At 68.0% G+C, this 447,313-nt stretch carries 454 protein-coding genes, 10 tRNA genes, 3 rRNA genes and 1 other RNA gene (1 of these 468 only partly in view); 234 read left to right on the top strand and 234 right to left on the bottom strand.

The annotated features are described in order from the left end of the window. Positions 1–80: 80 nt before the first annotated feature. Complete coding sequence (locus JT689_RS12055; protein ID WP_049892579.1) at positions 81–332, top strand: hypothetical protein; 252 nt, start codon at positions 81–83, stop codon at positions 330–332. Here the strand turns inward: JT689_RS12055 and JT689_RS12050 are convergent. From JT689_RS12050 to JT689_RS12020, 7 genes are all read right to left on the bottom strand, one after another. Continuing rightward, a complete protein-coding gene (locus JT689_RS12050; RefSeq protein ID WP_205251302.1) occupies positions 326–1,333 on the bottom strand; it encodes a M24 family metallopeptidase in 1,008 nt (335 codons plus the stop codon). The two genes, JT689_RS12055 and JT689_RS12050, sit on opposite strands and share 7 nt — an antisense overlap. A 5-nt stretch (positions 1,334–1,338) precedes the next feature. Beyond that, a complete protein-coding gene (locus JT689_RS12045) occupies positions 1,339–3,168 on the bottom strand; it encodes an ATP-dependent helicase (protein ID WP_010903960.1) in 1,830 nt (609 codons plus the stop codon). Positions 3,169–3,359: 191 nt separating this feature from the next. Further along, positions 3,360–3,533 carry an HVO_0416 family zinc finger protein gene (locus JT689_RS12040; RefSeq protein WP_012289528.1) on the bottom strand — a complete coding sequence of 58 codons (174 nt, stop codon included), beginning with the start codon at positions 3,531–3,533 and terminating at the stop codon, positions 3,360–3,362. 105 nt (positions 3,534–3,638) lie between these two features. Next, positions 3,639–4,682: a zinc-dependent alcohol dehydrogenase family protein gene (locus JT689_RS12035; RefSeq protein ID WP_205251301.1), complete on the bottom strand. Its 1,044-nt coding sequence runs from the start codon at positions 4,680–4,682 to the stop codon at positions 3,639–3,641. A gap of 40 nt (positions 4,683–4,722) precedes the next feature. Further along, positions 4,723–5,292 carry a GNAT family protein gene (locus JT689_RS12030; RefSeq protein ID WP_205251300.1) on the bottom strand — a complete coding sequence of 190 codons (570 nt, stop codon included), beginning with the start codon at positions 5,290–5,292 and terminating at the stop codon, positions 4,723–4,725. Positions 5,293–5,346: 54 nt separating this feature from the next. Beyond that, positions 5,347–5,544 carry a hypothetical protein gene (locus tag JT689_RS12025; RefSeq protein WP_205251299.1) on the bottom strand — a complete coding sequence of 66 codons (198 nt, stop codon included), beginning with the start codon at positions 5,542–5,544 and terminating at the stop codon, positions 5,347–5,349. Between the two features lie 62 nt (positions 5,545–5,606). Beyond that, positions 5,607–7,115, bottom strand: a complete 1,509-nt coding sequence (locus JT689_RS12020) for a carboxypeptidase M32 (protein ID WP_205251298.1) — start codon at positions 7,113–7,115, stop codon at positions 5,607–5,609. A 415-nt stretch (positions 7,116–7,530) separates the two neighbouring features. Between JT689_RS12020 and JT689_RS12015 the strand changes: the two genes are divergently transcribed. Further along, the gene (locus JT689_RS12015) at positions 7,531–9,390 is read left to right on the top strand and encodes a PINc/VapC family ATPase (protein WP_010903956.1); all 1,860 of its coding nucleotides are present in this window, start codon (positions 7,531–7,533) and stop codon (positions 9,388–9,390) included. A gap of 46 nt (positions 9,391–9,436) precedes the next feature. On the opposite strand, the gene JT689_RS12010 is transcribed toward JT689_RS12015, so the two are convergent. Beyond that, on the bottom strand, positions 9,437–9,709 hold the full coding sequence (locus JT689_RS12010; RefSeq protein WP_010903955.1) for a helix-turn-helix domain-containing protein: 273 nt from the start codon (positions 9,707–9,709) through the stop codon (positions 9,437–9,439). 130 nt (positions 9,710–9,839) lie between these two features. Between JT689_RS12010 and JT689_RS12005 the strand changes: the two genes are divergently transcribed. From JT689_RS12005 to hflX, 3 genes are all read left to right on the top strand, one after another. Then, positions 9,840–10,139, top strand: coding sequence for a hypothetical protein (locus tag JT689_RS12005; protein WP_010903954.1), 300 nt, complete (start codon positions 9,840–9,842; stop codon positions 10,137–10,139). Between the two features lie 2 nt (positions 10,140–10,141). Beyond that, on the top strand, positions 10,142–11,974 hold the full coding sequence (locus JT689_RS12000; RefSeq protein ID WP_010903953.1) for a ribosome biogenesis/translation initiation ATPase RLI: 1,833 nt from the start codon (positions 10,142–10,144) through the stop codon (positions 11,972–11,974). Positions 11,975–12,186: 212 nt separating this feature from the next. Next, positions 12,187–13,476, top strand: coding sequence for a GTPase HflX (gene hflX, locus JT689_RS11995; RefSeq protein WP_010903952.1), 1,290 nt, complete (start codon positions 12,187–12,189; stop codon positions 13,474–13,476). Between the two features lie 16 nt (positions 13,477–13,492). Here the strand turns inward: hflX and JT689_RS11990 are convergent, their stop codons facing one another. Next, positions 13,493–14,014, bottom strand: a complete 522-nt coding sequence (locus tag JT689_RS11990; protein WP_010903951.1) for an archaemetzincin family Zn-dependent metalloprotease — start codon at positions 14,012–14,014, stop codon at positions 13,493–13,495. 39 nt (positions 14,015–14,053) lie between these two features. Between JT689_RS11990 and JT689_RS11985 the strand changes: the two genes are divergently transcribed. The 3 genes from JT689_RS11985 to npdG all read left to right on the top strand — a co-directional run bounded on the left by JT689_RS11985 (position 14,054) and on the right by npdG (position 16,105). After that, positions 14,054–14,443: a UPF0146 family protein gene (locus JT689_RS11985; protein ID WP_010903950.1), complete on the top strand. Its 390-nt coding sequence runs from the start codon at positions 14,054–14,056 to the stop codon at positions 14,441–14,443. 32 nt (positions 14,444–14,475) lie between these two features. Beyond that, positions 14,476–15,348, top strand: a complete 873-nt coding sequence (locus JT689_RS11980) for a TIGR01548 family HAD-type hydrolase (RefSeq protein WP_010903949.1) — start codon at positions 14,476–14,478, stop codon at positions 15,346–15,348. Positions 15,349–15,436: 88 nt separating this feature from the next. Continuing rightward, complete coding sequence (npdG, locus tag JT689_RS11975) at positions 15,437–16,105, top strand: NADPH-dependent F420 reductase (protein WP_010903948.1); 669 nt, start codon at positions 15,437–15,439, stop codon at positions 16,103–16,105. On the opposite strand, the gene thiD is transcribed toward npdG, so the two are convergent. Further along, on the bottom strand, positions 16,076–17,413 hold the full coding sequence (gene thiD, locus JT689_RS11970; RefSeq protein WP_205251297.1) for a bifunctional hydroxymethylpyrimidine kinase/phosphomethylpyrimidine kinase: 1,338 nt from the start codon (positions 17,411–17,413) through the stop codon (positions 16,076–16,078). The genes npdG and thiD overlap by 30 nt on opposite strands. Beyond that, a complete protein-coding gene (locus JT689_RS11965; RefSeq protein WP_010903946.1) occupies positions 17,413–18,345 on the bottom strand; it encodes a sulfide-dependent adenosine diphosphate thiazole synthase in 933 nt (310 codons plus the stop codon). The genes thiD and JT689_RS11965 overlap by 1 nt, the downstream gene beginning before the upstream one ends. Before the next feature lie 86 nt (positions 18,346–18,431). Here JT689_RS11965 and JT689_RS11960 point away from each other — a divergent pair, with 86 nt between their 5' ends. After that, on the top strand, positions 18,432–18,776 hold the full coding sequence (locus JT689_RS11960; RefSeq protein ID WP_010903945.1) for a hypothetical protein: 345 nt from the start codon (positions 18,432–18,434) through the stop codon (positions 18,774–18,776). On the opposite strand, the gene JT689_RS11955 is transcribed toward JT689_RS11960, so the two are convergent. Then, a complete protein-coding gene (locus JT689_RS11955; protein WP_010903944.1) occupies positions 18,773–20,629 on the bottom strand; it encodes an SLC13 family permease in 1,857 nt (618 codons plus the stop codon). The two genes, JT689_RS11960 and JT689_RS11955, sit on opposite strands and share 4 nt — an antisense overlap. 105 nt (positions 20,630–20,734) lie before the next feature. Then, on the bottom strand, positions 20,735–21,004 hold the full coding sequence (trxA, locus tag JT689_RS11950; RefSeq protein WP_010903943.1) for a thioredoxin: 270 nt from the start codon (positions 21,002–21,004) through the stop codon (positions 20,735–20,737). Between the two features lie 112 nt (positions 21,005–21,116). Here trxA and JT689_RS11945 point away from each other — a divergent pair, with 112 nt between their 5' ends. From JT689_RS11945 to hisE, 4 genes are read left to right on the top strand one after another with little or no spacing between them, the layout of a single operon-like run. Continuing rightward, complete coding sequence (locus tag JT689_RS11945) at positions 21,117–21,278, top strand: preprotein translocase subunit Sec61beta (protein WP_010903942.1); 162 nt, start codon at positions 21,117–21,119, stop codon at positions 21,276–21,278. A 37-nt stretch (positions 21,279–21,315) separates the two neighbouring features. Next, positions 21,316–21,927 carry a pyridoxal 5'-phosphate synthase glutaminase subunit PdxT gene (gene pdxT, locus JT689_RS11940; RefSeq protein WP_010903941.1) on the top strand — a complete coding sequence of 204 codons (612 nt, stop codon included), beginning with the start codon at positions 21,316–21,318 and terminating at the stop codon, positions 21,925–21,927. Then, complete coding sequence (locus JT689_RS11935) at positions 21,924–22,382, top strand: bifunctional nuclease family protein (protein WP_010903940.1); 459 nt, start codon at positions 21,924–21,926, stop codon at positions 22,380–22,382. The genes pdxT and JT689_RS11935 overlap by 4 nt, the downstream gene beginning before the upstream one ends. After that, positions 22,375–22,662 (top strand): phosphoribosyl-ATP diphosphatase, encoded by a 288-nt coding sequence (gene hisE, locus JT689_RS11930; RefSeq protein ID WP_010903939.1) that lies wholly within the window; start codon positions 22,375–22,377, stop codon positions 22,660–22,662. Before JT689_RS11935 ends, hisE begins: the two co-directional genes overlap by 8 nt. A 61-nt stretch (positions 22,663–22,723) precedes the next feature. Here hisE and JT689_RS11925 read toward each other — a convergent pair whose 3' ends face one another. Then, positions 22,724–23,077: a DUF5518 domain-containing protein gene (locus JT689_RS11925; protein ID WP_010903938.1), complete on the bottom strand. Its 354-nt coding sequence runs from the start codon at positions 23,075–23,077 to the stop codon at positions 22,724–22,726. Positions 23,078–23,158: 81 nt separating this feature from the next. Here JT689_RS11925 and JT689_RS11920 point away from each other — a divergent pair, with 81 nt between their 5' ends. Continuing rightward, positions 23,159–24,142 carry a GTPase gene (locus tag JT689_RS11920; RefSeq protein ID WP_010903937.1) on the top strand — a complete coding sequence of 328 codons (984 nt, stop codon included), beginning with the start codon at positions 23,159–23,161 and terminating at the stop codon, positions 24,140–24,142. Between the two features lie 46 nt (positions 24,143–24,188). Here the strand turns inward: JT689_RS11920 and JT689_RS11915 are convergent, their stop codons facing one another. The 3 genes from JT689_RS11915 to JT689_RS11905 are packed head-to-tail and all read right to left on the bottom strand — an operon-like array spanning position 24,189 to position 26,634. Continuing rightward, positions 24,189–24,509, bottom strand: coding sequence for a hypothetical protein (locus JT689_RS11915; protein ID WP_010903936.1), 321 nt, complete (start codon positions 24,507–24,509; stop codon positions 24,189–24,191). A 25-nt stretch (positions 24,510–24,534) separates the two neighbouring features. Further along, positions 24,535–25,845, bottom strand: a complete 1,311-nt coding sequence (locus JT689_RS11910) for a TIGR00341 family protein (protein ID WP_012289527.1) — start codon at positions 25,843–25,845, stop codon at positions 24,535–24,537. Between the two features lie 45 nt (positions 25,846–25,890). Further along, positions 25,891–26,634, bottom strand: a complete 744-nt coding sequence (locus JT689_RS11905; protein WP_010903934.1) for an SIMPL domain-containing protein — start codon at positions 26,632–26,634, stop codon at positions 25,891–25,893. Between the two features lie 111 nt (positions 26,635–26,745). On the opposite strand from JT689_RS11905, the gene engB reads away from it, so the two are divergent. Together engB and JT689_RS11895 are read left to right on the top strand one after the other, a co-directional pair. Beyond that, positions 26,746–27,366 (top strand): GTP-binding protein EngB, encoded by a 621-nt coding sequence (gene engB / locus JT689_RS11900; RefSeq protein ID WP_010903933.1) that lies wholly within the window; start codon positions 26,746–26,748, stop codon positions 27,364–27,366. A gap of 192 nt (positions 27,367–27,558) precedes the next feature. Further along, a complete protein-coding gene (locus tag JT689_RS11895; RefSeq protein WP_010903932.1) occupies positions 27,559–28,320 on the top strand; it encodes a coenzyme F420-0:L-glutamate ligase in 762 nt (253 codons plus the stop codon). A 9-nt stretch (positions 28,321–28,329) separates the two neighbouring features. Here JT689_RS11895 and JT689_RS11890 read toward each other — a convergent pair whose 3' ends face one another. Then, positions 28,330–28,530, bottom strand: a complete 201-nt coding sequence (locus JT689_RS11890) for a hypothetical protein (RefSeq protein ID WP_010903931.1) — start codon at positions 28,528–28,530, stop codon at positions 28,330–28,332. Between the two features lie 152 nt (positions 28,531–28,682). Here JT689_RS11890 and yciH point away from each other — a divergent pair, with 152 nt between their 5' ends. Beyond that, a complete protein-coding gene (gene yciH / locus JT689_RS11885) occupies positions 28,683–28,976 on the top strand; it encodes a stress response translation initiation inhibitor YciH (RefSeq protein WP_010903930.1) in 294 nt (97 codons plus the stop codon). 64 nt (positions 28,977–29,040) lie between these two features. Here yciH and JT689_RS11880 read toward each other — a convergent pair whose 3' ends face one another. From JT689_RS11880 to JT689_RS11870, 3 genes are all read right to left on the bottom strand, one after another. Continuing rightward, positions 29,041–29,403, bottom strand: a complete 363-nt coding sequence (locus JT689_RS11880) for a rhodanese-like domain-containing protein (RefSeq protein WP_010903929.1) — start codon at positions 29,401–29,403, stop codon at positions 29,041–29,043. A 53-nt stretch (positions 29,404–29,456) separates the two neighbouring features. Then, positions 29,457–29,651 (bottom strand): heavy-metal-associated domain-containing protein, encoded by a 195-nt coding sequence (locus JT689_RS11875; RefSeq protein ID WP_010903928.1) that lies wholly within the window; start codon positions 29,649–29,651, stop codon positions 29,457–29,459. Between the two features lie 105 nt (positions 29,652–29,756). Further along, a complete protein-coding gene (locus JT689_RS11870) occupies positions 29,757–30,335 on the bottom strand; it encodes an NUDIX hydrolase (protein ID WP_136360977.1) in 579 nt (192 codons plus the stop codon). A gap of 80 nt (positions 30,336–30,415) precedes the next feature. Between JT689_RS11870 and JT689_RS11865 the strand changes: the two genes are divergently transcribed. Continuing rightward, entirely contained in the window at positions 30,416–30,853 is a 438-nt protein-coding gene (locus JT689_RS11865) for a metal-dependent transcriptional regulator (protein WP_205251296.1), read from the top strand. On the opposite strand, the gene JT689_RS11860 is transcribed toward JT689_RS11865, so the two are convergent. From JT689_RS11860 to JT689_RS11840, 5 genes are all read right to left on the bottom strand, one after another. Next, positions 30,832–31,254: a DUF5809 family protein gene (locus JT689_RS11860; protein ID WP_010903925.1), complete on the bottom strand. Its 423-nt coding sequence runs from the start codon at positions 31,252–31,254 to the stop codon at positions 30,832–30,834. The two genes, JT689_RS11865 and JT689_RS11860, sit on opposite strands and share 22 nt — an antisense overlap. A gap of 24 nt (positions 31,255–31,278) precedes the next feature. Next, positions 31,279–31,638, bottom strand: coding sequence for a DUF5810 domain-containing protein (locus tag JT689_RS11855; protein WP_205251295.1), 360 nt, complete (start codon positions 31,636–31,638; stop codon positions 31,279–31,281). A 22-nt stretch (positions 31,639–31,660) separates the two neighbouring features. After that, positions 31,661–32,155 (bottom strand): ribosomal protein S18-alanine N-acetyltransferase, encoded by a 495-nt coding sequence (gene rimI / locus JT689_RS11850; protein ID WP_012289526.1) that lies wholly within the window; start codon positions 32,153–32,155, stop codon positions 31,661–31,663. An 84-nt stretch (positions 32,156–32,239) separates the two neighbouring features. After that, positions 32,240–34,225 (bottom strand): aconitate hydratase, encoded by a 1,986-nt coding sequence (locus JT689_RS11845; RefSeq protein WP_010903922.1) that lies wholly within the window; start codon positions 34,223–34,225, stop codon positions 32,240–32,242. A 171-nt stretch (positions 34,226–34,396) separates the two neighbouring features. Continuing rightward, the gene (locus JT689_RS11840; protein WP_010903921.1) at positions 34,397–35,974 is read right to left on the bottom strand and encodes a S8 family peptidase; all 1,578 of its coding nucleotides are present in this window, start codon (positions 35,972–35,974) and stop codon (positions 34,397–34,399) included. Between the two features lie 134 nt (positions 35,975–36,108). Between JT689_RS11840 and JT689_RS11835 the strand changes: the two genes are divergently transcribed. Next, positions 36,109–36,606, top strand: coding sequence for a deoxyuridine 5'-triphosphate nucleotidohydrolase (locus tag JT689_RS11835; protein WP_010903920.1), 498 nt, complete (start codon positions 36,109–36,111; stop codon positions 36,604–36,606). On the opposite strand, the gene JT689_RS11830 is transcribed toward JT689_RS11835, so the two are convergent. Then, positions 36,607–37,149, bottom strand: a complete 543-nt coding sequence (locus JT689_RS11830) for a hypothetical protein (protein ID WP_010903919.1) — start codon at positions 37,147–37,149, stop codon at positions 36,607–36,609. It abuts the gene before it with no gap. A 158-nt stretch (positions 37,150–37,307) separates the two neighbouring features. Between JT689_RS11830 and JT689_RS11825 the strand changes: the two genes are divergently transcribed. After that, positions 37,308–37,769, top strand: coding sequence for a flagellin (locus tag JT689_RS11825; protein WP_205251294.1), 462 nt, complete (start codon positions 37,308–37,310; stop codon positions 37,767–37,769). Positions 37,770–37,861: 92 nt separating this feature from the next. Here the strand turns inward: JT689_RS11825 and JT689_RS11820 are convergent. After that, positions 37,862–37,933, bottom strand: a tRNA-Ala gene (locus JT689_RS11820). A 302-nt stretch (positions 37,934–38,235) separates the two neighbouring features. After that, positions 38,236–40,377 (bottom strand): hypothetical protein, encoded by a 2,142-nt coding sequence (locus tag JT689_RS11815; RefSeq protein WP_229373380.1) that lies wholly within the window; start codon positions 40,375–40,377, stop codon positions 38,236–38,238. Between the two features lie 41 nt (positions 40,378–40,418). Here JT689_RS11815 and JT689_RS12460 point away from each other — a divergent pair, with 41 nt between their 5' ends. Next, a complete protein-coding gene (locus tag JT689_RS12460; RefSeq protein ID WP_267875141.1) occupies positions 40,419–40,547 on the top strand; it encodes a hypothetical protein in 129 nt (42 codons plus the stop codon). Positions 40,548–40,687: 140 nt separating this feature from the next. On the opposite strand, the gene JT689_RS11810 is transcribed toward JT689_RS12460, so the two are convergent. Further along, positions 40,688–42,235: a TrkH family potassium uptake protein gene (locus JT689_RS11810; protein WP_010903916.1), complete on the bottom strand. Its 1,548-nt coding sequence runs from the start codon at positions 42,233–42,235 to the stop codon at positions 40,688–40,690. 263 nt (positions 42,236–42,498) lie between these two features. Here JT689_RS11810 and JT689_RS11805 point away from each other — a divergent pair, with 263 nt between their 5' ends. The 5 genes from JT689_RS11805 to JT689_RS11785 all read left to right on the top strand — a co-directional run bounded on the left by JT689_RS11805 (position 42,499) and on the right by JT689_RS11785 (position 47,170). Then, positions 42,499–43,362 (top strand): hypothetical protein, encoded by an 864-nt coding sequence (locus JT689_RS11805; protein ID WP_010903915.1) that lies wholly within the window; start codon positions 42,499–42,501, stop codon positions 43,360–43,362. Between the two features lie 89 nt (positions 43,363–43,451). Next, complete coding sequence (locus JT689_RS11800; RefSeq protein WP_205251293.1) at positions 43,452–44,606, top strand: ABC transporter substrate-binding protein; 1,155 nt, start codon at positions 43,452–43,454, stop codon at positions 44,604–44,606. A 6-nt stretch (positions 44,607–44,612) separates the two neighbouring features. Next, a complete protein-coding gene (locus JT689_RS11795; RefSeq protein WP_205251292.1) occupies positions 44,613–45,692 on the top strand; it encodes an iron ABC transporter permease in 1,080 nt (359 codons plus the stop codon). A 3-nt stretch (positions 45,693–45,695) separates the two neighbouring features. Next, a complete protein-coding gene (locus tag JT689_RS11790; RefSeq protein WP_010903912.1) occupies positions 45,696–46,616 on the top strand; it encodes an ABC transporter ATP-binding protein in 921 nt (306 codons plus the stop codon). A 143-nt stretch (positions 46,617–46,759) separates the two neighbouring features. Continuing rightward, positions 46,760–47,170 carry a hypothetical protein gene (locus JT689_RS11785; RefSeq protein ID WP_205251291.1) on the top strand — a complete coding sequence of 137 codons (411 nt, stop codon included), beginning with the start codon at positions 46,760–46,762 and terminating at the stop codon, positions 47,168–47,170. Between the two features lie 59 nt (positions 47,171–47,229). Here the strand turns inward: JT689_RS11785 and JT689_RS11780 are convergent. Both JT689_RS11780 and JT689_RS11775 read right to left on the bottom strand, forming a co-directional pair. Beyond that, positions 47,230–47,302, bottom strand: a tRNA-Arg gene (locus tag JT689_RS11780). 82 nt (positions 47,303–47,384) lie between these two features. Next, entirely contained in the window at positions 47,385–47,963 is a 579-nt protein-coding gene (locus JT689_RS11775; RefSeq protein ID WP_136360966.1) for a 2Fe-2S iron-sulfur cluster-binding protein, read from the bottom strand. A 93-nt stretch (positions 47,964–48,056) separates the two neighbouring features. Between JT689_RS11775 and JT689_RS11770 the strand changes: the two genes are divergently transcribed. Beyond that, positions 48,057–48,638 (top strand): DJ-1/PfpI family protein, encoded by a 582-nt coding sequence (locus JT689_RS11770; protein ID WP_010903909.1) that lies wholly within the window; start codon positions 48,057–48,059, stop codon positions 48,636–48,638. Here JT689_RS11770 and JT689_RS11765 read toward each other — a convergent pair. Further along, positions 48,635–49,552, bottom strand: coding sequence for an NADP-dependent phosphogluconate dehydrogenase (locus tag JT689_RS11765; RefSeq protein WP_205251290.1), 918 nt, complete (start codon positions 49,550–49,552; stop codon positions 48,635–48,637). The genes JT689_RS11770 and JT689_RS11765 overlap by 4 nt on opposite strands. 114 nt (positions 49,553–49,666) lie before the next feature. Here JT689_RS11765 and JT689_RS12455 point away from each other — a divergent pair, with 114 nt between their 5' ends. Further along, the gene (locus tag JT689_RS12455) at positions 49,667–49,789 is read left to right on the top strand and encodes a hypothetical protein (RefSeq protein WP_267875140.1); all 123 of its coding nucleotides are present in this window, start codon (positions 49,667–49,669) and stop codon (positions 49,787–49,789) included. Here JT689_RS12455 and JT689_RS11760 read toward each other — a convergent pair. The 3 genes from JT689_RS11760 to JT689_RS11750 are packed head-to-tail and all read right to left on the bottom strand — an operon-like array spanning position 49,786 to position 52,875. Continuing rightward, positions 49,786–50,607 (bottom strand): ABC transporter ATP-binding protein, encoded by an 822-nt coding sequence (locus JT689_RS11760; RefSeq protein WP_010903907.1) that lies wholly within the window; start codon positions 50,605–50,607, stop codon positions 49,786–49,788. The genes JT689_RS12455 and JT689_RS11760 overlap by 4 nt on opposite strands. Positions 50,608–50,609: 2 nt before the next feature. Then, the gene (locus JT689_RS11755) at positions 50,610–51,731 is read right to left on the bottom strand and encodes an iron ABC transporter permease (protein ID WP_205251289.1); all 1,122 of its coding nucleotides are present in this window, start codon (positions 51,729–51,731) and stop codon (positions 50,610–50,612) included. Between the two features lie 7 nt (positions 51,732–51,738). Continuing rightward, complete coding sequence (locus JT689_RS11750; protein WP_136360963.1) at positions 51,739–52,875, bottom strand: ABC transporter substrate-binding protein; 1,137 nt, start codon at positions 52,873–52,875, stop codon at positions 51,739–51,741. Positions 52,876–53,158: 283 nt separating this feature from the next. Here JT689_RS11750 and JT689_RS11745 point away from each other — a divergent pair, with 283 nt between their 5' ends. Beyond that, complete coding sequence (locus tag JT689_RS11745) at positions 53,159–55,804, top strand: valine--tRNA ligase (RefSeq protein ID WP_010903904.1); 2,646 nt, start codon at positions 53,159–53,161, stop codon at positions 55,802–55,804. A gap of 56 nt (positions 55,805–55,860) precedes the next feature. Then, complete coding sequence (locus JT689_RS11740) at positions 55,861–56,964, top strand: aminopeptidase (protein ID WP_136360961.1); 1,104 nt, start codon at positions 55,861–55,863, stop codon at positions 56,962–56,964. Positions 56,965–57,097: 133 nt separating this feature from the next. Here the strand turns inward: JT689_RS11740 and rnpB are convergent. Further along, positions 57,098–57,467: RNase P RNA component (rnpB, locus tag JT689_RS11735), an RNA gene on the bottom strand. A 251-nt stretch (positions 57,468–57,718) separates the two neighbouring features. On the opposite strand from rnpB, the gene JT689_RS11730 reads away from it, so the two are divergent. After that, positions 57,719–58,351 carry a TIGR00296 family protein gene (locus JT689_RS11730; protein WP_010903901.1) on the top strand — a complete coding sequence of 211 codons (633 nt, stop codon included), beginning with the start codon at positions 57,719–57,721 and terminating at the stop codon, positions 58,349–58,351. On the opposite strand, the gene JT689_RS11725 is transcribed toward JT689_RS11730, so the two are convergent. Beyond that, entirely contained in the window at positions 58,341–59,486 is a 1,146-nt protein-coding gene (locus JT689_RS11725) for a nicotinate phosphoribosyltransferase (RefSeq protein WP_205251288.1), read from the bottom strand. The two genes, JT689_RS11730 and JT689_RS11725, sit on opposite strands and share 11 nt — an antisense overlap. A gap of 130 nt (positions 59,487–59,616) precedes the next feature. Continuing rightward, the gene (locus JT689_RS11720; protein ID WP_205251287.1) at positions 59,617–61,146 is read right to left on the bottom strand and encodes an Hvo_1808 family surface protein; all 1,530 of its coding nucleotides are present in this window, start codon (positions 61,144–61,146) and stop codon (positions 59,617–59,619) included. A gap of 120 nt (positions 61,147–61,266) precedes the next feature. On the opposite strand from JT689_RS11720, the gene JT689_RS11715 reads away from it, so the two are divergent. Continuing rightward, the gene (locus tag JT689_RS11715) at positions 61,267–61,839 is read left to right on the top strand and encodes an isochorismatase family cysteine hydrolase (protein ID WP_205251286.1); all 573 of its coding nucleotides are present in this window, start codon (positions 61,267–61,269) and stop codon (positions 61,837–61,839) included. Positions 61,840–61,843: 4 nt separating this feature from the next. On the opposite strand, the gene JT689_RS11710 is transcribed toward JT689_RS11715, so the two are convergent. Both JT689_RS11710 and JT689_RS11705 read right to left on the bottom strand, forming a co-directional pair. Continuing rightward, positions 61,844–62,284, bottom strand: a complete 441-nt coding sequence (locus JT689_RS11710) for a phosphate-starvation-inducible PsiE family protein (RefSeq protein WP_010903897.1) — start codon at positions 62,282–62,284, stop codon at positions 61,844–61,846. Positions 62,285–62,326: 42 nt separating this feature from the next. Then, positions 62,327–63,187 (bottom strand): hypothetical protein, encoded by an 861-nt coding sequence (locus tag JT689_RS11705; protein ID WP_205251285.1) that lies wholly within the window; start codon positions 63,185–63,187, stop codon positions 62,327–62,329. Positions 63,188–63,241: 54 nt separating this feature from the next. Here JT689_RS11705 and JT689_RS11700 point away from each other — a divergent pair, with 54 nt between their 5' ends. Beyond that, entirely contained in the window at positions 63,242–63,925 is a 684-nt protein-coding gene (locus JT689_RS11700) for a biotin/lipoate A/B protein ligase family protein (protein ID WP_205251284.1), read from the top strand. A gap of 24 nt (positions 63,926–63,949) precedes the next feature. Further along, positions 63,950–65,218: a dihydroorotase gene (locus JT689_RS11695; RefSeq protein ID WP_010903894.1), complete on the top strand. Its 1,269-nt coding sequence runs from the start codon at positions 63,950–63,952 to the stop codon at positions 65,216–65,218. 4 nt (positions 65,219–65,222) lie between these two features. On the opposite strand, the gene JT689_RS11690 is transcribed toward JT689_RS11695, so the two are convergent. From JT689_RS11690 to JT689_RS11670, 5 genes are all read right to left on the bottom strand, one after another. Further along, on the bottom strand, positions 65,223–65,582 hold the full coding sequence (locus tag JT689_RS11690) for a hypothetical protein (RefSeq protein ID WP_205251283.1): 360 nt from the start codon (positions 65,580–65,582) through the stop codon (positions 65,223–65,225). 1 nt (position 65,583) lies between these two features. Further along, entirely contained in the window at positions 65,584–66,531 is a 948-nt protein-coding gene (locus JT689_RS11685; RefSeq protein WP_205251282.1) for an ABC transporter permease, read from the bottom strand. A 6-nt stretch (positions 66,532–66,537) separates the two neighbouring features. Beyond that, entirely contained in the window at positions 66,538–67,581 is a 1,044-nt protein-coding gene (locus tag JT689_RS11680) for an ABC transporter permease (protein WP_205251281.1), read from the bottom strand. Between the two features lie 57 nt (positions 67,582–67,638). Then, positions 67,639–69,306: an ABC transporter substrate-binding protein gene (locus tag JT689_RS11675; protein WP_205251280.1), complete on the bottom strand. Its 1,668-nt coding sequence runs from the start codon at positions 69,304–69,306 to the stop codon at positions 67,639–67,641. 81 nt (positions 69,307–69,387) lie between these two features. Then, the gene (locus tag JT689_RS11670) at positions 69,388–72,219 is read right to left on the bottom strand and encodes an ABC transporter ATP-binding protein (RefSeq protein WP_205251279.1); all 2,832 of its coding nucleotides are present in this window, start codon (positions 72,217–72,219) and stop codon (positions 69,388–69,390) included. 102 nt (positions 72,220–72,321) lie between these two features. Between JT689_RS11670 and JT689_RS11665 the strand changes: the two genes are divergently transcribed. Further along, complete coding sequence (locus tag JT689_RS11665) at positions 72,322–72,837, top strand: hypothetical protein (protein WP_205251278.1); 516 nt, start codon at positions 72,322–72,324, stop codon at positions 72,835–72,837. Here JT689_RS11665 and JT689_RS11660 read toward each other — a convergent pair. After that, complete coding sequence (locus tag JT689_RS11660; RefSeq protein WP_010903887.1) at positions 72,834–73,454, bottom strand: DUF5806 family protein; 621 nt, start codon at positions 73,452–73,454, stop codon at positions 72,834–72,836. The genes JT689_RS11665 and JT689_RS11660 overlap by 4 nt on opposite strands. A 99-nt stretch (positions 73,455–73,553) precedes the next feature. On the opposite strand from JT689_RS11660, the gene JT689_RS11655 reads away from it, so the two are divergent. Both JT689_RS11655 and JT689_RS11650 read left to right on the top strand, forming a co-directional pair. After that, on the top strand, positions 73,554–73,934 hold the full coding sequence (locus JT689_RS11655) for a universal stress protein (RefSeq protein WP_012289522.1): 381 nt from the start codon (positions 73,554–73,556) through the stop codon (positions 73,932–73,934). Next, the gene (locus JT689_RS11650) at positions 73,924–74,475 is read left to right on the top strand and encodes a GNAT family N-acetyltransferase (protein ID WP_010903885.1); all 552 of its coding nucleotides are present in this window, start codon (positions 73,924–73,926) and stop codon (positions 74,473–74,475) included. Before JT689_RS11655 ends, JT689_RS11650 begins: the two co-directional genes overlap by 11 nt. Before the next feature lie 14 nt (positions 74,476–74,489). Here the strand turns inward: JT689_RS11650 and JT689_RS11645 are convergent, their stop codons facing one another. After that, positions 74,490–74,933, bottom strand: coding sequence for a universal stress protein (locus tag JT689_RS11645; RefSeq protein ID WP_010903884.1), 444 nt, complete (start codon positions 74,931–74,933; stop codon positions 74,490–74,492). A 75-nt stretch (positions 74,934–75,008) separates the two neighbouring features. Here JT689_RS11645 and JT689_RS11640 point away from each other — a divergent pair, with 75 nt between their 5' ends. From JT689_RS11640 to JT689_RS11630, 3 genes are read left to right on the top strand one after another with little or no spacing between them, the layout of a single operon-like run. Next, positions 75,009–75,458, top strand: coding sequence for a universal stress protein (locus tag JT689_RS11640; protein WP_012289521.1), 450 nt, complete (start codon positions 75,009–75,011; stop codon positions 75,456–75,458). Positions 75,459–75,517: 59 nt separating this feature from the next. Next, positions 75,518–76,600 (top strand): hypothetical protein, encoded by a 1,083-nt coding sequence (locus JT689_RS11635; RefSeq protein WP_010903882.1) that lies wholly within the window; start codon positions 75,518–75,520, stop codon positions 76,598–76,600. Positions 76,601–76,641: 41 nt separating this feature from the next. Further along, positions 76,642–77,445, top strand: a complete 804-nt coding sequence (locus JT689_RS11630) for a BtpA/SgcQ family protein (RefSeq protein WP_205251277.1) — start codon at positions 76,642–76,644, stop codon at positions 77,443–77,445. Here the strand turns inward: JT689_RS11630 and JT689_RS11625 are convergent. The 4 genes from JT689_RS11625 to JT689_RS11610 all read right to left on the bottom strand — a co-directional run bounded on the left by JT689_RS11625 (position 77,442) and on the right by JT689_RS11610 (position 80,910). Further along, on the bottom strand, positions 77,442–78,353 hold the full coding sequence (locus JT689_RS11625; RefSeq protein WP_010903880.1) for a carbohydrate kinase family protein: 912 nt from the start codon (positions 78,351–78,353) through the stop codon (positions 77,442–77,444). The two genes, JT689_RS11630 and JT689_RS11625, sit on opposite strands and share 4 nt — an antisense overlap. A gap of 6 nt (positions 78,354–78,359) precedes the next feature. Beyond that, positions 78,360–78,833, bottom strand: a complete 474-nt coding sequence (locus JT689_RS11620) for a DUF5807 family protein (RefSeq protein ID WP_205251276.1) — start codon at positions 78,831–78,833, stop codon at positions 78,360–78,362. A gap of 40 nt (positions 78,834–78,873) precedes the next feature. Then, on the bottom strand, positions 78,874–79,269 hold the full coding sequence (locus tag JT689_RS11615; RefSeq protein WP_205251275.1) for a 30S ribosomal protein S6e: 396 nt from the start codon (positions 79,267–79,269) through the stop codon (positions 78,874–78,876). 171 nt (positions 79,270–79,440) lie between these two features. After that, the gene (locus tag JT689_RS11610; RefSeq protein WP_010903877.1) at positions 79,441–80,910 is read right to left on the bottom strand and encodes an aldehyde dehydrogenase family protein; all 1,470 of its coding nucleotides are present in this window, start codon (positions 80,908–80,910) and stop codon (positions 79,441–79,443) included. A gap of 124 nt (positions 80,911–81,034) precedes the next feature. Between JT689_RS11610 and JT689_RS11605 the strand changes: the two genes are divergently transcribed. The 3 genes from JT689_RS11605 (at position 81,035) to JT689_RS11600 (ending at position 82,582) form a co-directional block, all read left to right on the top strand. Next, a complete protein-coding gene (locus JT689_RS11605; RefSeq protein ID WP_205251274.1) occupies positions 81,035–82,267 on the top strand; it encodes an MBL fold metallo-hydrolase in 1,233 nt (410 codons plus the stop codon). A gap of 57 nt (positions 82,268–82,324) precedes the next feature. Next, positions 82,325–82,456 carry a hypothetical protein gene (locus JT689_RS12450; RefSeq protein WP_267875139.1) on the top strand — a complete coding sequence of 44 codons (132 nt, stop codon included), beginning with the start codon at positions 82,325–82,327 and terminating at the stop codon, positions 82,454–82,456. Positions 82,457–82,508: 52 nt separating this feature from the next. Then, positions 82,509–82,582 (top strand) — tRNA-Lys (locus tag JT689_RS11600). A gap of 26 nt (positions 82,583–82,608) precedes the next feature. On the opposite strand, the gene JT689_RS11595 is transcribed toward JT689_RS11600, so the two are convergent. The 8 genes from JT689_RS11595 to JT689_RS11560 form a co-directional block, all read right to left on the bottom strand. Further along, the gene (locus JT689_RS11595; protein WP_010903874.1) at positions 82,609–82,806 is read right to left on the bottom strand and encodes a hypothetical protein; all 198 of its coding nucleotides are present in this window, start codon (positions 82,804–82,806) and stop codon (positions 82,609–82,611) included. A 48-nt stretch (positions 82,807–82,854) separates the two neighbouring features. Next, positions 82,855–83,655, bottom strand: a complete 801-nt coding sequence (locus JT689_RS11590; RefSeq protein WP_205251273.1) for a hypothetical protein — start codon at positions 83,653–83,655, stop codon at positions 82,855–82,857. A gap of 159 nt (positions 83,656–83,814) precedes the next feature. Then, a tRNA-Cys gene (locus JT689_RS11585) sits at positions 83,815–83,890 on the bottom strand. Positions 83,891–84,000: 110 nt separating this feature from the next. Then, positions 84,001–84,122: ribosomal RNA gene (gene rrf, locus JT689_RS11580) — 5S ribosomal RNA — on the bottom strand. A 108-nt stretch (positions 84,123–84,230) separates the two neighbouring features. Next, positions 84,231–87,144, bottom strand: a 23S ribosomal RNA gene (locus tag JT689_RS11575). A gap of 346 nt (positions 87,145–87,490) precedes the next feature. Further along, positions 87,491–87,562, bottom strand: a tRNA-Ala gene (locus JT689_RS11570). Between the two features lie 105 nt (positions 87,563–87,667). Continuing rightward, positions 87,668–89,140: ribosomal RNA gene (locus JT689_RS11565) — 16S ribosomal RNA — on the bottom strand. The 16S, 23S and 5S rRNA genes sit together here with 2 tRNA genes alongside, the layout of an rRNA operon. A 957-nt stretch (positions 89,141–90,097) precedes the next feature. Continuing rightward, positions 90,098–90,409, bottom strand: coding sequence for a non-histone chromosomal MC1 family protein (locus JT689_RS11560; protein WP_010903872.1), 312 nt, complete (start codon positions 90,407–90,409; stop codon positions 90,098–90,100). Between the two features lie 217 nt (positions 90,410–90,626). Between JT689_RS11560 and JT689_RS11555 the strand changes: the two genes are divergently transcribed. Further along, the gene (locus JT689_RS11555; RefSeq protein WP_010903871.1) at positions 90,627–91,676 is read left to right on the top strand and encodes a quinone-dependent dihydroorotate dehydrogenase; all 1,050 of its coding nucleotides are present in this window, start codon (positions 90,627–90,629) and stop codon (positions 91,674–91,676) included. Here JT689_RS11555 and pheT read toward each other — a convergent pair whose 3' ends face one another. The 3 genes from pheT to JT689_RS11540 form a co-directional block, all read right to left on the bottom strand. Beyond that, positions 91,677–93,380: a phenylalanine--tRNA ligase subunit beta gene (pheT, locus tag JT689_RS11550; RefSeq protein WP_010903870.1), complete on the bottom strand. Its 1,704-nt coding sequence runs from the start codon at positions 93,378–93,380 to the stop codon at positions 91,677–91,679. It lies immediately after the preceding gene. Further along, positions 93,380–94,888, bottom strand: coding sequence for a phenylalanine--tRNA ligase subunit alpha (locus JT689_RS11545; protein ID WP_205251272.1), 1,509 nt, complete (start codon positions 94,886–94,888; stop codon positions 93,380–93,382). The genes pheT and JT689_RS11545 overlap by 1 nt, the downstream gene beginning before the upstream one ends. Positions 94,889–95,092: 204 nt before the next feature. Then, positions 95,093–96,274: an HD domain-containing protein gene (locus JT689_RS11540; protein ID WP_010903868.1), complete on the bottom strand. Its 1,182-nt coding sequence runs from the start codon at positions 96,272–96,274 to the stop codon at positions 95,093–95,095. A gap of 85 nt (positions 96,275–96,359) precedes the next feature. Here JT689_RS11540 and JT689_RS11535 point away from each other — a divergent pair, with 85 nt between their 5' ends. Then, the gene (locus tag JT689_RS11535) at positions 96,360–97,055 is read left to right on the top strand and encodes a type 1 glutamine amidotransferase (protein ID WP_205251271.1); all 696 of its coding nucleotides are present in this window, start codon (positions 96,360–96,362) and stop codon (positions 97,053–97,055) included. Positions 97,056–97,091: 36 nt separating this feature from the next. Beyond that, positions 97,092–98,255 (top strand): acyl-CoA dehydrogenase family protein, encoded by a 1,164-nt coding sequence (locus JT689_RS11530; protein WP_012289518.1) that lies wholly within the window; start codon positions 97,092–97,094, stop codon positions 98,253–98,255. Positions 98,256–98,261: 6 nt separating this feature from the next. Here the strand turns inward: JT689_RS11530 and JT689_RS11525 are convergent, their stop codons facing one another. Then, entirely contained in the window at positions 98,262–98,642 is a 381-nt protein-coding gene (locus JT689_RS11525) for a DCC1-like thiol-disulfide oxidoreductase family protein (RefSeq protein WP_205251270.1), read from the bottom strand. A gap of 6 nt (positions 98,643–98,648) precedes the next feature. Further along, positions 98,649–99,116, bottom strand: a complete 468-nt coding sequence (locus JT689_RS11520) for a cupin domain-containing protein (RefSeq protein ID WP_012289517.1) — start codon at positions 99,114–99,116, stop codon at positions 98,649–98,651. A gap of 91 nt (positions 99,117–99,207) precedes the next feature. On the opposite strand from JT689_RS11520, the gene JT689_RS11515 reads away from it, so the two are divergent. Further along, positions 99,208–99,528 carry a ferredoxin family protein gene (locus JT689_RS11515; protein ID WP_010903863.1) on the top strand — a complete coding sequence of 107 codons (321 nt, stop codon included), beginning with the start codon at positions 99,208–99,210 and terminating at the stop codon, positions 99,526–99,528. A 7-nt stretch (positions 99,529–99,535) separates the two neighbouring features. Here JT689_RS11515 and JT689_RS11510 read toward each other — a convergent pair whose 3' ends face one another. Both JT689_RS11510 and JT689_RS11505 read right to left on the bottom strand, forming a co-directional pair. Next, positions 99,536–99,697: a DUF6757 family protein gene (locus tag JT689_RS11510; protein WP_012289516.1), complete on the bottom strand. Its 162-nt coding sequence runs from the start codon at positions 99,695–99,697 to the stop codon at positions 99,536–99,538. 59 nt (positions 99,698–99,756) lie between these two features. After that, positions 99,757–100,560 carry a PHP domain-containing protein gene (locus tag JT689_RS11505; RefSeq protein ID WP_010903861.1) on the bottom strand — a complete coding sequence of 268 codons (804 nt, stop codon included), beginning with the start codon at positions 100,558–100,560 and terminating at the stop codon, positions 99,757–99,759. Positions 100,561–100,670: 110 nt separating this feature from the next. On the opposite strand from JT689_RS11505, the gene JT689_RS11500 reads away from it, so the two are divergent. Then, on the top strand, positions 100,671–100,952 hold the full coding sequence (locus JT689_RS11500) for a hypothetical protein (RefSeq protein ID WP_070807660.1): 282 nt from the start codon (positions 100,671–100,673) through the stop codon (positions 100,950–100,952). A gap of 74 nt (positions 100,953–101,026) precedes the next feature. Continuing rightward, positions 101,027–101,197: a DUF5786 family protein gene (locus JT689_RS11495; protein ID WP_012289514.1), complete on the top strand. Its 171-nt coding sequence runs from the start codon at positions 101,027–101,029 to the stop codon at positions 101,195–101,197. Here JT689_RS11495 and JT689_RS11490 read toward each other — a convergent pair. Next, a complete protein-coding gene (locus JT689_RS11490; RefSeq protein WP_010903860.1) occupies positions 101,194–101,943 on the bottom strand; it encodes a hypothetical protein in 750 nt (249 codons plus the stop codon). The two genes, JT689_RS11495 and JT689_RS11490, sit on opposite strands and share 4 nt — an antisense overlap. Beyond that, positions 101,936–102,838: an NAD(P)H-binding protein gene (locus tag JT689_RS11485; RefSeq protein WP_010903859.1), complete on the bottom strand. Its 903-nt coding sequence runs from the start codon at positions 102,836–102,838 to the stop codon at positions 101,936–101,938. Before JT689_RS11485 ends, JT689_RS11490 begins: the two co-directional genes overlap by 8 nt. Positions 102,839–102,992: 154 nt before the next feature. On the opposite strand from JT689_RS11485, the gene JT689_RS11480 reads away from it, so the two are divergent. The 7 genes from JT689_RS11480 (at position 102,993) to JT689_RS11450 (ending at position 111,200) form a co-directional block, all read left to right on the top strand. Beyond that, a complete protein-coding gene (locus JT689_RS11480; RefSeq protein ID WP_205251269.1) occupies positions 102,993–104,132 on the top strand; it encodes a substrate-binding domain-containing protein in 1,140 nt (379 codons plus the stop codon). A 43-nt stretch (positions 104,133–104,175) separates the two neighbouring features. Further along, positions 104,176–105,291 (top strand): phosphate ABC transporter permease subunit PstC, encoded by a 1,116-nt coding sequence (gene pstC / locus JT689_RS11475; protein ID WP_010903857.1) that lies wholly within the window; start codon positions 104,176–104,178, stop codon positions 105,289–105,291. Next, positions 105,291–106,895, top strand: coding sequence for a phosphate ABC transporter permease PstA (gene pstA / locus JT689_RS11470; RefSeq protein WP_010903856.1), 1,605 nt, complete (start codon positions 105,291–105,293; stop codon positions 106,893–106,895). Before pstC ends, pstA begins: the two co-directional genes overlap by 1 nt. After that, positions 106,888–107,928: a phosphate ABC transporter ATP-binding protein PstB gene (gene pstB, locus JT689_RS11465; protein WP_205251268.1), complete on the top strand. Its 1,041-nt coding sequence runs from the start codon at positions 106,888–106,890 to the stop codon at positions 107,926–107,928. Before pstA ends, pstB begins: the two co-directional genes overlap by 8 nt. Positions 107,929–108,013: 85 nt before the next feature. After that, the gene (locus JT689_RS11460; protein WP_205251267.1) at positions 108,014–109,132 is read left to right on the top strand and encodes a phosphate uptake regulator PhoU; all 1,119 of its coding nucleotides are present in this window, start codon (positions 108,014–108,016) and stop codon (positions 109,130–109,132) included. Between the two features lie 42 nt (positions 109,133–109,174). Further along, positions 109,175–109,375, top strand: coding sequence for a hypothetical protein (locus tag JT689_RS11455; RefSeq protein ID WP_136360931.1), 201 nt, complete (start codon positions 109,175–109,177; stop codon positions 109,373–109,375). Positions 109,376–109,406: 31 nt separating this feature from the next. Further along, positions 109,407–111,200, top strand: a complete 1,794-nt coding sequence (locus tag JT689_RS11450; RefSeq protein ID WP_205251266.1) for an ATP-dependent DNA helicase — start codon at positions 109,407–109,409, stop codon at positions 111,198–111,200. On the opposite strand, the gene JT689_RS11445 is transcribed toward JT689_RS11450, so the two are convergent. Beyond that, the gene (locus tag JT689_RS11445) at positions 111,201–111,341 is read right to left on the bottom strand and encodes a hypothetical protein (RefSeq protein ID WP_157849924.1); all 141 of its coding nucleotides are present in this window, start codon (positions 111,339–111,341) and stop codon (positions 111,201–111,203) included. It lies immediately after the preceding gene. A 14-nt stretch (positions 111,342–111,355) separates the two neighbouring features. Between JT689_RS11445 and JT689_RS11440 the strand changes: the two genes are divergently transcribed. Beyond that, entirely contained in the window at positions 111,356–111,592 is a 237-nt protein-coding gene (locus tag JT689_RS11440; protein WP_049892570.1) for a hypothetical protein, read from the top strand. Here JT689_RS11440 and JT689_RS11435 read toward each other — a convergent pair. Both JT689_RS11435 and JT689_RS11430 read right to left on the bottom strand, forming a co-directional pair. Continuing rightward, complete coding sequence (locus JT689_RS11435) at positions 111,589–112,629, bottom strand: class I SAM-dependent methyltransferase family protein (protein ID WP_205251265.1); 1,041 nt, start codon at positions 112,627–112,629, stop codon at positions 111,589–111,591. The genes JT689_RS11440 and JT689_RS11435 overlap by 4 nt on opposite strands. Beyond that, a complete protein-coding gene (locus JT689_RS11430; RefSeq protein WP_010903850.1) occupies positions 112,622–113,725 on the bottom strand; it encodes a 60S ribosomal export protein NMD3 in 1,104 nt (367 codons plus the stop codon). Before JT689_RS11430 ends, JT689_RS11435 begins: the two co-directional genes overlap by 8 nt. 127 nt (positions 113,726–113,852) lie before the next feature. Here JT689_RS11430 and radA point away from each other — a divergent pair, with 127 nt between their 5' ends. Beyond that, positions 113,853–114,884, top strand: a complete 1,032-nt coding sequence (radA, locus tag JT689_RS11425) for a DNA repair and recombination protein RadA (RefSeq protein WP_012289511.1) — start codon at positions 113,853–113,855, stop codon at positions 114,882–114,884. Positions 114,885–114,896: 12 nt separating this feature from the next. On the opposite strand, the gene JT689_RS11420 is transcribed toward radA, so the two are convergent. The 4 genes from JT689_RS11420 to JT689_RS11405 all read right to left on the bottom strand — a co-directional run bounded on the left by JT689_RS11420 (position 114,897) and on the right by JT689_RS11405 (position 117,792). After that, on the bottom strand, positions 114,897–115,325 hold the full coding sequence (locus tag JT689_RS11420) for an iron-sulfur cluster assembly scaffold protein (RefSeq protein ID WP_010903848.1): 429 nt from the start codon (positions 115,323–115,325) through the stop codon (positions 114,897–114,899). Positions 115,326–115,378: 53 nt separating this feature from the next. Further along, the gene (locus tag JT689_RS11415) at positions 115,379–116,626 is read right to left on the bottom strand and encodes a cysteine desulfurase (RefSeq protein ID WP_010903847.1); all 1,248 of its coding nucleotides are present in this window, start codon (positions 116,624–116,626) and stop codon (positions 115,379–115,381) included. 69 nt (positions 116,627–116,695) lie between these two features. Continuing rightward, positions 116,696–117,004, bottom strand: a complete 309-nt coding sequence (locus JT689_RS11410) for a DUF424 family protein (RefSeq protein WP_010903846.1) — start codon at positions 117,002–117,004, stop codon at positions 116,696–116,698. Next, positions 117,001–117,792, bottom strand: coding sequence for a tetratricopeptide repeat protein (locus tag JT689_RS11405; protein WP_010903845.1), 792 nt, complete (start codon positions 117,790–117,792; stop codon positions 117,001–117,003). The genes JT689_RS11410 and JT689_RS11405 overlap by 4 nt, the downstream gene beginning before the upstream one ends. A 135-nt stretch (positions 117,793–117,927) precedes the next feature. Between JT689_RS11405 and JT689_RS11400 the strand changes: the two genes are divergently transcribed. The 5 genes from JT689_RS11400 to ftsY all read left to right on the top strand — a co-directional run bounded on the left by JT689_RS11400 (position 117,928) and on the right by ftsY (position 120,762). Beyond that, positions 117,928–118,080 carry a 50S ribosomal protein L39e gene (locus JT689_RS11400; protein WP_010903844.1) on the top strand — a complete coding sequence of 51 codons (153 nt, stop codon included), beginning with the start codon at positions 117,928–117,930 and terminating at the stop codon, positions 118,078–118,080. After that, on the top strand, positions 118,080–118,358 hold the full coding sequence (locus JT689_RS11395) for a 50S ribosomal protein L31e (RefSeq protein WP_010903843.1): 279 nt from the start codon (positions 118,080–118,082) through the stop codon (positions 118,356–118,358). The genes JT689_RS11400 and JT689_RS11395 overlap by 1 nt, the downstream gene beginning before the upstream one ends. Positions 118,359–118,363: 5 nt before the next feature. Continuing rightward, the gene (locus JT689_RS11390; protein ID WP_010903842.1) at positions 118,364–119,026 is read left to right on the top strand and encodes a translation initiation factor IF-6; all 663 of its coding nucleotides are present in this window, start codon (positions 118,364–118,366) and stop codon (positions 119,024–119,026) included. A gap of 142 nt (positions 119,027–119,168) precedes the next feature. After that, positions 119,169–119,633 (top strand): prefoldin subunit alpha, encoded by a 465-nt coding sequence (gene pfdA / locus JT689_RS11385; RefSeq protein ID WP_205251264.1) that lies wholly within the window; start codon positions 119,169–119,171, stop codon positions 119,631–119,633. Positions 119,634–119,640: 7 nt separating this feature from the next. Continuing rightward, a complete protein-coding gene (gene ftsY / locus JT689_RS11380) occupies positions 119,641–120,762 on the top strand; it encodes a signal recognition particle-docking protein FtsY (protein ID WP_205251263.1) in 1,122 nt (373 codons plus the stop codon). Here ftsY and JT689_RS11375 read toward each other — a convergent pair. Beyond that, positions 120,759–121,187, bottom strand: coding sequence for a hypothetical protein (locus tag JT689_RS11375; RefSeq protein WP_010903839.1), 429 nt, complete (start codon positions 121,185–121,187; stop codon positions 120,759–120,761). The genes ftsY and JT689_RS11375 overlap by 4 nt on opposite strands. A gap of 121 nt (positions 121,188–121,308) precedes the next feature. Here JT689_RS11375 and JT689_RS11370 point away from each other — a divergent pair, with 121 nt between their 5' ends. The 4 genes from JT689_RS11370 (at position 121,309) to JT689_RS11355 (ending at position 124,901) form a co-directional block, all read left to right on the top strand. Further along, positions 121,309–122,691, top strand: a complete 1,383-nt coding sequence (locus JT689_RS11370; protein WP_010903838.1) for a signal recognition particle protein Srp54 — start codon at positions 121,309–121,311, stop codon at positions 122,689–122,691. A gap of 49 nt (positions 122,692–122,740) precedes the next feature. Then, complete coding sequence (locus tag JT689_RS11365) at positions 122,741–123,313, top strand: magnesium transporter (RefSeq protein ID WP_010903837.1); 573 nt, start codon at positions 122,741–122,743, stop codon at positions 123,311–123,313. Then, on the top strand, positions 123,314–123,871 hold the full coding sequence (locus JT689_RS11360; protein ID WP_010903836.1) for a magnesium transporter: 558 nt from the start codon (positions 123,314–123,316) through the stop codon (positions 123,869–123,871). A 70-nt stretch (positions 123,872–123,941) separates the two neighbouring features. Beyond that, positions 123,942–124,901, top strand: a complete 960-nt coding sequence (locus JT689_RS11355) for a hypothetical protein (protein ID WP_012289510.1) — start codon at positions 123,942–123,944, stop codon at positions 124,899–124,901. 6 nt (positions 124,902–124,907) lie between these two features. On the opposite strand, the gene JT689_RS11350 is transcribed toward JT689_RS11355, so the two are convergent. Both JT689_RS11350 and JT689_RS11345 read right to left on the bottom strand, forming a co-directional pair. Continuing rightward, positions 124,908–125,324, bottom strand: coding sequence for an RNA-binding domain-containing protein (locus JT689_RS11350; RefSeq protein WP_010903834.1), 417 nt, complete (start codon positions 125,322–125,324; stop codon positions 124,908–124,910). After that, positions 125,317–125,889 carry an AAA family ATPase gene (locus tag JT689_RS11345; protein ID WP_205251262.1) on the bottom strand — a complete coding sequence of 191 codons (573 nt, stop codon included), beginning with the start codon at positions 125,887–125,889 and terminating at the stop codon, positions 125,317–125,319. Before JT689_RS11345 ends, JT689_RS11350 begins: the two co-directional genes overlap by 8 nt. 113 nt (positions 125,890–126,002) lie before the next feature. Between JT689_RS11345 and JT689_RS11340 the strand changes: the two genes are divergently transcribed. Beyond that, a tRNA-Arg gene (locus JT689_RS11340) sits at positions 126,003–126,077 on the top strand. Positions 126,078–126,131: 54 nt separating this feature from the next. Here the strand turns inward: JT689_RS11340 and JT689_RS11335 are convergent. Together JT689_RS11335 and JT689_RS11330 are read right to left on the bottom strand one after the other, a co-directional pair. Beyond that, positions 126,132–126,281: a hypothetical protein gene (locus JT689_RS11335; RefSeq protein WP_157849923.1), complete on the bottom strand. Its 150-nt coding sequence runs from the start codon at positions 126,279–126,281 to the stop codon at positions 126,132–126,134. Between the two features lie 127 nt (positions 126,282–126,408). After that, the gene (locus tag JT689_RS11330; protein WP_010903831.1) at positions 126,409–127,518 is read right to left on the bottom strand and encodes an aminopeptidase; all 1,110 of its coding nucleotides are present in this window, start codon (positions 127,516–127,518) and stop codon (positions 126,409–126,411) included. A gap of 86 nt (positions 127,519–127,604) precedes the next feature. Here JT689_RS11330 and JT689_RS11325 point away from each other — a divergent pair, with 86 nt between their 5' ends. Beyond that, positions 127,605–128,621, top strand: coding sequence for a low specificity L-threonine aldolase (locus JT689_RS11325; RefSeq protein ID WP_205251261.1), 1,017 nt, complete (start codon positions 127,605–127,607; stop codon positions 128,619–128,621). Here JT689_RS11325 and JT689_RS12445 read toward each other — a convergent pair. Then, complete coding sequence (locus tag JT689_RS12445) at positions 128,618–128,749, bottom strand: hypothetical protein (protein ID WP_260173106.1); 132 nt, start codon at positions 128,747–128,749, stop codon at positions 128,618–128,620. The two genes, JT689_RS11325 and JT689_RS12445, sit on opposite strands and share 4 nt — an antisense overlap. A gap of 105 nt (positions 128,750–128,854) precedes the next feature. Here JT689_RS12445 and JT689_RS11320 point away from each other — a divergent pair, with 105 nt between their 5' ends. Beyond that, on the top strand, positions 128,855–129,487 hold the full coding sequence (locus JT689_RS11320; protein ID WP_010903828.1) for a helix-turn-helix domain-containing protein: 633 nt from the start codon (positions 128,855–128,857) through the stop codon (positions 129,485–129,487). A 50-nt stretch (positions 129,488–129,537) separates the two neighbouring features. Here the strand turns inward: JT689_RS11320 and JT689_RS11315 are convergent, their stop codons facing one another. Beyond that, positions 129,538–130,050: a metallophosphoesterase gene (locus JT689_RS11315; protein WP_012289508.1), complete on the bottom strand. Its 513-nt coding sequence runs from the start codon at positions 130,048–130,050 to the stop codon at positions 129,538–129,540. Between the two features lie 203 nt (positions 130,051–130,253). Here JT689_RS11315 and dpsA point away from each other — a divergent pair, with 203 nt between their 5' ends. Beyond that, complete coding sequence (gene dpsA, locus JT689_RS11310; protein WP_010903826.1) at positions 130,254–130,802, top strand: DNA starvation/stationary phase protection protein DpsA; 549 nt, start codon at positions 130,254–130,256, stop codon at positions 130,800–130,802. Positions 130,803–130,834: 32 nt separating this feature from the next. Here dpsA and JT689_RS11305 read toward each other — a convergent pair whose 3' ends face one another. After that, positions 130,835–130,978: a hypothetical protein gene (locus JT689_RS11305; RefSeq protein WP_010903825.1), complete on the bottom strand. Its 144-nt coding sequence runs from the start codon at positions 130,976–130,978 to the stop codon at positions 130,835–130,837. Positions 130,979–131,132: 154 nt separating this feature from the next. Here JT689_RS11305 and JT689_RS11300 point away from each other — a divergent pair, with 154 nt between their 5' ends. Continuing rightward, positions 131,133–133,331 carry an ATP-dependent DNA helicase gene (locus JT689_RS11300; protein ID WP_205251917.1) on the top strand — a complete coding sequence of 733 codons (2,199 nt, stop codon included), beginning with the start codon at positions 131,133–131,135 and terminating at the stop codon, positions 133,329–133,331. A 6-nt stretch (positions 133,332–133,337) separates the two neighbouring features. Here the strand turns inward: JT689_RS11300 and JT689_RS11295 are convergent, their stop codons facing one another. Further along, positions 133,338–133,865: a 2'-5' RNA ligase family protein gene (locus JT689_RS11295; RefSeq protein ID WP_136360920.1), complete on the bottom strand. Its 528-nt coding sequence runs from the start codon at positions 133,863–133,865 to the stop codon at positions 133,338–133,340. Between the two features lie 43 nt (positions 133,866–133,908). Next, entirely contained in the window at positions 133,909–134,103 is a 195-nt protein-coding gene (locus JT689_RS11290) for a hypothetical protein (protein WP_205251260.1), read from the bottom strand. A gap of 273 nt (positions 134,104–134,376) precedes the next feature. On the opposite strand from JT689_RS11290, the gene JT689_RS11285 reads away from it, so the two are divergent. The 6 genes from JT689_RS11285 (at position 134,377) to thrC (ending at position 139,561) form a co-directional block, all read left to right on the top strand. Next, on the top strand, positions 134,377–135,567 hold the full coding sequence (locus JT689_RS11285) for an argininosuccinate synthase (RefSeq protein WP_205251259.1): 1,191 nt from the start codon (positions 134,377–134,379) through the stop codon (positions 135,565–135,567). Next, complete coding sequence (gene argH, locus JT689_RS11280; protein ID WP_205251258.1) at positions 135,564–137,021, top strand: argininosuccinate lyase; 1,458 nt, start codon at positions 135,564–135,566, stop codon at positions 137,019–137,021. Before JT689_RS11285 ends, argH begins: the two co-directional genes overlap by 4 nt. Before the next feature lie 15 nt (positions 137,022–137,036). After that, positions 137,037–137,525: a hypothetical protein gene (locus JT689_RS11275; RefSeq protein WP_205251257.1), complete on the top strand. Its 489-nt coding sequence runs from the start codon at positions 137,037–137,039 to the stop codon at positions 137,523–137,525. Positions 137,526–137,592: 67 nt separating this feature from the next. After that, positions 137,593–137,907, top strand: coding sequence for a YbjQ family protein (locus JT689_RS11270; RefSeq protein ID WP_010903818.1), 315 nt, complete (start codon positions 137,593–137,595; stop codon positions 137,905–137,907). 69 nt (positions 137,908–137,976) lie between these two features. Beyond that, positions 137,977–138,243 (top strand): hypothetical protein, encoded by a 267-nt coding sequence (locus tag JT689_RS11265; protein WP_136360916.1) that lies wholly within the window; start codon positions 137,977–137,979, stop codon positions 138,241–138,243. 70 nt (positions 138,244–138,313) lie between these two features. Next, a complete protein-coding gene (gene thrC / locus JT689_RS11260; protein WP_205251256.1) occupies positions 138,314–139,561 on the top strand; it encodes a threonine synthase in 1,248 nt (415 codons plus the stop codon). A 3-nt stretch (positions 139,562–139,564) separates the two neighbouring features. Here thrC and JT689_RS11255 read toward each other — a convergent pair whose 3' ends face one another. From JT689_RS11255 to serA, 3 genes are all read right to left on the bottom strand, one after another. After that, positions 139,565–140,737, bottom strand: a complete 1,173-nt coding sequence (locus JT689_RS11255; RefSeq protein ID WP_205251255.1) for an MFS transporter — start codon at positions 140,735–140,737, stop codon at positions 139,565–139,567. A 70-nt stretch (positions 140,738–140,807) separates the two neighbouring features. Beyond that, the gene (locus JT689_RS11250; protein WP_205251254.1) at positions 140,808–141,251 is read right to left on the bottom strand and encodes an acyl-CoA thioesterase; all 444 of its coding nucleotides are present in this window, start codon (positions 141,249–141,251) and stop codon (positions 140,808–140,810) included. 61 nt (positions 141,252–141,312) lie between these two features. Then, on the bottom strand, positions 141,313–142,896 hold the full coding sequence (serA, locus tag JT689_RS11245) for a phosphoglycerate dehydrogenase (protein WP_205251253.1): 1,584 nt from the start codon (positions 142,894–142,896) through the stop codon (positions 141,313–141,315). 156 nt (positions 142,897–143,052) lie between these two features. Here serA and serB point away from each other — a divergent pair, with 156 nt between their 5' ends. Continuing rightward, on the top strand, positions 143,053–143,688 hold the full coding sequence (gene serB / locus JT689_RS11240) for a phosphoserine phosphatase SerB (RefSeq protein WP_205251252.1): 636 nt from the start codon (positions 143,053–143,055) through the stop codon (positions 143,686–143,688). A 9-nt stretch (positions 143,689–143,697) separates the two neighbouring features. Here the strand turns inward: serB and JT689_RS11235 are convergent, their stop codons facing one another. The 3 genes from JT689_RS11235 to metX all read right to left on the bottom strand — a co-directional run bounded on the left by JT689_RS11235 (position 143,698) and on the right by metX (position 149,294). After that, a complete protein-coding gene (locus JT689_RS11235; protein WP_010903811.1) occupies positions 143,698–146,736 on the bottom strand; it encodes an FAD-binding and (Fe-S)-binding domain-containing protein in 3,039 nt (1,012 codons plus the stop codon). Positions 146,737–146,804: 68 nt separating this feature from the next. Then, positions 146,805–148,100: an O-acetylhomoserine aminocarboxypropyltransferase/cysteine synthase family protein gene (locus tag JT689_RS11230; protein ID WP_205251251.1), complete on the bottom strand. Its 1,296-nt coding sequence runs from the start codon at positions 148,098–148,100 to the stop codon at positions 146,805–146,807. A gap of 69 nt (positions 148,101–148,169) precedes the next feature. Then, positions 148,170–149,294: a homoserine O-acetyltransferase gene (gene metX / locus JT689_RS11225; protein ID WP_205251250.1), complete on the bottom strand. Its 1,125-nt coding sequence runs from the start codon at positions 149,292–149,294 to the stop codon at positions 148,170–148,172. Between the two features lie 170 nt (positions 149,295–149,464). On the opposite strand from metX, the gene JT689_RS11220 reads away from it, so the two are divergent. Further along, on the top strand, positions 149,465–150,628 hold the full coding sequence (locus JT689_RS11220; RefSeq protein WP_205251249.1) for an MFS transporter: 1,164 nt from the start codon (positions 149,465–149,467) through the stop codon (positions 150,626–150,628). Positions 150,629–150,637: 9 nt separating this feature from the next. Here JT689_RS11220 and JT689_RS11215 read toward each other — a convergent pair whose 3' ends face one another. After that, positions 150,638–151,813, bottom strand: coding sequence for an alanine--glyoxylate aminotransferase family protein (locus JT689_RS11215; protein WP_205251248.1), 1,176 nt, complete (start codon positions 151,811–151,813; stop codon positions 150,638–150,640). A gap of 61 nt (positions 151,814–151,874) precedes the next feature. After that, the gene (locus tag JT689_RS11210) at positions 151,875–153,401 is read right to left on the bottom strand and encodes a DNA-directed DNA polymerase II small subunit (protein WP_012289503.1); all 1,527 of its coding nucleotides are present in this window, start codon (positions 153,399–153,401) and stop codon (positions 151,875–151,877) included. Positions 153,402–153,512: 111 nt separating this feature from the next. On the opposite strand from JT689_RS11210, the gene JT689_RS11205 reads away from it, so the two are divergent. After that, positions 153,513–154,232 (top strand): S26 family signal peptidase, encoded by a 720-nt coding sequence (locus JT689_RS11205; RefSeq protein WP_205251247.1) that lies wholly within the window; start codon positions 153,513–153,515, stop codon positions 154,230–154,232. Positions 154,233–154,236: 4 nt separating this feature from the next. Here the strand turns inward: JT689_RS11205 and JT689_RS11200 are convergent, their stop codons facing one another. Next, a complete protein-coding gene (locus tag JT689_RS11200) occupies positions 154,237–154,509 on the bottom strand; it encodes a hypothetical protein (protein ID WP_010903804.1) in 273 nt (90 codons plus the stop codon). Then, on the bottom strand, positions 154,506–154,883 hold the full coding sequence (locus JT689_RS11195) for a helix-turn-helix domain-containing protein (RefSeq protein ID WP_205251246.1): 378 nt from the start codon (positions 154,881–154,883) through the stop codon (positions 154,506–154,508). Before JT689_RS11195 ends, JT689_RS11200 begins: the two co-directional genes overlap by 4 nt. 158 nt (positions 154,884–155,041) lie before the next feature. Between JT689_RS11195 and JT689_RS11190 the strand changes: the two genes are divergently transcribed. After that, the gene (locus JT689_RS11190; protein ID WP_205251245.1) at positions 155,042–155,560 is read left to right on the top strand and encodes a DoxX family protein; all 519 of its coding nucleotides are present in this window, start codon (positions 155,042–155,044) and stop codon (positions 155,558–155,560) included. Positions 155,561–155,574: 14 nt separating this feature from the next. Then, positions 155,575–155,853, top strand: coding sequence for a hypothetical protein (locus JT689_RS11185; protein WP_010903801.1), 279 nt, complete (start codon positions 155,575–155,577; stop codon positions 155,851–155,853). A gap of 6 nt (positions 155,854–155,859) precedes the next feature. Here JT689_RS11185 and orc7 read toward each other — a convergent pair whose 3' ends face one another. Then, entirely contained in the window at positions 155,860–157,416 is a 1,557-nt protein-coding gene (gene orc7, locus JT689_RS11180) for a DNA replication protein Orc7 (RefSeq protein WP_205251244.1), read from the bottom strand. An 810-nt stretch (positions 157,417–158,226) separates the two neighbouring features. On the opposite strand from orc7, the gene JT689_RS11175 reads away from it, so the two are divergent. The 5 genes from JT689_RS11175 (at position 158,227) to JT689_RS11155 (ending at position 162,550) form a co-directional block, all read left to right on the top strand. Next, positions 158,227–158,871 (top strand): Era-like GTP-binding protein, encoded by a 645-nt coding sequence (locus JT689_RS11175; RefSeq protein WP_012289501.1) that lies wholly within the window; start codon positions 158,227–158,229, stop codon positions 158,869–158,871. A 6-nt stretch (positions 158,872–158,877) separates the two neighbouring features. Then, entirely contained in the window at positions 158,878–159,276 is a 399-nt protein-coding gene (locus tag JT689_RS11170) for a DUF2073 domain-containing protein (RefSeq protein WP_012289500.1), read from the top strand. Then, positions 159,276–159,944, top strand: coding sequence for a Zn-ribbon domain-containing protein (locus tag JT689_RS11165; protein WP_205251243.1), 669 nt, complete (start codon positions 159,276–159,278; stop codon positions 159,942–159,944). Before JT689_RS11170 ends, JT689_RS11165 begins: the two co-directional genes overlap by 1 nt. 147 nt (positions 159,945–160,091) lie before the next feature. Next, the gene (locus JT689_RS11160; RefSeq protein WP_205251242.1) at positions 160,092–161,633 is read left to right on the top strand and encodes an MATE family efflux transporter; all 1,542 of its coding nucleotides are present in this window, start codon (positions 160,092–160,094) and stop codon (positions 161,631–161,633) included. A gap of 131 nt (positions 161,634–161,764) precedes the next feature. Further along, positions 161,765–162,550, top strand: coding sequence for a hypothetical protein (locus JT689_RS11155; RefSeq protein WP_010903794.1), 786 nt, complete (start codon positions 161,765–161,767; stop codon positions 162,548–162,550). A gap of 7 nt (positions 162,551–162,557) precedes the next feature. On the opposite strand, the gene JT689_RS11150 is transcribed toward JT689_RS11155, so the two are convergent. Beyond that, complete coding sequence (locus tag JT689_RS11150; protein ID WP_136361661.1) at positions 162,558–163,136, bottom strand: hypothetical protein; 579 nt, start codon at positions 163,134–163,136, stop codon at positions 162,558–162,560. Positions 163,137–163,215: 79 nt separating this feature from the next. Next, positions 163,216–163,647: a DUF2391 family protein gene (locus JT689_RS11145; RefSeq protein ID WP_205251241.1), complete on the bottom strand. Its 432-nt coding sequence runs from the start codon at positions 163,645–163,647 to the stop codon at positions 163,216–163,218. 74 nt (positions 163,648–163,721) lie between these two features. Here JT689_RS11145 and JT689_RS11140 point away from each other — a divergent pair, with 74 nt between their 5' ends. Next, positions 163,722–164,399 (top strand): class I SAM-dependent methyltransferase, encoded by a 678-nt coding sequence (locus JT689_RS11140; RefSeq protein ID WP_012289497.1) that lies wholly within the window; start codon positions 163,722–163,724, stop codon positions 164,397–164,399. Positions 164,400–164,402: 3 nt separating this feature from the next. Here JT689_RS11140 and JT689_RS11135 read toward each other — a convergent pair whose 3' ends face one another. The 4 genes from JT689_RS11135 to JT689_RS11120 all read right to left on the bottom strand — a co-directional run bounded on the left by JT689_RS11135 (position 164,403) and on the right by JT689_RS11120 (position 169,142). Continuing rightward, positions 164,403–165,434 (bottom strand): ABC transporter ATP-binding protein, encoded by a 1,032-nt coding sequence (locus JT689_RS11135; RefSeq protein ID WP_136361658.1) that lies wholly within the window; start codon positions 165,432–165,434, stop codon positions 164,403–164,405. Then, a complete protein-coding gene (locus tag JT689_RS11130; protein ID WP_205251240.1) occupies positions 165,431–167,251 on the bottom strand; it encodes an iron ABC transporter permease in 1,821 nt (606 codons plus the stop codon). Before JT689_RS11130 ends, JT689_RS11135 begins: the two co-directional genes overlap by 4 nt. Further along, positions 167,248–168,306 (bottom strand): thiamine ABC transporter substrate binding subunit, encoded by a 1,059-nt coding sequence (locus JT689_RS11125; protein ID WP_205251239.1) that lies wholly within the window; start codon positions 168,304–168,306, stop codon positions 167,248–167,250. The genes JT689_RS11130 and JT689_RS11125 overlap by 4 nt, the downstream gene beginning before the upstream one ends. 62 nt (positions 168,307–168,368) lie before the next feature. Then, positions 168,369–169,142, bottom strand: a complete 774-nt coding sequence (locus JT689_RS11120) for a sulfurtransferase (RefSeq protein ID WP_205251238.1) — start codon at positions 169,140–169,142, stop codon at positions 168,369–168,371. Between the two features lie 116 nt (positions 169,143–169,258). On the opposite strand from JT689_RS11120, the gene JT689_RS11115 reads away from it, so the two are divergent. From JT689_RS11115 to JT689_RS11095, 5 genes are all read left to right on the top strand, one after another. Next, positions 169,259–170,119 (top strand): sulfurtransferase, encoded by an 861-nt coding sequence (locus tag JT689_RS11115; RefSeq protein WP_345944591.1) that lies wholly within the window; start codon positions 169,259–169,261, stop codon positions 170,117–170,119. A 93-nt stretch (positions 170,120–170,212) separates the two neighbouring features. Beyond that, positions 170,213–170,845, top strand: a complete 633-nt coding sequence (locus tag JT689_RS11110) for a hypothetical protein (protein WP_010903785.1) — start codon at positions 170,213–170,215, stop codon at positions 170,843–170,845. A 47-nt stretch (positions 170,846–170,892) separates the two neighbouring features. Next, positions 170,893–172,962 carry an excinuclease ABC subunit UvrB gene (gene uvrB / locus JT689_RS11105; RefSeq protein ID WP_205251236.1) on the top strand — a complete coding sequence of 690 codons (2,070 nt, stop codon included), beginning with the start codon at positions 170,893–170,895 and terminating at the stop codon, positions 172,960–172,962. Between the two features lie 174 nt (positions 172,963–173,136). Next, the gene (locus JT689_RS11100; RefSeq protein WP_205251235.1) at positions 173,137–174,225 is read left to right on the top strand and encodes a sulfite exporter TauE/SafE family protein; all 1,089 of its coding nucleotides are present in this window, start codon (positions 173,137–173,139) and stop codon (positions 174,223–174,225) included. Between the two features lies 1 nt (position 174,226). Continuing rightward, positions 174,227–174,661: a universal stress protein gene (locus JT689_RS11095; RefSeq protein WP_205251234.1), complete on the top strand. Its 435-nt coding sequence runs from the start codon at positions 174,227–174,229 to the stop codon at positions 174,659–174,661. Here the strand turns inward: JT689_RS11095 and JT689_RS11090 are convergent, their stop codons facing one another. Next, entirely contained in the window at positions 174,662–174,838 is a 177-nt protein-coding gene (locus JT689_RS11090; RefSeq protein WP_205251233.1) for a hypothetical protein, read from the bottom strand. Positions 174,839–175,048: 210 nt separating this feature from the next. Here JT689_RS11090 and JT689_RS11085 point away from each other — a divergent pair, with 210 nt between their 5' ends. Continuing rightward, positions 175,049–177,451 (top strand): ribonucleoside-diphosphate reductase subunit alpha, encoded by a 2,403-nt coding sequence (locus JT689_RS11085; RefSeq protein WP_205251232.1) that lies wholly within the window; start codon positions 175,049–175,051, stop codon positions 177,449–177,451. Then, a complete protein-coding gene (locus JT689_RS11080; RefSeq protein ID WP_205251231.1) occupies positions 177,451–178,446 on the top strand; it encodes a ribonucleotide-diphosphate reductase subunit beta in 996 nt (331 codons plus the stop codon). The genes JT689_RS11085 and JT689_RS11080 overlap by 1 nt, the downstream gene beginning before the upstream one ends. A gap of 9 nt (positions 178,447–178,455) precedes the next feature. On the opposite strand, the gene JT689_RS11075 is transcribed toward JT689_RS11080, so the two are convergent. Beyond that, positions 178,456–180,228: an excinuclease ABC subunit C gene (locus JT689_RS11075; protein WP_205251230.1), complete on the bottom strand. Its 1,773-nt coding sequence runs from the start codon at positions 180,226–180,228 to the stop codon at positions 178,456–178,458. 94 nt (positions 180,229–180,322) lie between these two features. Between JT689_RS11075 and JT689_RS11070 the strand changes: the two genes are divergently transcribed. The 4 genes from JT689_RS11070 to JT689_RS11055 all read left to right on the top strand — a co-directional run bounded on the left by JT689_RS11070 (position 180,323) and on the right by JT689_RS11055 (position 183,070). Beyond that, the gene (locus tag JT689_RS11070; RefSeq protein ID WP_205251229.1) at positions 180,323–180,982 is read left to right on the top strand and encodes a DUF5518 domain-containing protein; all 660 of its coding nucleotides are present in this window, start codon (positions 180,323–180,325) and stop codon (positions 180,980–180,982) included. Between the two features lie 60 nt (positions 180,983–181,042). Continuing rightward, positions 181,043–181,297, top strand: coding sequence for a hypothetical protein (locus JT689_RS11065; RefSeq protein WP_010903776.1), 255 nt, complete (start codon positions 181,043–181,045; stop codon positions 181,295–181,297). Between the two features lie 67 nt (positions 181,298–181,364). Continuing rightward, positions 181,365–182,279, top strand: a complete 915-nt coding sequence (locus JT689_RS11060; protein WP_010903775.1) for an ABC transporter ATP-binding protein — start codon at positions 181,365–181,367, stop codon at positions 182,277–182,279. Further along, positions 182,276–183,070, top strand: coding sequence for an ABC transporter permease (locus JT689_RS11055; RefSeq protein WP_205251228.1), 795 nt, complete (start codon positions 182,276–182,278; stop codon positions 183,068–183,070). Before JT689_RS11060 ends, JT689_RS11055 begins: the two co-directional genes overlap by 4 nt. A gap of 1 nt (position 183,071) precedes the next feature. On the opposite strand, the gene JT689_RS11050 is transcribed toward JT689_RS11055, so the two are convergent. Beyond that, positions 183,072–183,467 (bottom strand): hypothetical protein, encoded by a 396-nt coding sequence (locus JT689_RS11050; protein WP_205251227.1) that lies wholly within the window; start codon positions 183,465–183,467, stop codon positions 183,072–183,074. A 138-nt stretch (positions 183,468–183,605) separates the two neighbouring features. On the opposite strand from JT689_RS11050, the gene JT689_RS11045 reads away from it, so the two are divergent. After that, complete coding sequence (locus JT689_RS11045; RefSeq protein WP_010903772.1) at positions 183,606–184,790, top strand: aspartate kinase; 1,185 nt, start codon at positions 183,606–183,608, stop codon at positions 184,788–184,790. A gap of 88 nt (positions 184,791–184,878) precedes the next feature. Beyond that, positions 184,879–186,225 carry a tryptophanase gene (locus tag JT689_RS11040; protein ID WP_205251226.1) on the top strand — a complete coding sequence of 449 codons (1,347 nt, stop codon included), beginning with the start codon at positions 184,879–184,881 and terminating at the stop codon, positions 186,223–186,225. 5 nt (positions 186,226–186,230) lie between these two features. Here JT689_RS11040 and JT689_RS11035 read toward each other — a convergent pair whose 3' ends face one another. Together JT689_RS11035 and purO are read right to left on the bottom strand one after the other, a co-directional pair. Beyond that, positions 186,231–186,914, bottom strand: a complete 684-nt coding sequence (locus JT689_RS11035; protein ID WP_205251225.1) for a metallophosphoesterase family protein — start codon at positions 186,912–186,914, stop codon at positions 186,231–186,233. A gap of 45 nt (positions 186,915–186,959) precedes the next feature. Then, positions 186,960–187,544 carry an IMP cyclohydrolase gene (purO, locus tag JT689_RS11030; protein WP_205251224.1) on the bottom strand — a complete coding sequence of 195 codons (585 nt, stop codon included), beginning with the start codon at positions 187,542–187,544 and terminating at the stop codon, positions 186,960–186,962. A 137-nt stretch (positions 187,545–187,681) separates the two neighbouring features. On the opposite strand from purO, the gene JT689_RS11025 reads away from it, so the two are divergent. Continuing rightward, positions 187,682–187,754: transfer RNA gene (locus JT689_RS11025), tRNA-Gln, on the top strand. A 117-nt stretch (positions 187,755–187,871) separates the two neighbouring features. Here JT689_RS11025 and cgi121 read toward each other — a convergent pair. Then, entirely contained in the window at positions 187,872–188,369 is a 498-nt protein-coding gene (gene cgi121 / locus JT689_RS11020) for a KEOPS complex subunit Cgi121 (RefSeq protein ID WP_010903768.1), read from the bottom strand. Beyond that, complete coding sequence (locus JT689_RS11015; protein WP_205251223.1) at positions 188,366–190,717, bottom strand: ATP-dependent DNA helicase; 2,352 nt, start codon at positions 190,715–190,717, stop codon at positions 188,366–188,368. The genes cgi121 and JT689_RS11015 overlap by 4 nt, the downstream gene beginning before the upstream one ends. A gap of 84 nt (positions 190,718–190,801) precedes the next feature. Here JT689_RS11015 and JT689_RS11010 point away from each other — a divergent pair, with 84 nt between their 5' ends. Then, positions 190,802–191,050: a ferredoxin gene (locus JT689_RS11010; protein ID WP_205251222.1), complete on the top strand. Its 249-nt coding sequence runs from the start codon at positions 190,802–190,804 to the stop codon at positions 191,048–191,050. A 25-nt stretch (positions 191,051–191,075) separates the two neighbouring features. On the opposite strand, the gene mdh is transcribed toward JT689_RS11010, so the two are convergent. Beyond that, on the bottom strand, positions 191,076–191,990 hold the full coding sequence (gene mdh / locus JT689_RS11005; protein ID WP_136361644.1) for a malate dehydrogenase: 915 nt from the start codon (positions 191,988–191,990) through the stop codon (positions 191,076–191,078). A gap of 175 nt (positions 191,991–192,165) precedes the next feature. Between mdh and JT689_RS11000 the strand changes: the two genes are divergently transcribed. Further along, on the top strand, positions 192,166–192,714 hold the full coding sequence (locus tag JT689_RS11000; protein ID WP_136361643.1) for an Sjogren's syndrome/scleroderma autoantigen 1 family protein: 549 nt from the start codon (positions 192,166–192,168) through the stop codon (positions 192,712–192,714). On the opposite strand, the gene JT689_RS10995 is transcribed toward JT689_RS11000, so the two are convergent. From JT689_RS10995 to JT689_RS10955, 9 genes are all read right to left on the bottom strand, one after another. Next, positions 192,711–194,033, bottom strand: a complete 1,323-nt coding sequence (locus JT689_RS10995; protein ID WP_205251221.1) for an oligopeptide/dipeptide ABC transporter ATP-binding protein — start codon at positions 194,031–194,033, stop codon at positions 192,711–192,713. The genes JT689_RS11000 and JT689_RS10995 overlap by 4 nt on opposite strands. Then, entirely contained in the window at positions 194,030–195,058 is a 1,029-nt protein-coding gene (locus JT689_RS10990; RefSeq protein ID WP_012289492.1) for an ABC transporter ATP-binding protein, read from the bottom strand. The genes JT689_RS10995 and JT689_RS10990 overlap by 4 nt, the downstream gene beginning before the upstream one ends. Further along, entirely contained in the window at positions 195,055–196,215 is a 1,161-nt protein-coding gene (locus tag JT689_RS10985) for an ABC transporter permease (protein WP_205251220.1), read from the bottom strand. Before JT689_RS10985 ends, JT689_RS10990 begins: the two co-directional genes overlap by 4 nt. Before the next feature lies 1 nt (position 196,216). Beyond that, positions 196,217–197,197 (bottom strand): ABC transporter permease, encoded by a 981-nt coding sequence (locus JT689_RS10980; RefSeq protein ID WP_010903760.1) that lies wholly within the window; start codon positions 197,195–197,197, stop codon positions 196,217–196,219. A gap of 26 nt (positions 197,198–197,223) precedes the next feature. Continuing rightward, a complete protein-coding gene (locus JT689_RS10975) occupies positions 197,224–199,185 on the bottom strand; it encodes an ABC transporter substrate-binding protein (protein ID WP_205251219.1) in 1,962 nt (653 codons plus the stop codon). 207 nt (positions 199,186–199,392) lie between these two features. Next, positions 199,393–201,747 carry a DEAD/DEAH box helicase gene (locus JT689_RS10970; protein ID WP_205251218.1) on the bottom strand — a complete coding sequence of 785 codons (2,355 nt, stop codon included), beginning with the start codon at positions 201,745–201,747 and terminating at the stop codon, positions 199,393–199,395. A 48-nt stretch (positions 201,748–201,795) separates the two neighbouring features. After that, positions 201,796–202,353 carry a dolichol kinase gene (locus JT689_RS10965; protein WP_012289491.1) on the bottom strand — a complete coding sequence of 186 codons (558 nt, stop codon included), beginning with the start codon at positions 202,351–202,353 and terminating at the stop codon, positions 201,796–201,798. Then, positions 202,350–204,080, bottom strand: coding sequence for a glycine--tRNA ligase (gene glyS, locus JT689_RS10960; RefSeq protein ID WP_205251217.1), 1,731 nt, complete (start codon positions 204,078–204,080; stop codon positions 202,350–202,352). Before glyS ends, JT689_RS10965 begins: the two co-directional genes overlap by 4 nt. After that, positions 204,073–204,930 carry a CBS domain-containing protein gene (locus tag JT689_RS10955; protein ID WP_205251216.1) on the bottom strand — a complete coding sequence of 286 codons (858 nt, stop codon included), beginning with the start codon at positions 204,928–204,930 and terminating at the stop codon, positions 204,073–204,075. The genes glyS and JT689_RS10955 overlap by 8 nt, the downstream gene beginning before the upstream one ends. Positions 204,931–205,234: 304 nt before the next feature. Here JT689_RS10955 and JT689_RS10950 point away from each other — a divergent pair, with 304 nt between their 5' ends. From JT689_RS10950 to JT689_RS10920, 7 genes are all read left to right on the top strand, one after another. Beyond that, positions 205,235–207,112 (top strand): ABC transporter substrate-binding protein, encoded by a 1,878-nt coding sequence (locus JT689_RS10950; protein ID WP_345944590.1) that lies wholly within the window; start codon positions 205,235–205,237, stop codon positions 207,110–207,112. A gap of 131 nt (positions 207,113–207,243) precedes the next feature. Beyond that, on the top strand, positions 207,244–208,335 hold the full coding sequence (locus JT689_RS10945) for an ABC transporter permease (protein ID WP_205251214.1): 1,092 nt from the start codon (positions 207,244–207,246) through the stop codon (positions 208,333–208,335). A 4-nt stretch (positions 208,336–208,339) separates the two neighbouring features. Further along, a complete protein-coding gene (locus tag JT689_RS10940) occupies positions 208,340–209,920 on the top strand; it encodes an ABC transporter permease (RefSeq protein ID WP_205251213.1) in 1,581 nt (526 codons plus the stop codon). Further along, complete coding sequence (locus tag JT689_RS10935) at positions 209,921–211,009, top strand: ABC transporter ATP-binding protein (protein WP_205251212.1); 1,089 nt, start codon at positions 209,921–209,923, stop codon at positions 211,007–211,009. Beyond that, on the top strand, positions 211,006–212,343 hold the full coding sequence (locus JT689_RS10930) for an ABC transporter ATP-binding protein (protein WP_010903750.1): 1,338 nt from the start codon (positions 211,006–211,008) through the stop codon (positions 212,341–212,343). The genes JT689_RS10935 and JT689_RS10930 overlap by 4 nt, the downstream gene beginning before the upstream one ends. An 8-nt stretch (positions 212,344–212,351) precedes the next feature. Beyond that, positions 212,352–212,756, top strand: coding sequence for a hypothetical protein (locus tag JT689_RS10925; protein WP_136361634.1), 405 nt, complete (start codon positions 212,352–212,354; stop codon positions 212,754–212,756). A 55-nt stretch (positions 212,757–212,811) separates the two neighbouring features. Beyond that, a complete protein-coding gene (locus JT689_RS10920; protein WP_227970891.1) occupies positions 212,812–213,000 on the top strand; it encodes a hypothetical protein in 189 nt (62 codons plus the stop codon). Positions 213,001–213,014: 14 nt separating this feature from the next. Here JT689_RS10920 and JT689_RS10915 read toward each other — a convergent pair whose 3' ends face one another. After that, positions 213,015–213,566, bottom strand: a complete 552-nt coding sequence (locus JT689_RS10915) for a hypothetical protein (protein ID WP_136361633.1) — start codon at positions 213,564–213,566, stop codon at positions 213,015–213,017. Positions 213,567–213,708: 142 nt separating this feature from the next. On the opposite strand from JT689_RS10915, the gene JT689_RS10910 reads away from it, so the two are divergent. From JT689_RS10910 to JT689_RS10900, 3 genes are read left to right on the top strand one after another with little or no spacing between them, the layout of a single operon-like run. Continuing rightward, complete coding sequence (locus tag JT689_RS10910) at positions 213,709–213,873, top strand: hypothetical protein (RefSeq protein WP_012289488.1); 165 nt, start codon at positions 213,709–213,711, stop codon at positions 213,871–213,873. Positions 213,874–213,931: 58 nt separating this feature from the next. After that, positions 213,932–214,351, top strand: coding sequence for a PPC domain-containing DNA-binding protein (locus tag JT689_RS10905; RefSeq protein WP_205251211.1), 420 nt, complete (start codon positions 213,932–213,934; stop codon positions 214,349–214,351). After that, on the top strand, positions 214,351–218,463 hold the full coding sequence (locus JT689_RS10900; protein WP_205251210.1) for a DNA-directed DNA polymerase II large subunit: 4,113 nt from the start codon (positions 214,351–214,353) through the stop codon (positions 218,461–218,463). The genes JT689_RS10905 and JT689_RS10900 overlap by 1 nt, the downstream gene beginning before the upstream one ends. Positions 218,464–218,490: 27 nt before the next feature. Here the strand turns inward: JT689_RS10900 and JT689_RS10895 are convergent, their stop codons facing one another. The 3 genes from JT689_RS10895 to JT689_RS10885 form a co-directional block, all read right to left on the bottom strand. After that, on the bottom strand, positions 218,491–218,841 hold the full coding sequence (locus JT689_RS10895; RefSeq protein ID WP_010903744.1) for a NifU family protein: 351 nt from the start codon (positions 218,839–218,841) through the stop codon (positions 218,491–218,493). Between the two features lie 25 nt (positions 218,842–218,866). Beyond that, positions 218,867–219,208, bottom strand: coding sequence for a DUF5783 family protein (locus JT689_RS10890; RefSeq protein WP_136361631.1), 342 nt, complete (start codon positions 219,206–219,208; stop codon positions 218,867–218,869). A 347-nt stretch (positions 219,209–219,555) separates the two neighbouring features. Next, positions 219,556–221,286 (bottom strand): transposase, encoded by a 1,731-nt coding sequence (locus tag JT689_RS10885; RefSeq protein ID WP_205251209.1) that lies wholly within the window; start codon positions 221,284–221,286, stop codon positions 219,556–219,558. Between the two features lie 297 nt (positions 221,287–221,583). Between JT689_RS10885 and JT689_RS10880 the strand changes: the two genes are divergently transcribed. From JT689_RS10880 to JT689_RS10870, 3 genes are all read left to right on the top strand, one after another. Next, positions 221,584–222,120, top strand: a complete 537-nt coding sequence (locus tag JT689_RS10880) for a hypothetical protein (RefSeq protein ID WP_229373378.1) — start codon at positions 221,584–221,586, stop codon at positions 222,118–222,120. Between the two features lie 694 nt (positions 222,121–222,814). Further along, positions 222,815–223,198 carry a metalloregulator ArsR/SmtB family transcription factor gene (locus JT689_RS10875; protein ID WP_205251207.1) on the top strand — a complete coding sequence of 128 codons (384 nt, stop codon included), beginning with the start codon at positions 222,815–222,817 and terminating at the stop codon, positions 223,196–223,198. A 1-nt stretch (position 223,199) separates the two neighbouring features. Beyond that, positions 223,200–224,159 carry a permease gene (locus JT689_RS10870; protein WP_205251916.1) on the top strand — a complete coding sequence of 320 codons (960 nt, stop codon included), beginning with the start codon at positions 223,200–223,202 and terminating at the stop codon, positions 224,157–224,159. A 134-nt stretch (positions 224,160–224,293) separates the two neighbouring features. On the opposite strand, the gene JT689_RS10865 is transcribed toward JT689_RS10870, so the two are convergent. After that, positions 224,294–224,716: a RidA family protein gene (locus tag JT689_RS10865; RefSeq protein ID WP_205251206.1), complete on the bottom strand. Its 423-nt coding sequence runs from the start codon at positions 224,714–224,716 to the stop codon at positions 224,294–224,296. A gap of 143 nt (positions 224,717–224,859) precedes the next feature. Between JT689_RS10865 and JT689_RS10860 the strand changes: the two genes are divergently transcribed. The 3 genes from JT689_RS10860 to JT689_RS10850 are packed head-to-tail and all read left to right on the top strand — an operon-like array spanning position 224,860 to position 226,879. Next, complete coding sequence (locus JT689_RS10860) at positions 224,860–225,258, top strand: metalloregulator ArsR/SmtB family transcription factor (protein ID WP_205251205.1); 399 nt, start codon at positions 224,860–224,862, stop codon at positions 225,256–225,258. Beyond that, positions 225,251–226,417 carry an ACR3 family arsenite efflux transporter gene (arsB, locus tag JT689_RS10855; RefSeq protein WP_275951184.1) on the top strand — a complete coding sequence of 389 codons (1,167 nt, stop codon included), beginning with the start codon at positions 225,251–225,253 and terminating at the stop codon, positions 226,415–226,417. Before JT689_RS10860 ends, arsB begins: the two co-directional genes overlap by 8 nt. 15 nt (positions 226,418–226,432) lie before the next feature. Next, a complete protein-coding gene (locus JT689_RS10850) occupies positions 226,433–226,879 on the top strand; it encodes a low molecular weight phosphatase family protein (protein WP_229373376.1) in 447 nt (148 codons plus the stop codon). Between the two features lie 133 nt (positions 226,880–227,012). Here the strand turns inward: JT689_RS10850 and panB are convergent, their stop codons facing one another. After that, positions 227,013–227,843: a 3-methyl-2-oxobutanoate hydroxymethyltransferase gene (gene panB, locus JT689_RS10845; RefSeq protein WP_205251203.1), complete on the bottom strand. Its 831-nt coding sequence runs from the start codon at positions 227,841–227,843 to the stop codon at positions 227,013–227,015. 538 nt (positions 227,844–228,381) lie between these two features. Continuing rightward, on the bottom strand, positions 228,382–230,112 hold the full coding sequence (locus JT689_RS10840) for a transposase (protein ID WP_205251202.1): 1,731 nt from the start codon (positions 230,110–230,112) through the stop codon (positions 228,382–228,384). 297 nt (positions 230,113–230,409) lie between these two features. Here JT689_RS10840 and JT689_RS12375 point away from each other — a divergent pair, with 297 nt between their 5' ends. After that, on the top strand, positions 230,410–230,946 hold the full coding sequence (locus JT689_RS12375; protein WP_205252928.1) for a hypothetical protein: 537 nt from the start codon (positions 230,410–230,412) through the stop codon (positions 230,944–230,946). Positions 230,947–231,182: 236 nt separating this feature from the next. On the opposite strand, the gene JT689_RS10830 is transcribed toward JT689_RS12375, so the two are convergent. Then, complete coding sequence (locus tag JT689_RS10830; RefSeq protein WP_205251201.1) at positions 231,183–231,899, bottom strand: hypothetical protein; 717 nt, start codon at positions 231,897–231,899, stop codon at positions 231,183–231,185. Next, entirely contained in the window at positions 231,890–232,954 is a 1,065-nt protein-coding gene (locus JT689_RS10825; RefSeq protein WP_205251200.1) for a hypothetical protein, read from the bottom strand. The genes JT689_RS10830 and JT689_RS10825 overlap by 10 nt, the downstream gene beginning before the upstream one ends. A 625-nt stretch (positions 232,955–233,579) precedes the next feature. On the opposite strand from JT689_RS10825, the gene JT689_RS10820 reads away from it, so the two are divergent. The 3 genes from JT689_RS10820 to JT689_RS10810 all read left to right on the top strand — a co-directional run bounded on the left by JT689_RS10820 (position 233,580) and on the right by JT689_RS10810 (position 237,187). Beyond that, on the top strand, positions 233,580–234,449 hold the full coding sequence (locus JT689_RS10820) for a hypothetical protein (protein WP_205251199.1): 870 nt from the start codon (positions 233,580–233,582) through the stop codon (positions 234,447–234,449). A 122-nt stretch (positions 234,450–234,571) separates the two neighbouring features. Next, positions 234,572–235,534 (top strand): hypothetical protein, encoded by a 963-nt coding sequence (locus JT689_RS10815; RefSeq protein WP_205251198.1) that lies wholly within the window; start codon positions 234,572–234,574, stop codon positions 235,532–235,534. Positions 235,535–236,362: 828 nt separating this feature from the next. Next, positions 236,363–237,187: an IS5 family transposase gene (locus JT689_RS10810; protein WP_205251197.1), complete on the top strand. Its 825-nt coding sequence runs from the start codon at positions 236,363–236,365 to the stop codon at positions 237,185–237,187. A 122-nt stretch (positions 237,188–237,309) separates the two neighbouring features. Here JT689_RS10810 and JT689_RS10805 read toward each other — a convergent pair whose 3' ends face one another. Continuing rightward, entirely contained in the window at positions 237,310–237,609 is a 300-nt protein-coding gene (locus JT689_RS10805; protein ID WP_205251196.1) for a hypothetical protein, read from the bottom strand. 242 nt (positions 237,610–237,851) lie between these two features. Between JT689_RS10805 and JT689_RS10800 the strand changes: the two genes are divergently transcribed. Further along, on the top strand, positions 237,852–238,859 hold the full coding sequence (locus JT689_RS10800; RefSeq protein WP_205251195.1) for an IS110 family transposase: 1,008 nt from the start codon (positions 237,852–237,854) through the stop codon (positions 238,857–238,859). 976 nt (positions 238,860–239,835) lie between these two features. After that, positions 239,836–243,741 (top strand): PAS domain-containing protein, encoded by a 3,906-nt coding sequence (locus JT689_RS10795; RefSeq protein ID WP_205251194.1) that lies wholly within the window; start codon positions 239,836–239,838, stop codon positions 243,739–243,741. 8 nt (positions 243,742–243,749) lie between these two features. Here JT689_RS10795 and JT689_RS10790 read toward each other — a convergent pair whose 3' ends face one another. The 10 genes from JT689_RS10790 to JT689_RS10745 form a co-directional block, all read right to left on the bottom strand. After that, positions 243,750–245,177, bottom strand: a complete 1,428-nt coding sequence (locus tag JT689_RS10790) for a DHH family phosphoesterase (RefSeq protein ID WP_205251193.1) — start codon at positions 245,175–245,177, stop codon at positions 243,750–243,752. A gap of 38 nt (positions 245,178–245,215) precedes the next feature. Further along, a complete protein-coding gene (locus tag JT689_RS10785) occupies positions 245,216–245,932 on the bottom strand; it encodes a uroporphyrinogen-III synthase (protein WP_205251192.1) in 717 nt (238 codons plus the stop codon). Beyond that, on the bottom strand, positions 245,929–246,669 hold the full coding sequence (gene cobA / locus JT689_RS10780; protein WP_010903739.1) for a uroporphyrinogen-III C-methyltransferase: 741 nt from the start codon (positions 246,667–246,669) through the stop codon (positions 245,929–245,931). The genes JT689_RS10785 and cobA overlap by 4 nt, the downstream gene beginning before the upstream one ends. 1 nt (position 246,670) lies before the next feature. After that, on the bottom strand, positions 246,671–247,861 hold the full coding sequence (hemC, locus tag JT689_RS10775; RefSeq protein ID WP_205251191.1) for a hydroxymethylbilane synthase: 1,191 nt from the start codon (positions 247,859–247,861) through the stop codon (positions 246,671–246,673). Between the two features lie 56 nt (positions 247,862–247,917). After that, the gene (locus JT689_RS10770; protein ID WP_205251190.1) at positions 247,918–248,445 is read right to left on the bottom strand and encodes a hypothetical protein; all 528 of its coding nucleotides are present in this window, start codon (positions 248,443–248,445) and stop codon (positions 247,918–247,920) included. Continuing rightward, a complete protein-coding gene (locus JT689_RS10765) occupies positions 248,442–248,960 on the bottom strand; it encodes a hypothetical protein (protein ID WP_205251189.1) in 519 nt (172 codons plus the stop codon). Before JT689_RS10765 ends, JT689_RS10770 begins: the two co-directional genes overlap by 4 nt. A 48-nt stretch (positions 248,961–249,008) precedes the next feature. After that, positions 249,009–250,346 carry a glutamate-1-semialdehyde 2,1-aminomutase gene (locus JT689_RS10760; protein ID WP_205251188.1) on the bottom strand — a complete coding sequence of 446 codons (1,338 nt, stop codon included), beginning with the start codon at positions 250,344–250,346 and terminating at the stop codon, positions 249,009–249,011. A 95-nt stretch (positions 250,347–250,441) separates the two neighbouring features. Next, positions 250,442–251,104, bottom strand: a complete 663-nt coding sequence (locus tag JT689_RS10755) for a CPBP family intramembrane glutamic endopeptidase (protein WP_205251187.1) — start codon at positions 251,102–251,104, stop codon at positions 250,442–250,444. 6 nt (positions 251,105–251,110) lie between these two features. Further along, the gene (gene hemB, locus JT689_RS10750) at positions 251,111–252,091 is read right to left on the bottom strand and encodes a porphobilinogen synthase (protein ID WP_136361622.1); all 981 of its coding nucleotides are present in this window, start codon (positions 252,089–252,091) and stop codon (positions 251,111–251,113) included. A gap of 156 nt (positions 252,092–252,247) precedes the next feature. Continuing rightward, the gene (locus JT689_RS10745; RefSeq protein WP_205251186.1) at positions 252,248–252,436 is read right to left on the bottom strand and encodes a hypothetical protein; all 189 of its coding nucleotides are present in this window, start codon (positions 252,434–252,436) and stop codon (positions 252,248–252,250) included. Positions 252,437–252,510: 74 nt separating this feature from the next. Here JT689_RS10745 and JT689_RS10740 point away from each other — a divergent pair, with 74 nt between their 5' ends. Then, positions 252,511–253,077, top strand: coding sequence for a GNAT family protein (locus tag JT689_RS10740; protein WP_205251185.1), 567 nt, complete (start codon positions 252,511–252,513; stop codon positions 253,075–253,077). Positions 253,078–253,152: 75 nt separating this feature from the next. Here JT689_RS10740 and JT689_RS10735 read toward each other — a convergent pair whose 3' ends face one another. From JT689_RS10735 to JT689_RS10720, 4 genes are all read right to left on the bottom strand, one after another. Beyond that, positions 253,153–255,288 carry a (Fe-S)-binding protein gene (locus JT689_RS10735; RefSeq protein WP_136361619.1) on the bottom strand — a complete coding sequence of 712 codons (2,136 nt, stop codon included), beginning with the start codon at positions 255,286–255,288 and terminating at the stop codon, positions 253,153–253,155. A gap of 65 nt (positions 255,289–255,353) precedes the next feature. After that, positions 255,354–256,061 (bottom strand): energy-coupling factor transporter transmembrane component T, encoded by a 708-nt coding sequence (locus JT689_RS10730; RefSeq protein ID WP_012289483.1) that lies wholly within the window; start codon positions 256,059–256,061, stop codon positions 255,354–255,356. Next, a complete protein-coding gene (locus JT689_RS10725; protein WP_010903729.1) occupies positions 256,058–256,756 on the bottom strand; it encodes an ABC transporter ATP-binding protein in 699 nt (232 codons plus the stop codon). Before JT689_RS10725 ends, JT689_RS10730 begins: the two co-directional genes overlap by 4 nt. Beyond that, the gene (locus JT689_RS10720; RefSeq protein ID WP_010903728.1) at positions 256,756–257,364 is read right to left on the bottom strand and encodes a biotin transporter BioY; all 609 of its coding nucleotides are present in this window, start codon (positions 257,362–257,364) and stop codon (positions 256,756–256,758) included. Before JT689_RS10720 ends, JT689_RS10725 begins: the two co-directional genes overlap by 1 nt. Before the next feature lie 106 nt (positions 257,365–257,470). On the opposite strand from JT689_RS10720, the gene JT689_RS10715 reads away from it, so the two are divergent. From JT689_RS10715 to JT689_RS10700, 4 genes are all read left to right on the top strand, one after another. Continuing rightward, the gene (locus tag JT689_RS10715) at positions 257,471–258,073 is read left to right on the top strand and encodes a conditioned medium-induced protein 4 (RefSeq protein WP_136361616.1); all 603 of its coding nucleotides are present in this window, start codon (positions 257,471–257,473) and stop codon (positions 258,071–258,073) included. A gap of 66 nt (positions 258,074–258,139) precedes the next feature. Beyond that, positions 258,140–258,787: a hypothetical protein gene (locus tag JT689_RS10710; protein WP_010903726.1), complete on the top strand. Its 648-nt coding sequence runs from the start codon at positions 258,140–258,142 to the stop codon at positions 258,785–258,787. Next, the gene (locus JT689_RS10705; RefSeq protein ID WP_012289481.1) at positions 258,784–259,413 is read left to right on the top strand and encodes a hypothetical protein; all 630 of its coding nucleotides are present in this window, start codon (positions 258,784–258,786) and stop codon (positions 259,411–259,413) included. Before JT689_RS10710 ends, JT689_RS10705 begins: the two co-directional genes overlap by 4 nt. Before the next feature lie 41 nt (positions 259,414–259,454). After that, positions 259,455–260,120 (top strand): hypothetical protein, encoded by a 666-nt coding sequence (locus JT689_RS10700; RefSeq protein WP_136361614.1) that lies wholly within the window; start codon positions 259,455–259,457, stop codon positions 260,118–260,120. Here the strand turns inward: JT689_RS10700 and JT689_RS10695 are convergent, their stop codons facing one another. From JT689_RS10695 to JT689_RS10685, 3 genes are all read right to left on the bottom strand, one after another. Further along, complete coding sequence (locus tag JT689_RS10695) at positions 260,121–260,717, bottom strand: L-threonylcarbamoyladenylate synthase (protein ID WP_010903724.1); 597 nt, start codon at positions 260,715–260,717, stop codon at positions 260,121–260,123. Positions 260,718–260,803: 86 nt separating this feature from the next. Further along, positions 260,804–261,319 carry a peroxiredoxin gene (locus tag JT689_RS10690; protein ID WP_205251184.1) on the bottom strand — a complete coding sequence of 172 codons (516 nt, stop codon included), beginning with the start codon at positions 261,317–261,319 and terminating at the stop codon, positions 260,804–260,806. After that, positions 261,319–261,609: a glutaredoxin gene (locus tag JT689_RS10685; RefSeq protein WP_010903722.1), complete on the bottom strand. Its 291-nt coding sequence runs from the start codon at positions 261,607–261,609 to the stop codon at positions 261,319–261,321. Before JT689_RS10685 ends, JT689_RS10690 begins: the two co-directional genes overlap by 1 nt. A 106-nt stretch (positions 261,610–261,715) precedes the next feature. On the opposite strand from JT689_RS10685, the gene JT689_RS10680 reads away from it, so the two are divergent. After that, positions 261,716–263,089, top strand: a complete 1,374-nt coding sequence (locus JT689_RS10680) for a hemolysin family protein (protein WP_205251183.1) — start codon at positions 261,716–261,718, stop codon at positions 263,087–263,089. A 14-nt stretch (positions 263,090–263,103) separates the two neighbouring features. On the opposite strand, the gene JT689_RS10675 is transcribed toward JT689_RS10680, so the two are convergent. Continuing rightward, the gene (locus JT689_RS10675; protein ID WP_205251182.1) at positions 263,104–264,285 is read right to left on the bottom strand and encodes an inorganic phosphate transporter; all 1,182 of its coding nucleotides are present in this window, start codon (positions 264,283–264,285) and stop codon (positions 263,104–263,106) included. A 62-nt stretch (positions 264,286–264,347) separates the two neighbouring features. Continuing rightward, a complete protein-coding gene (locus JT689_RS10670; RefSeq protein WP_010903719.1) occupies positions 264,348–265,031 on the bottom strand; it encodes a DUF5828 family protein in 684 nt (227 codons plus the stop codon). A gap of 93 nt (positions 265,032–265,124) precedes the next feature. Here JT689_RS10670 and upp point away from each other — a divergent pair, with 93 nt between their 5' ends. Both upp and JT689_RS10660 read left to right on the top strand, forming a co-directional pair. Continuing rightward, positions 265,125–265,808 (top strand): uracil phosphoribosyltransferase, encoded by a 684-nt coding sequence (upp, locus tag JT689_RS10665; protein ID WP_010903718.1) that lies wholly within the window; start codon positions 265,125–265,127, stop codon positions 265,806–265,808. A 46-nt stretch (positions 265,809–265,854) separates the two neighbouring features. Continuing rightward, the gene (locus JT689_RS10660; protein ID WP_010903717.1) at positions 265,855–266,094 is read left to right on the top strand and encodes a hypothetical protein; all 240 of its coding nucleotides are present in this window, start codon (positions 265,855–265,857) and stop codon (positions 266,092–266,094) included. Positions 266,095–266,105: 11 nt separating this feature from the next. Here the strand turns inward: JT689_RS10660 and JT689_RS10655 are convergent, their stop codons facing one another. The 4 genes from JT689_RS10655 to JT689_RS10640 all read right to left on the bottom strand — a co-directional run bounded on the left by JT689_RS10655 (position 266,106) and on the right by JT689_RS10640 (position 269,972). Continuing rightward, positions 266,106–268,130, bottom strand: a complete 2,025-nt coding sequence (locus JT689_RS10655; protein WP_205251181.1) for a S9 family peptidase — start codon at positions 268,128–268,130, stop codon at positions 266,106–266,108. Positions 268,131–268,193: 63 nt separating this feature from the next. After that, the gene (locus JT689_RS10650) at positions 268,194–269,078 is read right to left on the bottom strand and encodes an NAD(P)/FAD-dependent oxidoreductase (RefSeq protein WP_010903715.1); all 885 of its coding nucleotides are present in this window, start codon (positions 269,076–269,078) and stop codon (positions 268,194–268,196) included. A 13-nt stretch (positions 269,079–269,091) separates the two neighbouring features. Beyond that, positions 269,092–269,301, bottom strand: a complete 210-nt coding sequence (locus JT689_RS10645; RefSeq protein WP_010903714.1) for a hypothetical protein — start codon at positions 269,299–269,301, stop codon at positions 269,092–269,094. 50 nt (positions 269,302–269,351) lie between these two features. Then, positions 269,352–269,972: a YigZ family protein gene (locus JT689_RS10640; protein ID WP_010903713.1), complete on the bottom strand. Its 621-nt coding sequence runs from the start codon at positions 269,970–269,972 to the stop codon at positions 269,352–269,354. Positions 269,973–270,056: 84 nt separating this feature from the next. On the opposite strand from JT689_RS10640, the gene JT689_RS10635 reads away from it, so the two are divergent. After that, positions 270,057–270,416 (top strand): hypothetical protein, encoded by a 360-nt coding sequence (locus tag JT689_RS10635; RefSeq protein WP_012289479.1) that lies wholly within the window; start codon positions 270,057–270,059, stop codon positions 270,414–270,416. On the opposite strand, the gene JT689_RS10630 is transcribed toward JT689_RS10635, so the two are convergent. Beyond that, positions 270,413–270,916: an amino acid-binding protein gene (locus JT689_RS10630; RefSeq protein ID WP_012289478.1), complete on the bottom strand. Its 504-nt coding sequence runs from the start codon at positions 270,914–270,916 to the stop codon at positions 270,413–270,415. The genes JT689_RS10635 and JT689_RS10630 overlap by 4 nt on opposite strands. A gap of 126 nt (positions 270,917–271,042) precedes the next feature. On the opposite strand from JT689_RS10630, the gene JT689_RS10625 reads away from it, so the two are divergent. Continuing rightward, on the top strand, positions 271,043–271,540 hold the full coding sequence (locus tag JT689_RS10625; RefSeq protein ID WP_205251180.1) for a hypothetical protein: 498 nt from the start codon (positions 271,043–271,045) through the stop codon (positions 271,538–271,540). A gap of 28 nt (positions 271,541–271,568) precedes the next feature. Here the strand turns inward: JT689_RS10625 and hisB are convergent, their stop codons facing one another. Together hisB and hisA are read right to left on the bottom strand one after the other, a co-directional pair. Next, complete coding sequence (gene hisB / locus JT689_RS10620; protein WP_010903709.1) at positions 271,569–272,159, bottom strand: imidazoleglycerol-phosphate dehydratase HisB; 591 nt, start codon at positions 272,157–272,159, stop codon at positions 271,569–271,571. A gap of 51 nt (positions 272,160–272,210) precedes the next feature. Then, the gene (gene hisA / locus JT689_RS10615; protein WP_205251179.1) at positions 272,211–272,939 is read right to left on the bottom strand and encodes a 1-(5-phosphoribosyl)-5-[(5-phosphoribosylamino)methylideneamino]imidazole-4-carboxamide isomerase; all 729 of its coding nucleotides are present in this window, start codon (positions 272,937–272,939) and stop codon (positions 272,211–272,213) included. 142 nt (positions 272,940–273,081) lie between these two features. Here hisA and fer2 point away from each other — a divergent pair, with 142 nt between their 5' ends. Beyond that, positions 273,082–273,471: a ferredoxin Fer2 gene (gene fer2, locus JT689_RS10610; protein WP_010903707.1), complete on the top strand. Its 390-nt coding sequence runs from the start codon at positions 273,082–273,084 to the stop codon at positions 273,469–273,471. A gap of 207 nt (positions 273,472–273,678) precedes the next feature. After that, positions 273,679–274,974 carry a glycosyltransferase family 87 protein gene (locus JT689_RS10605; RefSeq protein WP_205251178.1) on the top strand — a complete coding sequence of 432 codons (1,296 nt, stop codon included), beginning with the start codon at positions 273,679–273,681 and terminating at the stop codon, positions 274,972–274,974. Positions 274,975–275,002: 28 nt separating this feature from the next. On the opposite strand, the gene JT689_RS10600 is transcribed toward JT689_RS10605, so the two are convergent. The 5 genes from JT689_RS10600 to mamA are packed head-to-tail and all read right to left on the bottom strand — an operon-like array spanning position 275,003 to position 280,302. Beyond that, positions 275,003–276,478, bottom strand: a complete 1,476-nt coding sequence (locus JT689_RS10600) for an acetyl-CoA hydrolase/transferase family protein (RefSeq protein WP_205251177.1) — start codon at positions 276,476–276,478, stop codon at positions 275,003–275,005. Further along, the gene (locus JT689_RS10595; RefSeq protein ID WP_205251176.1) at positions 276,475–277,101 is read right to left on the bottom strand and encodes a MaoC family dehydratase; all 627 of its coding nucleotides are present in this window, start codon (positions 277,099–277,101) and stop codon (positions 276,475–276,477) included. The genes JT689_RS10600 and JT689_RS10595 overlap by 4 nt, the downstream gene beginning before the upstream one ends. Before the next feature lie 58 nt (positions 277,102–277,159). Further along, positions 277,160–278,416 carry a methylaspartate ammonia-lyase gene (locus JT689_RS10590; RefSeq protein WP_205251175.1) on the bottom strand — a complete coding sequence of 419 codons (1,257 nt, stop codon included), beginning with the start codon at positions 278,414–278,416 and terminating at the stop codon, positions 277,160–277,162. Continuing rightward, complete coding sequence (locus JT689_RS10585) at positions 278,416–279,846, bottom strand: methylaspartate mutase subunit E (protein WP_205251174.1); 1,431 nt, start codon at positions 279,844–279,846, stop codon at positions 278,416–278,418. Before JT689_RS10585 ends, JT689_RS10590 begins: the two co-directional genes overlap by 1 nt. A gap of 6 nt (positions 279,847–279,852) precedes the next feature. Continuing rightward, positions 279,853–280,302, bottom strand: a complete 450-nt coding sequence (gene mamA, locus JT689_RS10580; protein ID WP_205251173.1) for a methylaspartate mutase subunit S — start codon at positions 280,300–280,302, stop codon at positions 279,853–279,855. 224 nt (positions 280,303–280,526) lie between these two features. On the opposite strand from mamA, the gene JT689_RS10575 reads away from it, so the two are divergent. Both JT689_RS10575 and hisI read left to right on the top strand, forming a co-directional pair. Beyond that, a complete protein-coding gene (locus JT689_RS10575; protein ID WP_012289477.1) occupies positions 280,527–281,471 on the top strand; it encodes an A24 family peptidase in 945 nt (314 codons plus the stop codon). Positions 281,472–281,516: 45 nt separating this feature from the next. Continuing rightward, the gene (hisI, locus tag JT689_RS10570) at positions 281,517–281,906 is read left to right on the top strand and encodes a phosphoribosyl-AMP cyclohydrolase (protein WP_136361599.1); all 390 of its coding nucleotides are present in this window, start codon (positions 281,517–281,519) and stop codon (positions 281,904–281,906) included. A 15-nt stretch (positions 281,907–281,921) separates the two neighbouring features. Here hisI and alaS read toward each other — a convergent pair whose 3' ends face one another. After that, positions 281,922–284,711: an alanine--tRNA ligase gene (gene alaS, locus JT689_RS10565; RefSeq protein WP_205251172.1), complete on the bottom strand. Its 2,790-nt coding sequence runs from the start codon at positions 284,709–284,711 to the stop codon at positions 281,922–281,924. Positions 284,712–284,772: 61 nt separating this feature from the next. Next, the gene (locus tag JT689_RS10560) at positions 284,773–285,483 is read right to left on the bottom strand and encodes a DsbA family protein (RefSeq protein WP_229373372.1); all 711 of its coding nucleotides are present in this window, start codon (positions 285,481–285,483) and stop codon (positions 284,773–284,775) included. An 88-nt stretch (positions 285,484–285,571) separates the two neighbouring features. Here JT689_RS10560 and JT689_RS10555 point away from each other — a divergent pair, with 88 nt between their 5' ends. After that, a complete protein-coding gene (locus tag JT689_RS10555) occupies positions 285,572–286,555 on the top strand; it encodes a glutathione S-transferase family protein (protein ID WP_205251170.1) in 984 nt (327 codons plus the stop codon). Between the two features lie 8 nt (positions 286,556–286,563). On the opposite strand, the gene JT689_RS10550 is transcribed toward JT689_RS10555, so the two are convergent. Beyond that, positions 286,564–287,532 (bottom strand): replication factor C small subunit, encoded by a 969-nt coding sequence (locus tag JT689_RS10550; RefSeq protein WP_010903695.1) that lies wholly within the window; start codon positions 287,530–287,532, stop codon positions 286,564–286,566. Between the two features lie 298 nt (positions 287,533–287,830). On the opposite strand from JT689_RS10550, the gene JT689_RS10545 reads away from it, so the two are divergent. Together JT689_RS10545 and JT689_RS10540 are read left to right on the top strand one after the other, a co-directional pair. Continuing rightward, complete coding sequence (locus tag JT689_RS10545) at positions 287,831–288,055, top strand: ubiquitin-like small modifier protein 2 (RefSeq protein WP_012289475.1); 225 nt, start codon at positions 287,831–287,833, stop codon at positions 288,053–288,055. Further along, on the top strand, positions 288,048–288,452 hold the full coding sequence (locus JT689_RS10540) for a GNAT family N-acetyltransferase (RefSeq protein WP_311735968.1): 405 nt from the start codon (positions 288,048–288,050) through the stop codon (positions 288,450–288,452). Before JT689_RS10545 ends, JT689_RS10540 begins: the two co-directional genes overlap by 8 nt. A gap of 14 nt (positions 288,453–288,466) precedes the next feature. Here the strand turns inward: JT689_RS10540 and JT689_RS10535 are convergent, their stop codons facing one another. Beyond that, a complete protein-coding gene (locus tag JT689_RS10535) occupies positions 288,467–289,840 on the bottom strand; it encodes a phosphoglucomutase/phosphomannomutase family protein (RefSeq protein ID WP_010903692.1) in 1,374 nt (457 codons plus the stop codon). Positions 289,841–289,900: 60 nt separating this feature from the next. Then, on the bottom strand, positions 289,901–290,134 hold the full coding sequence (locus JT689_RS10530) for a GIY-YIG nuclease family protein (protein WP_010903691.1): 234 nt from the start codon (positions 290,132–290,134) through the stop codon (positions 289,901–289,903). Between the two features lie 439 nt (positions 290,135–290,573). Between JT689_RS10530 and JT689_RS10525 the strand changes: the two genes are divergently transcribed. After that, entirely contained in the window at positions 290,574–290,741 is a 168-nt protein-coding gene (locus JT689_RS10525; RefSeq protein WP_010903690.1) for a DUF1931 family protein, read from the top strand. A gap of 61 nt (positions 290,742–290,802) precedes the next feature. Here JT689_RS10525 and rpiA read toward each other — a convergent pair whose 3' ends face one another. The 4 genes from rpiA to JT689_RS10505 form a co-directional block, all read right to left on the bottom strand. Further along, on the bottom strand, positions 290,803–291,480 hold the full coding sequence (gene rpiA, locus JT689_RS10520; RefSeq protein WP_205251169.1) for a ribose 5-phosphate isomerase A: 678 nt from the start codon (positions 291,478–291,480) through the stop codon (positions 290,803–290,805). Positions 291,481–291,524: 44 nt separating this feature from the next. After that, positions 291,525–292,649 carry an ORC1-type DNA replication protein gene (locus JT689_RS10515; protein WP_010903688.1) on the bottom strand — a complete coding sequence of 375 codons (1,125 nt, stop codon included), beginning with the start codon at positions 292,647–292,649 and terminating at the stop codon, positions 291,525–291,527. 103 nt (positions 292,650–292,752) lie between these two features. After that, positions 292,753–294,762 (bottom strand): endonuclease MutS2, encoded by a 2,010-nt coding sequence (locus JT689_RS10510; RefSeq protein WP_205251168.1) that lies wholly within the window; start codon positions 294,760–294,762, stop codon positions 292,753–292,755. A 46-nt stretch (positions 294,763–294,808) separates the two neighbouring features. Continuing rightward, positions 294,809–295,843: a twin-arginine translocase subunit TatC gene (locus JT689_RS10505; protein WP_010903686.1), complete on the bottom strand. Its 1,035-nt coding sequence runs from the start codon at positions 295,841–295,843 to the stop codon at positions 294,809–294,811. 90 nt (positions 295,844–295,933) lie between these two features. Between JT689_RS10505 and tatC the strand changes: the two genes are divergently transcribed. From tatC to JT689_RS10490, 3 genes are all read left to right on the top strand, one after another. After that, positions 295,934–298,108, top strand: coding sequence for a Sec-independent protein translocase TatC (tatC, locus tag JT689_RS10500; protein WP_205251167.1), 2,175 nt, complete (start codon positions 295,934–295,936; stop codon positions 298,106–298,108). A 62-nt stretch (positions 298,109–298,170) separates the two neighbouring features. Then, positions 298,171–298,362 (top strand): type II toxin-antitoxin system ParD family antitoxin, encoded by a 192-nt coding sequence (locus tag JT689_RS10495; protein ID WP_010903684.1) that lies wholly within the window; start codon positions 298,171–298,173, stop codon positions 298,360–298,362. After that, positions 298,352–299,065, top strand: a complete 714-nt coding sequence (locus tag JT689_RS10490) for a queuosine precursor transporter (protein ID WP_205251166.1) — start codon at positions 298,352–298,354, stop codon at positions 299,063–299,065. Before JT689_RS10495 ends, JT689_RS10490 begins: the two co-directional genes overlap by 11 nt. Before the next feature lie 8 nt (positions 299,066–299,073). Here the strand turns inward: JT689_RS10490 and JT689_RS10485 are convergent, their stop codons facing one another. After that, the gene (locus JT689_RS10485) at positions 299,074–299,853 is read right to left on the bottom strand and encodes a 23S rRNA (uridine(2552)-2'-O)-methyltransferase (RefSeq protein WP_010903682.1); all 780 of its coding nucleotides are present in this window, start codon (positions 299,851–299,853) and stop codon (positions 299,074–299,076) included. A gap of 47 nt (positions 299,854–299,900) precedes the next feature. Here JT689_RS10485 and JT689_RS10480 point away from each other — a divergent pair, with 47 nt between their 5' ends. After that, a complete protein-coding gene (locus tag JT689_RS10480) occupies positions 299,901–300,515 on the top strand; it encodes a GDSL-type esterase/lipase family protein (protein WP_205251165.1) in 615 nt (204 codons plus the stop codon). Positions 300,516–300,520: 5 nt separating this feature from the next. Here the strand turns inward: JT689_RS10480 and JT689_RS10475 are convergent, their stop codons facing one another. Then, the gene (locus JT689_RS10475) at positions 300,521–300,940 is read right to left on the bottom strand and encodes a hypothetical protein (protein ID WP_205251164.1); all 420 of its coding nucleotides are present in this window, start codon (positions 300,938–300,940) and stop codon (positions 300,521–300,523) included. An 80-nt stretch (positions 300,941–301,020) separates the two neighbouring features. On the opposite strand from JT689_RS10475, the gene JT689_RS10470 reads away from it, so the two are divergent. Then, the gene (locus JT689_RS10470) at positions 301,021–301,806 is read left to right on the top strand and encodes a hypothetical protein (protein WP_010903680.1); all 786 of its coding nucleotides are present in this window, start codon (positions 301,021–301,023) and stop codon (positions 301,804–301,806) included. Positions 301,807–301,810: 4 nt separating this feature from the next. On the opposite strand, the gene ppcA is transcribed toward JT689_RS10470, so the two are convergent. Beyond that, positions 301,811–303,289 carry a phosphoenolpyruvate carboxylase gene (gene ppcA / locus JT689_RS10465; RefSeq protein WP_010903679.1) on the bottom strand — a complete coding sequence of 493 codons (1,479 nt, stop codon included), beginning with the start codon at positions 303,287–303,289 and terminating at the stop codon, positions 301,811–301,813. A 203-nt stretch (positions 303,290–303,492) separates the two neighbouring features. Between ppcA and JT689_RS10460 the strand changes: the two genes are divergently transcribed. Together JT689_RS10460 and JT689_RS10455 are read left to right on the top strand one after the other, a co-directional pair. Then, complete coding sequence (locus tag JT689_RS10460) at positions 303,493–304,527, top strand: sodium:calcium antiporter (protein WP_010903678.1); 1,035 nt, start codon at positions 303,493–303,495, stop codon at positions 304,525–304,527. Positions 304,528–304,605: 78 nt separating this feature from the next. After that, positions 304,606–305,349: a DNA polymerase sliding clamp gene (locus tag JT689_RS10455; protein WP_010903677.1), complete on the top strand. Its 744-nt coding sequence runs from the start codon at positions 304,606–304,608 to the stop codon at positions 305,347–305,349. 69 nt (positions 305,350–305,418) lie between these two features. Here JT689_RS10455 and JT689_RS10450 read toward each other — a convergent pair whose 3' ends face one another. Further along, a complete protein-coding gene (locus JT689_RS10450; protein ID WP_012289470.1) occupies positions 305,419–306,009 on the bottom strand; it encodes a protein sorting system archaetidylserine decarboxylase in 591 nt (196 codons plus the stop codon). A gap of 85 nt (positions 306,010–306,094) precedes the next feature. Here JT689_RS10450 and priL point away from each other — a divergent pair, with 85 nt between their 5' ends. Continuing rightward, positions 306,095–307,177, top strand: coding sequence for a DNA primase regulatory subunit PriL (gene priL, locus JT689_RS10445; RefSeq protein WP_205251163.1), 1,083 nt, complete (start codon positions 306,095–306,097; stop codon positions 307,175–307,177). On the opposite strand, the gene JT689_RS10440 is transcribed toward priL, so the two are convergent. From JT689_RS10440 to JT689_RS10420, 5 genes are all read right to left on the bottom strand, one after another. Continuing rightward, a complete protein-coding gene (locus JT689_RS10440) occupies positions 307,174–307,377 on the bottom strand; it encodes a hypothetical protein (protein WP_010903674.1) in 204 nt (67 codons plus the stop codon). The genes priL and JT689_RS10440 overlap by 4 nt on opposite strands. A 63-nt stretch (positions 307,378–307,440) precedes the next feature. Continuing rightward, a complete protein-coding gene (gene hjc, locus JT689_RS10435) occupies positions 307,441–307,866 on the bottom strand; it encodes a Holliday junction resolvase Hjc (RefSeq protein ID WP_205251162.1) in 426 nt (141 codons plus the stop codon). 104 nt (positions 307,867–307,970) lie between these two features. Then, a complete protein-coding gene (locus JT689_RS10430; protein WP_010903672.1) occupies positions 307,971–309,254 on the bottom strand; it encodes an adenosylhomocysteinase in 1,284 nt (427 codons plus the stop codon). Between the two features lie 80 nt (positions 309,255–309,334). Further along, entirely contained in the window at positions 309,335–310,630 is a 1,296-nt protein-coding gene (locus tag JT689_RS10425; RefSeq protein ID WP_205251161.1) for an amidohydrolase, read from the bottom strand. Continuing rightward, on the bottom strand, positions 310,627–311,202 hold the full coding sequence (locus JT689_RS10420) for a hypothetical protein (protein ID WP_010903670.1): 576 nt from the start codon (positions 311,200–311,202) through the stop codon (positions 310,627–310,629). The genes JT689_RS10425 and JT689_RS10420 overlap by 4 nt, the downstream gene beginning before the upstream one ends. Positions 311,203–311,290: 88 nt before the next feature. Here JT689_RS10420 and hisG point away from each other — a divergent pair, with 88 nt between their 5' ends. Beyond that, positions 311,291–312,139, top strand: a complete 849-nt coding sequence (gene hisG / locus JT689_RS10415) for an ATP phosphoribosyltransferase (RefSeq protein ID WP_136361584.1) — start codon at positions 311,291–311,293, stop codon at positions 312,137–312,139. A gap of 2 nt (positions 312,140–312,141) precedes the next feature. Here the strand turns inward: hisG and JT689_RS10410 are convergent, their stop codons facing one another. The 3 genes from JT689_RS10410 to JT689_RS10400 all read right to left on the bottom strand — a co-directional run bounded on the left by JT689_RS10410 (position 312,142) and on the right by JT689_RS10400 (position 313,504). After that, a complete protein-coding gene (locus JT689_RS10410; protein WP_227970889.1) occupies positions 312,142–312,510 on the bottom strand; it encodes a hypothetical protein in 369 nt (122 codons plus the stop codon). Positions 312,511–312,571: 61 nt separating this feature from the next. Continuing rightward, entirely contained in the window at positions 312,572–312,937 is a 366-nt protein-coding gene (locus tag JT689_RS10405; protein WP_205251160.1) for a hypothetical protein, read from the bottom strand. A gap of 6 nt (positions 312,938–312,943) precedes the next feature. Further along, the gene (locus JT689_RS10400; RefSeq protein WP_010903666.1) at positions 312,944–313,504 is read right to left on the bottom strand and encodes a TATA-box-binding protein; all 561 of its coding nucleotides are present in this window, start codon (positions 313,502–313,504) and stop codon (positions 312,944–312,946) included. Between the two features lie 114 nt (positions 313,505–313,618). Between JT689_RS10400 and JT689_RS10395 the strand changes: the two genes are divergently transcribed. Further along, a complete protein-coding gene (locus JT689_RS10395; protein WP_205251159.1) occupies positions 313,619–314,587 on the top strand; it encodes a TIGR01177 family methyltransferase in 969 nt (322 codons plus the stop codon). On the opposite strand, the gene JT689_RS10390 is transcribed toward JT689_RS10395, so the two are convergent. Continuing rightward, positions 314,588–314,938, bottom strand: coding sequence for a hypothetical protein (locus JT689_RS10390; protein WP_205251158.1), 351 nt, complete (start codon positions 314,936–314,938; stop codon positions 314,588–314,590). A gap of 31 nt (positions 314,939–314,969) precedes the next feature. Further along, entirely contained in the window at positions 314,970–315,974 is a 1,005-nt protein-coding gene (locus JT689_RS10385) for an AAA family ATPase (protein ID WP_205251157.1), read from the bottom strand. Between the two features lie 102 nt (positions 315,975–316,076). Here JT689_RS10385 and rnz point away from each other — a divergent pair, with 102 nt between their 5' ends. From rnz to JT689_RS10370, 3 genes are all read left to right on the top strand, one after another. After that, positions 316,077–317,003 (top strand): ribonuclease Z, encoded by a 927-nt coding sequence (gene rnz, locus JT689_RS10380; RefSeq protein ID WP_205251156.1) that lies wholly within the window; start codon positions 316,077–316,079, stop codon positions 317,001–317,003. A 45-nt stretch (positions 317,004–317,048) separates the two neighbouring features. Beyond that, positions 317,049–319,016, top strand: a complete 1,968-nt coding sequence (locus JT689_RS10375) for a DUF460 domain-containing protein (RefSeq protein ID WP_205251155.1) — start codon at positions 317,049–317,051, stop codon at positions 319,014–319,016. Positions 319,017–319,082: 66 nt separating this feature from the next. Next, positions 319,083–320,066: a tyrosine--tRNA ligase gene (locus tag JT689_RS10370; RefSeq protein ID WP_205251154.1), complete on the top strand. Its 984-nt coding sequence runs from the start codon at positions 319,083–319,085 to the stop codon at positions 320,064–320,066. 141 nt (positions 320,067–320,207) lie between these two features. Here the strand turns inward: JT689_RS10370 and JT689_RS10365 are convergent, their stop codons facing one another. Then, positions 320,208–320,387, bottom strand: coding sequence for a hypothetical protein (locus JT689_RS10365; protein WP_012289467.1), 180 nt, complete (start codon positions 320,385–320,387; stop codon positions 320,208–320,210). Between the two features lie 98 nt (positions 320,388–320,485). On the opposite strand from JT689_RS10365, the gene eif1A reads away from it, so the two are divergent. From eif1A to leuS, 9 genes are all read left to right on the top strand, one after another. Next, positions 320,486–320,773: a translation initiation factor eIF-1A gene (gene eif1A / locus JT689_RS10360; RefSeq protein ID WP_010903658.1), complete on the top strand. Its 288-nt coding sequence runs from the start codon at positions 320,486–320,488 to the stop codon at positions 320,771–320,773. A 16-nt stretch (positions 320,774–320,789) separates the two neighbouring features. After that, positions 320,790–321,725, top strand: a complete 936-nt coding sequence (gene rio1, locus JT689_RS10355; protein ID WP_012289466.1) for a serine/threonine-protein kinase Rio1 — start codon at positions 320,790–320,792, stop codon at positions 321,723–321,725. 216 nt (positions 321,726–321,941) lie between these two features. Next, positions 321,942–323,084 (top strand): tryptophan--tRNA ligase, encoded by a 1,143-nt coding sequence (locus JT689_RS10350; RefSeq protein WP_205251153.1) that lies wholly within the window; start codon positions 321,942–321,944, stop codon positions 323,082–323,084. Positions 323,085–323,164: 80 nt separating this feature from the next. Next, positions 323,165–324,508 (top strand): MFS transporter, encoded by a 1,344-nt coding sequence (locus tag JT689_RS10345; protein ID WP_010903655.1) that lies wholly within the window; start codon positions 323,165–323,167, stop codon positions 324,506–324,508. A 37-nt stretch (positions 324,509–324,545) separates the two neighbouring features. After that, entirely contained in the window at positions 324,546–325,376 is an 831-nt protein-coding gene (locus JT689_RS10340; protein ID WP_205251152.1) for a winged helix-turn-helix domain-containing protein, read from the top strand. Positions 325,377–325,421: 45 nt separating this feature from the next. Beyond that, a complete protein-coding gene (locus JT689_RS10335; RefSeq protein ID WP_010903653.1) occupies positions 325,422–325,973 on the top strand; it encodes a KH domain-containing protein in 552 nt (183 codons plus the stop codon). A 179-nt stretch (positions 325,974–326,152) separates the two neighbouring features. Further along, positions 326,153–327,841, top strand: coding sequence for a thermosome subunit alpha (thsA, locus tag JT689_RS10330; RefSeq protein WP_012289465.1), 1,689 nt, complete (start codon positions 326,153–326,155; stop codon positions 327,839–327,841). Positions 327,842–328,018: 177 nt separating this feature from the next. Continuing rightward, the gene (locus JT689_RS10325) at positions 328,019–329,005 is read left to right on the top strand and encodes an ornithine cyclodeaminase family protein (protein ID WP_205251151.1); all 987 of its coding nucleotides are present in this window, start codon (positions 328,019–328,021) and stop codon (positions 329,003–329,005) included. 130 nt (positions 329,006–329,135) lie between these two features. Beyond that, positions 329,136–331,793 (top strand): leucine--tRNA ligase, encoded by a 2,658-nt coding sequence (gene leuS, locus JT689_RS10320; RefSeq protein ID WP_205251150.1) that lies wholly within the window; start codon positions 329,136–329,138, stop codon positions 331,791–331,793. A 3-nt stretch (positions 331,794–331,796) separates the two neighbouring features. Here the strand turns inward: leuS and pheA are convergent, their stop codons facing one another. The 6 genes from pheA to lipA form a co-directional block, all read right to left on the bottom strand. Continuing rightward, positions 331,797–332,609 (bottom strand): prephenate dehydratase, encoded by an 813-nt coding sequence (gene pheA, locus JT689_RS10315; protein WP_205251149.1) that lies wholly within the window; start codon positions 332,607–332,609, stop codon positions 331,797–331,799. Between the two features lie 49 nt (positions 332,610–332,658). Continuing rightward, entirely contained in the window at positions 332,659–334,083 is a 1,425-nt protein-coding gene (gene lpdA / locus JT689_RS10310) for a dihydrolipoyl dehydrogenase (protein ID WP_205251148.1), read from the bottom strand. Between the two features lie 2 nt (positions 334,084–334,085). Continuing rightward, the gene (locus tag JT689_RS10305) at positions 334,086–335,522 is read right to left on the bottom strand and encodes a dihydrolipoamide acetyltransferase family protein (RefSeq protein ID WP_010903647.1); all 1,437 of its coding nucleotides are present in this window, start codon (positions 335,520–335,522) and stop codon (positions 334,086–334,088) included. A gap of 1 nt (position 335,523) precedes the next feature. Further along, the gene (locus JT689_RS10300; RefSeq protein ID WP_205251147.1) at positions 335,524–336,498 is read right to left on the bottom strand and encodes an alpha-ketoacid dehydrogenase subunit beta; all 975 of its coding nucleotides are present in this window, start codon (positions 336,496–336,498) and stop codon (positions 335,524–335,526) included. Between the two features lie 4 nt (positions 336,499–336,502). Further along, a complete protein-coding gene (pdhA, locus tag JT689_RS10295) occupies positions 336,503–337,618 on the bottom strand; it encodes a pyruvate dehydrogenase (acetyl-transferring) E1 component subunit alpha (protein ID WP_205251146.1) in 1,116 nt (371 codons plus the stop codon). Positions 337,619–337,843: 225 nt separating this feature from the next. After that, positions 337,844–338,779 (bottom strand): lipoyl synthase, encoded by a 936-nt coding sequence (lipA, locus tag JT689_RS10290; protein WP_010903644.1) that lies wholly within the window; start codon positions 338,777–338,779, stop codon positions 337,844–337,846. 119 nt (positions 338,780–338,898) lie between these two features. Here lipA and JT689_RS10285 point away from each other — a divergent pair, with 119 nt between their 5' ends. From JT689_RS10285 to JT689_RS10260, 6 genes are read left to right on the top strand one after another with little or no spacing between them, the layout of a single operon-like run. Further along, positions 338,899–340,308: an MATE family efflux transporter gene (locus JT689_RS10285; protein ID WP_205251145.1), complete on the top strand. Its 1,410-nt coding sequence runs from the start codon at positions 338,899–338,901 to the stop codon at positions 340,306–340,308. A gap of 36 nt (positions 340,309–340,344) precedes the next feature. After that, positions 340,345–342,684, top strand: coding sequence for a DEAD/DEAH box helicase (locus tag JT689_RS10280; RefSeq protein ID WP_205251144.1), 2,340 nt, complete (start codon positions 340,345–340,347; stop codon positions 342,682–342,684). A 38-nt stretch (positions 342,685–342,722) separates the two neighbouring features. Next, positions 342,723–343,451 (top strand): endonuclease NucS domain-containing protein, encoded by a 729-nt coding sequence (locus JT689_RS10275; RefSeq protein ID WP_010903641.1) that lies wholly within the window; start codon positions 342,723–342,725, stop codon positions 343,449–343,451. Between the two features lie 22 nt (positions 343,452–343,473). Continuing rightward, positions 343,474–344,505 carry a tRNA-intron lyase gene (gene endA / locus JT689_RS10270; RefSeq protein WP_205251143.1) on the top strand — a complete coding sequence of 344 codons (1,032 nt, stop codon included), beginning with the start codon at positions 343,474–343,476 and terminating at the stop codon, positions 344,503–344,505. Beyond that, positions 344,502–346,043, top strand: coding sequence for a tryptophan--tRNA ligase (locus JT689_RS10265; RefSeq protein WP_010903639.1), 1,542 nt, complete (start codon positions 344,502–344,504; stop codon positions 346,041–346,043). Before endA ends, JT689_RS10265 begins: the two co-directional genes overlap by 4 nt. Before the next feature lie 51 nt (positions 346,044–346,094). Beyond that, the gene (locus tag JT689_RS10260) at positions 346,095–347,228 is read left to right on the top strand and encodes a hypothetical protein (protein WP_205251142.1); all 1,134 of its coding nucleotides are present in this window, start codon (positions 346,095–346,097) and stop codon (positions 347,226–347,228) included. Here the strand turns inward: JT689_RS10260 and glmM are convergent. Both glmM and JT689_RS10250 read right to left on the bottom strand, forming a co-directional pair. After that, on the bottom strand, positions 347,225–348,592 hold the full coding sequence (glmM, locus tag JT689_RS10255) for a phosphoglucosamine mutase (RefSeq protein ID WP_205251141.1): 1,368 nt from the start codon (positions 348,590–348,592) through the stop codon (positions 347,225–347,227). The two genes, JT689_RS10260 and glmM, sit on opposite strands and share 4 nt — an antisense overlap. Continuing rightward, entirely contained in the window at positions 348,589–349,041 is a 453-nt protein-coding gene (locus JT689_RS10250; RefSeq protein ID WP_205251140.1) for a hypothetical protein, read from the bottom strand. Before JT689_RS10250 ends, glmM begins: the two co-directional genes overlap by 4 nt. A gap of 81 nt (positions 349,042–349,122) precedes the next feature. Here JT689_RS10250 and JT689_RS10245 point away from each other — a divergent pair, with 81 nt between their 5' ends. Together JT689_RS10245 and JT689_RS10240 are read left to right on the top strand one after the other, a co-directional pair. Next, entirely contained in the window at positions 349,123–349,980 is an 858-nt protein-coding gene (locus JT689_RS10245; protein ID WP_205251139.1) for a hypothetical protein, read from the top strand. A gap of 822 nt (positions 349,981–350,802) precedes the next feature. After that, entirely contained in the window at positions 350,803–351,648 is an 846-nt protein-coding gene (locus tag JT689_RS10240) for a ribose-phosphate pyrophosphokinase (RefSeq protein ID WP_205251138.1), read from the top strand. A 10-nt stretch (positions 351,649–351,658) separates the two neighbouring features. On the opposite strand, the gene JT689_RS10235 is transcribed toward JT689_RS10240, so the two are convergent. The 4 genes from JT689_RS10235 to JT689_RS10220 are packed head-to-tail and all read right to left on the bottom strand — an operon-like array spanning position 351,659 to position 355,738. Further along, positions 351,659–352,318, bottom strand: coding sequence for a hypothetical protein (locus JT689_RS10235; protein WP_205251137.1), 660 nt, complete (start codon positions 352,316–352,318; stop codon positions 351,659–351,661). Continuing rightward, entirely contained in the window at positions 352,315–354,720 is a 2,406-nt protein-coding gene (locus JT689_RS10230) for a heavy metal translocating P-type ATPase (protein ID WP_205251136.1), read from the bottom strand. The genes JT689_RS10235 and JT689_RS10230 overlap by 4 nt, the downstream gene beginning before the upstream one ends. A 1-nt stretch (position 354,721) precedes the next feature. Then, positions 354,722–355,537: a sulfite exporter TauE/SafE family protein gene (locus tag JT689_RS10225; protein WP_229373370.1), complete on the bottom strand. Its 816-nt coding sequence runs from the start codon at positions 355,535–355,537 to the stop codon at positions 354,722–354,724. A gap of 9 nt (positions 355,538–355,546) precedes the next feature. Continuing rightward, entirely contained in the window at positions 355,547–355,738 is a 192-nt protein-coding gene (locus tag JT689_RS10220) for a hypothetical protein (protein ID WP_010903630.1), read from the bottom strand. A 206-nt stretch (positions 355,739–355,944) separates the two neighbouring features. Between JT689_RS10220 and JT689_RS10215 the strand changes: the two genes are divergently transcribed. The 4 genes from JT689_RS10215 to JT689_RS10200 are packed head-to-tail and all read left to right on the top strand — an operon-like array spanning position 355,945 to position 360,073. Continuing rightward, on the top strand, positions 355,945–357,234 hold the full coding sequence (locus JT689_RS10215) for a halocyanin domain-containing protein (RefSeq protein WP_205251135.1): 1,290 nt from the start codon (positions 355,945–355,947) through the stop codon (positions 357,232–357,234). Between the two features lie 5 nt (positions 357,235–357,239). Then, a complete protein-coding gene (locus JT689_RS10210; protein ID WP_049892532.1) occupies positions 357,240–357,782 on the top strand; it encodes a cytochrome c oxidase subunit II in 543 nt (180 codons plus the stop codon). Then, complete coding sequence (locus JT689_RS10205) at positions 357,779–359,476, top strand: b(o/a)3-type cytochrome-c oxidase subunit 1 (protein ID WP_010903627.1); 1,698 nt, start codon at positions 357,779–357,781, stop codon at positions 359,474–359,476. The genes JT689_RS10210 and JT689_RS10205 overlap by 4 nt, the downstream gene beginning before the upstream one ends. A gap of 21 nt (positions 359,477–359,497) precedes the next feature. Beyond that, positions 359,498–360,073, top strand: coding sequence for a hypothetical protein (locus tag JT689_RS10200; protein WP_010903626.1), 576 nt, complete (start codon positions 359,498–359,500; stop codon positions 360,071–360,073). 10 nt (positions 360,074–360,083) lie between these two features. Here the strand turns inward: JT689_RS10200 and ileS are convergent, their stop codons facing one another. Both ileS and JT689_RS10190 read right to left on the bottom strand, forming a co-directional pair. Further along, positions 360,084–363,296 carry an isoleucine--tRNA ligase gene (ileS, locus tag JT689_RS10195; protein ID WP_205251134.1) on the bottom strand — a complete coding sequence of 1,071 codons (3,213 nt, stop codon included), beginning with the start codon at positions 363,294–363,296 and terminating at the stop codon, positions 360,084–360,086. 52 nt (positions 363,297–363,348) lie between these two features. Further along, positions 363,349–363,579, bottom strand: coding sequence for a hypothetical protein (locus JT689_RS10190; protein ID WP_010903624.1), 231 nt, complete (start codon positions 363,577–363,579; stop codon positions 363,349–363,351). Positions 363,580–363,659: 80 nt separating this feature from the next. Here JT689_RS10190 and JT689_RS10185 point away from each other — a divergent pair, with 80 nt between their 5' ends. Genes JT689_RS10185 through JT689_RS10175 form a run of 3 tightly spaced genes read left to right on the top strand, consistent with a single transcriptional unit; the run spans position 363,660 to position 365,142 of the window. Then, positions 363,660–363,878: a hypothetical protein gene (locus tag JT689_RS10185; RefSeq protein ID WP_010903623.1), complete on the top strand. Its 219-nt coding sequence runs from the start codon at positions 363,660–363,662 to the stop codon at positions 363,876–363,878. Positions 363,879–363,921: 43 nt separating this feature from the next. After that, positions 363,922–364,350 carry an HIT family protein gene (locus tag JT689_RS10180; protein ID WP_205251133.1) on the top strand — a complete coding sequence of 143 codons (429 nt, stop codon included), beginning with the start codon at positions 363,922–363,924 and terminating at the stop codon, positions 364,348–364,350. Positions 364,351–364,392: 42 nt separating this feature from the next. Beyond that, entirely contained in the window at positions 364,393–365,142 is a 750-nt protein-coding gene (locus JT689_RS10175) for an AAA family ATPase (RefSeq protein ID WP_012289457.1), read from the top strand. Here the strand turns inward: JT689_RS10175 and JT689_RS10170 are convergent. Continuing rightward, positions 365,113–365,643, bottom strand: coding sequence for a hypothetical protein (locus JT689_RS10170; RefSeq protein WP_205251132.1), 531 nt, complete (start codon positions 365,641–365,643; stop codon positions 365,113–365,115). The genes JT689_RS10175 and JT689_RS10170 overlap by 30 nt on opposite strands. Positions 365,644–365,814: 171 nt before the next feature. Here JT689_RS10170 and JT689_RS10165 point away from each other — a divergent pair, with 171 nt between their 5' ends. Further along, a complete protein-coding gene (locus tag JT689_RS10165; RefSeq protein WP_205251131.1) occupies positions 365,815–366,678 on the top strand; it encodes a transcription initiation factor IIB family protein in 864 nt (287 codons plus the stop codon). Here the strand turns inward: JT689_RS10165 and JT689_RS10160 are convergent. The 3 genes from JT689_RS10160 to JT689_RS10150 all read right to left on the bottom strand — a co-directional run bounded on the left by JT689_RS10160 (position 366,675) and on the right by JT689_RS10150 (position 370,517). Next, positions 366,675–367,472 carry a hypothetical protein gene (locus JT689_RS10160; protein ID WP_205251130.1) on the bottom strand — a complete coding sequence of 266 codons (798 nt, stop codon included), beginning with the start codon at positions 367,470–367,472 and terminating at the stop codon, positions 366,675–366,677. The genes JT689_RS10165 and JT689_RS10160 overlap by 4 nt on opposite strands. After that, positions 367,469–367,807, bottom strand: a complete 339-nt coding sequence (locus JT689_RS10155; protein ID WP_205251129.1) for a hypothetical protein — start codon at positions 367,805–367,807, stop codon at positions 367,469–367,471. Before JT689_RS10155 ends, JT689_RS10160 begins: the two co-directional genes overlap by 4 nt. A gap of 70 nt (positions 367,808–367,877) precedes the next feature. Continuing rightward, positions 367,878–370,517: an ATP-binding protein gene (locus tag JT689_RS10150; protein ID WP_205251128.1), complete on the bottom strand. Its 2,640-nt coding sequence runs from the start codon at positions 370,515–370,517 to the stop codon at positions 367,878–367,880. A gap of 159 nt (positions 370,518–370,676) precedes the next feature. On the opposite strand from JT689_RS10150, the gene JT689_RS10145 reads away from it, so the two are divergent. Beyond that, entirely contained in the window at positions 370,677–372,344 is a 1,668-nt protein-coding gene (locus tag JT689_RS10145) for a histidine kinase N-terminal 7TM domain-containing protein (RefSeq protein ID WP_205251127.1), read from the top strand. Here the strand turns inward: JT689_RS10145 and JT689_RS10140 are convergent. Further along, the gene (locus JT689_RS10140; protein ID WP_229373367.1) at positions 372,341–372,712 is read right to left on the bottom strand and encodes a hypothetical protein; all 372 of its coding nucleotides are present in this window, start codon (positions 372,710–372,712) and stop codon (positions 372,341–372,343) included. The two genes, JT689_RS10145 and JT689_RS10140, sit on opposite strands and share 4 nt — an antisense overlap. Positions 372,713–372,821: 109 nt before the next feature. On the opposite strand from JT689_RS10140, the gene JT689_RS10135 reads away from it, so the two are divergent. Next, positions 372,822–373,115, top strand: coding sequence for a hypothetical protein (locus JT689_RS10135; protein ID WP_205251126.1), 294 nt, complete (start codon positions 372,822–372,824; stop codon positions 373,113–373,115). Positions 373,116–373,537: 422 nt separating this feature from the next. Next, positions 373,538–375,412 carry an ABC transporter permease subunit gene (locus JT689_RS10130; RefSeq protein ID WP_229373366.1) on the top strand — a complete coding sequence of 625 codons (1,875 nt, stop codon included), beginning with the start codon at positions 373,538–373,540 and terminating at the stop codon, positions 375,410–375,412. 385 nt (positions 375,413–375,797) lie between these two features. Here JT689_RS10130 and JT689_RS10125 read toward each other — a convergent pair. Both JT689_RS10125 and JT689_RS10120 read right to left on the bottom strand, forming a co-directional pair. Continuing rightward, positions 375,798–375,870, bottom strand: a tRNA-Pro gene (locus tag JT689_RS10125). A gap of 50 nt (positions 375,871–375,920) precedes the next feature. Then, entirely contained in the window at positions 375,921–377,975 is a 2,055-nt protein-coding gene (locus JT689_RS10120; protein WP_012289450.1) for a DEAD/DEAH box helicase, read from the bottom strand. A gap of 74 nt (positions 377,976–378,049) precedes the next feature. Here JT689_RS10120 and JT689_RS10115 point away from each other — a divergent pair, with 74 nt between their 5' ends. Next, on the top strand, positions 378,050–378,535 hold the full coding sequence (locus JT689_RS10115; RefSeq protein WP_229373365.1) for a phosphotransferase: 486 nt from the start codon (positions 378,050–378,052) through the stop codon (positions 378,533–378,535). Between the two features lie 6 nt (positions 378,536–378,541). On the opposite strand, the gene JT689_RS10110 is transcribed toward JT689_RS10115, so the two are convergent. Further along, positions 378,542–378,925 carry a cupin domain-containing protein gene (locus JT689_RS10110; RefSeq protein ID WP_205251911.1) on the bottom strand — a complete coding sequence of 128 codons (384 nt, stop codon included), beginning with the start codon at positions 378,923–378,925 and terminating at the stop codon, positions 378,542–378,544. Between the two features lie 111 nt (positions 378,926–379,036). Between JT689_RS10110 and JT689_RS10105 the strand changes: the two genes are divergently transcribed. From JT689_RS10105 to JT689_RS10090, 4 genes are read left to right on the top strand one after another with little or no spacing between them, the layout of a single operon-like run. Beyond that, positions 379,037–380,242 carry an iron-containing alcohol dehydrogenase family protein gene (locus JT689_RS10105; protein WP_205251125.1) on the top strand — a complete coding sequence of 402 codons (1,206 nt, stop codon included), beginning with the start codon at positions 379,037–379,039 and terminating at the stop codon, positions 380,240–380,242. Positions 380,243–380,298: 56 nt separating this feature from the next. Then, entirely contained in the window at positions 380,299–381,471 is a 1,173-nt protein-coding gene (locus tag JT689_RS10100) for a CBS domain-containing protein (protein WP_136361555.1), read from the top strand. Between the two features lie 50 nt (positions 381,472–381,521). Beyond that, complete coding sequence (locus JT689_RS10095) at positions 381,522–383,777, top strand: DEAD/DEAH box helicase (RefSeq protein ID WP_205251124.1); 2,256 nt, start codon at positions 381,522–381,524, stop codon at positions 383,775–383,777. A 50-nt stretch (positions 383,778–383,827) separates the two neighbouring features. Further along, positions 383,828–384,880 carry a saccharopine dehydrogenase NADP-binding domain-containing protein gene (locus JT689_RS10090; protein ID WP_345944589.1) on the top strand — a complete coding sequence of 351 codons (1,053 nt, stop codon included), beginning with the start codon at positions 383,828–383,830 and terminating at the stop codon, positions 384,878–384,880. On the opposite strand, the gene JT689_RS10085 is transcribed toward JT689_RS10090, so the two are convergent. Both JT689_RS10085 and JT689_RS10080 read right to left on the bottom strand, forming a co-directional pair. Then, positions 384,877–385,632 (bottom strand): DUF4097 family beta strand repeat-containing protein, encoded by a 756-nt coding sequence (locus tag JT689_RS10085; protein WP_010903603.1) that lies wholly within the window; start codon positions 385,630–385,632, stop codon positions 384,877–384,879. The two genes, JT689_RS10090 and JT689_RS10085, sit on opposite strands and share 4 nt — an antisense overlap. A gap of 186 nt (positions 385,633–385,818) precedes the next feature. Continuing rightward, positions 385,819–385,891 (bottom strand) — tRNA-His (locus JT689_RS10080). A gap of 96 nt (positions 385,892–385,987) precedes the next feature. Here JT689_RS10080 and JT689_RS10075 point away from each other — a divergent pair. Next, positions 385,988–386,440 (top strand): DUF5814 domain-containing protein, encoded by a 453-nt coding sequence (locus JT689_RS10075; RefSeq protein ID WP_136361551.1) that lies wholly within the window; start codon positions 385,988–385,990, stop codon positions 386,438–386,440. A 12-nt stretch (positions 386,441–386,452) separates the two neighbouring features. On the opposite strand, the gene JT689_RS10070 is transcribed toward JT689_RS10075, so the two are convergent. Genes JT689_RS10070 through JT689_RS10060 form a run of 3 tightly spaced genes read right to left on the bottom strand, consistent with a single transcriptional unit; the run spans position 386,453 to position 388,408 of the window. Beyond that, entirely contained in the window at positions 386,453–386,857 is a 405-nt protein-coding gene (locus JT689_RS10070) for a ribbon-helix-helix protein, CopG family (protein WP_010903601.1), read from the bottom strand. 44 nt (positions 386,858–386,901) lie between these two features. Then, a complete protein-coding gene (locus tag JT689_RS10065; protein WP_010903600.1) occupies positions 386,902–387,474 on the bottom strand; it encodes an RPA family protein in 573 nt (190 codons plus the stop codon). Position 387,475: 1 nt separating this feature from the next. Next, positions 387,476–388,408: a replication protein A gene (locus tag JT689_RS10060; RefSeq protein ID WP_012289447.1), complete on the bottom strand. Its 933-nt coding sequence runs from the start codon at positions 388,406–388,408 to the stop codon at positions 387,476–387,478. Between the two features lie 175 nt (positions 388,409–388,583). Between JT689_RS10060 and JT689_RS10055 the strand changes: the two genes are divergently transcribed. Next, positions 388,584–389,579 (top strand): sugar phosphate nucleotidyltransferase, encoded by a 996-nt coding sequence (locus JT689_RS10055; RefSeq protein WP_205251123.1) that lies wholly within the window; start codon positions 388,584–388,586, stop codon positions 389,577–389,579. 10 nt (positions 389,580–389,589) lie between these two features. Here JT689_RS10055 and JT689_RS10050 read toward each other — a convergent pair whose 3' ends face one another. Next, complete coding sequence (locus JT689_RS10050; RefSeq protein WP_205251122.1) at positions 389,590–390,375, bottom strand: SDR family oxidoreductase; 786 nt, start codon at positions 390,373–390,375, stop codon at positions 389,590–389,592. A 48-nt stretch (positions 390,376–390,423) separates the two neighbouring features. Next, on the bottom strand, positions 390,424–390,876 hold the full coding sequence (locus JT689_RS10045; RefSeq protein WP_012289446.1) for a TRAM domain-containing protein: 453 nt from the start codon (positions 390,874–390,876) through the stop codon (positions 390,424–390,426). Positions 390,877–390,996: 120 nt separating this feature from the next. Here JT689_RS10045 and JT689_RS10040 point away from each other — a divergent pair, with 120 nt between their 5' ends. Beyond that, positions 390,997–392,718, top strand: a complete 1,722-nt coding sequence (locus JT689_RS10040) for a flippase activity-associated protein Agl23 (protein WP_205251121.1) — start codon at positions 390,997–390,999, stop codon at positions 392,716–392,718. Between the two features lie 53 nt (positions 392,719–392,771). Here the strand turns inward: JT689_RS10040 and JT689_RS10035 are convergent, their stop codons facing one another. Beyond that, positions 392,772–393,767, bottom strand: a complete 996-nt coding sequence (locus tag JT689_RS10035; protein WP_012289444.1) for a radical SAM protein — start codon at positions 393,765–393,767, stop codon at positions 392,772–392,774. A gap of 124 nt (positions 393,768–393,891) precedes the next feature. Between JT689_RS10035 and JT689_RS10030 the strand changes: the two genes are divergently transcribed. Beyond that, entirely contained in the window at positions 393,892–394,977 is a 1,086-nt protein-coding gene (locus JT689_RS10030; protein ID WP_010903593.1) for a DUF373 family protein, read from the top strand. A 1-nt stretch (position 394,978) separates the two neighbouring features. On the opposite strand, the gene JT689_RS10025 is transcribed toward JT689_RS10030, so the two are convergent. Then, entirely contained in the window at positions 394,979–395,881 is a 903-nt protein-coding gene (locus tag JT689_RS10025; protein ID WP_205251120.1) for a polyprenyl synthetase family protein, read from the bottom strand. A gap of 131 nt (positions 395,882–396,012) precedes the next feature. Here JT689_RS10025 and JT689_RS10020 point away from each other — a divergent pair, with 131 nt between their 5' ends. Then, positions 396,013–396,663, top strand: coding sequence for a YbhB/YbcL family Raf kinase inhibitor-like protein (locus JT689_RS10020; RefSeq protein ID WP_205251119.1), 651 nt, complete (start codon positions 396,013–396,015; stop codon positions 396,661–396,663). A 23-nt stretch (positions 396,664–396,686) separates the two neighbouring features. On the opposite strand, the gene JT689_RS10015 is transcribed toward JT689_RS10020, so the two are convergent. The 3 genes from JT689_RS10015 to JT689_RS10005 all read right to left on the bottom strand — a co-directional run bounded on the left by JT689_RS10015 (position 396,687) and on the right by JT689_RS10005 (position 399,685). Continuing rightward, positions 396,687–397,655: an electron transfer flavoprotein subunit alpha/FixB family protein gene (locus JT689_RS10015; protein ID WP_205251118.1), complete on the bottom strand. Its 969-nt coding sequence runs from the start codon at positions 397,653–397,655 to the stop codon at positions 396,687–396,689. Then, positions 397,652–398,452 (bottom strand): electron transfer flavoprotein subunit beta/FixA family protein, encoded by an 801-nt coding sequence (locus JT689_RS10010; RefSeq protein ID WP_205251117.1) that lies wholly within the window; start codon positions 398,450–398,452, stop codon positions 397,652–397,654. The genes JT689_RS10015 and JT689_RS10010 overlap by 4 nt, the downstream gene beginning before the upstream one ends. 69 nt (positions 398,453–398,521) lie before the next feature. After that, entirely contained in the window at positions 398,522–399,685 is a 1,164-nt protein-coding gene (locus JT689_RS10005; protein WP_205251116.1) for a hypothetical protein, read from the bottom strand. 103 nt (positions 399,686–399,788) lie between these two features. Between JT689_RS10005 and JT689_RS10000 the strand changes: the two genes are divergently transcribed. Both JT689_RS10000 and JT689_RS09995 read left to right on the top strand, forming a co-directional pair. Continuing rightward, the gene (locus JT689_RS10000; RefSeq protein ID WP_205251115.1) at positions 399,789–401,024 is read left to right on the top strand and encodes a hypothetical protein; all 1,236 of its coding nucleotides are present in this window, start codon (positions 399,789–399,791) and stop codon (positions 401,022–401,024) included. Positions 401,025–401,068: 44 nt separating this feature from the next. Then, a complete protein-coding gene (locus JT689_RS09995; protein WP_012289443.1) occupies positions 401,069–401,530 on the top strand; it encodes a hypothetical protein in 462 nt (153 codons plus the stop codon). Here JT689_RS09995 and JT689_RS09990 read toward each other — a convergent pair. Beyond that, positions 401,527–402,156 (bottom strand): methyltransferase domain-containing protein, encoded by a 630-nt coding sequence (locus tag JT689_RS09990; RefSeq protein WP_012289442.1) that lies wholly within the window; start codon positions 402,154–402,156, stop codon positions 401,527–401,529. The two genes, JT689_RS09995 and JT689_RS09990, sit on opposite strands and share 4 nt — an antisense overlap. A gap of 101 nt (positions 402,157–402,257) precedes the next feature. Between JT689_RS09990 and ahaH the strand changes: the two genes are divergently transcribed. The 14 genes from ahaH to fer all read left to right on the top strand — a co-directional run bounded on the left by ahaH (position 402,258) and on the right by fer (position 414,128). Then, on the top strand, positions 402,258–402,590 hold the full coding sequence (ahaH, locus tag JT689_RS09985) for an ATP synthase archaeal subunit H (RefSeq protein WP_010903585.1): 333 nt from the start codon (positions 402,258–402,260) through the stop codon (positions 402,588–402,590). Then, positions 402,577–404,739, top strand: coding sequence for a V-type ATP synthase subunit I (locus JT689_RS09980; RefSeq protein WP_205251114.1), 2,163 nt, complete (start codon positions 402,577–402,579; stop codon positions 404,737–404,739). Before ahaH ends, JT689_RS09980 begins: the two co-directional genes overlap by 14 nt. Positions 404,740–404,750: 11 nt before the next feature. Continuing rightward, on the top strand, positions 404,751–405,020 hold the full coding sequence (locus tag JT689_RS09975) for a F0F1 ATP synthase subunit C (protein WP_012289441.1): 270 nt from the start codon (positions 404,751–404,753) through the stop codon (positions 405,018–405,020). A gap of 22 nt (positions 405,021–405,042) precedes the next feature. After that, positions 405,043–405,630 carry a V-type ATP synthase subunit E gene (locus JT689_RS09970; RefSeq protein WP_010903582.1) on the top strand — a complete coding sequence of 196 codons (588 nt, stop codon included), beginning with the start codon at positions 405,043–405,045 and terminating at the stop codon, positions 405,628–405,630. Then, positions 405,627–406,685 (top strand): V-type ATP synthase subunit C, encoded by a 1,059-nt coding sequence (locus JT689_RS09965; protein WP_205251113.1) that lies wholly within the window; start codon positions 405,627–405,629, stop codon positions 406,683–406,685. The genes JT689_RS09970 and JT689_RS09965 overlap by 4 nt, the downstream gene beginning before the upstream one ends. Beyond that, on the top strand, positions 406,682–407,044 hold the full coding sequence (locus JT689_RS09960) for a V-type ATP synthase subunit F (RefSeq protein WP_010903580.1): 363 nt from the start codon (positions 406,682–406,684) through the stop codon (positions 407,042–407,044). The genes JT689_RS09965 and JT689_RS09960 overlap by 4 nt, the downstream gene beginning before the upstream one ends. Before the next feature lie 5 nt (positions 407,045–407,049). Further along, positions 407,050–408,807 (top strand): ATP synthase subunit A, encoded by a 1,758-nt coding sequence (locus JT689_RS09955; protein WP_010903579.1) that lies wholly within the window; start codon positions 407,050–407,052, stop codon positions 408,805–408,807. A 5-nt stretch (positions 408,808–408,812) separates the two neighbouring features. After that, positions 408,813–410,234 (top strand): ATP synthase subunit B, encoded by a 1,422-nt coding sequence (locus JT689_RS09950; protein WP_205251112.1) that lies wholly within the window; start codon positions 408,813–408,815, stop codon positions 410,232–410,234. A 150-nt stretch (positions 410,235–410,384) separates the two neighbouring features. After that, positions 410,385–410,528, top strand: a complete 144-nt coding sequence (locus tag JT689_RS09945; RefSeq protein WP_205251111.1) for a hypothetical protein — start codon at positions 410,385–410,387, stop codon at positions 410,526–410,528. Continuing rightward, positions 410,525–411,238, top strand: coding sequence for a lycopene beta-cyclase (gene crtY, locus JT689_RS09940; protein ID WP_205251110.1), 714 nt, complete (start codon positions 410,525–410,527; stop codon positions 411,236–411,238). Before JT689_RS09945 ends, crtY begins: the two co-directional genes overlap by 4 nt. After that, positions 411,214–412,251, top strand: a complete 1,038-nt coding sequence (locus JT689_RS09935) for a Brp/Blh family beta-carotene 15,15'-dioxygenase (RefSeq protein ID WP_229373364.1) — start codon at positions 411,214–411,216, stop codon at positions 412,249–412,251. Before crtY ends, JT689_RS09935 begins: the two co-directional genes overlap by 25 nt. Positions 412,252–412,307: 56 nt before the next feature. Continuing rightward, on the top strand, positions 412,308–412,982 hold the full coding sequence (locus JT689_RS09930; protein WP_010903575.1) for a V-type ATP synthase subunit D: 675 nt from the start codon (positions 412,308–412,310) through the stop codon (positions 412,980–412,982). Positions 412,983–412,996: 14 nt separating this feature from the next. Beyond that, a complete protein-coding gene (locus JT689_RS09925; RefSeq protein ID WP_010903574.1) occupies positions 412,997–413,389 on the top strand; it encodes a DUF6276 family protein in 393 nt (130 codons plus the stop codon). Between the two features lie 76 nt (positions 413,390–413,465). Further along, positions 413,466–414,128, top strand: coding sequence for a ferredoxin Fer (gene fer, locus JT689_RS09920; RefSeq protein WP_010903573.1), 663 nt, complete (start codon positions 413,466–413,468; stop codon positions 414,126–414,128). Positions 414,129–414,145: 17 nt separating this feature from the next. Here fer and prf1 read toward each other — a convergent pair whose 3' ends face one another. Beyond that, the gene (prf1, locus tag JT689_RS09915; protein WP_012289438.1) at positions 414,146–415,396 is read right to left on the bottom strand and encodes a peptide chain release factor aRF-1; all 1,251 of its coding nucleotides are present in this window, start codon (positions 415,394–415,396) and stop codon (positions 414,146–414,148) included. A gap of 114 nt (positions 415,397–415,510) precedes the next feature. Here prf1 and JT689_RS09910 point away from each other — a divergent pair, with 114 nt between their 5' ends. The 5 genes from JT689_RS09910 to JT689_RS09890 all read left to right on the top strand — a co-directional run bounded on the left by JT689_RS09910 (position 415,511) and on the right by JT689_RS09890 (position 420,986). Then, on the top strand, positions 415,511–416,428 hold the full coding sequence (locus JT689_RS09910; protein ID WP_205251109.1) for a MinD/ParA family protein: 918 nt from the start codon (positions 415,511–415,513) through the stop codon (positions 416,426–416,428). A 335-nt stretch (positions 416,429–416,763) separates the two neighbouring features. After that, positions 416,764–417,741, top strand: a complete 978-nt coding sequence (twy1, locus tag JT689_RS09905) for a 4-demethylwyosine synthase TYW1 (RefSeq protein WP_136361531.1) — start codon at positions 416,764–416,766, stop codon at positions 417,739–417,741. A gap of 63 nt (positions 417,742–417,804) precedes the next feature. Continuing rightward, complete coding sequence (locus JT689_RS09900; RefSeq protein ID WP_205251108.1) at positions 417,805–418,506, top strand: DUF120 domain-containing protein; 702 nt, start codon at positions 417,805–417,807, stop codon at positions 418,504–418,506. After that, a complete protein-coding gene (gene ribB, locus JT689_RS09895; RefSeq protein WP_205251107.1) occupies positions 418,493–419,161 on the top strand; it encodes a 3,4-dihydroxy-2-butanone-4-phosphate synthase in 669 nt (222 codons plus the stop codon). Before JT689_RS09900 ends, ribB begins: the two co-directional genes overlap by 14 nt. Positions 419,162–419,237: 76 nt before the next feature. After that, positions 419,238–420,986 (top strand): Na+/H+ antiporter NhaC family protein, encoded by a 1,749-nt coding sequence (locus tag JT689_RS09890; protein WP_205251106.1) that lies wholly within the window; start codon positions 419,238–419,240, stop codon positions 420,984–420,986. Position 420,987: 1 nt separating this feature from the next. Here JT689_RS09890 and JT689_RS09885 read toward each other — a convergent pair whose 3' ends face one another. Continuing rightward, complete coding sequence (locus JT689_RS09885) at positions 420,988–422,463, bottom strand: Na+/H+ antiporter NhaC family protein (protein WP_205251105.1); 1,476 nt, start codon at positions 422,461–422,463, stop codon at positions 420,988–420,990. 131 nt (positions 422,464–422,594) lie between these two features. Between JT689_RS09885 and JT689_RS09880 the strand changes: the two genes are divergently transcribed. Continuing rightward, positions 422,595–423,521, top strand: a complete 927-nt coding sequence (locus JT689_RS09880) for a branched-chain amino acid transaminase (protein ID WP_010903564.1) — start codon at positions 422,595–422,597, stop codon at positions 423,519–423,521. A gap of 37 nt (positions 423,522–423,558) precedes the next feature. Here the strand turns inward: JT689_RS09880 and JT689_RS09875 are convergent, their stop codons facing one another. Further along, positions 423,559–424,176 carry a DUF502 domain-containing protein gene (locus JT689_RS09875; RefSeq protein ID WP_010903563.1) on the bottom strand — a complete coding sequence of 206 codons (618 nt, stop codon included), beginning with the start codon at positions 424,174–424,176 and terminating at the stop codon, positions 423,559–423,561. A 71-nt stretch (positions 424,177–424,247) separates the two neighbouring features. Beyond that, a complete protein-coding gene (locus JT689_RS09870) occupies positions 424,248–425,087 on the bottom strand; it encodes a proline dehydrogenase (protein WP_010903562.1) in 840 nt (279 codons plus the stop codon). 85 nt (positions 425,088–425,172) lie between these two features. Here JT689_RS09870 and JT689_RS09865 point away from each other — a divergent pair, with 85 nt between their 5' ends. From JT689_RS09865 to JT689_RS09840, 6 genes are all read left to right on the top strand, one after another. Then, positions 425,173–425,718 carry a CDP-2,3-bis-(O-geranylgeranyl)-sn-glycerol synthase gene (locus tag JT689_RS09865; protein ID WP_012289436.1) on the top strand — a complete coding sequence of 182 codons (546 nt, stop codon included), beginning with the start codon at positions 425,173–425,175 and terminating at the stop codon, positions 425,716–425,718. Between the two features lie 55 nt (positions 425,719–425,773). Then, entirely contained in the window at positions 425,774–426,301 is a 528-nt protein-coding gene (gene pyrE / locus JT689_RS09860) for an orotate phosphoribosyltransferase (RefSeq protein ID WP_205251104.1), read from the top strand. 78 nt (positions 426,302–426,379) lie between these two features. Further along, the gene (locus JT689_RS09855; RefSeq protein ID WP_010903559.1) at positions 426,380–427,099 is read left to right on the top strand and encodes a phosphoribosyltransferase family protein; all 720 of its coding nucleotides are present in this window, start codon (positions 426,380–426,382) and stop codon (positions 427,097–427,099) included. 118 nt (positions 427,100–427,217) lie between these two features. Continuing rightward, complete coding sequence (locus JT689_RS09850; protein WP_010903558.1) at positions 427,218–428,654, top strand: NCS2 family permease; 1,437 nt, start codon at positions 427,218–427,220, stop codon at positions 428,652–428,654. A 65-nt stretch (positions 428,655–428,719) separates the two neighbouring features. Then, complete coding sequence (locus JT689_RS09845; RefSeq protein ID WP_010903557.1) at positions 428,720–428,965, top strand: glutathione S-transferase N-terminal domain-containing protein; 246 nt, start codon at positions 428,720–428,722, stop codon at positions 428,963–428,965. Between the two features lie 77 nt (positions 428,966–429,042). After that, complete coding sequence (locus JT689_RS09840) at positions 429,043–430,155, top strand: mechanosensitive ion channel family protein (protein ID WP_229373362.1); 1,113 nt, start codon at positions 429,043–429,045, stop codon at positions 430,153–430,155. Here JT689_RS09840 and JT689_RS09835 read toward each other — a convergent pair. Continuing rightward, entirely contained in the window at positions 430,152–431,114 is a 963-nt protein-coding gene (locus tag JT689_RS09835; RefSeq protein WP_012289434.1) for a transcriptional regulator, read from the bottom strand. The two genes, JT689_RS09840 and JT689_RS09835, sit on opposite strands and share 4 nt — an antisense overlap. 133 nt (positions 431,115–431,247) lie before the next feature. Here JT689_RS09835 and JT689_RS09830 point away from each other — a divergent pair, with 133 nt between their 5' ends. Then, positions 431,248–432,510 carry a tRNA(Ile)(2)-agmatinylcytidine synthase gene (locus JT689_RS09830; protein WP_205251103.1) on the top strand — a complete coding sequence of 421 codons (1,263 nt, stop codon included), beginning with the start codon at positions 431,248–431,250 and terminating at the stop codon, positions 432,508–432,510. A gap of 77 nt (positions 432,511–432,587) precedes the next feature. Beyond that, the gene (locus JT689_RS09825) at positions 432,588–432,809 is read left to right on the top strand and encodes a hypothetical protein (protein WP_010903553.1); all 222 of its coding nucleotides are present in this window, start codon (positions 432,588–432,590) and stop codon (positions 432,807–432,809) included. Here the strand turns inward: JT689_RS09825 and JT689_RS09820 are convergent. Both JT689_RS09820 and JT689_RS09815 read right to left on the bottom strand, forming a co-directional pair. Next, positions 432,806–433,897 carry a threonine synthase gene (locus JT689_RS09820; RefSeq protein WP_010903552.1) on the bottom strand — a complete coding sequence of 364 codons (1,092 nt, stop codon included), beginning with the start codon at positions 433,895–433,897 and terminating at the stop codon, positions 432,806–432,808. The two genes, JT689_RS09825 and JT689_RS09820, sit on opposite strands and share 4 nt — an antisense overlap. A gap of 45 nt (positions 433,898–433,942) precedes the next feature. Beyond that, the gene (locus JT689_RS09815; protein ID WP_010903551.1) at positions 433,943–434,899 is read right to left on the bottom strand and encodes a succinylglutamate desuccinylase/aspartoacylase family protein; all 957 of its coding nucleotides are present in this window, start codon (positions 434,897–434,899) and stop codon (positions 433,943–433,945) included. A gap of 85 nt (positions 434,900–434,984) precedes the next feature. Between JT689_RS09815 and JT689_RS09810 the strand changes: the two genes are divergently transcribed. After that, positions 434,985–435,254 (top strand): hypothetical protein, encoded by a 270-nt coding sequence (locus tag JT689_RS09810; protein ID WP_010903550.1) that lies wholly within the window; start codon positions 434,985–434,987, stop codon positions 435,252–435,254. Here the strand turns inward: JT689_RS09810 and JT689_RS09805 are convergent. Next, positions 435,251–436,507, bottom strand: a complete 1,257-nt coding sequence (locus tag JT689_RS09805) for a potassium channel family protein (RefSeq protein WP_205251102.1) — start codon at positions 436,505–436,507, stop codon at positions 435,251–435,253. The two genes, JT689_RS09810 and JT689_RS09805, sit on opposite strands and share 4 nt — an antisense overlap. 110 nt (positions 436,508–436,617) lie before the next feature. Between JT689_RS09805 and citZ the strand changes: the two genes are divergently transcribed. Beyond that, positions 436,618–437,748 carry a citrate synthase gene (gene citZ / locus JT689_RS09800; protein ID WP_205251101.1) on the top strand — a complete coding sequence of 377 codons (1,131 nt, stop codon included), beginning with the start codon at positions 436,618–436,620 and terminating at the stop codon, positions 437,746–437,748. A 50-nt stretch (positions 437,749–437,798) separates the two neighbouring features. On the opposite strand, the gene JT689_RS09795 is transcribed toward citZ, so the two are convergent. Beyond that, positions 437,799–438,233 (bottom strand): hypothetical protein, encoded by a 435-nt coding sequence (locus tag JT689_RS09795; protein WP_205251100.1) that lies wholly within the window; start codon positions 438,231–438,233, stop codon positions 437,799–437,801. A gap of 282 nt (positions 438,234–438,515) precedes the next feature. Here JT689_RS09795 and ilvA point away from each other — a divergent pair, with 282 nt between their 5' ends. The 4 genes from ilvA (at position 438,516) to JT689_RS09775 (ending at position 440,508) form a co-directional block, all read left to right on the top strand. After that, positions 438,516–439,748: a threonine ammonia-lyase gene (gene ilvA, locus JT689_RS09790; RefSeq protein ID WP_010903546.1), complete on the top strand. Its 1,233-nt coding sequence runs from the start codon at positions 438,516–438,518 to the stop codon at positions 439,746–439,748. 50 nt (positions 439,749–439,798) lie between these two features. Beyond that, positions 439,799–440,182 (top strand): Rid family detoxifying hydrolase, encoded by a 384-nt coding sequence (locus tag JT689_RS09785; RefSeq protein ID WP_010903545.1) that lies wholly within the window; start codon positions 439,799–439,801, stop codon positions 440,180–440,182. Between the two features lie 3 nt (positions 440,183–440,185). Next, a complete protein-coding gene (locus JT689_RS09780) occupies positions 440,186–440,380 on the top strand; it encodes a hypothetical protein (RefSeq protein WP_205251099.1) in 195 nt (64 codons plus the stop codon). Positions 440,381–440,426: 46 nt separating this feature from the next. Further along, positions 440,427–440,508: transfer RNA gene (locus JT689_RS09775), tRNA-Ser, on the top strand. A gap of 48 nt (positions 440,509–440,556) precedes the next feature. Here the strand turns inward: JT689_RS09775 and JT689_RS09770 are convergent. Further along, the gene (locus JT689_RS09770; protein WP_010903543.1) at positions 440,557–441,762 is read right to left on the bottom strand and encodes a DUF418 domain-containing protein; all 1,206 of its coding nucleotides are present in this window, start codon (positions 441,760–441,762) and stop codon (positions 440,557–440,559) included. A gap of 256 nt (positions 441,763–442,018) precedes the next feature. Between JT689_RS09770 and thsB the strand changes: the two genes are divergently transcribed. After that, positions 442,019–443,689, top strand: coding sequence for a thermosome subunit beta (thsB, locus tag JT689_RS09765; protein WP_012289432.1), 1,671 nt, complete (start codon positions 442,019–442,021; stop codon positions 443,687–443,689). 131 nt (positions 443,690–443,820) lie between these two features. Here thsB and lrp read toward each other — a convergent pair whose 3' ends face one another. After that, on the bottom strand, positions 443,821–444,285 hold the full coding sequence (lrp, locus tag JT689_RS09760) for an HTH-type transcriptional regulator Lrp (protein WP_010903541.1): 465 nt from the start codon (positions 444,283–444,285) through the stop codon (positions 443,821–443,823). 125 nt (positions 444,286–444,410) lie between these two features. Here lrp and glnA point away from each other — a divergent pair, with 125 nt between their 5' ends. Continuing rightward, positions 444,411–445,775: a type I glutamate--ammonia ligase gene (glnA, locus tag JT689_RS09755; RefSeq protein WP_205251098.1), complete on the top strand. Its 1,365-nt coding sequence runs from the start codon at positions 444,411–444,413 to the stop codon at positions 445,773–445,775. On the opposite strand, the gene JT689_RS09750 is transcribed toward glnA, so the two are convergent. The 3 genes in view from JT689_RS09750 to JT689_RS09740 are tightly spaced (at most 15 nt apart) and all read right to left on the bottom strand, a layout consistent with a single transcriptional unit that may run on beyond the window. After that, positions 445,757–446,584 (bottom strand): phosphatase PAP2 family protein, encoded by an 828-nt coding sequence (locus JT689_RS09750; RefSeq protein WP_205251097.1) that lies wholly within the window; start codon positions 446,582–446,584, stop codon positions 445,757–445,759. The two genes, glnA and JT689_RS09750, sit on opposite strands and share 19 nt — an antisense overlap. Further along, the gene (locus JT689_RS09745; RefSeq protein ID WP_205251096.1) at positions 446,581–447,021 is read right to left on the bottom strand and encodes a ribonuclease BN; all 441 of its coding nucleotides are present in this window, start codon (positions 447,019–447,021) and stop codon (positions 446,581–446,583) included. Before JT689_RS09745 ends, JT689_RS09750 begins: the two co-directional genes overlap by 4 nt. 15 nt (positions 447,022–447,036) lie before the next feature. After that, positions 447,037–447,313: the final stretch of a tRNA (guanine(26)-N(2))-dimethyltransferase gene (locus JT689_RS09740; RefSeq protein WP_205251095.1), read on the bottom strand. The gene runs 839 nt beyond the window's last position; 277 of the gene's 1,116 nt are visible here — the last part of the coding sequence; the start codon falls outside the window, past its right edge; its stop codon occupies positions 447,037–447,039.

Genomic DNA, 447,313 nt, shown 5'->3' with positions numbered 1-447,313 from the left:
CAGATTCGGGACGCATCACGAAAACGTACCGGTTCGTGGCGACGACAACTGTTTTTCGCCTGCGCACGCACAGCCACCCTGTGAAGCTGCTCGATGCGGTCAGCCTCGGCGTCGCGGTCGCGTTCGCAGCGCCAGCCGGGATGCTGGGCGTCGAAACACTGCTCGCCGGGGACCACACCGGCTGGGTCTTCCTCGGGTTCGCTGCCGCCATCCTGGCGTGCGACCGCTACGTCTACACGCCCACCGAGATCCCGGCGCTCATCGCGCAGAGCGCTGCCACGGTGGTTGCCAACCCACCCGACAACGACGACGACAGCGACGACGCTCAGTAATCGGCTTTGGGCACGACCGAGCGCGGGAACGACCCGACGCGCTCGGCGCCGTCCGCGCCGACGACAGCGACATCCGACACGCCGACCGTGCGCCCGTCGTCGGTCACGCCCGCCGACACGGACACGACCGCGCCCTCGGCGAGCGTCGCCTCCCCGGTCGGCGCTTCCCGGCGCTCCAGGCCGACCCCGTGAACGTCGACGGTGGTCTCCTCGGGCGGGAACCCCAGCGACGCCAGCTCGGCGGTCGCCTCCTCACCGGCGCGCTCGGCGGTCGTCTCCCCCGCCTCGATGACGTCGATGGCGGCGTCCACGCCGTACTCACAGCCCAGCGTGGCGCGGCGATCCCAGCCGCCGTCCGCGCCCGCGACGAACGTCCGGCGGACGGGCGCATGGTACCCGTCGACAACAGCAGTGGCCGTGACGCGCAGCGGCGTGTCCGGCTCCGCCGACGCCGGCCGCACGGTCGTCGCCGGCACCGCGCCGTCGTCAGCGATCCCGGCGTTGGCCGCACGACGCACGGCCGCGGGCGTCCCGAGGTCGTCCGCAACACCGTCGGCGAGCAAGCCGCCGGCGGCCCCAAGGCCGGCCTCGGCGGCGGCGACCGCCTCCCGCAACGTCTTCTGCTCGGCGGGCGTCTTGCTACGGCGGGCGTGCTTGTGGACGACCGTCGACGACACGTCGATGCCCGCCTCTTCGAGGTACAACGCGGCGTCGTGGGGCAGCATGCGGGGCGCAAGCACTGCGTCCGACGCCAACCCCGGCAGCCGCCTGGCGGGCACCGAATGCGGGTCCAGGACGGTGACCTCGGCCGGAACCCCGGACGCCCCGGGGAGGCTGCGCTCGGGCACCACTGCGACCCGGCCGCCGTACACGACGGCCGCGCGACACGGCAGCTGTGTGCCGGCGAGATACGACACCACCGGATCATCCGGCGGGCCGACGTGGACGAACGCGTCGGCGTCGGCGTCCGCCAGCGCGGTGGCGAAAGGTGGAGCGCGCATTCTGGTTACGGGATCTGCACCGGCGTATCGGCGTCCAGCGCGTCCGCAAGCGTCTGTCCGGTCCGCTCGCCGTACAGCAACACGTCGATGGGGAGCGTCGGCGCGCCGCCGACGAGGTCCTGCAACAGCACCAAGCGCTCGCGGGCACGGCTCATCCCCACGTAGAAGACGCGGCGCTCGTTGTCAGTCAGGATCGGCACCGGGCTGGTTTTGCTCGTGAACTCCACGTCGTCGGGCACCGTCTCGGGGTCGGCGGTCGCCGCCATCTGCTCGACGACCTTCTCCGTGAGATCCGTCGCCAAGAAGACGTGATCGGCCTCGCGGCCCTTCGCGGAGTGGATCGTGCCGACGCGCACCCGATCCGGATCCATGCCACGGTAGTCACCCTCGAAGTAGGCGTCGATGCTGCGGCGCTGGTAGCGCGTGACCTTCCGCAGCATGTCGGCGGCCGCCGACGGCCCGGGAACGAACGGCACGTAGTCCCGGATGAACTCCGCGGGGAACGTCAGCTCCGTGAGGTCGGTGCTCTCGCCTTGGGCCTCGTCGATGGCCTCCCGGAGATCGCTGCGGTCGTTGGTGCCGAACGCCGAATCCTGGAGCATGTCCATGAGCCGGCGGGCCTCCAGGCCGTTGACGTCGTCGTCGGTCTCCAGGGCTTCGACGGCGTTGATGTACTGTTGGAGGCGGTCGGTCCACATCCGCTGGTCGGTGAGCGCGCGGAACGGGATGCCGTCGCCGATGAACTCGTCCACGAAGTCGAACAGCTGGTAGCGCGCCCGGAACAGGATCATCACCGTGTCGTCGTCGGTGGCCTCGACGGTCCGCCGCACGTTCCGCACGAGATCCAGCATCGACGGGCTGTCGATCGCTTCGACGCTGCCGCCCTCCTTGCGGGGTTTCAGGTCTTTCTCCTGGCGGGTGTCGATGTGACTGATCTCCTGTTGGACGATCTCAAGCACTTGGGAGGGGAGCCGATAGGAGTTGGGCAACACCTGGTCGTCGGTGACCGTGGTGTCGAGCAGCAGGCGGGGGTCGGCGCCCTGCCAGGCGTACACCACCTGGTCGTCGTCGCCCGCGATGAGGACGCGATCCATGTGGGGCCGCCACTCCTCGTAGACGTCGTACTGGAGGCTCGTGATGTCCTGGAACTCGTCGATGACGAGGTACTCGACGTTCGGCAGCAGCGAGCGCTGCTCGACGCGTTCGAGCATGTCCGCGAACCCGACGAGTTCGTTCTCGCCTTTGTACGTCCGCCACGCCCGGATCGCCTCGGGGATGTCGTGGCGTTCGTCGCTGGACGGCCACGTCGGCGTGTACTTGTTCCCGACCTGTGCGTTCTCGTCGATCTCCGGGGGGAGGCGGACCTCCTCGTCGTCCCAGCGGAAGGGAACGTCGTACCACTCCGAGACGTCCCGGCTGGTTCGCTGGAGCCACTGTGAGGTGGCGATGACCTTGTTCCCCAGCGTCGTCGAGCGCGCCGTCCGGCGCGACCCGGAGGCGTACTCGTCCTCGAAGGAGATGCCGTACTCCTCACAGAACGCCTCCTTGTCGCTCTCGCCGACAACGTCCCCACGGGACAACCCGAGGAGTTCGTAGGCTTTGGCGTGCATCGTGGCGACGTTCCCCCGCAGGGATCGCGGGTTCATATCGAGTCGCTCGGCGAGTCGTTCCCGGACCTCGGCGGCTGCAGCGCGCGTGTACGACACGACGAGGATGTCTCGAACCGAGACGTCGTCCTCGCTGAGGATTTCCTCGACGTGGTCGAGGAGCGCGGTCGTTTTCCCGCTCCCCGGACCACCGAACAGCCGCGTGACTTCCGGCTCCGAGTCCGTCATTGCAGCACTAGAGGAGCTAATGGTGTATAAACCGATTGAAATTCTGCCACTCCGAACCGGGCGTCAAACCCACCCGGTTTCGTCGGCCGCCGGAGCGGCCACGCACGGGGGTGGGTGGCGCGCGCAGCGGCGTACGATGCTCCCGACAGAACCGCAAGGCGATGGTCGCGGGTCGGTGCGCGTGACCGGCGTTAGTTCGGTCCCCAGCCACAGACTGTGCAGGTTCGTGCGTCTACGTCGTGGAGCCCACCACACTCCGGACACTGCTTTTTGTTGTAGCTCTCGTCCCACGTCCGGGTGTCGTGGCCGCGGTCTTCGAGGAACTCGTCCAGCAGGGAGTCGTCCGAAGTCTGTGCGCTCGACATGCATGCCATGGTACACCGCGCCATCACTTCAAGCTACTGCAAGGTGTCAGGTAGTACCACACACAGGAGTCGCGTCCACGACACCGCCGCCGGCTGGTGGACCGGTCAGGCCTTCACCAGCACTTTGATCGCCTCCCGGTCGTCCATGGCCGCGTACCCCTCCGGGACACCGTCGAGGTCGACGGTCTTCGTGAAGATCGGCGACGGATCAAGCGTCCCCTGCAGCACGTCGGCCATCAGCTCCTCGGCGTACGCCCGAACCGGCGCGACCCCGCCCCGGATGGTGATGTTGTCCGAGAACATGGTGAACACGTCCAGCCCGCCGTCCTCGACGCCGTAGGGCACGCCGACGTAACCGACGGTGCCGCCGGGCCGCGCGATGGCGATGGCGGAGTCCATCGCGGACGCCGCGCCCACGCACTCCATGACGTGGTTCGCGCCGCCGTGCGTGAGGTCTCGCGCTCGCTCGATTGCGTCGTCGCCGCGCGCCGAGATCGTGTCCGTCGCGCCGAACTCCGTGGCGAGTTCGAGGCGGTCCTCGTGGTGGCCTATCGCGATGATGCGCTCGGCACCGAGGCGCTGGGCGGCGAGCACGCCACACAGCCCGACCGCGCCGTCGCCGACGACGACGGCCGTGTCACCCTCGCCGACGCCCGCGCTGACGGCGGCGTGGTGGCCGGTGCCCATCACGTCGGTCAGCGGCAGCAGCGATTCGAGTACGTCCTCGTCGTCGGCGTAGCGGTCGGGCACCCGAACGAGCGTGCCGTCCGCGAACGGACACTTGACGTACTCGCCCTGGCCCCCGCCGTTGGCCTCGCTGCCCCAGGACTCGTCTTCAACGCAGGAGGTGTACAGGCCCTGCCGGCAGAACTCACACTCCCCACAGGAGATCGCGAACGGTGCGATGACGCGGTCCCCGGGCGCGACCGAGGTCACGTCGTCGCCGACTTCCTCGACGATGCCCATGGGCTCGTGGCCGACCCGCGACCCCGCCTCGCGGTCGCTGTCCCCCCGATAGAACCAGAGGTCGGAGCCACAGACCGCCGTGTGGGTCACGCGAATCACGGCGTCGTCGGGCGACTCAATTTCGGGTTTCGGTACCTCTTCGACGGCGATCTCGCCGGGTCCCTGATAGACGGCTGCGCGCATACTCGTCCCGACGGTGGGCAGCCAGATAAACGGCTGCCCCTCACAGTGTGGGCTGCCGGGCTGCCCACTCCTCGCGCAGCACCCCAAAGGTGACTATATCGTAGTAGTCGCCGCGATAGTGGGCGGCATCGCGCCGGACGCCCTCCCGGCTGAAGCCAAGCGATTCGAGCAACCCCATGGAGGCGTCGTTGAACGCACCAGCCTCGGCCTCGATGCGGTTGAGGTTCAGGTCCATGAAGCCGTAGTCGACGACCAGTTCAGCGGCCTCGGAGCCGTAGCCCTCGCTGTGGAAGTCGGGGTCGAGGTGGTACGCGAGCTCCATGCTGCGGGCGCGGTCGGTCGCCGTCGGCCCGTACTGGCTAGCGGTGAGCGACACCAGGCCGATAGGGTCGGCGGTGTCCTCCACACAGACGAGAAGTTTCACGTCGTCCTCAGTGGTGAGCGTCGTCTCGAAGTACTGCTCGGCGAGGTCGCCGTTCATCGGCTTCGCGTCAAGCGCGGGCCGCCACAGGTCGGGGTCGTTCATCCAGCGCTGGACGGCGTTGCGGTCCTCGCGCTCGGGCGGTCGAAGCGTGACGCGGTCGCCGGTAAGGAAGGCGGGGCCGGGCATACGGGAGCCACCCGGCGCGTCGATCACAAGCGTTCGGTGGCTGGCGGGCGCAGCTTACCGGCCGTAGAGGACGTACGAGAGCGCGAAGAACGTGAGGGCTGCGCCGCCGACGAGCCCGGGGATGGAAAGGTCGGTGGAGAAGCCGCGACCCAGCGCGCTCGCCGCGACGAAACCGACGAGCGCCGACGCCAGCAGCAGGAAGGCCCCCGTCTGCCACTCTTCGACGAAGTCGACGGCAGTTCGTTCTGTCATGCACCAGTCTCGTCCCGGCGCGATAAAATAACTACCGGCTGTTCGCACCGCCTGACGCGGCGTCAGAGGTCGTACAGCTCGCCGTACTTCTCGTGGACGTGATCGAGGAAGTAGTCGGCCGTGAACGCCTCACCGGTGGCTTCACGAACCAGGTCGGGCGTGGTGTAGCGGGCGCCGTGCTGGTGGACGTTGGATTCCAGCCAGTCACCGACGACATCGAAGTCGCCCTCGCGGACGCGTTCGTCGACGGGGCCGATGTCGGCCTCCAGCGCGGCGAATATCTGGGCGGCGAGCACGCTGCCCAGCGAGTACGTCGGGAAGTAACCGATCGACCCCTGGCTCCAGTGGATGTCCTGCAGACAGCCCTCGGCGTCGGTCTCGGGGCGGACGCCCAGGTACTTCTCGTACTTGTCGTTCCAGGCCTCGGGCACGTCCGCGACGTCGAGGTCGCCCTCGATGAGTTCGCGCTCGATCTCGAAGCGCACCACGATATGCATGTGGTAGGTGAGTTCGTCCGCCTCGACGCGGATGAGGTTGTCCTCGAAGATCTCGTTGGCGGCCTCGAAGGCCGCCCGTGGGGTGGCGTCCTCGACCTGCGGGAACTGGGTTTTCATCTCGGGCAGGAACGCCTCCCAGAACGCCGGCGAGCGGCCGATGTGGTTCTCCCAGAGCCGGCTCTGTGACTCGTGGACGGTCAGGTCGCGTGATTCGCCGAGAGGGGTGCCGTACTCCGCTCGGGGGAGCCCGAGCGTGTAGCGGGCGTGGCCGAACTCGTGGATGGTCGACAGCAGGGCGTCGACGGGTTTCTCGGGGTCGAAGCGGGTGGTGACGCGCGCGTCGAAGGGGGTGCCCGAGGAGAACGGATGGGGGGCGGTGTCGATCCGGCCGTGCTCCCAGTCGTAGCCGAGCGTGTCGAGCACGTCACGGGCGAGGTCCTCCTGGGTGTCCACGTCGAACTGGCTGCCCGCGAACGGGTCCGCGAGGGTCACGTCGCTGTCGCGGATGTCCGCGATGAGCGGGACGAGTTCGTCCCGGAGGCGTTCGAGCACGCGCTCTGCGGTGTCGAGGTCGAGATAGGGCTCGTAGTCGGCGAACAGGACCTCGTAGGCGTCTGCGTCGGGGTCGATGTGGGTGGCGTACTCCCGTTTGAGGTCGATGAGGTCCTCCAGGACCGGCGCGAAAATCGAGAAGTCGTCTTCCTCGCGGGCCTGCTTCCACTTGGGATGGGCCTCGGAGGTCTTCTCCGAGAGGTCGGCGATCAGGTCGCTGGGGACGCGGGCGGCGCGTTCGTGCTCGCGGCGGATCTCGCGGACGACCGCCGCCTGTTCGTCCGTGAGGTCGGCGTCGGCGAGGTCGTCGAGCCAATCGGCGACCTGCTGGTCGGTCAGCAGGTCGTGTCTGACCGTCGACACCGCTGATTTCTGCGTCGAACGGGCGGGCGTGCCACCCTCGGGCATCATGACCTCCTGATCCCAGCTGAGGATGCCGGCCGCACCGCCGAGGCCGGTGATGGTTTCGTAGTGATCGAGGAGGGCGTCGTAGGCGTCCGGAGACTGTGTGGCGTGTGCCATGTGTGTGCATCGACACCGGGGTACTATCAGCGTTCGTGTCGCGGAACGCAGTGGGATCGCGAGGGTACGGGGTGCCGCAGTGTGTCATCGAAATTCATGTGCATGTTAACATACACCATACAACTTTTACGTCCGGCGCGCCTACCAGAAATCGGCGCCACCGTAGACCGGCGCCAGTCGAGTCCATCCCGCACCCCCACGGCGCGCACGCCATCCCACGCTTGCGGTCACGCTCGGGGGCGCTGTCAGTGGCACCGTCCATCACACCGGACTTGTCGGGGACCTGGGCACGTCCCATCTCACTGCTTGCCACCCCACAGCGGCCGCGCTCGGCGGTGGCCTGCCGGGCAGCGGAGTGATCTCACCGGTCGCGGCCAAACACCCTTATCCGTGCGCCGAGACTACGGACAGTGAAATGAACGTCGTTCCGGACACGAGCGTCGTCGTCGACGGCCGCATCTCGCGGGGCGTCGAGGACGGGACCTACGAAGGCGCGACAGTGTATGTGCCCGAAGCGGTCGTGGGCGAAGTCGAGGCACAAGCCAACGGCGGCCGGCAGACCGGGTGGGACGCCCTCGAAGAACTCCAGCGGCTCGTCGAACTCGCCGACGACGGAGCGATCACCGTCGAGTACGTCGGCGAGCGCGCCGACGAAGACGACATCAAGCGCGCGGCGGCGGGCGCCATCGACGCCATCATCCGCGACGTGGCGGCCGCCCACGACGCGACGTTCGTCACCAGCGACATCGTGCAAGCGGAGGTCGCGGAAGGCAAGGGCATCGACGTGGAGTTCCTCGAACCCCTGGAACCGGATTTCGAGGCGCTCGCCATCGAGGAGTACCTCGACGAGGACACGATGAGCCTCCACCTGAAAGCGGGGATGGTGCCGAAGGCCAAGCGCGGTGACGTGGGCGAAATCGAATACCAAGCCATCGGCGAGGACGCCCTCGACGAATCGCTCGTGCGGGAGTACGCCACGGAGATCGTCTCAACCGCGAAGCGCGCCGACGACGCCTTCATCGAGCTCTCGGAGGACGGCATGACCATCGCGCAAGTGCGGGATCTGCGCATCGCCATCTCGGAGCCGCCGTTCAGCGAGCGCGTCGAGATCACCGCCGTGCGGCCGATCGTGAAGACGACGATGGACGACTACACGCAGGCCGACGCCCTCCGTGAGCGCCTGCTCGAACGCGACCGTGGCGTGCTCATCGCGGGCGCACCCGGCGCGGGGAAATCCACGTTCGCGCAGGCGGTCGCGGAGTTCCTCGCTGACGCCGGCAACGTCGTGAAGACCATGGAGAAACCGCGGGACCTCCAACTCGACGAGGAGGTCACGCAGTACACGGCGCTGAGTGGGTCCATGGAGAAGACCGCCGACTCCCTGTTGATGGTGCGGCCGGATTACACCATCTACGACGAAGTCCGGAAGACCGACGACTTCGAGGTGTTCTCGGACATGCGGCTGGCTGGCGTCGGGATGGTCGGCGTGGTCCACGCCACCCGCCCCATCGACGCCCTCCAGCGGCTCGTCGGGCGCGTCGAGCTGGGCATGATCCCCCAGATCGTGGACACCGTCGTCTACATCGAGGCCGGCAACGTCGAGACCGTCTACGACGTGACCACGGAGGTGAAAGTGCCGGAGGGACTGATGGAAGAGGACCTCGCGCGCCCGGTCATCCAGGTGCGGGACTTCGAGACGAACGTGCCGGCGTACGAGCTGTACACGTTCAACCGCCAGGTCGTGACCGTGCCACTCGACGGCGAAAGCGGCGGTGCCGGGGAGTCCGGCGTGGACAAGCTCGCAAAGCAGGAGGTCGAACGGGAGATCCAGGCCGCCACCCGGGACCGCGTGGCGGTCGACATTCGGGGGCCAAACGACGCGGTCGTCTACGTCTCCGACGACGACATCAGCCACGTCATCGGGAAGGGCGGGGGCCGCATCGCGGACATCGAGAACCGGCTTGGCATCGACATCGACGTGCGCACGCTCGACGAGCGCCCCACGGAGTCGGCGGCCGACCCCGACAGCGACACCGACGACGCGCAGGCGGGGGAGATCGTGACCCCGGAGATCACGAGTCGACACATCATCGTCCCGATGGGCGACGACCGCGCCGGTGAGACCGTCGAAGTGCAGGCCGACGGCGAGTACTTGTTCACGGCGACAGTGGGCCGAGGCGGCGACATCAAGGTGTCTCGTGGCTCGACCATCGCCGAGGAGTTAGAGCGCGCGATCGACACCGAGCGGATGATCACGGTCGTGCCGAACGCGTAGCGTCGACCAGCAGTGACGCCGCGTGTGGGGCGTCAGAACGGAGTTCTCAGGCTGCTTCGGCGTCCGCGTCGGCGTCCTCCGGGGCAGCGTCCGGAGTGAGATCATACAGACTCTGGCGAGCGTCGGCGAAGTAGATGTCTTCGTCGACGGCGTCACGGTCTTCGAGCCGTTCGAGCGCGTACCGGACGGTGCGCGCCGAGAGCATTGTTTCCTCGACGATGCGTTTCTGTGTGAGTGGGCCGTCGTATTCGAGGACCTTGAAGACGAGTTTGGCGCTCGGTGGGAGGTCTTCGAGTACGCTGTCGTCTGCAGCCATCATTACGATTCGAAACACTCCACGCGCTTAAAGCACCGGGAAGTCGTCTCACGGGAACTGTTCACGTGACCTGTCGGTGGGGCGTCATCCGGCAAGCGAACTGCTTTTGAGCGCGGCCACCACACACCACCGTATGGCAGAGAACCTGGACCCGACGGCCGCTCATCGGCGAAGCCTGACGGTCACGACCATCGCCACGCTCGGCGGGGTGGTGGCGGCGTTCGTGTCGGAGGTGACCGTCTCCGACCCGACCAGCCGCATGGGCTTGCTCGTGTTGCTCGGGCTGGTTATCGTCGAGCTTGGTCTCATGCGGGCGTTCGGCGTCGACATCGGAGAGTTCTCCGCGAAAGACTACTTCTACGTCGCGTTCATGACGTTCGCGCTGTGGTTCGTCACGTGGGGCGTGCTCCTGACCGCCGGCGTGAGCCTGTAACGATGGCGGACGACAGCATCGCGGTCGTCGACCTGGATCGGTGTCAGCCGGACCGGTGTAACTACGAGTGTTCGAACTACTGCCCGCCGAACCGCACCGGCAAAGAGTGCATCACGCTCCGCGGCGAGGACGCCGGGGACGGCGACCCCGACCAAGTCCACATCAGCGAGGAGATCTGTCTCGGGGAGTCCTGTGGGATCTGCGTCGAGAAATGTCCGTTCGACGCCATCGAGATCATCAACCTCCCCCAGGAGCTCGACGACCAGCCGACCCACCGCTACGGGGAGAACTCCTTCTCGCTGTACGGGCTGCCGGTGCCGGAGTCCGGGAAGGTCACCGGCCTGCTTGGCCCCAACGGCATCGGGAAGTCGACGGCCGTCGACTTGCTCGCCGGGGAAGTGACGCCGAACCTCGGCCGCCACGAGTCGCCGCCCGACTGGGACGAGGTCGTCGACGAATACCGCGGGACCGAGCTCCAGGACTACCTGGCGGCCGTCCGGGACGGCGACGTCGACGTCGCGAAAAAGCCCCAGTACGTCGACGAGATCCCCGCACAGTTCGACGGCAACACCCGCCAGCTGTTGGAGGCGACCGACGAGCGCGGCGTGCTCGATGACCTCGTCGACCGGCTGTCGATCCGTCCGGTGATGGATCAGGCGATCGACTCGCTGTCGGGCGGGGAGCTCCAGCGCGTCGCGCTCGCCGCGACGCTCGCGCGGGACGCCGATTTCTACTTCGTGGACGAGCTGACGCCGTACCTGGACATCGGCCAGCGCGTCACCGCGGCGCGCCTCGTGCGGGAGCTCGCCGAAGACGCCGACAAGGCCGTGCTCGTCGTCGAGCACGACCTCGCGGTCCTGGACATGCTGGCGGACTCCATTCACGTCGCGTACGGTGAGCCGTCCGTCTACGGCGTCGTGACGCCGCCGAAAAGCGTCCGCAACGGCATCAACGAGTACCTCCGCGGATACCTCGAAAACGAGAACATGCGCGTGCGCCCGGAGGCCATCGAGTTCGAGGAGCACGCCCCTCGGTCGGCCAGCCGCCGGGACACGCTCGTGTCGTATCCCGACATGACGAAGTCCTACGGCGACGGCGAGTTCACGCTGTCCGTCGAGGGCGGCGACATCAACCGCAACGAGGTGCTGGGCGTCGTCGGGCCGAACGGCATCGGGAAGTCGACGTTCGCGCAGTTGCTCGCGGGCGGTCTGGAGCCGTCGAGCGTCGGCGGCGAGGCGGGCGCGGCCCTCGACGTGGGGCTGGACATCGCGTACAAGCCCCAGTACGTGGAGGCCGACCAGCAGATGCGCGTCGACGCGTTCCTCTCGTCGGTCACGGACGACGTGGGGACGAGCTACTGGCAGACCGAGATCGCGGACCCGCTGCAACTGGATCCGATCATGGAGCAACGCCTGCCGGACCTCTCCGGCGGGGAGCGCCAGCGCGTCGCCATCGCGGCGACCCTCTCGAAGGACGCCGACCTCTATCTGTTGGACGAGCCGAGCGCGCACCTCGACGTCGAGCAGCGCGTGCTCGCGACCCGCGCCATCCGGCGGTTCGCGGAGAACAACGAGAGCACCGTGATGGTGATCGACCACGACATCTACATGATCGATCTGGTGAGCGACCGGCTGATGGTGTTCGACGGCGAGCCCGCCGAACACGGGCAGGCGTCGCCCCCCCAGGCGATGCGCTCGGGGATGAACGAGTTCCTCGCGAACCTCGACGTGACGTTCCGGCGCGACGAGCGCCTCGGCCGCCCGCGCATCAACAAACCCGACAGCCAGCTCGACAAACAGCAGAAACGCGACGGCGAGTACTACTACACGACGTGAATGCGGGCCGGGGCGTGCGAGCCCCGTTCGGGTGACGGCGTCGGTTCTAAGCGGCCGGTAGGGTTTTGTTGGTCGGCGCCGCTGGCGTTCATATGACCGTGCTCGACCGATAGCCGGGCGTCCGACCCGGCCGCCGCCGGCGGCCGGCGGCTGCCGCGTGCGGGCGTCACGACGGGGACCGGTTGCTGACCCAGCGAGACACCCACGCGTACATGACAGACAGACGGAATTCGACAGCGGTCGTCGCGAAGCGACGAACAGACACCCCCATCGAGACCGACGAGATCCGTGCGCTCTGCGAGGCGGCGGGCGTCGAGGTCGTCGCGGAACGCACGCAGGCGCGGCCCCGCGACCCGACCTACGACCTCGGCGACGGCGCGGTCGCCGACATCGCAGGCCTGGTCGAGCGCCGGAGCGCCGACCTCGTGGTCGTCGACGACCACCTCGACCCGGGGCGCGCGCACAACCTCCAGGAGGCCGTCGGCGCGGAGGTGGTCGACCGCGCGCGCCTCGTGTTGGACATCTTCGGGGAGCGCGCGGAGACCAAGCGCGCCCGGCTGGAAGTCCGGCTCGCCGAACTCCGGTACGAACTCCCGCGAGCGCAAGCCCGCGTCGAGCGCGGCGAGACCCAGGGCCGACAGGGGTTCCGGAGCGGCGGCGAACGCCCGGCCGCACAGCTGAAGGCGGACTACCGCCAGCGCATCACGGACCGTCGAGCGGAACTGGACCGGCTCGACGACGCCGACGACGGCCTCCGCGAGGCCCGCCGGGAGTCGGGCTTCGACCTCGTGGCGCTCGCGGGCTACACGAACGCCGGGAAGTCCACCCTCCTCAGGCGGCTCGCGGACGACCTCGCCGTCGACGAGAACGACGGCCACGGCGACCGCACCGACACGGCAGCCTCCCGCGACCGACTGTTCGAGACGCTGAACACGACGACGCGCCGGGCGACCGTCGGCGAGCGCCGCGTCCTCCTCACGGACACGGTCGGGTTCGTGGACGACCTGCCGCGCTGGCTGCTGTCGTCGTTCCGGACGACGCTCGCGGCCGCCCGGGAGGCCGACGCCGTTCTCCTCGTCGTGGACGCGACCGACGACCGCGAGGGGATTCGCGCGAAGGTGGAAGCGAGCCGCGACGAACTGGCGGACGCCGAGGGGACACTCGTCCCCGTCCTGAACAAGCGGGACGCCGCCACGGACCTCGACGCGAAACGCCGGCTGCTCGCCGAGCACGCCGGGCACGCGCCGGTCGTCACGAGCGCGACGGGGGCCGAGGGATTAGACGCGCTCCGGGAGCGCCTGACCGACGCGCTGCCGGACCGCAGGCGCGTCTCGCTGTCGGTTCCCAACACCGACGCCGGCAACGCCTTCGTGTCGTGGTGCCACGACCGGGGGACGGTCCACGAGCCGGACTACGGCGAGCGGATCGCCTTCGGCTTCGAAGCGCGGCCCGAGGTCACCGCGAAGGCCACGGGGCGGGCCGAGCAGTTGAACGAGGACTGACCAGCCCCGAGGGCGGTTAGAAGACGGTGCGCTGGCAGCTCCCACAGAGGTTCTCTTCCTTGCGGTCGACTTCGCGGACGGTGGGCGAGAAGTTCATCGCACACCGGTTGTTGTCGCAGTGTTCGAGGCCGAGCGTGTGGCCGAGTTCGTGGACGACTTCCTTGCGGACGCGGTCGTCGAAGACGTCGCTCGAAGACCGATTGGAGAAACCACCGTCGCTTGAGGTCTGGAGGCGGTACGTGGAGACGACGCAGCCGCGGCCGTCGAGATACGCCAGCCCGAAGACGTAGTTGCGGCGGCGGTAGAAGAGGTCGTGGGGCGTGATGGCGATGGTTTTGTCGCCGCTGGTGGCCCGGGTCGCGGTGTCGATGAACTCCGCAGCACGGTACTGGCTCCGGGCCTCGTCGTACGCCGCCGTCGGCACGTCCTGTTCGGAGGCAACGACGACCTCGCAGTCGTAGACCGAGCGGAGGCTGGACGATGCCTGCCGTTTGACGTGCGCGGGCACGTCGCCGACGGGGACGATGTCTACCCGCATGGGGTACCGTTAAGCGTGGGATGGCATAAACATCCCGCCGTGACACAGCCACCGACGGTCGCCGCGGTGTTGGCGGCCCACAGCCGCGTTGTGGAGGTCGGGATCGGAGCGCGACCGGACGTCGCGGCGGCGTTGGCGGAGCGCGGGTGTGCGGTGACGGCAACCGACATCGAGGCGTGTACAGTGCCCGAGACGGTCAGGTTCGTGCGTGACGACGTCACGGACCCCGAGCGGGCCGTATACGAGGCTGCCGACGCCGTGTACGCCCTGCGGTGTCCGCCCGAGCTGCAGCGGGCGGTCGTGGACGTTGCCGGGGCGGTCGGCGCGGCGTGTTATCTCACGACGCTGGGTGGTGAGCCGGTCGTTGTGCCGGTGAGCGAGCGACGAACGGTGGCGTCAGGGGCGCTGTTCGTGGCGCGGGACGCGTAACTGACTTGCCGGGTGCGCCCGACAGCCGGCGTATGGAGGTTGACGCGGTTGTCCTGGACGTGGATGGGGTGCTCGTGGACGTGGCTGAGTCGTATCGGCGCGCCATCGTGGAGGCCGTCGAGCACGTGTACGGCGACACCATCGAGCGGGCTGACATCCAGCAGTTCAAGGACGCTGGCGGGTTCAACAACGACTGGACGGTGACGGACGCGGCTGCGTTGTGGGTGCTGGCGTCCCGTGAGAACGGCACCATCGGGGGCGTGGGCGCGTTCACGGACGCGATCGCCGAGCACGGCGGCGGGCTGGCGGGCGCAGAGGCGGTCGTGGACGCCAGCCTCGGCCCGGCCGCCGTCGAGCGCGTGCGCGACGCCTGGGAGCCCGAGCGGCTGCGGGACGTCTTCCAGCAGCTGTATCTCGGCACCGAGTACTACCGCCGCTTCGAGGGCGGCGACCCCGACCTGGCCGCGCCGGGGTTCATCCACGACGAGGACCGCTTGCTCGCGCCCGAAACGGGCGACGCGCTGACCGCCGACTGGCCGGTGTGCGTGCTGACCGGGCGGCCCAGCGACGAAGCCGACGTGGCCTTGGACCGCGTCGGCCTGGACATCCCCGGAGAGCGCCGCTTCACGATGGACGACTGGGCGGCTGGCAAGCCGAACCCCCGGGCGCTGATCGCGCTCGCCGAGCGCACCGGAGCGGACTCGGTGGTGTTCGTGGGGGACACCCTCGACGACGTGGCGACGGCGCTGAACGCCCGCGAGGCCGACCCCGGCCGCGAGTACCACGCGGTGGGCGTGCTGACCGGCGGGTTGACCGGCGAGGCCGGCCGCCAGAAATACCACACCGCCGGCGCCGACCACGTCCTGGACTCCGTGAACGATCTGCCGGCGCTTCTCGGGCAGTGACACGGGCGGGCGGCTGGCGACCGGCCGTCGAGCCGTGGTGTGAGACGCCCACGCAATCCTTATTCGGGTGCCGGCCGACCGTCGGCGTATGCGAATCGCGTTGCTCGGCGGAACCGGCGACATCGGCGCGGGACTAGCACTGCGGTGGGCCACCGACAGCGACCACGACATCGTGATCGGGTCGCGGGACCCCGAGAAGGCGCGGGAGACGGCGGCAGCGTACGAGGACACGTTGGCCGATCAAGGCGTCGACCGCAAGCTCACGGGGTTCGCCAACGAGATGGCGGCCGACCGCGCGGACGTCGTGGTGGTGGCGGTGCCCGCCTACCACGTCACCGATGTCATGGGCGCTGTCGCGGACAGGCTCGACGCGGACACGCTGGTGATCTCGCCGGCGGTCGGCATCGCCAGCGGCGAGCACGGCCTCCACTACAACCCGCCGTCGGCGGGCAGCGTCACGGCGTTGGTGGCGGACGCCGCACCCGACGGTGTCGACGTGGTGGGTGCGTTCCACAACCTCGCGGCCGACCGGCTCGCGGACCTGGACACCGAACTGGACGCGGACACGCTCGTTGTGGGTAACGACGAGGGCGCGCGAACGCGCGTGGCGGAGCTCGCAGACGACATCACGGGGCTGCGCGCGCTGGACGCCGGGCCGGTGGAGAACGCCGCGGAGGTCGAGTCGCTGACGCCGCTGTTGATCAACCTCGCGCGGTACAACGACGACCTACGCGACGTCGGCGTCACGTTCGAGTGAGGCCACCGTGCGGAGCTTCGCGGTGAGCGCGTCCGCGTCGGCGGCGAGCACGCGCACCATCGCTTCCTTGCCGACAGCGCCGGAGTCGACGACGGCGTCGGGCGCGCTGTCGCGGTCCGCCATGACGCGTTGTGCGGTCCAATCCATCGTGCCGTCGGCGTCCGCGGGCTCGGTGGTGCGGTCGACGCTGACGGTGTCCCAGCGGTCGCCCAGGGCGTCCTCGCGGGCGGCGCTCCACCGGACGTTGGTGGCGGCGGTCACGTCGGCGTCGTGGGCGCGCACGCCCAGGAGGAAGCGGGCGATATGACTCGACGCCCCCGGTTCGATGCCGCCGGCGGCGCGGACGCCACGCGTGGTGGCGTGGAGGCGGCCATCAACGGCGACCACGTCGGCGGGCGTGGTGGCTGCCGGAGGTGCAACCGCGACGTTCATGCCGACTTCCGGCACCAGGGCAGGCGGCCACTCGGCTTCGAGCATCGCAACCACGTCCCGGACGGCCGTGATCCCGGCGCCGACTCCCGTGGTGGGTGTGGCGGTGGCGTGGCGGTGGTCGACGGGCCCGTCGCCGCCGCCCACGGAGAGGTCGCCGTCGATGGCGGCTGCGACCGCGTCGATACCGCGCTCGACCGCCGGCCGCAGGGCGTCGCCGTGGGCGAGGCGCGCAGTGATCGCGGCCGAGAGCGTGCAGCCGGAGCCATGCGTGGTGGGCGTCTCGATGCGGGGGCGGGTGAACGCGCTGGTGGTGTCGCCGGCGAACACGTCGACGGGGTCGCCGTCGAGGTGGCCGCCGGTGAGGAGTGTGGCGTCCGGCCCGAGCTCGCAGACCGCCTCGGCGGCCGCGCGGAGATCGGTTTCGTCGGTGATCTCGGTGTCGGCAAGCAGCTCGGCTTCGGGGATGTTGGGCGTGGCGAGCGTGGCGCGGGGGAGCAACTCGTCGCGGACGGCGGCGATCCCCGACTCGGTGAGCAGCCGGTCGCCGGACTGGGAGACGACCACGGGGTCGACGGTCACCGGTGCCGGCGTCTCCGCGAGCGCGGTGGCGACGGCGTCGACGACGGCGGCGTCGCCGAGCATCCCGGTTTTGACCGCAGAAACGTCGAAGTCGGTGGTGACGGCGTCGATCTGCGCGCGCACGGTCTCGGGCGCAAGGATGTCACTGCGGGTGACGCCGTGCGTGTTCTGGGCCGTGACGGCGGTGATCGCCGAGGTGCCGAAGGCGTCGCCGGCCTCGAACGTCTTGAGGTCGGCCTGGATGCCGGCGCCGCCGCCGCTGTCCGAGCCCGCGATCGTGAGCGCAACGGGGTGCATTAGTCGTCGTCTGCGGCGGGCGCGGCCGTGCTGGGGAGGTCAACGCGCGGCTCGTCGACGGCGAGCTCGTCCATGACGGCGTTGGCGGCGACTTTCCCCGAGAGCAGCATCGCGCCGAACGTCGGTCCCATGCGGGTGAGGCCGTGGACGGTCGCCGTGGAGAGTCCGGCGGTCACGAGGCCGTCGTGGACTTTCCCGGTCTGTTCGACGACCTTGTCCTCGCTGTCGGCGACCCACATGGAGTCGTGGCCGGGGGAGTCGTGGCCGGGCGCGCCGTATTCGCCGTCACCGGACTGGTCCATGCCGGTGGCGTGCTCCTCGACGTGTTCGATGCCGTCGGCCTCCAGGACGCCGCGTTCGTGGAGCTTGGAGACAACGACCGCGTCGTGGCCGGTGGCGTCGACGACCACGTCGGCTTCCAGCGCGATGGGGTCGACGCAGGTGAGCTCACGGGGCAGCGAGTGCACCGGCGTCCAGTTGACGACGGCACCGGCGACCGCGTGGTCGTCGCGCACGACGATGTCCGTGAACTCGGTCATGTTCTGGATGCGGGCGCCCGCATCGCAGGCGGCCGTGATCATCGCCGAGCAGGCGTGTGGGGCGTCAGCGACCGCGAGCCCGTCGTTTTCTTCGTCGTACTCGTATGGCACACCGAGGTCGTCGAGGACTGCTTCGGCGGGCGACCGGACGGTGAGCTTGTTCATCAGGAACCCGCCGAGCCAGAAGCCGCCGCCGAGGTAGTTGTTCTTCTCGATGATGGTGACGTCTACGTCCCGGTCGGCGAGCTCCTTGGCAGCCATCAGGCCGGAGGGACCGCCGCCGACGATGATCACGTCGGTTTCCGTGTCGTCGAGGAACTCGTCGGTCCACTGGCGTGTGATCGCGCGTGTGACTTCGGCTTCGTTTGCGTCAGCGAATGAGTCGAACGTCATACCACTACATGGTACAACTAGATAATTAAGCGTTGGGTTCCCGTGAGAGCCCAAAACGCTAAGCACACCCGGCCGTGATTTCGCGCATGGAACAAGTGTGGGCAGACGACAGCATTTCGGCCGCGTTCAACGACGCGTTCACCGCGTGGGTCGATCGCGGCGGCGGTGAAGTGATCGAGGCGACGGACACGCGTCTGCGAGCGGAGTTCCAGTCGACTGACGAACAGATGCTCACGGACATCGGGTTCTACGTCGCCGACGGCCGCCACATGGTGTGTTTCGAGACGGTACGGGAGGAACTCGAACTGAAGATGTTGACGCGGTACAGCGTCTCCGGCGGGAAGCTCATGGTGCAGTCGGATAAGGGCTCGCGGACGTTCAGCTTCAACGTCGAGGACGGCAAGTGGCGCGTCGAGAAATATCCGCCTTAGACGCCCCAGAAGGCCGCAATGCCGCCAACCGTGACCACCGACAACAGCAACTGCAGCGGGAGCCCGACGCGGAAGAAGTCACTGAACGTGTAGCCGCCCGGCCCGTACACGAAGAGGTTCGTCTGGTAGCCCACCGGCGTCATGAACGCCGTTGACGCCGCGAACGTCACCGCGAGCACGAACGCGAACGGGTTCGCACCGAGTTCGACGGCGGCTTCGACGGCGACCGGAATCAGCAACACGACGCTGGCGTTGTTCGAGATGACGCTCGTGATGACGCCCGTGAACAGGTAGAACACCCACAGCACACCCAGCGCCGGAAGCACCGTCGCCGTGGCGGCCATCGCCTCCCCGAGCAGCTGTGCGGCCCCGGTCTGTTCGAGCGCGATGCCCAGGGGGATGACGCCCGCCAGCAGGAAGATGACGTCCCAGTCGACGGAGTCGTACACCTCAGACGGGTGGAGGACGCCGGTCGACACCATCGCCACGACGCCGCCCAGCGCGGTCGTGACGATGTGAAACGGGGTCACCGTCGCCGCGAGCACGACCCCGAGGACGATGCCGATGGCGTGGGGGATCTTCTCCGTCCGGTAGTCCGGCTCGTCGGGCTCGTGGGCGACGATGAAATCGGGGTTCGCCGACAGCCTGTCGATCCCCGAGCGCGGTGCCTGCACGAGCAGCGTGTCGCCGACGCGGAGCCGCCGGTCGTCCATGCGTTCGTGGACCGTCTCTCCCCGTGACCGGAACGCCAGCACGTTGGCGTCGTAGCGGTCGCGGAACGACGACGAGGACAGCGTCTGCCCGGCGAGCGACGACCCCGAGTGGATGACGACCTCCACGAGCGCCTGCTCGTCCTGCGTGGTGGGTTCGAGGTCGCGCTCGTCGTCGGGCGCGCCCGTCAGCGAGAGGTCGTCGACGGTCGCGATGTCGGCCAGCGTCTCACGGCCGGTGCGGATGGTGAGCGTGTCCCCCGCACGCACGACCTTCTGCCCGAGTGGCTCGATGAACCGCTCGCCGTCGCGCACCAGCCCCAACACGTCGGCGTCGAACCGGTCGGCGTCGATGGCCGCCCGCACCGTCTGCCCGACGATGGGCGACGACTCCCGGACGACGACCTCCGAGAGGTAGTCGCCGAGCGCGTACTCCGTGAGGTAGTCGTCCTCGACGGGGACGCGATCGGAGAGCAGCCGGGGGGCGACGACGAACAGGTACAGCGACCCGACCGCCAACACCAGGACGCCGAGATGTGTGAACTCGAACATCGAGAACGCATGCAGGCCCGCGATCCCCTGCTGGTCGGCCAGTCGGGCGGTCGTCTCGCTCGCCAGGAGGTTCGTCGACGTGCCGATGAGCGTCAGCGTTCCGCCCAGCATCGACGCGAACGACAGCGGCATCAGCAGCTTCGACGGACTGGTTTTGCCCTTGTGCGCGAGGTCCGAGATGACGGGCACGAGGATCGCAACCACGGGCGTGTTGTTCACGAACCCGGACACCGGGCCGCCCGCGGCGATGGTGGCGCCGAGCTGTCGGGACTTGTTCTCGCCGGCGAACGCCGACAGCTTCCGGCCGACGAGCTGGACGAGCCCGGTCCGGCTGACGCCCGTCGACAGGATGAGCATTGCGAGCACGGCGATGGTCGCCTTGTTCGAGAACCCCGAGAGGCTCTCGGCCGTCGACACCTGCGTCCACGGCTCCAGCACGGCCAACACCACCATGATGAGGATGGCGGTGACGTCGATCGGCAGCCACTCGGTGACGAACAACACGAGCGCGCCCACCACCACGCCGAAAACGACGAGCACGTCCGTTGAGACCCCGGCGGCGAGCGCGACGGGTGGTGACACCGCTGACATGGTGCCACGGTCAGGCGGAACGACTGAAAGGCTACCGGAACGGATGCAGCGGCGCCGCTGGGCGCGACCGAAGCCGGCGGAAAAGGCGGCGTGACGTGTGCGCGCTCAGGCGCCCGCGGACTCGATTGCGTCCTCGAGCTGTTCGCGCTGCGTGACGCCGACGAACCGCTCGACGACGCCGTCGTCGTTCTCCACGACGATGGTCGGGATCGAACGCACTTGGTACTCGTTTGCGACGTCCTCGGCTTCGTCGACGTCGATCTTCTCGAAGGACACGTCCTCGTCGTAGTCCGCCTCGAGCTCTTCGAGGATCGGATCCTGAGTCTTGCACGGCCCGCACCAGTCCGCGTAGAAGTCTTTCAGGGTGACAGTCATCGATATACTCCGAATTGGCGGGCTTCGTGGTTAAGGGTTTCTCACGGCACGTCTGTTGCCGGAGGTGCGACAACTCGAAAGGTTTAGGCGGGCGCGCTGACAGTACTGACCCATGAGCAGTGGTCAAAACTCGGGCGGCCTGATGTCCAGTGCGGGCCTCGTCCGCTACTTCGACTCCGAGGACTCCAACGCACTCCAAATCGACCCGCGGTCCGTCGTTGCGGTCGGGGCGTTCTTCGGGCTGGTAGTGTTGCTGGCACAGTTCTTCGCGTAGCGAGACGTTTTTTCGCGGGAGCCGCATATGGCAGCGTATGACACTGACTGCCGGTGTTGTCGCCGTGCAGGGCGACGTCTCCGAACACGCCGCCGCGATCCGCCGCGCTGCCGACGCTCACGGCCAGCCCGCCGACGTGCGTGAGATCCGGACCGCGGGGGTCGTCCCGGAGTGTGACGTGTTGCTGTTGCCCGGTGGGGAGTCGACGGCCATCTCTCGGCTGCTGGACCGCGAGGGCATCGACGCCGAGATCCGCAGCCACGTCGCCGCCGGCAAGCCGCTGCTGGCGACGTGCGCGGGCCTCATCGTGTCCTCGACGGACGCCAACGACGACCGCGTCGAAACGCTTGACGTGCTCGACGTGACCGTCGATCGGAACGCGTTCGGCCGCCAGGTCGACTCCTTCGAAGCCCCCCTGGACGTCGACGGGCTCGCCGACCCCTTCCCCGCGGTGTTCATCCGCGCGCCGGTCATCGACGAGGTCGGCGCGGACGCGACGGTGCTTGCGTCCTGGGACGGGCGTCCGGTTGCGATCCGGGACGGCCCCGTGGTTGCGACGTCGTTCCACCCGGAGCTGACCGCCGACGTGCGGCTGCACGAACTCGCGTTTTTCGACCGAACACCGTCCGCACAGGCCGGTGACGCATGAACGCCGACATCGACGCGGTGCGAGTGGCGGACACTCCCGACGGCACGATTGCGGTGGTCGTCCTGGCACGCGACGACGCCGACGACAGCGGCGACGTGCTCCCGATCTTCGTGGGCTTCGAGGAGGCGGCGAGCATCGCGCGCGGCCTGGACGCGGTCGACATCGGCCGCCCGCTCACCCACGACGTGACCCTCGACCTCGTCGAGGAGTTGGGCGGGCGCGTCGACCGGGTCGTGATTTCCAGCGTCGAGGCGGGCACGTATTTCGCGGATCTGCACGTCGAGACGCCGCGCGGGAGCACGGTTGTCGACGCGCGCCCCAGCGATTCGCTGGCGCTTGCGGCGCGCACGAACGCCCCGATCGCGGTCGCCGACGACGTGTTCGCACAGGGTGCGCGCTCGCCCGACGGGTTTGATGAGCTGCGGGACATCCGGGAGGTGATGGGAGATGAGTGACCCGCTCCGCGAGCTGTTCGACGTGATCGAGGATCGCAAGGAAACAATGCCCGAGAACTCGTATACGGCCAGTCTGCTGGCCGACGACGAGAAAGGCGAGAACGCCGCCCTGGAGAAAGTCGGCGAGGAAGCCACCGAGTTCCTGCTCGCCGCCAAGGACGGCGACACCGACGAACTCGCCCACGAGGGCGCGGACGTCGTCTACCACATGCTCGTCGTGCTCGCCCAACAGGACATGGACGTCGAGGCGCTGCTGGCCGAGCTCGACGACCGCCGGTAGTCGCGAGACGTGCGCCGCCGATGGTGGAGGTCCACAGCGGCGTCGGCAATCGAGAGCCCCGTCAGGCGAGCAGCCCGCCGATGGCACCGGCGACGGCGCTGTCGACGGCGAGCGCCAGGAAGACGGCGAGCGCGGCGAGCGCCGCCCCGACGCCGAGCACGCCGATGGGGACGAACAGCAGCCCGCCGGCGAGGCTGGCAGCGAGGATCAGCGACACGACGACCAGGCCGCCGAGCGCGCCCGCCAGGAGGCCATGCACCGCCCCGCTCCAGGCCCCGTCGTCGGCCATCCAGCCGGCGACGAACCCGCCGACCAGCCCCGCCGCGGCGTGGCCGATGCCCGGCAGCGCGAACGCGAACACGCCGAGCACGAACGAAACGCCGAACCCGGTGAGGACCGCACGCCAGTTGACCATGTGCCCGCCACGCGGGGGCGGCGCAAAAACCCTCGCGTGGGGATACGTGGCCTTTTACGTCTCGCCCGCGAATCCAGTTGCATGATTTTCGAGAGCCTGCCGACGACGCCCACGTCGGAGGAACTCATCGACCAGGCGTTCTCGCGAGCGGCCCGGGCCGGGCGCGCGAAGCAGGGCGTGGAAGCACAGCAGTCGATGCTCCAGACCGCGTCGAACATCCTGGGTGACAACCTCCACAACGTCGTCACCGAGTGGCCGGACTTCGACCACGTCGATCCGTTCTACGGCGAGCTGGCCGACGCCATCCTGCGCGAGGAGTTCGCCAGCGAGGACGGCATCGACGAGCTCCGCCAACACCTCTCGGAGCTGTCGTGGGCGTCCTCGAAGACCCACGACCTCGGCCGCGAGTACATCGGCCGGCTCCCCAACGACGCCGAGAAAGCCCGCAGCCTCCGCAAGCAGGGGTTCGGCCGCATGGGGTCGGTGATGGACCAGGTCGAAGACGACCTGGAAGCCGTCGGCGCGGCCCGTGACGCCCTCAAGACCCTGCCGGAGATCCAGCCGGACGTGCCGACCGTGGTGGTCGCTGGCTACCCGAACGTGGGGAAGTCCTCGTTCGTGAACGCCGTGACCAACGCCAGCATCGAGACCGCCGAGTATCCGTTCACGACGAAGTCCGTGGACATCGGGCATTTCGAGCGCGACCACATCACGTGGCAGCTCGTCGACACCCCGGGGCTGCTCGACCGGCCGGCCGACGAGCGCAACGAGATCGAAGACCAGGCCGTGTCGGCGCTCACGCACGTGGGGGACGTGATCCTGTTCTTCGTGGACGCCAGCGCCGCGTGTGGCTACCCGGTCGCCGACCAGCAGGCGCTGCGCGCGGAGGTCGGCGACCGCTTCGGCGACGCCCCGCTGGTCACCGTCTGCAGCAAGACCGACCTCTCGGCGGAGATCGAGGCGGACTGCTACATGAGCGTCGAGGGCGGCGAGGGCGTCACGGAGACGCTGACCGCGGCCGTCGACGCGGTCGGCCACGAGCCAGAACTGCCGTTCGAGGAGTAGCGGGGACGCACCGAGCGAAGCGAGCGCGAACCGCGGACTGCGCGCGCTAGAACGGTGCCGTGGGGCCAGCGTCGTCCGTGCTGGTGTCCGTGGACCCACAGCCACAGCCCGAGTCCGTTGTGATGCCGGTGACGGCGTCGAGGTCCGTGACGAGCGTGGCCTCGATCGCGCGCTCGGTGTCCGGCGAGACGCCGTCGGAACACCCACAGCCGAACGACAGCGTGACGAGGCCGGTCTCCGCGTTCACCCGCTGGACCACTCGCGTCCCGCGGCTGAGGTCGGGGAACTCGCGGTCGAGTGTGGCCGCGACTCGGCGCCGAAGCGTCGCGGCGGTCGGGTCCTGGGACTCGTCTGTTTCCGTGCGCATGCGCCGCGGTACTCGGTGCCGGTATTTACTCGTTGGGGCGGGACGGCGCGACCCGCTGGGTTTCGACGTACCGGACTTCGACGGCGAGCTCCCGTCCGGTGTCGGTCTCGATGCGCTTGGCCAGCGACTGCGCGAGCGCGGGATACTGCTGGCCAGGTGGGATGCCGAGCGTGACGATGACTGTGTGTGGCTGGCGCGAAACGAGGCCGCGGTCGTACTGGAACTGGACGTCGACGACCGAGGTGTGAGCGGCCTGCGCGGTCACGTCGTCGATGGCGCGGTCGACGGCCTGTTCGGTGTCGGCTGCCTCGACGGAGGCGAGCGTAACGCCGCCGAGGAACGCCGAGAGAACGGCGATGGCGACGGCGAGTGTGACGCCGCGCTTGACGAGCGCGGCGTGGGCGTCGCCGACCGCGAAGAACCGCTGGGGGCGGTACCCGGAGTACCAGAGCCCGACGAGCGCGGCGAGGTTGATCGAGAGGACGTTCACGGCGACCAGCACGGCGGACCCGACCGCGAGTGTGGGGACCCCCCACGCGATCCCGATGCCGACGGTGGCCGCCGGCGGGATGAGCGCCACCGCGATGGCGACCCCGACCAGCGCCGAGGAGACGCCGGACATGAGACTGTAGACGCCGGCAACCCCGGAGCCGAGCGCGACCACGAGCGACAGGAAGTCGGGGCGGAGTCGCTCCCGGACCTCGGACAGCGACAACACGTCGAGGCCGGGGGGCACGAGGTGTGTGGTTTTCACGAGGAACGCGAACGCGGCCGCGCCCACGACCGCGAGCGCGACGCCGACCACCTGCAGTCGGATGCCGCGCGCGAACAGGTCGTCGTCGTCGACGACGGTGCCGACGCTGGCGGACATCGCCGGGCCAAGCAGCGGCGCGATCACCATCGACCCAACCACGGTGGCCGGCGAGTCCAACAGCAGTCCCGCGGTCGCGATGATGGTGCTGACGAGCGTGAGCACGGCGTACGTCACGCGGTTGGGCGCGAGGTCAGCGGCGCGCGCGACCAGCTCCTCGCGGGCGATGTGGTCGTCGGCGGCGTCGGAGTCGGCGCTGTAGCGCGCGTCCAGTTCGTCGAAGCGCCGGGAGACGACCGTTTCAGCGTCCACGACGACGGTGTAGGCGTCCTGTGACAGCCCCACGTCCTGGAGGGCGTCGAGGACGTCGCTGACCGCGGCGGTGGGCAGCGGGAAATGCACGACGGCGGTGTATTCGGTGCTTGCCGTTTCGGGGGTGACGACGTAGTCGACGCCCTCGTCGTCGAGGGCGGCCAGCACCGCGTCGCGTTTTCCGGTTGGCACCGTGACTTGGACGAGTCGCACGCCATCGAGTTGCCAGCCGGCGGAGAAAAGCCTTCGCTGATGGCGCTACGCCGTCGCGTTGTACGTCACCTGGACGGAGGCCGTGACGGTGACCGGGCCGGAGTCGATGGTGGTGGCGGTGGTGCTCTGGGGGACCATCCCGCCGGCCTCGGCGCGAGGATGGGCGGTCGTGTCCGCGGAGTCGATGGCGTGGACGCCGGCGACGCCGAGCCCGCCGGCGGACGCGAGGGTGTCGGCGCGCTGTCTGGCGTTGGCCATCGCGGTGTTCAGCGCGTCGTTGTGGAGGCGGTCCCGTTTGGCGTCGGAGAGCGTGAACGACGTGCCGTCGATGGTGTCCGCGCCGTTGGTGACGGCGACGTCGATGAGTTCGCCCGCCGCGGACGTGTCGTTGGTCGTGATTTCGAGGTCGTGGACGCCGCGGTAGCCGCTGTATTCGACGCCGTTCGGGGTGCGGTCGCGTTGCTGTCGGATGTCGAAGTTCGTGGTGCGGACGGTGTTGGCGGGGACGCCGTCGTCGGCGAGGGCGTCGCGGACGGACTGCACGTCGGCCGCCAACGACTCCCGGACTGCGGTGGAGTCGTTCCCGCTGGCGGTCACGGCGACGTCGATGACCGCCTGGTTGGCGGTTGCGTCGACGGTGCCGGCGGCCGACACCGTGATGGCTTTCGAGTCGGTGGTGTGGGTGTCGGCCGACGCCGGCCCCATGCCGAGGGCGGTCGCGCCCGCGATCCCGGCGACAACGAGGACGGCGGCGACGGCACACACACTGAGCGTGGATCGAGCGTTCATTGCAGGTCGTGCTTGGCGGAGCTGGGGCTTGAGTTCCACCAAGACTCAAACACCGCTTTGACTGTTGGCGTGGGACGCATTACTTAACCGGGCTGGCGGGCTACCAACGGTATGTTCAAGGATCGGCCCGACCGCAGCGACGAAGTCGTGCTCGTCGGACGGTCGAACGTCGGGAAGTCGACACTGATGCGGGCGGTCACCGGCCACCAGGTGCCGACCGGCCAGAAGCCCGGCGTCACCCGCCAGCCGAACCATTTCGACTGGGCAAGCGAGGACTTCATGCTCACCGACCTGCCCGGGTTCGGGTACATGCAGGGCGTCGAGGACGGCCACGAGGAAGCGATCAAAACCGAGGTCGTCCGGTACGTCGAGTCGCACGCCGACAACATCATGGTGGGCGTGCTCGTGCTGGACGGGAAGGCCGCCGTCGACATCATCGACCGGCACAGCGGCGGGGACGAGATCCCCCACGTGGTCGAGCTGTACTACCTGCTCGAGGAGTTGGGCGTCCAGCCGGTGGTCGCGGTGAACAAGATGGATAAGGTCGACGACCGCGACGAGCGGCTCAACGACATCGCCGACCGCCTGGGGTTGTACCCGCCCTGGGAGCAGTGGCAGGACGTGATCGCGCCGATCACGGCCAAGAAAGACCGCATCGCCGCGCTGGAGGACGCCGTGAACAGCCACTTCGACGCCGCGAAGCGCGACGACCTCAAGCAGTTCTTCAGTTAGCCGGCGCTGCCGAGTCGTACAGTGGGCGACTCGGGAGAACGGCCTCGTCACAAGGGGCTCGGAGGGGGTAACTCCTCGTCACCGTCGCCCACGCTCGCCGGTTTGGGGGGCCGCGGACAAGACCCTTTCACTCCTGGCCGGGGTGGCGCGTGTATCGCTGGGGCTTTTGGGCGGTGTGTGCAACGCCAAGCCATGCATGCGTTCGCGGTGGATGGACTGCCGGAGATCGACGCCGGCGACGATCTCGCGGCGTTGGTGGCCGAGCGCGCCGACCTGACCGACGGGGACGTGGTGTGCGTGGCGAGCACGGTCGTGTCGAAAGCCGAAGGCCGCACGGCCGCGCTCGCGGAGTTCACGCCGGGACCGCGGGCCGAGGAGATCGCCGCGCGGCTGGCCGACGTGACCGGCGAGCAGAAGGACCCGCGGTTCGCGCAGGCCGTCATCGAGGAGGCGACCGAGGTCATCATGGACGCGCCGTTCCTGCTCACGGAAACGACGTGTGGACACGTCGGCGTGAACGCCGGCATCGACCGCTCGAACACCGGGGGTGCGGAGTTGCTGTTGTTGCCCAAACGGCCGGCGGAGAGCGCCGCGCGGATTCAGGCGGGGCTCGCGGCCGACGTGGGCGTGGTGGTGACTGATACGTCGGGGCGGCCGTTCAGGCACGGACAGCGCGGCGTGGCGCTGGGCTGGGCGGGGCTGCCTGCGGCCCGGGATTGGCGCGGAGAAACCGACCGCGACGGCCACGAGCTGGCGGTGACGGTGGAAGCAGTCGTGGACGAGCTGGCGGCGACCGCGAACCTCGTGTCCGGCGAGGGCGACGACGGAACGCCGGTGGTCGTCGTGCGGGAGTTCGAGTTCGGCGACCACGACGGCAGCGAGCAGCTGTTCCGGGCGGTCGACGGTGACTTCGTGCGGCAGGCGCTCCGCGGCTGGACGTTCGACGGCGCGTGAGCGGCGACGTTAGCGGCGCTGCTGGATGGTCGCGGAGTCGGGAACGAGCGGCGAAATCAGCCCCCCGACGGCGAGCGCGCCGAACGCGCCCGCGGCGGCGGTCACGAACAGCGCGCCGAAGAGGATGCCGATCGCCGAGAGGGGGTCGGTGGTGGCAGCCGTCGTGAAATGTTCGACCATCGTGACGAGGTTGTCGATGATCCAGACCATACGTCGACTGGGGTGGCTGGCGTCTTGAGTCCTCCGGGACCGCGTGGCCCCCGCCCACCGATCACCGTGGGCGGTCGACGGCGGCGAATACAGCCGCGTGCCGTCTCGTCGCCGATAGTGTTTAATATACGGATTTCGTACCCGTTCGTGTAATGTCGGAAGTCTGCTCGACGTGCGGGTTGCCCGAGGAACTCTGCGTCTGTGAAGACGTCGCCAAAGAGTCCCAGCAAATCGAAATCCGCATCGACGAGCGCCGCTACGGGAAAGAAGTTACCGTTATCGAAGGATTCGACCCGAAGGATGTCGACCTCGACAGCCTGTCCTCGGACCTCAAATCGAAGTTCGCGTGCGGGGGGACCGTCGAGGACGGCGAAATCGAGTTGCAGGGCAACCACTCGGGTCGCGTGGAGGATTTCCTCCGAAACAAGGGCTTTAACGTCGCCTAACCCCACGTCGACGCTCGCTTCTTCGTTCAGGTGCCGACGCCACAGCGGCTGGACCGGGCCGCCGTCAGAACGGGGCGTCCGTCTCGGGGCCTTCGTCGGCGGCGGTGTCGGAGGACTGTTCGAGGTCGCCCGGCCAGCCGTCGATCCCACACCCCAGGCTCTCGACCTGGGTGTCCGCGCTGACGCCCTCGTAGGAGGCGATCAAGCGGGCGGCCTGCTTGCTGGATTTGCCGTGCGGGCAGACTGTCACGACGCGGTCGGCGCCCGCCAGCTGGTCGACCCGTTGGGGGAGTTCCTGGAAGGGGATGTTCTCGCTGCCCGGGATATGCCCGCGGGCGAACGCCGGCGGGGTCCGGATGTCGACGATCCGGAGCGCGTCGTCGTCCAGCACTGCCGCGAGGTCGTCCGCGGAGAGTTCACCGTCCATCCCCTCGGGGTCGGCGGTCCGCGGACGTATGGCTTCCGGTCGTGGCGACCGGGTTACGGCGCTACTGTGTACCCCGCGTCGTCGATGGCCGCGACGACGGCGTCGGTGTCGGCGGTCCCCTCGTAGCTGACGGTGTCGGTGTCGGCGTCGGCTGTCGCGTCCGTGACGCCGTCCAGGTCGGTGAGCGCGTCCGTGACGGTTTGCTCGCAGTGCGCACAGGACATGTCGGTGACGGTCAGCTCTGTCATACAGTGTGCTGTAGGCCCGGCGTGTTTTTCGCGGTTTCCCTTCAGAATCCACAGCCACGCCCCGGGCCGCGCTTTGGAGTGTGAATCGGTCGGCGAAGAGAGCGGTTACAGGTGGCCGTCGGCGTCGGCCAGCAACAGCCCCTCGATGGTGGCGTCGTTGGCGGGTGGCGTGCGTGCGACCGTCAGGGCCTCCGCGACCGGGACGCGCTCGACGGAGAGGAACTCGTTGTCGTCGAGGTCGCGGTCGGTCGCCGTCAGGTCCTCGGCGAAGACGATGCCGCGCTTGTGACGGAGCACGCCGGTGGCCGTCCAGAACTCCTCCAGGAGCGTGACGGTGTCCGCCTCGAAGCCGGTTTCCTCGCGGAGTTCCCGGCGGCCCGCCGCAACGTAGGACTCGCGGGTTGGGTGCGGTGCAACGGCGTCGGTCGGCGTGGCGTCGGCGGTGTCCTCCTCGACGATGCCCGCGACCAGCTCCATGCACTGCTTGCGGATGGTGGGACGGTACTGGTCGACGAAGAGCACGTCGTTGTCGTCGACGGCGACGACGACAACTGCCGGGGGCAGGTCAGCCCAGTAATACTGTTTCTCGGTGCCGTCGGGCTGTTCGACGCGGTCGTACCCGCCGTCGTACCAGGTCGTCTCGTACTCGGTGCGGGATTCGACGAGTGGCCAGTCGTGGCTCATACGGCGACCATCACGACCCAGTTACTAAGCCCCACGCACGTCAGGCACAGATTTTTACGTCAGTCTGAGAAGACGAATATATGCCAGCAGCGACAGTGTCGCGGGCCGACAATCGCTATCTCACAGCCATCTTCGTCGTCGGGACGGTCGAGGACTGCCGCGCGGAGACCGGGGCCGTCGCGGCCGAACTCGACGTCTCCCCCAGCACGGTCACCGAGCGGTTCCGTGACCTCGCGGCGCGCGACCTCGTCGACTACGAGCGCTACCAGGGCGCGACACTGACAGACCGCGGCGAGCGGATCGCCCGAACGCTCGCCTGGAAGCGGTGTCTCGCACACCACTTCAGCGCCGACGAGTTGGACCTCCCCGCCGACACCGCCGATGAGCTGGGCGGCGCGCTGTCGGCGGACGCCGCGGCCGCGCTCCGCGAACACATCGACCACCCGTGTGGGGCGGAATGCCGGGCGCCGGCGGTTCGGCTGCCCGAGTGTACGGTTTACTCCACGGCCTCCCGGTAGTACTCGCCGAACGCGATCCGCCGCAGCGTCGCCACCGCCGCGTCCGCCTCCGCCTCGAAGGTCGCCGCGACGATCGCGTCCGCGAACGGCACGTAATGCCAGACCGCGTTGGCCACGTCCTGGCTGCCGTGCTGGACGACCTCGGCGTCGGGATGCTCGGTGCGGGCCGCCGCGAACTCCTCGTAGGAGCCGACCGCGACCACGAGCAGCGACGCGAACACCGCCTCCCGAGCGGTTTCGACGACGCTGCTGGTGACGCGGTCGTCGTACTCGGCTTTCGAGAACTCCATCTCGCGGGCCGTCGCTTTCGTGACTGCCTGGGCGGCGGGTCCGACCGCCTCGAACCGTGCTTTCGCGTCGGCAACTGTCTCCGGTGCGAACACGCCGCGCGTCTCGGTCATACCTACGTTCCCGGCGGCCGGCACTTATTCGTTTTCGGAGTCGCCGTTGTCGTCGGCTGACGACGCGTACATCGCGGCCGTGAGTTCGCGCGCCTCCGCCAGCACGTCATCGCTGTCGGCAGCGCTGGCGTCGACCGAAGCGCGCGCTCCGGCGGGCGCGTCGTGCGTGTGCGCCTCGGACACCGGCTCGGCGTCGGTCTCGGTGGCGTGGCCGACCACAGTGTCGGCCAGCTCCGCGGGGCCGCTGTCCGCCCACCCGGGGGCGTGCTCGTCGAGCCACGCCTCGTGGTCGCCGCCCCGCGTCAGGGCGGTGAACGCCACGTGGTTCGCGAGGTGCTCGCCGTCGGCCGTCTCGACGCCGCAGACCGGACACAGGTAGCCCATACCACACCCGTCGGGCTCACCGCTAAAACCCGTCACGGTCCGCCAGGCGCACGGCCATGACCCCGGCGTCCTCCCCGTCGGCGTAATACTCCGGAAGCCGCCGGATGTACTCGAAGCCGAACTCCTCGTAGAGGTGTCGAGCCACCTCGTTGCTCTCCCGCACTTCGAGTTTGACGGTGTGTGCGCCCTGCCCCGCCAGCGCCGCCACCCCCCGCGACAACAACAGCCGCCCGATGCCGTCGCCCTGGCGCGTGGAGCGCACGGCGATGTCCTTGATGTGGCCGAGCGGCCGCCCGTGGCCCGGAATGGTGTCCCCGACGACGTAGCCCGCGACGCTGTCCAGCCCGGACTGCTCGGCCGCCACCAGGAACCCGGCCGTGTCCAGCTGCCGCTCGAAGGCCGCGTACGGCCACGGATGCGAGAACACGGACTGCTCGATGCGAACGATGGCGAGCAGGTCCGCGCGCGTCGCCTGCCGCACCCACACGTCCGGATCACCGCGTTGAACCGCCGTCACACCGCGGCATACGTCACGGTTGGGTTTATCACCTACGGCCGACACACGTGGTCGAAAAACGCGTTGTGGACCGACTACCGGCAGTCAGTCGTCGGCGGGCGCGGCGCCCGAGCCCTCGCTGTGGCGCTGCTTCGTCAGCGACAGCTTGCCACCGGCGGCGAGCGTGCGGCGCTCGCGCTCCGAGGCGTCGAGGGTCGCGGTCGCCTCCCAGTCGTCGTTCACGCGGACCGTGAACTCCTCCTGGCCGTCCGCGACGGCGGCCGCAACGTCGTCGACGACCTCGACGTCGTCGCCCTGCTCGATGCGGGCGTACGTCTCCTCGTCGATGTTCAGCGGCAGGATCCCGAAGTTGAAGAGGTTCGCCTTGTGGATGCGGGCGAAGCTCTGGGCGAGGACGGACTCCACGCCGAGGAACATCGGGCACATCGCCGCGTGCTCGCGGGAGGACCCCTGCCCGTAGTTCTCCCCGGCAACGAGCACGCCGCTGTCGGCTGCCTTCGCGCGCTCGGCGAACGTGTCGTCGATGCGCGAGAGGGTGAACTCCGAGAGCCGCTCGATGTTCGAGCGGAACTTCAGGATGTCGGAGGTCGCCGGAATGATGTGGTCGGTCGTGATGTTGTCCTGCATCTTCAGCAGGGTCTCACCACGCACGTCCGCACCCAGCGGGTCTTTGACCGGTACACTGGAGATGTTCGGGCCCTTGATGAGGTCGTCGTCGATGGACTCCTCGGGCGTGATGATGTCGGTGTCGCCCGCCCCGTAGCCGCCGGAGTACGAGGTCCCCATCTCGAAGCCGGGGGCCTCGAGGTCACCGAGGTCATCGGAGAGGTCGCGCGGATCGACGATCTCGCCGGCGATCGCCGACGCGGTCGCGACCTCCGGCGAGCAGAGGTACACGGAGTCGTCCTCGATGCCCGACCGGCCCTCGAAGTTGCGGTTGAACGTCCGGAGGCTCACCGAATCGGAGGCCGGCACGTGACCGATGCCGATACAGGCACCGCACGTCGCCTCGCTGAAGTTCACGCCGGCGGCCATCATCTCGGCCGTCCAGCCCTCGCGGGCGAGCATCTCGGAGGCCTGCTTGGAGCCCGGCGCGACGATCATCTCGGTGTGCTTGGAGACCTCGCGGCCCTCCAGCATCTTGGCGGCCGGCAGGACGTCCTCGTAGGCGCCGTTCGTGCAGGAGCCGACCATGACCTGTTCGACCTCCTGGCCCGCGACCTCGCGGACCGGGACGACGTTGTCGGGCATCGACGGCTCTGCGATGAGCGGTTCGAGATCCGAGAGGTCGACGACGATCTCGTCGGCGTACTCGGCGTCGGCGTCGGCCTGGAGGTCGACGAACTCGTCTTCGCGGTCGAACCGGGCGAGCCAGTCTTCGGTGCGGTCGTCCGTCGGGAAGATCGAGGACGTCGCACCGAGCTCGGTGCCCATGTTCGTGATGGTGGTTCGCTCCGGGACGGACAGCGACTCCACGCCAGGCCCGGTGTACTCAAGCACCTTGCCGACGCCACCCTTCACGGAGAGGCGGCGCAGGAGCTCGAGGATGACGTCTTTGGCGGTGGCCCACTCGGGGAGCTCGCCTTCGAGCCGGACGTTGACGACCTCGGGCATCTCGACGTAGTACGCGCCGCCGCCCATCGCGACGGCGATGTCGATGCCGCCCGCGCCGATGGCGAGCTGGCCGAGACCGCCGGGGGTCGGCGTGTGGCTGTCGGACCCGAGCAGGGTCTTGCCGGGCGCGGCGAAGTTCTCCTTGTGGACGTTGTGGCAGATGCCGTTGCCAGGCCGGGAGAAATACGCGCCGTAGGTGCCGGCGGCCGACCGCAGGAAGCGGTGGTCGTCGGTGTTCTTGAAGTCGAACTGGTAGGTCTGATGGTCGCAGTACTGCGCGGCGAGCTCGGTCTGGACTTCGTCCATTTCGAGTGCCTCGAACTGCAGCCAGACCATCGTCCCAGTGGTGTCTTGGGAGAGCGTCTGATCGATCTCGATGCCGATCTCCTCGCCGGGCTGGAGGTCGCCCTCGACGAGGTGGTCATCGAGAATTTTTTCGGTAAGCGTCTGTCCCATAGCGACCTAAAATGGTCCGTCTACGATTATAAATCCCGTGTGTTTCAGGCGTTAGCGTCCGTCCTAATACACACGGAGCGTCCTTAATTGGGTCATGTGCACAACCCACAAAAGAACGCAGCACCGGGGGAACGTCCCCCGGCGAGGACAGTCAGAATCGCGTCCGGTCGATTACTTGTACTCGGTGACGGTGACGGTGAGGTCACCGCGGCCGCTGTAAGCGTACGCGAGCACGTTCAGATCCACGGACGTGTCCGGGTTGTCGATGGTGATCGACTCCTGGGAGCCGGTCGTCCACGACCGGAACTCGTAGCTCGACGTGGTCGGACAGGCGTTGGTGCTCGTGTTCGCGTAGAGGTCGAAGTCCGCGTTCCCCGGGCCATCGAGTTCGATGACGACCTGGCTCGGGTTGCTGTACTCGTAGGAGAACGACCAGCAGTTGCTGTCTCCACGGCCGCGCAGCGAGCCGGAGACGCTCGACGACGTCGAGTCGCCGCCGCCACCGCCACCGCCGCCGCCACCGGAGCCGGGATCGGTGTTGACGGCGTTGGCGGCGTCGACGCGACCAGCGCCCTGCTGGCGGTCGGACAGCCCGATGTCGACGGCGGTTGCCTTCAGGTGATTGCGGAGTTCGGCGTTCGAGAGCTCCCACTGTGCGAGCGTGAGCCCCGCGACGCCGGCGACAACGGGTGTGGCCATCGACGTGCCGGAGATCGATTCGTAGTCGTCTGCCGTCCACGTGGACAACACGTTCGTCCCGGGGGCGGCCAGGTCGATCTTCGGCCCGTAGTTGGAGTACGACGCCAGCGACTCGTCGGGGTCGAGCGCGCTCACGGCGAGCACACCGCCGTACGCGGCGGGGTACGAGACCGAGCCGCTCCCGTCGTTGCCGGCCGCGGCGACGACGAGTGCGCCCTGGTTGGCCGCGTACGTGACGGCGTTTTGCATCGTGTTCGTGTATCCGCCGCCGCCGAGCGAGAGGTTGATGACGTCAGCGCCCTCGTTGGCCGCCCACGTGATTGCGTCGGCGATGTCCGCCGTGGATCCGGAGCCACGCTCGGAGAGAGCACGGCCGGCGATCACGCTCGAGTTCCCGATCCCGGTGACGCCGTTGCCGTTGTTGACTTCGGCAGCGGCGATGCCGGCGACGTGCGTGCCGTGGATCTCCTCGTTCAGCGAGTCCGGATACGGGTCGCCGTCGTCGTCGACGAAGTCGCGGCCACCGTTGGACACCGAGCGGTCGATGTTGCCGTCGAGGTCCGGGTGGTCGTATTTTACACCCTGGTCGACGACGCCGATCGTGACGCCTGCATCGCCGGTCGTGGTGTCCCACGCCTCGGGGGCATTGACCTGCTGGTCGGCGTACTGATCGCCGAAGCGTGGGTCGTTGGGCACGAGTTGTGCCTGCAGTTCGACGTTCTGCTCGACGTACTTGATTGTGTCACGCGATTCGAGTCGGTCGACGAACTGCTTGCGCACTGACTCGGGGGCGTCGGCTGGCAGGCCCACAACGGCGGTGTTGAGCCGTTCCTGCACGCTGCCGACTTGCTCTTGGCCCTGCAGATACTGCTCGACGTGCTGCTGTGGGTCGTCTTCGACGTTGGACACGCCGACGATGTACTCGCTGCGGTCGGAGTTCCAGGGGTCGTCGGACTCCCCGGCGCTGACGCCGACCAGTGCGACTGACCCGGCGGCCGCACCGGTCGCGGTCAGGAAACTACGCCTCGTGACGTTGGTATTGTCTGCCATCCCACTCGCCAGGACAGTGTACACTTACTTAATATTTTTCGCTAGAAACTGTGATTTATATAGTTATAAATTGAAATGAACAGGCGAAGAGTGGAATCGAAACCGATTCCAGGCGGCCCCACCGAACGGCAGGCATGTACGAACGGGGGGCGTTCGTCGCTGACCACGTCGAGCCGGTTGCCGACGACCAGATCCAGCCGAACGGGGTCGACCTCACAGTCGATGCCGTCCTCGAACAGACCGAGCCCGGGCGCATCGACACCGACGGCAAAACCATCGGCGACCGCAGCCCGGTCACGCCGACCGCCGACGAGGACAGCACCGACACCACGGTCACGATCCAACCCGGGACGTACATCCTCCAGTACGCGGAGACCATCACCATCCCCGAGAACCACGTTGGGTTCGTCTATCCACGGTCGTCGCTGATGCGGAACTCCTGTATGCTGCATTCGGCCGTGTGGGACGCCGGATACACCGGCCGCGGCGAAGGCCTGTTCGAGGTGCACCACGAGATCACGATCGCGCGTGGCGCACGCGTCGCCCAGCTCGTGTTGGCGACCGGAGACCACGAAAACACCTACGACGGGAGCTACCAGCACGAGCGCACGGACACCCGTCCTGGCGAGTAGTCACACGCGCTCGTCGAACAGCGGGAGGAGCGTCTTGACCGTGTCCGCGGGCAGATCGTGCGCCGCGATGGAGGCGACGAGCCGGCCGTCGACGGCTCGCGCCCGGGCCACGAGCGCGTGGAGGAATCGGAACACCGCTTCAGGGTCGGTCACAGCCACGCTGCGTTCGAGTCCGTCGAGATACACCGTGGGGTCGTGTGTTTCCCACGCACCCAGGTACGCGTGGACGATGACGCCAACCGTGGCCATGTCGCAGCCGTTCGGCGGCGTGGCCGGAAGCTGAATCGGGGCGGCGTCCGTGTGCGCTGCGGGCGAGGAGCGCGCGGTCGCGGTGCGCACGTCCCCACTGCCGGCGGTCACTGCGGCGACGCGGTCCTTGTTCGCGCCCCACCGGCGAATCCAGGTCTCGGCGTCGAAGGCGTAGGTCACACCGACGGCCGTCGAAGCCGTGCGTGGGTCCGCGTCGACTGCAGTGACATCCGGTTCGGTCACGATCACAGCGTCTGCCTCCCGTGGTCGGCATTCCCCTCCCATGCCAGTCATTACCGCAAGCGTGTCAACGGTGGAATGTAAAGCTTGTCAAACGGTATGCATTAGCGTGACGCTGGGCGTGCGATGTCGCGCGCGAACGAACATTCAAGCCGATCGGGTTGCAGAACAACAACGATGGCACGACCCGCGGCAACAGGGGTGAGCGACTGATGGCCTCCGTCTCCTCGGCCCACCTCGTGTTGTTCATCGCCGCGATCCTGTTCTCGGCCGCGCTCGCCGGTGCGCTCACGGACAGTGCCACCATCATCGGCGACAGCGTCAACGACGCCGCCGACACCGACGCCGCACACGCCAACACCGCGTTCAGCGTCGTCAGCGATCCGGGTGCGCCGAACAGCGTCTACAACGACACCACGGATACGCTCACGATCCTCGTGAAGAACACGGGGGACAGCACGCCCCTGAGCGACCCCAGAGACATCACTGTGCTCGTCGACGGGGAGTATCAAACACCCGCGAGTACGGCGGTCGTGAGCGCGAACGCTGACACCTGGCGGCCGGGCACGCTGCTGCGCGTGGAGGTGACTGTTGATCTGGCACCGAACACGGAGACCCGGGTCGTCGTCGACACCAACGGCCACCGCGATCACTTCACGTTCACCACGTCGTAGCCCCTGGGCCACTCGGCTGTGGACTGCGGGCGGCGTGTGCGGCCCAGTGCCGAACAATGGCGGCGCTGGTGGGCGATGGGATGGGAGAAGGATGGACTCGCTGGGATTTGAACCCAGGGCCTCTTCCTTGCGAAGGAAGCGATCTACCGCTGATCTACGAGCCCGCATACTGGTTGAGCCGGTGGCTGTACTTCAGACTTCTGCTTCAGCGTGCGTGTTCGATGGTGAGTCACAGCACAAGCGGCGGAGACCCGTTGGTCGAAACGCGACTGGGGGCTGTGGCTGTAGTGGATCAGTTGGCCAGATATAATTGCACGCAAAATAAAAGTAAGTTTTGAGTAGTCTGATATAGAAAATTTCAACTGCGTGGACCGGATACTAACGATTGCAATGCCACGAGACACCCCCCGCACGTCACGAAAGAAGCGAGCGAACACGCCCGAGCACACCGCGAACGGAGTTGTGGTTAAGGGTCCGTAGAGCACGGAGAGACCTCGAGTGGAGGGGCCCAATGGAGGGACCCATCCAGTACAACCGGCATCTGACTATCTAGATCGAGAAACGACTGCACTTCCTGTGCAGCCGCTGTAACGGTAGGAGTACAGCCGGCGTAGAGCTGTTGAGAGAGTGCATCGAAGTTCGGGCTGTAGATACCCCCAAGGCTGTCGTGCTCTGAGGGGAACATTTCAACGGAGAACCGATACCGCTGAGAGCTGTCTGAGGAGGCCGTAGTCAAGTGAGCAACCACTGGGATGCCGCTCTTGCTCTGTGCAACCTGATAGCCCCCATCACCGAGAACCATGTACTTGTCGTCGGCACGCCCGTACCGCTGGACGATCGCGAGCGCGGACCGGGGCGAAAACCCCTGGTTGACGAACCGGGCGATGTTCTGGCCGATGAGCATCGCCGCGTCGTTGCCGATCGGGCGCACTGTGATGATCCCCGCCTGAGACCCCGCGTCGATGAACGCACGGCCGAGCTCGTACGACGAACACCCGTTCAACAGGAACACGCGTGGCGGCGTCGTCGTGGCGGCGATCTGATCGAACGAGAGCGCGCCGTCCGTGCACACGAACTGGGTGCCGTCCCGGACGTGACCGATGTAGTGAAAGAAATCGGTGTCACCCATTGACGTGAGCACGTCGGCGAGCTCCGCCCGGGTAGCGTTGCGCGCAACCGAAACGTCGAATTCGAGGCCGTCGCGGTTCCCGTACAGCGAGAACTCGCTGTATTCGTCCCACATGTCGTCCTCGTTGCACACCACGTTGACCGAGACGGAGTCGGTCGAAGAGTGGCTGAACCGGGCGTCGTAGGCGTCGGCGATCAGCTTCGTGTCGCCGACTGGAACCCCCGGGCCGATGTACGACGTCTCCATGGTGTCCGTCTCGGGCACCGCGACGAACTCGTCGGGGATCACACCGTGGCCGCGGGTGTCCGATGCGGTGTCGGTCGTGGAGCGCATGAACTCGTCGACGGCCGCCGAGAGCGCGGGCGCTGAGTCCGGCGTGGCGTCGGGAAGCGTGCGGACGACCGCCAGGTCGTTCGCGAGGAAGGACAGATGCTCGATGGGGCGAGGGTCGTCGGCGACCATGACCGTATGCCGCCACCGGGGTGCCGCCGCGAGCACCGTCTCCTGGGGGTACTCGGTGTACGCTTGCAGGCGAGCGGCCAGAGGCATGTCATAGAGCCGCTGCAGGTCGTCCCGCGTCCAGTCGAAGGCGGCCGTGAGTGTGTCTCGGGCGGGCGTGTCCAGGTCGTAGAGCCCGACGGACCGAACCACGCAGTCCAGCGTGAACACGTGCTTGAGGAGGGCCCCGGCGGCCCGGCCGAGCGTGTCCCGCGGGAACGTCGCGATCTGGTGCCCGCCGGCGGTCACGGACGGCGTCGACGACGGTTCGAGGCGGGCCCCCAGATAGAACGCGAGCGGCGTGACCGCGTACACGGCACCGAGCTCCGGCGGCACGCCGACAGTCACGTCCACGTCCGGGCGGGACAGGCTGTGGGTGGTCGAGTCGGGCTGGCCGACGGTCAGTCGGGGCGGGTGGCCCCGAAGCGTCGGCCACGACCGCTCTGGCGACGGCGTCTGGAGGGCCGCGCCGAACTGTTCGACTGCCGCCATCACGTCCACCGGGTCGGTGGTGGTTGTGATCTCGCCGATCGGGTGGGAGTGCTGGCTCCGGACGCCGATCTGGAGGTCGTGTGCGTCCGGGAAGCTGACCGTGACGTCGTCGAGTGTCATCGTCACCGTGGTGGTCGTCCCGCCGGGCACTCGGACGTACGTCCGGACCGGCGTTTGGAACTCCAGGAGGCGTGGGTCGTCGTGTGAGACGGTGACCGACTGGGGTTCAGTGAGGGCGTCGAGGGGGTCGCCCGTGGCGTCATCGCGGATGAACACCATGCTCGGCTTGGCGGTAGTGAGCCGGTCGGTGTGGACGCGCGCGGCTTCCTCGACGGGAAAGAGGAACGTGGACGGATCCGTCGGCGTCGGCGTGACCCGGGTCGGCGTGCGCATGACGACGCGTCGGTTGTAGATGTTGTCGTTCAGCGCCAGGCCGGTGTGGCCGTCGGACAGCGGAACGACCATTTCGAGGCAACTGGCCGCTGGCACGGTTACACCGTCCACCCCCAGTTGGGTGTGGCGGCACACCTGTGGGGCGGTCGCAGCGGCTCGGCGACGCGGTGACGCAGGGGGAGTGCGTGCAGTCCACACCGATCCAGGGTACCGGCGGCCGCAAGCATCTCGGAGCCGAAGCCGGCGGGCTGGCGGCGCGTGTATAACAAACCCCCGACCATTCTCATGAGTTGTGTGTGCACGGTTCGTTCATAAAGCTTAGCAACACGATGAAAGAACGTTAGAACGCGCTCGGAGCGACCGCCAACCGCACACCCGGGGTCGGCGGAGTGCGTGTGCGAACGCCTCACCGGTAGAAGTCGCCGTGTCGGAGCACGGCGCTGATGAGCACCGCGATGGGGATGATCTCCAGGCGGCCGACCCACATGTTGATGATGAGCATGCCCTTCGCGAGGGCGGGCATTCCCGGGCTGGTGATGCCGGCATCGAGTCCGACGTTGCTCTGCGCGCTCATCACGTCGAAGAGTACGTATTCAAGCGGGTGCTGTGGTGAGAGCGCGGCCAGTAACACGGCAACCCCGATGGCGAGGAACGCCAGCCACAGCACGAACACGAGCGTTGCCTCGGCGTACTCGCGTTGGGCTTGGTGCTCGCTGAGCTTCCGGTCGCCGATTCGGAGTGACCGGATCGCGGACGCCGGGCGGAACACGTCCCGGATCTGCCAGGCCGTCCCCTTGATGAGGGTGATCACGCGGATGAGCTTGATGCCGCTGACGGTTGAGCCGGCGGCAGCGCCGGTGAGCATCCCGAGGCACGCGAACAGCGTGGGGCCGGTCTGCCAGACGCGTTCGGTGCCGCGGCCGATCGTCGTGGTTCCGAACCCGGTGTTCGAGGTGGCGGACACGAACTGGAAGAGGCCGATACGGAACGACGCCGCAAGCGAGTCGTACTGGCCGGTGTAGAACAGGAGCGCCGACAGCACGGCCGCCCCCACGGCGAACCAGGCCACGACCCACCGCGTCTGGAGGTCCGCGTACACGTTTCTGAGGTCGCCCGTGAACAGCAGGTAGTGGACGGGGAACGCGATGCTGCCCGCGATCATGATGGGGACGGTGGCGTACTCGATGGCGGGGGAGTTGTACGCGCCGATGGAGCCGGCGCGCACCGCGAAGCCGCCGGTTGCGATCCCGGTCATGCCGTGGTTGATGGCGTCCCAGGGTGGCATGCCGGCCAGAAGCAGCAGCGCGATCGCGCCCAGCGTGAGGCCGACGAAGAGCCGCCAGATCTCCTGGACCGTGGTGATGATGCTGGGGTGGATCTTCTCCGAGCGCGCCTCGCTCTCGTAGAGCGTGTACGAGCCGCTGCTTCCGTCGCCCCGGCGCAGGATGGCGACGGTGAGCACGATGACGCCGACGCCGCCAACCCACTCGGTGAGCGACCGCCACCAGTGGAGTGCCCGCGGGAGGTCGCCCTCGGTGGTGGCCATGGTCAGGCCGGTTCCAGTGAACCCGCTGATCGTCTCGAAGACGGCGTTCAGCGGGTGCAAGAACACCCGCGTTGTCGCGTTCAGGGGCGGTGTCAGCCCGGGCAGCAGGTGGAGGCGCATCGTCCACGCCACCAGGACGAACGGTAGCGCGCCCAGGACCCCGACGACGGCCCACGCGGTGGCCGCGGTCACCATGGCGTCGGGTTTTTTCGGCGGTCGGGCGCCCCGACAGAGCCGCGCCAGCCCAGTCCCGATGCCGCCCATGACGGCTGCGGAGACGACGAACGCCGGGATCGCGAAGAACTCGCCGTTGACCGCGACAACGGCGACCGAGGCGGCCAACAGCAGCGACACGGCCTGGAGGATGCGGCCGACGTCGCGGCCGACTGTGTCTACGGCGACGTGCATCCGGTGTCACGGTGGGTCTGGCTGGGCATGCTGTGCGTTGCGGTCACCCCGAGTGTGCGCGGCGCGGGAGACGGACGGATGTGTCACCTGGGAGGTAGCGGACCGGCACAGGATAAGGATTTGCGTTCCGGCCGGACTGCGTCGGACAGTCGGCCACGCGGGAGCCCGAGGGGGAGGGCGGACAGTGCCACGCGCCGCTGACACCGCCGTGTGGGAAGTACAAAGGTGTTTAGGCGGCCCTAAACTAGGGCGGGGCGTGACCTATGAACGACACCACGGACGCGTGCACAGCACCACACGACGACTGCGGGATAGCCGGTGAGACGCTGGAGACGGTGGCGTTTCTGGCACGCTCCGAGCACCGACTCGGCGTCCTCGCGTTGCTGGACGGCACCGCGCGGACGCGGAGTGACCTCGAAGCCCACACCGACGCGACACGGGTGACGCTGAGTCGGGTGCTCAACGATCTCACCGAGCGCAGCCTGATCGAACACGACCCGTCGTCGAACGCGTACACACTGACGCAGTTCGGCGCGCTGGTGTACCGGGACTTCGACCGGCTGCTGGGGACCGTTGCGGTCGGGCAAGCGCTGCCGTCGGTGATCAACAGGCTGCCCGTCGACTGGTTCGACTTCGACCTGCAGTGTCTCGCCGGCAGCGAGCACGTGGGCACCGAGCAGGCCGACCCGCTGGCCGCCGCGCGCGTCGTTGCGGGGGCGGTGGGGGCGGCGGACTCGTGTCGGTCGCTGCTCGGGACGTTCATTTCGCTGCCGATGTACACCTTCGGGGAGGCCGTCCGGAAGGGCACAGCGCCGTCGGTAACGGTGATCGCGGATGCCGAGGTGGCGGCCACCATGACCGAGGACGCGGCGCTGCGCGAGCGCTGGGAGGCCATCGAGGCGGGCACCGACCGAACCACGTACTACCGGATCGGGGAGCGTGTCCCGTGCAGTGTTGATCTCATCGACGGGGAGACGGTGTTTCTGACTGTGAACCGCCACCAGGACGCTGGGTTCGACGTTCTGCGGTCGACACACCCGGACGTGGTTGCGTGGGCCCACGCCACGATCGAGTCCATGCAGGCGGGAGCGGTCCCGCTGTCGCAGGCCGCGCGTGCCGATGACTGACCGTGGCCGCAACACGGTGTGAACAGTGTTCGCGGCGTGATGGACTGTGCAGGAGGAATCACTAAGGCTGTTTAGGTTGGCCTAAACATATGGCGCGAAGACGGCAGATCCTCGCCGGGGGCGCGAGCCTCATCGCAGCTAGTCTCGCCGGCTGTACGTCCAGCCAATCGCCGACCGACGACGGTTCGACCACCCAGACGGACGCGGGGTCCGATTCGTACACGGTGACAGTCGAGCCGAACCCCCCACACACCTTCGAGTCGGTGCCCGAAACCTACGCCGCGATCCCCAGCGTCTGGATGGACATCGGGATGGCGTTGGGCATCCAGCCGTCGGCCACCGCCAGCCTCGGCCGCGCCCCGCTGAAGTTCTACGACGCGCTGCCGGACGTCGCGTTCCACAAAGCCGAGATCGAACAGCTCGCGAGCGACTCCGAATCCGGCTACGACAAGGAGAACTTCTACGCCGCGGACTGTGACGTCCACCTCATCGACCCGCGGATGCTGAAGTTCTACGCGAACTGGACCGACGACGACATCGCAGCGATCGAGTCCAGTGCGGGTCCGTTCATGGGCTCCAGCATCCGGTTTGCGTCCTCCTCGGCCGTCGGTGACGGCCCCTTCTATGACCTCTACGAGGCCTTCGAGAAGGCCGCCGAGATCTTCCAACGCCGGGCCCGCTTCGAGGCCTGGCAGTCCATCAAAGCCGACCTCATGGACACCATCAGCGACGGCCTCCCCCCGGAGTCGGACCGCCCCACGGTGGCGGCCATCTGGCGCGGCGTCCGTCCCGACGCCGGGCAGTTCCGGATCGCGCCCCTCGATCCCGACCAGAACAACACGCTCACCTACCGCCGCCTCGGGATGCAGGACGCGTTCGCCGGCGCCGTCCCCGATGGCCCCATCGGCTACGAGGAGCTGCTGGACGTCGACCCGGATTACATCGGCGCGGTCGGCGGGCTCACCTCCCAGACCCACGCGGAGTTCGTCGACACCGTCGTCGAGCCCTTCGAAGCCAACCCCAACGGGCAGCAGCTCACCGCCGTCGAGAACGGGAACCTCGTGCGCACCGGCGGCCAGTTCATGGGACCGATCGTCGACCTGTTCTCCACGGAGGCCCTCGCGAAAATGGTCTACCCCGACGCCTTCAGCTCGTGGCCGGGCTCACCGACGGAGATCCCCGCGTCCGAGCGCCTCTTCGACAGACAGCGCGTCGCGGACGCCATCAACGGCGTCGGGCTGTAGGCAGCGATGACAGCCAACACGGACGCGTCGGCCACGCGGCGGCTCGCCACGCTCGCCGCTGGCAGCCTCCTCGTGGTGCTTGCCGCGACGCTGCTGCAGGTGAGCTTCGGCGCGTACCCGATCCCGATCGCGGACGCGTGGCACACCGTCTTCGACCCCGAAATCTGGTCCAGCGCGGGCGTCTGGCGGGCGTTCCTGCTGGGCGGCCGGCTCCCCGAATGGCTGTCCCGCCGGCAGGTCGTCGTGTGGAACATCCGACTCCCCCGCGTTCTCGTCGGCACGCTGGTGGGCGCGAACCTCGCGGTGTCCGGCGCGATCTTCCAGATCGTCACCCGCAACGAGCTCGCCAGCCCCTACATCCTCGGCGTCAGCAACGGCGCGGGCATGGTCGTGTTGCTCACGCTCACGCTGTTCTCGGGGCTGCTCCCGGTGATGCCGCTGCTGGCGGCGCTGGGCGGCGCAGTGGCGTTCCTGATCGTGTACGCGATCGCGTGGAAGAACGGCACCAACCCCGTCCGGCTGGTGCTCGCCGGCGTCGTCGTCAGCACCGTCTTCGGCTCCGTGCAGCGCGCGCTGTTCTTCTTCATCGACAACCTCGGGGTCGTGATGTCCGCCCAAACGTGGCTGTCGGGATCACTGCTGGGGACCGACTGGGCGCAGGTCCGCATCGCGTTGCCGTTCACGGTGCTTTCGCTGGCGCTTGCGTTCCTCGTGACCAACGAGCTCGACGTGCTGTTGCTCGGCGAGGAGACCGCGGAGTCGCTGGGCATGCCCGTTGAGAAAGTGCGGTTCGGCGTCGCCGGGATCGCCATCCTCTCGACGGCGGCCGCGATCGCCGTCGCGGGCCTCATCGGCTTCGTCGGCCTGATCGTCCCCCACATGGTGCGCAACATCGTCGGGAACAACACCCGCGACCTGCTTGCCGGCTGCGTGGTGCTTGGCCCGGCGCTGCTGGTTGGCGCGGACGTCGGCGCGCGCCTCGCGTTGGACCCGGTGCAGTTGCCCGTCGGCATCATCACGGGCCTGGTCGGCGGCCCGTACTTCCTGTACCTGATGCGGCGAACGGAGAACCTCGGTGACATCTGACTCATGACACGACAACCCGCGAACGACGCGACTGGAACCGACACGCCCGATCGCGGACTCAGCGGCACGGACCTCGTGGTGCGATATCCGGGCGGTGACGACCCCGTCATCGACGGCGAGTCCGTGACCGTGCCGGTCGGCGACGTGACCGCGCTCATCGGGCCGAACGGCAGCGGCAAAAGCACGCTGTTGAACGCGCTGGCGAACAAACACAGCCCGGCCGACGGCACAGTGCTGTTGGACGGCCACACCATCGACGAACTGGGCTCGAAGGAGCTCGCGCGGCGACTCGGCTTGCTCTCCCAGGAGAACGTCACGCCGGGCGGGATCTCGGTGCGCGAACTCGTCGAGCGCGGCCGCTACCCCCACCAGGGGTTTTTCGACTCGCTGACCGACGCGGACCGCGCTGCCGTCACGGACGCGCTCCGCGTGGCCGGCGTCGACCACCTCAGCGGGCGCGACGTGGGGAGCCTGAGCGGCGGCCAGAAGCAACTCGTCTGGATCGCGATGGCGCTCGCCCAGGACACCGACGTGTTGTTGCTGGACGAGCCGACGACGTTCCTGGACCCACACCACCAACTCGAAGTGATGGACATCATCCAGGCGCTGCGCGACGACCACGACACGACGGTCGTGGTCGTCCTACACGACATCAATCAGGCCGCGCGCTACGCCGACCACGTGATCGCGCTCAAGGACGGCACGATCCACGCCCGTGGGCAGCCGGCCGACGTCGTCACGAAAGAGACGCTGCGAACGGTGTTCGACATCGAAGCCACGGTGTCGACCACCAGCCACGGCATGCAAGTGGTGCCCATTGAGGCGTTACACGACGAGGACGGCACCGACCACGAGCACGCGCCCGGGAGCCGGACGCCCACCCGGGAGACCGCTGCGGACGGCGGGACACCGCCCGCGGAGTGAGGGCGGCGGATGCGGACGCCACTGTGGGCGCGGTGCAGGCGCGTGATCCGGGGCCGGGGCGTGCACACCGGCTGGTGTGAGTGTCCCAGCCGTGGTAAACAGAAACACCTATGGATGGAAAATGGTGAACCACGTGATAGATTATGACTGTTACTGATCGCGGACTCCTGATCGCGGTCGCGGGCGGAGTGCTGAACCTCGCTGTCATGACCCTGCACAGCCAGCCGATCATCGCCACCGCCGCTGCGGACCAGTCCGGTGGTCTCGGTGTGTTGGGGATCTGGGCGCTGGTGTTGGTCGGGCCGTGGCTGCTGGGCGCTATCCCCACGCACATGTACGCCGACCACGGCGCGGTCTGTCCGCTGCTTGCAACGGGCGTGCTGACCGGGGCGTGTCTCTGGAACGGCATCACAGCACCCCCATCCGAGTCGCTCACCAGCCTGTACTACGAGGCGTGGCCGTTTTTCCTCGTGGTGCTCGTGGTTGCGGGCATCGCCGAGCGGTGTCTCCGAACGGGCCACGCGATGGACAGCAACCGCTCCAGCCAGGAGTGACACACCACCGGGCGCGGACCACCGGAGCCGGTGGAGGAGCCGCGATGGAACGCAGAACACGGGCGCGAAGGGATTTGAACCCCTGACATCTTGGTCCGGAACCAAGTGCTCTGTCCGCTGAGCTACGCGCCCACACGTGCACATAGCAGGGTGGTCGGTATAACCGTTGTGAGTCGGCGCCAGGCGCGGCGGGGAAAAACGGGTGCCGCGTGCGTCAGGGCGTCTCGTCGGTTTCGATGGAGAACGACGCCGTCGGGTGCGCGGTACAGGTCAACATATACCCCTCTTCGATCTCGGCGTCACCCAGCGACTCGTTGTTCGAGTGCCGGATATACTCGGCGGCGTCCTCGCCGTCAGCGACGCGGCCACTGCAGGAGACACACTGGCCCTGCTGGCAGGCGTACGGGAGGTCCCAGCCCTCGTCGACGCCGGCATCGAGGATGCTCTCGTTGTTCGCGACCTCGATGGTCTCGCCTTCCTTGACGTACTCGATCTCGTAGTACTCGACGTCGTCGTCGGCGATCGCGTCCGGATCGAAGCCGTCGTCTTCCTCCTCGCCGTCTTCGAGTTCCGACTCGGCACCGCCAGCGACAGCGCCCGCGCCCCCGCCACCCCCGATGGAGCGGTTGTACGGCTCAGGGAAGTCCGTCTCCGGCACTGTGGACGCACGGTGTTCGAGGACGTCCTGTGCGATGTCCTCCGCGGGCGGCTTGGATGACCCCTTCGCGAGATGCAGGACGACGAACAACAGTGTCACCCCCAGGCCGAGCGTGACACCCAGTGTGGTAACCATGCGTAGCGGTATGGAAGCGCAGTTTAACAGTATTGTGATTGCGCGACCACGGTTCTCCGGGCGAATTTTGAGGGTGTGGGTCGACAGGCGGGTATGGACGTTGCAGTCCTGCTGTTCGAGGGGTTCGACGAACTGGACGCCATCGGCCCGTACGAGGTGTTCCGCACGGCCGCGGAGCTGGGCGGCGACCTCGACGTGTCGATGCGCACGCTCGTGCCCGACGAAGGCGTGACCGCGCGCCACGGCCTCACGGTGGCGCCCGACGACGTGTTGTTCGGGGTGCCGGATCTCGTCGTGGTGCCGGGTGGCGGGTGGACCGACCGTGATCGGCCGGGCGTGTGGTCGGAGGTCGAAAACGAAACCCTGCCCGAGCGACTCGACACCCTCCACGGCGGCGGCGCGACCATCGCCTCGGTCTGCACGGGCGCGATGCTGCTGGCGGACGCGGGGTTGCTCGACGGGCGGCCAGCGGCCACGCACGCCAGCGCGGCCGATGACCTCGCGGAGTACGACGTGGACGTGCGCGATGAGCGGTACGTCGACGACGGCACGGTGCTCACGGCGGCGGGCGTGACTGCGGGCATCGACCTCGCGTTGCACGTCGTCGAGCGCGAGTGCTCGGCGGGGCTGGCGGAACAGGTCGCCACGGAGATCGAGTACGCGTCGACGTACTAGGCGTCGTCGCCGGTGCGGGCGACCTCGTGGCGGCCGAACCCGTAGCGCAGCCGGTTGGCCAGGCGGCGCGCGAACCGGCCGGTGTCGCCGCCGGTACTGCGGGAGCCGAACCGCTCGGAGAGCGCCTGGGAGACGAGGGGCACCGGGACCTCCTGTTCGAGGGCTTCCTGGACGGTCCAGGTGCCCGTGGAGCCGCCGGCCACGTGGTCGGCGACGGTGCCGAGATCGCTGCCTTCCTCGCGGAACGCTTCCTCGCAGAGCTCCAGCAGCCACGACCGGATCACAGCGCCGTTGTTCCAGGTTCGTGCGACGGCCTCCAGGTCGAGATCGTAGCGCCCCTCGTGGAGCAACTCGAACCCCTCGCCGTAGGTCTGCATGAGCGCGTACTCGACGCCGTTGTGCACCATTTTGACGTAGTGACCGGCGCCTGCCGGCCCCATGCGGTCGTGGCCGTCCGGGCCGGTAGCGACGGCGTCGAAGACGGGCACGAGGTCGTCGTACGCCCACTCGGGGCCGCCGACCATCAGGGAGAACCCGAGTTCCGCGCCGGCGGGGCCGCCCGAGGTGCCACAGTCGAGGTACGCGAAGTCGTGTTCCTCGGCGCGGCGCGTCGAGTCCTCGAAGTGGCTGTTCCCGCCGTCCACGACGACGTCGTCGGAGTCGAGGCGTGGCGCGAGTTCGTCGAGGGCGGCGTCAACGGGGTCGCCCGCCGGCACCATCAGCCAGATGCGCTTCTCGGCACCGAGCTCCGCGGCGAGTGCGTCCAGCGTGTCGGCGGGCGTCGCGCCCGCGTCAGCCGCGTCCTCGCGCGCGGTCGCGTCGATGTCGAACGCGACCACGTCGTGGCCGGCGTCGAGACAGCGGTCGACGACGATGCGCCCCATGCGGCCGAGGCCGACGACTCCGAGTTCCATGGGTAGCAGTTCCGGGCGCGGTAAGTAGGGGTTGCGGTTGGTCGCGACACACAGCGAAACTACGGCCGGGACGCGTTAGCCGTCGGGGATGCGAACGTCCCGACGTGGGGGCTGGTGCTCGGCGCCGCCACCGCGCTCGCCGGCGTGACAGCCGCAGACACCAGCCCGCCGTGTCCGGCTGACTTGCGCGACGGGCTCCGGGAACGCCGGGGCCGCGTCGACGAACTGGAGCGTTAGTCGAGCGCCCGGCGCGGCACGATGCGGGGTTCGTCGTCGTAGCTGACGGCGGCGTCGACGCCGAACACGTCCGCGAGCAGGTCCTCCGTGACCACGTCCTCGGGCGGCCCCCAGTCGTAGACGGTGCCGTCATCGAGGGCGACGAGGTAGTCCGCGAACCGGGCGGCCTGCTGGAGGTCGTGGAGCACCACACAGACGGTCACATCGCGGTCCTCGTTGAGGGTGCGGACGACCTCCATCACGCGGAGTTGATGGTGCAGGTCCAGATACGTCGTCGGTTCGTCTAACAACAGTACGTCGGTGTCTTGTGCCAGCGCCATGGCGACGAACGCGAGCTGTTTCTGGCCGCCGGAGAGCTCCGAGAGCGCGGTGTCCCGGAGGTGCTCGACGCCGGCGAGGTCGATGGCGCGGTCGATGGCCGCGTGGTCGGCGTCGTTGAGGGCGTCGAGGAACCCCCGATGGGGGTAGCGGCCGTGGGTGACGAGGTCGCCGACGGTGAGTCCGCCGGGCGCGTCGTTCTCCTGTGCGAGCAGGCCGAGTTCGCTGGCGAGCTGTTTCGGCGAGCGGTCGTGGACTGCGGTCCCGTCGAGCAGAACGGTGCCGGCGTCCGGGGCCAGCTCCGCGGAGAACCCCTTCAGCAGCGTGGATTTGCCGGAGCCGTTGGGGCCCACGAGCGCCGTGACTTCGCCGGCGGGCACGACGATGTCCGCGCAGTCGACGACGGTGGTGTCGCCGTACCCGAGTTCGAGGTCGGTGCCGAGTACTGCGGCCGACTCCACGGGGTCTTCGTCGGTGTCGGTGTGTGGTCGCTGTGGCATGGTTAAAACTCGTTGAATGATTCGGTGCGGCGGAGCAAAAGCAGGAAGTACGGGCCGCCGACGAGCCCGGTGACGACGCCGACGGGGACCTGGACGCCGCCGAGGCCCAGGCGCGCGATCACGTCCGCGACGACGACGAGCGCGGGGCCGGCGAACAGACAGCCCACCAGCAGCCGGCGGTAGTCGCTGCCGACGACGGTCCTGACGGCGTGTGGCACCACGAGCCCGACGAACCCGACGAGCCCGGCGACGGAGACGGCGGCGGCGGTCGCGAGGATGGCGAGCACCGACAGCCCGAACCGGATGGTTTCGACGCGCATGCCGAGCGCGCGGGCGCGGCGCTCCCCGAGCAACAGCACGTCGAGGTGGCGGGCCGCGGTGAGCGCGACCGGCACCACGAGCAGCGTGGGAACGACGATCAATTCGACGTCCGTCCAGCCGACGCCCGTGAGGGTGCCGGCCAGCCAGGAGACGGCGGTGCGCATCGCGCCGTTGGAGTCGATGAAGTAGAAGACGCCGGTCTGGAGGCTGTTGAAGACGGTGCCAACGACGACGCCGGCAAGCACCAGCCGGACGGGCGTGGTGCCACCGCGCCAGGCGACGGCGTATACGAGGAGGAACGCGCCCGTGCCGCCGAGGGCTGCCGCGACCGGCAGGAGGGAGGTGCCAAGCGAGAACACGATCGTGATGACGACGGCGAACCCGGCACCCGACGAGACACCGAGGATGTAGGGGCTGGCGAGCTCGTTGCGGGTGATGGCCTGGAAGATCGCGCCGGCGACGGCGAGGTTCGCGCCGACGAAGACGGCGACGACGACTCGCGGGAGGCGCTGGGTCCAGACGACGGCGGTCGCGTCCGAGAGCACTGCGGTGTCGCGGTAGACGCCGAGGAGTTCCGCGTGGCCGTCGCCGAGCAGGATGGTTGCGAGCACGTCGGGGTTCGTCCAGACGGCGCGGTCGAACAGCGCCCGCCACACCGTTTCCAGCGGCATCTGGTAGCCGCCATAGCGGACTTGCACGAGCGCGCCCAGCACGACGGCGGCCGTGCTGGCGACGGCGATGCCGGCGAGGGCCCCGTCGAAGCTGGGACGGAGGCCGGTTCGCGTGCGGGACTGGCGTGACATCGTGGTGCTAGTCGGTGATTATCGACGCGAGTTCGGTGCGGTCGAACAGTGTGGTGGTGACCTGGTCGTAGAGGGCGGTCGCGAGGCGTTCCGTGAGGAACAGGTGCTGGATGGGGCCGAGGTAGATGGGGCCGCCGCGGTAGACGTCGCCGTTCTCGACGGCGGTGATGCGGCCCGCGGTGTCGTGGTTCTGCAGGAACGAAACGACGGTGTCCTGGAACTCGGCTGCGGTCTTGTCCTCGTGGCCGCGCACGAACAACACGTCAGGGTCGACGTTGAGCAGCGTTTCGGCGTCGATCTCCGAGCGCTGGCTCTGCGAGAGCGCGTCGATGCCGGAGTCGGCGATGGCGTCACGGACGTTGAGGTCGTGGAACGGCTTCTTGTTGGTGCCGGCGCCGCTGAGGAGGTACGGCGAGAACGAGGTCGGTTCGTTGGAGCCGCCCCAGACGAGCGCGCCGCGTGGCCCCTCGCTCGGGAGGGCGGTTTCGAGGCGGTCAAGCGCGCTGTCGTGGAACGACTGGAAGGCGTCGAACCGGTCGGTTTCGTCGAAGAGTTCCGCAACCGTCTCGAAGGCCTCGTACAGCGAGTAGTAGTCGTAGTCGTGCCAGGCGTCGGTGCGCCGGAAGATGGTGTTTCCGAGGAACGGTGCGGACCGTTGGGTGAGGAAGTCGATGTCCCCGCGGTCCAACTCGAAGGTGCTCGTGAGCCAGTTCGGATCCATGAGGTAGACGTCCGGATCGAGGTCGAGCAGCGTCTCACGGGTGACGCCGGCGTCGACGAGATCGACGAGCGCGGACGTGTCGACGCTGACGCCGTCGAGGGCGTCGTAGGCGTCGGTGTGGAAGCGGTCGCTGTTGCCGACGGCTGTGAGCGCGTCCCCGTGTCCGAGCGCGACCACCATGTCGGCGTAGCCGGACTCGTAGACGGCGACCGTGTCGGGGACGGCGTCGAACTCGACGTCGCCGACCGGCTCCATCGAGACGGAGTACGACCCGGAGCCGGCGGTCGTTTCGTCGGCGGTGGCCGTGGCGGAGTCGGCTGCCGTGGACGTGGATTCGGCGTCGGAATCCGGGCTCGAACAGCCCGCGAGGAGACCCGCAAGCGTTGCGGCACTGCCCGCTTTGAGGAACGCTCGTCGTTGCATATTGGTTTTGGCCCACCTAAAATACAAAAGCGCGTCGATTTTTCGAACGGGGACACGAGCGCGCACACAAACGCTGCGCGCAGCGTCGGCAGACACCGCTGCCAACAGCCCAACCGCCCGAATCCGTCGGCGAACCGCACGCGGACGGGAAGGTTTATCACCGCGCCACCGCACTTCGGAGGTATGCGCGTCGGTTCCACCGTAGTACGTGTGTAAATCGATTTCTCGGGCCGCGAACCCGACACACCGGCCAGCAGCGCGACCGACGCCCCGCTAGGTACCCATGACAGAGCTTCCGGACAGCTACGACCCCAACAGCATCGAACCGAAGTGGCAAGACGAGTGGCAGGAACGCGACGTGTATCGGTTCGACCCCAGCGAGTCGGACACCCAATACGTCATCGACACGCCGCCGCCGTACCCCTCGGGGAACCTCCACCTCGGGCACGCGCTCGGGTGGTCGTACATCGACTTCGTCGCCCGGTACCGCCGCCTGAAAGGCGACGCCGTGCTGTTCCCGCAGGGATGGGACTGCCACGGCCTCCCCACGGAGGTGAAAGTCGAGGAAGTCAACGACATCCACCGCACGGACGTCCCCAGCGACGAGTTCCGGGAGATGTGTATCGACTGGACCGAGGACCGCATCGACGAGATGAAAGCGACGATGCAGGAACTCGGGTTCTCCCAGGACTGGGACTCCGAGTACCGGACGATGGACCCCGAGTACTGGGGGAAAACCCAGGAGTCGTTCTCGGAGATGGCCGACGCCGGCATGGTCTACCGCGACGAACATCCGGTGAACTGGTGTCCGCGCTGTGAGACCGCCATCGCCGACGCGGAAGTCGAGAACATCGACCGCGAGGGAACGCTGCATTACGTCACGTTCGACGGCGTGGACAACGGCGACATCGAGATCGCGACGACCCGCCCCGAGCTGCTGGCGGCCTGCGTCGGGATCGTCGTCAGCCCCGACGACGACCGCTACGCCGACCGCATCGGGGACACCTTCGAGGTGCCGCTGTTCGGCCAGGACGTCGAACTGCTCGCCGACGACGACGTCGATGCTGACTTCGGATCGGGCGCGGTCATGGTCTGTACGTTCGGGGACAAGCAGGACGTCGAGTGGTGGATGGACCACGACCTCGACCTCCGCACGGTGTTCACCGAGGACGGACACCTGAACGAGGCCGCCGGGGAGTTCGCCGGGCTCGCCATCGACGACGCGAAAACCCAGGTCGCCGAGGAACTCGACGACCAGGGATATCTCAACGACACGGAACCCACCGAGCAGAGCGTCGGGTCCTGCTGGCGTTGTGACACCGCCATCGAGATCCTCTCGAAAGAACAGTGGTTCGTGGAGGTCGACCAGGACCGCATCCTGGACGCCGCGGCGGACGCGGAGTGGGTGCCCGAGCACATGCACGACCGGCTCGTGGAGTGGACCGAGGGCATGGACTGGGACTGGGTGATCTCCCGGCAGCGGGTCTTCGCCACCCCGATCCCGGCGTGGGAGTGCAACGAGTGTGGCCACTGGGAGATCGCCGGCCGCGAACAGGCACCCGTCGACCCCACCGAGGACGACCCGGCTGTCGAGGCCTGCCCGGAGTGTGGCGGTGACGACTGGGCCGGCGAGACGGACGTGATGGACACGTGGATGGACTCCTCGATCACGCCCCTGCATCTGTCGGGGTGGCCCGAGGGGACCACCCTCGACGAGTTCGAATCGGTTGATCTCCGACCACAGGGCCACGACATCATTCGCACGTGGGCGTTCTACACGCTGCTGCGGACGGGCGCGCTCACCGACGAACAGCCCTGGGACGACGTGCTCGTCAACGGCATGGTGTTCGGCGAGGACGGCAACAAGATGTCGAAGTCACGGGGGAACTTCGTGCAGCCCGACGAGGCGATCGCGGAGTACTCCGCGGACGCCGTGCGACAGGCGCTGGCGCTCGGGGGCCGCCCGGGAAGCGACGTGCAGTTCCAGTGGAAGGAGGTCAAATCCGCCTCCCGGTTCCTGACGAAGCTCTGGAACATCACGAAGTTCTCGACGGGGCATTTCGACGAGGACACGCCCGCCATCCAGGACCCGGCCTACCGGGACGCCGACCGCTGGCTGCTCTCGGAGCTGTCGACGGTCTGTGAGGACGTCGACGAAGCCATGAGCGAGTACCGCTTCGACCGGGCGCTGCGCAGCCTCCGGGAGTTCGCTTGGGAGGACCTCGCCGACGACTACGTCGAGCTCGTGAAGGGGCGGCTGTACAACGGCCGCCCGGGTGAGCGCGCCGCCGCCGAGCACACGCTGTACACGGCGGTGACGGCGGTCACGCGACTGCTCGCGCCGTTCAGCCCGCACACCACCGAGGAGATCTGGCAGTCGCTGCCGGGCACCGAGGGCAGCGTGCACGCCGCGACGTTCCCGAGCGTCGAGTACCGCGACGCCGACGCCGAGCTGGCGGGCAAACGCATCGCGGAGGTCGCCCGCGAGATCCGCGCCTGGAAATCCGACCAGGGGATGCCGTTGAACGCGGACCTCGACCGCGTGGAGCTGTACTTCGACGACAGCGACGACGACGCCGCCAGGCTGGACACCTACGACCTCAGTGAGACGGTCAACGCCCCGATCCGACTGATCGATGGGCGGCCGGACGTCGAACTCGTGCCCGTCGACGTCGACGGCGACGACTCGGAGATCGGCCCGGAGTTCCGCAGCGACGCCGGCACCGTCATGGAAGCCATCGCGGCGGCCGACCCGGCGGCGATCCAGGCGCAGATCCATTCCGGTGACACCGTCACCGTCGAGGCCGACGGCGAGTCCTTCGACCTGGACGCCGACTGGCTGACCGTCACCGAGGAGTATCGAGCGTCCTCGGGCGAGGAAGTGACCGTCATCGAGGCGTCGTTCGGCACCGTCATTATCTACGAGTAACCACCGCCATCGCCCGGAACCCGACCGCTTTTTCTGGTGGCCGACGGACTGCGAGTATGGACCCCCGCGTCGAGGAACACGCCGAGGTACTGGTCGACTGGAGCGCGCGCATCGAGGCCGGCGACAACGTCGTGTTGAGCGTCGGTCCGGACGCCCACGAGCTCGCCGTTGCGGTCGCCGAGCGGGTCGGCGAGCGCGGCGCGAACCTCGTCACGACGTACGCCTCCGGCGAGATCGATCGCGCCTACCAGTTGGGCCACGAGGGGGACTTCGACGCGGACCCCGCTCACGAGCGCGCGCTCGTGGAGCACGCCGACGTCTGTCTGTTCATCGGCGGCGGGCGCAACACCAGCGCAGCGGCCGACGTGCCCGCCACGACCCGGGAGGCCTACAACACGGCCCACGGTGAGATCCGCGAGGCCCGGATGGACACCGACTGGGTGAAGACCGTCCACCCGACGCGGTCGCTGGCCCAGCAGGCGAACATGTCGTTTGCGGCGTACCAGGAGTTCGTGTACGACGCCGTGTTGCGCGATTGGGAGGCGCTCGCCGACCGGATGGCGAACATGAAGACGATCCTCGACGAGGGCAGTGAGGTCCGGCTCGTGACCGAGGACACCGACCTCACCATGCGCATCGCGGGGCGGCAGGCCGTGAACTCCGCGGCGTCGGTCGCCTACGATTCGCACAACCTGCCGTCCGGAGAGGTGTTCACCGCGCCGACGGCGACCGAGGGGGAGGTGCACTTCGACGTGCCGATGACGCTCCGCGGTGAGCGCGTGCAGGGCGTCCACCTCACGTTCGAGGACGGCGAGGTCGTCGACTACGCGGCCGCCCAAAACGAGGGCGTCGTCGGCGAGATCCTGGAGACCGACGCGGGCGCGAAGCGCCTGGGCGAACTCGGCATCGGCATGAACCGCGGCATCGATCAGTTCACCGACTCCATCCTCTTCGACGAGAAGATGGGGGACACCATTCACCTGGCGCTGGGTCGCGCCTACGAGTCGAATTTCCCGGCTGGCAGCGAGGACGAGGCCAACGAGTCCGCGGTCCACGTGGACATGATTACCGACGTGAGCGAAGACTCGTACATGGAAGTCGACGGCGAGATCGTCCAGCGAAACGGGACCTTCCGCTGGGAGGACGGATTCAGCGAGTGAGGCAGGCTTACCGGACCACAGCGGGGAGCCGGCCTGTCCGCAGTACCGCGAGCGTGCGTGGCCGGTCGCCGTCGCGGTTTTTGGCGTAGGTTTTACGACGGCGAGCCGGTGGCTCGCCACTGTAAGAGATACGAGCTGAGGGGAGTAAGCCCCCTTCTGTTCGGCCCGGCATTCGGCTGAGCGTCCACGCGGCCCCTTTCGGGTGGTTCGGGCTACCATGCGCGCGTGGACTTGCACCGGCGGGGGTTGGCCGTTCCATCGCTCCCCTCCCATTGGGGTGTCGATCACCGGTCCGTGGCCGCCGGTGTGGCGGCCACGCCCTCGGCGGGTTAACTGCCGTCCCTTTCGGGGTGGGTCGCGCGCCTCATCGGTGTGGGAGGGACGTGTCGTGTCTGTTCCAGTGCCGGCGGTCTCCCGCCCCGGACGTGTGTCCGGCCGCGTGCCCGAACGGGTGGGGGGACTTTCCTCATGCCTCACGGCACGGGAGCCGGGCTCCCTCTGCCCAGTCAGTGTATGAGCGGTGTGTCGTTAAGCAGTTCGGTTCCGTGAGCCGGACGGCTGGCGCAACCACGTCAAAAAATATGAAGGAAGAATGCACTGGAAGAAAACAGTATCGGGCTCAAACGTCGACCACCCTTCTCCAGTCGTCGGATATTCACTCCGTCAAGAAGTAACAGATGCCATATAGGAATTGTTCACGGTTTTGAGTACCAAGGGAAGGCTTGAAGTCCGTGGTTGGCGTAATAGGCTTCGTATGGGCCAAGGCCAGTCAGTAATCCTTTCCTTCGAAGACGGCGCTCGAACGGTCGAGCTCGCGCGGGAGTCCGTGGAAGCGTTCGTCCAGAACGGCCAACGGGAACAGCCAGGGAGCATGCGAGACGCATTCTACAACCGCACCAGCGCGTTCGTGCGCCTCGAATCCACCAGGGGCCGGGGTCGACTGCGCGGCTGTGCGGGCGCTCACGGCTCCATCCACGAACTCGGCAACCACGACCAGCAACTCGGGCACGCGATCGTCGAGGCCGCCATCGAGGCGGCGTCGGAGGCGTCCTGTGGCTCCGAGGTCGAAGACGCCGAACTGCCGAACATCCGTGTCTCCGTCTGCACGGTTTCGAATCTCGTACTGACTGACGACCCGATCGAGGACATCGAGCTCGGCGTCCACGGCGTCGCCATCGACGGCGACGGCCAACACGGCTGGATGTACCCCACGCTCCCCGTCGAGAACGACTGGAGCGTGTTCGAATACCTCGACCGCACGTGCCGGAAGGCGAACCTCCCGGACGGCGCGTGGCAGGACGAGGACGTGATGGTGACACTCTTCGAAGGCCAGGTGTTCCGAGAGACCGGCGACGAGGACGACCCCGTCGAAGAACTTACTGCCTGAACGAGACGGCACGGGCGTCCTGACGCGCGCGCGCCGCGGCGTCATCGATGTCGAACTCCATGCTGACCGTTCCGTCCACCAGCAGCGGCTCCAGCAACGCGGTTGCGTCCGCGGGGGCCGGCTGGCTCGCCAGCGCGACGTGGTGGCCGCCATCGGGGGTTCGGTACACTGCCTTCGTGCCCGAGAGCTTCCCGCGCTTGGCGGCGGGTTCGCCCGCGACCTCGACGATATCCAACCCGAAGTCCACGGGCGTGGCGTTCGAGACGAACCCGCCGACGCCGAACCCGTCGACGACATCCCGGAGGCCGCGGAGGTCAGTGGGTGTCAAGCCGCCGGAGACGAACACCGACACGTCGCTGTTCCCGCCGGCGTCGAGCGCCCACTGGACCTCCCGCGCGATGTGGCGGAAATCCCCGCGCCGCGAGGACGTGGTGTCGAGGCGAACCGCATCGAGGTCGTCGCCGAGTTCGTCGACCGCACGCAACACCTCGTCTTTCTCGTCGCTGTACGTGTCACACAGCGCGATCCGCGGGACGTCGTCCCCGACGCCGTCGGTGAACGCCCGCCACGCGGCCTCCTGGTTGCCGCGACCGAAACAGATCACCAGCGCGTGTGGCATGGTGCCGCCGGGCTCCCGGTCGAGGACGTCACCGGCGGCGACGTGTGAAAAGCCGTCGAACCCGCCGATGAGGGCGGCGCGCTCGACGACCGCGGCGATCGACGGGTGGACGTGGCGCGCGCCGAAGCTCAACAGGTGGCTGTCGGGCGCGGCTCGGCGCGCCGCAAGCGCCGCGGTCGCCATCCCGGAGGCGTGGGACAGGAACCCCAAAAGCGCCGTTTCGTAGCGCGCGAACGACTGATAGGGGCCGGTGATGCGCATCACCGGCCCGCCATCGAAGAGGGTGCCCTCCGGCAGCGCGTGCACGTCAACGGGGACGTCGGCGAGCAGCTCGGCGGCGTCCTGCAGGCCGGCCAGTACTTCGAACTCCCCGGTGGGGAACTGGTCCGCGGTGACCTCTGCGACCACGTGGGGGTTGCGGTCGGCGTGCTCCAATGCCTCAAGCGTGCGGTCGAAGTACGCGTCGGTCGCCCGGCCGCGCTTGATGGCGTCAGCGCCCACGATGTCGAAGGTCACGGCGCAACCCTCCACGAGTGCAGCATACACTCGCGTTCAACCGCCCGGGCGAAAAACCCTCCCCTCGAAGCCAGTTGCGCTGGCACTCCCACAACGGCGAAAAAGCAGTCCGCAATCCGGAGCCGTCCGACTACGACGAATCGTGAACGGCGTCCAGTTGGTCGACGGTCGGGGCGTTGACGATGGTGACGCGACCTTCGGTGGTGGTGACGCGGAACGCGTCGGCGTAGCCGCTGTCACTGTCGTCGGGGATGCGCCAGACGTTCGGGCCGGCGTCGGAAACCCGTTCGGCACCGTGGTACTGGAGGAGCTCCCGGTAGGCGTCGGCGAACTCCGTGGCGTCACTGGCCGAATCCCACGTGGACGCCCACACGTACGCGGTCCCACTGGTGTTCAGCGAGTCACTGGCCGCGTACGGGACGAGTTTGTCACCGTCCCAGCCGTCGGTGTACGGGTGGCTGTAGTTGTAGAGGTCGAGTGTGTCGTTGTTCCGTGCGGGCGCCAGCAGGTGGGCCGTCGGGATGACCACGTCTGCCGGCTGACCGGTGGCCTGCGTTTCGACGTAGCTCGGATACCACAGCATCGTGAACAGGCCGGCCTCGCCGAACGACGCGAAGTCGACGCTGTCGTTGCCCGTCTCGGGCACCGTCCACGCGTCGGTGGACGTGTCGGCAACCGACACCGGCGTCGGCTCGTCGACGCCGTAGCGGTCGGGGTGGATGGTCTGCTCGGTGCTCGCCGGCGGGTTCTCGTAGACGTCGTTGACCGCGTCCCAGCCGCCGGACTCGTAGAGTTGCTCGACGAACACGGGGCCGTCGCTGTACGGCTGGAGCCGCGTCAGCGCGATGCCGGTGTGGCGGTCGCTGCCGGACGGCGACTCGGAGTCCGTCGGCCGCAGGCAGTCCCAGTCGCGCTCACAGCGCTGCTGGTAGCGGTGGTCGACGTAGTTGCCGTCGCCCTCGATGATGCCGTCTTTGGCGTTGTGCAGTTCCTGCGTGGACTGGTTCAACTCGGAGGTGTTGAACCGGTGGGTTTGCAGGCCGTGGAACAGCTCCTGTGAGAGCGTGATCTCGTCCATCTGCGGGGACTCGGTGTCCTCGGAGACGATCGCGATGCGGTCCTCGCTGGGGGAGTAGTAGCCCAGCACGGAGCCCGCGCGGTTCGACGCGAGCACGTCGATGGCGTTCTCGTCTTCGCCCACCATGAACATCGCCTCCCATTTCACGTTCTGGTGGAGGGTGCCGTTGCGCGTGACGTTCTCGTAGGAGGCCGCCGTGTCGTTGGCGAACTCCTCGCGGGAGATCACGTCGACGGGCACTGATTGGTTGAATTCGAGGCCGCGAACCACCTCGACGCGAGCCATCGACCGGTTCACGACGGTGTGCAGCTCGGAGTCGTTGAGGCCGTCGGATCTGTCGACGCTGATCGATTCGTTGTACCAGTAGCCGCCCTCCCAGCCGAGCGTGTCGGCGTCGGGGTCGTCGTAGCTAAACGATGCGTTCGCACCGGGTTGTGTCGTGGTCCCGGCCGCGTCGGTCATCTGTTCGGTTGTCGGCGCTGTCGTTGTCGGGTCCGTCGTGGCGTCGCCGGACATGCCACCCTGGCAGCCGGCCAGCACCACGAGGCACACCACTGCGACAGCGAGTAGTCGCCGTGCCATCGGCTAATCCTCGGTGTCGATCACCATAAATTCAGGTGAACAGGAAACCCGTCCCGGCGGCGTGTCGACAGGATCGCCGCGACGTGTAGGTACTTGGCCGGGGGCGGCGAACACGCGACCATGGATGTCGACCCAGCACACACCGCGGTCGTCGTCGTGGACATGCAAAACGGGTTCTGCCACCCGGACGGCAGCCTCCACGCGCCCGCGAGCGAGGACGCACTTGCGGCCGTGACGGCGCTGGTGTCGCGGGCCCGGGACGCCGGCGCGCGGATCGTATACACCAGAGACGTGCATCCGCCGGGACAGTTCGAGCGCACCACCCACTACGACGAGTTCGAGCGGTGGGGCGAACACGTGACTGCGGGGTCCTGGGACGCACAGTTACACGACGAACTCACGGTCGCGGCCGACGACCACGTGGTCGAGAAACACACCTACGACGCGTTCTACGAGACCGAACTCGACGGCTACCTGACCGCCCACGGCATCACGGAGCTGGTGTTCTGTGGGACGCTCGCGAACGTCTGCGTGCTTCACACGGCGGGCTCGGCGGGCGTCCGGGACTACCGCCCGATCCTGGCGGCCGACGCCGTCGGCTACATCGAGGCGTCACACAAGGAGTACACCCTCGATCACGCCGAGTGGCTGTTCGGCGAGGTCGCCGACCGGGCGGCGATCGCGTTCGCGTAGTCCGTCACAGCACGCCGGCGTCGGTGCCCTCCTCGGGGGAGAGCAGGTAGAGCGCGCCGACCAACGCGACGATCAACACCGCGAGTCCGATGGCGACCGACAGCGCCGCCCGCGAGGACGAGAAGTCCCCCGGTTTGAACACGATGACACGGCGGGTGACGGCGATCACGGCGGTGGCGACGACGATCCGCAGAACGCTTTGCTCGCGGGTGTACGCCACGACGGTTCGGTACACTTCCACGATGATGAACAGCAACAGGACCGTGTCGACGAGCGCGACGACCTCCCCGGCGTTGGTGATCGCCCCCGAGAGGATGAGCCCGCCGATGGTGAGTCCGAGGTCGAAGACGCCGACGGCGAACAGGAACACGAGCACGTAGGCGGCGACGATCTCGACGCCGCCGATGAGGCGCTCGGTGAGTTCGACGTGGGCTTCGACGTCCATACACAACGCCCGCGGGCCACCCGCACGAATTGCCACCCAAACTCATTCGGTATCGGCCGCGCGCGTGTCCACGGCGACGGCGACGCGGTCACCGACGGCGTGGTCGTGGCCGGGTGCAACGACCGTACACCCGAGTTCGTCGCGCCCGAGCCACAGCGACAGCCCCTGGACGGCCGTGTCGTCGACGGTCACACCGACGGTGTCCCGCCACGCGACCGTGCGCTCGCTGACCCGGTCACCGACCGCATGCCCCAGGACGGCGACGGGGTCGGCGTCGGTGGTGGCGTAGCCGGTCTCGTAGTGGGGGAGGCCGCCGTCGACGACACCACCGCCGTCGGTTGCCAGGCCGGCGTACCCGTCGCCAGGTGCCGGATGGGATGGCGCGTCGAGGCGCGCCCACGTGTCGCCGACGGCCGTAACCGTGGCCGTGCCGTCCCAGGGTGCCGGCCGCACTGCAACGTCGAGCGTGACCGGCAGCGACCCCGAGGCGCGAACGGCGTTCTGGCCGTGCTCGCGGAACCCCAGGTGGATGTGGTTGGTGACCCAGGGCGCGAAAAACCCCGACCGAACCAGGCTGCCAAGCGACTCCCCGACGGCGACCGTGTCCCCCGGGCTGACCGCGGGCTCGACGTGGAGGATGCGCGCGAGATGCGAGCCGGTGTCGATGACGATGAGGTGGTCGGTGTCGGTGGCGTACGGGCGCTGGGGGCACGCCACGGTGCGGGTGTCGACGACCGCGCCGGCGACGGGGCTGGGCGCGGCCAGCGCGCGCCCGTCGGGGCCGTCGCTGCCGTCCGGATAGAGGTCCACGGCGCAGCCGGCGTCGTGGGCGGGGTACGGGGAGTTATACCGCGACACGCGCGGGTACAGCCGCGAGAGCACGCTGCCGTCGAGGACAACCATGCGGGTGTGGTTGGAACCGAGAGGGATTACTCGGTTCGGTTCCAACCCGACCCCATGCGAGTGGTTCGAGGGCGCGCACCCGGACGAGACGCCAACACCGCCGTCACCCGCGACCTCCTGGAGTGGGTGCGGGCCAACAACGAGCCGGCGGTGCGCGTGTGGCCGCCCGGCCGCGTCGTCGCGTTCGGTCGCCGGGACGCGAACGAGGACAGCTACGCGGACGCCGTCGCGGCTGCCCGCGATCGCGAGTTCCCCACCGTGGAGCGCAGCGTCGGCGGGCGCGCGGTGGCGTACACGGAGTCCACGCTGGCGTTCGCGCGCATCACGCCGGCCGAGGACATGCGCACCGGGCTGGACGCGCGATACGACGCGATGGTGGGGGATATCATCGACGCGCTGCACGCCGTCGGGGCGACGGGAGCCAGGCCGGGCGAGCCGGCGGCGTCGTTCTGCCCGGGCGATCACTCCGTGCAGGCGGACTGCGGGAAGCTCGCGGGGGTCGCCCAGCGCGTCACCCGGGGCGCGGCGCTCACGTCGGGCGTGCTCGTGGTCGACGACCGACGGGTGATCGCGAACGTGCTCGACGCGGTGTACGGCGCGCTCGGCGCGCCGTTCGATCCCGAGTCGGTGGGCAGCGTGCGGGCCGCCGGCGGCGACCCCGCGGACGCTCGGGACGCCGTCGAGCGCGCGCTCGTCGGCGACCACGATCCCACGGTCGACGCAGTCCACAGCACTTAGGCTGGGCGGCGGCGAGTCCACAGTATGCGAGTCATCCGGGACGCAGTGCTGGCCGACGGGCGCGTCAGGGACATCCGACTGGACGGCGAGCGCATCGACGCCGTCGGGACCGCCCTCGACGGCGAACTGTTCGTGGACGCGAACGCGGACTATCGGGTGCTGCCGGGGATGATCGACGCGCACGTGCACTTCCGGCAGCCGGGCTTCGAGCACAAGGAGACGTGGGCCAGTGGGTCGCGGAGTGCGGCCGCTGGCGGCGTGACGACCGTCGTCGACCAACCGAACACCGCCCCGCCGACGGTGACCGGCGACGCCGTCGACGAGAAGGCGGCCCACGCCGCCGCCGACAGCGTCGTGGACTGGGGCGTCAACGGCGGGGTCACCGGAGAGTGGGATCCGGCGTCGCTGTTCGACCGGTCGCTGTTCGCGCTCGGGGAGGTGTTCCTCGCGGACTCCACGGGCGACATGGGGATCGACGCCGCGTTGTTCCGGGACGCCTGCCAGCGGGCGGCCAGCGAGGACGTCGTCGTCACCGTCCACGCGGAGGACGCCGACCGGTTCGACACCGCGGCGAAATCACGGAGTGACGCCGACGCGTGGAGTGCGTACCGGACGCCCGAGGCAGAGGCCGCCGCCGTCGAGCGCGCGGTCGAAGTCGGGACCGAGGCGGGCGCGACGATCCACATCGCGCACACGTCGACACCCGAAGGCGTGGACGCCGCGGCGGCCGGCGGCGCGACCTGCGAGGCGACCCCCCACCACCTCTTCCTCTCCCGTGACGACCTCGACGACCTCGGGACGTTCGGCCGCATGAACCCGCCGCTGCGAAGCGACCCCCGCCGCGAGGCGCTGTTCGAGCGGCTCGCCGACGGCCGCATCGACGTGGTGGCGACCGACCACGCCCCCCACACCCGCGCGGAGAAAGCCGCCGACATCTGGGACGCCCCCTCGGGTGTGCCAGGCGTCGAAACGGCGCTCCCGCTGTTGTTGGGGGCTGCCCACCGCGGTGAGCTGAGCTACGAACGCGTGCGTGACGTGACGGCCGCGAACCCCGCGGACGTCTTCGGCCTGGAGCGGAAGGGCCACATCGCGGCCGGCCGTGACGCCGACCTCGTGCTTGTCGATCCCGACGATGCACGGGAGATTCACGGCGACGACCTGCACTCGAACTGCGAGTGGACGCCCTTCGAGGGACACGTCGGCGTGTTCCCCGCGATGACGCTGGTCCGTGGGACGACCGTCTGGGACGGCGACACGGTGTCGGCGTTCGACGGTCGGAACGTCCGTCAGTAGCCGCTCAGACGCCGTAGGGCGCGCCCGCGATCGCTGCCCCGACCATCCCGCCAGCGCCGAACGCGATCACCAGCGCCATCGCCTGCCGCCCGCTCTCGGCGGTCCAGGTGTCGGAGACGCCGAGTTCGCGCGAGAACCCCTCGACGGCGTCCCCGGACAGCAGCACGCCCGACCACCCGATGAGACCGACGGCGAACGGGAGGGCGGCAAGCGGGAACGCGACGCCGCTCGCCTGCCGGGGGCTCACCCCGACGCCGAAGTGGAGCGCGTAGAACAGCGCGAACGCCGTGACAGCGCCGTAGCCGGCGGCCCGCGCGAACAGCCCCCAGTCGCGGCCCGCCGCCTCGACGCCCGCCTGTGACATCTCAGTCGACCGCCTCCCGCATCCGGGGGTCCAAGGCGTCACGCATGCCGTCCCCGAGGAGGTTGAATCCGAGCACGAGGATCGCGAGGAACAGCCCCGGGAACAACGACATCCACCACTTCCCGGTCAGGAGGCCGTTTGTCACGCCGTTCGAGAGCATCAGCCCCCACGACGGCATTCCGGGGGCCGCGCCGAACCCGAGAAACGACAGCGCCGCGAAGTCGATGATGGCCAGCCCGTAGTTCAGCGTCGACTGCACGGTCACGGGCGCCAGCGTGTTCGGGAACACGTGCCTGGCGAGCACTCGGGCGTCGGTCGCGCCGAGGGCTTCGGTGGCTTCGATGTACTCGTCTTCGAGCACTTTCAGCGCCGCCCCCCTGACGACGCGCGCGAACCGCGGCGTGTACACGAGCGTCAACGCGATGACGACCTTCCAGAGGCCGGCACCGAAGATGGCGACCAGCGCCAGCGCCAACAGCAACGACGGGAACGCCAACAGCACGTCCATCGTGCGCATGATGACGTTGTCCGTGAGGTCGCTGTAGTACGCCGCGATGATGCCGAGCGCCACGCCCAAGAACGTCGACGCCGCGACCGTGACGGTGCCGTACTTGATCGCGATCCAGGCCCCGTAGAGCGTGCGCTTGAAGATGTCGCGGCCGGCGGCGTCCGTGCCGAAGAGGTGTTGGGTGGCACCGCCGGAGCCGGCCCAACCGGGGGCCAACCGGTCCCCGACGGTGCCGAGGTTGGACGCGCGCAGCGCGCTCAGGTCGTAGGAAACCCGCGCGATGATCGCGACGGCGAGCATCCCCAGAATGATCGTCAGCCCGATGATTGCGAGCCGATTCGACAGCAGGTTCGAGAGGAACTGCGACGACCGCAGCCGGTCGAGCAGCGACCGGTCGGCGAGCGCGCCGTCGTCCGTGGATTGGTCGGTGTTCGTGCTCATGTGTCGTTATTGCTGGATGCGGGGGTCGAGGTAGCTGTACGTGACGTCGACGAGCAGGTTCACGAGCGTGAACAGCAACGCGAACGTCAACACTGTGCCCTGGACGAGCGGGTAGTCGTTGGCGTTGATCGCGCTGACGAGGATCGTGCCGATGCCCTCGATCCCGAAGACGGTTTCCGTGAGGACGGCCCCGCCGAGGAGGCTGCCGAACTGGATGCCGATGACCGTGATCACCGGCACCAGGGCGTTCCGGAAGCCGTGTTTCATGATCGTGATCTTCGAGCCTTGGCCTTTCGCGCGCGCCGTCCGCATGTAGTCCTGGCGCACGACTTCCAGCATCGACGACCGCATCATCCGGGAGATGAGCGCCATCGAGTAGATGCCGATGGTCGCCGCCGGCAGGACCAGATGCATGACCGCCGACACCCACGCCGAGACGTTCCCCAACAGGAGCGTGTCAACGGTGAGCATGCCGGTCAGCGGGAGCGTGACACCGAACAGCGACCAGGAGTCCGCCAGGAAGATCGTGGACTCGATGCGGCCGGACGCCGGGAACACCCCCAGGAACGTCGAGAACGCCAGGATCAACAGCGGACCCGACCAGTAGATCGGCACCGAGATCCCGGAGAGCGCGCCGATGCGACCGAAGTGGTCGGTGAGCGTGTCCTGTTCGACCGCCGAGATCACGCCCAGCGGGATGCCCAGCAGGATGCCGATGGCCTGCCCGTAGAGCGCGAGCTCGAGGGTGACCGGGATCTTGTCCGCGAGCACGCTGCGGACGGCGGTGCCCTGTGCGACCGAGTACGACTGTCCGAAGTCGAACTGGGCGGCGTCGACGAGGAACCGAGCGTACTGGACGTAGACGGGGTCGTTCAGCCCGAGTTCCTGGCGGAGTTGGATGACCTGCTGTTGGGGGGCGCGCTGCCCCAGGATGACCCGCGCGGGGTCGCCGGACGCCAAATGCAGGATCACGAAGACGAACGTCGCCACGCCGAACAACACCGGCACGAGCAACAGCAGCCGTTTCAAGATGAAGCGCTTGGAAGCCATGGATGAAGCGTGTCAGATGAGTGGCGTCAGTGTGTCAGTCGGCCGCCCGGGGCGCGGTCACGCCAGCTCGACGCGGTCGAGGAACGGCCCGCCGACCGACGTCGGCGTGTACGACTCCGCGACGACCGCCTCGTTGACGCCGCGAATGAGGTCGGCGTAGTCGAGATACACCCAGGGCGCCTGATCGTGGGCGATCTGTGAGGCCTGATGGTAATACTGCTGGCGGGCGGCGTCGTCGTAGGTCCGTTGGCCCTTGTCGACGAACTCCATGTAGTCGGTGTCGACCCACGCGGAGACGTTCGAGACGTTGTTCTTGTCCTCCCAGGCGATGTAGTTCTGGTCGGCCGGGACGTCGTCGATGTCCGTGCCGGGATGCAACAACACGTACATGAAGTTGTCCGGGTCGGCGTTGTCGGTGTACCAGCCGCTCAGGCAGGCGTCGTGGCGGCCGTCGTACGTGTACTCCAGGTACGCGCTGAACTGCGAGAACTGATTGATCTCGACGTCCACGCCGATCTCGGCGAGGTCGGATTTCACCTGGGTCGCGGTCTGGATCGGGTTGGGGTTGTAGCCCCGCGGGTTCGAGAACGTCGCAAGCTCGAAGGACAGATCGGTGACGCCGGCGTCCGCGAGCATCGACTCGGCCTGCTGGGGGTCGTGGGGGTACGAGTCGATGTCGTCGTTGTGCCCCAACACGTCCGGCGGAAGGGGCTGGTTGGCGGACGCGGCGAACCCCTGGTAGATCGAATCGACGATCTCGTCGCGGTTGATCGCCATGGAGATGGCGCGCTTGACCAGTGGGTCGCGGAACGCCGGTTTGCGGTCGTGGTTGAACGCCATGTAGCCGACGTTGATGCCGTTTTTCTGCCGGACGGTCGCCGAGTCCGCGGACGAGACCTTCTGGATGGACTGGGCGTCGAGGTTGTCCGTGATGTGGGCGTCACCGTTGATCAGCCCCTGGGCGCGGGTCTGGTTGGAGCCGGTGGTTTTGAAGATGACCGCGCTGACGCTTGGGGCCCCACCCCAGTAGTCGTCGAAGGCAGTGAGCCGGACGCGCTGGGTTTCGTTGTCGAGTTGGTCGAACTCGAAGGGGCCGGTGCCCACGGGGTCGGTGCCCAACTCCGGCTGGGCGTCGGCACCCAGGCTCTCGATCTGGTCGCGGGAGAGGATCGCGGCCGCGAAGATCGCGAGGTTCCGGAGGAACGGCGCGTACTGCTGGGTGAGATCGATCGTGACCTCGTAGTCGCCGGTTGCCTCGACGCTGTCGACCCAGTCGCCGAACGTGATCGAGGCGTACCCGGAGCGGTCCGACCCCAGGTAGTAGTCGTACTCGTCGTCGATGAACCGGCGGATCGTCGCCTTCACGTCGGTCGCCGTGAGGTCAGCGCCGGAGTGGAAGGTGGCGTCCTCACGGAGGGTGAGGGTGGCGGTTGTTCCATCGAGCGTCCAGTCGTCGGCGAGGCCGCTCGTGAGCTCGCCGCTGGTGCCCGGTTTGAACTGGATCAGGGTGTCGAAGATCTGGTTGGTGACTTTCGACACTTCCCCGCTGGTTGTCTGCTGGGGGTCGTAGTTCTGTGGGTGGTCACCCCGTGAGTACACGAGCTCGTCGCCACCACCGTCGCCGCCTCCCCCTGAGTCGGTGCAGCCGGCCGTCGAAGTCGCCACAACAGTCGCCGCACCGGCGGCTTTCAGGAAGCCACGGCGGCTCACGGTATCGTCTGACATACGACTGTATGGCACGATGGCGTACTTAAACATATCGGAGCGCGCCGCTCGGCGAATCACCCGACGACAGCGGACCGCGAGTTACGCCGAGCCCGCGTCGTCGTAGAGATGGCAGGCGACCGGCTGCTGGTCGCCCGAGAGCCCCGGCTCAGTGCGTTCACAGGGGCTCTCGAAGGTGGCCGCGAGCGCGTCCTCGGCGGCGTCCCAGTCGGCCCTGGCGAGCGCGTCGAACGCGGTCGCGACGACCTCGCGGGCGTCGCCACTGGGTTCCGTATCGAACTCGCGGTCCCAGAGCACGTCCACGAACGCCGCGCGGTCGGCCGCCCGCCCACCATCGGACGGCACGCCGGCGGCCGCGCCGTCGGGCGACGAGGCCGCTGCGGCGTCGGCCCAGACCGCGTCCAGTGGGATGTCGCGGTCGGCGACGGACTCCCGGAAGTCCATCACCGCGCGGAACGCGTCCTGCTCGATGTCGAGATCCGCGGGCGGGATCACCGACGGACACCGCGTCCGGAACCGGCACCCCGAGGGCGGGTCGATCGGACTGGGCACGTCGCCCTCCAGGATGATGCGGTCGTCGGTGGTCGCCAGCGGGTCCGGGTCGGGAATCGAGGAGAGCAGCGACTTCGTGTACGGGTGTTTCGGGGTCGAGAACAGCTGTGCCGTCTGCGCCGTTTCGACGATCTTGCCCAGGTACATCACGGCGATCCGGTCGCAGATGTGGCGCACGACCGAGAGGTCGTGGGCGATGAACAGGTACGTGAGATCGAACTCGTCTTGGAGGTCCTCCAGGAGGTTGAGGATCTGTGCTTGCACCGAGACGTCCAGCGCGGACACCGGCTCGTCGGCGACGATGAAATCCGGGTCGACGGCCAGTGCCCGAGCGATCCCGACGCGCTGGCGCTGCCCCCCGGAGAGTTCGTGGGGATACCGGTCGTACTGTGACGGGTCGAGACCGACGGCATCCATGAGATCGATCACGCGGTCGCGGCGCGCCTGCCGGGTGGACTGCGCGCCGGGGTTCGCGGGGAGGTCATGGATCTGGAGGGGTTCGAGAATGGTGTCCCCGATCGACTGGCGTGGGTCAAGCGACGACAACGGATCCTGAAAGATCATCTGCATGTCCGTGCGCGTCGCGCGCAGCTCGTCGTCGCCGAGGTCGGTGACGTCGTCGCCGGCGAACACCACCCTGCCGTCGGTGGGCTCCACCAACCGGAGGATCGACCGCCCGGTGGTTGATTTCCCGCAGCCGGACTCCCCGACGAGCCCGAGCGTTTCGCCCTCGTAGACGTCGAGATCGACCCCGTCGACGGCCTTCACCGGCTCCTGGTCGCCGCCCAGCACCGAGTCCAGCCAGCCGTCCGCCCGCGAGAAATGCTTCTGGAGCCCGCGCGAGGACAGCAACGGCTCCCCGTCGAACGACGCCGACGCCGCGGTGACGGCGCCGTCGTCCACGCCGTAGGCGTCGGTGTCGAACGACTCCTCGACGCATTTCGACCGGTGGGATACGTCGTCGGGCCCGTGTTCCATGTACGGGATGTCGTCGCCGACGCAGGCGTCGCTGGCCCACGGACACCGCGCCTCGAAGTGACACCCCGAGGGCAGGTCGATGAGATCCGGGACGTTCCCCTCGATGGGGTGGAGGCGGTCGGCGTCGTCGCGGGGAATCGACTCCAAGAGCGCGTACGTGTAGGGGTGGCTGGGGTTGTGGAAGATCTCCTCGACGGGCCCCTCTTCGACGATCTCGCCGGCGTACATCACGGCCACGCGATCACACGTCTCGGCGACGACGCCGAGGTCGTGGGTGATGAACAGCACGGACATCCCGAACTCGTCCTGGAGGTCGCTGATGCGGTCCAGGATCTGGGCCTGAATCGTGACGTCGAGGGCGGTCGTGGGTTCGTCGGCGATGAGCAGCCGGGGGCGACACGCCAGCGCGATGGCGATGAGCACGCGCTGGCGCATCCCGCCGGAGAACTCGTGGGGGTACTCGTCGAGGCGCGTCTCCGGCTCCGGGATGCCCACCGCGTCCAGCACGTCGACGACGTCGGCGACCACTTGCTCGTCGGTGTCGCCCCGCGAGATCGCCGCCCGGAGGCCGTTCAGCCACGAGTCAGTGGGCTGTTCGCCGTAGCGATGGAGGCGGAGGCTCTCGGCGACCTGTTCGCCGACGGTGAGCGACGGGTTCAGCGACGTCATCGGGTCCTGGAAGATCATGCCCATCTCGCCGCCGCGGAGATCCCGCATGGCGCGCTCGGGGGCGGCAGTGAGGTCGACGCGCGCATCCGTGAGTCGGACGTGCGCAGCGCCGTCCGGCCGGTCGCGGAGCACGTCCAGGGGGTCGGCGGAGGCGTCGACGTCGGGATCGTCGGTGTCCACGGTGGCGGCGGTGAAGAACACGAAGCCATCGAGGGCGTCCAGGACGGCCGCGTCCAACTCGTCGCCGATGGCCCTGGTGTCGTCGTCGGGGCCGGAGGCGTCGATTCGGTCGGCGAACTCGTGGAGTCGTGGACCGAGGCCGCCGGGGTCGGCTTCGAGGTCGGCGGCGATCCCGCGGAGCTCGCGTGGGGCCGCGTCGACGGCGTCGTCGCCACAGAGATCGGCCGCGAGCTCGCGGCACGCGGACACGACGGCGAACGGATAGGTGGCGGCCGCGTCCGCGTGGGCCGCGAGCACCCTGGCGGCGATGTCGGGGTCGGTGATCGTGACCCCGCCGCCGACAACGTCCCCCGGGTCGTCGACGAGTTGCATCGCGGACAGCGCGGTGACGCTCTTCCCGGAGCCGCTCTCCCCGACCAGTCCGACCGTTTCCCCGTCACTGATGTCCAGATCGACCCCGTCGACGGCCTTCACCGCGCCCCGGTCGGTGTCGAACTGGGTGCGGAGATTCGAGAGAGAGAGGATGTCACTCATTGGCCGCCAACTGTGTGAAGCGGAGGCATATAGCTTCCGCCAGACACCGAGACGGAAGCGTTTTGCGTGTGGGGTTTCGTCTCACACGCAGACCCACCGCCAATGCCACCACACGACACCAGCGACGCCGGCGCGTCCCCGTCGGCCGCAGCCGACCCCCCATCAAGCTGGGACGCGCTCATGGATGACATGGCCGCGATCGCCGACGACTACCGCGATCGTGGCTGGAGCGCCCACGAACTCCACCCGGGCGATATCAACGTCTCCGCGCCCACGGACGACGCCGCCGGGCGCGGCGGCATCGAGTTGCTGGTGCCGGACAACGAGTTCGAGCCCGTGGCGGCCGCATTCGACGCCGCCGACGGCTTCGACACCACGCGCGTGTTCCGCGCGGACACCAGCGGCACGGTGTTCTTCGTCGCCGCCGTGGAGGCGGCGGCCACGGAGACCGCCGTCCTGGTGCCCGCCTACTACAGTCCACCCGAACACGAGTCGTTCACGACACACCTGCGCTCGGCGGCGGGCAGCGTGCGCCTCCACGTCCGCCCGCTCGACGAGCGCCGCGTCCTCACGTTCGCACACGACGCCCCCGAGCTGTTGCTCCCCGACGGGGGCTAACCACCGTGCTCGATCGTGTGCCCGCAGTTCGGGCACTCGACGCCGTCGTGGCGGAGCGCATCACTTGCCGCGCGCACGTCGCGCATCACCGACGAGATCCGCTCCTCGGCCGCGAGCTCGTCGTCGACCGCGAGGTCGACGCCTTCGACCTCCAGGAGGAATTTCGCGACCTCCGTCACCTCGTACATCAGGTCGTCGAGTTCGTCCGCGGTGAAGAAATCACACATCGCCCCGTAGAGGAACGTCGCACCCGCTAGCTCGACTTTCTCCTCGAAGGACGCGCGCGCCTGGTTGACCGCCTGCGGGCTGTACGTGTCGGTCATGAACGACACGAGGTCCGGGAGGTTGCGTCCGATCTTCGTCATCTCGACGCCGGTCTCCGTGCGGAAGTCCGCGCACAGCCGCGCGATCGCCCACTCGCGGGCGGTGATGTACGTGCGCTCCCGGAGGAAGTCGTTGACGCGGTCGTACTGCGCGCCGTCCATCTTCGAGAAGCGGTCGTAGGTCCGCACGTCGGCGGGCGGCTCCGTGGTGTCGGACTCGCCGTCGCCGTGGTCGACGGGCACGGCCACCGGTTCGGCGTCCCACTCGTCTGGTGACGGCCGCTGATCTGGCATACTGGTCCGGGTTTGCTGTGGTTCGCGCAAAAACGTGTCGCCGTCACCGACCGGTCGGAGTGCCGAACGTTTTTGATGAGGGATGGTGACACTCACGATATGAAAGTGCTGGTCGGGATTGGGGGTGCAGACGACTCGCTGGTTGCGCTCGAAGAGAGCGTGCGCCGGGCCGTCGACACCGGGGACTCGCTGACCGTCGGTGTGGTCGCGAACCCGGAGAGCAACCGGGATCCAAGCGCGCTCGTCGACGCCGCGACCGCGGCGCTGGCCGACGCCGGGCTCCCGACGGACGTGCGGGAGCTGTCCGGCGATCCGGGGAGTGCGTTGGTCGAGGTGGCCGAATCGGAGGATTTCGACCAGATCGTGCTGGGCGGCGGGAAGCGGAGCCCGATGGGGAAGATCAAGCTCGGCCACATCGCCGAGTTCGTGTTGTTGAACTCCCGAACCTCGGTGAAGCTGGTGCGTGACGATGCCGGGTGAGCGCGTCTACCCGGAGGACGCCGCCGGCTCGTTCCCGACACCACCGCTCCGGATCACCGACAGCGACGGCCGCGAGATCACCGTGGACGCGTTCACGGGCGACGCCGACGCGGAGATCGACGCGCTCGTCGCGATGTACGACGACTTCGACCCGGAGGATCGCGCACAGGGCGTGCCGCCGGTCGGTGAGTCGCGCATCCGGGAGTGGGTTGCCAGCCTCCTCGAGCAGGACGGGTTCGACGTGGTGGCGTGGCACGGCGAGGAGATCGCGGGTCACGCCACGCTCGTCCCGGACGACGACGCGACCTACGAGCTGGCGATCTTCGTCCACCAGACCTACCAGGGCGCCGGCATCGGAACCGAGCTCATCAACGCCCTGCTGGGGCACGCGCAAGCGAGCGGCGCGGCGCTCGTGTGGCTGAGCGTGGAGCGCTGGAACCGGCCGGCGGTCGCGCTCTACGAGAAAGTCGGCTTCGAGACGGCGTCCGCCGAGAGCTTCGAGATGGAGATGGCGATCCGGCTGAACGACGACACCGGGTAGCCGGTCGGGGCGGCTCAGACGGACAACACGGGTTGGCTGGCGTACAACAGGACGTACTCGGCGGCCCGCTCTAGGACGTCCCCGGTCTCCTCGCGCATCCCCTCGCGGGGGATCACGACGAAGTCGGCGTCGATGTCGGCGGCCGCGTCGAGGATCACGCTGCCGGGGTGTTGGCGCTTGCGCGAGGTCGAAAAGCCGTACGCGATCGAGGAGTCGACGGCGACGCCGTCCGGGGCGAGGGCTGCGATCTCGTTGAGGAACGTGTTCGTGCCCGCAGCCACGTCGTCTTCGGCGACGTCACCGGTTCCGATGGCGCGGGTCACCGTCTCCCCGAGCACGTACAACGCGTGAGCGTCGGCGTCGTACCGGTCGGCGACCGTAACAGCGTACTCGGCGGCTGTGACCGAGGCGTCCGTGCCATCAACGGGGGCGAGCACGGTGTCGACGGTGAGGGGCATACGTGAGCGTGCGCCGTCGGGGTACTAAAGCGCTCCGCGTGAGGGTTTAAGATGCCCCGCGGGAAACACACGGCCATGATAGACACGGTTGTCATCGCGACCGACGGCTCGGAGAGCGTCGGGCGCGCTGTCGACGTGGCCCTGGACGTGGCGGCGCGGTTCGACGCCGCCGTCCACGCGCTCTACGTGCTGGAGGCGAGCGACGTGGAGTCGGCCCCCGACGAGGTCAGAACGGACATGCGGGACGCCCTCGAAGAGCGCGGCAAGGACGCCGTCAGCGCGGTTGCCGACCGCGCCGACGTGTCCGTGACGACCGCCGTCCGCGCGGGGCGGCCGCCCGCGGAGATCAGCCAGTACGCCCGCGACGTGGACGCCGACGCGGTCGCAACCGGCACCCGGGGCCGGCACGGCGAGAACCGGTTTCTCATCGGGAGCGTGGCCGAGCGCGTCGTTCGCACCTGCCCGGTCCCGGTGTTGACCGTTCGGCAGCTGGCGGACACCGACGCCGAGCAGACGACCGCGTAATCGCCGCCACAGCGCGCCCTAACCGCGGGGTTCTTCACCAGCCCACCCCAGGCTGGTGTATGGAAGACTGGGTCATCGACGACGAGGACCTGTCCCTGGAACGCAAGAGCCTGCTCCCCGGACGCGGGTTTTTCGTGCCCGACGACATCCACGAGGCACGGAAAGACGACGCGGTCCGCGAGCGCGTCGAGGGCGCCGACGTGATCGTGGTCGCGGACCCCGACGCCGACGGCCTGGCGTGCGCCGCCATCCTGCGGGAGGTCTACGGCGACGCCGCGCTCATCCCCGCCGGCCCCCACGAGATCGAGGACGGACTGCGGCGTGCCGTCGAGTACGGCAACGAGGACTGCCGGCTGTTCGTCTGCGACGTCTGCCCCGACCGCTTCGAGTACGTCGAGACCGAGCTCGCGGACGCCACCGAGCACGCAAGCGAGCTGCGGTGGTTCGACCACCACCAGTGGACCGCTGAGACGGCGGCCGCCGTCCGGGACGCGGGCGTCGACCTCGTGGTCGGCGACTCCGAGGAGGAATGCACCGCCGACGTCACGGTTCGCAGCCTCGACGCCGACATCCCCGAGCGCTTCCGCGAGCTCGCCGAAGTCACCCGCGACCACGACCTCTGGCTGAAAGACGACGACCGCAGCGACGACCTCGCTGACTACTCCTACTGGGCGGACACCGACGAGTACATGGACACCATCCAGGAGTACGGCGCGGACTTCCCCGACGACGTGCTGGCGTACATCGAGCAGCGCCGCGTGGAGAAACACGAACTCATCGAGCGCGCGGTCGACCGCGCGTCGATGAAGCAGATCGACGAGTGGACCGTCGGGGTCACGTACGGCCGGTGTTCGCAGAACGAGGTCGCCGAGGCGCTCCGCGAGCAAGGCGCTGACGCCGCCGTCGTCGTCAAACCCTCCGGGAGCGCGAGCATCCGCGGCACGGAGACGTTCGAGCGCGCCCACGAGGTCGCCGGGCAGGTGAACGGCGGCGGCCACCCGAAGGCCGCGGGCTGCAAGCCCGACATCTACGACGACATGCTTGACTACGCGGCCCACTGGACGAGCCAGGGCACGACCGCAAAGCAGGTCATCCTCGACGCGTTCCGCGCGCTCCCCGACGAGCCGGCCGACGCCGAGTAGCTGTCGGGGCGTTTTTCGGCGCCGCCGCCGTCCGCTCAGGCATGAGTCTGGACTTCGACGCCGATACCCCCGTCGTGGGGATGGTACACCTCTCCCCCCTGCCGGGCGCGCCCGGGTACGACGACGGCAACCGCCCAGCCATCCGTGACGCCGCGCTCCGGGACGCCAGCCGCCTCGAAGCGGGTGGTGTCGACGCCCTCCTCGTGGAGAACTTCGGAGACGCACCCTTTTACCCCGACGACGTGCCGAAGCACGTCGTGGCGTCGATGGCGGCGCTCGTCCGTGACATCACCCGAGAGACCGAGGTTCCGGTCGGCGTCAACGTGCTGCGCAACGACGCCGAAGCGGCGGTCTCGATCGCCGCCGCCACGGACGCCGACTTCGTGCGCGTGAACGTCCACACCGGCGCGCGACTCACCGATCAAGGCGTCGTGGACGGCCAGGCCGCCGAAACAGTCCGTCTCCGGGACCGCCTGGACGCCGCCGGGGTCTCGATGCTCGCCGACATCGACGTGAAACACTCCGCGGCGCTGGCCGAGCGCCCGCTGAGCGAGGGTGTCGCCGAGCTGCTGGAGCGCGGCCACGCCGACGGCGTGATCGCCAGCGGCGCGGGCACCGGCCACGCCACCGACCACGACCACCTCCAGGCGGTCGTCGACGCGCGGGACCGCCTGGACGCCGACGCCCCCGTCTTCGTCGGCAGCGGCGTCACCCAGGAGACGGTGGGCGCCACGCTGGACCTCGCGGACGGCGCGATCGTCGGCACCGCGCTCAAGGAGAACGGCGAGACGACCGCGCCCGTCGACGGCGACCGCGTCCGGGCACTCGTGGACGCGGCCCGCTAATCCGGGAGGTCGCTGGGGCTCGCCAGCCCGCCGCGCGCACCCTCGCGGGTGCAGTTCTGTGCGGCGGCTGCCGCGGCGATCCGGCCCGCGTCACGAACGCCGGCGTCGCCGAGGACCCACGCGTGAACCAGCGCCGCAGTGAACGCGTCCCCGGCGCCGGTCGTGTCGGTCACGTCGACGGCACGGGCCGGCGCGTGAACGGTGGTCGCGGGCGTCGCGAGAAACGCCCCGTCGCTCCCGTCGGTGACAGCGACCCGGGACGCCCCCATGGCGGCGAACTCACTGGCCGCGCGCTCCGGGCCGACGCCCACATGGGAGTCGGCGGCGCCCGCGTTCGCAACGAACAGATCAGCCGTCGCCGCAGCGGCGTCGACGGTGTCGGCTGCCGCCCCGCGGCCGTCGAGCTCGGCGCGTGGCCCCGCGAGGTCGAACGCCAGCGCCGACACCGCCCCACTGCGGCGCAGCGCCACGAGATCGCGGACCACGCCGTCGGGCGCGTACGCGCTCGTGAACACGCAGTCGGCCGCCCGGAGGGCGTCCCGATCGCTGCTCGTGAGCGCCACCCCCGGGACGGCGTCCCCACCGGCGACGATCATGCGATTGCCCTCCGGGCCACGAAGCACGAGCGCGTACGACGTGGCGTCGTCGCCGCGCCGAACCCGGGTGGCGTCGACGCCCCACTCGGCCAGCGACGCGCGCACCCGATCCCCGGCGTCGTCGCGGCCGACCCGGGACACCACCGCGGCGTCGTGATCGAGGGCGGCAAGCGCGCACGCGACGTTGGCAGCGACACCGCCCGCGCGCTCGGTGTAGTCCCGGACGAACGCGCCGCCGTCGGGAGCCGGGAGGTTCGACAGCCCGTACACGCGATCGAGCACCGCGCTTCCAACGGCGACAACAGCGGCCATGCGGACCTACTGGTCGTGGGCTCCCGCGAGCCACTTGTCCGAGTACGCCGTCCCACACGAACAGTAGGCGTACGCGTGGATCACGTCGCCGTCGGCGTAGAGCCCACCCACCTCCTCGTTTTGGGCCTCCGCGAACGAGAACACGAACTGAAGGGTGTGATCCTCGCCCGGCCCGTCGACGGCGTTCGGACAGCGCCCGTCGACGAGCGCGGCGTCGACGTCACCGGGCGTCTGCATCGCTGTCGATCCGAACTCCATGGCCTGCATGCCGGTCAGCGTCTCGAAGACGCTGCGGCCGGACTCCCCGTCGACGACGAGCACGACGCCCGGCGTGTCCGGCTGGGCGCCCCGGATGTCGGCGACGCGCTCGGCGTCGGCGCGGTCGGCCAGCGTCTCAGCGTCGGACACGTACGACTCCGCGAGATACAGCGCGACGTGGTCGGTGCGGTCGCCCGCAAGATAGGCGTCGTAGTCGCTCACGCGCCAGGATACACGATGACCGCGAAAAAGCGTGGCGTTGTTACTCGTCGTCGCCGTCAGCGCCCAGCAGCTCCGCGACAGGCTCCTCGCCGTGTTCGGCGATCGCGACGTTGAGCTGCGCGACAGCCTCCGAGACTTCCTTCCCGCGGACGGTGACCCGCTTGCGCTCGCCGTCCTCGTCGGGGTTGAATCCAGCGCCCCCCTCCAGCAGGACTTCCATGAGGTCGCTGCCGTCGACGTCCTCCCGCATCGGCCGGCCGGCGTCGTCGCTGCCGCCCGTGATTTCGACGGTGTACCCCTCAAGGCCGACGGCACCGCCATCAACCGCAGCGCCGATCTCGCGACCGATGAATCGGTTCGCGTCCTGTCCGTCAACCTCGAATTGGTAGGTGCGTCCCGACTCGGGGTCGGCGACGGCGACCTGGAACGTAGCCATGCGTGCAACCAGTCCGGCGTGATTCAAAAACCCGTCGAAGCCGCCCAGGAGCGACGCTAACGGGGTTCAGACACACTGCCGGGGGATCACCCCGAGAAGCGGCCGGTGAAACGCACCGGTCGTGTCGCGCCGCGGCGGCGCAAACGACACCACGACGCCCGTCGGAGCAGCTTAGAACGGGTAGTCGCGGGTCTCGCGCTGAATGCTCACCCACTTCTCCTGGGTGAACTCGTTGAGGACGTACTCGCCGTTGTACCGGCCGAGCCCGGAGTTCTTGTACCCGCCGAAGGGAAGGTGGGGCTCCTGGTTGACGGGCTGATCGTTGATGTGGATCATGCCGGTGTCGATGCGGTCGGCGATGTCACGCGCCCGACCGGTGTCGCCCGCGTGCACGCTGCCCGAAAGCCCGTACTCGGTGCTGTTTGCGATCTCCACGGCTTCGTCGTCGTCGGAGAACGGGATCACCGGCGCGACCGGCCCGAAGTGCTCGTTGCACGCCGCCGCCATGTCGTTGGTGGCGTCCGAGAGCACGGTCGGCTCGACGACGAGGCCGTCGTGGTCCCCGCCGGTCTCGAGCGTCGCGCCCGCGTCGACAGTCCGCTCGATGTAGTCCAGGATCTGATCGCGCTGGCTCTCGTCGATGATCGGGCCAACGACCGTGTCGGCGTCGTGGGCCGTCCCGGTCGGCAACGCGGCCGCACGCTCCGTGAGGCGCTCGACGTACTCGTCGTAGACGTCCTCGTGGACGACGTGGCGGTTGATCGAGATGCAGATCTGCCCGGAGTGCAGGAACGATCCGAAAACCCCGCTGTCCACGGCGTCGTCGAGGTCCGCGTCCTCCGTGACGATGTGGACGTTGTTCCCACCGAGCTCCATCGCCGGCAGCGCGAGGTTCTCGCCCGCCGTCGCGGCGACCTGGCGGCCGATCGCGGTCGACCCAGTGAACGAGATCACGTCGGCGTGGGGGTGACCGGCGATCCGGTCACCGATCTCGCTGCCCTTCCCCGTGACGACGTTGAACACGCCCTCGGGCAGCCCCGCAGCCTCGAACACCTTCGCGATGAGCAGGCCGCCGGTCACCGGCGTGTTCGACGCCGGCTTGAGCACGACGCTGTTGCCGGCCGCAACCGCCGGCGCGACCGCGCGGATCGAGAGGTTCAGCGGGAAGTTCCACGGCGAGATGATCCCCACAACGCCCTGTGGCTCACGCACCACGATGTTCTCCTTGCCCTCGACCACGGACTGCTTGTGGTCGCCGTTCATCCGCGTCGGGAACGACGCCGCCTCGTCGGTGATCCCGACCGACGCCTCGAATTCGGCCGCGCCCTTCGTGTACGTGGTTCCGGACTCCGTCGCCAGCAGGTCGACGACCTCGTCGCGATGGGATGCGAGGATCTCGCTCGCCGCCGCAACGATGCGCGCACGCTCCTGGGGCGGCGTGTCAGCCCACTCCGTCTGTGCGTCCGCGGCGGCCTCGTAGGCGGCGTCGACGTCGTCAGTCGTCCCGGCTGGGATCTCAGTGAACAGCTCGCGTGTCGATGGGTCATCGACTTCGAGCGTCCCCCGATCTCCCGGCGGGACGTACTCACCGTCGATGTACTGTACGTTCCAGTCGACGTCACCGAAGTCAAGGTCGGACATCAACGTGTAATTGGGGACGAGCCACCCTAACCCTTGGCCCCGCGGCGGATACCGAGTGTTGAAGCGCGAACCACACTTCGACCCACCGACGCACCCAAGCAGCGCCCGACGATACACTCCCACGATGGACCTTCGGTTCCTCGGCGGCGCACGCGAAGTCGGCCGGAGTGCCCTGCTCGTCGACGAGTCCCTCCTGCTTGACTTCGGGACGAAGGCCGACACACCACCCCAGTTCCCGGTGTCGACACCCACGCCGGACGCCGTCGTGGCGAGCCACGGCCACCTCGACCACGTCGGCACGATCCCCGCACTGCTCTCCGGCACGCACAGGCCCCCGATCCACTGGACGCCACCGACGTACGAGCTCGCGCTCACACTCGCGCGCGACACCCTGAATCTCCACGGCGGAACGTACCACTGCCCGTTCATCGAGAACGACATCAAGCGCGTCACGGAGGTCTCCCGCACCCACGGGTACGGCGTCCCCTTCGACGCCGCAGGCTACGAAGTCACGTTCTACAACGCGGGCCACGTTCCGGGCAGCGCGCACGTCCTCGTTGACGACGGCGACACCCGGCTGCTCTACACGGGGGATTTCCACACGACCGATCAACGCCTCGTCTCGGGGACGACCGCACGCCCCGAGGCCGACGTGGTCGTCTGTGAAAGCACGTACAGTGACGTGACCCACGACGACCGGGACAGCGTCGAGACGCGGTTCGCGGAGAGCGTCAAGACGACGCTGTGGGAGGGGGGCACGGTCGTCGTCCCGGCGTTCGCCATCGGACGCACCCAGGAGCTGCTGCTCGTCTGTGACGCCCACGACATCCCCTGTTACGTCGACGGGATGGGGAAACGAGTCACCGAGATGCTCCTCCGATACCCCGGGTTCGTCCGTGACGGCGATGCGCTCCGGCGCGCGAAGTCCCACGCCAGGTTCGTGACGGGCCGGGACGGACAACGCAAACGCATCGCTGACCAGCAAGCTGCGATCGTCACGACCAGCGGTATGCTGTCTGGCGGTCCCGCGATGACGTACATCCCCGAGATCCGATCGAACCCCGTCAACAAGATCGCGATGACCGGCTATCAGGTCGCCGGCACCCCGGGGCGGTCGCTCATCGACTCGGGGCGCGCGGAGATCGACGGCCGAGTGCTGCCCGTGAGCGCGCAGGTCGAACAGTACGACTTCTCCGCGCACGCCGACCACGCCGGCCTGCGCGCCTTCCTCGACGACTACCGGGACGCCACCGTGCTCGTGAACCACGGCGACGACTGTGCGGCGTTCGCGGACGCCCTCCGTGACGCAGGGTTCACCGCGCGTGCCCCCGAACGGGACGACACCTGTCCGGTCTGACGACCACTAAGAACGCCGAGCATAGGCTTAACTTGCGGCCACGCATACCCCGCAGACATGACCGACGATCAACACGACGCCAGCGAAGAACGCGCGCACCTCGACGACGTCGAGGACGGCGCTGGCTGCACGGAGATCTGGGAACGGCTCTCCGGTCACCGGGCGGACGCCACCGAGCCCGACCGCTGATCCGCCACAGATGGTAAACGTTTAACCGCACCACGCCCTCACGTGTACTCGTGGGCCGATAGCTCAGCCCGGCAGAGCGTCTGGCTTTTAACCAGACGGTCGAGGGTTCAAATCCCTCTCGGCCCGTTCGACCGCTGTTCTCCGTAACCGATTCAGTTCGCGCGCGTCAGCCACGCCACACCCACACCAACTGCGATCGCGGCGACGGCCCCACTGATCTGGAACGCTGTCACCGCACCACCGGGACCGTACTGCCACGGCATCCCGACGAGCGTCGCTGCGCCGACCAGCGCAACGAACGCCCCGACACTAACTCCCAGAACATCTAGCGTGTCTGCAGCGCCGTTCATACCGACCCAGTCACCACCGATTAGGTTAACCCTGACGGATCGCCGCCCTCAGTACCGCGACGGGAGGAACGAGAACATGACCAGCAACACCGCGGCCGCGCCGGAGAAGATCGTAACCCCACGCAGTCCGTCCATGCGCTCGGCGAAATACTCCTGTGCCTCCACATCGCTCGCGTAATCCTCGTGATCGGTCGTCAACTCAAGCACAGGCTCGCCGCTGGACCCCGACTCGATGTACGCCGTATACTCGGTGTCCTGCACCTCAGTGGTCTCGCCACTGCCGAACTCCAGCTCGTTCGTCCGCGGCGCGAACCACTCGACGGTCACCGCTGACTCCGACACCGACGCCACCGCGGTCTCGTTGTCGTTGCCATCGTAGGTGACCGCGTCACCGACGCTGAACGCCAAGACGTCCTGCTCGGGGAGATACTCCTCGCGGGGCACGAGCGTCTGCGTCTCCCCCTCGGGCACGATCACGTACGTGGTCCCGTTGCGCTCGACGGTCGGCCGATCGACCGACTGCACCTCCCGCAGCTCGAACGCCCCCACGGACGCGTTCGTCACACGCACCGAATAGTTCTGCCCGGACACCGCCACCGAATCGTTTGCACTCCACGTCGCCGTGTATCGCGCCGATTCGTTCTCCCACGTCGCTGTCGCGGACTGCGCGGACACCTCCGAGAACGTATACTCGGTCCCCGACATCACGCGCTGCTCGCCCTGCGTGATGCTGTACTCCGGATCATCCAGCGACACGGACGGCTGCTCTGCCGCCCCAAGTAACGTGTACGACCCCACCGCAAACACAAGGAAAATCGCGACGGATACCACCGCAGCACGTCGTTGCATACTCGAACCCTTGGGAGGGGTGCGTATAATCGTTACTTTCCACGGCCACAACGAGCAACCCCACGCGCGGGCCGAACACCCCGGGTATAGCCACCCGATTCACCGCTCCACGACCACTGCCGACTGTGTTGCCACTCGAACCGTCACTCGCTGCTGAAAAGCCAAGGGCCGGATTTGAACCGGCGATGAGCGGCTCTGCAGGCCGCCGCGTTAGGCCGAACTCTGCCACCTTGGCACACGACTACGTACCGGTGTCCCGCCAATAAACGTAGCGGTCTCCAGTCAAAACTGCAAAAAGCCCCGAACAGCACCGCTGCTGTTCGAAGCATGAATGAGAGTATGAATAGTAGGCGGCGAACCGGATTTCCCAGAGGCTCGCGCACTCCAGTACTGACCGGAACGCAGGCGGGCTTATCTTCCGTGTTCGGGATGGGTACGGGAGTAACCCCACCGCTATGGCCGCCTTAATACCGACCAACGGAATCGAACCGTTGTACGCCGACGTCGGCGGACGTCCGTATGTAAGTGCAATCCAGTAAACGCCTGGACTCGACCACGTATGTGGTGAGTGCATGAGTGTGTGGCATTGACCTGTTAGTGCTCGCGGGCTAAACGTCTCGTTGCCTCGACGCGTACACCCCAAGTCTATCGAACTCGTCTTCTACGAGCGGTCTCAGTGGTGCTTCTTTTCCAGGTGGGTTTCGAGCTTAGATGCATTCAGCTCTTACCCCGTGGTGCGTAGCTGCTCGGCACATGCCCTCTCGGACAACCGATACACCAGTGGCACCCGTTCGTAGTTCCTCTCGTACTATACGAACGTTCCTGTCAAGCACCAAAACACCCCCAATAGATAGCAGCCGACCTGTCTCACGACGGTCTAAACCCAGCTCACGACCTCCTTTAATAGGCGAACAACCTCACCCTTGCCCGCTTCTGCACGGGCAGGATGGAGGGAACCGACATCGAGGTAGCAAGCCACTCGGTCGATATGTGCTCTTGCGAGTGACGACTCTGTTATCCCTAAGGTAGCTTTTCTGTCAGCAATTGGCCGCATCAAGCAGCCTAATTGGTTCGCTAGACCACGCTTTCGCGTCAGCGTCCCTCGTTGTGTAGGACACTGTCAGCCTATCTTATGCTCTTGCACTCTTCGCCGAGTCTCTGACTCGGCTGAGATAGGCTTAGGGCGCGCTCGATATCTTTTCAAGCGCGTACCGCCCCAGTCAAACTGCCCGGCTACCGGTGTCCTCCTCCCGGAGTGAGGGTCACAGTCACTGACGGGTAGTGTTTCATGTGTGACTCGGTGGCGTGCTAGCGCACGTACCTGTGTAACGTCTCCTACCTACTCTGCACATCAGCGACCGTGTCCCAGCGACAGCCTGCAGTAAAGCTCTATAGGGTCTTCGCTTCCCCTTGGGGGTCTCCAGACTCCGCACTGGAACGTACAGTTCACCGGGCCCAACGTTGGGACAGTGAGGCTCTCGTTGATCCATTCATGCAAGCCGCTACTGAAGCGGCAAGGTACTACGCTACCTTAAGAGGGTCATAGTTACCCCCGCCGTTAACGGGTCCTTCGCCCCATTGTACTGGGTGTTCAGATACCCGCACTGGGCAGGATTCAGTGACCGTACGCGTCCTTGCGGATTTGCGGTCACCTATGTTGTTATTAGACAGTCGGAGCCTCCGAGTCACTGCGACCTGCCTCATTGCGAGGCAGGCATCCCTTATCGCGAACTTACGGGACTAACTTGCCGAATTCCCTAACGTCGGTTATTCCCGACAGGCCTTGGCTTCCTCTGCCAGAGCACCTGTGTCGGATCTCGGTACGAACACCGTACTCGCCTTTTCACGGGCCCCAGATTGACTTGAGTTTCCCTGTTCCGACGTTCGTTCGCTTCCTGCCATTACGGCTTCCACGAACTTCGACGGTTCGACCGGGCGAATGCCCGGCTCAAGCTGCTCCGAGGCGTCGACTTTCAATGTACGGTGGCACTGGAATATTAACCAGTTTCCCTTTTGACCCGCTCGAATTACGACGGGCCTTAGGATCGGCTAACCCTCGGCTGATAAGCATTGCCGAGGAACCCTTGCTCTTTCGGCCATCGGGATTCTTACCCGACTAACGCTGCTACTATGGCCAGGATTTTCTTTTCCACTCGGTCCACTCGAGTTCTCACCCGAGCTTCCACCCGAACAGAATGCCAACCTACTGGATCACGGTGTTACCCGTGCCGTTAGGTCTCGGTGGCGAACTTGAGCCCCGATCATTTTGGGCGCCTCGAACCTCGGCCGGTAAGCTGTTACGCTTTTCTTAGAGGGTAGCTGCTTCTAAGCTCACCTCCCGGCTGTCTAGGGCTCGAGACCACCTTCAATCGCACTTAGCTCGCACTTTGGGACCTTAACCTAACTCTGGGTTGTCTCCCTCACGGTGCACAGGCTTACCCCGCACACCGGATTCCCTGCGTCGACGGCGTCCGTAGGTTTGGAGTTTGACAGGGGAGACAACTCCTCTCGGAGTTGAACTCCCCAATCGGTCGCTCTACCCCACGAACTACCTCGGCAGAGGTCATGCTTCGACATGTTTCGGTTGGAACCAGCTGTTGCCCGGTTCGATGGGCCTTTCACCCCTACACGTAGGTCACGGGAGGGTGTTGAAAGACACCAACCCTAACAGGCCTCCACATGGCTTTCGCCATGCTTCACCTTGCCCACGCGTAGATCACCGGGTTTCGGGTCGTGCCCGTTTGACTCCCCGCGCTTGAACACGGTGGCCCTCGCAATGCTGCGGCCATATTGGTTTCCCTACGCCTTCCCGGATACTCCGGTTAGACTCGTCAAACAGGCACACTCCCTGGCTCGTTTTTCAAAACGTACGACGGAACATCGGCTCCTCTCAGGTCCTACCATGAGTTTGCACTCAAGTCGTTCCCAGAGAGGCCTTTTATGCCCCGTCGCTCCATCGCCACCTGATTTCAAGCCCTATTTCACCCCCCTTTGTGGGGTGCTTTTCAGCGTTCGTTCACACTACTTGTTCACTATCGGTCTCGGAGAGTACTTAGTCTTGGCAGTCGATGCCTGCCACATTCACGAGGGATTTCCAACCCCCGCTACTCTGGAGCTGACGCACGTCGTACTGGTCCGTGATACGGGGCTGTCACCCTGTATCGCGCTCCGTTTCAGGAGACTTCACACGAACGGTCAAACGATGAAAGTCAGTCCGAACACCACATTGCCCGAAGGCTTCGGTTTGGACTGTGCCGCGTTCATTCGCCATTACTAACGGCGTCTCATTCGATTTCTCTTCCTGGCCGTACTGAGATGCTTCAATTCCGGCCGTTCCCCATTGCGCAAGGCAATTGTTATAGGGATTCCCATTAGGAGATCCTGAGTTCTTAGCCTCCGTGCGGCTCCCTCAGGCTTATCGCAGCTTGGCACGTCCTTCGTCGGCATCCGAGCCGAGCTATCCACCAGGTGGCACAGTAGCCACGTTGGTTGTCGACTGCAAAGCAGTCGACGAATATGGTACTCAACCACACGAAGTGGTCGAGATGTTGGCTGTAAACAGCCAACGACGATGAATGCTCACCACACAATGGGTGAGCGCTGTTAAGTCACGGATGTGACTAACAGTCGGTACTCGACCACGGTGGTCGAGTCCAGTGAGCGCCTGGATTGCACTTACACACGGCCGTCATCGCACGTCCCTAGGTGAACAGGGAGCGTGCATCGACCCTTCCCACTCGCACTTTCGCGGAGTGGTGCATCAGTCTTCGTCGCGATTCATCGTTGCCCCGTCTCCCACTTAAGGGACACGATCCAAGATGAACCCCGAACGGGATGGACCCACTGGGATTCGAACCCAGGGCATCCTCCTTGCAAAGGAGGCACTCTACCACTGAGCTATGGGCCCACCTCCCGATTGGGAGGGTATGTTAGCCTTGATGGTTTGTAAGTGCCCAACTGGGCACGACGGCGTCGTTCGGTGAGCTGGAGCGTCGCTCCAGTCTCGGACGTTAGGAGGTGATCCAGCCGCAGATTCCCCTACGGCTACCTTGTTACGACTTAATCCCCCTTGCGGAGCCCAGATTTGACCAGCGCATGCCGGCCTCATCCGAACCCCACTCGGGTGATTTGACGGGCGGTGTGTGCAAGGAGCAGGGACGTATTCACCGCGCGCTGCTGACACGCGATTACTACCGAATCCAGCTTCATGAGGGCGAGTTTCAGCCCTCAATCCGAACTACGATCGAGTTTAGGAGATTAGCGCCTCCTCTCGGAGTGGCTTCCCATTGTCTCGACCATTGTAGCCCGCGTGTTGCCCAGCCCATTCGGGGCATACTGACCTACCGTTGCCCGTTCCTTCCTCCGCTTTGGCAGCGGCAGTCCACCTAATGTACCCAGCTACCCAAAGGGTACTGCTGGCAATTAGGAGTGCGGGTCTCGCTCGTTGCCTGACTTAACAGGACGCCTCACGGTACGAGCTGACGGCGGCCATGCACCTCCTCTCAGTAGCCTCGGGTAAGGTCATCAACCTGACCGTCATTACTACTGTCGGGGCTGGTGAGATGTCCGGCGTTGAGTCCAATTAAACCGCAGGCTCCTCCGGTTGTAGTGCTCCCCCGCCAATTCCTTTAAGTTTCATCCTTGCAGACGTACTTCCCAGGCGGTCCGCTTCTCGGCTTCCCTACGGCACAGCGCAGGCTCGTAGCCTGCGCCACACCTAGCGGACATCGTTTACAGCTAGGACTACCCGGGTATCTAATCCGGTTCGAGACCCTAGCTTTCGTCCCTCACTGTCGGATCCGTTCTCCTGAGGCGCTTTCGCCACCGGCGGTCCGTCCAGGATTACAGGATTTCACTCCTACCCCAGACGTACCCCTCAGGTCTTCCGGTCCCAAGCTGAACAGTTTCCGCTGGACGCCTGCCCGTTAAGCGGACAGATTTCCCAACGGACTTGTTCAGCCAGCTACGGACGCTTTAGGCCCAATAAGATCGGCCATCACTCGGACTGCCGGTATTACCGCGGCGGCTGGCACCGGTCTTGCCCAGTCCTTATTCGTGCACCACCTTACGGTGTACAAAAGTGAAGGCTCTATGCCTTCACACTCGGAGTCCCCTTATCGCACTTTCGTACAGTGTAAAGGTTTCGCGCCTGCTGCGCCCCGTAGGGCCCGGAATCTTGTCTCAGATTCCGTCTCCGGGCTCTTGCTCTCACAACCCGTACCGATTATGGGCACGGTGGGCCGTTACCCCACCGTCTACCTAATCGACCGCAGCCGCATCCTGTGGCGCCGGAGCGTTTCCGGCTTTGCCCCTTCCAGGAGCAAAGCGTTATCGGGGATTAGCCTCAGTTTCCCGAGAGTATTCCCGTCCACAGGGTAGCTTGGCCACGTGTTACTGAGCTTTCCGCTGCGGGTCTAAACCCGCACAACTAGCATGGCTAAATCGGACTCCGATAGCAATGGCCTCCGGCAGGATCAACCGGAATTTGCTGGGATGGTTCCCAGCGACCAAGACTATCAAGTCTTGGTTTGGCGGGGACACGTAATGTGTCCCTTAGCACACGACGTATCGTCGTGGCCAGTTGGATGTCACCAAACCATCAAGGCTAACATCAGATTCCATCTTTACGGCGGACCGCAGGTGTGGAATCCTCATTCCTTCGGACCAGACCGTAGAGTTCGACAGGTCATAAACCCATCGGACTCCGATCAGTCCAAGACGACGTTCGCATTTCCCCGAACGCCCCGTTATTACTTAAGGGCATCGAATCACGCTCGAATCGAGCGTGACGTTTGCCCACCAGGGCGGCGAGGAACACGCGTTAACCACCTGGGAGAACCAGGTAGCCACATTGTCGTTCGCAATTCCTCGTAACGCCCGTTATTACTTAAGGGCATCGAATCACACTCACTGAGAGTGAGACCGACACCATGGAGAGCGTCGAAGAGATGCATCAGCCACCCGGACGAACCGGATAGCCTCATTGTCGTTCGCATCTCATCGGAACACCCGTTATTACTTAAGGGCATCGAATCGAGTTCGGCCGAACGCCGAACCGATCAGCGGAGTCATGCGTCGGCCACCCGTGTAACCGGGCGGCCCCATTGTCGTTCGCATTCCACCGAAGTACCCTGTTGTACTTAAGGGCATCGGACTGAACCCAGTCGGGTTCCGTCCGAACGGGACGAGGGGGCGTCAATCAGTGGCGTCGGGTGCACCGAGCCACCTCACGTCGTTCGCATCTCATCCGAGTGGTGGGGTACATAAAACACCGTCGAACCAGCAGCGCTTCGTGATGGCGGCCCACACCAGGGACACACGCCACAGCGTATTGCGTAGGCGGAGGTCGGCCGGTCATCCCGCGCGAGTGCGTTCGGTCGGGCCGAGTGGTACCCACGCGGGTGCGTGTTGGGTTGGGGCGTTGTAAGCAGTTTCGCCGGAGCTACGTCTCGCGGTGGTCGATGCCCTGCTTGGAGACGTTTGCCTTGGTGATGTCGCCCGGCATCCAGTCGGGTTTGTCGTCGGGAGCGGTTTCCTCCCACGCCCACGCTTCGTAGATGTGGATCTTGTCGGTCCCCTTCTCCCGGAGTTCGATTCGGTTGCGGTCGGCCTCGGACTCCGACTCACCGACATCGTCGAGGCGACGCGCCGCTTTGAGTGCTGCCTGTCGCGGCGTGTTTCCACTGAAGACACTGGGCTCGGTCCCGTCGTCGGTGCGGAGTGCGAAGTTCCGCTTGCCGTCCTCACGTACCATGGTTTCTTCGTGGGATGCAAACACAAGGCCGGAGGATAAATATGTCGGCGATTCTTGGCGTTCGCTTATAAGCAGGCCGGAATGATCGGCACGCGGCGGGGGGACGCGTGGCCACAACGCAACAGGATCGACGGGCGTCGGCCAGCCCCACCCGGAGACACGGGAGGCGAAGCATTCAACCAAGTCGCCGACGCAGACGACGGTGAGAACGCCCCCAATGTATGGACTGCTAAAATCCGCACTGTTCGGACTCCCACCGGAGACCACACACGAGATAACCACGAGTGCCCTCCGGGTTGCACAACGCGTGGGCGCACACCGTGCGTACGCGAAACAGTTCACCGTCACCGATCCGCGACTGTCGGTCGATGCCTTCGGGCAGACGTTCCCGAACCCCGTGGGCATGGCCGCCGGCTTCGATAAGAACGCCGAGATACCGCGCGCGCTTGCCGGGCTGGGGTTCGGGCATATCGAGGTGGGCGCGGTGACCGCCGAGCGACAGCCGGGGAACGACCGGCCACGGCTGTTTCGCCTGCCGGATGACAACGCGCTGGTGAACCGAATGGGGTTCAACAACGAGGGCGCGGACACCGTAGGGGCGCGGTTGGACGCCGAGCCACTGCCCGACGTTCCGGTGGGCGTGAACATCGGGAAATCCAAGACCACGCCGCTAGCGGACGCCCCCGACGACTACACGTACACGTTCAGCCGTGTCGGCGACGCCGTCGACTACGTCGTCGTGAACGTCTCCAGCCCGAACACCCCCGGTCTCCGGGAGTTGCAGGGCCGCGACCAGCTGGCGGCGATCTTGGAGGCCTTGCAGGACGCTGGTGCCAGCCCGTTGTTGGTGAAGCTGTCCCCGGACCTCCACCAGGACGCGGTGGCTGACGCCGTCGAGTTGGCCAACGACCTCGGCCTCGACGGGATCGTGGCGACGAACACGACGACCGAGCGCCCAGAATCGTTGAGCCACCCACACGCCGGCGAGCAGGGCGGGCTGTCCGGAGCGCCGATCCGTGAGCGCGCGACCGAACAGGTGCGGTTCGTCGCGGAGCGCACCGACCAGCCGGTCGTGGGCGTTGGGGGCGTCGCGACGGCCGAGGACGCCTACGAGAAGATCCGCGCGGGCGCAAGCGTGGTGCAGTTGTACACGGCGTTGGTGTACGAGGGGCCGTGGGTTGCAAAGCGGATCAACGAGGGGTTGGTGTCGTTGCTCGAACGCGACGGGTTCGACAGCGTCGAGGACGCCGTCGGTGCGGACCTGTAGCTAACGGAGCGCGTCGAGTTCGAACTCGAAGCCGGCGACCGGCACTTCGACGTCGTGTTCGACGATGACGCCGGGGTGGAGTTCACCGATGACGCCGGCCGGCTGGCCGTCGATCTCGATGGTGGCGGCGCGCCCGTCGATGAACGACGGATGAGTGGTGGGCGGCGTTTCGAGGGCGACCGCGAACTCGTCGCAAAGCGCCTGGAGGCGGGCCTTGGCGTCCTCGTAGGAGGCGTCGTTGCGGGCCAGCACGGCGGCGACGGTGCGGCGTTCGGCGACCCCGGTCTGGGTGTCGCCGTCGGCGTGGGCGGCGAACCCGACTTCGGCGAGGTCCTGCGGATACGCGTGGTGGGTGTTCGTCTCCAGAACCATCGCCAGCGAGGGCAGCGCCCACGTGCGAAGGATCGTGAAGTCCTGGCTGTAGGGTTCGGCGATGGTGGCCGGCTGGGCCGCGCCGACCGCGTCGTGGTCGGGGGTCAGCCGCATGCGGTCGAAGTTCTCGGCCTCGCTGGTCATGTTGAAGTTCAGGAGATCCTCGAACCCGAGCCCGACGAGCGCCTGTCGCACCGAGCGTTCGAGGCGCGAGGATTCGGTGCGGCCGCCGATGGTGTTGACGTCGGGATAGCGGGGCGTGAGGTCGTTGAAGTCGTACGCGCGCCCGAGGTCGTCGACGACATCGACGGGGTGGCGGACGTCGACGCGGTAGGGCGGGATTTCGACGTCGTAGCCGTCGTCGGTCGGGGTGGCGTCGAGGCCGGCGCGTTCGGCGAGATCGACGACCGCCTCGGTGGTGAACTCGACGCCGAGCAGCGTCTCGATCCGGTCGTGGCTGACGTGTTTGGTGCGGACCGCGAAGTCGGGGCGGTGGAGCTCGCGGTCGGGGTAGTCGACGGTGACGTCCTCGATGGTCGCCCCACGGGCGTCCAGCGCGTAACAGATGATGGCGCACATCCGGTCGATGGTCCACTGGTCGGTGCCGGTGAGTTCGACGAACAGCTCCCGGGAGTCGGTGGTGACCTCGGTGCGGCGGCCGTTGATGACCGGCGGGAAGCTGAACAGCCCGATGTCGTCGTAGATCGCTGGGTAGGTGTCGTGGTCGGCCAGGAGGTCGGCGTACGTCTCGCCGGTGGGGTGTTCGGTGAGCACGTCGGCGGGCGTGCGTTCGGCGTCGTCGTCGAGCGGGACGAACGTGTCGCCGTCGGGGTCGATGCCCGTGTACGTGAGCGAGCGTGCGGCGGTGCCGTCGCCGTCGACGGTGTCGCCTTTGAGCATCGCGAGGTCGTGGATGCCGATGGCGCCCTTCGCTCGCTTGCGGCCCATCGTGGCGTGCAGTTTCTCCTGGAGCTGGATGAGCGAGTCCAGGGCGTCCGCGTCGAGGTCGACGCCCCGGATCACGGCGCCGGTGACGTACGGGCGATCCGCAGGGACGTCGGTGACGTCGATCGCCCACTCCGGGGCGTTGGTGTCCGGGATGTCGACCCCGCGGTCGTCGCCGGCGTGGTAGCGCAGACTGCGCGCGATGCCTTCGACGGAGAGGCGGTCGAGGCGGTCGGCTTCGAACTCGAGTTTGAAGTCGCCGTCCTCGGTTTCGCCCTCGTATTCGATGCCGAGCCCGAAGAGGTCCTGGCGGAGCTCGTCGTCGTCCTTGCTGCGGTGGCCGGTGAGCCGGCGGAGTTCGTCGGGGTCGATGTCGACGACGGGCATCAGTACACCACCTCCGCGTTCCGCAGGAACCCAACGTCACACAGCGTCCCGTGGACGTCCCGGATGTCCTCGAAGCCGGTCATCAGCATGAGCAGGCGTTCGAGGGCCAACCCCCACGCCATCACGTCGCCGTCGACGTCCAGCGGGTCGAGCATCTCCGGGCGGAAGATGCCGGAGTTCCCGATCTCGATGAGCTCCCCGGTCTCGGGGTGGCGGCCGAACAGTTCGAAGCTGGGCTCCGTGTAGGGGTTGTACGTGGGCTTGAACTGGAGGTCGTGGATGCCGAACTGGCTGTAGAACTCCCGGAACGTCCCCATGAGGTCCCGCACCGAGAGGTCGTCGGCCAGCACCCAGCCTTCGATCTGGAAGAACTCCAGGAGGTGGGTGGCGTCGAGAGTGTCGTTGCGGTAGGCCTTTTCGACGCTGAAGTAGCGGGCGGGGGCCTCGACGTCCGCGTCCGCGAGGCCGGCGAGGTGGCGGGCGGTGAGGCTCGTCGTGTGTCCGCGAAGCGCGAGCGCACGCGCGAAGTCCTCGTCCCACGGCGAGTGGTAGCCGTCGCCGTCGTCACCGGCCCCCTCGCGGTGCGCGCGTTCGACGCGCTCGACGAGGGCGTCGGGCAGTTCGTCGATCCGCGCGGGGTTCGAGAGCGCGAACCGGTCCCAGTGGTTCCGGGCGGGGTGGTCCTGTGGCATGAACAGGCAGTCGTTGATGTAGAAGTCGGCGTCGACGTGGGGCCCCGCCATCTCCTGGAACCCCATCCCGACGAGGACGTCAGTGACGCGTTCGGCGGCCTGCCGGAGGACGTGTGTCTTGCCGGGCGTGTGGTCGGCGGCGTCGGCGGCGACGTTGTAGTCCGCGAACTCGACGTCCGCCCACTCGCCGGACGCGAGCAACTCGGGGGTGAGCTCGCCGACCTCGTCGGTGGCTTCGACGCCGGCCATCAGTTCCGTGACGCCGGCCTCGGTGAGCGTCACTGAGCGCACCGTGCGCTCGCTGACGGTCACGAGATCGCGGCTGGCGAGCTGATCGAGGACGGCGTCGTCGGCGAGGGTGTCGCCGGCGGCGAGCGTGGCGAGGGCGTTCGCTTCGGGATCGTCGTCGGGGTCTGCGTCGGGGTCAGCGGCGAGTGCGCCCGAGTCGATGGTGCCGTATCCCTTCCGGGCGTAGTTCGACAGCGCGATGTCGACTTGAGCGCCGTCGAGTCCGGCAGCGCCGATGACGTGGCCCATCTCGACGGGGGTGTCGTCGGCACCCGCGTCGAGGGCGGCCCGGTAGAGGCGGACCTCCGGGAGTCCGTCCGTGGCGTAGGCGTGGCCTTCGTCGGTGAGCGAGACCGTCGTCGTGGTGGTCTCGGTGACAGCGACCAAGCCCTCGGCTTCGAGGGCGAGGGCCGCGCCGGCGATCGTCTCCGGCGGGTAGTCGGTGTCCGCCGCGAGGGCCTCGATGCGTTGGGGGTCGTCGGTGCTCGCTGCGTCGAGCACCGCGACCTGTTGTGTTGGGAGTTGCATGTCGTGTAGGCGTGCGTGGCAGTCAGTTATCGGTTCCGAACGACGGCGGTCCCCTGTCGGTGGGGCAACGACGCGTTAGGCGTCGAAGAAGAATCCGAACCCTGGATGCGGCGCTGTTTCGGGCCTCATGCATCGGATCTGGGGTTCGGGCACCATGTTCGGGGCGACGGGGGCGGTGGGGAAAAGCGTTCCGTCGGGGGTGGGTTACGCTGGCGGATCGTCGATGGGGCCGAGCCCGAGCGTGCGTTCGGCGGCCGCCGCAACCGCGGGGACGTGGTCGTCCGGGGTGTAGACGCCGAAGCGCCACTGGGCGCGCTGGGAGGCGAGCATGCCGTCGACGAGCGGGCTCTGTTCGTCGAGCCGGCGGGTGTCGCCGTTGACGGTGACCCGGACCGAGGACTCCGGCATCGAGGGCGCGCCGGGCGTGTCGATGACGACGGCGGTGGCGGGGACGCCGGCAGCGTCGGCGACCTGGGATTCGAGGTCGCGGACGGTCCGGTAGTCGGCGGTGGCAACGTCGTCGGGGACGGCGTCGCGTTCGGTCCAGACGGCGCGCTTGTAGAGGTCGCGGTTGCGGATGCGGCGGGCGGCGTCCTGGGTTGCGGGGCAGTCCCGGAGCACGGCGAGGAGGTCGGCGTCGGTGAACCGCGCGAACGTCTCGGCGTCGAGGTCGGTGGTGTCGAGCAGGCGGGCGCTCGCGCGGTCGAGCATCGCGCCCGCGATGCGGGAGACGTGGTGGCGGTAGACGGTGGCGTTCATGAGCGCGCGCCCGACGAGCACGCTCTCGGCGGTGGCGACGTTGCCCTCGGCGAGCACGAGGTCGCCGTCCCGGAACGTGAGCGCGCGCAGCAGCCGACCGTGATCGATGGTGCCGTAGGGGACGCCGGTGTGGTGGGCGTCCCGCACGAGGTAGTCCATGCGATCGACGTCGAGTTCCCCGGCGACGAGTTGGCCGAGTTTGCCGTGTCCGGCGACGAGGGCGGCGACTCGGTCGGGGTCGAGGCCGTGGGCCGCGAGCACGGCACCGGGCTCGCCGTTGGAGACGAGGTGGGCGACGTCGTCGTGGTGGCGGTCGAGGCGGCGCTGGATGATGCCTTCGGTCTGGTGGCCGTAGGGGCCGTGGCCGATGTCGTGGAGGAGGGCGGCGGCACGGACGGTGTCCGCGCGCGTGCCGGAGATGTCGAGGTGGGCGAGCGCGCGGTCGGCGAGGTGGTAGACGCCCAGGGAGTGCTCGAAGCGGGTGTGGTTGGCCGACGGGTAGACGAGGCGGATGGTGGAGAGTTGCTTGATGTGGCGGAGCCGCTGGACGGGTTCGGTGTCGAGCAGCGCCGCCGCGACGCCGTCGGCTTCGATGTAGTCGTGGACGCTGTCCTTGATGGCGCGCATTCGTCCGGGGCGTGGTGGGGCGGCGTCAAAGATGGTTCGACACGGTGTCGAAACGGGCTTGCGTGGACGCCGCATAGCTGTGGGCATGGATCGGCCGCGCATTGCGTTGGTGAACGCCGCACACGAGCCGGGTGAGACGGCGCGGAACTTCCGCCGGGAGTTGGACGCTGAGCTGGTGGAGTTCCACGCGAAGGGCGGGCGGGTGCCGGGGCACACGGAGTTCGATGGGGTGGTGGTCACCGGGTCGAAGTCGTCGGTCTACTGGGACGAGCCGTGGATCGAGGCGCTGTGTGACTACGTCGAGGACGTGCACGCTGCGGGGGTGCCGGTGTTGGGCGTGTGTTTCGGGCATCAGGTGCTCGCCGAGGCGCTTGGGGGGGCCGTCGAGGACATGTCGGGGTTCGAATTGGGGTACCGAACCGTCGAGCGCGTCGCCGACGACCCGCTCTTCGAGGGGCTGCCGGAGTCGATGACCGCGTTCACCACCCACGGCGACGTGGTCACGGAGTTGCCGGCGGCGGCGACGCTGCTGGCGGAGAACGACTACGGCATCCACGCGTTTCGCGTGGGGCAGTCGGTCGGCGTGCAGTTCCACCCGGAGTACGACACGGAGACCGCCGAGCGCATCGCCACCGAGAAGGACGTCTCGGAGGCGCGCCGGGACGCAGTGCTGGCGGGGATCACGCCGGAGGCGTACGCGGCGGCGTGCGAGACCAAGCGGCTGTTCGAGAACTTCACACGGCAGCTCGGGCGGGGCACGGACGGCGGAGCCGAAAACTAGCAGGGTTTTTTTACGCATTGGGTCTGAGTACCACGTATGCTCGACTACGTGGGATTGGAGGCGGACCTCGACAGCGAGGAGCGCTTGATCCGGGACACGGCGCGGGAGTTCGTCGACGAGCACGTGCAGGACGACATCGGCGAGCACTACTTGGACGGGACGTTCCCGACGGAGCTCATCCCGGAGATGGGCGAGATGGGGTTTTACGCGCCGAACCTCGACGGCTACGGGCTGCCGAACGTGTCGGAGACGGCCTACGGCCTCCTGATGCAGGAGTTGGAGGCGTGTGATTCGGGGCTGCGGTCGATGGCGAGCGTCCAGGGGGCGCTCGTGATGTATCCGATTCACGCGTTCGGCAGCGAGGCCCAAAAGGAGCGATGGCTGCCGGCCCTGGGTGCGGGGGAGGCGGTGGGGTGTTTCGGGTTGACCGAGCCCGAACACGGCTCGAACCCGTCGGCGATGGAGACAACGGCGGAGCCGGACGGCGACGAGTACGTCCTGAACGGGTCGAAGACGTGGATCACGAACTCGCCGATCGCGGACGTGGCGGTCGTGTGGGCCAGGGACCACGGCGAGGACGGCACGCCGGTCCGGGGGTTCCTCGTGGAGACGGACCGCGACGGCGTCACCACCAACGAGATCGACGAGAAGCTCTCGCTGCGCGCGTCGATCACCGGCGAGATCAGCCTCCGGAACGTCCGCGTGCCGGCGGAGAGCCGGCTGCCCGGCGTCGAGGGGATGAAGGGGCCGTTGTCCTGTCTGACGCAGGCCCGCTACGGCATCGCGTGGGGGGCGGTGGGTGCGGCCCGCAACTGCTTCGAGACCGCACGGGAGTACGCCACCGACCGCGAGCAGTTCGACCAGCCCATCGGGGGGTTCCAGATGCAACAGGACAAGCTCGCGGAGATGGCGACACAGATCACCACGAGTCAGTTGCTCGCCCACCGGCTGGCCGGGCTCAAGGAGCGCGGTGACCTCCGGCCACAGCACGTTTCGATGGCCAAGCGCAACAACGTCCGGATGGCCCGCGATCAGGCGCGTGTCGCCCGCGAGATGCTGGGCGGGAACGGCATCACGACGGATTACCCGCCGATGCGCCACATGGCGAACATGGAGACCGTCTACACGTACGAGGGCACCCACGACATCCACACGCTGATTCTCGGCGAGGACCTCACGGGCATGCAGGCCTACCAGTAGGCGCGATCAGTCCCGCGCCGGCGGGTCGTCGCGCACGATGTTGCCGAGCAGCGCCCGGCGGTCAGCGCCCGCTCGGTAGAGGCGTTCCCGAAGCGATGCGTACCCGGGCACCGAGCCGAGCGCGCCGAACACCGGCTGGAGCGCCGGGACGTCGTGGACGAGCGTGCGCTCGATGGCTTCCCCACAGGAGTAGACGGCGTCGTCGGTGAGCAGGTGCGCGCAGTTCTCGTAGTCCTCGGGCAGCCGCGCGCGCTGGTCGGGGGACAGCTCGGTGAATCCGACGAGGGCCACGTCGCCGTGGCGGGACGCGACGTTCGCGCACCACGTGCAGAACCCGCAGTCGTCGTCGAACACCAGCCGCGGTGGGTGGTCGTGTGTCGGTGCCATGGGTGGTTAGTCGAACCGCCCCGTGATCGTGCCACACGACTCACAGACCGTGTGGATCTCGTCGCGGGCGTCCGCGAGCGTGATTTCCTGGGTGGTTTCGCCCCCGCAGTCGGGGCACTCGCGGAGCGTTTCCGTGTCGCCGGCGTCCTGTGGAGCGCCGACGGCGAGCGCGCGCACCCGTTCGTCGCCCTCGTTGACGCCGCGCTGGAATTCGCCGGGCCCGAAGCGCGCGAGTTCGCCCGCGGAGACGGCGACGTCGCCGTCGAGCGTGCGGAACGTGACCGTGCCGGCGAGCACGTAGAACACTTCTTCCTGGGCGGCGTGGGCGTGGAAGCCGTAGGAGAAGCTGTCGCCGGGCGCGAGCTCGTAGACGTTCATCGCGGCGTCCGAGAGGCCGAGCGCGTCCGTCAGCGGGAGGCTGCGGGCGGCCGGGCCCATCCGGGAGTCGAGGTCGTCGAGGCGCACTGTCCGCATACGCGGGAGTGGGGGTGTCACGCGCATAAGCCTGCGGGGTCGGTGGCGTGTCGCCCGAGGGATTCATACCGGCTGCGGCCCCAGCGTGGGTATGGCAATCGACCCGCAGTTCACGGAGAACCGAGCGCAAGTAGACACCCACAAGGGACACGACGTCTGGGGGCCGGTCGAGGAACCCGAGAAGCTCGGGGTGCACGGCACCCACGTGGCGGTTGACTTCGACATCTGCCTGGCGGACGGGGCGTGCCTGGAGGACTGCCCCGTGGACGTCTTCGAATGGGTGGAGACGCCCGACCACCCCGAAAGCGAGCGGAAAGCCGACCCGGCGAACGAGACGCAATGCATCGATTGTATGCTCTGCGTGGACGTGTGTCCGGTGGACGCGATCGACGTCGATGCCGGGCGCGCCTAGGGCGGGGTTACGACCGCTCGATCTCGAGTTGGTCGCGGAGCTGCTGGAGCGCGTCGCTGTCGGAGATGTCTTCCAGGCGCTGTTGGAAGTGCTGCTCGCAGACGCCGACTTTGAGGCCGCTTTTCTCGACGGTGAGGTCGGCGTCCCGGTCGCAGTAGTGACACTGCATGAAGGATCGTTGGGGCTGGAGCCACCTGAACCCCACGACAGTGACACGACTAGCGGGTGTTAGCCGGCGAGGCGTGTGCGGACGGCGGCGTAGGCGTCGCGGTCGAGGCCGGCGGTGCCGAGCGTGTGGTCGTGGGCGTCGGTGCCGCCGGTGGGGATGAGGTCGTGGGTGTCGATGGCGTCGGCGACGAGTGCAGCGCCGTCGTCGGGGGCGGTGCCGACAGGGCGGTCGTAGGGGTAGTGGGCTTCGACGGCGTCGAGGGCCGCACAGAGCGCAAGCGCGTGCTGTGGGTCGTCGTATCGAAGCGGGTGCGCGAGGCCGACGAGGCCGCAGGCGTCGGTGAGGAGGTCGACGCCGGTCTCGAAGTCGGGGACGTCGCGGGCGACAAAGCAGGGGCCGTCGTTGCCGATGAGGCTGTCGAAGACGGCGTCCATGGTGTCGTAGTCGGTGTCGGGGTGGGCGGTGATGGCGCGCGCGATGTGGGGGCGGCCGAGGCCGGGCCGCGGTTCCAGCGGGAGTGAGACGCCGAGTCTGGCTTCGACGCGGTCGATGATGCGGCGGCCGCGGTCGCGGCGGTCGCGCTGGATGCGGTCGCATTCGGCGGTGAGGGCGTCGGTGCCGTGGACGCCGTAGCCGAGGAGGTCGACGCGTTGGGGGCCGGTGTCGACGCGGAGTTCGATCCCGTGGATGACAGTGATGTCGTCGCGGACGGTGACCGGGGCGTCGAGGGCGGGGTGGAGGCGGTCGTGGTCGGTGATCGCGACGGCGGTGACGCCCGCGTCGTGGGCGGCGTCGGGGACGGCGTCGATGGTGAGTGTGCCATCGGAGTTGGTGGTGTGGACGTGGAGATCCGCGTGAACCATACGGATAGGCGGTGGGCGCGGCACCTAAACGTCGTGGTCGGTGCAGCGGACGAACGTTCATGATCGACCACCCAGAATACTCTTGTGGAGCGAGCCCGACGTGTACAATCATGACGTTCAAACAGGCCGCGGACGTATTGCACGCACAGGAGTATCCGGCCAGCGCGTCGGCGATCGCGGCCGCGTGTGGGGACGTGGAACTGGAGTCCGCCGGCGGGGAGGATCTCAGGACGGTGATCGCGCGCACCGGCGTGGACGAGTTCGCGTCCGCCACCGAGGCGACGTTTGCGGTGTATGGGGCGCTGCCGGCGGCGGCGGTCGGCAGGATCGGGTACACCGACCGTGACCCGGATCCGATGGGCGTTGAGGGCAGCGATCCGGTCTCGTTTTGAGCAGTGTGACAACACACCGCAATGACCGATAGTTTGAAATGTGAGAGCGAAGAACTACCGTGTACACATTTACCATGTCAATGGGTGCCTACGACGAGGCGGAACACGAGCGCAGGGAGGCGAAACATAGCGTCGACGTCTCCGCGGACGACGACGAGCGGGCGGCGTACGACGGCGACGTGGAGTTCACCACCGACGAGTCGACCGAGGAGTTGCTCGCGCAGTTCAAAGCGATGAGCGACTAGTTCCTGAGGACGGACAGCGAGACGGTGGTCACGACGATGACCGCGACGACGTGACCGGCGACGGCGAAGACCAGCAGCGGATGCCCCCAGACGAACGGGAGCAGGACCGCTTGGGCGGTTCCGAACCCGAGCGTGCGTTTGTCCACACCGGCCATGCGGGAGGCGGTGGCGGGCTGGAGGGATTGGGTGAGCGACCGCCACAGCGCGACGACGGCGGCCCACCAGCCGGTCCCGATGCGGTAACACACGTCCCAAAGCACGAGCAACGCGAGTGCCGACGGGATCACTGGGGGTTGCTCGCCGAGCAGGCCGGCGACCAGCGTCGCGCCGTCGCGGGGGTCCCAGACGAACAGGTACGTCATGAGGAGCACGTACGACACCACGCCGAGGACGACTTCGATGCTGGACGCGAACAGCAGTTGGCGGTATCTGGCGGGGACACCCGGGCCGCGGGCGCGGGCACCGATGTCGAGCATGAACGCGCTGCCGGCGGCCGCCACCAGCACGGCGGCCGTGCCGGGGAGGATCGCGCCGGGGAGGTCGTAGACGGCGGCGGTCACGAGGACGCCGACTTCGAACAGCACGAACTGGATGAGGACCGCCAGCCGGTCTGAGATGTCGATCCCGGGGATGGCACCGACGATGCTCTCGTACACCCAGGTTTCGCCGTAGACGCCGCCGGCGGCGTGGGCGGTGGATGTGGGTTCCTGGTAGTCGCTGGGCGGGGGGTCGCGGGAGTCACTCATCGGCGGCCACCCCGCGCTCGCGCAGCGCGTTCGCGGCGGCGTCGTCGAACGGCGTCAGCGACACGTCGACGAGGTCCTGGATGCGGTCGTCGGTGACCACGACCGGATGTTTGAGGCCGTGGATCAGGGGATGGGCGACGCTCCGGGGCACGTCGGTCACGAGGTCAACCCAGTACGTCGAGAGCGTCGGCGTCAACACTGGCACGGGAACGAGCAAGAGGCGCTGCCCCGCAAGTGTGGCGGTTCGTTCGAGCATCGACTTGTACGAGAGCACGTCGGGGCCGCCGATCTCGTACGTGTTGCCGGCGGTCGCCGGCGTTTCGAGCACGCCACGCAGGTACGCGATCACGTCCGCGACGGCGATGGGCTGGCAGGGCGTCTGCACCCACTTGGGCGTGATCATCACGGGGAGGCGGTCGACGAGCTGGAACACCAACTCGAAGCTAGCGCTGCCCGCACCCACGACGACGGCTGCGCGAAGCGTCGTGAGGTCGAAGGCCGCACCGGCGAGCACGGCTTCGACTTCGCGGCGTGATTCGAGGTGATCCGAGAGGTCGGTGCCCTCCTCGCCGAGGCCGCCGAGGTAGATCACGCGGTCGACCCCCGCGGCGTCGGCGGCGGCGGCGAAGTTGCGGGCGGCGCGGCGGTCGCGCTCCGCGAAGTCGTCGCCGGCGCGCATCGAATGCACGAGATAGTAGGCGGTGTCGATGCCGTCGAAGACGCCCGCCAGCGACGCGGGGTCGAGCAGGTCGCCCTCGGCCACGTCGACGCTGGTGTCGGGGTCGTAGCCGTCGGCGTCGCGGACGAGCGCCCGGATGTCGTAGCCGGCACCGGCCAGTGCCGGGGTGAGGCGGCCGCCGATGAACCCGGTCGCTCCCGTGACAAGAACTCCCATAGGTTCGATTGGGGCGTCACCTGGTTAAGTGTTCAGCCGGCTGACTGGTGGTCTCACCAGTGATATATAGCACACACAGTCCTATGGAGGGATGGCAGCCACCACGTAGCCATATTATAAACGGGTTTACTGGTTCCGGGTGGCATTCCAAGCGATGCACTCAGACCCAGACGACGGGGCCAGCGGACCAGTGTCTCGGCGAGCGTTCGTGGCCGCAACCGGTACTGCGGGTGTCGCGGCGCTTGCCGGCTGCGCCAACAGCACCGACGGCAGCGGGGGCGACGGCACGGAGGCGGCCAGCCAGGACGGCGACGAGACGGCAAGCCAGTCCAGCCAGCTCGACACCAGCGTGTTGACCGGTGACGGCTCCTCGACGGTATTCCCGATCACTAACGAGGGATCGAGCTACTGGAACTCGAACCCCGAGGCCGGCGACGAGGATTACTGGCCCGAGGAGTGGGCCAGCGAGTACGACACGGAGATGCGGCTCGCTGATTATTTCGCGTCGGAGTACGGCTACGAGGCCGGTGGGGAACGGTCGAGCCCGCCGTTCCGGGTGAGCATCGCGTTGAGCCACTCCGGCACCGGCATCGAGGGCGTCATGGAGGACCGCGTCGATATCGGTGACGCGTCGGCGTCCGCCGCCGACGAGCTGCCGGACGCGGACAGCGACACCCTGGATGGGTTCGTCGACCACGTCGTGGGCGTCGACGGGCAGCCGATCGTTGCCAGCCGTGAGGTCGTTGACAGCGGCGTCGAAACCATCACCATCGAGGAGTTGCGCGGGATCTACCGCCAGGAGATCACGAACTGGTCGGAGCTGGGCGGCCCGGACCGCGACATCCTGGCGCTGGGGCGCGCCCAGGGGTCGGGCACGGACACGTCGTTCCGGGCGAACGTCTTCGGCGATCCCGAGGCGGCGATCAGTCCCGACCAGCGCTACGGCCAGAACCAGCAACTCCAGCAGGCCATCGGGCAGGCGGACAACGCCATCGGGTACATCGCGTTGGCGTTCGTGCAGCCGGACGGCGACACCCCGCCGCTTGACCTGGAGATCGACGGGACGACGTACGCCTACGGGGAGAACCTGGGCGCCGAGGAGTACCCGTTGTCGCGTGACCTCCACGCGTACACGTGGCAGGACACCTCGCGGAAGGAGGCCGCGTTCATCAACTTCCTGTTGAGCGAGTTCGGCCAGGAGAAGTTCGTGACGAGCAACGACTACTTCGCGTTGCCCGAGTCCCGGCTGTCGACGGAGCGCGAGAAGGTCGCGGCGTCGAACTACCAGACGTGAACCGGAGCGGCCGGCACGGCACGGCGGCTCGGAGGCGCCAGCCATGATGCGGCGCGTCAAGCGGACCGTGGCGGCCCGCGTCACGGATCCGGTTGTGGGTGTGGCGCGGTCGGCGCGCGAGTACCGCTCCCGGACCGGTGACACGGCCGTTGCCGTGCAGGCCGTGATCTGCGGGTCGCTGGGGGCGGCGTTCGTGGCGTTCCTGGTGGGATCGCAGTGGACCGTCTTCCCGGCGGGCGTGTTCCTGGCGACGACAGTCGTGGGGTGGCGACGCGAGCAGGCCGCCACCGGCAAGGCGGTGACGTTTCTGATGACGGTCGGAACCGTCGGCGTGTTGGCGTTGATCGTTGCGTTCTTACTCGTGCGGTCGGTGCCGGCCGTCGAGCACATGGGCGTTGGGTTGCTGGGGCGCACCGCGGACCCGCTGTGGGCGGCCCGCGACGGCGGCGTGTACTCGCTTGCGCCGATGCTCGTCGGGACCGCGATCACGACGTGCATCGCGACGGTGATCGCGACACCCGTCGGGATCGCGGGCGCAGTGTTCATCAGCGAGATCGCGCCCCCGCGGGTGCGTGACGTGGTGAAGCCCGGGATCGAGTTGATGGCGGGGATCCCGTCGATCACGTACGGGTTCATCGGGTTGACGGTGTTGAACCAGTATTTCTACGCGGAGTTCCGCACGCCGACGATCGGGTCGTATCTCGCCGCGGGCGCGATGATCGGCGTGATGGCGTTGCCGACGGTCGTCACCATCTCCGAGGACGCGCTGGCTGCGGTCCCGGAGTCGGTCAAAAGCGGGGCGCTGGCGATGGGGTCGACGCCGTGGCAGACGACCAAGAGCGTGACACTGCCGGCGGGGTTGTCGGGGGTGTCCGCGGGCGTGCTGTTGGGTGTCGGACGTGCCATGGGGGAGACGATGGCGGCGACGGTGATGCTCACGCACACGAAGGGGTTCCCGTCGCCGGTGTTCGACGTGTTCTCACAGTACGGGGAGACGCTGACGACGGTCATCGCCTTCGAGGGGGGGAACGCCAGCGGCGTCCACATGAGTGCGCTGTTCGCCGGTGGCGTCGTGTTGTTCGTGACCGTGATGGCGTTGAGCGTCGGGTCACAGTACGTCGAGTGGCGGATGCACCGCAAGCTCGGGGGTGAGACCTGATGGGGACCGCGACGAAGACCCAACTGGCCACCGGAGAGTCGGTGGTGGGTGCGGTCACCTCGCGCACCGTGCTCGGGGTGACGGCTGCGACCGTCGTCCTGGCCGTGGCGTGTCTCATGCAGTGGGTTGCGCCCGGCGGGGCTGTGGTCGGGATCCCGGTCGCCACGCTGTTGGGCGGCGGGCTGGCCGTCGCTGGCTGCGGGATCGCGGTGTTGGGCGCCGGGTCGCGGCTCGAATACATCGAAACCACGCCCTCCCGTGCGACCAGTCTGGCCGCCGGCTGTGTCGTCGGCATGCTGTGGGCGGTCAGCGGTGGGGTCGCCACGACGGTCGCCGTCGGCGGTGGGGACGCGTGGCTGCCCGTCGCCGTGGTGGGTGGCGTGGCGGGGGCGCTGGCGACCGTGTTGCCCCGCGAGGACGCCGGTGCGACGCTGCCGGCCGCGGCCGTGATCGTGGGGTGGGGCGGTGCGATCGCGGCCAGCGGCGGCGGTGGTGGCTGGACGTGGGCACCGGCGTGGTCGTCGGCGGTGTTCCCGGGCACGGAGATCGTGCCGGTGGTGGCTGTCGGCGGTGCGTTGCTGGCGGCGTGGAGCGGCGCGAGCGCACACGCTGGCTTCGGCGCTGAGGGGCGGCAAGCGGGGGCGTACGCGCTGGTCGGTGCGGTGGTCGTCGGGACGCTTTCCGTGTTGGTGTTGCTCGTCGGGTTCGTCGTGTCGAAGGGGATAACGCCCGTGTTGACGGGCGCGAGCCTGACCGGTGGCACGCTCGGGCTGCCGTTCGTCGACGCCGCCGTGCCGTGGCCGACGCTGCCGTTCGTGACCAACCAGACCGGCGGCCTCTACGTCACCATTCCGGGGGTGTTCCCGGCGCTCGTGGGCACCCTCTGGCTGGTGTTCGGTGCGATCGTGGCCGCGGTGCCGTTGGGCATCGGGGCGGCGGTGTTCCTCACCGAGTACGCCGAGCGCGGTCGGTTCACGCAACTCGTCGAGGTCGCCACGAACGGGTTGTGGAGCACGCCCAGCATCGTGTTCGGCCTGTTCGGGTTGGCGTTCCTGGTGCCGCGGCTCAGCGGCGGGAACTCGATCCTGGTCGGCCAGCTGGTGTTGGGGTGTATGCTGTTGCCGCTGGTGTTGCTGACCTGTCGGGAGGCGCTGCTGGCGGTGCCCGACGCGCACCGCGACGCCAGCGCCGCGCTGGGCGTGACGAAATGGCAGACGATCCGGAGCGTCGTCGTGCCGGCTGCGATGCCGGGCACGATCACGGGCGTGATCCTCGGGGTGGGGCGCATCGCGGGCGAGACCGCGCCGCTGTTGTTGGTGTTCGGTGGGGCACCGTACCCGTCGAACACGCCGGACGTGCTGGGCAGCTTCTCGCTGACGGCCCAGCCGCCGTTCGTGACCAACGACGCGCTGTTGGCGCCCGCCAGCGCGCTCCCCTACCAGCTGTACACGACGATCACCGCGGGCGTGTTCCCCAAAGACGAGTTCACCACGGCGGCGTTCGGCTGGGGGACTGCACTGGTCTTGCTGGCGGTAGTGATCGGGTTGTACGCGGTCGGCATCGCCAGCCGTCGGTACTTCAGGAGGAAGCTACATCATGAGTGACACACCACAATCGGAGCCACGACGCAGCGACGACCGTTCGGGAGCCGACGACGCCACCGCGGCGGCGGCGGCGGGCAGCACAGACGCAGCCGCGGCCGCCGTCTCGTCGAAGACGGGCGGTATCGCGGGCCCGCCTGGCGGGCCCGGTGAGGTCGACGGCGACGAACCGGCGGTCGCCAGAACGGTCGGCGAGAGCGACGAACAGTTGCAGGACGCGTGGACCGACTACGAGTTCGACGGGGACGCGAAGGTCAGCGTGTCCGACCTGGATACGTACTACGGCGAGGAGCGGGCGTTGGAGTCGGTCTCCCTGGACATCCCCGCCGAGAGCGTGACCGCGCTCATCGGGCCGTCGGGCTGCGGGAAGTCGACGTTCCTGCGGTGTTTGAACCGCATGAACGACCGGATCAGGGGGGCGCGCGTCGAAGGGAGGGTGGCTCTCGACGACAGGGACGTCTACGGTGACGGCGTGAGCCTCGTGGAGCTGCGCCGGCAGGTGGGGATGGTGTTCCAGGAGCCCAACCCGTTCCCGAAGTCGATCAGGGACAACATCTCCTACGGGCCCCGGAAGCATGGTGACCTCGAAACGGGGCTGCTTGCGCGGCTGCTCGGGCGCGACGACCGGGACGCGGAGCGCGACCTCGTCGAGCGGGCGCTGCGGCGCGCGGCGCTGTGGGACGAGGTCAGCGACCGCCTGGGCGACAACGCGTTGGGGCTGTCCGGGGGCCAACAGCAGCGCCTCTGTATCGCGCGGTGTCTGGCCGTCGATCCGGACGTGATCCTGATGGACGAGCCGGCGTCGGCCCTGGATCCGGTGGCGACGGCGAAGATCGAGGACCTCATCGAGGAGCTCGCCGAGGAGTACACCGTCGTGGTGGTCACGCACAACATGCAGCAGGCCGCCCGCATCAGCGACCAGACGGCGGTGTTTCTCACCGGCGGGCGGCTCGCGGAGTACGACGCAACCGACGCGATCTTCCAGAACCCCCAGAGCCAGCGCGTCGAGGATTACGTCGCCGGGAAGTTCGGGTAGTCGACGGATGGATCGGTTCAGTTGGCGGCCGCAGCCGGGCGGCCACAGGGCGACCGCTCGCGGCGTCCGGTCGGGGGTGTAGCGCGTGGAAACGCGCAAGATCCAGCAGGTTGGCGGCGGCACGTACACGGTGTCGCTGCCGGGGTGGTGGGCCACCGAGCACGGCGTGAGCGCGGGCGACACGGCGTATCTCTACCCACACAGCGACGGCTCGCTCGTCGTGCGGTGGGGCGAGGCGGCCGACAGCCCGCTGGCGTCGACCCGTGTGCCGGTGCCGTCGGACGCTCCGCCACGGGCGGCGGCGGAGGCGTTGGACGCCGCGTACGTCGCCGGGTTCGAGGAGATCGACGTGAGTGGGGTGGCGGCGTCGCCGCCGCCGGCGGCGGAGGTGGCGGTGTCGGCACCGCAGTCGGCCCGTGGTGACGGCGACGGGAGTGGCACTGCTGGCCCGACAGCCGCCCAGCGGGACGCAGTGATCGACCGGGCGCGCACCCTCCCCGGGGTTGACGTGGCTGCGTCGTCGGCCGACCACGTGGCTGTCCGGGGGCTGTTTGACGCGGCTGACGTCTCCATCCGGCGGTCGCTCATGCGGCTGCGGTTCAACGCGTTGGCGGCCCACGAGGCCGCGATCGACGCCGTCACGGCGTCCGGCGGCGGCGTGGTCGAGCGCGTGGAAGACCGGTGCCATACGGCCGATCGGACCGTGCGGCTGATCGAGCGGTACGGGAACCGCGGGCTGGCACAGCGGTCGACGCTGGACGCGCTTGCGGTGTCACGGCCCCAGGTGGCCGGCTGCGTGGCGGCGGCGCGGGCGCTGGAGCGCGCCACTGCTCGCGCGGGCGACGTTGCGGCGGTCGGGGAGCGCGCCGCCGGGAGCCTGGACGACGACGTTGCGCGGGTGCTCCGTGGGGTGAGCGAGGACGCGTGTGCGAGCGTGGACGCTGCGACGGACGCGCTCGTGGAGGCGGTCGGCGGGTCGAGCCGGGTGCCGAGCGCGCACGACGCGCGCCGACAGTGTGCGCGCGTCCGCCGGGTCGCCGACTGCGTGGAGCGCGCGGCGCTCGACGACGACGCGGCCGCGATGCGAACGCCGAGCACGGCGGCTGTGGCAGTCCGAGCGCTTGACGGGCTGGTGGGGACCGCGGACTGCGGTGCGGCCATCGCTGCGGTCGCGCTCCGGATGGCCGTGGGCGCACAGCGGTAGCGGCGGCGAACCTGGTATCCCTCCGGCACGCGAAGGCAGCGTATGAGCGAGGCCTGTGACGCCTGCGGCGACGACGTGCGGCTGGCCGGCGGCATCGCGAACATCTGGGCGAGCGAGCCGGTCCGCACGGGCGGCATGACGCTGGAGTTCGACGACGGCACGGAGCACTTCCTGTGTTTCGACTGTATCGAGGCGCTGCCCGACGCGCCGACGGCCGCGGACGTGGAGGCGCTGAAGGGATGAGGTTTTCCGCGCGGCAGCCCTCGCGTCGTGCGTGCAACCGGGTCGCGTCGTCGAAGAGTTCCCCGCGCCGGAGTTCCGGGGCGCCCAGCGGCAGGCGCTGGCGGACATCCAGGCGGCGTTCGACGCCGGCAACGACGTGGTGTTGGTGCGGGCACCCACTGGCAGCGGCAAGAGCCTGCTCGCGCGGGCCATCATGGGGTGTGCGCGGCGGGCCGCCGACGCCGACCCCAGCGACGCCGTGGGGGCCTACTACACCACGCCGCAGGTGAGCCAGCTCGACGACGTGGCCGCCGACGACCTGCTGGAGGAGTTCAAGCTCATCCGGGGGAAGTCGAACTACACGTGCATCCTCCCCGGCGAGGAGGCGACGCCCGTGGACCGCGCGCCGTGCGCCCGCGAGCGCGGCTACGACTGCGCGGTGAAACACCGGTGTCCGTACTTCGCGGACCGCGCCATCGCGTCCTCGCGGGCGTTCGCCGCGATGACGCTGGCGTACTTCATGCGCACCGCCGGGTCGGAGGTGTTCCGGAAGCGCGACGTGTGTGTCATCGACGAAGCCCACGGGCTCGCCGAGTGGGCGGAGATGTACGCGACCATCGACCTCGACGAGCAGCGGGTGCCCGTCTGGGAGGACGTCCGGGTTCCGAGCGGCCTCGACGGCGACCCCGAGCGGACGGCTGATTTCGCCGACCACCTCCAGGGGGTCTGTGAGGGCGTGAAAGACGAGCTGCTCGGGCAGGACGAGCTCACCACGGAGGCGGTGGCGCGCCGGGACCGCTTGCAGGAGCTCATCGCCGAGTTGGACTGGTTCATCGAGGACTACCGGGACCCCGAATCGGCGACGACGTGGGTTGTCGACGCCGACGAGGAGGGAGTTACGATCAAACCCATGGACCCCGAGCGGTATCTGTCGCACACGGTCTGGGACCGCGCGAACAAGCACGCGTTGCTGTCGGCGACGATCCTGAACAAGGCGGCGTTCTGTCGGAGCGTCGGCCTCGATCCGTCGACCGTCGCGCTGGTCGACGTCGAGCACACGTTCCCCGTGGCGAACCGGCCGCTGTACGACGTGACCCAGGGGAAGATGACCTACGAGAACCGCGCGCAGACGCTGCCGAAGCTGGCGGACACCGTCGTCCGCGTGATGGCGACCCACCCCGACGAGAAGGGCATCGTTCACGCCCACAGCTACGACATCGCGGAGAACCTGGCGGCGCGTCTCGCGGACGCCGGTGTCGGCGACCGCGTGCGCACCCACGACGCCGACACCCGGGATGCCGAACTGGAGCGCTGGAAGGCAAGCGACGACCCCGAGGTGTTCGTCGCCGTGAAAATGGAGGAAGCCCTGGATCTGGCCCACGACCTGGGGCGCTGGCAGGTGCTGTGCAAGGCGCCGTTTCTGAACACGAACGACTCCCGGGTGGCCGCCCGTCTCGCGGACGGCCAGTGGGCGTGGTACTACCGGACGGCGCTGCAGACGATCATTCAGGCCTGCGGCCGGGTGGTGCGTGCGCCCGACGACTACGGCGCGACCTACATCGCGGATTCGAGCGTTCTGGACGTCTTCGAGCGCGCCCGTGGGGACATGCCGCCGTGGTTCGCGGCGCAGGTGGACGCGATGACGACGCCCGACCTCGCCGAGCCGGACCCGGCGGCCGCGCTGGGGGAGACGACTGCCGGCGTCGAGCAGGTCGAGGCCGCCACCCGTTCAACGGACACCGGTGGCCGCGGGTCGACCGGCGAGACACAGCCCGATCGGACGGCGAGCCGCGACGACCGGGACAGCGAGGGGTCGCCGGTCGCGGACGTCTGGAACACCGAGTGATCAGAGCAGCGAGACGGCGTACGCGACCGACGACCCGAGCAGCAGGATCGTGAGGACGATCGCGCGGTACTGGTTGCGGTCCATGCACACACCTGTTGCCGGCGACGGGTAGGCGTACCGGTGGGCTTTCGTCGGAGCCACGTGAACGCGGCGGTGTGCTCCGAACACGACTGCTCGGTGTTGGACTGCTCGCGTCCGGGTTGCTGCACCTGTTCGGCGCGAACCGGCTGCTCGACTGGGCGGCGACGGCCTACGACGTCGGCCTGGACGCGGAGTTCACGCCCGGGCCGACGACGGCGTGGCGGGTGCGGGGGGTCGGGGTGGCGTCGCTGCTGGCGGGCGCACACCTCGCGTACCACGGGCGTGTGGTTCCGAGAAACGACGGCGACTAGGGAACGCGGGCGTCGATGACGACGTGGAAGACGCCTTCGCTGTGTGATTTGACGCGCCGCGTGTCCAACACCGTGGGGGCGGGGCGGCCGGCGCGCTGGCAGCCGGCGCGGAGCCGCGAGAGCGGGCGCTCCCAGAGTTCCGCCTCCGGAACCGCGCTGTGGGCGTGGAGGACGCCGCCGGAAACGAGGTTGTCGAGGGCCGCGTCCAGATAGCCGGGGGTGGACGCGGCGTCGCCGACGGGACCGCCGCCGAGCGCGTCGTAATACCCCATGACGATCCGGTCGGCGGGCGCGTCGACCTCGCGGCAGTCCCCGAGGATGGTGTCGAGCGTCTCGGCGACGTCGTTGAGTTGGGCGTTCTCCGCCAGGAAGCGGAACGCGGTGGGGTTTTTCTCGACGGCGGTGACGGTCGCGCCGGCGCGGGCCATCGGGAGCGCGAAGTAGCCGACGCCCGCGAACATGTCCAGCACGCGCTCGCCGGGGCCGGTGGCGTCGCCCATGCGTGCGCGTTCGGCCTTGTTCCCCGGCGAGAACATGATAGCAGCGAGATCCAGCGCGTACCGAGTGCCGTGCTCGACGTGGACGGTTTCGGTGTCGCCGTCCCCGGCGACGACCGAGACGTCCGGGGTCCGGTGTTCGCCGGCGACGCCGTCGCCGCGATCGAGGACGGTGTCGGCTTCGCGGTGGAGCTCCAGCAGCGCGGCCCCGACCTCACCGGGCCGGGGGCAGTCGGTGAAGTCCGCCAGGATCACGCTGCCGAGGACCGCCCACGACGAGGGGGCGCGCTCGCGCTCGGCGGCCGACCAGCCGCGCTCGCGCAGGCGGTCGCCGAGGTCGGGGGCGCGAGGATCGGGGTCTGCTTGGGCGATGGCGCGCTCGAAGGCGATGCTGGCTGGTTCCTCGGTGACCGGGAGTTCGACGTGGTCGGCGTCGTGTTCTCGGACTTTCCGGCGGTCGTCGTAGACGCCTTCGTCCTCCAGCCCGTCGATAGCGCGCTGGCTGTCGGGTTTCGGGACGACGACGGCGAGGCTACGCATCGGGGAGGACGTGGAGACCCGCGCGGGATTTGAGCGCCGGGACCGTCGACGCGTCGGGGTCGACGTAGTCGGGGCGGGCCACGGTCTGGGCCTCGTAGGTGTCGGGGTCGAGGATCTGGATGGCCGCGTCGTCTTCGACGGTGACGACCGTCGCCTCGGTGGCGTCCGCGACGGCACCCAGTTTGCGGGCGTCCGGGCTGTCGCCGTCCTCGAAGCTCGCCTCGTAGGGTTCGCCCGTGGTCACGCGAACGCCCTTGAGGTTGCCGTGGTTGGACTGCACGAGCACCGGGCCGCCGTCGTCGGCGGCGATGTCCACGACATCCCCGGGAACGAACTCGGGCAGCCGGACGGCGTAGGTGACGCGGTAGACCTCGTTGCCGTCGTCGTCCTCGGTGATGAGCGTCTCGTGGTCCTCGAAGTCGCCGCCGAACTCCTCGACGAGCTTGCGGGCGAGTTTCAGCCCGATCTTGGTCGTGGAGAGTTTGATGTCGGTGCCGGATTCGGCGTCGCCGATCTCGGTGACGAACGCCTCCCGGTCGCCGGTGGCCTCCATGTCGGCGACGATGCGGTGGGCGAGCTCGGCGGCGCGGTCGGTCTCCTCGCTTGTGGGGTCCCGGCCGACCGCCCGCACCTGCACCGTCGAGGCATAGGACTCCCCGGCGATGCGGCCGCAGCGCTGGCAGGTCTGGCGGCTCACTTTCACCGTGACGGCGACCTGCTCGGTGCGGTGGGTGTCCCGCACGACGCCGGTGAACGTCGCGTGCATCCGGACGGTGTTGTCGTCGAGTTTCTCCGGGCGGACCTCCCAGTCGACGTCCTCGGCCTCAAGATGGACGCCGAGCGCCTCGGTCGTCTCCGCGACGGCGACGTCGACGTAGTCGTCGGCGCCGATGTCCACCCAGCGGTTCCCGCGGTGGACGGCCCCACAGCGGGCACACACCATCACCTCGATGGTGTCGGGGGCGTCCACGAGATCGAACGCCGCGAAGTAGCAGGAGTCGCACAGCGACTGCTCGCGGCGCGTCGCCCCGTCACCGCCGACCGAGTCAACGGGGTCGCCGCACTCGGGGCAGAAACTGCTGCCTGCGTCGGTCATGGGCCGGGATAGCGCTCGCAGGCTGTTAAGTACCCCGTCACGGCGGCGGCCGAGTGCGGCGACCAGTTTCACTTTCAGTGTGCTGTATACGAGACTTTATGCGTGGGGCGGCACAACCAGGAGATACATGCCTGAATCCGATCTCGAAGAGCTGCCCGGCGTCGGCCCGGCAACCGCAGAGAAGCTCCGCGACAACGGCTTTGACGCGTTCCAGAGCCTCGCAGTCGCGAACAGCGCCGAACTCTCGAACACCGCCGACATCGGCGAAAGCACCGCTGCGGACGTCATCCAGGCCGCACGCGAGGCCGCCGACGTGGGCGGCTTCGAAACCGGCGCGACCGTCTTGGAGCGCCGAGAGCAGATCGGGAAGCTCACCTGGAACATCCCCGAAGTCGACGACCTCCTGGGGGGCGGCGTCGAGACCCAGTCGATCACCGAAGTGTACGGCGAGTTCGGCGCGGGGAAATCCCAGGTCACCCACCAGCTCGCGGTGAACGTCCAGCTCCCGACCGAATACGGCGGCCTCCACGGCCGCGCGGTGTTCATCGACTCCGAGGACACCTTCCGCCCCGAGCGCATCGACGACATGGTGCGTGGCCTCTCCGACGAAACACTCCAAGCGGCGATGGAGGCCCACGAGATCGAGGGCAGCACCGACGACGAGGACACCCTCACGGAGCTCGTCGACGCGTTCCTGGACAAGATCCACGTCGCGAAAGGCTTCAACTCCAACCACCAGATGCTGCTGGCGGAGAAGGCCAAGGAGATCGCCAGCGAACACGAGGACGGCGACTGGCCGGTGCGGATGCTCACCGTCGACTCGCTGACCGCGCATTTCCGCGCCGAGTACGTCGGCCGCGGCGAGCTCGCGGACCGACAGCAGAAGCTCAACAAACACCTCCACGACCTCGAAAAAGTCGGGAACCTCTACAACGCCGCGGTGCTGGTCACCAACCAGGTGCAGTCGAACCCGGACGCGTTCTTCGGCGACCCCACGAAACCCATCGGGGGCAACATCCTCGGGCACAAGTCGACGTTCCGGATGTATCTCCGGAAGTCGAAAAACGACAAGCGCATCGTGAAGCTCGTCGACGCGCCGAACCTCGCGGACGGCGAAGCCGTGATGCGGGTACAGGACGAGGGCCTGAAGCCCGAATAAGCGGCCGCGGTCTCAGGCGTCGTCTTCGGTGGTCGTCCGGTCGGCCTCGTCGCCGTCGCCCGTGTAGATCTCCGCGCCGTCCTGGACGACCTTCTCCGAGAGCACCGCACACTTGATGCGCATCGGCGTCACCTCGACGCCGAGCATGTCCAAGATGTCATCCCGGTCGAGGGCGTCGACCTCCGCGAGCGTCATGCCCGGGAGTTCCTCCGAGAGCATGCTGGCGGAGGCCTGACTGATCGCGCAGCCGTCGCCGCGGAACGCCACGTGAGCGATCGTTTCGCCGTCGTCGTCGAGGGCAACGTCGAATTCGAGTTCGTCCCCACACGAGGGGTTGTATCCTTCGTGGGTGAACGACGGCTCGGGGAGCTCGCCCTGGTTGCGGGGGTTGCGGTAGTGATCCAGGATCTGCTGTCGGTACATGTCCGAACCCATGCTCATATTGCTTGCTGGTAGGGCAGAACGGCGTAAAAACGTTCCGTGGCGCTGACCGATCAGGGCGCGAAGATCTGGCGGGCTTCGTCGACCGCCGCAACCAGGGCGTCGACCTCGTCGCGGGTGTTGTAGAGGTAGAACGACGCGCGGGCCGACGCCGGGACGCCGAGGGTGTCGTGCAGCGGCTGCGTGCAGTGGTCGCCGGCACGGATCGCCACGCCGTAGTCGTTCAGGATCGAGGACAGATCGTGGGCGTGGATGCCGTCGACGTTGAACGACACGACCGCGCCGCGGTCGTCGCCCGGCGGGCCGTACACGTCGACGTCGTCGGTCATCGTGAGCTGGTCGTAGGCGTACTCGGTGAGCGCCTCCTCGTGGGCTCGGATGGCGTCCATGCCGATGTCCTGGAGGTAGTCGACGGCTTCGGCGAGCGCGATGCCCTGGGCGATGACCGGGGTCCCGGCTTCGAACTTCCAGGGCGGGTCGTTCCAGGTGGCGTCCTCGTAGGAGACGCGCTCGATCATGTCGCCGCCGTAGAGGAACGGCTCCATCTCCGCGAGCAGGTGGCGCTTGCCGTAGAGGCAGCCGATGCCCGTCGGGCCGAGCATCTTGTGTCCGGAGAACGCGTAGAAGTCGGCGTCGATCTCCTGGACGTCGACAGCGCGGGTCGGCGCGGCCTGCGCGCCGTCGACGAAGATGTAGGCGCCGTGGTCGTGGGCGATGTCCGCGAGCTCGCCCACGGGATTGACCGTGCCCAGAGTGTTCGAGATGTGGACGGCGTTCACGAGGGCGGTGTCGTCGGTGATCATGTCCGCGGCGGCGTCCATGTCGAGGTGGCCGTCGTCGGTGATGGGGATGTATTTCACCTCGGCGCCGGTTTCATCGGCGACCTGCTGCCAGGTCACGAGGCTGGCGTGGTGTTCCATCTGCGTGAGCACGACCTCGTCGCCGGGGCCGAGCTCGTTCAGTCCCCACGCGAACGCCACGAGGTTCTCGGCTTCGGTGGTGTTTTTGGTGAACACCATCTCCTCGCGGTCCTCGCCGCCGACGAACGCGGCGAGCTTGTCGTGGGCGTCCTCGTAGGCGACGGAGGCCTCCTGGCTGAGTTCGTGGAGGCCGCGGTGGACGTTCGAGTTGTACCGCCGGTAGTAGTCCGCGATGGCGTCGACGACTGGCTCAGGGGTGTGTGAGGTGGCGGCGTTGTCGAGGTAGACGAGATCCTCGCCGCCCGCGACCTCCCGTTCGAGGATCGGGAAGTCGGCGCGCACGGCCTCGACGTCTATCGGGCCCTGTTCGGTGGCTTCCATTGAAACGGTGTAGGGAGCCGGGCCACTACTGTCCTTCGGTGGGCCGAAATCCGGCCGCGACTGGGGTGCTCAGAACTGCATGAACTGGGCGTGGACCGTGCCCTCCAGTTCGAGCACGTTGGCAGCCTCGACGTGTCCCGCGTCGATGGCGATGCCGACGGCGGTGTCACCGACCACGTTCCCGATGGTGGCGCGAGCCAGCGCCGCCCGGACGGCGTCTGCGTCGGCGGCCTCGCCGTCGTAGAAGGACTCGGTGACGGTGAACTCGGTGCCGCCGTTGTCGTAGGTCTCCCCGAGCACGTCACGGTCGCAGGCCGCAACCAGCAGCCCCCGGTCGGTGTGTCGCTCCCGCATCACCAACGGCGACGGAGTGGTCATCGCTCGTCGACGAGTTCGCGTTCCTGCTGGCTGCGGATCTCGTCGGCCTGCTCGGCGACCTTCGCGGCCTCCTCGTCGCGGCCGAGTGCCTCGAGCGCGCGGGTTTTCTCCTCGTAGACGTCGGCCTGCTGGAAGCCCAGGCGGATCGCGTTGTCCAGGGCGTCGAGCGCCTGCTCGGGGCGGTCGCGCTCGTTCTCGATGAACCCCAGGTTGTACCACGCCTGTGGCAGGCGCTTGTCCACACGGACCGCCTCCTCGGCGTGCTCGTAGGCCTGTTCGTCCTCGCCGAACTCCCAGAGCGCGTACGCCAGGTTGGTGTGGGCGGCCGCCTCGAAGTCCCCGTCGTCGGCGACGAACAGCGCCTCCCGGTGTGCGCCGACGGCGGCGTCCCACTCCTCGAGCTCGCCGTGCGCGATGCCCTTGTTCACCCAGGCCTCCTGTTCGCGGTTGTCGTCGTCGGTGTACTGGGCGGCGCGCTCGAAGGTGTCGACGGCCTGCTCGTTGCGGTTGATGCCCATGTAGCTCAACCCGACGTCGATGAGTTCGTCGGCGTCGACGGCGTCGTTGTCGAGGGTGCGCTCGTCGAGGGTGTCCGCGACCACGCGGCTGTCCACGGGGTCGACCGTGTCGGGGTCGACGTCCAGTTCCGGCGGGTCGAGGTCGAAGCCCGCGTAGGGGTCGTCGAAGCCCGCGCCCTCGGAGAACTCGTGATCGAGGGCGTCGTCGTCGAGCCCGGCGGCGTCTTCGGGCGCGGGCTCGCCGTCGGCGTCCTCGCTGCGGTCTGTCATACGGCGTGGTTGGCGAGCCGCGGGGTTAAGGCCTCCGCACCCGGCCGCGTGCGTGTGAGCCGCCTGCGCGACGCCGGCCGAGCGCACCGACAGAAGAACAACGTTTTAACGACGGCGGTGGTACTCGCGTCCACTATGGGTAAGAAGTCGAAGGCCTCGAAAAAGCGGCTGGCCAAACTGGAGCGCCAGAACAGCCGCGTCCCCGCGTGGGTCATGATGAAGACGAACCGAGACGTCCAGCGCAACCCGAAGCGCCGCAACTGGCGGCGTAACGACACCGACGAATAATGAGCGCCAGCGAATTCGATGACCGCTTCGTAACGGTGCCGCTGCGTGACGTGACGAAGGTGCCGAGTCACGAGCGCGCCGGCGAAGCGATGAACATCATCCGCCAGCACCTCGCAAAGCAGTTCGCCGTCGACGAGGACGCGGTCCGCCTGGACCCCTCGATCAACGACGCCGTCTGGAGCGAGGGCAACAACAACCCGCCCCGGAAGCTCCGTGTGCACGCGGGGAGCTTCGCCGAGGACGGCGAGACAGTCGTGGAAGCCGACTACGAAGGCTGACAAGCTTGCTACGCGCTGCGTTCCGTGGGTCCGCGTATATCGGCGTGTTCGCTCGCGCCACCGAGAGCTGTGTGCTCGTTCGCCCGGACCTCGACGACGACTTCGTCGACTCGATCGCCGACGAGCTGGGTGTGCCCGCCGTACAGACCACCGTCGGCGGGTCCTCGACTGTCGGGTCGCTGGCAGCGGGGAACAGCAGCGGGCTGCTTGTGAGCAACCGGATCCGGGAGCGGGAGCGCGACCGCATCGAGGCCGCCGGCGTCACCGTCGGCGAGCTTCCCGGCGCGGTCAACGCCGCCGGGAACGTCGTTGTCGCCAACGACGACGGCGCGTACGTCCACAGCGGGCTCTCGGACGACGCCGTCGCGGCCGTCGAGGAGACCCTCGACGTGTCAGCGACGCGGGGCCAGCTCGCGGGCGTCGACACCGTGGGCACGGCCGCCGTCGCGACCACTGACGGCGTGCTCTGTCATCCGAAGGCGACGGACGCGGAGCTGGAGCGCATCGAGGAGACGCTGGGCGTGTACGCCGACGTCGGCACCGTGAACTACGGGGCGCCGCTGGTCGGCTCCGGGCTCGTGGCGGCCGACGACGGCTACCTCGTCGGTGACGACACGACGGGGCCGGAGATCGGCCGGATCGAGGACACGCTCGGCTACATCGAGTAAGAACGCCTTCGTTGCCCACCTGTGCGGTCCTCCACGCGGGAGGCCAGACGCCCGATTGACGGCTTTTTCGTGGCTGCGGTGCTCGCTCAGCGGCGTGGCTGGGAAGGGAAGATACTTCCCCCTTGCTGCCGCAGTGAGTGACATGAGTCTTGGAGGCGGCGGTCAACAGCAGCTACAGCAGTTGTCCCAGGAGATTCAAGCAATCGAGGAGGAGGTCGAGGAGCTCGAAGCCGACGTGGCGTCGCTGCGCCAGGAGCAAACGGAGATCGAGGAGGCCAAAGAGGCCCTCGACGTGCTGGAGACGGGCGCGACCGTGCAGGTGCCGCTGGGCGGCGACGCGTACGTTCGTGCCGAGGTCAAGGACATGGACGAGGTCGTTGTGAGCCTCGGCGGCGGGTACGCCGCGGAGCAGGACAGCGACGCCGCGGCGAGCGTGCTCGACGAGAAGAAGGCCACCATCGACGGCCGCATCGACGACGTGCAGGCCGAGATCGATGACCTCAGCGAGGAGGCCGAGCAGCTCGAACAGCAGGCCCAGCAAGCCCAACAGCAGATGATGCAACAGCAGATGCAGGCCCAACAGCAGCCCCAGGACGGCGAGCAGTAAGGTCAGCATGTTCGACGGGTTGAAGGACAAACTCTCGAATTTTCGGGAGGACGCCGAGGAGGTCGCCGAGGAGAACGCCGAAGAGCTTGCCGACCAGCCGGACGACGAGGCGGCGGACACGGAGGCAGCCGCCGCGGACAGCGCCCCCGAAGACGCGCCGGCGACCGCGGATGCCGCGGCACCGGCGACTGAGCCGGCGGGCGAGCAGCCCGACGCCGACGACGAGGAGTCGTCGGCCGGGTTCGTGAGTCGGGCGGCGTCGATGGCTCGCGGCCGCGTCGTCATCGACGAGGCGGATCTGGAGGCGCCGCTTCGCGAACTGGAGTTCGCGCTCCTGGAGAGCGACGTGGAGATGAGCGTCGTGGAGGAGATCCTGGATCAGATCCGGGGGGATCTCGTCGGCGAGGAGCGGAAGTTCACCGAGTCGACGGACACGCTCATCGAGGACGCGCTGCGTGAGGCGCTGTTGTCGGTGATCGACGTGGGGCAGTTCGATCTCGTGGACGAAATCGAGTCCGCATCGAAGCCGGTGACGATCGTGTTCACGGGCGTCAACGGCGTGGGCAAGACCACGACGATCGCGAAGCTGGCGCGGTACCTCGAATCGGAGGGGTTCTCGTCGGTGCTGGCGAACGGCGACACCTACCGTGCGGGGGCGAACCAGCAGATCGAGGAACACGCCGAGGCGCTCGGCGTGAAATGCATCACCCACGAGCAGGGCGGCGATCCGACGGCGGTCGTCTACGACGCCGTGGAGTACGCGGACGCCAACGGCGTGGACGTCGTGTTGGGTGACACCGCGGGCCGGCTGCACACCTCCGACGACTTGATGAGTCAACTGGAGAAGCTCGACCGGGTCGTCGATCCGGACGTCACGGTGTTCGTCGACGAGGCGGTCGCGGGCCAGGACGCCGTGAATCGCGCCCGCGAGTTCGACGAGGCGTCGGCGGTCGACGGCACGATCCTGACGATGGCGGACGCGGACAGCCAGGGCGGGGCCGCGATCTCCGTGTCCCACGTCACCGGGAAGCCGATCCTCTTTTTGGGAACTGGACAGGCGTACGAGGACTTGGAGCCGTTCGATCCGGACGCGCTCGTCGACGACCTGCTGGCTGCGTCCGACGATTAGGGCGCGTCGGCGGCCGGCGGGTCGGCGTCCACGACGACGAACTCCCGGCGCGTGCCGTGGCGGTTGTGGGCGCGGACTTCGCCGGGCTCCCATGGTGGAACCCCAACGAGGAGCTGCGCGTGGAGGTCGTCGGCGAGGGTGACAGTGTGGTCGCCCTTGGGGTGTGAGACGAACCGGCCGGCGGTCTGGCCGGCGGGGGCGGCGAGGTCGACGCCGAACACGCTGGTGAGCGCGTCGCCGGCGCTGGGGAAATAGAAGTCCGACAGCACTGGTGTGTCGGGGTCGAGGGTGTGTGTCTCGTCGCCGGCGTCGAGATCCCGGGCGGGCGTCGCTGCGAGGCGGACGGACACCGAGTCGGGGTCGGCGTCGGCCGCGAGCTCACAGAGCACGGCAACGAGCGCGCGGGTGGCGTAGACGGGTGGCATGCACGCCCATACGCCCGCCGGCGGGTTGAGCGTTCCCCTAGTCGAGGGTGCCAGCTGCCATACGCGGTGGCGCTGCGTGGAACAAGGCTCTTAGGGGGCGGTCGCGTAGTCGCGACCAATCATGGTACTCGACGACCTTGGGAGCTCGCTGCGGGGCACCTTGGACACGCTCCGCGGGAAGTCCCGCATCTCCGAGGAGGACGTCGACAAGGTCGTCAAGGAGATTCAGCGCTCCTTGCTGCAGGCCGACGTCGACGTGGACCTCGTGATGGATCTCTCCGAGTCGATCACGGAGCGGTCGCTTGAGGAGGAGCCGCCGGGCGGAACGAGCGCCCGCGATCACGTGTTGCGCATCGTCTACGAGGAACTCGTCGGGCTCGTGGGTGATTCGACGCCGATCCCCCTGGAGGAGCAGACGATCATGCTGGCGGGCCTGCAGGGGTCGGGGAAGACGACCACGGCCGCGAAGATGGCGTGGTGGTTCTCGAAGAAGGGGCTGCGGCCGGCGATCGTGCAGACGGACACGTTCCGGCCGGGGGCCTACGAGCAGGCCGCGGAGATGGCCGACCGCGCGGAGGTCGATTTCTACGGGGAGCCGGACAGCGACGATCCCGTGCAGATCGCCCGCGACGGGCTTGCAGCGACGGCGGACGCCGACGTGCATATCGTGGACACGGCGGGCCGCCACGCGCTGGAGGACGACCTCATCGCGGAGATCGAGGAGATCGAGGGCGTCGTCGAGCCGGACCGGAGCCTGCTGGTGTTGGACGCCGCGATCGGGCAGGGCGCCAAACAGCAGGCCCGGCAGTTCGACGCGTCGATCGGCATCGACGGGGTTGCGATCACGAAGCTCGACGGAACCGCGAAGGGCGGCGGGTCGCTGACGGCCGTGAACGAGACCGACTCCACCATCGCGTTCCTGGGCTCCGGGGAGACCGTCCAGGACATCGAGCGCTTCGAGCCGGATTCGTTCATCTCGCGGTTGCTGGGGATGGGGGATCTCAAGCAGCTCACCGAGCGCGTGGAGCGTGCGATGGAGGAAACCCAGGACGACGACGAGGACTGGGACCCCGAGGACCTCATGAAGGGGGAGTTCACCCTCCACGACATGCGAAAGCAGATGCAGGCGATGGACAACATGGGGCCACTGGATCAGGTGATGGACATGATCCCCGGCATGGGGGGTGGGTTGATGGACGAGCTCCCCGACGACGCGATGGACGTCACCCAGGAGCGCATGCGGGGCTTCGAGGTCATCATGGATTCGATGACCGAGGCGGAGATGGCCGACCCGCGCTCGGTGGGGGCGTCACAGATCCGGCGCATCGCGCGCGGGTCCGGGCAGCCCGAGGACCGCGTTCGGGAGCTGCTCGACCAGCACAAGATGATGGCGCAGACGATGCAGCAGTTCCAGGGCATGGGTGACGGGGACATGCAGCGCATGATGTCGAAGATGCAACAGCAGGGCGGTGGCGGCGGTGGCGGGTTCGGCGGCATGTTCTGAGGCGGCGTGCGTCCGGGTTTTTATACGCGCGGGCCTCGATTCGGGGAGTATGAGCGTTCGGCGCGTGGCTGCCACCGCCTACCGTGAGGCCGCGCCAGCGCTGGCGGCAAGCGTCCTGGGCGGGCTGTTTGCGGGCGCGGTCCTGGGCGGGATGCGTGCGCAACTGGAGGCCGTCGACGGGCTGCTTGTGGTGGTGCCGGCGTTGCTGGCGACACGGGGGAACGTGTACGCGTCGTTCGGCGCGCGCCTGGCCACCGGCCTCCACCAGGGCATCATCGAGCCACACGTCGCCGCCGGGGACCGGCGACTGCGGGCGGCCGTCGGGGCAGCGATGGGGAACGGCCTGCTTGCGAGCGGGTTCGCGGCCGCCGTCGCGTTCGGCGTGCTGACGGCGCTTGGGCGGCCGGTGGCTGGGCTGGCGACGCTGGTCGGGGTTGCGCTCGTCGCGGGGTTGTTGTCCGGCGTGGCGCTCACGGGCGCGGTGGTAGCGGTCGTGTTCGCGGGGTATCGGCGCGGCTACAACCCGGACACGCTGGTCGGGCCGCTGGTGACGACCACCGGGGACCTGTTCGGGTTGGCGTTCCTAGTGCTTGCGGTGCGGCTGATCGTGGGGGGTGTGTGAGTGCCCCGGACGTGGTCGGTGCGGGCGATCACGCGTGCCACCCTCCCGATCCTGCTCGCGCTGACGGTCGTGGAGGTCGGCAGCGGGCTCGTGCTCGGAACGTTTGAGGCGACGCTGCTGCAGTATCCGTCGCTGCTGGTGTTGGTGCCGGTGACGATCGGGACGGCGGGGAACCTCGGGAGCATTCTGGCGTCCCGGCTGTCGACGGCGTTCCACTTGGGGACGCTGTCGTTCGATCCCGGCGACGACGACCTGGCGGGGAACGTCGTTGCGACCGTGATGCTGGCGATCACGGTGTTCCCCGTGGTGGGCGCTGGCGCGTGGGGGGTGGCAGCGGCCACCGGCAGCGTTCGCCTCCCGGTGGGCGTTGTCATCGCCGTGGCGGCGGTGGCGGGCGCGTCGCTTGCGGTGCTTGCGGTCGCGGTCACGCTGCTGGCGACGTACGCCGCCTACCGGTTCGAACTGGACCCCGACGACGTGGTGATTCCAGTGGTCACGAACACCTGTGACGTGCTGGGTGTGGTCGTGTTGTTCGGCGCGGTCGAGGTGCTCGTGTGAGCGCCGTCAGCAGGTGGCGTGCGTCGCCGAAACCGACACCAGTAACTCCACGAGTCACGAAGCGGGCGGCGTGCAACTGGTGGCGCTGCTGTGGGCGGTCGCACCCCGAGTGGTGGGCGTGGCTGCCGCGATCGCGGTGGGACTGACGCTGGCGAACCTCGCCGTGGCGTTCGGCGCGGTTGATTACGTTGCGCGGTTCGCCACGCCGCTGACCGGTCCCGCGAACCTGCCCGACGAGGTCGGCACCGCGATCCTGGCCACGACCGCGTCCCCGACGGCGGGCTACGGCATGCTCAAGGAGTACCGGGACGCCGGCGTGCTCAGCGATCGGGCGACGCTCGTCGCCATCACCATCAACACGTTCTTCGGCTTCGTGCAACACATCTTCACGTTCTACGCGCCGGTGTTGCTCCCGATTCTGGGGCTCCGCCTGGGGCTGATGTACGTCGGCGCGCGCGCCGCCGTGAGCCTCGGGATCACGGCCGCGGGCGTGCTCGCGGGTGCGGTGGTGTTGTCCGAGGACGACGTCGCGTCGGCGTCGGACGCCGGGGTGACGATGCCGGGTGAGGACGCCGCCGACGAGTCGACGCGGGAGACCGTCGCCGGCGCGGTCACGAAGACCGGTGGGAAGCTGAAAACCCTCGTGCCCCGGTTGGCGGTGGTGTACGCGGCGGTCGTCTTCCTCACCGAGACCTACGACGTGACCGCGTTCACGGCCGCCGCGGAGCCGCTCACGTCGGTGCTCGGGCTGCCCGGGGTCGCGGTGCCGGCGGTCGCGACGTTCGCCGTCGACACCACGACCGGCGCGATCTTCATCGCGCCACACGTCCCCGGGGAGTTCACCGCGGGCGAGGCGGTCGCCACGATGCTCGTCGGGGGGATCGTGTCGTTCGCGGTGTCGACGTTCAAGCGCTCGATCCCGTTCCAGTACGGCATCTGGGGGGCGCGCTTCGGGTCGAAGGTCATCGCCGTCAACATCGCCGCAAAAGTGGTGTTCATCTCGGCCGCGATCGCCGTGTTGCTCGTGTGACCGCGGTCAGGGGTCCTCGAGGGGCTCGCCGCCGTCGGTGGGGGGTGCGAGGTGGTCGATGAACTGTTGGACGGCCGGCTCGGCGACCGTGACCTCGACGTGGAGGTCGCCGAGCTCGTCGGGGTTCCCGACGGCGAAGTTGACCGTGCCGTTGAACGCCGCCTGCTTTTTGAGGTCGAAGCTGAACCCGGCGTCCGTCTGGGAGGCCTGGAACTGTTCGCGCGCCGTGTCGAGGATGCGCTGGTCGAACAGCTGCTCGCGGAACGACGCCGTCGTGTCAGTCTCGGCGACCGCACGGTCGTCCTCGACGGTGACCGTGGCGTCGGGGAACAGCCGGAGGATGGCGTCGGCCACACGGTCGTCGGGTTCGGTGGGGTAGACGGGCGCGGTCACGCGGACGGTCACGTCAGTGGTGTCAGTCATGGTTGTCGGGCACCTCAGTGTGGGGTGTGTCGGCGGCGAGCAGGTCTCGGACCGCGTCGTGGAACGCGTCGAGGCTGTCGGTGTTCTCGATGCGGACGTCGGCCAGGTCGATGGCGTCGTCCATTCCGAAGCCGCGTTCGCGGTCCTCGCGGGCGTCGAGGGGTTCGCCGTCGGTGTCGCCGGGTCGGTCGCGGTTCTCGATGCGGGCTTTGCGTAACTCTCGGGGGGCGGAGACGTGCACGAGCGTGAAGTCGTCGCCGAACGCGTCGCGGAACGTGGTCACTTCCACGTCCGAGCGGATCCCGTCGACGAGGACCGTCGTGGCGTCGGTGAGGTGGTCCTCGATGATGGGGAGTGACTGGTGGGCGATCGCGCCCGGGCCGTGTTCGTCGCGGAGCGCTTGCGCGATGCGGCCGTGGTGTTGGGCGGGATCCAGGCCCCGGTCGCGACACTCCTGCCGGATCACGTCACCCATGACGAGCACGGGGATGCCGGCGTTGGCGGCCACCGTCGCGGCCTCGCTTTTCCCGGAGCCCGGCATGCCCACGGTCCCGATGACTCTCATTGGTAGACTGCAAGCGACCCCGCCACGTGTGTGCTTCGGTGTGGCTGCCGGGCGTGTGAGCCGTGGCTGTCATCCAGTCGATTTTTACGCCACCCGGTGGTACTGCCGGATGCGGGCGCGTAGCTCAGTCCGGACAGAGCGTTCGGCTTCTAACCGAAATGTCGGGGGTTCGAATCCCCTCGTGCCCGTGGCGTCGGCTGGCGGCGGGGCGTGGCACTGAGACCGAGCACCGCCAGCGGCGGTTACATGAGCTGCGTGACTTCCTGGAAGTCGGTGCGACAGAACGGGCAGCGATAGCTCGTTTCAAAGCCGGCGGTCTGTGCGACCGTCCGGGTTTCGAGTTCGTGCATCGCGATGGAGCGACCGCAGTCCGGACAATCGAGCTTAGGCACGGATAATTGATATATTCCCAAACATATTAAAATCAATGATGTCAAATGATACCATAGAACACGGCTATGGCAGTCGGCCACCGTGCAAGCCGGACGACATCGGAACCGGCCTCGGGGGACCGCCCGCTTACGCGTCGAAGCCGTCCTCGAAGACGAACGTCCCGTTGCGCTGGACGATCTCGCCGTCGACCTCGATGAACGAGTCCTCGCTCATGTCAACGATCATGTCGACGTGTTTCGCGGAGTCGTTTTGCTCGACGCCCTCGCCGACCGTCTCGGGGTACGCGCGCCCGAGGGCCATGTGGACGGTGTCGCCCATCTTCTCGTCGAACAGCATGTTGTACGTGAACCGGTCGATGTCCCGGTTCATCCCGATCCCCAGCTCGCCCAGCCGCCGCGCGCCGTCGTCGGTGTCCAGGATGGCCGCGAGCACGTCCTCGTTTTGCTCGGCGCTGAACGACACGACTTCGCCGTCCTCGAAGGTCAGCGCTGCGCCCTGGATCTCGCGGGCCTGATGGTACACCGGCTTGTCGAAGACGACCTCCCCCTCCACGGAGTCCGGAACGGGTGCGGTGAACACCTCGCCGGCGGGCAGGTTGTTCGACCCGCAGTCGTTCAGCGTCGTCATGTCCGCGACGCTCATCGTGACGTCGGTGGTGTCCCCGGAGACGATGCGGACTTCCTCGGCGGGGTTCAGGATGTCCACCATCTGCTGTTGGTGGTCCTCGACGGCGTCCCAGTCTTTGTTCACGGCGTCGTAGACGAAGTCCTCGTAGGCGGCCGTCGACATGCCCGCGAGTTGGGCGTCGGCCGGGGCGGGGTACTGGGTGAGACACCACTTCGTCGACAGCCGGGCGTTGAGCACGTCGCGGTGGGCTTCCGCGAACGCCGCCCCCAGCTCCGTGGACACGTCGCTCTGCTCGGTGACGTTGCGGTGTGGTCGGCCCACGACGGCGGCGTCGGCGTGCTCGTAGAGCTGCAGGAGGTGTTCGGGCGTGGAGAGGTCCTCGGCGTCGATCGCCTGGAGGTACGCGCGCGCCGCGCGGTCCGTGCCGATACCGCGGTCACCACGGGCGAGCATCACGGGGTTCGCGCCGACTTCACCGATCTTCTCGTAGAGGGCGACGCGGAGGTCCTCGGCGACCGGCGGCAGGCTCACCACGACGTTCTCGTCGGGCTGCAGGTCGATGCATCGGTCGACGATGACCGCTGCGTGCTGGCGGATGCGTGAATCCATGCTGTCACGTGGTCGGAACTGCCTGTTGGATGTTTCGGAACGTAACTGGCAGGATGACTTTTCCCCCTGGGGGTGGATGTCCCGATATGATCGATCTTCGCAGCGACACGGTCGCCACGCCGACCGAGGCGATGCGGGAGGCGGCGGCCCAGGCGCCGGTCGAGCACGGCGAGCACGGCGACGACCCGGCTGTGGCAGCGGTGGAGGCGACGGCGGCGGACGCCGTGGGCATGGCGGCGGCCGTGTTCGTGCCGAGCCGGACGATGGCCAACCAGATCGGGGCGCAGGTACACACCGCCCGCGGGCAGAGCGTGCTCGTCGAGCGGGCCAGCCACAGCTACAGGCGGGGGAGTGGCGGGCTGGCACAACACGCTGGGGTGCAGGCGCGCGCGTTCGACGGCGGCGAAACCGGCTGTCCGACCGCGGAGCAGGTGGCCGCCGAGATCACGGCGGGGGGTGGGCACCGGCCGGAGGTCGGGCTGGCGTGCGTGGAGATCGCACACGGGGCGAACGGCGGGGTCGTGGCGCCCGTCGACGCGTTCGCGGCTGCCGTGGAGACCGCCCACGAGCACGACGTGCCGGTGCACGTCGACGGGACGCGGGTGTTCAGCGCTGCGACCGCGCTGGGCGTCGATGCGGCGGCGCTGCTTTCGCCGGTGGATTCGGTGGCGGTGTGTCTGTCGACGGGGCTGGGCGCACCCATGGGGGCAGTGCTGGCGGGAAGCGAGTCGTTCGTGGCGTCGGCCCGACGCGTGCAGGAGATGTACGGGGGTGGGATGCAGCAGGCGGGCATGGTCGCGGCGGCGGGCGTGTGCGCCCTGGAGAACCGCCACCGAGTCCACGAGGACCACGAGAACGCGCGTCGATTGGCCGAGGACCTCGACGCGCTTCCGGGGGTGACGGCGGCCGAACCGGACACGAACATCGTGCTCGCGGACACCCGGGACGCGGACGTGACCGCCGCGGCGTTCCTGGCGGGCTGTGAGGAAGAGGGCGTGCTGGGGACGGCGGACGGCGAGTACACGGTCCGGTTCTGCACGCACCGCGACATCGGGGGCGCGGACATCGCGGCGGTGGTGTCGGCGGCGGGGGAGGTCGTCTAATCCCGGTTGCTGTTCTCGACGCCGTCGCGGAAACTGGCGACGGTGCGCCGGATGAACAGGAAGGTGAAGAACACGAACAGCAGGAGCGCAGCCGCGAAGACGTAGAAGACGGGTCCGAGCGAGGCCATGAGGGAGTGATGCATGGCGTGTGGCATAGTGGTTTCGGGTCGTCGGGAAGAATACACACGCAAGGTAACAAAACATTAATCATAGATTGGTGATACTGTTTCGTAATGACCGGGCTCCTCCCATCGGCGTCGGAGCCGTCGGCGTCCAGTGATGGCCCACGGGTTGTCGGGGTTGATTCCGACGATGCGGACCAGCTGCTGTCGGCGCTGGGGTCCGAGACGGCGCGGGACATCTACGCAGCCGTCCACGACACGCCATCGACGCCGTCGGAACTCGCCGCGGACATGGAGACCTCCCTGCAGAACATCCAGTACCATCTCGATCGCCTCGAAGGCGCGGCGTTGGTCCAGGAGTGTGACACGCGGTATTCCTCGAAGGGGCGGGAGATGAGCGTGTACGGGGCGCGCGACACGCCGGTGGTGTTGTTCGCGGGCAGCGAAGAGGACGGCGAGAGCGTTCGGGCGGCGCTGTCGGGGTTGTTCGGCGGGATCGGCGCGGTGAGTCTGGCGACCGTTGCGGTGCAACACGTCGGCGGTGGCGGTGCAAGCGGCGTACAGATCGGGACCGGTGCGGCGGCGCAGGCGGCTCCGGGGGCGGCCACGAGTTGGGACGCCGTGTGGACGCTGATGCAGGTGGCGCGGTATGGGCTCCGCGAGGCGGTGGTGGCCGGTGGTGGGCTGCTGGTTGTGGGGCTTGGTGTCGGTGCCGTGATCGCAAAGGCGAGGGCGGCCTGGTGAACCCACCCCGTGGCACTCGCCTTGAACCGCGTGTAGACGAGTGTGCGAGGCTAGTCGCGTGAGACGTGGGTCGAACGGATGGTGTCGCCGTCGCGGGTGGAGATCGCAATGCGGACGCCGTGGTCGGTTGGGTGGAGAGTCGCGTGTGCAGCCGGGGAGCCGCGTGGGTCGGCGTGGCTACCGGGGTTGAGGAGGACGGCTGTGGGCGTGGTGGTGAGCGTCGGGGTGTGGGTGTGGCCGGAGACGACGATGTCGGCGCCTCGTTCGCGGCCGAACAGCGACAGCGCCGTGTCGCCGCCGGGTTCGCGGTGGGTGAGCGCGATGCGGAGGCCGGCGGTGGTGATCGTGCGGGCCGGCGGGAGGCGGTCGCGGACGGCGGGGGAGTCGGCGTTGCCGTGGACGGCGTGGAGGCGGGTGGCGGCGTCGTGGAAGGCGTCCAGGGACGATTCGGTGGTGAAGTCGCCGGCGTGCACGACGGCGTCGGCGTCGGCGACTGCCTGACGGGCGTGGCCGGTGAGCGCGTGGTCGGTGTCGCTGTGTGTGTCCGCGAGGACGGCGATCATCGGTGTGGCGTAGTGTGTGGGGGCGTGTGAGCGTTGCGGCCGGTGGTGAGGCCCACTCGGCTGTGCGTGGTGTTTGGGTGGCCCCGAGTACGCCATCACAGAGAATAACAACGGGTATCGAAGAAATTTGTTTTTGGTACGCCAAACAAAATTTGGATGCAGCGGAAAGCTTTAAGTGGCAGGCGGTCCAACGTGTAATCGTTATGAGCACGCAAAAGAACGCGCGAGCGACCGCCGGTGAAGTCGAAGGGTCGGACGCACTGCGGATGGACGCCGACCGCGCCGAACAGTGTGTAGACGCCCTGAACGCCGATCTCGCGAACGTGTACGTCCTCTACCACCAGCTCAAGAAGCACCACTGGAACGTGGAGGGGGCGGAGTTCCGGGACCTGCACCTGTTCCTCGGTGAGGCCGCCGAGACGGCCGAGGAGGTCGCCGACGAGCTCGCCGAGCGCGTGCAAGCGCTTGGTGGCGTGCCCCACGCCAGCCCCGAGACACTGCAGGCCGAGGCGTCCGTCGACGTCGAGGACGAGGACGTCTACGACATCCGGACGTCGCTGGCGAACGACATGGCGATCTACGGGGACATCATCGAGGCCACCCGCGAACACACCGAGCTCGCGGAGAACCTCGGCGACCACGCGACGGCACACATGCTCCGTGAGGGGCTCATCGAGCTCGAAGACGACGCCCACCACATCGAGCACTACCTGGAGGACGACACGCTCGTCACGCAGGGCGCCCTGGAGTAAGCCGGCGAGAACCCACCACTGTTCTTTCGCGACTAGCGTTCGACGTCTACCGTGAGGTCCGTGGAGAGCCAGCCGTCGGCGTTGCCATCCTCGGTGAATACGGTTCGCTCCGGCGAAGATTGGAGGGCGGTGAGGCGGTCTTCGGTGTCGTCGTCAGCGTCCCGCGTAACTGGCATATCAGGCCCTATGCAGCGGTGCTATCATATGTGTTTTGGTCGGCCTAAAACAGGGCGTTTGTGGCGGTCGTCGCGCTGAGCCGGAGGTTTATACTGCAAGCCGTTCGTATTCCGGGACACCGTGGCCGCACGCAGAGACGACACCCCCGACTACATGCAGTTCTTCCCGAAGCCGTCGCCGTACGACAACCAGCGGGCCGCGATGGACGCGATCCGGGACGCGCTCGACGGCGGCACCAACGTGTTGTTCGAGGGGGCGTGCGGAACGGGCAAAACCCTTGCCGCGCTCGCGCCGGCGCTGTCGCACGCCCAGGCCGAGGACAAAACGGTCGTCATCACGACCAACGTCCACCAGCAGATGCGCCAGTTCGTGCGCGAGGCCCGCGAGATACACGCCACCGAACCCATCCGCGCGGTCGTGTTCAAGGGCAAGGGGTCGATGTGTCACATCGACGTGGACTACGAGGAGTGCCAGGTGCTGCGGGACAACACCCACGAGCTCGTGGACGCCACCCGGGACAAACGCCAGCTCGAAGAACGCCAGCGCGCTCTGCTCGACGAGGCACAGGACGGCGACACCGAGGCCGCCGACGCCCGGCAGGCCGTCATGGACGAGCTGGAAGCCGTCGAGTCGGAGTTGGCGGCCCTCCAGGACGGCAACGTCTGCGAGCGCTACCGCCAGAACCTCGTGGGGAACACCGACGAGTTCTACCAGTGGCTGTACGACGACGTCCGCACCCCGGAGGACATCTACGGCTACGCCGAGGAGGCGGGGTTCTGCGGGTACGAGCTCCTCAAGGACGGCATCGAGGGCGTGGATCTGGCGGTCTGCAACTACCACCACCTGTTGGACCCGGGGATTCGGGCGCAGTTCTTCCGCTGGTTGGGCCGGGACCCCGAGGACGTGGTGGTGGTGTTCGACGAGGCGCACAACATCGAGGACGCCGCCCGCGACCACGCCGCCGAGACGCTCACCGAGCAGACCCTCGACAGCGCCCTGGACGAGCTCCAGGACACGAGCGATCAGCGGGCAGCGGCCGCCGAGCGCGTGCTCGGGGCGTTCCGGGATGCGCTCGTCGAGACCTACGAGGACGCGCTGCGTCCGGGCGGCGATGGACCGGCGGACACGAAGTCGGCGGTGGAGTCGAACTGGGTGGACGTGCCGGTCGCCAACGACGACCGCCGGGACGACCTGACGCTGGCGTTCCTCCAGTCGTACACCGGCCCGGGGATCACCGAGGACGTCACCGACGCCCTGGGGTTGGGGGAGTACCTGGACGGGGAGTACGAGGACGCGTATCGGAACGGCGACGCGACGACCCGCCGGGAGTGCCACGTGCTGGCCGCCGCCGAGTTCGTAGAGGCGTACGTCGAGCGCGGCGGCGAGTTCGGGCAGTATCCGACGGCGGCGGTGCGCCGCGACGACCGCACCGAGGCGGTGTACGGGCGGGCCGAGCGCTACACCTGCATCCCGCGGGAGGTGACCACCGACCTGTTCGACGCCGTGCACGCAAGCGTCCTGATGAGTGCGACGCTGCGGCCCTTCGACGTGATCGGCGACGTGTTGGGGTTGGACGACCCCGTGGAGTTGGCGTTCGGGCTGCAGTTCCCGGAGGACCGCCGCCGGACGTTCGCCGTCGACACCGAGCCGTTGTTCTCCTCGAACCGCGAGGACCGCGCGACCCAGCAGGCGGTCGCGGGCGCGCTCCGGGACGCCGCGGCGTACACGCCGGGCAGCTGTCTGTTTTTCTTCCCGAGTTACGCCGAGGCGAAGCGCTACCACGACCTGCTGGCGGACTGCGACGCCACGCGGTATCTGGACGAACCGGGGGTGGCGGCTGACGACCTCCGGGAGGCGTTCGTCGCCGACGGGGACGGCGCGCTGTTCACGTCGCTGTGGGGGACCCTGGCCGAGGGCGTGAGCTTCGACGGTGACGACGCGCGGACGGTCGCGGTCGTCGGCGTCCCGTACCCGCATCTGGACGCGCGGACCGAGGCCGTCCAGGACGCGTACGCCCAGGCGTTCGCGGACCGCGATGCCGACCAGGGACTTCGCAGCGACCGCCAGGACGCCGGCTGGCGGTACGCGGTGGAGATCCCGACCGTGCGGAAGACCCGCCAGGCGATGGGGCGCGTGATTCGGTCGCCGGAGGACTTCGGCGTGCGGATGTTGGTCGATCGGCGGTACACGGCGGCGAGCCGCACCGGGATGCAGAAGTATTCGGTGAACCCGACGTTCCCGCCGAGCGAGCGCGCGGAGATGGTGGACGTCGATCCGGAGAAGCTGCGGTTCTCGTTGTTGAACTTCTACGGCGATCTGGGGGCGTACGGTGGCGATCCGCCGAGTCCGTAGGCGGCGTTACGCCGGCAGCGAGACGGTGTCGACGGGTTCGCCGACGGTGGCGTCGTAGAGGGAGAGTTCGTCGATGGTCCAGGTGACGGGGCCGACCGCGCGGCCGTCGATGGCGTCGACGGCGCGCTGGCCGCGGAACCCGTCGGCGTCGCGGGCCAGCGTGACGTGGGGGTCGTAGTCGTCGCCACCCTCCATCACGGGAACGGGGTCGAAGGGGTCACAGAGGCGGTCGTGGAGGTGGTGGATGCCGGGGCTCTCGACGGCGAGGTAGACGACCGGACTGGAGCCGTTGGGCGGGTTCTGGAAGGTGTCGATCTCCGAGATGCGGGCTTGGGCGGCGGGCGCGCCTTGGAGGGCGTCCTGGGCGGTCTGCCACGCCGCCAGCGCTTCCTTGCGGGTGTCGGCGGGCACGCGCTTGACCAGCAGCGTCTGTTCGTGGCGCTGGCGGACGCGATCGAACTCGGTGAGCGCGGGCCGGAGGTCGGCCGCGATCTCGTTGACGGCGGGCGGAACCGGCGCGTTCACGCTGTACACGCCCGTCCGTCGGGCGTGGATCGTGAAAGCCCTGACGTTGTTCCTACAGTTCGTCGAGCAGCCAGAGGGCAACGGCGATGACGATCACGAGCGCGATGAGTGGGCGTGCGAGCCGGAGGGCGGCGGTGAGCGCGCCGAGGAGTGCATCGAGGACTTCGATCGCGAGCCAGACGACGACCAGCGCGAGGGCGATTTTCACCAGCGAGTCCGTGTCGAGCGCGCCGCGTGCGCGGGGCATGGGAGGGGTTGCGTGACGACGACTAAGAGCCTACCGACTTCCATGTGACTAGTTGCCAGGAAACGTTTAACTCGGTGGCTGCGTTTCTCGGAGGTAGATGACGCCGCCGGCTCCCACCAGCGTGCGGTCGTCGCTGTCCGCCGGGAGCGCCGCGGCTGGCGTGTCGCAGCGCCGACGACGACGGGGTCCCCGTGACCCCCTATAGCTAGCCCTGTTCTACCGTTCGTCGTCGACCGCACCGCCGTTCGACCACTGCGATACGCTACACACACAATGCCATCAGGAACCGTCGCGCTCGCCTTCTCGGGCGGGCTCGACACGACAGTCTGTGTCCCGCTGTTGAAAGAGGAGTACGGCTACGACGACGTGATCGGCGTCACCGTCGACGTCGGGCAGCCCGACGCCGAGTTCGCGGCGGCCCGGGAGACCGCCGCCGCGCTGGGCGTCGAGCACCACGTCGTCGACGCCACAGCCGAGTTCGCCGCGCTGTGTTTCGACGCCGTGCGTGCCAACGCGACCTACCAGGGGTATCCGCTCGGCACCGCGCTTGCCCGCCCGGTCATCGCCGACGCCATCCTGTCGGTGGCCGAAGCCGAGGGCTGTGCGGCGCTGGCCCACGGCTGCACGGGGAAGGGAAACGACCAGTTGCGCTTCGAGGCGGTGTGGCGTGCCAGCGACCACGAGGTGTGTGCGCCCGTCCGCGAGCTCGGGTTGACCCGCGAGTGGGAGATCGAGTACGCCGCCGAGCGCGACCTCCCGGTGGAGGCGGGCAACGAGGGCGAGTGGAGCATCGACACGAACCTCTGGAGTCGCAGCGTGGAGGGCGGCCACCTGGAGGAGCCCGACTACCAGCCGCCCGCGGACATCTACGCGTGGACCGACGCGCCGAGCGGTGAGACGGGCACCGTCGACATCACCTTCGAGGCCGGGGTGCCGGTGGCCGTCGACGGGACGGCGATGGAGCCGGTGGGGCTTATCGAGGCGCTGAACGACCGCGCGGGGAGCTACGGCGTCGGCCGCACGGACATGCTCGAAGACCGCATGCTGGGGTTGAAAGTCCGCGAGAACTACGAGCATCCGGCCGCGACCACGCTGCTGGCGGCCCACAAGGCCTTGGAGGGGCTCGTGTTGACGAAGGCCGAGCGGGATTTCACCGCGGCGGTGAGCCAGCAGTGGGCGCAAAAGGCCTACGAGGGGGTCGTCGAGCATCCGCTGATGGACGCGCTGAACGGGTATCTGGACGAAACCCAGTCGGCGGTCAGTGGCACGGTGACCATCGCCTTCGAGGGCGGGCGGGCGCGTCCGATCGCCCGCGAGAGCGAGCACGCGGTGTACTCCGCGGACGCGGCGTCGTTCAACACCGAGACCGTGGCGGGGATCGAGCAGGCCGACGCCACGGGGGTCGCGAAGTACCACGGCTTCCAGTCGCGGTTGGCGAACGCGGCGTTCGACGGCAACAAATGACCGGGGGCGGCGATCCGGTGGTGCGCCGCGACCGGTTCAGCGGCGGCCCCGCGCGCTCGTTCCTCTCGTCGATGGACGGCGACGGCCGCATCTTCGAGGCGGACCTCGCGGTGGACCGCGCACACGTCGTGATGCTCGCCGAGCAGGATATTATCGGCGACGAGGCGGCGGCGGCGATCCTGGGCGCGCTGGCCGACGTCGAGGCGGCGGGGTTCGACGCGCTGCCCCCGGGCGAGGACGTGCACGAGGCCATCGAGACGGCGGTCGTGGAGGCTGTCGGGCGTGACGGCGGGAAGCTACACACCGCGCGGTCGCGCAACGACGAGGTGGCGGCGTGCATCCGGTACCGGCTGCGCGCGGACCTGCTGGACGCCATCGAGGCCGTGGTGGCGCTGCGGAGTGCGCTGGCCGACGTCGCGGCGGCGGAGGCCGAGACGGTGATGCCGGGGTTCACGCACCTGCAGCCCGCACAGCCGACGACCGTCGCGCACTGGGCGCTCTCGTACGCGGGGACGCTCGCCCGCGACACCGGCCGGCTGTGCGACGCCTACGGGCGCACGAACGAGTCGCCGCTGGGCGCGGCGGCGTTCGCCGGCACCACCTTCGGCGTCGACCGCGAGCGCACGGCCGCCCTGCTGGGGTTCGACGGCGTCGTGGCGAACGCGGCCGACGCCGCCGCCAGCCGTGATTTCCTGCTGGAGGCGGTGAGCGCGCTGGCGTCGGTGGCGGTGACGTGTTCGGGGCTGGCCGCGGACGTGGTGTTCTTCGCGAACCGCGGGTTCGTCGAGGTGAGCGACGACTACGCGTCGACGTCGTCGATCATGCCCCAGAAGAAGAACCCGGACACCATGGAGTTGGTGCGCGCGACCGCGGGCGACACGGTGGGCGCGCAGCAAGCCCTCGCGACGACGCTGCAGGGGCTGCCGCGGGCGTACAACCGCGACCTGCAGCGTGCGACCGGGCACGCGTGGACCGCCGTGGATGGCGTGACCAGCGCGGTCGAGGTGGCGGCGGGCGTGGTGGCGACCGCGGACTGGCCCGCCGACGACCTCGAAGCCGCGGCGGGCGAGGGGTTTTCGACCGCGACCGGTGTGGCGGACGCGCTCGCGGCGGGGGGGCTGCCGTTCCGGACGGCCCACGAGGTCGTGGCGCTGGCGGCCGAGCGCGGCTGCGAGGGGGCGACCCTGGACGCGGTGGCGGCCGCGACCGAGGCGGTGACCGGGGAGCCGTTGTCCGCGGTCGTGGAGCCGGCGGCGGTGGCTGACGCGCTGGATCCCGTGGGGAGCGTCGCCGCCAGGGATTCGGCGGGCGGCCCGGCACCGGCGGCCGTCGAGGCCGCCGTGGCGGACGTGCGCGACGGGATCGACGCCGACGAGGCGGCGCTGGCGGCCGAACGGGCGTCGCTGGCGGACGCTGCGGACGCGCTGGCCGCGGAGGTGTCGGGGTATGTGTGAGTGGGGGTGGGGCGGATGACGGTCGTCGTGGCGCTCAGTGCGGCCGGCGATCCGGGAGTGGCGGCGGCCGATGTGGCGCATCTCGCGGCGAACGGCGAGGCGGTCGTGGTCGTGTGCGACGGGGCGGCGGCCGCGGAGGACGTGCTGGCGGCGTTCCGGGCGGTCGGCGTACCGGGCGTGGCGCTCGACGAGGCGGCCGTCCTGGCGGGGGACCGGGAGTGTGTGAGTGCGGCCGTGCTGGCCGAGGAGTGCGACGCCGGGTGCGTGCCCGTGGTGTCGGGAGACGTCGACCGCGCGGCGGCCGCCATCGCCGGGGCGTTGGACGCCTCGCTGGTGGTGGTGGCGGACGCCGACGGCGTGTCGGAGGCGGTGGTGGCGGCCGAGGCGGCGGTCGCAGGCGGGGTCGCGGAGGCGGTGGTAGTCGACGGGGGGCGGCGTGATCCGGTGGTGCGTGGGCTCAACGGACGGGCTGGCATCCGGGTCACGCCGTCGGTGGGCGGGTGAGCGCGGGCCGGATCGGTGGCTGCATACGGGCCTGAGGTTTTTGTTCCAGCGGCGGAAACCCCGGAGTATGGAGTTCGTTACGACCGAGACCGTGCCCGGGCGAGAGATCACGGAGTCGCTGGGCGTCGCGCGCGGGAACACGGTGAAAGCCCGGAACGTCGGCCGGGACATCACGCAGAGCATCCGGAACATCACCGGCGGCGAGTTGAAGGCGTACTCGGAGCTGTTGACCGACGCCCGCGACGACGCGCTGGATCGGATGGCCGAGGATGCGCGGTCGATGGGCGCTGACGCGGTTGTGAACGTGCGCCTGGAGAGTTCGGAGATCGCGAACGGCGGCTCGGAGGTCATCGCGTACGGCACCGCCGTGACGCTGGCCTGAGGGCGGGTGCCGTGTCGCCGTCGGGGACAACTTCTTGTGCCATGAGAACGATCACCAAGACGTATCGCAATGCAACCGTGCCACAACTGTCAGTCGGTCATCGACGAGTACACCCTCGACAAACAACTCGACGGGCTGCGCGAGCTGACAGTCGACGATTTCAACCTCTGTGCGGACTGCGTGACCGTCGTCGACGACGCGTGTGTGACGTGTGGCGGCGCGGTCTACGTCCCCGAGAGCGCCACGAAACCCCCGCATTACTGTCCGGCGTGTCGGGCTGACCTGCTGGCCGGCGGCCACGACCCCGGCTGGCGCAGCGACGTGGTGTCGGACTGACCCCCGGAGATCGGTGGCAATACTCACACCACCCGCCTGGTATTTGTGGGTCGCCCACGGAGACCGAGCCATGACTGACCTCTCGCTGGCGGGCGAGACGCCGGCGTGCGCGACCGACGGCGTCTGGCTGGCGTGCGTGGAGTGTGGTGGGACGCTGGCACCGTTCGCGGACGTGGTGTACCGGTGCCCGGAGTGCAGCGGCCTGCTGGAGGCGCGGTACGCCGACTACCCGGGATTCGAGGCGTTCAGTGGGCGCGGGGTCTGGCGGTACGCCGACGCGCTCCCGGTCGACGCGGGCGTCTCCATCCAGGAGGGCGACACGCCGCTGTACGAGGCACCCGACGTCGCGGCGGCGGCCGGCGTGGCCGACGTCCGCGTGAAACACGAGGGGATGAACCCGACGGGGAGCTTCAAGGACCGCGGGATGACCGTGGGCGTCCGGGTCGCCGAGCGCCTCGGCGTCGACCGGCTGGCGTGCGCGTCGACGGGGAACACGTCGGCGGCGCTGGCGGCGTACGGCGGGCGCGCCGACACCCCCGTGTTGGTGTTGCTCCCCGCGGGCAAGGTGGCGGCGGGGAAGATCGCGCAGGCGGCGCTGCACGGCGCGCGCATCTGCGAGGTCGACGGCAACTTCGACGACTGCCTGGACGTGGTCGCCGAACTCGCCGCCCGCGGGGAGGCGTACCTCCTGAACAGCCTGAACCCGTTCCGCCTGGAGGGCCAGAAGACAATCGCGTTCGAGATCCTTGAGCAGTCCCGGACGGCCACCGGCGAGTGGCCCGACCGCATCGTGCTCCCGGTGGGGAACGCCGGGAACACGGCGGCCCTCTACAAGGCGTTCCGCGAACTCGTCGCGGCGGGCGCGATGACCGACGACGAGATGCCGGCGCTCACCGGCGTGCAGGCCGCGGGGGCGGCACCGATGGTCGAAGCCGTCGAGGCGGGCCGCGGGCGCACCGAGCGCTGGACGGACGTCGAGACGCGCGCGACCGCCATCCGCATTGGAAACCCGGTGAACGCGCCGAAAGCGCTGCCGGGCGTCTACGAGACGGGTGGCACCGCCGTCGCCGTCTCCGACGACCGCATCACGGACGCCCAGCGCATGCTCGCCGGCGACGGCATCGGGGTGGAGCCGGCGTCGGCGGCCAGCGTCGCGGGCCTGCTGGCGCTCCGCGAGCGCGGCGAAATCAGCGCCGACGAGCGCGTGGTCTGTCTGACCACCGGCCACCTGCTGAAAGACCCGGCCGCCGCGGCCGCCGCCGGGGGCGACACCACGCCGGTGCCGGCGGACGCCGACGGCGTCCTCGACGCGCTCTGAGCGTCAGGTGACGCGCGCGATGATCACGGCGGCCACGACCAGCGCGCCGACCAGCCCCCAGAACGCGATCTCGTAGTTGGCGGCGGTCGACACGGCGCCGACGTACGTCGGGCCGAGCGCGCCCAGCCCGATGTAGACGGTCCGCATCGCGCCGAGGTCGCCGCCGGCGGACTCCGGGGGGAACGCGTCCATCAGATACGACTGCATCACCGGCGGGAACGCCAGCAGCCCCGCCGCGAACACCACCACCGCACCGACGGCGGCCACGGGGGACGGCACCACCACGACCGCGGAGAGCGCGGCCGCGCCCAACACGAGCGCGCCGACGGCGAGCGCGCGCCGGGAGATCGTGTCCGAGAGCGTGCCCGCGGTGGGTTTGGCGATGGCGCCGACGGCGAACAGCGCGCCGAAGGCGACGGTGCCGACCACCGGCGCGAACTCCTTGCCGTCGGTGAAAAACGTCGGCAGGAACGCGGCGATGGCCTGCCAGGTGAACGCGTACAGCGTGTACGCCACCAGGATCCACCGGAACTGGGTCCCCGAGAGGAGGCGGGCGGCGGTGTCGCGGACAGCAAGCGACCGGCGCTCGAAGACGTACGATTCGCGGCTCCAGACGTGCAACGCGATGGCGACGGCGGCGGTGAGACCGACGATGGGGACGAACGCGTACCGCCAGCTGAGGAGCGCGAGCGCGACCGCGGCGATGCCGGCGGCCGACATCCCGCCGAGATCGCCGGAGGCGGTGTGCAGGCCGAACGCCCGGCCCTGCTTGGTCGAGTAGAGGTCCGCAACGAGCGCGCGGGCGGCGGTGGGGTAGAGCCCTGCACCGGTGCCGACGATGGCCGCCCCCACCAGCAACGCGGCGTACGAGCGCGCGGTTGCGAGGACGACGAACCCGCCCGACGCCATCCCGAGCCCGGTGACCAGCAGCGTCTTCCGCGAGAGGGCGTCGGAGAGGCGGCCGCTCGGGTACTGCAACAGCGCGTACAACCCCCACAGCGTCGTGAACGCGAACCCGGCCTTGGTGTTGGTGATGTGGATGTCCGCGGTGAGCGCCGACAGCATCGGCGACAGGACGAGGCGGCCGGCCTGAATCGCGAACCAGCCGGTGGAGATGGCGACCAGCAGCCGCCCGGCGTATCCACGAACGAGGCCGTCGTCGCTGGGAGATGTCACTGTTGTCGTGGAGGACTGGCGGGCATTTGAGGGCGCTGAAATCGGCAGGATTCAACCCCCCGGCAGTCGGCTACTCGTCGTGTTCGCCCGCCAGGGCGGCCTCACGGAGTTCCCGGCAGCGCTCGCTGCCCACGTCGAGGTCCGGGACTGCGGTCGGCTGCATGTCGTCGTCGACGGCCACGAACACGAAGTAGGAGTCGGTGGTCTGTTCGGTCTCGCCGCTTCGCGGGTCCTCGCGGAACGCCCGCAGCCGCACCTTGATGCTGGTGTGGCCGGTGTCGTAGGCGTACGCCTGGATGACGCAGATGTCGCCCTGTGGGACGGGGCGCTCGAAGTCGAGGCTGTTGATGCGGGCGGTGACACACGTCTTGCCGGCGTGGCGCATCGCCGCCATCGCGCCGATCTCGTCCATCCACTTGACGACGTTGCCCCCGTGGGCGGAGGCGTAGTTGTTGGTGTCGTCGGGCTGGACGCGCTCGCGGTTCTCCATGAACGTGTCGCTGATCGAACCCATACCACACGGAGGGCGGCCAGCCGGAAAACGGCTGGCGTGGGCCGTCGGCGGCCCGAGTGGGCTACTCGCCGTTCAGTTCGATGCTGGTGACGTCGACGATGCGGTCGTCGCCGGCGAGTTCGTCGAGGGCGCGCGCGGGCACGTCGGCGTCGAGGTTGTAGACGGTGAGCGCCTCCCCGCCGCGGGCTTCGCGGGCGTTGAACATGCCCGCGATGTTCACCTCGGCGGTGCCCAGGACGCCGCCGATGAACCCGATGACGCCGGGCGTGTCGTGGTTGCGCGCGACGAGCATGTGGCCGTTCGGGGCGGCCTCGACGCGGAACCCGTCGATCTCCACGAGCCGGGGGTCGTCGCCGGCGAACAGCGTGCCCGAGACGGTGAGCTCCGCGTCGTCGTTGCCCACCGTGACCGAGACCAGGCTCTGGTAGGCCTCGCTGCGGTGGTTTTTCGTCTCCGTCACGGCGATGCCGCGCTTCTCGGCCACCCGGGGGGCGTTGACCGCGTTGACCTGCCACTCCAGGCCGGCGAACGCGCCCTGTTGGGCGGCCGCCGTGACGAGTGCGACGTCCTCGTCGGCGACCTCGCCCTGGTACGTGACGTCGACGCGCTCGATGCGGGGGTCGAACAGCGCCGCGGCGACGGTGCCGGCGGTCTCCGCGAGGTCGACGAACGGGCGGATGCGGTCGAACGCCGACCGCTCGGCGCTGGGCGCGTTCAGCGCGTTCACCACCGGATCGCCGGCGAGCGCGGCGACGACCTGGTCGGCGGTGTCGGTGGCGACGTTCTCCTGGGCGGCCTTCGTGGACGCGCCCAGGTGTGGCGTGGTGATGATGCTGTCGGCGTCGTGGAGCGGGGACGCCGGCGGGAGCGGCTCCGTGCGGAACACGTCGAGGGCGGCCCCCGCGATGACGCCGTCCTGGGCGGCGTCGGCCAGCGCGTCCTCGTCGACGACGCCGCCGCGGGCGACGTTGATGACGTAGCCGCCGTCCATCCGGGCGAGTTCGGCCTCGCCGATGAGGCCGTCGGTCTCGTCGGTGAGTGGGACGTGGATCGTGAGGAAATCCGCGCGCGCGACGCAGGTCTCGATGTCGACCAGCTCCGCGCCGAGCTGTGCCGCCCGGTCCTCGCCGATGTAGGGGTCGTAGGCGACCAGGTCCATGCCGAGGCTGTCGAGGCGCGTGGCGACCTCCTGGCCGACGCGTCCGAGGCCGACGACGCCGAGCGTCTTGCCGGAGAGTTCGGTGCCGAGGTAGTCGTCTTTCGCCCACGAGCCGGCGTCGAGGCGGGCGTGGGCCTGCGGGATCGAGCGCGCGGCCGCGAACGCCAGCGCGACGGTGTGCTCGGCGGCGGCGCGGACGTTCCCCGCGGGGGCGTTGGCGACCATGACGCCGTGGTCGGTGGCGGCGTCGATGTCGATGTTGTCGACGCCGATGCCGGCACGGGCGACGATGACGAGGTCGGGGGCGGCCTCGAAGACGGCGTCGGTGACAGCGGTGCCGGATCGCACGATCAGCGCGTGGGCGTCGCTCACGGCGTCTAAGAGCGCGTCGCCCGTGGCGTCGTAGGCGGTTGTGACCTCGTGGCCGGCGTCCCGGAGCCGGTCGAGGCCGGCGTCCGCGATGGGGTCGGTGACGAGAACTCGCATGTGAGTGGGTCAGGGCGCGCGCCGATAAGCGTTTCCGCATGTGTGTGGGGCGCTACCGGAGCCCGCACCCGAGAGTGATACACGATGCTGTGTTGGTCGGCGCTGAAATACTGCCGGATGTGGGGTGTTTATGCTGGCCGCAGGGCAACTCCGGGCATGACACTGGTGGCGTTCGACTTCGACGGCACGCTGGCCGAGTCGGAGATGCTCGACCGGATCGCGGCGCGCGCGGGCGTCGGCGACGAGGTGGCTGCCATCACCGAGCGCGCGATGCGCGGGGAGCTGTCGTACGCCGACAGCCTCCGGGAGCGCGCCCAGTTGGTCGCGGGGCTGCCCGAGTCGGCGGCCGCCGCTGTCTACGACGGCGTCCGCCTGCGTGACGGCGCGGGCGATCTGGTGGCGAAGCTCCGCGATGGGGGTGTTCGGGTCGTGGTGTTGACCGGCGGCTTCAAGCCGGGCGTGGCCGCGGCGTTCGACGCCGCCGGCGTGGCCGCCGACAGCGTGGTCGGGAATCGCCTCGTGGCCGCCGACGGCGAGCTCACCGGCGCGGTCGAGGGCCCCCTGGTCGAGGGCACGAAAGACGACGCGCTCCGGGACGCCTGCGAGGCGGCTGGGATCACGCCCGCGGCCGCGGTGGCCGTGGGTGACGGCGCAAACGACGTGCCGATGCTGGACGCCGCGGGCACCGCGATCGGGGTCGACCCGAAGCCGGGGGTCGACGCCCACTGCGATCACACCGTCTCGTCGATGGACGCGCTCGGGCGCGTGCTCGACGACCACGGCATCGCGTGAGCGCCGCGCTCACAGCGCGTCGGCGAGCTTCTGGACGGGATGTGGCGGGGCACCGTCGGTGTCGACGTCGTCGCGCTCGCTGAGCTGGCTGCGACACGACGACCCCGGCGCAGTCACGGTGTCGGCGTCGCTGTCGGCGACCTGATCGGCGAGGATGTCGGCGATGGCCTGGCTCATCGAGTAATGCTCGGCCTCGTAGCCGAAGCTGCCGGCCATCCCACAGCACGTCGAATCCAGCGGGTCGACCTCGTAGCCCGCGCGCCGGAGGACGCCGACGGCGTGGTGGTCGCGCTGCTGGGCTTTCTGGTGGCAGTGGCCGTGGTAGGCCAGCGATTCGCCGTCGGCGTCGAAGCCGGCGGCCGCGTCGAGCCCGTGACGGTCGAGATACTCGCAGACCCCGTACGTGTTGGCGGCGACGGACGCCGCGGGGGCGCTGGACAGGAGGTCGTGGTAGTCGTCTTGGACCATCACCGCGTCGGAGGGTTCGACGTACACCACGTCCCAGCCGTCCGCGACCTTCGGCGCGAGCGCCGCGACGTTCTCGCGCGCGATCCGGCGGGTGCGGTCGATCAACCCCCGCGAGTACGCCGGCCGCCCGCTGGTGCCGACGCCGTCGGGGAGCGCGACGTGGACGCCCGCGGCCTCCAGCACGCGCACTGCGGCTTTCCCGACGGCGACCGTGCTGTAGTTGGTGTACGGGTCGGGCGCAAGCAGGACCGTGTGCTCGGCGGCTGCCTCGGGCACCCGGCTGCCGCCGCGCGCGTCGAACCACGCCCGGAGGCTCTCCCGCCGGAACGTCGGGAGGTCGCGCTCGGCGGCGATGCCCAGGGTTTTCTCGGCGAGCGCGCCGGCACCCGGCAGCGCCGTGGCCCAGTTCGAGACGGGCGCGAGCGCCGACCCCAGGTGGAACAGCGCCTCAGTGTGGCCGAACAGCCGGTCGAGGACGCCGACGCCGTCGGCCTGGTGGCTGGCGTGTTTCACCTCGGTTTTGAGTTTCGCCATGTCCACGCCGCTGGGGCAGTCGAGTTTGCAGCCCTTGCAGCCCACACAGAGATCCAGCACCTCCGTCAGGAACTCGTCGTCGAGGGGGTCGGCGGGGAGGTGGCCGTTCATCGCCGAGCGCAGCATGTTCGCACGCCCGCGCGTGCTGAGTGTCTCCTCGTTGGCGGCGCGGTAGGTCGGACACATCACGCCGCCGGTGGTGTCCTGGTGGCCGGTGCACCCGGCACAGCCGTGACAGAGCTCGGTCATGCCCCGGAATCCGTTCTCGGTGTCCCAGTTCAGTGCGGGGTCGAACCCGGCGTCGAACTCGTCGTCGGGGGCGACACGCAGGTGGTCGGTCATGTCGATCTCGCCGGCGGCGTCCCCACAGACCGGCCCGGGGTTGAGGATCCAGTCGGGGTCGAAGGCCGCCTTGGTGCGGCGGAACGACGCCCACAGGTCCTCGCCGTAGAACTTGCGGTTCCACTGGCTGCGCGCGCGTCCGTCGCCGTGCTCCCCGGACACTGCGCCGCCGTACTCCACGACGAGGTCGGTGACGCGGTCGGCGATTTCGGCCATCTTCGCGACGCCCGCCTCGTCGGCGAGGGTCACGAGCGGGCGGACGTGCAGGACGCCGGGACCGGCGTGGGCGTAGTAGGACGCGACCGTGTCGAGGTCGTCCAGGATGGCCTGGAAGTCCGCGACGAACGCCGGCAGGTGGTCGGCGGGGATGGCGGTGTCCTCGATGTAGGGGTAATGTTTCTCGTCGCTGGTGCGGGACAACAGGATGGGGAGGCCGGCCTTGCGCATCTTCCAGAAGTGGGCCTGGCGGTCGTCGTCGTAGGCCTCCAGTGCGTCCACCGCGTGCACGGGGGCGTCGGTGGTGGTGGCTCCGGGTGGGTCGGCGGCCGGCGTGGCGCTGGGCAGGCGGTCGGCCAGCAGGTCGGCCACGCGGCGGCGGGCCTCGGCCGGGCTGTCGGCGTAGAACTCCACCAGCAGCGTCGAGTCCGTGCCGTCGGGCAGCAGCCCGACGACGTCGGCGAACTCGTCGGTGTCCCGCGCGAGATCGAGGAACACGTCGTCCATCACCTCAACGGCGGACGGGTCGTGATCGAGAACGGGGGCCACGTCCTGCATGGCGTCGCGCACGTCGTCGTACGTGAGCATCGCCACCGCGGTCTCCGCGGGGACCGGCTCCAGGGAGACTTCCGCCTCGGTGATGATGCCCAGGGTGCCCTCGCTGCCGGCGAGCAGGCGGGCGGCGTTCACCGCGCCGTGGGCCTCGGCGTCCGCCAGCAGGCGGTCGTAGTTGTACCCCGAGACGTTGCGCTTGAGGTCCGGGAAGCGCTCGCGGATCCGGTCGGCTTCCTCGTCGAGGAGCCGCCGGAGGTCGGCGTAGATGCGGGCTTCGAGGTCGCCGTCGGGGTCCGCGAGCGCGTCGAGGTCGTCGGTGTCCACCCAGCCCAGCGTGGTCACCGTGCCGTCCGCGAGCACGACCTCGGCGGATTCGAGGTAGCCGTCGGCTTTCTCGTACTGCAGGGAGTGTGCGCCCGTGGAGTTGTTGCCGATGGCCCCGCCGAGCACGCTCTTGTCCCCCCACGCGGGATCGGGGGCGTACTTCAGACCGTGGGCGGCGAGTTCGTCGTTGAGGGCCGCGAGCGTGATCCCGGGCTGGGCGCGCGCGGTCTCGGCCTCGGGGTCGAACCCGACGAAGCCGTTCATCGCGTGTTTGAAATCCAGGACGACGGCCTCGTTGACCGCCTGGCCGGCGAGACTGGTGCCGCCGCCGCGGGGGAGCACGGGGATCCCGCGGTCGGCGCAGTACGAGACCACGGCGGCGACGTCGTCGGTGGACGTGGGGAACACGACGCCGACCGGGAGCGCCTCGTAGATGCTGGCGTCGGTGGCGTACAGCTGGCGCGTGTAGCTGTCGAAGCGCACGTCGCCGTCGACGCGCTCGCGGAGGTCGTCGACGAGCCCGGGGCGCTCGACGCTGTCGCTGGTGTAGTCGTAATCGGCGTCGGGGTCGGTTGACGGGTCATCGGAGCGGAGGTCGCGCGTTGCCATCGTCGACCGTAGGAGGTGTGGCGTGTTATGCGGTGGTGGTCAGTCCACGGCGGCGTGGCGGGGCGGCGCTACGCCGACCCGACCGCGGCCTCGATGGCGGTTTCGAGGTCCGCGACGATGTCGGCGGGGTCCTCGATGCCGACCGACACCCGCACCATCTCGGGGCGCACACCGCCGGCGCGCTGGGCTTCGGGGGTGAGCTGCTGGTGGGTGGTGGAGGCGGGATGGATCACGAGCGTTTTGGCGTCGCCGACGTTCGCCAGCAGGCTGGCAAGCGTGGTCTCCTCGGTGACCGCTTGGGCGGCGTCGTAGCCGTCCTCGACGCCGAACGTGAGCATGCCTCCGTAGCCCGAATCGAGGTAGGTGGTCGCGTTGTCGTGGGTGTCGTGGTCGGCCAGTCCGGGGTAGTTGACCCACGACACGTTGGGGTGGTCCCGGAGGTGTTCGGCGACGAGCTGGGCGTTCCGGCAGTGTTGTTGCATGCGCAGCGGGAGCGTTTCGAGCTTCTGGAGGGTTTGCCAGGCGTCGAACGGCGACTGCTGGTTGCCCAGATCGCGCAGCCCGCGGGCGATGGCGGCGTACGTGAACGCGGCGTCCCCGAAGCGATCGGTGAAGGTCACGCCGTGGTAGGCGGGGTTTTCCTGGGCGATCTCGGGGTAGTCGGCGGCGTGGGCGTCCCAGTCGAAGCTGCCGGCGTCGACGAGCGCGCCGCCGACGGTGGTGCCGGCACCGTGGATCCATTTGGTGGTGGAGTGCCAGACGATGTCGGCACCGTGGTCGATCGGGGTTGCCAGCGCGGGGGTCGCGAACGTGTTGTCCACCAGCAGGGGAACGCCGTTGTCGTGGGCGATGTCGGCGATGCGTTCGAGGTCGGGCGTGATCAGGCTGGGGTTGCCGACGGTTTCGACGAGCACGTAGGCGGTGTCGGCGTCGATGGCGTCGGCGTAGGCGTCGTAGTCGAGGACGTCCACGAACGTCGTGTCGACGCCGCGGCGCTGGGCGCTGTGCGTGAGGTACGTCACGGTGCCGCCGTAGAGGTCGCTGGCGGCGACGACGGAGTCGCCGGCGCGTGCCAGCAGGAACGTCGCGAGATCCAGGGCGGCCATTCCGGACGCGGTGGCGACCGCGCCGACGCCGCCTTCGAGGGCTGCGAGGCGGTCCTGGAGGGTCTCCACGGTGGGGTTCATCAGCCGCGAGTAGATGTAGCCGTCCCGCTCAAGGGCGAACTGGCCGGCGGCGTCGGCGCTGTCCTCGAAGGCGTACGACGTGGTCTGGTAGAGCGGCGGCGCGCGAGCGCCCGTGGCCGGGTCGACGCGCTGGCCGGCGTGTACACTGTTGGTGTGGAGTCCGTGGTCGTGGCCCATGACTGGGGGTACGGCACCAGTGGTATAAACCGCGCCGACACCTGCAGGTGCTGCCGGGCTTCGGGAGTGTCACACACCGCCGGTGGCGTCGGTGACCGCCGCCCCGTCGGTGCCGGCGGCGAGGAAGTCCGCCAGCGGCGGGCCGACGGCCGCGGAGTCGACGAGGAACGCGTCGTGGCCGTAGTCGGAGTCGACGACGTGGTGGGCGACGCCGGCGGCGCCGCCCGCCCGGAAGGCGTCGGCGACGGTCGCGCTCTGTGCGGCGGTGAAATGCCAGTCCCCGGTGAACGACAGCACGAGCGCGTCGCCGTCGAAGGCCGCCAGCGCGTCGGCGACGGAGGGCCGCCCTGCCGCGAGGTCGTAGGCGTCCATGGCGCGCAGCAGGTAGAGGTAGCTGTTGGCGTCGAAGCGGGCCACGAACGTGTCGGCCTGGTAGTCGAGGTAGGATTCGACGTCCCGGGTGGCGAAGAACTCGGCCGCGGGGTCGGCGGGGAGGGCGGTGTCGGTGGTGGCGGTCCGGCGGCCGAACTTGTCGGCCATCGACGCCTTCGAGAGGTACATCACGTGGCCGAGCTGTCTGGCGAGCGCCAGTCCCCGGTCGGGGTGTGCGCCGCCGTAGTAGTCGCCGTCGTTCCAGTTCGGGTCACTGCGGATGGCGCGGCGTGCGATGGCGTTCAAGCCGAGGCATTGGGCGTCGAGGCGTGGTGCGGTGGCGACGGCGGCGATCCGGTGTACGTCGTCGGGGTAGCGCCGCGCCCAATCGAGGGCGTTCATGCCGCCGACGCTCCCGCCGACGACGGCGTGCAGGCGGTCGACGCCGAGGGTGTCGAGGAGGCGGCGCTGGCAGCGTGTCCAGTCCGGGACGGTGACGGGGGGAAAGGCGGTGCCCCAGGGGTCGCCGCCGGGGCCGTCGGCCGGCGGACCGTCGGTCCCGTGGCAGGAGCCGGGCACGTTCGCGCAGACGACGAAGTACTCGGTGGTGTCGATGGGGCGTCCGGGGCCGACGATGTCCGGCCACCAGCCTCGATCGTCGCCGTCGGCGCGCCCGCGGACGTGCTGGCTGCCGGTGAGCGCGTGACAGACCAGCACCGCGTTCGAGCCGGTGTAGTCGCCGTACGTGCGGTAGGCGACGGTGAGGCTGTCGACGGTGTCACCGCAGGCAAAGGTGAACCCGTCGAGCTCAGTGGTCGGCATCGGTCCCCCGTCGGTGCATACTTAATAGTAATTTTTCGCCACCGTATTATGCACAGCAATCACGGCAAGGGCCGCCGCCATCGCGCCGCGGGCCACACGAGAGGCGACCGCCCGGGCGGGTTCCGCCACAGCCGCCGCGCTCTTGATGCTTCGATCCCAACCCTCGCCGAATGGCCACCCGGGAGCGCGCCGCCTTAGCCTCGGTCGTGTTCGCAGTGCTGTTCGCACAGGTGCTCGTCTATCCGGGCGCGACCGACCTCGTCGAAGCCTACGGCGCGGCCGCCCCGGAGACCGCGAGCCGGTGGTTTCTCGCCGCCGAGTTCGGCGCGTTCGTCGCGTTCGCCGGCGTCTGGGGGGCCGCAAGCGACCGCGCCGGCCGCCGCACCCCGTTCATCGCCGCGGGTGCCGCCGCCGGCAGCCTCGGCTACGCCGTGCTCGCTGTGTCCCCCCTCGGGCTCGGCGGCGCGCTCGCGTTGCGCGTCGCACAGGGCGCGGCCACGATCGGCGCGTTCTCGCTGGCGATGACGATGCTCATGGATCTCTCGGCCGACCACGGGGCGGACATGGGGGCGGCCGGCATCGCCATCGGGCTGGGCACCGCACTGGGCGCGCCCATCGGCGGCCAGCTCACCGAACTCGCGCCGCGCGCCCCACTGGTCGTCGGGAGCGTCGCGCTCGCCGTCGCCGCCGCCGTCACCGCCCGGCTCCCGGACAACGCCCCCACCACCACCCAGTCGCGGCTGTCCGCGGCCGTGCTCGCGGTGCGTGACACGCCGGCGGTCCTGGTGCCGTACGCGTTCGGCTTCATCGACCGGTTCACCGCCGGGTTCTTCGCGCTCGTCGGGACGCTGTACTTCCAGTCCAGGTTCGGCCTCGACGCCGGCGCAACCGGGCTCACGCTCGCGCTGTTTTTCGCGCCGTTCGCCCTGCTGCAGTACCCCTTCGGCCGCCTCTCGGATCGCATCGGACGCACCATCCCCATCGCCGCCGGGTCCGCGCTGTACGGCGTCGCGGTCGCCGGCGTGGGGGTCGCGCCCGGGCTGCGGGTCGCACAAGCCGGCATGGTCACGGTCGGCGTGCTGGGGGCGCTGATGGCACCCGCCACGATGGCGCTGGTCACCGACATCGCGCCCGACACCGAGCGCGGCGTCCACATGGCGGGGTTCAACATCGCCGGCTCACTGGGGTTTTTGGCGGGCATCGTGGGTGGCGGCTGGATCGCCGACCGCCGCGGCTTCCAGGACGCGTTCGCGATCGCGGGCGGCGCTGAACTCGTGCTTGCGGCCGTCGCGTTGCCCGCGCTGCTGGCGCTGCGGGACCGCCGACGCGAGTAGCGAGCGCGCCTACTGTTCGAGCGTTGCCCGTGCGGCGGCCACGCCGTCGTGAACGGCCACGTCAACCCCGACCTCGTCGAGTGCGTCACCGACAGTGCGCACGCCCCGAACCACCTGTTGGGCCGTGAGCTGGCCCATGTTCGACACGCGAAAGATTTCGCCGCCGAGATGGCCCTGCCCGCCGCTGATCGAGACGCCACGCGCCGTCACGGCGTCCATGAACGCGGCGGCGTCCGCGCCACGCGCGCCCGCCGGCAGCCGGATGGCGGTGAGCGTGTTCGAGTACGCCGCGGCGTCGTTCAACTCCGGGAACGACGCCAACCCCATCTCGTGGAACCCGTCCCGGAACGCCGCCGCCTGCCGGCGGTGGCGGGCGATGCGGTCGGCCATTCCCTCCTCGCGGATGCGCGCGGCGGCCGCCGCGAGCCCACGGAACAGGGGGACGGCGCTCGTGAACGGCGTCTGGTTCGACTCCGCTTTCCGCAGATGCCACTCGATGTCCTCGTAGAACGGCGCGGCCTCGCCGTCCAACGCCGGCACCACGTCGTCGGTGACGTACACCGCGCTCAACCCGGGCGGTGCGGCCAACGCCTTCTGGGCGTCGGTCACCGCGATGTCCACGCCCCAGTCGTCGATCCGGAACTCGTCGCCGCCGATGCTCGTGACGCCGTCGACGACGTAGCGTGCGTCCGCGTCGGCGGCGATATCGCCGACCGCGTCGACGGGGTTCAACAGCCCGGTGCTGGTCTCGTTGTGCACCATCGTCACCACGTCCGTCTCGGTGGTGACCGCGTCGGCGACGGCGTCGAGGTCCACGGGCGCGCCCCAGTCGGCGGTCACCCGCGTGACATCGGCGTACCGCTCGGCGACGCGCGCGAACCGCCGCCCGAACTTCCCGTTCACCACGGCCACCACCTCGCCGCCGCCCCCGACGAGGTTGCCGACCGCGGCCTCCATGCCCATGGTCGCGGTGCCGTTCAACAACAGCGCCGTCCCGCCGGCAGACGTCGTGTCCCCGGACGGCGTCGACTCCTCGAAGACGTACTCGACGTGCTCCTGGGCGCGCTCGTAGACCGCCTCGAAGGCCGCCGATCGGTGGGACACCATCGGCGCGCTCATCGCCTCGCGTACCTCGCGGGCGACCGGAACGGGGCCGGGATTCAACAGCAGGAAGTCCTCTCGCATACGGGAGCGTCGGCGCGCGCGGGCATAAACACGGCGGGTGGTGCAAGGCTCGCCGCCGTGGCTACGAGAACTTGTGCACCGTGATGTCGAGGGTGTCCAGATCCAGGATGGGGGCGGTGGCGACGTCCGGCGAGATGTTCACCGACTCCTGGAACGCCGTCTGGTGTTGCCAGCACCCGGAGTTGACAAGCCGGACGTTGTGGTGGATGCCGACGCCGAGCTTGTGGACGTGGCCGGTGTGGAACACGTCCGGAACGGTGTCGATGGCGAGGTGATCCTCGGCCTCGGGCGCGAGCCGGGTGCGGCCGCCGAACGGCGGGGCGACGTGGCGCTTTTTCAGGAGGAGCTCCATCGCGTTCTGGGGGTCGTCGTAGGTGACGTCGTCGCTGGGGTGTTCGGCGATCACCTCGTCCAGGGACACCCCGTGGTACAACAGCACCGAGACGCCGTCGATGGTGACCGTCGACGGGTTGCTGGTGATGCGGGCGTCGTGGGCGCGCATGATCGACCGCAGCTCCTCGTCGAACGCCGGCTGCGGTTCGGCGAGCCGGACGGCGTCGTGGTTGCCCGGAATCATCACGATCTCCATGTCCCCGGGCACGTCTTTGAGGTGTTCGGCGAACGTCTCGTACTGGTCGTAGATGTCGACGATGTCGAGTTCCTCGTCTTGGCCGGGGTAGACGCCGACGCCCTCAACCATGTCGCCGGCGATGAGCAGGTACTCCACGGACTCGGCGGCGGGCGTGTGCAGCCAGTCGGCGAACGACCGCCAGGCGTCGGCGGCGAACTCCTGGCTGCCGACGTGCACGTCGGAGATGAGCGCGGCCTGCACGCTGCGGTCGGCGGTGCTCGGCGAGTACGTGCGGGGAACCTCCGGGAAGTAGATGTCGTCGGCGAAGAGGATGGTGCCGTCGTCGGCCAGCGTGCCCGACACGGCGATCACCTCGTCCAACAGGAGGTCGTCGACGAGATCCGAGACGTCGCGGTCTTTCAACACGAGCACCGGGAAGACGCCGTTGGTGTCCTCCAACTCGACGCGCCAATGGCCGCTGGTGGTCGACCGGATGTCGTTGACCATGCCGACGATGGCGGCGTCACTGCCCCCGGGCATCGAGGCGAGCGCGCTGGTCGGCCGGTGGTTGACGCGACCCCGGAGCTGTGCGGCGAGGCGGTCGTACCGGTCGCGGAACACCGACACGAAGTCCTGGTACTCGCCGGTTCCCGTGGACGCGCCCGTCATGTCCCCGTCGATCTCGACGCTGCGCGCGTCCGCGGTGGCCGCGCGCCCGCCGTCGTGGTTGGGTGGTGTGTCCGTGGCCGACGGATCGGTGTGTGTCGTCGCCTCGTCGGGAGGCGTCGATGCCGGCGCGGACGTCTGCGCGGCACTCGAAGCGGTGTGGGCATCGAGCACCGCTCGAACGTCGCTGACGGTGAGCGTCGCCGCGTCCGCTGCGGCGGCGGCGACCGCGCGCTCGACTGCTGCACCCGGGTCGTCAGCGCCCGCGAGCAGCGTCACCGCCTCCCGGTCGGCGTTGTATCCGCGGCTCGTCAACTCGCGGACCACGCGCACCGATGGCTCCAATGGCACACCGGACTCGAAGGCGCGACGAGGAGATAAGCATGGCGAGATGACCGCGGGCCGGCACCGGAACCGACGGGAGGGCAACGTTGAAACGCGGTACGACCGAACCGGTATGCAATGACCGGCGACGATGTCCCCGATCCGACCGACGGCCCCCGGGCCGCAGTCCGGTGGTTCTGGTCGACTGATCGGGCGGACGTGCTGTTCGTCCGGGAAGCCCTCTCGAGTCTGCTCGTGGTGTCGATGGTCGGGCTGTTGTTGTTCTCCGTGAGCGGTGTGTGGCCGCCACTGGTGGCGGTCGAATCCGGCAGCATGCAGCCGAACCTCCAGAAGGGGGATCTGGTGTTCGTCACGGAGGAACACCGCCTCAGCCCGGAGTACGCGTCCGGCGAGACGGGCGTTGTCCCGCACAGGACTGCGACCGCCCACGGCTACGAGAAGATCGGGGGGACCGGCGACGTGATCGTCTACGAACCGGACGGCAACAGCAGGGCAGTCCCGATCATTCACCGCGCACGGTTCTGGGTCGACAACGAGGAGAACTGGTACGACCGCGCGGACGAGTCGATCGTCGCCGCGGACAGCTGCAGCGAGCTGCGGAACTGTCCGGCACCCCACGCCGGCTTCATCACGAAAGGCGACAACAACAGATCGAACAACTACTACGACCAGTCGGCCGGGCTGTCGGAGCCGGTCAAGCCCGGCTGGGTGCGGGGAACCGCGGAGTACCGGGTGCCGTTCGCGGGCTGGGTGCGGCTGGTGATCTCCGGGGAGGCAACCGTGGAGCGCCCCGGCGGCGCGGCGCTCGGCGGCGAGCGCGCGCTGGGCCAGGCGTAGCCGGCTACTCGGCGTACAGCGAGTAGACGATCACCGCGAACCCGATCGCGGTGAGCGCGCTCTCGGTCAACACGGCGAAATTGCTTTGCAGGTTCAACAGCACGTCGATCCCCCCCGCCAGCAGCGAGCCGAGCGTCACGAACCCGAACCCGATCGTCAACGACCGGAGCGCCGGCGAGCTCGTGCGCCGCCACGCCTTCGCGGCGAAATACGTGACGGCACCGCCGAGCGCCAGCGTGAGTGTCTTCAGCGCGACCACGACTTCGTAGTGTATCATGTTTCTTTGCTCACCTCTGTCCACAGCGTTTCGAGCCGTTCGTCGGTCGACGTCGGCGGGCGGTGGATGCCGACACCGAGCGTGCGGTCGTCGTCGTCGAGGGTGATAACAACGTCCTCGAAGGCGACCACGTATTCGGTGGTGTGGTGGCCGTCGTCCTGCAGGACCGCGCGCTCCTCGAGCAGCGCCGCGTCAGTCAGCAGATCCAGCTTCCGGTAGGTCGTGGACATCGGGACGCCGCTTCGGTCGGAGATCTCCTTGGCGGTGCGCGGTTCGTCGAGCGCTTCGATGATGTCTCGACAGCCCGCGTCATCCAGCGCATCCAGGACATCCTGGAGATCCGGAGTGTCGTCCGAATCGAAGGGAGCGCGCATGGATATGCTGGCATTCGGGAACCCCAGCGTATAACTCGTTTCATATCCCGCTGTGACCGGCCGGTGCTTCCCATGCGCTGAGAACCGACGCCAGGAGCCAGGAACCACGTCTGTCATTTAAGTAATGTGACTGTGGATGATGACACGAGGTGAACGCGATGGGATACAACACACGAGCGGGGACGGAGTCCGGCGCTGGCTACGGAGCCGCCGGCACCTGGCCGGCGTACTGGATCGCGGTCGTGCGCGTGCTGACTGGCTGGTGGTTCTTCCACGCGGGCTTCACGAAGCTGCTCGAAGGCGGCTTGACGTTCGATCCGTCGGGCTACTTGCAGGGGATGGCGGGAACGGTGCTGGCACCCGTCGGTACGACGCTGGCGGGCTACCCCGGCATCATCGGCCCGATGGTCGTGATCTTCGAGACGCTGATCGGGCTGGCGCTCATCGTCGGGCTCCTGACGCGGTTCGCGTCGTTCGGCGGTGTGATGTTCATGACCATGTTCTGGATCGGGAACGCCGAATACGCACACGGGGTGGTCAACAGTGACTTCATGGGCTTGCTGTTGTTCACCACGATCATCGTGTTCGGCGCCGGCCGCTACTACGGCCTGGACAGCATCGTCGAGCGCACGGGCCTCGTTCAGGGGGCACCGCGGCTCAAATACCTCCTCGGATAACACGGTGACACGACATGACTGACACACTCGACAAGGCGGTGATGGGACTCAGCGGCGGACTGATGGTGCTCGGCGTGGTGGGCGGCGGCCTCGTGGAGTTCCTGGCGGGCCCGCCGTACGTACCGACGACGGAAAGTGGCGAGGTGCTGACGGCGGCCGCGGTCGCCCCGAACGTACGGGCAGCGCTGGTGTTGGCGGCGCTGCTCGTGTTGTTCGTGTACGCAGTGTACAAGCTCGCAACCCCGGTGCGGGGGCAGTCACAGCACAGCGAACGGGCGACCGCCGGCGACTAGCATCCACTAATTGTTCTCGAAGCGCGCCTGCACGAACGGCGTGATGTTTTCGATGTCGCTGAGCCGCGAATCCGCTTCGAGGACCGCCTCCGTCTCCTCGACCGGAACCGACAGCGAGATCTCTTTGGTGCGGCCGTACCGGCCCTTCGAGACGACGACGGCGTTGACGATGCCGAGCATGTCGAGTTCGCTGATGAGGTCGGTGACCCGGCGCTGCGTGAGCACGTCGGCGTCGAGCTCGTCGCACAGCGTCTTGTAGATGTTGTACACCTCACCCGTGTTGACGTTGTGCACGCCGTTGTCCTCCAACAGGAGAATGGCGTAGAGCACGAGCTTGCTCTGTGTCGGCAGCGTTCGGACGACCTCCACGACGCGGTCGAGCTCGATCTTGTCTTGGGCGCGGCGCACGTGGTCCTCGGTGACGTTTTCGGCCTGGTCGCGCTCCGCGAGCTCGCCGGCGGTCCGCAGCAGGTCAAGGGCGCGACGGGCGTCGCCGTGCTCCTGAGCGGCGAACGCCGCACACAACGGGAGGACGTCGTCCGAGAGCGCGTCGGCTTTGAACGCGACGTCCGACCGGTGCTGGAGGATGTCCCGCAGCTGGTTGGCGTCGTACGGCGGGAACACGATCTCCTCCTCGCCGAGGCTGGACTTGACACGGGGGTCGAGGAAGTCGGTGAACTTCAGGTCGTTGCTGATGCCGATGATCGACACCCGGGAGTTGTCCAACTCGGAGTTCATGCGGGAGAGGTTGTACAGCGTATCGTCGCCGGATTTCTCGACGAGCTTGTCGATCTCGTCCAGCATGATGACCGCGACGCGCTCGACGTAGTCGACGGCGTCGAAGAACGTCGCGTACACGCGGTCAGTGGGCCACCCTGTCATGGGGACCTGTTCCATCTCGGCCTTGTCGGCTTCCAGGGAGTCGATGCGGTCGTCGATCTCCGCGACGGAGTCGAAGCGCTCCCGAAGATCCGAAAAGCTGTCCGAAACATCGGAGCCCTCACTCGATTCGTCGCCTGTACGATCGTCTCCCGGCGACCCCCCTATTTCGAGTGCGTTGGGGTCGTCGTCGGCCTGTGCCCGGAGGTCCGAGAGGTCGGCGATGCGGGCGTCGACGAACGCCCGGTTTTGATCGATGAACGTGTTGGCGAGCTGTGCGAGCACCCGGTACTGGGTGTCCGTGACTTCACAGTTGATGTATTCGACCTCACAGGGAACGTCGTACTTCTTGGAGGTCTTCTCCAACTCCTGGCTCACGAACTTCGCGCTGGCCGTCTTTCCGGTGCCCGTCTTCCCGTAGATGAGGATGTTCGACGGCGTCTCACCGCGGAGCGCCGCGACCAGGATGGTCGCCATGTTGTTGATCTGGTCGTTTCGGTGTGGGAGTTCGTGGGGCGTGTACGACGGCCGCAGGACCTCTTTGTTCTCGAAGATGGGCTCGCCGCTGAGCAGGTCATCGAAGAGTCCCTCGTCGTCGTCCTCGTCGTCGAGGACGTCGTCGAGGTCGACTTCGAAGTCGCGGTCCGCGGTTCGCCGTTCGTCCGTCGACCGATCGTCTGTCATGTATTCACGCACACCCCCTTGTTTCGGGTGGAATACGCAGTCGGGAAGAGAGAACGGCCAGCAAGGCCATCAGCGGGCGGTATAGCGTCCCCGCTCCGACAGCGTTCCAGTTGATGCAGATGAAACAGTGGGTCCGAGTCGGACTAATAAGTTACGATAGCGGGGACGCTTCCGGGCAGGCACGATCACAGCAACCCGATACCAGGACCCCCGCCATCCGATGTCCCGCCGGTTAGAGGGGGAAGAGATGCGGTCCGGAACCAGCCGGGGCGACCCGCGGAGGAAGACGATGAATCGCCGTTCCACCTGAAACAGAGGTTGGGGCCAAACGTGGCTGCCAACCCCCCACCCCTTCGTTTCGAGTGGAACGAGAGTCTTCTGTGGGGTGGGGGGTCCCCACCCCCCTTCTAGAGTAGCGATACTACTAAGTCCCTACAATCAGAACAATAACCGCAAACTAGCAAAAACTAGAAGCAGAATACGGTAGTTGTCTAGTTCTAGTTGCGTTTGGGTGCTGATCTTGGCTGGCGGGTGGGTCGGGGCCGTCCCTGTTCTGGAGTTCCACCCGAAACGAAGGGGTGGGGGGTTGTGGATGTTCGTGTGTGTTGATATCGTCTGACGTGGGTGTGGCTACATCGTGGCTGACGGGGTGCACTCTCGTTTTGATGTCAGTCCCAGAGCCGGGGTTCGATCTGACCACGGTCAGACCCTCGTCTGACGGATTTTACGCCCTCTCACTGGGGTTTTATACGCATCCAGACACGTCCTGCGTCAAACATACAAGGCATGGGGTGCGAATGGAGAGCAAGGATGGGACTGTTCGCAGACTTACGCGACAGCGTCTCTCGGGTCACGGCGAGTCTGTTCGCCGACGACTCGGAGCCGAAACGAATCGGGATTTATGGACCGCCCAACGCCGGGAAAACAACGCTTGCAAACCGCATCGCCCGCGACTGGACGGGTGACGCCGTCGGTCCGGAGAGCCACATTCCCCACGAGACGCGGCGCGCCCGCCGCAAGGAAAACGTCGAAATCGAGCGCAACGGCAAGACGGTCACCATTGACATCGTCGACACGCCCGGCGTGACGACGAAAGTCGACTACTCGCAGTTCCTCGACCACGACATGGAGAAAGACGAGGCCGTCCGGCGCTCTCGGGAGGCCACCGAAGGCGTCGCCGAGGCGATGCACTGGCTGCGGGAGGACGTCGACGGCGTCATCTACGTGCTCGACGCCACCAACGACCCGTTCACGCAGGTGAACACGATGCTCATCGGCATCATCGAGAGCCGAGATCTGCCCGTGCTCATCCTCGCGAACAAAACCGACCTGGACGACGCCAACATCCAACGCGTGTCCAACGCCTTCCCCCAACACGAGACGATCCCGCTGTCGGCGTTGGAGGGCGAGAACATGGACGAGGTCTACGACAAGATCGCGGCGTACTTCGGGTGACCGCACATGCCAGAAACAACCAGCAGCAGCGGCGACGGACCACAGGACGGCGTTCAGGTCGACCTCATCAGCACCGAGCGGATGAACGGCAAGACCTCCATGGAGAAGATCCGACTCATCCTCGACAGCGTCCGGGAGGGTGACATCGTCGTCCTGGAGTCCGGACTGACCCCCGACGAGGAGTCGAAGCTCATCGAAGTCACGATGAGCGAGATCAACCCCGACGGGTTCTCCGGCATCGAGATCGAGAGCTTCCCCCAGTCCGAAACCTCGAACACCACCCTCCTCGGGCGGCTCATGGGTGCCCAGGAGACGTCGAAACTGACCGTCATCGGGCCGGCGAACCAGATCCAATCCCTCCACAAGGATGAGACGCTGATCAGCGCGCTCATCTCCCGCCAGTAATGCCCCACCAATGCACGAACTGCGGGCACGTCTTCGCGGACGGCTCCAAGGAGATGCTGTCGGGGTGTCCGGACTGCGGCGGCAACAAGTTCCAGTACCATCCCAGCGAGATCCCTGCGGACAGTCCCAGCGATGACCCCACGCCATCCGACGGCTCGGACGCCGACTCCAGCACGGTCTCGGGCGCTGTCGGCCGCGCCGCCGACCGCGTCCGTGACGCCGTCGCCGAGGCAGACACACCCGCCGACGATCCGACACCCGACGACGAGGACGACACGCAGTCCGACCCGGCAGCCGACAGTCCGGGCGCGACCGCACCCGACGCCGACCCCGGTGTTCGCGCCGCAACACCCGACGACGAGGACGGCGCGCAAGCAACCGCCCGCAGCGAGGTCGTCGACGTGTCCACGCTTCCCGACCAACCCACGGACGGCCGCGTCGTCGAGGAGCCCGACACCGACGAGGCGGAGCCCGACCTGGAAGACCTCCGCGAGGAACTCAACGACCAGTTCGAGTCCATCCGCATCGTCGCCCCCGGCCAGTACGAGCTCAACCTCATGGAGCTGTACGACCGCCAGGAGTACATCATCGCGCTCCAGGAGGACGGCCAGTACGTCATCGAGGTTCCGGACGCCTGGGAAGCAGCCGATCCGACCGACGTCGAATAGCCCGCAGTCCCACCCGCGTCCTGCCCGACAGACCACACCGTGAAACGGTAGTATGAGACTGTTTCACGGTCGCACGCCGTAGTTTTCACGCCGCAGTGCTGCCGAGTGCAGAAGTTGTTTTGCCCTGTAGCCCGCCAGCCTACACACATGTCTCTTCGCAACCGCGCGCAGGCACTGCTGGCGCTGTTCCCAGCGTTCCTGGCGCGTCTCGGTCTCGTCGACCGTCGCAGGGGCGAGGAGGCCTTCGATCTGGCTGTCCCCGCGATGGTAACCGGCGGCCTCCGGACGCTGCTGCGGACCGCCGACTTCTTCATGGTGAGTATTGCCACTGGGTCGACCGCGGTCGCCGCCCTCGAAATCGGCTTCCAGTACTACTTCATTCCGTTCGGGCTCGCGCTCGCGCTCACGTCCGGCACGATCAGTGTCGTCTCCCGGTTCAAGGGTGCTGACGACCACGCCGGCGCCAACTTCGCGATCAAGCAGTCGCTGTGGCTGGCGTTGCTGGTGTCGTTGCCCATCACCGCCGGCACCTGGGTGTACGCCGACTCGATGATCGGGTTGCTCAACAGCAACCCCGAGATCATCGAGTTGGGTGCGGCGTACCTCCGCGTGGTGATGCTGACCGTCGTGTTCCGGTTCTGGGGGATGACGGCGTCGCGGGCGCTCGCCGGCGCCGGCGACACCCGGACGCCGATGTACGTCCGGCTCATCACCCTCCCCACGAACATCGCGTTGAACGCGGTGCTCATCTTCGGGATCTGGGTGTTCCCCGAGCTGGGCGTCGTCGGCGCCGCCTGGGGGACCGCGATCGCCAACGCCGTCGCCGGCATCGTGTTCTTCGCCGTCCTGCTCTCCGGGCGCTGGGATGTCACCCTCTCGTTCAGCGGCAAGCAGTGGGACTGGGGCGTCGCCAGCGAGATCGTTCGCGTCTCCCTCCCGCTGGCGGGCACCCGGCTCTCCCGGACGTTCGGCCGGTTCCCGTTCCTGTTCGTCCTCGGGCTGTTCAGCCACCAGGTGGTCGCCGCCTACGCCATCGGCCGCCGCGTGATGCTGTTGGCGTTGATGCCCGCGTGGGGGTATTCGACGGCGTCATCGACGCTCGTCGGTCAGCAACTCGGCGCCGGCGACCCCGATGAGGCGGCCGCCTACGGCTGGCAGACGCTGCGCGTCGCGCTGGCCACCCAACTCATCATCGGCGCGCTGCTGTTCGTGGCTGCGGGCCCCATCGCGTCCGCGTTCACCCCCGAGCGGTTCTCCCTGACCGTGACGTTCATCCGCATCTTCGGGCTCAGCGTCGCCGGGTTCTCCGTGGCGCGCACGCTCCGCGGCGCGCTCCGCGGGGCCGGCGACACCCGTTGGCCGCTGTACGGCGGACTGGTCGGGACGTACATCGTCCGCCTCCCGCTGGCGTTCCTGGCGCTCGACCCCGGACAGATCGTCTCCGCCGGCCCGTGGGTGATCGACGCCACCGTGCACTCGCTCTCCGTCGGCCCCGTCACCACGCCGACGATCGCGTTGGGCGTGCTCACCATCCCCGGTTTCACCGTGGCCCCCGGGCTCGGCTGGGGGTTCGCCGCGATCTTCCTGGCGATCGTCGGCGACATGTACACGCGCGCCGCGGTCAACTTCGTGCGCTTCCGGTCGGGCGCCTGGCGGGCGTACGGCACCCCCACCGCGGCCGCCGACTGACACCCACGAACGCCACGGATTTAAGGAATGGACGCCGAACGTCACTCCATGAGCACGCCAACGAAAGTCGTCGTGTCGACCGTCGCTATCGCCGCCGTTCTCTCCCTGCTCGTGCTGGTGAACGTGGCGTAATGTTCACCGAGCGCGCCCTCGACGGCGAGCTCGCGGCCGTCCGGGACGCCTACGCCCCGGACGCCGTCGTCCTCGACTGTGACGCGGACTTCGAGACGCTGTCCCCCGAGCACCGCGACGACGTGCTCCCGGTGATTGACGATCTCACGCCACACGAGTACGACACCGACTGGCTGCCCGCCGACAGCCCGGCGTTGCTGACACAGCTGGCCACCCGGGAGTTCGTCGTTGGAATGCCCGGCGACGGTGCCGTCGCGTGGACGACCCAGACAGAGCCGCCGGTGGTGTTCGTGAAAGCCCGCATCGAAGGCACCCCCAGCGAGTTCGCCGACTTCCTCGTCGCGGAGGCGCTGGTCGCGGCCGGTCTCGGACTGCCCGAGCGGTTCCTCGGGCTCTTCGGCTCGGCGTATCCGGCGTTCGCCGCGGCCGTCGACGGCGACCCGGTGGCGGTCTACCAGACCGCCGCCGCCGCCGCAACCGCGTTCCGCGGGCTGCACACGCGCCCCGAGTTCGAGACCTGGGACGCCGACTTCCCCCGCCTGTACGACGCCTGGGTGGACGCCGGCGAGCGCATTCGGCCGCGGCTCGACGGGCTGTCCGGCGAGCTCGCCCACGGCACCACGTCGTTCGCCGACGCCGCCGAACTGGCGTGCAGCGCCGTCAAACACGATGTCGACGTGCCCACCCCGTTCGCGGCGCTCGACTCGCCGGCGTTCCGACGCCACGGCAGCGAGTACGCCGTCACGTGGGCCGAAAAGCTGTTCGCGGCCGACACCGACGCGTAGGCGGCTGTCAGCGGTCCGTTCTCACGGTGCCGTCGGCGTCGAGTTCGACGACGAGATCGCTGGCGTCGCGGAACCGGCTCAGCGCGTCCTCGTCGTGGACCTCCGCGGACACGTGCACCAGGGCGGTGGCGTCGTGGCGCTCCACGATCCCACGCAGCCGCTGCAACGCATCGAGAGCCTGGTGTTCGTCGGCGTAGTACGCGAGCTCGGTCAGCGAGTCGAAGCTCACCCGACGCTTGCCGTCGGTGTCGGTGAGGAACTCGTCGATGGACGCCAGGATCCCGTCGACGTCCCCGGGCCGGGAGACGTACCGGATGTGGGAGGCGGCTCGCCGCGAGTAGCCGTGTTCGACGGACAGCGTGTCCAGGATCTCCGCGCGGTCCTCGTCGACGTCGTAGTATTCGAGTTTCTGTGTGACCTCGCGGGCAGTGGTGCGCGTCGACACCACGAGGAAGTGATCGGTGTCGGCTTTCAGGAAGTCGGTGTCCATGCGGTCGGTCGCACCGGTGGACGGATGAATGAGCAATGCGACCGTGCCGCCCGGCACTGCGTCCGGGGTGCCCTCGATGGCGAGCTCGTAGTCCATACCGTGGCGAAGCGCACCCGTCATCTTAATCATACGGGTGCACACCGCATGGCCGGCGACCCGCCCCACCGCTGGCGGCTCACAGCAGGCTGTCGGCGGTGGCCGCGCCCACGACGCTGAACAGCGCGCTGACCGACGCCGCCTTGGCAGCCAACACGCCGACCACGGCCACGCTGGACCCGACGCCGAGTTCCGCGGCGAACGTCGTGGGTGCGGTGAGCACCACCGACAGCGCGAGCACGGACCCGAACGACACCACCATCAGGGAGACGAACCGCACGGGAACGCCGCCCACGTCGGCCTCCCGGTCGGGGTCGCGGCCGTCGTCGGCGGTGTACAGCGCGCTGTACCCGATGGCCGCCACGACCCCCACGACGATGGTGCTGTGATACCACTGCATCCGGCTGGCAAGCAGCCACACTTCTTCGGTGACGACAAACGGCCCCGCCAGCAGGACCCCGCCGACGACCTGCTGGACGGTGTCCGCGTACGCGTACCGGTTTCCACTCATCTCGTGGTGCGTTCGCGGCCACCGGCCAAATGCCGTCCGGTGGCGTTTTGCCGGTCGGCGTACATGCCACTCGTATGAGTGTTCGCGAGGAGTTCGACGAGTGGGCCGCCTCGGGCCGCGACAAGGGCATGGAGGACCGCCACTGGCACACCGCCAAAGACGTGCTCGCGCGGATGCCCGTCGAGGACGACGACACCGTCCTCGATCTCGGGACCGGCAGCGGGTACGCGGTGCGCGCGCTCCGCGAGCGCGGCGTCGCCCGCGGGTACGGCCTCGACGGTGCCCCCGAGATGGCGGCCAACGCCCGCACGTACACCGACGACGACGACCTCGCGTACGTCGTCGGTGACTTCGGGAGCCTGCCGTTCGCCGACGACGCCATCGACCACGTGTTCAGCTTCGAAGCGTTCTACTACGCCAGCGACCCCCGCGAAACCCTCGCGGAGATCCGGCGCGTCCTGAAGTCCGGCGGGACGTTCTACTGCGGCGTGAACTACTACGAGGAGAACGTCCACAGCCACGACTGGCAGGACTCCATCAGCGTCGAGATGACCCGCTGGGATCGCGCCACGTACCGCGAGGCGTTCCGGGGGGCGGGCCTGCACGTCGCCGCGCAGGACCTGATCGCCGACACGGAGATCGACATCCCCGCCGCCAGCGAGTTCCCCCACGAGGGCTTCGACAGCCGCGCGGACATGGTCGAGCGCTACCGCACGTTCGGCACGCTGTTGACGGTTGGCGTGGCTCCCTGACAGCTACTCCGGAAGCACGTCGATGCCCCCGGACGCAACGCTCACGGTCGCCGGGCCGCGGTCCGGCGGGTCGGGCGTGGTGACGAGCAGTTCGGTGCCGGCCCAGTCACAGTACACCGTGTAGGTGTCACCCCGGAACGCCGTGCGCTCGACGGTGACATCGAACCCGACTCCACCCGAACCGAAGGACAACGCCTCCGGCCGCAGACCGACGGCGACGTCCCCCGTCACGCACTCCGACAGCTCGAACGTCACGCCATTGACTGACACACTCGACCCCCCTGTTTCGAGTGGAACCGCCGTCCCCGACACGACGTTGTTCTCGCCGACGAACTCCGCGACGAACCGCGAGGACGGCTCTCGGTAGACCGCCTCCGGCGTGCCGACCTGGACCACCGCACCGTCACGCATCACCGCCACGCGGTCGGAGATCGACAACGCCTCGGCCTGATCGTGCGTGACGTAGACGGTCGTGATATCGAGTTCGCGCTGGATCTCCTTGATCGTGCCACGCAGCCGGTCGCGCAGCCGCGCATCCAGCGCGCTCATCGGCTCGTCCAACAGCAACACGCTCGGCCCTGGCGCGAGCGCGCGCGCTAGCGCCACGCGCTGCTGTTGCCCGCCGGACAGCGCCGCCGGCTCCCGGTCGCCGGTGCCCGCCAGATCGACCAGCGACAGCAACTCGCTGACGCGCTCCTCGGTCGACGCCCCGCCCGGTGGCTCCCGGAACCGCAGGCCGTAGGCGACGTTCTCGCGCACGGTCATGTGTGGGAACAGCGCGTAACTCTGGAACACGATCCCCACGTCGCGGTCCTCGGGCGGCACCCCACCCACCGACCGATCCCCGAACACGATCTCCCCGCGGTCCGGCGTCTCGAACCCCGCGATCAGGCGCAGCGTCGTGGTCTTCCCGCAGCCCGACGGCCCCACCAACGTGAAGAACTCGCCGTCGGCGATGGAGACTGAGACGTCGTCGACCGCCGTCGTCGTCGACCCGAACGCACGCACCAACCCCTGTAGCTCCACGCTCGTCATGGCTGATATCGACCCCCGACGCGGTCGATCACCACGAAACTGGCGGCCGTCACCACCAACAACACCGTCCCCATCGCCGCCGCCGGGCCGGTGCTTGGCCCCGCGGTCCGATCGATCAGGAACCGCTTGAGCGCCACCGGCATCGTGTACACGGACTCGTTGGCCAGGATCACCGTCGAATCGAACTCCCCGATGCTGATCGCGAACGCGAACGCCGCGCCCGCCACCACGCCCGGCCACACGAGCGGCAACTCCACGTCCCACAGCGCGCGCCCCCGGCTCGCACCCAGCGCCCGCGCGGACTCCACCACCCGGCTGTCGACCGCCGCCAGCATCGGCGCGACGTTCCGCACCACGAACGGATAGCCCGCGATCGCGTGCGCGCACACCACCACCAGCGGCCCAACCAGTTGCACCCGCGTGCCGGCGATGTCGACCCCGAACGCGAGCGACTGCAACAGTCCGAAGCCGACGACCACCCCGGACACCGCGACGGGCGCCATCAGCGCCGCGTCCACGAGCCGCCGCCCGCGGCCGCCCCGCGCCGAGAACGCCCCCACGACCACCCCCATCGGCAGCGCAACCGCCAGCGCCCCCACGCCGAAGACGATCGAATACCAGACGGCGGTCGCCGGCTGCGTGCGGCCGCTGGCCTGTCGCGTGCCCAGGAACCGCCACCACCGCAGCGTCGGGTCCGTCACCCCGCCCACGCTCGCCACCACCATCGACACCACGGGCGCGACGAACACCACCGCCACCACCACCGCGTAGCCCACTCCCGCCAGCCGAAGCGCCCACTCGCGGCCCCCCGACGCCCCCAACAGGCGCTTGCGGGGGCGGGACCTGCCGCCGGCACTCGCGGCCGACTGCCGGCCCTCGTACCGCAGATACACGTACATCAACGCCAGCGAGAGCCCGGTTTCGAGCGTCGCGAGCGCCGCCGCCGTGCCGTAGTCGAACTGCTGGATGCGGGCGTACAGCCACACCTCCACGGTCGCCAGCTTCAGCCCGCCCAACGCCAGCACGATGGGGAACGACATGAACGTGAACACGAACGTCAACAGCGCGCTGGCGGCGATCGCCGGCACCAACTGCGGGACCACCACGTCACGGAACGCCCGCAGCGGACTGGCCCCCAGCGACCGCGCGGTCTCCACGGCGCTGGCGTCGACGGTCTCCCACGCCGAGGCCACCATGCGCGTGACCAGCGGCGCGTTGTAGAACGCGTGTGCGACCACCACGATCTGCAGCGTGTACAGGAACTGGACGCGTCCGACACCCAGCGCTGCCAGCGCGTCGTTGACCGTGCCGTGCTGTCCGAACGTCGCCACGAACCCGACCACCACCATGATCGACGGCAACACGAACGGCAGGATCGTCAGCGACCGCAGCGTCCGCCGCCCAGGGAACTCGAAGCGCGCAAGCACGTACGCACCCGGCAGCCCCAGTGCCACGCTCGCCACCGTCGACAGCACCGCCTGGTACGCCGTGAACCCCACCAGCCCGAGGCTGACACCGGGATGCACGACCGTGATCGCGGGCAGCCACCCACTCCACCCGACGCGCACGTCCACCGCGCGCGCCCACGCAGCCACGTCCCCCGGCACCGACAGCGGGTGTGCGAACACGCCGTGGGCAGCGCCCATGTAGAACTCCGACGTGAGCACCGCCACCACGGGGTTGTCGGGGCCGAGCGCCGCCGCGAACACGGTGCCGACCGGATAGTAAAACACCACCGCGAGCACGGCAAGCGTCGCCACACCCGCAGCCGGCACCGCGTACCGGTCGACGACGCTCACGCCGGACTGCCGCCTCATTCGACGTTCGTGGCGATCCGCTGGCCCCACGTCTCCGTCCACTCCGCGACGCTCCCAGCCAGCTCGTCGTACGTCAACCGCACCGGCTCCGGCGGCTCGTAGCCGTACTCCGCGACGTCCGCCGGCAGGCTGGCGGTTTCGGTCGCCGGGAACTGGGCGTTCCGCTCCGCGATCCCCTGCTGGCGCTCCGGCGACAGCATGAACTCCACGAACTCCGCCGCGACCTCCGGGGTGTCGGTGTCAGCGAACCGCGCGACCGCCTCGGGGTTGATATACCCCTGATCGTTCAGGAAGCCCACCCGGTGGTGTGGGAGGTCGTCGGGGTCGTTGTAGATCACTCGATCCGTCGAGTACGACACCACCATCGGGCGCTCACCCTCCGTGAACGCGGTGTACGACTCCGACCAGCCGTTGAGCACGCGCACGTCGTTGTCCACCAGGCGCGTCCAGTAGTCCAGGTAGCCGTCCGGGCCGAACTCGTGGATCGTCCACAGCAGGAACGCCCGCCCCGGGTCGCTGTTCTGGGCGGTCTGCGTGAGCAGCGTCCCCGCGTACGGCTCGGTCGTCAACGCTTCGAACGTCTCGGGGCCGTCCACGACCGTCCCGTCGTACACCAACGAAATGTAGCCGGTGTCGTAGGTGAGCGCGCGGCCCGCCGGGTCGATGTGAAGCGCCTCTTTGATCTCGCTGCTGCGGGACACGTCGGCCGCCAGCCCGTCGAACAACCGCGTGTCGTCCCCGAGCTCGTTGTCGATGCGCACCAGCTCCCCCGTGTTCAGGCCGACGAACAGATCGGCGTCGATCCCCACGCCGTTGCGCTTCTTGTTCACGAACTCGTTGACGCCGGCGGTCGGCGTGGTGAACTCCACGGTCGTCTCGTGGTCGGCCTCCCACTGCGCTTTCAGCCAGCGGCCCGCCGACCCCTCGCCGACGAACGAGTCGTAGGTTCCGACCCGCAGCGTCTCCGCGCTGTTGCCGCCCATCTGTAGGCAGCCTGCGGCAGCCACTCCGGTGGCCCCACCACCCACCGCCCGCAGGTAGTCACGGCGTCTCATTACCGGGTTGTTCAATAGGGTTGTGGTTAAGCCCGTCGCTCCACACCCGGCCGTCGGCCGCGCTACACCAGCGACCGGCCGGCCGCCGTCCACGCCCGCACGCTCCCCTCGTAGAACGACACGTCGGTGAACCCCAGCCACCGCAACACCACGAACGTGTGGCTGATCCGGCGCGCCGTGTTGCAGTACAACACCACCCGGTCCTCGCGCGTGATGCCGTGCTCGGCCAGCACGTCCTCGATCGCCGCCCGGGATTTCAACCCCCGTGTGTCGTCGTCGACGAACGCCGTCCACGTGACGTTCACCGCGTCCGGAATGTGGCCGTCGGCGAACTCCGCCGGGTCCCGCGTGTCAACGACCACGGCCGCATCGCTGGCGGCCGCGTCAGCCACCGCCTCGGTCCCCACGAACACGTCAACGCCCCGCTCACCGGGCTCGTACGTCGTTTCTTCCACCTCCGGCGTCCCGGTCGTGGTTTCGTGCTCGCGCACCCACGCGCTGTAATCCCCGTCCAACACCGCCACGTCGTCGTGCCCGTGGTACAGCGCCGTCACGAGGAACCGCGCCGCGAACACGCCGTGGGTGTCGTCGTACGCCACCAGCGTGTCCCCGCGCTCGACGCCCGCCGCCGACAGCACCGCCGCCCACTCCTCGGCCGGCGGCAGCATCCCCTGTGGACCGTCCGCGCTCCGGAACGCATCGAAGGGCACGTTCACCGCGCCCGGCACGTGTCCGATGCCGTCGTACTCCCAGGCGTCGCGCACGTCCACCACACGCACCGACGCGTCGTCCTGTTCGTCGAGCCAGTCCGGTGTCACCACCCAGTTGTCCGACATCACCCACCCGTTCGAGCCGCCGGCGTATAGCACTCCGGCCTCCGGCACCACGACCCCACACGAATGGGGGGTTTTCGCCGCCGGCACCGAGAGTTATGTACGTGGGCGTTCACCCATTGCGTATGGCAGATTACGCCACCGACGTACTCGTCACCGCCGACTGGGTCGACGACCACCTCGACCAGTTCCGGAGCGACGACCCCGACCACCGACTCGTGGAGGTCGACGTCGACACCGAAGCCTACGAGGAGTCACACGCCCCCGGTGCCATCGGGTTCAACTGGGAGACCCAACTGCAGGACCAGACCACCCGGGACATCCTCGACAAGGACGCCTTCGAATCGCTGCTGGGCAGCCACGGCATCACCGAGGACTCCACGGTCGTCCTCTACGGCGACAACTCCAACTGGTTCGCCGCCTACGCCTACTGGCAGTTCAAATACTACGGCCACGACGACGTGAAACTCCTCGACGGCGGCCGGGACTACTGGGTGGACAACGACTACCCGACCAGCGAGGAGCCGCCGTCGTTCTCCGCGACGGACTACGACGCCAGCGGCCCCTTCGAGGGCATCCGGGCGTACCGCGACGACGTCGAGAACGCCATCGACAAGGGCCTGCCGCTGGTCGACGTGCGCTCGCCAGAGGAGTTCAGCGGCGAGATCCTCGCGCCGCCAGGCCTCCAGGAGACCGCCCAGCGGGGCGGCCACATCCCCGGCGCGGAGAACATCTCGTGGGCCGCCACGGTCAACGCCGACGGCACGTTCAAGTCCGCCGACGAACTCCGATCGCTGTACGCCGACCAGGGCATCGACGGCGACGAAACCACCGTCGCGTACTGCCGCATCGGCGAGCGCTCCTCGATCGCGTGGTTCGCGCTCCACGAGCTGCTGGGCTACGACAACACCGTCAACTACGACGGCTCCTGGACGGAGTGGGGCAACCTCGTCGGCGCGCCCGTCGAGACCGGCGAGTGAGCGTCACCGACTGACCGACGCGACCCGCCCCGCAGCCGGCCGCCCGGATCGCCGACGCCAGCATACAAGCCGCCAGCGCCCCAACGCCTCAGCATGGACGCCAGCGAACTTCACGACGCAGTCCGCACGGCCAACGACACCGCGCTCTCGCGGCTCGGCTCCTCGAAGTCGCTGTACGCCGACACCGGCGGGGAGATGGATCCCGACCCGGTGTTGGTGGCCGCCGCGGACGCCGAATACGCCGCCGCCGAAACGTTCGCCGCGTGGGCGGACACCGAACCCCACGCCGACGCCCAGGCGGCGTTCGCCACCACCGCAAGCGAGGAACGCGACCACTACGACGCCGTCCGCGGGGAACTCGACGCCCACGAGCCCGCCTCTGACGACGCGAACGCGATGCACACCCACCTCCGGGGCCTCGATACCACTGCCGCTCGCCTCGGCGGCCTCCTGGGGCGCATCCTCGCCACGGAGAAATCAAAAGAACAGTTCACGGGCTTTTTCGTCGGCCAGGCCGACCCCCAGACCGCACAGCTGTTCCGCGACCTCAAGGGCGACCTCGACGACCAGCTAGAACGCACGCTCGACCTCCTCGACGCCGTCTGTGCGGCGGACGACGACTGGCAGACCGCCAGTGACGCCGCCGACGCCGCCATCCAGGCGGCCTACGACGAGTACACCGCCCAGCTGGAGTCGATGGGCGTCAACCCCAAGCCGGTCTGCTAGCCCGCCGGGCGCGCTCCTGAAGTGCGCCCCGCACGTACCCCGGTGTAATGAGTGACGCCAGCGGCCCCCTCCAGCCGGACCGACCCGAGGCCGACGTGCCGTTCCGCGTCGAAGCGCCCTTCGACCCGGCGGGCGACCAGCCCGACGCCATCGCGGAACTGGTCGCGGGCTACGAGCAGGGCGCACAACAGCAGACGCTGCTCGGCGTGACCGGCTCCGGGAAGACCAACACCGTCTCGTGGGTCGTCGAGGAACTCCAGCAGCCCACGCTGGTCATCGCGCACAACAAGACGCTTGCCGCACAGCTCTACGAGGAGTTCCGGTCGCTGTTCCCCGACAACGCCGTGGAGTATTTCGTCTCCTACTACAACTACTACCAGCCCGAGGCGTACGTCGAGCAGACCGACAAGTACATCGAGAAAGACGCCTCGATCAACGACGAGATCGACCGGCTGCGCCACTCCGCGACGCGGTCGCTGCTGACCCGCGACGACGTCATCGTCGTGGCGTCGGTGTCCGCGATCTACGGGCTCGGGGACCCGCGTAACTACGAGGAGATGAGCCTGCGCGTCGAGCGCGGGCAGTCCATCGGCCGCGACCAGCTGCTCGCGAAGCTCGTGGACCTGAACTACGACCGCAACGACGTGGATTTCACGCAGGGCACCTTCCGAGTCCGGGGCGACACCGTCGAAGTGTACCCGATGTACGGCCGCTACCCCGTGCGGGTGGAGTTCTGGGGCGACGAGATCGACCGCATGGCGAAACTCGACCCCCTGGAGGGCACCGTCGAGAGCGAGGAGCCGGCGGTCCTGTTCCACCCCGCCGAGCACTACTCGGTGCCCGACGCCGAGATGGAGCAGGCGATCAAGCGGATTCGGACGGACATGCACGAGCGCGTCCGGCATTTCGAGCGCACCGGGGACATGGTGGCCGCCCAGCGCATCGAGGAGCGCACCACCTTCGACCTGGAGATGATGGCGGAGGCCGGCTACTGTTCGGGCATCGAGAACTACTCGGTGTACCTCTCGGACCGCGAGGTCGGGGACGCCCCCTACACGCTGCTCGATTACTTCCCCGACGACTTCCTCACCGTCATCGACGAGTCCCACCGCACCGTCCCCCAGATCAAGGGCCAGTACGAGGGCGACAAATCACGCAAGGACAGCCTCGTGGACAACGGCTTCCGGCTGCCGACGGCCTACGACAACCGCCCGCTGACCTTCGCGGAGTTCGCGGACAAAACCGACCGCACGCTGTACGTCTCCGCGACGCCGGGCGACCACGAGCGCGCGCAGTCCGCGAACGTCGTCGAGCAGATCGTGCGCCCCACACACCTCGTCGACCCCGACATCTCGATCGCCGACGCCACCGGGCAGGTCGAGGACCTCATGGACCGCATCGACGAGCGCGTCGCCCGCGACGAGCGCGTGCTCGTTACGACGCTCACGAAACGCATGGCCGAGGATCTCACCGAATACCTCGAAGAAGCCGGGGTGGCCGTCGAGTACATGCACGACGAGACGGACACCCTGGAGCGCCACGAACTCGTGCGCGGGCTCAGACTGGGCGAGTACGACGTGCTCGTGGGCATCAACCTGCTGCGGGAGGGGTTGGACATCCCGGAGGTCAGCCTGGTGGCGATCCTCGACGCCGACCAGCAGGGGTTCCTGCGCTCGGAGACCAGCCTCGTGCAGACGATGGGGCGCGCCGCCCGGAACGTCAACGGCGAGGTCGTCCTGTACGCCGACGAGACCACGGACGCGATGCAGGCCGCCATCGACGAAACCCAGCGCCGCCGCCGCATCCAGCGGGCGTTCAACGAGGACCACGGCACCACACCGACCACCATCGAGAAGGCCGTCGGCGACATGAACCTCCCCGGTGCTGAGACCGACACCGCAGACGTCGCCGGGGACGCCCCCAGCGACGAGCAGGAGGCCGCCCTGCTCGTCGAGGACCTCGAAGCACGCATGGAAGACGCCGCGAGCAACCTCGAGTTCGAACTCGCCGCCGACATCCGCGACCGCATGCGGGAGCTCCGCGAGGCGTTCGACCTCGACGGCGGCGACGCCCCCGAGGACCCCGGCGGCGTCGCACCCGAAACTGAGGACTGGTGAGACGGCGGCTCGCTGGTCAGCCCGCGGCACCGCTTGCCGCTTCGCTTGACGGAGAAACCAACGCTTTTCAGCCATCAACTGGTTAGCCGCCGCCAGTATGTTGACAACCGCTGCAGCCACGGATCGCCACCCCGGACACCCGATTCAGCCGCCCACAGCGGAGGGGTCTGCGGCGTGACCGACACTGATACGCCGTCCGGCCGGGACCGGGCAACGAAACTCTTCTTGAAGTACCAGCACGTTTTCGTGTTCCTCGCGCCCGTCGCCTTCGTCATCGGCGTCTTCTTCGGGCCACTCGCCCCCGCCGACCCTGTGCCGGGCTACTGGACGAACTTCTGGTGGCTGTTCCCCGTGTTCCTGCTGGGCGCGATCACGGTCAACACCGTCGGCATCAGTGGGTCGGCGCTGTTCGTGCCGTTCCTCATCTTCGTGTTCCCGCTCTTTGCGGACCCTCTGGAAGCCGAAACACTCGTGAAAATCGGCCTCATCAGCGAGTCATTCGGTCTGTCCAGTTCCGCCATCGCGTTCGTACAGTACGGCCTCGTTGATCGGAAGCTTGCGCTGTCGCTGGTGGCCGGCGGGCTGCCGTTCGTCGTCGGCGGCGCGCTGCTCTCCTTTGTCATCCCGGAGCCAGTCTTCCACGCGCTGCTTGGCGTCGCACTGCTTGCGGCGTCATTGCTCCTGTTCAAGGCAGACCTCGGCCACGGCGACACCGCCGACAGCGACGACAGCCACGCGGCGGCCGCCGACGGCGGGTCGAACCTGCCCGACGACCCCGACAAGCTCGGCCCGGCGGGCGTGCGCGTCGACGACGGCGCGGTCACCCGGGTTGACCGCGACGGCGACACCTACGAGTACGACCGCGGCGGCTACCTCCGGCGGTTCGGGAACTACAGCGTCGGCGGCACCTTCCAGGGGCTGGCCGGGTTCGGTATCGGCGAACTCGGCATCATCTCGATGCTGTCCTCGAAGATCCCCGTGCGGGTCGCCATCGGCACGAACCACATCGTGGTCGCAAGCACTGCCATCATCGCGTCGCTCGTCCACGTCTTCGGCGGCGGGCTGGTCGGCGGGCACTCCATCGACCTCGCGACGACGCCGTGGAACATGGTCGTGTGGACGGTCCCGGCGACCGTCACCGGCGGCCAGATCGCGCCGTATGTCTCCGCCGCGCTGGACACTGAAACCATCAAACAGGGCGTTGGCGGCCTGTTCGCAGTCGTCTCCGTGGCGTTGTTCCTGATGGCTGCTGGGGGTGTCTGACGTGTACGAGACGATTCTGCTCCCGACCGACGGGAGCGAGGGGACGGCGGCCGCCGCCGAGCACGCCGCGACCGTTGCGTCGGCGTTTGACGCCATGGTTCACGTCGTTTCGGTGGCCGACGAACGCAACCGCTTCGAGTCGCCCAGCGCCGGGCTCGCCGGCGACGCGTGGGCGGAGCGCGAGCACGAGCGCGCCGAGGCCGCGGTCCGCGAAACGGCGGCCGGGCTCCCCGATGACGTTCGGACTGAAACGGCCGTCATCGAGGGCATCCCCCACGAGGCAATCGTGGCGCACGCCGGCGACGCCGGCGCTGACGTGGTGGTGATGGGGACCCACGGCCGCACCGGGATGGACCACTATCTCGTCGGCAGCGTCGCAGAAAAGGTCGTCCGCACGTCCCCCATCCCAGTGTTGACAGTCGGAATCGAGGACTGATCACCGCTCGTACAGCGCTGCCTGCTGGTCGACGTAGCGGTCGGGCCACTCGCTGACGTGGTCTCGGAGGTTTGCGACGACGACGCCTGGCATGTGGGCCAGCCGCCAGCCCAGCCCCTCGTCGCCGTGGTGGCGCTGCCCGTCGACACGTCCGCCGGGGGCATTATCGTGGCTCATTCCGGCTAGCTGTCGTTTCCCCAGCCACTAAACATCACGGTCGTTTACACACACGCTTCATCAACTTAGATTGTACTTCTACAAGTTTAGTTGGTAAGCTTTATTCGGTGGCCGCGACTGTGACTGAACACGACCGAGCGGCCCGCTTGCAGGCGTTTTCGCGGATAGCGACTGCCACGCTCAGCGGCGGCCCCGCTCGGCAGACGACACATGACCCACGCCACATCAGCCACATCCGACATGGTCGCTGCGGCACTCGACCGCGCGCTCACCGATCACGAAGACGACATCGACTCCGACGCCCGCGACCGCATCCTCACCGAAGCCACACGCAACGCCTACGACGACGCCACCACCGACGAACGATACGACGCCCTGCTCGGCGCGCTCACCGGCCGCATCGACCGCCACCCCGCGTACAAGACCGTCGCGGGACGCGTGCTCCGCGAGCGCCTTGAACGCCGCCTCGTCGACGACTACGACCCCGCCACCCGGGATGCCGCCACCCGGCAAGCGTTCCGTGACGGCATCCAGCGCGGCCTCGACGCCGATCTCCTCGACGAGCGCATGGGCGACTACGACCTTAACCGCCTCGCAGACGCCATCACCCCGGCCCGCGACGACCGCCTCGACTACATGGCCATGGACACCCTCCGACAGCGGTACTTCCTCCGGGAGCCCGACGCCGACCCGTTTGAACTCCCACAGCCGTTCTGGATGCGCGTCGCCATGGGCGTCGCGCTTCGCGAGGACCCCGCCGACCGCGAGGAGTACGCCATCGAGTTCTACGACGCGCTGTCCACGCTGCGGTTCGTCCACTCGACGCCCACCCTCTTCCACGCCGGCACCACCCACGCCCAGCTGTCGTCGTGTTATCTTACCACCGTTCCCGACGACTTGGACGGCATCTTCGACGCGTACAAGGAACACGCCAAACTCTCGAAGTGGAGCGGCGGCCTCGGCAACGACTGGACGCCGCTGCGCGCCGCCGGCTCGCTCATCGAATCCACGGGCGTCGAGTCAACGGGTACCGTCCCGTTCCTCAAAATCTCGAACGACGTGACCGCCGCGATCAACCGCTCGGGGAAACGCCGGGGCGCGGCCGCCGCCTACCTCGCGTGCTGGCACCTTGACTTCCCCGCGTTCTGTGACCTCCGCCGGAACACCGGCGACGAACGCCGCCGCACCCACGACATGAACACCGCCGCCTGGATCCCCGATCTGTTCATGGAGCGCGTGCGCGCTGACAAGCGGTGGACGCTGTTCTCTCCGAAGGAAACCGGCGACCTCCACGAACTGTACGGCAGCGACTTCGCCGAGCGCTACCGCGAGTACGAGGCGATGGCTGACGACGGTGACATCCAGCGCTTCGAGCGCGTGGACGCCACCGACCTCTGGCGCACCATGCTCACCCGCCTCTTCGAGACAGGCCACCCCTGGCTCACCTTCAAGGACCCTTGTAACGTGCGCTCCCCACAGGACCACGCCGGTACAGTGCGCTCCTCGAACCTCTGCACGGAGATCACGCTCAACACCTCCGAGGAGGAGACGGCGGTCTGCAACCTCGGGAGCGTCAACCTCGCGCGCCACCTCGACGACGGCGACATCGACCGCGAACAGCTCTCTGACACGGTAGAAACCGCGATGCGGATGCTGGACAACGTCGTCGACCTGAACTTCTACCCGACGGAGAACGCCGAGCGCTCGAACATGCGCCACCGGCCGGTTGGCCTGGGCGTGATGGGGTTCCACGACGCCCTCCAGCAGATGCGGGTGCCGATGGCCAGCGACGACGCGCTCGACCGCGCCGACGCACTCCAGGAGTACGTCGCCTACCACGCCATCGGTGCCTCGGCTGACCTCGCCGCCGAGCGCGGCACCTACGAGAGCTACGAGGGCTCGAAGTGGGACCGGGACGTCTTCCCGCAGGACACCGTTGATCGCCTCGAATCCGAGCGCGGCCGCGAGATTCCGGTCCCGCGCGAGGAACGCCTCGACTGGAGCGACGTGCGTCAGCGCGTCGCCACCCACGGCATGCGCAACTCGAACACGATGGCGGTCGCACCCACCGCCACCATCTCCACCATCGCTGGCACCACGCCCTCCATCGAACCCGTCTACTCGAACCTCTACGTCAAATCCAACATGAGCGGCGACTTCACGGTGGTCAACGACCGCCTCGTCGCCGACCTCGAAGAACGAGACTTGTGGACCGAAGAACTCCGCGACAAACTCACCTACCACGACGGTTCCGTGCAGGAACTCGACGCGGTGCCCGAGGACGTACAGGAACTGTACCGGACCGCCTTCGAGATCGACCCGCGCCACCAGCTCCGGCTCGCCGCGCGCCGCGGCGTCTGGATCGACCAGAGCCAGTCGGTGAACGTCTTCTTCCCCGAAACGGACGGCTCGAAGCTCTCCGAGGTGTACCAGACGGCGTGGGAACTCGGCCTGAAGACGACGTACTATCTGCGCACGCTCGGCGCCAGCCAGATCGAGAAGACGACGCTGGACATGGACGAGTACGACGACACCCAATTCCGGGGTGATGACGACGAGGCGGACGGTGACCTACCGAGTGTCGAAGACCCCACCTGCGAGGTGTGTCAGTGATGCCGGTCCTCGACAGCGACGCCGAACACGACCCCAACAAGATCCTGCCCATCGACTACGACTGGGCGCGGGAGTACTACCAGCAGGGCGTTGCGAACAACTGGACGCCCGAAGAGGTGGCGATGCAAGGCGACATCTCCCAGTGGCAGGGCAACGAACTCACCGACGCCGAGCGCCAGCTCGTGGAGTGGAACCTCGGGTTCTTCTCGACGGCCGAATCCCTCACCGCGAACAACATCGTGCTCGCGATCTACGAGTACGTCACCGCCCCCGAATGCCGGCAGTACCTCCTCCGGCAGGCCTACGAGGAGGCCGTCCACACGGACACGTTCATCTACTGCTGTGACAGCCTCGGGTTCGACCCCGAGCACATGTATGGGATGTACGACCGCATCCCTAGCATCGCCGAAAAAGACGAGTTCGTCGTCGGTCTCACGCGCGCCGTCGACGATCAGACGTTCACGATCGACACCGACGACGACCTCCGGGACTTCCTGCGGGATCTCGTCGGCTTCTATGTCATCATGGAGGGCATCTTCTTCTACGCCGGGTTCGCGATGATGCTCGCGCTGAAGCGCCGCGGGAAGATGGTTGGTGTCGGCGAGCAGTTCGAGTACATCATGCGCGACGAGTCACTGCATTTGAACTTCGGCGTCGACCTCATCAATCAGATCCGGGACGAGCACCCCGGCGTCTGGACCGATGACTTCGAGGCCGAGGTTGACTCCCTGATGCGGGACGCCGTCGACCTCGAACAGCTGTACGCCCGCGACGCCTGCCCCGACGATCTCCTGGGGATGTCAAGCGAACAGTTCGCGGACTACGTCGAATACGTCGCCGACCGACGCTTCCAACAGCTCCGCATGGACCCCGTCTACGGCACCGACAACCCCTTCCCGTGGATGACCGAGCAGGTCGACTTGAACACTGAGACGAACTTCTTCGAGCGCAACGTCTCGGAGTACCAGCAGGGCGGCTCCCTCGACTGGGACTGACCGCCACACTCACAGCCGCTTGGCGATGGTTTCCGCGGTCGCCTCGCCGACACCCGTGACATCCCGGAGGTCCTCCACCGACGCCTGTCGCACGCCCGCGACGCTCCCGAACCGCCCCAGCAGCCGCGCCCGCAGCTCCGGCCCGACGCCCGTGATGCCGTCCAGCGCCGTCGTCACGTCGTCGCGCAGCGTCCGGTGGTACGCCACCGCGAACCGGTGGGCTTCGTCGCGGACGCGTTGCAGGACGTGCAACTGGGGGGCGTCGCTCCCCCAGTCGTACGTGCGGTCGGGCGTCACCACGACCTCCTCGTCTTTCGCCAGCGCGATCACGGCGTCGGGGCCGTCCCAGCCGGCGGCCTCGACGGCGTCAAGCGCGGCGTCCAGTTGCCCCCGGCCGCCGTCCACCAGCAACACGTCCGGGTCCGGCCGGTCGTCGCGGCCGTCGACGGCGCGCTCTGCCCGCCACCCCACCAGCCGGCGCATGTTCGCGTAGTCGTCGTTCTCCTCGTCGAGCTTCTTGCGGCGGTAGTCCGCCGTCTCCGCGCTGCCGTCCACGAAGCAGACGTTGCTGCCGACGACCTCCCGGCCCTGGGCGTGGCTCACGTCAACCCCCTCGATGCGCTCGGGCCGCCGGACGCCCAGCGCGTCAGCCAGCGCCCCGAGTTCGTCGCCGCCCCCGGCCCGGCGGTGCGCGTTCTTCAGTGCCAACTCCACGAGCCTCGCCTCCCGGCCAGCACCCGGAACGCCAACGGCCACGTCCGCGGCGTCCAGCCACGCCGCCACCTCGTCGTCGCCATGGGGTTCGGGCAACAGGATGCGCTCGGGCAGGTCGCGCTCGGCGTAGTACTGCACGAGAAACGCCGCCAGCACCGCCGCCACCCGATCCTCGCCCTGCGGAGCGTCCAGTCGATGCTGGTCGCGCTCGACGAGCTGCCCGCCCTCGGCGTGCAGCCGCGCCACCGTCGCGGCGTCGCCCTCCACGGCGACGCCCAGCACGTCAGTCGACGCCCCGGCGTCCGCGTCGCCGGCGGCGACCGCCGCGCCGCCGCCCACGTGGAACCCCTCGACGACCGCCAGCCGATCCCGGAGGTTCGCCGCGCGCTCGAACGCCTCGGCCTGCGCCGCCACCTCCATCTCCCGCCGGAGTGGATCCGCGAGCGCGCCCGTCTCCCCCTCGAAGAACCGCGTCGCGCTCTCGACGGCTTCGCGGTACTCGCGCTCGCTGATCGCGCCCGTGCACGGTGCGGCACACAACCCCATCTCGTAGTCCAGACACGGCCGCTCGCGGTCCCGGTACTTGTGCTCCGAACACCCACGCAGCCCGTACACCGACCGCACCGCTTTCACGACTGTCTCCACGTCCCCCTTGTCGGTGTAGGGGCCGAACGCCGCCGCCCCCGGATCCGGGTCCCGCGTCACCTCGATCCGTGGCGCTTCCCGGTGGCTGGTCACCTGCACCAGCGGATAGGACTTGTCGTCTTTCAGGCGGACGTTGTACCGCGGCTGGTGGCGTTTCACCAGGTTCGCTTCGAGCAACAGCGCCTGCGTTTCGGTGTCCGTCACGGCCACGGTCACGTCGTCGGCGCGCGCCACCATTCCGGCGATGCGCTCGCTGCGCGGGTCGCCGTACGACCGCACCCGGTCGCGGATGTCCACGGCTTTCCCCACGTACAGCACTCGCTCCCCGTCGGCCGTCCCATCGGGGTCGCGCGCGACGAACTGGTAGACGCCCGGCTCCGCCGGCAGCTCGCTCGCGCGCGCCCGCACCTCGTCGCCGTTCATCACACCCACGTACGCCCGCGACGGCTTTCAACCACCGGGTCTCCCACCCCATCCACCGGTGGACTTACGGGCCACCCAGTGGACGCCACTGACAATGGCCACGCCGAACACCCCACGCGAGTCGTCGCTGTTGTACGACACCAAACTCGACTACGTCATCGCCGCCTTGCTCGTCGTTCAGGGGCTCATCATCGCCCTCATCGGGCTGTTGCTCGTCAACCTCGACCGCAGTGCTTTCGCCACCGAGCTCGCCGCTGAACTCACCGCGGACCCGGAGTTCACGTTCTCCATCTCCCAACCGGCGCTTGCCGCCGCCATCGAGACCCTCCTCACGTGGACTGCCATCGGGTTCCTCGTCGCCGGCGTCGGCACCGTCCTCATCGCCGCCTCGTTCTTCCGTTACCGGGGCCGCGTCCGCGACCTGATCGCCGTCGGTGACAGCCCGCCGCGCTGGCACGCCCCGCTGCTCGGTGGGCTGGTGGCCACCGCCATCTCCTTCATCCCGTTCTCGCAACTCGTCGGCGGTGCCGTCGCCGGCACCGCCTCGACACGCAGCCCCACCCTCGACGGCGCACTCGCCGGGGCCGTGTTCGGCGCGCCCAGCTACGTCATCTGGGCAGCCATCGCCGCCGGCACGTTCGCCGCCGGCACCCCCTTCCTCATCATCGTTGTCCTGATCTCCCTCCTCCTGACCGTCGCAATCAACGTCGTGTTGTCGGCCGTCGGTGGGTTCGCCGCCCGACTGCTCTCGTAGCGCCGTCGCGCTCCGCGCCACGACGAACGCTTCAAGGAGTCGCTCACCGAACCCTCACGCATGAGCGACACCGAGCGCGCATGGCTGGTCTTCCGCGAATACACCGACAAGGGCCTGTTGAGCCTGACGTACGCCACGCCCGACGGCGAACACGTCCACCGCAAACAGCGCTCGCTGAACGCCGGCGACCCCACCGCCGCCGTGGATGTCGCCGCCGACGACCTCGACCCCGTCGAGGACCCCGCCGATGTCGACCGCTACGGCACGGAGGCGTCCCGCATGCGCGACGAGCACGACCCCGACGACACGGTGTAACGCCGCGCTCGCTGGCGCTGAGAACCACCCCAACCGATTTACCAACACGTGTAATCTGAGCAAACGTATGCCAGCGATCGAACTCAGCGGCGTCTCCAAGCGCTATGGGGACGTCACCGCCCTCACAGACCTCAACATAACGGTCGACGAGGGCGAGATATACGGCTTCCTCGGCCCCAACGGGGCGGGGAAATCGACGGCGATCAACATCCTTCTGGACTTCGTGCGGCCGACCACCGGAAGCGCAACGATTCTGGGGTACGACGCGCAGGCCGACTCCCAGGCGATCCGCCAGCGCATCGGCGTGCTGCCCGAGGGGTTCTCGGTCTACGACCGCCTCACCGCACGCAAACACGTGGAGTTCGCCATCGACTCCAAGAACGCCACCAACGATCCCGATGCGCTGCTCGACCGCGTCGGCATCCCGGAGGCCGCCGACCGCAAAGCCGGCGGGTTCTCGACGGGAATGCGACAACGCCTCGGGCTCGCCATCGCGCTCGTCGGCGACCCCGAGATGCTGCTGCTCGACGAACCCTCCTCCGGCCTGGACCCCAACGGCGCGCGGGAGATGCGGTCGATCCTCACCGAGGAAGCCAACCGCGGCACGACCGTGTTCTTCTCCAGTCACATTCTCGGCCAGGTTGAGGCCATCTGTGACCACGCCGGTATCCTGCAGAACGGCACGCTCGTCGCCGAGGACTCCATCGACGCGCTCCGGGAGGCCACCGACGCCACCACCACGCTGACGGTCACCCTGGACGCGGTCACTGACGACGCCGTCGCCGCCGCCAACGCCATCCCCGGCGTCTCGGAGGTGTCCGTCGATGCCTCCGATCTGGTTGTTCGGACCGGCGACGCGTCGAAAACGGACGTCCTCGACGCCATCGAATCCACCGGCGCGACCGTCCAGGACTTCGCCACCGAAGACGCGTCCCTGGACGACGTGTTCTCCGCCTACACGACGGAGGAGATGCCCGCATGAGCTGGGCCGCGATCGCACGCAAGGACTTCAGCGACGCCGTCCGATCGAAAGCCCTCTGGGCGCTCACGGCGTTGTTCGTGGTGTTCATGCTGGGTGCTGCGGCCGGGTACGGATACTACTTCGACACCAGCACCTTCGGGCTGTTAACCGTTCTCTCGGGTCCGGTCAACTTCCTCATCCCGATCACTGCCCTCCTCGCCACGATCCACTCGATCAGCGGCGAACTCGAATCCGGCACGTCGAAGTTACTGCTGTCGCTGCCGCACACCCGCCGCGACGTCGTCATCGGGAAGATCGTCGGCCGCAGCGCAGTCATGCTCATCGCCGTCTTCATCGGTGTGGTGTCCGCCGGCGCATACGTGTTCGCCGTGTACACCACCGTAGACGCCATCAACTACCTGGGATTCGCCGTGTTCGCGCTCCTGCTTGCGCTGGTCTACACCTCGATCGGCGTCGGGCTATCGGCGCTCGCTCGCTCCACATCACGGTCAACCATCATCGCCGCCGGGTTCTACACGCTGCTCAGTTTCGTCTGGCCGCTGATCCTGTCCGTCGTCGCGTACACCACGTCCGAGGACTCCATTCTTAATCTCACCCCTGGACGGCGTCAATTCCTCAACCAGATCCCGCCGACGGACGCGATTACCACTGCCCGTGCGGGGTTCACGAGTGTAATGAACACCCCTGCCGCATTGGCCACCAGCAAGTGGGTCCTCCTCGTGATCGCCATCGCGTGGCTCCTCGGTGTGCCCGCGATCGGCTACTGGCGGTTCAACACCCGCGACCTCTAGACTACGGCTCCCACCGGTACCGGGTCGTCGGTTCGCCGGCGAACACCGGTCCCGGGCCGGCGCTCTCGAAGGACGCAGCTACCAGCGCTGCCGTGATGTCGTCCGTTCCGTTGGCCGGCCGGACGACTTCCACTGGCAACGTCTCCCGGGTCGCAAACGTCTGTGGCGGGTCGAGCAACGCCTCGACCGCTTCGGCGTCTCCCGCGATGCGCGTGATGTGTACTGCGTCCCGTCCTGTCTCGTAGGACAGGAACCCGATCACGTCCTCCTCGTCGCCGTCGTCGGCCACCGCGACCTGAACGGTCCGGTCACGGATGAGCCGGGCGGCGTCGATGTCGGCCGCCGCGAGCCCCGCCACCGCAGCCGTGTCGCCGGCTGTCGCGTCCCGAACGTGCATACACACGCCTACACCGCCTGCCCTCTTGAAACTCGTGTGCGGGCCGGCCGGCAACCTTCTCACCCATGCAAGCAGTTATCTACGGTGGCTCCCATAGCCGGCGGCAATGAGTACGGGACGCTGTACGGGTGACCGCCGGTGCGCGTAGTCACGAAGTTCGGCGGCACCAGCCTCGGGAGCGGCGACCGCGTGGAGCGCGCTGCGGACTCCATCGCGGACGCCGTTGCGGCCGGCCACGAGATCGCGGTGGTGGCGTCGGCGATGGGCAACACCACCGACGAACTGCTCGACGACATCACGTTCGACGCCGACGAACCCGACCGCGCGGAGATCGTTTCGATGGGCGAACGCACGTCCGTGCGCATGCTGAAGGCCGCGCTGGCCGCTCGCGGCGTCGACGCGACGTTCCTCGAACCCGGGACCACCGACTGGCCGATCGTCACCAACGAGCGCGGTGAAGTCGACGCCGACGCGACGGCCGCCGGCGTTGACCGCCTCGCGGGCCGGCTCGGGGACACCGTCCCCGTGATCACGGGGTTCCTCGCAGAGGACCCACAGGGCAACGTCACCACGCTCGGGCGCGGCGGCTCGGACACGACCGCGGTGATGCTCGGGCGGTACCTCGACGCCGACGAGGTCGTCATCGTCACCGACGTGGAGGGCATCATGACCGGCGACCCCCAGGTCGTTGAGGGCGCACGCAACGTCGGCCGCATCACCGTCGACGAACTCCGCAACCTCTCGTTTCGCGGCGCGGAAGTCATCGCGCCGTCCGCGCTCTCGTTCAAAGACGACGCCCTCGACGTCCGCGTGATCCACTACCAGCACGGCGACCTGCTGTCCGGGGGCACGCGCATCGAGGGCACCTTCGAGAGCATGATCGACATGCGGGACTCGCCGCTGGCCTGTCTGACCGTCGCCGGGCGCGCCATCCGCAACCGCCCCGGCATCACGTCCGCGCTCTCGACGGCGCTCTCTGACAGCGACATCAACGTCGACGCCGTGGCCTCCGGCATGGACTCGATGACGTTCTACGTCGACGAGTCAGTGGCCGAGCGCGCCGAGAACATCCTCCACCAGGAGGTCATCGCCGTCTCCGAGCTGTCCTCGGTCACCGTCACCGACGACATCGCGGCGATCCGCGTGCTCGGCGGCGAACTCCCCAACCGCCCGGGCGTCCTCTGTCGCATCATCGACCCGCTCGCCGACCGCAACATCAACGTCATCGACATCATCTCCTCGGCCACCTCCGTCGCGGTTTTCGTCTCCTGGGCGGACCGCGAGCCGGCCCTCGATGTCGTCCAGAACGGCTTCGGCTCGTAGCCAACCCCACACCACCGCACGCAGTTGTACACCGCCGTACGGAGTTCTCACGCCGGACCTATGGCGGTCGCCGTTCTCCCGGTTTCGTATGCGTTCTCACACAGCCACGATGGTCGACCGCATCGAGGACACCAGCCGGGCGGACCGCGAGGCCGCGCTCGCGGACGCCGGCCACAACGTCTTCGAACTCGCAAGCGACGACGTGGCCGTCGACCTGCTGACCGATTCGGGAACCGGAACCATGAGCAACGACCAGTGGGCGGCCATGCTGCAGGGCGACGAAGCCTACGCCGGCAGCGCCAGCTTCGAGGACCTCGCGGCCGCCGCCGAGGACGTGATGGGGTTCCAGCACATCATCCCCGCCCACCAGGGCCGGGGCGCTGAAAACGTCCTCTACGGGGCGGTGCTCTCGGCGGGCGACACCGTTCTGAACAACGCCCACTTCGACACCACGCGGGCGCACGTCGCCGCCAACGACGCCACGCCCGTCGACTGCCCCGTCGACGGCGCGCGCGACCCCGACACCGACGCCCCGTTCAAGGGCAACTTCTCGGTCGAACGCGCCCGCCGCGTCGTCGACGACGTCGGCGCGGACGCCGTCCCCGTCGTCGTGCTCACCATCACCAACAACTCCATGGCCGGCCAGCCGGTCAGCATCGAGAACACCCGCGAGGTCGCCGCGTTCGCCGACGACATCGACGCCACGTTCGTTATCGACGCCTGCCGGTTCGCCGAGAACGCCCACTTCGTCCAGCAGCGCGAACCCGGCTACGAGCACGACTCCGTCGCCGCCATCGCCCGCGAGCAGCTCTCGTACGCCGACGCCTGCGTCATGAGCGGGAAGAAAGACGGCCTGGTCAACGTCGGCGGGTTCGTCGGCCTCCACGACGACGGCCGCCTCCACGAGCAGTGCCGCCAGCGCGGCATCCTCTACGAGGGCTTCTCGACGTACGGCGGGATGTCCGGCCGCGACATGGCGGCGTTCGCCGTCGGCCTCCGGGAGGCCGTCGAACCGCCGTACGTCGCCGAACGCGTCGCCCAGGTCCAGCGGCTCGCGGACGCCCTCACCGACCGCGATGTCCCCATCTACCAGCCGACCGGCGGCCACGCCGTCTACATCGACGCCAACGCCGCGCTCCCCCATCTCCCACGCGAGCAGTTCCCCGGGCAGGCGTTCGTCTGTGAGCTCTACCGCGAGGGCGGCGTTCGCGCCGTGGAACTCGGCCGGTTCGCGTTCCCCGACACCGACCGCCGCGACCTCGTTCGGCTCGCGCTCCCCCGCCGCACGTACGGCCCCGACCACCTCGACCACGTCGCCGACACCGCCGCCGCGGTCTGCGAGCGCGGCACCGACGTCACCGGCCTGGAGATCGTCTCCGAACCCGAACTGACCGAACTCCGGCATTTCTCCGCGGCCCTCCAGCCGGTCGCGTAACCCGCCTACCGGCCGCTCGCCAGCCGGTCGGCAGTCCGGGCCGGCAGCCCCGCATCCGAGACCGCCGCCTGCACAGCGTCGATGTCGTACTCGACGCGGTGCTCGGTCACCGACAGGTCGTCGACGTCCACGACCGCGTACGCCGCCCGCGGGTCCTCGTCGCGCGGTTGTCCGACGCTGCCCGGGTTCATCACGACGCCCGCCGCGTACGTCTCGTGGTGCTGGACGTGCGTGTGTCCCAGGATCAACACGTCCTCGATCGGGGTGTCGTCGTCGGTGCCACGCCCCAGCAGCGACGGCTCGAACTCGTCGGGGTAGGTGTACTTGTCCCGGAACTCGGGGTGGTCGTGGATCACGCGCACGCGCCCGTCCGCGAGCCGCTGCTCCGCGGGCCGGTTCTCGATCCACGTCCGCTGGACGTCGTGTAGCTCCTCGACGGCGTGTTCGATGCCGGCCTGCGCCATGCCGTTCCCCTGGAAGTTCTGCCCGGTCGCCACCATCCGGTCGTGGTTGCCCATCACCGTCGGCACGCCGCGCTCCCGCAGCGTGTCGACACACGCGGCCGGCCACGGATTGTAGCCCACCACGTCGCCCGCGCACACGAGTTGATCGACCGCCGGCATGTCCGCGAGCACGGCCTCCAATGCAACCAGGTTCGAGTGGATGTCCGAGACAACGCCGATTCGCATACGTACGTCTCGGTCGTCCCCGGTCTTAGTTCTCCGGTCGCCCCGCTAGGGATCGTTCACCACGGCGGTGTCGTAGCCGTCGCCCACGCCCCGCCGGCTGACGCCGGCCGCACACACCGCGTGTTCGAACGCCGCGCTGTACGCCTCACGCGCCGCGTCCGCAGCCGTCGCGGCGTCGAAGCCGATCGCCTCGGGCGCGTCTTTCTCGTAGGTCGCGACCAGCGTCGGCTCCTCGACCGCCCGCACGAGCACTGCGTCCGCGCGCACGATCCCGACGTACGCGGTGCCGTCGGGCGCCAGCACGCCCGCGATCCGGGGCGTGTCGTAGTCGTCTTTCTCGTAGTCCATGGCCAGCAACGCCTCCGTGAGCGCGTCCCGGGGCGGGTATCCGCGGTCGACTTTCTCCGTGATCGGGTCGACGTGGCTGCCGTTGCCCACGACGGCGTGTCCGCCAGCCGTCCGCACGCAGTTGTACGACACGTAGGGGTTGGTCGTCTCCTCGGCGTCGGCCGTCGGCACCACCGTCAGCCCCGCCGGGCGCTCGATGAGCTTGCGGTTCGGGAACGACCGCGAGGACACGCGGTACGCCGCAACCGACGGCCCCACGACGACGAACCGTCCGATGTACATACGCGTCCGTGCATTCTCGGGCCGCAAATAGGCGTCGATATATCCACGTATACGCCGTGGGTGGCTCGCCCCCGGCTGTCGGCGCTGCTTCGCAACACTAATAACCACCACACCCGTTTTGTCTGGTGCAGCCACGCAGTCCCGTAGGGTAGTGGCCAATCCTGAAGCCTTCTGGGGGCTTCGACGGAAGTTCGAATCTTCCCGGGACTACTTCTGGCGTACACGACACCCCTACCCCGGGGTCGCCCACGCTACCGCTCCACATTCCGAACGCGAAAACCGCCGGACGGCGGCCAGTCACAACCCCTTTGTTTCAACTGGAACCTCTTACTTTTCCACGTCCAGCAACGCCACCCGCTCACGCACCACGCCGGCCAGTGATCCGTCGACCGCCGCCATCTCCGCCTCACTCACGTCGAAAAACGCCCGCAACACCGCCGGCTCACTCGCCGCCCCAACCACCGGCTCCACGGACGCCAACATCGCCGCCACCGCGTCAGCCGCCGCCGCCTCGTCGCCCCCACCAGCCACCACCACACACACCGGCTGTCGCCCCTCGTCCACACCCATGTCGAGTGCGCGCCGGATCTGCCGGCGGCCGGCCGCGTACAACAGGATCTCCACGGCGCGCTCGTCGGCGACGTTCGCCCCACGATCGAACGCCCGCGCAGCGTGTGTTACCGCGCTCTCCACGTGCTCCCGGCCGGCGACGTACGCCGCGTCGAACGCCTGCACCGCCACCCCGTGCTCGTCGCCCACCGCCCCCAGCGACGCCACGAACGCGTCCACGTCCTCGACCACCGCGACGCCCTCGACGATCCTCACGAGAAATCACCCAGGCTCGCCTGGCCCTCGTCGCCGCCCGCCTCACCGCCGGACTCCGGGGCCGCATCCGTATCGGCGGCCACGCCATCCATCCCGGGGTCGGGATGGCCGACGGTCTCCAGGATCCGCTCGGCGGTGGCCGCCCGCCCACGCACCGCCCCCAGGACCACGCCTTTGTCGGCGTTCCGGAGGTCCGCCCGCGACTCCACGCCCGCGTTGTACAGCCGCCGCGCGCGCTTCCGCCCGACGTCCCGCACTCCCGCAAGCCCCAACAACTCTTCGCGGACCCCGTACTGGACGCGCTTGCGGGCCTCACGGACCGCCGGCCCACACTCCACGTCCAACTCCCCCGCCAACCGCTCGGCGGCGTTCAACAGCCACTCCGCGGTCTCCACCTTCCCCCGAATATCCCCCGGTCCCACGTCGTAGCGCTCGGCGATGCGCTCCTCGTCGAGCTCCGACGCCCAATCCGCCATGAGCCGCGCCGTCTTCAACGCCGACAGCCAGTCCTCGAACTCCGCCTGCTCCTCGCGGGGCGTCGCCCCCAGCAGCTCGTCCTCGTGCTCGTAGGCGACCTCCGTGTACTGCTCGCGGTCCCCCGACCGGAGATACAGCTCGTACATGTCCGGCGTCCGGCTCACGAGGTGGTACAGCCCCAGCGGCGTCGGCTCCACGCTCGCGTCCGCCGGCAGCGCCGCGTCGTCGCCCAGCTCGCTGGCCGGCCGAAACGCCCCCCCGTCGTCGGTCTCGGTGGCGTCCCGCGCCGCATCGCGCAGCCCGTCGATGATCGTCGCCGCGCTCATCGGATCGACGTACAACCGACTCACCAACTGCCCGGTGGCGGTCGCACGCAACGCCGCGCCGTCGCGCTCCACGAACCCGTTCCGGTCGAGGTAGCGCAACACGTCCCCCGTGACCGACCGCAACCGCCCCGTGTCGTCGGTCTGCGTGGCGTACAGCGTCCCCCCGAGGAACTCGTGGAGGCCGTCCTCGGTCGTCGTGAACCCGGTCGCGATGGCGGCCAGCACGTGCGTCCGGAGCGCCGGCTCGGCCGCCAGCTTCGACCGCACCGGCTCCGGGTCGGCGTACACGTACCGGTCGAACAGCTCCTCCAACTCGTCGTGGCTGTTCGCCAACAGCACGGCCTCCCCGTACGGGTCCAACCCCGGCCGGCCGGCACGCCCGAACATCTGGTGGACCTCAAGCACGTCCAGGGGCTGCATCCCACCGGCCGTGCCGTCGTAGCGCTGCCAGTCCCGCACCACGACCCGCCGGGCGGGCGTGTTCACGCCCGCCGCCAGCGTCGGCGTCGCCGACACGGCTTTCACCAGCCGATCCCGGAACGCCTCCTCAACGAGTTCGCGGTGCTCGCGCGCGAGGCCGGCGTGATGGAACGCCGCTCCCGACGCGACGGCGTCGGCAAGCTCGTCGCTGGTCTCGGTGTCGCTGACCCCGCGGATCTCCGCGGCGATGTCCGCCAGCCGCTCGCGCTCGGCCGACGACAGCGCGTTCCCGGTGACATCGGCCAGCCGGCGCGCCGACGCCTCGGCGTTCCGCCGCGAGTTCACGAACACCAGCGTCGACCCGTCGTCGGCCAGCGTGTCCGCCACCACGGCCGCCGTCTGGCTGCCCGACCCCACGGAGAGTTCGGCCTGGGTGCCGTCGTCGTAATGCAGCGACTGCCCGTAATGCACGCCCGTCCGCAACTCGATGGGCCGCCAGTCCGAATCCACCAGCTCGGCGTCCAGCCACGCCGCAAGCTCGCCGGCGTTCCCGATCGTCGCCGACAGCGCAACCACCTGCAGATCGGCCACCTGCTGGCGGAGCTTCGCCAGCGTCACCTCCAACGTCGGCCCGCGGTGGTCGTCGTCCACGAGATGGACCTCGTCGGCGACCACGCAGGACAGATCGTCGATCCACCCGGCCCCGTTCCGCACCAGCGAATCCACCTTCTCGGAGGTCGCCACCACGATGTCGTTGTCGGCCAGCCGCGCGCCGTCGCGCTCGTAGTTCCCCGTCGACACGCCCACCGAGAGCCCGAACCGCTCGAAAGCCTCGAACTCCTGGGCTTTCTCCCCCGCCAACGCCCGCAGCGGCACGATGTAGAGCGCGGTGCCGTCCCCCGAGAACGTGGGGCTGTCACCGCCCTCGGCGATCGCCGACAGCATCGCCAACTGCGCGATCAGCGTCTTCCCGCTCGCCGTCGGCACGCTGGCCACCAGGTTCGCGCCCTCGGTGACGCCTCTCTCGACGGCCTCGGCCTGTGGCGGGTACAGCTCTTCGACGCCCTCGCCCTCGAAGTGGTCGGCGACACCGCCGGGCAGCCCGGGCACGTCCGCAACTCTCATTGGCCCGCAGTAGGCTCGTCCCGTGGTTTAAACTGTCGGGCCGGCCCCGGCAGGAATATACACCCGCCGCGTCCACGTCCGGGTATGCGAGTCGAATTCGACCGGGACACCTGCATCGGGATGTTCCAGTGTGTCGCGGAATGGAGCGACGGCTTCGACGAAGACACGGACGCCGGGAAGGCGGTGCTCGTCGACGGCGACGCGATCGGGGACGACGTGTTCGCCGTCGACGTACCCGACGGCGACGAACTGGACGCGAAGTTCGCGGCCCGCACCTGTCCGGTCGACGCCATCACCGTCTACGACGACGACGGCGAGCAAGTCGTCCCCTGACCACAGAATCAGCCGGAGTCGGGCGTTACGCGATCTCGTCGTACTGCGCGGAGAGCTTCCCGGCGGCCTCGTCCAGGAGGTCGCGCTCGTCGGCCGTGAGCTCCCACTCGACGACCTCTTCGACGCCGTCGGAGCCGAGCTTCACCGGGACGCCCAGGCCCACGTCGTCGAGGCCGTACTCGCCGTCGAGCACCATCGACCCGGGCAGCACTTCGCCGGTGTCGTTGAGGATGGCTTCGACCATGTGGGCGACGCCGGTCGCCGGCCCCCACTGTGTCGCGCCCTTCTTCTCGATGACGTTCATCGCCGACTCCTGGAGGTCCGCGAGGATCTCCTCGCGCTCGTCGGCGCTGAACGCGGGATCGGTGCCGTTGACGCGTACCTTCGAGAACACGGGCACCTGGGCGTCGCCGTGCTCGCCGAGGATGGTCGCGTCGACGTTCTGGACGGGGACATCGAAGCGCTGCCCCAGGACGTACCGGAAGCGCGCGCTGTCCAGGCGGCCGCCGAACCCGACGACCGAGTGGCGGTCGCGGTCGCCGCTCTCGTAGAGGTGGCGGTTCAGGAGGTCAACGGGGTTCGACGTGGTGACGGTCACGAAGTCGTCGTTGTGTTCGGCCAGCGACGAGCCGATGTCCTCCATGATGGGCGCGTTGTCGCCCGCGAGGTCCGTGCGGCTCTGGCCGGGCTGGCGGGGGATGCCGGCCGTGATGACGACCACGTCGGAGCCGGCGGTGTCCGCGTAATCGCCCTGCACGACGTCGGTGTTGGCGTCGTAGGCGACGCCGTGATTGGCGTCGGCCGCCTGGCCGATGGTCTCCTCTTCCTTGTCGGGGATGTCCACGAACACGAGTTCGTCGACCACGTCGCGGAGCGCGAGGTTGTAGCCTGCGGCAGCACCAACCGTTCCGGCCGCACCCACAATGCTGACTTTCGTCATATCACGTAATTCACCACCGGCGAATCCGTTAAGCGCTTCGATACCCCCGGCGTGATGCCACGAACACCGCCCGAAAGCCCGACAACCACCGAATCATGGTTCGACACGCATCGAATACAGGTGGTGTCGGTCATCGCCCGCAGCCTTTTCGACGCTCCCGACCGATACGCCACCCATGAGCAACACCGACGACGGCTTCGACAAGGAAGCCGCCCGCGAGGAACTCCGCGAGAAATACAACGCAGACCAACAGGACCGCGAGGAAACCGCACGCATGAGCGACCTCCTCCTGCAGGGCGCAACCATGACCAACGACCACTGCGACCGCTGTGGCACCCCCCTGTTCCGGCACGACGGCGAGACGTTCTGCCCGACGTGCCAACACGACGACAACGACGACGAACCCACTGCCACGACGCAGTCCGCGCCCGACCGCTCACCCCCCGCGGACCCACAGGCAACGCCACCGTCCTCGCCACCCACGACGCCCGACACCTCCTCCAGCACGGCCGCTGCAACCGACGACGTCCCGACGGCTGCCGCCCGCGACCGCCCCGAACACGCACCCACCGCCGAACCCACAACCCCAGCCACTGAGGAACTCGAATCCACCATCGCCGCGCTCGCGCGCCGCGCGAGCGACGCCGACGACCCCCGAACCGCCCGCGAATACCTCGAAGCGGCTCACGAAGCCGCCGCCGCCCTCGACACCCTCCGGCCCTAGTCGTCCCCTCCTGGTGCCGCCGCGCCGTCGCGGTGGCATGCGGTTGGCCGTCCCGTCCCATCCTCGTCCAACGGCGGCGACTCCCCTTCGCAGACGGTCTCGAACTCCTCGGCGAGCACCGCCCGCCCGTCCTCGACGTCGCCGCGCACGATGTCGTCCAGCGCCGCCTCCAGGGTGGCCTCCGCCGACGGATCGGTGAGCGTCTCGGGGATGTCGTGCTCGCGGCGCAGCTCCGCCTTCATCGCGTCAGCGTCCGCCGGCGACACCGACGCGCCGTCCTCCACGCCGACGAACGCCCGAAGCCCCGCAACGTCGACGCCGTGGCGCTCCACCGCAACCCGGAGGTTCATCACGCCGCGCCAATGTGCCTGCTCGAAGTCGTAGCCGTCGGGCTGGATCACCTCCGGACACCGCGTGTGGAAGTTACAGCCCGTCGGCGGATCGGACGGCGGCGGGACCTCCCCACGAAGCCCCGCATCGGTCCCCCGGGACTCCACCCCGACCGTCGGAATCGACCGAAGCAGCGCCCGCGTGTAGGGGTGTTCGGGGTCGTTGAACACGTCCTCGGTCCGCCCCATTTCCACGATCTCACCCAGGTACATCACCGCAACCCGATCGCACACCTCGCGCACCACCCCCATGTCGTGGCTGATGAACAGCACCCCCAGGTTGAACTCCGCCTGGATGTCGTTCAGCAGCGTCAACACCTCCGCCTGCACGCTCACGTCGAGCGCCGACACCGGCTCGTCGGCGACGATGAGTCGCGGGTTGACCACCAGCGCCCGGGCGAGCGCAACCCGCTGCTTCTGGCCGCCGGACAGCTCGTGAGGATACCGGGCGGCGTCCTCACCGCTCATTCCAACGCGTTCGAGGAGATCCCGCGCGATCTCCAAGCGCCGGCTGCGTGGCCCCACGCCGTGGATCTTGAGCGGCTCGGCGACCGACTCGCCGGTGGTCATCCGCGGGTCGAAGCTCGAATCCGGGTTCTGGAAGATCATCTGGGCCTCCCGCCGGAACCGCTTCAACGCCGTGTCGTCGTACGCGGTGACGTCTTCCCCGTCGAAGTAGACGCTGCCGGCGGTCGGGTCCGTGAGCCGGAGCACGGACTCCGCCACCGTCGACTTCCCACACCCCGACTCCCCCACGATCCCCAGGGTTTCGCCCGCCCGCACCTCGAACGACACCCCGTCCACCGCGCGAACCCGTCCGACCTCCGTCCGCAGTACGCCCTCCGTGATCGGGTAATGCTTCTTGAGGCCGTCCACTCGCATCAACGATTCCGTGGCGTTCGAATCCGTGTTCACGATCTGCTTGCTCATTGGTGTCCTCCAGTCGCGTCCTCGCCGTCGGCCAGTTCCCCCTCGTCGTGCTCGGCGTCGTAGTAGACACACGACGCCTCGTGGGTGTCGCCGTCGTCGACGCCCCACAACGGCGGCTGGTCGCCGCTCCGACACGCCTCGGTGGCGTGCTCACAGCGCGGCGAGAACCGACACCCTGCCGGCGGGTCCGTGACGTCGGGCAGCGACCCCTCGATCCGATCCATCGACCCGCCACGCCCCGGCAGACAGTCCATCAACGCCCGCGTGTACGGATGCGATGGGTTCCGGAAGATGTCCTCGACGGTCCCGGTCTCCATGACCTTCCCGGCGTACATCACGACGACGCGATCCGCGATCTCCGAGACCACCCCCAGGTCGTGGGTGACGAAGATGATCCCCATGTCGTGTTCGGCCTGGAGGTCTTCGAGCAACCGCAGGATCTGGCCCTGGATGGTGACGTCGAGGGCCGTCGTGGGCTCGTCGGCGATGAGCAGGTCGGGATCACAGGCCAGCGCCATCGCGATGAGCACGCGCTGTTTCATCCCGCCGGAGAACTCGTGTGGATAGTCGTCGACGCGCGCGCTCGCCTCCGGAATCCCGGTCTTATCCAGCAGGTCGACGACCTGCCGTTGAACCGGCACCTCGGGGTCGCCGTGGTCGTGGATCCGGATCGCCTCCCCGATCTGGCGGCCAACCGTATACACCGGGTTCAGGCCGTTCTGTGGGTTCTGGAAGATGTGGCTGATGCGCTTCCCGCGCACGTCCTGGAGTGCCGTCTCCGAGAGCGTCGTGAGGTCCATCCCATCGAAGGTGATCGTCCCGCCGACGATCTCCCCCGGCGGCGTGTCGAGAATCGACGTGATGGACTCACTCGTGACCGTCTTCCCGCTGCCGCTCTCCCCGACGATCGCCACGGTCTCCCCGTGGTCGACGTCGAAGCTCACCCCGTCCACCGCAAACACCGTGCCGGCGTCGGTGTGGAACTGCGTCTCCAGGTCCGACACCGAGAGCAACGGCTCGCTCACAGCCCCCCACCTCCGTCGACCTCCTGGCGGGGGTCCATGGCGTCACGCAACGACTCCCCGACGTAGTAGAACGACAGCACCGTCAGGAACAGGAACACGCCGGGGATCGTCGCGATCCACCACGCGCTGGCGAGGTTCACCTGCCCGGTGGCGATGGTCCGCCCCCACGAGTACGTGGTCGGATCGCTGAACCCGAGAAACGCCAGTGACGCCTCGCCGAGAATGAACCCCGGAATCCCGACCGTCGCGCTGATGATGATGCTGTTCGCCGAGTTCGGAATGAGATGTTGGCGCACGATGTAGAGCATGTTCGCACCCGAGGCTTCGGCGGCCGTGATGTACTCCTCGGAGGCGCGCTGCAACGCCTCCCCGCGCACGGTTCGAGCGATCCCCTCCCAACTGAAGAACCCGAACAGGAGGATGATCATCCACAGCTCGCTCCCGAACAAGTACGTCAACAACAACAACAGCATGAAATCCGGGAACACCGACTGCACGTCGACGTACCGCATCAGCAGCTCGTCGACCCGGCCGCGGCCGACCGACGTCGCGAACGCCGCGACGGCACCGACCGCCGACCCGATGATGACCGAGAAGATGGTCGCGATGAGCCCGACCTCCATGCTCACGCGCATCCCGTACACCACGAGCGTGAGGATGCCCTGGCCTTTCGCGGACGTTCCCAGTGGGTACTGCCAGGTGCCGGTTTTCACGACGCCACCGACGGTCGTGCTCATGCCAACCGGCGGCACGCTCTGGTTGGTGAACTGGGTCGTCGGCGGGTCGATGAGCAGCGGCCCGAGGACCCCCACGACGAACATGACCGCCAGCCAGCCCAGCGCCACCACGGCGACCTGATTCTTCTTGAACCGCTGCCAGTAGAACGCCCGCAGCCGCGGCTTCTGGGAGAGCGGAATCACCGCGTGGAAGACGATGGCGATGAGCGTCCCGATGAACAGCCACTCCACGCTCAACACGTCCCAGCGAAACACCAGCGGCCCAGTGTTCCACGTGTAGTCGTAGACGAACGCCACGATCAGGCCCAGATACGACAGCAGCTCCGCCAGCCCGGCCCGTGAGACACCTAGCGTCGAGATCCCCTGGGCGTCCCAGTCGATGTCCTCGAAGGTAGCGGTGTCGGCGTCTTCGGCGGCCATACTACCGATCACCGTAGTCGATCCGTGGGTCGAGGATGGTGTACGACACGTCCTCGATGAGGTTCCCGATGATCGCCAGGAAGACGGTGATCATCGTGGTTGCGAGCACGAGCGTCGTGTCCTGCTCGGTGATCGCGGTGAACGTCATCAACCCCAGCCCGGGAATGGAGAAGATCTGCTCGATGATGACCGACCCCGACCAGAAGATGGCCAGCAGGCTGCTGACGAAACTCGTCGTCAGCGGCACCGCGGCCATCCGGAAGACGTGGTGTATCATGAGCCGCCACTGGCTGGCCCCCTTCGCCTTCGCGACTTTCACGAACTCCTGGTTCATCTGCTCGATGGCCTGCGCCCGAGAGTACCGCATCTGCCACGCCAGCGAGGCCGTGAGCAGGACGAAACTCGGTATCAGGAGCTGCGTGATGTTCGCCATCGAGGCCCACCCCTGGTTTATCGGGATGCCGCTCTGGTAGTACGTCGAGATGAACTCGAAGTGCGTTCCTAACAGGATGATGAGCACGAGCGCGAACCAGAAGTTCGGAATACTGATGCCGAAAAACCCGACGAACGATCCCAGGTAGTCCGCCTTCGTGTACGGCTTGTACGCCGAATACAGGCCCAGTCCGTACCCGAGTATCGTCGACACCACGAGCACGGGAATGGCGTACTGGGCGGTGTACGGCCACGCCTCCGAGATCGCCGCCATCACCGACTGCGACCGGGATTCGGACCACCCCCAGTTCAGCGTCGCCATGTTCGTCACGTAGTTGACGTACCGCTCGGTGATGGGTTTGTCCAGGTTCTGCCGTTCACGGTACTGTTCTCTGCACTGCTGTGCGTCGCCGCCCGACGCCGAACAACTCATCACCGACTTCGTCTGTCCGGTGTCCGGCGACGCGACGAGCAGCCCGAACGTCAGGGTCAACGCGATCCACATCACCACGAACGTCCAGAGCACGCGTTTCACGATGTACCATTTCATAGTTGTGATCCCTCTGAACTGGTGGCTTAGCGGCCGCTGGCTCCGTCGGAGAAGTACATCTCCGAATACCGCTCTTCGACGTAGTAGTCGTTTGCGGGGCTGTCCGGAATGTTCCCGACGCTGTCGTTGTACGCGTAGAAGTTGTACGGGTTGTACTCGAAGATCACCGGCCGCTCCTCGGAGAGGTACTCCAGCATCTCCGTGATCTTCGCCTTCGCGGCGTCGCGACTCGCAGCCGTCTGGGCCGCATCACGCATTCCGGCGAGGTCTCTGTCCGGCGCATAGCCGTAGGAGTTGAACGACTGTTCGGTGCCGAAGAGGTTCGTGATCGTCTGGGCGGGCGTGTTCGGTCCATAGTCGAAGCCGAGTGTGAGCATGAAGTCCCACGGCTGGGCCGACACCGCTTCGTCCTGTGGGCCGCGGTTGTAGTCGGACGGCTGCCTGTTCTCGTCGCCGTATCCGGGCTCCCCCGAGAAGCCTGGTGCCGTCTCCGTCGTTTTGAAGTAGTTACTCATCAGGTTCGGCCACGACGTCGTTTCCTGGTTCAGCTTGATGCCGACCTTCCCGAGGCGCTTTTTCAGGTAGGCCGCCCGCAGGTCGTCGGTCTGCCCGGACTTGTAGACGATAGTCAACTCGACTTGGTTGCCGTCCGGTCCAACGAAGGTGTCGCCGCTGTACCCGTAGTCGTTCGAGGTGCCCTCCTTGAGGAGGCGGCGCGCTTCGTCCAGCGACCCCGAGAACGTCGTGAGGTTCTCGGTCGCGTACGGCCCCCAGGTCGGATGGAGCGTGTTCTGGACGCCGGCCCGCCCGTTGAGGATGTTCTCGACGATGAACTCGTTGTGATAGATGTGCGCCATCGCGTGCCGGACCTTCTTGTTCCGGAGCTGCGTCCAGCCGTTCGCACGGTGGTTGATCCCCAGATACCCGGACCACGACCGGTACGGGTTCTTATACAGCTCGATACCGCCCTGGTCGCGGAACTCCGGGACGTCCGTGGAGGGGATACTCACTCGGTCTATCTCCCCGCCTTTCAGCGCTTCACGAGCCGTACTCGCTTTGTTGAAGTACTGCACGTGGTACTCATCGAAATACGGCGCGTTCGCCATCACCTCGGGCACGCGATCGTCGCGTTTCGCCCACTTCCGGAGGTAGTAGTCCTCAGCCCGCTCGAAGGCCATGACCGACTGCTGGGACCAGCGCTTGAGATCCCACGGCCCGAGGTTGCCGTTGAACGCAGCCCGCATCACCTCCTCGTCCTGTTCGAGGCCGTCGGCGTCCTCGGCCTCGACGTACGGCTTCGCGAGCGCTTTCGGGATCGGGAACATCCCGCCGAGGGGTTCGTTGTACGCGAAAAACGGTCGCGGCTCCGGGATCGTCTCTCGGATCGTGTACTTGTCGACTTTCTCGAACGTGATCGGGGTGTTGTCAGCCCCGACGTTGAACAGGTGACTGTAGGTGAACGCCGTCCAGTCCGGCCGCCAGAGGTTGTTGACGTTCCAGAGGTAGTCGTCGGCGGTCAACTCCCCGTAGCCGTTGCCGTATTCGAGGTTGTCCCGGAGCGTGATCTCGATCTGGTCGACGGGCTCGGACACCGAGAAGTCCTCGAACCACAGCGGCAGGATGTCCTCGTACGCCTCCCCGGTCCGCGAGAACCCCGCATCCATCACTGCCTCGACGCGAGCGGAGGTCTCTCCGTCACCGATCCGGAACGCGTTCAGGCCGTTCGTCGTCGACGTCGTTGCCACCTTGAACGTCCCTCCCCGCGGGATGTTTTCGGGTTGCAGCGTCTCGGTGTCCGGCGACGACGTCTCCTCGCTGGTCGCGGTCGCCGCCGAGTCGTCGTTGCCGCCGCCCAGACAGCCCGCGACGCCCGCCGCAACCCCGGTCGCGCCGAGCGCTTTCAGCACCCGCCGCCGCGAGTGTGCCTCGCTGGTGGACTGATCCGTGTTTGGTCGTGATGGTCTCGCATGGTTGTCTCTATTTGCCATGGCACACACATACAATACATGTGGTATATATGTTTCCCATGATAGCTCAGTATGCCCACACGACGAGTCGTGAGAAACGGCTGCGCCGATCCAACGACCGGGGTTGATCGCCCAGCACGCCGAACCGCGGCTGAGCGCGCCCCACCGGCGATTCACCGAACACAGCCGCCACACAGACCTCTCAACGAAACGATATTCTGCCCGCGCTCACTCCGGCTGATACTCGGTCCCAACGACCCCGCGTATCCGCTCGGCGGTCACTGCCCCGACGCCATCGGCCGCCGTGAGCTCGTCCTCGCTGGCTGTCATCACCGCCTCCACGCTCCCGAACGTGTCAAGCAGCGAGCGCGCTGTCACCGGCCCCACGTCGGTGATCGACGACACCACGTACTCCTGTTGCTCGCCCTGCGTCTTCGCAGCTTTCTCGCCGTGCGCGCTCACCGCGCGGTCGTTGGTGGTCTGCTCGCGCTCGGCGATGGTCTCGATCATCTCCGTGGTGTCATCCTCGCCGTTCGTGTGCATGACGCTCAGCCCCCAATCAACCGCCAGCGACGCCATCGCCGACCGAACCGCGTTCGGGTGCACGTTCCGCTCGGCGTAGAGGTCGCCGTCGCCCTCGACCACCAGCACGGGCCGCGTGTACTGGCGCGCAAGCTCCTTGGCCTGCTCGAAGATGGAGCGCTCGCTCCCCAGCAGCGTGTCCATGAAATCACTGTGGGACTTGCGCTCGACCGCCACGCGATCCGACACCACGTAATCCCCCACCGCGAGCGTCTCCAGGCGCGTCTCCACGCCGTCGCGCTTCGAGAGCTCGCGCGCGATCGTCGAATCCAGCTCGCGCTGATCCACCACCACCTCGACCGCCTCGCCGGCACCGTCTACACGCGCCGCCACGCCCTCGGTGTCCTCGCCGTCGGACACGTCCTCGGGAGCCGGTGCCGCCGGCTCCTCGCCGGCCGCCTCGGCGTCCCCGAACTCGTCTAAGGCCTGTTGTGCGCCGCCCCCACCGAGCTCGGTCTCCAACTCGTCGGCACGCCCCTTCAGCGACTGCAGTTCCTCGGTCATCTCCTGCTCGCGGCGGCGCGAAATCCAGAAATACGCCTCGTCGCGGGTGTCCTCCGCCAGCAACACCACGACCCGGCCGGCCGTCTGGCGGCCGGTTCGGCCCTTCCGCTGAACCGAGCGGATCGCCGTCGGCACCGGCTCGAAGAACAACACGAGATCGACCTCCGGCACGTCCAACCCCTCCTCGGCGACGCTCGTCGACACCAACACCTCGAAGTCACCGCTCCGGAACTCGGCCAGCGTCTCGCGCTGCTCGGTCTGGGTCATCCCGTCGCTGCCGTCGGCATCCCCCTGCCCGACGAACCGCCGGGTGTCGAAATGCTCGCCGAGAAACGCCGTCAGCGCCTCGGCGGTGTCCCTCGACTCCGTGAACACGATGACCCGGTCCCCGTCCTCGATGCCCAGCGTCTCCGCCAGCAACATCCTGGCCTGCCGGAACTTCGGATGCAGGCCGTCGAACTCCCTGGCGGTCCGCATCGCCCGCTTGACCGCCGGCTCGCTCACCAGCCGCTGGCTGGCCTTCGACGCCCCGGCGGTGTTCGCGGCGTTGCGCTGGCGCTCGAAATACCGCCGCACCGACTCCACGCTCTGGGTCTCGACGAGCTCGACGGCGCGCTTGAGCTTCATCACCTCGGCGTGCACGCTCATCCCCTGGTAGCCGTCGCTGTCGTCGTCGTCGATGAGCTGCTGGAGCCGCCCCCGGATCTCGTTGAGGTCTTTCTGGCTGATGTCCGGACTGGACGCCTTCGTCACGCCGATCTCCCGGAGTTTCGCCAGGCGATCCTCGATCACATCGTTGATCGCGTCCCGGATCTCCAGGATCTCCTCGGGGAGCGTGACGCGCTCCCACTGCACGTCGGTGTCGTGGGTGTGCTCGCCGACATCGGCGTCGTCCTCGGTCATCACCTCCACGTTCCCCACGCCGAGGTTCTCACACACCGTCCGGATCTCCGCCTCGGTGCCGCCCGGCGACGCGGACATCGCGGTCACCAGCGGAGCGGCCGCATCGGCGTGATACCGCTCGGCAACGTACGTGTACGCGTAATCACCGGTCGCCCGGTGGCACTCGTCGAACGTGCAATGCACCACGTCGTCCATGTCGATGCGGCCGCCCACGAGGTCGTTCTCGACGACCTGCGGGGTGGCGACCACGACCCTGGCGTCGGTCCACGCCGCACGCCGGTCGTCCGGTCGCGTCTCCCCCGTGAACACCACCACGTCGTCGTCGGGAACCGCCAGCGCCTCCCGGTAGAAGCCGGCGTGCTGTTCGACCAGCGGCTTCGTCGGTGCCAACAGCAGTGCCGTCCCGCCCGCGTCGTCGGCCAACCGATACGCCGTCACCAGCAGGCTCACCGTCGTCTTCCCCAGCCCCGTCGGCAGACACACCAGCGTGTGCCCCTGTCGGGCCGCCGCCGCCAACTGGAGTTGGTACTGGCGCGCCTCGATCACACCATCAGCAAGCATCGGATGGTCGACGTACCCCATCTCCTCCGACATTCGCCCACGAGTACGTCGGTCGCTCGGTTAAGCGTTCGCGTCCCGCGCTCAGACAGCCGCCACCAGCCACATCGCGGCCGCCGACCCCAGCGGGATCGAGGCGTTGTCGTCGATGACGTACCCGCGAACGACCGGTGTCGTGCCGTCGGCCAGCGTCGCGGTCACCGCACCCGCCACCCCAGCAGACAGCGGCACCGCAAGCAGGCTCGCGATCCCCAGACACACCCCGAACGTCGCCAACAACACCCACCCCTGCTTGAGCCCCGTGCCGCTCCCCGACAACAACCCACTGACCGGATCGCCGATCGACAACATCAACACCGCCGGCACCGCCACGCTCGCGGGAAACACCACCACCGTCGCCGCCCCCGCGAGCATGTACAGCGCGTACCCCGCGGGGTTGTCCTGCTCGTACTCTCGCGTGAGCGCGTCGTACACCCGCCAGCTCACGCGCCCGGACAGCCGCAGCAGCTCCAACACGACCGCAATGGCTGCGCCCACCACGAACAACCCCTGTACGACCCGCCACGACACGACGCCACCGAGAAACCCCGCCGGAATGACCGCGCCACTGGCGTGCACGAGCCGCCGGCGGAGTTCGCTCACAGCGCTTCGAAACGCAACTCGCCGTCTCGAAGCCCGACCAGCGTCTCCGCCACCTCCGCGATCGGCACGCGAACCTGTGTTGTGGTGTCCCGATCCCGCAGCGTCACCGCGCCCTCTTCGAGGGCTTCGTAATCAACCGTGACGCAGTACGGGGTGCCGACCTCGTCCTGGCGGCGGTACCGCCGCCCGATGTTCCCCGAGTCGTCGTAGGTCACCGCCAGCCCGGCCGCCCGCAGCTCCGCCGCGATCTCCCGGGCGCGCTCGCCCAGGCCGTCCTTGTCCATCAGCGGGAACACCCCCACCGTCGTCGGCGCGACCTCGGCGGGCAGCCGCAACACGTCCCGTGGTTCGCCGTCGACCTCGTCGGCCTCATAGGAGTGCGCCAGCGCCGTGTACACCGCCCGCCCGATCCCGAACGCCGGCTCCACCACGTGGGGGATGATGTGGCGGCCCGACTCGGTCTCCTCGGCGACCTCGAAGCCGGTCCGCTCGGTGGGCACGGTGTACGCCTCGCCGTCGACGTCCACCGTGACCTCGTCGCCGTCGAAGGCCGCCCGGTCACGGGCCGCCAGCGCCGCCAGCGCGTCGGCCACGTCGCCCGCAGCCCCGCCGAACTCCGGCCCCAAATACGACATCTCGGGGTCGACGCTCGCGCGTTCGACGGTCTTGGGCTCGTCGTACGCCTGGAACACGGTGAAGCTGTCGTCGGCGTGCTCGTCGTGCTTCGAGAGGTCGTAGTCGGTCCGTGACGCCACGCCCTCCAACTCCACCCAGTCGCCGTCGACCTCACCCTCGGCGTCCCAGCAGTCCGACGCGTAATGCGCCAGCTCGCCGGGGAGGTGTTGACGGAACCGGAACCGGTCCATGTCCACGCCGACGCGCTCGAACCACTGCTTGGAGCGCGCGAGGAAATACGCCACCCACTCGCCGCCCACCACGCCCTCGGCGAGGGCCTCCTGGGGCGTCAGCCGCAGGTACTCCTCGCCGGCTGCCTGCTGTGCGTCGACCGGGTACAGCGGCAACTCCACGTCGGCAACCCGGTCGAGGGCGGGGCCGTCGTCGGCGGGGTCCACGAAGAACTCCAGCTCCGCCATGGTGAACTCCCGGGTCCGCAACAGGGCGTTGCGCGGGCTGATCTCGTTGCGATACCCCGTGCCGACCTGGGCGACGCCGAACGGCAACTGGTTGCGGGCGTACTCCTTGAGCCGCGGGAACTCCGTGAACATCCCCTGGGCGGTCTCCGGGCGCAGATACCCCGGGTCGCCGTCGCCGGGACCGATGGTCGTGTCGAACATCAGATTGAAGCCGGTCACCGACTGGCCGGCCAGCGGGCCGCCACACGCCGGACACACCAACTCGTGGTCGGCGATGAGCGCCTCGACCTCGTCGGTCGGCATGGATTCGGCGTCCTCGACGTCGGTGTTGTCCTCGATGACGTGGTCGGCGCGGTGGCTCTCCCCGCAGTCCGGACACTCCACAAGCATGTCGTCGAAGTCGTCGAGATGGCCGGACGCCTGGAACACCGGCTCCGGCGTCACCGTCGGCGAATCGATCTCCATGTTCCCCTCGCGGGTGACAAAGCGGTCGCGCCACGCGTCCTCGATGTTGCGCTTCAGCGCCGCGCCCTCCGGGCCGTACGTGTAAAACCCCGCCGCGCCCCCGTACGCCTCGCTCGCCTGGAAGAAGAACCCGCGCCGTCGCGCGAGCTCGCTCACCGTCTCACTCATCGGTGAGCGCAGCCAGCAGGTCAACGTCGCGTACGATACCGGTGAGCTCGTCGCCCGACATCAGTGGGAGCTGCTCGATGTCCGTGTCGAGCATGGTCTGGGCGGCGTCCCTGGAGGTCCGCTTGCCGGTCACGGTCACGACGTCGCTGGTCATGAACTCCCGCACCGGTTCGGCCGGGATCTGGACGTTCCGCGTCGGCAGATACCGGCTGCCGACGGCCTTGATCGACTCCCACTTCCAGTCGTCGTCGTCGGCGGCCATCGAATCACCGGTCTTGTCCTCGCCCTCGACGACGCGCGCCACGTCGATGATGTCGACCTCGGTCACCATCCCCGCCATGTCGCCGGTCTCCCCGAGCACCACCGAGTACGGCACGTTGGCGTACGAGATGCTGCGCTCGGCGACCGTCAGCGGCGCGCCCTCGTAGGTCGTGTTGATGTCGCGGCGCGCGAGCCCCCCGACGTCGGTGTCGCCGTCGGCCTGCCCGTCGGCGATCGCACGCACCACGTCGGTCACCGTGACGATGCCCTCCAGGCGCTCGTCCTCGACGACCGGCACGCGTCGCGTCCCGGAGTCCACCATCAGCGACGCCACCTCCGGGACCGTCGTGTCCTGGGTGGTCGTCGGTACGTCCCGCATCAGCAACGCCAACTGGTCCTCCTCGGGGCGCTCGATCAGGTCGTCCCGGGAGATAAGTCCGCGATACCGCTCGCCGTCCTCGCTTGCCTTCACCACGGGCACCGCGGAGAACGCCCGCTCCTGTAGGTATTCGAGGATGTCGTCCCGCGTCCCGGGCAGCTCGACCGTCACCACGTCGTCCCGGGGTGTCATCGCGTCAGCGACGTTCATGTGGGCGTCGTACTTGCCCCACCCATTTGTAGGCTACGACAGCTTGCGTCACCGACTCACGGGTCTACGCTGACGATCCACGGAGCCACCGCAGGCCGACCGCGGCGACCGCCACGTCGACGCACGGCGCGCACGCACAACACGAGACAGCGCGTAAACTAATCACGAAGCTGTCGTGTCGGCCGCTGGTATCGCCACTCTCGGTATGCGTACGCGTGCACGCAGTTTCCACGCGCCGGTCGCGTTACACCGACCACGATCGCGCGGACTTGACGAAGAGCTTAAGTACATGCTATTGTCACCTATGACCATGACAGGTGACGGCATGTCCAACACGAGTCGTCGTCGGTTCCTGAAAGCCACGGGCGCGGCAGCCCTCACTGCCACCGTCGCTGGCTGCAGCGACAGCACCAGCGACGCCGATGGCAGCGGCGGCAGCGAGCCGACTGACACGCCAACGACCACCGGCGAAAGCACCGACTACCAGCCCGACTTCGACAAATACCCCTACGGGATCGACGAGACGAAAGTCGCGGAAGCGCGCAAGGTCATGGAGGAGGCCGGCTACGGCCCCGACAACAAGTACGAGCTCAACTGGCTCCAGTACCAGAGCCCGACGTGGAAGGAGATGGCGAACACCATCCGCGCCCGGCTCGAACAGGCCCACATCGAAATGACGATCAACGACGCCAACTTCTCGTCGCTGCTTGAAACCACCAAGCAGGGCGAGCACGAGGCGTTCACCCTCGGATGGGTTGCCGACTACCCGCGGCCGCGGAACTTCATGCAGCTCGTTCAGCCGGACAACACGGTCTACGGCGGCGAAACCGCGGCCAACGGCGCACGCCTCTACTGGAAGGAGGACGCCAACTCCGATCCCGGCGTTCGGGAGTTCATGACCGAACAGTACGAGCGGCTCGTCAGCAACCCCGGCCAATCAGAGGACGCGATCCAAACTCGGAAGGACGCCGCAACCAACATGGAAGAAGGGATCTGGGAGTCGGCTGCGCTCATTCCGGTGTACCACAACCTCGCCCAATCCTTCTGGTACGACCGGCTCGACTACAACCCACCCGGCGCGATGGACTCCTCGAAACAGAAGACGAACAATGCTGTCGCCGGCATCGACGGGAAAGACCGGTTGAGCGGCATTTCGTCCACGTTCAACTCTCTGGACCCGGTCGCCTCGGGCAACACCGCAAGCGGGGCCAAGGTGATGGACCTGTTCGACGCGCCGACCAACTACAAGAACGGTCGGACGGAGATCTCGAACCTCCTCATCACCGACTACGAGACCAACGACGACCTCTCCGAGTACACGCTCACGCTCAAGGAGGGCGTGCAGTTCCACGGCGACTACGGCGAGATGACCGCCGCCGACGTCGTGTACTCGATCCGTCGGCTGGCGGAGTCGACGAACTCCACCAACCAGTCGTTCGCCATCTCCACGCTGGCCATCGAACACGAGGTCGACGAGAACGGCGCAGTCAAACGCGCCACCGGCGTCGAAGCTGTCGACGACTACACGGTTCGTCTCACACTCGAATCGCCGTTCCCGTACGCCCTTGACGTGCTAACGTACGGTGCGTTCTCCGTGGTTCCGGAGGGGATCGTCGGTGACATCGAGGGCTACGAGGGCGACATGCCGTACCCGGAGTTCTCCGCGTCGAACCCGGTCGGCACCGGTCCGTTCACGTTCGTGGAGTGGGACTCCGGCAACGGCGGGTCGTACTCCGCGGATGCCTTCGAGGACTACCACGACGGCGCGCCGGCGATCGACGGCATCGACGACGCCATCATCTCGGACGACACGGCACGATACAACTACTTCCTGAACGAGAACGCCGACTCCACCGGCATCCCGACCTCGAAATACGATCCATCACTGCACTCCAGCGGTGAGACGCTCCCCGGTGGCCGCAAGCTCGGCACCTACGGCCCCATGGAGAACGACAAGACGGTGAACTCCTCGTCGGTTTCGACGATCGACACGTACTACGTCGGCTTCAACATGACCAAGGTCCCGAAGCCGGTGCGCAAGGCGATGGCGTACGTGATCAACCGCGAGCAGTTCGTCTCGGACGTGTTCAAGGGCCGTGGCGTCGGTGCCTTCCACCTGCAGCCGCCACAGCTGTTCAGTGACGGCCAGGAGGGGTACAACAACCATTACCAGGGCGAGTAACCGGCTGAGTCAGTAAATCGAACCTTTTTTTATTACCTAATTCAACCCTTGAGTCACATCCGCACGCTTGCGACACCCTAGCGGATATCAACTATGTACGCCGCCGAAACAACAGTCCGTGGTGATACACAATGAACCGACCACTATACATCGCGAAGCGGTTACTTCTCGGTGTCCCGGTCCTCCTGTTCGGTCTCACACTCACCTTCCTGATCCTGTACCTGGGGCCGATCGATCCCGTCCTCGCCATCCTCGGGAAGGACGCAACCCCAACCGCCGCCCGCAACCTGGAGATCTCCCTGGGGATCCGATACCCCAACGGCAGCCTCGTTCCACTGTGGGTGCAGTACAAGAACTTCCTCGTCAACATGGTGACGTTCGACTTCGGGACGTCCTGGGCGATCGCCCGAAACCAGCCCGTGGCCGCCATGATCGTCAGCCGCCTGCCCGCAACCATCTGGCTCGGCTTCTGGTCGGTGCTGGTTGCGCTTTTCGTCGGCATTCCGGTCGGCCTGTACGCGGGCCTCAACTCCAACTCGTGGAGCGATTACGCGGCCTCCTTCGGGGGAATCGTTTGGCGTGCGATGCCGAACTTCTGGCTGGCAGTGATGCTGTCCGGGCTGATCACCGCCGGCGGTGTGCTTTCCGGATACCGTGATCTCATCATCGAAACCGACGTTGTCGGCACCTCGAACGCGCTCCAACACCTGTTCTCGGGGATCGACCCGTTCGTCGGCGTGCCCGTCTTGGAGTTCTTCTGGATCCCCGTTCCGAACCTCGGCCCGATGGCCGAAGCGTTCAAGTGGATCCTGCCGGCGGCGCTCGTTCTCGGGTCCTCATCGATGGGTAACGAAGTCCGCATCGGCCGGACTGCCGTCCTCGAAAGCCTCCGGTCCGAATACGTCGACACCGCGAAAGCCAAAGGCGTCTCCCCGCGACGCATCATCGTGAAACACATCGGCCGAAACGCGGTCATTCCGCTGCTCCCGGTCATCATGGGCGAGTTCTACTTGCTCATCGGCGGCTCCGTTCTCGTCGAGAAGGTCTTCAGCATCAACGGGATCGGGAACCTCTTCATCCGCGCCGCGTTCAACTCCGACATCCCGGTGATGATGTCGCTGGTGTTCATCTTCATCCTCATGCAGATCCTGTTCAACCTCCTCCAGGACGTGCTGTACACGTACATCGATCCGCGAATCACGCTGTCAGACACGACCGAGTAACACAATGGCCGCAAACACCACTCACGCAGACGACACACGAGACACCACACGCCGCAGCACCGACGGTCTCTGGACCCGCATCCGCACCAACCCCCAGCCGGCCCTCCGATGGGGTGTCGTCGCTGCAGTGCTGGTCGTACTGGAGCTGGGTGCTCTTACGGGCGGAATCCTCACGCTCGTTGACGCCCTCGTCATGGGTGTCACTGGTCTCATCGATGTCATCGTCGGACTGGTTTCACCGGCGTTGGCCGGCCGAGTCGTTGACGTCCAACTGGCGCTCAGCACGTTCATCGAGGGCGTTCGGTCGACGGCACAGAGCCTCCCGACGCTTCTCAGCCGCGATGTCATTCCCAACCAGGGGTACAACGACCCCTCGACCGTGCGGTCGTTCCTGGGATTGTCGTACAACGCCTGGACCGGGCCGTTTTTGGGACTGTCGCCCGCCGCCGCGTGGGCGATCCGGATGGCGTTGACACTCGCGTACTCGCTGTTCACCTTCTACTGGCTGTACCGCGGCTGGCTCACGTTCCGCACCCACTACCGCAGAGCCGGCTGGACGCCCCGCGACGACATGGTCAATCGGCTCCGCAACCACTCCTGGGGGAAGTTCGGGATCGTCGTCCTGGTGTTGTTCCTCACGATGTCGCTGTTCGGAACGACGCTTGCGCCCTCGACGGTTCAGCAGAACATCACCGCCTCGTACGGCAACGAGGTCCAGTACGTCTCGGCCGACACCGGCGCCGTGGAGACGATCCCCGCCGGGGAAGCGAACTTCAACTCGAAATCGAAGGGCAACCCCGCACAGAACGTGGGTGTCATGACGTACGACGACTACGGGCGGTTCCATCCGTTCGGCACGCTCCCCAACGGCCGTGACCTGTTCACGTATATGATGGGTGGTGCCGAAACCACGCTGATGGTGACGGGTATCGCCATCGGGATGGCGGGGTTCATCGCCGCGCTGCTGGCGTTGGTGTCGTCGTACTACGGGGGGACGGTGGACCTCTCCGTGCTGACGCTCGCCGACGGGATCGTCTCGATCCCCCAGCTGTTGTTGTTGATCATGGTCAGTGTCGTGTTCCAGGACCACTGGCTCAAGTCCGTGTTCAACGGCGGGCTGCTGTTAGCGCTGGTGTTCGGGCTGACGACGTGGCCGGTCCTGTGGCGTTCGCTCCGTGGCCCGGCGTTGCAGGTCGCCGAAGAAGAGTGGGTTGACGCCGCGAAGAGCTTCGGCCAGCAACCCACGGTCACGATGCGAAAACACATGCTGCCGTACGTGCTGGGGTATCTGTTGATCTACGCGTCCATGACCGTGGGCGGCATCGTCATCGCGATGGCGTCCCTGTCGTTCCTCGGCAACGGACTCGGGATCACGCCGCCGACGCCCGCGTGGGGCCGCGCCATCTCCCAGGGGCAGCCCTACGTGTCGTCGGCGTCGTGGCACATCGCCCTCATTCCCGGCCTGATCATCGTCGTCTTGGTCACCGGAGCGAACGCGCTCGGGGACGGCATCCGTGACGCGATCGACCCCGAGAGCGAAGGCGGCTCCGAGGAAGAAGCTGCGGCCACCGGAGGTGGTGCATAGATGCAATCCACGACACCGACAGCCGACGACGACTCGCGGGACGAATCGATCCTGTCCATCCGGAACCTACAGACGGTCTTCCGGACGGACCACGAACACATCCGCGCCGTTGACGGGATCTCGCTGTCGATTTCGCCCGGCGAAACGCTCGGGATCGTCGGCGAATCCGGCTCCGGGAAAAGCGTCACTGCGCGGTCGATCATGGGGCTGGTCGACGCGCCGGGCGAAGTCCTCCCGGAGTCCTCGATCGTCTTCGACGGCACCGAGCTCACGGAGCTCAGCGCCGACCAGTACCAGGAGGTCCGCGGGAGCGGCGTCGGCATGATCTTCCAGGACCCGCTGAAATCCCTGAACCCCGTCTACACGGTGGGCAACCAGATCCGGGAGGCCCTCCGGATCAACCGCGGGATCACCGGCCAGGAGGCCACTGACGTCGCCATCGACCTGCTCGAAGACGTCGCGATCCCCGACCCCGAGCGGCGACTCGACGAGTACCCCAACGAGTTCTCCGGGGGGATGCGACAGCGCGCAGTGATCGCGATGATGCTCGCGTGCGACCCCGACGTGCTCATCTGCGACGAACCCACGACCGCCCTCGACGTGACGATTCAGGCCCAGATCGTCGAACTCCTCCAGGACATCCAGGCCGAGCGTGACCTGGCGATCCTCTTTATCACCCACGACATGGGCGTCATCGCGGAGATCAGCGACCGCGTCAACGTGATGTACGCCGGCGAGTTCGTCGAGAAGGCACCGGTCGAAGAGCTGTTCGCAAACCCCAAACATCCGTACACGCAGGGCCTGTTGGACGCCATCCCGGGAACGAGCGTCGACGACGAGCGGCTCAACACCATCGAGGGCGACGTGCCAACGCCCAACCAGCCCGCGACCGACTGCCGGTTCGCCCCCCGGTGTCCCAAGGCGTTCGAGGACTGCACCGAGGTTCATCCGACACACGTCTCGGTGTCCGACACCCACGACCACTCGACGGCGTGCCTGCTGTACCCCGAGGGGAAATCGCGCACCGAGCGCGTCGAACACCACCGCTCGCAGGCCCCCGCCGACACGCAAGGAGGTGCCCAGGAATGAGCCAGCAATCGATCCAGTCGACCGCGGACGCCGACCAGCACAGCCAGCCACTCGTGGAGGTCACCGACCTCAAAAAACACTACGGCGACGGCGGCCGGTTCAGCGGCCCGCCGGTCAAGGCCGTCGACGGCGTGAACTTCGAGATCCAGGAGGGCGAAACCCTCGGGCTGGTGGGTGAGTCCGGCTCCGGGAAGACGACCCTGGGGCGCACGCTCATCCAGCTCGAAACCGCGACCGAGGGCACCGTCTCCTTCGACGGCCGGGACATCACGAAGCTCACCGGCAGCGATCTCAAGCAGTGGCGCAAGAACGCCCAGATCGTCTTCCAGGACCCGGATTCAAGCCTCAACGACCGCATGACCATCGGTGAGATCGTGCGCGAGCCCCTGGACGCCCACGACTGGAACTCACCCGCCGAGCGCCGGGACCGCGTCAAGGAGCTGTTGTCCTCGGTCGGCCTCCAGGCCGACCACTACTACCGGTATCCCCACCAGTTCTCCGGCGGGCAACGCCAGCGCATCGGCATCGCACGCGCACTCGCCTTGGAGCCGGAGTTCATGGTCCTCGACGAACCGGTGAGCGCGCTCGACGCCTCCGTGCAGGCGAAGATCCTCAACCTCCTGGAGGACCTCCAAGACGAGTTCGGGCTCACGTACCTGTTCATCGCCCACGACCTCTCGGTCGTGCGTCATATCTGCGACCGCGTCGCAGTCATGTACCTCGGCAAGATCATGGAGATCGGCGAGACGGAGGAGCTGTACGCCGACGCGAAAAACCCCTACACGCGGTCGTTGTTGTCCGCGATCCCACGGCCCGACCCCACCATCGACCGGAACCGAATCACGCTTCCCGGTGCCCCGCCCAGTCCCCGCAACCCGCCGGCGGGGTGTCAGTTCAGCACCCGGTGCCCGGCGAAGATCCGGCCCGAGGCGTACGCCGACATCGACGACGACACGTGGAGTCGCATCGAGCAGTTCCGCGAGGTCGTGCGTGAGCGCACCCGCGACCAGATGGGGGTTCGTGACCGCGTGAAACGCCGCTTGGGCACGTTCTCGAAGTACGACGACATCGAGGAGGCCGCCGACGACCTGTTCGCGGACGTCGACCTCCCAGCGGGAATCACTGACACCGTTGACACCGCCATCGAAGCAGTCAAAGACGGCCGTCCAACCGAGGCACACGACGCCCTCACACGGGAGTTCGGCGGCGTCTGTGACACCGAGCGCCCCGACATGCACCAGGTCAGTGACGCCGGCCGGCTGAGCTACTGCCACCGCCACGATTCGGAGTACGACTCGGTCGCCGACACGCTCGCCGACCGGTCCCACGAGTAACCACTGTCATGCACGAGCGCGCGCTTCGACTGATCGACCTGGTTTATTCGGCAGGGCTCGTGTCGGGTGCGCTCGTCGCCACCACGCTCGCCGCCACCACTCTGCTGGGGGCGTCGCTCGTGACGGCGAAGTTCGCGCTCTTCGTGGTCGGCGTCCTGCTTTCGGGTCTCGGTTTCATGGCTGTGCGGCCCGCGCCCGCAGCCCCCCACAAGGACGAGCTCGTGTCGGTGAGTTCGCAGTCCCAGACCAGCGTCGAGCGCTGGATCCAGACCATTCCCCCGCTGGACAGCCAGCCGCTGCGACATCCCGACCGCATCAGCCGCAACTGGAAGCTGCTCGTGACCGGCCTGGTCGTGCTCGCGGTGTCGGCGTTCATGGAGTTCGTGTTGGGAATCTCCGTTGCGAGCCCGTGACGGCGCTCATCCCGGATTTCGCATGGTTTATGTGGTCGGTGTTGATTGTACACATATGACCACGAATACGGCGTCCGCACCGCGGTTCGTCATCAGCTGGGTTCTGCGGAAGTTCGTCGGCGTGTTCGTCGCGTACGTTTCCGTGGCGAGCCTGACGCGCGCGATCTCCGGCGGTAGCACCATCGGCATGGTGTTCTACGCGCTGCTGGTGGCGGTCGGCGTCTACCTGTTCGTCAACATGTAGGCACGGCAGTGGCCTCAGGGCTGGCGGTCGTACGCGTAGTACGCCGCCGGCTCCGGGAAGAACGCCGACACGTCGTCGTGTGTGAACGCACCGTACTCGGTGTGATCGATCGCTTTTACGCGCGTGTGCATCTCCTCACGGTCGGTCGCCGCCCGCACCAGATCGGTGGCGTCCCGCATCCGGAACGTCCCCGCGAGAAACACCACGACCTCGGCGTCCATGTCGAGCTGCTCGACGACGACGTAGACGTGGCCCTCCTGTGTCCGCTGGTAGACGGCCGTCTCGGTGAACTCGGCGCTGTCGTAGTGGGATTCGAACGTCTCGCCGTCGGCCTTCGAGACGATGAACGTCAACCCGAACTCGTCGTCGGCCCCCTCCGCCGGTGGGACCGGCGCCGTACTCCCCGCGGTGATGGTGCAGGTCGTGAACCCGTTTTCCTCGCGGTCGGCGGCCATCGCCTCGATGTCCTGCAGCGTTCGCTCCCAGTTGGTCTTCACCGACTCGCTCGTCTCGGAGAGATGGGCTCCGTTCGCGGCTGGCCCGTCACCGCGGGATTGCTGGTCCATACTGGGTGCCAGACCGCCCACAGTGAAAGCTTTTCCCACGGCACTCGACGACAGTCCGCGTTCGCCGGCGACGTGGCACCGAATCAACCCGCCGACAGCTTCGACGCTGTTAAGTACTTCCTGTGGTGTTGTAACATACGTCATGTCGACTGACGCCACGCCCGCGGCGCACGCAGGGACCGACGTGATGGCTTCGCTGGACGACGACGGCCCACGCGCCCGACTCGTCATCGCCGACATCTCCACGGACGACGCGTGGATGTCGGTAACCGAGGCCCACGCCACCCCGCTTCCGGCGTGGCGGTAACGGCGTTCCCGACACCGCAACGCCAGGACTTTTGCGCACCCGCATCCTTGAGACGAGCATGAACGCTCGCGAAGTCACGGGTGGCCGTGAGTTCGTCGTCCGCCTCGACCCCGGTTCGGAGTGGCGCACCGAACTCGAAACGCTGGCCGCCACGGAGGACATCACCGCCGCCTGGTTCACCGGTCTCGGCGCCGTCCAGGACGCGGAACTCTGGTATTACGACCAGGACGACTTCGAATACACCGCCGCCGAGTTCGACGAACCCCTCGAGGTCGCCGCCTGCGTCGGCAACATCGCCACCCTCGACGGCGAGCCGTTCGCGCACACGCACGTGACACTGTCGCGGCGCTCCGGGCAAGCCCTCGCGGGCCACCTCGAACGCGCGACCGTGTTCGCCGGCGAACTGTACGTCCGCGAACTCGACGCCGACCTCGTTCGCGAGCACGACGCCGCCACCGACCTCGACCGCTGGCTGTAATGCGGCCCACCGACGAAACCTACTTCGAAACGCTGGAAACCGGCCTCGACGACGCCTTCGAGGTCGCGGAAGCCGCCCGGGAACGCGGCGAAGACCCGACGCCGAACGTCGAAATCCCGGTCGCAAAGGACATGGCCGACCGCGTCGAGAACATCCTCGGGATCGACGGCGTCGCCGAGCGCGTCCGCGATCTCGACGGCGAGATGAGCCGCGAGGAGGCCGCGCTGGAGCTCGTCGCGGACTTCGTCGACGGCCGCGTCGGCGACTACGACACCGACGCCGGCAAGATCGAGGGCGCGGTCCGCACCGCGGTTGCACTGCTCACTGAGGGCGTGGTCGCGGCCCCCATCGAGGGGATCGACCGCGTTGAAGTCAACGACAACGACGACGGCACCCAGTACGTCGCGGTCTACTACGCCGGCCCCATCCGGTCGGCCGGCGGCACCGCGCAGGCGCTCTCGGTGCTCGTCGCCGACTACGCGCGTGCGATGCTCGGCATCGACGCGTTCAAACCCCGCGACGACGAGATCGAGCGCTACGCCGAGGAGGTCGATCTCTACGACTCCGAGACCGGTCTCCAGTACTCCCCGAAGGACGCCGAAACCACGTTCATCACCGAACATTGTCCGGTGATGCTGGACGGCGAAGCAACCGGCAACGAGGAGGTCGATGGGTTCCGCGACCTCGAACGCATCGACACCAACTCCCCGCGGGGCGGCATGTGTCTCGTGCTCGCGGAGGGCATCGCGCTGAAAGCCCCCAAGATCCAGCGCTACACCCGGAACCTCGACGAAGTCGCGTGGCCGTGGCTCCAGGACCTCATCGACGGCACCATCGGCGCCGACGACGCCGACGAAGACACCCCGGACGCCGGCAGCGACAGCGACGCATCCGACGACGGGGACGCCCCCAGTGCGAGCACCGACGCCGAGGAGCCACCCCGCGCCGACCCCTCGGACAAGTTCCTCCGCGACCTCATCGCGGGCCGGCCGGTGTTCGGGCATCCCTCGAAAAACGGCGGGTTCAGGCTGCGATACGGGCGTGCACGAAACCACGGGAACGCGACCGCGGGCGTCCACCCGGCGACGATGCACTTGCTCGATGACTTCCTCGCGACGGGCACCCAGATCAAGACCGAACGCCCCGGGAAGGCCGCGGGCATCGTCCCAGTCGACTCCATCGAGGGGCCGACCGTGAAACTCGCCAACGGCGACGTCCGCCACATCAACGACCCCGCGGACGCCCTCGACGTCCGCAACGGCGTCGCGGAGATCCTCGATGTCGGCGAATACCTCGTGAACTACGGGGAGTTCGTGGAGAACAACCACGAGCTCGCGCCCGCCTCGTACGCCCCCGAGTGGTGGATTCAGGACCTCGACGCCGCGGGCGCGGACGTGCAAGCCCTCCGGGACTCGCCGTACGTCGATCTCACCGCCCCCACCGCCGATCAAGCCCTGGCGTGGGCGACCGACTACGACGCCCCGCTGCACCCGGCGTACACGTACCTCTGGCACGACATCGACGTCGAGCAGTTCCGCGCGCTCGCCGACGCCGTCGCCGACGCCCACACCGACGCCAGCGACGACGACGACCGCGGTGTGCTCGTGCTCGATCACACCACCACCGTGCGCGAGACGCTCGAAGCGCTCTTGGTCACCCACCACCAGGGCGACGACACCATCCGGGTCGACGACTGGCTGCCGCTGGCGCGCTCGCTCGGCGTCACCGAATCGCTCGACCGGGAGTGGGAGACGCTCTCGGCGGCCGCCGCCGAGTGGCCCAACGCCGTCCGCGCGGTCAACGCGGTCGCGCCGTTCAGCGTCCAGGAGCGCGCCCCCACACGCATCGGGAACCGCATGGGCCGCCCCGAGAAATCCGAATCCCGCGATCTCTCGCCGGCCGTCCACACCCTGTTCCCCATCGGCGACGCCGGCGGCAGCCAGCGCGACGTCGCCGACGCCGCGCGGTACGCGCCGGACATGTCCGACACGCCCGGCGAAATCCCCGTTCGGGTCGGCGACCGCGTCTGTCCGTCCTGCGACGAGCACACCTACGAATCGCGGTGCCCCGACTGCGGGGACTGGACCGACCCCCACTACGAGTGCCGGGACTGCGGTGCCGTCGCCACCCCCGACGAGTCCGGGCGCGTCGAATGCCCGAACTGCGGGCGGGACCTCGACAACGTCACCACACGGGTCATCGACATCAACGACGAATACCACGGCGCGCTCCGCGCCGTCGGCGAGCGCGAGAACGCCTTCGACCAACTCAAAGGCGTCAAGGGACTGTTATCAGCGGAGAAAACCCCCGAACCCATGGCGAAAGGCGTCCTGCGCGCGAAACACGACGTCACCGCGTTCAAGGACGGCACTGTCCGCTACGACATGACCGACCTCCCGGTGACCGCCGTCACGCCCGCGGAGCTCGACGTCACTGCCGGGCAGTTCCGCGAACTCGGCTACGACCAGGACATCCACGGCGACCCCCTCGAACACGACGACCAACTGGTCGAACTCCGCGTGCAGGACGTGGTGCTCTCCGACGGCGCGGCCGACCACATGCTCAAGACCGCGGACTTCGTCGACGACCTCCTCACCCAGTATTACGGCCTCGACGCGTTCTACGACCTCGACGACCGCGACGATCTCGTCGGCGAACTCGTCTTCGGCATGGCACCCCACACGTCGGCCGCCGTCGTCGGCCGCGTTGCCGGCTTCACCTCCGCGTCCGTCGGCTACGCCCACCCCTACTTCCACGCCGCGAAACGCCGGAACTGCTTCCACCCGGAGACGAGCGTCTGGTTCCAAGACGAGTCCGGGGAGTGGCACCACGACCCGATCGAGACGCTCGTCGAGGCGCGACTCGATCCCGACACGGCCGACGAGGACGACTTCGGAGCCCTCGTGCAGGCCCTCGACGGCGACGTGTTCGTGCCCTCGGTGACCGAGGACGGCGAGGAGACCCTCCAGCGAGTCGAGGCCGTCTCCAAACACCCCGCCCCGGACCACCTCCTCACGGTCGAGACGAAACGCGGCCGGGAACTGACCGTGACCCCCGACCACTCGATGCGTCGGTGGACCGGGGACGGCATCGAACGCGTCGACGCCCGGGAACTGACGGCGGGCGACGCTCTTCCCGCACCGACACAGGTTCCGGGCGACGACGAGACGGCGACGTCCGATCCGCGTTCCGAGTCCTTGGACGGCACACACCCGCAGCGACGCTTCGGTGACGGCGGCAGTGTCCGGACCGACGAGGTCGTGTCCGTCGAACCGGTCCGATCCAGCGTCGACCACACGTACTCCCTGACCGTCGCGGAGACCAACACGCTCGTCGCAAACGGCCTGTTCACCGGGCAGTGCGACGGCGACGAGGACTGCGTGATGCTGCTGATGGACGGCCTGATCAACTTCTCGAAGTCGTACCTGCCGGACAAGCGCGGCGGCCGAATGGACGCGCCGCTGGTGATGTCCTCCCGCATCGACCCCGCGGAGATCGACGACGAAGCCCACAACATCGACATCGACCGCGAGTACCCCCGGGAGTTCTACGAGGCGACCCGGGAGCTGGCCGACCCCGAGGACGTGGCGGACCTCATCACCCTCGCGGAGTCGACGGTCGGCACCGACGAAGAGTACACCGGCTTCGGGCACACCCACGCCACCTCCAACATCCACCTGGGGCCGTCGCTGTCGGCGTACAAGACCCTGGGGTCGATGATGGACAAGATGGACGCCCAACTGGAGTTGGCCCGCAAACTCCGGTCGGTCGCCGAAACCGACGTCGCCGAACGCGTCATCGAGTACCACTTCCTCCCGGACCTCATCGGGAACCTGCGCGCGTTCAGCCGCCAGGAAACCCGGTGTCTGGACTGCGGGGAGAAATACCGCCGCATGCCGCTCAGCGGCGACTGCCGGGAGTGCGGTGGGCGCGTGAACCTCACGGTCCACGAGGGCTCCGTCAACAAGTACATGGACACCGCCATGCGGGTCGCCACCGAGTACGACTGCCGGGAGTACACGAAACAGCGCCTCGAAATCATGGACCGACGCCTGGAATCCGTCTTCGAGGACGACACCAACAAGCAAAGCGGCATCTCCGATTTCATGTGACCACGGCGCTCGCCGCGCGCGGCGCGCTCAGAACGGGGCCTGTGGGCCTTCGTCCTCGGCGCTCTCCTCGGTGTCGCCGTCCTCGCCCGGGAACGACGGCGTCATCCCGCTGCTGTCGCCCATGCCCGTGCCCGCGTTGACGACATCGATCTCGGGGATCTCCTTGGTCATGCGGGACTTGATCGCTTGGATGGTCATCGGCGAAATCCCGCAGCCCGAACACGCACCGCCGAGCTGGAGGTCCACGACGCCGTCCTCCCGGTTGATGTTCTGGACCGCAGCGGTGCCGCCGTGCATCTGAATCTGTGGGAAGTTCCGACGGAGGAAGTTGTCGACGCGCTCCTCTAGATCCGACCCGTCCTGGCTCTCTGCGCTCATGTGTCCGGGTTGGCACTCACCCCGCTTAGGCCTTTTCGTCGGCTTGGCCACCGATCCCGAACTGGTCGCGGAGGTGCACGCAGATGCGGTCGGTGTGTTCGTCGATCACGTCGCGCGCGTGGTCGGCATCGACCTGGACGCCCGCCAGCCGGTCCAGCGGGTCCGCTGGCAGTTCGACGCTGAACCCGCTGTCAGCCTCGTAGAACGGCTCGCTCTCCGAGAGCACCTGCTGGTCGATGGCGTGGACGAGCTTGCGGTCGTAGGTTCCGTTCATGTCGTCGAACGCCCGCTTGTAGGCGGTTTCGAGCTTCGGGAAGTAGTCGACGTACTTCTGTTCCTCGAACTCTTCGGCCGTGAGATCGCTCATACTCGCCGTTTGGACGCCCGCCTGCAAGTGCCCGTCGGAACCTCCCGCACACAGCGCGCCCGCCGGTGAGTGAGATCCAGCTTTCGGCGTGGATGGCGGCCGTCGCGTCCAGCCATCATCCGTTCGCACGACTGGTCGTGTTCTGCCCCTCACATTCTTCGCGTGCTTATAAACCTACAAATGAAACTAGGAAATTCACGAGCTGGTGACTCCAAATTCGGGGCGAAAATCGGACGACATTGAATTAGCAGCTATAGATCAGTCTCCTATATGATAGGTAGTCGAAAATCCGTGAAAATCGATAGAGCATCCGCTACCGAATTGGTGAACCCGGAGTGAGAAAAGCGTTACCCGAACTCACTCAGGAAGTCGCCCAACGCTCGCACGAATGTCTTCGCCGTGATCACTGGCGGTGACCGGATCGGCTCGTCGAGCGCGACCTTGATCAGGTAGTCTGTCAGCCGCCACAGATTATAGATCAGCGTCGACAGCGCGAAGTTACACAGCCGAAGCCGGTAGTCCGTCGACGACGTCTTCGGCATGAAGTCCTTGATTGACTTGTACTGGTTCTCGATATCCCAGCGCCGACTGTACCCGTTCACGATACTCCTGATTTCCTCGGGCTCAACGCGGTCTTCATTCGTTACGAACACCGCATACTTCCCCTCGGCATCGTCACTCGTGCTCGGCGCGTACAGGAACTCTGCCTCGTGATGCACCTCGCCGTCGATTCCGAACGGAACATCGTGCTTGACAGCTTCGTCCGCCGTTGGATGCTCCTGAATATCCTGGATCGCCGCCAAATCATCCTCGTACGTCGGCACAGGGGAGAGGTACGTGAGCCCACGTTCGTGAACATCTGCGTACACGCGATTGACGTAGAATCCACGGTCGAACATCACCATGTCCAGGTCGACGAACTGCTCGGCCCGGTCAAGCAACCGACTTACTAAGTCGGCTTTCGAGTACGATGGAGAGTCGTCGGGTTCCCACGCAGAGTCCTCTTTCACTGGCTCGATGCCGAGTACAATTGGTGCGTGGTCCCCGACTAAGGTGATCGTCGCGTACTTGTATCCACGCTTGTACTCGCCGTCTTTCTTGTACCCACTCACCATCTTCGGATAGTCCGGCTTCGCGATACCCGCTTCTTTGTCCTCCCACGGCCAGACGTGGAACTGCTTGTGCGTGATGTCGATCGCCGCAACGGTCTCACGAGAGTCGAAGGGATCGTCACCACGGATCGAGTTGATGATGTTTTCCGTCGCGGCGTTGAACGCCGTCATAATAGCGTCCCGAATCCGGTCGATTTCGGGCATCGAATCATCGTCATCGAAATCTTCGAACGTGAGCTGGCCATCGGAGTCTTCGGCTGTCGCGATTTTCTTGATCGCCCTCAGGAATGTCGAGTCGTCGCAGATGAGGTCATCGTCGGTGAGCCAGCCGTACTCGGCTTCTGAGTGGGCACTGCCGTTGTTCGCGCAGATACTCGCAAACATATCCAGCATTACCTCGTCGGAGTACGTCTTGTGGGCTGCTCGGTGCGTATCGAACTCAGGGATGACGTGTTTTCGAGCGAGCGTCAGCGTCTTCTGGGCCTTCTCCTTCTTGTACTCATTCGGGCTTTGTGACTCTTCCTCGGTTTTGGCTGGGACTGATGGGACGAGCCCTTCTGTGAGGACGTCGTTGTCGAGAGCAACTTGCCGGACGCCAGCAACCGTGCGATTGAGGACTTCCTGGGTATCCTCGCTGAACTGCGCGTGCGTGTACGAGAGCTGTTGTTGGGTCGGTGTATTCGAGAGATCAGTAATATCGAGATGGAAGCTCTTGACTAAGCTCGGCTCCCGACCAAGTCGTTGCGCTAATTCGTTCTGGGAGATGCCACGAATTCCTTTGAACAAGAGCGTGCGGAACATTTCGTCAGTTCCAAAGGTTACGCGGTTCTGATCGCGGGTATCTTCCAATTCAGCGACGGGAATTGAGAGTTTCCGGATGACGTCCCAGAGGTGGTCTTCACGCTCACAGAGCGTCTCCGCGTGGACAATGATTGACTCAGCGACAGCCGACGGATCAGTTGGCATTGAGCCATCTCCGGGGCGAGTTGTTCTGTTTCAGGGCTGCGGTCGACCAGATACTGGAGTGATACTGTGTAGACGTGTCTGTTGAGAAAGGGTGAATATCAGTATAGGATAGAGTGAAAAATTGATTGTGCATTAATGTCGATTATCTGCTCTTGGCTTGTGGTGGGAGACATATGAAGGGGTATACGTGCTATACTTGGAGAATTGATTGTGGCTACAATTCGATGTGAGTCAAGAATCAGTATGAATCAAATTTCGGTTGGGTTTATAGTAGTGGGTGGAGAACAGGGAGGTACGATGGGCTTGGACGAACTTGAGGCGTTTCTTCGGAAGAAGGGAGCGGCGGAACTCATCACGGAGATCGGGACGGGAACAGCGACGTTCAACGCACTCGTCGACGCGGTTGCAGTAAGTGGATCGACAGTGTCCTCACGGCTCTCGGAAGGTGTTGAGCGCGACGTGTTCACGGTGAGTCACAGGCCAACCGAGCATGGGACAGAGAAGCGGTATGAGCTCACGATCCTCGGGCGTCGCGTGTATGATTGGGCAGTACAGACGGAATTCGAGCGGAAGGTCCGAGAGCTCCGGCGGATCCGGCAGGAACGTGAGACGGCGTTCGAGCAGCTGGTCGGGAAAATCAATCGGGATATGGAGATTCGCAAAATGGTGGTCGACGTAGACCCATTGGTGGATGAGGACGTAGAGCTGCCTGAGGGTACGTCTGTCGTGCAGAAAGAGCCGTCAGAGGAAGCGCTCCGTGAAGCTCATTTCGAACGGATGGAAGAATCCCTCGAGCCCATCACAGACGACCAATCCGAAGAGAATAGTGAGTGAAGACAAACTCCTGAACGCTAACTACACCTGCGTGTGTAACGCGGAAGACGTATATCTAGATATATTGTTTGCATGGGCCGACGTTCAGTTCTCCGTGATACGGCACTCATGGGATGCATTTTCATCGCGGTTTTCGCTATTATTGGAGTTCTTATCGCTTTGATTCTCAGTGAACCTCCTGTAACGTTCTTAATCGACCTGTTCACAGACCCACATTGGCTGTTCACGGTAGCGATCTGTCTGTATTTTGTTGTCACCGCGTATCGACGAGCAAAAGCGAATTACGCTTAAGGTATGGCATCTGCGCTGATAGACCCACGTTCTGTACTGAGCAATTCGCAAGTCACCCGTATTGACTGTACTCCGGTCAGAATGCATCACTTTCTGCGGATTCAACAGAGCAGACAATTTGAACAGTGGCGTGGTCCAACTCTTTCAGCTGTCCTAATAGACCTCCGAGATTGATCAGAATATGATTCGAGGAGAGTCCCAATCTTTAAGACGAATCGTGAATATACAATATAACGTAATGGCTCAAAGTGCCCTCGGCCGAATCTGGAATCGACTCGTTGACCGCTACGACCAAGATGAAGAAGAGGACTGCTGTGGCTCGACTATTGAAGAAGTTCCAGCTGATTCGTCAGAGTCCGATTCAAACAGCTGCTGCGAATAATTCAAAACGTATAATCAAAATATGTCTGGAACAGAATCCCCGCCCGACGATGCTGTGAATGCACTCGAACGACTCTATGATAACCCAGAAGATCGGATCGCTACCTTACAGAATGTACGGCTACCGAAACAAGATGTTGCCGGACAAGCGGCTGTCTTCAAGGCGCTTGGCAATGAGGATCGGCTCCGCATCCTTGAGGCTCTCCGGGACTCGGAGTGCTGTGGCTGTGAATTACAAGTCGTCCTCGACGCTCCGCAATCGACGGTCGCTACCCACCTCCGGAAATTAAAAGAGGTAGGACTGGTCAAGTCCCGTAAGAAAGGCAAGTGGAGCTACTACCGTATCGCCGATACAGCGGTCTTCGAACTACTCGACCTCGCCCACGCTATCCAGGAGGATGCTTGAGATGCTTCCACCAGGACTCGGCGAGGCACTACTCGACTCCTGGGACTATTTCCTCCACCTCGCCGTCATTCTCGTTCCGTTATTCATTGGAGCCTCCTTCCTCGTAGGCCTTGCACAAGAGTACCTCCCTCCGGAGAAAGTCGAGCGCAAACTCCGTGGCCACGATGAAGGAACCGGTAATGTTGCTGCCGCTGGCCTGGGCGCGGTGACACCGTTCTGCTCGTGTTCGACTGTCCCTGTCCTCGCTGGACTACTTCAAGCAGGTGCACCACTCGGACTCGCGTTCTCGTTCTTGCTTGCGTCGCCACTCGTCAACGAGATCGCGGTGATTCTACTTATCGGTCTGTTTGGAATCGAGATCACGATCTACTACGTCGTTATGACATTCGTTGCTGCTGTCATCGGTGGAATTGTTATCGGTCGGCTTGGGCTGGGTGAGCACATCAAAGACGTCCGGATCGTCGAGGAAACGGAGCAGACCATTGCAACGGACGGCGGAACCGCTGATTGTTGTGCAGGTAGTTCCGACACGGCAAATCAGACGCACAGCCAGCACGTTGAGACTGCCGCACGTGAGGCATGGTCGTTCTTCGTTGATACGCTTCCGTACCTCATTCTCGGAATGACACTCGGGGCGCTAATTCACGGTGTCGTTCCAGTTGATGTTCTCCACACCGTCCTCGGGTCGGAGAATCCGCTAGCCGTCCCGCTAGCTGCGTTGGCCGGTGCGCCGGTCTACATCAGCCTCAGCGGAATGCTACCTATTGCGGCGTCGCTCAGCGAGCAGGGCATTGCTATCGGGACGGTCCTCGCGTTCGTCATCGGTGGCGCGGGAGTGAGCATTCCGAACCTGATCCTCCTGAACAAGCTCTTCAAGCGCCGGCTGTTGCTCGTCTACGCCGGGACGGTCGTCACGATCGGAGTCGTGGTTGGTGTTGTGTTCAACGTCTTCATCGTCTGAGTCCCTGCATTAGAATGCAGTACTTACGTCTTCATCGCCCTCGAACAACACCGTGACGTCGTCATTCTCTACCCTGACGACACTCTTCATCGGTAGAAACAGCCCCGTATGGTATTCGTAGCCGTCAGTTGTCGTTATTCGACGGCGACGACGGCGTCGACGGTGACTGCGGCACCGCCGAGCAGTTCACAGACGCCGACCGTTGTCCGCGCGGGATACGTCTCCTCGAAGTACTGTTCATACGTCTCGTTCACCTGCTCGTACGCGTCCATGTCCGCGAGGTAGAGTGTGACCTGAAGCACGCTCTCAACGGTCCGCCCGCGCTGAGCGAGGACGGATTCGAGGTTCTCTAGGCAAAGTTCCAGCTGCTTCGACGCAGAGTCATCGCTTTCTACTGTTCCATCCCGTTCCGGGAGCTGCCCCTCGACGAATAGGAGATCCGAATCACCGGTTCGCTGGCCGAATGCGCCCGTAAACTCAGTTCCGTCGCGTTGTTTGCGGGTGGCGTCACTTGCACGCGAGACGACACGGGTTCGGGTGGTTGATTCGCTCGCCATGTATTAGTTGTGTTGTTGTTCAACTAACTTAGTTCGACCGGTCTTCAATCAAACGCCCATATATGATCATATAGGGCTTGTTGTCCGGGTACGTTCGTTCGTAAACGAAAGTACTAATTGAGTTGTTTCTCAACTAGCTGCTAATGGCACAAGCCACAGATCGATTACGACGCTATCTCGACGACGAACTCGGGGAGTGTCGCAGCGAGGACGTCGAGCGGCGGCTCGACGAACTCGGCACGCTCGAAGCAGCACTTGGGGAAGCGCAGGTGAATACTGAACTCAATGTGCTCTCGGCACTATCCAATGAGACACGATATACGCTCGTCCGTGTGCTCGTTGCAGCCCAAGAGGAACTCTGCGTCTGTGAGTTGCACGCGGTCGTCGACGTGACCGAGAGCGGTCTCAGTCACGCGCTCTCGGCGCTCGTCGACGCGGGCCTTGTCGACGGGCGGAAGGACGGCCGCTGGAAGAAGTATCGGGCAACCAACCGTGCGGTCGCCCTCGTCACCGTCCTCGAAGGGAGCGTGAGCGATGAGTAACGTCGATACCCATGATCACGGGCCGAACTGCGACTGTGAGAGCTGTGGTGACCCGCGGTCGATGGACTTCCTCGACAAGTACCTCACCGTCTGGATCTTCGGCGCAATGGCCATTGGCGTGGGACTCGGATACGTTGCCCCGTCGGTGACTGAGCCGATTCAGAACCTCCACCTCGTAGAGATCGGACTCGTGCTGATGATGTACCCACCGCTGGCAAAGGCGGACTACTCGCAGCTTCCGACCGTTTTCAGCAATTGGCGGGTACTCGGGCTGAGTCTCATCCAGAATTGGCTGATCGGCCCGACGCTAATGTTCGGGCTCGCAGTCATCTTCTTCAGCGGGCTGGTTCCCGGCTTGCCGGCTCGCCCCGAATTCTTCCTTGGACTCATCTTCATCGGGATGGCCCGGTGTATCGCGATGGTGCTGGTCTGGAACGAACTCGCCGAGGGCTCGACCGAGTACGTAACTGGGTTGGTCGCGTTCAACAGCCTGTTCCAGATCATCACCTACGGGGTGTATGTCTGGTTCTTCGCGCTGGCCCTGCCCCCACTACTAGGCATGGAGACGCTCGTCGCTGGCATCACGACCTTCGACATCACGCCGATGCAGGTGTTCGAGGCCATCGTGGTCTTCCTCGGCATTCCCTTCGCCGCCGGATTCCTCACCCGCTATGTCGGGACCCGAATCAAGGGCGAGGAGTGGTACGACGAGGTGTTCATCCCAAAGATCGACCCCCTGACGCTTGTCGCGCTGCTGTTCACCATCATCGTGATGTTCGCCACGCAGGGCGAGAATATCGTCGCCGCGCCCGCGGACGTCCTGTTGATTGCGGTGCCGCTGACGATCTACTTCGTGGTGATGTTCCTCGTGAGCTTCGGCATGGGCCGGGGAATCGGTGCGGACTACTCGACGACGACCGCAATCGGGTTCACGGCAGCCTCAAACAACTTCGAACTGGCAATCGCGGTCGCCGTCGCAGTGTTCGGCGTCGGCTCCGGTGTTGCCTTCGCGACCGTCATTGGGCCGCTCATCGAGGTGCCTGTCTTACTCGCGCTAGTCAATGTTGCACTCTATTTCCAGCGAAAATTCGACTGGGCTGACTCCGAGACTGGTAGCTCTGGCCCATCCACTCCTGAACCGACCACGAACGACGACTAATCACCACACAAGCCAATGTCCACTAATACTGATTCGGCTGAACCGATTCGTATCGCCTTCATGTGTGTTCAGAACGCTGGCCGTTCCCAGATGTCCACGGCGTTCGCAGAGCGCGAACGCGACCGCCGTGATCTCGACGACCGCGTCGAGATTCTGACTGGCGGGACGCATCCGGCTGACCACGTCCACGAGGAAGTGATCGACGTGATGGATGAGGTTGGGTTCGATCTGTCTAATCGAACACCGCGCGAAATCACAATTGACGAACTCCAATCGTGTGATTACGTTGCAACGATGGGTTGTTCCACATTGGACGTCGGCGAGGTTGGTGGTACTGTCGAGGTGCGCGATTGGGCGCTCGACGATCCTGATGGGGAAGACCTAGAGCGAGTGCGCGAGATTCGTGACGAAATCGAACAGCGGGTTATCGCACTGTTCGACGAGTTTAGTACCGCTCCCTAAGCAGTCTTCCTCTGATTTCACATCGATATATTAGCAGTAGTCGCTAGCGCGATTTCTTTATTCAGGGAGGTGCCTGAAACTGGAACGGCTGAATCGGTAAGTAGGGCTGCGAAGCTAACGATGGTAGCGCCTTCTAATCTTTATCAATAGCATCGAAGACATTCTCTGAGGCCGGAAAATTCCCACCTCGAACGTCGTCTACATAAGATTCGACTGCATCTTGGATAACTGAATTCAGGTTCGCATACTGTTTCGAGAGTTGGTATGACTCTTCACTAAGCCCCAATACGTCGGTGATGACGAGTACTTGTCCGTCCACATATCGCCCTGCCCCAATTCCAATAGTCGGGACATCTACTGCTTCGGTGACCCTCTTTCCAGTTTCTTCTGTAACGGCCTCAAGAATGATTGAGAAGGCTCCTGTATCTTCCAACTGTTCTGCTGTCTCCACCAGCGCGCCAACCGTGGTTGAACTTTCATCACCCCGTCCCTGTACGTACCCTCCTCCGATCTGGTTCATCCGTTGGGGGGTTAATCCGATATGACCTACGACGGGCATTCCAAGTTCAGTAAGCCGAGAAACGATTTTGATGGTCGTTTCTCCATAGGGGGCCGTCTCCAATTTCACGGCGTCTGCCCCTGCTTCCTTCATAAATTTGCCTGCATTCTTGATCGATTCTTCGAGCGATGTTCCATATGATAGAAAAGGCATATCGCCAATTACCATTGCATCCTCTACCGTCCGGTCAACAGCCGCAGTATTCGACAACGCTTCTTCAAGCGTAACCGGTATCGTGTCATCATATCCTAAGTGATTGTCACCAGCACTATCCCCTACGAGGATCATATCAACACCACCTCTATCGACTTGCCGGGCTATCGGTGCATCATATGCAGTCAACATCGTGAGAGTTTCCCCGTTTTCGTACTTCTTATTGATATCCGGGATTGACAGGCGTCCCATACTGAGAGAGTCTCCCATACTACTGTATAACATTCGTTACAGCCTTCACCTGTATTGAGTGTCTGTTTCATCCTCAGCTCTGAATAAAAAAACCGTATTGACAACTACTGTTAGGGGTGAACGTCGGGTAGAGGAACTCTAATCAGAGCAGAACTAACGTTCTCACATTTTCGATATTCTGACTGGTTCTCTCATCTGGTATTAAATTCATTTGATTGGTCGATCTCCGGAGTGAAGAGCCAGAGAAGAGACTTATAGGCTGATTTTCTGAACCGCAAGACATGAAAAGTGTTGTCTGCATGGTGGTTTGTAGAAATCCAAACGCCGAATCTCTGAACTCCACATTCTTCGCGTCCTTTTAAGGCTACAAATGAAACTGGAAATTCTGGGAGCTGGTGAGTCCACAATCGGCGCGAACACAGGACAGGATCGACTTACCGACTGACTATTGTTTGAACTACTGACAGATACCGCAAAGATACGTGAAAATGAACAGCGCAGCCGCTATTGAATCGATGAACCCGGAGTGAGAAAATCGTTACCCGAACTCCCGTAGGAAGTCACCTAACGCCCGCACGAACGTCTTCGCCGTGATCACTGGCGGCGACCGAATCGGCTTATCGAGCGCGACCTTGATCAAATAGTCTGTGAGCCGCCACAGGTTATAGATCAGCGTCGATAGCGCGAAGTTGCACAGCCGCAGCCGGTAGTCCGTCGACGACGTCTTCGGCAGAAAGCCCTTAATCGACTTGTACTGGTTTTCGATGTCCCAGCGCCGACTGTACCCGTTCACGACACCCTGAATCTCCTCGGGCTCGACGCGGTCCTGGTTCGTCACGAACACCGCGTACTTTCCATCGGCATCATCGCTCGTACTCGGGGCATAGAGGAACTCCGCCTCGTGATGGACCTCACCATCGATTCCAAACGGAACGTCGTGTTTGACAGCGGCGTCCGCTGTCGAATGTTCCTGAATGTCCTGAATTGCTGCCAAGTCATCTTCGTACGTCGGCACTGGGGAGAGATACGTGAGCCCGCGCTCGTGGACCTCTGCGTACACGCGATTGGCGTAGAATCCACGGTCGAACATCACCGTATCCAGGTCGACGAACTGCTCGGCCCGGTCGAGTAATCGACTCACCAGATCAGCTTTCGAGTACGATGGAGAGTCGTCAGGCTCCCACGTAGAGTCTTCTTTGACTGGCTCAATACCGAGGACGATTGGTGCGTGATCCCCAACGAGCGTGATGGTGGCATACTTGTAGCCACGTTTGTACTCGCCGTCGTTCTTGTAGCCGCTGACCATCTTCGGGTAGTCCGGTTTCGCGATGCCTGCTTCTTTGTCTTCCCACGGCCAGACGTGGAACTGCTCGTAGGTGATGTCGATGGCTGCAACGGTCTCCCGTGAGTCGAAGGGATCGTCGCCGCGAATTGAGTTGATGATATTCTTGGTGGCGGCGTTGAACGCCGTCATGATCGCGTCCCGAATCTGGTCGATCTCGGGCATCGAATCATCGTCCTCGAACTCCGCGAACGTGAGCTGGCCGTCGGACTCCTCGGGCGTCGCAATCTTCTTGATTGCTCGCAGGAACGTCGAGTCGCCGCAGGTGAGGTCATCGTCGGTGAGCCAGCCATACTCGGCTTCCGAATGAGCACTGCCGTTGTTCGCGCAGATGCTCGCGAACATATCCAGGATTACCTCGTCGGAGTACGTCTTGTGGGCCGCTCGGTGCGTGTCGAATTCGGGGATGACGTGTTTGCGAGCGAGCGTTAGCGTCTTCTGGACCTTCTCCTTCTTGTACTCGCTCGTGCTCTGTGCCTCCTCCTCAGTATCGGTTGGGATGGACGGCACGAGGCCTTCCGTGAGGACATTATGGTCGAGCGCAGTTTGGCGGATGCCAGCAACCGTGCGATTGAGGACTTCTTGGGTGTCTTCGCTGAATTGTGCGTGCGTGTACGAGAGTTGCTGTTGGGTCGGCGTCTTTTCGAGGTCAGTAATATCGAAGTGGAAGCTCTTGACGAGGCTTGGCTCTCGTCCGAGCCGTTGGGCTAATTCGTTCTGTGAGATGCCGCGAATGCCTTTGAACAGGAGTGTGCGAAACATTTCGTCGGTCTCGAAGTCGACGCGGTTCTGGTCGCGGGCGTCCTCGAGATTGTTGACGGGAACCGAGAGTTGGCGAATGACATCCCAGAGGTGGTCTTCACGCTCACAGAGCGTCTCCGCGTGTACGATGATTGACTCAGCGATAGCCGACGGGTCAGTCGGCATTCCGCCACCTCCCGGGCGAGTTACGACACTGTTGGACGATACGTACCCAGAGACTGGAGTGATACTGTGTCGAGGTAGCTGCTCCGGTAGGGCAAAGAATAGTATAGAGTAGAGTGATAGTTGGGTCGCGCATTAGTGTCGTTAGTCTGCGCTAACCTTACATTGGGAGTTATATCAATAGGTATGCGCGCTGTAATTGGGGAATTGGTTGTAGGCATAATTCGGTACAATCAGAGAATTAGTTTGAATCTTATTTTGGTTGGGTTTATAGTGATGGGTGGTGAACAGGGGGATACGATGGGGTTGGACGACCTTGAGGCGTTTCTTCGGAAGAAGGGCGCAGCAGAACTGCTCACGGAAATTGGGACGGGAACAGCGACGTTTAACGCGCTCGTCGACGCGGTCGCGGTCAGTAACTCGACAGTGTCCGCGCGGCTCTCAGAAGGCGTTGACCGCGAGGTATTCACGGTGCGTCACAGTCCGACCGAGCACGGGACAGAGAAGCAGTATCAACTCACAATTCTTGGGCGGCGCATCTACGATTGGGCAGAGAAGACAGAGTTCGAGCGGAAGGTTCGAGAGTTACGGCGGGTGCGTCATGAGCGAGCGACGGCATTCGAGCAGCTACTTGGACGGATCAATCGGGATATGGAGATACGGAAGATGGTCGCCGACGTCGACCCCTTAGAGGGGAAGGACGTAGAGCTGCCTGACGGTGCATCTCTCGTGCAGAAAGAGCCATCCGAGGAAGCGCTCCGTGAAGCAAAGTTCGAACGGCTGGAAGACTCCCTCGAGCCCATTACGGACGATGGATCTGAAGAGAATAGTGGGTGAAGACAAATTCCGGAACGCTAACTATAGCCCGGGAGGTTAACCCCGAAGGGTTCCTGACTAGGAGACCCGTACGACGTGAGTAAAGCCCAGGAGTGGGTTAATATCTGCCAATTATAGCTGATAGAGGAACGCGATTAAGCGTGTAACAGACACCGGTGGATTTCGAACAGACCATAAAGAAATGTATTTCCCCCAATATGAAGAATAATCACTCCCACTAGATATTCTTGAAGAAGTCACTCAGCCTCCTCAGCCAGATACATTAATGGTATAATGTAAATTACTGATACCAATACTAATTTTACAGAAGGTAGGGGTGAGTCTCTTGCTGTGAGAGGTACTAAGACCAGCCATAGCACCACATATGCAACAGAGGTTCCTATGACGTATTTGAAGAGTTGCTTAGTTTTCCACTCTGTGAATAATACCCAGATGAATGATGGAATTAAGAAAATGAATAGAAGTCCAAGCGCAGATAAGTTGCTGGTGGGATCAAGGCTGTTAACTGCGGCTACTCCTGAAGCAATTATTATGAATGCAGGTAACGCTGTTGCCCCTATTATTACACAACGCTGAAGTTTCGGAATTCTGAGTTTGCTTTTCTTATATGAGGTCCAGAGTAATCCAATCCCAATAGAAGACAAAATAATGCTTGCCGTAACAATCTCTGGACGCGAAAATACCCCAAGAGAAGGAGATAATATCTGCCATGCCACAAATTGAGGAACTAAGCAGATAGCGATCCTCTTTAGAAGGGGTGGGCTAATGCCAGTTTGATGATAACCACGTTTAGATAACCAGTACGAAATGGCTATAATAGTTACAATTGGGGCTATGGCACCTTTCGAACTAAACCCGGCCTGTGAACCACCGGCAAAAGTAATGACAAACGCAGGCCCGATCAACCAAAATATTGTCTTCCAAAAATTCGCCATATGTGTGTCTATTCCCACCCAATATCAACAGAGTCCCATTTTGTAAATCCACTGAAACTACCATCAGTTCTCGCATCGACCCCACCATAATCAAAGGTTCCACCAGACGCAGTTCCTTTCACTTCCATACCTGCATAATATGTTTCGCCGGGAGTGAATTCTTCCCCGTTATCGAGACGAACGGTATTGGTGAACTCCTCATTGTTTCTCCATTCCTCTAATCCAGATCCGCTCTTACTTAGAATGGTCTTTGAGCCAACCTCATTCCTGTTAGAATCTTTTATATATAGTTTGAAGTTAACTGAGGCGCTTGCAAGACCAAGAGCTATAATTGACAGTTTGTATTCTCCTTCGAATGTAATTTCAGGTCTATCGGGTGTTGAAGATGAACTATTTGAAATGTATATCTCAACCTCAGCCGCAGATTGGAAAAAGGCATTCGCAGCACCTGGATACGCGGTCAATGTTCCGAATGCATAATTCCCGTTATTTAATTTTCTATACTGACAACATTCGCCATCTGACATACTATTGTCTTCAATCGGGTACTCGTCATTCCCAAATTGACATTCTTGAATTCCGTTTCGAAGATAGCTTGCTTCAGCAACACTCGTTCCACCGCCTGGCTCGACAGTCTCTGCCCAGCGGCCGTGAGTAGCATCTGCAACGGTCTCATAATCACCCAAGTCAATTACTACTAAAGGGGACCCGGGAGCTGGAGAAATTTCATCGGTTCCCATTCCACCGCCCTGTTTGGCATCTTCGATTCCGAGATCGGCTTTTTCGATTTCTGATTTTTGCTTTGATAGTTTTTGTTTGTCCGTCTCTATTACAATTTCCCCATCTGATTTTTCAGTATATTCCACCTCCTTTGATTCCCCATTTTCAAGGATATATTCTGCGACCGCATAGTTATCCTTGATAGTAGGGAACCTGGCATCTACAACGTCGTGTTCCCATCCCTTTTGCGAAATACTACCAGCCTTAACAAGTCCCAGAGGGCCTGAAGAAAGACCAGCCATTCCAATTCCTGCTAGTACTGCTCTCCTGGAGGTCTGATCATGTTCAGACACAATCCAGTTTGCTTTAGAAGAGGGGTTATAATATAGTTAATTTGTGTTCTCAAACTCTGAAGTCGCTAGTTAATTTATATTTTCGTATCATCAAAAGGTAGTTGTTTCTATCTGCATAGGACTACTCATCTGAAGTGGTTTAATAGGAGTGCTTAACTTGTTTATAATTCGAGATCATAGGCAAATACCAAAAAGAGCCGTTCGAAAGCCGTTGAGAACATAACCAGTTTCTTCCACGACCATCTGTCCCAGGAATAGAAAAGTAAGACCTAACTGTTGCAGGTCGTGACGTTGTTGAGACTGGAAGGCGACAGGTCTTTCGGCGGCAGGCTGAGAACTGCCAAGTCACCAGCGCGCTACTAGGTACCGACAGCGCCCTCGGCGACGAGTTTGATTTCTTCTGTACTGTCGATTCGGCTACTCCGATCTGAATACGCACATCTGTGAGGCGCTCACCTATATTTATCTCTTGAATCATTTCAACAGAGCCAGCTCAATCGGTGTGATTCATATCTCAATTTCATTTTGATTTGTAGGAATCCATCTTCTGAAACTGTGGCTAGGTTGTAGGCACGAAAGATAAATAACGTATGAGTATATGAGTAGTATTCGAATGAAAACTGATATGGTTGATAGCCTTCATCAGCCGGAGTATACTGGCGAGAACAGATGTGAACCGTGTACGGTAGTGAATTTGGTAATTGCAGCGGTGATCAGCTCTCTTATTGCACGCAAATCACGCATTTTCGGGTTGATTGCCGTTCTCATTTCCGTTGGGTTAATCTATCTTCGAGGATATCTGATTCCGGGCACCCCAACGCTGACGAAACAGTATCTTCCGCCGACTGTCCTGCGCTGGTTCGGAAAGGAGCCCACAGAACCAACTAGAGGTGGACTTGGAACTGGTAACAGTGCGGTTGAGTCGCCATCACATAGGGAAAATAGCAGCGATAGATCCATCGCACAACAATCCCCGACAGATGATGGAAGGAATTTAGAACAATATCTAATAGATAAAAATATATTGAAAATTTGTGATGGGGGTAGTGATCTTTGCTTGACTACTAGCTTCAAATCCGATTTAGATACTATTTTAGATGAGTTGGATAAAGAGGAAGTGACAACCGAAAACGTGACGACTGCATTTCAGTTTGATGGAAATAACGAATTTCTCACAGAGGAGTACGATGATGCTGTACTGCTTAGGCGAGGAACAACAATAGTTGGTCAATGGCCCTCAAAGGCAGCGTTGCTTGCTGATGTAGCAATTTCAAAAATACTAGCCGATCGTGATTCCGACTGGAAAGACTTCAATCCGGAGGCTCAAGGGGAAATTCTCAATGGCGTTAGGATATTTCTCGATAGATGCCCGATTTGCAGAAGTGACATTCAGTTCACTGAAGAAACAGTGGAATCGTGCTGTCAGTCGCACGAAGTTATAGCTGCTGTTTGTGAAGATACATCAAAGCGTCTATTTGAGCAGCCTATCAATTGATCAGCTACAATTAATCTCTGTCGCAACGATTCTAAGGTAATTATAGAATCTCCGGATAGAAATTAACGCAAATTTGAGTAATAGAAAGCTTTAACTTTTAGGGAGATAAGTTATAGGTGTAAATGACAGAGAACAAGATAAACCCAGGCGAGATTAATCGTAGAGAGTTACTGAAGAAGGTTGGCGGAGCCGCAGCTACTACAGCAGCTATCTCTGGTAGCGCTTCCGCTAGCAATACGAAATCCAACGGTAGCTTAGAGGATGACGAAGGCAGTGGTGGAACCCAACTGGACGGAAACGTCGTTGAGGAAAAAGAGCTAGATACTGAGAGTGAACGTGTCGAAAAACTCCTTGATAAACCTGCTATCCAAACAGTAGCTGAAACGGTAGAAACTCCGAATGATGAAACAGTAGATAATTTGGATCCCATTGCAGTAACGGAGTATCTTATCAATCTCGGAGACTCTCTAGCTACGGCATTCGAAATCGAAACTGAAATTGGTGATTTGCTGTACGTAGATGGAGCGGATGATGTAAAATACAAGATTGAAAATTCAGAAGTAATCAAGAAAAAAGTGCCAAAGGTGTGGGATGAATTCAAAGACACCACACAGGGACTTCCGAGTGGAACTTCCGTAACCATACTTGCAAACGACTCCACAACTGAAATCGTTCGGTCTATATCCGATACTGAGGTCGAGAAAATAAAGGATGCAATCAACTATACAGGAAATCAGTTCAACGCAAGCTATAGCATCGATCTTGAAGGGTTCTATGTTCGGGTCGTAGATGGAGAAACGGTCAGAAGATTGAAGGTAGCTGCCGATGATGAAAAAATTTCTTCTGAAACGGTTGAGTTCATTATCACACCACAGGACAACGATTGTGGATGTCTTCCGTGTATAGAGGCGGTAGCTTCAAAAGCAGGGTGTTATATTGGTTGTTTCAGTGCTGGCGGCGTTACCGGTGGTGCAGCCTGCATTATTTGCATCTCACTTAGCTCATTTTCACTTAGAAACTGTGATGGGTGTAATCCTCCTTGCTGTCTAAACTGTTGTAATTTCAGTTGTGCTCCCAGCCTGTAGGTCTTGCCTTAACCTAGTGAGTATCTCATATTGAAAATTCAAACGAGTAATATAGTGTTCATTCAGGGGGATCGACACGTATAAGCATCTTCGCATAGTTTATATGTGTATGAATAAAGAGCGTATCTTAACGTGCTCTTTCGTCTATGTTGGGCTTTTATTCCTATTACAATTTTCGCTGTTATATGAATTCCAACTAAATTTAGATAGTCTAACTCAATTTATATTGGGGGTTTCATTCTTATCATTTGGAGTTATTAGATGGCGCTCTAGGGATACAGAGAACTCTGACTCAAGAGATTCTGAATTAGTGGTGTATTTGATGGTTCTCGTCTCAATTATACTATCTGCAATATTTATCATGCGATTATTCTAAAATTCGGGCCCTCCTTCCGTTGTCCCAGGATTCTATTCCAATACCAAACTGACGATATTTTCTGTATCTACCACCGACGGCTTGAACCTATAACAGTTCGAGGATACCGATACATCCATTTCTGATACTCCGTACAGGAAGACAAGATCCATCGGTTGCTCGTCCGTGATCGGTTAAAGAGCAATTGATAGTGACTGCTATGAGTATATTCTGCCAACCGCGCCGTTTTGCACCGTTCAGTCGGTGATACGCATGAACTCTTTCAGCGGAGCGGTAAAGAGTCACAGCAATCACTATGAGAGGTAATTAATCTCTACGTCCCGGTTTCACCTCCGTCGGCACGAACTCTGACTGCAGCAGCCGGGCATCTATTATCATGGGGCCTTGTTTAGATGCCATAGAGATCAGCTTCTCCGGTGAATTAATTGACCTCTAACTCAGACCCGAACAGTGTGCCCTCTCGTCTTTCGCGCTTCACAGATCGCCTCGTAACGTTGGCGAAACGTGCTGTCTCTGGCGATCCTTCACCACCGGTCAAGAAGGGTGACGGCGGCTACGCTGACTGGGTCATTGTCGTAATCCACGGTCTCCGAGAATATCTTGACCTTCCATATCGACGGCTCCTCGATGTTCTTCACGAGATGAAGGGGATCGTCAAGAAACTGGATCTTGAACCGAGTGACCTGCCGGACTTTACGACTGTCTGCGTACGGAAGCAGCAGCTCCCGATGGCAGTCTGGCGAACCCCCCTGCGACTCTCCGCTGATCTCCACGATACCGGAGACGTGCAGGCTATCGATGCAACTGGATTTGACCGTCATTCGGCTAGCCGTCACTACGCAGATCGGGCGGACTACACCTTCAAATCGGTCAAGACGACAGCGTTGGTAGACTGCGAAACCAGTACCGTCTTGGATATTCACTGTTCAATGAAGCAGCCACACGACACCCACGTCGGGCGACAGGTACTCACGCGGAATCTCAACCAATTACAGACCATTACCGCTGATAAGGGGTATGACTGGGATGATCTGCGTGAAGAACTTCGGGAGGGTGACGTTCGGCCAGTAATCAAACCCCGGGAGTTCTATCCGCTTGATCTGGCGCACAACGCTCGCCACGACGATGACATCTATCACCGTCGGTCAGTTGTTGAGGCCGTCTTCTTTGCGCTTAAGCAGCGATACGGTGACACGCTCCGAGCACGGACGTGGTTCGGACAGTTCCGTGAGCTCGTTTTGAAAGCGACTGTGAGAAATGTCGAACTTGCTCTCTAACAACGGTCAATACAATTGGCACCCACTATGCTCTGATACACTGCTTGACAAACCAATCGTTAGGGGTTTGAGAATTGTTGAAAGGCCGATTTAACTGTTGATATTATAATTCTACTGGACGTTCAAATAACAAGGATTGATCCGATAGCGAATACAGCAAGAGACAGTATGGATGTAATTATAAGTGCATCAACGGGGAGATCGCGTTCAACCGTCAAGTAGAGATCAATTCCGACGAGACCGGGTGCTCCACCCATCAAAACCAACGCACCACAGCCAAGTAGCCATGCAGTAGTGTTCTCACCGCTTGAAGCGGTCATACTGTCTTTGGCGTGCCACAGCCAGTAGCTGAGAAGAGCGAGGACTATCACAGCGATAACGCCCACAAGGAGGGCGGTGAAAGGACTGTCAAGAGAGGGCATATTGCGACATATTGGGAACGCTCTTGATGCGATGAAAGCCTGCTAAGTCCCCAGCGCATGGAGTAAGAATGGGGTGGCAAAGGCCGATGGTTCACAAGCGTTCACAAACGCGTGCTCTTGATTGGCCGACGTGCCAAGGAAGCCGCATCATGGGAGGCCGCCCGGCTGTCTCGGAAGACAGCCGGGCGGCGAGCCCGAATAGGTGTGTCTCTACTCCATGCACCACCACTCCAGAGGCAACAATGCACTACCTCGGAATCGACGTCCACAAAGACGAATCGCACGTTGCTGTCTTGGACGATGATGGCGAGGTTACTGAAGAGATTCGCGTCGAGAACGCGAATCTCGACGATGTCGCTCAACAGTATGCAGGATCGCAAGCAGCTATCGAAGCAACCAGCAACTACTACACGATCTACGACACACTCGACGAGGACCTTGATGTGGTTGTCGCCGATCCGCAGCAAACCAAAGCGATCGGGATCGCGGAGGTGAAAAACGACCGGCTCGACGCCAAGTTGCTCGCGCAACTTCGCCGAGCCGGCATGATAGCTCAGAGTTACGTTCCTTCGGAAGAACTGCGGGAGCGCCGCGCACTCGTGCGCGGCCGGAAGACGTTAGTTGAGAAGCGCACGGACTTCAAGAACGAGATCCATTCGCTGCTCGACAAGCACGGTATCTCCTACGATTGGGATCCGTTTAGCGAAGAAGGACGAGAGATCCTCGCCGGCGAGGATCTCTCGCTAGGCGTCGTCGGTCAGCAGTTGTTGGACTCGTTTCTGTCGGTGATCGATGAACTCACCGAACAGATTGACGCACTCGAAGAGCTGATTGAAGAAACAGCTGCGTCTCTGGAGGAGACGCAGCTGTTGATGACAATCCCGGGCGTGAGTTTCTACTCATCGTTGCTCATCACCGCTGAAATCGGCGAGATAGAGCGCTTTGACGAGGCGAACGAGGTGGTGAGTTACGCTGGGCTGGACCCTGTCGTCCGCGAGTCAGGCGACTCGCGGACTGAGGGTGGAATCTCGAAACGAGGAAGCGGTGATTTACGATGGATTCTCGTTCAGTGCGTTCAGACGGCGGTGCATCGGTGTAACGATCCGTATCTTGGCCGGTTCTACGCTCGGTTGAAACGACGGAAGAATCACCAGATAGCGATCGTCGCAACCGCTCGCAAACTGCTGGTGTCGATCTTCCATATGCTCGACCGGAAGGAGGTGTATGACCCACCAGGAGTGAGTAGCTGAGGCCCGCCAGTGGGCGGGCCACAGCGGTCTCATGCAGGCAGCGTGAGCCACAGCTTCCGCAGTTCACGAATCCCCCGCCTGCCGGCTGATCGAACAGCTGTCGCTGTTCCGTCGTGTGGTTGTCGCGGATACCTACGGGAGGCCTTGATCTCGCCGTAACATCTACTATCGTGGACGTGGTTTGTGGAGGTAGCAGGCTTTCATAGGTGTGAAGCAGATTGTTGGTGAAAACTCGCTAGTTCAGGTTAGTTCCAAGAAGCCACGATTCAGCCGGGTGTAGGGCCGTTCTGGAGAGGTAGTTCAAGTGATTCTGATTTGCAAAATCGCAAGACAGGTCGCCACCAACAATGTTCTACCCAAGAGGTTCGACCACTGAGGTTGTCACCTCTCCTAAAGAGCTGAGTAGCTCGACATCGGTAAGAAGTATTGGTTATTTGGTGGTTTGTAGAAATCCAAACGCCGAATCTCTGGCCCCTTCCGTTGGACCGTTCTGTATCGTAGAAATTGGTTTATGGCTCGCCGTTGGTCGCAGTCGCGTTCGCCATGCTCGACTGGGAGCCAGTCCCCACGTGGGTGGCTCCAACCCGATACTTGCGTCTTGCCGACCGGTGGCTCGGGTGCACCCCGAGCGTCGCTGGCCTGATCGCAGCATCACTCGGACGCCGGGCGCACCTGTGCTGGCGGGCTGCGATCCCCTCGGTTGGACTCCTGACCGCGCACGGTTGCCATCGTAGTCACCGTGCCATCCCGGCCCGCCACTACAATAAAGCACATACTGCAATACAGAACTCACGTGGCACAGTTGTTCACGAGTTCGACGATCGGGATCCCGAGGGATAGCAGTTCAGTCACACGGCACCAAACAGCCGGCCCCCCGCAAAGAGAGGTCTCGTGGCGGCGGCCGCCCGCCTTGCGCTGGCCGTCCACAGCGGCCGCCAGCACATGGTTAATATAACTACACAACGTACAGACACAGATGACCACGCTGGACGCCGGTGCAGCCAGCCCGGTTCACGTGCTGTACGTGAACGACGACGACGACTTCGCTGAACTCACTCGCAGGAAGCTCCAGAGCGCGCCGGCATCGTTCACCGTCACCACGGTGGGGACCGCAGCCGATGCACTCGCCCGGCTCGACGAATCGGCAATCGACTGCGTCGTCACGTCGTACTCGCTGCCGGACACCACGGGGATCGACCTCCTCGAACGGATTCACGACACCGACCACGATCCGCCAACGATCCTGTTCACTGGCCGGGGCAGCGAACGGATCGCAAGCGAGGCGACGCGCGCGGGCGTCTCCGACTACCTCCCGATTCATGCCGGCCAGCGCAGCTTCGAGTTGCTCGCGCGCCGCGTCCGGACGCTCGCCGAGGCAGCCCGCAAGGAGACGGTCGCCGAGGAGATGTCGGACCGGTTCCGACGGACGCTCGAACGCTCCACGGACGCCGTCTACGCCGTCGACGAGGACTGGCGCATCGAATACATGAACGAGACGATGGCCGACCGCATCGACCGTGATCGTGACGCCGTGGTCGGCACCGTACTCTGGGAGGAGTTCCCCTCGCTGGTCGGGACGCCCCTGGAAGAACAGTACCGCACGGCGATGGAAACCGGCGAGTCGGTGTCGTCCGAACAGCGCCTCGGCGCGCCCTTCGACTACTGGGTCGACGTTCGGGCGTTCCCCGACGACGACGGGTTGACCGTGTTCTCCCAGGAGATCACCGACGAGCGCGAGCAGGCCCTGGCGCTGGAGCGCAGCGAGACGATCCTCCGCCACATCCACGATGTCGTGTTCGTCGTCGACGACGCGGGCGTCGTTGAGTTCGCCAACGCCGCCGCACAGCGCGTGATCGGCGGCACACAGTCCGCGCCGCTGGTCGGTCACCACCTGCCGACGATCATCGAGGACCGCGGCAGCACCGCCGACGCAACGAGCGTTTCGGACGCGATCGACTCGACGCTGGCGGAACTCGAAAGCGACGGCGGCACCGCCGGCTTCTACGATGTCAACCTGCCCATCGACTTCGACGCCGGCAACGACACCCGCACGCTCGACGTTCGGTTCACGCCGTTCCGGACTGCGGCCGACCGCCAGGTCCTGGTTGTCGGGCGAGACATCACCGAGCAAAGCGACGTGCGGCGACACCTCGAACGCGAACGGGACGCACTCCGGGAGATCCAGCGCGTCGTGGCTGAGACGGAGCTGTCCGTCGACGAACGCCTCGAAGCGCTGCTGGCGGTGGGGTGTCAGGCGTTGGGCCTGGAGATCGGGATCGTGTCCCACATCCACGGCGAGCAGTACACCGTCAAAGCCGCACACACGTCCGGCGTCGACATCGCGCCCGGCGACGAGTTCGATCTGGCGACGACGTACTGTGAATCAGTCGTCGGCAGTGACACCGTCTGTTCGTTCAGTGACGCCACCGCCGACGGGCGCGAGACCCATCCCGCCTACGAGGAGCTCGGCCTCCAGTCGTACGTCGGCGCGCCGCTGATCGTGGACGGCGACCGCTACGGGACGATCAACTTCTCCAGTCCGGCCACGCGGGTCGCCGACTTCGACGCGATCGAGGAGACGCTCGTCGAGTTGCTGGCGGAACTCGTCAGCGCGGAACTCTCCCGGGGCCGCGACCGCGCGGAACTCCAGCGTCGCCAGTTCCTCTTCGAGCGCATCCAGGAGACCGCCAACGTCGGTGTGTTCGAGTACGCCCCGTCGACGGGGTCGCTCGAGTGGTCCGACGGCGTCCGCCGGATCCACGGCGTCGATCCGGGGTACGAGCCGTCGTTCGACGACGCGATCGACGCCTACCATCCCGACGACCGGGAGACGATCGCAGCGGCCGTCGACCGCGCGCTCGACGAGGGGGAGCCGTACGACCTCGATCTCCGGATCGTGCGCCCGGACGGCGTGGTGCGTGACGTCCGCGCGTGGGGCGAGCGCGTCGACAGCCCACAGCATGGCGCTCGGACGCTGCGGGGAGTGATTCAGGACATCACCGGGCGGAAGTCCCGGGAGCGCGAGCACAAAGCGCTCGCCGAGGAGTACGAGGCGCTCCTGGAGACGTCCGGTGACGCGATCTTCCTGCTCGACGTCGACACCACCGGCGACGAGCCCCGCTTCGAGTTCGCGCGGCTCAGTCCCGGCTACGAGGCCCAAACCGGCTTGGAGACGGCGGCGGTCAAAGGGAAGACGCCGCGGGAGGTCTTCGGCGACGAACAGGGCAGCGAGGTCGCCGCGAACTACCGCCGCTGTGTCGACGAGGGCGCCCCGATCTCGTACCGCGAGGAGTTGGATGTCGGCCCGGACGCCCGGTTCTGGGACACGGGGTTGGCACCGGTGGTCGTCGACGGCGAGATCGTTCGCATCGTCGGCATCGCGCGCAACGTCACCGACCAGGTCGAGCGCGAGCGCAGCCTCGAAGCAACCAACCAGCGCCTGGAGTCGCTCATCGAGGCAACCCCGCTTGCGGTGATGGAGATCGACCCGGACGGCACGGTCACGCGCTGGAACGACGAGGCCGAGTCGATGTTCGGGTGGACCCGCGAGGAGGTGGTCGGCGAGTTCAATCCGGTCGTTCCGGACAGCCAGCGCGACGAGTTCGAGGACCACCGCCAGCGCGTCCTGGGCGGCGAGCGGATCCGCGGGATGGAGCTGCGCCGCCGGACGAAGTCGGGTGGCGACCTGGATGTGCTCCTGTCCGCCGCGCCGGTCCCGGGCGCCGACGGGGAGACGACCAGCCTCCTCGCCGTGCTTGAGGACATCACTCCCCAGAAGCAACTGGAGGCGAAGCTGCGCGCCCTCCAGGAGACCGCGCGGCGGCTCACGAGCGCGCAGTCGAGCGCGGCGGTGGGTGAGATCGCCGTCGAGGTGGCGGCCGACGTGCTCGGGTACGACCTCACCGCCGTCTGGGAGCACGACGAGCAGTCGGCGTCGTTGGTGCCGCTCGCCGCGACGGGCGCCACGCGGGAGGCGTTCGACGACATCCCGACCCTGCAGTCCGGCGACAGCCTCGCGTGGGACGCCTTCGAGTCCGCGGAGCTGCACGTGTACGACGACCTCGAACACCAGTCCGATCTGGTGGCGTCGGGGACCCCCCTGGAAAGCGGCCTGTTCGTGCCCCTCGGCGGGTTCGGTGTCCTCGGTGTGGGGGCGACCGCCGGGCAGACGTTCTCGGACACCGACGTTGATCTGTTCCGGATCCTGGGGTCGACCGTGGCAGCGGCGCTCGCTCGCGCGACCCGGGAGACCGAACTGCAGCGACAAAACGAGCGCCTCGATCAGTTCGCGAGCGTCGTCGCCCACGACCTCCGGAACCCCCTCTCGGTCGCCACAGGGTTCCTGGATATCGTCGCGGACACCGGGGAGTTGGAGTACCTCGACCGGATCGAGTCCGCCCACGACCGCATGGCGCGGCTCATCGACGACCTGCTCACGCTGGCCAGCGGCGAGTCGACGGTCACCGACGCCGAGTGCGTCGACTTGCACGCAGTGACGACCGAGTCGTGGGGCTACGTCGACACGGCCGAGGCGACGCTGTGCGTCCGCGACGACCTCCGCACTGTGTCCGGCGACGGCAGCCGACTGACCCAACTGTTCGAGAACGTGTTCCGGAACGCCGTCGAACACGGGGGTGCTGCTGTCACGGTGACGGTCGGCCAGCTCGCCGACCGCGAGGGGTTTTACGTCGCCGACGACGGCGACGGGATCCCCGAAGACGAGCGCGGCGACGTGCTCGATCACGGCGTCACCTCAAGCGACGCCGGCACCGGGTTCGGGCTGTCGATCGTCGAGGACATCGCCAAAGCCCACGGTTGGGCGGTCGTCGTGACGGCGGGCGCGGACGGCGGCGCGCGCTTCGAGTTCGAGACCGATCCCTGACCGCGGTGCTAGTCGCCGCCGCGCTGGGCGGCGAGCACGCCGCTGGCGGCGTCCAGGAACGCCCGCTCGTTGCCCGCCGGCACGGTTGCACCCGCGGCGGCCTCGTGGCCGCCCCCGTCGCCGCCGGCCGCAGCCGCGGCCTCTCGAACGACCACCGCGAGATCCACGCCGGCGTCGACGACCCTGGCGGTGGCGCGCGCCGACACCTTCACCGCGGGCTCGTCGTCCTTGGCCGCGAACGCGACGATGGGGCGGTCGTTCTCGGTTTCGTCGCCGCTCAGCGCCATCCCAGCGACGATGCCCACGATGGTCTCCCGGATGCGGTCGTCGGCGTGGAACCACTGGAGGTCGTCCTCGACGGTGACGCCCTCCCGTGTCACCCACGACACGCCCTCGGAGAGCGTTTGCCGGTGTTCCTCGCGGAGCGACCGCGCGCGCTCAAGCGCGTCACCGCGGTCCCCCATGCAGACCGCGAGCCCGACGTCGGCGCGCTCGTAGCGCGCCGTCGCGTTCAGCAGCGTGGCGAACTCGCTTGCGTCCCGCAGCGCGGTGCCGGGCTCCTCGTCGGTGAGCGTGTACGTCGTGCCCACGAGGGTCGTCACTTCGGCGCTGGGAACGCCGGTCCGGACGGCGCGCTTGACGAGCGCGCTGACGACGGTTCGGCGCTCGTCGTGGTCCAGTGACGCCCACGTCCGCCAGTCGCCGCCGTCGTGGAGGTCGACATCGAGGGCGTCGAGGAACCGGATCGCGCCCTGGTGGTCGTTCGTGATGCCCGGGATGTACAGCTCGCTTGCGTACTCCAGGAGCCTCGGCAGCGGCCGCGTCTGCGTGCCGTACAGCGCGAGCCCGGTGGCGGTGTCCAGCACGCCCGCCTCGACGCCGTCGGCCGCGACGCGGGTGTTCGCGCCGACGAGTTCGCCGTCGACGGTTTGGCGGTCGCCGACCGCGCCGACGACAGCCAGCGCCGCCAGATCCGTGGCGTCCGTTCCGAGCAGCGCCCGCGCGAGCACGTAGGTCGCGCCCGCACCGGACAGCTCGGTGCCGCCGTCGACGCCCTCCAGCAGCGGGTTGAGGTGGCAGTCGGTGGCGGCGTTCTCGGCGGGCTGGTGGTGGTCGGCGATCACCGGCGTGAACTCGCCCGCCCGCTCGTGGGCGGTGATCGCGTCCAGTTGCCCGCTGCCGAAGTCGGTGAACAGCACCGTTCCGTGGTCAGCGCCCGCGATGTCGGCGATTTCCTCGTCGTCGAGTTGCTTCGAGAACACGACCTCGTGGGGGATGGCCGCACGCTCCAGGGCCGTCGACGCGATGCCCGCGCTCGTCAGGCCGTCGGCGTCGATGTGCGACGCCACGAGGACGCTGTCGGCGTCCCGCAGGGCGTCCGCGCAGGCCGCTGCGCGCTCGGCCAGCGCCGGCACGGGGGGGCCGTCGGTGTCCATCACCCCCGGATAGCGCGCACTCGCGTAAAAACGTCCGCCTACGCGTCCTCGATGGTGGCCCGCGCCAGCGCCTCGAAGCCAGCGTCGTCGGGCACCACGTCGACGCTGATGCCGTGGTCGGCGGCCGTCTCGGCCGTCGGCGGCCCGATGGCACCCACCGTGGCGTCGGCGAGCCCCTCGCGGGCGGCCGACTCGATGCCGCGCTCGCGGGCGGCCGCCAGCCAGTGCTCGACCGTCAGCGAGGACGTGAACAGCGCCGCGTCGAGGTCGCCGGCGGCGGCGAGTTCCGTGGAGTCACCCGCGCCTGCCGGGCGCGTGAGCGCGTACAGCACCGTTTCGTGGACGTACGCGCCGGCCTCGGCTAGCCCGTCAGTGAGCACCGCCGAGCCGTGGTCCGAGCGCGCCACCTCGACGCGCGCGCCGTCGATGTCGCCGTCCAACGCGGCGACGAGCCCGGCGCTGGTGTACTCCTCGGGGACCACGTCGACCGTCCAGCCCGCCTCGCGGCAGGCGTCGGCGGTCGCCGGCCCGATGGCTGCCAGCCGCCCGCTTCCCGGCGTCCACCCGCTGTCGGCGGCGAGTTCGACGCCGGTCTTGCTCGTGACGACGACGACAGCGCCGTCCCCGCGGGGGACAGCCCCGGTCGGGTCGACGGCCAGCATCGGGTCCGGAACCGGCACAGCGCCCAGGTCGTCGAGCAGCGCGACGGCGTCCGCGATGCGGTCGTCGTCGGGCCGGAACACCGCGGCGTTCACGGCTCGCCCTCCACCCCGTCCCAGAGGCCAGCGACGCCGCCGATGACGGTGATCGCGGGCGGCGAAATCCCCGCCTCGTCGCGGGCCGCGACGATCGTGGCCAGGGTGCCCGTGGCGACCTGCTGGCCGGGCCGCGTTCCCTTCTCGACGAGCGCAACCGGCGTCTCGGGGTCCATCCCCGCGTCCCGGAGCGCGGCGGTGTACTCCGGCAGCTTCCCGACGCCCATCAACACGACGATGGTGCCGCCGGTGTCGGCCAGCGCCCCCCAGTCGACGGCGGATTCGTCCTTGCCGGGGTCCTCGTGGCCGGTGACGAACGACACCGAGGAGGCGTGGTCGCGGTGCGTGACCGGGATGTCGGCCGCCGCCGGCGCGGCAACCGGCGACGTGACGCCCGGCACGACCTCGAAGTCGACGCCGTGCTCGGCGAGGTACAGCATCTCCTCGCCGCCCCGCCCGAACACGAACGGGTCGCCGCCCTTCAGCCGCACCACGTCGTTGCCGTCCTCGGCGAGCTCGACGAGTCGCGCGTTCGTCTCCGACTGGGGGGTGCGCTCGCCGCCCGCGCGCTTCCCGACGTCCTCGCGTTTCCCCTCGGGGATCGACGACAGGATCTCCGGACCGGGGAGCTTGTCGTGTAACACCACGTCGGCCGCCTCCAGCAGCCGCGTCGCCTTCACCGTCAGCAGCTCCGGATCACCGGGGCCGCTCCCCACGAGGTAGACTGTGCCGGTCATTTCAGGCCTCCGTGCGCGCGTCCTCGATGAGGTCCGCGGCACCCCGATCGCGCAGGTCGGCGGCGAGTTCGCGGGCGTCCGTCGCGTACTGCTCGGCGTCCAGCTCGCGGGTCTCCCCGACCTGCTCGCTGCCGTCCTGGCTGAACACCTGCACGGCCGTCCGGATGGTGTCACCCTGCACGAGGGCGTGCACGCCGATGGGCGCGATGCAGCCGCCGCCAAGCTCCTCGAGCACGACGCGCTCGGCGGTCACTTCCACGCGCGTCCGGACGTGTTCGAGGGCGTCCCGGAGCGTGTCGACCACGTCGCTGTCCCGGCGCGCGGTCACACAGAGCGCCCCCTGCCCGGTCGCCGGCACGTGCGTGCCCGTCGACAGCTCCTCGATGCCGACGTGGTGCAGCAAGCCGGTGCGCTCCAAGCCCACGCGCGCCATCACCAGCGCGTCGTACTCGGTGTCCGGGTCGCGCTCCATCGCGGACTGCTGGAGCGGCGTCAGCGAGTCGAACCACTCCGTGACCGACTGCTCGAACTCGCTGCTCGACGCGGTGTCGTCACCGTCGTCGGCCGCCCCTTCCTCGCCGTCCTCGGTGTCGAGGTTCTCGACGCCCGCCTCGATGTCGGCGGTGTAGTCGCCGCGGCGCTGTTCGCGGGCGTCCCGGGATTGGGCTTCCTTCTCGGCCTCGGTGCGGCGCTCGTGCTCGCGGTGCAGCGCCGGCGCGAGCAGCTTCTCCACGCGCGTGCCGACGTTCCCGCGGATGGGCTCGACGTCGAGGCCGGGCCGGTGGGCCTGCACTTGCGCGCCCCGCCGCAGGCTCGCGGTGCCGACGACACTGCCGGGCGGCAGGTCTTCGAGATCGGTGCCGTCCGGGGTGACGAGCACGTCCGCGGGGTTCTCGCGGTGGGGCACCGCGGCCACAACGAGGTCCTCGGGAACCTCGGTCGGCACGTCTTTCATCGAGTGCACGGCGGCGTCGACGGTGCCCTCCATGACCTCCTGGTCGAGCGCGCGCACGAACGCGCCGGTCTTCCCGAGGTCGCTGATGAGCGCGTCGGTCACGCGGTCGCCCTCCGTCTCCACTTCAACGAGTTCGACGTCGTGGCGGCGGTCCTCGAGGGTGTCGACGACCTCGCCGGCCTGCCGGAGCGCGAGGTCAGACCCCCGTGTCGCGAGTCGAATCTGCTGGCTGCTCATGTCTCAGCCTCCGCGCTCCCGATTGAAACCCTCTGCGTTCCGCTGCGGCGGCGTTCCTACACGCGCTCGTTCTCCCGGAACTCCGCGCGCCACTCCCGGAACCCCGACGGCATCACCACCACTCCGCGGCGGGCGCGCACGTACAGGATGGCGAGCGCGGTCCCACCAACCACCGCAGCACCGAGCAACACGCCGCCCCGCGGTGACCCGCTCCTCAGCGACGGCCCGCGGAACAGCGCCACCAGCCCGAACACCAACACCACATCGACGGCGGTCGCCAGCAGCGGTGCGGTCGCCAGCAGCGGCGTGGTTCGCGCCATCCCCAGCAGCGTCGCGTCCGTCGCGTTCCGGATCGCCCGCGTGTCCAGGTACGCCGCGATCGGGAACGCCAGGTAGACTCCGACCGCCGGCACGCCGAACGCGACCGCCGGCAGGTAGACGGCTGCCTCCACCGAGGCGTACGCCTCCGGCACCACCACGATGATGCCAACCATCCAGGCCGCGGCCACGACCCAGAGCGCCACCACCAGCGGGAGGGCACCGATCCAGTACCACGACCGGGAGCGCACGCGATGCTCGCTCATGGTCGGCCTATGGACTCGTGCCTCTTATATAGGTAGTACACGGCGAGCGCCACTTGCAGCGGCTGCACCACGACCCCCACGAGGCCGACCAGGCCGTAGCTCGCGGGGTCGGGTTGCCAGTCGCCGCGCACGGCCGCGACCGCCTCGGCGTCGCGGAAGACGGCGACCGGGAACACCAGCGAGACGATCATCCCGACGAACGCAAGCAGCACCGCGACCACGACGAGTGCGAGGCTGACGACGCCGAACCCGGCGCTGACGCGTACGGCCGGCCCGCCGGCAACCACGCCCGTGACCAGAAGCACTCCCACCACGGCCGCGAACGCGACCCCGACGGCGGAACCCACCACCCAGTAGGCGGGCACCGCCGCCACCCAGTACCACCACTCCGAGTCCACTCCGTCGGGCTGTTCGCCGATCTCTCGGGCGTGATCCGGGCCGCCGCCGCCCGGCGTGACCGGGTCGCTTCGGCGGCCGCCACTGCCGTCCGCATCGTCGCCGCGGTCGGACACCATGCCGGGGCGTTCGACGTGCTGTGAGAAAAACCCCCGCCGCAGACCGCCTCAGAGCGCGTTCCGGTACGCCTCGATGGTCTCGTCGACGTCCGCCTCGGTGTGGCCGTACGAGACGAACTGTGATTCGAACTGGTTCTGGGAGAGCAACACGCCGGCGTCCAGCAGCTGCGGACGGAACACGCGGTTCCAGCGCTGGACGGCGGCGTCGCCGACGTCGGCCCCGGTTTTCGGGCAGGCGGCGTGGCGCTCACAGTCGGGGTCCTGGCGGCAGCCGTCGGTGCACGCGCCCGACTGCGCGTCGCCATCGCGCGTGAACACCACTTTGAACATACTATCACGGCCCACGACAGTGTACGCGGGCGCGTGTTCGGCGACCACCGCTGCCAACCCCTCGCGGAGCCGCCCCCCGAGGCGGTTCACGTGCTCGTAGACGTCGTTTTCGGCGGCGTACTGGAGCGTCTCCAGGCCGGCCGCCATCGTCACCGGATGCCCGGAGAACGTCCCCGCCTGGAACACGTCGCCGGTCGGCGTGAACTCCTCCATGACGTCCGTGCGGCCGCCGATCGCGCCGACCGGGAAGCCGCCGCCGATGATCTTCCCGAACGTCGTGACGTCCGGGGTGATGTCGAATTCGGACTGCGCGCAGCCCAGTCCGCCGACCCGGAAGCCCGTGATGACCTCGTCCCAGATCAGCAGCGCGCCGTGGTCGTGGGTGAGGTCCCGCAGCGTCTCGTGGTAGCCCGCGACCGGCTCGACGATGCCCTTGTTCGCCAGGATCGGCTCGACGAGCACGGCGGCGATGTCGTCGCCGTGGGTCTCGAACACCTCGGTGACAGCGTCGGCGTCGTTGAACGGCACCGGGATGGTGTGCTGGGCGAACGCCGGCGGGATGCCCGCGGAGGAGGGGCCACGGTGGTCGGCGTCGCCCTCCACGAGCGTGGACTCCTGTGCGCCGTGGTAGCCGCCCTGCATCACGACGATCTTGTTCCGGCCGGTGTAGCCGCGGGCGAGCCGCACGGCCGACACCGTCGCCTCGGTGCCGGAGTTCACGAAGCGCAGCAGCTCCACGCTGGGGACGTGGCGCGCCACGAACTCGGCGTGCTCGACTTCGATCTCGGTCGGTGTGCCGAACAGCGGGCCGTCGCTGGCGCGGCGCTGGATCGCGGCCGTGACCGGCTGGGGGAGGTCGTGGCCCAACAGCAGCGGGCCAAGCCCCATCACCCAGTCGATATACCGGTTGCCGTCGGCGTCGATGACGTGGCCGCCGTCCCCGGACTGCACGAACGTCGGGTACGGCTGTGGCGCGGCTCGCACGGTGGAGTTTACGCCGCCGACGAGCACGTCGAGCGACCGGTCGTAGAGCTCCCGGGACGTCTCGCGGTTCATGCCCTCGGGTTGGGTCGGTCCCCGAAAATAGGTGTCGGGTTCGGCGCTCGATCCGGCGGCGACCACCGTTCTCGCAGGCGAACGCACCGGCGCGTTCACTCCCTCGGGCGCGCCGTGGTGTCGCCGGCCAGCAGCAGGCCGACCGCGTCGTTGAGGGCGTGGACGGCCATCACGACCGGGAGGCTGTGCGTCCAGAGGTAGAGCGCGAGCAACACGACGGTCGGTTGGGCCATCTGGACGGCGGCGGCCCGCGACCAGTGCTCGCCGACGTGGGCGGCGAGGAACGCCACGAGGGAGACGGCGGCCGCGAGCAGCGGGCTCCCGGTGAGCGCGGTCACGCGCTCGACGGCGTACCCCCGATAGGGGACTTCCTCAGTGACACCGGCCGTCCCGGCGACGACCAGTCGCTCGGCCACCGAGCGGTCCGTGAACGCCGCCATCCCGTCCCGCATCGCGTCCGCCGTGCCCAGCGCCTCCCACAGCGGCGAGAACAGGAGTGCGCTGCCGAGCATCGCGGCGAGGCCGACGGCGGTGTGGTACGCGAACGGCAGCGGGCCGGCGACCGTCCAGCCGATGGACGAGAGCGGCCGTCCCTCGACGGCGAGGACGTAGCCGGCGACGGCGGCCGGCACTAGCCACTTCCAGACGTGCGGTTCGAGGCCGTCGCTCGGCCCCCCGAGCCGGTCCTGCAGTCGGGACACCGCCTCGAAGCCGCCGAACGAGAGCGCGAGGCCGCCGAGGACGACCACCCAGTCCATCCGCCGTCAGAGGGTCTCGGCCACGTCCTCGGCGAAGTACGTGATGATGAGGTCCGCGCCCGCGCGCTTGATCGACAGCAGGCTCTCGTGGGCGACCGATTCGAGGTCCAGCCAGCCCTTCTCGGCGGCGGCGTGCAACATCGCGTACTCCCCGGAGACGTTGTACGCCGCGACCGGGCGGTCGAACTCGCGGCGCACGTCGCTCACCACGTCGAGGTACGGCAACGCGGGCTTGACCATCAGCACGTCCGCGCCCTGCTCGACGTCCAGGGCGACCTCGCGGCTGGCCTCCCGCCGGTTGGCGGGGTCCATCTGGTAGTGGCGGCGGTCACCGAACGACGGCGCACCGTCGGCGGCGTCCCGGAACGGCCCGTAGAACGCCGACTCGTATTTCGCGGCGTAGCTCATGATCGGCACGTCGCTGAACCCCGCGTCGTCGAGGGCGGTCCGGATGGCGTCCACCATGCCGTCGGTCATCGCCGACGGCGCAATCATCTCCGCGCCCGCCTCGGCGTGCGACACCGCCGTTTCCGCGAGCAGCGACAGCGTCTCGTCGTTTTTGACCGTGAGCGTGGGGTCGGTGTCGGCGTCCGCCTCGACGACCCCGCAGTGGCCGTGGCTGGTGTACTCACACAGACAGACGTCGGTGATGACGTAGGCGTCGGTCTCGCTGGTGATGCGCCGCGTCGCCTCCTGCACGATGCCGTCGTCGGCGTACGCCCGGCTCCCGGTGTCGTCTTTGGACGCCGGGATGCCGAACAGCACGATGGCCTCGACGCCGGTGTCGAGGATCTCCCGGGTCCGGTCGACGGCGTCGGCAAGCGGGACGCGCTCCTGGCCGGGCATCGACGGGATCGGGGTGCGTTCGTCCGCCGTCGCGTCCACGAACACGGGCGCAACCAGGTCGGCGGGGGTCAACGTCGTCTCCGAAACCAGATCACGGACGCCGTCGCGGCGGAGTCGCCGCGGTCGGTGTGGAAGCTCCATGTGTTGTCCTCCGGCCGGCCCCGCAAAAGCGTTCGCGGAACCATCGGTCCTGACCGCTACCAGGATGCCCACACCCCCCAGGCCGCCGGCCGGATTCCACAACCGGGTTGGCGGTGTCACATCTCCGGGGCGTGTGGACAGGGCCCACCTCCAGTTCTACGCGCTGTACGTCTCGCGGCCTCGCTGCTCGGACCCGCGACCGCCGGCGTGCTCTATGAGCGCTACGGCCTCGACCCCGTTTTCGACGTGCCCGCCGTGTTGTTCGTCGTGGTCTGGGTGCTGTTGGACGCCGACGACACCCGCATCCGGGGGTTCCCGTTCAGCGACCTCGCGGTGAACCGCCACGGACCGACTGTCAGTCCGCCGAGTGAAATCCCGTTCAGCGAAGCTATAACAGCCCGCCGGCGTCACTGTCTACCATGCCCGGGCCAGCATTCGCGGACGGCGACGCCGTCTCTCTCCACCCGATCGAGGACGAAGACCACGAGTTCATCCAGTACGGCCGCAACCAGCCCGACGTGCGGGTGCCGCTGACCGACACCGACATCCGCACCCTCGACGACGTCGCGGAGTCAGTCGAGGACTCGGACGACCGCTTTCTCATCTGCGTCGACGACCGTGACGACTCGACGGACGAGCCCGCGAGCAGCGACGCCGACAACCCGACGCCGGTCGGCGAGGTGGCGTTCGCGTGGGTCAGCCAGGCGGGCGAGCACGGCAGCCTGATGTACTGGATCGCGCCCGACCACCAGGGCAACGGCTACGTCACCGAGGCCACGACGCTGTTCCTCGACTACGTGTTCGGCGAGCGGGGCTTCCACAGGGTCGACGCCCACGTACTCGCCCCCAACGAGGCGTCGCAGGCGGCCCTGGAGAAACTGGGGTTCGAGCGCGAGGGCCAGCGCCGTGACGACGCCATCGTGGACGGCGAGTACGTCGACACCTACACCTACGGGCTGCTCGACCACGAGTGGCTGGACGACTGAGTCGGCGCGTCGACTGGTGTCGCGGCGACCACACCGGTCTCCGACGTGCGAACCAGTTCAGTCGTGCGATGGCACTCAGTCGGCAGCCGCCGGTGTCTCGCTGACACCGCTCGCGGCGGCACCGCCGCTCGCCTCGATGGCTTCCACGAGCAACTCGGTGACGTCCGTGATCTCGATGTCGTCCTCGTAGCCCCCGGTCTTGCGGCCGTCCTCGTACATCGTCATGCACATCGGGCACGCGACGACGAACCGGTCGACGTCCGGCCCCGCGTCGGTGTCCTCCAGCGCCTCCCGGATGCGCTCCTCGCTGGGTTTCGGCTCCTCGTCGAAATCCATCCAGAGGCCGCCGCCGCCGCCGCCACAGCAAAAGGAGTCGCTGCGGTTCCGGGGCATCTCGTCGAGCGTGACGCCCGTGGCGCGCACGACCTCACGGGGGGCCTCGAACTCGCCGTTGTACCGCCCCAGATGGCAGGGGTCGTGGTAGGTGACGGTGTCGTCGAGCTCCGTGCCCGAGAGTCCGAGCGCGCCCTCGTTCACGAGGCCCTCGACGACCTGCGTGTAGTGGTAGACCGAATCGGCGTTCTCGAAGCCGAACTGGTCGTACTCGTTGGAGAAGGTGTTGTACGAGTGGGGGTCCGTGCAGACGATCTTCTCGTAATCGCAGTCGTCGAACGCCGCGATGTTGTCCTCGGCGAGCATCTCGTAGAGCCCCTCCTCGCCCACGCGGCGGATGTCGTTGCCGTCGTTTTGCTCGTCCTCGTAGAGGATGCCGTAGTCGACGCCCGCCGTCTCGAAGACCGTCGCCAGGGAGCGTGCGATGTGCTGGTTGCGCTCGTCGTAGCTCGGGTAGTCGCCGACGTACCAGAGGTACTCCACGGACTGCTCGCGGGCGTCCGGAACCTCGAAGTCCAGGTCGTCGGCCCAGTCCGGGCGCGTGCGGTCCGGCTCACCGAACGTGTTGCCCTTCTGGAAGGCGTTCATCACGGCGTCCTCGACGTTCTTGTTCATCTGTCCGGACTCCGTGAGCCGGCGGTTCATCTCCGTGAACTGCGTGACGTGCTCGATGTCCACCGGGCAGGCGTCCATGCACGCCATACAGGACATGCAGGACTCCATCGTCGACGCGTCGATGACCGAGGTGCCGCCGTCGGCGACGATGTCGACCTCCTCGCGGTCGCCGGACGCCACGCCCTCGCGGTAGGATTTCAAGTCCAGAATCACGTCCCGCGGGTCCAGGGGGCGGCCGGCAGCCTTCGCCGGGCACACCGACGAACAGCGGCCACACTTCGTGCAGGCGTCGTGGTCGAGCAGCTGCTTCCAGGAGAAGTCCTCGATCTCCGACGGGCCGATCTCCTCGGGGCTGGCGTCCGCGGGGACGCGGGGGAGCCGGCGGCCGGCGTCCGCGTCGCGGGCGACGAGGTTGGCGTAACTGGAGATCATGTGGAACGGCTTGGCGTACGGGACCGCGGCGACGAACCCCAGCGCCAGGATCGAGTGACTCCACCAGATGACGGGGTAGGCCGCGGCCGCCAGTGATCCGTCGACGCCGGCGGCCGACAGCACGTCCGCGACGAACCAGCCGACGAACGAGACGGTCTCGAAGCTGGGGAAGCCGGTGCCGAGGATGCGAACGCCCTCCGTGACGTAGCCGCCGACCCCAAGCAGGAACAGCGCCCACACGAACGCGTCGTCCTCGCGGCTGGTGTGTTTCCCCCAGAGGCGCTGGTTGCGCACCCAGTACCGCCGGTAGATGGCGACCCCGACGCCGACGACGAACAACAGCCCCATGGCGTCCATCACCAGCGAGTACGAGAGGTAGAACTCACCCACGAAAAACGACGACTGGCCCAGCGCTTTCGTCCAGACGTCCATATCGATCGCGAGGATGGTGGTGCCGATGAGCAGCGTCAGAAACCCCCACAGGATGAACGTATGCATCAGGCCCGCGACCAGGTCGCGGTCGAACTGCTTTTCGTTGGACGCGACGAGCTTCGCGGCCGACACCACGCGTCCGGGGAGGTTCGACAGCCGCTCGGTCGGGTCCTCGCTGCCGCGGGCGTAGGTGGCGAACCGCTGGTAGACGCCGTACAGGAAGATCGCGACGGCCATCGCGGCGAGCCCGTAGAACATGGCCTCGCCGACGTGGCTGATGCGCCAGAACGTGGGGCGTGTGGTCTCGCCCCCCGTTTGCGCCAGCACGGTCGAATACATACCAGTATTCCGGGACAGGATCCAGATAAAGGTTGTCAACCATGCGACCACCGCATCCGGGGTGGTCACACGAGCACGGTTCCGGCGAGTCCGGCGGCGGCGGCGGTCGCCAGCCAGTCGCGGCGGGCGTACGCCAGCGGCGGGCTCGTCGGGTTCCAGGCGAAACACCGGGCGCGCAGCGCGACGGCGAGGCGGTCGGCCCGCGAGAGCGCGCGCCCCAGCCCACCCACCGCGACGAGCCGGATGCGTTCCCGGATCGACCGCTCGCCGCCGAGCCGCGCGTTCACGGCGTCCCGGCGGGCGGTGAGATCGCCCTGCAACACCGGCAGGAACCGGAACACGAGCGCGACGCCGATGCCCGTCGCGGCCCCGAGCTTCCCGGGCAGGAGCCAGCGGACGGCCGCCCGGGAGTCCCGCACGGGCGTGCTGTAGACGTAGGTGGCCGCGACGAGCAACACCAACAGCACGCGGTACGACGCGAGCGCGACGCGGGCGGCGGGGGCGATCCGGAACCACGGCTCGCCGAGCGTGAGTCCCGCCACGGCCGGCGCGGCCAGCAGGAACGGCGCGACCGCCCGGAACTCGCCGAGCACGTCCCGCACGGACGCCCCCGCGAGTCGCGGCACCACCACCGCAACCGGCGTGAGCGCCGCCAGCCCGAGGACCGTCGTGTGCGCGAACGCCGCGGCGGCGAACCCCGCCTGGAGCGCGAGCTTCGCCCGCGGATCCAGGCGGTGGAGGACGCCGCCGCCGGGCCGGTACGCCAGCGTCACGGCGGCCGCACCCCCGCGTCGGGGAGCGCGCCCCGGACGTCCGCGGGGTCGCCCCGGAGCGCGATCTCGCCGTCCCGCATCGCCACCACGCGGTCGGCCAGCGTCCAGACGTCCCGGAGGTCGTGGGTGACGACGATCAGACTCGTTCCCGCGGCGTGTAGCGCCCGCAGCCGGTCGAGGACGGACTGCCGTGCGGGCCAGTCCAGGCCCGTGAACGGCTCGTCGAGCACGAGGTGGTCGGGGCGCATCGCCAGCGCCGCCGCGATGGCCACCCGCTCCTGTTCGCCCCCCGAGAGGTCCGCGACGCGCTCGTCGCGTCGCCCGCCGAGCTCGACGGCGTCCAGCGCGTCCGCGACGCGGGCGTCGATCTCCTCGCGGGGGCGGCCGAGGTTCTCCGGGCCGAACGCCACGTCCGCGCCCACCGTCGCGCCGACGAAGCCGTCCCTCGGGTTCTGGAACACCATCCCGACGCTCGCGCGGGCGGCCACGAGATCCTCACCAACGGGGGTGCCGTTCACGAGCACCTCGCCGTCGTCCGGTTCGAGAAGGCCGTTGCAGTGCCGGACGAGCGTCGTCTTCCCGGAGCCGTTCGCGCCCGTCACCACCACGCATTCGCCGTCAGCGACGTCGAGGCTGACGCCGTCGACGGCGACGGTGTCGCCGTAGCGGTGAACGAGGTTCCGGACCGACAGCATCAGGCGGCGTTCAGCTGGTCGCTGCGCGTGATGCCGATCGCGGCCGCGATCTTGAACGCCTCAGCGGGGATGAACGCCGCGCCCGCGACGAGGAACGCGTCCACGAGCGCGGACGGAGCGAACGCGGCCGCGAGGCTGGGGCGCTGTACGATGGCGAACCCGACCGTGCCGGCGGCGTAGATGACGACGGTGGCCGCGACCATCGCGGCGACGAGTTTCGCCACCCCCACGTCCCGTGGGTCCGCGAGTTCGGTGGTGCCGTGTGCGACGAGCCCGGTCAGAGCCGCCGCGAACGGGTACGACAGGAGGTAGCCGCCGGTCGGCGCGACGAACGTGCCGAGCCCGCTCCCGCCGCCGGCAAACACGGGTGCGCCGACGCCGCCCGCGATCAGGTACAGCACCATGGACGCGCCGCCCCAGACGGGCCCGAGGTAGAGTCCCGCGAGGAAGACCCCCAGCACCTGCAGGGTCACCGGTGCCGGCGAGACGGGGTTCTGGAACGACACGTACGCCATCGCTCCGGTCAGCGCCGCGAACACGGCGGCTCGCGCGATGTTCTCGACGGTCTGGTCGCCGACCAGCTCGACGCCGTCTGTTTCGGTTTGCATGCTTGCGTTCCGTGTGTCGTCAACTGTATTCAAACGCCTGGTTTACGACGGCGCTGGGAGCCAGCAGACATTTCACCACGGGCACACAGACTCTCACAGTACCCCAATGGACGAGAAGACCGAGGAACTCCGTGACATCTTCCAGAGTGTCACCGACAACGACACCATCACGGAATCACAGGCCGACACCCACGGCTCGCTCACCGCCGAACCAGCCGTCGAGGAGACGCTCCGCGACACCATCACCACGATGCGGGACCGCCTCGCGTTCCACACCGACCTCGACACCGCGACCCTCGTCACGGTTGTCCGCCAGTTCTACGCCGGGGACGCCGACGACGCCATCGCCGCCGCCGCCGACATCGACGCCCGGACGGTCCGCCACGCCCGTCTCGACCTCCACCTCGTCCGCGACGACGACGCGGACACACCGCTGCCCCTGGACGCCGTTCGTGACGCCGTCGCCGACCCCACTGACCCCGACCCCGACGCCGTCGCGGACGCCCTCGACGCCGCCCCCGAGGACGCAGCCGCCGCCTGCGACGTGCTCCGCGCGAAAACAGCCATTCAGCGCTCCAACGACCGCTACCGCGCCGAGTTCGAGAACGTTCTCCGCGACCGCGCGCTCACCGAACGCCTCACCGCGACCGTCCACGAGGACGGCCTCGACGACGCCACCGACGGCCAGGAGACCGACGTCGACCTCTGACGCGCCAGCGCCGACCCGCGGTCCCCATCGAATCCCCTTTCACTGTGCCCCCCGAGACGTCAGTCAATGGCACGCGGTAGCCGCGGCGACGGCCCTCTCGACCCCGACATCCCCGCCGCTGTCGACGACGCGTTCGCCTTCCTGTTCCGGAACAGCACCGTCAACGCCGTCATCGCGTGGCTGGCGGTCGCCGTGCTCGGCGGCGTCGTCCTGGACAGCGCCCTCGACGTCGATCTCCGGTGGCTGGTGTTCACCGGCGCTGTCGGCGTGATCGTCGCCGTGCCGCCGGTCGTCTTCCGGTCGTGGCGCACGATGCTGCCCTGGGAACTGCTGTGTGTCGGACTGTTGCCCATCCTGGTGCGGGGGCTGTTCGGCGGCACCGTCGGCACGTTCGCCGTCTACGTCTCGCTGGCCGCCGTTGCACTCGTCGTCGTCGGCGAACTGCACACGTTCACGTCGCTGGCGGTCACGCACTGGTTCGCCGCCGTGCTGGTCGTGTTGGTGACGCTGGCCTCGGGGGCGGTGTGGGCGGTCTTCCGCTGGACCGCCGACCAGCATTTCGGCACCGCATACCTCACCACCAACCACGCGTTGATGACCGAGTTCGTCTGGGTGACGCTTGCGGGCCTCGCCGCCGGCGTCCTGTTCGCCCTCGCGCTCCGACGGCGAACCCGCTGGCTGCGCCGCGCCACCAGCCGGGTGACCGAGCGGTGACGCTGCTCCCCCGGCCGTCGGCAGCAACACAGCGCCTGCTCACACGCGCCATGCAGGCTGTGCTCGTCGGGATGGTGGCTTTCGGCCTCCTCGACGGCAACTCCAAGGCCGTCGTCAACGGCACCGTTACACTGCTCATCACGCTCGTGCCGGGCGCGCTCGAACGCAACTACGGCCTCCCCATGGACCCGTGGCTCGTGCTCTGGATCACCGCGGCGGCGTTCCTCCACTCGCTGGGATCGTCCGGACTGTACGTTTCCATCCCCTGGTGGGATCACGTCACGCACGCGCTGTCGGCGTCCCTGGTCGCGGGTGCCGGATACACGGTCGCGCGCGCCGTCGACTGCCACCACGACGACATCACCGTGCCACGCGAGATCGCGTTCGTCTACATCTTCGTCGTCGTGCTCGCGTTCGGCGTCGTCTGGGAGCTCCTGGAGTTCGGCCTCGACGAACTCGCCACAGCCACCGGACTGGCGATGCCGCTGGCCCAACACGGCCTCGCGGACACGATGCACGACTTCATGTACAACTCCCTGGGCGCGCTCGTGGTCGCCGTCTTCGGGCAGGCCCACCTCACGGGCGTCGCCGAAGTCGTCGCGGCCTGGTGGCGCTCGCGCCAGTAGCACGCCAACGTTCACATACGAGGCCGCGCCCACCCCGGCCCGTGACCGCCGACGACCGCGTCCCGTTCAGCGATCTCGCGACCGCCGCGTACTGTCCCCGCCAGCTCTACTACGCACGCCGCGACGACCGGGACCCGCCCCCAGCACACGACGCCGCCCGCGAACTCGCGGCCCAGTACGGCGCGCTTTCGACCGCCGATGCGTCGACCCTGGCCGCCCACGACCTCGCCGTTTCACCCCCTGAGTTCCAGTCGAACCTCGCCGCCAGCCTCGCCGTCCACTCCGTTTCTGACCCCGCCGAAACCGCCGTCTACCTGCGTGGGAAGGACGCACACGGCACGGCGGCGAAAGTCCACCACGACCCATTCGCCCCCTCGCTCGTGACCCCAGGGAGCCCACCCGAAGCCGGGGTCTGGGAACCGCAGGCAGTCCGGGCGGTCGCCGCCGCGAAAGCCCTGTCGTGGCGCGAGCAGACGCCCGTCGACCACGCCTTCGTGGAGTACGCCCGCCACGGCGTGATCCGGCGCGTCGCCCTCACCACCCGGAAGAAAGCGGCCTACCAGCGCGCGCTCCGCACCGCGCGCTCGCTGGACGGCCCGCCGCCACGGCTGCACGACGACGCCAAATGCGGGGCCTGCGACTACCGCGAGGCGTGTGGCACCGAAACCCGCAGCCTCCGATCGCTGCTGTCGTTCGACGACGCGTAGTCAGGCGTGCTCGGCCAGCCACTCCCGGACGGCGTCGCCGACCGCGCCCGCGCGCAGTATCTCGCCGCGCGCCACGTCGACCACTGTACTCCCAGTCCCCCCCGGCGACTCCCCGGCGTCCACCACGGCGTCGACGCGCGCCCGGAACGCGGGGTCGAGAGCCGCCGGGTTCGTGACGCTTGGCTCCCCGGAGACGTTCGCGCTCGTCGCCGTCAGCGGCGCGACCCGCTCCAGCAGCGCCACCGCCACCTCGCTGTCGGGCACCCGCACCCCGACGCGGTCCCGGCCGCCGGTCAGCACGTCGGGGACCGAATCGCGCTTCTCGCAGACCACCGTGACGGGGCCGGGCAGGAACTCGGCCATGAACGCCCGCTCGGTCTCGCCGACGGCGACGTGCTCGACGGCGGCTTCGACGTCCGGGAACGCGAACGACAGCGGCTTCTCGCGGGGCCGCCGTTTCGCCTCGAAGGCGGCCTCGATGGCGTCCGGATCGAGGGCGTCCGCGGCGAGTCCGTACACCGTCTCGGTCGGGAAAACCACCAGCCCGCCCTCACGGAGCGCTTCGGCGGCCTCGGCCAGGGCGTCGTCCGTACTCATAGCGGGACTACACGCTTGCTCGAAAAGGAACTTTTGACCGCGCTAAGCGAACCCCGGAGCCACGAACCGCGCGACACCGGATGCGACTACAGTTCGTCTAGCGCAGCCTCCAACTCGTCGTACGCGGGGAACTCCGGCCACTGCTGGGCCACCCACGCGTACTCGACGGTGCCATCCGCGTCGATGACGACCGTCGCCGGACGGTGCTCGACGACACCCGCCATGCCGTCGGGGTCGTGCTTGACGCCGTACGCCTCGGCGACGCCCGCTTGCGGGTCGCTGAAGAGGCCGGTGAACTCCTGGATGCCGCGGTCCTCGATGGTGGTCTTGTGTTCGTACGGCGTCGAGATGGAGACGCCGACCACCTGGGCGCGCTCGTGGACGCCGCGCTCCCGCAGCTCGGAGTACATGTCCGTCGCGGGGAACGCGCCGTCCATCGGCGTGAACACCAGCACGACCGGGCCCTCCGCCAGCAGGTCCGCCAGCGCCACGTCCGCCCAGTACTCGTCGGTCACCAGCGGGCGGATGAAGTCGGGGGCGTCGTCGCCCGCCGCCACGTGGTCCGCCGCCGGGAGGTCGACGACGTCGAAGTCCAGTTCCATCACTCCCCACCCCCGTAGGTGGCGTCGAGATACGCGACGATGTTCGCGCTCTCGGCCATCGCCACGCCGGTCTCGTCGTCCACGATGGCGGGCACGGTGCGCGCGCCGACGATGCGCTTGACGGCGTCGCGCTCGGAGTGCATCGGCTCCACGTACCGCGACTGATACGCCAGCCCGAGCTCCTCCAGGCGGTTCACGACGCGCTCGCAGAACGGACACGCCTGCAGCCGATACAGCGTGATGTGGGCGTCACTGTGCGGCGGCCGTGGTGGCGCTGCGGGAGCACTCATGTACGAGGTGTTCGGCGGAATCCCGGGTAAACGCTTCGCCCGCGGCGGCTGTCGCAGCTTCGGTCAGCAAAGAATTAAAAGGAGTGCGGAGTAAGACAACATCTGAATGGGCATCTCACCGCCTCTGACTGCTGTGTCGGCGTTCGGGACCGACGTTTCCGGAAACGCCTTCATCGGCGCCGGAGTCGCGACGCTGGCCGTCCTGATGGTACTGTCGGCGTTTTTCTCCTCCTCGGAGATCGCCATGTTCTCGATCCCGCGCCACCGCATCGACGCACTCGTCGAGGAGGGGCGTTCGGGCGCTGACGCAGTCGCAGCGCTGAAAAGCGATCCCCACCGGCTGCTCATCACCATCCTGGTCGGGAACAACCTCGTGAACATCGCGATGTCCTCGATCGCCACCGGCCTGTTCGCCACCTCCATGTCGCAGGGCAAGGCCGTGCTCGCGGCCACCTTCGGCGTCACCGCCCTCGTCTTGCTGTTCGGGGAGAGCGCGCCGAAGTCCTACGCCGTCGAGAACTCCGAATCCTGGGCGCTGTCCATCGCGAAACCCCTGCAGTGGAGCGAGCGATTCCTGTATCCGCTGGTCGTCCTGTTCGACTACCTCACGCGCGCGGTCAACCAGTTCACCGGCGGTCGGGCGGCCATCGAATCCAGCTACGTCACGCGCTCCGAGATCCAGGACATGATCAAGACCGGGGAGCGCGAGGGCGTCATCGAGGAGGACGAACGGGAGATGCTCCAGCGCATCTTCCGGTTCAACAACACCATCGCCAAGGAGGTCATGACGCCGCGCCTCGACATCGTTGCGGTCTCGAAGACCGACACCATCGAGGCGGCCATCCAGACGTGCACGCAGGCCGGCCACGAGCGCGTGCCCGTCTACGACGGCGAACTCGACAACGTCATCGGCGTGGTCAGCCTCGAGGATCTCGTCCGCGAATCCCTCTACGGGGAGACCGAGGACGCCGAGCTGGACGACCTCATCGAGCCGACCCTCCACGTCCCCGAGTCCAAGAACGTCGACGACCTCCTCCAGGAGATGCAGGACGAACGCGTGCAGTTGGTCGTCGTCATCGACGAGTTCGGCACCACGGAGGGGCTGCTCACCGCCGAGGACATCACCGAGGAGATCGTCGGCGAGATCCTGGACGGCGGCGAGGACCTCCCGATCGACTCCGTCGACGAGGACACCGTCCGCGTGCGCGGCGAGGTGAACATCGAGGAGGTCAACGAGGCCCTGAACATCGACCTGCCGGAGGGCGAGGAGTTCGAAACCATCGCGGGGTTCATCTTCAACCGCGCCGGCCGGCTCGTCGAGGAGGGCGAGGCGTTCCGCTTCGAGGACATCGAACTCACCGTCGAGCACGTCGAGAACACGCGCATCATGAAGGCCCGCGTGCAGCGCCTCGACTCGGCGGCCGAGGCCGACGCCAACGCCGAAGTGTTGACCGCGGACTCCACCGGGAACGGCGCGTAGCGCGTTCCCACCGCCTACATGACCGCGCTGACGGCCGCGAACACGCCGTAGCTGGCTGCGAACGCGACCACCAGCGACGCCACCCACGCCAGCACCGTCACCACCATTTTCCGGCCGCTGACGCCGCCACCGCCGCCGCCCGCGGCGGCGTACCCCGAGCCGATGATCGCGGAGACGATGATCTCGTTGAACGACACCGGGATGCCGAAGAACACCGCCGACTGCGCGATGGCGAAACTCGGGATGAGCGCGGCGATCGACCGCCGCGGCCCCAGCGAGGAGTAGTCCTGTGAGAGCGCCTTGATCATCCGCGGCGCGCCCGTCCAGGACCCAACGAGCAGTCCAACGCCGCCACCCGACAACACGTACGGCAGGGGGATCTCACCGCCGATGAGCGGCAACAGCGGCCCCACAGCGAGGCCGACCTGACTCCCGCCGGCGGAGAACGCCACCAGTCCGCCCAGCGCCAGCAGGAAGTGGCGCTGCCCGCGGCTGGCGTTGCCCGCGCTGTCACAGTAGAGCGCGCCCGCGACCGCCGCCGCCACCGCCAGCGTCGCGGCCCCACGCCCCACCAGTGACGGCGTGCCGGCCACGCTCGCGAGCGACCACGCGATCGACCGTGCGGCGTCGGGGCCGCCGAGAAACGCGAACTCGATGTTGGCGGTGATCGCACCCACGCCGCCCGCAAGCGCCGGCACGAGCACGCGCTCGTGGGCGGTGTCCCGGAGGCTCCGCGCGGTCACGTACGCCGTGCCGCCGCCGACGAACGGCGTCAGCACCCACAGCGTCGCTATCTGCTGGTATTTCGGCCACGCCGGCCCACCCCCCATCGCCAGCCCGGTACCGACAACCGCGCCCGTGACGGTGAACGCGGTCGCGATCGGGTATCCGGCGAACACGCCCGCCGCGACCAGCAGCGCCGCCGTCGACAGCGCTATCGTCGCCGCCAGCGGCGACAGCGGCATCCCCACGATGAGATCGCCGCCGACCGCCTCCGAGACGTTCGCACCCTGGAACACCGCGCCCGCGAGCCCGAGGATCCCGACGACGAACCCCGCACGCATCACCGTGATCGCGTTCGCGCCAACGGCTGGTGCAAACGGCGTCGATCCCGACGACCCGGCACCGATCGCCCACGCCATGAACAGGCTCGCTACCGCCGCCACCACGAACGTCGCTGCTTCAGCACCAACCATTCGTTAGTCACTATCCGCGCGGCGGTGCAAAGAGGCTGCCGGCACGCGTCGCCCAGCCGGGCTCAGTTCGTGGTCGATTTGGCGTCCTCGCGTTGTTTCGGCGGGTCGACGCCCTCGGCGGCCTCCGCGACGTCGGTTTCGCGTTCCGTGTCCACGTGCCAGCGGTCGAGCGCTTCGAACGACGAGAGGTGGTCTTGGACCGCCGACTTGAGATCGTCGTCGTTGATGTTCACCTCGAAGACGAACTCCTCCTGGCTGCGGACGCGCTGGATGTTCGCGGACACCAACGCGTTGTCGAAGTAGTACGGCGCGATCCGCGTCATCACGTTCCGGTACACCGCGTCCTCGACTTTCCGGATGGCCTTCCGGCCGGCCGTGTCCGCCGCCCGCTTGACGTGGTCCAGGGACGACTGCCACTTCTCGACGGCGTCACCGCCGTCGCCGTCGCCGAGCTTCTCGTAGGACGCCGACAGCTGCTCGCCGGCCTTCTGTAGGTCCTCGTCGGCGGACGCGCCGGCCTTCTCGCCTTTGCCCTCCGCGACGCTGGCCTGATCGGCGGTCTTCTCGTTGACCTCGTCACCGATGCGCTCGTGTGACTTCGGCCGCCAGTCGTCCCACTCCGCGAACGCGTCCGCAAACGCCTCGTCGGCACCGGCTTCCCGCAGCGCGGTCGTGATGCGTTCGCCGTGTTCGACCACGTCGCCCCACGTGCCCCGCTGCTTGAACCCCGCGACGCTCTCCTCCATAGCTGCCCGATCTAGGCCCGCATCGCATAAACCTCTTGTCGATACCGGCGTGTCATAGTAGGTTTCAAGCCGACGCGCAGTCCCACCTCACGTATGACCATCGAGGACCGCGGCGACGCACACGTGATCACGCATTCGCTCGCCAAACACACCCTCTCCCGGCTCCGGGACACCACCACCGAGCAGGTGAGCTTCCGGAAGGGGCTGGTGAAACTCGGCCGCATCTCGGGCTACGAGATCATCGACGGCGCGATGGAGACGGAGTTCACGGCCTTCGAAACGCCGCTCACCGAGACGACCGGCGAGCGCGTCACCGGCCTGGACGACGTCGTCATCATCAACGTGCTCCGTGCGGCAACCCCGTTCGTCGAGGGGCTGCTGAAGGCGTTCCCGCGAGCGAAACAGGGCGTCATCAGCGCGGGCCGCGACGAGGACGCCGGCATGGACGCCGACGGCGAGTTCCCGATCACCGTCGACTACGTGAAACTCCCGGACATCTCGGAGGGCGACACCGTCATCGTCGCCGACCCGATGCTCGCCACCGGATCGACGATGTGCACCGTCCTCGACCACGTCACCGACGAGATGCCCGCCGCGGGCGTCGAGGACCTGTTCGTGCTGTCGGCCGTGAGCGCCCCGGACGGCCTGCTGCGGGTCGGCGACCAGTTCCCGGACGCGGACCTGCTGACGGTCGCCATCGACGACACGCTCACCGACGACGGCTACATCGTGCCCGGACTCGGGGACGCCGGCGACCGCGCGTTCCGCACGACCTGACGGCGGCCCCGCCACGTTCAAGACGCTCGCCCGCAAGGCAGCGCGTATGAGCGACGCCGACGCGGAGCCCTGTGATTGGTGTGGCGACGCGGTTGCGAACCCGTTATCGCGGACGGTTCGCGTCTCCGTCGACCGCTCCCAGATCGACAGCCAGCGCCTCTGTCCCGAGTGCTTCGCCGAATGGGTGGATCGCTACGAGACGGAGATGCGCGCCGACACCGGACACGACGACGCAGCCGCGGCGGCCGACGGCGAGGACGGCGGCACCGACATCATCGTCGACTGACCGCAGGGGGGTTACTCGTCGGCGGCCGCCCCGGGGCGGTCGGTCTCCAGCACCGGGGCCGCCTCGTGGTGGTCGCTGTAGCCGTCGAACCAGGCAGCGATGCGCTCGATGCGGTCGACCACGTGGCCCGGATCACCGGACCGGGAGAGATCGTGGCCCTCGCCGGGATACCGAACCAGCCGGGTGTCAACGCCGTGTTTCTTCAGCAGCCGGTAGAACAGCTCCGCGGTGTTCGCCGGCGTCCGGTAGTCGGCCTCCGAGTGCACGAGCAGCGTGGGGGTGTCGACGGCGTCGGTGTGCGCCGCCGGGGACTGCGCCCACAGGAACGCGTTGTCCCGCACGGGGTCGGTGTCGAACTCACCCTCAACGAGCGCGTAGGCGTCCGTCGTGCCGTAGAACCCCGTGAGGTCGTAGACGCCGCGCTGCGCGACCGCGCCGGCGAACGCGTCGGTGTGGCCGACCGCCCAGCCGGTCATGAACCCGCCGAAGCTCCCCCCCGTGATGAACGCGTTGTCGGCGTCCACGTAGTCGCGGTCGGTGACCGCCGCCACGCCGGCCATGACGTCCGCGAGCGTGACCGCGCCCCAGTCGCGTTCGACGGCACGCAGCCACTCCTGGCCGTACCCCGTCGAGCCCCGGGGGTTACACCAGAACACCACGTACCCGCGGGCCGCAAGCGTCTGGAACTCGTGCCACATCGTCCCGGCCGCCGACCACATCAGGTGCGGGCCGCCGTGGACGTTCACGACCAGCGGATACGTCTCCTCGGGGTCGAACTCCGGGGGCGTGAGCACCCACCCCTGGATGTCGCCCGCGGGACCATCGATCCACACCGACTCGGGCTTGGAGACGGCGCGCTCGTCGAGGTAGTCGCGGTTCGCGCGCGTTAGCGTGACCTCCTCACCACCCATCGGGGTCGCCGCCACGACCTCGCCGGGGTGGTCCCATTCGGACTGCACGACGGCCACCGCGTCCACGGACACCGAGAACGCGTGGACGTGGCGGTCGCCGGCAAGCACCACGCGGTCGTCGCCGGTGTCGGCGGCCACCCGCCGCAGGACGTACCCGCCCTCGTCGGGCGTGCAGACGTACAGGTGCTCGCCGTCGGGCCCCCACTCCGGGGCGTGCCCCGCAGTCCGCTCGGCGACTGTGCGGTCGACCCCGTCCGTGAGGCGGTCGGTCGCCCCGGTGTCGCGGTCGAAGACCTCGACGGCCGTCTGCGTCAGCGTCGGGTCGTCGGCCGGCGTCGTCGTGTACGCGACCCGGGAGCCGTGGACGGCCAGCGTCGGCCCCATCCCCTCGACGGTCGTCACAACGGTGCTGTCAGCCGAATCCGCCGGCGTCGCGGCTTCGATCGCCCACTCCAGGCGGTCGTCGGCGTCCAGCCCGCGCCGGATCGGATAGTACAGCGTGCCGTCGTCGCCCCACGCAGGGCCGCCGCATTCGGCGACACCCGCGGTCACTCGGTCGACGCGCCCCGCAGCGAGGTCCGCGACGTACACGTGCCGGCGCGCGCCGTCCCGGTAGCTCGTGTGGCCGCGGTACATCTGCCGGTCGATCACGCGCGGATCGGGGGTGTCGCGCTCGTACTCGCCGTCGTGCTCGCGGTCCAGCTCCTCGGCTCGCTCCGCCGGCCGCACCGCCTGCAGGAACGCCACCCGGTCGCCGTCGGGTCCCCACGCGATGTTCGAGACGCCGCCGATCACGTCGGTGATTCGCGTTGCCTCCCCGCCGTCCACGGGCACCACCCACAGCTGGGGGCGACCCCCGCCAGCGTCGCCGCGGGTGGAGACGAACGCCAGACGGTCCCCGGTGGGGCTCCACGCCGGCTCGGCGTCGGTGCCATCGGCGGCGGTGAAACGCCGCGAACCGCCACCGCCGACCGGCGCGACGTGGACTGACGCGGTCTCCTGGCCGGTGTCGCCGTCGCGCTCAGCGGTCGTTCGGACGTACGCCACGCGGTCGCCGGTCGGGGAGACCGCCGGCTGGCTGAGCCGCGCCAGCTCCCAGTAATCGCTGGCTTCGACTGGCTGCATAGTGGGGGGTCGCCCGGCGCTCGCAAAACGGTTCGGGTACCCCCCGTGGCTGTCTGCCGCCAGTCAGTCCCGTTGCTCGCGGTACGACTCGATGTGGTCGTCGTCGATGTGATCGAGCAGCCGGTGTGCTCCCGCTTCGGCGCGCTCCTCGATCGCGTCCGCGGACAGCGTCGCGTCGAACGTGCGATCGAGGTGCGCCGCCCGCAGCGCCGCGAACTCGTCGTCGTCGAGGTCGTGGTCGTCGCCGGCCTCGGCGGCGAACCACTCCCGCCAGCGGTCGCGGTCGGCCCACTCCCCACTGAGATCCGACTCGCGGCGCTTCCAGTCGTAGTGTGGGGCCACGCCCTCGGGGTATCCCCGGGCGCGCTTTCGGTCCGCCAGCAGACAGCGCGCGACGTGCGCGCCGTTGCCCGCCGCGATCACGGCCTGTGCGCTGCGCTGGCCGCCCGGGGACGCGACGTAGAGGCCGTCGACGGGCGTGCGGCCGTCGGCGTCGGCGTACGCGTCGTCGAAGCGCTCGCGCGACTCGCCGTGGTGGTCGTGGGTTTCGAAGGCGCTGTCGCCGACGACCGGCCGGAGGTACGAGCCGTCGTACCACGCCGCGGCGAGCACGGTGTCGGTGTACACCCGACGGCCGTCCTGCGTTTCGACGACGAACCCGGTGTCGTCGTCGCTCGGCCGGTCGACCGATTCGACGGTGTCCGCGATCAGGTCACAGCCCGCGGTCTCGGCGTGGTCGTGGAACAGCCCTCGCAGCGTCGGCACGTCGATCCCGCCCGGGAACCCGGGGTAGTTCTCGACGAACGCACAGCGCGGGAGCGCGGCGTTCCCGCGGTCGAAGACGACCGTATCGAGGCCGTAGCGCGCGGTGAACACGCCCGCAGCGCAGCCCGCGGGGCCGCCGCCGACGATGACGACATCACGGCGCTCGCCGTCCTGGGTGGGCATCGGTTCGGGCACGTCAGATCGCCCCCGCGACGATGTCTGCGACGCGCTGGCGGTCGAACAGTTCGCCGTCGAACGCGACATCCCCGACGGGCGCGATCGAGGCGGTGTACGTGTTCTCGGCGCCGCGTTCGTCGGTGTTGTCGGGGCTGCGCGCACAGCCCGCGAGCAGCCCGACGGTTGTGAGGCTCGTGGTTGTGGCGAGGAACTGTCTGCGCGTTCGCATGGTTTTAGGCCAGCCTAAAACTACTTGTGCGCTTCGGTTTTCCGCCGGAGCTACGAGATCTCCGCCCGGCCGCTCGTTGCGTCCGCGATGCGCTCCCGGAGCGCGTCGGCGTCGGCCACAGCCACCGTCACCTCGAACGTCACGTCGGCCTCGTAGTCGGCGTCGAACGAACACTCGGCGCTCTCCAGAATCCCCCGCACGGTGCCCGAATCATCGTATGCAACCGTCACCACGAGCCGCGCCTGCGGGCGCTGGGTGACCACGCCGGCCGCATCCACGGCGTCCTTGACCGCCGTCGAATACGCCCGCGCCAACCCCCCAACGCCCAGGTTTGTCCCCCCGTAATAGCGCGTGACGACACCCACCACGTTCTCGACGTCGCGCTGCTGGACGACGTTCAACGCCGGCTTCCCGGCGGACCCAGTCGGCTCGCCGTCGTCGCTCTGGTACTCCCGCAACAGATGCCCACCGCCCGGGCCACCACCGGTCACGCGCACCCGATACCACGGCACGTTGTGGGTGGCATCCGCGTGGCGCTCCCGGACCTCCTGGATGAACGCTTCGGCCGCCGCAACGGTGTTTGCCGGCCCCGCATACCCGATGAACTCAGACCCCCGGACCTCGAAGCTGTCCCGCCCCGAGCCCGCAAGCGTGCGGTAGGCGTCGGTCACACGCGCTCGTTGGTCGAGCAGGGGGTTGCCGCTTGCGGTTCTGCCCACAAGGGTTATGCATTCGTCGGCGCAAACCCGGGACAGATGGTTGCGTTGACGACCGGCGACCTGTTGTTCACGCTCTCCCGACTCACCCCTTCGTTCCCGGGCCAGCTCGCCGGACTCACTGACCTCGAACTGCTGTACGCCGCCGCCAGCGCCCTGCTCTCGCTTTCCGGCATCGCGATGGTCGCGTTCGCCGCCAACGCGTTCCTCCAAACCGAACGCCGGGAAATGCTGTACCTCGCGTTGGGGTTCTGTGTCGTCGTTGCGGCCGCGATCGCCACCACCGTTTCGGCGTTCGCACAGGACTTCGAGAACGCCATCCTCCTGCTCACGGTGAACTACGCGCTGACAACGGTCGGCTACGTGTTCATCCTGGCGAGTGTGCTCTTCCGGGATTAGGACAGCTCCACCGATCGCACCGCCGACATCTCCGCCAGCGCCGTGAACACCGCCCCCGGCAACTCCTCGTCGGTCACGACGTACAGCCGCGGTTCGTCGGTGAACTCCGGGTCCTCGCTGATCGTCTGCCGGATCGGGATCCCGTGGTCGGCCAGCAGTCCCGTCACCGCGGCCACGATCCCCGGCTCGTCGGCGTCCTGAACGGCCACCGTCACCACGTGCAGGTCAAGCACGGGTGCCAGATCCATCAGGCTCGGGATCTGACTGATGTTCTGGAAGATGCGCGTCAGCTCGCCGTCATCGAGGATCGCCTCCGTCGTGGAATCGACCACCCGCCGGTCGACGCCCGCCTCCTGGGCGACCTGCGTGTACGGGATCTCGATCCCCCCGGAGACCACGCGGCCGCCGTCGTTCACCGAGAACCCGCGTTCGAGCAACAGCCGAATCACCGCCTGCTGTCCGGGACTCCCCTCGAACTTCTGCATGATCTCGTCGAACATTATGGTCCAAGCCAGGTGGACGCGCCTGAAAACCGTTCGCGTCCCAGTCACCCCGCCAGCCGGTGTCCGGCCACCCAGCCCAACACCGAGCAGGCTTTTGGGGCTGCCAGCCACAGCCAGGAACGTATGCGTCAAGTAGACACCTGTGACTTCTGTGGCGACGCCCCGGATGGGGTCTTCGAGGTCGTCCCCGCGGCCAACCCCAGCGGTCCGGTACGGCTCGCGCTCTGTGACGGCTGCAAAACCACGCTGGAGACGGTCACCGACCCGCTCCGTGGTGCCGACGACCACGACGGGGCGGCCACGGACACCGACCACTCCGGCTCCGACCCGGCCGCCGATTCTCCCGCCACCCCGCCGACGTCCCCGCAAGCCGCCAGCAGCGACGCCGCCGGCATCACCATCGAGGACTCCACCGACGACGCCGCCGCTTCGCGGCCCGACGGCTACGCCCAAGTCCTGCGGCTGCTGGAGAACCGCGACGACGACATGCCACGCGGCGACCTGCGCGCGCTCGCGACGAACGCCTACGGGCTGACTGCGGACTCCTTCCAGACCGCCGTCGACGCCGCCATCGAGAACGGCGACGTGGCCGCCGACGGCGACGGACTGCGCCGCACATAGGTCGGCTCCCACGCCAGCGCCGCCCCGCTCAGAGGTCGCCCTTCGTCGAGGGCGTCTCCCCCGCCCGGCGCTGGTCGATGCGGGTCGCGTCGTCCACCGCCCGCCCGACCCCCTTGAACAGCGCCTCGATCTCGTGGTGGGCGTTCTCGCCGTCGACCCCGCAGTGCAGCGTGACCGCGGCGTGCGTCGCGAACGTCCGCCAGAAGTGCGCCGCCATCCGGCTCGTCAGCCCGCCGACCGTCGGCTGGCTGAACCCACCGTCGAACTCGTAGACGGCGCGCCCCGACACGTCCACGACCACGGACGCCACCGCCTCGTCCAGGGGCACCCGGCGGTCGGCGAACCGCTGGATGCCGCGCTTCTCGCCGACCGCCTCGCTGAACGCCGCCCCGAGCGCGATCCCCACGTCCTCGACGGTGTGGTGGTCGTCAACGTCGAGATCGCCGTCACAGCGCACGGTCACGTCGAACAGCCCGTGTTTCGCGAACGCCGCCAGCATGTGATCGAAGAACCCGATCCCGGTGTCGACGGTGTGCTCGCCGTCGCCGTCGAGGTCCAGCGTGACCGCCACGTCGGTTTCGGCCGTCTCCCGCGTCACTGCGGCTGTCCGGTCTGTCATCACCGCGGTAGTGGCGCGCCGCCCACATGGTCGTTGTGCTCCCGGCGGCGCTCAGTCCTCGACGGCCGCCTGCGCGTCCGCAAGCGTGAAATTCCCCTCGTAGAGCGCGGTCCCGACGACCGCGCCGGCCGCCCCCGCGGCTTCGAGTGCGCGCACGTCGTCGACAGTGGCAACGCCGCCGCTGGCGATCACCGGGATGTCGACGCTGTCAACGAGGTCTCGAACGGGGCCGGTTCGCACGCCCTCCTGTTTCCCCTCTACGTCCACGTCGGTGAACAGGATGCCCGCCGCCCCCAGGTCGGCGTACCGCTGGGCGGCCGCCACCGGGTCCATGCCGGTGCCCTCGGTCCAGCCTTCCACGACCACCTCGCCGTCCTTGGCGTCCAGGCTCACGAGCACGCCGTCGCTGTACGCGGCCGCGATCTCCCCGACGATGTCGGGGGTTTCGATGGCGGCGGTGCCGAGGATGACACGGTCGACGCCCCGGTCGAGCAGGGCCGTGGCGTCCTCGGCGCTCCGAATGCCGCCACCGACCTGCACTGACACGTCGGTCGCGTCGAGGATGTCCTCGACGGCGGTGGCGTTCGCGCGCGCACCCTCGAAGGCGCCGTCCAAGTCCACGAGGTGCAACGCCTCGGCGCCCGCGGCCACCCAGTCGGTCGCGGCGTCCACGGGGTCGCCGTACGTGCGCTCGGTCCCACGCTCCCCCTGCACGAGCTGCACCACCTGTCCGTCCTGCATGTCGACGGCCGGCAGCACCGTGAACGACTCGAATGTCATACCCCCACCATGGGCTGCCGTGGATAAAACCCCTCGTTGACGCCGCGGGCAGCGTCGTGATGGCGGTCACACCCGGGCTTTCGTGGCAGTACGCTGGCCCGAACAGCAACTACTATGCGTTCGGAAGCCGAACTCTGCAGTGATGCCGACGGTAGAATACCTCAACTACGAAACGCTGGACGACCAGGGCTGGGACATGGACGACGACGACCTCTTCGAGAAGGCCGCCGACGCCGGTCTCGACGGCGAAGACTACGGCACGATGGAGGTCGCGGAGGGCGAGTACATCCTCGAAGCCGCTGAAGCGCAGGGCTACGACTGGCCGTTCTCGTGTCGCGCCGGTGCCTGTGCGAACTGCGCGTCCATCGTCAAGGAGGGCGAAATCGACATGGACATGCAGCAGATCCTCAGCGACGAGGAAGTCGAGGAGAAGGACGTGCGCCTGACCTGCATCGGCTCGCCCGCAGCCGACGAGGTCAAGATCGTCTACAACGCCAAGCACCTCGACTACCTGCAGAACCGCGTCATCTGAACTGGCCCCGCGCCCGGTCCGGGACAGCCCGTGACGCGCCGCTAGCTCACCCGATTCTTCGCGCACACGCCACGCAGCCCCGGCTCCGCCAGCCTGCCTGCCGCGCCGGCCCACTACTGGCCGCCCTGTGCGTTCCGCCTCGGCGCATTCTCTCGTTGTGAAACTACTCCCTTTACACTAAACCACCCAACCGAGAAGCCGGTGGCAATGTCGCGCACCCTGCGGTTGTCAGCCATTCGACCGTCGTGGCTGCCGGCCGGCCTTGACGCCCGCCGCCTCGTGCTGTTCTGGAGCGCTGTTGCCGGCGTGCTGGTTCCCGTCTACTTCCTCGTGCTCGCGGACGTTTCGCACCTCGCCTGGGACTACCGCGCCTACCACGCGGCCGCGGAAGCCGCGCTCCACGGCGACCCGTTCGTCGGCATCGAAACCGGGCTGCCGGGCGTCTCATACGTCTACCCACCGGTCGCGGTCGCGCTGTTCGTGCCCCAAGCGGCCGCCGGCGGCTGGCAGACCGCGTTCGCGATCCAGTCGGCGTGCAACGTCGCAGCGGCGCTGGGGCTTGCAGCCCTGGCAGTTCGTACCATCGAAGCCCGGCGCGGCCGACTCGACGACATCGACCGGCTGCTCGTCGTTGGGTTCTGCGTCGCCAGCGCGCCAGTCCTGTCCGCGCTCGGCCTGGGGCAGGTCGACACCCTGATCGCGCTCGCGCTCGCGGGCACGTTCGTCGCGCTCGAACGCGACCACCAGGGGATCGCCGGCGTCGTCATCGCCGCCGCCGCCCTGGTGAAGGTGTTCCCGGTCGTCCTCGGACTGTGGCTCGTGTTCCGGCGGGCCTGGCACGCGATCGGGGTCGCGGTGGCCACGGCGACCGGCGCGCTCGTGGCCGGCGGGCTCTGGTTCGGGGTCGACGCCTACATCCGGTACGTCCACGTGCTGGCCGCCCGCAGCCGGGTGTCTGAGTTCGCCGGCACCGTCTCCCCGGATTTCTTCGCGATGTCGCTGTACCGGCCGCTCTCGCAGCTCCTGGGCACCGTCGACCCCCGGTTGTACGGCCCGCTGGCACTCCTGGCGGTCGCACCCGCGGTGTGGTTCGTCGCTCGCCGGGAGCACACCCTCACCGACCGACTGACGACGTACCTCGCCGTCGTCGCGGGCATGCTGCTCGTCTCACCCGCGTCGAACGCCCTCTACGTGGTGTACGCCTACTTCCCGCTGGTGTGTCTGCTGTACCTCGATCCCGGCGGCCGCGAGCGCTGGCTGCTGCTCGCAGGCACCGCCGCCATGGCGTTCCCCGTCCAGCCCGCCCACGTCGCGGCCGGCCTGGCGTCACTCGGCGCACCGTCGACAGCCAGCCACGCCGTCCTCGCTGTCGTCGCCCCCGTCTTGTCCGTTGCCTCCGTTCCCCTCCTCGGCCTTTCGGCGGTACTCGTGTGGTGCACCATCCACACCGCGGGCCGCCACGTTCCACTCACCACCGCCCACACCGCAGCCAGCGGCGACTGACCGGCCGCCGGTGGTGTTCGTGGCCGGGCTACGACTGCCAGTCGAACGCCGTCGACAAGTCGTGTGGGAGGTGCCCCGATGACTCCCGGGCGCGATCCAGGTACGCCCGCAGATCCGGCCTGAACGCGGGGGCGGCGCACTCGATGATCGCCTCGGCGCGCGCGACGGGTGGCTTCCCGCGCAGGTCCGCGACGCCGTGCTCGGTCACCACCACGTCGGTGTCGTGTTCGGTGTGGTCGACGTGGCTCGCCAGCGGCACGACCGTCGACACGTCCCCGCCGGCCGCGGTCGCGGGCAGCGCCACCACAGTGAGGTGGGCGTTCCGATTGAAATCGACGCTGCCGCCGATGCCGTTGATGAGCCGCGCCCCTGAGACGTGTGTGGAGTTGACGTGTCCGTAGAGATCCACGCCGACCGCGCTGTTGACCGCGACCACCCCGAACCGGTCGATCAGCGACGGCGCGTTCGAGACGTTCGACGGGCGGAGCACCACGTCCTCGGCGTACCGCTCGGGCGCGTCGAACACGCGATCCTGTCCGTCCACTGAGAGCGCCAGCGAGGTCGCGCTCGCCACCGCCAGGTCGCCGTCCGCAAGCAGGTCCAACAGGCCGTCCTGGATCACCTCGCCGTAATACCGCAGCTCACCGTCGGCGAGCGACGACCCCGACAGCGCGCCCATCAACGCGTTCCCGAGGCTGCCGACGCCGAACTGGAGCGTCGGTGCCGCCCCGATCACCGGATCACGGTCGACGGCGCGCTCCAACACGGTCAAGACGTTGTCGGCGATGCGGCGGTCAGTCGCGGTCGGGTCACGGAACTCGTAGGGATCATCACGGCGGTCCGTGCGCACGACCGCGCGCAGCTTCTCGGGGTCGAATCGCACGGCCGACTCGCCCACCCGCTCGCCCGGCGCGGACACCGCCAGCGGCCCCCGGTCGGGCGGCGGGTCACGCACCACCACGTCGTGGAACGCCGACAGCCCCATCGGCTGGGCGTCGTTGACCTCCACCACCACCTCGTCGGCCGCCCGCACGTACGCCGGCGTCTGCCCCACGGACGTCGAGGGGATCAGCCACCCCGGCCCGACCGCCACCGCCTCCACGACCGCCACGTCGGGGTCCACCAGCCGCCCGAACCGCACCTCGTCGCTCAGCCCGGCGATCCCGCGATCCGCGAACGCCAACTCCCGCTCGTTCGCGGCCGTCCGCGCGGCCGTCGTCGCCTGATACGGGTACCGCCGCGCGACGCCGCCCGCCGCCACGAGATCGGTGTCCAGTGGGTCGCCGACGCTCCCGCCGGAGACGACGGTGAGCGCGAGGTCGCGGCCGTCGCGCGCGGCCGCGGCCAGCGCCCGTGGCACCGCCTTCGGGTCGCCGACGCTCCCGAACCCCGACACCGCGAGCGTCGCGTCGTCGGCGATGCCGGCCGCCACGGTGGCGGCGTCTTTGACCGGACAGTCGCCGTTCACGCGCCCCGCCACGCCGGCCGTCCGCGGTGCCGTCATCGTGACTCCCCGTCCGGGACCGTGCGCTCGGCGTCCGGTTGCGTGCCGACCCCCGCGGGCCATCCCGGTGGCCGGGCGGCCGACGGGTCCGCGGCCCCACGCTTGCGCACCATCGGCGTGCGCTCCAGGGACAACACCAACTCGCCGTCCTGGGTGTACGTCCGCAGCTCCGTGGTCACCATCCCGACGCGGGGCCGGGACTCCGATTCGCGCTTGCTGAGCACCTCGCTCTCGGCGAACAGCGTGTCGCCGTGGAACACCGGCGCGTGGTGTTGGATGTCGTCGTACCCGAGGTTCGCGGTCGCGTTCGCGGACACGTCCACCACGCTCATCCCCACCGAGAGCGCGATCACGAACAGCCCGTTCACGAGGCGTTCGTCGAACTCGGTTCCGGACGCGTACGCCGCGTTGAAATGCATCGGGTTCGCGTTCATCGTGAGGTTCGTGAACCACACGTTGTCGGTCTCCGTGACCGTCCGGCCGTAGGGGTGTTTGTACACGTCGCCGACCGCGAAATCCTCGTAGAACCGCCCCTGCCAGCCCGCCCGGAGCTGGACGGTCGTGTCGGTTGCTGTGCGCTGCTCGGCCGTTCCCGTAGACGGGTTCGTCGTGTCCTGTGGCATCGTTGTGGCTGTGTGTCGGTGTTCGGTTGGCGATTCCCCGAGTCCGCCCGCACGCCGCCTATGCCGCGTCACCAGGACCCACTGCCGCCCGGTGGCGCGCGAGCGTGCGTCGCATCTCGTTGCTGACCGCCGCGTACCCCGCGTCGAACCCCATGCCGGGCTTCGCAAGCACCTGTGCGGCGTCGGTCGCCAGCGCGACGTGCGCGCACCGCCGCGCCGACACCGTCGTCTCGTTGCACGTCCCGCCGACGTACGCCCGGGTGTCGGTGCCCGCGCAGTATCTGGCTGCCCGCCCACTCTCCAGGAGGCCCCCCACGTCCGGGGTCTTCACCTGGACGACGTCCGCCGCGCCGGCGTCCACGAACGCCTCGACGTCCGCGCGGCTGTCACACCACTCGTCGGCGACGATGTCGACGGCCACGCCGGCGTCCGCGAGGCCGTCCCGGAGCTCCGCCATCGCGTCGATCTGCGCCTCGCGGCTCCCGGCGTCCATTGGCCCCTCGATCTGCAGCGGGTACGGGGCGGCCGCCGCCCGCAGCTCGCGGACGTACCCCGTGACCGCCGCGCGGTCGTACGGCGGCCCGAACAGCTCCCCGAGCATCCCGTACACGTCGACGTGGAACCGCGGCCGATAGCCGTCGCCGCCCAGGGTGGCGGCGCGCTCGGACAGCCAGTCGAGGTACTCGACGAGTCGGACGCCGTCGGGGCCGACCGCCTCGACGCTGTTGAACAGCCCGTGGGGCAACACGCCGACCCGCTTTAGCAGCATCGCCTCCGCGCCGCGGCGGCGCTGCTCGCCGGACTGCCCGAACACGGGCACCGGCTCCGTCGCCGGCTCAGTCCCCAGGGCGTCCGCGAGGACCCGCGTCTGCGTGGTCGCGCGCGCGGCGCTGGCGGCGGCCACCAGCGCCTGCGAGACGCCGTACCGGACCGCGGTGTGCAGCCCTCGCTCGTCGGCGAGTGACTCGACGACCGCCGCGTTGTCCGCGACACACGCCGCATCCCGGCCCACGAGCGCCTCGGCCACCGCGCCCTCCACGACGGCCCTGTGGTCGGCCGCCCGGAACAGCGGATCACGGTCGCCCGCGCCGGAATACTGGACGGCCGCGCAGTCCCCGCGCACCCGTCGCCCGTCGCTCAACACCACCTCGACCACGAGCGCCTCCCCGGGTTCGCGGATGCGCTCGTAGCCGTCCGTCCGCGGGCTGCCCGCGTACGCCATCCCGTCGGCGTCGGCGCCGGCGGTGATCGCGGCCTGATCGTCGAAGAAAAACCCCGCGACCCCCGGCGTCGCGGTGACGCGTTCGATCCGCATCAGTCGTCCCCCGGGCGGCCGATGAGCCGCCCATCGCTGACCGCCGACACGTCGTCGGCCACCATCCGGAACGAGAGCTCCCGGCCTTCGGTGTCCGCGCGGCGGTCCAGTCGCGCGCGGTGGATTCGCTTCGTTTCGTCGTCCAGCGCCACCGCCCCGAACTTCAGCAGGCGAACCCGACCGTCGTCGTCGCGGGCCGGGAGCACGTCACCCGCCGCCGCGTCGCTGGGCGGGAACGGGATGTCAAGCGTCCCCGCGTCGAACGCCCGCACCGTGCCACGCGCGATGTCGCCGTCGCCGGCCTCGTACACCGCATCGAGCAGTGATCGCACCGACCGCTCGATCAACGCCTGCTCCCTGTCGACGCCGTCCAGCGTGATCGACTGCTCGTCGAGCATCCGCAGCACCTGCTCGGTCGTGCGCAGGCCCGCGGCGTTCGATTCCGCCGTCGGCACGCCCACCGCCTCCTGGGGGGATTTGGTGATGACCTTCGTGGGTTCGACGAGCGCAGCGGTCGCGCCGGCCAGCCCGATGACGCCGTGGGCCCGCGCCTCGTCGCGCGGGAACCCCCCCATCCACTGGTGGAGCACTGTCGTGACGGTCACCGAGTCGGGCAGGTACTCCGCCCCGATGGCCGCCATCGCGCGCACCGCAGCGACGTCTTGGACGAGGTTGCCGACCTGGCCGTACCCCAGCGTGACGCTGCGGACGCCCTGGGTTGCCGCCAGCAGCCCCTCGATGGTGACGATCGCGATGGCGATCGACGGCGGGACGAGCGTCCCCGTCAGCGGACCGAACGGCTCGCGGTTGATCGTGACCCCGCGCTCCGTGTACGCCCCACAGAGCCGGTCGACGTACTGCCAGTACTCGATGGTCGTCTCTAGATCGTAGGCACTCGTGTACGGGAGGTTGTACGTGATCGGCCCGCCCTCGAAGCTCTGGAACCCGCCCGCAAGCGTGACCGCCGCCAGCAGGCGCGCGTCGGGGGTGCCGTGTCTGACCTGCACGGGTGCGTCGACCCGGCGCACGACCTCCCGGCAGCCCTCAACGCCGTGGTTGACGGCGGGAAAGCCGTTGAGCTCGCTGCTGTCGGCCTCCCGGGAGCGCGCCAGCCCCTCGGCGGCCTTCTCGTAGGCGTTGTCCCGGGTGTACGAGTCGATGGTGGTCGGCAGGAGGTCCGCGCCGCCTTCCTCGTCGAGGTGCTGGAGCAACTCGACGTGCTCGTCGAGGCGGGGCACGCCGGCGCGGGGCTGGCACAACACCGCCTCGGCGTTCTCAAGCACCGCCGCGAACCGCTTGTGGGGCGGCAGTGACTCGTGGAACGCCACGGCGTCCGCGAAGTCCACGGCCGCCCTCGATACCCAGTCGCCGGTTATCCGGTCCGTGATGGCCTCCAGTTCGGTGTCGGTGAGTCGCTTGTCTTCGATCATCGGGGGTTACGCGCCGAGGGTGGTGGTTGTCGGGCTGCGTTCGTCCACGTCCAGTTCCGTCTTGACCGCATCGACGACCGCCTCGAAGCCGGTTTGGGCGCTGAACACCCTGTCGAAGCCCATCTCCTCGAAGCGCTGTTTGACCGTCTCGAAGTCGGTCTGGCCGACCGCGAGGTTCCCGCCCACGACAGTCGTCGCGTCCACGCCCGCCGCCGCCAACTGATCGTGGAGCCCCGCACAGTCCTGCTGGGCGTGACCGTACAGCGAGGACACCAACACCGCGTCGGCGTCGTGGTCAGCGGCCGCCGCCGCGAACTCCGTTTTGGCCGTCTGTGCGCCGAGGTTGTGGACGGTGAACCCAGCCTCCCGCAACGCGTGATCCAGCAGCGTGATGCCGACCGCGTGGGCGTCTGAACCGATCGTTCCGAGGACGACGGTTGGATCTGTGGCGCTCATTGTTCGTTAGTAGTCGAAACAGACATCGACAATAAACGTATTGGCGATTACAGGGATCTGAAACAACGACGCTGTGCGGGCCGATCCGGGCTGTCGGGGGAGCATCCGTGTCGAACGCTCCGCCCCCATCCTTCATAAAAGTCCATTACTTATTCGCGGGTGTCCACACAGCCCGGCCGACCACGTGCAAAACAGCTAAGCAACCGTAGGTCCCTCACCCGGTAGTGGTCGACGCCTCGATACCGGATCTCCTCCGGCTCGTTGCAGTGCCAGCGCTCGGCTGGGCCGCCGTCCGCGACATACACACGCGCCGCGTCTCGAACACCCTCTGGGGGCCACTGGCGCTCCTCGGCGTGCTCCTCCTGCTGTGGGACGGCTTCGTCGCACTCGGCATCCCCGGCGGGCTCACGCCGTTCGCCATCCGAACCGCGTTCAGCCTCCTGTTCGTCATCCCGCTGGCGTACGGCTTCTGGTATATCGGCGGCTTCGGCGGCGCGGACGCCCGCGCGTTCATGGTGCTCGCCGTCCTCTTCCCCACCTACCCCGCCTATGAGTTCGCGGGCTACGCACTCCCCGGTGTCTCCACCACGCTCGGCGTCTTCTCGCTGACCGTCCTCACGAACACGGTGCTGTTCGCACTCGCGTACCCGCTCGTGCTCGGCGCCCGGAACGCCCTCACCGGGAACGTCTCCGTGGTCATGTTCGTCGGCCGGCGGGTCGCCGCCGACGACCTCGCCACGGTTCACGGCAGCCTGCTGGAATCCTCGGCCGGCGGGTTCACGCGCAGCGGCCTCGACCTGGACGCCCTCCGGATGTATCTCCGATGGCGTGACTGCACGCTCGCGGACCTCCGCTCGGACCCCGGCCTCCGACACCCGGACACGCTCCCTGATACCCCCGGCGACCCGACCGACGGCGCAGTCGCCACCGACGGCAGCGGCGACCCCTGGGGTGCCGCCGCGTTCCTCGCGGACATCGACCACTCCGCGTACGGCACCACCCCAGCCCAGCTCCGCGACGGCCTCGACCTCATCACCGACCACGACGACGTCTGGGTCACCCCCGGCGTCCCGTTCCTCCTGCCGCTGTTCGCCGGCCTCGTCGTCGCGCTCACGTTCGGCGACGTGCTGTTCTACGTGCTGGACGCCCTGGGGTTCGCGGCGGCCTGACCCGCCACGCACAACCACTAACCCCCCGGGCACCCAGTCGCCAGTATGGAGGAGTTCGACGTCGACCTCGACTTCGGCGGTGCCGGCCACACCGACGACGGCGACGGCCTCGTCGCCGTGATCGCCCAGGACGCCGACAGCCGCGACGTACTCATGCTCGCGTACGCCACCCGCGAGGCGGTCGCGAAAACCGCCACCACCGGGCGGGCGCACTACTACTCGCGGTCCCGCGACGAACTCTGGGAGAAAGGCGCAACCAGCGGCAACACCCAATCCGTCGACGAGATCCGCGTCGACTGCGACGGCGACGCCCTGCTGTATCTCGTCGCCCAGACCGGCGGCGCCTGCCACACCGGCCACGAATCCTGCTTCCACCGCACGCTCGACGGCGACACCGTCGGCGACCAGGTCTTCGACCCGGACGACGCGTACTGAGCCGCCGATCCGGCGTTACTCCGCGCTCGCGGCGTCACCGAGCACGTCGGCCGCCCGCGACAGTGCGTCGTCGAGGCGCTCCGCGTCCGGTCCCCCGCCCTGCGCGAAGTCCGGCGGCCCACCGCCACCGCCCCCCACCATGGCCGCGAGCTCGCCGACGACCTCGCCGGCGTTCACGGGCACACCGTCGGGGACGCCCACGACGAACTGCGCGCCGTCGGCACCGGAGCCGACGACCGCGACCTGCCCGCCGTCGACCAGCGCGTTCGCGGTCGCTTGCAACTCGTCCATGTCGCCGTCCACGCGCTGCACGACGGCCGTCGTGCCGGCGACGTCGACCTCTTCGCCGGCACCGCCGCCGGACGCCCGCGCCTCCGCGAGCTGCTCTTTGAGGTCGTCGATGGTCTTCCCGCGGTCCTTCCACTCGGTGAAAAACCGCTCGGCGGTCTCCGGAACCTCCGACGGCGTCACATCGAGCACCTCGGCGGCCGCCCGCAGATCGTCTTCCTGCCCCTGCACGTGCTCGACGGCGGCCGCGCCGGCGGCGAACGTCAGCCGCTCGACGCCGTCCTGCACGCGCTCGGCGTTCAGGATCTTGATCGACCCGATCTCACCAGTGCGAGCCACGTGGGTCCCCCCGCAGGCCTGCACGTCGTCGTCGACGTGCACGAGCCGGATCTGCTCTCCCGCCGGGATGCCGCCCTGATAGAGGTCGAACCCGTACTCCGCCTCGGCCTCGTGGCGGTCGGGCCACTCGCACTGCACGCTCGTGTTCGCGCGCACGATCTCGTTCGCCACGCGCTCGATCTCCTTGACGGTCTCCCTGTCCACGCGCTCGTAGTGCGTGACGTCGATGCGCGAGGAGTCGACGCCCTTCTGCGCGCCGGCCTGCCGGACGTGCTCGCCCAGCACCTGCCGGGCGGCGTACACCACGATATGCGTCGCCGTGTGGTGGGCCATCAGCCGGCGGCGGCGCTCGGTGTCGATCTGCCCGCGCACGAACTCCCCCTTCCCGGGGTTGTCGGTGGTGCGATGCAACACCACGCCGTCGCGCTCCTGGACGTCGATCACGTCCACGGTGTGGTCATCACCGGTCAACACGCCCGTGTCCGCCGGCTGCCCGCCGCCCTCCGGGTAGAACATCGTCTGATCGAGCACCACGTCGAAGGCACCGTCGCCGTCCTCGCCCTCCCGCTCGAAGACGTCGAGGACAACGGCCTCGAACTCAGACCCGTACGCGTCGTCGTAGTACAGCGTCTCCGTCTCGGGCAGATCCGCCAGCCGGTCGTCGCCGCCGCCGTCGCCGCCCGCCGCCCCGCTGTCGCCGTCGTCGTGGCGGGCCGCCACCAGCGAATAGAAGTCGTCGGGCGCGTCGACGGTCGCCCCGACGTCGGCGGCGATGTCGGCGACCATCCCCGGCTGGATGCCGTGTGAGTCGTACAGCTCGATCAGCTCGTCGGTCGGAACCGGCTCCCCGCGGTCGGCGTACTCCTCGGCCAGCTGCTCGACGCGACGCCCCCCACGTTCGAGGGTCTCCCCGTACTTCTCGACCTCCGACCGCACGATGCTCCGGATCGTGTCGCGGTTCTCGTACCCCAGCCGGTCGGCCTGCATGTCGACGAGCTCGTCGAGGGGCACGTCGGCACCGATGTCATCCACCAAGCGCTTGGTGCGGCGCAGCACCATCCGCGCCAGATAGCCCGTGCCGACGTTCGACGGCACGATCCCGTCGCCGAACATGTACGCCAACACCCGGGAGTGGTCGGCGATCGCGTAGATGTCCTCCAGGGGCGCCACAAGCTCGGTGAGGCGCTCGGCGTCGACACCCAGCTCAGCGGCGATCCCGGCGCGCGCGTCCTCGATGTCGGCCACCTCGTCGATATCGAGGTTCCCCGCGTGCTTCGACGCACGGTGCACGAGTTCGGCCTCCTCGTCGGTGTGCTCGATGCCCGCCTGCTCTTTGAGGAAGTCGATGGTGTCGGGGTAGACCGCCTCGTAGACGGTCGGCGTGCCCTGGCTCATCCACGTCCAGCGCTCGACGCCGTAGCCGGTGTCCACGACGCGGCGGTCCATCTCCGCGTACGTGTGCCCGTCTTTCATCTCGTACTCGCCGTCCGGATCCCGTTCGAGGCTCATGAACACCAGCGTCGCCAACTCCAAGCCCCGATAGATGACCTCGAACGCCGCGCCGGCGTTCCCGCCGCCGACCCAGGGATCCTCGATGAACGTCACCTCGTCGAGGGACACCCCCACGTCCGCCAGCAACCCCTCGCAGTGCTCGACGGCCGTGTCCTTCCAGTACACCTCCCCGTCGTAGGCGTAGTCGGTGCCCTCGTCGGCGTTGAACGCGTGATGGCCCAGCATCTCGAACGCCATCGTGTGCCGCCCGGTCTTCCCCACGTTGTCGATGTCCTGCATCCGAATGCAGGGCTGGCTCACCACCAGCGGGTTCGCCGGTGGCGGTGACGCCCCGCTCGTGACGTGGGGCTGGAAGTCATAGATCGACGCCTGGGTCAACAGCACGTCGTCGCGCCACCGGTTCGCCGCCACCGGATACGGGTCGATGCTGTCGTGGCCCGCGCGCTCGAAGTACGACACCATCGCCGACCGCATCTCGGTCAGCGAGTACGACGCATCGAAGCCGGGGTTGTCGATGAACTGGTAGTCCTCGCAGGGCGGCTCACCGCACGTCTCGCGGTCGCCGTCGCGCGTCCAGAAGTGCGCGCCACACGACACGCATTCCCGGCGGTGAAACCCCTCCTCCTCGAAGTATTCGAGGCGGTAGGCAGATTCGAGGTCGCTCATTGGACGTAGGTGGCCGGCGAGCGAGTAAAACAGTTCCGGGAGCGCTACCGCACCCCACGCGCTACTCGCTCAGCCCAGCCAACTCGACGAACTCGTCGTAGGGCTTCGCGCCGGTGAACGACGTGGTGACGACGCCGTCGGCAGCCACCACGAACCCGGGCGTCGACTTGATCCCGGCGTTCTTCGCGGCGGTTTCGTCCTGGGAGACCTGCGCGCTCTGCGTGCGCTCGGCGGCCGCCGTCCGGACCGCCTCGGGGTCCTCGATGTCGGTCTCCGACGCCAGGTACGATTTGATGGTTTCGCCGGGATCGTCGGCGACCTGGTCGGGGTTGCTGTACACCCACTCGCGGAGCGCCCAGAACGCGTCCGCGTTTCGCTCGTAGGTCTCCTCGAAGGCGTGCACAGCGCCTGTCGCCCACGGCGCGACGAACGCCATGTTCCGGTAGACGTACGACAGCGACCCCGGCTCGATGAAGTTCGCGTTCAGCTTCGGGAACACGTCCGCCTCGAAGTCCTGGCAGTGCGGACACGACGGATCGGAGAACACCACCACCGTGGTGTCGGCCGACAGCGGGTCCGGGCCGAGCACGGGCTGGGCGTCCAGCCCCGCCGCCGCCGGGTGGTCGGCCAGCGACGCTGCGTCGCCGGTCGTCTCGGCGTCCGTGGAACTGGACGCCTGGCTGTCGCCGCCGCCGTCGTTCGAGAGACAGCCGGCAAGCGACAGGCTCGCCGCCGCTGCCGTCGCCGTGAGCACGCGCCGTCTGTGTGGCATGGCCTGCGTTTCGGTGTCGCCGGTCAAATACCCCGTGGAATCAAACCCCGCCCCCACTGCTAAGCCGCTGGCTCGCGTACCGACGGGCATGGGCCGCATGATCGACGGTGACTGGCGCACTGAGGCGGACATGAACGAACACAGCGACGACGGTGCCTTCGAGCGCGACACCACCAGCTTCCGGAACTGGGTCGGCGACGACGTACCCCCGGCGGCCGGGCGCTACCACCTCTACGTCTCCTACGCCTGCCCGTGGGCCCACCGCACGCTCCTCGTGCGCGCGCTCTTGGGCCTCGAAGACGCGATCTCGGTCAGCGTCGTCGACCCCGTGCGCTACGATCAGGGTTGGACGTTCGACCCGGAGAAACCCGGCTGCACGCCAGACCACGTCTTCGGCGGCACCCACCTCCGGGACGTCTACACCGAAGCCGACCCCGAATACACGGGCCGCGTCACGGTGCCCGTGCTGTACGACACGGACGCGGACACCATCGTGAACAACGAAAGCGAGGAAATCATGCGGATGCTGGACGTGGCCTTCGACGACCACGCCGCACGCGACGTGGACCTCTACCCCGAGGGCTACCGGGACGAGGTGGACCGCCTCATCGAGGACATCTACGACCCCATCAACAACGGCGTCTACCGCGCCGGCTTCGCGGACAGCCAGCGCGCGTACGACAACGCCGTCGACGACCTCTTCGAGGCGCTCGCGCACTACGACGACGTGCTCGCGGAGCAGCGCTACCTCGCCGGCGACGTGCTCACGGAGGCCGACGTGGCGATGTTCACGACCCTGTACCGCTTCGACGAGGTCTACCACACGCACTTCAAGTGCAACCGCAAGCGCATCAGCGACTACGACAACCTCTGGCCGTACCTTCGGGAGCTCTGCCAGCTCCCCGGCGTCGCGGACACCCTCTACATGGAGCACGTCAAGCAGCACTACTACCGCAGCCACGGCCACCTCAACCCCAAGCGCCTCGTCCCGACGGGCCCGAACCCGGCGTTCTTCGCGCCCCACGACCGCGACGAGTTGCCGGGCGGGCCGCCCGCCGCGCTCGACCAGTAGCCAGCCACTTATTCGGCGTTCAGTGCGACGGACGCCAACAGCGCCTCCAGTTGCACGCGCTCGTTTGCGCCCTCCGCGATGCGGTAGTCGGCCTCCCCGAGGCGGTCCAGCAGCCGCACTGCGGCCGCCTCCTCGACATCGAACTCCCAGACCGAGCGGTGCACCTGGTCGATGATGTCGCCGCCCGCCAACCCCCGGTTCGTGAGGAGGTCGTCCAGCGTGGCTCGCGCGGCCGCGAAGTCGCCGCCCAGTGCCTCGGTCACCATCGTCTCGATCTCCTCGGGACGGGCGGTCGCGGTGATCGCGTAGACGGTCTCCTCGTTGACGCTGTCGCCGGTCGCCGAAGCCGCCTGGAGGGCGTTGATCGCGCGGCGCATGTCGCCGTCCGCGGCGTACACCAGCGCGTCGATGCCGTCGTCGGTGTGTTCCAGGCCCTCCGTCTCGGCGATCTCACGGAGGTGGGCGGCGACCGCGTCGTCGCCGAGCTGCGCGAACCGGAACACCGCACACCGGGACTGGATCGGGTCGATGATCTTCGAGGAGTAGTTACACGAGAGGATGAACCGGGTGTTGTTCGAGAACTGCTCCATCGTGCGGCGCAGCGCCGACTGGGCGTCGTCGGTGAGCGCGTCCGCCTCGTCCAGGAAGATGACGCGGTAGTTGTGGCCGCCGAACGACGACCGCGCGAAGTCCTTGATGCGGTCCCGGACCACGTCGATGCCGCGTTCGTCGCTGGCGTTCAACTCCAGGAAGTTGTCCTGCCAGTCGTCGCCGTAGAGTTCCTTGGCAATCGACACCGAGGACGCCGTTTTTCCGGTGCCCGCCGGCCCCGCAAACAGGAGGTGGGGGAGGTCGTCGCGGTCGACGTAGCTCTGCAGGCGCTCGGTGATGTCGGGGTGGCCAACCACGTCTTCGAGGCGTTCGGGCCGGTACTTCTCAACCCAGATCTCCTGGCGGCCGCCCGCGGCGTCGGTCATGCTCGCCACCACGAGCGTGTGGGACTTAAACGCCGCGAGACCCACCCATCCGGTTGCTGGCGCTGCGAACGCGCACCGTGGGTGTTGTCGCCCGGACAGCTCCGGCGCGACGGCAGCCACAGACAGCCCCACGCACGCGCTCACTGCCGACAGCGCGCGGCCCGGTGGGAACGTCACCACCGCAGCGTCCACCTGCTGGGCGTCGCCTGGGGGCAGTACCACGGCGACGAACCGCCGCGTGACGCCGCCCCGACCTGACGACCGCGGGGCTGAAGGCAGCCACAGCAGTACCGCCAGTATGCGCGTGACTCTGTCCGTGGTCGGCGGGGACACCCACGAGTTCACCGTCACCACGGCCGCCGACACCGAACCCGGGCCGCCAACGACGTACGCCGACCTGCTCGCCGACGTGGGGTTGAGCCCCCACGAGGTCGCAGTGATGGTTGACGGTTCGCCCGTCCCCGAAGACCACCCCGTGGACGCGGATTTCGTGCGCGTGCTTCGCCTCATCCAGGGTGGGTGAGGTGGCCGACCACACCACCACGCCCGTCGTCCGGACGGCGGGGCCACGCGACCACCTCGGCGTGATGCGGGTGCTCGACGGCGCGAACCTGGCTGTGGACGCCGCCACCGTTGCGAATCGCATCGAAGCGGGGACCGTCGTGGTCGCCGACCACGACAACCGCATCGTCGGCGCGCTCGTCGCCGTCCCCCGACACGAGACGGGCGCGCACGTCGAAGCGGTCGCTGTTCGGCGGCGTCGCCGTGGCCAGGGCATCGGCTCCCGGCTCGTCGGGGCGGCGACGATCCGCTGGCGTCCCCTCACGGCGAACTTCGACCCCGGCGTGAAGCCGTTCTACGACGGCCTGGGCTTCGACTGCGAGCGCCGCGGCGAGCGCTATCGGGGCGTCCTCGGATAGCCCGGGCCACCGCCTCAGACGACGGGCGCGACGAGTTCGCGTCCGGCGTCCAGCAGCGCCGCGACGCGGGCGGCGCTGCCCGCCTCCGCGTACACCCGCATCTTCGGCTCGGTGCCCGACGGCCGAACCAGCAGCCACGACCCGTCCGCGAGCACGATCTTGAACCCGTCCGTGTCGTTGACGCTGTCGACGGCGACGCCCGCGACGCTGTCCGGGAGTGCGGCGTCGAGCCCGTCGAGCACCGCCTGTTTGCGGTCGTCCGGGCAGTCGACGCTCGTCTTGTCCTGGTGGATCTCGCCGTGGGCGTCCTCGATGGCGTCGATACGGTCGTCAAGCGCGGTTTCGCTCGCCGCCGCGGCGGCGAGCAGCCCCATCAGCACGCCGTCCTTCTGGCGGACGTGCCCGCGCATCGTGTAGCCGCCGGACTCCTCGCCGCCGAACAGGGCGTCGTGGTCGTCGACGGCCGCCGCCACCCACTTGAACCCGACCGGGACTTCGACCACCTCGCAGTCGTGGGCGGCGGCCACCGCGTCCACGTGGCCGGTCGTGGAGACGGTGCGGACCGCGGGACCGGTCCCGGACTCCAGCAGGTAGTCGTAGGCCAGCACGTAGAACCAGTTCCCGTCGAGCACGCCGCGCTCGGGCGTGACAGCCGCCACGCGGTCGGCGTCCCCGTCGTTGGCGATGCCGAGGTCGGCGTCGTGTTCGTCGACGGCGTCGGCGAGGCCGGCGAGGTGTTCGGGCGTCGGCTCCGGTGGGGTGCCGCCGAACGCGGCGTCCTGGGTGCAGCGCCGCCGGATCACGTCCGCGCCCGCCGCTTCCAGCGCGTCACCGGTGACGCCGCGGCCACTGCCGTGCATCGCGTCGTACACGACCGTCAGCCCGTCCAGCGACGCGTCCACGAGGCGGCGGCAGTGCGCGACGTGCGGGCCGGTGAAGTCCACCCGCCGGATCTCGCCGGTGGGGTCGCCAGCCGCCGGCGTCCCGAGGTTCGCCATGATCCCGTCGGTGTCGCTGGGGAGCGCGCCGGCCCCGTCAGCGGGAATGAACTTCACGCCGTTGTACTCGGGGGGGTTGTGCGAGGCCGTGATGACCACCGCCCCGGCCAGGTCGCGTTCGACGATGGCGTGTGAGACCGCGGGCGTCGGGCAGTCCCGCTCGGGCAGCACCACGTCGAAGCCGTTGGCCGCCAGCACGTCCGCGGCGTCCGCGGCGAACCCCGCGGACGTGTCGCGGGCGTCGTATCCGACGGCGACCGTGTCCCCCGCGCCGCCGTCGGCCGCGAGGTGGTCGGCAACCCCCTGTGCGACGATGCGCACGCGGTCGCTGGTGAACTCGGATAAGGGTGCACGCCAGCCGTCCGTGCCGAAACTGATGACCTCGTCCATGCCCGGTCGTCGCCGCGACTCGTCAAAGGCCCTCCGGTTGCTGGTGTCCGTGGGGGATGGTCAGAACAGCGCCTCTTTTTGCGCCCGCGAGAGCTGCTTGATCCGGTACTCGCGGCGCATCGCCTCGGACTTCGAGTCGAACGATTCGGTGTGTCTGAGCGTCACCGGCGTGCGCCCCCGCGTGTACTTCGCGCCGTCGCCGGCGTTGTGCTCGGCGACCCGTCGCTGGACGTCGGTCGTGTAGCCGGTGTAGTAGGTGCCGTCACTGCATTCGATGACGTACACGTGATGCATGCGAGAACGAAACGGCGGGTTGGATACTGGACTTTCGGTCAGGCGTGGCGGCCCCGCTCGCGGGATACCTCAGCGATCCCCGCGTTCGCCGAGCAGTTCGGGCACGCGCGTACCTGTCCGTCTTCGCCCGCGAACACGCGAACGAAATCATCGGAAACGTGGCCGTCACAGTGAGTGCAACGAGGCATTGGGGTGCTGCCGACTTGGCGTCGGCATCCCAGTATAGTCCATACACGAATAAAATAGTTTCCCCAATCCCCAACATACTTTCCGAGAGTCTGAATCTCTGTTCGTTCGTACCTGCCGTCGAGTGGCCACGTTCGTTTCATGTGGAGCGGTGGTTGGTCACATGGAGTTCGCCACGTACACGCCGTAACCGGGCCGTTACGCGCCCGATTATGGGAAGCCTTATAAGCGGGGGAGTGAAAACCCAGCGTGTATGGCAGACCTCATCGTCAAGGCCGCTGTGAAGGAAGCACTCGACGACAAGAACGTTGCCTCCGACTTCTACGAGGCCCTCGACGAGGAAGTCGACGACCTCCTCGCCGACGCCGCGGAACGCGCCGAGGCCAACGGTCGCAAGACGGTGCAGCCCCGCGACCTGTAATTCGGCACTCGCTTCTCTCAGTTTTTCACACCGCACAGCCCCGCGTGCACCACCACCCCGCTTACGGGTCCCGCACGCGGACGCCGTCGTCGGTTCCCACGTAGACGGCGTCAGCCATCCCCACGAACAGCCCGTGCTCGACGACGCCCGGAACCGCCGACAGCGACGCCGCCACCGCCTCGGGGGTCTCGATGGCCCCGAAATCGCAGTCCACCACGAGGCTCCCGGCGTCCGTAACCACCGGCCCGTCCTTCCGCTCGGCGTCCCGCAGCGTCGCCGTCCCGCCCAGCGCCTCAACCCGATCGACGACCACCGGCCAGGCGTCAGGCACCACCGCCACCGGCACCGGCACGTCCACCACGTCGCTCTCCTTGGACGGATCGGCGACCACCACGAAGCGGTCGGCGCTGGCCGCCACGTATTTCTCGCGCGTGTGGGCCGCCCCGCCACCTTTCACCAGCACGCCGTCGGCCACCTGATCGGCGCCGTCGATCGCGACGTCCACCGACGCCGCCTCTAGACTCGTTACCGTCACCCCGGCGTCGACGGCGCGCCGTCGGGACTCGAACGACGTCGCTACCCCCGAGACGTCCGACGCTTCCGCACCCAGCGCGCGGATCGCGTGCGCCACCGTGCTCCCGGTTCCGAGCCCCACGACCGCCCCCTCGGTCACTTCCTCGGCCACCGCCGCCTCCGCGGCCCGCCGCTTTTGCTCGGCGCTCCCGCCAGCCTGTTTCATAGCACACGCTCGCACGCCACCACCTAAAAAGCCACCCGCACTCCCTACAGGCGCTCCAGGACCGCCTCCGAGTCGTGCGTGAGCCGCAGCGTCCGCGACCGCCCGCGCCCCGACCGCTGCTCGTACGCCGCGTCGATCACGCCGAGCTCGTCGAGTTTGTTCACGATCTCCGTGTACCGCGTATACCCCAGGTCGGTGCGGTCGTTGAACACGTCGTACACGTCGCCCGCCCGGTCGCCCTCCTGCTCGGCCACCGTCCGCACCAGCGCGCGCTCGTTGTCCGACAGCGCCGCCAGCGTCCGCGACAGATGCACGTGCTTCGCGTCCTCGTAGACGGCGTCGACGTCCTCCATCTCGACGGTCTTGCTCGCGCGGGACTCGGCGTGCAGCCCCGCTCGCCGCAACACGTCGATCCCCACCCGCAGATCGCCCGCCTCGTCGGTGCGCCCGCCCACGGCATCCAGCACCGGCTCCGCGACCGCGCCCTCCCGGAACCCGACCTCCACACGATCCCGCAGGATGTCCGTGATCTCCGCCCGGTCGTACGCCGAGAAATACGCCTCCTCGGGCCGAAACACCGACTGCACGCGCCCGTCCAAGGCCTCGATCACGTCCAACTCCAGGTCCGACGACACCACCACGACACCGACCTTCGCGCCCGGCTGGGTCTCGTGGGCCCGCAACAGCGAGTACAGCGTGTCACCGGCTTCGTCCTCGTAGAACAGGTAGTTCACGTCGTCCAAGGCCACCACCAACACCTCGTCGTCGTCGGCGATCCGCTCGGCCACCTGTCCGAACAGCTTCTTGAACGAGATCCCCGACGACGGCGGCTCGTAGTCGAAGATCTCCTCGAACACCCGCGAGAACACCGCGTACCGCGTGGAGTCGACCTGGCAGTTCACCCGCACCGTCTGCACCCCGGGCTGACCGCTGAGCTCGCCGAACAGCTTCTGGACGGCTGTCGTCTTCCCGGTGCCCGGCGGCCCGCGCGCAACCACGTTCAACGGCCGGGACCCACGCACGGCCGGCCGGAGCGCGTACTGCAGCGTCTGCAGCTGTGACTCCCGGTGTCGGAACACCTCCGGGACGTAATCGATCTCGAAGACGTGCTCGTCCCGGAACACGGTCTCACCCCACCCCAGCAGCCCCTCTTCGGGGTCCTCATCCATCACATCCACCACGCCCTGGCAGCCACTTAACGGTTCGCCACGGCCCGCCACCCGCTGGCAAACGCCCGCACACCCCGCGAACCCGGCGATCCGCTGACCGGGGTCAGAACTTCTCCAGCAGCCGCTCGTAGAACCCCTCACCCACCGCCCCGTCCGCCTCGGCCAGCTTCTCCACGATGAGCTCCGGCGTCGACCGCGCGAGATGGTCTTTCACCGGCGACCGCTCAACGACCAGTTCGCCGTCCTCCAATCCCGCCGCGTGGATGCCGTCGACGGTCACGCCGAACCCACACTGATCCCGGATTTCGCCCGCCAGATGGGAGACGAACACGCCCGACGCCCCCGCCTCGTGCAACGCCTCCAGGATCCCCGCGATGATCTTCGCCGACGCTCCCGGCTCCGTGATCGACTCCAACTCGTCGACGAGCACCAGCCGGCTGGCCGCGCTCTCCTCGCTCCCCTCATCGTCGGCCACGCGCTCGGTCAGGCTCGCGAAATCCCGCAGCGTCGCCTCGAACGCCCCCGCATCAAGCGTGCCCTGGGACTTCGCGTAGTAATGCAGCTCCGCGATCGCCGGCACGCGCGCCGCCTCGGCCGGAACCGGCAGCCCCATGTGCGCAAGCACCACCACCACCGCCACCAGATCGAGCGTGCTCGTTTTCCCCCCGGAGTTCACGCCCGACAACAACGCCACCCCGTCGACGCCGTACTCCACCGGCTCGGTCTCCGCGAAGGCAACGTCCAACAGCGGATTGCGCCCGCCTTCGATGCGGAACCCGCGGCCGCCGCGCTCGGCCAGCACGCAGTCGAAATCCGCCGCGAACCGCGCCACGGCAAGCGCCACGTCAACCTCCAGGGCGTCGTGGACCAGCGCCTCAGTCGGCGCTCGCAGATCCGCCAGCGTCGCCGCCAACTCCCGTTTGCGCTCGGCGGCCCGCCGATCCCTGGCCGCCGTCAGCGATTCGCGCACCCGCGCCATGGCGTCGTCGTCGCGCGCCACGGGGAACGTCGGCTCGTCACCGAACACCCGCCGTGCCAGCTTCGCCGCCTCGCCCCGCAGCCCCAACTGCTCTTCGAGCGCGTCCCGGGCCGCCCCGACGGCGTCATCGTACTCGTCGGCGAGCTCTCTGCCCAGCAGGCTGTCCACCCCCGCGCCCCGCTCGACGAGGCTCAACAAGTCCGCCCCCTCGATGGTCACGTCCTGCTCCCCGATCGCCTCCCGGAGCCGGTCGTTGGCCACCGACTCGGCGTCGCTGACCGCCGCATCGAGGTCGTTCACCGCGCGCGTCAGCCGATCCAACTCGTCGTCGCCAGCCACCGACCCGTCGCCCTCCAGGTGCGCCAGCGCGCCGTCCAACGCGTCCAAATCCACGTCGGTGTCGATGCCGGCGGCCTCGTGCACGCTGACCGCCGCCCGGATGCGGTCCCGGTTCGCCGCGAAAAACGACAGCACGCGCTCGGGCACCACCTCCGCCGGGCGCTCCATGGCGTCGGGCTCCACGCGCACGTCCCCCTCGACCTCCACGCCCACGAACGCCTCATCGAGTGCCACCACCGTCGTGTACCCGCGCGCCAACTCCGCCAGGTCGCGGGCGTCCTCCACGATCTCCACGGATAGCTCCGGGAACGCCGCCGCCGCGTCGCTGTACGTCTCGGCGTCGGTCGTCGCCACGCAGCGCTCTCGCACGGACACGCCGGACGGCGCTGACAGCGGCTCCACGCCCGCCAACGCCTCCAGAACGTCGTCGCGTGGCGTCCGCTGCATGGCATCGGCGACGAACGCGTTGACCTCCGCGATCCGCGAGTCGGCCGCGCTCGGATAGAACGTCCGCAGCCGCTGGCGCGCGTACTCGGTGACGGCACGCTCCTGGAGCAACCCGAGCACCCGCTCGTGGATCTCCGCGGCCCGATCGGTCGCCAGAAACCCGCCGGGGTCGTCGTGGCGCACCCGGATCGCGTTGCGCACGATCCGGGCCGCCCGCCCCTCGCTCACGCCGGGCGCGCCGGCCACCGCCGCCACGTCCCCGCGCTCCAGCGCGCCCTCCGGGTCGTCGAGGCTCCCGAGCGCGTCGGCGGTCTTCGCGCCCACACCTGGGATCGCCTGCAGGTCCATCGGGAGAGGTGTGCGCACCCGCACGCAAAGAGCTTTCGCGGTCCCCCTAGTTTCCGGTCCACCGCAACAACGCAAGCGTCCCCTCGAACAGCACGACCATCGTGATCGCCACGATCACCGGCACGATCCCGGTCGGGTCGATGGCGCTGAACGTGAACGCGATCCCCGCGAAAGCCCCCCAGAACAGCAGCCGCCGGCTCTCCAACCACTCCCGGGTCGTGACCCCGAGCATGATCGCGAGCATGATGAACAGCGGGATCTGGAAGACGACCGCCAGATACCCCATCACGAGCAACAACAGATTGAACGTGGTGCCGAGCGCGAACGCGACGTCGGCCGTGGGTTCGGTGTAGCTCTGGAAATACCCCATCGTGTACGGGAGCACGATGAAAAACGCGAACAACACGCCAACCACGGACAACACCAGGCTGGTCGGCACCGACGCCAGATAATACCGCCGCTCGTTCCTGTACAACCCCGGCCGCATGAACACGTACGACTCGTAGACGAACGCCGGCAGCGCCACCACGAGGCCCGCCAGGCTCGCCACCTTGACCTGGGTGATGATGAGCTCCAAGGGCTGATACACCCGCGGATCGATCGCTTCGCCGCCCGGCAGCACGTAGTTCCACATCCACGTGATGAGCGGTTTCGTCACCGGGAACACGACGATGCTCACCAGCGCCGCGATGGCGACAACGATCCCCAAACGGGTCACCATCTCCTCGATGTGCTCGCCCAGCGGTGCCTCCTCGTCGGACTCCGGCGCGTCCATCCCGATGCCGCCACCGGCGGCGTCGGGATCGCTGCTCGCGCCCGCCGCCACGCCGCCCGGCGTCGGCTGCGTGGCCGCCGTTGGACCGCCGGCTTCGTGGTCGCGCGGCGTGGCCGTCTGGTGGCGGTCCTCCGGGAGCAACTCCGGCTCGGACGCCTCCGCCGAGGGCTGCTCGTCGTCGTCGACGCGCGTGAACTCACCCCCCTCAGACTCGCCGCCACCGACGCGACGCACGGCGGACTGCAGGCCGTCCCACGGCGGGCCCTCGGAGGCGGCGTCGTGGCGGCCGTCTGAGTCCTCAGCCATTCGTCCGATCCTTCGCGGCCGCGCCGTTATAGGCTTTCTTTTACCGTCCGACAAGAAGATTGATAACTCCGAGCGGGCTATCGCGTAGCAATGAGTGGCTCCGGCTCGGATCTCGTCAGCCCGGGCACCGCCCGCGCAATCGACTCCGGCCGAGAATCCATTGGCGTCCTGCTTTCGACGGCTCAGGACCGCCTGCAACACGTCTTCATCGCGTTCGTCGTCGGGCTGCTGGCCGGCATCTTCGTGATGCGGCTGTTCATCTGGCCCACCCTGGAGGCCGATCTGCTGCCAGCCAACGCCGAAGTCATCGCCCAGACGCCCTTCGAGGTCATCCTCATGCAGGTGAAAATCGGGCTGTTCGCCGGCGTTTTGGCGGCGCTCCCGGTGTTGGCGTACCACGCCAAACGCCCCCTCCAGGACCGCGACATCGTCCCGCCGATCAGCGTCACGCGCTGGCAGCTCGGCGGCGTGCTCGTGATCGCCGCCGGCCTGGCCGCGCTGGGCGTGCTCTACGCGTACTTCGCGTTCTTCCCGCTGATGTTCCAGTTCCTCGCCGGGAACGCCGACACGGTCGGCCTCTCGCCGAAATACTCCATCGTCAAGTGGACCGAGTTCATCCTGTTCCTGTCGCTGTCCTTCTCGCTTGCCGCACAGCTCCCGCTGTTGATGTCCGGGCTGTCGTACTCGGGCATCGTCGCCTACGAGACGTTCCGCGACAAGTGGCGGTACGCGATCGTCGCCATCGCGACCTTCGGCGCGCTGTTCTCCCCCCCGGACCCGTTCACGCAGATCCTCTGGGCCACCCCACTGGTGTTGCTGTACGGGCTCAGCCTCTACGTCTCGAAGATCGTCGTGACGGTCAAACGCGGCCGCGACGACATCGACGTGCGGGGTGTGTTCCGCGCCGCCTGGAACCGCATCCTCGGGGTCGTCGTCCTCGGGTTCGGGGCGGGATACGCAGTCGAACAGTACAACGGCATCCAGCTGTTTAACGACGGGCTGGCGGCGCTCGGGTCCGGGGTCCGCGTCCCGACCGTCGAGCGCGCACTCGGCGTCCCGACCGACACCGCCGTGCTCGTGCTCGGCGCCGCGTTCGCGGCGCTTGCGGTGCTCGCGGCGACGCTGTACTACCTCTACGTCGCCGTCGACCGCGCGGCCGCCCGCAACGGCCCCCGCAGTCGCCGGCCCGACCCCGCCGACATCGACCTGAACGCTCTCGACGCCGCCGGCATCGAGGCCGCCCCCCCGGAAGCGTTCGCCGCACTCAGCGAGGACGACGCGCTCGCAACGGCCTCCCAAGCCATGGACGACGGCGACGACCGGAAAGCCGAACTCGTCCTCGACCGCTTCGACGCCGCCGCTGCCGACGACGACGACACGGGGTCCGAGGCCGACAACCCCGACGCGGAGTCGTCAGCCACCATGCAGCGCACGGCCGCCGGCATGATGGACGCCTTCACCGAGGACGACACCACCGAGGACGACATCGGCGGCTACTACCACGACCTCCGGTTCATCTTCGACAGCCTCCGGTCGCGGGCGTTCCGCATCGTCGGCGGGTTCATGCTCGTCATGGTCGGCGTGTTCGGCTGGCTGTACTACGGCGGCCTGGCAACCCTGCGCTACGACTTCATCACGCGCATCCCCCAGGAGATCCAACCCGACGCCAACTCCTGGCCGATCACGCTGCACCCCGTCGAGGCGCTGGTGTTCCAAGTGAAGCTCTCGGTCGTGATCGCCGCCGTCGCCGTGGTGCCGCTGCTCGTCTACTACCTGTGGCCGTCGCTCTCCGAGCGCGGCCTGGTGACCGGCGACCGCAGCACCATCCTTGCTTGGGGTGGCAGCCTCGCGGTCACCCTCGTCGGCGGCAGCTACCTCGGGTACGCCTACATCGCGCCCGCAGTCATCTCGTTTCTCGTCGGCGACGCGCTGCAGGCGGGCATGGTCATCAGCTACACCATCGGCACGTTCGCCTGGCTGGTCTTCCTGTTGACCGTCGGGATCGGCCTGCTCGCCAGCATCCCGGTGACGATGGTGCTGTTCAACCACGGGAACATTGTCTCGTTCGACACCATGCGGCGGCGCTGGCGGGTGCCCGTGCTCGCCACGTTCTTCTTCGCCGCGCTGGCGACGCCGGACAGCCTCTACACGATGTTCATCGTGGCCCTTCCGGTGGCCACGATGTACGGCCTCGGGCTCGCCATCCTCTACGCCCTCACGCTGGGCGGTCGACGCGGCGGCGACTCGCGGTCCACGCCGACGTAACTCGCTGGCTGAGCGGCCACCCAACCCGCGCAGCTTATACTCGACGGCTCGCATCCGTTAGTATGCCCAAGATCAGCGTTGAGATGCCCCAGGAGCTGTTGGACGATCTCGACGAGCACGTCGGCGACGACGGCAAGTTCGTGAACCGGAGCGACGCCGTCCGCGCGTCCATCCGGAAAACCCTCGACGTGCTCGACGACATCGACGCGCGCCACGGCCGCCTCCAGGACGCCGCCACAGCCGATGACGCGTAACGACACCCCCGTGACCCAGGTCGCGCTCATCGGGCTGTTCGTGACCGCGCTGGTCACCGCCCAGCTGACGGCGTCGAAGCTCCTGTTGTTCGAGCTGCCGGTGTCGCTGCCCGTCACCGGCGCAGCGCTCGTGCTCCCGGGGGCGGCGCTGGCGTACGCCGTGACGTTTTTCGCGTCGGACTGCTACGCCGAGCTGTACGGCCGGCGGGACGCACAGGTGATGGTGAACGTCGGGTTCGTGATGAACCTCGTGTTGCTCGCGTTGGTGTACAGCACCGTTCGCGCGCCCATCGCGCCGTTCTCCGGAGTCGGCCAGGACGCCTTCGCGACGGTCCTGTTGTCCGCGGGGAACGTCGTCGCCGGGTCGCTGCTGGCGTACGTCGTCAGCCAGAACTGGGACGTGATCGCGTTCCACGCCATCCGCGACCGCACCGGTGCCAGCCACCTCTGGCTGCGCAACATTGGCTCCACGGCGACCAGCCAGATCATCGACACCGTGATCTTCGTGACCGTCGCGTTCTGGGCGGCACCGGTGCTGTTGGGCGTGGGCCAACCCAGAACCCCCGCACAGCTGCTCGCGTTGATCGTCGGCCAGTACCTCCTGAAACTCGCCATCGCCGTCGGCGACACGCCGTTCGTCTACGCCGTCGTGGCCGCGGCCCGCTCGCGCGGGCTCGGCGCGCCGGCACCCGCAGCTGACTGACCCAACGGTTACGCGCCGTCGCGGCGCTCGGCGAACCCGTAGTTCGGCTTCAGGTCGGTCACCGTCACGTCCACGGTGTCGCCCTCGGCGGCGTCATCCACGAACAGGGTGTACCCCTCGATGCGCGCGATCCCGTCGCCCTCGTCGCCCGTGTCGACGATCTCGACGGTGTGCTCGTCGCCCTCCGCGATGGGGGCAACGATGTGGTTTTTGCCCACCACGTACAGCTCGGAGGAGGCGTCCCGGGAGGCGTCCGGGCTGTGCGTCGCGACGAACGCGAACTCGTCCTCGATGTCCGCCAGCAAGTCCTGGAAGTCCCGGCCGTCGAACACCTTCACGACGAAGTGGCCGCCCGCGTCCAGCAGCTCGCGGGCCGTCTCCAGGGCCTGGCGGGCGAGATGCACGGACCGCGCGTGGTCGAGGTCGTACTCACCGGTCATGTCCGGGGCCATGTCCGACACCACGACGTCGGCGCTGCCGTTGGCGGCGTCCCGGACGCGCTGTCTGGTTTCGTCCTCGGTCATGTCCCCGCGCACCGTCTCCAGGCCGGCGTCCGTCTCGAACTGCGTGATGCTCTGGAAGTCGACGCCGACGACCTTCCCGCGTGCCCCGGCGCGCTCGGCGGCCACCTGCAGCCAGCCCCCGGGTGCCGCGCCCAGGTCCACGACTGATGCACCCCCGAACAGCACGTCGAATCGGTCGTCGAGCTGTTGGAGCTTGTAGGCCGCCCGCGACCGGTAGCCTTCCTGCTTGGACTTGTTGTAGTAGTGGTCCTTCCGGTTCCCCATGGTGTCGACAGCGAGGGCACCGGAACGGATAGTTTCGTCGTTCGCCGGTGTCAGCCCGTCCACTCACGGACCAGCAGCCCGTCTCGGTGGGTGTGTCCCGTTCCATCCGCGTCCTCGGTGACAGCGTCGCAGCCGGGTACGGCACCGACGACAGCCCCGCGTGGCCCCACCGGATCGCCGACGCCCCAGGGGAATCGGTGTCCGTGACCGTCCGTGGCGGCGTCGGCACGACGCTCACCGACCACGCAGCCGACACCGCCACAGCCGGCGACTCGGGCGAGGTGACCGTCCTCGTTCACGCCGGCCACAACGACGCACAGGTGGGCGGCGACGGCGACCCGCGCGTCTCCGCCGACGCGTTCCGGGCGGCGGCCGCCCGCCTCGACGCCGCCCTCAGTGCCGCCGACCGGGTCACCAGCCACGCCTTCGTCGGGTTGCTCCCGCTGCTCGACGTCGCGGGCGGCGTCGGCTTCAGCGCCGCCCAGCCCCAGCGCGCGCTGGCGTTCGACGACGCGCTGGCGGCCGCTGTCGACACCCATCTCCCGGTCGCCCGCCCGATCGACGCGTGGCGCGACCGCACCCGCGACGGCGTCCACCCGACGCCCACGGGCCACCGGGCGGTCGCCTCGACCGTTGCGGACTGGCTGGCCGGCGAGCCGTGATCCGCTCAGTCGCCGGCGCGAGCGGCCAGTGCGGCGGTCGTGTCGGCGGCGCGCAGGTCCGCGATCGTGCAGTACCACGCCCCCCGGACGCCGGTTCCGTCGGCCACCACCGGGTCCGCCAGCGCCACGAGGTCGCCGAGCTCCAGGACGGTCACCCGGTCGGTGTCCGCGAACGGCTCAACGGTCGCCGCCCAGTCACCCGCCCGCATCGGTCCGGGGCCGCCGCGCGTCTGCTCGACGCGGTCCATCACGGGCGTGACGTGCGTCACCGCCGACACCGGTGCCGGCCGATAGATCGCGAGGTGGTCGTAGGCCGCCGTCGCGCGGCTGTACCCCGCGGGAATCGGGTACAGGCCGCGCCCCTGGCAGCGCTCGAACGTCGCCGGCCGCACCGCCACCACACAAACCCTGTCGTCGGGCTGCATCCTTCCCCGTTCGGCCGCCCGCTACTTGTGGTGGTGGGGTCGACGGGAACGCTTGAGTCACTGGCGCTCCTGGGTCGGATATGCGCACCACCGACGGCGGCTTCCGCGCCGAGGCGGTCACCGCGCTGGCGGCCCGTGACTACCACCACGCCAGCGATGCGTACGCTCGCGCGGGCTGGCGGGTGCTGTCAGCGCCCCGCAACGACCCCGACGTTGCACCGTTCGACCCCGGAGAGAAAGGATGGGTTGGCTCGGGGCTGGCGCACCTCGCAGCCAGCACCGCGGCCGCCCGGGTTGCCGGCACGCCCGCCCGGGCGACCGACCGCGCCGTCCACGGCGTCGCGGCCGCCCGCGACCTCCGGCGCGCGTACGCCGACACCCATCCCGCGCGGGCGGCGTGCTTCGACGAGTTCATCGCTGACTTCCACGCGCTCGGCGGCCTGGACGGCGTCGGCGACGCCTACGAGGACGCCGCCGCCGCCCACCGCGAGGCCGCCGGATCGGTTGCGTCCCCGCAAGCGCTCGCGACGACGCCGCTGTTCGAGGCCGCAGCCGTCCCCGTCAAGCAGCTCGCCCGCGGGCAGGCCGACGGCGAGATCGCGGTGTCCTGGGACGACCTCCACGGCGGGGACCCCGGCGACCCGGGGGCGTTTCTCGCACACCGCGCGACGTACAAACGCCAGCGCCTCCCCGGGCTCGTCGAGGCGGCGGTCGACGACGGCCACCTCGCCGCGCCACGGGGGACAACCGAGTACGCCACCGACCACCACGAGTGCCCGGCGTGTGGCTCCCGCCACGTCAACTGGGTCGCCGACAGCACCCTCTGTCTGGTGTGCTCGCGGCCCACCGAGCCCACCAACGAGTAGCCGCTCACCCGAGGAACTGTCGCTCACGCGCCCCCCGCCGGATCGCCGACCGCAGGGCGTCGTCGTCGCCGCGCTGGAGGGCGTCGATGGCGTCGTCGGTGGCGGCGCGGTGCTCGCTGTTCGGGGTGACGTCCACGCGCTCGACGGCGGCCGCCAGCGTGTCGTCGTCGAGGTCGAGCACGTCCGTACACCGTGGGTTGAAATACCGCGCGGCGTCCGCGAGGTGGTCGAAGTACGCCGGGAACGCCTCGCGCACGAACGCCGCGTCGTCGTCGGTGAGCGCGTGCGCGCCCAGCAGCGTCGGCGGGCAGCCCACCGCGTACAGCGACGCCGTGTAGCCGATGGCCCGCGGGAGCGCGTTCTCCCCGACCTCGCGGGCGTAGCCGAACAGCCCGACGTGGAGCTTGCGGGCGCGCCGGTCGGGCACGTACGACGACAGCCGGTTGACCGTCCCCGCGATGGCGTCCACCTGGTCGGCGTACGCGTCCGCGGTCCGGTCGATGACGGCCAGCGCGCGCGCCTCGTCGATGGGGAACGGGGGCGCACCCAGGTCCGCGTCACGGAGCGTGGCGACCCCGTCGCGGACCGTCTCCACGGGATAGTCGTATTTGAACGCCGACTGCACGGTGAACGTCTCCACCTCGCTGTAGGCGTCGGCGGTCGCGGCCGCGCGCTCCGGGGTGAGGTTCCCGCGGAACGGCGCCGACCCCGCGCCCAGGATCGGGTGGACGTCGACGCCGGTGGCTTCGCTCATCTCGTAGAGGCGCTGCAGAGCGACCTTGTTGATGAGGTCGGCGGCCAGACAGCCGTAGTTCAACGCGGGGTCCGAGCGCGCGAGAAACACCCGGACGGCGTCCTGGTCGTGGGCGGTCGCGTACTCGCGGACGATGTCGTCGGCCGCCAGCATCGCCTCCCGCTCCTCGATCAACGGGATGACCGTGATCGACGCCGGATCGAACTCCCCCACCCACTCCTCGACCGTTCTGCCGTCCCAGACCGCCTCGTCGGCCTTCCCGGTCACGAACCGCTCGTAATACTCGTGGACGGCGTTGAGCTGGTCGGCGTCGGTCACCATCGGCACGATGACCTCGAAGATCGGCGCGGTCGTCTCCAGCCCGTACTCGCCGGCGAAGCGCCGCGCGGCGTCGAACGACCGCGGGATGCTCTCCAGGATCTCCAGCAGGATCTTCGCCTCGGACCCCTCCACGTCGGGGTTCGGGCCGCGAACGGTCAGCCGCACGTCCGTCCCCAACTGGTGGTCCGCGAAGAACTCGTCGTACCGCGAGAGCAGCTTCTTGACGGCGTACTCGTCGCCCTCCTTGCCCTCGAAGTCCCACATCTGTTCGTCGCAGCCCAGATGCGAGTACACGTAGTAGGCCTCCTGTATTTCGTCCTCGCCCTCGATCACGTCGCCGGCGGTGAAGAACGGGAGTGTGGCGTTGTCCGGATGTTGCGTGCTCATCAGTCGCGGCACGTCGACCATGTGACGTGGTACGTGACCGCACCCCAAAAAACCGGCCGGCAATTCAGCTGTGTTCACGCCCGCTCACAGCAACCGAAACCAGTTTCCACCTCGTTGCCGTCGCCGCCGACACGCGTGCTCACCCACCACCGGACGCCCACGCCCCCGGTCGCCACCGCCCCTCCAACCGCAGCCGCTAGGACACCCCTGCGGGGGAGTCCGTGATGGGGGCGGCGTCTGCTCTTGTCGGCTCCACCCCCGGCCACGTCGCGGTCGTCGTCGTCGCCACCCTGCTGATCTGGGCCGGCAGCTCGTGGCTCGAAGCCGCCGCCGAACAGCTGTCGGCGCATTACGGACTGCCCGCCGTCGTGCAGGGGTCGATCGTCGTCGCCATCGGCTCCAGCTTCCCGGAGCTGCTGAGCGTGCTCGTCACCGCCCTCGACGGCTCGTTCGGACTGGGTGTCGGCGCCATCGTCGGGTCGGCGATCTTCAACATCCTCGTGGTGCCCGGGCTGGCCGGCATCACCACCACCCAGCCGCTGGACGCCACCCGGACGGTCGTCTACAAGGAAGCCCAGTTCTACATGCTGGCGGTTTCCACGCTGCTGCTCACGTTCGCGCTGGCAGTCATCTACGCCCCCATCCCGGGTGGTGACCCGCTCGACGGCGCTGTCACGCGCCCGCTGGCGCTCGTCCCGCTGCTCCTCTACGGGCTGTACCTGTTCATCCAGTGGCAGGACGTGGGCGACCACGACCCCACCACGGACACCACTGACGTGGACGTGCCCCGGGCATGGGCGCGCCTCGCGGCCGGGCTGGCCGCCATCTCGGTGGCCGTCGAACTGCTTGTCGGCGCGGTCACGGGACTGGCAGCCACGTTCGACATCCCGTCGTTTCTCGCCGGCGTGACCATTCTGGCCGCCGCCACCAGCCTCCCGGACGCGCTGGTGAGCGTTCGGGCCGCGCGCAGCGGCCACGGCGTCACCAGCCTCGGGAACGTCCTCGGGTCGAACACGTTCGATCTCCTGGTTGCGATCCCGATCGGCGTCCTCATCGCCGGGCGCGCCCCCGTGTCGTTCGCCGTCGCAGCCCCCCTGATGGGTGTGCTCACGCTCGCCACTGTCCTGCTGTTCACCGTGCTCCGCACGGGGCTGTCGCTCACCGACGCCGAGTCGTACGCCCTCCTCGTTGCATACCTCGGCTTCGTGGCCTGGATCATCGGGGAAACACTCGGGGTCGTCGGGCTGATTCGGGTGTGATCGCCGCCAATGCCGGCGCCCACGCGCGCGCCCGTAGCGGGGGCTTTTTACGGGCGGCTTGCGTAGCCGTCTGCAATAATGTTCAAGGCGATAGTAAGCGCCGACACGCTCCAGGAGACACTCGACTCCGTGAGCGTGCTGGTGGACGAGTGCAAGATCCACCTCGACGACGACACCCTCTCCATTCGCGCAGTCGACCCCGCCAGCGTCGGCATGGTCGACCTCGATCTCGCCGCCACTGCGTTCGAATCCTATGAAGCCGACGGCGGCCTCATCGGCGTCAATCTCTCCCGGCTGGAGGACATCGCGGGCATGGCCGACGCCGGCCAGCTCATCCAACTGGAACTCGACGAGGAAACCCGCAAGCTCCACATCCAGATCGACGGCCTCGAATACACGCTTGCGCTCATCGACCCCGACTCGATCCGCCAGGAACCGGACATCCCGGACCTCGATCTGCCCGCGCACGTCGCCATCGAAGGCCGCGACATCGACCGCGCGGTCACCGCCGCCGACATGGTCTCCGACCACATCGCGCTCGGCGTCGACACCGGCGACGACCTGTTCTACGTCAACGCCGAAGGCGACACCGACGACGTCCACCTCGAACTCGCGCCCGACCAGCTCATCGACCTCGACGCCGGCGACGCCCACAGCCTGTTCAGCCTCGACTACCTCAAGGACATGAACAAGGCCATCCCGACGACCGCGGAGGTCGAACTCGAACTCGGCGACGAGTTCCCCATCAAGCTGCACTTCGACATCGCCGACGCACAAGGCCACGTCACGTACATGCTGGCCCCGCGCATCCAGTCCAACTGACGCCACCGCCCGCTCCGTTTCTGATCGCGTCCGGACCCGTCCAGCCGCCGGCTCGTGCCCTCCGAGCGGTCACCGGGCCAGGACTGTCTCGCCGGCCCGCACCGTCTGCCCGGACTCCACGACGACGTCCCCGCGGTCGTACGCCGGCGGAAGCACCACGTCGGCGCGACTCCCGAACGAGATGTGGCCGAGGCGGTCGCCACGCGCGAGGTCCTCACCCGCCTCGACGTAGGGATGGATGCGTCGGGCGAACGCGCCCGCGATGAGCACCACCGTCCACTCCGCCGTCTCGATACGGACGCGCTCGTTGTGCGCGGACTCCTTGCTGAACGCGGGCCGGTGGCCGCCCGGCTCGTGGACGACGCTCTCGACGCGCCCCGCCACCGGCACGCGGTTCACGTGGACGTTGTGTACGTTCATGAACACGCCCACGCGAACCCGTCCGTCGTCGCGCGTTCGGATCACCGACACCGTGCCGTCGGCGGGCACAACCACGCCCGCGCCGTTCGGGCTGCGATCCGGGTCGCGATGGAACCACACCACGAACGCGGCCAGCGCGACGCCGACGACGCCCCACGGCGACGACGCCGCGAGAGCCGCCACACCGACGACTGCGGGCGGCAGGGCGTACTTCCACGTCCAGGGGCCGCGCGCAAGCACACTCGACGCGTCGGGGGCAAGGCGTGTGAGCGTGTCGGTCCAAGCCGGGGTGCTTATCGGCGTCCGCTCGCAAACACGGGCCAGCATGAACGCCCGCCACGCCCGCTATCCCTTCCTGGGGGACGCCCGCGACGCCGTCGAGGAAGCTGGCGTGGACCTCGCTCGCGTCGTTACCGAGGACGACGCCGTCGTCGAGCGCGCCCGCGAGCGCGTCGTCAGCGCGCTCACGGACGGCACGATCGGCGAGCCGGCCGCCACGGTCAGCACCCGCGTCGAAGTGCTGTCCTATCCGGTCGCCCGCGTGCTGGTGTCCATCGTCGACGAATCCGTGCTCGTGCGCAAGTACGCCACGGCCGAAGCCGACGCGGCCTACGACCGGTTCACCGCCGACGAGTCCACCGACACCGACCTGAAAAGCGTCTCCGACACCACACGCGTCTCCCGTGACACGCTCCTCAGTGAGTTCGATCTCAGGACACACGTTCACGCCACACCGGACGCCCACACGGTGGACGTGCCGACGTACCTGTTGCTCGCGTCATCGCTTCGCGACGACGACTGGCGGCTGGTCAACCGCGCGCTCGACGACGGTCGCGTGCCGGTCACCGACGCCGAGCTCGACACCCTCATCCGGGAAGCCATCCGCGAACGCGTCGCGGACGGCCTGCCCCTCTCGGTCCCCGACCAGATCGCCGACGCCCTCGACGAGCCGGTGGCCGCCATCCAGGACGCCCTCGCGGACCTGGATCTCACCCGCGAGATCGACACCGTCGTGCCGGAGCTGTTCCCGCCGTGCATGAAACACCTCCTCGACCAGGTGCAACGCGGCGACCACCTCCCACACCACGCCCGCTTTGCCATCACGTCGTTCCTCTCGAACGTCGGGCTGTCGACGGACGAGATCGTGGACATCTACGAGGTCAATCCCGGGTTCGGCGAGGAGATGACGCGCTACCAGACCGACCACATTCAGGGCGACTCAAGCCCCACCGAGTACACCGCGCCGTCGTGTGCGACGATGAAAGCCTACGGGAACTGCGTGAACCCCGACGACCTCTGTGACGCCATCAACCACCCGCTGTCCTACTACGAGGTGAAACTCGACGACGGCGACGACGACGACCTCGCCGACTGGCGGGACCGCGAGGACGACGACAGCCCCGATTAGCCCTGCTTGCCCGACATCCAGTAGCCGATCCCCGCCATCAACAGGATGAAAATGACTATCGCAGCGACCACTGCGTACCCGGACGTGGCTCCGAACCCGCCGGCTCCCACCGACACTGCGGCGACGAGCACAGCGATGAAAACAAGCACCGCGAGGACGGCGATGCCGGCCTCCACGCGGGCGTCGAGCGCGTCTGACATGGCTTGCGATTCCACGGGCCACTGGAAAAGCGCTTCGAAGCAGCCGACGTCCGACCGAGGACGCTAGTAGTCGTCGAGGCCGGTCCGCTCGGGGCCGCCGGCGAGCGTCTCCAACTCGGTGCCGTCGGCCAGCGCGGTCTGCTTTTTGACGCGGTAGCTCCCCGCGTCGGTGGTGTGGAGGTCCGCCGGGTGGAAGAAATACCAGTTCTCCCGGTCGAAGCGCGCGCCGATGCGTGGCTTCGCGCCGAAGTTCCGCGCGAAGTACACCAGTGACTCCACCTCCTCGCCGTCCAGGTAGATGGGGTCGCCCGCCGAGGATTTCGCCTCGATGGCGTAGAACTCCTCGCCGTTGCCCGCCAGCACGTCGGGGAGGTCGCGCTTGGTCGCCGCCCCCGACGCCGGCGCGCGCATCACGGCGAACCCCGTCTCGTCGAGCGCGTTCACGAGCTCGCGCTCGCGCCGGTTGCCCTTGGCGTTGGAGTTAGCCATGGTGGATGCCCCCGTGCACGCCAGCGCCCTGCGTCGCGATCATGCGCCACGGTAGGCCGCCGGCCGGTTAGTGCGTTGTGCCACAGTCCGGTGGCGCTGCCGGCTTACGTGCCGTGCTGCCAGGAGTCCATGTACTCCGCCTGATCGTCGGTGAGGGCGTCGTACTCGACGCCCTCGGCCGCCAGCTTGATCTCCGCGATCTCGATGTCTAGCTCGTCGGGCACGTTGTGGACGCCGGCCGCGTACTCCTCGCGGTTCGCCACGAGTTCGCGCACGCAGACCGCCTGCACGCCGAAGCTCTGATCCATCACGCCGACGGGGTGGCCCAACCCGATGGGCGACGCGAGGTTGACCAGGCGGCCCTCCGCCAGCACGTTCAGGCGGCGGCCGTCGGCCAGCTCGTACTCGCGGACGCCCTCGCGGGCCTCGCGCTCGGAGACGGCGAGCTCCGAGAGGTGATCGAGGTTGACCTCCACGTCGAAGTGGCCGGCGTTGGCCAGCACCACGCCGTCGTCCATGCGCTCGAAGTGCGCTCGCGTGATGACGTTCTTGTTCCCGGTCGTGGTGAGGAACACGTCACCGACCTCGGCCGCCTCGGCCATCGGCATCACGTCGTAGCCCTCCATGTGCGCCTCCAGGGCGCGCCGCGGCTCGACCTCGGTCACGATGACGTTCGCGTTCTGGCCGGCGGCCTTCTTCGCGACGCCGCGGCCGCAGTCCCCGTAGCCCGCGACGACGACGTCCTTGCCCGCCCACGAGAGGTTCGTGGTCATGGCGATGTTCGCCAGCGCGGACTCCCCGGTGCCGTGGACGTTGTCGAACAGCCGCTTCATCGGGGTGTCGTTCACCGCGAACACGGGATACTCCAGGGCGTCGTCGTCGTCCATCGCGCGCAGCCGGTGGACGCCCGTGGTGGTCTCCTCGGTGCCGCCGATGATGGTGTCGATGAGCTCGGGGTGGTCCTCGTGTACACGGAACACGAGGTCGCCGCCGTCGTCGACCGTGACCGTCGGCTCGTGGGCCAGCACGGCGTCGATGGCGTCGTAGTACGCCTCCCCCTCCGCGCCGCGCTCGGCGTACGAGGTGATCGACTCGTGGGCGTCGAGCGCCGCGCTCACGCCGTCGTGTGTCGACAACGGGTTGCAGCCCGTGATCGCGATCTCGGCCCCGGCGTCGGCCATCGTCTCGACCAGCGCCGCCGTCTTGGCCTCGACGTGCATCGCCATCCCGATGGTTTCGCCGGCCAGCGGCTGGTTGGCGTCGAACTCCTCGCGGAGCGCGGACAGGATCGGCATATGCTCGAACGCCCAATCGATCTTCGCGCGCCCCGTCTCGCGCGCCGACTCGGGATCATCGAGCCGGCTGCTGATCGCCGGTGCAGTTGTCATACCAGAACCCACGGGCACCGACCTCAAAACGCTACCGGAGCCGCCACACGCGTCCCCGTGGCACCACCAGGCACGCCGCGCTACTCGCCGGCGCGCGCTGCCAGCTCGCTCGCGCGCTGTGCGGCCTGCTCCCGCACCGCGGCCTCGTCGAACGGCAGCACCTCCCGGTCCCGCATCAGGACCGCGCCGTCACAGATCGTGTGCCGCACGTCCTGGCCGGTCGCCGCGTACGCCAGATGCGAGACGTGATCGTGGACCGGTGTGAGGTGTGGCGCGTCGAAATCCACGACCGCGAGGTCCGCGTTGGCGCCCACTTCGATGCGCCCCGAGTCGAACCCCAGGGCGGCCGCCCCGCCCGCGGTCGCCATCTCGACGGCCGCCCGGGCCGGCACGGCGTCGGCCGCGCCGGTCTGTAGCTTCCCCAGCATCGCCGCGTCCCGCAGCTCGTCGAACACGTCGAGGTCGTTGTTCGACGCCGCCCCGTCCGTCCCGAGCGCAACGGTCACGCCGGCCTCCCGCATCGCCTGGACGGGCGCCATCCCGGACGCCAGCTTCATGTTCGACGCCGGGCAGTGCACGACGCTTGCCCCCGACTCCGCGAGCAACTCGATCTCGCCGGCCGTGGTGTGCACGCCGTGCGCCAGGAAGTCATCCTCCGCAAGCAGCCCCACGTCGGCGGCGTACTCCAGGGGACGGCTGCCGTGCTCGTCGACGATCGGCTCGACCTCCTGCTCGGTCTCGTTGGCGTGGAAATGCACCGGCACGTCGGCCTCACGGGCCGCCGCGACGAACTCGCGGAGATACTCCTCGCCGACCGTCGTGAGGCTGTGGGGCATGTACGCGCTCGTGATGCGGCCGTCGGCGGCGTCGTTGAACTCGCGGGCGACCGACAGCGCCTCCTCGTTGTCCGCGACCGCGTCGGCGTCGTCCTTCCCGACGGTGACCACGCCGTGGCCCACCCGCGCACGCAGCCCCGCCTCGGTGATCGCGTCGACCACCTCCGGCACCTCGAAGTACATGTCCGCGAACGCCGTCGTGCCCGCGCGGATCATCTCCACGAGCCCGAGCCGGGCCCCCGCGCGGATGTCGCCGTCCGCCAACTCCGCCTCCGCCGGCCAGATGTCCTCCTGGAGCCACGCGTCCAGTTGCTTGTCGTCGGCGTACCCGCGCAGCAGCGTCATCGCCACGTGACAGTGGGCGTTCACCAGCCCCGGCATCACCAGACAGCCCGCCGCGTCCACCGTCTCGTCGCCCGCGGGCGTGTCCCCGACCGCGATGATCTCCCCGGCGTCCCGATCAACCAGCACGTCGCCGTCGCTCACGGTGAAGTCAGGATGCAGTACCGCGCCGCCGGCAACCCGCAGCGTGTCGCTCATATCGCGTGTTCGCCCGACCCGGGCGAAAAGCTGTCGGGACGCGACGACTCCCAGGCGGCCGCCGCGATGCTCGCGGTCTGGCCCACGCCCACGGCCCCGATGCCCGCCAGCACGAGCCACCCCGACGCCGCCGACAGCGGTGCCGCAAGCCCCACCACCGTCACCGCACCGCCAGCCACCGACGCCATGGCCGCGCCGAGGTAGACCCGCGCCAGCCCCGGGGCCGGCGTTCGGCGCGCGGTCACGGCCAGCGCCCGCACGGGGAGCAACATCCACCCGACCACGGTCGCCGCGCGCAACACGCCGCCCGGCACGGCGGGCACCCGGAACGACGCCACGCCGAGCAGCGTCACGCCGACGCCCGCAACGATGACGCCGCGCCACGCCCGCAGCGCGCCCGCGTCCATCTCCGTCCAGGACACCGCCCCGAACGCAACCAGCAGCCCCACGATCACGACGTGGGCGACGAACAGCGCGTGCGACCCGACGTATCCGAGGTGGGCGGCAGCGGTGAACCCCCACGCCAGCGGTACCAACCCGACGGGCGCGTACTCCCGGGTCCGATCTAGCATACCCTCCGGTGGGACGCCCGCGTGCTTCAAACCCCGCCCCGCCGCCGCCACCCAAAGCTAGTTCCGCACCCCCGGTGAACCGGCTGGCATGCGCATCGCCGTTCCGAACAAGGGACGCCTCCACGACCCGACCCTGGCGCTGCTCGACCGCGCCGGCATCGGCGTCGAAGACGGCGCCGACCGCCAACTGTACGCCGACACCGTCGACCCGGCGCTCACGGTGCTGTACGCGCGCGCCGCCGACATCCCCGAGTACGTCGCCGACGGCGCGGCGGACGCGGGGATCACGGGCCACGACCAACTCCGGGAGTCCGGCGTCGACTGCGTCGAGGAGCGCCTCGATCTCAACTACGGGTCGTGCCGACTGGTGCTTGCCGCCCCCGAGGACGGCGACGTCACCGCCCCCGCCGACCTCGACGGGGCGACCGTCGCCACCGAGTTCCCGACGATCACCCGCGCGTACTTCGCGGACACCACCGCCACCCCGGAGATCGTGGAGGTGACCGGCGCGACCGAACTCACGCCCCACGTCGAGATGGCCGACGCCATCGTCGACATCACGTCCACGGGCACGACGCTCCGCGTCAACCGCCTCCAGGTCGTCGACGAGGTGTTGTCGTCGTCAGTGCGGCTGTTCGCCCACGAGGACGTCCACGACGACCCCAAAGTCCAGCAGGTCGAAACCGCGCTCCGATCCGTGCTCGACGCCCACGGGAAGCGCTACGTGATGCTGAACGCGCCCGCCGACCGCCTCGACGACGTGAAGGCAGTGCTGCCGGGGCTTGGCGGCCCGACGGTGCTCGATGTCGACGAACCGGGGACGGTTGCGGTGCACGCCGTCGTCCCCGAGCGCGACGTCTTCGAGGCGATCTCGGAGCTCAAAGCCGTCGGCGCGTCCGGCATCCTCGTCACCGAAATCGAACGCCTCGTGGACTGACCTCACTCCTCCGCGCCGGCCACCTGGCGGGTCGCGCGGACCACGAGTCGGACCGCCGTCCCGCCGGCGGGGTAGGCCATCGTGCCCACGACGCCCGCGGCCGCAAGCCCGATCGCCGCGATCCGCATCTCCCCGATGGTGGTCGTGGCCAGCGAAACGGCGGCCCCGCCGGCCGGCGCGAGCCACCGGTCGGCAAGCGACGCTGGCCGACCCAGCATGTAGTAGGCCGCCAGCGACACCACGGCACCGAGGCCGAACACCGCAGCAACGTCCGGCCCCGGCCGGTGGACGTAGGTGGCGGCGTACGCGAGCACCGCCGCGCCAAGCGCCATCACGCTGGCGCGCAGTGCGCGCTGGTCGTACTCGTCCATGCGCGTCACTGCACGGCCCATGGGTAAAAATCGCGGTGCGCGTTCTCTCCGGCTGCGACCGTCAGCCGGGCGCCGTCGACAACACCGCCAGCAGGTTCGCAACCAGCAACACCACCGCCAGCGACACGGTGTAATGCATCACCACGACGAACACCGTCGTCCGGTAGCGAACCCGGTATACGGCGCGCACGGCGGCAGCGTCGGCAGCCAGCCCGACGGCGACGATGAGCAGCGGGTTGAACCGCACGAGCACGAGCGTCACCACGGCCGGCGCGACGCCGACGAGGAAGCCACGCTTCCAGGGGACCTCCCCGAGGATGTACGTCGCGGCCGCGTGGGCCGTGAACCCGAACAGCAGCCAGCCACCGACGAACGTGGCGAGATACTGCAGCGGCGTGCCCGCGACCGGTTCGACGGTCGCCACCATGCCCGCCTAGTCGAGGAGCCCCAGCTCCTCGAGCCGGGACGTGATCTTGTCGACGGCGTGCTCGGCGTCCTTTGGCTCTTTGCCGCCGGTGATGACGAGCTTCCCGGAGCCGAACAGCAGCGCCACGACCTCGGGGTCGTCGAGACGGTAGACGAGCCCGGGGAACTGCTCGGGCTCGTACTCGATGTTCTCGAGGCCCAGCCCGATGGCGATGGCGTTGAGGTTCAGCTGGCGGCCGAGGTCAGCGGACGTGACGATGTTCTGGACGACGATCTCGGGGTCGTCTTCGACCTTGATCGAGAGCTCGCGGAGCTTGTCGAAGACGATGCGGAGGCTCTCGTGTACGTCGTCGGTTGATTTCGCGCCCGTGCAGACGATCTTGCCCGAGCGGAAGATGAGTGCGGCGCTTTTCGGGTCCTGCGTGCGGTAGACCAGGCCGGGGAACTGCTCGGGGTCGTAGTCAGCGCCCTCGAGGTCCATCGCCACGCTCTGGAGATCGAGCTCCTGCCCGATGCCGGTGGAGGCGACCACGTTTTCAATGTTGATGGTTTCCTTGGGGTCGGTCATCGTTCGACTTAAACCACGTATTTAACCTTTATAAAGATTGGTAGTCCGGGGAGTGGTGCCTCAAATACCCAGCGTCACCGGCAGCCTGATTGCCGGCGGGCGTCCAGGTCGTGCGTGTTCGTGCTCGAACTCGGCGGGGACGACGCCGACGCGTTCGCCGCCGCCGAAGCCCGCACTGCAGCCCCCGACGCCACCGTGGTCGCGCCCGGTGTCGCCACCGCCAGCAGCCTCGACACCGACGCGCTAGCCGGGTTAGCGTACACGCACCGCGCCGCCGACCACCTCACAACCGCCGCCGCCACCGTCCCCGCGGCCGTCGCCGCGCTCCGGGACGCGCCCCTCGACCGCACGGGGTCGGTCGCCGTGCGCGCCCGCGACGTGCGCCACACGACCGGCGTGGACACCCAGCGCGCCGAACGCGACCTCGGCGCCGTCCTCGTGGACGCCGGCTTCGACGTGGACCTCGACGCCCCCGACCACGAACTGCGCGCGCTGTTCACCGCCGACGACTGCTTTCTGGGGTGGCACGTCGCCGACTCCGTCCGCGACTACGGCACCCGCAAACCCACCGACCGCCCGTTCTTCCAGCCGGGCAGCATGGACCCGCTGTTGGCGCGCGCGGCCTGCAACCTCGCCCGCGTCACCCCCGGCGACCGCGTCCTCGATCCGATGTGTGGCACCGGCGGCGTGCTCATCGAAGCCGGGCTGCTCGGCGCACACCCCATCGGCACGGACGCCCAGGCGAAAATGGCGGCAGGCGCGCGCCGCAACCTCACCCACTACGTCGATGACGCCACCACGGGGCGTGCCGACGCCACCGCGCTGCCGTTGCCCTCCGACAGCATCGACGCCGCCGTCCTCGACGCCCCCTACGGCCGCCAGTCGAAGATCGCCACCCACGACCTCGCCGACCTGGTCGGGGGGGCACTCGACGAGCTCGCCCGCGTCACCGCCGGCCGGTGCGTGCTCGTCGCCGACCGCGACTGGCGCGCCGAAGCCACCGCCGCGGGCTGGACCGTCGACGCACGCTTCCAGCGCCGCGTCCACCGGTCGCTCGTCCGCCACATCCTCGTGTTGGTGTAGTCACGACCGGTAGTGGTCGACGAGCCCGACGACCGCCAGCGACCCGATGACCGCGATCAGTGCCCACACCCGGTTGGCACCGACCGGGCGGACGTTCAGGGCGGCCATCACCGCCGACGCCAGCAGGTATCCGAACAGGCTGGTGAACCAGACGGTCGCGTACTCGACCGGCGCTCGCCCGACAGCCACCCACCATCCGATCACGAAGCCGGGTGCGAGCTGCGCCACCGTCTCCCACCACGGCGTCGCCGGGCCGGTCACCACCCACAGCACCAGCGACGCGGGCAGCGACACCATCAACATCGACCCGACAACGATGCCGGCGCGTTCGAAGTACTCCGCAAGCTCCATGCTCTGACCGAACCCGCATCCCGATAAAAGCCTACCGGCCAAGCTCCGCGAGCAGCCGCCCGAGCTGCACGCGGTCGCTGGTGCCCCGCGTGAGATCGAACTCCACGTCGCCCGCAAGCGCGTACAGCTCCGCCACGTCGTCGCCGGAATACCGCGAGCGCGCGACCTCCAGCAGGTCATCGAGCACCTCGCCGCCGCTCATCCCCTCGTCCACCAGCAGGTCGTCCAGCGTCGACCGTGCGTCGGTGAACGCGCCGGCCTCGGCGTCGTCGAGCATCGACTCCACGGCGGCGTCGCTGCCGACGTCCTGCAGCGCCTCGTAGGCGGCGTTCATCGTCACCTCGCCCTCCTGCTCGGCGGTCGTCTGCGCGCCCAACACGGCCTCCCGGAGGTCGCCCTCCGCGTACCCCGCGACGAACTCCAGGCCGTCCGGCTCGTAGTCGACGCCCTCGGCGGCCACGATCTCCCGGAGCACGTCGACGACCTCGTCGTCGGTCGGCGCGCGCACTGAGACGGGGAAACACCGCGAGTGAATCGGCGGGATCAGCTTCGACGGCTGGCGGGTCGCGATGATGAACTGCGTGGCCTCGTGGTGGCGCTCCATCACCCGCCGCAGCGCCTGCTGGAAGTCCTCCCGGATGGCCTCGGCGTTGTCCAGCAGGATGGTGTTGTAGCCGCCCGAAACCGGCGAGTAGCTCGCGGTCTCTTTCAGGACGTGGTTCACGAGGTCGGCCTTCGAGGAGTTCCGGCGGCGCTTGGCGTCGATGAACGACGCGAACCGGGGGTCCTCGCTGATCTCCGTTTTCGTCATCCCGAAGACGTCCGCGACGTTCACCTCCACGAGATCCGTCTCCGGATCGTCGTGGGCGGCCGCTGCGAGCGCGCGAACGGCGGCGGTCTTCCCCGCGCCCGACGGCCCGTACATCACGAGGTTCACGGGTTCGTCGACGGCGTCCCGGAGCCGGTCGCGCACGCTCGCCTGCGGGAGGTCGGCCAGCGACGGCGCGTGCTCGTCGATCCACAGCGGCTCGTCCATTGCTACCCGCTGCTACCCGCCACGGCACAAAGAAAGGGCCGGTCGCCGGCGCGCCTCCACCGCATCGGTGAGGTTTTGCGCGCGGCCCGCCCAGGTTCGGGCATGACTCTGGAGGTCACCTTCCTCGGGACGAGTGGCGCCGTCCCCACGACCGAACGCAACCCCAGTTCCGTGTTCGTGCGCCGCAACGGCGACGCGTTCCTCTTCGACGCCGGCGAAGCCACGCAGCGCCAGATGATGCGGTACAAGACCGGGTTTGGGGTTTCCGACGTGTTCATCACGCACGGCCACGGCGACCACGTCTTCGGGCTGCCGGGGCTCGTTCACACCTGGGACTTCAACGACCGCACGGACTCCCTGACGATCCACGTGCCACGCGGCCTGCGCGGCGACATCGAGGACCTCGTGTTCTCGGCCGGCGGCGACGTCGGCTATCCGGTCCGGATCACCGAGGCCACCCCCGGCGCGGTCGTGCGCTCCCACGACGACTACGAGGTGCGGGCGTTCGAGACGGCGCACAGCACCGCCTCCGTCGGGTACGCGCTCGTGGAGGACGACCGGACGGGTCGCTTCGACCGGGCGCGCGCCGAGGAACTCGGCGTCCCGGTCGGCCCCAAGTTCTCCACGCTCCACGACGGCCAGCCGGTCGAACTCGACGACGGCACCGTTGTCAGCCCCGAGCAGGTCGTGGGCGACCCGCGGCCGGGCCGCACACTCGTCTACACGGGCGACACCCGGCCCCACGACCCCGTGGTGTCGGCCGCCGAAGACGCGGACCTCCTGATCCACGACGCGACGTTCGCCAACGACGCCAGCGAGCGCGCCGCCGAGACGGGCCACTCGACGGCCGGCGAGGCCGCGGACGTAGCGACGGAGGCGGGCGCGAAGGCGCTCGCGCTCACGCACGTCTCCTCGCGGTATGCGGGCGACGCCAGCGAAATCAGTGCGGGCGCGTCGGGCTTCGACGGGGAGGCGTTCGTCGCCCACGACGGCCTGACCCACGAAATCCCGTTCCCGGACGCCGACTGACCGCGCCGCCGTGCACTTATGCGTGCTCACGTCGTACGTTCGGGCGTGAGTACACGCACGAGCGCCCTCGACGCTCTCGTGTTCGGCGTCGACGTGCAAAGCGGTGACGTGCGCGGTGACGCACCCTCCTACGCGCTTGTGAGCTTTGACGGCGAGACCGTCGAGCGCGACGTTGTCACGCGCCGGAAGCTGTTGCGGTTGGTGGCCGACCGCGAGCCCGCCATCGTCGCCACCGACAACATGTACGAGCTCGCCGCCGACAAGGACCAACTCGTTCACCTGCTGCGGCGGCTGCCCGACTCCACCACGCTCGTGCAGGTGACCGGCGACGAACGCCCCGAACCCCTCTCCAGGGTGGCCAAACGCCACGGCGTCCCGTACGGCAAACCCGCGATGGAGGAAGCGGAGGCCGCCGCCCGACTGGCCGCCCACAACGTCGGCTACGAGGTGTCGGCGTTCACCGACGAAACCGAGCTCAAGGTCGCCCGTGGGCGGTCCACGGGTGGCGGTGGTGGCTGGAGCGCGGATCGCTTCACGCGGCGCATCCACGGCTCGGTCAAGCGGGAAACCCGCACCGTCGAATCAACGCTCGACGACGCCGGTCTCGACTACGACCGGGAGGTCACCGAGAAGTACGGCGGCTACGCCAACGCCGTGTTCACGGTGCAGGCCCGCCCCGAGAACATCCCCGTGAGCGAGCACCGCGCCGGCGACACCCGGGTGGAAGTCGAGCCCGTGCGCCGCGACGGCATCGAGTTCCGGCCGCTGGCGCGCCGCCGGGACCGCGTGCTCGTTGGCATCGACCCGGGGACCACGACGGCCGTCGCGCTCGTCGGGCTGGACGGCCACGTGCTCGACGTGATGAGCACGCGCACCGCCGACACCGGCGATGTCATCGAGTGGATCATCGAGCACGGCCGCCCGGCGCTGGTGGCCGCCGACGTCACGCCGATGCCCGACACCGTCGAGAAGATCGCGGCCAGCTTCGACGCACCGACGTGGGACCCGGACACCGACCTCCCGGTCGACGAGAAACAACACCGCACCCGCGAGGAGGGCTACGACGACGACCACCAGCGGGACGCGATGGCGGCCGCGCTGTACGCCTACGACCACTACCGAGAAACCATCGAGCGCGCCACCCGGGAGACGCCGCCGACCCTCGACGAGGGCGACGTGGCAGCGCGGGTGCTCGACGGGGAACCCCTTCAGGCCGTCCTTTCGGACCTCGAAGAGACCGACGACCCCGAACCCGACGAGCCCACCCACGACCCCCGCGAGCTCACCGACGACGAGCGCCGCATCAAAGACCTCGAAGCCCAGGTCGAGCGCCTGCAGGCCCACGTCTCCGATCTCGACGCCGAACTCGACGCGAAAGACGCCACGATCGAGGAGTACGAGGACGAGCTCTCGGAGGCCCGCCGCGAGGAACGCCAGGAAGCCCGCGAGCGCCGCGAAGTCACCCAACTGGAGTGGGAGAACGACCGCCTGGAGACCGAACTGGAGGAGCAACGGGAGCGCGCGGACGAACTCGAAGCCAAACTGGAGCGCCTGAAAGACCTCTGGAAGCTCGACCACTCGAACCTCGGCGACGTCGGCGGCGAGGGCCGCGATCTCGTCGCCGTCAAGCCCGTCGACCAGTTCACGGTCGACGCCATCGAGACGGCCGACGACGAGTACGGCATCGCCAGCGGCGATGTCGTCTACCTCCGCGACGCCTCCGGCGCGGGCCGCCGCACTGCCGAACTCCTCGCCGGCTTCGACCCCCGCGTCGTCCTGCGGTCGGGCGGCCTCTCTGACGCCGCCGACGAGGTGCTGTTCGACCACGAGATTCCCGTCGGCCCCGCCGACGGCGTCACCATCCGCGAAGTCGACGAACTCGCCATCGCCAACGAGTCCGAAGTCGAGGCCGTAATCGAGGACTGGGCGCAGCGCAAAGAAGAGCGCGAACGCGAACAGAAGGAGACGATGGTCGACTCCATCATCAGCGAGCACCGCGCGGACCGGGGGTGAGGCGGCCGCTTCGCCGACGCGTGGCCGACCGCACCGCTTAACCCCGCGGCCCGAGTCTCCGAGCGTATGAACGCGTACGAGCGCATCACTCGGAACACGGCGGAGGTCGTGACCGAGGAGGAGGTGCGGGAACTGGCCGAGGACCCCGAGGGCAAGCGGGTGTACGTCGGCTACGAGCCCTCCGGCGTGCTCCACCTCGGACACCTGCTGACGGCGAACAAGCTGATGGACCTCCAGGACGCGGGGATGGAGGTCGTGGTGCTGCTGGCGGACGTCCACGCCTACCTCAACGACAAGGGGAGCTTCGAGGAGATCCGGGCGACCGCCGACCAGATGAAAGCACAGTTCCTCGCGTACGGCCTCGACGAGGATCAGACCGAGTTCGTCCTCGGGTCGTCGTTCCAGCTCGACGAGGACTACGAACTCGACCTGCACGCGATGCAGGTCGAGACCTCCCTGAAGCGCGCTCAGCGCGCGATGGCCGAGATTCAGAGCGGGGAGACGCCGAAGGTCAGCCACGTCGTCTACCCGCTGATGCAGGCGTTGGACATCGAGTACCTCGATTTGGACCTCGCCATCGGCGGGATGGACCAGCGGAAGGTCCACATGCTCGCTCGCGAGGAACTGCCGAGCGTCGGTTACGAGAAGCGCCCGGTGTTGCACACGCCCATCATCGGTGACCTCGGGACTGGCGACGGGAAGATGTCCTCCAGCGAGGGCGTCACCATCTCGATGGAGGATTCCACGGCGGACATCGAGGAGAAGGTCACCGGGGCGTTCTGCCCCCAGACCCGCGACCCCGAGGGCGAGACGGTCAACCCGGTGCTGGAGCTGTTCCAGTACCACGTCTTCCCGCGGTTCGACGAGGTCGTCGTACAGCGCCCCGACGAGTACGGCGGCGACCTCGTCTACGAGTCCTACGAGGACCTCGCCGACGACCTGGAGTCGGGGGAGCTCCACCCGGCGGACGCGAAGGGCGCGCTCGCCGCCGCCCTGGACGAACTCATCGAGCCAGGGCGGCAGCGGCTCCGAGAGATCCGCGGCGAGTAACGACGCCACCGGGGATGCCGAGACGGCGCTCCGCGTGGCGCTGGACGAGCACGGCAAGGTGGCCGGGACGGAGCGGGTCGCCGACAACTACCTTCGCGTCCTGCCGCGGGCCTGCGTTCCCGCTGCGTGTTGTGGACGCGATTACGCCATCCCGAACACGCCCATGACGGACTGGATGGCGCCACGGGCGACGAGCGCGAGGCCGACGAGGACAGCCGTGAGGCCAGCGGCGACGACCGGCGCTTTCCACGCGACGACGGCGACGCCGACGACCATCAACACCAGTCCGAAGACTCCCGACAGCCCGAGTTTGTCGAACATATCGCAGGCACGCTCAGCGGCCGTAGTAAGCCTGCTGGTCGGCGGTCGAGTGCCGTGGAGTGGTGGGGTTTAAACAGTTCGCTGTTCAACCGCGGCGTATGAGCGACGACGGCGGCGGACGCAAGAACTTGCGAATGCCCGAGGACGACGAGGTGTTCGCGGAGGTCACGGACATGCTCGGCGCGAACCGCGTGCAGGTGCGGTGTGCGGACGGCGAGGAGCGGACGGCGCGCATCCCCGGCCGGATGCAAAAGCGCATCTGGATCCGCGAGGACGACATCGTGCTCGTGGAGCCCTGGGACTGGCAGGACGACAAGGCCGACGTGACGTGGCGCTACGAGAAAAGCGACGCCGACCAGCTCCGCGAGGAAGGGCACATCGAATGATTGCGGTGGGCCGGCAGTGACCGACGACGAGTACGGATTGACCGAGGAGACGGCGGGCGCGCCCGGCGACGAGTTCGAGGAAATCGACGTCAGGGACACGGAAGCCGACAAGATCGCGCGCACGAAAGACCGCGAGTTCGCGGAGTTCCGCAAGCGCCTGAAGGACACCGAGCAGTTCAAGCTCGACGACGGGGCGTTCGACGACGCGACGTACGCGGCCATCTACAAGCTCGTCGAGGACGACCACGTGGGCGCGATGGGCGGCCCCATTTCCACGGGCAAGGAGGCCAACGTCTACGAGGCGTTGGACGCCGAGGGCGGCGACGTGGCGCTGAAAGTCTACCGAATCAACGCGTCGAACTTCCAGCAGATGCGGGCGTACCTGGAGGGCGACCCGCGCTTCGAGGGGTTGCGCGGCGACAAGAAGGCGGTCGTGCTGTCCTGGACGCGCAAGGAGTTCTCGAACCTGCGCCGCGCGAAGGCGGCCGGCGTGCGGGTGCCGGCGCCGCTGGCGGTCCAGCGCAACGTGCTGGTGATGGAGCTCATCGGCCGCGAGGGCGACGCCGCGCCGACGCTCAGCGACGTGGACATCGAGAACCCCCAGATGGCCTACGAGGTCGTCCGCGAGTACGTGCGCCGGCTGTACGACGCCGGCCTCGTGCACGGCGACCTCTCGGAGTACAACGTTGTGGTCTACGAGGGCGAACTGGTCGTCATCGACGTGGGCCAGGCGGTGACCATTCACCACCCCAACAGCGCGACCTTCCTCGAACGGGACTGCCGGAACGTCGCGAACTTCTTCGCGCGGCAGGGCGCGGACGCCGACCCCGACGACCTGCTGTCGTACGTCCACGAGCACGCGACCCCGCGCGCCGAGGCGGACACGGCGGCGGGCGACCGCGACGGCACCGAGGGGAGTCTCGACCGGGGCAGCGACGCCGACGACGCCTGAACGGACCGGACAGAAACTGTTTTGAACGTGGTCGCCGCACTCACGCGTATGCAGTCTGCTCCCTGTGGCTGGCGCTGGCGCGTCCGGGGAGCGGACAGTTTCGCCGCCGCGGCCTGACGGGCGTCACCCGCCCGGGTCGGGGGCGTGGCTCACTCCGGTCCCGCCGTTCTCCCGTACTGCGCGTCGACCACCAGCCACGCACCCACACCAACACACATGACAGCCGACGGAAACGACGTGACGCCGTACGCCGTCGAGAGCGACGACCTCGACTACGAGAAACTGCTCGCTCGCTTCGGCGCCGACGAACTGACCGACGACCAGCGCGCCCGGTTCCCCGACCACCCACTGGTGAACCGGGGGCTGTTCTACGCCGGCCGGGACGTCGACGACTTCCTGACGGCCGGTAAACAGTCCATCGTCACCGGCGTCGGGCCGTCGGGGCCGATGCACCTCGGACACGCAATGGTGTTCTACTTCGCGAGACGCCTGCAGGACGAGTTCGGCGCCCGGGTCTACGTTCCGCTCTCCGACGACGAGAAGTACTGGTTCAAAGACCAGACGCCCGCGGAGACGGGCGACTATCTGCGAGCGAACCTCCGTGACCTGCTCGCGGTCGGGTTCGACCCCGAGTTGACGCGCATCGTCGTCGACACGCGGGACGCGGACGTGCTCTACCCGCTGGCGACCGCGTTCGCGGGGGACGTGCGGCACGCGACGCTCCAGAACGTCTACGGCGAGCCGGACAACGTCGGGCAGGCGTTCTACCCGGCCGTCCAGACCGCCCACCTCCTGCTCCCGCAGCTCGTCCACGGCGAACACGAGACGCTGGTCCCCATCGCCGTCGACCAGGACCCCCACGTGCGGGTGAGCCGGGATGTCGCTGCGAAAGCCCGCTACCCGGTCCGGAAGCCCGGGGCGCTCCTGATGCAGTTCCTGCCGTCGCTGGCGGGCCCCGGGAAGATGAGCAGCTCGGCGGGCGTCTCGATTCGTCTCACAGACAGCCCCGACACGGTCCGCGAGAAGGTTCGCACGCACGCCTACACCGGCGGCCGCGCGAGCGTCGAGGAACACCGGGCGAAGGGCGGCGTCCCCGCGGAGGACGTGCCCTTCCAGTACCTCTCGGCGTTCTTCGAGCCCGACGACGCCGAACTCGCGCGCATCGAGCGCGAGTACCGGGCCGGGAACCTGCTCTCCGGGGAGTTGAAAGACCTCGCCGCCGACCGCATCACCGAGTTCCTCGCGGCCCACCAGCGGCGGCGCGCGGCACTCGGCGATGTCACCGAGGCACTCGACGCGTTCCGGCTCACCGACGACGAGCGCCAGCGCGCCCGCGACGCGGTCGGGTTCGGGTACTGACAGAACCGAACTTCTGTCCCGAACCGGACAGAACCATCATTCTGGAATCACTTATGTCGACATCCGGCCTGTGACAGTGCATGCGCCACTTGCTCACCGACACGAACTTCCGTCGACTGTTCACCGGCCGCCTCGTCACGAACGCCGGGGACAGCCTCTACTACGTCGCCGCGATGTGGCTCGTCTGGGAGCTCACCCACGACCCATTCTACTCGGGGGTCGCCGGCTTCCTCACCATGGGGCCGAGCGCACTCCAGTTCCTCTTCGGACCGCTCGTCGACCGCTGGCCGCTCCGTCGCGTCCTCATTGGCACCCAGGCATTCCAAGCTGTGCTCGTGCTCGCCATCCCGCTGGCCGCCTACACCGGCCACCTCTCCGTATGGGTCGTGCTCGCGGTGATGCCGCTGCTCGCGCTCGCCAACCAGCTTGTCTATCCCGCGCAGAGCGCCGCCCTCCCGCGCATCGTCGACCAGGCGGACCTCGTGGACGCCAACTCCGCGTTCAGCCTCGCTTACCAAGGTGTTGACCTCGTGTTCAACGCCGCCGCTGGCGCTGTCGTCGCGCTCGCCGGTGCCGTCGCGCTGTACGCCGTCGACTCGCTCACGTTCGTCGCCGCCGCGCTCCTCTTCGCCGGCGTGCACATCCCGGTCGCCGCCGACGAGCAGCCGACCGCCGGCACCGACGGTGCGGGCGACCCGCCCGCTGACGTGGCCGCCACCGACGGCGGTGAGTCGTCGGCTGACGACGACGCGGCCACCGGGACCGTCGACGATGCAACCACTGGCACCGCTCCCGACGGATACCTCGCGGACCTCCGCGCTGGCCTCACCGTCCTCCGAGGGTCCTTCCTCGTGCTCGTGCTCGCCGGGGCCGCGGTCGTCAACTTCGCCTCCGGCGCGACCATGGCGTCGCTGCCCGCGTTCGCGGACACCGTCGGCGGCGCGGGCGCCTACGGCACCCTGATGGCGGGCTTCGCCGCCGGGAACCTCGGCGGCGCACTCGTCGCGTCGCGCCTCGACCACCTTCCGTTCGGGAAACTGAACGTCGCCGTGTTCGCGGTCAACGGCACACTCGTCGCCGCCGCCGCAGTCGCCGCCACCGCTGGCGCACCTCTCCTCGTCGTGGTTGCGCTGTTCGCCCTCGCGTTCATCCCCGTCGGCGTCGGAAACGTCCTCCTCTCGTCAGTCGTGCAGGCCGCCGTTCCCGAGTCCAAGCTCGGCCGCGTGTCCAGCCTGGTCGGGTCCGCCTCCCAGTTCGCCATCCCGTTCGGCACGCTCGCGGGCGGTGCCGTCGCGGGCGCGTTCGGTCCAGTCGCCGCCATCTACGTGCTCGCCGGCGCGGCGCTCCTGCTCGCCGCGTACTGGCTGGCCGTCCCCGCGCTCCGCACGCTCCCGCCAGTCGGCGACATCGACACGCTCGACTAGGCCCAAGCCTAAGTTCCCCCTCGCCGTCCACTCGGCTATGACCGACGACGCAGAGGCGGCCTTCTCGGCGGTCGCGGACGAACTCCGCGTGCGCATCCTCCGCGAGCTCTGGGACGCCGACGACCCACTCTCCTTTTCCGAACTGCGCGAGCGTGTCGATGTCCAGGACTCGGGGCGGTTCAACTACCACCTCGGCGAGCTCCGCGGACTGTTCGTGGAGCAGACCGAGGACGGCTACGACCTTCGGTTCGCCGGTCGGAAGCTCGTCGGCAGCCTGCACTCGGGAGTGTACACGGAGACCGGCGGCATGGTCGGCCCTCAGTCCGTCGACGGAACGTGTGTCCTCTGCGGCAGTGACCTCGAAGCCGTCTACGAGGACCAGGTCGGGAAGGTCGACTGCACGGACTGTGAGGTGACGATCATCCAGACCGGGGTCCCGCCGGCGTTCGTCGACGGTCGGGAGGACGACCTCGCGGCCGCCATCGACGGCTACGTGCGAACGACGTCCCGGTCGCTCCTCGACGGCTTCTGTCCGACCTGCAGCGGCCCGACGGCGGGTCATCTGGCGGAGAACGACTACGGCCCGCAGGCCGTCGTGAACTGCGAGCGCTGTGGCATTTCCTTCTCCGGGCTGGCGGCGTGGGTCGCCGTCGACCACCCCGCAGTGCTGTCGTTCTACGACGACCACGACCGGAGCGTGCGGGACACCGCGCTGTGGCACCTCGACTGGCTGGCGGACGCCGAGTGGGTCGACGGAGCGGCGGGCGACCGCGCGACCGTCGAGGTCAGACTCGACGACGAGCGCCTCCGGGTGACCGTCACCGACGACCTCGCCGTCACTGCCGTGGATCGGGCGCAGACCGACTGACGCAGGTGACGAAGGCTTTTACGCGAGCGACAAATAGACTGCAGCATGAAACACGTGAAGATTCCGACCGACCGGATCGGGGTGCTCATCGGCGACGGGGGCGAGACGCTGCGCCGCATCGAGGCCGCCGCCGAGGTCGACATCGATGTCGACTCCCAGGACGGTGCGGTCGCCATCGAGCGCACGGGCGACCCCGTGCGGGGGATGCAGGCACCGGAGATCGTGCAGGCCATCGGCCGCGGGTTCAAGCCCGACGAGGCGCTGACGCTGCTGGACGACGACATGCGGATGTTCGACACCATCGACATCGGGCGCGCCGCCCGCAACGACAACGACCTCCGCCGGAAGAAGGGCCGACTCATCGGGGAGAACGGCCGCACACGGGAGCTGATGGAGGAACTCACCGGTGCGTCCGTTGTCATCTACGGGTCGACGTTCGGCGTCATCGGCCAGCCCTCCGAGGTTGACGTGGCGCGGTCGGCGGCGGAGATGCTGCTCGACGGGGCACCCCACGGGTCGGTGTACTCGTTCCTCGAACGCAAGCGCAGCGAGGAGCTGAAACAGCAGGGCATGGAGTACCACGAGTTCCCCGGGTAACGCCGCTTCGGAGCGTGTGGCGACACCGGTGGTTTTCTGTGACAGCAATTCACGTACATAAGTAGCCGGGGAGGGGTTTCGAGCTCGGCCGTGGGGCGGCGGTTCGGGCCTGCTCGCCACACATGGTACTACTTGGCACACAAGTTTTAAATAGAATCGCATTCAATCAAAGAGTGATTATGGCGCAGCAGATGGGTAACCAGCCGCTGATTGTACTCTCCGAGGACAGTCAGCGCACCTCAGGCGAGGACGCACAGTCGATGAACATCACCGCCGGCAAGGCCGTCGCCGAATCCGTTCGCACCACGCTCGGCCCGAAAGGCATGGACAAGATGCTCGTTGACTCCTCGGGCGAAGTCGTCGTCACCAACGACGGCGTCACCATCCTCAAGGAGATGGACATCGAGCACCCGGCGGCCAACATGATCGTCGAAGTCGCCGAAACACAGGAGACCGAGGTCGGCGACGGAACCACGACATCGGTCGTCGTCTCCGGCGAGCTGCTCTCCGAGGCCGAAACCCTCCTCGAGCAGGACATCCACGCCACCACGCTCGCACAGGGGTACCGACAGGCCGCCGAGAAAGCCAAGGAGCTGCTCGACGACGCCGCGATCGACGTCTCCGCCGACGACACGGAGACCCTCGAGAAGATCGCCGCGACCGCGATGACCGGCAAGGGCGCGGAGAACGCCAAGGGCGTCCTCTCGGATCTCGTCGTGCGCGCCGTTCAGTCGGTCGCCGACGACAACGACGTCGACACGGACAACGTCAAAGTCGAGAAGGTCACCGGCGGCGCAATCGAGAACTCCGAGCTCATCGAAGGCGTCATCGTCGACAAGGAACGCGTCAGCGAGAACATGCCGTACGCCGTCGAGGACGCCAACATCGCGCTCGTCGACGACGGCCTGGAGGTTCAGGAGACCGAGATCGACACCGAGGTCAACGTCACCGACCCCGACCAGCTCCAGAACTTCCTCGACCAGGAAGAAGAGCAGCTCAAAGAGATGGTCGACGCGCTCAAGGACGCCGGCGCCAACGTCGTCTTCGCCGACTCCGGCATCGACGACATGGCCCAGCATTACCTCGCCAAGGAGGGCATCCTCGCGGTCCGTCGCGCGAAATCCGACGACTTCACGCGACTCTCCCGCGCCACGGGCGCAACCCCGGTCTCGAACGTCAACGACATCGAGGCCGCGGACCTCGGCGCAGCCGGCAGCGTCGCCCAGAAGGACATCGGCGGCGACGAGCGCATCTTCGTCGAGGACGTCGAGGAAGCCAAAAGCGTCACCCTCATCCTCCGCGGCGGGACCGAGCACGTCGTCGATGAGGTCGAACGCGCCATCGAGGACTCCCTCGGCGTCGTGCGCGTCACTCTCGAAGACGGCCAGGTCATGCCCGGCGGCGGCGCCCCGGAGACCGAGCTCGCGATGCAGCTTCGGGACTTCGCGGACTCCGTCGGTGGGCGCGAACAGCTCGCCGTCGAAGCGTTCGCGGACGCGCTCGAAGTCATCCCGCGCACCCTCGCCGAGAACGCGGGCCACGACCCGATCGACTCCCTGGTCGATCTCCGCAGTCAGCACGACGGCGGCGACACCGAAGCGGGCCTCGACGCCTACAACGGCGACGTCATCGACATGGAGTCCGAGGGCATCGTCGAGCCGCTGCGCGTGAAAACGCAGGCCATCGAGTCCGCCACCGAGGCGGCGACGATGATCCTGCGCATCGACGACGTCATCGCCGCGGGCGACCTGGCCGGCGGCCAGGTCGGCGACGACGACGGCGACGACGGCCCCGCTGGCGGCCCTGGCGGCATGGGCGGCGGCATGGGCGGCATGGGCGGTATGGGTGGCATGGGCGGCGCGATGTAAGCTCGGCCACACGACACCACTCCAGCCAGTCTGCACCGCTCGCTCACCATCCGACACGTTTCTTTCGACGCCCCACCGCCCAGCGGCAGCGCCGCCACAACTGTGTTCAATTCAACCATTTCGGCGTGTTCAGCCAGTAAAAGGAGGGTCTAAGTGTCACGCGACATGATCGCGTGTATGGAGACGCTGCTACTCAACAAGGACGACGTGGACGAGAACACCCCGATGGCGGACCTCATTTCGGCCATCGAGGACGCGTTCGCCGCCTACGAGACGGGCGACGCCCAGATGCCCGCGAAGTCCTACGTCGACCTCCCCCAGTACAACGGCGACTTCCGCTCGATGCCCGCGTACATGGACGCCGGCGACTGGGACGCCGCCGGCATCAAGTGGGTGAACGTCCACCCCGACAACCCCGCGGACCACGACCTCCCGACGGTCATGGGCACGATGGTTTACTCCGACCCCGAGACCGCGTTCCCGCTGGCGCTCATGGACGGCACCGAACTCACGATGAAGCGCACGGGCGCGGCGGCCGCGGTCGCCACTGACCACCTCGCCGTCGCGGACGCCAGTTCGTTCGGCGTCGTCGGTGCCGGCGTGCAGGCGTACACCCAACTGGAGGCCATCTCGAAGATCCGGGACATCGAGGAGGTCGTCGTCAGCGACGTCAGCGACGACGCCGTCCAGCAGTACGTCGATCACTTCTCGGACCGCTTCGACGTGCGCGGTGGCTCCATCAGCGAGGCCGGCCACTGCGACATCCTCTCGACGGTCACGCCCGTCGAGGACCCCATCGTGACCGCCGAGGACGTCGGCGACCACACGCACATCAACGCCATGGGTGCCGACGCCGAAGGGAAACACGAGCTCGCCGACGACATCCTGCTTGCCGGCACGCTCGTCATCGACGACCACGCCCAGACCACCCACTCCGGGGAGATCAACGTCCCGTACCACGAGGACACGCTTGCGGACGACGACATCGACGCCGAGATCGGTGAAATCGTCGTCGGGAACGCCGACGGCCGCACCGACAGCGACGGCGTCACCGTCTTCGATTCGACGGGGCTTGCGATCCAGGACGTCGCCGCCGCCCACGTCGTCTACGAGCACGCCAGCGAGCACGACAACGGCTACGAGTTCGATCTGCTCGGCGTCTAGCGGCGTTTTGCTGCGCTACTTCGACACCCATCACCCGCACGGTGGGCGGTCGCTCGTGCCCGAGTCGGGGGGACTGCCGTACTGAAAGGCATTTGTCGGTCGGTCACGCAGTGTCCGCCAAGAGAGACACATGGGAGAGCAAGCCACCTACGACCACCACGCCATCGAGCAACACTGGCAACGCGAGTGGGACGACGCCGACGTCTTCCGGGTGCCCGACGACGCCGACGACCCGGAGTACGTGTTGGCGATGTTCCCGTACACGTCCGGCCAGCTCCACATGGGCCACGTGCGGAACTACGCCATCACCGACGCGTTCGCCCGCTACCGCCGGATGGACGGTGAGGACGTGTTGCATCCGATGGGCTGGGATTCGTTCGGGCTGCCCGCGGAGAACGCCGCCAACGAGCGCGACACCAACCCCCGGGAGTGGACCGAGCGCTGCATCGACCAGATGCGCGACCAGTTCGAGGCGCTGGGCTTTGGCTACGACTGGGAGCGCGAGATCACCACCTGTGACCCCGACTACTACAAGTGGAACCAGTGGCTGTTCACCGAGTTCCGCGACGCCGGGCTCGTGGACCGCCGGGCCGCCACGGTGAACTGGTGTCCGTCCTGTGAGACGGTGCTGGCAGACGAGCAAGTCGAGGGCGACGACGAGCTGTGCTGGCGGTGTGACACGCCGGTCACCGAGCGCGACCTCGACCAGTGGTTCTTCGAGACCACCGCGTACGCCGACGAACTGCTCGATGGCCTCGACGAGTTGGACGGCTGGCCGTCGAACGTCCGGGACATGCAGCGCAACTGGGTCGGCCGCACGGACGGCGTCGAAGTACCGTTCACCGTGCACACGCCCGACGGCGACGAGGACGTGGTGGCGTTCACGACGCGGGTGGATACCATCCACGGCGCGACGTATTTCGCGCTGGCACCGGATCACCCGCTGGCGGAGGCCGCGGCCGACCGCGACGACGACGTGGCACACTTCGTCGAGGAGGTCGCCGATCCCGACGGCGACGAGCCACAGGGCGTCGAGACGGAGTTCACCGCCACGAACCCCGCGACGGGTGCGGAGATCCCCGTCGTCGTCGCGGACTTCGTGCTGTCCGACGTCGGCACCGGCGCGCTGATGGCGGTGCCCGCCCACGACGACCGCGACCACGAGTTCGCCCAGGCCCACGACCTCCCGGTTCGGCAGGTCGTCGCGCCCGCGGGCGACGAGGACGCCGACGTCGAGGCCGCCGCCTACACCGCGGACGGCGTGCTCGTCAATGCCGGCGACTACACGGGCCTGGACAGCGAAACCGCCCGTGAGGAGCTGACCGCGGACATCGACGGCGCCGCGTCCGCCGTCCAGTATCAGCTCCGCGACTGGGGGGTCTCCCGGCAGCGCTACTGGGGCACCCCGATCCCGATCGTTCACTGCGAGTCGTGTGGGCCGGTCTCCGTCCCCGACGACGACCTGCCCGTGGAGCTCCCGGAGTTCGTCCACACCACTGGGAACCCGCTCGACGCCGCCGAGGACTGGAAGCAGACCACGTGCCCCGACTGCGGCGCGCCCGCCGTCCGAGAGACCGACACGATGGACACGTTCCTGGACTCCTCGTGGTACTTCCTGCGGTTCGCTTCCCCGGCGTTCGACGACGCGCCCTTCGACACCCAGCGCGCCAACGACTGGCTGCCCGTCGACGAGTACGTCGGCGGCGACGAGCACGCCGTCATGCATCTGCTGTACTCGCGGTTCGTGACGAAGGCGTTCGCGGACCTCGACATGCTTGAGCACCGCGAGCCGTTCGCCGGCCTGACCACACAGGGCATGGTGTTGGGCGAGGACGGCACGAAGATGTCCAAATCCAAGGACAACGGCGTCGCCCCCGAGCGCATCGTCGACGAGTACGGCGCCGACACCGCGCGGCTGTTCACGCTGCGCGCGGCCCGCCCGTCAAAGGACTTCCCGTGGAGCGAGGAGGGCGTTCGCTCTAGTCACACCTTCCTTGAGCGCTTGCTCTCGATGGCGCGGGCGGTCGACGCCGACGCGACCGCCGACGGTGACCTCGATCCCGCCGCCGAGTACGTCGCCCGCGAGACCGCCGCGACCGTTCAGGCCGCCACCACGCACTTCGACGACATGGAGTTCAACCGCGCCGTGCAGGCGGTCGACGAGCTGGTGTCGCTGCTGGTGCGGTACCGGGACCGCGACGACGCCGCGCCCGCGGTCGTCGCGCGCGGCGTCACGGCCGCCGTGAAGCTGCTTGCGCCCATCGCTCCCCACGTCGCCGAGGAGTGTTGGACGGCGCTGGGCGGCGACGGGTTCGTCGCCGAGGCCGCGTGGCCCACCCCCGACCGCGACGTCAGCGACCACGACCGCGCGACCAGCCTGATCGAGCAGACCCGCGAGGACGTCCGCGACATCGTCGACACCGCGGGCATCGAGAACCCCACCGGCGTCGACGTCGTCACGGCCCCCGAGTGGATGTACGACGTGCTCGCCCGCGCGAAAGCCGCCGACGGGAACGTCGTCGGCTCCGTGATGAGCGACCAGTCCCTCCAGCAGCACGGCGAGGACGCCGCCGACTACGCCAAGGACCTGGCCGCCCAAGCGCCCGCGTTCCCGGACGTGCTCGGACCGGACGGCGAACGCGACGCGCTCGGGCGCGCCGTGTGGCTGCTCGAAGCAGAGTTCGACGCGCCGGTGCGCGTGCTCGCCGCCGAAGACGCCGCCGACAGCGTCGCGAACAAGGCCGAACCGGGGCGGCCGGCGATCCACGTCGACGAAGCCGACGACTGACACTCACGCCACGTGCTCGGTGTCGTACGACCCCAGCCGCCGCACCCAGCCGGCTGCCGCGATCTCCGCCACGTCCGCGACCGCGTTCCGGGTGCGCTCCTCGTAACACCCGCTCGCGATGTCCACGTGGAAGACGTAGTCGCCCAGCCGCTCCCCCGACGGCCGGGATTCGACCCGCGACAGGTTGATGTTGCGGTCGGCGAACGGCTCCAGCAGCTCCAACAGCAGCCCGGGGTGGTTCGCGTTCGGGTAGACGATGATCGAGGACTTCCCGCCGGCCGGCGTGCGCTCGCGCGCCGGCCCCACCACGAAAAACCGCGTCTCGTTGCTGGCGCGATCCTGAATCCCGGAGCCATGCACGTCAAGGTCCGTGCCGTCGGCGGAGTCCGGGTGCGCGATCGCGGCCGTGGTCTCGTCGTTGCGCGCCACCCCGACGCCGCGCGCGGTCGACGCGACGGCCCGGCGGTCGACCGCCGGATGGGTGGCGTCGAGGTACTCCCGACACTGCGCGAGCGCCTGCGCGTGGCTGGCGACCGCGTCGAACCCGTCGTCCTGGGCGAGCAGCGCGTGCCGGATCGGCGTCACCACCTCCCGGACGACCGCCAGGCCGTCGGTGTCCGCGAGCGCGTCGAGCGTTTCGGTCACCGACCCCTGGATGCTGTTCTCGATGGGCACGACGCCGCGGTCGGCGTCACCCACTGCAACCGCATCGACGATGTCGCGCACGGACTCCATGAACGACACGTCGCCGGCAGAAACAGCGCTCGCGGCGCGGTGTGAGTACGTCCCCGACGGCCCCAGCGTCACCGTATCCATGTCCGCGGATACCCACGGCGACGGGAAAAACACGTCGGGGGTGTGTGGGTTACCGGTTCAGCGTGTGGACGGCGTGGCCGAGCGCGTGCTCGGCGGCCTCCATCGTGGCCTCGGACAGCGTCGGATGCGTGTGGATGGTGGACGCGACGTCCTCCAGGGTGGCCCCCATCTCGATCGCGAGGCCGAGCTCGGCGACGAGCTCGCTGGCCTCCGGGCCGACGATCTGTGCGCCCAGCAGGAACCCCGACTCCTCGTCGGCGACGACCTCCACGAAGCCGTCGTCGTGGCCCGTGGTGAGCGCGCGCCCGCTGGCGTTGAACGGGAACGTCCCGACGACCGGGTCGAAGCCCTGCGCGGCGGCGTCGTCCTCGGTGAGCCCGACGGTCCCGATCTCGGGGTCGGTGAACACCGCCGCCGGCACAGCCTGGTAGTCCAGGGCCGCCGGCTCGCCCGCGATGACTTCCGCGGCGACCTCGCCCTCCTTGCTGGCCTTGTGCGCGAGCATCGGGCCGGGCGCGACGTCGCCGATCGCGAAGACGTTCTCGACGTCGGTGCGGGCCTCGTGGTCGGTCTCCAGGCGGCCGTCGTCGTTCGGTTCGAGGCCGACGGCGTCCAGGTTCAGCGTGTCGGTGACCGGCTGGCGGCCGACCGCCACGAGCACCTTCTCGGTCTCGAACTCGGTCTCCTCGCCGTCCTCGTCGGCGGCGGTGACCACGATACCGTCGTCGGTGTCCGTCCAGCTGTCGGCCGCGAGGCCGAAGTGGAAGTCGATGCCGAGTTCCTCGGCGCGCTGTCTCACGGGGCGCGCGATGTCGTCGCCGTACTGTGGCAGGATGCCATCCAGCATCTCCACGACGGTCACGTCCACGCCGAGCTTCGCGAACACCGTCGACAGCTCCATGCCGATGTAGCCGCCGCCGACGATCACCATCGACGCCGGCAGCTCCGCCATCGCCAGCGCCTGCCGCGAATCCAACACGGGGTCGTCGCCGAAGTCGAAGCCCGGCACCTCGATGGGCCGAGAGCCCGTCGACACGATGGCGTGCTCGTACTCGATGGTCTCCGAGCCCTGGCCGTCGCCGCCGTGCACGACCCGCAGCTTGTCGCTGCCCGCGAACTCCGCGCGCCCCTCGATGAGGTTCACGCCGTTGGCCTTGCAGAGCTTCTCCACGCCGCCCGTGAGCTGGTCGACGACGCCGTCCTTCCAGTCGACCATCTCCGCCACGTCCACGTCGGGGTCGGCGTACACGCCCATCTCCTCGGCGTGGCCCGCCTCGTGGGCGACGCCCGACGCCGTGATCATCGCCTTCGACGGGATGCAGCCGTAGTTCAAGCAGGTGCCGCCGTAGGCGTCCTTCTCGACGAGCGTCACGTCGAGGCCGAGCTGTCCCGCGCGGATCGCCGCCACGTAGCCACCGGGGCCAGCGCCAACGACCGCGACGTCCGTCCCAGTCGAGATGTCTCCGACAACCATGATTATTCGAGTAGTAGTAGTTCGGGGTCAGTCAGATACTCCATCACGCGGTTCGTGAACTGTGCGGCCTCCGCGCCGTCGATGACGCGGTGGTCGATCGACAGCGACAACGGCAGCGTCTGGGCCGCCCGCACGTCGCCGTCCTCGGCGACCGGGCGCTCGTCGATCGCGCCCAGCCCCAGGATCGCCGTCTCGGGGTAGTTGATGATCGGGGTCGCGTACTCGCCGCCGATCGCGCCGAAGTTCGTGATCGTGAACGTTCCGCCGTCCATGTCCGCGGGCGCGATCGAGCGCTCGCGGGCCTGCTCGACGAGGTCGTTCATCTCCGTGGAGATCTCAAGCATCGACTTCTGGTCGACGTGCTCGACGACCGGCACCATCAGCCCGGCGTCGGTCGCGACCGCCACGCCGATGTTGTAATCCTGCTTGAGCGCGATCTCCTCGTCGTCCTCGCGGAGCTCGGAGTTCAACACGGGGAACTCCTTGAGCGCCGCGACGACCGCCTTCATCACGAACGGCATGTACGTCAGCTTCACGTCCTCGGCCTCGGCGCGCGCCTTCAGCTTCGAACGCGTCTCCACGAGGCTGTCGATGACGGCGGTGTCGTGGTGGGTGACGTGTGGCGCCGTGTACTTCGACTCGGCCATCTGCTCGCCGATGGTGCGGCGGATGCCCCGGTAGGGCTCGGTGGTCTCACCGCCGGCGACGAACTCGCGGGTGGCTGCGCCGCCCGCCTCGCCCTGCGCGGCCTGCCCGCCCTCGGCGTACGCCTGGACCGCCTCCGCGGTGACGAACGCCTCGCCGTCGCGCTGTTCGACCGCCGGCACGTCGTTGATGTCGACGCCCAGTTCACGGGCGACCCCGCGGGTCGCGGGTGCCGCAAGCGTCTTCTCGCGGCCCGCCGGCTCTTGGCTGCCGGCGCTCGCCGCGGTGTCGTCCTCGTCGACGCGTTCCGTCGCGGACGTGGCCTCGGTGGCCGGCTCCGTGGTGTCCTCGCCGCCCTCCGCGGCGGCGCGCACGTCGCCGTCGGTGATGCGCCCCGACGGCCCGCTCCCCTCGACGCTGTCGAGGTCGACGCCCAGCTCGCGGGCGAGCGTGCGAACGCTCGGCGGCGCGAACGTCCGGCCGCTGGCCTCGCTGGTCGCCGACGCGGCCTCGTCGCCGCTTTCGTCGCCGTCGTCCGCGGTGGCCGACGCCTCGCCGTCAACGTCGAACGTCACGAAGAGATCGCCGACCGGCACCACGTCGCCTTCCGCCCAGTGGAGTTCCTGGACCGTGCCGTCGACCGGCGCGGGCACCTCGACCTGGGCTTTGTCCGTTTCGACCTCCGCGACCGGCTGATCCTCGGTGACGGTGTCGCCCTCGTCGACGAGCCACCGCACGAGTTCGCCCTCCGCGACGCCCTCTCCGACGTCAGGTAGCGTGAATTCGCGGGCCATCTTAGAAGTCGAACGCCTCCTCGATGCCGGCCGCGATGCGCGCGGGCTCGGGCAGGTAGTAGTCCTCCAGGGCCGCCAGCGGGAACGGCACGTCGAAGCCGGTGATGCGCTCGACGGGGGCCTCCTGGTACAGCAACGCCTCCTCCTGGATGGTCGCCGTGATCTCCGCGCCCAGGCCGCCCGTGTTCGGGGCTTCGTGGACGATCGCGGCGCGCCCGGTCTTCTTGAACGACTCGATGATCGTGTCGAAGTCGATGGGGCTCAGACTCCGCAAATCCACGACCTCGACGTCGATCCGATCGAGGTTCTCGGCGGCCTCAACGGTGGGCTGGGTCATCGCCCCCCAGGTGAACACCGACACGTCCGTACCCTCCGTGCGGACGGCCGCGTCGCCGAGTTCGACCTCGTAGGGGTCGTCGGGCACGTCCTCGCGGAACGCCCGGTAGATCTTCTTCGGTTCGAGGAACACCACGGGGTCCGGGTCCCGGATGGACGCGATGAGCATCCCCTTGGCGTCGTACGGCGTGCTGGGCATCGCGACCTTCAGCCCGGCCTCGTGGGCGTAAAACGCCTCCTTGGACTCGGAGTGGTGTTCGGGCGCGCGGATCCCGCCGCCCATCGGCGCACGCAGCACCATCGGGAGCGTGAACCGGCCGCGGGAGCGCGTTCGCAGCCGCGACATGTGGCTCACCACCTGGTCGAAGCCCGGGTACATGAACCCGGAGAACTGGATCTCCGGCACCGGCTTCAGGCCGTAGGCGGCCATGCCGACCGCCGACCCGATGATCCCCGACTCCGCCAACGGCGTGTCGATGACCCGGTCGTCGCCGAACTCCTCGTAGAGGCCCTCGGTCGCCCGGAACACACCGCCGTTCTGCCCGACGTCCTCGCCCATCACGAGCACGTCGTCGTCCTCGGCCATCCCGTCGTGGAGGCCGTCCCGTACCGCCTGCACTAGCGTCAGATTCTCGCTCATATCGTTAGTCCTCCAGGAGCGCCTCGTCGCCGTACTCGTCTCGGATCGACTGGAAATACTCCAGTTGCTGTTCTAGGCGCTGTGGCATCTCCGCGTAGACGTTCTCGAACATCGATGCGGGGTCGGGCCGCGGCGTCTCCTCGGCGGCCTCGATGGCGTCGGCGACCGCGTCCTCGATGTCGGCCTCGATGGACTCGATGGCCGCCTCGTCGAGGCGGTCGGTCTCCACGAGGAACGTCTCCAGACGCGGGATCGGGTCCTTGTCCTTCCAGGCCTCGACCTCGGACTCCTCGCGGTAGACCGACGGGTCGTCGGCGGTGGTGTGCGCGCCGAACCGGTACTGCACGGCCTCGATGAGCGTCGGCCGCATTTCGTCCTCGTCGGGATCTTTCGCTTTCTCGATGGCGTCGTGTGCCACCTGGTAGACCGCAAGCGGGTCCATCCCGTCGACCTGCACGCCCTCGAAGCCGTAGGCGGCGGCCTTCTGGGCGAGCGTGTCCGTCGCTGTCTGCTGTTCGCGCGGGACGCTGATCGCCCACTGGTTGTTGTTGCAGAAGAACACGTTCGGCGTGTCGTAGACGCCCGCGAAGTTCAGGCCTTCGTGGAAGTCACCCTCGGAGGTCGCGCCGTCCCCGAAGTAACACATGAACGCCGTGTCGGATTCGTCTTTGAGCTGCGACGCCCACCCCATCCCGGTGGCGTGGGGGATCTGGCTGGCGATCGGCACCGCGACCGTGAAGATGTTCTCCTCGGTCGGGATCGCGTTCCCACGCTCGTCACCCATCCAGTACAGCAGGGTGTCTTTCAGTGGGAGGCCGCGAACCAGGCTGGCGCCGTGCTCGCGGTAGCTGGGCACGATCCAGTCGTCGTCGGCAAGCGCCATCGCGGACGCGATCTGTGCGCCCTCCTGGCCGGACAGCGGCGGGTAGGTGCCGATCCGACCCTGCCGTTGGAGGCTCACCGCGCGCTCGTCGAAGCGCCGCGCGAGCTTCATGTAGCGGTACATCTCCACGAGCTCGTCGTCGGTGAGGTCCGGTACCTCCGCGCCGTCGACCAGCTCGCCGTTCTCGTCCAGCACCCGGTAGGTGTCGTCGGGTGCTCGATGAATGGTCTCGGTCACGGGTACCCCCGTCCTGACATGTGCGGAGGATCTACCCCTGCGACTATATGATTTTCGTAACAATCGTTTCCATGGGGATCGCTGCCATCGAATTTCAACCCACTGTCCAGTCTCAGTGGACTGATTGGGTAGAACGAGCGCCATTCCCGGGAAAAATACGAAATCGAACCGACGCCGCCCGGACGTCGTCGTCGACCGGTCGGACGGTGATCGCCGCCAGTGACCTCACTCCGACGCCGCACGCCGCGCGTTCCGGCGGGCCTCCTGGACGCTTTTGCCCTCCCGCAGCACGGCGTCCACGAACAGCTCGCCGGCCTTGTACGAGGACCGCACCATCGGTCCCGACGCGCAGTACAGGAACCCGAACTCGGATTCGGCCACGCGCTGCCACGTCTCGAACTTCTGGGGGTGGACGTAGTCCGCGACGTCGAGGTGTGACCGCGACGGCTGGAGATACTGCCCCAGGGTCACCACGTCCACGCCGGCCTCCCGGAGGTCTCCAAGCGTCTGGTAGACCTCGTGGTCGTACTCGCCGACTCCCAGCATGATGCTCGTCTTGGTGTAGATGTCCGACTCCCGGGTCACGTACTCCAGCACCGACAGGGACTGCTCGTAGCCCGCGCGCCGGTCCCGCACGGGGACCTGCCGGCGCGCGACGGTTTCGATGTTGTGCGCGATCACGTCCGGCCCCGCGTCGATGATCTTCTGAACCAGCGATTTCTCGCCCTGGAAATCCGGAATCAGCACTTCCACCAGGATCGAGGGGTCGCGCTCTTTGATCTCCCGGATCGTCCGCGCGAAGTGGCCGGCCCCCTGGTCGTCGAGGTCGTCGCGGTCGACGGACGTCAACACCACGTAGTCCAGCCCGATCTCCGCCACGGACTCCGCGACGTTCGCCGGCTCATCGGGATCTAGGGGCTCCATGCCGCCGGTTTTCACGTCACAGAAGTTGCAGCCACGCGAGCAGCGATCCCCCATCAGCATGAACGTCGCCGTGCCGGGGCCGTCACGGCCGCTCCAACACTCCCCCATGTTGGGACACGACGCCTCCTCGCAGACCGTGTGGAGGTCGTTGTCGCGGAGCGTCTCCTTGATGTCCGTGAACCGCTCCCCGGACGGCGGCCGCATCTTTAGCCACTCCGGCTTCCGGCGGCTACTCATGCCAGTTCCTTCGGGACCAGCCGCAAAAATGCTGGGGATTGTTGCCCCGGCAATACGCCGCACAGACACATAGATTAATGCCACGGCGCTGGAAAACCAATCGGTAACACACCCCACTCATGTTTGATCTCTCACGTGACGAGATCACCGGCGGGTCACTCCCGCGCGCGCTACTGGTGCTCACTGCCCCCCTCGTCGTCCAGCAGTACGTCGTCGTCGTCCAGCAGATCGTCGACGTGTTCTGGCTCGGGCGGGTCAGCCGCAACGCCGTCAGCGCCGTTGGTCTGGTCGCGCCGCTCATCGGATTACTCGCCCTCGCCACCAGCGTCGCCACGATCGGCTGCCGGGTGCTCGTCGCCCAACACGTCGGCGCTGACGACGCCGCGGCGGCCCGCAGCACCGGGTTCCATGCGACCGTGCTCGTCGGCGCTGCCAACCTCCTGTTGGCTGTGGTGGTTCTCTGGCTGGCACCGGACCTCGTTGGGGTCCTGCTCTCCGACGAGGCGGTCATACAACTCGGCGCCACCTATCTCACTGTCACCACCGTCGGCCGCGTCTTCGGCGGCATGAGCGACACCATCGAGTCCGGGTTCGTCGGCTGGGGTGACTCCCGGATGTCGATGCTCATCAACGTCGTCGCCGTGCTCACCAACGTCGTCCTCGACCCGTTTCTGGTCGTCGGCTGGCAGCTTCCGGGGTTCGCCGGCTACGGCATCTTCGGCGCCGCGCTCGCCACCGCGATCGGCTACGTCGCCGGGTTCACCGTCGCAGTCGCCGGGCTCGGCGTCGACAGCACCAGTTTCACCATCCGCCGCGCCGACCTGGGGGTCAGCCGTGACACCGTTCGCAGCCTGCTCTCGGTCGGCGTCCCCCACGCCGGCCAGGAGGCCGGCCGCCAGATCGCGCGCCTGCTGGTTGTCGCCATCGTCGCCGGCGTCGCCGGCAGCGCGGGGTTGGCGGCGTACACCATCGGCGCGCGCATCGCCACCGTCGCGTTCGTCCCCGCGGCGGCCGTCGGGAGCGCGGTGTCGAGCATCGTCGGGCAGAACGTCGGCGCGGGCAACCCCGATCGGGCGACGCGCGCGACCTGGCTGGCCGCCGGGGCCACCACCGCCGGGATGGCGGTCCTCGGCGTCGCCCAGTACAGCAGTCCCGCCACCATCGTGTCGGTGTTTGCGCCCACGTTCTCCGGCATCGAACTGACGTACACCGTCGCGTACCTCCAGATACTCGCCGTCGGCTACTGGGCGTTCGGCCTCATCTACCCGATCCAGGGCGGGTTCAACGGCGCGGGCAAGACCACCGTCTCGATGGTCGCCACGCTGCTGCAGTACTGGGGGGTGCGGCTCCCCGTGGCCGCCCTCGGCGCGTACGTGGTGGTGTTCTCGGTGCCAGTCCACGCCGCGTTCTGGGCGATCACCGCCTCGAACGTCGCGTGCGCGGTCGGCGTCACGGCCTACTTCTGGGCGCAGACCAGCGGCGCGACGGGCCTGATCGAGCGCGCCGCGACCGCCGCCGCGTCGGACTAGAAACGCCTATCCGCCGGCCGCCCCTCCGCTTCAGCGATGGATGTCGCCGAGGTCGTTCCGGAGTTCGCCGAGGCGTTTCCCTTCGACGAGTTCAACGCGATGCAGCGGGAGGCGGTGCCGGCGCTGCTGGAATCCGACGCGAACGTGGTGGCGTCCGCGCCCACCGGCAGCGGGAAGACGGCGCTCGCGGAGCTCGCGATCTGCCAGACGCTCGCCGACGGCGGGACGGCGCTGTTCGTCGCGCCGCTGCGCGCGCTCACCAACGAGAAAGAAGACGAGTGGGAGCGCTTCGAGGCGCTCGGATACTCCGTGTACGTGGTCACCGGCGAGCGCGACCTGAACCCGCGGCGCGCCGAGCGCGCCGACGTGCTCGTGATGACCCCCGAGAAGGCCGACTCCGCCACCCGCAAACACGACTCCCCGCGGTACGCGTTCGTGACCGACGTGGAGTGCGTGGTCATCGACGAAGTCCACCTGCTGGATTCGGAGACCCGGGGGAGCGTCCTCGAAGTCGTGGTCTCGCGGCTGCGGCGGCTCTGTGACCCCCGAGTGGTCGCGCTGTCGGCGACCATGCCGAACATCGGCGACGTCGCGGACTGGCTGGACGCCACCCCCGACACCACCTTCGAGTTCGACGACGACTACCGGCCGGTGGACCTCCACGCCGGCGTTCGCACCTACGACCACGGTGACAACCCGTTCGCGGACAAGTACCGGCGGCTGTTCACGGCGCTCGATCTGGCCGAGCCACACCTCCGGGAGGACGGCCAGTCGCTGGTGTTCGTGGCGTCCCGCCAGGACACCGTGCAGGCAGCCAAGAAGACCAGAGACGAGATCGCACAGCGGGACATCCCGGTGGGGTCGCGGGGCGACTACGACTTCCACACGGCCACCGAGGCGCTCGACAACGAGACGCTGCGGAAGTCCGTGCTCGACGGGGTGGCGTTCCACCACGCGGGGCTGTCGACCACCGACAAAAACCACGTCGAGCAGTGGTTCCGCGAGGGCAAGATCCGGGTGTTGTTCTCCACGTCCACGCTGGCGTGGGGCGTGAACCTGCCGGCGCGCTGCGTGGTGATCCGGGACACGAAACTCCACGACCCCCTGGAGGGAGAGGTCGACATGAGCCCCCTGGACGTCCTCCAGATGCTGGGTCGCGCGGGCCGCCCCGGCTACGACGACGTGGGCTACGGCTGGGTGGTGTGTGACACCAGCGACGCCGACACCTATCGGACGCTGCTGGACGAGGGCCACGAGATCGAGAGCCGACTCGACGGCAACCTCGCCGAGCATCTGAACGCCGAGATCGCGATGGGGACGATCCGTGACCTCGGCGACGTGATGGCGTGGCTCGAAACGACGTTCTACTACCAGCGCGCGCAGTCCGCGCCCGACGCCTACGAGTTCTCGACGCTTCGCGATCGCGTCCGGGCGACCCTCGACGATCTCATCGACCAGGGGTTCGTGGAGACCGACGCGGATCTCGGGCTGTCGGCGACCCGGCTGGGGGTGTTGGCGTCGACGTACTACCTCCGCCTGGACACCGCCCGCGAGTTCCGCGCCGTCATCGACGACGCCGCCGACGACCGCGCCATCCTGCGCGCGGTGGCTGCCGCCGGCGAGTTCGACTCCGTGAGCGCCCGCCACTCCGAGCAGGACGCGATCCACACCGTCCTGGGCCACAGCGGCGACGAGATGGCCGACGGCCCGCGGAAGGTGTACGCGATCCTGCGCGCGAGCATGCGGGGCGCAGTCCCCTCGGAACTCCGCTCGGACGCGTGGGTGATCACGCAGAACGCGCTCCGGCTGCTGGCGGCGCTGGGGGCGTTTTTCGACCGGTACGACGACCCCCTGGGTGCGAACGCTGCGGCCCGGTTGGAGGCCCGCATCGACACCGGCGTCCCCGAGGCCGCCGTTGGCCTGACAGCCATCGAGGGCGTCGCCGCTGGGCGCGCGCACAAACTCCACGACGAGGGCATCGACACCCCCGGGGATGTCCGTGATGCGGGCGTTCCCGGGCTCGTGGACGCCGGTCTCGCGCCGGGCGTCGCCGAGAGCGTCCACGAGCAGGCCGCCGGCCTACCGGCTGTCGCCGTCGACTGGGGCGACTTCCCGGACTCCGTTCCCGCCGGTGACAACGACCTCCGTGAGGTCACCGTCCGCAACCACGGCGGCGGGGCCAACGCCGGCGTCACGGTCACGGTCAACGGCGTCGAGATGACCACCGAAACCAGCTACCTGGACGGCGCGCTGTCGGTGCCGGTGGGCGTGTTCGGCGCGCCCGACGCGGACACGCTCACGTTCGAGGTCACGGTCGCGTTCGCGGAGTTACCCCTCCCACCGGTGACCGAGACCCGCACCGTCGACGTGGTGTAGCCGAGGATTGAAACCGGAGACCGCGGCCACCCACACGCATGCAGGACGCCATCCGAGTGCTGGCCGGGGAGTGTGCGGTGCGCTACGAGAACGACGCGTCCACCGACCGCGTGCTGCGCGGCGACGTGGTGGTCGTGGTGAAACCCGACGACACCGTGTTGGTGCACGACGCCGACGGCTACCAGCCGGCGGCGTGGCTCACCAGGCCCGGTGTCGTGCGGTACACGCGCGACGCCAGCGGGTTCCGCATCGACGCCGCCGACGGCGACGAGCGCCTCGTCGTCGAGAGCGCGACCGAGCACGGCGACGCCCATTATCCGGTGTCGCCCGCGGGGCCGCCCGTGGGGCGCTGTGAGTGTGGCGGCGCGTTCGTCCGCGACGGCGGCCGCGTGGTGTGTGTGGACTGCCGCGACCAGTATTCGATCCCGCGCGACGTGGCGGTCGTCGACGACGCGTGTGCGGCCTGCGGGCTGCCGCGGATCCGGGTGGCGCGTGGCGTGACGGTGACCGCCTGCGTGGACCGCGACTGCGAGCCGATCGCGGCCGCGGTCGCCGACGCCATCGACTGGACGTGTCGCTGCGGGGCGGCGCTCGGGGTGGCGTCCGAGCGTGGACTGCACGCCGCCTGCGAGTCCTGCGGGGCGCGGTTCCGGCTTCCCCACGGGACGACCGCCGGCGACTGTGGGTGTGGGTTGCCCGCGATCAGGACCGCCACCGGCGTTCGGTGTCTGGACGGCGACTGCGAGCGCGCACCGCAGTCGCTTTGAGTGCTGGCCGTGTCCGTGGGGTATGGACGGCGATCTGCGCGGGGATACAGTGCATATCGGTGGCGACGCCCGCCAGCGATTCCACGACGCACGCGGGTACGGCTACCCGCTGGGCGGCAACGACATCGCGGTGTCGCTCGTGGAGGCCGCCCACCTCCTGTTCCGTGGCGACCTCGATTCCGTCGACGGCATGGGGTTTCGGGCGTTTCTCACGGACCGCGAGGCGGGGTTCGCCGCCCGGTTTCTGGTCTACGTCGACCTCCGGGATCGGGGGTTCTACCTGGTGCCGGACCGCGACCCGTGGTGGCGCGACCCCGGCGACGGCGATTTCGTGGTGTTCCCGCGCGGGAACACGCGCCGCGACGGCGTCGTGAAACACCGGGTGCGCGTGGTCGACGAGCGCACGACCCTCCCCGTCGACGGGCTCTCGGAGTCGGTGCTGGCGGTCGTCGACGAGGAAAGCGAGATCACCTACCTCGACATCGCCCCCGAAACCCCCACCGGGGAGACGACGCTTGACCGCCCCACCGACGTCCCGGGGGTGTTGTTGGACGACCGCGTGCTCGTCTGGGAGCCCCCACAGCGCCTGCACAACGCCGGCTTCTACGGCCAGCCCCTCGGCGGGCGCGCCGCCGACCACGACGCCCTCCAGTTGTCGCTCGTGGAGGCGGCGTACCTCATCGACGCCGGCGTGTTGACGCTCACCGACGCCACCATCGACGACGTTCGTGCCCGCGGGCGGCTCGGTGAGGGCGAGCATTTCGACTGCCGGCTGGCCGTCTATCGCGCGCTCCGTGACGCCGGCGCGGTCCCGAAAACCGGGTTCAAGTTCGGCGCCGATTTCCGCGTGTACTCGGCGGTGTCGTCGGTCGACGACCTCGGGCACTCGGAGCTGCTGGTGCGCGTGATCACCGACACCCACGTGTTCTCCCCGGGGGACCTCTCGCTCGACGTGCGACTGGCCCACGGCGTCCGCAAGCGAATGGTTTTTGCGGCTACCGACGACACAGACGACACGATTCGCTGGCTTTCGGTGAGTCGATTGACGCCATGACATCCGACGACACAGACGACACGGCCGGTGCTGACGACGTTGCACTCGACCCCTGGGGGTCGGCAACCATCTCGGACTACCGCGCGCTCTTCGACGAGTTCGGCATCGAAGCCTTCGAGGACGTCCTCGACGGCGTGCCCACACCCCACTCGCTGATGCGGCGCGCGATCATCTTCGGACACCGCGACTACCGCCGGGTGGCGGCGGCGATGCGCAACGACGAGCCGTTCGCGGCGCTGTCCGGGTTCATGCCCACCGGGGACCCACACATCGGCCACAAGATGGTGTTCGACGAGCTCATCTGGCACCAACAACAGGGCGGGGACGCGTACGCGCTCATCGCCGACCTGGAGGCACACTCCGCCCGGGGCTTGGACTGGGCGGAGATCGACGAGCACGCCGAGGACTACCTGCTGAGCCTGCTCGCGCTCGGCTTCGACGCCGACGAGGGCGAGCTCTACCGCCAGTCCACGAACCGCGAACTCCAGGACCTCGCGTTCGAGCTCGGCATCGAAGCCAACACCTCGGAGTTCGAAGCCATCTACGGGTTCGGCGGCGACACCGACGTGTCCCACATGCAAAGCGTCGTCACGCAGATGGCCGACATCCTCTACCCGCAACTCGACGCGCCGAAACCGACGGTCATCCCGGTCGGCCCGGACCAGGACCCCCACGTGCGGTTCGCCCGCGACCTCGCCGAGCGCACGCGCTACTTCAAGGTCACCGAGGCGTTCGCCAGCGTGGCGTTCGACGACGACGAGCGCCCGCTCGTCCGCGCCGCCTACGACGCCCGCAGCCAGTACGCCGCGGACACCGACCAGCCCCGGTGTACGGAGGCCGCCGACTGGCTCGCGGCCGAGCCCGCGGCCGCCGACGGCGTCGATGCGGCCACCGCCGAATCGGTGGTTCAGAAACTGGAGAACGCGGGCATGGAGCCGCTGCGTCCCCGGGTTCGGTTCTTCGACCGGCAGGCCACAGACGAGGCGTTCACGGCGCTCATCGACGAGATCGCCGGCGAGAAGCGCGTCTTCGAGGGGCACGTCGACGCCTTCGAGCTGTCCGCCGAGACCGCCAGGGACCTCGCGCTCGCCGTCGAGGTCGACCACGGCGGCTACGGGTTCGTGCCGCCGTCGTCGGTCTACCACCGCTTCATGACGGGGCTGACCGGCGGGAAGATGTCGTCCTCGGAGCCGGCCAGCCACATCAGCCTGCTCGACGACCCCGAGACGGGTGCCGACAAGGTCGCGGCCGCCACCACCGGCGGCCGCGACACCGCCGCCGAGCAGCGCGAGCGCGGCGGCGAGCCCGACGACTGCCCGGTGTACGAGCTGTACGCCTACCTGCTCGCGGGCGATGACGACGCCCTCGCGGAGGAGGTCTACGCCGAGTGCGCCAACGGCGACCGGCTCTGTGGCGGCTGCAAGGAGCAGGCCGCCGACCTGATGGCACAGTTCCTCGAAACCCACCAGGAAAACCGCGAGGCGGCCCGTGACGTGCTCGCGGAGCTGGACATCGACCTGGACTCGGCGCGCGTGTAGTCCGGGTGGGGTGACAGAAGGCCTATCCCGCGGTCACTCGTTCTGTCGCGTATGTCCGACGCGCAGCCCGCACCGGAGGCGGATCCAGACGCGCTGGTCGGTGCGCTCCGGGACGCCGCCGACGCGGCCGCCGACGCCGACGCCGCCGTCGAAACGTACGGCGTTGATCGGCTTCGAGCGCTCCGAACCGCGCTGGCGGATCTCAACCGGCTGTTCGACCAGTACGAGGGCGACGCCACCGGCACCGGTGATTTCCAGTCGTATCTGGACTTCCAGGACGACCTCGTCGCGCTCGTCGACGGGTTCGACGACGACCTGCCCGAGCGCGACACCTTCGAGTCGCTGCTGGAACTGTTCAAGAAGCGCCGCCTGTCCGCCGACGACTTCGCGACGGCGCGGCGTCGCCTCCAGGACGCCCGCGACCTCGTCGGCCGCCTCGACGACCGCGCCGACGCCCACGACGACTACCGGGCGGCGCGCTCGCGGGTGGCCGACGCCGCCGACGCCGCCGCCGACACAGTCGCCGAACTGGAGCGCCTCCGACGGCTTGGGAACGCCGACCTCGACGCGCCCGTCGAGACCCTCCGCCAGCCCATCGACGCCTACGACGACGCCGTCCGGTCGGCGTTCGAGTCGTTCCGCCGCGACGCGCCCGCCCGCGAGGTCATCGCGTTCGTCCGGACCACCGAGGCCTACCCGCTCGTGGGGTTCGAGCCCGCGCCCGAGGGGCTCGCTGACTTCGTCGCCGACCGCGCGGCCGGCACGGAGCCGATCCCCCAGTTGCTCGAGTACGCCGGCTACTCGCCGTCGAAGCTGGACCACTACGTCGCCGCGCCGCGCACGCTGAAGCGCGCCGTCGGCGGGAACCGCACGTACCTCGAACGCCTCGACGCCGATCCACTCCTCGTGGGGTGGCCGCCAGCGCCCGCCGCGGCGCTCCAGTACCGGCTCGATGAACTGGTGTCGGTCGTCGCGCGGTTCGCCGGCGACGACGTGCTCGAACCGCTGCACGCGGTCCGGCGGCGGGTGCGCGGCGACGACTACGACCGCCTGCGGGACGCCGCCGTCGCGACCCACGAGCTGACCGCCGACGAGAAACAGCGCATCGCGGCCGGCGTCGCCGACGACCTTCAGCGGGCGCGAGCCCGCGAACAGCGCTTGCGTGACGCGCTCGACGAGTATTAGGCGTCGGCTCGCGCCGCGCGCAGATCCGCGGCGAACGCCTCCGCGAGGGATTCGGCCCGCTCGTGGTCGGTGGACTCCGCGTAGATGCGGACGACCGGCTCCGTGCCCGACGGCCGCACGAGCACCCAGGCGTCGCCGTAGTCCAGCCGGTAGCCGTCGATGGTGGTGCGGTCGGCGTCCGCGTCCAGCGCGCGCGCCTCCGCCGCGTCGAGGAGCGCCCCCCGTTGTGCTTCCGTGTCGTAGTCGACGTTCACGCGGACGTTGTGGTAGTCGTCGTACGGCGCGACGACCTCGCTTGCGGGCGTGCCGTCGGCCAGCAGTTCGAGGAACCGTGCGCCAGTGTACGCGCCGTCGCGGGTCATGCGGTACTCCGGGAAGATGATCCCGCCGTTGCCCTCGCCGGCCACCGGGACGTGGTCGCCCTCGGCTTCCAGCTCGCGGATCCGGGTCATGATCTGCGTGGAGCCGATGGGCGTGAGCTCAAGCGTCGCTCCAGTGCGATCGCAGACGTCCACGAGGCGCTGGCTGACGTTCACCGCGGACACTGTGGTGTCGCCGGCGTCGAGCTCGGCCTCCGCAAGCGCCGCGAGCGTGGCGTCGCCCTCGATGTACTCGCCGGTCTCGTCGACGAAGATGGCACGGTCGGCGTCGCCGTCGTGGGCGATCCCCACGTCGGCGTCGGCCGCGCGCACGAGTGCGCCGAGGTCGCCGAGGTGTTCGCGCACCGGCTCGGGCTCCCGGCCGGGGAAGTGGCCGTCCGGTTGGGCGTTCACGGTGACGACGTCACACCCGAGTTCGCGGTAGAACGTCGGGCTGGTGAGCGCGCCCGCACCGTGGCCCGGGTCCAGGGCGACCGTCAGGTCGGCGGCCGCGATCGCCGCCCGGTCGACGGCGTCGGTCAGCTGTGCGCGGTAGTCGCGGCCCGCGGACGCCACCTCCCGGTCGGCTCCCACACCGTCCCAGGCGGCGTTGTCGAACTGCTCGGTGGTGAACGCGCGCTCCACGCGCTCCAGGTCGGCAACCGCCAGCTCGACGCCGTCGCTGCCGACGAGCTTGACGCCGTTGTACTGGCTGGGGTTGTGACTCGCGGTCACCATCACCGCCGGGACGCCGGCGCGCTCCGCGTACGCTTGCGTGGCCGGCGTCGGAACCACCCCGAGCCGGTCGACGTCCACGCCGATGCTCTGGAGGCCCGCGACGGCCGCGTTTTCGAGCATGCGGCCGGTGGTTCGGGTGTCCCGTGCGACCGCGACGCGGTCGGCGCGCCACACCGAGCCGGCCGCCTTCGCGACGCGCAACACGAACCCCGGTGTGAGCTCCTCGTTGGCCACGCCCCGCGTTCCGCTCGACCCGAAGACGTTCATGCATCCTCCTGCGTGCGGCCGCCTCTAATCGCTTCCGAACGCGTCACGTTCACGGGGAACAGCGGGTCACCCACGTTCCCGTCGTCGTCGAGCACGCGAACCTCCACGACCAGCGTCGTGTCCTGGTAGCGGTAGGGCCCCTCCGTGGCATCACAGTGCTCCCGGAGGTCGTCGGCGAGGGCGTCGCCGGCCTCCCGGGTGACGTCCTCGGTCACCCACTCGCCGCGGGGTGCGTTCTCCACCGTCGCCGACGCCACGCGCTCCAGGGGTTGGTGGTTGGTCACGAACGCCTCCGAGAGCGTGCACACGTGTGTCTCACCGTCCCCAGCGGACTCCGACGGGCGCTTCGCGCGGACGCGAGCGGTCTCGTCGGCTCCCATCGTCAGACAGCCGCCGCCCACCCCGAACAGCGCGCCGGTGACGCCCACAAGCACTGTTCGTCGTCGCATACGTCAGTAGTCCCCCCGGGCTTGCAAAGCGCTTTCGAGAGAACCGCAACCACTTAGCGTGCAGCCGACCCGGCTGTACGCATGCCCGCCATTCGCGACGACCACGTGTTCGTCGAGGACACCGACGCCCACGTGGCGTACATCGCCGCCGGCCTCGGCATCACCGCGGCCCACATCGGCGCCAGCACTGTCGGCGAGTTCGCGCTCGAACACCGGTGTGACGCCCGCGACGTCGCCGCCACCCGGCTCGGCGTGGCCGCCGCCACCGCCGACGGCGTGGTGCTGTCGACGGCACCGCCGGACAGCGCGTTCGCCGACATCGGGTTCCCCGCCGCCGTCGCGGTCACCGGCTTCGACGGCACCGTCCTGGCGGCCGACGAGGACGGCCGGATCGCCCAGTACCACCCCGACGCCGGCGCGTGGACCGACCGCGCGGTCCTCACGGACGCCACCGTTCGCGCGCTCGACGCCGACCTCGTGGCCGCCACCGACGGCGTCCACCGGCTCACCGACGCCGGTCTCGCCGACGCCGGCCTGGACGACGCATACGACGTGTCCGCCCCGGGCGTGCCACACGCGGCCACCAGCGAGGGGTTGTTCGCGCTGGGCAACGGCTGGCGGGAAGCCGCCACCGGGGCGTTCCGCACGGTCGCCGCCGACCCCGCCTCCGCCGCGCCGGGCGCGACCGGCGTCGCCCACGCCGCCACCCCCGAAGCCTGCTTCGAACACCGCACCGACGCATGGCAGCCCTGTCGCGACATCGCGCCCTCGGACGCCGCCCGGGTCGTCGACGCCACGTACGCCGTCGACACGACGATCCTGCTCACCGCAGCCGGGACGCTGATCGTCGTGGACGGCGACGGCGACGCCCGCCACCGCAGCCTCGGGCTGCCCGACGCCGCCGCCGTCACGGTCGTCGGGCACACTCCCGACCGGTGAGGGTCGGGACGCAATCATCAGGTTCCGACGATCAGGTACGTTTTCCGGGGGCTATCCGAGACGTTTCAGCCAATCCCCTACTCTCGGCCGCGAATCCAGTTATGATATCCTAATTGGGGATCGTGTCGCTCACTTATCAGGGCCCTGGGTCCGAAATTTACGTGTAATGTGGCCTAATATAAGAGAGGCTACTGCTACTAGCAGGAGCAAATCTTTCCCCTCAAGCGCCCACGTAGCCACCATCGCCAACACACTCAGGGTGGCGATAATATCGAGAGTTTTCTCTGATGACATACGAGTAAAAATTCTAGTTTCCTACTTTCGTTTCGGAATCCCGATACCCGAAAATGACGCCTCTACCCTTGTTAATTCAGTCATCAATTTGATCTGCTCGCGCATCAAAGATATGGTCTACGGTATCGAGCGCACTCTGCTCGTTGTTCTCTCACCAGTCTCCCGAACAGAGTTGGCCCGTTCCTCGCCTTCGTAAGAGAACGGCTCCGCGATTCTGTCATACGTGCGGTTATTAGCGACGCTGTCGTTTTTGCTGCGCTTACTCTATCTCGCTCAAGCACGTTCACAGCCGCTGGCAGACGCAACCATCAGGTTCCGACGATCGCGCGCGTTTCCTCCGCGCCCATACGAGTACCACGTTCTACTACTCTCCGCTCGTTCGCGGTTTTCTGATCCGAAACGCATGGGGGGCAAGCGCGCCATTAGAGACCCACGCCGAAGCACCGACACCGCGGCGCAGCCCGCGCCCGGCGGTCGTGCAGGCAGCCAAAGGAAACGTGTAAGCCGCCGGCCCGAGTCCACTCGCGTATGTTACTCAGCGGGTCCTCGAGTCAGTCACTCGCGGCCGCGCTCGCCGCCGCAACCGGCGAGCGGCTCGGCGATGTGACCTACGACTCGTTCCCGGACGGCGAGCAGCTGGTGACCGTTCCCCCGGCCGTCGACGGCGAGCGCGCGGTCATCGTGGCGTCCACGCCGACCAGCGACGCCCACATCGAGGTGCTGCAACTCCAGGACGCCGCCCGCGACGCCGGCGCGTCCGAGATCATCACCGTCCTGCCGTACATGGGGTACGCCCGCCAGGACGACGCCTTCGACCCCGGCCAGCCGGTGTCGGCGCGCGCGGTCGCTCGCGCCATCTCCACGGGCACCGACCGCGTGCTCACGGTCAACCCACACGAGGACGGCGTCCTGGAGTGTTTCGACGTGCCTGCCGCGGGCGTCGACGCCGCGCCACAGCTCGCCGCGCCGCTGCCCGCGGATCTCACCGACCCCGTGTTCCTCTCCCCCGACCACGGCGCGACCGATCTCGCCACCAGCGTTCGGGACGCCTATGGCACCGGCGTCACCGATCACTTCCAGAAGGTCAGACACTCCGGTAGCGATGTCACCGTCGAACCCAGTGAGATCCAGACCGCCGGCCGCGACGTCGTCGTCACCGACGACATCGTCGCCACCGGCACCACGATGAGCGAAGCCATCACCGCGCTCGACGACCCCGCCCGCGTGTTCGTCGCCACCGTCCACCCGCTGCTCGCCGGCAACGCCCGCCTGAAGCTCGCGCGCGCCGGCGTCGAAGCCGTCTACGGCACCGACACCATCGAGTGCGCCGTCTCCGAGGTGTCCGCCGCGCCCGCCATCGCTGACGCCCTCTGAGCGCGCCCGCTCAGCGCAGCCACCGCCCTACGGCGGCGTCCGGCCGCCACGCGAGCAGCCCGACCGCGAGCACGAACACCGCCGTCGCGGCGTCGGACGACAGCGCCGACGCCGTGCCGACCGCGACCGCGCCGCCCGCGAGCGAGGACACGACCGCCGCGACCACCGGTAGCGTGCAGCTCACGCAGGTGAACACCCCGACGAGCCCGCCCACAAGCGACGCCTCGGCGTCGGCCAGCGTGGCGTACACGAGATACGCCAGCGCCAGATACCCCCCGATCCGGTAGGGGGCGGCGGCGACCCGTAGCGGGCCGACGTACCCCATCACCATCGGTCCCCACCCCGGCGGCAGCGCCCAGTGGACGGTCACGCCGCTGCCCGTCCCCACCGCCACGACGCCGCTGACGGCCGCCAGCCCGAGGAAATACGCCGCGCCGGCACCCGCGGCGAGCCAGCGCCGCCGCCGGCCGGCCGGCCCGGGCGAAACCCGCCAGACGGCGATCGCGCCGACGTTCAGCCACACGAACGGGTACAGGAGGTACCGGCTGCTGGTGATCGCCACCGGCACCGACGCCAGGTACGCCGCCAGCGCCGCGAGCTCAGCGAGCGTGAGCGCTGCGAGCACGCCGACCGTCCCGCGACGCGGCCGGGCCGTGAGCGCGCCGCTCACGGGCCAGCCACCCCGTCGTCCAGCAGCGAGCGCGTGGAGTTCCCGACGACCAGCAGACTTGACACCGTCATCGCGCCCGCCGCGAACAGCGGGTTCAACACGCCCGCAACCGCCAGCGGGACCGCGATGGCGTTGTAGCAGAACGCCCACGCGAGGTTCTGGCGAATGCGGCCGTTGGTCGCGTCCGTCAGCGCGAACACCCGTGGGACGGCCCCGAGGTCCTCGGTGGTCACGACGGCGTCGGCGGCGTCGGCGGCGAGCGCCGCGTGGTCCAGCGCCACCCCCAGATCGGCCGCCGCCAGCGCGGGCGCGTCGTTGACGCCGTCGCCCACCATCGCCACGGTGTCGCCGTCGGCCCGCAGCGACCGCACCGCCTCCGTTTTGCCCTCCGGCGGGACGCCCGCGAACACCGCCGCGATCGCGTCGTGGTCGCGGAACCGCGCGGCCGCTTCGGGGTCGTCGCCGGTCACAACCACCACGTCACGGCCGTCGGCGTCCAGGGTGGAGACAACGTCCGTCCACTCGTCGCGGGGCCGGTCGCCGGCCACCACGACCCCGCGGGCTTCGCCGTCCCACCCGACGAACACGGGCACGTTGCCGTTCGCCCGCGCGTCGCCGGCGCGCTCGGCGTACGCCTCGGGGACCCGCCAGCCGCGGTCGTCGAACAGCGCGCGGTTCCCGGCCACCACCCGGGGCGCGTCCGCCGCCGCGGCCGCCCCGTCGGGCCGAACCGCCAGGCTGCCGGCGACCCCGCGGCCGGGCACGCGCTCGAAGTCGTCGATGTCGCCGGCGGGCGTGGCGTCGTCGGTGATCGCGGCGGCCACCGGGTGGTCGGCGTACTGTTCGACGGCGGCCGCCCGCGCGAGCACGCCGTCGTCGCCGACGACGTCCCGCACGCGCATCTCGCCGGTGGTGAGCGTTCCCGTCTTGTCGAAGACCACCGTATCGACCGCCGGCGCGGCCTCGAACGCCGACACGTCCGTCACCACGACGCCACCGTCGAGTGCCTCCTGGACGCCACGAGCGACCGCCAGCGGGGTCGCCAGCCCGAGCGCGCACGGACACGACACCACGAGCACGGACAGCCCGACGAGCAACGCCTCGTTCGCCGCCGCGCCACCCGCGAGCAGGTGCCAGCCGCCGGCCACCCCCGCGAGCACAACCACCAGCGGCACGAACACCGCGGCGACGCGGTCGACGAGGCGCTGGACGCCCGGCCGCGCGCTCTGCACGTCCCAGAGCACGCGCACGACGCGGTCGAGCGTGCTCGCGGCGTCGTCGCCGACCGCGACGACGAGGCGGCCGTCGGTGACCACAGCCCCGCCGACGGCGTCGTCGCCCGGCGTCGCCCCGACGGGCGTCGACTCCCCGGTCACCAGCGACTCGTCGACGGTCGCCGACCCGGACGTGACGACGCCGTCGACGGGGATGCGCTCGCCGGTGCCGACCACCACTTCGTCGCCCGCCTGGAGCTCCTCGATGGCGACCGTCTCCGTGGTGCCGTCGGCGCGCCGGCGGGTGGCGTCGTCGACGCGCTCCTCGGTGAGGTCCGCCAGCCGGCCCGCGGCCGCGCGCTTCACCCGCCCCTCGTAGTAATCCCCGACGGTGACTGCAAGCACCACGACGATGGCGACGTCGAAGTACACCTCGCGGCCGCCGGTCAGGATCGTGGCCGTGCTGAAGACGTACGCCGCGCCCGCCGCGATCCCCACCAGCAGATCCATGTTCGGGTGGCCGGCGCGCAGGCTCACGTACGCCCCCCGGAACAGCGGGTAGCCGGTGTACGCCAACACCACGGTCGCCATCAGCCACACGTTCGCCAGCAGATAACTGCCAGCCAGCCCCCCGAGGTCGAGCAGCTGGGCGGCCGACGGCACGTCCAGATACGCGGGGTACAGGAACAGGACGTACCACAGCATCGTCATCATCCCGAAAAAGCCCCCGACCAGCAGCCGCCCCACTTCCGACTCGTCGTCGTCGGCGGCGGCGTCGCCGTCGCGCTCGGTGGCGCTGTATCCCAGTCCGTCGACCGCCGCCCGGACGGCCTCGCGGTCGACCGTCTCGGGGTCGTAGGTGACTTTCAGCGTCTCCGTCGGGTAGCTCGCGGACGCCGCCCGCACACCCTCGGTGTCGGTCGCCTGGGCCTCCACGAACGCCTCGCAGGTCGCACAATGCATCCCCGACACGGAGAGAAACGCCGCCTCGCCGTCCACGTCCGTCGTGTCCGCGCCAGTGTCGAGGCTGTCGGCGGCCCCGGCGGCGTCCATGGCCGCCGGGTCCTCGAGCGTGCGCGCGACCTCCATGCAGCCCCGACAGCAGAACGCGCCGTCGACGTCGTCTCCGCCGGTGACCGGCGGCTCCGGCGTGGGCAACCCACACAACGTGCAACTGTCTCGTGTCATGCTATGTTGGCAGCGGCGGCATCGGCAACGGCACCTGCGGGACCGGCCAGCCGAGCGCGGCCAACCCCTTCGCCAGCGGGATGGTGCCGGCGACCACGAACGCGACGCCGAGCGCGCGGTGGACCCGCCGCCGCGTCGTCGCGCTCACGGCGTCCACGGCGGTGCCGTACGCGAACAGCGTGGGGAACGTTCCGAGCCCCAGCGCGCCCAGCGCCGCCGCGCCCTCGACGGGGCTGGCGGTGGCAACGGCGTACACGTATCCCGGGTAGATCAGCGGACACGGCAGCGCGCCGTGGGCAGCCCCCAACACCGCGATCCGGGGGCCGGTCGCCCAGTCGTCGACGTGGTCGGTGAGGCGGCCGGTAACGGCGCTGAACGCCCGTCCCAGCCCGGGCACCGCCCCCGCAGCCAGCCGCGACCCGCCGCCGGCCGCGTACCCCACGCCCGCGGCCACGATGGCCGCGCCGGCGACGACGCCGGCCACCCCCCGGACGAGGTGGGCCACCGCAAGCACCCCGCCGGCGTCCACGAGCACGCCCCCAACTGCACCCATGAGGCCGCCGACGGCCGCGTAGCTCACCGTGCGGCCGCCGTTGAACAGGGCGTGCTGGCGCAGCGCCCGCGTCGAGGGGCCTCGCTGGTCGTCGGTGCCGATGCGGTCGGCGTACATCGTCACTAGCGGCCCACACATCCCCAGACAGTGTGCGCCCCCGAGCAGCCCAACCACGAAGAACACGACCACCCCCGCGTCGGGCGTGGCCGCCGCTCCGGTCTCGGCGATGCTGCCGGCGGACCAGCCCACGGCCGCGCCCGGCATGGTGTGCGGTCAGTGTGCGACGCCGTGCCCGGCGTCGTCGGCTTCCGCGGTCGAGAACATGTAGTACAGACACCCCGCGACGATGAGAACGTTCCCGAGCGCGACGGCCGCGATCGCTTTCTGTCCGGCCGCGTACAATGCCACCGGCACCAGCGATAACAGCGGCATCACGGTCGCAATAACCTGTGGTCGCACGTTCATACGCGCTCGTTGCCAGCGCTGCCCCTAAACGCTTTGACGAATTCCTACGCGCTTGGAATCACCGAGCGTTGCTAAAGGACACCTTCGAAATACGGGGACGTGGACGGACACGGGGAGGGCGGCCACGGTCCCACGGCTGCTGCCCGGTGCCAACGCACTCTCGTTGCCGCCTGTGGCGGTGACGGGACCAACGCGAGGTGCATACGATGACCAGACTAGATGACACAGCGCTCTCACGCCGCGGCGTCCTGCGCGCCGCTGCCGGCACTGCGACGGCGGTCGCGGCCGGCACGGCGGCGATCGGGGCGGCCGCGGCTCAAGCGTACGATGGATGGTTCTCCGGCGACGCCAAGGGCGGCGCCGTCGGCAACTACGACGGAACGACTGTTGACCGGACCGGCACTGACGAGGTCACGATCGACGTTGGGGTGGACGCCAACGGCGGCACGTACGGGTTCGGGCCGGCAGCCGTGCGGGTCGACCCGGGCACGACGGTGTCCTTCGAGTGGGTGTCGAACACGCACAACATCCTGATTGACGCCCAGCCCGACGGCGCCGACTGGGGCGGCCACGACCCCATCGAGAACACGGGGTTCACGCACACCCACACGTTCGACACCGAGGGTGTGTACACGTACTACTGTAACCCCCATCTCACGATGGGGATGAAAGGCGCGATCGTCGTCGGCGGCGACAGCGGCGGCGGCGGTGGCGGCGGCTCCGATCAGCCGACCGTCGCGGCCGACTACGGCGACTGGTTCACGAAAAGCGCCGACGGCGGCGCGACCGGGAACTACACCGGCGACACCACGGACAAAACCGGCACCGACGAGGTGACCGTCGAGGTCGGCGCTGACGCCAACGGCGGCACGTACGGGTTCGGGCCGGCAGCCGTGCGGGTCGATCCGGGCACGACGGTGACGTTCAAGTGGACGTCGAACACGCACAACGTGTTGGTCCAATCCCAGCCCGACGGCGCCGACTGGGGCGGCCACGAACCCATCGAGAACGAGGGGTTCACCCACACGCATACGTTCGAGACGGCGGGCGTGTACACGTACTACTGCAACCCCCATCTCACGATGGGGATGAAAGGCGCCATCGTCGTCGGCGCGCCCCCGGGTGGCACCACTGGCGGTGGTGGCGGCGGGGCGGCCGGCAGCAGCGTCTCTCCGGCCAGCACCCTCTGGACCGCCGTGTTCGCCGGCGCGGTCGGGGTTGCGATGCTGGTCCCGGTTGCGGTGAGCTACTACCGGCGCACGCCCGCCCCGGACTCGTCGGGGGCGTTCGACTACGAGCCGGGCGGCGACACGGACGACCAACCTGCGATCCCCGAGGCCGACGCCTTCGAACCCGACACCGAACTCGGGCACGACGAGTACGACCCGGTTGGAACGCTCTCCATCGTTGCGGTCTACTTCCTCATTCTCGTGGGGATGTGGGCGTTCACGTACTTCATCGAGTTCCTCGGGAACGGACCGACGATCATGGGGTGACTCACGTGAGGATTCACAGATTCGAAAAACTCTGGCTCGGCGCGGCGTTCGTACTCATCGTTGCGTTCATCGCAACCATCGTCTACGGCTCACTCGGCCCGGGCGTTGCGATGGTCGGCGACGACGGCGGCACAGTCAACCCGGACAACCCGACTGCCGCGGACAACTTCCGCGACCCCGGCGTCTACCAGGCCGACGACGACAGCTACGACGTGTACGTCGAAGCCAGACAGTTCGCGTTCTCCCCCGGCACGAGCGAGCCGATCCGCGTGCCCGCGGACACGAACGTGACGTTCCACGTCACCAGCGGCGACGTCACCCATGGCTTCGAGCTGGTCGGCACGAACGTCAACACCATGGTGATCCCGGGGCAGGTCGCACAGCTCACGGTCAACTTCGACGAAGCCCGCACACACCACATCGTCTGCCACGAGTACTGTGGGCCAGCCCACCACGCCATGGAGGGCTCCATCGAAGTCGTCCCGCAGTCGGAGTTCACACCCCCACAGCAGGCGGCTGCCGACCAATCCGAGGTGACTGATACGTGACGTTCATCGACAAGTTCCCGACCGAAGCGAAGCTCGTCAGATGGCATTTCGGCGTTGGGTTCGTCGCGCTCGCCATCGGCGGCCTGTTCGGCCTCGTGCAAGCGCTCTACCGCACCGGGCACCTCCGGTCGCTGCTCCCGATCAACGCCGCCCAGTACTACACGGTGTTGACCGGCCACGGCGTGCTGCTGGCGCTCGTGTTCACCACGTTCCTGATCTGTGGGTTCTTCGTGTGGGCGGTCACACGCAGCCTCGACCGCCCGCTTTCGCACCCACGGCTCGTCTGGACGGGGTTCATCTCGATGGTCGTCGGCACCACGCTGGCCGCCATCACCATCCTCAACGGGTTCGCGCCGGAGCTGCCCTTTGGCTCCGCGAACGTGCTGTACACGTTCTACCCGCCGCTGCAAGCCCACCCCGCCTTCTACGTCGGGGCGGCGCTGCTCATCGTCGGCTCCTGGATCGTCGGCGCCGACTACTTCCTGACGTATCGCGCGTGGCGCGCGGACAACCCCGACGAGCGCATCCCACTCCAGACGTTCATGGTGCTCGCGACGTTCGTCATGTGGTATCTCTCCTCGGCCGGCGTGGCCGTCGAAGTCGTCGCGTTCCTGATCCCGTGGTCGATGGGGTGGATCAGCCAGGTCGACCCGCTGTTGACCCGCACGCTGTTCTGGTACTTCGGCCACCCCGTCGTCTACTTCTGGCTGCTGCCCGCCTACCTGGCGTGGTACACCATCCTCCCGAAGCTCGCCGGCGGCAAACTGTTCAGTGATCCGCTGGCACGCGTCGTCTTCGTGCTGTTCGTGTTGCTGTCGACGCCGGTCGGCTTCCACCACCAGTACACCGACCCCGGGATCGCTGAAGGGTTCAAATTCATCGCGATGACGAACACCTTCATGCTGCTGTTACCGTCGCTGCTGACCGCGTTCACGGTCGTGGCGTCCCTGGAACACGGCGCCCGCCAGCGCGGCGGCAGCGGCTACATCGGCTGGCTGCGCGCGCTCCCCTGGGGCAAGCCGTCGTTCTCGGCGATGGCGCTCGCCGGGCTCGTGTTCGCCGCCGGCGGGTTCTCCGGCATGATCAACGCCGGCATGAACATCAACTACCTCATCCACAACACCATCTGGGTGCCCGGCCACTTCCACCTCACCGTCGGCACCGCGTTCGCCCTGACCATGATGGGCGTCGCGTACTGGCTGGTCCCCCAGATCACCGGCAAACGCCTCCAACACCGGACGCTGGCGGCCATCCAGCCGTTCGTCTGGGTGATCGGCATGACGCTGATGTCGAACGCCATGCACCGCGGCGGCCTCGCCGGGCTGCCACGGCGCACCGCCAAGCCGCTGTTCCGCGGTGAGGGGGCGGCCCCCTTCGATCCGGTGGTCGGCACCATCAGCGAGATGCAACTCCAGATCGCGATCGGCGGCACGCTGCTGTTCGTCTCGCTGGCGCTGTTCCTGGCCGTGATGGTGGGCACGTGGCTGTCACGACCCGGCATGGGGCGGCTCTCGGTCAACGGCTCGATCCCGTCGGCGTTATCCGGCCCCGCCGACAGCCCCCGCATCCTCGACAACCTCAAGGTTTGGACGGCCATCGCGGTCGTCCTCGTGATCATCGCGTACGGGCTCCCGCTGTACGGCATGCTCGCCGACGGCGTTCTCGCCCCCGGCAGCCCCGGCTTCCCGGTGTAACCCACACCCACCTGTTCACTCATGGCTGATTCAGACACCGACAACACCGACGACGGCGTCCCGCGGCGCTGGCTGATCCGCGCGCTCGTCGGCATCGGGTTCGGCATCCCGGTGGTCATCGAAGGCGGCACGCTCGTCGGCCTCCTCAAATCGGGGCTGTTCGGTGACGGTGACGGCGACGACGCCGCCACGATCACCGGCCCGACCGCAACCACCTCCGGGCCGCCACCCGTCGGCACTGGCGACGACCTGTTGGCGGCGTCCGCCCGCAGCGCCACGCTCTCGGACGCCACCGTGCACGCCGCCACCGACGGCTGGCGGTTCGCACTCACGGTCGCCGTCGAAAACACCGGCGACCGACCCTACGAACTCCGGTTGGGCACCGTCACGACCCAGAACGGCAGCCGCGTGGACGGCACCGCGGCCACCGACCGCCTCGGCGTCGGCGAGTCAGCCACCCTGTCGGCGACGTACGCGCTGCCGGACGGCGAAACACCCGCGACGATGACCATCGTCGGCGTCGACTACGTCGACGGCGGCGGCGAACGGCTCACTCGCCACACGGTCCGGTTCGGCAACGTTCCGGTCAAACGGTAAGAGCGGCCGCCTACACCGCCTCGACTTCCAGGATCATCGTGGTTCCTTCCACGTCCCACTCCTCGCGGTGGCCGTCCTCGACCTCCCCGAGCTCCCGGGCGCGCGTCTCCGCTGTGATGAGGGGCTCGTGGCGCGCGACCAGCTCGCCCACGCGCTCGTCGAACACGAGCACGTCCAGGCGGATCTCGGCGTCCATCGCCAGGTCCATCTCCTTGCGCATCTCCTGGACGCGGCGCACGACCTCCCGAGCGTACCCCTCGCTCTCGACGTCCTCGTTCAACTCGGTGTCGACGTAGACCGTTCCCGCCGCCGTCTCCGTCTCGAACGCCGCGCCGGCGACGTGCTCGGGCGTTTCTTCGACGAACTCGACCATCTCCGTGGTCAACTCGATGTCGTCCCTCCCGAGGTCGGCGGCGACCTGCTCGGCGAGCGCGTCGATGTCCCTGTCGGTGACGTGGGCGTCGTTGAGCGCGTTCATCACCGCGCCGGCGTCGTCGCCGAACGCCGGCCCGAGCTCGCTCATGTCCGCGCGGGCGCTGTACGCCAGCTCGTCCCAGGTCGCCCCGGGTTCGACGACCTCGATCGCGCGCGTGTTGAGGCGGTCCGCGAGCAGGTCGCCGTGGGCGTCGAGCGCGTCCACGACGCTGTCCTCGGCGGCGTCCACGACGACGCGCGTGACCGGCCAGCGCAGCTTCCGGCCGGCCTGCTGGCGGGCGTGACTGCCCGCCTCCTCGGCGGCGCGCAGCACTGCCACGTCGGCCTCCAGGGCCGGCGCGCGCAGCGACTCCTCGACGGTCGGCCAGTCGGCCATATGCACCGTATCGTAGCCCCGATCGCCGGTGAGGTGGCTGTACAGCTCCTCGGTGACGAACGGCGCGTACGGCGCGAGCAGCGCCACGACTTCGAGCAGGACGCGCTGCATGGTGGCGTACGCCGCGGTCTTCGACGCCGACGCGTCGTCCTCCCACATGCGTTCGCGCACCACCTGGACGTAATACCGTGAGAGGTCTTCGACGACGAACTCCAGGACGGCGTCCAGCGCGCGGTGTTGCTCGAAGTCCTCCCAGTGGGCGGTGGCGTCGGCTTTCACGTGCTGGAGCCGGGACAGCAGCCACTCGTCGACGGTCTCCAGGTCGGCGTCGGCGATCCCGACACCGGCGTCGTCGCCGCCGAACGCAGCCGGCACGTTGGCGTCGAAGTCGTCGAGCGCCATGTACGGGCGGGGGAACCGGAACACGTTCCAGAGGATGTTGAGGTCCCGCTGCATGTTCTCGGTCTCGTCCCACGAGAAGCTCATGTCGTCGCCCTGCGGGGTCACCGACAGCAGGAACATCCGCATGGGGTCCGCGCCGTACTCGTCGATGACCTCGTTCGGTTCGATCGTGATGCCCTTCGATTTGGACATGCCGCGGCCGTCGGGCATGTTCGCGTAGCCGTGCATCAACACCTCCTCGTAGGGCACGTCGCCGAGCGCGGCGGTCCCCATGCCCAGTTGGCTCCAGAACCACCCGCGGGTCTGATCGTGGGCTTCCATGATGAGGTCGGCCGGCCACAGCTCGTCGAAGTCGTCCTCCTGCTCGGGGTAGTTCAGGGTACCCCAGGACGCCACCGAGGAGTCAAGCCACACGTCGAAGACGTCCGGCACGCGCGTGTACTCGGTGCCATCCTCGGTGATCGTGATGTCGTCGACGGTCGGCTTGTGGAGGTCCACGGACGCGGGGTCGACGTCCTGGTCGGCGAGCGCCGCGAGCTCCTCGCGGGTGCCGACCACGAGCACGTCCTCGGCGTCGCCGCTCCAGTCCTCGGGCGTCCAGATGGGGACCGGAATCCCCCAGTAGCGCTGCCGGCTGACGTTCCAGTCCGGGGCGTTCTCCACGAAATCCCGGAATCGGTTGTCGCGCGCCCACTCGGGGTGCCACTCGGAGGTGTCCATGTTCGCCAGCAACTCGTCTTTGACGTCCGTGATCGTGATGAACCACTGGTCGGTGACGATCTGGATGATGCCGGTGTCACACCGCCAGCAGTGGCCGTAGCTGTGCTCGACGGTCTGACTGGCGAGCATCGCGTCCCGCGCTTCGAGGTCCGCGATGATGTCGTCGTTGGCGTCCCGCACGAACGCCCCCGCGTACTTGCCTCCCGCGTCGGTGTAGACGCCGTCCTCGCCGACCGGACAGAACACCGGCAGGTCCAGTTCCGCCCCGCGCTCGAAGTCCTCCTCGCCGTGGCCGGGCGCGGAATGCACTAAGCCGGTGCGGTCGGCCTCCACCCAGTCGCCGTGGTAGACCTCGTGGGTGCCGTCGGCGTCGGTCGGGTTCGCCGGCACCGCGTCCGCCAGCGGCGGCGTGTACGACCACCCGATCAGGTCGCTGCCCGAGTGGTCGGCCACGACCTCGTGGTCACTGTAGCCGCCCGCCGACAGCACGTCCTCGACGCACTCCGACGCGACGTAGAGGACGTCCGTCTCGCCGTCCGGCGTCGTCGCACGCACCTGCTGGTAGTCGCCGTCCTCGTCGACGGCGACGAACTGGTTCGCGGGGATCGTCCACGGCGTCGTCGTCCACACCACCAGGCTGCCCTCGCGGTCGTCGAGGTCGAACCTGACGTAGATCGAGGGGTCGGTGACGTCCTCGTACTCCACTTCGTTGTTCGCGATGGCGGTCTCACAGCGCGGGCACTGGCTGATCGAGCGCTGTCCGCGCTCGACGAGGCCGTTGTCGTGGACCTCGCTGAACGCCCACCACGCCGCCTCCATGTACGACGGGTCGACGGTCTTGTAGGGGTTGTCCCAGTCCATCCAGACGCCGAAACTCTGGAAGTCCGACTGCAGCCCGTCGAGGTTGTCGTCGGCGAACCGCTTGCACTCCTCGATGAACGCCTCCTCGCCGAACTCCTGGATGTCCTTTTTCGACTCGAAGCCCAGCTGTTCCTCGACTTTCGTCTCGATCGGGAGGCCGTGCATGTCGTAGCCCGGCCGATCGGTCACGTCGTAGCCCTGCATCCGGTGGTAGCGGATGTAGGCGTCCTTCAGCGTCTTGTTCCAGGTGGTGCCCATGTGCGCCGCGCCGCTGGTGTACGGCGGGCCGTCAACGAAGAAGAACGTCTCCGCGTCGGCGCGATGATCCACCGTCTGCTCGTACGCGTCGACGGCCTCCCAGTACGAGAACACCCGCTCCTCGACGCCCGCGGGATCGTACTGGTCGGGCACGTCACCGAATCCACTCATACGGGTACCGTCCCGCTCGCACCTCAAAGAACAATCGGTTGTACAGTCCCGGTTACGACAGCTGCCCGGTGACGGCGTCGCGCACGACCTTCGCCCCGCCGATGACGCCCACTGCGCCCATCACGGCGAGCCACAGCCCGAACACCATGCTGCCGCCGTCGCCGGCCAGCGCCGTGGCGCTCTGTAGCTCCGCGAACAGCCCCCCACCGACCAGCGTCGTGCCCGCGAGCGTCAACAGCGGTGCGGTCACGAGGTCGAACAGCTCCGGCACGGATTCAATCATACACGCCGTGAGGAAGTTGCGCGTTGTATGCCTTCCGTTCGACACGGAAGACTTACGACCGGCCACGCCCCACCCCCGGTATGAGTAACACAGCGAACATCGACTACCCGGACCTCGCGAAGTACGGGACGGCGGCGAGCGCGGCGATGATCTGCGTCGGGGCGGCGGGCACGGTCCTCGGCTCCGGCGTGGTTTCCGGCTGGGAGGCGTCCATGCTGTTCGACCTGGAGATCCTCGGCGTGCTCGGCATCGTCGTCTGCCCGTTCCTGTTCGGCATCCTGCTGCCGCTGATCGAGTAACACCTCGCGTACCCTTAAGAGGGTGCCGCGCGTCCGACCAGCCATGTCCGACGACTGCGTTTTCTGCCAGATCATCGCCGGCGAGATCCCCGCCCGCGTCGTCCACGAGGACGCCGACACGCTGGCGTTCCTCGACGCCACGCCGATGGCGCCCGGCCACACGCTCGTCATCCCGAAAACCCACGCCGCCACGCTCGCGGACACGCCCGGCGACGACGCCACCGCGGTGTTCGAGACGCTGCACGCGCTCGCGCCCACGGTCGAAGCCGCGGTCGATGCCGACGCCACGACGATCGGGTTCAACAACGGCACGGCCGCCGGCCAGGAGGTTCCCCACGTCCACGGCCACATCATCCCGCGGTTCGCCGACGACGACGGCGGCCCGCTGCACGTCGCCGCGGGCACCCGTCCGGACGTCTCCGACGCGGACCTCGACGCCACCGCCGCGGACATCACCGACCGCCTGGCCTGACCCCCGCTGACATTCTTATGCGATGGCGCGGCAGTCCCGGCCGTGTCCGACTCACCAGCCAGGACGGCCGCACTGACCGCAACCGCCGGCGGCGCAGGTGCCACCCGGCTCGCCGTCGCCACGGGGGCTGTCCTCGCACGCACTGGCGCAAACGTCGCGGTTCTCGACGCCGCGTTCGCCACCCAAGGCCTCGCACAGCACGTTCCCGGCCGCATCACGACCGACATCACGCGCGTCATCACCACAGACGCGGCCCCGGCGGCCGCCCGGTACGCCATCGCTCCGGACGCCGACGCCGCCCTCACGGCCTACCCCGCGTTCGCCGCCTTCGAGCGCATCGCCGCCGCGAAAACACCCGCGGCGGCCGCCCGCCTCGGCAGCGTCGTCGACACGCTCGCGGACGCACACGACTACGTGCTCGTCGACACCCCGCCGATCGCCGCCAACCAGGCGGTCGCCGCCGTCACGGCCACCGACGCCGTCGTCGCGGTCGTTCCGCCCGGTGACCGCGGCGTCGACACCCTCCAGCGTGCCCGCGGTCGGCTCGCCGACATCGGCACTGACTGCACCCACGTCGTCGCCAACCGCGCCGCCGACACACCGCGGGCGGCCACACACGCGGTGCCGACTCACGCCACCACCGGCGTCCCCGACACACCAGTCCCGCTTTCGGGCACCGGCGCGTTCACCGCCGCGGTTGCCGCCCTCGCCGACGCCGTCTTCGACACCGCGGTCGCCGCGTCGCTTTCCACCGGGTCGGTCCTAGACGCCGTCCACGCCCGCCTCACCTGATCCCGGCAGCGTCGCCGCCAGCGCGTCCCGTTTTGCCACCATCGCGTCCTGCTGGGGGGACAGTGCGCTCACCACCACGTCCGCAGCGCCGGGCAGGCTGTCGTGGGTCATGATGTACGCGGCCAGCATGCATTCGCGTTCGGTTCCGTCGGCCGCCGCCACCGCATCGACCCGCGTTCGCTGCCCCTTGAGCCACGCCGCCACCGGCTCGCGCTGTCGCTCCGATAGCGGCATCACGTCGTCGAAGCCAAGCAGATGCAGGCATTTCGCCACCGTCGTCGGCGGGACGCCGACGGTGTCGCTCACTGCCTGCTCGCCGGCGCCACTGGCGTGTTGCTTGGCGACGGCCGCCGCCTGCGCCGCCGTACACGGCAGCCGGTCGGCGTACGTCCCCAATCGGTCGGCCAGCGGTGCCCGCGTGTGGTCCACGCTCGCCACCCCGCGTTCCCGCTGCTGTGTGGTTGTCGTCGTGATGCCGTCGGCGATCTCCGCCAATCCCATGCGCCGCGATGGCACCCCTCTCGAACCTAAATGTACGCACTCGCTGCCGCCACAGTCCCCGCCGACCCCAGCGAACGTATCGACTATCCACCCGTTCGCGTCCGCCTCGCCCCGTCTCGACGCTCGCTCGCCGGTGCTTACACACTCCTCTGGCCCCTACGCACACACGCAATGCAGCACCCACACCGCTGCCCTGAATGCGACGGCACCATCCGCGAAACCGACACCGAACACGTCTGTGCCGACTGCGGGCTCGTCGTCACGGACGCGCCCATCGACCACGGGCCCGAGTGGCGGACGTTCTCCGACGACCCCGATCACGCACCCGAGCGTACCGGCGCGCCGCTCACCCGCTCCCGCCACGACCGCGGCCTCTCGACCGAGATCGGCTACAGCGCACGGCTCACGGGCCGCAAACGCCGCAAGTTCGCACGGCTCCGCCGTCAACACAAGCGCGCCACGATCCCCTCGAAAGCCGACTACAACCGGATCTACGGGTTCACGGAGATCCGCCGCCTCATCGGCACGTTCGGCATCGGCACCGGGCTCCGCGACCAGGCCTGCACGCTGTTCGCGTCCGCCCAAACGGCGGGCCTGCTCCACGGCCGCACCATCGAGGGGTTCGCGGCCGCCGGCGTCTACGCCACCTGTCGGACCAACGGGGTCACCCGCACCCTCGACGAAATCGCCGCCGCCGCCCGCGCCACCCGCCCCGAGCTCACCACCGCCTACGACGCCATGAACCGTGATCTCGGGCTGCCGACCGGCCCCATCGACCCCCGCGAATACCTCCCACGATACGCCGACGCCCTCTCCCTGCCGGCCCGCATCGAGCGCCAGGCCCGCGAACTCGTCGCCGCACTCGAAACCGACGGCCTGGTCGCCGGCCGAAACCCCAGCGGCGTCGCCGCCGGCTGCCTCTACACCGCCGCAACCGACACCGACCACGCCGTCACGCAGTCGGCCGCCGCGGCCGTCGCCGACGTCACGCCGGTGACGCTGCGCGCGACCTACCAGAACCTCACTGACGCCTAATCAGCCACCACCACGACCGGCGCATCCAGCGCCGCACTCGCCGCCAGCGCGTCCGCGCACACCGCCGCGCTCACAACCAGGGGTGCGCCCGGCGCGGCCAGCCTGGCGATCGCGGCCGCGCCAGCCCACGGCGGCCCGCTGAACCGCCGTGGGGGCTGTGACGGCGGGACGCTCGCCGGCACCGCCAGCGCGTCCATTGCCCGCCGAAACCGGTCACTCCAGCGCGCCACCAACGCGTCCCGGGCGGCCTGCTCCAGGTTCGCCCGCCGGTCTTCGAGGGTGAGCCGGCGGCGGGCGTCCCCCCACGCGGCCTGCGCCCGCCGCAACCGCTCTTTGGCGGCGTGCCACTCCGTCTCCACCGCCGTCAGCGCCCTGGTCACGGCCACCACCGGCTCCCCATCCCCCGGCTGGGTCCGCCCTTGGACCCGTGCCGCACGCTCGCGCATGTGACCGACCGCCACCTCAGCCGCCGCGACCCGTTCCCGCGCCGCCGCCAGATCCACGTCCGGTGTCGACAACCCCGCGAGCTGTCTTGTCACCGCCGCCAGCTCGTCGTCGTGTGCCGTCCGCGCGCCCCGACTCCGCGCCGCCGCCGCCAGTGCCACCCCCACCCGCAGCGTCGTCCCCTCGCACAGCACGCCCACGTGCTCGTGGACCGCGGCCGGCCGCTGTCCGCGCACACGGCCGTCATCCGGGTCGGTGATCGCCGCCACCACCGCCGACGCGGGCACGCCCTCGTTCCGGAGGTCGACGGCGCGCCCGCGCCGCACGCGCTCGCCGAACGCCACCCTCATAGCGGCACGCCACGCAACCCCTCGGGATCCGGATGCTCGGTCCCCGACGCGAACTTCCGATACGGTGTGCTCCGCGACGCCCGGCCCTCGTACGCCTCCGCAGCGGTCCTGATCCGCTCGGGCACCTCCTTGAACTCGTTGAACGGTGCCGTCTGCTTGACGGCCACGTGGCCGCCGTGTCGCGCCCGCAGCCGCAACACCTGCAACGCGCTGAACTCCGTCTCCCGGAACAGCACAGCCCGCCCGAACCGGTCCACGACACACCCCGGATGGGCGTCACAGGTGTTCCACAACTGCCGGCGAGCCGCCCGCGAATACGCCACTGCTAACAACATTACGTTGACATTCCAACGCGCCCCAAAAAAAGGCGTTCCGGTTCGAACAACCCCCGGGCCCGGCCGTCGGCTAGATCGAGCGCAAGTGGTCCGTGTTCGGCTGATAGAGCTCCCCGCGTTCCTTGAGCTTCTCGATCTCGTGTTCGGCCTTCCCGGCGTCCATCCCGATCTCCTCGGCACGATCGAGGACCTCCTCGACCGGCGCGCCGTCGTCGAACTCCTCTTCGATCTCCCCGATCAGTGCCTTGATGTTCTTCACACGATCCCGCTGGGTCTTCGACTGCCCGGTCTCGACCACGTCGGCGTCGAACTCGCCTGTTTCGGGGTCCACGCCGATGTCCTGGAGACACGACTGCACGATCCCGATCACGCGGTCGGCGTCGCTTTTCTCCACGGAATCCGACAACCGGAGCCGCGCCGACGCCTCCGCCAACCGCACGATCGCCTCCAGCTGGCGCGCGGTCACCGGCACCGGCGCGTCCTCGTCCGCGCCCTTCGACCGCAGATCCACGTAGAACTCCTCGATGGCCTGGCGCGCGTCCGGGGTCATCGTCGGGAAACACGTCCGCCGAGCGTACGCGATGTACTTCCGCAACAACCCCGGCTCGATCGCCGGCGCAACGTCCTCGGTCTGGCTCTCGATCTCCGCCTCCGAGTAGTTCGCGTTCGCGAGTTCCTCGTTTTGCGTGTTCAACTCCCCGGCGTAGTTGGTCTGCAGGATGTGATCCGCCAGCGCCGCGTCCTCCTCGGGGTCGGGCTGATCGGTCACGGTGAAAATCAGGTCGAACCGCGAGATCAACGCCGGCTCCAGGTCGATCTGCTCGCCGATCGGCTCGTACTGGTCGAACCGCCCGTACTTCGGGTTCGCCGCGCCCAACAGCGAACACCGCGCCTTCAGCGTCGCGTTGATGCCCGCCTTCGAGACGGAGATCTTCTGCTGTTCGAGCGCCTCGTGCATCGCCGACCGGTCGTCGTCGGCCATCTTGTCCAACTCGTCGACGGCCGCCACGCCGTTGTCCGCAAGCACCAGCGCGCCCGCCTCCAAGCTCCACTGCTGGCCGTCACCGAAGTCGTCGCGAACGGCCGCGGCGGTCAACCCCGCCGCACTCGACCCCTTCCCGGAGGTGTACACCGACCGGGGCGCGATGTTCTGCACGTAGGAGATCATCTGGGAGTTGTGCGAGACCACGCCGTCGGTGAGGTAACTGTGGGTCCCCTCGACTTCGAGGTCGTACACCCACTCCTCGTCGGGTTCGACTTCGGTAATCGATTCGATGGCGCTCCACGCGACGGTTTCGGCGTCCCCCACCGGCGCTGGTTGTGCGTCCCGGATGACGCCCCCGTCGGGTGCGACCTGCCCGGAGCCGTCGCCGTCCGGGGCGACCCCGACGAGCTGTCCGACCTCCAGATCCTCGGTTCGGACCGCGTCCGGGCCGTGCGACCCGGCGACGAACAGCGGGTGGCTCGGCGTGACGGTGAGCCGGTGACCGGCCGCCGTCCGCACGCGGTACATCGTCTCGGGGGCTTCGCGCTTCCAGACCTTCGTCGCGCGGCGCTGCACGAGCCTGCCGTCGGCTGCAAGCGACGGGACGGCCACGTCCACATCGTCCCAGACGCCGTCATCGACGGGCCGCGGGTCGTTGAGGTTCGCTTCGACGAGGTCCCGGATCTCGCGCTCGCTGCCGTCGGCGAGCGCCACCGTGGTGTCGCCCCGCACGCACTTCCCGGTTCCCGGGTCACCGATGAGCAGCATGTGGAGGTCGCCCCGAATGCGGGACTTATCGGGGAGGTGTTTGGTGACGCCCGAGAACAACTGCAGCATCATCGCGAGCTTGGCCTCGCGGTGGCCGTAGATCGCCGGCGCCATCGAATCCACCATCTCCTCGTGGATCTCCTCGTGGTCCGAGAGCGCGACGATCTCCTCTTTGTCCGCCTCGGAGATGTTCAACTCGTCGAACTCGGCGTCCTCGATGACGACCGACGACCCTTCCATGTAATGTTCGAACACCGGCGAGTCGGTGGCCTCCTCGCTTTGATCGAGCCGGAGGACGCCGGTGACGGTGACGTGATCGCCCGGCGTGACGTTGCCGGTGGCGTCGTCCTCGACGTGGACGTCGATGCTCTGTGGCGTCTCCCCGCCGCCCAACCCCTCGGGTGACTCCTGGATGCGCAGCTTCTGGGAGTCCACGAACTCCGACCGATCCGGGTCGAGCTTGAACGGTCCCTGGCGCTCGCAGGACTCACACTGATACGGCTCCTGGAACCCCGCATCCCCCTGTGGCACCTCCGTGTCGGTGCCACAGCGCTGGCAGACGAACACCGCACGCTGGATCTTCGGCATCACGTCGGTGGCCTTCCGCACCATCCCCTGGATCGAAACCATCGTGTTGAGGTGTTCGGCGCGGATCGCCCGGATGTCCGTGTGCTCGGCCAGCCCGTGCACGCGAACGTGTGCCTGCCCGAGGCTCACGTCGACGGGCAGATCGTACACCCGCAACGCCTCCTCGGCGGCTTCCTGGAGCTGGTCGGGATGGCTGATGTAATCGTCGGCCAGGTCCGGATCCATCTGGTAGAGATCCCGCCAGTGCAACTCGAGGGACTTCGATTCGCGGGGATACTGGCGTGCGAGGTTCCCGATCTCGTCGCTGTAGTATCGCCGGTAGAACTCCTCGAACTGGTCAACGAGCTCCTGGTTGGCGGCCTGGGCCATTCTGTCCTTCCAGAATACTGCTCGCTGGCGTAAGAACCTTCGCAAACCACCGCCACACAGGCCGGCCCGCCGTCGCCATCACACACACGCTGCTGTCCGAGAAGCCAACGCTTAGGAGTCTTCAGGACTGTATTGAGTCTGCATGAGGGAGGGTGCGTAGTGCCCGAGACTGTTCTCGGGCTCACGCTGATTGACTCGCTGTACGCGGGACTGTTCGTTCTGGGGGCCGTCCTGACAGCCGCCAGCATCCTGCAGGCAACCCGCATCGAAGACCGCGAGACACGCCACGGACTGATCGCGCTGCTGGCAACCGCCAGCGGCTGGTCGGTCACGCACGTCGTGACGCTGCTGGCACCATCACAGCTGATCGCCAACGTCGCGTACCTCGCGGGCCTCATCCTGGGGTTCTCGACCGTGTGGGCGTGGCTCTACTTCTGCTCGGCGTACACCGGCCGCGTCCTCCACCGGGACACCTGGGTCGTCCGCGGCAGCATCCTCGCGTACCTCTCGGTCGTCGCGGTGAAACTCACCAACCCCTTCCATCACCTCTACTACCGCGCCACCTACCAGCCCGCCAGCTTCCCCGCCGTCGTCGTCGAGCACGGCATCTTCCATTGGGCGGTCACGGGCCTGTCGTACGCGCTGGCCGCCATCGGCATGTTCATGCTGTTCGAGCTGTTCCGCGAAGCCGACTACGGCACCCGGCCGCTGGCGGGACTCGTCGCCGTGATGGCGCTGCCGGCGATCTTAGACGTCTACAGCTTCGCCAGCTCGACGCTCGTCGACCTGATCCACTCGCCGCTCGGCGTCGCCGTGTTCGCCGTCGGCGTCCTGTTCATCCACGAAGACCGGTTCCTGGCGGTGCAACTCACCGGTGACATCGCCGAGCCGGTCGCGTTGCTCGACGAGGACGACCGCGTGCGCGCGGTCAACGACACCGCCCGGTCGCGCTTCCCCACTCTCCGGGACGCCACCGGCGTCCCGCTGTCCACCGCCGCGCCAGCGATCGCCGAGCACGTCGACGGCGACGACGACGTGCTCGCGTTGCGCCACAGCGACGACACCGAATACTACCTCGTCGCCGAATCCACGTTCTCGCTGGGTGCCAGCAACCTCGGCCGCGTCATCGTCTTCACGGAGGTCACCGAAACCGAACGCCACCGCCGCGAGGTCGAACGCCACAACGCCCAACTCGAAGGGTTCGCCGCCGGCGTCAACCACGAGCTCCGCAACGCCATCCAGGTCGCGTCCGGCTACACCGCGCAGGCCGCCAGCGCGCTGGAATCCGAGAACGTCACCGACGCCCAGCAATCACTGGCCCGCGTCTCCGACGCCGTCGACCGCATGGCCGACCGCGTCAACGACCTGTCCACGCTCGCCCGCCACGGCCGGACCCTCCGGGACACCACCACCGTCGACGTGGCGGCGGCCGCCCGCGCCGGCTGGCAGACCACCGACACCGGCGACTGCGAGCTCACCGTCACCGGGGACACGACGGTCTCCGCCGACCGCGTGCGCCTCGAAGACCTCTTCGAATCCGCGTTCGCGTTCACCACCGACAACAACGCCACCGCCGTCACCGTCGCCATCCACGACGACGGCTTCTCCATCGCGGACAACGGCGCCACGCCGTCGGTCACTGACACCACGCGGTTCTTCGACTACGGCGACGCCGTGCCCACGACCGAAGCCGGGATGCATCTGCCGAACGTCCAGACGCTGGCCCGCGTCCACGGCTGGACGGTCAGCGTCGATCCCGACTACGAGGACGGCGTGCGCCTCGAAATCACGACCGATCCCGCGCCCATCGCGCTCACCGACCCCTAGCGCAACTCGACGTCCTGCTCTTCGATGACGCGGTCGCTCTCGTTGTTCACCGCGCGCACGACGAGCGTTGTCTCCCCCGTTCGCCCCACGTCCTTCGGGAGTTCCGCCGTCCCGCCGACCTCGGTGATGGTCGTGTTCCCCAGGGCGTTGCCCGTCGTCACCTCGATGTAGTTGGCCGTGCCCTGATCGGTCCACAGCACGGTCGCCCCGCCGTCCGTCGCCGCGACCTGCACCGTTGCGGTCACCTCCTCGTTGTTCGTGAACGCACCGACGCCGACCGCGGCGGCGATCAGCACCGCAAGCACGAACATCACCGCCACACCAGTGGCTGGGGATGTTGCGCGCTCGTCGGACGGCGCCCGGGCCATATGCACCCTACCTTCGGCCCACGTATGTATATGGCCTTGTTGGCCGTGTGCTATCTTGCCACGTCCCCGACGCGCAACACTCAACCCCCCGGCACCCACACACGACGGTGTGCCCGAGACACTGACCGCGAGTGTCATTCACGCCCTGCCGCCGGAGGAACACGCCGACGCCGACCTGGAGCCGGCGCTCGAATCACTGGCCGCCGACCGCTACATCCTCGTCTGCCGGAAGGGCGGCACCCCGACCCGTATCCAGCGGCTGCTCGCGTTCCTCCGCCGGGACCCCATCGAAGCCATCACTGTCGTCGCCGACGACGCCGTGCCGGAGGACGACGAGTTCACCACGCAGGTCACCGCCACCGAACTCGCCGGCGTCTACGACGCGGTCGGCGACGTGTCGTAGCCGCGCCCGCGACACTCGTCCGTTAGAAGAAGAACACGTCCAGACCACCATCAACCCCGGTCGCGAAACGTGAGACGCTGGACACGCTAACAATCACAAACGGACTGCAGCTCATACCTGAACACGTTTCTGGGTATATTTCCGGCATCGATACTGTCAGTTGAGCGCCGCAGGTTCGGCGCGCAGATCTCTCTGATCCAAATTCCGATCAACATCTTCAGTGCTTCCTTTGGCCTACACTAGATATTCTGCCTATTTCATCCAGTTGCCAAAATGATGAACTATTATTGTGATGCACGGTCCAATAGTTACGTGTGCCCTCCACAGGCCGGTAGCACTACCAGAGTGCGGTTTCTGTAACAGTACTCCCGCAATCCACTAGCCACCAACAAGATACCCATATACAACACAACTCCAGAAACGTGCCCACCACCACAATCGCACGAACGCAATGTCGGCAGCATCTTCGTAGAAAGTCCCCGTGGCTTGCTGCCCTGGCGTTCCTCGTCTTGAGTCGAATCGCAACCCGTCCAGATCCGGAGGCCGCTCGAATCATCGGCAACGCGATCTCACTCGTTAACGCCCAGTCTGCAACCACATTTACCGTTCCGTTTGCTGCTGCCGCCCTCGGCTTCCGATCGATTATCGGCGAACGCGAGTCCGGCACCGCCCGCATCCTCCTCAGCACCAGAACCACCCGACCTCGTCTCATCCTGGGAATGGTCCTTGGACGCGGCACCGCACTCCTCGTTCCGATCCTCACGGCCACCGTCCTCGTTGTCGGCCACGACATACTTCGGTACGGACAGTTCTCTCCGCTGTTGTTCCTCGCATTTCTCGCGCTTTCGACAGTGTACGTGTTCGCGTGGACCGGACTAACTATCGGTCTCTCGGCTGTCACGTCATCGACGACCCGCGCAGCCATCCTCGGGACCACCGTAACCCTCGGCTTCGTGCTCTGGAAGGGCCTCACGCTCCCGACCTTGTGGCAGTTCACGACTGGTTTTGTTCCCGGACGCGAGCTCGCACACCCCGAGGCGTTCGAGGTCGCTCGTTGGCTCTCACCCACCCATGCGTTTGTCGTCCTCACAAACTGGCTGTTCGGCGTCCCCATCGGTCCCGATGTTGCCGTCACTGGGGTTGCCGATGCGCTACGCCAATCAGCGGTGTTTGCGCCAACACCGCCCCCGGTTTCTTGGTGGTGGGCGTTGGGGTTCCTGCTAGCGTGGCCGGCGCTTGCGCTCGCGGGCGGTATCACGATATTCCAGCGCGGCGACCTCGCCCCGCGTAGCCGCGCCGGACCATTCCGCCGACTCATCGACGCAGCTTCATTTCTTCCCCAGGCCGGTGGCCGACAGTTCAACCGGCTCCCAGAATGGAGCCGTGCCGCTGATTCACTGCCCGGATCGTGGCAGCCGCTTGCCCGCCGTGAATTTCGCCGGCTCGCTCGCAGCCCGATTGTCTGGCTCGTCGGCGGCCTCGTGTTTGTCGGTGCCTTCCTCAGCCTCCCACAACCCACGCACGTTCAGGACGCACTCGGCTCGCGAGTCCCGCTTGCGGCCCTCCAGACCCCGCTGTATCTCATTGGCGGATTCGGCGTGCTCTTCGGGACGTTCCGGGCTGTGATTCGCGAGCGGGACACGGGTACGATTCGCTCCACTGCCGGAACCGCGATCTCACGCACAGAAACGCTCGTTGGCTTCACGCTCGGCCGTGCAGCCGCATTTGCTGTTCCATTGGTTCTCGCAGCCGCGTTCACCTGCTTCGCTGCGGTTCCACGCTATGGCGTCGTTCCCCTCGATACGCTCGCCGTCTTCCTTGCGTACACACTGTTGTTCCTCGTTGTAATCGCTGCAATCGGCGTCTCGCTGTCGACGATCTTCCGGAGCCAAACGGCCGCTGGATTCGTGATCCTCGCCTACGCCTTCGTTCACATCACGTGGTTCCAGATCTCGAACACGCTCTACGGGGCGCTCTCCGGCACGGCTGTCTCTGGGTTTTCTCCGCCGACCAATCCACTCTACTTGGTCGCTCGCTGGCTCCCACCGCTCCGGCTCCCGTTCGTCGTGACGAACGCGATCATCGGCGTTCCCAACTCCGCAGGCCCCGCGACCAGCGTTCTCGGTGACTTACAGCCGAACGTGTTCTCCAATCTGATTGTCGTACGACTCCAGTACGGCGCTGATGTACCCGTCTGGTACCTCCACCCGTTCGTTGCCCTGATCGCAGTCCTCCTCTGGGCACTCGTCCCCTTTGCGGTCGCTGTCGCGCTCCACCGCCGTCGAAACATCGAGTAGTCCGCCCGGGCGTCAGCCAACTCGGCAAACGCATCCTCGATGTCGCTGAACTCGCCGACGCCTGCCAGCGTCGCATCCACCTCGGCCCTTTCGACCCGAAGCCGAACTTTCACGCCAGCTACGCCACGGCGTTCGGTCGACGGATCTATAGCCGGTTGCCGATCAGTGAACTGGCCAACTCGATTGTAGAGACTTTCTCAACGACATAACTAGAGGGCTATAGTTCGGGTCACGCTCGGGCCGACCGGCGCGCTGGTCGATTTCGGTTTCAAGCCCACGCGGTCGAGAACTGTCCCGGGGTATATTTAGTAGCGTCGCCGGGAGCCTTTCGACCTGGATGCATCGCTCCCTGTTAGCGTATGCTGGAAGCCGGCTATCCGAGAAGTGGGACCGCCCGAATTTGAATCGGGGTCACGGGCACCCAAGGCCCGAAGGATACCAAGCTACCCTACAGTCCCGTATCACCACCTACTGTGGTGGTGGTGGTAAGCGTTTCGTTCGATCGCCCCTACTGGTCGTCCTCGCGGAGTTCCAGGGTCGCGATGATGCGGCCGGGCGCGTGGCCCTTGCGCACGCCGTCGAGGATGCGGAACGCGCTGTCCGGATCCAGGAAGTGCGTGGTGACCGCGCGCCCGCGGTCCGTCGGCTCCAGGCCGTCGATGAACTCGTACTCCAGTAGCTTCCCCAGGGCGTGTTTCGTGGGGATGTCCCCGACCATGCGGTCGTTGAGGCGTTTGGCGGCCGTGCCGCCGACGGTGACGTTCGCCAGCGTCTCCTCGACGGCGGCGTCCTCGTCGTAATGCGTGACCACGTTCTCCATGTCGCCTTTCAGGAGCGTGAACGCGATTTCCTCCTCGGTGCCCTCCATCGAGGAGTGATACGACGCGTCGGGTTCGACGAGCACGTACACCTTCCCGCGGTCGTGGTAGTCGGGACGGCCGGCGCGGCCGAGCATCTGCTCGAACTCCTGGACGGAGAGCCATTCGATGCCCATCGCCAGCGTGTCGAAGATGACCTGGTTGGCGGGGAAGTCGACGCCCGCCGCGAGCGCCGCCGTCGTCACGACGGCCGCGAGGTCCTGGTCGCCGAACTGTCGCTCGACGGATTTGCGTTCGCCGTAGTCGAGGCCGGCGTGGTACGGCCGCGAGGGGTAGTCGAGTTTGCGCGAGATCTCGTTGCAGCGCCGCCGCGAGTTGGTGAAGATGATGGTCTGCCCGCGGTACCCCATCGAGGACTCCTGGTCGAACTCCCGGCGGACGAGCGTGTTCTCGATGTCGGGCTTCTCGGCGCCGTCGGCGAACGTGACGTGGCGCTCGATGGGCACGGGGCGCTCCTCGAACTCCACGAGGTTCGCGCGCAGCTTCCCCGCCAGCTCGCCGGGGTTGCCGACGGTCGCGGAGAGATACACCCACTGGGCGCCGTCGTAGCCCGCGCGCTCCTCGCGGCGCTGCTCGCAGTAGTATTTCAGCCGCGAGATGAGGCCGTCGAGGCGGTGGCCGCGGTCGTCCTCTTTGAGCGTGTGCACCTCGTCGATGACGACCGTGCCGATGTCGCCCAGGTCGCGGCCCGTCCGCAGCGCGTGGTCGATGCCCTCGTAGGTGCCGACGATGATGTCCGCGGCGGGGTCGAAGGCGTGGCCGTCGTCCCGGATCCGCGAGGACCCCACGCGGATGGTGACGTTCGCGAGGTGGCCGTATTCGTCCTGGAAGTCCTCGTGTTTCTGGTTGGCCAGCGCCACCAGCGGGACGAGAAACAGCAGCTTGCCGTTGCCGGACTGCAGCCGGTGGAGGCCCGCGATCTCGCCGACCAGCGTCTTCCCGGTCGCCGTCGCCGACACCACCATCTGGTCGTCGCCCTCGACGAGCCCGTTCTCGACGGCGAGACTCTGGACGGGCAGCAGTTCCTCGAAGCGGTCCTCGAAGAGCCCCTGGACGTCCGGATGCAGGTCCAACTCCGAGACGGCCACGGGGTCGACGTCGTCGGTGGTCGCCGACACTTCGTCGTATTTCGTCAGGTCGGGGTCGAGCTCGCCACCCAGCAGCCCGGTGACCTTTTCGAGGTCCTGCTCGGCGAACAGCAGCTCTTCGAGGCGGTCCTGTGCGGCCCCCGACACCGCCCCCGAAAAGGAGAGCTCGCGCTCCAGCTCCTCGACCGCGCAGTCCCGGCAGATGAACTCGCCGTCGGCCTCGATGGCGGTCTCCGCGGTGAGCGGGGAGTACCGCCCGCGGCCCGCGCAGTACCGACACGTCCGCACCACCTTCGCGGCGAGCTGGTAGGCGTCCAGCATGGCCTGGACCTCCTCGCGGCCCGCGGCCGTCGTCTGCTGGCTGATGCGGATGCGGCCGGCGCGGCGCGCGATCTCCACGAACTCCTCGGGGTTGCGTGGCTCCTCGCCGCCGTCGGTCTTCCGCCGAAACCGGGCCGGACGGGGCCCGGCGCTTTTCTCCGCGACCTCTAGTTTCGCGCGGAACAGCCGGTCGCCGTCGCGGTTGGCCACCGCGAGGTAGTCGTCGCCCGTCTCGTGGAGGAACAACGTGTCCACGCGCTGGACCTGCTCAGACACGACCACACATACAGGACGCCGGTATTTCAGCCGTTCGCTTGGCTTCCCGATGCCACCGCCAGCGCGCGCTGGCAGTGTCTCACGGTACCGGGAACGTCTGTTTCGCCGACGGCACGCCGCCCGAGATCACGGGCGTCCTCGACTGGGAGACCGCGGCGCTCGGCGAGCCCCGGACGGAGCTCGGGTATCTCCTGTTCTACTGGCGGGACGACGGCGACCCAACGCCGGGCCTCGACGCCATCCGAGCGCGCTACGGTGACGACCACCCGGACGCCGTTGCGGAAGTGGCGGCGGCGGCCGAGCACGGCTTCTACCGGTACGCGAACCGGCCGGGCAGCCCCAGCCGTCGCGAGTTGGTCGAGCGCTACGAGGCACGGACTGGGCTCGCCTTCGACCACGGCCGGTTCTACCGGGCACACGCCGCGCTCGGGCTCGCCGCCGTCTGGGAGGACAGCCACGCCCGCCGGGTCGCGGCCGGCGAGCCCACCGACTGGGAGCCGCTGCTGGACTACACGGCGGCGGTCACGGCGAGCATCGTCGACGGCGAGTTCGAGGCCTGAGGCCCGCTACGCTTCGTCCGCGACCAACTGGATGTCGTCGTCGCCGTTCGGCACCACGCAGATGAACGCCCCCGGCTCGTCGCCGTCGTTCTCGTACCAGTGGACGGCACCGGCCGGAATCAGGAGGCTGTCGCCGGCGCTGACCTCGTGGGTGTCGCCCTCGATGCCGACGGTGTACTCGCCGGCGAGGACGTACTGCTCGTGTTCGACCGCGTTCGTGTGCTCGGGCACGTGTGCCCCCGGGTCGAGTTCGAACCGGCGCATCGCGAAATGCGGCGCGCCGTCCTCGCCGTCGATCAGCACGCCCTTCCTGGTGCCATCGCCGGCGCTCACGTCCGCGTAGTCGATCTCGCTGGCGCGCCGAACCAGCGGCGTCGGCTGTTGTCCCATGGCCACCACCACGCCCACCCGCCACATAACTGGCTCGGCCATCCCCGTGGAGTCGCGGCCGGCGGTGCCGGAGCGCACAGACATAGGGACGTGGCCGGGCTATCCGCGTCCATGCCACAGTCCCCTGCGGCGTTTCGCTTCGACTACGAGTCGCCCGCGCTCCGGTTCGGTCCCGACAGCGTGCGCGACCTCGACGCCAGCCTCGACGCCCACGACGCCGACACCGCGCTCGTCGTCACCGGCTCCACGGTCGGCACCACCCCAGCCGTCATGGACCCCGTGCGTGACGGGCTCGGTGACCGGCTGGCCGGCGTGTTCGCGGAGACCACCGGCGAGAAACGCCTCACAACCGCGTTCGACGCCGCCGAGCGGGTCGCCGCCACGGACGCCGACGCGATCGTCGCTGTCGGCGGCGGGAGCAGCATCGACGTGGCCACTGTCGCCGCCGCCCTCACGGGCACCACGCAGTCGCGCGCGGCGGTCGCCCGGACCGTCCGGGACACCGCGACGGTCCCGATCCCCGACGGCGCGCTGCCACCGATCGTTGTCGTCCCCACGACGCTCGCCGGTGCCGACATCTCACAGGGCGCGGGCATCGCCGCCCACCCCGACGCCGGGGTCGTGGACGACACCCACAGCGCCGTCGCCGACGACCGCCGCCTGATGCCCGCCAGCGTCGTCGCCGATCCCGTGCTCGCCGCAACCACACCCAGATCCGTGCTCGCGGGGTCGGCGATGAACGGCCTCAACAAGGGCATCGAGACGCTCTACGCCGCCACCGCCACGCCGATCACCGACGCCACTGCGAGCCACGGCGTCGGCACGCTCGCCGCCGGCCTCCGAGCGCTCGGGACCGCTGATCCCACGCCGGAGACGATGGCCCCCATCCTGCGGGGGTTGTTGCTGGTGGAGTACGGCATCTCGCGGCCCGACGCCACCACGCTCTCGCTGACCCACGCCTTCGGCCACGCGCTGTCCCGCGCCAGCCCCATCCAACAGGGCGTCGCCCACGCCGTCGTCACACCCCACGTGCTCGCGCACCTCTTCGACAGCACCGACGGCCGCCGCGACCGGCTCGCCGCCGCCCTGGACGTCGGCGACGATCCCGACCCCGCGTCCGCCGTCATCGACGCCGTCACGGCGGTGCGCGACGCCCTCGGGCTGCCGGCCCGCCTCCGCGACACCGACGGCCCGGCCCGCAGCGAGCTTCAGGCGGTCGCCGCCGCTGCTATCGCCGACCCGTTCGTGGACAACGCGCCGGACGGCGTCCCGCTCACGCGCGCCGACGCCACTGAAATCCTCGACGCCGCCTGGTAGCCGGTTTCGACCCGGGTGGCCGTGGACTTAACACGCACCCTCCGGTACGCTCCACTATGCGAGGGTTCCGCATCGGGCGTGTGTTCGGCATCCCGATCAAGCTCGACGTCACGTTCCTGCTCGTGCTCCCGGTGTTCGCCTACCTGATCGGCACCCAACTGGAGGTGTGGGTCTCGACGCTGAACGGCGCGCCGTTCGCCGCCGGCCTGGACGCCACAGCGCTGACCGCCGGCTCCGTCCGGTGGGTGCTCGGTGCCGCCGCCGCAGTCGGGCTGTTCGTCGGCGTCGTGCTCCACGAACTCGGCCACTCCGTCGTCGCGATGCGGTACGACTTCACCATCGACGCCATCACGCTGTGGGTGCTCGGCGGCGTCGCCAGCCTCACCGACCAGCCCGAGGAGTGGGACCAGGAGCTCTGCATCGCGCTCGCCGGTCCCGCCGTCAGCGTCGCGCTCGCGGCCGTCGCCTACGGAATGCTTGTCGTGCTCCCGTCGTCGCTCGACACCGTGCGGTTCGTGTTCGGCTACCTCGCGCTGATGAACCTCGCGCTCGCCGCGTTCAACCTGCTCCCGGGGTTCCCGATGGACGGCGGCCGCGTGTTGCGCGCGCTGCTGGCCCGCACCCGGACGTTCGCCCGCGCCACCAAGATCGCCGCCGAAGTCGGGAAGCTGTTCGCGTTCGTGCTGGGGATCGCCGGCCTGCTCTCGTTCAACGTCATCCTCATCGGGGTGGCGTTTTTCATCTACATCGGTGCCGCCGGGGAAGCCCAGCGCACGGCCATGAACGCCGCCTTCGAGGGTGTGACGGTCGCCGACGTGATGACGCCCGCAAGCGACGTGCACACGGTCGCTGCCACGGCCTCCGTCGCCGACCTCATGGACAGCATGCTCGAACACCGCCACACCGGCTACCCGGTGTTCCGGGACGCCACCGCCGTCGGAATGGTGACCCTCGACGACGCCCGGTCCGTGCGCGCCGTCGAGCGCGACGCGATGCGCGTCGCGGACGTGATGAGCGACGACGTCTACACCATCCCCGGCTCCGCCGACGCCACCGACGCCCTCGACGCCCTCCAGGAACACAGCGTCGGGCGCCTGCTCGTCGTCGACGCCGACGGCGAGATGGTGGGGCTCATCACCCGCAGCGACCTCATGGACGCCTTCGGCATCATCCAATCCACCGGGGCGGCGGTCTCCCGGGAGTCACTCGATCTCCCCAGCCGCCCCTGACTGTCGACCGGTACGTTCTTCGCCGTGCTCGCGCTATCGGCTCGTCCACGATGCCCGACGGTGACGCCCCCGATGTCACGCCCCTCTACGAGGCGTGGTCGCTGCACGGCGCCGACCGGTACGCCACCGGCGACCTGCGCGCGCGCAGCCGCTACCTCGGCCTCGAACACGACGACCTCCGCGCGTGCCTGACGCAGGCCGCCGACGTGGTCGACGTGCCCGCCGAGGACGGCCGCGGGACGGTTGTGCCGCTGCACGCCCCGGACACACCCGAGCCGACCGACGAGTACGTCGTCTGGGACCCGGACAGCGACGCCGTCGGCTACTTCGACGAGGGCTTCGGCATCAGCGGCGCGCACAGCCGCGTCCCCCTCGACGACGTGGTCGCCACGGCCATCGCCCACCGGGTGCGGTTCTGGCACCCGGCGCGCGCTCCCGGCGGCGACACCGACCCGGACGGCCCGCTTGCAGCCGCCACCGTGCCCGACGGCGTTCCCCCAACGGACCCGCTCGCCGGCCGCGACCGCCGGGCGTTCTTCGACACCCTCCGGGACACGGTCCGGGGTGAACGGGCCGCCGAACGCGACCAAACCCGCGACGCGCACGCCGACGCCGATCTCGGCCGACTCGTCGACGAGCACGCCGTCGACGGGCCGTTCGTGCTCGTGTCGACGACCGCCCACTCCGACCGGCCGGCGGACGTCCGCGTCCAGTACGCCCCCGACGACGGCGCACCGGCGGACATCGACCTCGTCGCCGCCTTTGACCTCTACCCGGACAACCGCGTGCTCGTGGACGCGTTCCACGACGCCCTCCCGTTCCCCGCGCGCGTCGCGAGCGTCGACGGCTCGCTGGTGACCCTCCAGCCGACCTGGGAGCGCGTCACCGACCCCGAGGGCGTCGCCGCGACGCTCGCGGACGCCGACCCGTTCTGGCTGCGTGGCCTCCTCAACCCCGTGCCGTACACCCGCCGCCTGGACGCCATCGACGCGGTCTGGGAGACGCCCGCGAAGCGCCGGCTGCTCACCGGCCAGCGCCCCCTGTCGTTCTCGCGACCGCCGAACCGCCGGCGCGCCGACCTCGCGCTCGACGACCACCAGCAGCGCGCGCTCGCGTGGGCGGTCGCCGCCGACGACGTGGCCTGCATCCACGGCCCACCGGGCACCGGGAAAACGCGGACGCTGGCCGCGGTCGTCGCCGAGTCGGTCGCCCGCGGCGAGCGCGTGCTCGTGACCGCCCACTCCAACCAGGCCGTCGACACCCTCCTCGTCGGCGACAGCACGCTCGACGCCGCCGACGACGGCTCCCTGCACGGCGTGCTCGGCGACGACCCCACGGTGGACATCGCACGCCACGGCCGCCACTCCCGGAACCGCGTCGTCGACGACCACTACCGCCAGCGCGGGGTCGACGCCGCGGACGTCGTTGCCGCGACGACGAACGGCGCCGCCACCTTCGACCAGAACGCCTTCGACCTCGCGGTCGTCGACGAGGCCACACAGGCCTCCCGGGCCGCCACCGCCATCGCCGTGAACGCCGCCGGCACGCTGGTGCTCGCCGGCGACCACCGCCAACTCCCGCCGTACGGCGTCCGGGAGGGCGGGGCGGGCGAGATGCGGCCGTCGCTGTTCGAGACGCTGATCGACCGCTACGGTGACGACGTTGCCGTTCTGCTCGCGCGCCAGTACCGGATGCACGACGCCATCGCGGGCTTCCCCAACGAGGCGTTCTACGGCGGCCGCCTCGAAACCGCGGCGGTGGCCGCCGACCGCGCCGTCGACGGCCTTCCGCCGGTCGCCGTCGTCGACGTGGCCGGCCAGGAACGCCGCGACGAACGCGGCGCGAGCGTCCGGAACGCCGCCGAAGCGTCGGTCGTCGCCGACCGCGTCGACACGATCCGCCGTGCCGGCGTCGAGCCCGGCGATCTGGGCGTCATCGCCGCGTACAGCGACCACGTCTCGGCGATCCGGGGCGTGCTCGCCGACCGGGGGCTCGACCGCCCGGCGCTCACCGTCGACACCGTCGACTCCTTCCAGGGTGGCGAACGCGACGCCGTCGTCGTCTCGTTCGCGCGCAGCAACGACGCCCACGACGCGGGCTTCCTCGAACACCCAGCGGCGGGACCACGCCGGCTGAACGTCGCGCTCACACGCGCCCGCCGCCACCTCTCGCTGGTCGGCGACTGGGCGACGCTCACCGACCCGGCCAGCCACCGCAGCCCCGCAGCGAGCTGCGCAGACGTATACGCCGACCTCTACGACACGCTCGCCGACCACGCCGACGCCAGGCTGTTCAACCGCCGCTAACCCTCGCCGCGACCTCCACAGCCAAGACCCCGGGCGTGCTACACGAGTGCGTGACTGCCCTGCTCGTCTACGGTGCGTACGGCTACACCGGTGAACTGGTCGCCGCGGAACTCTGTGCGCGCGGCCACGACCCGGTGCTGGCCGGCCGGAACGCCACGAAACTCGACCGCATCGGCACCCGCCTGGGCTGCGACACGCGCGCGTTCCCCGTCGGGGCCGCCGCCGCCCACCTCGACGGCGTCGACGTCGTCCTGAACTGTGCGGGCCCGTTCACCGAGACCGCCACCCCGCTGGCCGACGCCTGCCTGGACGCCGGCGTCGACTACCTCGACATCACCGGCGAGATCCCGGTCTTCGAGACGCTCGCGCGCCGCGACGACGACGCACGCGACGCCGACGCGACGCTGCTCCCGGGCGTCGGCTTCGACGTGGTGCCGACCGACTGCCTCGCCGCCCACCTCGCCCAGCGGCTCCCCGACGCCACCCACCTCGCGCTCGGCTTCGAGCCACACGGCGGCATCTCGCCGGGCACGGCCGCCACCGCGGTCGGGCAACTCGGCGACGGTGGTGCCGTCCGCCGCGACGGCCGCCTGCTCTCAGTGCCGCCCGCCCACCGCCAGCGCCGCATCGACTTCGGCACCGGCACCCGGACCGCGGTCACGTTCCCCTGGGGCGACGTCGCCACCGCCTTCCGGTCGACCGGCATCCCGAACGTCGAGGTGTACATCCCCATGCCGTCGGCTGCGCGCCGCGCGCTGCGCGCGTCCGGGCACCTCGCGCCGCTTTTCGACGCCGCGCCCGTCCAAGACACCCTCCGATCGCTCATCACGCGGTTCGTCGACGGTCCCGACGCGGACGAACGCGCAACCGGCCGCGCACACATCTGGGGTGAAGTCAGCTCCGACGCCACCGGCGAGACGGCGGTCTCCCGGCTTGTCACGCCCGAGACCTACGCGTTCACCGTCGACGCCGCCACCACCGCCGCCGAGCGCACTCTCGACGGCGACACCCCGCCCGGCTACCAGACGCCCGCGACCGCCTTCGGCGCCGACTTCGTCACCGACCTCGACGGCGTCACCCGGACCGACGACGGGGACGCCTAGAGCGCGTCGAACTCGACGTCACCGTTGTCCGACTCCGCGACCACCTCGTGCGTCCCCTCGCCGAGCACGCCACGCACCATGCCGTCGTCGCCGTCGCGACGCAGGTCAGACAGCTCGAGGTCCTCGATGCCGGTTTCGCCGTTGTCGGTCCGTGCCACCACCTCGGCGTCGGCGTCCGGGGACAGTGACACGCTCACGTCCCCGTTGTTCGACACGGCGGTCACGTCACCGGACAACGGCGCTGGCTCGTCGATGGTGACCGCACCGTTGGTCGTCTCCGCCGCCGACACCGGGCCGGCCGACTGCACTGTCACGTCGCCGTTGTCCGTGGTCGCGGACTCGACGCCCGCGACATCCTGGACGTCGATGTCGCCGTTGCTCGTCTCAAGCTCGCCCACCGCCGTCCCGGCCGGCACCTGCACGTCGAACGCCGCGCTCACGCCGTCGGTGGTTCCCGCGAGCGCGACCGAAAGCCCATCGGCGCCGGTTTGCCCGGCGACCTCGGCGCCGTCGACGCGCTCCTCGCTGGGGCCCGACAGCCGTGCCGTTACCGCCACCTGCTCGCTGTCGTGTGTCGATACCGCCACGTCGCCGTGCTTGCCGCTGACGCTCACGGCCGTGTCCTCGGCGGGCAGGTCGAACTCGACATCCCGCGTCTCCTCGTACTGGTCGTCGGACTGGGCCCCCATACAGCCGGTCAGTGACGCTGCCGCCGCAGCCGCGACGCCGCCAAGGAGGGCTCGTCGGTGCATACGTCGTGCTCTCCGCTCGCGTCCCTTATTAATTCCTACGTGTTGCTCGCGGTTCGAGTCTCGGCGACGGGCCAGACGGGAGCATTGAACCAGCGCCAGCGGTCACCCTCGCTGTGCTCGGGTGCCGTGACCGGCAGCGCTCGCCGGGACGGACCTCCCGCTTCGCACTTCGGTCGTCGCGAAAAGGTCCAGGGGCGAGAATCGAACCCGCGTCTCAGCCTCCACAAGGCTGAAGGATAGTCCACTACCCTACCCCGGACACTGCATCCTGTCGTAGCGTGCTCGCAGACAAATACGTTACGACCTCGGGCAGACGATACGCTTTTCCACTAACCCGCCGTATCACGGGGTGACTGTGGCCATCACGGACAAAATCTACGTCAAGAACCACCGCCAGATCGCCTCCCAGCTCGACACCCGATTCCCCAAGTCGGCGTTCAGCGGCGCGACCCTCGACATCCTGTTCACGGGGGATCTCTCGGCGCTGAACGACGCCACCCGTGACACCGTCCTGGAGTTCGCCGAGGACTTCCTGGACTGCGACTGCGACTCGAACCCCTACTGTGGCCACCCCGAGGAGAAGTTCGTCGAGTACCTGCTGGACCTCCGCGCGCAGGGCCTCGACCCGGAGTCGATGGTGGACGTGATGACCGACGACTACATGGTGTACGCCTACCCCGGCGACCTCTACTCGTTCCTCGACGACGCCATCCGCACCCTGGAAGCCGTCGAAGAGCTCGCCGACGTGGACGGCCGCCCAGAGGAGGCCGACCGCGCCAGCCGGAAGAAGCGCGAACTCAGTCGGTAGCGCCGCTGCCGCCTACCCGAGCTGGTAGGGTTCGTCGTCGTCATCCAGTTCCTCCAACTTGACCACGTCACCGATCTCGTCTTCGCTGTCGGTCTGACTCCGGAGGTGGTCGATGTACGCCTTCTGCTCGTCCAGCTGCTCGCGGAGGTGTTCGGCTTCCAGTTCGAGGCGCTCGTGTTCGCGCACGAAGCTCTTCGACACCTCGACGGTCGGCGGGAAGTCGTCGTCGTCGCCGTCTCGCGCTCTCGTGCTGTCCTCGGGCACGACCCGGACCTTCCCGTCGTGGGTCACAAGCGAGTCAACGTAATCACGGAACACCGCCGACAGGGAGATGTTGCGCTCCTCGGCGATCTCGCTGAGCGCGTCAAACGCCTCCTCGTTCACCCGGAACGAGATGGTCTTGTTCTTGTTCCCCATGTACCGGACAGTCGCGCCCGGAGCAGCTTAAGCGTTTGTCGCCCTCACTCCGGCGCGTCGAACTCCGCCAGCGCGTCGACGACCGCCTGCCGGTACGCCGAGGTATCCGCGCCGTACTCGGCGCGGGCGCGCTCGGCGTACTCGTTGCCCTCCTCGTTGAAGGCCTCGATGCGGTCGAGCGTGCGCTCGGCGGCCTCGACCACCCAGCGGTCACGAACGCTCTCCTCGACCATCGTGATCGACTCCGGCCGCAGGGAGACGTTCACGGACCCGTCGTCGGTCTCGTAGGTCCGTGGCTTCCCGACCACGGCGACGTACGTCGGCGTCTCGGCGTCCCGCAGTGCCGCCGCCGCTTCCGGCTGGTACTGGCCCGCGTAGACGAAAAACGTCCCCGTCGGGTCGACGACGCGGCCCCGCCAGTACTCCGCGTCCTCGCCGATGTCCTCGGTCTCGGTGAGCGTCCCGGTGACGAACACGCGGTTCGCGCGCTCGCCGGTCGGGAGCAACGCGTACAGCGGCGCGCGCTCGTCGTCGGACTCCTTGAACGTGAACGTGGCGTCGTTGAACTCGGCTGCGAAGACGCGGCGTGCGACTTCTCGGGTGGGTGCGCCGCTCATTTCAGATCGACCTCGCGCGGATCAGCACGGATTCAGTGTCCGGCCGGGTGGTAAGCAACTCGGTGTCGTTGGCGAGCACGTACCGACCGAACGTCGGCCCCGTCACCCGATAGTACTTCCCGAGGATCGTGGCGCGCATCTCGTCGGCAACGACGGTCGTGTCGAGGGCGTCTTTGGCCATCTGCTTGGCCTCCTCTAGGCCGATGCCAGTGAGGGCTTCCGTGGCCTCCTCGTCGAAGATGACCTCGTGGACGTCGGTGCCGTCGTCGAGCACCCCCTTGATGCGGAGGTCGAACTCCCCGTCGCCTTCGCCGTGCTCGTTGCAACGGCCGTTCTGGAGGACGCGCGTGCAGTCCTCCTCGGGGCAGCGCTTGATCAGCCCGCTGCCGGACTGTACGTCCACGAGCGCGCCCGCGACCTCGTCCTCGTTGTCGCCGACCTCGAACTCCTCGTCGACCGCCTCGATGGACGTTGTCTTGTTCAGCTTCACCGAGTATCGGCCCTGGTACTCGTCGGTGACGACGTTCCCGAGGCGATAGACTTGGCCCTCGTCGAGGGTTTCGAGGTCCGACTTCGCCCACTTCGTGAACTTGATCGTGCCGGTCGGGTCGCCCAGCAGGCCGACCTGCCCGACGGAGTCCGAGCGGGGCTCCCACAGTTCCACGACTTTCGCCGTGATGTCCACCCACTGCTCGGCCTCGTCGACGTCCTCGACTTCGACGGTGTCGTTGCCGCCACCGCCGGCGAGGTCGTCGCGGTCGAGGCCGGCCTCGTCGAGGTAGTGGTTCTCGACGCTGCGGCGGGCCTCGTCGACCGGGACTTTGTACTCAGAAACCAGTTTCTCCAGCCGTGCTTCCACGTCGTCGACGGTCGCGTCGACGTGCTCCGAGAGGTCGTCGTGGACCTCCTGAGCCGTGTCTGAAAGGTCGCTCATGGTCGTGTATCCGTCTCCGCGTGTGTTTCGATGGGAGACGTATCGGTGTTTGCTCCCAACCCCCTTTAAATCTCCGCACCCGGGGTGAACGCGGTCGCTCGCCCCCCGGAGACAGGCATTTGGGCCGCGGCGTCGAACCCGCCGGCATGCACTCCACCCTCCGGGTGAGCGCGCCGTGACACACACTGTCGCTGCCGTCCTGCTCGCCGGCGGCACCGGCACCCGGCTGTATCCCGCGAGCCGCAGCCACCGCCCCAAGCAGCTGCTCGCGCTCGGCGATGACGACCGCAGCCTGCTCCGCCGGACCGCAGACCGCGCGGCCTTCGCCGACGACCTGCTGGCGGTCACCCGCGAGGCGTACGCGGACCGCGTCCGCGACGAGGTCCCCGAGGCCACCGTCCTCGTGGAGCCGGCGGGCAAGGACACGGGGCCGGCGCTCGCGTACGCCGCCAGCGAGGTGCGGGCGCGGTTCGGCGAGGACGCCGTCATGCTCTGTCTGCCCAGCGACCACGTCGTCGGCGACGGCTTCCAGGAGACGGCTGAGACCGCCGTCGATGTCGCCGCCCGCACCGACGGCCTCGTCACGATCGGCGTTGAGCCGGACCGCCCGGCCACCGGCTACGGGTATATCGAACCCGGCGACGACCACGGCGACCACCGCGGGGTCGCGGTCTTCCGCGAGAAGCCGGACGCCGAGACTGCCAGCCGGCTCGTCGACCGCGGCTGTCTCTGGAACGCCGGGATGTTCGCGTGGACGCCCACGGCCTTCCTCGACGCCGCCCGCAGCGGCCCACTCGACCCCCTCGTGGACGCCCTCGCAACGGACGCCGATCCGGCCACCGCCTTCGAGCGCGTCGACCCCGTGAGCGTCGACTACGCCGTCCTCGAACGCGCCGCCGACGTGCGCGTCGTCCCCGCCGCCTTCGACTGGGACGACCTCGGTGCGTGGAACGCCCTCGGCCGCCTGCTCGACGGCGAGAACGCCGTGCTCGGCGACGCCACCACCATCGACGCCACCGGGAACGTGCTCGCAAGCGACGACAAACACGTCTCGGTCGTCGGCGTCGACGACCTCGTGGTCGCGGCCTACGACGACCGCGTGCTCGTCGTCCCGAGAGCGGACGCCCAGCGCGTCCGCGAGGTGGTTGCGGCCCTCGACGCCCCGTTTTGAGCGCCGGCCACTACCCCCACAGCCGGCCGCCGTCGACGGGCACGCTGGCACCGGTCACGAAGCTCGCGCGGTCGCTGGCGAGAAACGCCACCACGTCGCCGAGCTCACTCGGCTCCCCGAGCCGATCCAAGGGGACCTCCTCGCTCCACCCCGCCAGCCCCGCCTCGTAGCTGTCAGCCTCCCCGCGCGCAACGGCCGCCGACACCAACTCCTCGATGCGCGCGGTCTCGTGTGGCCCCGGCTGGACGACGTTCGCGCGCACGTCCGGTGCCCACTCGCGGGCGACGGTCTTCGCCAGCCCGACGACACCACGCCGCACCGCGTTCGACAACACCAACCCCTCGATCGGCTCGCTCACGCTGGTCGAGGTGATACACGTCACGGTGCCGCCGTCGCCCGCCACCAGGTGCTCGTGGGCGGCGTCAAGCGTCCGCACGACACTCATCACGAGCAACTCGAAGGCGTCCGTCCAGTCGTCGTCGGTGACCGCGGTGAACTGCCCGCTGGGCACGCCGCCGGCGGATGTGACGACGTGATCGAGGCCGCCGAACGTCTCGACGGCTGTCTCTACCACTGCCGTAACGTCCGCCCCGTCGGTGATGTCCGCAGGGACCCCACGCACCGAGCCGGCGGCGTCCGCGCCGATCTCCTCGGCCGCCGCCACAACGCGCTCTTCGTCGCGCGAACACACCACCACGTCGGCCCCCTCGCGCGCCAGCGCCGCCGCACTCGCCTTTCCAAGCCCGCTCGACGACGCCGTCACAACCGCCACGTCCCCATCGAGTCCGAGTTCCATACCGACGCCTTCGCACCGCACCGGGGAAGCTGCTTCGCAGCCGCCCCGTCAGCTCCCCCAGAAGTTGTCCCGGCTGCCCAACCGCTCGCGGTCGTCGTGCCCGCCGTCGTCGGCGTCCTCGTCGTCGCCCCCCGCAGCGTCGTCGTCGTCGGCGTCCGCCGGCTCGTCGGGGAGCTTCTCGATCAACTCCGCACGCGCGTAGTTGGGCTTCACCGTCGACACCTCGGCTTTCACGCGGGCCGGCGGCAACACGCCGTCGACCATCACGATGAACCCCGACTCCTCCTGGCGGCCAACGCCAGCCCCGCTCTCGTGCATGTCGTCCACCTCGATGACGACCTCCTCGCCGGGCACCACGGGCGCGGTCTGCAGGTCCTCGATCGGCTGGCTGTAATGCTGGCACCACTCCATCCCGCCGCGGTCGCCGTAATGCTGGCACCCCATTCCCTCGATCTGTTCCTGGAAGCTGGGGCACTCGTCGGCGATGGGGCAGTCGGCCATACTCCCTACTGGTGGCGGCCGCTCTAAAAGCATTCCCTCTGCATTACTCTCACCAGCCCCGACGCCTCCAATCACCCATCCATCACAAGGGATTTACTAACACCGGCGGTCTGTCGGCCCGTGACGATCCGCGACGCCCTCTCGGTCCACCGCGTACCGAGTGCACTCCTCTCGGTCACCGTCATCGGCCTTGTCGCCCGCCTGCTGGCGCTCGGCGACCGCGTCTTCTACTACGACGAAGCATGGTTCGGCTACTGGGTCCTCCGCGGCATGGAACACGGCGCCTGGGAGTACCGCCCCATCCTCCACGGGCCGCTGTTCGCGCGCGTCAACTCGCTGGTTTTCGGCGTGGTCGGCGCAACCGACGCCACCGCACGCCTCGTCGTCGCGCTCACGGGCGCGTTGCTCCCGCTTGCGGCGTGGCTGTTCCGCACCCGCCTCCGCGACGCCGAACTCATCGCGCTCGGCGCCGCCCTCGCGTGCAACCCCGTGCTCGTCTACTACTCGCGGTTCATGCGCAAAGACCTCCCGCTGGCGGCGTGCATGCTGCTCACGCTCGGTCTCCTCGCTCGCGCGTCCGACACCCGCCGACCGCGCTACCTCTACGCCAGCGCCGTCACGCTCGGGGTCGCGTTCGCCACGAAGGAGAGCGTCCTCCTCTGGATGGTGACGTGGCTCGGGGCGAGCGTGCTCGTGCTCGATCGCCACCTCCTGCGCGCCCGCGACACCGACGGCGACGCTCTCGGGGCCCTCCGATCGCTGCTCCGCCGTGCCGTCGCGGGCGCACGCGACTGGTGGCACCACGGCGTTCTCGCGGCCGCCGTCTTCCTCAGTGTCGTCGTGTACTTCTACGCCCCCCGTGGCGGCCCCGGCCAGGAGATCGGGCTCTGGCGCGCCCTCACCGGTGACTTCGCCACCCTCCCCGCCGTCGTCGGCGAGGCCACCCTGGGATCGCTGCACAAGGCCATCGACTACTGGGCAACGGGGAGCATCCAGCGCCACGCCTACCTCCCGTACTTCACGGACACCGCTGACACCGTCATCGCGGGCGCGTCCGGGGTCGCCGCGTTCGCCGTCGTGGGGTTCCTCTGGGATCGCTACGCCGGCGCCCACCCCCGGGGGCTGGTTGCGTTCAACTTCTACTGTGGGGTCGCCGCACTCGTCGGGTACCCCCTCGCGAACAACTTCCCGGTTCCGTGGTCGACGGTCCACGCCATCGTGCCGCTGACCGTTCCCGCGGCCGTCGGCGCCGCCGTCGTCTACCGCTGGGGCCGCAGCCGTCTTCCCGCCCGCGAACCCACGATCCTCAGCGAACACACCCCGATGCACGCCGTCCGAGCAGTGCTCGCCGCAGCCGTCCTCCTGTCGGCTGTCGCCGCCGGCGGCGCAACCCTGACCGAGACGAGCTACCAGGCCCCCCACGAGAGCCCGCGAGGGGACCCCGGCAGCGACGTGATCTACTACGCACAAGCGCCCGCGGACCTCCGCACGGTCGTCACCGACATCGAACGCGCGGCCGCCAGCAGTGGCTCGGACACGGACGTCCTCTACGTCGGCGCCCCCCTCGCGATGACCGAATCACGCGTCGACCGCCCGCCGGCAACCGGCGCGTGGCACGCCCGCATGCCGCTCCCCTGGTACACTGAATCCCTGGACGCAGACGTCGCAAGCGTCGACGACCCCACGGCGGTCGGTGACACCCCGCCGCCCGTCGTGATCACGACCCCGGCGCTGGAATCACAGGTCGGGGCCGCCATCGGTGCTGGCTACGAGCGCGAGACACACGCTCTCGACGACATCGGCGACCGCACTGTTGTGGTGTTCACCGCCACCACGGAGTAACCTGGCTGCTGGCACGCGCCCCGTACACGGTGTTCGTGACGCAAAAACCGCGGCTACGCCAGCGGCGTCCGCTCGACGACCTGCCCGTCGTAGGTCGGATACTGCTCGACGATCTCCCCGTCGTCGATGTCGCCGTCGTCGATCATCTCTTCGAGGAGCCACCACGCCACCTCGACGTGGTCGGACTTCACGGTGTAGTACTCCTCGGGAACGCCCAACTCGCGGATGCGGCCCGCGCCGACCGTGGTCTTCCCGTAGACGAGCGTGCCGTCGTCGGTGATCTCGTCGAACTCCCGGCGGACGTTGCGCGCCATGCGCTTGAGCCGCGAGCGGTGCTGGGCGGCGTCCTTGAACACGCTCGTACAGAAGTACACCTGCTCGTGGTCGGCCATCTCCGAGAGGATGGCGTCCTTCGAGCCGTCGACGGCGCTCATGTGGCCCTCCTGGAGCTCGTAGCCCGCCTCCTGCATGCGCTCGTAGTTCCCGTCGCTCATCTCGAACTCGTTGATGTTACAGAAGTCCGCCGCGCCCTCGTCGAGGAACTCCAGGAACTCGTCCTCGGCCCGAATCCCGGGGATCTCGAAGGCGGGGGTCAGTCCCTCCTCGCGGGCGATGTAGAGGATTTCCTCCCACTCGGTGCCGTGCATATCCCCCCACAGCTCGTAGGGCGGATGGAAGCGGATCTCGTCGAGGCCCGCCTCGCTCAGCCGACGCATGTTCTCGCGGCCGCCCGTGATCCCCGTGTAGAGGTGCGTGTGGTGGTCCTCGCCGAACTCGTCTTTCAGCAGGCGCAGATACCGACAGGTGCGGTCGAGCACTTCCTGGGGCTCCCCGCCCGTGATCGAGGTGCCAAGCGCGTCCATCAGCTTCGCCTCGCTGATGATGTCCTCGTCGTCCTCGACGGGGCGCTCGTTGGCGTACACCTGCTGGACGTTCTTCCGGTTCTCGCCGAGCGGACAGTAGAAACAGTCACGCTGGTCACAGTACCCATACACGAAGAGGACCATCTTTCCCCCTTCCGCGCACTGCTCGCAGCCCTTTGAGATCATCTGGTGACACATCAGTACCGCGTGAAGCCTCAAAAACCGTGCGGAACGCAACCGCCACCGGTGTTTCTGTGAGCGCTGCCTCCCCCCGAAGACAAATATGGGGGGGTCGCATACCACCGCCTAGATGTTGTTGGTCCTGTGCGTGGACCTCGACGACGACCTCGGCCGGAAAACGGGCGTCCCGACACCTGTCGTCGGGCGCAACGACGTCGAGCACGCCGCCGTCTCGCTGGCCGAAGCCGACCCCGAGGACAGCGACGTGAACGTGCTCTTCGAGGGCGTCCACCTCCACGACCGGTACAGCGACGACGAGGACGTCGTGGTGGCGGCGGTCACCGGCGTCGACCGCGGGGACGTGGCCGCCAACCGCGCAGTCGGCCGGGAAGTCGACGAAGTCCTGGCGTCGCTGTCGCCCACCGACCCCGTGCGCGCCGTCGTCGTCACCGACGGCGCGCAGGACGAATCAGTGGTGCCGGTGATCCGCTCGCGGGTCCCCATCGAGGCGCTCAAACGCGTCGTCGTCCGGCAAGCCCAGGACTTGGAGTCGATGTACTATACGCTCAAGCAGGTGATGAACGATCCCGAGACGCGGGGCACGATCCTGGTTCCGCTGGGCATCCTGTTGTTGATCTACCCGCTGGCGGTGCTGGCCGACGTGCTCGGGCTCCCCGGCGCGGTGCTCGGGGTGTCGTCGGCTGCCGTCGGCCTCTACGCCCTGTTCCGCGGGCTCGGCCTCGAACGCGTCGCCGACGACGCCGTCAACCGCCTCCGTGACGGCCTCTACACCGGCCGCGTCACACTCATCACGTACGTCGTCGCGGCCGCGCTGCTCGTCATCGGCGGCGTCGAAGGCGCCGCACGACTGGACGCGGTGCGCGCACACGCCGACGGCGCGCTCGCCCCAAGCACCGTCGTCGCCGCCCTCACCTACGGCGCAGTCCGGTGGTTCGCTGCCGCCGGTCTCACGACCAGCCTCGGCCAGGTCACCGACGAATACCTCGCCGACCGGTTCCGCTGGCGGTATCTGAACGCGCCGTTCTACGTGCTCTCGATCGCCGCCGTTCTGTACACGCTGTCGGGGTTCTTCCTGGAGTACGTCACGCTCACCGAACTCGCCGCGGTGCTCACGGCCGGCACGCTGGTGAGCGTGCTGTCGACGCTGGCGCTCGCGGTCGTCGAATCGTGGCGCGCCACCCCCGAGGGGTCCTGAGCTACGCGTCCCGCTCGACGACGAACTCCGCGAGATACTGCAAGTAGTCTTTGGCCTCGCCGTCCGGCAGCTCCAGCTCCGCCAGCGCCCCCAGCGCGCGCTCGGACTGCTCGCCCGCCAACCGGTTCAACGCGTCCGGCGACCGGTCCGTGACCTGCACGATGCTGGGGCGGTCCAAGGCCTCGTCGACCCCCGCGGGCTTTCCCAGCGCGTCGCTGTCCGCGGTCGCGTCCAGCACGTCGTCCCGGATCTGGAACGCCACGCCGACGCGCTCGGCGTACTCGCCGAAGCGCTCGACGGCCCGCCCGTCGGCGTCCGCTGCGATCGCGCCCAGCTCCGCCGCCGCGCGGAACAGCGCTCCGGTCTTCCGACGCGCGAGTTCCATGTACTCGCGCTCGGTCTCCGGCCGGGCCACGAGCTCGATGGCCTCCCCCTCGCCGAGCTCCACCAGCGAATCGGTCACACACTCCATCGCGCGCGGGTCACGCGAGAACAGCGCGAACGCCTCCCCCAGCAGGCCGTCGGACGCGACGATCCCCGGTCCGTAGCCGTACTCCGCCCACGCGCTCGCCGAGCCCCGGCGCAGCTCCGACCGATCGATGATGTCGTCGACGACCAGCGAGGCGTTGTGCACCAACTCGACGCCGACGGCGTAATCGAGTGCGTCCTCCCCGCCGGCCGACAGCGTCGCGTTCTCCCGGACCGCGGCGGCTTCGTCGGCCCCCGTCCAGACGGCACCGCCGGCGGCCTCACACACGAGCACCGTGAGCGTCGGTCGGACGCGCTTGCCGCCGGCCAACACGACGTGTTCGAGTTGGTCGCCGAGCTCCGTCGGCTCGACACCGCCGACCGCCTCGGTGATGCGCTGCTCGATGGCGGCCCGGCGCGCCTCCACGTACTCCATCACCACTCAGTCGGGGTTTCCCGGGCAAGTACCTGACGGCATCCCACGGCGAACAGCCGCCACCGGGCGGTTTCCACCAGTCTGCCCGCACACCCCGGTAGTTATACCGCCCGCGGTCGCACGACCCGCACATGCGCGGCCAACCCGTTCACCGCCGGTCAGTCCTCGCGCTCGTGGGTGGCGGTGCCGTGTCCGCACTCGCCGGCTGCACCGACACCACCGACGGCGACGCCACGACAACCACACCCGAACCGACGCCCCGATCGGAGGCACAACCGACGCCCACGGCCACCGACGACATCCCGATCGCGGGCCCATCGCCCGATTTCGGCGGGCTCGGACTGGCGAGCAGCGCCTTCGCCGACGGCGCGGCTATCCCCGACCGGTACACCCGCAGCGGCGCGGACGTGAACCCGCCGCTGTCGATCGCCGGCGTCCCCGAGGACGCCGCCACGCTCGTGCTGGTCGTCGACGACCCGGACGCCGTCGACCCCGCTGGCGAGGTGTGGCTGCATTGGCTGGTGTGGAACATCCCCGCCTCCAGAACCCGGATCCCGGCCGCCTGGACGCCCACGGAGCCAACGGTCGGCACCAACGACTTCGGTGAGCGCGACTACGGCGGCCCGGCACCCCCCGACGACACCCACCTCTACCGGTTCAAACTGTACGCCCTCGACACCACCCTCATACTCCCCCAGGACGCCACCGAGCGGACCGTCGGCAACGCCGTGCGCGGCCACGTGCTCGCGGCGACCCAGCTGGTCGGGTCACACGCGCCGTAACTGCGTGCCGCTCGCGTCCGCGCTCAGACGCTCGGCGCTTCGCCGCCGAACTCCTCGATGAGCGCCGGGACGACGTCGAAGAGGTCGCCGACGATGCCGTAGTCGGCGATGTCGAAGATCGGTGCGTTCGGGTCCGTGTTCACCGCGATGATGGTGTCCGCGCCCTTCATCCCGGCGACGTGCTGGACGGCCCCGGAGATGCCGACCGCGAGGTAGACGTCCGGCGTCACCTGCTTGCCGGACTGCCCGACCTGGCGGTTTTTCGCCAGCCAGCCGTTGTCCACGATGGGCCGCGACGAGGACAGCGTCGCACCCGTCGTCTCGGCCAGCGCCTCGATCAACGCGATGTTCTCCTCCTCCTCGATGCCGCGCCCGACGGACACGAGGAACTCCGCGTCCGCGATGTCGACGTCGCCGCCGCCGACCTCCTCGAAGCCGTTCACCGTGGCCCCGATGGCGTCCTCGTCGATGTCGGCGTCGAACGTCGAGATCTCGGCGTCGCCGACGCCCTCGGCGGCCGGCCACTCCGCGCCCCGGATGGAGACGACGTACGGGCCGTCGCTCACTTCCACCGTGGTCTCGACTTTCGAGCCGTACATCTCCCGCGTGACCTCCAGGGTGTCGCCGTGATCCAGGCCGATGGCGTCCGAGACGTACGTGCGTCCCGTCCGGGTCGCCACCGCGGGCGCGTAGTCCAGCCCGTTCACGCTGTTCGGCGTGAGCACGACCGCCGCGTCGAGATCGCCGGCCAGCGCCGCCACGGCCTGCACGTAGACGTCGTGGTTGAACTCCGCGCCGTGCTCGACGGCGTGGACGTGATCGACGCCCGCCCGGTTCAACTCGTCGGCGAACCCGTCGGTGTCCCCGGACACCACCGCGGCGTGAAGCTCGGTGTCCATCGCGTCCGCCAGCTCCCGGCCCGCGGTCAGCAACTCGAAGCTCACGCCCCGCAGCTCGCCCCGGCGGTGATCGGCGACGGCGAGCACGCTCATTCGCCGACCACCCCCGCGTCGCGGAGCACGTCAGCCACGCCACTGGCCTGTTCGCCGGCGTCGCCCTCGATGTACTCGGCGTCGCTCTCGGTCTCGGGCTCGTACATCGCGGTGATGTCGAGGCTGGACGCAACGACGTCCGCGTCCAGCCCGAGGTCGTCGAGGCTCTTCGGCGCGATCTCCTTGGACTGCGCCTGCCGGATGCCACGCAGGCTCGCGTACCGCGGCTCGTTGATCCCCGTCTGGATGGTGAGCACCGCCGGCAGCTCCACGTCGGTGAGCTCCTCGACGCCGCCCTCCAGTTCGCGGCGCACCGACGCCACGCCCTCGTCGAGCACGCCCGCGGTGTCGAGGTCGTTCACGACCGCCGCCCACTGGACGCCGAGCGTCTCGGCCAGCGCGATCCCGGTCGCGCCGAAGCTGTCGTCGTTGGCCTGCACCCCGGAAAACACCAGCTCGGGGTCTTCGTCCTCGACGACGGCCGCCAGCAGCCGGGCCTTCGTCTCCACGTCGAGCAGCTCGGTCTCCTCGATGGCGTCGTCCCAGACCCGGACCGCGCGGTCCGCGCCCTTCGCCAGCGCCATCCGGATCGTCTCCTCGGCGCGCTCCGGGCCGATGGTGACCGCGACGACCTCGACGTCGTCGCCGGCCTCAGCCAGCTGGACGGCCTCCTCGACGGCGTAGTCGTCCCACTCGTTGAGGTCGTAATCCAGGTACGTACTCTCGATCTCCGTTCCCGAGATCTCGAAGTCGTCCTCGACGGCAGCCACCTCCTTGACGGTGACGAGAACCTTCATCACCCGAGGAATCGAGCCCCCTGTACGTAAACGTTTTCGGAACCGTACGCCCGGTGTTGGGGGTTGTCCTCACTCCGCCTCGTCGTGTTCGCCGGCCAGCGTGTCGCTGTCGACGCCCTCGCCGGGCAGCGAGATCAGGTTCTCGCGGCCGATCCGCAGCTTCTCCACGCGGCCGTCCTCGTCCATCCCGGACAACACCTGCGAGACCTTCGCCGTCGACCACCGCGTTTCCTCCACGATCCGGGACTGCTTCATCCGCCCGCCGTTGTCCGTGAGCAGCCGCTCGACGCGCTCCTCGTCGCTCAACAGCTCCGGGTCGATGCGCTCGTCCTCGCGTTCGGCCGCGCTGTCGCCGCCGCCGTCATCGGGCTCCGGATCGTCGGCTGTCGGCGCGGGCGACTCACCGCCATCGCCGGCGTCGACCGCCGGTCCCGTGGCCCCCTCGCTGTCGTCACCGCCGGTGCCCGGCAGCGTCAGCGTCGAGCGGCTGTACGCCCACGCGGTCACGCCCGCCGCCCCCAGAACGACCGCCGCCGCCCCCACAGTCGTCGCCGGGATCCCCGTCCCCGACAGGCCCGGCGACGGCACGAACACCAGCGACGGCTCGTCGGCCGCAAACGCTTGGCCGCCCTCCCACTGGTACGCTCCCCCGACGACGTTCGTGTTCGGGGATACGTCGTCAGCCTGGTAGTTCTCCGGTGGGCGAACCCGCAACTGCTGCCCGGCACGCAGGTCACCGAACCACGACCCGGAGAACGCGTCGACGGTTATGGTCTCGTTGTCGACCGCCGCGAAGTTCGTCCACGTGAACCGCAGCGTGAGCACACCCGTCTCGTTCCCGTCGTGCTCGACGATCCGGGACGCCCGGCGGACGTCCGTGACCGACATCTCACGGCCGACACGCGCGCTCGCCCCGGGCACAGCCGCCTTGAACGTCTCCGCGGAGAACCCAGGGGAGGTCTCACCGGCCTCGAACGCCGTCGAAACCCGGTCGAACGCCACTGACCCGTTGCCGTCCCCCAGCGGGTAGGTCGCGGACACGTTCCAGTGTGCATCCCCGGTGTCCGTGACCTCCACCGTGATATCGACCGTGCTCTGTGGGCCGCTACCGGTGGCTGCCGGCATCGCCGTGGTCTCGGCTGTCGGCGCGGGCCCGTGCCCACTGCCCCCGGCTCCAACCGGGACCGCGACCAGACACGCCAGCGCGACCAGGAGGAGGAGGGCCTGCCGCATACACCGTTCGTGGTCGACGCTCGGGCAAAGTCCTTTCTATCCCACGGGTCGGCACTGCGAGCGCTCCACATCGTTTTTGACGACCCTCCGCAAACCATGGGGCATGTCCCGCGCTCCCCTCGCCGTCGCCGCCCTCGTGGTTGTCGCCACCGCCATGGCGGCGACCGGGCTCGCCGCCCCGGGACCGCCCACCGCCTCACAGCAGTCCCCCGCGGTCGGCCCCTCCCCCGACACGACGCGCGTCCTCCGGCTCACCAGCGCCGACGCCGCCGCCTTCGGGACGCCCGCCCTCTCGGTCACCGGCACGCTCGCCGCGGGTGCCACCGGCATCTCCACAGCCTACCGCCTCGAACGCCTCGACACCGCGCTGTCCGTCGCCAACACGGACGCCGAGCGCCGCGCGCGCATCCGCACCGAACTCGACTGGGCGACGAACCGAACGACCGCGCTCGTCCAGCGCGAACGCGACGCCAGGGACGCCTACGCCGCCGGCACCATCACCACAACCGAGTTCCTCACCATCGTCGGCTCCGTTCACGCCGCCGCCACACGCATCGAAGGGTTCCTCGGCGGTCCCGACGACAACCGCGCGCTGTACACGCTCGCGGACTCCTACAGCAACCTCACCACGCGGATCAGCCAGGTCAACACCCGCCTCCAGACCGTTCAGGGCCCGGTCCGCGAGCGCCTGGCTGCCGTCGTCGACGGTGACCGTGACGCCGTCCGCGTCCACGTCACCGTCGGCGACGGGGTCATGCTTGCCACCCGCGACGGCGATACCTACGTCCGCGAGACGGTCGTCCCGGGCAACCTCGACGCCGCCACGACCGCCGACTACGGCGACCCCATCGCGTTCATCGGTGCCACCTACCCGTGGACGAAAAACCACTCCCGTGGTGTCTCGTACTCGCTGCTCGGCCAGTACGCCGTCCTGTTCTCCGCGAGCCACGACCACGGCGAGCTGTCGCTGTACTACGACCCCTCCACGACCCACGTCTTCGTGGAGCGCCAAACCCGCCGCCTCCCACAGACGCCCGCCTCGTACACCACCGTGAACGCCACCGACACGACCACGCTCAGCGTTTCGGAGCCGTACGCCGGCGGCCCGGTGAACGTGCGCGTCGAAACCGCGACCGGCACGCCGGTCGACGCGTCGATCAGCGTCGACGGCAGGGCCGTCGGCGCGACCGGCGACAGCGGCGACCGCTGGTTCGTCAGCCCCGCCGGCGAGTACACCGTCGCGGCGACGGTCGGCGGCGACAGGGTCACGACGACCGTCACTGCGGACCCACACCCGCCCGCTCCCGGCGGGAACACAACCACCACGCTGCCCCGGTAGACACCCCCGAACGTTCTTACCGGAGGCCCCAGCCACCTGGCCGTGTGCCGCGTGGCTCCGCCCCCGTCGTGGCCGTGGTGGCCGTCGTTGCGATCACGGTCCTGGCCGGGGCCGCCGTGTTCGCTGTCGCGCCGTCGGTGACGACACCCCCGCCGCCACAGCGCGGGGTCAGCGTTTCGGCCGCCGCCGACGGCACTGTCGCCGTGACACTGCTTTCCGGGCCGCCGATCGACCCGGCGGCGGTGTCACTGCGGGTTCGCGTGGCCGGCACCGACCTCGCCCACCAGCCCCCCGTGCCGTTTTTCTCCGCCACCGGCTTCTACAGCGGGCCGACCGGCGCGTTCAACGCCGCCAGCGCCGGCCGCTGGCGTGTCGGCACCACCACGACGCTCGTGATCGCCCCGACGAACGATCCACTGCCGGCGGCCGGCGACCCGGTCCGCGTCACGCTGGCCGTCCGCGGCCACGTCGTCGCTGTCGCCGACACCACGGCAACGCCGGCCTAGTCGTCGGCCGCCGGTGCGCGCGCCACGGTCACGATCGCCGGCGGGCTGTTTGGCTCCTTCCGGAGCACGCGGTGCTGGATCTCCTCGTAGCCCGCCTCCCGGAACATCCGGTCGGCCTCGTCCTCGTCGTAGAACAGCATGATGGCGTCCGCGAGCTTCCGGAAGACCGTTGAGGCGGGGTAGTCCGGCCCCACGACGAGCACCTGGCTGCCGGGTTTGGCGACGCGCCGCAGCTCCCGCAACCCCTGCACGGGGTGTGGCCAGTACTCGATGGACCCCGACGACCACACCACGTCGAAGCTGTCGGGCTTGAACGGCAGGCGCTCGGCGTCCCCGAAGTGAAACGCCACCGGATCGTGTTTCCCGAACTTCTCCCAGGCCTTCGTGAGCTGGTGGGGGCTCTGATCGAGGCCGTAGACGTGCTCCGTGTGCTTCAACAGCCCCTCCGTGCCGAACCCCGTGCCACAGCCCACGTCGAGCACGCGATCCTCGGCGTCGATGTCAAGCATCGACAGCGCCTCCGCGCGCATTTCCTCGGTCCAAATGAACGTGTTGACGCGGTCGTACACCTTCGAGAGGTACTTGTAAAACGTGCGGGCCCGCGCCTTGTCTTCGAGGACTCCCATCGACCGACTGTTGGCCTGAACACGCATAATAGCTTCCGATGGCCCAGGGACTTCGCAACTACCATATAGCACGTCCGCTAACCCCCACCTGGTTAGAGCGTATGCCAAGGCCAGAGGTTCTCGAAGACATCAAATCGGCAGAGTCAGACGCCGACGACATCGTGGCCGAGGCCGAGGAGGACCGCGAGCAGCGGCTCTCTGACGCCCGCACCCGGGCCGACGAAATCCGCGCCGACGCGGAGGACGCGGCCCGCGAACTGAAAGACGAACAGCTCTCCGACGCACGAGAACAGATCGACTCCGAGCGCGACGCCGTGCTCGCGGACGGCGAGTCCGATCGCGAGGCGCTGCTCGCCGACGCCGACGCCAACGAGGACGACGCCGTGGCGTTCGCGCTCGACCGGTTCATGGAGGCGGTACATGCTCAGACCTGAGCAGATGAGCAAGGTCTCGGTGGCGGGGTCCACACACGTGTTGACGCCCGTCATCGAAGCGGTCCACGACGCCGAGTTGGTCCACCTCTCGGACTACGACGGTGGCATCGACGGGTTCGACAACGGCGACCCGATGACGGGAGCCGACGAGGCCGCCGAGAAGCTGGTGACCGTGCGGTCGCTGAAGTCCCTCCTCGACGTTTCCGAGGGGGACGCGGGTCCGACACGCATCGTCACCGACGACGCTCTCGACACCGAACTCGAATCCATCCGCGTCGAAGCCACCGATCTCGACGACCGCCGCAGCGAGCTCACCGACGATCTCCGGGCGGTCACCGAGCGCATCGACGCCGCCGAACCGTTCGCCGACCTCGGCATCGACCTCGATCTGCTGTCGGGGTACGACTCCCTGCAGGTCGCGGTCGGCACCGGCGACCAGTCCGCCATCGACGCGGCGCTCGCGGCGTCCGAACGCGTCACCGCCTTCGAGACGTTCAGCGGGACGGAGACCATCGGCGTTTTCGCCCATTCGGCCGACGACGCGGCACTGGACGACGCCCTCGTCGGCGTTCCGTTCACGCGCCTTGAGGTCCCCGACGCGGATGGAAGCCCCGAGCAGTACGTCTCGGAGCTTCGCGAACGGCGCGACACGATCCAGGCCGAGATCGAGGACGTCGACGACGAACTGGCCGCGTTCCGGGACGAGCACGCCGGCTTCCTGCTGGCGGCCGAGGAGCGCCTCGCCATCGACGTCCAGAAGTCCGAAGCACCGCTGCAGTTCGCCAGCACCAGCCACGCGTTCGTCGCGGAAGGCTGGCTGCCGACCAGCGAGTACGACGCGTTCACCGACGCCATCGAGTCGGCCGTCGGCGACCACGTACTCGTCGAGGAGCTCGAACGCGCTGACTACGAGCCGACGGGCCACGACCAGCACGTGCCCGCCGACGACGGCGCGGACGCCGCCACTGACGGCGGCACCACCGCGTCGTTCGACGAAACCGACAGCCCGCCGGTCATCCAAGACAACCCCGGGCCGGTGTCGTCGTTCGAATCGCTCACGGAAGTCATCAATCGCCCGCAGTACACCGAGATCGACCCCACGGTCGTCCTGTTCCTGACGTTCCCTGCGTTCTACGGGTTCATGATCGGCGACCTCGGGTACGGGGTCCTGTACGCGCTCCTCGGGTTCTGGCTGTCCCGCAGCTTCGACAGCGAGATGATCTCGAAGCTCGGCGGCGTCGCCATGTGGGCTGGCGGGTTCACGGCGCTGTTCGGCGTGCTGTACGGTGAGGTGTTCGGCCTGCATCTGGTCACCGAATACCTCTGGCACGGCGCGCTCGGACTCGCCGACGCGCCCCTCAAGAAGGGCCTGCACGTCAGCGCGTTCGCCGAACTCTGGCTCGCGGCGAGCCTGGTGTTCGGGATCGCGCACCTCGCCATCGGCTACGTGTTCGGCTTCGTCAACGAATCGCGCTCCCACGGCCTGAAAGACGCCGCCCTGGAGAGCGGCGGCCAGCTGTTGTTGATGGCCGGCGTCGGCGTGTGGCTGTTCAGCACGCATATGCAGTCCGGCGGCGGCCCTCGCCCCGAACTGCTGTACAGCGTCGTTGCGCTGCCGCCGATCGTCGGCAAGGCGGGCCTGGCGGCTGCAGTCGTCGGGCTCGTGTTGGTCACCCTCGGCGAGGGCGCCGCCGGGTTCCTCGAGAGCCCGACGTACGCGCTCGTCAACACCGTCTCGTACACCCGAATCGCCGCCGTCCTGCTCGCGAAAGCCGGCATGGCGTACGTCGTGAACCTGCTCGTATTCGGCGCGTACGAAACCCACCTCGAACACCCCGAGACGATCGACTACATGTTCGGGCTGTTCTCCACGACCATCGAGCATGAGACACACTTCATGCTGTTCAGCGGCGAGGCCCACGGGGAAGTGCTGTTCCCCGGCCTGATGCATATGGGTGCGGCCGGCATCCTGATCGGCGTGTTGGTCCTGCTTGTTGGCCACGCGCTGGTGCTCGCGCTTGGCGTCACATCCGCGGGCTTACAGGCGCTGCGCCTCGAATACGTGGAATTCTTTAACAAGTTTTATGAAGGCGGTGGAGAGAAGTACAACCCGTTCGGTTACACACGAAACTACACCACTGAGGATTAAGTAAAATTAAAATGTTCGAAACTTTCACCCAGCTGTCCACGATCCTGGCAGAGACCGGTAGCAATATGCCCGCAATCACCCCGAAAGCCGCCGCGGCGCTCGCGGTCGGCCTCGCAGCCCTCGCCGCCGGGTACGCCGAGCGTGGGATCGGGTCCGCAGCGGTCGGTGCGATCGCCGAAGACCCCGACCTCTTCGGAACCGGGCTCATCCTGACCGTTCTCCCGGAGACACTGGTCATCCTCGCGCTGGTCGTTGTCTTCGTCGTCCCGACTCCGTTCTAATCACCCCCCGCAGCCTTCACTTATGAGTCTGGAAACAGTAGTTGAGGATATTCGAGACGAGGCCCGCGAGCGCGCGAAGGAGATTCGCGCCGACGCCGACGAGCGCGCCGATGAGATCGTCGCCGAGGCGGAAGCCGACGCCGACGACATCATCGCCGACGCCGAGGCCGAGGTCACCGCCGAAATCGACCAGGAGCGCGAGCAGCAACTCTCCAGCGCGGAACTCGAGGCCAAGCAGATGCGCCTCGAAGCACGCCGGGACGCGCTCCAATCCGTGCGATCGGCCGTCGAGGATCGCATCGTTGCCCTCGACGGCGACGAGCGCGAGGAGCTCACCCGTGAGCTGCTCGACGCCGCCAGCACGGAGTTCGACGGTGCCGACACGGTCCGCGTGTTCGGCCGCGCGGACGACGAGGCCCTCATCTCGGAGATCCTCGACGATTACGACGGCTACGAGTACGCCGGCGAGTACGACTGTCTCGGCGGCGTCGTGGTTGAAAGCGATGCGTCCCGGATCCGCGTGAACAACACGTTCGACTCGATCCTCGCGGACGCCTGGGAGAACAACTTGAAAGCAATCAGCGCCCGGCTGTTCGACGAGGAGCAATGAGCGCGTCCGGACCGGCCAACTACGAGTACGTGGTCGCCCGGATCCGCCACCGCCGCGCCGGCCTCTTCGGCGACGACGAGTACCGGAAGCTCCTCCGCATGGGCACCGGCGAGATCGCGCGCTTCATGGAGGACTCGACGTACAAGGACGCCGTGGACTCGCTCGCCTCACGGCACCGTGGGATGGACCTCGTGGAGTACGCGCTCAACGAGGGGCTGGCCGCGGAGTTCGACGCGCTGCTCTCCTGGAGCGAAGGGCGGCTGTACGATCAGCTCGCTAAATACCTCCGGAAGTTCGACGCGTGGAACGTCAAGACAGTGTTCCGCGGGCTGTACTCGCACGCCGACACCGACGCCATCCGCGCTGACCTCGTCGACGCCGGCGAGTTCGACGCGGCGTTCCTCGACGAGTTGCTCTCGGCGGACTCCGTCGAGACGGTCGTCGACGCGCTCTCCGGCACGATCTTCGATACGTACCTCGAACCCGCGTTCGCGGACTACGAGGCCGAAGACTCGCTCGTGCCACTGGAGAACGCCGTCGACCGCGCGTACTACGAGAACCTGAACCCGTCGCAGCCGGCGACGGCGGCACAGGACAGCCCCGAAGCGCTGTACGCGGAGTTCCTGACCGCCGAGATCGACTTCCGGAACGCCAGAAACGCGTTGCGGCTCGCGCGCTCGGGCGTCTCCGTTGATCCGGCGGCGTACTTCATCGAGGGTGGCACGCTGTTCGAGGCCTCGGAGATGACGACGCTGGTCGAACGCCAATCCGATCTCGTCTCCCGGATCCAGGACAGCACGTACGGCGACGAGCTGTCCACCGCGTTGACCGCCCTCGAGGAGTCCGACTCACTGATCGGATTCGAGCACGCCCTCGACCGTGCGTTGCTGTCGTACTCGGATCACCTCTCGTACGTCTACCCCACGTCTGTGTGTCCGGTGTTGGCGTACGTGCTCGCGAAGGAACGCGAAGTAGACAACATTCGCGCCATCGCTCGCGGCCGGGAAGCCGGCATGAGCGAGGACGAAATCCAGGCGGAGCTGGTCATGCTATGAGCCAGGAGATCGCTGTCATCGGCAGTCCCGCGTTCACGACGGGGTTCCAGCTTGCGGGCGTCCGGAAAGTCGAGAACGTCGCCGACGACGAGAAAGACGATGACCTGGACGCCGCCGTCGAAGCAGTGCTCGCCGACGAGGACGTCGGCATCGCTGTGATGCACGACGACGACCTCGCGCACCTCTCACGGGGCGTTCGGCAGTCCGTCGAGGCCAGCGTGGAGCCGACGTTCGTGACCATCGGTGGCGGTGCAAGCGGTGCAAGCGGACTCCGAGACCAGATCAAGCGCGCCATCGGCATCGACCTGATGGACGACGACGACGATGCAAGTGCTGCCGACACGGAGGCAGGTGACTAATTCGAATGAGTCAAGCTGAAGCAATCACTGACACCGGCGAAATCGAGAGCGTGAGCGGTCCGGTCGTGACCGCCACGGGCCTCGACGCGCAGATGAACGACGTCGTCTACGTGGGCGACGAGGGTCTGATGGGCGAGGTCATCGAGATCGAAGGCGACGTAACCACCATCCAGGTCTACGAGGAGACGTCCGGCATCGGGCCGGGCCAGCCCGTCGACAACACGGGCGAACCGCTCACCGTGGACCTGGGCCCGGGGATGCTGGACTCCATCTACGATGGTGTGCAGCGTCCACTGGACGTCCTCGAAGACGAGATGGGGGCGTTCCTCGATCGCGGTGTTGACGCACCCGGCATCGACCTCGACACCGACTGGGAGTTCGAGCCCACCGTCGAGGCGGGCGACGAGGTCGCGGCCGGCGATGTCGTCGGCACCGTCGACGAAACGGTCAGCATCGAACACAAGGTCCTGGTGCCCCCCCGCAGTGACGGCGGCGAAGTCGTCGCCGTCGAATCCGGCACGTTCACCGTCGACGACACGGTCGTCGAGTTGGACACCGGCGAGGAGATCCAGATGCACCAGGAGTGGCCGGTCCGCCGCCAGCGCCCCACCGTCGACAAGCAGACGCCGACGGAGCCGCTGGTGTCCGGCCAGCGCATCCTCGACGGCCTGTTCCCGATCGCGAAAGGCGGGACGGCCGCGATCCCGGGGCCGTTCGGGTCCGGGAAGACGGTCACCCAGCAGTCCCTCGCGAAGTTCGCCGACGCGGACATCGTTGTCTACATCGGCTGTGGTGAGCGCGGCAACGAGATGACGGAGGTCATCGAGGACTTCCCGGAGCTGCCCGACCCCCAGACCGGGAACCCGCTGATGGCCCGCACCACGCTCATCGCGAACACGTCGAACATGCCGGTTGCGGCGCGTGAGTCCTGCATTTACACGGGGATCACCATCGCGGAGTACTACCGCGACATGGGCTACGACGTGGCGCTGATGGCCGACTCCACCTCGCGGTGGGCGGAGGCCATGCGGGAGATCTCCTCGCGACTCGAGGAGATGCCCGGCGAGGAGGGGTATCCCGCGTACCTGGCCGCGCGCCTCTCGGAGTTCTACGAGCGCGCCGGCTACTTCGAGAACTTCAACGGGACCGAGGGCTCCATCTCGGTCATCGGTGCGGTGTCGCCGCCCGGCGGGGACTTCTCCGAGCCGGTCACCCAGAACACGCTGCGCATCGTGAAGACGTTCTGGGCGCTTGACTCGGACCTCGCCGAGCGCCGGCACTTCCCGGCGATCAACTGGGACGAGTCCTACAGCCTCTACAAGGACCAACTCGACCCGTGGTTCACGGACAACGTCGTCGACGACTGGGCCGAGCAGCGCCAGTGGGCGGTCGACATCCTCGACGAGGAATCCGAACTCGAAGAGATCGTGCAGCTCGTCGGGAAGGACGCGCTGCCCGAGGACCAGCAGCTCACGCTGGAAGTCGCGCGGTACATCCGCGAGGCGTGGCTCCAGCAGAACGCGCTCCACGACGTGGATCGCTACTGCCCGCCCGAGAAGACGTACGCCATCCTCTCCGGCATCAAGACGCTTCACGAGGAGTCCTTTGAGGCGTTGGACGCCGGTGTGCCAGTCGAGGAGATCACGTCGATCGACGCCGCGCCGCGCCTGAATCGTCTCGGCACGACGCCCGACGACGAGCACGAGGCGGAGGTCGCGGAGATCAAACAGCAGATTACCGAGCAGCTTCGGGAGCTCTACTGACTACAATGAAAGAGTACCAGACGATCACTGAAGTCAGCGGCCCGCTGGTGTACGTCGAAACCGACGAGCCGATCGGGTACGACGAGATCGTCGAGATCGAGACGCCGAACGGCGACGTGAAGCGCGGACAGGTGCTGGAGTCAAGCGACGGGTTCGTCGCCATCCAGGTGTTCGAGGGGACCGAGGGCGTCGGGAAGGACGCCTCGGTGCGGTTCCTCGGTGAGACCCTGAAGATGCCCGTGACCGAGGACCTGCTCGGTCGCGTGCTGGACGGCTCCGGCAACCCGATCGACGGCGGGCCGGACATCGTGCCCGACGACCGCGTCGACATCGTCGGGGAGGCGATCAACCCCCACGCCCGCGAGTACCCCGAGGAGTTCATCCAGACCGGCGTGTCCGGCATCGACGGCATGAACACGCTGGTGCGGGGCCAGAAACTCCCGATCTTCTCCGGCTCCGGCCTGCCACACAGCGATCTGGCGCTCCAGATCGCCCGCCAGGCGTCGGTGCCCGAGGAAGAAGCGGAGACCGACGACGACGACGACGAGGGCAGCGAGTTCGCCGTCGTCTTCGGCGCGATGGGGATCACGGCCGAGGAAGCCAACGAGTTCATGGACGACTTCGAGCGCACCGGCGCGCTGGAGCGCTCGGTGGTGTTCATGAACCTCGCCGACGACCCCGCCGTCGAGCGAACGGTGACGCCGCGGATGGCGCTGACCACGGCGGAGTACCTCGCCTTCGAGAAGGACTACCACGTGCTCGTCATCCTGACGGACATGACGAACTACTGTGAGGCGCTCCGCCAGATCGGCGCGGCCCGCGAGGAGGTGCCCGGTCGGCGTGGCTACCCCGGGTACATGTACACGGACCTGGCGCAGCTCTACGAGCGCGCCGGCCGCATCGAGGGCAAGGAGGGCTCTGTCACCCAGATCCCCATTCTCACGATGCCGGGCGACGACGACACACACCCGATCCCGGACCTCACCGGGTACATCACTGAGGGCCAGATCATGATGAACCGTGATCTGAACAGCCAGGGCGTCACACCGCCGGTGAACGTGTTGCCGAGCCTCTCCCGGCTGATGGACGACGGCATCGGCGAAGGCCTCACGCGCGCGGACCACGGTGACGTGTCCGACCAGCTGTACGCCGCCTACGCGGAGGGCGAGGAGCTGCGTGACCTGGTGAACATCGTCGGCCGCGAGGCCCTGAGCGAGCGGGACAACCGCTACCTGGACTTCGCGGATCGCTTCGAGGCGGAGTTCATCGACCAGGGGTTCAAGACCAACCGCGACATCGAGGAGACGCTGGATCTCGGCTGGGAACTGTTGTCGATGTTCCCGAAGACCGAGCTGAACCGCGTCGACGAGGACCTCATCGAGGACCACTACGTCGAGGACGTCGCCGACGAAGCCACGGCCGACTAGCGCCGTCCGGCTGCGACGGTCTTTTTCGCTGCACTCCGCGGCGCTCGCACCACCAGCCAGTGGGCTGTGTGCCTGTCACATGCCGCCGCCCGGACACCGCGTGTGTTGCCCCCCACAGTTACGTACGGGCAGCAAAATGGCATACACAACGTGGCTGCTGGGCACCCGTTGGGCTCGCCGTCGGTGCTGCTGTGGCGTGTCCGACTCGACACCGCGGGCTGTGGGGCGCGCTCGGTCGGACAGCCCGCGGCTCGCGCCGCCCACACGGCGCACTCTCGGGGGGAGACGGCGTGACGACGAGCTACCTCACGTTCCTGGCTGTCGCCGTCGGCCCGCCGCTGGTTGCGCTGGGCGTGGTGCGCGCGGCTCGCTGGGACGGCGACCGCGCCCGGGCGGCCGGCGTCGGCATCCTGCTGGCGTTGGCGCTGTTATACACGACCCCCTGGGACAACTACCTGATCGCAACGGGCGTCTGGTGGTACGGCGAGGGCACCGTCGTGGGGCGGCTCTGGCAGATGCCCATCGAGGAGTATCTGTTCGTCATCACGCAGACGCTGCTCACCGGGCTCTGGGTGCAAGCCCTCCCGCTGCGCCCGACCGCCGGCTTCTCGCCGACCCGGCGTGACGCCGTGCTGGGCGCGCTCGCGGGCGTGCTCGTCGGGTGTGGGGGCGCTGTGCTGCTCACCGTCGACGCGACGTTCTACATCGGCGCGATCATCGCGTGGGCGGCACCCGTGCTCGCGCTCCAGTGGGCGGTCGGCTGGCGGTATCTGTGGCGCCGCCGCCGGGTGTTCGCCGCGGCCGTGCTGGTGCCGACGCTGTTCCTGTCGGCGGCCGACCGGTACGCCATCGCGGACGGCATCTGGATCCTGGCCGGCCAGTACACTACCGGAATCACGGTGCTCGGGCTGCCCATCGAGGAGGGCGCGTTTTTCTTCGTGACGAACGTGTTCGTGAGCCAGGGCCTCATCCTGTACGCGTGGGTGCTAGCCCGGTGGCGTTGACCCCACTCACGGCGCGGGCGCGTCGCACGCTGGCCCGTCCGGCGCTGGCTTTGGGCTGGGTGGCGATCAGCATCGCTGCCCTGCCCGCGATCACCGGCGTGTCGCTTTCGCCGACCGCACGGTACGCCCCGCTGGTCGCCAGCGCGGTGGTGTTCGGCATGCCACACGGCGCGATCGACTACCTCGCGTTGCCCCGCGCGGTCACGGGCACCGTCACCGTGCGGTGGCTGGCGGTCGTCGGCGTCCTCTACCTCGTGCTCGGTGGTGGCTACGCCGCCGCGTGGTTTTTCGCGCCCGTTCCCGCTGCGTTCGCGTTCGTCGCGATCACGTGGCTGCACTGGGGGCAGGGCGACCTCTACCCGCTGCTCGACTTCCTCGACGTCGACTACCTCGATACGCGCCCGCGGCGCGCGGCGACGGTCCTGATCCGGGGTGGCCTCCCGATGCTCGTGCCGCTGCTCGGGTTCCCGGAGCGGTACCGCAGCGTCGTCGACGCGTTCGCCGCGCCGTTCGGCGGCTCCGTCGGCGACCTCGCGGTGTTCGACCCGCGCGTCCGCCTGTGGCTGGGCGTCGCGTTCGCAGCCGCGACCGTCGCGGTGCTCGCGGCGGGCAGACGCCGCACCCACTCCCCCGGCGCGTGGCGCGTCGACGCCGCCGAAACCCTCCTGTTGTGGGTGTTCTTCTTCGTCGTGCCGCCGGTGTTCGCCGTCGGCGTCTACTTCTGCGTCTGGCACTCGGTCCGGCACGTCGCGCGCGCCATCGCCGTCGACGGCTCGGTCCACCCGTCGCTGCGCGCGGGCGACATCCTCGGACCGCTGGCCCGGTTCGGCGTGGAGGCCGCGCCGATGACGGCGGCCGCGCTCGCGTTGGGCGGCGTGCTGTGGTGGGCGGTACCCAACCCGCCGACCACGCTCGAATCCGGGGCCGCACTCTACCTCGTGTTGATCGCCGTGCTCACCCTGCCACACGTCGCCGTGGTCACGTGGATGGACCGCGTGCAGGGCGTCCTCTGAGCCCGACTGGAAACGTTTACCTCCCCGGAGACCGAACACCGGGCTAAGAACCCCGCATGGCTCAGGACATCAAGCCCACCCGAAAGAACCTCATGGAGATCGAGGACCGCATCGACCTCTCGGAGCGCGGCCACGACACGCTCGAACAGAAGCGTGACGGACTCATCATGGAGTTCATGGACATCCTGGATCAGTCACAGGACGTCCGGTCGGGTCTGGAAGGCGACTACGAGACCGCACAGCAGAAGATCAACATGGCGCGCGCCATGGAGGGCGATGTCGCGGTCAGCGGGGCCGCCGCGGCGCTCGAAGAGTACCCCGAGATCACCGTCGAGTCGATGAACATCATGGGCGTCGTCGTCCCCCAGATCGAATCGACGAAAGTCAAGAAATCCTTCGACAAGCGGGGCTACGGCATCCTCGGCACGAGCGCGCGCATCGACGAGGCCGCAGACGCCTACGAGGAGCTGTTGGAGTCGATCGTGCTCGCCGCGGAGGTCGAGACGGCGATGAAGAAGATGCTCACCGAGATCGAGACGACCAAGCGCCGCGTGAACGCACTGGAGTTCAAGCTGCTGCCCGAACTCCACGAGGGCAAAGAGTACATCGACCAGAAACTCGAAGAGAAGGAACGCGAGGAGATGTTCCGGATGAAGAAGGTCAAAGACAAGAAAGAAGCCCAAGAGGAGGCGGCCGACGAGGCCGCGGCCGCGGAGTCGACGGGCGCGTAGCCGTCGACTGAGCCATGACGTGTCCGAACTGCGGGTGTCCGGTGGTGTCGTTTCCGATCCCAGCGTCGGTCAGCGACTGCCTCCCCGACGACCGGCCCGGAGCCGTGCTCTGCACGCAGTGTCTGCGCGTTGCGCCCACCGATGACCCGCCCGACGACTACCCCGATTTCGCCCGCGCGAGCGACGCCTTCCCCGCCGACGGCGAGACCGCCGCGGTGCTTGCGTGCTTGCTCGCGCTCGTGGATCGGCTCGCGCTCCACCGCGCGGACGCCGACGCCGTTGCCGGGGTCGCCGAACGCCACGGCGTCGACGTGTTGTTGTTCTTGGACCGCCTCGCAGCCGACACAGCCGTCACCCCGGCGGTGGACGTGAGCCGGCGGCGCACACAGTTGGCACAGCTCATCTGAGCGCCGCCGGCCGCGAGTCCCCGGCGACATCCACGCCGGCGGGGAGACTTTTGATGCTCTACGCCCAACACGGGATGTGGACTCCCCGTTCGAAGTTCTCGGCGTGTCCCCTGACGCGGACGAGGCGGCCATCGAACGCGCGTACCGCCGCCGCGTCGTCGAAACGCATCCCGACCAGGGCGGCTCCCGGGAACGCTTCCAGCTGGTGCGGGCCGCCTACGACGCCATCGAAGCCGGCGACGCCGATGGGTTCGATGAGGCCGACGTCGACACCGATCCCGGCGACGGGGGTTTCGAGCGCGCGCCGGAATCCGCGGAAACGACCGTCGAATACCTGAACTACGCGGTCGCGGCGGACGCGGGCTGGGCGCTCGACGACGACGACCTGTTCGCGAACGCCGCGGCCGCCGACCTCGACCCCGTCGACCACGGCGAGTTCACCGTCGAGCCAGGCGAATCACTGCTTGAGGCCGCCGAACGCCGTGGGTGGCGGTGGCCGTACGCCTGCCGGGGTGGTGCGTGTGCGAACTGCGCGGTCGCCGTCACCGACGGGGCGCTGTCGATGCCCACCGACCACATCCTCACTGCCGATCTCATCGACCAGGGGTTCCGGCTGTCCTGCAACGGGGTCCCGCTGTCGCCGGAGCTGCGCGTCGTCTACAACGTCAAACACCTGCCGGGGTTGGCGGAACTCCGGCTGCCGCCGTATCCCTTCGAGCAGGCACACGTCGACGACTAACCGACCGGTGTGGCGGCCTACACGCCGGTCGAGTACCGCAAAATCCCGGCGTACCCGCCGAACGCGGTCAGCAATTGCTCGCCCTTCTCGAAGTCCGTGGAGATGAAATGCGTCTCCGTGCCGCGCTGGTCGGCGATCGACATGAGGTGGTCGATGGCGTCCTCGCGGTCGACCTCGGTGGCCTCCTCGCCGCAGTCCGAACACGTGTGCTCGGGGCTGGTGTTCCGGCGGTCGATGGTTTCGTACTCCTCGTGGTCGTTGGGGCACTCGTAGATGACGACGTCCTCGCGGAGGTCCTCGGAGACCAGCAGGCGGTCGACCGAGCCCATGATGAGGTTTCGGCGCGTCTGCTCGAACCCGTAGGTGGCGAGCTTGCCGCCGTTGAGCTCCTCGAAGAACTCCTCCATGTCGGATTTGTCGTCCATCAGGTCGGCTTCCGCCAGCGCCGCCTGCCCCGCGTCGACCAGATCCGACAGCCCGGACTCGTCGGTGTACGACACGTCGAATTTCCCCAGGACCTTGTCCTGGAGCTCGTGGTGGAGGTAATCCCCGTCGAGGAACTCGTCTTTCGTTGGTGACGGGCCGCCCACGAGGATGCCGTCGATCTCGTGGCGCTTCGGCACGAAGAGATCGTCGGCCATGCCCGCGACCTCCTGGTAGAAGTTGTCGATGGCTTCCAGGCGCAGCCGGGCGAACCGCTGGGCGGACTGGCCGCCCTTGCGCTGTTTCCCGGGCACCAGGGACTCCGCGGATTTCACCGGTTGGACCCGCTTGCCCTTCAGCCAGCCGACGTTCGACTCGCGGCGATCGAGGACGATCAGCCCGTAGAGGCCCTTGTCGCCGAGCATCTCCGCGAGGGGTTCGGTGAGGAACGCCGAGTCGCAGTGGTAGCGGAACGACTCGATGGGCTGGGGTGGCGACTCCAGGACTTCCGTGACCATGTCCGTGCGGCCGCCGCCGGAGTCGACCGCGCCCGAGAACACGACCATCCCGTTGTCCGGGGGGAACGTGTCGTAGTAGCGCAGTCGGTCTTTGATCGACGTGAGGGCGTCCTGGACGTTGGTGCGTGTCTGCTTGGATTTGATGTTGGAGGCCTCGGAGTGCTCCTGGGTGACGTGGGCCACGACGTCCGAGATCTGCTTGTCCGGGGGGATGTAGATGGTGACCAGTTGGGTGCCGCTGCCCTCGTAGTCTTTGAGCTCCTCGATGACCTTGCGGAACTCGTACTTGCGTCGGTCCTCGGACGGTACCTCGTCCTGCTCGCTCATTGCATTGACGTAGCCGACCGGCCGGTAAGTAAGCTTTGACCCTGTAGAGCGCCGTGGCTGGGGCATCCGGCACCGCCAAACGCTTTATGTGACGGTGTGCGAAGATGGAACCATATGAGTGGCCGTGTGTTCGCCGTCGCCTCCGGGAAGGGTGGCGTCGGAAAGACGACGACTGCGGTAAACGTCGCCGCGGTGATGGCGGAAGCCGATCGGTCGGTGGTGCTCGTGGACGCCGACCTGGGGATGGCGAACGTCGATCACGTGGTGGCGTGCGACGAGTCAGCGACTGCAACCCTCCACGACGTGCTCGCGGACGACGCCGCGCTCACGGACGCGACCGCGGCCGCCCCCGCCGGCTTCGACGTGATCGTCGGCGGCACCACGATCACGGATTTCGGGCGCGCGGATCCGTCCGCACTCCCGGACGTCGCGGCGACGCTTCGTGACCGCTACGACTGCGTGATCGTCGACACCGGCGGCGGACTCAGCCACGACACGACCGTGCCGCTGGGCCTGGCCGACGAGACAGTGCTTGTGTCCACGCGCCAGACGGCCGCCCTGGCCAACACCGCGAAAACCCGCGCCCTCGTCGAGCGGGTCGGCGGCCACGTCGCCGGCGCTGTCGTGACGCGGGTCACCGACGACGCCGGTGGCGCCGACGCCGGCCACGGGGACGCCGCCGCCGCCACGCTCCAGACGGACATCCTGGGGTTGATTCCCGAGGACAGCCGCGTCGCCGACAGCGAGCGCGCCGGCACCCCCCTTGTCTCGCTCGCCCCGGAGGGCCCCGCCGCCCAGGCGTACCGCGAGCTCGCGTACACGCTGCTCGACGAGCCGTTGCCGGTGTCGTTCCGTGACGGGGACGCCAGCGGTGACGCCGCCTCGGGGCTGATGGCTGCATCCGCGCCGTCCGGAGCGCCCACTGACGACGGCAGCGGTGCCGGCGCGGCGACCGGCGACGACCAGACACGGGACGCCTCGATCCTGTGGCGGCTCACCGGTGGGTTGCTCGGGTCGAACGGGAAGCGTTAAGCGACAGCGTCCTCCGACACTCAGGTATGCCAACGGAACGCGATTCAATGTCAACTGGATGGCTGCTGCTCTACGTGCTGGTCGTGCTCGGGGTCACGTACGGCGTGCTCGCGTACGTCGGCGCGCCGCTGTAGCCGGCGACTCCACACTGTTTGTCCGTCACCCGCCCTCCAGAAGGACTCGACAGAGGCACGCCCCCATCGCACCCACGAGACCGCCGATAGTTGAGCCCACGCCGCCACCGCCGGACTCGCTTCCGGTCGGTGGGTTGGACTGCCCTCCGGTGGCGGTCCAGTTCCGTGGTGTTATGCGTGTCACGTCCGACCCCATCGGTAATGAGCGAGTCGGACGGTCCGAAACAGGTGGACGACCCGGACTACCACCACGAGAACCACACGGCCGCCCAGACGTGTGGCTGGACTGCGAACGCGATGCGCGGCGAGGGCACGTGTTACAAGCACGCGTTCTACGGGATCCGGTCCCACCGGTGCATCCAGATGACGCCGGTGGTGCGGTGCAACGAGCGGTGCGTGTTCTGCTGGCGGGACCACTCCGGGCACACCTACGAGCTCGACGGCGTGGCGTGGGACGACCCGGAGGCCGTGGTGGACGCCTCGATCCGCCTCCAGCGGAAGCTGCTGTCGGGGTTCGGCGGCAACGATGAGGTGCCCAGAGAGCGCTTCGAGGAGGCGATGGAGCCCCGCCACGTCGCCATCTCCCTGGACGGCGAGCCGACGCTGTACCCCCACCTGCCCGAACTCATCGAGGCGTTCCACGACCGGGGGTTGACGACGTTCCTGGTGTCCAACGGCACCCGCCCGGCGGTGCTCCGGGAGTGCGATCCGACGCAGCTGTACGTCTCCGTCGATGCGCCCGAGCGCGCGACGTTCGACGACGTGGTGGGGGCGACCGAGGACGACGCCTGGGAGCGCCTCGTGGACACGATGGACGTGCTGCACGCGAAAGACGACACCAGGACCGTGTTGCGGACGACGCTGGTCGGCGGCCAGAACATGGCGAACCCGGACTGGTACGCCGGGTTCTTCGAGCGCGCGGCCCCCGACTTCGTGGAGCTCAAGGCGTACATGCACGTCGGGGATAGCCGGGACCGCCTGGGGCGGGCGGCGATGCCCGACCACGAGGACGTCCTCGCGTTCGCTCGCGCGGTCAAAACACACCTGCCGCATTCGGTGCTCCGGGAGCAGCCCGCCTCGCGGGTGGCGCTGCTCGCCCGCGATGAGGACACGTGGGTGGAGGACCTGCGGCCGGAGTCGGCGTTCTGGACCGAGGGCGCTCGCCCCACCGCGGACTAGCTCAATTCCGAGACGCGTTCCACTTTCGGTATCCTTATGCGGGGCGCGGGCCAACCCCCAGCCATGTCAGGAGCCACGAGCACCGGCGACGTCGGGTACGACGAACTCGCCGTGCTCAAACTGCTCGCGCTCGACGGCGCACACCGCGGCGAGGTGAAAGTGTCGTGTGGCGACCTCGCAAGCCGCCTCGACGCCTCCAGCCAGACCGCCTCCCGGCGGCTGCAAGCACTCGACGACGCCGACTACGTCACCCGTGACCTCGTCAGCGACGGCCAGTGGATCACCGTCACCGACGCGGGCCGACACGCCCTCAAACACGAATACGAGGACTACCGCCGCATCTTCGAGGACCCCGGCGAGCTCGCGCTGGCGGGGACAGTCACCAGCGGCATGGGCGAAGGCCGCCACTACATCAGCCTCCCCGGGTACAACCGCCAGTTCGCCGAGAAGCTCGGCTACGAGCCGTACCCGGGCACGCTCAACGTCGATCTCCCCCCGGACGGTCAGCGCGCACGCGCCGGCATACAAGCCCTAGACGGCGTCGACATCGACGCCTGGGAGGACGAAGACCGCACCTACGGGTCGGCCACCTGCTACGCCTGCACCGTCGTGGGTGACGGCACCGACTTCGACGGCGCACACGTCATCATCCCCGACCGCACCCACCACGACGACGACCAACTCGAAATCATCGCCCCGGTCAAGCTCCGGGAGCGACTCGGCCTGCTCGACGACGACGAGGTGACCATCCGTGTCGAGGCATAGCAACGCGGCCCACGCTCCAGGCGTCGGTCGGGCTGTCGACGCGTTCCGGGACGGCCAGCCCGTGCTGGTCCACGACGCCGCCGACCGCGAGGGCGAAGTCGACCTGATCTATCCGGCCCCCGCGGTCACCGCCGACGCCGTCGCACGCATGCGCACCGACGCCGGCGGCCTCATCTGCGTGGCGCTCGGCGACGCCGTCGCCGACGCGTTCGCGCTCCCGTTCATCGCCGACGAACTCGATCACCCCGCCGCCGACCACGGCCACCTCGGCTACGACGACCGGTCGTCGTTCTCCCTGACAGTCAACCACCGCGACACCTACACCGGGATCACCGACGACGACCGCGCGCTCACCATCGCGGAACTCGGCCAGGCTGCCGCCGACCCCGCGGCCGTCGACTTCCCGGCGACGTTTCGCGCGCCCGGGCACGTACACGTGCTCCGCGCCGCGCCGTCGCTGTCCGCTCGCCAGGGCCACACCGAGCTCGGCATCGCGCTCGCCGGTGCGGCCGGCGTCCCGCCGGCCGTCGTCGTCTGCGAGATGCTCGACGCCGACACCGGCGGCGCGCGCTCGGTCGCCGACGCCAAACGGTACGCCAGCCGCCACGACATCCCGTACGTCGAGGGCAGCGATCTGGTAGCCGCGTTTCAGTAGCACCGCCACGATCCGGTGTGGCACTCGCAGTTGATCCCAGCACGCTTATCACCCCATCATCGGGCTACGTACACCCATGGCATCGTACGGCGTGTTGGCGCTTGTTCCGCCGCTGCTCGCGATCGTGCTCGCGATGACCACCCGACAGGTGTTGGTGTCGCTGTTCGCTGGCGTCTGGGCCGGCGCGTTGGTCGTCGCACAGTGGAACCCGATTGCTGCGACCGCACTGACGATGGACTGGCTGGTCGCGGTCGTTCGAACGCCGTTCAACACGAAATTCATCGTGCTCATCCTGTTCATGGGTGCGGGAGCGGCGTTCATCTACCGCTCCGGGGGGATCCTCGCGCTCGAACGCTGGATCGGCAGCCGCATCTCGACCGCACGCGAGTCACAGATCCTGACCTGGCTGATCGGCGTGTTCATCTTCTTCGACTCGTACACGAGCACGGTCGTCACCGGCAACGCCACCCGGGAGCTCGCCCAGGACGCCGACTCCTCCCGCGAGATGCACGCCTACGTGCTCGACTCCACGACAGCGCCCGTGACGACGTTCGGGCCGGTGTCGAACTGGATCGGCTACCAGGTGTCGATGATCATCGCGGGCCTGGAGGCGGCTCGGGTCTCCGCGGCCGAGCTTGGGACCACTCCGTTCGGGCTGTTCTTGCAGTCGATCCCGTGGAACATCTACTGCTTCATGGCGTTTTTCATGGTGGGGTTCATCACCATCACCCAGCGGTTCTTCGGGCCGATGCTGGACGCCGAGTGGCGCGCCCGCACCACCGGTGACACCATCGCCGACGGCGCAACGCCGCTGTCTGACGTCTCCAACGACGTCGGCGACCCCAGCACGGCGAACCCCTCGTTGTTGAACTTCTTCGGGCCGATCGCCGTGTTGTTGGCCGTCGGTCTGGGGTCGATGTGGTATCTCGGCGGTGGCTACAAGCCGGGCGTCGACATCGCCACCGCCCTCCAGGAGACCGACGTCGCGATGGGGCTGCTCCATGGCGCGTTCGCGTTCATGGTCTCGGGCTTCGTCGGTGCGCTGGCGTACGGCACGATGGACCTCGAAGGCGCGACGGACACCATCGTCGATGGGTTCAAGACGATGAACATCGCGCTCGCGATCATCGTGCTGGCGTGGGGGATCGGGATGGCAGCCGAGAAGGTGGGGACCGCTGACTTCATCGTCACCACGCTGGTCGGCAGCGGCGTGCCGGCGGGCTTCCTCCCGTTGCTCGTGTTCCTCGCCGCGATGTTCGTCGCGTTCACCACCGGCACCTCGTGGGGGACGATGGCCATCCTGACGCCGGTCGCGATCCCGCTGGGATACAACCTCGCGGGCGCGGCGGTGTTGCCGGTCCTCGTCGGCGTGCTGTTCGGCGGCGCGATCTGGGGCGATCACTCCTCCCCGATCAGCGACACCACGGTGATGTCGTCGATCTTCGCGGGGTCGGACCACATCGACCACGTCACCACCCAGATCCCGTTCGCGGCGACGGCCGCGGGCGTGACCATCGTGATGTTGGTGTTGTACGCGGTCGGCCTGCGGTCACCCGTGGTCGCGCTCCCGCTTGCGACCGTGCTCACGCTCGGCGCTGTCGTGGTGTTGAACAAACTCGACACCCGCCGGAAGGGACTGCCCGAGGTGATGCCGCGGGCCGACGCCGTCGACGAGGCGGACCGCGAGGCGGCCGCCAACGGCACTCTCTCGCTGCCCGCCGCCGCCACGAGCTACGACTACCTCTCTCTCGTGCCGGTGGCCGCCGTCGGCATCGTCGTGTTGTATCTGTCCTTAGTGTTCGTGTTCGCGGCGCTGGGCGGGTAGGTCAGTCGTCGTCAGTTGCGGCCGCGTTGGCGGTCGGGGCGGCGGGCTGCGTGGCCGAACCCGCGCGGTCGTAGCCGCGGCCCGCAAGCACCAGCCCGAACAGCACCAGCGGCGAGAGGATGCCGAAGAAGTAGTACGGCGCCCACCACCACGAGATGGCTCCGGGCTGGCTGGTGTAGAGCGCGCCCGTCATGAACACGGCACCGGCGTGCCACGGGAAGAACGGCCCCGTGGGTGTGCCGGCGGCCTCGACCGCCCGTGAGAGGTCGCGCTCGTTGAGGTCGTATTCGTCATAAAGCGTGCGGAGGCTGACGCTCGGAACGACGATGCTCATGTACTGTTGGGCGGAGAACGCGTTCGTCGCGATGGCGGCGACACCGGTGCCGGCAACCAGCGATTCGGGCGACCAGATGGCGCGCGTCAGGTGGTGGGTGAGCGTCGGGAGGACGCCGGTGCGTTCGAGCAGGCCGCCGAGCGAGAGCGCCGCGACGACGACCGCGATCGTCCACGCGGACCCGGCGATGCCGCCCGTGGTGAGCAAGTTGTTGACCAGTTCACTCCCGGTCTCGGGGGTGGTGCCGTTGAGGAAGATGTCCCACGCGGCGGTGAACGAGGCGCCTTGGACGGCGATCGTGGTGAGCGCGCCGGCGAACACGCCCGCGACCAGCGAGGGGAGCGCCGGGTAGCCGCGGAACGCCAGGCCGAACGTGACGACCAGCGGCAGGAACACCAGCGGGCCGAGCGCGTAACTGCCGGCGAGGGGGCCGCTGATCGCGGTGACGTTCGCGGCACCGCCATCGACGATGAGCACGCCCAGCACCGCGTACGCGAGCACGGAGAGGCCGAACGCGATGGCGGTCCCGAGTCGCATGCCGTTGATGTGGTCGTAGAGGTCGGCGTTCGTGACGGCCGCGGCGAGGTTCGTGGTGTCCGACAGCGGGCTCTGTTTGTCGCCGGCGTAGGCCCCGGAGACGATCGCGCCGGCGGTCATTGGTAGCGGGATGCCCAGCCCGGAGCCGATGCCGACGAACGCGACGCCGAGCGTACCCACGGTGGTCCACGAGGAGCCGATGGCGAACGCGACGACGGCGGCGAGGATCGCCGTCACCGGGAGGAAGACGGCGGGCGTGAGCGCCCCCAGGCCGTAGTACATCAACCCGGGGATGGTGCCGGCGCTGGTCCACGTCGCGATGAGCCCGTAGATGACGAACAGGATCAGGATGGCTTGCAGCCCCATCCTGAGGCCGGCCAGCGCGGCGTCGGAGACGCGTTCCCAGTCGTAGCCCAGGTGGTAGCGCGCGAACAGCCCGGTGAACGTGATGCTCCAGAGGAGCGGCGCGTGTGGCGCAAGCCCGAGGTAGCCCGAGCCGACGCCCAGCGAGACGACGACAACCAGGACGGGAACCAGCGCCTCGGTCAGCGTCGGTTTCCGTGCGTCGTCGATGTCCTCGTAGGCAAGCGGCGTGAAGTCGCTCATCACCCACCGATAATTCACATCGGTAATTAAGCTCTACGGTTAGATTATCTCAGGACATTCTTGCCGGTGTCCAGACGCGTCGGGGATCCGTCACTCGTGGTTTTATCACCGATCAGTTCGTCAGTCCGCACATGCCCAGTTTCAGTGAGATGGACGTCGACACCATCTGGATGGACGGCGAGTTCGTCGACTGGGAGGACGCACAAGTACACGTCCTCACCCACGCACTTCACTACGGGTCCGGCATCTTCGAGGGGGTCCGTGTCTACGACACCGACAACGGCCCCGCGATCTTCCGGTGGGACGACCACCTCCAGCGGTTCTACGAATCGGCGAAACCCTACGACCTCGACATCGAGTTCACGCCCGACGAACTCACCGACGCCACCGTCGAGCTCATCCAGCGCCAAGACCTCGGGTCCTGTTACATCCGCCCGCTGGCGTACTACGGCTACGAATCACTCGGCGTCTCCCCCGGCGACTGCCCGACCGACGTCGCCATCGCCGCCTGGCCGTGGGGCGCGTACCTCGGCGACGACGCCCTCGAAAACGGCGTCGACGTGATGGTGTCGACGTGGCGCAAGCACGCCTCCAGCCAGATCCCGACGAACGCCAAAACCACCGGCCTCTACGTCAACAGCATGCTCGCCGGCGAGGAAGCCCGGCGCAACGGCTTCACCGAAGCCATCGTCCTCAACAAAGAGGGCAACGTCGCGGAAGGCCCCGGCGAGAACATCTTCCTCGTGCGCGACGGCGAACTCTTCACGCCCGGCCTCTCCGAGAGCATCCTCGACGGCATCACCCGCGACACCGTCATCACGCTCGCCGAGGAGCGCGGCTACACCGTCCACGACGACGTCTCGATCTCGCGTGGCGAACTCCACACCGCCGACGAGCTCTTCTTCACCGGCTCCGCCGCCGAAGTCACGCCGATCAAGCAAGTCGACAACGTCGAAATCGGCTCCGGAACCCGCGGCCCGGTCACCGAAGAGCTCCAGACCGCGTTCTTCGACCTCGTGGAGGCCGGCGACCGCGAGGAGTGGTTCCACTACGTCTGAAGCCGCCAGCGGGACCCGCCTGAACCGACCGCCGCGATCATTCCTCGTTTTCGTCGTCGTCGTCCTCCGGGAGCAGCTCGTCGATCGCCACCTCGCTGTCGTCGTTCTCGCCGAACCCGGCGCTCAGCACGCGCGTCAACGCGTCCTCGACGCCTTCGTCCGTCTCCTCCAGGTCCTCGGGCTCGACTTCCATCACGAACCCCGTGGTGATGTTCGGCGCGGTCGGCATGAACACCACCTCCCGGCCGTCCGGGGCTTTCTTGCCGGTCTTGAACGCGGTCAGTCGCATCCCCGGCCACGGCTCCACGCGCACCGGCTGCTGGAACTCCCCGGTACCGTCGGACAACACGGTCTCGACGGCCATCTTCGAGGCGTTGTACACGATCCGCAACACCGGCAGCCGGTTCATCACGTAATCGATGAGTGCCTCCAGAATGCTGCCCGCGGCCGTCCGCATCAGGTATCCCACCGAGAACACGATCAGCACGAACACCGCAAGCGTCGCGGCGACCGCCTGGTACTGCGTGTCGGTCAACTGCGTAAACAGGGTGATGTTCGAGAGCAATCCGAACAGCCAGTAGATCACGTACAGCGTCACCACGATCGGAACGAGAACGATCAGCCCGCTTGCGAAGTCCCGCTTCCAGGAACCCATATAGTATAGTTCAGAAACCGGTCACGTATAGTGATTTCGAGGCGTCACAGCGCCGCTAAACCCCCACTAAACTACCGTCCGAGGACCGCACGGAGCGCGAACACCAGGTTTTCCTTGCGCTCCATGGCTCGCCGATAGAAATACGAGAACCACTTGCCACCGTAGGGCACGTACTGGTAGGTGGGGACCCCCGTGGCAGCCAACTCCGTCTGTGCGTCCTCCCGGATCCCCATCAGCATCTGCACCTCGTAGTCGGTGCCGTACTCCTCGTGGAGCTCGGCGGCGTACGAGATCATCGCCGGATCGTGGCTGCCCACCGCCACGCCGTCGTCGAACTCCCGGAACATGAACTCCAGGTGTGTCCGGTACGCCTCGTTGACATCGGGTTTGTCCTGGTAGGCTACGTCGTCGGGCTCGTCGTATGCGCCCTTCACGAGCCGCACCTTCCCCGGCACGTCCGCCAGCCGGTCGAGGTCCTGCTCGGTGCGCTTTAAGTTCGCCTGCACACACAACCCCATGTTCCCGGCGTGGGTCCGGGCCAGCGACTCGAAGGTGTCCATCGTCGCGTCCGTCGTCTCGTGGTCCTCCATGTCGACCCACGCGAACACGTCGTGGTCGGCGGCCGCCGCCGCGATGGTTTCGAGGTTCTCCGCAAACACCTCGGGGCCGACGTCTAGTCCGATCTGGGACGGCTTCACCGACACACAGGCATCCACGTCGCTGTCACCGACGTCGGCCACGAGTCGCCGGTAGGCCGCCGCGTCCTCGTCGGCCGGCGGGCGCTCGTGGTAATGCTCGCCCAGCAGGTTCAGGATCGCCGTCACGCCGCGATCGTTCAGGTCCGCGGCGTACTCGATGGCTTCGGCCGGCGTCTCCCCCGCGACGAACCGGTTCGCGATGGGTGGTATCATACCAACCTCTCGTTCTCCACATGTCTTAAACACCCGGCCTCTCGGAATCCGCGGCTTTTTGCCGGGCGCGCGACCACCGACCCGCATGGACCTGGTCGGCACCGTTGTCGTCGCCGTGTGGGCGATGTTGCCCGCGTACGTCCCGAACAACGCCGCCGTGCTCGCGGGCGGCGGCCGCCCCATCGACGGCGGGCGCAGCCTCGGTGGCCGCCGCCTCCTCGGCGACGGGAAAACGTGGCGTGGCACCGCCGTCGGCACCGCCGCCGGCGTCGCGCTCGCCGTCGCGCTCAACGCGCTCCGGCCGGCCGCCGCCGACGCCCTCGGCGTCGTGCTGCCCGCGTTCCCGCCCGCGGCGATGGGCACGCTCGCGTTCGGGGCGATGGTCGGCGACATCGCCGCCTCCTTCCTGAAGCGCCGCACCGGCCGCCAGCGCGGGGCCGCCTTCCCGGTCGTCGACCAGCTGGACTTCGTCGTCGTCGCGCTCGCGCTCACCGCGCTTGCGGTCCCCGCGTGGGTCGGCGACACCTTCGGGCTGCCCGTGCTCGTCACCGTCGCCGTCCTCACGCCGGCCCTCCATCTCCTCACCAACGGCATCGCGTACGCCCTCGGCGTCAAGGACGAACCCTGGTAGCGGGCCGCCGCCCGGACCGGGGGGCTTTTGTCCCGCCGGCACCCCGTTTGCGTCGATGAGTGCAACTGACGACCTCGTGTCCGCACTCCGGGCCGCGGACGCGGTGCAGTTCGGCGAGTTCGAGCTCTCACACGGCGGCACGTCGGAGTACTACGTCGACAAATATCTCTTCGAGACCGACCCCGAGTGTCTGTCGGCCATCGCCGCGGCGTTCGCCGACCGCATCGACGAGGACACGACACTCGCGGGCGTCGCGCTGGGCGGCGTGCCCCTGGCCGCCGCGACCGCCACCGAGGCCGGCGTACCGTACGTCATCGCGCGCAAGCAGGCCAAAGAGTACGGCACCGCCAACCGCATCGAGGGCCGGCTCGAGGACGGCGAGGAGGTCGTGGTCGTCGAGGACATCGCGACCACGGGCCAGTCGGCCGTCGACGCCGTCGACGCCCTCCGGGACGCCGGCGCGACCGTGAACCGCGCGCTCATCGTCGTGGACCGCGAGGAGGGCGGGCGCGAACTGTTGGCCGAGCACGGCGTGGAAATGGCGGCACTCGTCACCGCCAGCGACCTCTTGGACGCCGAGTAACCCGGCTGTCAGGGTTGAGCACGGTCCGCCTGCGCCCCGCTTCGCGGTATTCAAGTTTGTGGAACCGTGTGGGTCGGTATGAACCGAGCTGAGAAAGCCACTCTCCAACTGCAGGCAGTCGACGTTCTCCGCACCCTCAAGGAGACCCGCACCTACGACGAGCTGTCCGCCGACACCGGACTCCCCGCCGGCGACCTGAACCGCTACGTCAACGGCCACGTGTTGCCAAGCGCCGACCGCGCCCGTGAGGTCGTCCAGAACGCCGGCGCGGACCTCCTCCAGGCGGAACTCGCGGCCCGCGTGCACGTCGACGACGACGGCTACGTTGACAACTCCGGGATCGTCTTCGACCAGTCGTTTCTCGAACTGGTCGCGCCCGTCGCCGCCGAAACGTTCGACTTCGACGCGCCCGACGTGGTGCTGACGGCCGCCACCGACGGGATCACGCTGGCGGCGGCGCTGGCTGGCTACTACGGCGCCGACTGCGCGTACGCCAAGCAGTCCAAGGAAACCGCCGTCGAGGAGTTCGTCGAAGCCCGCCAACGCCTCGAATCCGGCATCGAGTTCACGTACTATCTGCCGGCGTCGGCGCTCGACGACGGTGACACCGTGCTCGTCGTCGACGACCTCATCCGATCGGGGGAGACCCAGGAGCTGCTGTTGGACATCGCCGACGCCGCCGGCGCGGACGTGACCGGCGTGTTCGCGCTCATCGCCGCCGGGGAAACCGGCGTCGACCGTGCCCGGGAACGCACCGACGCCCCGGTCGGCGCGCTCACCGATCTGGACGACCTCTAGCCGGATTCTATCCGTAATTGTGCATTATTTTCACCACAAACTCCCATAAGCAACCACGAACGTCGAACGTGTACAACAAGGCTCAAGTACGTCCTGGGGATGTGGCCACACGTGCATCATGGGGCTCGCTGAGTACTTCGGATTCGACGACCACGACACCGACCTGCGGACGGAACTCGTCGCCGGGCTGACCACGTTTCTGGCGATGTCGTACATCGTCCTGGTCAACCCCGTCGTCATGACACAACGCACGACGGCCGGCGAGGTCGTCAAACCCGGCATCGCGCTGGCGAACTACAGCCACGACCAAACCGTCCAAATGCTGGCGGTCGTCACGCTCCTGGCGTCCGGCGTCGCCATGCTCGTCATGGCGTTCTACGCCAACCGCCCGTTCGCGCTCGCGCCCGGCCTGGGCCTCAACGCCTTCTTCGCGTTCACCGTCGTCGGCACGCTCGGCGTCCCCTGGCAGACCGCGCTCGCCGCCGTCTTCACCGAGGGGCTGCTGTTCATCGTGCTCACGGCCGTCGGCGCGCGCGAATACGTCATCACACTGTTCCCCGAACCGGTCAAGCTCGCGGTCGGAACCGGCATCGGGCTGTACCTCGCGATCATCGGCCTCGAAGCCATGGGCATCGTCGTCGGCGACGCCGGCACCATCCTCGCGCTCGGCAACCTCGCGCAGAACCCCGTCGCCGTCGTCTCCATTCTGGGCCTGTTTTTCACCATCGCGCTCCACGCCCGCGGCGTCACCGGCAGCATCGTCCTGGGCATCATCGCGACCGCCGCCACCGGCGGCGTGCTCACGTTCGCCGGCGTCGTCGACCCCGGCGTCCTCATCGGGGACTTCGTCCGCACCGGCGGCATCGCCACCCAGCGCCTCCCACACGCCCAATACGACATCACGCCGCTCGTCGGCGCGTTCCTCGCCGGCTTCCAGGACATCGACGCGTTCAGCTTCGCGCTCATCGTGTTCACGTTCTTCTTCGTGGACTTCTTCGACACCGCCGGCACGCTCGTCGGCGTCGGCCAAGCCGGCGGCTTCCTGAACACCGACGGCAACCTCCCCGACGCCGACGAACCGCTGATGGCTGACGCCATCGGCACCACCTTCGGCGCGATCATCGGCACCTCCACGGTCACCACCTACATCGAATCCGCGACCGGCGTCGAGGAAGGCGGCCGCACCGGCATGGTCGCGCTCGTCGTCGCCGTCCTGTTTTTCCTGTCGCTGCTGGTCGTCCCGCTTGCCGCCGCCATCCCCCAGTACGCCAGCCACATCGCGCTCGTCGTCGTCGCGTTGCTGATGCTCGCGAACGTCACGGCGATCGACTGGGATGACATCACGCACTCCATTCCCGCCGGCCTCACCATCATCGTGATGCCGTTCACGTACTCCATCGCGTACGGCATCGCCGCCGGCATCGTCTCCTACCCCGTCGTCAAGGTCGCCACCGGCGACGCCGACGAGGTCGCCATCGGCCAGTGGCTGCTGGCCGCCGCGTTCATCGTCTACTTCTACGTCCGCACCAGCGGCGTCCTCGCCGCCGCCGTCTGATCCGCGAACCGGCTGTTCCTGCTCGGTCCACCGCACTCTTCACTCGCTGCCCCGTATACTGGTGTATGTCGCTGGAACTCTACAAGCTCCCGGGCTGCCCGTACTGCGCGAAAGTCGAAACGAAACTCGACGAGCTCGGCCTCGACTACGTCGAACACGAGGTCCCCAGCTCGCACAGCGACCGTGACGCCGTCGAATCGGTCAGCGGACAGACCGGCGTGCCGGTGCTCGTCGACCCCGACCACGACATCGACGGCATGCCCGAAAGCGACGACATCGTCGCCCACCTCGAACAGCACTACGCCGAGTAACTGCCCGCTGGCAGGTGCCACTGACTTTTTGAGCACCGCGCGCGTCAATCGGCACATCCGTGCGCGTGGCTCACCGAGTGCAGTCGATCATCGACGCGTTGGCATCGACACAGGCACGCTTCGCCGTCACCGCGGCGCTCGCCGTCGTCGCGGTCGGTGCCGCGTGGCTGGTCGCCCCCCGCATCATTCGCGGCGTCCACCGCCAGCTCACCGCTCGCGTGCTCACCGACGACCGCATCCCCGGCGACCCCACGGCGTTCTCGATCGACTTCCCGACCGGGATCGTCGTCAGACTGACTCAGGCGGTGCTGCTCGCGGCCGCCGCGCTGCTGGCGCTTCTCGTCTGGGGGTACGTCGACCTCGTCATGCTGGCGGTGGCGAGCCTCGCCGACCTGCTGCCCGTGGCCGTCCGGCTCGCGGTCACGATCGGGATCGCCGGAGCCGCCCTGGTCACTCTCGACGTGGTCGACGCACGCATCACCGCCTACGCCGAGGCCTCCGACACCCTCACCCAACACCAACAGGGCGTCGTATTCCGCGTGTTACAGATCACCGTGCTCGTCGCCGCCGGGATCGCCGCGCTCACGATCTGGGGGGTCGATCCCAGTGGCCTCCTCGTCGGCGCGGGGTTCCTCGGGATCGTCATCGGCACCGCCGCCCGCACCACCATCGGCTCGCTCATCGCCGGGCTCGTGTTGATGGTCGCGCGCCCCTTCGAGATCGGCGACTGGATCGCGCTCGCCGACGCCGAGGGCACCGTCACCGACATCACCGTGGTCAACACCCGCGTCCGCAACCCCAGCGGCGAGGAGGTGGTGATCCCCAACGAGAACGTGTTGAACGCGACGATCACGAACCGCACGAGCCTCGACCGGCTTCGGCTCTCCGTTGCCGTCGGCGTCGACTACGACGCCGACATCGAAACCGCCGAGGACGTCATCGAGGACGCGATCACCGACGTGTCGCGGATCCTCGATACGCCGGCCCCGCAGGTCGTGCCGACGGCGCTCGGTGACTCCGCGATCGTCCTGGAGTGTCGGTTCTGGATCACCCACCCGAGTCCCGCCAAACGCAGCATGGCAACCGCGGCGGTCGTGCGCGCGGTGAAAACAGCCCTCGACGACGCCGACATCGACATCCCGTACCCCCACCGCCAGCTCCTCACCGAGGACGACAGCCTCCAGGCTTAGGCCTCCTGGAGGTCGCCGCGGTCGGCCAGCAGATCCCGGAGGTCCTCGGAGTCGTCGACGTTCGCCAGCTCCTCGCGCTCCACGATCGCGGTGTCGTCGACGGACTCCCGGCCGGCCTCGTCGACGACGTACACCGCCCGCGTGTGCGTGACCTCGCCGACGGAGCTCATGATGCGGGCGCGCTTGACGGCGGCCTCGGTGAACGCCGAGTGCCCGGTCAGCAGCCGGTCGTGGCCCGCGCCCGCCTCCCCGACCGCTTTGAACGGCGCTTGCACCGTCGGATGCACTTCGAACCCCACTCGCGCGAGCACGGACAACACGGGCACGTCCTCGGGGGCCGCCTCCGGATCGTCCGGGGTCGGATCCGTGTCCCGGACGTCTTCGGCGCCGTCCATCACGTCGACCGGTGCCGTGAGCTCACCCCCGAAGAGGTCCTCCAGGCGCATCGCCACCTCGATGCTCGCGTTCATTCCGTCCTCGTATTTCGAGACCGTGCGCCGTGACACGCCGAGCTCGCTGGCGAGCTGGCCGAGGCTCAACCGTTCGTCCTCGCGGCGGTCCGCGAGCACGTCGCCGTCGATGTTCACGTACAGCCCGCCGGGTGCCGCGTACACGAGCGGCGGGATCCCGTCGACGAACAGTTCCATCGCCGTATCGGGGTTGAACACGGGGACGCCGTGGCGGAAGTACACCACCCCCGGATCGAGGTCTTCGTCGCGCGTTCGCAGTCCCACGACCAGTGGCGTCGCGTGGAGATACGTTCCCAGCCGCCGCATCTCGGCGCCCGTCTCAGCGTCGAAGGCGTCGATGTTCACGAGGACCTTCATCAACACCACGTCGCTGCCGCGCCGCGCGGCGACGTCGAAGCTCTTGGGCCGCGTCGCACACCGGTCGCTCACCGAAAAGCCCGCGTCTGCGAGCATCGCGGTGACGTTCTCGATGAGAGCCGACCGTGACATACCACGGTGATAGGTCTTTGCCACCATATATGCGTTGTGACGGTGCCAGCGCCGCTGGCCCTGTTTCTACTCCGCGCTCGGTTCGGCCGCCGTGACCGCAACGTCGAAGACGGCCACCCGCGTAGGGCGCGCCATGACCGTCGTGGCGCTGGACGACACGGACTCCCGGACCGCGGGGATGTGTACGACGTACGCCGCCCACCTCGTCGCCGAGGAACTCCGGGCCGCCGGCTGCACCGTCCACCGCGTGCTCCTCGTGCGCCTGAACCCCGCGGTCGCGTACAAGACCCGCGGGAACGCCGCCCTCGCCGTGCACGCCGACGTGGACCCGCAGGTCGGCTTCGACACCGCGCGACGGATCGTCGACGCGCACGCCGAGACCGACGACGACCGCACCAACCCCGGGGTCGTCGTCGCTCACGACGCCGACGCGCCGGCTCCGGTCGCCGCGTTCGCCCACCGCGCGCTCCGCGCCGACATCGACCCCGCCGACGCCGCGGCGCTGGCGGCCGCCCACGGCTACCGAACCGCCGGCTGGGGGACCGGCCGCGGCGTCGTGGGCGCGCTGGCCGCCGTCGGCGCGTGGACGGCGTTCTCCGACTGGACCTACGAGTGCATCCAGTATCGCCCCCGCGACCGCTGGGGAACCACCCGGCGTGTCGACGCCGACAGCGTGTTCGCTGCCGCCGACGACGCCTACCCCGCCGCCTGGGACACCGTCGACCACGTCGAGGACGACCTCGTCTGCGTGCCACACACGCCGGGGCCGATCCTCTACGGCATCCGGGGCGACGACGCCGACGCGGTCCAGGCCGTCGCCGCCGACATCGACAGCGAGCCGCCCCACGCGCGCGAGCTGTTCGTCACCAACCAGGGCACCGACGCCCACCTCGCCGACGCACCGCTTGCGGACGCCCGCGACGGCCGCGGCTACCGCGTCGAGGGCGTCGTTGCCGACCACCCCGAAACCCGGGAGGGCGGCCACGTGTTCGTGCCGATCACCGACGGCGAGGCGACGCTGGCCTGTGTGGCGTTCGAACCCACCAAGCGGTTCCGCGACCACGTCCGCAACCTCCGCCCCGGCGACCGCATCACCGCCTGCGGGGAGGTCGCCGACGGCACGCTCAAACTGGAGAAGTTCGCCGTGCGCGGCCTCACACGCACCACGCCGACGACCCCGGTGTGTCCGGACTGCGGGACGACCATGGAGAGCGCGGGCGCAACCCAAGGCTACCGGTGCCGGGACTGCTCGACGACCGCCCCCGGGACCGCCCACCGGCTCATCGAGCGCGCGCTTGACCCCGGCTGGTACGAGGTGCCGCCGTGCGCGCGCCGCCACATCGCACAGCCACTGGTCCGCGGTGACTGGGACGCGGCGGTTCATCCGGAGCGATAGATAAGTGTTTTACGGCGATTTTCGTGCAGCCGTAGCCCACCCCCACATTTTACCGTCTCGTTGTCGAAACTCCGCGTATGTCACCGGGCAGTCGCACTCACCGTGACGACGACGCCGTAACGCCGGACGAACAGCCGACGAGCGCTGCGTCCGGCCGAGTGCTCGCTCGGGTTGAAACGGCCACCGACGGCCACGAGGAGTGCACGCTGTTCCCCGCGGACGCCGACCCGGACACGCTCGTCACGACGTGGATCACCGCCGCCGACGACGCGTTCACCGCCCTCTCGGAGTGGCGTTAGGGCTTCTTCAGGCCGCTGCCGGTCAACGCAACGACCACGTCATCGCTGTCACCGACCACGCCGCGGGCTCGGTACGCCGCAAGCCCCGCGACAGCCACCGCACTCGTCGGCTCGACGTACAGCCCGGCCTCGTGCAGCGACGCCAGCGCGTCCGTGGTCGCTGACTCGTCACACGCCACCACGTCGCCGTCGGTCGCCGCCACCGCAGCCGCCACCTGATCCAGGCGGGCCGGCGACCGGATCTGAATCCCGTCGGCCGCCTCGTTGACCGCGTCTTCGTCCGATGCCGACCCGTTGACCGCCGCGGCGACCGGCTCCACGCCCGCCGCCTGCACGCCCAGCAGTCGTGGCATCGATTCGATCCAGCCGCCCGCGGCGAGCGCCCGAAACCCCCGGTACGCGCCCAACAGCAGCGTGCCGTGGCCGACGGGCACCACCACCGCGTCCGGCGCACGCCACCCCCGCTGGGCGGCGATCTCGTAGGCGACCGTCGCCGTCCCGGCGTAGAACGACGGCGACCACGCGTGGCTGGCGTACCACGCGTCGCTCCCGACGGCCTCGCTGACGCACGCCTCGGTCACCGCACGCCGTCCGCCCGCCACCGGCACGGTCGTCGCGCCGGCGGCCTCCATCGCGTCCAGCTTCGCCGCCGGGGCGTCCGCTGGCACGTAGATCTCCGCGTCGATGCCCGCCCGCGCGGCGTACTGCGCGACCGCCGCCCCGGCGTTCCCCGACGAGTCCTCGACGACGCGATCCACACCCAGCGCCGCCGCCCGCGTCATCAGCACCGCCGCGCCGCGGTCCTTGTAGCTGCCCGACGGACACACGTAATCGAGTTTGAACTCGGCGTCCCACTCGGACGCCGACACCAACGGCGTCCACCCTTCCCCCAGCGACACGGCATCGTCGGCGGCCACCGGCAGGAACTCCGAGAACGCCCACAGCCCCGCCGTCGGATCGACCGCCGTCGGGTCCCCGGTCGCCCGTGGGCGCTCGGCGAAATCAACGGCGTGCTCACACGCCCGGCAGCGCCACGGCTCCTCGGGACCCGTCTCGTACGTCGCGCCACACGACCGGCACACAAGCATACGGTGTTCATCGCCGCCCCGCCACGTCAGCCCAGCGGTGTCGCGCTAGTACGTGTCCACCCGCGCCCCCACCGAACACACGTACTCGCCGGTCGCCACCTGGGGTTTGCGGCGGGACCGCCAGAAGATCCCGTTGCGGTCGGCGGTCACCGTCGCTTTCAGCATCCCGAACGGATCGGTCACGTCGAACAGCGCGTCCCCGGCGTCGACGCGATCCCCGAGCTCCACGGCGTAGTCCACGAGCCCGCCGGCCGGCGACCCATACCGGTCGAACTCGCGCGCGCGCACCTGCTCGGTCGTGTCCACGTCCCCATCCAGGAAGCCGTAATGCCGCAACACGTTGAACACGCCGGTGACGCCGTACTCGATGGAGTCGGCGTCCCACCCGACACACCCGCCGAGTTCGGGGTCGATGGTGGGCACGCCCGTGTTCGGTCCGGCGCGCGCGAGCTGCCCGTCGGGCCCCTTCTGATCGAGCACGTGGCCGGTGCCAAACACCTTCGCGAGCTCCAGGCACTGCGAGTGCAGGCGGTGGTGGCGGCCACACCGCACGCGCACCTCGTTGATCATCCGGGAGGTCGACCCCTGGTGGAGGTCGACGACGAGATCGGCGCTCTCGGCGGCCGTGAACGTCGCATGCGCGATGCGCTCGCTCGACGATCCATCGGCCGTCCCGGGGTACGCGCGGTTCAGCTTGGTGTCGTCGATGGGGTTGCGGTGTTCGGCCACCCGGAACGCGGGCAGGTTCGCGATGCCCACGATCAGGATCTCCCCCGCGATCTCCGCGGGGTCGAGTTGCGGGACGACGCGTCGCACCACACCCACGCCGTTGAGTTCGTCGCCGTCGCTTGCGGCCTGCATGTACAGCGTCTTGCCGTCCCGCGCGCCGTTCACGACCGCGACCGGCAACCCAAGCGTGGTGCCGTCGCGCGTCTCGCCGACCGTGAGGCGGCCACTGTCGAACTCCCCGGGTGCGGCCGACGCGGTGCCAAGGCTGGTCATTGTGTGTCGGTTCCACCGGCCGTCCCTTCAGCGATTCGGTCGCCGAACCAACGGGGCTAAAGCCCGGCCGCCACAACACCCGCCTATGCCAGAACGGCCCGGCGTACAGAACCTCCTGGACGCGCTGAACGTGGCCACGCAGGTCAAACGCGGCGCCGTCGTCGGCGCGCTCGTCGCGATCGGAACCTACTGGCTGTTCGTGGTGTCAGCCGGCGGCTCCGCCTACCCCACCCCGTATCTGGCCGGCATGGGGCTCGTGTTGGCGTTCACGGTCGCGATGTTCGCAACCGCCGTGTTCACGCTGGGCGCTGCCTACCGCGTCTCGAAGACGGTCGACATCCCGGACTCCGATTAAGCGCCGGCCAGCTCCCGCAGCTTCTGTGCGCCGCTGCGCGTCCCCTTCGCGAGCAACACGTCACCCGCCCGGACAGTGGTCTCCGGCCCCGGCTCGATCACCCACGCGTCCTCGGGGCTGCGGTGTCCGTCCCGGCTGCCCGCCGCCGCCACGTCACCGGTGTCCGGTGTGGCACCCCGTCGAACCGCGATGATTCGCATTCCGGTCCTGGTTTTCACGCGCTGGTCGCCGAGTGTCGTCCCCGGAAGCTCGCCGCCCGCGCCCACTGGCACCCGCACCACCACCTCGTCGGAGGCCTCGACGGCCTCCTGGACGACGATGTGGGTGTCAAGCCCACGGAGCACCCCCTCGCTGATCTCGACGGCGGCGTCGCTGATGACCTCCGTCGCCGTGGCGATCTGCATCAGCCCGCGCAGCGACACGGGATCGGCGATGTCCGTGGCGGCGCGCAGCGTCCACGCCTCGAACCGGGATTTCAGGGCGTCCACTTCCGCCTCCAACTCGACGACCTCCTCGGCCAGCCCGTCGTCGTCGAACAGCACCGCGCCGTACGCCAGATCGACGGCGAGCTCGCTCATGTTCTTCATCAACGCCACCGACGTGACCGCGCGCCCGAGGTCCGCGACCGCCGGCTCGCTGGGCGCCGGCGGGTCGTACGCCGTCCCCGTCACCGTCTCGTAGACGCCCTCGACGCCGGTCGTGGGACCCCGGAGCAGGAGCACGTCCGCGGGCCGCAGCGTCGTCTCGGGCCCCGGGTTCGGCAGCCAGTCGCCCGCGTCGCCGTCGCCGCGGCGGACGGCGATCACCCGCACGCCGGTGTTCGTCTCCAGGTCCACGTCGCCAAGCGTCCGGTCGGCGTACCGCGAGTCGGCCACCAACCGCCCCCGGACCAGTGACTCCGCGGCGTCGGGCAGCGCGCCCTGCATCGCGTCGGGCAGCCCCACGTCCTCGCGAACGACTTTCGCGATGTCGCCCGCGGCGTCGCTCATCTTCTCGGTCGCCGCCACCACCCCCAAGACGGGGGCAAGCGACTCGGCGTCAGCGGGGCTGCGTGCCGCCAACAGTAGCGTCATTCGCGCGCGCAACTGGAGCACGTCCATGCGCTTCTCCAGGCGGAGCACCTCGTCGGCGACGTTGTTGCTGCCGTGCAACACCGCCGAAAACGACAGGTCGACGAGCAACTCGGCGGTGTCTTTCAGCTCCACGAGGAGGTCTTTCGCGCTCGCCGGCTCGTACTCGACGCGGCCACCCATACGCCCGGCTTCGCCCCCGGTTGCGTTAAACGTTGGCGTACTCGGCCCCGAGCGATTATTTCACACAAAAAACCGATACCCATTAGGACCGGCGTGGGTGAGCCTATAGCATGTCCGACGAACTCAAGAAGGGGCTCGAAGACGTGCTCGTGGCCGAATCCGACCTGAGCTTCATCGACGGCGACGCCGGCAAGCTCGTGTACTGCGGATACGCCATCGAGGACCTCGCGCGCACCGCCAGCTACGAGGAAGTGTTGTACCTGCTTTGGCACGGCGACCTCCCGACGCGATCCGAACTCGACGCCTTCCGGGCGGACATGGCGAGCCACCGCGAGATCGACGACGACGTCCTCGCGCTCGTCGAGAACCTCGCGGCCGCCGACGCCGACCCGATGGCCGCGCTCCGAACCGCCGCCTCGGCGCTGTCCGCGCACGACGACACCGCCGGCAGCTCGGATCCCGACGACGCCCGCGAGTCAGGGAAACGCATCACCGCGAAACTCCCCACCATCGTCGCGGCGTTCACGCGCCTCCGGAACGGCGACGACGTGGTCGCGCCCCGCGACGACCTCGGCCACGCCGCGAACTTCCTGTACATGCTGAACGGCGAGGCGCCCGACGACGTGCTCGCGGACGTCTTCGACCAGGCGCTGGTGTTGCACGCCGACCACGGCCTGAACGCGTCCACGTTCTCCGGGATGGTCACGGCAAGCACGCTGGCGGACGTCCACGCCGCGGTCACGTCCGCGATCGGCACGCTCTCGGGCAGCCTCCACGGCGGCGCGAACGCCAACGTCATGCGGATGCTCAAGGAGGTCGACGACAGCGACAAGGACCCGCTGTCCTGGGTCCAGGACGCCCTGGCGAACGGCGAGCGCGTGATGGGGTTCGGCCACCGCGTCTACAACGTCAAAGACCCCCGGGCGCGCATCCTCAGCGAGCGCAGCGAGGAGCTCGGTGCGGCCGCCGGCGACACCAAATGGTACGAGATGAGCGTCGCCATCGAGGACTACATGGCTGATGAGAAGGGCCTCGCGCCGAACGTTGATTTCTACTCGGCGTCGACGTACTACCAGATGGGGATCCCGGTCGACATCTACACGCCGATCTTCGCCATGTCCCGCGTCGGCGGCTGGGTCGGCCACGTCCTCGAACAGTACGACGACAATCGCCTCATCCGACCGCGCGCGCGATACGTGGGTGCCGAGGACCGCGACAGCACGCCCCTCGACGAGCGGTAACTGTCACTGTTCGCTCGGCTGCTCCGCTCGGAGCCACCCCGGCTGCACACTCAGCACGGAGCCAGCGGGTCGCCGTCGACACGCTCGACGGTCGCCGGCGTCACGAGGTAGTGGGCGTGTGAGCCACCGTCCGTGTGTGTCTTATGCGACCTGTTCGACGCTGGTTCGGTCCACGATTCCGTGCTCCAGTACGGATGAACCACCGCAACGCGAACGCCGTCCGCTGTCCGGTTGGTGACCGTCGCGTTCTTTCGAACCGCCGTCGCACTGGTTCCCCAGCTGTCGAGGCACCTCGCGCCGGCCAGTTCGGACCGAAGATACTCCGCTTCGGCAGCGAGCGCCCGTTCTTTGGCCGTTGAATCCGTCAGTGACGTTCCGTTCGGTGCTGTGTCCGACTGTCTGTGCGTCGAACAGCCGGTGAGTCCTGCGGCGACGGCGAGCGCCACACTCGAAAGCAAGCGCCGCCGGGTCCGGGCCCTGGACATGGCTGCGTGTGCTCCCCGATCGGGTAAATGCTTTCTCGGTGTCCTGTGCTGCGTAGACCGATCCCTCACGGCACGATCGACCACCTGATTCGCAGTCGCGACTGCGGAACTGGCACACGCGTGCCCCGTCTAACCAAGCCCCCACTCGCAGTTTCACTTTCACTCCGCTTCGATCGGTTTTATATTGATGCGCGTCCTACCGATAGCTGTCACACGCTCCGTTCTCGCGTTCTTCGCCGCTCACCACCAACGGTTAAACCCGGACCACGCATACCAGCGAGTATGCTCTCGCTGTCCGACATTCGGGACGCCCGCGAGCGCGTCTCCGAAACCGCCCGCCACACACCGCTTGAGTACTCGCATACGTTCTCCGATCTCACCGGCGCGGACGTCCGCCCGAAGCTGGAGTGTTTCCAGCGCACCGGCTCGTTCAAGATCCGCGGCGCGACCAACCGCATCCGCACGCTCTCCGCCGACCAGCAGGACGCCGGCGTGGTCACCGCGTCGGCCGGCAACCACGCCCAGGGCGTCGCGCTCGCGGCCTCCCGGTCGGGCGTCGACTCGAAGGTGGTGATGCCGGAGTCCGCGCCCATCTCGAAGATCAAGGCCACCAAGAGCTACGGCGCCGAAGTCGTCCTCCACGGCGCCGACTACGACGACGCACAGGCCCACGCCCACGAACTCGAAGCCGCCGAAGGCCGCACGTACGTCCACGCCTTCGACGACGAGTACATCATGGCCGGCCAGGGCACCCTGGGCCTCGAAATCGCCGCGGACTGTCCGACGGTTGACACCGTCGTTGTCCCCATCGGTGGCGGTGGCCTCATCTCCGGCGTCGCCACCGCGCTCAAGGGCGAACTCGACGACGTGCGCGTCATCGGCGTGCAGGCCGAGGGGGCCTCGACGGTCGCGCGGTCCCTCGACAAGGGCCAGCCACAGGCCGTCGATCACGTCGACACCATCGCCGACGGTATCGCCGTCCGACAGGTCGGGGCGCAGACGTTCCCCGTCATCCAGGAGCACGTCGACGAGGTCGTCACCGTCTCCGACGACGAGATCGCCACCGCGCTCGTGTTGCTGCTGGAGCGCGGGAAAACCCTCGTTGAGGGTGCCGGCGCCACCGCGCTCGCGGCCGTCCTGGAGGACAAATTCGAGTACGCGGACGGCGAAACCATCGTGCCCGCGCTCTGTGGGGGCAACATCGACCTCAACCTCCTCACCACGGTGATCGTTCGCGGGCTCGTCGACCAGGGCCGCTACGTCAAGATCCGCACCGTGCTCAAGGACAGCCCGGGCAGCCTCAACGACCTGCTGGCGACCGCCGCCGAGGAGCGCGCGAACATCTACGCCATCCAGCACGACCGCACCAACCGCGACATCGCGATGAACGCCACCGAGGTCGAACTCGACCTCGAAACGCGAGGCCCCGAACACGTCGACCGGCTGCTCACCCGGATCCAGGACGAGGGCTTCGACGTCACGGTGCTCAACGGCCCCCAGATCGTCAGCGAGTGACGCGGCCCGGACCTCGTAGGTTTAAGACGTGGGGGTGCCACGTCACGAGCATGAAGCGCCCGATTGAAACCGCTGATGCGCCCGCCGCGGTCGGCGCGTACAGTCAGGCAGCCACCGACGGTGACGTCGTGTTCACCGCCGGTCAGATCCCGATGACGCCCGACGGCGAGCTCATCGCCGACGAGCCCATCGACGTCCAGACCCGCCAGAGCCTCGAAAACGTCAAAGCCATCCTCGAAGCGGAGGGGCTGAACATGCAGGACGTGCTCAAGGTGTCCGTGTTCATGGACGACATGGACGACTTCGACGCCATGAACGCCGCGTACAAGGAGTACTTCCAGGACAACCCGCCCGCGCGCTCCGCCGTCGAAGTCGCCGCCCTCCCGAAGGGCGTCGGCGTCGAGATCGAAGCCATCGCCGCACAGCGCGACTGAGGCATGGTCGCCGCCCGCACGACCGACACCCTGCTGTGGGGTTGCATCGCCGCGCTCGCGTTCCTCGTGCTCGCGCAGGCGTACGTGCTGGCGACCGGCGCTGCCGTTCCGTTGGCCCCGCTGTTCGGGGTTGCACTCGTCGTGTTCGCCGTCGGCGCCGCCACCGGCCGCGCTGCGCGGGTCCGAGTCGGCGACTGACCCGAACAGAAGGGTTTAAACGCACGACCCCGGTACGGAGGACTGGGCCGGGATGGCCGAATGGCAAAGCGCACGCCTGGAAAGCGTGTCCCCTTACGGGGTTCAGGGTTCAAATCCCTGTCCCGGCGTTTCTCGCGATAGTTTCGAGCGCCCAGCGGCGGCGTCGTCGCCCCGCCTCAGTCCGTGGCGCGCATCGGCGGCCGGGTTCGGTAGGTGAGCGCGCGCCACAGCCACTCCAGGGGGCCATACTGGAAGTACCGCACCCAGAGCACCGACAGCGCGATCTGTCCCACCCACACGGCGGCCACGATACCCAGCGCCGCCACCCGGGAGACCCGGCCGAACAGCCCGAGGCCGTGCCCGTAGAAGATCGCCGTGGCGACGACGGTCTGGAGGATGTAGTTGCTGAACGCGGTGCGGCCGACGGCGGCCAGCCCGCGCGTGACGACGCCCGTTGGCCAGCGCTTGGCGACCAGCATCACGGCTCCGAGGTAGGCGCCGGCCAGGGGAACGCTGCCCCAGTAGTTGAACTGCCCCCAGAGCAGCCCGGCGGACGCGGCCCAGTCGGCGGCCGTGATATACCAGACGCCGGCGGCGGTCACGGCCAGCCCGACGGTGCCGCCGACGGCGACCAGCCGCCGGTAGAACGCCCGGGATCTGTCGTTGGTGGTGACGCCGGTGTGGAACAGCGCCATCCCGTACAGCATCAGGCCCGCGGTCCGCCAGCCGGTGTTGGCGATGTAGCCGGTGGTCTGGCGGCCGAGCGCGGAGTCGACGCGGTGGGCGAGTTGGGCGCTCCAGCCCCCGCGGTAGGCCTCGATCTGCGCCTGCAGCGCGCCATCGGCGGGCTGCCAGCTGCTCGCGAAGACACCGGGATCGGCGACCAGCGCCGACAACAGGGTCAACAGCGTGGGCACGGCGAGCAGCGCGGTGCCGGCGAGCAGGAGGTCCCGTGTCTCCCAGTTGCGGGCGGCAACGACGAACAGCGCGGTGACGCCGTACGCCACCAGGATGTCGCCGTACCAGAGCACGTAGGCGTGTACGAGGCCGAACGCGATCAGCCACAGCGACCGCCGGACGTGCAGCGTGACCGCCGGGTCGCCGTCGCGCTCGCGGTTGCGAACGAACATCGCCACCCCGGTGCCGAACAGCAGCGTGAACACGGTGATGAACTTCTGTTTCACGAGGAGGTGGCCGGCCAGCCACGCCCAGTAGTTCATGCCGGTGAAGTCGCCGTACGCAGTGGGGTTCAACAGCACGACTTCGGGCATGGAGAACGCGCGGACGTTGATGACGAGGATGCCCAGCAACGCCACGCCACGGAGCGCGTCCAGCCCGATGATGCGGTCCGTGGGTGCCGTCGGGGAGCCTTTGGTGGTCATGTGTGTGGCGTGTCCGCGACGCGGCGGATGCGTTGTCACCGTCGTGGCGGCTGCTAAAAGTTGTTGGTGCCGTGGCGTCAGTCGGAACTTAAACCCAGGCCTATGTCCGGCTCGTCGTGTGTCTGTACGGCACAGTGGCTCGTGTATACTGTGGTGTGGGCTGCCGTCCGGGCGTGTCGCGGCCGTTTCGCTGCCCTCCGATCCGAGACGATTTAGAAGGATTTATATAGAATGGCAATCAATCTATCTACTGAACATGGCTCAGCAACAGCGAATGCAGGGACAGCCGATGATCATCATGGGCGACGACGCACAGCGCGTGAAAGACCGCGACGCCCAGGAACACAACATCTCGGCCGCCCGCGCGGTCGCCGACGCAGTACGCTCGACGCTCGGCCCGAAGGGCATGGACAAGATGCTCGTCTCCTCGATGGGCGACGTCACCGTCACCAACGACGGCGTCACCATCCTCCAGGAGATGGACATCGACAACCCGACCGCCGAGATGATCGTGGAAGTCGCCGAAACCCAGGAAGACGAAGCCGGCGACGGCACCACGACCGCGGTCGCCATTGCGGGCGAACTCCTCAAGAACGCCGAGGACCTCCTCGAGCGGGACATCCACCCGACAGCCATCATCAAGGGCTACAACCTCGCCGCCGAACAGGCCCGCGAGGAAGTCGACAACGTCGCCGTTGATGTCGACCCCGACGACAAGGACCTCATCCGCAGCGTCGCCGAGACCTCGATGACCGGCAAGGGCGCGGAACTCGACAAGGAGCTCCTTTCGAGCATCATCTACGACGCGGTCAACCAGGTCGCCGTCGAAACCAACGACGGCGGGATCGTCGTCGACGCCGCCAACATCAACATCGAGACCCAGACCGGCCACGGCGTCAACGAGTCCCAGCTGCTCCGCGGTGCCGCCATCAGCAAGGACCCCGTCCACGACCAGATGCCCGCCGCAGTCGAGGACGCCGACGTCCTCCTGCTGAACGAGGCCATCGAAGTCGAGGAAGCCGAAGCCGACACCTCGGTCAACATCGAGAGCCCCGACCAGCTCCAGTCGTTCCTCGACCAGGAGGAAAAGCAGCTCAAGGAGAAGGTCCAGCAGATCGCCGACACCGGCGCGAACGTCGTCTTCTGCCAGAAGGGCATCGACGACATGGCCCAACACTACCTCGCCAAGGAGGGCATCCTCGCGGTCCGCCGCACGAAGAAATCCGACATCGAGTTCCTCACGAACGTCCTCGACGCGTCGGTCGTCACGGACCTCGACGCCGCCTCCGAGGCTGACGTGGTCGCGGGCTCGGTCACGCGCGACAGCGACGACGAACTGTTCTACGTCGAGGGCGAGAGCGAGCAGGCCCACGGCGTCACGCTCCTGCTGCGTGGCTCGACCGACCACGTCGTCGACGAGCTCGAACGCGGCGTCTCCGACGCGCTCGACGTGTCCGCCCAGACGCTCTCGGACGGCCGCGTCCTCCCCGGTGGCGGCGCCACCGAGGTCGAAGTCGCCAGCCGCCTGCGTGACTTCGCGGACTCCGTCTCCGGGCGCGAACAGCTCGCCGTCGAGGCGTTCGCCGACTCCCTGGAGCTCGTGCCCCGCGTCCTCGCGGAGAACGCCGGCCTGGACTCCATCGACACGCTCGTCGACCTCCGGTCGGCCCACGAGAACGACGACGACGAACACATCGGGCTGAACGTCCTCTCCGGCGACCTCGAAGACACCTTCGAGGCCGGCGTCGTCGAACCCGCACACGCCAAAGAGCAGGCCGTGACCTCTGCCAGTGAGGCCGCGAACCTCGTGCTCAAGATCGACGACATCATCTCGGCCGGCGATCTCTCGACGGACAAGGGCGACGACGACGGCGGTGCCGGCGGCATGGGCGGCGGTATGGGCGGTGGCATGGGCGGCATGATGTAAGCCCGGCCGTCACCACACCCCGCATGCACCGCTCGCTGACCGACGCCGACGTTCTTTGCGCGCGATCTCCACCGCGCCAGCGGTGCCGCCGGCGACCACGGCTGTGCCCGGTCGCGTTCCCGGAGTGGTGGTTACGCGTCGCCGTCGAGGTCGAGTTCGAACTGTTCGTTTTCGGCGGCCGCGTTGAGCACGACACTGGTGCTGCTTTCGTTGATGTCGGCGTCCGCCAGCAACTCCTTGATGAGCGTGTTCATGTCGTCGGTGTCGGTGAACTTCCCGATGGCGAGGACGTCGTAGTCCCCGGTGATCTCGTAGACGGACACCATCTGCTTGTGGCCCCGCAGCGTCCCAGTGATTTCAGGGAGCGCGGTGCCGTCGACTTTCAACTGGAGGATGGCCGTCACGTCGTATCCGAGGCGTTCGTAGTCGACGACCGGCGTGTAGCCGTTGACAGCGCCCTCGTCTTCGAGGGTTTGGAGGTGATTCGAGACCGTGGTGACCGACACGTCGAGGTCGTCGGCGAGGCTCCGGAGGCTCGCGCGGCCGTCTCCGAGTAGCTCGTTGACCAGTTTCACGTCGAGGTTCTCGTAGGTCATGCGTCCGGCTACCGTCTCCACCGTATAGAAGTTTACGAACGTCCAATTCTGTCTCGCATCGCAATCACTTACACCGAGCGATACTCATTTATCCATGGAGGGAACAACACGTACCGTACATCGAAATGACGAACGGAGATTCTTCATCGAGCGCGCTCACCGACAACGAGCGGGCCGTACTGGACGACATCGAGGCGCAGGGCATTGACTTCCTCCGCCTCCAGTTCACCGACATCCTCGGCACAGTCAAAAACGTCTCCATTCCGGCCCACCAGGCCGAAAAGGCGTTCACCGAGGGGATCTACTTCGACGGCTCCTCGATCGAGGGGTTCGTGCGCATCCAGGAGTCGGACATGCGACTCGACCCCGACCCCGAGACGTTCGCCGTGCTCCCGTGGCGGTCGAACGGCGACGGCGGCAGCGCCCGCCTCATCTGTGACGTCGTTGACCGCGAGGGCAACGCCTTCGCCGGCGGTCCCCGGCAGGTCCTGAAGAACGTGCTCGCGCGCGCCGACGACATGGGGTACTCCGTCAGCATCGGCCCCGAGCCGGAGTTCTTCCTCTTCGAGAAGGACGACGACGGGAACGCGACCACGACCGCCCACGACCAGGGCGGCTACTTCGACCTCGCACCGAAGGACCTCGCGTCGGACATCCGCCGCGAGATCATCTTCACGCTCGAAGCGATGGGCTTCGAGATCGAAGCCAGCCACCACGAGGTCGCGCGCGGCCAACACGAGATCAACTTCAAGTACGACGACGCGCTCACCACCGCCGACAACATCGCGACGTTCCGCGCGGTCGTGCGCGCCGTCGCCGAACAACACGACGTGCACGCCACGTTCATGCCCAAGCCCATCGGCGAGATCAACGGCTCGGGCATGCACAGCCACATCTCGCTGTTCGACGAGGACGGCGAGAACGTCTTCGCCGACAACGACGACGAGTTCAACCTCTCGGAGACGGCCTACCACTTCATGGGCGGCGTGCTCGAACACGCCCCCGCGTTCACCGCCGTCACCAACCCCACGGTGAACTCCTACAAGCGCCTCGTCCCGGGCTACGAAGCGCCCGTCTACATCGCGTGGAGCGGCGTGAACCGGTCGGCGCTCATCCGCGTGCCCGACGCCGCTGGCGTCTCCGCGCGCTTCGAGATCCGGTCGCCGGACCCCTCGTGTAACCCCTACCTCGCGCTCGCCGCCGTCATCGCCGCCGGCCTCGACGGCATCGACACCGACGCCGATCCCGGCGACGCCGTCCGCGAGGACATCTACGAGTTCGACGAGGACAAACGCGACGCCTACGGCATCGACACGCTCCCGGGCCACCTCGGCGACGCGGTGACGGCCCTGGAATCCGACCCCGTGATGCAGGACGCGCTCGGCGAGCACGTCTGCGAGAAGTTCGCGGAGGCCAAACGCCACGAGTACGCCGAGTACAAGGCGTCCGTTTCGGAGTGGGAGACCGACCGCTACCTCGAGAAGTTCTGAGCCGCGGGTAGCCCGACGAACACCGCGCCGGCGGCAGCGTGCGCGCCGAACACCGGTATCGCCCCGGCACCCACGCCGACCGACGCCGCGGCCACACCCCCGGCGACGACCACCGCGCCCGCGCCAGCCATCGGGCGGGTCCCGCGTCCGACTGCGCCACGCGCGGCTACGATCCACCACCCCACCAGCCCGCCGGCCGCCCCGCCGAGCGCCGCCACGGCGTCGGTCGTCGGCCCGGCCACGGCGACCGCCCCCGCAGCCAGCATCACAGCCAGTCCGAACCCGTAGCTGACGCGCTGCCGCGTCACCGCCAGCACTCCGCCCACCACTGCGACGCCCACGCCCGCCCCAGCCACGACGTCCACGAGGTAATGGACGCCCAGCGCGAGCCGCGTGGCCGACACGACCACCACCATCGCCGCGCCGGCCGCGTACCGCTGTCGCCGCCCGCCGACATCGAGCAGCGCCGCCAGCCCGCCGTACAGCACGGCCGACCCGATGGCGTGCCCGCTCGGAAAGCCGGTTCCGTGGGCCGTCACGTGGGCCACCGACGCGGGCGGCCGCGGCGCGGCGAACACGCCTTTCAGGAGCACGATGGCCGCCAGTCCGACGCCCACCATGGCCAGCAACCGCGCCCCGTCACGCCGCCCGAGCACGCCAGCGCGCGCGCCGAGCACGGCGGCCACTGGCGGTGCGCCTGCGACGACGTACCCACTACCGAGCGTTGTCAGCACCACGACCGCCCCGACCAGCGGGTCCGGCACGCTCCCCGCGATCGCGTCGGTGACGCCGACGCCCCGCCCCGTCACGGCCCCCGCCAGGACCGCACGCGGTCGACCAGCCGGCCCGGCGCGCCCAGCGCGCTCGCACCCACGCCGACCACGACCATCAGCGCGTACAGCCCCAGCGTTGAGAGCCACACCACGATCATCGCCAGGATCGCCCACCCCCCGGAGAGGGACGCGAACGCCCCCAGCGTCATCACGGTGCCGTACAACAACACCAGGTACGGCCCCCATCCCCGTGCTTTTCCGCGGCGCTGGCGGGCGCGCACGTACTGTTTCAGCTCGGCTTCAAGATCCGCTCGGCTGACGGTCTTGGCATCGAGGTCCTCGCGGAGCGCCTCGACCTCGGCTCCGAGGGCCGCTACGTCCGGCGCTTCCGAGGGCGGTGCTCGCGTCTCCTCGTCGCTCTCGTTGTCAGTTCGTCCCGACGGCACGGCGTTGAGTACCGCCCCAACTGTCATAACGATGCCGCCACGCTACAGGACCGCCGCCTCGACCTCCGCGAGCCCGCCGTCGGTCTTGAACGTCGTGCCGCCGAAATGCGTCCGAGACGCCCGCAAGCCCGCGTCCCGCAACTGATCGAGGAACTCCGCCATCCCCACTGCGGGTTCGCCCCACTGGCTGTACAGCCGGTGTTGGTCGTAGTGGGTCGGCTCGTGGAGCTCGCCCTCGATGGTCTGCAGCAGGTGGAACGCCTGCGAGGCCTCCCCCATCTCCCGGGTCAACTGCTCGCGCACGCTCGCCGCGAACGCC

The organism is Halobacterium sp. GSL-19 (assembly GCF_016917855.1).
Lineage (GTDB): Archaea > Halobacteriota > Halobacteria > Halobacteriales > Halobacteriaceae > Halobacterium > Halobacterium salinarum.
This window is presented reverse-complemented; position numbering and strand designations above follow the sequence as displayed.

Excerpts from the sequence above, each read along its gene's own strand:
- JT689_RS09890 (WP_205251106.1), top strand. The coding sequence starts at position 419,238 with ATGGCATCGTACGGCGTGTTGGCGCTTGTTCCGCCGCTGCTCGCGATC.
- JT689_RS12045 (WP_010903960.1), bottom strand. The coding sequence starts at position 3,168 with ATGACGGACTCGGAGCCGGAAGTCACGCGGCTGTTCGGTGGTCCGGGG.
- JT689_RS10895 (WP_010903744.1), bottom strand. The coding sequence starts at position 218,841 with ATGAGCGCAGAGAGCCAGGACGGGTCGGATCTAGAGGAGCGCGTCGAC.
- alaS (WP_205251172.1), bottom strand. The coding sequence starts at position 284,711 with ATGAGCGACCTCGAATCTGCCTACCGCCTCGAATACTTCGAGGAGGAG.
- JT689_RS11845 (WP_010903922.1), bottom strand. The coding sequence starts at position 34,225 with ATGGGACAGACGCTTACCGAAAAAATTCTCGATGACCACCTCGTCGAG.
- purO (WP_205251224.1), bottom strand. The coding sequence starts at position 187,544 with ATGTACATCGGACGGTTCGTCGTCGTGGGGCCGTCGGTTGCGGCGTAC.
- JT689_RS11070 (WP_205251229.1), top strand. The coding sequence starts at position 180,323 with ATGGCCACGCCGAACACCCCACGCGAGTCGTCGCTGTTGTACGACACC.
- JT689_RS11535 (WP_205251271.1), top strand. The coding sequence starts at position 96,360 with ATGGATCGGCCGCGCATTGCGTTGGTGAACGCCGCACACGAGCCGGGT.
- JT689_RS11160 (WP_205251242.1), top strand. The coding sequence starts at position 160,092 with ATGTCTCTTCGCAACCGCGCGCAGGCACTGCTGGCGCTGTTCCCAGCG.
- JT689_RS11895 (WP_010903932.1), top strand. The coding sequence starts at position 27,559 with ATGCATGCGTTCGCGGTGGATGGACTGCCGGAGATCGACGCCGGCGAC.
- JT689_RS11955 (WP_010903944.1), bottom strand. The coding sequence starts at position 20,629 with ATGTCAGCGGTGTCACCACCCGTCGCGCTCGCCGCCGGGGTCTCAACG.
- JT689_RS09810 (WP_010903550.1), top strand. The coding sequence starts at position 434,985 with ATGCCAGAACGGCCCGGCGTACAGAACCTCCTGGACGCGCTGAACGTG.
- JT689_RS10560 (WP_229373372.1), bottom strand. The coding sequence starts at position 285,483 with ATGCCACACAGACGGCGCGTGCTCACGGCGACGGCAGCGGCGGCGAGC.
- mdh (WP_136361644.1), bottom strand. The coding sequence starts at position 191,990 with ATGACGAAAGTCAGCATTGTGGGTGCGGCCGGAACGGTTGGTGCTGCC.
- hisI (WP_136361599.1), top strand. The coding sequence starts at position 281,517 with ATGGAGGAGTTCGACGTCGACCTCGACTTCGGCGGTGCCGGCCACACC.
- JT689_RS10840 (WP_205251202.1), bottom strand. The coding sequence starts at position 230,112 with ATGCCGACTGACCCGTCGGCTATCGCTGAGTCAATCATCGTACACGCG.
- JT689_RS09930 (WP_010903575.1), top strand. The coding sequence starts at position 412,308 with ATGGCTCAGGACATCAAGCCCACCCGAAAGAACCTCATGGAGATCGAG.
- JT689_RS11205 (WP_205251247.1), top strand. The coding sequence starts at position 153,513 with ATGACCGGCGACGATGTCCCCGATCCGACCGACGGCCCCCGGGCCGCA.
- JT689_RS10970 (WP_205251218.1), bottom strand. The coding sequence starts at position 201,747 with ATGTCGGAGGAGATGGGGTACGTCGACCATCCGATGCTTGCTGATGGT.
- JT689_RS10345 (WP_010903655.1), top strand. The coding sequence starts at position 323,165 with ATGCGCCACTTGCTCACCGACACGAACTTCCGTCGACTGTTCACCGGC.
- JT689_RS11150 (WP_136361661.1), bottom strand. The coding sequence starts at position 163,136 with ATGGACTACGAGCTCGCCATCGAGGGCACCCCGGACGCAGTGCCGGGC.
- JT689_RS11495 (WP_012289514.1), top strand. The coding sequence starts at position 101,027 with ATGTCAATGGGTGCCTACGACGAGGCGGAACACGAGCGCAGGGAGGCG.
- JT689_RS11350 (WP_010903834.1), bottom strand. The coding sequence starts at position 125,324 with ATGACTGACACCACTGACGTGACCGTCCGCGTGACCGCGCCCGTCTAC.
- JT689_RS10980 (WP_010903760.1), bottom strand. The coding sequence starts at position 197,197 with ATGAAATGGTACATCGTGAAACGCGTGCTCTGGACGTTCGTGGTGATG.
- JT689_RS10920 (WP_227970891.1), top strand. The coding sequence starts at position 212,812 with ATGACCACGAATACGGCGTCCGCACCGCGGTTCGTCATCAGCTGGGTT.
- JT689_RS10485 (WP_010903682.1), bottom strand. The coding sequence starts at position 299,853 with ATGGGGAACCGGAAGGACCACTACTACAACAAGTCCAAGCAGGAAGGC.
- JT689_RS11420 (WP_010903848.1), bottom strand. The coding sequence starts at position 115,325 with ATGAGCATGGGTTCGGACATGTACCGACAGCAGATCCTGGATCACTAC.
- JT689_RS10675 (WP_205251182.1), bottom strand. The coding sequence starts at position 264,285 with ATGGTTGGTGCTGAAGCAGCGACGTTCGTGGTGGCGGCGGTAGCGAGC.
- JT689_RS10890 (WP_136361631.1), bottom strand. The coding sequence starts at position 219,208 with ATGAGCGATCTCACGGCCGAAGAGTTCGAGGAACAGAAGTACGTCGAC.
- JT689_RS11750 (WP_136360963.1), bottom strand. The coding sequence starts at position 52,875 with ATGCAACGACGAGCGTTCCTCAAAGCGGGCAGTGCCGCAACGCTTGCG.
- JT689_RS11125 (WP_205251239.1), bottom strand. The coding sequence starts at position 168,306 with ATGAGACGCCGTGACTACCTGCGGGCGGTGGGTGGTGGGGCCACCGGA.
- arsB (WP_275951184.1), top strand. The coding sequence starts at position 225,251 with ATGAGTAACGTCGATACCCATGATCACGGGCCGAACTGCGACTGTGAG.
- JT689_RS10430 (WP_010903672.1), bottom strand. The coding sequence starts at position 309,254 with ATGACAACTGCACCGGCGATCAGCAGCCGGCTCGATGATCCCGAGTCG.
- JT689_RS11825 (WP_205251294.1), top strand. The coding sequence starts at position 37,308 with ATGGCCTCCGTCTCCTCGGCCCACCTCGTGTTGTTCATCGCCGCGATC.
- JT689_RS11200 (WP_010903804.1), bottom strand. The coding sequence starts at position 154,509 with ATGATACACTACGAAGTCGTGGTCGCGCTGAAGACACTCACGCTGGCG.
- JT689_RS12005 (WP_010903954.1), top strand. The coding sequence starts at position 9,840 with ATGGCAGAGAACCTGGACCCGACGGCCGCTCATCGGCGAAGCCTGACG.
- JT689_RS12015 (WP_010903956.1), top strand. The coding sequence starts at position 7,531 with ATGAACGTCGTTCCGGACACGAGCGTCGTCGTCGACGGCCGCATCTCG.
- JT689_RS10790 (WP_205251193.1), bottom strand. The coding sequence starts at position 245,177 with ATGGACACCGACGGCCCCCCCGTGCCGGCGCTGGCCGAGCGCGCAGCG.
- JT689_RS12030 (WP_205251300.1), bottom strand. The coding sequence starts at position 5,292 with ATGCCCGGCCCCGCCTTCCTTACCGGCGACCGCGTCACGCTTCGACCG.
- JT689_RS11235 (WP_010903811.1), bottom strand. The coding sequence starts at position 146,736 with ATGGCAACGCGCGACCTCCGCTCCGATGACCCGTCAACCGACCCCGAC.
- JT689_RS11795 (WP_205251292.1), top strand. The coding sequence starts at position 44,613 with ATGACAGCCAACACGGACGCGTCGGCCACGCGGCGGCTCGCCACGCTC.
- JT689_RS11890 (WP_010903931.1), bottom strand. The coding sequence starts at position 28,530 with ATGGTCTGGATCATCGACAACCTCGTCACGATGGTCGAACATTTCACG.
- JT689_RS10385 (WP_205251157.1), bottom strand. The coding sequence starts at position 315,974 with ATGGACGAGCCGCTGTGGATCGACGAGCACGCGCCGTCGCTGGCCGAC.
- rnz (WP_205251156.1), top strand. The coding sequence starts at position 316,077 with ATGACTCTGGAGGTCACCTTCCTCGGGACGAGTGGCGCCGTCCCCACG.
- JT689_RS10650 (WP_010903715.1), bottom strand. The coding sequence starts at position 269,078 with ATGCCCACCCAGGACGGCGAGCGCCGTGATGTCGTCATCGTCGGCGGC.
- JT689_RS11810 (WP_010903916.1), bottom strand. The coding sequence starts at position 42,235 with ATGCACGTCGCCGTAGACACAGTCGGCCGCGACGTCGGCCGCATCCTC.
- JT689_RS11220 (WP_205251249.1), top strand. The coding sequence starts at position 149,465 with ATGGCCACCCGGGAGCGCGCCGCCTTAGCCTCGGTCGTGTTCGCAGTG.
- JT689_RS11080 (WP_205251231.1), top strand. The coding sequence starts at position 177,451 with ATGCCGGTCCTCGACAGCGACGCCGAACACGACCCCAACAAGATCCTG.
- orc7 (WP_205251244.1), bottom strand. The coding sequence starts at position 157,416 with ATGACAGACGATCGGTCGACGGACGAACGGCGAACCGCGGACCGCGAC.
- ppcA (WP_010903679.1), bottom strand. The coding sequence starts at position 303,289 with ATGGTCGACGTGCCGCGACTGATGAGCACGCAACATCCGGACAACGCC.
- JT689_RS11140 (WP_012289497.1), top strand. The coding sequence starts at position 163,722 with ATGAGTGTTCGCGAGGAGTTCGACGAGTGGGCCGCCTCGGGCCGCGAC.
- JT689_RS10875 (WP_205251207.1), top strand. The coding sequence starts at position 222,815 with ATGTCTGGAACAGAATCCCCGCCCGACGATGCTGTGAATGCACTCGAA.
- JT689_RS11320 (WP_010903828.1), top strand. The coding sequence starts at position 128,855 with ATGACCGGGCTCCTCCCATCGGCGTCGGAGCCGTCGGCGTCCAGTGAT.
- lpdA (WP_205251148.1), bottom strand. The coding sequence starts at position 334,083 with ATGGTTGTCGGAGACATCTCGACTGGGACGGACGTCGCGGTCGTTGGC.
- serA (WP_205251253.1), bottom strand. The coding sequence starts at position 142,896 with ATGCGAGTTCTCGTCACCGACCCCATCGCGGACGCCGGCCTCGACCGG.
- JT689_RS11860 (WP_010903925.1), bottom strand. The coding sequence starts at position 31,254 with ATGACCGAGACGCGCGGCGTGTTCGCACCGGAGACAGTTGCCGACGCG.
- JT689_RS10860 (WP_205251205.1), top strand. The coding sequence starts at position 224,860 with ATGGCACAAGCCACAGATCGATTACGACGCTATCTCGACGACGAACTC.
- yciH (WP_010903930.1), top strand. The coding sequence starts at position 28,683 with ATGTCGGAAGTCTGCTCGACGTGCGGGTTGCCCGAGGAACTCTGCGTC.
- JT689_RS10595 (WP_205251176.1), bottom strand. The coding sequence starts at position 277,101 with ATGCCACAGGACACGACGAACCCGTCTACGGGAACGGCCGAGCAGCGC.
- JT689_RS10585 (WP_205251174.1), bottom strand. The coding sequence starts at position 279,846 with ATGATCGAAGACAAGCGACTCACCGACACCGAACTGGAGGCCATCACG.
- JT689_RS11405 (WP_010903845.1), bottom strand. The coding sequence starts at position 117,792 with ATGACAGACCGCAGCGAGGACGCCGACGGCGAGCCCGCGCCCGAAGAC.
- JT689_RS09955 (WP_010903579.1), top strand. The coding sequence starts at position 407,050 with ATGAGTCAAGCTGAAGCAATCACTGACACCGGCGAAATCGAGAGCGTG.
- JT689_RS11305 (WP_010903825.1), bottom strand. The coding sequence starts at position 130,978 with ATGCCAGTTACGCGGGACGCTGACGACGACACCGAAGACCGCCTCACC.
- JT689_RS10680 (WP_205251183.1), top strand. The coding sequence starts at position 261,716 with ATGGGCATCTCACCGCCTCTGACTGCTGTGTCGGCGTTCGGGACCGAC.
- JT689_RS09910 (WP_205251109.1), top strand. The coding sequence starts at position 415,511 with ATGAGTGGCCGTGTGTTCGCCGTCGCCTCCGGGAAGGGTGGCGTCGGA.
- JT689_RS09795 (WP_205251100.1), bottom strand. The coding sequence starts at position 438,233 with ATGTCCAGGGCCCGGACCCGGCGGCGCTTGCTTTCGAGTGTGGCGCTC.
- JT689_RS11185 (WP_010903801.1), top strand. The coding sequence starts at position 155,575 with ATGACTGACACACTCGACAAGGCGGTGATGGGACTCAGCGGCGGACTG.
- JT689_RS10000 (WP_205251115.1), top strand. The coding sequence starts at position 399,789 with ATGTCCCGCGCTCCCCTCGCCGTCGCCGCCCTCGTGGTTGTCGCCACC.
- JT689_RS10820 (WP_205251199.1), top strand. The coding sequence starts at position 233,580 with ATGGTTGATAGCCTTCATCAGCCGGAGTATACTGGCGAGAACAGATGT.
- JT689_RS11250 (WP_205251254.1), bottom strand. The coding sequence starts at position 141,251 with ATGGGTTCGATCAGCGACACGTTCATGGAGAACCGCGAGCGCGTCCAG.
- JT689_RS12375 (WP_205252928.1), top strand. The coding sequence starts at position 230,410 with ATGGGGTTGGACGACCTTGAGGCGTTTCTTCGGAAGAAGGGCGCAGCA.
- JT689_RS11110 (WP_010903785.1), top strand. The coding sequence starts at position 170,213 with ATGGACGCCAGCGAACTTCACGACGCAGTCCGCACGGCCAACGACACC.
- JT689_RS10105 (WP_205251125.1), top strand. The coding sequence starts at position 379,037 with ATGCCACAGTCCCCTGCGGCGTTTCGCTTCGACTACGAGTCGCCCGCG.
- JT689_RS11135 (WP_136361658.1), bottom strand. The coding sequence starts at position 165,434 with ATGACGAGCGTGGAGCTACAGGGGTTGGTGCGTGCGTTCGGGTCGACG.
- JT689_RS11870 (WP_136360977.1), bottom strand. The coding sequence starts at position 30,335 with ATGAGCCACGACTGGCCACTCGTCGAATCCCGCACCGAGTACGAGACG.
- JT689_RS09925 (WP_010903574.1), top strand. The coding sequence starts at position 412,997 with ATGACGTGTCCGAACTGCGGGTGTCCGGTGGTGTCGTTTCCGATCCCA.
- pdxT (WP_010903941.1), top strand. The coding sequence starts at position 21,316 with ATGACACTGACTGCCGGTGTTGTCGCCGTGCAGGGCGACGTCTCCGAA.
- JT689_RS10440 (WP_010903674.1), bottom strand. The coding sequence starts at position 307,377 with ATGTCAGACGCGCTCGACGCCCGCGTGGAGGCCGGCATCGCCGTCCTC.
- JT689_RS09980 (WP_205251114.1), top strand. The coding sequence starts at position 402,577 with ATGCTCAGACCTGAGCAGATGAGCAAGGTCTCGGTGGCGGGGTCCACA.
- JT689_RS11065 (WP_010903776.1), top strand. The coding sequence starts at position 181,043 with ATGAGCGACACCGAGCGCGCATGGCTGGTCTTCCGCGAATACACCGAC.
- JT689_RS10285 (WP_205251145.1), top strand. The coding sequence starts at position 338,899 with ATGTTTGATCTCTCACGTGACGAGATCACCGGCGGGTCACTCCCGCGC.
- hisA (WP_205251179.1), bottom strand. The coding sequence starts at position 272,939 with ATGACATTCGAGTCGTTCACGGTGCTGCCGGCCGTCGACATGCAGGAC.
- JT689_RS10200 (WP_010903626.1), top strand. The coding sequence starts at position 359,498 with ATGGCTGATTCAGACACCGACAACACCGACGACGGCGTCCCGCGGCGC.
- JT689_RS09845 (WP_010903557.1), top strand. The coding sequence starts at position 428,720 with ATGTCGCTGGAACTCTACAAGCTCCCGGGCTGCCCGTACTGCGCGAAA.
- JT689_RS10045 (WP_012289446.1), bottom strand. The coding sequence starts at position 390,876 with ATGGCCGACTGCCCCATCGCCGACGAGTGCCCCAGCTTCCAGGAACAG.
- JT689_RS11745 (WP_010903904.1), top strand. The coding sequence starts at position 53,159 with ATGACAGAGCTTCCGGACAGCTACGACCCCAACAGCATCGAACCGAAG.
- JT689_RS11960 (WP_010903945.1), top strand. The coding sequence starts at position 18,432 with ATGGAACAAGTGTGGGCAGACGACAGCATTTCGGCCGCGTTCAACGAC.
- pheT (WP_010903870.1), bottom strand. The coding sequence starts at position 93,380 with ATGCCCGTCGTCGACATCGACCCCGACGAACTCCGCCGGCTCACCGGC.
- JT689_RS10815 (WP_205251198.1), top strand. The coding sequence starts at position 234,572 with ATGACAGAGAACAAGATAAACCCAGGCGAGATTAATCGTAGAGAGTTA.
- JT689_RS10305 (WP_010903647.1), bottom strand. The coding sequence starts at position 335,522 with ATGGCCCGCGAATTCACGCTACCTGACGTCGGAGAGGGCGTCGCGGAG.
- JT689_RS11775 (WP_136360966.1), bottom strand. The coding sequence starts at position 47,963 with ATGGTTACCACACTGGGTGTCACGCTCGGCCTGGGGGTGACACTGTTG.
- JT689_RS11935 (WP_010903940.1), top strand. The coding sequence starts at position 21,924 with ATGAACGCCGACATCGACGCGGTGCGAGTGGCGGACACTCCCGACGGC.
- thsB (WP_012289432.1), top strand. The coding sequence starts at position 442,019 with ATGGCTCAGCAACAGCGAATGCAGGGACAGCCGATGATCATCATGGGC.
- JT689_RS11500 (WP_070807660.1), top strand. The coding sequence starts at position 100,671 with ATGACGTTCAAACAGGCCGCGGACGTATTGCACGCACAGGAGTATCCG.
- JT689_RS11510 (WP_012289516.1), bottom strand. The coding sequence starts at position 99,697 with ATGCAGTGTCACTACTGCGACCGGGACGCCGACCTCACCGTCGAGAAA.
- thrC (WP_205251256.1), top strand. The coding sequence starts at position 138,314 with ATGACTGACCTCTCGCTGGCGGGCGAGACGCCGGCGTGCGCGACCGAC.
- hemB (WP_136361622.1), bottom strand. The coding sequence starts at position 252,091 with ATGGAGCTTCCACACCGACCGCGGCGACTCCGCCGCGACGGCGTCCGT.
- JT689_RS10950 (WP_345944590.1), top strand. The coding sequence starts at position 205,235 with ATGACCATGACAGGTGACGGCATGTCCAACACGAGTCGTCGTCGGTTC.
- JT689_RS11090 (WP_205251233.1), bottom strand. The coding sequence starts at position 174,838 with ATGAGCCACGATAATGCCCCCGGCGGACGTGTCGACGGGCAGCGCCAC.
- JT689_RS10885 (WP_205251209.1), bottom strand. The coding sequence starts at position 221,286 with ATGCCAACTGATCCGTCGGCTGTCGCTGAGTCAATCATTGTCCACGCG.
- JT689_RS10325 (WP_205251151.1), top strand. The coding sequence starts at position 328,019 with ATGGAGACGCTGCTACTCAACAAGGACGACGTGGACGAGAACACCCCG.
- JT689_RS11270 (WP_010903818.1), top strand. The coding sequence starts at position 137,593 with ATGGAGTTCGTTACGACCGAGACCGTGCCCGGGCGAGAGATCACGGAG.
- JT689_RS10740 (WP_205251185.1), top strand. The coding sequence starts at position 252,511 with ATGCCCGGGCCAGCATTCGCGGACGGCGACGCCGTCTCTCTCCACCCG.
- JT689_RS11965 (WP_010903946.1), bottom strand. The coding sequence starts at position 18,345 with ATGACGTTCGACTCATTCGCTGACGCAAACGAAGCCGAAGTCACACGC.
- JT689_RS11920 (WP_010903937.1), top strand. The coding sequence starts at position 23,159 with ATGATTTTCGAGAGCCTGCCGACGACGCCCACGTCGGAGGAACTCATC.
- pfdA (WP_205251264.1), top strand. The coding sequence starts at position 119,169 with ATGAGTCTTGGAGGCGGCGGTCAACAGCAGCTACAGCAGTTGTCCCAG.
- JT689_RS11695 (WP_010903894.1), top strand. The coding sequence starts at position 63,950 with ATGCGAGTCATCCGGGACGCAGTGCTGGCCGACGGGCGCGTCAGGGAC.
- JT689_RS11265 (WP_136360916.1), top strand. The coding sequence starts at position 137,977 with ATGCAACCGTGCCACAACTGTCAGTCGGTCATCGACGAGTACACCCTC.
- JT689_RS11540 (WP_010903868.1), bottom strand. The coding sequence starts at position 96,274 with ATGCGCGCCATCAAGGACAGCGTCCACGACTACATCGAAGCCGACGGC.
- thsA (WP_012289465.1), top strand. The coding sequence starts at position 326,153 with ATGGCGCAGCAGATGGGTAACCAGCCGCTGATTGTACTCTCCGAGGAC.
- JT689_RS11015 (WP_205251223.1), bottom strand. The coding sequence starts at position 190,717 with ATGAGAGTTGCGGACGTGCCCGGGCTGCCCGGCGGTGTCGCCGACCAC.
- hisB (WP_010903709.1), bottom strand. The coding sequence starts at position 272,159 with ATGACAGACCGGACAGCCGCAGTGACGCGGGAGACGGCCGAAACCGAC.
- JT689_RS11730 (WP_010903901.1), top strand. The coding sequence starts at position 57,719 with ATGGGCCAAGGCCAGTCAGTAATCCTTTCCTTCGAAGACGGCGCTCGA.
- JT689_RS11290 (WP_205251260.1), bottom strand. The coding sequence starts at position 134,103 with ATGCCCCGCGCACGCGGCGCGCTCGACACGGACTCGCTGGTGAAAATC.
- JT689_RS10910 (WP_012289488.1), top strand. The coding sequence starts at position 213,709 with ATGTCGACTGACGCCACGCCCGCGGCGCACGCAGGGACCGACGTGATG.
- JT689_RS11855 (WP_205251295.1), bottom strand. The coding sequence starts at position 31,638 with ATGGGCTACCTGTGTCCGGTCTGCGGCGTCGAGACGGCCGACGGCGAG.
- JT689_RS09855 (WP_010903559.1), top strand. The coding sequence starts at position 426,380 with ATGAACCGAGCTGAGAAAGCCACTCTCCAACTGCAGGCAGTCGACGTT.
- JT689_RS10940 (WP_205251213.1), top strand. The coding sequence starts at position 208,340 with ATGGCCGCAAACACCACTCACGCAGACGACACACGAGACACCACACGC.
- JT689_RS11760 (WP_010903907.1), bottom strand. The coding sequence starts at position 50,607 with ATGCCACAGCGACCACACACCGACACCGACGAAGACCCCGTGGAGTCG.
- JT689_RS10225 (WP_229373370.1), bottom strand. The coding sequence starts at position 355,537 with ATGCCGGGCGCGGCCGTGGGCTGGTCCGCCGGCAGCATCGCCGAGACC.
- JT689_RS11085 (WP_205251232.1), top strand. The coding sequence starts at position 175,049 with ATGACCCACGCCACATCAGCCACATCCGACATGGTCGCTGCGGCACTC.
- JT689_RS11415 (WP_010903847.1), bottom strand. The coding sequence starts at position 116,626 with ATGGAAGCCACCGAACAGGGCCCGATAGACGTCGAGGCCGTGCGCGCC.
- JT689_RS11665 (WP_205251278.1), top strand. The coding sequence starts at position 72,322 with ATGCCACCACACGACACCAGCGACGCCGGCGCGTCCCCGTCGGCCGCA.
- JT689_RS10900 (WP_205251210.1), top strand. The coding sequence starts at position 214,351 with ATGCGGCCCACCGACGAAACCTACTTCGAAACGCTGGAAACCGGCCTC.
- JT689_RS10340 (WP_205251152.1), top strand. The coding sequence starts at position 324,546 with ATGACCGACGACGCAGAGGCGGCCTTCTCGGCGGTCGCGGACGAACTC.
- tatC (WP_205251167.1), top strand. The coding sequence starts at position 295,934 with ATGAGTGGCTCCGGCTCGGATCTCGTCAGCCCGGGCACCGCCCGCGCA.
- JT689_RS10215 (WP_205251135.1), top strand. The coding sequence starts at position 355,945 with ATGACCAGACTAGATGACACAGCGCTCTCACGCCGCGGCGTCCTGCGC.
- JT689_RS10065 (WP_010903600.1), bottom strand. The coding sequence starts at position 387,474 with ATGAGCGGCGCACCCACCCGAGAAGTCGCACGCCGCGTCTTCGCAGCC.
- JT689_RS10515 (WP_010903688.1), bottom strand. The coding sequence starts at position 292,649 with ATGGATGAGGACCCCGAAGAGGGGCTGCTGGGGTGGGGTGAGACCGTG.
- JT689_RS10530 (WP_010903691.1), bottom strand. The coding sequence starts at position 290,134 with ATGCATCACGTGTACGTCATCGAATGCAGTGACGGCACCTACTACACC.
- engB (WP_010903933.1), top strand. The coding sequence starts at position 26,746 with ATGTTCAAGGATCGGCCCGACCGCAGCGACGAAGTCGTGCTCGTCGGA.
- JT689_RS10170 (WP_205251132.1), bottom strand. The coding sequence starts at position 365,643 with ATGGGATTGGCGGAGATCGCCGACGGCATCACGACGACAACCACACAG.
- JT689_RS11410 (WP_010903846.1), bottom strand. The coding sequence starts at position 117,004 with ATGACCACTCCGTCGCCGTTGGTGATGCGGGAGCGACACACCGACCGG.
- JT689_RS11590 (WP_205251273.1), bottom strand. The coding sequence starts at position 83,655 with ATGCAACGACGTGCTGCGGTGGTATCCGTCGCGATTTTCCTTGTGTTT.
- ileS (WP_205251134.1), bottom strand. The coding sequence starts at position 363,296 with ATGAGTGGATTCGGTGACGTGCCCGACCAGTACGATCCCGCGGGCGTC.
- JT689_RS09825 (WP_010903553.1), top strand. The coding sequence starts at position 432,588 with ATGTCACCGGGCAGTCGCACTCACCGTGACGACGACGCCGTAACGCCG.
- JT689_RS11285 (WP_205251259.1), top strand. The coding sequence starts at position 134,377 with ATGCCATCAGGAACCGTCGCGCTCGCCTTCTCGGGCGGGCTCGACACG.
- JT689_RS10230 (WP_205251136.1), bottom strand. The coding sequence starts at position 354,720 with ATGACACGAGACAGTTGCACGTTGTGTGGGTTGCCCACGCCGGAGCCG.
- JT689_RS10555 (WP_205251170.1), top strand. The coding sequence starts at position 285,572 with ATGGGCCGCATGATCGACGGTGACTGGCGCACTGAGGCGGACATGAAC.
- npdG (WP_010903948.1), top strand. The coding sequence starts at position 15,437 with ATGCGAATCGCGTTGCTCGGCGGAACCGGCGACATCGGCGCGGGACTA.
- JT689_RS11515 (WP_010903863.1), top strand. The coding sequence starts at position 99,208 with ATGGCAATCGACCCGCAGTTCACGGAGAACCGAGCGCAAGTAGACACC.
- JT689_RS09900 (WP_205251108.1), top strand. The coding sequence starts at position 417,805 with ATGTCAGGAGCCACGAGCACCGGCGACGTCGGGTACGACGAACTCGCC.
- JT689_RS11275 (WP_205251257.1), top strand. The coding sequence starts at position 137,037 with ATGACGGTCGTCGTGGCGCTCAGTGCGGCCGGCGATCCGGGAGTGGCG.
- JT689_RS10590 (WP_205251175.1), bottom strand. The coding sequence starts at position 278,416 with ATGCGGATCGAACGCGTCACCGCGACGCCGGGGGTCGCGGGGTTTTTC.
- eif1A (WP_010903658.1), top strand. The coding sequence starts at position 320,486 with ATGAGCGACGACGGCGGCGGACGCAAGAACTTGCGAATGCCCGAGGAC.
- JT689_RS10795 (WP_205251194.1), top strand. The coding sequence starts at position 239,836 with ATGACCACGCTGGACGCCGGTGCAGCCAGCCCGGTTCACGTGCTGTAC.
- glyS (WP_205251217.1), bottom strand. The coding sequence starts at position 204,080 with ATGAGTGAGACGGTGAGCGAGCTCGCGCGACGGCGCGGGTTCTTCTTC.
- JT689_RS09850 (WP_010903558.1), top strand. The coding sequence starts at position 427,218 with ATGGGGCTCGCTGAGTACTTCGGATTCGACGACCACGACACCGACCTG.
- JT689_RS11010 (WP_205251222.1), top strand. The coding sequence starts at position 190,802 with ATGCGAGTCGAATTCGACCGGGACACCTGCATCGGGATGTTCCAGTGT.
- JT689_RS10110 (WP_205251911.1), bottom strand. The coding sequence starts at position 378,925 with ATGGGACAACAGCCGACGCCGCTGGTTCGGCGCGCCAGCGAGATCGAC.
- JT689_RS10625 (WP_205251180.1), top strand. The coding sequence starts at position 271,043 with ATGCGTCAAGTAGACACCTGTGACTTCTGTGGCGACGCCCCGGATGGG.
- JT689_RS11365 (WP_010903837.1), top strand. The coding sequence starts at position 122,741 with ATGAGCGTTCGGCGCGTGGCTGCCACCGCCTACCGTGAGGCCGCGCCA.
- JT689_RS11690 (WP_205251283.1), bottom strand. The coding sequence starts at position 65,582 with ATGTCACAGGCGGGCGTCGAGGCGGCGGGCCGCGACTGGGGGCTGTTC.
- JT689_RS10190 (WP_010903624.1), bottom strand. The coding sequence starts at position 363,579 with ATGATTGAATCCGTGCCGGAGCTGTTCGACCTCGTGACCGCACCGCTG.
- prf1 (WP_012289438.1), bottom strand. The coding sequence starts at position 415,396 with ATGAGCGAGCAGGACGAGGTACCGTCCGAGGACCGACGCAAGTACGAG.
- JT689_RS11980 (WP_010903949.1), top strand. The coding sequence starts at position 14,476 with ATGGAGGTTGACGCGGTTGTCCTGGACGTGGATGGGGTGCTCGTGGAC.
- JT689_RS09885 (WP_205251105.1), bottom strand. The coding sequence starts at position 422,463 with ATGAGCGACTTCACGCCGCTTGCCTACGAGGACATCGACGACGCACGG.
- JT689_RS11675 (WP_205251280.1), bottom strand. The coding sequence starts at position 69,306 with ATGTCAGACGATACCGTGAGCCGCCGTGGCTTCCTGAAAGCCGCCGGT.
- JT689_RS11990 (WP_010903951.1), bottom strand. The coding sequence starts at position 14,014 with ATGCGGGTAGACATCGTCCCCGTCGGCGACGTGCCCGCGCACGTCAAA.
- JT689_RS11660 (WP_010903887.1), bottom strand. The coding sequence starts at position 73,454 with ATGCCAGATCAGCGGCCGTCACCAGACGAGTGGGACGCCGAACCGGTG.
- JT689_RS11610 (WP_010903877.1), bottom strand. The coding sequence starts at position 80,910 with ATGTCCGACCTTGACTTCGGTGACGTCGACTGGAACGTACAGTACATC.
- JT689_RS09965 (WP_205251113.1), top strand. The coding sequence starts at position 405,627 with ATGAGCGCGTCCGGACCGGCCAACTACGAGTACGTGGTCGCCCGGATC.
- JT689_RS12445 (WP_260173106.1), bottom strand. The coding sequence starts at position 128,749 with ATGGCCTCGCTCGGACCCGTCTTCTACGTCTTCGCGGCTGCGCTCCTG.
- JT689_RS10930 (WP_010903750.1), top strand. The coding sequence starts at position 211,006 with ATGAGCCAGCAATCGATCCAGTCGACCGCGGACGCCGACCAGCACAGC.
- JT689_RS10365 (WP_012289467.1), bottom strand. The coding sequence starts at position 320,387 with ATGTTCGACAAACTCGGGCTGTCGGGAGTCTTCGGACTGGTGTTGATG.
- JT689_RS11630 (WP_205251277.1), top strand. The coding sequence starts at position 76,642 with ATGAGTCTGGACTTCGACGCCGATACCCCCGTCGTGGGGATGGTACAC.
- JT689_RS09875 (WP_010903563.1), bottom strand. The coding sequence starts at position 424,176 with ATGGGTTCCTGGAAGCGGGACTTCGCAAGCGGGCTGATCGTTCTCGTT.
- JT689_RS11490 (WP_010903860.1), bottom strand. The coding sequence starts at position 101,943 with ATGAGTGACTCCCGCGACCCCCCGCCCAGCGACTACCAGGAACCCACA.
- JT689_RS10605 (WP_205251178.1), top strand. The coding sequence starts at position 273,679 with ATGTCGCGCACCCTGCGGTTGTCAGCCATTCGACCGTCGTGGCTGCCG.
- JT689_RS10995 (WP_205251221.1), bottom strand. The coding sequence starts at position 194,033 with ATGAGCAAGCAGATCGTGAACACGGATTCGAACGCCACGGAATCGTTG.
- JT689_RS10275 (WP_010903641.1), top strand. The coding sequence starts at position 342,723 with ATGCAGGACGCCATCCGAGTGCTGGCCGGGGAGTGTGCGGTGCGCTAC.
- JT689_RS10245 (WP_205251139.1), top strand. The coding sequence starts at position 349,123 with ATGCCCGCCATTCGCGACGACCACGTGTTCGTCGAGGACACCGACGCC.
- JT689_RS11830 (WP_010903919.1), bottom strand. The coding sequence starts at position 37,149 with ATGACTGGCATGGGAGGGGAATGCCGACCACGGGAGGCAGACGCTGTG.
- JT689_RS11655 (WP_012289522.1), top strand. The coding sequence starts at position 73,554 with ATGAAAGTGCTGGTCGGGATTGGGGGTGCAGACGACTCGCTGGTTGCG.
- JT689_RS10455 (WP_010903677.1), top strand. The coding sequence starts at position 304,606 with ATGTTCAAGGCGATAGTAAGCGCCGACACGCTCCAGGAGACACTCGAC.
- ahaH (WP_010903585.1), top strand. The coding sequence starts at position 402,258 with ATGCCAAGGCCAGAGGTTCTCGAAGACATCAAATCGGCAGAGTCAGAC.
- JT689_RS12040 (WP_012289528.1), bottom strand. The coding sequence starts at position 3,533 with ATGTCGAGCGCACAGACTTCGGACGACTCCCTGCTGGACGAGTTCCTC.
- JT689_RS11000 (WP_136361643.1), top strand. The coding sequence starts at position 192,166 with ATGAGCAACACCGACGACGGCTTCGACAAGGAAGCCGCCCGCGAGGAA.
- JT689_RS11035 (WP_205251225.1), bottom strand. The coding sequence starts at position 186,914 with ATGCGAATCGGCGTTGTCTCGGACATCCACTCGAACCTGGTTGCATTG.
- JT689_RS10655 (WP_205251181.1), bottom strand. The coding sequence starts at position 268,130 with ATGCAGCCAGTCGAAGCCAGCGATTACTGGGAGCTGGCGCGGCTCAGC.
- JT689_RS11330 (WP_010903831.1), bottom strand. The coding sequence starts at position 127,518 with ATGGATTCACGCATCCGCCAGCACGCAGCGGTCATCGTCGACCGATGC.
- JT689_RS10260 (WP_205251142.1), top strand. The coding sequence starts at position 346,095 with ATGTCCGACGCGCAGCCCGCACCGGAGGCGGATCCAGACGCGCTGGTC.
- twy1 (WP_136361531.1), top strand. The coding sequence starts at position 416,764 with ATGAGCGAGTCGGACGGTCCGAAACAGGTGGACGACCCGGACTACCAC.
- JT689_RS11905 (WP_010903934.1), bottom strand. The coding sequence starts at position 26,634 with ATGAACGCTCGATCCACGCTCAGTGTGTGTGCCGTCGCCGCCGTCCTC.
- JT689_RS10085 (WP_010903603.1), bottom strand. The coding sequence starts at position 385,632 with ATGCACCGACGAGCCCTCCTTGGCGGCGTCGCGGCTGCGGCGGCAGCG.
- JT689_RS11155 (WP_010903794.1), top strand. The coding sequence starts at position 161,765 with ATGTTCACCGAGCGCGCCCTCGACGGCGAGCTCGCGGCCGTCCGGGAC.
- JT689_RS09975 (WP_012289441.1), top strand. The coding sequence starts at position 404,751 with ATGTTCGAAACTTTCACCCAGCTGTCCACGATCCTGGCAGAGACCGGT.
- JT689_RS10280 (WP_205251144.1), top strand. The coding sequence starts at position 340,345 with ATGGATGTCGCCGAGGTCGTTCCGGAGTTCGCCGAGGCGTTTCCCTTC.
- JT689_RS11040 (WP_205251226.1), top strand. The coding sequence starts at position 184,879 with ATGCGTTCTCACACAGCCACGATGGTCGACCGCATCGAGGACACCAGC.
- uvrB (WP_205251236.1), top strand. The coding sequence starts at position 170,893 with ATGAGTGACGCCAGCGGCCCCCTCCAGCCGGACCGACCCGAGGCCGAC.
- JT689_RS12025 (WP_205251299.1), bottom strand. The coding sequence starts at position 5,544 with ATGACAGAACGAACTGCCGTCGACTTCGTCGAAGAGTGGCAGACGGGG.
- JT689_RS10300 (WP_205251147.1), bottom strand. The coding sequence starts at position 336,498 with ATGAGCGAGAATCTGACGCTAGTGCAGGCGGTACGGGACGGCCTCCAC.
- JT689_RS11530 (WP_012289518.1), top strand. The coding sequence starts at position 97,092 with ATGCTCGACTACGTGGGATTGGAGGCGGACCTCGACAGCGAGGAGCGC.
- JT689_RS10955 (WP_205251216.1), bottom strand. The coding sequence starts at position 204,930 with ATGAACGTCGCTGACGCGATGACACCCCGGGACGACGTGGTGACGGTC.
- JT689_RS09785 (WP_010903545.1), top strand. The coding sequence starts at position 439,799 with ATGAAGCGCCCGATTGAAACCGCTGATGCGCCCGCCGCGGTCGGCGCG.
- JT689_RS11555 (WP_010903871.1), top strand. The coding sequence starts at position 90,627 with ATGTATGGACTGCTAAAATCCGCACTGTTCGGACTCCCACCGGAGACC.
- JT689_RS09960 (WP_010903580.1), top strand. The coding sequence starts at position 406,682 with ATGAGCCAGGAGATCGCTGTCATCGGCAGTCCCGCGTTCACGACGGGG.
- JT689_RS11120 (WP_205251238.1), bottom strand. The coding sequence starts at position 169,142 with ATGTCGGACAACTGGGTGGTGACACCGGACTGGCTCGACGAACAGGAC.
- JT689_RS12010 (WP_010903955.1), bottom strand. The coding sequence starts at position 9,709 with ATGATGGCTGCAGACGACAGCGTACTCGAAGACCTCCCACCGAGCGCC.
- JT689_RS11195 (WP_205251246.1), bottom strand. The coding sequence starts at position 154,883 with ATGCGCGCTCCCTTCGATTCGGACGACACTCCGGATCTCCAGGATGTC.
- JT689_RS10155 (WP_205251129.1), bottom strand. The coding sequence starts at position 367,807 with ATGTTGTTAGCAGTGGCGTATTCGCGGGCGGCTCGCCGGCAGTTGTGG.
- hisE (WP_010903939.1), top strand. The coding sequence starts at position 22,375 with ATGAGTGACCCGCTCCGCGAGCTGTTCGACGTGATCGAGGATCGCAAG.
- JT689_RS10400 (WP_010903666.1), bottom strand. The coding sequence starts at position 313,504 with ATGACCGACCCCAAGGAAACCATCAACATTGAAAACGTGGTCGCCTCC.
- JT689_RS10370 (WP_205251154.1), top strand. The coding sequence starts at position 319,083 with ATGAACGCGTACGAGCGCATCACTCGGAACACGGCGGAGGTCGTGACC.
- JT689_RS11805 (WP_010903915.1), top strand. The coding sequence starts at position 42,499 with ATGAACGACACCACGGACGCGTGCACAGCACCACACGACGACTGCGGG.
- JT689_RS10505 (WP_010903686.1), bottom strand. The coding sequence starts at position 295,843 with ATGGCTGAGGACTCAGACGGCCGCCACGACGCCGCCTCCGAGGGCCCG.
- JT689_RS10630 (WP_012289478.1), bottom strand. The coding sequence starts at position 270,916 with ATGTTCGACGAGATCATGCAGAAGTTCGAGGGGAGTCCCGGACAGCAG.
- JT689_RS10850 (WP_229373376.1), top strand. The coding sequence starts at position 226,433 with ATGTCCACTAATACTGATTCGGCTGAACCGATTCGTATCGCCTTCATG.
- pstA (WP_010903856.1), top strand. The coding sequence starts at position 105,291 with ATGGGGACCGCGACGAAGACCCAACTGGCCACCGGAGAGTCGGTGGTG.
- JT689_RS11710 (WP_010903897.1), bottom strand. The coding sequence starts at position 62,284 with ATGGACGTCGAAGCCCACGTCGAACTCACCGAGCGCCTCATCGGCGGC.
- JT689_RS11560 (WP_010903872.1), bottom strand. The coding sequence starts at position 90,409 with ATGGTACGTGAGGACGGCAAGCGGAACTTCGCACTCCGCACCGACGAC.
- JT689_RS11635 (WP_010903882.1), top strand. The coding sequence starts at position 75,518 with ATGGAAGACTGGGTCATCGACGACGAGGACCTGTCCCTGGAACGCAAG.
- JT689_RS11840 (WP_010903921.1), bottom strand. The coding sequence starts at position 35,974 with ATGGCAGACAATACCAACGTCACGAGGCGTAGTTTCCTGACCGCGACC.
- JT689_RS11715 (WP_205251286.1), top strand. The coding sequence starts at position 61,267 with ATGGATGTCGACCCAGCACACACCGCGGTCGTCGTCGTGGACATGCAA.
- JT689_RS10725 (WP_010903729.1), bottom strand. The coding sequence starts at position 256,756 with ATGCTGTCGGTCCGGAACCTCGTTCACCGCTACGGCGACACCGTCGCC.
- JT689_RS11520 (WP_012289517.1), bottom strand. The coding sequence starts at position 99,116 with ATGCGGACAGTGCGCCTCGACGACCTCGACTCCCGGATGGGCCCGGCC.
- JT689_RS11395 (WP_010903843.1), top strand. The coding sequence starts at position 118,080 with ATGAGCGCCAGCGAATTCGATGACCGCTTCGTAACGGTGCCGCTGCGT.
- JT689_RS11215 (WP_205251248.1), bottom strand. The coding sequence starts at position 151,813 with ATGCGAGAGGACTTCCTGCTGTTGAATCCCGGCCCCGTTCCGGTCGCC.
- JT689_RS11755 (WP_205251289.1), bottom strand. The coding sequence starts at position 51,731 with ATGTCACGCCAGTCCCGCACGCGAACCGGCCTCCGTCCCAGCTTCGAC.
- JT689_RS11345 (WP_205251262.1), bottom strand. The coding sequence starts at position 125,889 with ATGAGAGTCATCGGGACCGTGGGCATGCCGGGCTCCGGGAAAAGCGAG.
- JT689_RS11615 (WP_205251275.1), bottom strand. The coding sequence starts at position 79,269 with ATGGCTACGTTCCAGGTCGCCGTCGCCGACCCCGAGTCGGGACGCACC.
- JT689_RS10870 (WP_205251916.1), top strand. The coding sequence starts at position 223,200 with ATGCTTCCACCAGGACTCGGCGAGGCACTACTCGACTCCTGGGACTAT.
- lipA (WP_010903644.1), bottom strand. The coding sequence starts at position 338,779 with ATGAGTAGCCGCCGGAAGCCGGAGTGGCTAAAGATGCGGCCGCCGTCC.
- pyrE (WP_205251104.1), top strand. The coding sequence starts at position 425,774 with ATGAGTGCAACTGACGACCTCGTGTCCGCACTCCGGGCCGCGGACGCG.
- JT689_RS10420 (WP_010903670.1), bottom strand. The coding sequence starts at position 311,202 with ATGCTAGATCGGACCCGGGAGTACGCGCCCGTCGGGTTGGTACCGCTG.
- JT689_RS11130 (WP_205251240.1), bottom strand. The coding sequence starts at position 167,251 with ATGAGGCGGCAGTCCGGCGTGAGCGTCGTCGACCGGTACGCGGTGCCG.
- pstB (WP_205251268.1), top strand. The coding sequence starts at position 106,888 with ATGAGTGACACACCACAATCGGAGCCACGACGCAGCGACGACCGTTCG.
- JT689_RS10715 (WP_136361616.1), top strand. The coding sequence starts at position 257,471 with ATGGACGAGAAGACCGAGGAACTCCGTGACATCTTCCAGAGTGTCACC.
- dpsA (WP_010903826.1), top strand. The coding sequence starts at position 130,254 with ATGAGCACGCAAAAGAACGCGCGAGCGACCGCCGGTGAAGTCGAAGGG.
- JT689_RS10140 (WP_229373367.1), bottom strand. The coding sequence starts at position 372,712 with ATGGCCCGGGCGCCGTCCGACGAGCGCGCAACATCCCCAGCCACTGGT.
- JT689_RS10690 (WP_205251184.1), bottom strand. The coding sequence starts at position 261,319 with ATGGAACTGGACTTCGACGTCGTCGACCTCCCGGCGGCGGACCACGTG.
- JT689_RS09835 (WP_012289434.1), bottom strand. The coding sequence starts at position 431,114 with ATGTCACGGTCGGCTCTCATCGAGAACGTCACCGCGATGCTCGCAGAC.
- JT689_RS11075 (WP_205251230.1), bottom strand. The coding sequence starts at position 180,228 with ATGAACGGCGACGAGGTGCGGGCGCGCGCGAGCGAGCTGCCGGCGGAG.
- JT689_RS11765 (WP_205251290.1), bottom strand. The coding sequence starts at position 49,552 with ATGGAACTCGGAGTCGTCGGCCTCGGCCGCATGGGGCGCATCGTCGTC.
- JT689_RS09805 (WP_205251102.1), bottom strand. The coding sequence starts at position 436,507 with ATGGGTGGCCGCGTCGAGTACGAGCCGGCGAGCGCGAAAGACCTCCTC.
- JT689_RS11680 (WP_205251281.1), bottom strand. The coding sequence starts at position 67,581 with ATGGCTTCCAAGCGCTTCATCTTGAAACGGCTGCTGTTGCTCGTGCCG.
- JT689_RS10475 (WP_205251164.1), bottom strand. The coding sequence starts at position 300,940 with ATGCAGCCCGACGACAGGGTTTGTGTGGTGGCGGTGCGGCCGGCGACG.
- JT689_RS10335 (WP_010903653.1), top strand. The coding sequence starts at position 325,422 with ATGAAACACGTGAAGATTCCGACCGACCGGATCGGGGTGCTCATCGGC.
- JT689_RS10755 (WP_205251187.1), bottom strand. The coding sequence starts at position 251,104 with ATGGACTGGGTGGTCGTCCTCGGCGGCCTCGCGCTCTCGTTCGGCGGC.
- JT689_RS09815 (WP_010903551.1), bottom strand. The coding sequence starts at position 434,899 with ATGACCAGCCTTGGCACCGCGTCGGCCGCACCCGGGGAGTTCGACAGT.
- radA (WP_012289511.1), top strand. The coding sequence starts at position 113,853 with ATGCCTGAATCCGATCTCGAAGAGCTGCCCGGCGTCGGCCCGGCAACC.
- JT689_RS10180 (WP_205251133.1), top strand. The coding sequence starts at position 363,922 with ATGTCCGACGACTGCGTTTTCTGCCAGATCATCGCCGGCGAGATCCCC.
- thiD (WP_205251297.1), bottom strand. The coding sequence starts at position 17,413 with ATGCACCCCGTTGCGCTCACGATCGCGGGCTCGGACAGCGGCGGCGGC.
- JT689_RS10600 (WP_205251177.1), bottom strand. The coding sequence starts at position 276,478 with ATGACGGCACCGCGGACGGCCGGCGTGGCGGGGCGCGTGAACGGCGAC.
- JT689_RS10470 (WP_010903680.1), top strand. The coding sequence starts at position 301,021 with ATGCGCACCACCGACGGCGGCTTCCGCGCCGAGGCGGTCACCGCGCTG.
- JT689_RS09865 (WP_012289436.1), top strand. The coding sequence starts at position 425,173 with ATGGACCTGGTCGGCACCGTTGTCGTCGCCGTGTGGGCGATGTTGCCC.
- JT689_RS11700 (WP_205251284.1), top strand. The coding sequence starts at position 63,242 with ATGCGAGTGGTTCGAGGGCGCGCACCCGGACGAGACGCCAACACCGCC.
- pstC (WP_010903857.1), top strand. The coding sequence starts at position 104,176 with ATGATGCGGCGCGTCAAGCGGACCGTGGCGGCCCGCGTCACGGATCCG.
- JT689_RS11625 (WP_010903880.1), bottom strand. The coding sequence starts at position 78,353 with ATGGCCGCTGTTGTCGCCGTTGGAAGCGCGGTGCTCGATCGCGTGTAC.
- JT689_RS10865 (WP_205251206.1), bottom strand. The coding sequence starts at position 224,716 with ATGGCGAGCGAATCAACCACCCGAACCCGTGTCGTCTCGCGTGCAAGT.
- endA (WP_205251143.1), top strand. The coding sequence starts at position 343,474 with ATGGACGGCGATCTGCGCGGGGATACAGTGCATATCGGTGGCGACGCC.
- JT689_RS10460 (WP_010903678.1), top strand. The coding sequence starts at position 303,493 with ATGGGGGCGGCGTCTGCTCTTGTCGGCTCCACCCCCGGCCACGTCGCG.
- JT689_RS09870 (WP_010903562.1), bottom strand. The coding sequence starts at position 425,087 with ATGATACCACCCATCGCGAACCGGTTCGTCGCGGGGGAGACGCCGGCC.
- trxA (WP_010903943.1), bottom strand. The coding sequence starts at position 21,004 with ATGACTGTCACCCTGAAAGACTTCTACGCGGACTGGTGCGGGCCGTGC.
- JT689_RS10010 (WP_205251117.1), bottom strand. The coding sequence starts at position 398,452 with ATGAAGGTTCTCGTCACCGTCAAGGAGGTGGCTGCCGTCGAGGACGAC.
- JT689_RS10050 (WP_205251122.1), bottom strand. The coding sequence starts at position 390,375 with ATGGAACTCGGACTCGATGGGGACGTGGCGGTTGTGACGGCGTCGTCG.
- JT689_RS10880 (WP_229373378.1), top strand. The coding sequence starts at position 221,584 with ATGGGCTTGGACGAACTTGAGGCGTTTCTTCGGAAGAAGGGAGCGGCG.
- JT689_RS10005 (WP_205251116.1), bottom strand. The coding sequence starts at position 399,685 with ATGCGGCAGGCCCTCCTCCTCCTGGTCGCGCTGGCGTGTCTGGTCGCG.
- hisG (WP_136361584.1), top strand. The coding sequence starts at position 311,291 with ATGCGCATCGCCGTTCCGAACAAGGGACGCCTCCACGACCCGACCCTG.
- JT689_RS10265 (WP_010903639.1), top strand. The coding sequence starts at position 344,502 with ATGACATCCGACGACACAGACGACACGGCCGGTGCTGACGACGTTGCA.
- JT689_RS11370 (WP_010903838.1), top strand. The coding sequence starts at position 121,309 with ATGGTACTCGACGACCTTGGGAGCTCGCTGCGGGGCACCTTGGACACG.
- JT689_RS11505 (WP_010903861.1), bottom strand. The coding sequence starts at position 100,560 with ATGGTTCACGCGGATCTCCACGTCCACACCACCAACTCCGATGGCACA.
- lrp (WP_010903541.1), bottom strand. The coding sequence starts at position 444,285 with ATGACCTACGAGAACCTCGACGTGAAACTGGTCAACGAGCTACTCGGA.
- JT689_RS10710 (WP_010903726.1), top strand. The coding sequence starts at position 258,140 with ATGGCACGCGGTAGCCGCGGCGACGGCCCTCTCGACCCCGACATCCCC.
- JT689_RS11640 (WP_012289521.1), top strand. The coding sequence starts at position 75,009 with ATGATAGACACGGTTGTCATCGCGACCGACGGCTCGGAGAGCGTCGGG.
- JT689_RS10660 (WP_010903717.1), top strand. The coding sequence starts at position 265,855 with ATGAGCGACGCCGACGCGGAGCCCTGTGATTGGTGTGGCGACGCGGTT.
- JT689_RS10165 (WP_205251131.1), top strand. The coding sequence starts at position 365,815 with ATGCAGCACCCACACCGCTGCCCTGAATGCGACGGCACCATCCGCGAA.
- JT689_RS10720 (WP_010903728.1), bottom strand. The coding sequence starts at position 257,364 with ATGCAAACCGAAACAGACGGCGTCGAGCTGGTCGGCGACCAGACCGTC.
- JT689_RS10410 (WP_227970889.1), bottom strand. The coding sequence starts at position 312,510 with ATGGACGAGTACGACCAGCGCGCACTGCGCGCCAGCGTGATGGCGCTT.
- JT689_RS09990 (WP_012289442.1), bottom strand. The coding sequence starts at position 402,156 with ATGGGAGTCCTCGAAGACAAGGCGCGGGCCCGCACGTTTTACAAGTAC.
- JT689_RS11595 (WP_010903874.1), bottom strand. The coding sequence starts at position 82,806 with ATGAACGGCGCTGCAGACACGCTAGATGTTCTGGGAGTTAGTGTCGGG.
- JT689_RS11875 (WP_010903928.1), bottom strand. The coding sequence starts at position 29,651 with ATGACAGAGCTGACCGTCACCGACATGTCCTGTGCGCACTGCGAGCAA.
- JT689_RS11060 (WP_010903775.1), top strand. The coding sequence starts at position 181,365 with ATGCCAGCGATCGAACTCAGCGGCGTCTCCAAGCGCTATGGGGACGTC.
- JT689_RS11325 (WP_205251261.1), top strand. The coding sequence starts at position 127,605 with ATGATCGATCTTCGCAGCGACACGGTCGCCACGCCGACCGAGGCGATG.
- JT689_RS10425 (WP_205251161.1), bottom strand. The coding sequence starts at position 310,630 with ATGAGCGACACGCTGCGGGTTGCCGGCGGCGCGGTACTGCATCCTGAC.
- serB (WP_205251252.1), top strand. The coding sequence starts at position 143,053 with ATGACACTGGTGGCGTTCGACTTCGACGGCACGCTGGCCGAGTCGGAG.
- JT689_RS10645 (WP_010903714.1), bottom strand. The coding sequence starts at position 269,301 with ATGCGAACGCGCAGACAGTTCCTCGCCACAACCACGAGCCTCACAACC.
- JT689_RS11545 (WP_205251272.1), bottom strand. The coding sequence starts at position 94,888 with ATGCAACTCCCAACACAACAGGTCGCGGTGCTCGACGCAGCGAGCACC.
- JT689_RS11605 (WP_205251274.1), top strand. The coding sequence starts at position 81,035 with ATGGACCTTCGGTTCCTCGGCGGCGCACGCGAAGTCGGCCGGAGTGCC.
- hflX (WP_010903952.1), top strand. The coding sequence starts at position 12,187 with ATGACAGACAGACGGAATTCGACAGCGGTCGTCGCGAAGCGACGAACA.
- JT689_RS11685 (WP_205251282.1), bottom strand. The coding sequence starts at position 66,531 with ATGAGCACGAACACCGACCAATCCACGGACGACGGCGCGCTCGCCGAC.
- JT689_RS11165 (WP_205251243.1), top strand. The coding sequence starts at position 159,276 with ATGCCCCACCAATGCACGAACTGCGGGCACGTCTTCGCGGACGGCTCC.
- JT689_RS11790 (WP_010903912.1), top strand. The coding sequence starts at position 45,696 with ATGACACGACAACCCGCGAACGACGCGACTGGAACCGACACGCCCGAT.
- JT689_RS09820 (WP_010903552.1), bottom strand. The coding sequence starts at position 433,897 with ATGCTTGTGTGCCGGTCGTGTGGCGCGACGTACGAGACGGGTCCCGAG.
- JT689_RS11800 (WP_205251293.1), top strand. The coding sequence starts at position 43,452 with ATGGCGCGAAGACGGCAGATCCTCGCCGGGGGCGCGAGCCTCATCGCA.
- JT689_RS10545 (WP_012289475.1), top strand. The coding sequence starts at position 287,831 with ATGCGCGTGACTCTGTCCGTGGTCGGCGGGGACACCCACGAGTTCACC.
- argH (WP_205251258.1), top strand. The coding sequence starts at position 135,564 with ATGACCGGGGGCGGCGATCCGGTGGTGCGCCGCGACCGGTTCAGCGGC.
- JT689_RS09950 (WP_205251112.1), top strand. The coding sequence starts at position 408,813 with ATGAAAGAGTACCAGACGATCACTGAAGTCAGCGGCCCGCTGGTGTAC.
- JT689_RS11145 (WP_205251241.1), bottom strand. The coding sequence starts at position 163,647 with ATGAGTGGAAACCGGTACGCGTACGCGGACACCGTCCAGCAGGTCGTC.
- JT689_RS11485 (WP_010903859.1), bottom strand. The coding sequence starts at position 102,838 with ATGGGAGTTCTTGTCACGGGAGCGACCGGGTTCATCGGCGGCCGCCTC.
- JT689_RS10185 (WP_010903623.1), top strand. The coding sequence starts at position 363,660 with ATGAGTAACACAGCGAACATCGACTACCCGGACCTCGCGAAGTACGGG.
- JT689_RS11480 (WP_205251269.1), top strand. The coding sequence starts at position 102,993 with ATGCACTCAGACCCAGACGACGGGGCCAGCGGACCAGTGTCTCGGCGA.
- JT689_RS10100 (WP_136361555.1), top strand. The coding sequence starts at position 380,299 with ATGCGAGGGTTCCGCATCGGGCGTGTGTTCGGCATCCCGATCAAGCTC.
- mamA (WP_205251173.1), bottom strand. The coding sequence starts at position 280,302 with ATGAGCGCCACAGATCCAACCGTCGTCCTCGGAACGATCGGTTCAGAC.
- JT689_RS11880 (WP_010903929.1), bottom strand. The coding sequence starts at position 29,403 with ATGGACGGTGAACTCTCCGCGGACGACCTCGCGGCAGTGCTGGACGAC.
- JT689_RS10945 (WP_205251214.1), top strand. The coding sequence starts at position 207,244 with ATGAACCGACCACTATACATCGCGAAGCGGTTACTTCTCGGTGTCCCG.
- JT689_RS10765 (WP_205251189.1), bottom strand. The coding sequence starts at position 248,960 with ATGGTGTCCGACCGCGGCGACGATGCGGACGGCAGTGGCGGCCGCCGA.
- ilvA (WP_010903546.1), top strand. The coding sequence starts at position 438,516 with ATGCTCTCGCTGTCCGACATTCGGGACGCCCGCGAGCGCGTCTCCGAA.
- JT689_RS10390 (WP_205251158.1), bottom strand. The coding sequence starts at position 314,938 with ATGGAGCTTGCGGAGTACTTCGAACGCGCCGGCATCGTTGTCGGGTCG.
- JT689_RS11945 (WP_010903942.1), top strand. The coding sequence starts at position 21,117 with ATGAGCAGTGGTCAAAACTCGGGCGGCCTGATGTCCAGTGCGGGCCTC.
- JT689_RS11525 (WP_205251270.1), bottom strand. The coding sequence starts at position 98,642 with ATGGCACCGACACACGACCACCCACCGCGGCTGGTGTTCGACGACGAC.
- panB (WP_205251203.1), bottom strand. The coding sequence starts at position 227,843 with ATGGGACGCCTGTCAATCCCGGATATCAATAAGAAGTACGAAAACGGG.
- citZ (WP_205251101.1), top strand. The coding sequence starts at position 436,618 with ATGTCCGACGAACTCAAGAAGGGGCTCGAAGACGTGCTCGTGGCCGAA.
- JT689_RS10935 (WP_205251212.1), top strand. The coding sequence starts at position 209,921 with ATGCAATCCACGACACCGACAGCCGACGACGACTCGCGGGACGAATCG.
- JT689_RS10525 (WP_010903690.1), top strand. The coding sequence starts at position 290,574 with ATGGCAGACCTCATCGTCAAGGCCGCTGTGAAGGAAGCACTCGACGAC.
- JT689_RS10035 (WP_012289444.1), bottom strand. The coding sequence starts at position 393,767 with ATGATCTCAAAGGGCTGCGAGCAGTGCGCGGAAGGGGGAAAGATGGTC.
- fer2 (WP_010903707.1), top strand. The coding sequence starts at position 273,082 with ATGCCGACGGTAGAATACCTCAACTACGAAACGCTGGACGACCAGGGC.
- ftsY (WP_205251263.1), top strand. The coding sequence starts at position 119,641 with ATGTTCGACGGGTTGAAGGACAAACTCTCGAATTTTCGGGAGGACGCC.
- JT689_RS11645 (WP_010903884.1), bottom strand. The coding sequence starts at position 74,933 with ATGCCCCTCACCGTCGACACCGTGCTCGCCCCCGTTGATGGCACGGAC.
- glmM (WP_205251141.1), bottom strand. The coding sequence starts at position 348,592 with ATGAACGTCTTCGGGTCGAGCGGAACGCGGGGCGTGGCCAACGAGGAG.
- JT689_RS12450 (WP_267875139.1), top strand. The coding sequence starts at position 82,325 with ATGACCGACGATCAACACGACGCCAGCGAAGAACGCGCGCACCTCGAC.
- JT689_RS11055 (WP_205251228.1), top strand. The coding sequence starts at position 182,276 with ATGAGCTGGGCCGCGATCGCACGCAAGGACTTCAGCGACGCCGTCCGA.
- JT689_RS11785 (WP_205251291.1), top strand. The coding sequence starts at position 46,760 with ATGACTGTTACTGATCGCGGACTCCTGATCGCGGTCGCGGGCGGAGTG.
- JT689_RS10030 (WP_010903593.1), top strand. The coding sequence starts at position 393,892 with ATGTTGTTGGTCCTGTGCGTGGACCTCGACGACGACCTCGGCCGGAAA.
- JT689_RS10670 (WP_010903719.1), bottom strand. The coding sequence starts at position 265,031 with ATGGAGGAGAGCGTCGCGGGGTTCAAGCAGCGGGGCACGTGGGGCGAC.
- JT689_RS09780 (WP_205251099.1), top strand. The coding sequence starts at position 440,186 with ATGGTCGCCGCCCGCACGACCGACACCCTGCTGTGGGGTTGCATCGCC.
- JT689_RS10760 (WP_205251188.1), bottom strand. The coding sequence starts at position 250,346 with ATGAACCGCGAGACGTCCCGGGAGCTCTACGACCGGTCGCTCGACGTG.
- JT689_RS11190 (WP_205251245.1), top strand. The coding sequence starts at position 155,042 with ATGGGATACAACACACGAGCGGGGACGGAGTCCGGCGCTGGCTACGGA.
- JT689_RS10975 (WP_205251219.1), bottom strand. The coding sequence starts at position 199,185 with ATGGCAAATAGAGACAACCATGCGAGACCATCACGACCAAACACGGAT.
- JT689_RS09770 (WP_010903543.1), bottom strand. The coding sequence starts at position 441,762 with ATGACCACCAAAGGCTCCCCGACGGCACCCACGGACCGCATCATCGGG.
- JT689_RS10800 (WP_205251195.1), top strand. The coding sequence starts at position 237,852 with ATGCACTACCTCGGAATCGACGTCCACAAAGACGAATCGCACGTTGCT.
- JT689_RS11175 (WP_012289501.1), top strand. The coding sequence starts at position 158,227 with ATGGGACTGTTCGCAGACTTACGCGACAGCGTCTCTCGGGTCACGGCG.
- JT689_RS09745 (WP_205251096.1), bottom strand. The coding sequence starts at position 447,021 with ATGACAGTTGGGGCGGTACTCAACGCCGTGCCGTCGGGACGAACTGAC.
- JT689_RS10070 (WP_010903601.1), bottom strand. The coding sequence starts at position 386,857 with ATGGGGAACAAGAACAAGACCATCTCGTTCCGGGTGAACGAGGAGGCG.
- priL (WP_205251163.1), top strand. The coding sequence starts at position 306,095 with ATGAACGCCCGCCACGCCCGCTATCCCTTCCTGGGGGACGCCCGCGAC.
- JT689_RS10510 (WP_205251168.1), bottom strand. The coding sequence starts at position 294,762 with ATGGACCTGCAGGCGATCCCAGGTGTGGGCGCGAAGACCGCCGACGCG.
- JT689_RS10685 (WP_010903722.1), bottom strand. The coding sequence starts at position 261,609 with ATGAGTGCTCCCGCAGCGCCACCACGGCCGCCGCACAGTGACGCCCAC.
- JT689_RS10405 (WP_205251160.1), bottom strand. The coding sequence starts at position 312,937 with ATGGTGGCGACCGTCGAACCGGTCGCGGGCACGCCGCTGCAGTATCTC.
- JT689_RS10805 (WP_205251196.1), bottom strand. The coding sequence starts at position 237,609 with ATGCCCTCTCTTGACAGTCCTTTCACCGCCCTCCTTGTGGGCGTTATC.
- JT689_RS10735 (WP_136361619.1), bottom strand. The coding sequence starts at position 255,288 with ATGTATTCGACCGTGCTGGCGCAAACGGGGGGCGAGACCACACGCCCC.
- JT689_RS11375 (WP_010903839.1), bottom strand. The coding sequence starts at position 121,187 with ATGCCACCCGTCTACGCCACCCGCGCGCTCGTTGCCGTGCTCTGTGAG.
- JT689_RS10550 (WP_010903695.1), bottom strand. The coding sequence starts at position 287,532 with ATGACCGACGCCGCGGGCGGCCGCCAGGAGATCTGGGTTGAGAAGTAC.
- JT689_RS10220 (WP_010903630.1), bottom strand. The coding sequence starts at position 355,738 with ATGAACGTGCGACCACAGGTTATTGCGACCGTGATGCCGCTGTTATCG.
- JT689_RS10985 (WP_205251220.1), bottom strand. The coding sequence starts at position 196,215 with ATGGCCGCCGAAGACGCCGACACCGCTACCTTCGAGGACATCGACTGG.
- metX (WP_205251250.1), bottom strand. The coding sequence starts at position 149,294 with ATGCCGACCACTGAGCTCGACGGGTTCACCTTTGCCTGCGGTGACACC.
- JT689_RS10490 (WP_205251166.1), top strand. The coding sequence starts at position 298,352 with ATGACGCGTAACGACACCCCCGTGACCCAGGTCGCGCTCATCGGGCTG.
- JT689_RS12050 (WP_205251302.1), bottom strand. The coding sequence starts at position 1,333 with ATGCGCGCTCCACCTTTCGCCACCGCGCTGGCGGACGCCGACGCCGAC.
- JT689_RS10060 (WP_012289447.1), bottom strand. The coding sequence starts at position 388,408 with ATGAGCGACCTTTCAGACACGGCTCAGGAGGTCCACGACGACCTCTCG.
- glnA (WP_205251098.1), top strand. The coding sequence starts at position 444,411 with ATGACGAACGGAGATTCTTCATCGAGCGCGCTCACCGACAACGAGCGG.
- JT689_RS11400 (WP_010903844.1), top strand. The coding sequence starts at position 117,928 with ATGGGTAAGAAGTCGAAGGCCTCGAAAAAGCGGCTGGCCAAACTGGAG.
- JT689_RS10350 (WP_205251153.1), top strand. The coding sequence starts at position 321,942 with ATGACAGCCGACGGAAACGACGTGACGCCGTACGCCGTCGAGAGCGAC.
- hjc (WP_205251162.1), bottom strand. The coding sequence starts at position 307,866 with ATGGCTAACTCCAACGCCAAGGGCAACCGGCGCGAGCGCGAGCTCGTG.
- JT689_RS10095 (WP_205251124.1), top strand. The coding sequence starts at position 381,522 with ATGCCCGACGGTGACGCCCCCGATGTCACGCCCCTCTACGAGGCGTGG.
- JT689_RS10020 (WP_205251119.1), top strand. The coding sequence starts at position 396,013 with ATGCGCGGCCAACCCGTTCACCGCCGGTCAGTCCTCGCGCTCGTGGGT.
- JT689_RS11300 (WP_205251917.1), top strand. The coding sequence starts at position 131,133 with ATGCAGTTCTTCCCGAAGCCGTCGCCGTACGACAACCAGCGGGCCGCG.
- JT689_RS10925 (WP_136361634.1), top strand. The coding sequence starts at position 212,352 with ATGCACGAGCGCGCGCTTCGACTGATCGACCTGGTTTATTCGGCAGGG.
- JT689_RS11915 (WP_010903936.1), bottom strand. The coding sequence starts at position 24,509 with ATGCGCACGGAAACAGACGAGTCCCAGGACCCGACCGCCGCGACGCTT.
- JT689_RS11435 (WP_205251265.1), bottom strand. The coding sequence starts at position 112,629 with ATGCGTAGCCTCGCCGTCGTCGTCCCGAAACCCGACAGCCAGCGCGCT.
- JT689_RS11650 (WP_010903885.1), top strand. The coding sequence starts at position 73,924 with ATGCCGGGTGAGCGCGTCTACCCGGAGGACGCCGCCGGCTCGTTCCCG.
- JT689_RS11865 (WP_205251296.1), top strand. The coding sequence starts at position 30,416 with ATGCCAGCAGCGACAGTGTCGCGGGCCGACAATCGCTATCTCACAGCC.
- JT689_RS10770 (WP_205251190.1), bottom strand. The coding sequence starts at position 248,445 with ATGAGCGAGCATCGCGTGCGCTCCCGGTCGTGGTACTGGATCGGTGCC.
- JT689_RS10015 (WP_205251118.1), bottom strand. The coding sequence starts at position 397,655 with ATGAGCGTGCTCGCCGTCGCCGATCACCGCCGGGGCGAGCTGCGGGGC.
- JT689_RS11770 (WP_010903909.1), top strand. The coding sequence starts at position 48,057 with ATGGACGTTGCAGTCCTGCTGTTCGAGGGGTTCGACGAACTGGACGCC.
- JT689_RS11925 (WP_010903938.1), bottom strand. The coding sequence starts at position 23,077 with ATGGTCAACTGGCGTGCGGTCCTCACCGGGTTCGGCGTTTCGTTCGTG.
- JT689_RS11170 (WP_012289500.1), top strand. The coding sequence starts at position 158,878 with ATGCCAGAAACAACCAGCAGCAGCGGCGACGGACCACAGGACGGCGTT.
- rpiA (WP_205251169.1), bottom strand. The coding sequence starts at position 291,480 with ATGAAACAGGCTGGCGGGAGCGCCGAGCAAAAGCGGCGGGCCGCGGAG.
- JT689_RS10695 (WP_010903724.1), bottom strand. The coding sequence starts at position 260,717 with ATGAGTACGGACGACGCCCTGGCCGAGGCCGCCGAAGCGCTCCGTGAG.
- JT689_RS10160 (WP_205251130.1), bottom strand. The coding sequence starts at position 367,472 with ATGAGGGTGGCGTTCGGCGAGCGCGTGCGGCGCGGGCGCGCCGTCGAC.
- JT689_RS10250 (WP_205251140.1), bottom strand. The coding sequence starts at position 349,041 with ATGCGACGACGAACAGTGCTTGTGGGCGTCACCGGCGCGCTGTTCGGG.
- JT689_RS10495 (WP_010903684.1), top strand. The coding sequence starts at position 298,171 with ATGCCCAAGATCAGCGTTGAGATGCCCCAGGAGCTGTTGGACGATCTC.
- JT689_RS11740 (WP_136360961.1), top strand. The coding sequence starts at position 55,861 with ATGGACCCCCGCGTCGAGGAACACGCCGAGGTACTGGTCGACTGGAGC.
- JT689_RS09880 (WP_010903564.1), top strand. The coding sequence starts at position 422,595 with ATGCCCAGTTTCAGTGAGATGGACGTCGACACCATCTGGATGGACGGC.
- JT689_RS11835 (WP_010903920.1), top strand. The coding sequence starts at position 36,109 with ATGTACGAACGGGGGGCGTTCGTCGCTGACCACGTCGAGCCGGTTGCC.
- JT689_RS11230 (WP_205251251.1), bottom strand. The coding sequence starts at position 148,100 with ATGGGCCACGACCACGGACTCCACACCAACAGTGTACACGCCGGCCAG.
- JT689_RS12020 (WP_205251298.1), bottom strand. The coding sequence starts at position 7,115 with ATGGCACACGCCACACAGTCTCCGGACGCCTACGACGCCCTCCTCGAT.
- JT689_RS11705 (WP_205251285.1), bottom strand. The coding sequence starts at position 63,187 with ATGGTTGTCCTCGACGGCAGCGTGCTCTCGCGGCTGTACCCGCGCGTG.
- JT689_RS12035 (WP_205251301.1), bottom strand. The coding sequence starts at position 4,682 with ATGCGCGCAGCCGTCTATCAGGGACCCGGCGAGATCGCCGTCGAAGAG.
- JT689_RS11315 (WP_012289508.1), bottom strand. The coding sequence starts at position 130,050 with ATGATCGCCGTCCTCGCGGACACACACAGCGACACCGACCACGCGCTC.
- JT689_RS11720 (WP_205251287.1), bottom strand. The coding sequence starts at position 61,146 with ATGGCACGGCGACTACTCGCTGTCGCAGTGGTGTGCCTCGTGGTGCTG.
- JT689_RS10535 (WP_010903692.1), bottom strand. The coding sequence starts at position 289,840 with ATGGACGAGGTCATCAGTTTCGGCACGGACGGCTGGCGTGCACCCTTA.
- JT689_RS12000 (WP_010903953.1), top strand. The coding sequence starts at position 10,142 with ATGGCGGACGACAGCATCGCGGTCGTCGACCTGGATCGGTGTCAGCCG.
- JT689_RS10240 (WP_205251138.1), top strand. The coding sequence starts at position 350,803 with ATGTTACTCAGCGGGTCCTCGAGTCAGTCACTCGCGGCCGCGCTCGCC.
- JT689_RS10905 (WP_205251211.1), top strand. The coding sequence starts at position 213,932 with ATGAACGCTCGCGAAGTCACGGGTGGCCGTGAGTTCGTCGTCCGCCTC.
- JT689_RS11455 (WP_136360931.1), top strand. The coding sequence starts at position 109,175 with ATGAGCGAGGCCTGTGACGCCTGCGGCGACGACGTGCGGCTGGCCGGC.
- JT689_RS09830 (WP_205251103.1), top strand. The coding sequence starts at position 431,248 with ATGACCGTCGTGGCGCTGGACGACACGGACTCCCGGACCGCGGGGATG.
- JT689_RS11050 (WP_205251227.1), bottom strand. The coding sequence starts at position 183,467 with ATGCACGTTCGGGACGCGACAGCCGGCGACACGGCTGCGGTGGCGGGG.
- upp (WP_010903718.1), top strand. The coding sequence starts at position 265,125 with ATGACCATCGAGGACCGCGGCGACGCACACGTGATCACGCATTCGCTC.
- JT689_RS10635 (WP_012289479.1), top strand. The coding sequence starts at position 270,057 with ATGGTTGCGTTGACGACCGGCGACCTGTTGTTCACGCTCTCCCGACTC.
- leuS (WP_205251150.1), top strand. The coding sequence starts at position 329,136 with ATGGGAGAGCAAGCCACCTACGACCACCACGCCATCGAGCAACACTGG.
- hemC (WP_205251191.1), bottom strand. The coding sequence starts at position 247,861 with ATGAGCAGCCAGCAGATTCGACTCGCGACACGGGGGTCTGACCTCGCG.
- cobA (WP_010903739.1), bottom strand. The coding sequence starts at position 246,669 with ATGACCGGCACAGTCTACCTCGTGGGGAGCGGCCCCGGTGATCCGGAG.
- JT689_RS10150 (WP_205251128.1), bottom strand. The coding sequence starts at position 370,517 with ATGGCCCAGGCCGCCAACCAGGAGCTCGTTGACCAGTTCGAGGAGTTC.
- JT689_RS09970 (WP_010903582.1), top strand. The coding sequence starts at position 405,043 with ATGAGTCTGGAAACAGTAGTTGAGGATATTCGAGACGAGGCCCGCGAG.
- JT689_RS11670 (WP_205251279.1), bottom strand. The coding sequence starts at position 72,219 with ATGAGTGACATCCTCTCTCTCTCGAATCTCCGCACCCAGTTCGACACC.
- JT689_RS10915 (WP_136361633.1), bottom strand. The coding sequence starts at position 213,566 with ATGGACCAGCAATCCCGCGGTGACGGGCCAGCCGCGAACGGAGCCCAT.
- JT689_RS10025 (WP_205251120.1), bottom strand. The coding sequence starts at position 395,881 with ATGGAGTACGTGGAGGCGCGCCGGGCCGCCATCGAGCAGCGCATCACC.
- pheA (WP_205251149.1), bottom strand. The coding sequence starts at position 332,609 with ATGGATACGGTGACGCTGGGGCCGTCGGGGACGTACTCACACCGCGCC.
- JT689_RS11430 (WP_010903850.1), bottom strand. The coding sequence starts at position 113,725 with ATGACCGACGCAGGCAGCAGTTTCTGCCCCGAGTGCGGCGACCCCGTT.